Source organism: Ornithinimicrobium carbonis (genome assembly GCF_977012275.1).
In genome coordinates this window covers 458,540-909,527 of record NZ_OZ348993.1, presented here as the reverse complement: position 1 = coordinate 909,527, position 450,988 = coordinate 458,540, and the positions used below count along the sequence as shown (strand labels likewise).

The 450,988-nt window shown below is 73.8% G+C and carries 422 protein-coding genes, 5 tRNA genes and 3 pseudogenes (2 of these 430 cut by a window edge); 261 read left to right on the top strand and 169 right to left on the bottom strand.

From position 1 onward, the window contains the following. Together ACWHYA_RS04205 and ACWHYA_RS04200 are read left to right on the top strand one after the other, a co-directional pair. Positions 1–1,322, top strand: partial view of a sensor histidine kinase gene (locus ACWHYA_RS04205; protein ID WP_425942949.1) — the 3' portion only. It extends 610 nt beyond the left edge of the window; only the last 1,322 of its 1,932 coding nucleotides appear in the window; the start codon falls outside the window, past its left edge; it ends in the stop codon at positions 1,320–1,322. Next, entirely contained in the window at positions 1,319–1,801 is a 483-nt protein-coding gene (locus tag ACWHYA_RS04200; RefSeq protein WP_425942950.1) for a response regulator, read from the top strand. The genes ACWHYA_RS04205 and ACWHYA_RS04200 overlap by 4 nt, the downstream gene beginning before the upstream one ends. Before the next feature lie 25 nt (positions 1,802–1,826). Here the strand turns inward: ACWHYA_RS04200 and ACWHYA_RS04195 are convergent, their stop codons facing one another. From ACWHYA_RS04195 to ACWHYA_RS04185, 3 genes are all read right to left on the bottom strand, one after another. Further along, the gene (locus tag ACWHYA_RS04195; protein WP_425942951.1) at positions 1,827–2,993 is read right to left on the bottom strand and encodes an exo-alpha-sialidase; all 1,167 of its coding nucleotides are present in this window, start codon (positions 2,991–2,993) and stop codon (positions 1,827–1,829) included. 128 nt (positions 2,994–3,121) lie between these two features. Continuing rightward, positions 3,122–3,421 carry a hypothetical protein gene (locus ACWHYA_RS04190; RefSeq protein WP_425942952.1) on the bottom strand — a complete coding sequence of 100 codons (300 nt, stop codon included), beginning with the start codon at positions 3,419–3,421 and terminating at the stop codon, positions 3,122–3,124. 636 nt (positions 3,422–4,057) lie between these two features. Beyond that, positions 4,058–5,419: an O-antigen ligase family protein gene (locus ACWHYA_RS04185; RefSeq protein ID WP_425942953.1), complete on the bottom strand. Its 1,362-nt coding sequence runs from the start codon at positions 5,417–5,419 to the stop codon at positions 4,058–4,060. Between the two features lie 123 nt (positions 5,420–5,542). On the opposite strand from ACWHYA_RS04185, the gene ACWHYA_RS04180 reads away from it, so the two are divergent. The 8 genes from ACWHYA_RS04180 (at position 5,543) to ACWHYA_RS04145 (ending at position 13,882) form a co-directional block, all read left to right on the top strand. Continuing rightward, a complete protein-coding gene (locus tag ACWHYA_RS04180; protein ID WP_448095533.1) occupies positions 5,543–7,345 on the top strand; it encodes a WecB/TagA/CpsF family glycosyltransferase in 1,803 nt (600 codons plus the stop codon). After that, positions 7,338–8,627 carry a lipopolysaccharide biosynthesis protein gene (locus tag ACWHYA_RS04175; protein WP_425942955.1) on the top strand — a complete coding sequence of 430 codons (1,290 nt, stop codon included), beginning with the start codon at positions 7,338–7,340 and terminating at the stop codon, positions 8,625–8,627. Before ACWHYA_RS04180 ends, ACWHYA_RS04175 begins: the two co-directional genes overlap by 8 nt. Beyond that, positions 8,624–9,604, top strand: a complete 981-nt coding sequence (locus tag ACWHYA_RS04170) for a glycosyltransferase family 2 protein (protein WP_425942956.1) — start codon at positions 8,624–8,626, stop codon at positions 9,602–9,604. The genes ACWHYA_RS04175 and ACWHYA_RS04170 overlap by 4 nt, the downstream gene beginning before the upstream one ends. 1 nt (position 9,605) lies before the next feature. Then, positions 9,606–9,959, top strand: coding sequence for a hypothetical protein (locus ACWHYA_RS04165; RefSeq protein ID WP_425942957.1), 354 nt, complete (start codon positions 9,606–9,608; stop codon positions 9,957–9,959). Continuing rightward, positions 9,956–10,339 carry a hypothetical protein gene (locus tag ACWHYA_RS04160; protein WP_425942958.1) on the top strand — a complete coding sequence of 128 codons (384 nt, stop codon included), beginning with the start codon at positions 9,956–9,958 and terminating at the stop codon, positions 10,337–10,339. The genes ACWHYA_RS04165 and ACWHYA_RS04160 overlap by 4 nt, the downstream gene beginning before the upstream one ends. A 473-nt stretch (positions 10,340–10,812) precedes the next feature. Then, positions 10,813–11,334 (top strand): DUF2867 domain-containing protein, encoded by a 522-nt coding sequence (locus ACWHYA_RS04155; protein WP_425942959.1) that lies wholly within the window; start codon positions 10,813–10,815, stop codon positions 11,332–11,334. After that, entirely contained in the window at positions 11,331–12,467 is a 1,137-nt protein-coding gene (locus ACWHYA_RS04150) for an acyl-CoA dehydrogenase (RefSeq protein ID WP_425942960.1), read from the top strand. The genes ACWHYA_RS04155 and ACWHYA_RS04150 overlap by 4 nt, the downstream gene beginning before the upstream one ends. Next, a complete protein-coding gene (locus ACWHYA_RS04145; protein ID WP_448095532.1) occupies positions 12,464–13,882 on the top strand; it encodes a PIG-L family deacetylase in 1,419 nt (472 codons plus the stop codon). The genes ACWHYA_RS04150 and ACWHYA_RS04145 overlap by 4 nt, the downstream gene beginning before the upstream one ends. A gap of 34 nt (positions 13,883–13,916) precedes the next feature. On the opposite strand, the gene ACWHYA_RS04140 is transcribed toward ACWHYA_RS04145, so the two are convergent. Further along, positions 13,917–15,683: a S8 family serine peptidase gene (locus tag ACWHYA_RS04140; protein WP_425942962.1), complete on the bottom strand. Its 1,767-nt coding sequence runs from the start codon at positions 15,681–15,683 to the stop codon at positions 13,917–13,919. Between the two features lie 122 nt (positions 15,684–15,805). On the opposite strand from ACWHYA_RS04140, the gene ACWHYA_RS04135 reads away from it, so the two are divergent. After that, entirely contained in the window at positions 15,806–16,852 is a 1,047-nt protein-coding gene (locus ACWHYA_RS04135; RefSeq protein WP_425942963.1) for a DUF3253 domain-containing protein, read from the top strand. An 18-nt stretch (positions 16,853–16,870) separates the two neighbouring features. Here the strand turns inward: ACWHYA_RS04135 and ACWHYA_RS04130 are convergent, their stop codons facing one another. Next, positions 16,871–18,688, bottom strand: a complete 1,818-nt coding sequence (locus tag ACWHYA_RS04130) for a hypothetical protein (protein ID WP_425942964.1) — start codon at positions 18,686–18,688, stop codon at positions 16,871–16,873. A 143-nt stretch (positions 18,689–18,831) separates the two neighbouring features. Between ACWHYA_RS04130 and ACWHYA_RS04125 the strand changes: the two genes are divergently transcribed. The 3 genes from ACWHYA_RS04125 to ACWHYA_RS04115 are packed head-to-tail and all read left to right on the top strand — an operon-like array spanning position 18,832 to position 21,310. Then, on the top strand, positions 18,832–20,013 hold the full coding sequence (locus ACWHYA_RS04125; RefSeq protein WP_425942965.1) for a zinc-dependent alcohol dehydrogenase: 1,182 nt from the start codon (positions 18,832–18,834) through the stop codon (positions 20,011–20,013). Continuing rightward, a complete protein-coding gene (locus tag ACWHYA_RS04120; RefSeq protein ID WP_425942966.1) occupies positions 20,010–20,780 on the top strand; it encodes a hypothetical protein in 771 nt (256 codons plus the stop codon). Before ACWHYA_RS04125 ends, ACWHYA_RS04120 begins: the two co-directional genes overlap by 4 nt. Next, the gene (locus tag ACWHYA_RS04115) at positions 20,777–21,310 is read left to right on the top strand and encodes a pyridoxamine 5'-phosphate oxidase family protein (RefSeq protein ID WP_425942967.1); all 534 of its coding nucleotides are present in this window, start codon (positions 20,777–20,779) and stop codon (positions 21,308–21,310) included. Before ACWHYA_RS04120 ends, ACWHYA_RS04115 begins: the two co-directional genes overlap by 4 nt. A gap of 170 nt (positions 21,311–21,480) precedes the next feature. Here the strand turns inward: ACWHYA_RS04115 and ACWHYA_RS04110 are convergent, their stop codons facing one another. The 4 genes from ACWHYA_RS04110 to ACWHYA_RS04095 all read right to left on the bottom strand — a co-directional run bounded on the left by ACWHYA_RS04110 (position 21,481) and on the right by ACWHYA_RS04095 (position 24,501). Further along, positions 21,481–22,065, bottom strand: a complete 585-nt coding sequence (locus ACWHYA_RS04110) for a sugar O-acetyltransferase (RefSeq protein ID WP_425942968.1) — start codon at positions 22,063–22,065, stop codon at positions 21,481–21,483. Positions 22,066–22,141: 76 nt separating this feature from the next. Beyond that, positions 22,142–22,453: a hypothetical protein gene (locus ACWHYA_RS04105; protein WP_425942969.1), complete on the bottom strand. Its 312-nt coding sequence runs from the start codon at positions 22,451–22,453 to the stop codon at positions 22,142–22,144. A 117-nt stretch (positions 22,454–22,570) separates the two neighbouring features. Further along, on the bottom strand, positions 22,571–23,074 hold the full coding sequence (locus ACWHYA_RS04100; protein ID WP_431473406.1) for a gluconokinase: 504 nt from the start codon (positions 23,072–23,074) through the stop codon (positions 22,571–22,573). After that, positions 23,074–24,501: a GntP family permease gene (locus ACWHYA_RS04095; RefSeq protein WP_425942971.1), complete on the bottom strand. Its 1,428-nt coding sequence runs from the start codon at positions 24,499–24,501 to the stop codon at positions 23,074–23,076. Before ACWHYA_RS04095 ends, ACWHYA_RS04100 begins: the two co-directional genes overlap by 1 nt. A 95-nt stretch (positions 24,502–24,596) precedes the next feature. Between ACWHYA_RS04095 and ACWHYA_RS04090 the strand changes: the two genes are divergently transcribed. From ACWHYA_RS04090 to ACWHYA_RS04080, 3 genes are all read left to right on the top strand, one after another. Further along, the gene (locus ACWHYA_RS04090; protein ID WP_425942972.1) at positions 24,597–25,517 is read left to right on the top strand and encodes an aminoglycoside phosphotransferase family protein; all 921 of its coding nucleotides are present in this window, start codon (positions 24,597–24,599) and stop codon (positions 25,515–25,517) included. Between the two features lie 98 nt (positions 25,518–25,615). Then, a complete protein-coding gene (locus tag ACWHYA_RS04085; protein WP_425942973.1) occupies positions 25,616–26,167 on the top strand; it encodes a sigma-70 family RNA polymerase sigma factor in 552 nt (183 codons plus the stop codon). Next, the gene (locus ACWHYA_RS04080; protein ID WP_425942974.1) at positions 26,157–27,125 is read left to right on the top strand and encodes a hypothetical protein; all 969 of its coding nucleotides are present in this window, start codon (positions 26,157–26,159) and stop codon (positions 27,123–27,125) included. The genes ACWHYA_RS04085 and ACWHYA_RS04080 overlap by 11 nt, the downstream gene beginning before the upstream one ends. Positions 27,126–27,142: 17 nt before the next feature. Here the strand turns inward: ACWHYA_RS04080 and ACWHYA_RS04075 are convergent, their stop codons facing one another. Beyond that, a complete protein-coding gene (locus ACWHYA_RS04075; RefSeq protein WP_425942975.1) occupies positions 27,143–27,445 on the bottom strand; it encodes a putative quinol monooxygenase in 303 nt (100 codons plus the stop codon). 84 nt (positions 27,446–27,529) lie between these two features. After that, on the bottom strand, positions 27,530–28,891 hold the full coding sequence (locus ACWHYA_RS04070) for a cryptochrome/photolyase family protein (RefSeq protein WP_425942976.1): 1,362 nt from the start codon (positions 28,889–28,891) through the stop codon (positions 27,530–27,532). A gap of 183 nt (positions 28,892–29,074) precedes the next feature. Between ACWHYA_RS04070 and heR the strand changes: the two genes are divergently transcribed. From heR to ACWHYA_RS04055, 3 genes are all read left to right on the top strand, one after another. Beyond that, the gene (heR, locus tag ACWHYA_RS04065; protein ID WP_425942977.1) at positions 29,075–29,878 is read left to right on the top strand and encodes a heliorhodopsin HeR; all 804 of its coding nucleotides are present in this window, start codon (positions 29,075–29,077) and stop codon (positions 29,876–29,878) included. A 149-nt stretch (positions 29,879–30,027) separates the two neighbouring features. After that, the gene (locus ACWHYA_RS04060) at positions 30,028–30,876 is read left to right on the top strand and encodes a tryptophan-rich sensory protein (protein ID WP_425942978.1); all 849 of its coding nucleotides are present in this window, start codon (positions 30,028–30,030) and stop codon (positions 30,874–30,876) included. A gap of 3 nt (positions 30,877–30,879) precedes the next feature. Further along, the gene (locus ACWHYA_RS04055) at positions 30,880–31,212 is read left to right on the top strand and encodes a hypothetical protein (RefSeq protein ID WP_425942979.1); all 333 of its coding nucleotides are present in this window, start codon (positions 30,880–30,882) and stop codon (positions 31,210–31,212) included. Positions 31,213–31,317: 105 nt separating this feature from the next. On the opposite strand, the gene ACWHYA_RS04050 is transcribed toward ACWHYA_RS04055, so the two are convergent. Further along, entirely contained in the window at positions 31,318–32,313 is a 996-nt protein-coding gene (locus ACWHYA_RS04050; RefSeq protein WP_425942980.1) for an SDR family NAD(P)-dependent oxidoreductase, read from the bottom strand. Between the two features lie 185 nt (positions 32,314–32,498). On the opposite strand from ACWHYA_RS04050, the gene ACWHYA_RS04045 reads away from it, so the two are divergent. The 7 genes from ACWHYA_RS04045 to ACWHYA_RS04015 all read left to right on the top strand — a co-directional run bounded on the left by ACWHYA_RS04045 (position 32,499) and on the right by ACWHYA_RS04015 (position 40,828). Continuing rightward, the gene (locus tag ACWHYA_RS04045) at positions 32,499–33,590 is read left to right on the top strand and encodes a glycosyltransferase (protein WP_425942981.1); all 1,092 of its coding nucleotides are present in this window, start codon (positions 32,499–32,501) and stop codon (positions 33,588–33,590) included. Beyond that, positions 33,587–34,666, top strand: coding sequence for a glycosyltransferase (locus ACWHYA_RS04040; RefSeq protein ID WP_425942982.1), 1,080 nt, complete (start codon positions 33,587–33,589; stop codon positions 34,664–34,666). Before ACWHYA_RS04045 ends, ACWHYA_RS04040 begins: the two co-directional genes overlap by 4 nt. Next, on the top strand, positions 34,663–35,526 hold the full coding sequence (locus ACWHYA_RS04035; RefSeq protein WP_425942983.1) for a glycosyltransferase family 2 protein: 864 nt from the start codon (positions 34,663–34,665) through the stop codon (positions 35,524–35,526). Before ACWHYA_RS04040 ends, ACWHYA_RS04035 begins: the two co-directional genes overlap by 4 nt. Beyond that, entirely contained in the window at positions 35,523–36,770 is a 1,248-nt protein-coding gene (locus ACWHYA_RS04030; RefSeq protein WP_425942984.1) for a glycosyltransferase, read from the top strand. Before ACWHYA_RS04035 ends, ACWHYA_RS04030 begins: the two co-directional genes overlap by 4 nt. Then, positions 36,770–37,702 carry a WcbI family polysaccharide biosynthesis putative acetyltransferase gene (locus tag ACWHYA_RS04025; RefSeq protein WP_425942985.1) on the top strand — a complete coding sequence of 311 codons (933 nt, stop codon included), beginning with the start codon at positions 36,770–36,772 and terminating at the stop codon, positions 37,700–37,702. Before ACWHYA_RS04030 ends, ACWHYA_RS04025 begins: the two co-directional genes overlap by 1 nt. Positions 37,703–37,818: 116 nt before the next feature. Beyond that, positions 37,819–40,248: a glycosyltransferase gene (locus tag ACWHYA_RS04020; protein WP_425942986.1), complete on the top strand. Its 2,430-nt coding sequence runs from the start codon at positions 37,819–37,821 to the stop codon at positions 40,246–40,248. Next, positions 40,205–40,828, top strand: coding sequence for a mycothiol transferase (locus ACWHYA_RS04015; protein WP_425942987.1), 624 nt, complete (start codon positions 40,205–40,207; stop codon positions 40,826–40,828). Before ACWHYA_RS04020 ends, ACWHYA_RS04015 begins: the two co-directional genes overlap by 44 nt. Positions 40,829–40,886: 58 nt before the next feature. Here the strand turns inward: ACWHYA_RS04015 and ACWHYA_RS04010 are convergent, their stop codons facing one another. Continuing rightward, positions 40,887–41,495, bottom strand: a complete 609-nt coding sequence (locus ACWHYA_RS04010; protein WP_425942988.1) for a CDP-alcohol phosphatidyltransferase family protein — start codon at positions 41,493–41,495, stop codon at positions 40,887–40,889. Between the two features lie 79 nt (positions 41,496–41,574). Here ACWHYA_RS04010 and ACWHYA_RS04005 point away from each other — a divergent pair, with 79 nt between their 5' ends. The 3 genes from ACWHYA_RS04005 to ACWHYA_RS03995 all read left to right on the top strand — a co-directional run bounded on the left by ACWHYA_RS04005 (position 41,575) and on the right by ACWHYA_RS03995 (position 44,202). Continuing rightward, positions 41,575–42,552: a zinc-dependent alcohol dehydrogenase gene (locus tag ACWHYA_RS04005; protein ID WP_425942989.1), complete on the top strand. Its 978-nt coding sequence runs from the start codon at positions 41,575–41,577 to the stop codon at positions 42,550–42,552. Between the two features lie 82 nt (positions 42,553–42,634). Continuing rightward, a complete protein-coding gene (locus tag ACWHYA_RS04000) occupies positions 42,635–43,018 on the top strand; it encodes a 6-pyruvoyl trahydropterin synthase family protein (RefSeq protein WP_425942990.1) in 384 nt (127 codons plus the stop codon). Continuing rightward, a complete protein-coding gene (locus tag ACWHYA_RS03995) occupies positions 43,015–44,202 on the top strand; it encodes a glycosyltransferase family 4 protein (protein WP_425942991.1) in 1,188 nt (395 codons plus the stop codon). Before ACWHYA_RS04000 ends, ACWHYA_RS03995 begins: the two co-directional genes overlap by 4 nt. A 932-nt stretch (positions 44,203–45,134) precedes the next feature. Here the strand turns inward: ACWHYA_RS03995 and ribA are convergent. Both ribA and ACWHYA_RS03985 read right to left on the bottom strand, forming a co-directional pair. Then, positions 45,135–46,751 (bottom strand): GTP cyclohydrolase II, encoded by a 1,617-nt coding sequence (gene ribA / locus ACWHYA_RS03990; protein WP_425942992.1) that lies wholly within the window; start codon positions 46,749–46,751, stop codon positions 45,135–45,137. A gap of 44 nt (positions 46,752–46,795) precedes the next feature. Then, positions 46,796–47,545: an HAD family hydrolase gene (locus tag ACWHYA_RS03985; RefSeq protein WP_425942993.1), complete on the bottom strand. Its 750-nt coding sequence runs from the start codon at positions 47,543–47,545 to the stop codon at positions 46,796–46,798. Positions 47,546–47,739: 194 nt separating this feature from the next. Between ACWHYA_RS03985 and ACWHYA_RS03980 the strand changes: the two genes are divergently transcribed. From ACWHYA_RS03980 to ACWHYA_RS03945, 8 genes are all read left to right on the top strand, one after another. Beyond that, positions 47,740–48,906: a M14 family zinc carboxypeptidase gene (locus ACWHYA_RS03980; protein WP_425942994.1), complete on the top strand. Its 1,167-nt coding sequence runs from the start codon at positions 47,740–47,742 to the stop codon at positions 48,904–48,906. A 369-nt stretch (positions 48,907–49,275) separates the two neighbouring features. Then, positions 49,276–50,391 (top strand): ABC transporter ATP-binding protein, encoded by a 1,116-nt coding sequence (locus ACWHYA_RS03975; RefSeq protein ID WP_425942995.1) that lies wholly within the window; start codon positions 49,276–49,278, stop codon positions 50,389–50,391. Beyond that, positions 50,388–51,029 carry an ABC transporter permease gene (locus tag ACWHYA_RS03970; protein ID WP_425942996.1) on the top strand — a complete coding sequence of 214 codons (642 nt, stop codon included), beginning with the start codon at positions 50,388–50,390 and terminating at the stop codon, positions 51,027–51,029. Before ACWHYA_RS03975 ends, ACWHYA_RS03970 begins: the two co-directional genes overlap by 4 nt. Next, positions 51,026–51,715, top strand: coding sequence for an ABC transporter permease (locus ACWHYA_RS03965; protein WP_425942997.1), 690 nt, complete (start codon positions 51,026–51,028; stop codon positions 51,713–51,715). Before ACWHYA_RS03970 ends, ACWHYA_RS03965 begins: the two co-directional genes overlap by 4 nt. A 67-nt stretch (positions 51,716–51,782) precedes the next feature. Further along, complete coding sequence (locus ACWHYA_RS03960; RefSeq protein WP_425942998.1) at positions 51,783–52,412, top strand: HAD-IA family hydrolase; 630 nt, start codon at positions 51,783–51,785, stop codon at positions 52,410–52,412. Between the two features lie 64 nt (positions 52,413–52,476). Further along, the gene (locus ACWHYA_RS03955) at positions 52,477–53,472 is read left to right on the top strand and encodes an ABC transporter substrate-binding protein (RefSeq protein ID WP_425942999.1); all 996 of its coding nucleotides are present in this window, start codon (positions 52,477–52,479) and stop codon (positions 53,470–53,472) included. A 7-nt stretch (positions 53,473–53,479) separates the two neighbouring features. Beyond that, entirely contained in the window at positions 53,480–54,214 is a 735-nt protein-coding gene (locus ACWHYA_RS03950; protein ID WP_425943000.1) for a CPBP family intramembrane glutamic endopeptidase, read from the top strand. A gap of 111 nt (positions 54,215–54,325) precedes the next feature. Continuing rightward, positions 54,326–55,408 (top strand): NAD(P)H-binding protein, encoded by a 1,083-nt coding sequence (locus tag ACWHYA_RS03945; RefSeq protein WP_425943001.1) that lies wholly within the window; start codon positions 54,326–54,328, stop codon positions 55,406–55,408. 162 nt (positions 55,409–55,570) lie between these two features. Here ACWHYA_RS03945 and ACWHYA_RS03940 read toward each other — a convergent pair whose 3' ends face one another. Both ACWHYA_RS03940 and ACWHYA_RS03935 read right to left on the bottom strand, forming a co-directional pair. Further along, positions 55,571–56,596 (bottom strand): MerR family transcriptional regulator, encoded by a 1,026-nt coding sequence (locus tag ACWHYA_RS03940; protein WP_425943002.1) that lies wholly within the window; start codon positions 56,594–56,596, stop codon positions 55,571–55,573. Positions 56,597–56,722: 126 nt separating this feature from the next. Next, positions 56,723–57,037, bottom strand: coding sequence for a hypothetical protein (locus ACWHYA_RS03935; protein WP_425943003.1), 315 nt, complete (start codon positions 57,035–57,037; stop codon positions 56,723–56,725). Between the two features lie 256 nt (positions 57,038–57,293). Here ACWHYA_RS03935 and ACWHYA_RS03930 point away from each other — a divergent pair, with 256 nt between their 5' ends. From ACWHYA_RS03930 to ACWHYA_RS03910, 5 genes are all read left to right on the top strand, one after another. After that, positions 57,294–59,120, top strand: coding sequence for a bifunctional metallophosphatase/5'-nucleotidase (locus ACWHYA_RS03930; protein WP_425943004.1), 1,827 nt, complete (start codon positions 57,294–57,296; stop codon positions 59,118–59,120). Positions 59,121–59,466: 346 nt separating this feature from the next. Further along, positions 59,467–61,299: a peptidoglycan-binding domain-containing protein gene (locus ACWHYA_RS03925; RefSeq protein WP_425943005.1), complete on the top strand. Its 1,833-nt coding sequence runs from the start codon at positions 59,467–59,469 to the stop codon at positions 61,297–61,299. A gap of 96 nt (positions 61,300–61,395) precedes the next feature. Then, the gene (locus ACWHYA_RS03920) at positions 61,396–62,526 is read left to right on the top strand and encodes an App1 family protein (RefSeq protein ID WP_425943006.1); all 1,131 of its coding nucleotides are present in this window, start codon (positions 61,396–61,398) and stop codon (positions 62,524–62,526) included. Continuing rightward, entirely contained in the window at positions 62,519–63,379 is an 861-nt protein-coding gene (locus tag ACWHYA_RS03915) for an Fpg/Nei family DNA glycosylase (RefSeq protein WP_425943007.1), read from the top strand. The genes ACWHYA_RS03920 and ACWHYA_RS03915 overlap by 8 nt, the downstream gene beginning before the upstream one ends. 33 nt (positions 63,380–63,412) lie before the next feature. Beyond that, positions 63,413–63,742, top strand: a complete 330-nt coding sequence (locus ACWHYA_RS03910; protein WP_425943008.1) for a rhodanese-like domain-containing protein — start codon at positions 63,413–63,415, stop codon at positions 63,740–63,742. 10 nt (positions 63,743–63,752) lie between these two features. On the opposite strand, the gene ACWHYA_RS03905 is transcribed toward ACWHYA_RS03910, so the two are convergent. After that, entirely contained in the window at positions 63,753–64,574 is an 822-nt protein-coding gene (locus tag ACWHYA_RS03905; RefSeq protein ID WP_425943009.1) for an HAD family hydrolase, read from the bottom strand. A gap of 144 nt (positions 64,575–64,718) precedes the next feature. Between ACWHYA_RS03905 and ACWHYA_RS03900 the strand changes: the two genes are divergently transcribed. From ACWHYA_RS03900 to ACWHYA_RS03870, 7 genes are all read left to right on the top strand, one after another. Further along, the gene (locus tag ACWHYA_RS03900; RefSeq protein ID WP_425943010.1) at positions 64,719–65,927 is read left to right on the top strand and encodes an AAA family ATPase; all 1,209 of its coding nucleotides are present in this window, start codon (positions 64,719–64,721) and stop codon (positions 65,925–65,927) included. A 78-nt stretch (positions 65,928–66,005) separates the two neighbouring features. Continuing rightward, a complete protein-coding gene (locus ACWHYA_RS03895) occupies positions 66,006–67,163 on the top strand; it encodes a sensor histidine kinase (RefSeq protein WP_425943011.1) in 1,158 nt (385 codons plus the stop codon). Continuing rightward, entirely contained in the window at positions 67,160–67,813 is a 654-nt protein-coding gene (locus ACWHYA_RS03890) for a response regulator (protein ID WP_425943012.1), read from the top strand. The genes ACWHYA_RS03895 and ACWHYA_RS03890 overlap by 4 nt, the downstream gene beginning before the upstream one ends. A 158-nt stretch (positions 67,814–67,971) precedes the next feature. Next, a complete protein-coding gene (locus ACWHYA_RS03885) occupies positions 67,972–68,469 on the top strand; it encodes a DUF6326 family protein (RefSeq protein ID WP_425943013.1) in 498 nt (165 codons plus the stop codon). Between the two features lie 129 nt (positions 68,470–68,598). After that, positions 68,599–69,543 (top strand): ABC transporter ATP-binding protein, encoded by a 945-nt coding sequence (locus tag ACWHYA_RS03880; RefSeq protein WP_425943014.1) that lies wholly within the window; start codon positions 68,599–68,601, stop codon positions 69,541–69,543. Next, positions 69,540–70,409, top strand: coding sequence for an ABC transporter permease subunit (locus tag ACWHYA_RS03875; RefSeq protein WP_425943015.1), 870 nt, complete (start codon positions 69,540–69,542; stop codon positions 70,407–70,409). The genes ACWHYA_RS03880 and ACWHYA_RS03875 overlap by 4 nt, the downstream gene beginning before the upstream one ends. Before the next feature lie 9 nt (positions 70,410–70,418). After that, complete coding sequence (locus ACWHYA_RS03870) at positions 70,419–71,438, top strand: NAD(P)-dependent alcohol dehydrogenase (protein ID WP_425943016.1); 1,020 nt, start codon at positions 70,419–70,421, stop codon at positions 71,436–71,438. 61 nt (positions 71,439–71,499) lie between these two features. Here the strand turns inward: ACWHYA_RS03870 and ACWHYA_RS03865 are convergent, their stop codons facing one another. From ACWHYA_RS03865 to ACWHYA_RS03840, 6 genes are all read right to left on the bottom strand, one after another. Beyond that, the gene (locus ACWHYA_RS03865) at positions 71,500–72,075 is read right to left on the bottom strand and encodes a 1-acyl-sn-glycerol-3-phosphate acyltransferase (protein ID WP_425943017.1); all 576 of its coding nucleotides are present in this window, start codon (positions 72,073–72,075) and stop codon (positions 71,500–71,502) included. Between the two features lie 125 nt (positions 72,076–72,200). Beyond that, positions 72,201–73,115: an alpha/beta fold hydrolase gene (locus tag ACWHYA_RS03860; RefSeq protein WP_425943018.1), complete on the bottom strand. Its 915-nt coding sequence runs from the start codon at positions 73,113–73,115 to the stop codon at positions 72,201–72,203. A gap of 354 nt (positions 73,116–73,469) precedes the next feature. Further along, positions 73,470–73,961: a hypothetical protein gene (locus tag ACWHYA_RS03855; RefSeq protein WP_425943019.1), complete on the bottom strand. Its 492-nt coding sequence runs from the start codon at positions 73,959–73,961 to the stop codon at positions 73,470–73,472. A 233-nt stretch (positions 73,962–74,194) separates the two neighbouring features. After that, the gene (locus tag ACWHYA_RS03850) at positions 74,195–76,303 is read right to left on the bottom strand and encodes a heavy metal translocating P-type ATPase (protein ID WP_425943020.1); all 2,109 of its coding nucleotides are present in this window, start codon (positions 76,301–76,303) and stop codon (positions 74,195–74,197) included. 210 nt (positions 76,304–76,513) lie between these two features. After that, the gene (locus ACWHYA_RS03845) at positions 76,514–76,777 is read right to left on the bottom strand and encodes a heavy-metal-associated domain-containing protein (RefSeq protein WP_425943021.1); all 264 of its coding nucleotides are present in this window, start codon (positions 76,775–76,777) and stop codon (positions 76,514–76,516) included. Positions 76,778–77,008: 231 nt separating this feature from the next. After that, positions 77,009–78,724, bottom strand: coding sequence for an NAD-dependent malic enzyme (locus ACWHYA_RS03840; RefSeq protein ID WP_425943022.1), 1,716 nt, complete (start codon positions 78,722–78,724; stop codon positions 77,009–77,011). 64 nt (positions 78,725–78,788) lie between these two features. Between ACWHYA_RS03840 and ACWHYA_RS03835 the strand changes: the two genes are divergently transcribed. The 3 genes from ACWHYA_RS03835 (at position 78,789) to ACWHYA_RS03825 (ending at position 82,860) form a co-directional block, all read left to right on the top strand. Further along, the gene (locus ACWHYA_RS03835) at positions 78,789–81,104 is read left to right on the top strand and encodes a PEP/pyruvate-binding domain-containing protein (RefSeq protein ID WP_425943023.1); all 2,316 of its coding nucleotides are present in this window, start codon (positions 78,789–78,791) and stop codon (positions 81,102–81,104) included. Positions 81,105–81,331: 227 nt separating this feature from the next. Beyond that, complete coding sequence (locus tag ACWHYA_RS03830; protein WP_425943024.1) at positions 81,332–82,243, top strand: transglycosylase family protein; 912 nt, start codon at positions 81,332–81,334, stop codon at positions 82,241–82,243. Positions 82,244–82,347: 104 nt separating this feature from the next. Continuing rightward, positions 82,348–82,860, top strand: coding sequence for a DUF3806 domain-containing protein (locus tag ACWHYA_RS03825; RefSeq protein ID WP_425943025.1), 513 nt, complete (start codon positions 82,348–82,350; stop codon positions 82,858–82,860). A gap of 16 nt (positions 82,861–82,876) precedes the next feature. Here ACWHYA_RS03825 and ACWHYA_RS03820 read toward each other — a convergent pair whose 3' ends face one another. The 3 genes from ACWHYA_RS03820 to ACWHYA_RS03810 all read right to left on the bottom strand — a co-directional run bounded on the left by ACWHYA_RS03820 (position 82,877) and on the right by ACWHYA_RS03810 (position 86,205). Then, a complete protein-coding gene (locus tag ACWHYA_RS03820) occupies positions 82,877–83,896 on the bottom strand; it encodes a polysaccharide deacetylase family protein (RefSeq protein WP_425943026.1) in 1,020 nt (339 codons plus the stop codon). Positions 83,897–84,009: 113 nt separating this feature from the next. Continuing rightward, a complete protein-coding gene (locus ACWHYA_RS03815; protein ID WP_425943027.1) occupies positions 84,010–85,785 on the bottom strand; it encodes an NAD-binding protein in 1,776 nt (591 codons plus the stop codon). A gap of 33 nt (positions 85,786–85,818) precedes the next feature. Then, a complete protein-coding gene (locus tag ACWHYA_RS03810) occupies positions 85,819–86,205 on the bottom strand; it encodes a DUF6394 family protein (protein WP_075958215.1) in 387 nt (128 codons plus the stop codon). Positions 86,206–86,337: 132 nt separating this feature from the next. Between ACWHYA_RS03810 and ACWHYA_RS03805 the strand changes: the two genes are divergently transcribed. The 5 genes from ACWHYA_RS03805 (at position 86,338) to ACWHYA_RS03785 (ending at position 92,850) form a co-directional block, all read left to right on the top strand. Beyond that, a complete protein-coding gene (locus tag ACWHYA_RS03805) occupies positions 86,338–87,165 on the top strand; it encodes a SprT-like domain-containing protein (protein WP_425943028.1) in 828 nt (275 codons plus the stop codon). A 119-nt stretch (positions 87,166–87,284) separates the two neighbouring features. Beyond that, positions 87,285–88,658, top strand: coding sequence for an ABC transporter substrate-binding protein (locus ACWHYA_RS03800; RefSeq protein WP_425943029.1), 1,374 nt, complete (start codon positions 87,285–87,287; stop codon positions 88,656–88,658). A gap of 4 nt (positions 88,659–88,662) precedes the next feature. Further along, positions 88,663–89,862 carry a carbohydrate ABC transporter permease gene (locus tag ACWHYA_RS03795; RefSeq protein WP_425943030.1) on the top strand — a complete coding sequence of 400 codons (1,200 nt, stop codon included), beginning with the start codon at positions 88,663–88,665 and terminating at the stop codon, positions 89,860–89,862. Next, on the top strand, positions 89,859–90,725 hold the full coding sequence (locus tag ACWHYA_RS03790) for a carbohydrate ABC transporter permease (RefSeq protein WP_425943031.1): 867 nt from the start codon (positions 89,859–89,861) through the stop codon (positions 90,723–90,725). The genes ACWHYA_RS03795 and ACWHYA_RS03790 overlap by 4 nt, the downstream gene beginning before the upstream one ends. A 133-nt stretch (positions 90,726–90,858) precedes the next feature. Continuing rightward, positions 90,859–92,850: an alpha-amylase family protein gene (locus tag ACWHYA_RS03785; protein ID WP_425943032.1), complete on the top strand. Its 1,992-nt coding sequence runs from the start codon at positions 90,859–90,861 to the stop codon at positions 92,848–92,850. 137 nt (positions 92,851–92,987) lie between these two features. On the opposite strand, the gene ACWHYA_RS03780 is transcribed toward ACWHYA_RS03785, so the two are convergent. The 3 genes from ACWHYA_RS03780 to ACWHYA_RS03770 all read right to left on the bottom strand — a co-directional run bounded on the left by ACWHYA_RS03780 (position 92,988) and on the right by ACWHYA_RS03770 (position 94,957). Beyond that, a complete protein-coding gene (locus ACWHYA_RS03780; RefSeq protein WP_425943033.1) occupies positions 92,988–93,164 on the bottom strand; it encodes a hypothetical protein in 177 nt (58 codons plus the stop codon). A 225-nt stretch (positions 93,165–93,389) separates the two neighbouring features. Beyond that, positions 93,390–94,262: a class F sortase gene (locus tag ACWHYA_RS03775; RefSeq protein WP_425943034.1), complete on the bottom strand. Its 873-nt coding sequence runs from the start codon at positions 94,260–94,262 to the stop codon at positions 93,390–93,392. A gap of 8 nt (positions 94,263–94,270) precedes the next feature. Then, positions 94,271–94,957, bottom strand: coding sequence for a hypothetical protein (locus ACWHYA_RS03770; RefSeq protein ID WP_425943035.1), 687 nt, complete (start codon positions 94,955–94,957; stop codon positions 94,271–94,273). Positions 94,958–95,146: 189 nt separating this feature from the next. Between ACWHYA_RS03770 and ACWHYA_RS03765 the strand changes: the two genes are divergently transcribed. After that, entirely contained in the window at positions 95,147–96,652 is a 1,506-nt protein-coding gene (locus tag ACWHYA_RS03765) for a UDP-N-acetylmuramoyl-L-alanyl-D-glutamate--2,6-diaminopimelate ligase (RefSeq protein WP_425943036.1), read from the top strand. Positions 96,653–96,797: 145 nt separating this feature from the next. On the opposite strand, the gene ACWHYA_RS03760 is transcribed toward ACWHYA_RS03765, so the two are convergent. Further along, positions 96,798–97,859 (bottom strand): enoyl-CoA hydratase/isomerase family protein, encoded by a 1,062-nt coding sequence (locus ACWHYA_RS03760; protein ID WP_425943037.1) that lies wholly within the window; start codon positions 97,857–97,859, stop codon positions 96,798–96,800. Positions 97,860–97,896: 37 nt separating this feature from the next. Here ACWHYA_RS03760 and ACWHYA_RS03755 point away from each other — a divergent pair, with 37 nt between their 5' ends. Continuing rightward, positions 97,897–98,796: a DUF5926 family protein gene (locus ACWHYA_RS03755; protein ID WP_425943038.1), complete on the top strand. Its 900-nt coding sequence runs from the start codon at positions 97,897–97,899 to the stop codon at positions 98,794–98,796. Here ACWHYA_RS03755 and ACWHYA_RS03750 read toward each other — a convergent pair. After that, positions 98,783–98,983, bottom strand: a complete 201-nt coding sequence (locus ACWHYA_RS03750) for a hypothetical protein (protein WP_425943039.1) — start codon at positions 98,981–98,983, stop codon at positions 98,783–98,785. The two genes, ACWHYA_RS03755 and ACWHYA_RS03750, sit on opposite strands and share 14 nt — an antisense overlap. Before the next feature lie 30 nt (positions 98,984–99,013). Between ACWHYA_RS03750 and ACWHYA_RS03745 the strand changes: the two genes are divergently transcribed. Then, positions 99,014–99,928 carry a glycosyltransferase gene (locus ACWHYA_RS03745; RefSeq protein WP_425943040.1) on the top strand — a complete coding sequence of 305 codons (915 nt, stop codon included), beginning with the start codon at positions 99,014–99,016 and terminating at the stop codon, positions 99,926–99,928. On the opposite strand, the gene ACWHYA_RS03740 is transcribed toward ACWHYA_RS03745, so the two are convergent. Then, positions 99,845–102,319, bottom strand: coding sequence for a hypothetical protein (locus ACWHYA_RS03740; RefSeq protein WP_425943041.1), 2,475 nt, complete (start codon positions 102,317–102,319; stop codon positions 99,845–99,847). The two genes, ACWHYA_RS03745 and ACWHYA_RS03740, sit on opposite strands and share 84 nt — an antisense overlap. A gap of 222 nt (positions 102,320–102,541) precedes the next feature. On the opposite strand from ACWHYA_RS03740, the gene ACWHYA_RS03735 reads away from it, so the two are divergent. After that, positions 102,542–102,991, top strand: a complete 450-nt coding sequence (locus ACWHYA_RS03735; protein ID WP_425943042.1) for a DUF4446 family protein — start codon at positions 102,542–102,544, stop codon at positions 102,989–102,991. 25 nt (positions 102,992–103,016) lie between these two features. Here the strand turns inward: ACWHYA_RS03735 and ACWHYA_RS03730 are convergent, their stop codons facing one another. Next, positions 103,017–104,096 (bottom strand): diacylglycerol/lipid kinase family protein, encoded by a 1,080-nt coding sequence (locus tag ACWHYA_RS03730; protein ID WP_425943043.1) that lies wholly within the window; start codon positions 104,094–104,096, stop codon positions 103,017–103,019. Beyond that, positions 104,093–104,287, bottom strand: a complete 195-nt coding sequence (locus tag ACWHYA_RS03725; RefSeq protein WP_425943044.1) for a hypothetical protein — start codon at positions 104,285–104,287, stop codon at positions 104,093–104,095. Before ACWHYA_RS03725 ends, ACWHYA_RS03730 begins: the two co-directional genes overlap by 4 nt. 53 nt (positions 104,288–104,340) lie before the next feature. On the opposite strand from ACWHYA_RS03725, the gene serS reads away from it, so the two are divergent. Further along, complete coding sequence (gene serS / locus ACWHYA_RS03720) at positions 104,341–105,624, top strand: serine--tRNA ligase (RefSeq protein WP_425943045.1); 1,284 nt, start codon at positions 104,341–104,343, stop codon at positions 105,622–105,624. Here serS and ACWHYA_RS03715 read toward each other — a convergent pair. Beyond that, positions 105,605–106,114 (bottom strand): hypothetical protein, encoded by a 510-nt coding sequence (locus ACWHYA_RS03715; RefSeq protein ID WP_425943046.1) that lies wholly within the window; start codon positions 106,112–106,114, stop codon positions 105,605–105,607. The genes serS and ACWHYA_RS03715 overlap by 20 nt on opposite strands. A 150-nt stretch (positions 106,115–106,264) precedes the next feature. Here ACWHYA_RS03715 and ACWHYA_RS03710 point away from each other — a divergent pair, with 150 nt between their 5' ends. The 7 genes from ACWHYA_RS03710 (at position 106,265) to ACWHYA_RS03680 (ending at position 113,411) form a co-directional block, all read left to right on the top strand. Continuing rightward, a complete protein-coding gene (locus ACWHYA_RS03710; protein ID WP_425943047.1) occupies positions 106,265–107,893 on the top strand; it encodes a sensor histidine kinase in 1,629 nt (542 codons plus the stop codon). Positions 107,894–107,946: 53 nt separating this feature from the next. Next, on the top strand, positions 107,947–108,603 hold the full coding sequence (locus ACWHYA_RS03705) for a response regulator (RefSeq protein WP_425943114.1): 657 nt from the start codon (positions 107,947–107,949) through the stop codon (positions 108,601–108,603). A gap of 223 nt (positions 108,604–108,826) precedes the next feature. Then, positions 108,827–109,711, top strand: a complete 885-nt coding sequence (locus tag ACWHYA_RS03700) for an ABC transporter ATP-binding protein (protein WP_425943048.1) — start codon at positions 108,827–108,829, stop codon at positions 109,709–109,711. Next, the gene (locus ACWHYA_RS03695; protein ID WP_425943049.1) at positions 109,708–111,009 is read left to right on the top strand and encodes an ABC transporter permease; all 1,302 of its coding nucleotides are present in this window, start codon (positions 109,708–109,710) and stop codon (positions 111,007–111,009) included. Before ACWHYA_RS03700 ends, ACWHYA_RS03695 begins: the two co-directional genes overlap by 4 nt. 43 nt (positions 111,010–111,052) lie before the next feature. Next, entirely contained in the window at positions 111,053–111,919 is an 867-nt protein-coding gene (locus ACWHYA_RS03690) for an HAD family hydrolase (protein ID WP_425943050.1), read from the top strand. Continuing rightward, positions 111,912–112,733, top strand: a complete 822-nt coding sequence (locus ACWHYA_RS03685) for a TrmH family RNA methyltransferase (RefSeq protein ID WP_425943051.1) — start codon at positions 111,912–111,914, stop codon at positions 112,731–112,733. The genes ACWHYA_RS03690 and ACWHYA_RS03685 overlap by 8 nt, the downstream gene beginning before the upstream one ends. A gap of 30 nt (positions 112,734–112,763) precedes the next feature. Further along, positions 112,764–113,411 carry a VOC family protein gene (locus ACWHYA_RS03680; protein ID WP_425943052.1) on the top strand — a complete coding sequence of 216 codons (648 nt, stop codon included), beginning with the start codon at positions 112,764–112,766 and terminating at the stop codon, positions 113,409–113,411. A gap of 366 nt (positions 113,412–113,777) precedes the next feature. On the opposite strand, the gene ACWHYA_RS03675 is transcribed toward ACWHYA_RS03680, so the two are convergent. The 20 genes from ACWHYA_RS03675 to paaK all read right to left on the bottom strand — a co-directional run bounded on the left by ACWHYA_RS03675 (position 113,778) and on the right by paaK (position 139,137). Further along, positions 113,778–115,991, bottom strand: a complete 2,214-nt coding sequence (locus tag ACWHYA_RS03675; protein WP_425943053.1) for a heavy metal translocating P-type ATPase — start codon at positions 115,989–115,991, stop codon at positions 113,778–113,780. A gap of 121 nt (positions 115,992–116,112) precedes the next feature. Further along, positions 116,113–116,358: a heavy-metal-associated domain-containing protein gene (locus ACWHYA_RS03670; protein WP_425943054.1), complete on the bottom strand. Its 246-nt coding sequence runs from the start codon at positions 116,356–116,358 to the stop codon at positions 116,113–116,115. 30 nt (positions 116,359–116,388) lie between these two features. Continuing rightward, a complete protein-coding gene (locus ACWHYA_RS03665; RefSeq protein WP_425943115.1) occupies positions 116,389–116,670 on the bottom strand; it encodes a metal-sensitive transcriptional regulator in 282 nt (93 codons plus the stop codon). A gap of 36 nt (positions 116,671–116,706) precedes the next feature. Further along, positions 116,707–117,105 (bottom strand): PPOX class F420-dependent oxidoreductase, encoded by a 399-nt coding sequence (locus ACWHYA_RS03660; RefSeq protein ID WP_425943055.1) that lies wholly within the window; start codon positions 117,103–117,105, stop codon positions 116,707–116,709. Beyond that, positions 117,102–117,728 (bottom strand): ribonuclease domain-containing protein, encoded by a 627-nt coding sequence (locus tag ACWHYA_RS03655; protein ID WP_425943056.1) that lies wholly within the window; start codon positions 117,726–117,728, stop codon positions 117,102–117,104. Before ACWHYA_RS03655 ends, ACWHYA_RS03660 begins: the two co-directional genes overlap by 4 nt. Further along, positions 117,725–118,141 carry a barstar family protein gene (locus ACWHYA_RS03650; protein ID WP_425943057.1) on the bottom strand — a complete coding sequence of 139 codons (417 nt, stop codon included), beginning with the start codon at positions 118,139–118,141 and terminating at the stop codon, positions 117,725–117,727. The genes ACWHYA_RS03655 and ACWHYA_RS03650 overlap by 4 nt, the downstream gene beginning before the upstream one ends. After that, positions 118,138–119,589, bottom strand: coding sequence for an adenylosuccinate lyase (purB, locus tag ACWHYA_RS03645; protein ID WP_425943058.1), 1,452 nt, complete (start codon positions 119,587–119,589; stop codon positions 118,138–118,140). The genes ACWHYA_RS03650 and purB overlap by 4 nt, the downstream gene beginning before the upstream one ends. A 148-nt stretch (positions 119,590–119,737) precedes the next feature. Beyond that, positions 119,738–120,073 carry an LPXTG cell wall anchor domain-containing protein gene (locus ACWHYA_RS03640; RefSeq protein WP_425943059.1) on the bottom strand — a complete coding sequence of 112 codons (336 nt, stop codon included), beginning with the start codon at positions 120,071–120,073 and terminating at the stop codon, positions 119,738–119,740. 10 nt (positions 120,074–120,083) lie between these two features. After that, positions 120,084–123,758 carry a thiol reductant ABC exporter subunit CydC gene (gene cydC / locus ACWHYA_RS03635; RefSeq protein WP_425943060.1) on the bottom strand — a complete coding sequence of 1,225 codons (3,675 nt, stop codon included), beginning with the start codon at positions 123,756–123,758 and terminating at the stop codon, positions 120,084–120,086. Next, positions 123,755–124,849: a cytochrome d ubiquinol oxidase subunit II gene (gene cydB, locus ACWHYA_RS03630; protein WP_425943061.1), complete on the bottom strand. Its 1,095-nt coding sequence runs from the start codon at positions 124,847–124,849 to the stop codon at positions 123,755–123,757. The genes cydC and cydB overlap by 4 nt, the downstream gene beginning before the upstream one ends. A 28-nt stretch (positions 124,850–124,877) precedes the next feature. Continuing rightward, positions 124,878–126,338: a cytochrome ubiquinol oxidase subunit I gene (locus ACWHYA_RS03625; RefSeq protein ID WP_425943062.1), complete on the bottom strand. Its 1,461-nt coding sequence runs from the start codon at positions 126,336–126,338 to the stop codon at positions 124,878–124,880. 313 nt (positions 126,339–126,651) lie between these two features. Then, the gene (locus ACWHYA_RS03620) at positions 126,652–127,638 is read right to left on the bottom strand and encodes a M56 family metallopeptidase (RefSeq protein WP_425943063.1); all 987 of its coding nucleotides are present in this window, start codon (positions 127,636–127,638) and stop codon (positions 126,652–126,654) included. Positions 127,639–127,642: 4 nt separating this feature from the next. Beyond that, on the bottom strand, positions 127,643–128,023 hold the full coding sequence (locus ACWHYA_RS03615) for a BlaI/MecI/CopY family transcriptional regulator (protein WP_425943064.1): 381 nt from the start codon (positions 128,021–128,023) through the stop codon (positions 127,643–127,645). 34 nt (positions 128,024–128,057) lie between these two features. Next, a complete protein-coding gene (gene galE, locus ACWHYA_RS03610; RefSeq protein ID WP_425943065.1) occupies positions 128,058–129,077 on the bottom strand; it encodes a UDP-glucose 4-epimerase GalE in 1,020 nt (339 codons plus the stop codon). Positions 129,078–129,086: 9 nt separating this feature from the next. Beyond that, positions 129,087–129,593 carry a hypothetical protein gene (locus ACWHYA_RS03605; protein ID WP_425943066.1) on the bottom strand — a complete coding sequence of 169 codons (507 nt, stop codon included), beginning with the start codon at positions 129,591–129,593 and terminating at the stop codon, positions 129,087–129,089. A 97-nt stretch (positions 129,594–129,690) separates the two neighbouring features. Further along, entirely contained in the window at positions 129,691–130,410 is a 720-nt protein-coding gene (locus tag ACWHYA_RS03600) for an ABC transporter ATP-binding protein (protein ID WP_425943067.1), read from the bottom strand. Next, complete coding sequence (locus ACWHYA_RS03595; RefSeq protein ID WP_425943068.1) at positions 130,407–131,312, bottom strand: ABC transporter ATP-binding protein; 906 nt, start codon at positions 131,310–131,312, stop codon at positions 130,407–130,409. Before ACWHYA_RS03595 ends, ACWHYA_RS03600 begins: the two co-directional genes overlap by 4 nt. After that, positions 131,309–134,101, bottom strand: coding sequence for an ABC transporter permease (locus ACWHYA_RS03590; protein WP_425943069.1), 2,793 nt, complete (start codon positions 134,099–134,101; stop codon positions 131,309–131,311). Before ACWHYA_RS03590 ends, ACWHYA_RS03595 begins: the two co-directional genes overlap by 4 nt. Then, complete coding sequence (locus ACWHYA_RS03585; protein WP_425943070.1) at positions 134,098–137,718, bottom strand: FtsX-like permease family protein; 3,621 nt, start codon at positions 137,716–137,718, stop codon at positions 134,098–134,100. The genes ACWHYA_RS03590 and ACWHYA_RS03585 overlap by 4 nt, the downstream gene beginning before the upstream one ends. A 102-nt stretch (positions 137,719–137,820) precedes the next feature. Further along, complete coding sequence (paaK, locus tag ACWHYA_RS03580; RefSeq protein WP_425943071.1) at positions 137,821–139,137, bottom strand: phenylacetate--CoA ligase PaaK; 1,317 nt, start codon at positions 139,135–139,137, stop codon at positions 137,821–137,823. A gap of 177 nt (positions 139,138–139,314) precedes the next feature. Between paaK and ACWHYA_RS03575 the strand changes: the two genes are divergently transcribed. From ACWHYA_RS03575 to ACWHYA_RS03530, 10 genes and pseudogenes are all read left to right on the top strand, one after another. Beyond that, positions 139,315–139,656 carry a DUF2200 domain-containing protein gene (locus ACWHYA_RS03575; RefSeq protein WP_425943072.1) on the top strand — a complete coding sequence of 114 codons (342 nt, stop codon included), beginning with the start codon at positions 139,315–139,317 and terminating at the stop codon, positions 139,654–139,656. A gap of 28 nt (positions 139,657–139,684) precedes the next feature. Continuing rightward, the gene (locus ACWHYA_RS03570) at positions 139,685–141,013 is read left to right on the top strand and encodes a 3-hydroxyacyl-CoA dehydrogenase NAD-binding domain-containing protein (protein WP_425943073.1); all 1,329 of its coding nucleotides are present in this window, start codon (positions 139,685–139,687) and stop codon (positions 141,011–141,013) included. After that, positions 141,010–141,483, top strand: coding sequence for a hydroxyphenylacetyl-CoA thioesterase PaaI (paaI, locus tag ACWHYA_RS03565; protein ID WP_425943074.1), 474 nt, complete (start codon positions 141,010–141,012; stop codon positions 141,481–141,483). The genes ACWHYA_RS03570 and paaI overlap by 4 nt, the downstream gene beginning before the upstream one ends. A gap of 79 nt (positions 141,484–141,562) precedes the next feature. Next, complete coding sequence (locus ACWHYA_RS03560) at positions 141,563–142,495, top strand: MSMEG_6728 family protein (protein ID WP_425943075.1); 933 nt, start codon at positions 141,563–141,565, stop codon at positions 142,493–142,495. Beyond that, positions 142,492–143,169, top strand: coding sequence for a hypothetical protein (locus tag ACWHYA_RS03555; RefSeq protein ID WP_425943076.1), 678 nt, complete (start codon positions 142,492–142,494; stop codon positions 143,167–143,169). The genes ACWHYA_RS03560 and ACWHYA_RS03555 overlap by 4 nt, the downstream gene beginning before the upstream one ends. 4 nt (positions 143,170–143,173) lie before the next feature. Then, on the top strand, positions 143,174–144,877 hold the full coding sequence (gene paaN / locus ACWHYA_RS03550) for a phenylacetic acid degradation protein PaaN (protein WP_425943077.1): 1,704 nt from the start codon (positions 143,174–143,176) through the stop codon (positions 144,875–144,877). A 20-nt stretch (positions 144,878–144,897) separates the two neighbouring features. Then, positions 144,898–145,764: an NUDIX hydrolase gene (locus tag ACWHYA_RS03545; protein ID WP_425943078.1), complete on the top strand. Its 867-nt coding sequence runs from the start codon at positions 144,898–144,900 to the stop codon at positions 145,762–145,764. A 192-nt stretch (positions 145,765–145,956) separates the two neighbouring features. Then, positions 145,957–147,699, top strand: a complete 1,743-nt coding sequence (locus ACWHYA_RS03540; RefSeq protein WP_425943079.1) for a substrate-binding domain-containing protein — start codon at positions 145,957–145,959, stop codon at positions 147,697–147,699. Between the two features lie 19 nt (positions 147,700–147,718). Further along, complete coding sequence (locus ACWHYA_RS03535) at positions 147,719–148,240, top strand: ASCH domain-containing protein (RefSeq protein WP_425943080.1); 522 nt, start codon at positions 147,719–147,721, stop codon at positions 148,238–148,240. An 86-nt stretch (positions 148,241–148,326) separates the two neighbouring features. Then, positions 148,327–149,325 (top strand): annotated as a pseudogene (locus tag ACWHYA_RS03530) (alpha/beta hydrolase); the annotation flags it as partial. 77 nt (positions 149,326–149,402) lie between these two features. Here the strand turns inward: ACWHYA_RS03530 and deoD are convergent. Continuing rightward, positions 149,403–150,125: a purine-nucleoside phosphorylase gene (gene deoD, locus ACWHYA_RS03525; protein WP_425943081.1), complete on the bottom strand. Its 723-nt coding sequence runs from the start codon at positions 150,123–150,125 to the stop codon at positions 149,403–149,405. 63 nt (positions 150,126–150,188) lie between these two features. Between deoD and ACWHYA_RS03520 the strand changes: the two genes are divergently transcribed. Continuing rightward, a complete protein-coding gene (locus tag ACWHYA_RS03520; protein WP_425943082.1) occupies positions 150,189–153,320 on the top strand; it encodes a glycosyltransferase in 3,132 nt (1,043 codons plus the stop codon). Between the two features lie 71 nt (positions 153,321–153,391). On the opposite strand, the gene ACWHYA_RS03515 is transcribed toward ACWHYA_RS03520, so the two are convergent. From ACWHYA_RS03515 to ACWHYA_RS03490, 6 genes are all read right to left on the bottom strand, one after another. Continuing rightward, a complete protein-coding gene (locus ACWHYA_RS03515) occupies positions 153,392–154,672 on the bottom strand; it encodes a PQQ-dependent sugar dehydrogenase (RefSeq protein WP_425943083.1) in 1,281 nt (426 codons plus the stop codon). 10 nt (positions 154,673–154,682) lie between these two features. Beyond that, positions 154,683–155,795, bottom strand: coding sequence for a glycosyltransferase (locus tag ACWHYA_RS03510; protein WP_425943084.1), 1,113 nt, complete (start codon positions 155,793–155,795; stop codon positions 154,683–154,685). 86 nt (positions 155,796–155,881) lie between these two features. After that, the gene (locus ACWHYA_RS03505) at positions 155,882–156,412 is read right to left on the bottom strand and encodes a VOC family protein (RefSeq protein ID WP_425943085.1); all 531 of its coding nucleotides are present in this window, start codon (positions 156,410–156,412) and stop codon (positions 155,882–155,884) included. After that, positions 156,409–157,308 carry a mechanosensitive ion channel family protein gene (locus ACWHYA_RS03500; RefSeq protein ID WP_425943086.1) on the bottom strand — a complete coding sequence of 300 codons (900 nt, stop codon included), beginning with the start codon at positions 157,306–157,308 and terminating at the stop codon, positions 156,409–156,411. Before ACWHYA_RS03500 ends, ACWHYA_RS03505 begins: the two co-directional genes overlap by 4 nt. Further along, positions 157,305–158,645: a DUF2254 domain-containing protein gene (locus tag ACWHYA_RS03495; RefSeq protein ID WP_425943087.1), complete on the bottom strand. Its 1,341-nt coding sequence runs from the start codon at positions 158,643–158,645 to the stop codon at positions 157,305–157,307. Before ACWHYA_RS03495 ends, ACWHYA_RS03500 begins: the two co-directional genes overlap by 4 nt. Before the next feature lie 37 nt (positions 158,646–158,682). After that, positions 158,683–160,017 (bottom strand): glucose-1-phosphate adenylyltransferase family protein, encoded by a 1,335-nt coding sequence (locus ACWHYA_RS03490; RefSeq protein ID WP_425943088.1) that lies wholly within the window; start codon positions 160,015–160,017, stop codon positions 158,683–158,685. Positions 160,018–160,055: 38 nt separating this feature from the next. Between ACWHYA_RS03490 and ACWHYA_RS03485 the strand changes: the two genes are divergently transcribed. Continuing rightward, a complete protein-coding gene (locus tag ACWHYA_RS03485) occupies positions 160,056–160,772 on the top strand; it encodes an alpha/beta fold hydrolase (protein WP_425943089.1) in 717 nt (238 codons plus the stop codon). On the opposite strand, the gene ACWHYA_RS03480 is transcribed toward ACWHYA_RS03485, so the two are convergent. From ACWHYA_RS03480 to ACWHYA_RS03470, 3 genes are all read right to left on the bottom strand, one after another. Next, complete coding sequence (locus ACWHYA_RS03480) at positions 160,711–161,547, bottom strand: crotonase/enoyl-CoA hydratase family protein (RefSeq protein ID WP_425943090.1); 837 nt, start codon at positions 161,545–161,547, stop codon at positions 160,711–160,713. The two genes, ACWHYA_RS03485 and ACWHYA_RS03480, sit on opposite strands and share 62 nt — an antisense overlap. A 107-nt stretch (positions 161,548–161,654) precedes the next feature. Beyond that, on the bottom strand, positions 161,655–162,551 hold the full coding sequence (locus ACWHYA_RS03475; RefSeq protein WP_425943091.1) for a patatin-like phospholipase family protein: 897 nt from the start codon (positions 162,549–162,551) through the stop codon (positions 161,655–161,657). Continuing rightward, complete coding sequence (locus tag ACWHYA_RS03470) at positions 162,527–163,534, bottom strand: NAD-dependent epimerase/dehydratase family protein (protein ID WP_425943092.1); 1,008 nt, start codon at positions 163,532–163,534, stop codon at positions 162,527–162,529. The genes ACWHYA_RS03475 and ACWHYA_RS03470 overlap by 25 nt, the downstream gene beginning before the upstream one ends. 72 nt (positions 163,535–163,606) lie before the next feature. Here ACWHYA_RS03470 and ACWHYA_RS03465 point away from each other — a divergent pair, with 72 nt between their 5' ends. Next, positions 163,607–164,377: a hypothetical protein gene (locus tag ACWHYA_RS03465; protein WP_425943093.1), complete on the top strand. Its 771-nt coding sequence runs from the start codon at positions 163,607–163,609 to the stop codon at positions 164,375–164,377. On the opposite strand, the gene ACWHYA_RS03460 is transcribed toward ACWHYA_RS03465, so the two are convergent. The 3 genes from ACWHYA_RS03460 to ACWHYA_RS03450 all read right to left on the bottom strand — a co-directional run bounded on the left by ACWHYA_RS03460 (position 164,300) and on the right by ACWHYA_RS03450 (position 166,504). Further along, complete coding sequence (locus ACWHYA_RS03460) at positions 164,300–164,803, bottom strand: AMIN-like domain-containing (lipo)protein (protein ID WP_425943116.1); 504 nt, start codon at positions 164,801–164,803, stop codon at positions 164,300–164,302. The genes ACWHYA_RS03465 and ACWHYA_RS03460 overlap by 78 nt on opposite strands. 366 nt (positions 164,804–165,169) lie before the next feature. Beyond that, a complete protein-coding gene (locus ACWHYA_RS03455; protein ID WP_425943094.1) occupies positions 165,170–165,412 on the bottom strand; it encodes a thioredoxin family protein in 243 nt (80 codons plus the stop codon). Between the two features lie 33 nt (positions 165,413–165,445). Next, entirely contained in the window at positions 165,446–166,504 is a 1,059-nt protein-coding gene (locus ACWHYA_RS03450; protein WP_425943095.1) for a permease, read from the bottom strand. A gap of 185 nt (positions 166,505–166,689) precedes the next feature. On the opposite strand from ACWHYA_RS03450, the gene ACWHYA_RS03445 reads away from it, so the two are divergent. Continuing rightward, positions 166,690–166,908, top strand: a complete 219-nt coding sequence (locus tag ACWHYA_RS03445; protein ID WP_425943096.1) for a hypothetical protein — start codon at positions 166,690–166,692, stop codon at positions 166,906–166,908. Between the two features lie 61 nt (positions 166,909–166,969). Here the strand turns inward: ACWHYA_RS03445 and ACWHYA_RS03440 are convergent, their stop codons facing one another. The 4 genes from ACWHYA_RS03440 to ACWHYA_RS03425 form a co-directional block, all read right to left on the bottom strand. Beyond that, on the bottom strand, positions 166,970–168,535 hold the full coding sequence (locus ACWHYA_RS03440; RefSeq protein ID WP_425943097.1) for an aspartate:alanine exchanger family transporter: 1,566 nt from the start codon (positions 168,533–168,535) through the stop codon (positions 166,970–166,972). A 52-nt stretch (positions 168,536–168,587) separates the two neighbouring features. Further along, positions 168,588–169,157 (bottom strand): hypothetical protein, encoded by a 570-nt coding sequence (locus ACWHYA_RS03435; RefSeq protein ID WP_425943098.1) that lies wholly within the window; start codon positions 169,155–169,157, stop codon positions 168,588–168,590. 86 nt (positions 169,158–169,243) lie between these two features. Then, positions 169,244–170,944 carry an ABC-F family ATP-binding cassette domain-containing protein gene (locus ACWHYA_RS03430; protein ID WP_425943099.1) on the bottom strand — a complete coding sequence of 567 codons (1,701 nt, stop codon included), beginning with the start codon at positions 170,942–170,944 and terminating at the stop codon, positions 169,244–169,246. 99 nt (positions 170,945–171,043) lie between these two features. Then, complete coding sequence (locus ACWHYA_RS03425; RefSeq protein WP_425943100.1) at positions 171,044–171,511, bottom strand: VOC family protein; 468 nt, start codon at positions 171,509–171,511, stop codon at positions 171,044–171,046. A gap of 189 nt (positions 171,512–171,700) precedes the next feature. Here ACWHYA_RS03425 and dnaK point away from each other — a divergent pair, with 189 nt between their 5' ends. The 4 genes from dnaK (at position 171,701) to ACWHYA_RS03405 (ending at position 175,945) form a co-directional block, all read left to right on the top strand. Continuing rightward, positions 171,701–173,611, top strand: a complete 1,911-nt coding sequence (gene dnaK, locus ACWHYA_RS03420; protein WP_425943101.1) for a molecular chaperone DnaK — start codon at positions 171,701–171,703, stop codon at positions 173,609–173,611. Further along, positions 173,608–174,303, top strand: a complete 696-nt coding sequence (locus tag ACWHYA_RS03415) for a nucleotide exchange factor GrpE (RefSeq protein WP_425943102.1) — start codon at positions 173,608–173,610, stop codon at positions 174,301–174,303. The genes dnaK and ACWHYA_RS03415 overlap by 4 nt, the downstream gene beginning before the upstream one ends. A gap of 110 nt (positions 174,304–174,413) precedes the next feature. Beyond that, complete coding sequence (locus ACWHYA_RS03410; RefSeq protein WP_425943103.1) at positions 174,414–175,502, top strand: DnaJ C-terminal domain-containing protein; 1,089 nt, start codon at positions 174,414–174,416, stop codon at positions 175,500–175,502. After that, positions 175,502–175,945, top strand: coding sequence for a heat shock protein transcriptional repressor HspR (locus tag ACWHYA_RS03405; protein ID WP_425943104.1), 444 nt, complete (start codon positions 175,502–175,504; stop codon positions 175,943–175,945). Before ACWHYA_RS03410 ends, ACWHYA_RS03405 begins: the two co-directional genes overlap by 1 nt. A gap of 105 nt (positions 175,946–176,050) precedes the next feature. On the opposite strand, the gene ACWHYA_RS03400 is transcribed toward ACWHYA_RS03405, so the two are convergent. Then, positions 176,051–178,663: an excinuclease ABC subunit A gene (locus tag ACWHYA_RS03400; RefSeq protein WP_425943105.1), complete on the bottom strand. Its 2,613-nt coding sequence runs from the start codon at positions 178,661–178,663 to the stop codon at positions 176,051–176,053. A gap of 124 nt (positions 178,664–178,787) precedes the next feature. On the opposite strand from ACWHYA_RS03400, the gene ACWHYA_RS03395 reads away from it, so the two are divergent. The 4 genes from ACWHYA_RS03395 (at position 178,788) to ACWHYA_RS03380 (ending at position 182,874) form a co-directional block, all read left to right on the top strand. After that, a complete protein-coding gene (locus tag ACWHYA_RS03395) occupies positions 178,788–179,372 on the top strand; it encodes a protein-L-isoaspartate O-methyltransferase family protein (protein ID WP_425943106.1) in 585 nt (194 codons plus the stop codon). Continuing rightward, positions 179,369–180,193: an SIR2 family NAD-dependent protein deacylase gene (locus ACWHYA_RS03390; RefSeq protein WP_425943107.1), complete on the top strand. Its 825-nt coding sequence runs from the start codon at positions 179,369–179,371 to the stop codon at positions 180,191–180,193. The genes ACWHYA_RS03395 and ACWHYA_RS03390 overlap by 4 nt, the downstream gene beginning before the upstream one ends. Positions 180,194–180,449: 256 nt before the next feature. Continuing rightward, on the top strand, positions 180,450–181,562 hold the full coding sequence (locus ACWHYA_RS03385; RefSeq protein ID WP_425943108.1) for an AAA family ATPase: 1,113 nt from the start codon (positions 180,450–180,452) through the stop codon (positions 181,560–181,562). A gap of 91 nt (positions 181,563–181,653) precedes the next feature. After that, the gene (locus tag ACWHYA_RS03380) at positions 181,654–182,874 is read left to right on the top strand and encodes an MFS transporter (RefSeq protein ID WP_425943117.1); all 1,221 of its coding nucleotides are present in this window, start codon (positions 181,654–181,656) and stop codon (positions 182,872–182,874) included. 318 nt (positions 182,875–183,192) lie between these two features. On the opposite strand, the gene ACWHYA_RS03375 is transcribed toward ACWHYA_RS03380, so the two are convergent. Beyond that, positions 183,193–184,530, bottom strand: coding sequence for a DUF222 domain-containing protein (locus ACWHYA_RS03375; RefSeq protein ID WP_448095523.1), 1,338 nt, complete (start codon positions 184,528–184,530; stop codon positions 183,193–183,195). A 148-nt stretch (positions 184,531–184,678) separates the two neighbouring features. On the opposite strand from ACWHYA_RS03375, the gene ACWHYA_RS03370 reads away from it, so the two are divergent. The 6 genes from ACWHYA_RS03370 to pstB (ACWHYA_RS03345) all read left to right on the top strand — a co-directional run bounded on the left by ACWHYA_RS03370 (position 184,679) and on the right by pstB (ACWHYA_RS03345) (position 190,782). Beyond that, positions 184,679–184,999: a ribonuclease E inhibitor RraB gene (locus ACWHYA_RS03370; protein ID WP_425938915.1), complete on the top strand. Its 321-nt coding sequence runs from the start codon at positions 184,679–184,681 to the stop codon at positions 184,997–184,999. Next, entirely contained in the window at positions 184,996–186,627 is a 1,632-nt protein-coding gene (locus ACWHYA_RS03365) for a CYTH and CHAD domain-containing protein (protein WP_425938917.1), read from the top strand. Before ACWHYA_RS03370 ends, ACWHYA_RS03365 begins: the two co-directional genes overlap by 4 nt. 236 nt (positions 186,628–186,863) lie before the next feature. After that, positions 186,864–187,880: a PstS family phosphate ABC transporter substrate-binding protein gene (locus ACWHYA_RS03360; protein ID WP_425938918.1), complete on the top strand. Its 1,017-nt coding sequence runs from the start codon at positions 186,864–186,866 to the stop codon at positions 187,878–187,880. A gap of 48 nt (positions 187,881–187,928) precedes the next feature. Then, positions 187,929–188,909 (top strand): phosphate ABC transporter permease subunit PstC, encoded by a 981-nt coding sequence (pstC, locus tag ACWHYA_RS03355; RefSeq protein ID WP_425938920.1) that lies wholly within the window; start codon positions 187,929–187,931, stop codon positions 188,907–188,909. Continuing rightward, positions 188,906–189,859 (top strand): phosphate ABC transporter permease PstA, encoded by a 954-nt coding sequence (gene pstA, locus ACWHYA_RS03350; protein WP_425938922.1) that lies wholly within the window; start codon positions 188,906–188,908, stop codon positions 189,857–189,859. Before pstC (ACWHYA_RS03355) ends, pstA (ACWHYA_RS03350) begins: the two co-directional genes overlap by 4 nt. A 152-nt stretch (positions 189,860–190,011) precedes the next feature. Then, positions 190,012–190,782 carry a phosphate ABC transporter ATP-binding protein PstB gene (pstB, locus tag ACWHYA_RS03345; protein WP_425939998.1) on the top strand — a complete coding sequence of 257 codons (771 nt, stop codon included), beginning with the start codon at positions 190,012–190,014 and terminating at the stop codon, positions 190,780–190,782. On the opposite strand, the gene ACWHYA_RS03340 is transcribed toward pstB (ACWHYA_RS03345), so the two are convergent. Then, a complete protein-coding gene (locus tag ACWHYA_RS03340; protein ID WP_425938924.1) occupies positions 190,758–191,303 on the bottom strand; it encodes an O-acetyl-ADP-ribose deacetylase in 546 nt (181 codons plus the stop codon). The two genes, pstB (ACWHYA_RS03345) and ACWHYA_RS03340, sit on opposite strands and share 25 nt — an antisense overlap. A gap of 118 nt (positions 191,304–191,421) precedes the next feature. On the opposite strand from ACWHYA_RS03340, the gene zupT reads away from it, so the two are divergent. The 11 genes from zupT to ACWHYA_RS03285 all read left to right on the top strand — a co-directional run bounded on the left by zupT (position 191,422) and on the right by ACWHYA_RS03285 (position 204,408). Continuing rightward, the gene (gene zupT / locus ACWHYA_RS03335; RefSeq protein ID WP_425938926.1) at positions 191,422–192,234 is read left to right on the top strand and encodes a zinc transporter ZupT; all 813 of its coding nucleotides are present in this window, start codon (positions 191,422–191,424) and stop codon (positions 192,232–192,234) included. A 207-nt stretch (positions 192,235–192,441) separates the two neighbouring features. Next, positions 192,442–193,026 (top strand): hypothetical protein, encoded by a 585-nt coding sequence (locus ACWHYA_RS03330; protein ID WP_425938928.1) that lies wholly within the window; start codon positions 192,442–192,444, stop codon positions 193,024–193,026. Positions 193,027–193,139: 113 nt separating this feature from the next. Further along, positions 193,140–195,719: an ATP-dependent chaperone ClpB gene (clpB, locus tag ACWHYA_RS03325; RefSeq protein WP_425938930.1), complete on the top strand. Its 2,580-nt coding sequence runs from the start codon at positions 193,140–193,142 to the stop codon at positions 195,717–195,719. Between the two features lie 168 nt (positions 195,720–195,887). Then, positions 195,888–196,973 carry a phosphate ABC transporter substrate-binding protein PstS gene (gene pstS, locus ACWHYA_RS03320; protein ID WP_425938932.1) on the top strand — a complete coding sequence of 362 codons (1,086 nt, stop codon included), beginning with the start codon at positions 195,888–195,890 and terminating at the stop codon, positions 196,971–196,973. A gap of 29 nt (positions 196,974–197,002) precedes the next feature. After that, entirely contained in the window at positions 197,003–197,953 is a 951-nt protein-coding gene (pstC, locus tag ACWHYA_RS03315; RefSeq protein ID WP_425938934.1) for a phosphate ABC transporter permease subunit PstC, read from the top strand. A gap of 1 nt (position 197,954) precedes the next feature. Next, positions 197,955–199,169: a phosphate ABC transporter permease PstA gene (gene pstA, locus ACWHYA_RS03310; RefSeq protein ID WP_425938936.1), complete on the top strand. Its 1,215-nt coding sequence runs from the start codon at positions 197,955–197,957 to the stop codon at positions 199,167–199,169. Between the two features lie 41 nt (positions 199,170–199,210). Continuing rightward, positions 199,211–199,990: a phosphate ABC transporter ATP-binding protein PstB gene (gene pstB, locus ACWHYA_RS03305; protein WP_425938937.1), complete on the top strand. Its 780-nt coding sequence runs from the start codon at positions 199,211–199,213 to the stop codon at positions 199,988–199,990. Positions 199,991–200,062: 72 nt separating this feature from the next. Further along, complete coding sequence (locus tag ACWHYA_RS03300; protein ID WP_425938939.1) at positions 200,063–200,791, top strand: LppX_LprAFG lipoprotein; 729 nt, start codon at positions 200,063–200,065, stop codon at positions 200,789–200,791. 1 nt (position 200,792) lies between these two features. Then, positions 200,793–202,607 (top strand): MFS transporter, encoded by a 1,815-nt coding sequence (locus ACWHYA_RS03295; RefSeq protein WP_425938941.1) that lies wholly within the window; start codon positions 200,793–200,795, stop codon positions 202,605–202,607. Beyond that, entirely contained in the window at positions 202,604–203,185 is a 582-nt protein-coding gene (locus ACWHYA_RS03290) for an HhH-GPD-type base excision DNA repair protein (RefSeq protein WP_425938942.1), read from the top strand. The genes ACWHYA_RS03295 and ACWHYA_RS03290 overlap by 4 nt, the downstream gene beginning before the upstream one ends. Then, entirely contained in the window at positions 203,182–204,408 is a 1,227-nt protein-coding gene (locus ACWHYA_RS03285; protein ID WP_425938944.1) for an MFS transporter, read from the top strand. Before ACWHYA_RS03290 ends, ACWHYA_RS03285 begins: the two co-directional genes overlap by 4 nt. Positions 204,409–204,577: 169 nt before the next feature. Here ACWHYA_RS03285 and ACWHYA_RS03280 read toward each other — a convergent pair whose 3' ends face one another. Further along, on the bottom strand, positions 204,578–205,378 hold the full coding sequence (locus ACWHYA_RS03280; protein WP_425938946.1) for an exodeoxyribonuclease III: 801 nt from the start codon (positions 205,376–205,378) through the stop codon (positions 204,578–204,580). Positions 205,379–205,439: 61 nt separating this feature from the next. Next, positions 205,440–205,862 (bottom strand): SRPBCC family protein, encoded by a 423-nt coding sequence (locus tag ACWHYA_RS03275; protein WP_425938948.1) that lies wholly within the window; start codon positions 205,860–205,862, stop codon positions 205,440–205,442. 157 nt (positions 205,863–206,019) lie between these two features. Between ACWHYA_RS03275 and ACWHYA_RS03270 the strand changes: the two genes are divergently transcribed. The 3 genes from ACWHYA_RS03270 to pyrE are packed head-to-tail and all read left to right on the top strand — an operon-like array spanning position 206,020 to position 208,718. Further along, positions 206,020–206,832: an SDR family NAD(P)-dependent oxidoreductase gene (locus ACWHYA_RS03270; protein ID WP_425938950.1), complete on the top strand. Its 813-nt coding sequence runs from the start codon at positions 206,020–206,022 to the stop codon at positions 206,830–206,832. Next, positions 206,829–208,160: a glycoside hydrolase family 15 gene (locus tag ACWHYA_RS03265; RefSeq protein WP_425938952.1), complete on the top strand. Its 1,332-nt coding sequence runs from the start codon at positions 206,829–206,831 to the stop codon at positions 208,158–208,160. Before ACWHYA_RS03270 ends, ACWHYA_RS03265 begins: the two co-directional genes overlap by 4 nt. Before the next feature lie 9 nt (positions 208,161–208,169). Further along, positions 208,170–208,718: an orotate phosphoribosyltransferase gene (gene pyrE / locus ACWHYA_RS03260; RefSeq protein WP_425938953.1), complete on the top strand. Its 549-nt coding sequence runs from the start codon at positions 208,170–208,172 to the stop codon at positions 208,716–208,718. Between the two features lie 128 nt (positions 208,719–208,846). Here pyrE and ACWHYA_RS03255 read toward each other — a convergent pair whose 3' ends face one another. Together ACWHYA_RS03255 and ACWHYA_RS03250 are read right to left on the bottom strand one after the other, a co-directional pair. Further along, positions 208,847–210,241, bottom strand: coding sequence for a C40 family peptidase (locus tag ACWHYA_RS03255; protein ID WP_425938955.1), 1,395 nt, complete (start codon positions 210,239–210,241; stop codon positions 208,847–208,849). 440 nt (positions 210,242–210,681) lie between these two features. Further along, the gene (locus ACWHYA_RS03250) at positions 210,682–212,532 is read right to left on the bottom strand and encodes a sunset domain-containing protein (protein ID WP_425938957.1); all 1,851 of its coding nucleotides are present in this window, start codon (positions 212,530–212,532) and stop codon (positions 210,682–210,684) included. Positions 212,533–212,695: 163 nt separating this feature from the next. On the opposite strand from ACWHYA_RS03250, the gene ACWHYA_RS03245 reads away from it, so the two are divergent. From ACWHYA_RS03245 to ACWHYA_RS03235, 3 genes are read left to right on the top strand one after another with little or no spacing between them, the layout of a single operon-like run. Continuing rightward, positions 212,696–213,373 carry a DedA family protein gene (locus ACWHYA_RS03245; protein WP_425938958.1) on the top strand — a complete coding sequence of 226 codons (678 nt, stop codon included), beginning with the start codon at positions 212,696–212,698 and terminating at the stop codon, positions 213,371–213,373. Further along, complete coding sequence (locus tag ACWHYA_RS03240) at positions 213,370–214,047, top strand: TrmH family RNA methyltransferase (RefSeq protein ID WP_425938960.1); 678 nt, start codon at positions 213,370–213,372, stop codon at positions 214,045–214,047. The genes ACWHYA_RS03245 and ACWHYA_RS03240 overlap by 4 nt, the downstream gene beginning before the upstream one ends. Before the next feature lie 13 nt (positions 214,048–214,060). Further along, complete coding sequence (locus tag ACWHYA_RS03235; protein WP_425938962.1) at positions 214,061–214,867, top strand: transglutaminase-like domain-containing protein; 807 nt, start codon at positions 214,061–214,063, stop codon at positions 214,865–214,867. A gap of 52 nt (positions 214,868–214,919) precedes the next feature. Here the strand turns inward: ACWHYA_RS03235 and ACWHYA_RS03230 are convergent, their stop codons facing one another. From ACWHYA_RS03230 to ACWHYA_RS03220, 3 genes are read right to left on the bottom strand one after another with little or no spacing between them, the layout of a single operon-like run. Next, positions 214,920–215,759, bottom strand: a complete 840-nt coding sequence (locus ACWHYA_RS03230; protein WP_425938964.1) for a transglutaminase family protein — start codon at positions 215,757–215,759, stop codon at positions 214,920–214,922. After that, positions 215,759–216,736 (bottom strand): alpha-E domain-containing protein, encoded by a 978-nt coding sequence (locus ACWHYA_RS03225; RefSeq protein ID WP_425938966.1) that lies wholly within the window; start codon positions 216,734–216,736, stop codon positions 215,759–215,761. The genes ACWHYA_RS03230 and ACWHYA_RS03225 overlap by 1 nt, the downstream gene beginning before the upstream one ends. After that, the gene (locus ACWHYA_RS03220) at positions 216,730–218,355 is read right to left on the bottom strand and encodes a circularly permuted type 2 ATP-grasp protein (RefSeq protein ID WP_425938968.1); all 1,626 of its coding nucleotides are present in this window, start codon (positions 218,353–218,355) and stop codon (positions 216,730–216,732) included. The genes ACWHYA_RS03225 and ACWHYA_RS03220 overlap by 7 nt, the downstream gene beginning before the upstream one ends. Before the next feature lie 109 nt (positions 218,356–218,464). On the opposite strand from ACWHYA_RS03220, the gene fbaA reads away from it, so the two are divergent. The 5 genes from fbaA (at position 218,465) to ACWHYA_RS03195 (ending at position 223,881) form a co-directional block, all read left to right on the top strand. Then, on the top strand, positions 218,465–219,493 hold the full coding sequence (gene fbaA / locus ACWHYA_RS03215) for a class II fructose-bisphosphate aldolase (protein ID WP_425938970.1): 1,029 nt from the start codon (positions 218,465–218,467) through the stop codon (positions 219,491–219,493). Next, a complete protein-coding gene (locus tag ACWHYA_RS03210) occupies positions 219,490–219,903 on the top strand; it encodes a DUF3151 domain-containing protein (protein WP_425938972.1) in 414 nt (137 codons plus the stop codon). The genes fbaA and ACWHYA_RS03210 overlap by 4 nt, the downstream gene beginning before the upstream one ends. A 236-nt stretch (positions 219,904–220,139) precedes the next feature. Next, positions 220,140–221,432 (top strand): adenylosuccinate synthase, encoded by a 1,293-nt coding sequence (locus ACWHYA_RS03205; RefSeq protein WP_425938974.1) that lies wholly within the window; start codon positions 220,140–220,142, stop codon positions 221,430–221,432. A 3-nt stretch (positions 221,433–221,435) separates the two neighbouring features. Beyond that, on the top strand, positions 221,436–221,891 hold the full coding sequence (locus ACWHYA_RS03200; protein WP_425938976.1) for an SRPBCC family protein: 456 nt from the start codon (positions 221,436–221,438) through the stop codon (positions 221,889–221,891). Between the two features lie 52 nt (positions 221,892–221,943). Continuing rightward, on the top strand, positions 221,944–223,881 hold the full coding sequence (locus ACWHYA_RS03195; RefSeq protein WP_425938978.1) for a heavy metal translocating P-type ATPase: 1,938 nt from the start codon (positions 221,944–221,946) through the stop codon (positions 223,879–223,881). 126 nt (positions 223,882–224,007) lie between these two features. On the opposite strand, the gene purL is transcribed toward ACWHYA_RS03195, so the two are convergent. The 3 genes from purL to purD all read right to left on the bottom strand — a co-directional run bounded on the left by purL (position 224,008) and on the right by purD (position 230,346). Then, the gene (purL, locus tag ACWHYA_RS03190) at positions 224,008–228,009 is read right to left on the bottom strand and encodes a phosphoribosylformylglycinamidine synthase (protein ID WP_425938979.1); all 4,002 of its coding nucleotides are present in this window, start codon (positions 228,007–228,009) and stop codon (positions 224,008–224,010) included. Positions 228,010–228,074: 65 nt separating this feature from the next. After that, positions 228,075–229,049: a phosphoribosylaminoimidazolesuccinocarboxamide synthase gene (locus ACWHYA_RS03185; RefSeq protein WP_425938981.1), complete on the bottom strand. Its 975-nt coding sequence runs from the start codon at positions 229,047–229,049 to the stop codon at positions 228,075–228,077. Position 229,050: 1 nt separating this feature from the next. Beyond that, positions 229,051–230,346, bottom strand: a complete 1,296-nt coding sequence (purD, locus tag ACWHYA_RS03180) for a phosphoribosylamine--glycine ligase (RefSeq protein WP_425938983.1) — start codon at positions 230,344–230,346, stop codon at positions 229,051–229,053. 411 nt (positions 230,347–230,757) lie between these two features. On the opposite strand from purD, the gene ACWHYA_RS03175 reads away from it, so the two are divergent. The 7 genes from ACWHYA_RS03175 (at position 230,758) to ACWHYA_RS03145 (ending at position 239,343) form a co-directional block, all read left to right on the top strand. Continuing rightward, positions 230,758–231,813: a LuxR C-terminal-related transcriptional regulator gene (locus tag ACWHYA_RS03175; protein WP_425938985.1), complete on the top strand. Its 1,056-nt coding sequence runs from the start codon at positions 230,758–230,760 to the stop codon at positions 231,811–231,813. After that, a complete protein-coding gene (locus ACWHYA_RS03170; RefSeq protein WP_425938987.1) occupies positions 231,804–234,176 on the top strand; it encodes a HelD family protein in 2,373 nt (790 codons plus the stop codon). The genes ACWHYA_RS03175 and ACWHYA_RS03170 overlap by 10 nt, the downstream gene beginning before the upstream one ends. 10 nt (positions 234,177–234,186) lie before the next feature. Further along, positions 234,187–236,679 (top strand): DNA polymerase III subunit gamma and tau, encoded by a 2,493-nt coding sequence (locus tag ACWHYA_RS03165; protein WP_425938989.1) that lies wholly within the window; start codon positions 234,187–234,189, stop codon positions 236,677–236,679. Between the two features lie 9 nt (positions 236,680–236,688). Then, a complete protein-coding gene (locus ACWHYA_RS03160; protein ID WP_425938991.1) occupies positions 236,689–237,363 on the top strand; it encodes a lysophospholipid acyltransferase family protein in 675 nt (224 codons plus the stop codon). After that, positions 237,360–238,019: an HAD family hydrolase gene (locus ACWHYA_RS03155; protein ID WP_425938993.1), complete on the top strand. Its 660-nt coding sequence runs from the start codon at positions 237,360–237,362 to the stop codon at positions 238,017–238,019. Before ACWHYA_RS03160 ends, ACWHYA_RS03155 begins: the two co-directional genes overlap by 4 nt. A gap of 82 nt (positions 238,020–238,101) precedes the next feature. Then, positions 238,102–238,704 (top strand): recombination mediator RecR, encoded by a 603-nt coding sequence (recR, locus tag ACWHYA_RS03150; RefSeq protein ID WP_425938995.1) that lies wholly within the window; start codon positions 238,102–238,104, stop codon positions 238,702–238,704. A gap of 69 nt (positions 238,705–238,773) precedes the next feature. After that, positions 238,774–239,343, top strand: coding sequence for a DUF5063 domain-containing protein (locus ACWHYA_RS03145; protein ID WP_425938997.1), 570 nt, complete (start codon positions 238,774–238,776; stop codon positions 239,341–239,343). An 18-nt stretch (positions 239,344–239,361) separates the two neighbouring features. On the opposite strand, the gene ACWHYA_RS03140 is transcribed toward ACWHYA_RS03145, so the two are convergent. The 7 genes from ACWHYA_RS03140 to ACWHYA_RS03110 all read right to left on the bottom strand — a co-directional run bounded on the left by ACWHYA_RS03140 (position 239,362) and on the right by ACWHYA_RS03110 (position 246,062). Further along, positions 239,362–239,715 (bottom strand): cation:proton antiporter, encoded by a 354-nt coding sequence (locus ACWHYA_RS03140; protein WP_425938999.1) that lies wholly within the window; start codon positions 239,713–239,715, stop codon positions 239,362–239,364. After that, positions 239,715–239,975: a monovalent cation/H+ antiporter complex subunit F gene (locus ACWHYA_RS03135; protein WP_425939001.1), complete on the bottom strand. Its 261-nt coding sequence runs from the start codon at positions 239,973–239,975 to the stop codon at positions 239,715–239,717. Before ACWHYA_RS03135 ends, ACWHYA_RS03140 begins: the two co-directional genes overlap by 1 nt. Continuing rightward, positions 239,972–240,331, bottom strand: a complete 360-nt coding sequence (locus ACWHYA_RS03130) for a Na+/H+ antiporter subunit E (RefSeq protein ID WP_425940000.1) — start codon at positions 240,329–240,331, stop codon at positions 239,972–239,974. The genes ACWHYA_RS03135 and ACWHYA_RS03130 overlap by 4 nt, the downstream gene beginning before the upstream one ends. Continuing rightward, positions 240,331–241,848, bottom strand: coding sequence for a proton-conducting transporter transmembrane domain-containing protein (locus ACWHYA_RS03125; protein ID WP_425939003.1), 1,518 nt, complete (start codon positions 241,846–241,848; stop codon positions 240,331–240,333). Before ACWHYA_RS03125 ends, ACWHYA_RS03130 begins: the two co-directional genes overlap by 1 nt. Beyond that, positions 241,845–242,177, bottom strand: coding sequence for a cation:proton antiporter subunit C (locus tag ACWHYA_RS03120; protein ID WP_425939004.1), 333 nt, complete (start codon positions 242,175–242,177; stop codon positions 241,845–241,847). The genes ACWHYA_RS03125 and ACWHYA_RS03120 overlap by 4 nt, the downstream gene beginning before the upstream one ends. Continuing rightward, positions 242,174–245,236 carry a DUF4040 family protein gene (locus tag ACWHYA_RS03115; protein ID WP_425939005.1) on the bottom strand — a complete coding sequence of 1,021 codons (3,063 nt, stop codon included), beginning with the start codon at positions 245,234–245,236 and terminating at the stop codon, positions 242,174–242,176. Before ACWHYA_RS03115 ends, ACWHYA_RS03120 begins: the two co-directional genes overlap by 4 nt. A gap of 199 nt (positions 245,237–245,435) precedes the next feature. Further along, positions 245,436–246,062 carry a superoxide dismutase gene (locus tag ACWHYA_RS03110; RefSeq protein ID WP_425939007.1) on the bottom strand — a complete coding sequence of 209 codons (627 nt, stop codon included), beginning with the start codon at positions 246,060–246,062 and terminating at the stop codon, positions 245,436–245,438. A 147-nt stretch (positions 246,063–246,209) separates the two neighbouring features. On the opposite strand from ACWHYA_RS03110, the gene ACWHYA_RS03105 reads away from it, so the two are divergent. After that, entirely contained in the window at positions 246,210–246,911 is a 702-nt protein-coding gene (locus tag ACWHYA_RS03105; RefSeq protein ID WP_425939009.1) for an LmeA family phospholipid-binding protein, read from the top strand. 193 nt (positions 246,912–247,104) lie between these two features. On the opposite strand, the gene ACWHYA_RS03100 is transcribed toward ACWHYA_RS03105, so the two are convergent. The 4 genes from ACWHYA_RS03100 to ACWHYA_RS03085 form a co-directional block, all read right to left on the bottom strand. Next, on the bottom strand, positions 247,105–247,497 hold the full coding sequence (locus ACWHYA_RS03100) for a DoxX family protein (protein ID WP_425939010.1): 393 nt from the start codon (positions 247,495–247,497) through the stop codon (positions 247,105–247,107). A 99-nt stretch (positions 247,498–247,596) separates the two neighbouring features. Continuing rightward, on the bottom strand, positions 247,597–248,379 hold the full coding sequence (locus tag ACWHYA_RS03095) for an alpha/beta fold hydrolase (RefSeq protein ID WP_425939012.1): 783 nt from the start codon (positions 248,377–248,379) through the stop codon (positions 247,597–247,599). A 290-nt stretch (positions 248,380–248,669) separates the two neighbouring features. Further along, positions 248,670–248,746 (bottom strand) — tRNA-Pro (locus ACWHYA_RS03090). 104 nt (positions 248,747–248,850) lie between these two features. Continuing rightward, complete coding sequence (locus tag ACWHYA_RS03085; RefSeq protein WP_425939014.1) at positions 248,851–249,837, bottom strand: metallophosphoesterase; 987 nt, start codon at positions 249,835–249,837, stop codon at positions 248,851–248,853. Positions 249,838–249,987: 150 nt separating this feature from the next. Between ACWHYA_RS03085 and ACWHYA_RS03080 the strand changes: the two genes are divergently transcribed. Further along, a complete protein-coding gene (locus tag ACWHYA_RS03080; protein ID WP_425939016.1) occupies positions 249,988–250,452 on the top strand; it encodes a GatB/YqeY domain-containing protein in 465 nt (154 codons plus the stop codon). Positions 250,453–250,539: 87 nt separating this feature from the next. Here the strand turns inward: ACWHYA_RS03080 and ACWHYA_RS03075 are convergent, their stop codons facing one another. Together ACWHYA_RS03075 and ACWHYA_RS03070 are read right to left on the bottom strand one after the other, a co-directional pair. Next, positions 250,540–253,218 (bottom strand): transglycosylase domain-containing protein, encoded by a 2,679-nt coding sequence (locus ACWHYA_RS03075; RefSeq protein ID WP_425939017.1) that lies wholly within the window; start codon positions 253,216–253,218, stop codon positions 250,540–250,542. 46 nt (positions 253,219–253,264) lie between these two features. After that, complete coding sequence (locus ACWHYA_RS03070) at positions 253,265–254,038, bottom strand: alpha/beta hydrolase family protein (RefSeq protein WP_425939019.1); 774 nt, start codon at positions 254,036–254,038, stop codon at positions 253,265–253,267. Positions 254,039–254,124: 86 nt separating this feature from the next. On the opposite strand from ACWHYA_RS03070, the gene ACWHYA_RS03065 reads away from it, so the two are divergent. From ACWHYA_RS03065 to ACWHYA_RS03050, 4 genes are read left to right on the top strand one after another with little or no spacing between them, the layout of a single operon-like run. After that, positions 254,125–254,286: a DUF4177 domain-containing protein gene (locus ACWHYA_RS03065; RefSeq protein ID WP_425939021.1), complete on the top strand. Its 162-nt coding sequence runs from the start codon at positions 254,125–254,127 to the stop codon at positions 254,284–254,286. Positions 254,287–254,297: 11 nt separating this feature from the next. Then, positions 254,298–254,771 carry a RidA family protein gene (locus ACWHYA_RS03060; RefSeq protein ID WP_425939023.1) on the top strand — a complete coding sequence of 158 codons (474 nt, stop codon included), beginning with the start codon at positions 254,298–254,300 and terminating at the stop codon, positions 254,769–254,771. Positions 254,772–254,778: 7 nt separating this feature from the next. Then, positions 254,779–255,675 (top strand): NUDIX hydrolase, encoded by an 897-nt coding sequence (locus ACWHYA_RS03055; protein ID WP_425939025.1) that lies wholly within the window; start codon positions 254,779–254,781, stop codon positions 255,673–255,675. Beyond that, positions 255,672–256,535: an MBL fold metallo-hydrolase gene (locus ACWHYA_RS03050; protein ID WP_425939027.1), complete on the top strand. Its 864-nt coding sequence runs from the start codon at positions 255,672–255,674 to the stop codon at positions 256,533–256,535. Before ACWHYA_RS03055 ends, ACWHYA_RS03050 begins: the two co-directional genes overlap by 4 nt. A 16-nt stretch (positions 256,536–256,551) precedes the next feature. On the opposite strand, the gene ACWHYA_RS03045 is transcribed toward ACWHYA_RS03050, so the two are convergent. After that, a complete protein-coding gene (locus tag ACWHYA_RS03045) occupies positions 256,552–257,229 on the bottom strand; it encodes a Crp/Fnr family transcriptional regulator (protein WP_425939029.1) in 678 nt (225 codons plus the stop codon). A 151-nt stretch (positions 257,230–257,380) separates the two neighbouring features. Here ACWHYA_RS03045 and nth point away from each other — a divergent pair, with 151 nt between their 5' ends. Together nth and ACWHYA_RS03035 are read left to right on the top strand one after the other, a co-directional pair. Next, entirely contained in the window at positions 257,381–258,064 is a 684-nt protein-coding gene (nth, locus tag ACWHYA_RS03040; protein ID WP_425940002.1) for an endonuclease III, read from the top strand. Then, positions 258,061–258,717: an NUDIX hydrolase gene (locus tag ACWHYA_RS03035; protein ID WP_425939031.1), complete on the top strand. Its 657-nt coding sequence runs from the start codon at positions 258,061–258,063 to the stop codon at positions 258,715–258,717. Before nth ends, ACWHYA_RS03035 begins: the two co-directional genes overlap by 4 nt. A 79-nt stretch (positions 258,718–258,796) precedes the next feature. Here ACWHYA_RS03035 and ACWHYA_RS03030 read toward each other — a convergent pair whose 3' ends face one another. Continuing rightward, on the bottom strand, positions 258,797–259,291 hold the full coding sequence (locus ACWHYA_RS03030) for a phage holin family protein (protein WP_425939033.1): 495 nt from the start codon (positions 259,289–259,291) through the stop codon (positions 258,797–258,799). A gap of 300 nt (positions 259,292–259,591) precedes the next feature. Here ACWHYA_RS03030 and ACWHYA_RS03025 point away from each other — a divergent pair, with 300 nt between their 5' ends. The 7 genes from ACWHYA_RS03025 to ACWHYA_RS02995 all read left to right on the top strand — a co-directional run bounded on the left by ACWHYA_RS03025 (position 259,592) and on the right by ACWHYA_RS02995 (position 264,360). Beyond that, positions 259,592–260,458, top strand: a complete 867-nt coding sequence (locus ACWHYA_RS03025; RefSeq protein ID WP_425939035.1) for a Fic family protein — start codon at positions 259,592–259,594, stop codon at positions 260,456–260,458. Positions 260,459–260,832: 374 nt separating this feature from the next. Next, positions 260,833–261,897: a TadA family conjugal transfer-associated ATPase gene (locus ACWHYA_RS03020; RefSeq protein WP_425939037.1), complete on the top strand. Its 1,065-nt coding sequence runs from the start codon at positions 260,833–260,835 to the stop codon at positions 261,895–261,897. Next, the gene (locus tag ACWHYA_RS03015; RefSeq protein ID WP_425939039.1) at positions 261,894–262,673 is read left to right on the top strand and encodes a type II secretion system F family protein; all 780 of its coding nucleotides are present in this window, start codon (positions 261,894–261,896) and stop codon (positions 262,671–262,673) included. Before ACWHYA_RS03020 ends, ACWHYA_RS03015 begins: the two co-directional genes overlap by 4 nt. Positions 262,674–262,816: 143 nt before the next feature. Next, positions 262,817–263,263: a type II secretion system F family protein gene (locus ACWHYA_RS03010; protein ID WP_425939041.1), complete on the top strand. Its 447-nt coding sequence runs from the start codon at positions 262,817–262,819 to the stop codon at positions 263,261–263,263. A 70-nt stretch (positions 263,264–263,333) separates the two neighbouring features. Beyond that, positions 263,334–263,537, top strand: coding sequence for a DUF4244 domain-containing protein (locus tag ACWHYA_RS03005; protein WP_425939043.1), 204 nt, complete (start codon positions 263,334–263,336; stop codon positions 263,535–263,537). A 32-nt stretch (positions 263,538–263,569) separates the two neighbouring features. After that, positions 263,570–263,899, top strand: coding sequence for a TadE family type IV pilus minor pilin (locus tag ACWHYA_RS03000; protein ID WP_425939045.1), 330 nt, complete (start codon positions 263,570–263,572; stop codon positions 263,897–263,899). Between the two features lie 20 nt (positions 263,900–263,919). Then, positions 263,920–264,360 carry an Rv3654c family TadE-like protein gene (locus ACWHYA_RS02995; RefSeq protein ID WP_425939047.1) on the top strand — a complete coding sequence of 147 codons (441 nt, stop codon included), beginning with the start codon at positions 263,920–263,922 and terminating at the stop codon, positions 264,358–264,360. On the opposite strand, the gene ACWHYA_RS02990 is transcribed toward ACWHYA_RS02995, so the two are convergent. After that, the gene (locus tag ACWHYA_RS02990; RefSeq protein WP_425939049.1) at positions 264,310–264,732 is read right to left on the bottom strand and encodes a hypothetical protein; all 423 of its coding nucleotides are present in this window, start codon (positions 264,730–264,732) and stop codon (positions 264,310–264,312) included. The genes ACWHYA_RS02995 and ACWHYA_RS02990 overlap by 51 nt on opposite strands. A 240-nt stretch (positions 264,733–264,972) precedes the next feature. Continuing rightward, positions 264,973–267,327: a DEAD/DEAH box helicase gene (locus ACWHYA_RS02985; protein WP_425939051.1), complete on the bottom strand. Its 2,355-nt coding sequence runs from the start codon at positions 267,325–267,327 to the stop codon at positions 264,973–264,975. 155 nt (positions 267,328–267,482) lie between these two features. On the opposite strand from ACWHYA_RS02985, the gene ACWHYA_RS02980 reads away from it, so the two are divergent. Beyond that, a complete protein-coding gene (locus ACWHYA_RS02980; protein ID WP_425939053.1) occupies positions 267,483–269,810 on the top strand; it encodes a sodium-translocating pyrophosphatase in 2,328 nt (775 codons plus the stop codon). 79 nt (positions 269,811–269,889) lie between these two features. Further along, on the top strand, positions 269,890–271,410 hold the full coding sequence (locus ACWHYA_RS02975) for a DUF7059 domain-containing protein (protein WP_425939055.1): 1,521 nt from the start codon (positions 269,890–269,892) through the stop codon (positions 271,408–271,410). A gap of 28 nt (positions 271,411–271,438) precedes the next feature. Here the strand turns inward: ACWHYA_RS02975 and ACWHYA_RS02970 are convergent, their stop codons facing one another. Next, positions 271,439–272,191, bottom strand: coding sequence for a hypothetical protein (locus tag ACWHYA_RS02970; protein WP_425939057.1), 753 nt, complete (start codon positions 272,189–272,191; stop codon positions 271,439–271,441). Positions 272,192–272,299: 108 nt separating this feature from the next. Here ACWHYA_RS02970 and topA point away from each other — a divergent pair, with 108 nt between their 5' ends. Next, entirely contained in the window at positions 272,300–275,095 is a 2,796-nt protein-coding gene (gene topA, locus ACWHYA_RS02965; RefSeq protein ID WP_425939058.1) for a type I DNA topoisomerase, read from the top strand. Position 275,096: 1 nt separating this feature from the next. Here the strand turns inward: topA and crtI are convergent, their stop codons facing one another. The 3 genes from crtI to ACWHYA_RS02950 form a co-directional block, all read right to left on the bottom strand. Beyond that, the gene (gene crtI, locus ACWHYA_RS02960; RefSeq protein ID WP_425939059.1) at positions 275,097–276,782 is read right to left on the bottom strand and encodes a phytoene desaturase family protein; all 1,686 of its coding nucleotides are present in this window, start codon (positions 276,780–276,782) and stop codon (positions 275,097–275,099) included. Then, on the bottom strand, positions 276,779–277,627 hold the full coding sequence (locus ACWHYA_RS02955) for a phytoene/squalene synthase family protein (protein WP_425939061.1): 849 nt from the start codon (positions 277,625–277,627) through the stop codon (positions 276,779–276,781). Before ACWHYA_RS02955 ends, crtI begins: the two co-directional genes overlap by 4 nt. 61 nt (positions 277,628–277,688) lie before the next feature. Continuing rightward, positions 277,689–278,033 (bottom strand): hypothetical protein, encoded by a 345-nt coding sequence (locus ACWHYA_RS02950; protein WP_425939063.1) that lies wholly within the window; start codon positions 278,031–278,033, stop codon positions 277,689–277,691. Positions 278,034–278,237: 204 nt separating this feature from the next. Here ACWHYA_RS02950 and ACWHYA_RS02945 point away from each other — a divergent pair, with 204 nt between their 5' ends. Beyond that, a complete protein-coding gene (locus tag ACWHYA_RS02945) occupies positions 278,238–282,062 on the top strand; it encodes an nSTAND1 domain-containing NTPase (protein ID WP_425939064.1) in 3,825 nt (1,274 codons plus the stop codon). A 58-nt stretch (positions 282,063–282,120) separates the two neighbouring features. On the opposite strand, the gene ACWHYA_RS02940 is transcribed toward ACWHYA_RS02945, so the two are convergent. After that, positions 282,121–283,290: a trans-sulfuration enzyme family protein gene (locus ACWHYA_RS02940; RefSeq protein ID WP_425939066.1), complete on the bottom strand. Its 1,170-nt coding sequence runs from the start codon at positions 283,288–283,290 to the stop codon at positions 282,121–282,123. A gap of 104 nt (positions 283,291–283,394) precedes the next feature. On the opposite strand from ACWHYA_RS02940, the gene ACWHYA_RS02935 reads away from it, so the two are divergent. From ACWHYA_RS02935 to ACWHYA_RS02910, 6 genes are all read left to right on the top strand, one after another. Continuing rightward, positions 283,395–283,988 carry an Lrp/AsnC family transcriptional regulator gene (locus ACWHYA_RS02935; RefSeq protein WP_425939068.1) on the top strand — a complete coding sequence of 198 codons (594 nt, stop codon included), beginning with the start codon at positions 283,395–283,397 and terminating at the stop codon, positions 283,986–283,988. 33 nt (positions 283,989–284,021) lie between these two features. After that, complete coding sequence (locus tag ACWHYA_RS02930; protein WP_425939070.1) at positions 284,022–284,810, top strand: MerR family transcriptional regulator; 789 nt, start codon at positions 284,022–284,024, stop codon at positions 284,808–284,810. Positions 284,811–284,975: 165 nt separating this feature from the next. Beyond that, positions 284,976–285,638 (top strand): dTMP kinase, encoded by a 663-nt coding sequence (tmk, locus tag ACWHYA_RS02925; RefSeq protein ID WP_425940004.1) that lies wholly within the window; start codon positions 284,976–284,978, stop codon positions 285,636–285,638. After that, positions 285,635–286,801: a DNA polymerase III subunit delta' gene (locus ACWHYA_RS02920; protein ID WP_425939072.1), complete on the top strand. Its 1,167-nt coding sequence runs from the start codon at positions 285,635–285,637 to the stop codon at positions 286,799–286,801. The genes tmk and ACWHYA_RS02920 overlap by 4 nt, the downstream gene beginning before the upstream one ends. Then, complete coding sequence (locus ACWHYA_RS02915) at positions 286,798–288,564, top strand: alpha/beta hydrolase (RefSeq protein WP_425939074.1); 1,767 nt, start codon at positions 286,798–286,800, stop codon at positions 288,562–288,564. Before ACWHYA_RS02920 ends, ACWHYA_RS02915 begins: the two co-directional genes overlap by 4 nt. Positions 288,565–288,626: 62 nt before the next feature. Next, positions 288,627–288,700: transfer RNA gene (locus ACWHYA_RS02910), tRNA-Thr, on the top strand. Positions 288,701–288,762: 62 nt separating this feature from the next. On the opposite strand, the gene ACWHYA_RS02905 is transcribed toward ACWHYA_RS02910, so the two are convergent. Beyond that, a complete protein-coding gene (locus ACWHYA_RS02905; protein ID WP_425939075.1) occupies positions 288,763–290,583 on the bottom strand; it encodes a choice-of-anchor B family protein in 1,821 nt (606 codons plus the stop codon). A gap of 281 nt (positions 290,584–290,864) precedes the next feature. Between ACWHYA_RS02905 and ACWHYA_RS02900 the strand changes: the two genes are divergently transcribed. Both ACWHYA_RS02900 and ACWHYA_RS02895 read left to right on the top strand, forming a co-directional pair. Beyond that, positions 290,865–291,278 (top strand): cupin domain-containing protein, encoded by a 414-nt coding sequence (locus ACWHYA_RS02900; protein ID WP_425939076.1) that lies wholly within the window; start codon positions 290,865–290,867, stop codon positions 291,276–291,278. Between the two features lie 40 nt (positions 291,279–291,318). Beyond that, positions 291,319–292,401, top strand: a complete 1,083-nt coding sequence (locus tag ACWHYA_RS02895) for an ArsO family NAD(P)H-dependent flavin-containing monooxygenase (protein ID WP_425939078.1) — start codon at positions 291,319–291,321, stop codon at positions 292,399–292,401. Positions 292,402–292,421: 20 nt separating this feature from the next. Here ACWHYA_RS02895 and ACWHYA_RS02890 read toward each other — a convergent pair whose 3' ends face one another. Beyond that, on the bottom strand, positions 292,422–292,943 hold the full coding sequence (locus ACWHYA_RS02890) for an inorganic diphosphatase (RefSeq protein WP_425939080.1): 522 nt from the start codon (positions 292,941–292,943) through the stop codon (positions 292,422–292,424). Positions 292,944–293,034: 91 nt separating this feature from the next. On the opposite strand from ACWHYA_RS02890, the gene ACWHYA_RS02885 reads away from it, so the two are divergent. The 11 genes from ACWHYA_RS02885 to ACWHYA_RS02835 all read left to right on the top strand — a co-directional run bounded on the left by ACWHYA_RS02885 (position 293,035) and on the right by ACWHYA_RS02835 (position 304,421). After that, complete coding sequence (locus ACWHYA_RS02885) at positions 293,035–294,738, top strand: D-alanyl-D-alanine carboxypeptidase/D-alanyl-D-alanine-endopeptidase (RefSeq protein WP_425939082.1); 1,704 nt, start codon at positions 293,035–293,037, stop codon at positions 294,736–294,738. A gap of 49 nt (positions 294,739–294,787) precedes the next feature. Continuing rightward, the gene (locus ACWHYA_RS02880; RefSeq protein ID WP_425939084.1) at positions 294,788–295,984 is read left to right on the top strand and encodes a zinc-dependent metalloprotease; all 1,197 of its coding nucleotides are present in this window, start codon (positions 294,788–294,790) and stop codon (positions 295,982–295,984) included. A 21-nt stretch (positions 295,985–296,005) separates the two neighbouring features. After that, a complete protein-coding gene (tilS, locus tag ACWHYA_RS02875; protein ID WP_425939086.1) occupies positions 296,006–297,004 on the top strand; it encodes a tRNA lysidine(34) synthetase TilS in 999 nt (332 codons plus the stop codon). A 75-nt stretch (positions 297,005–297,079) separates the two neighbouring features. Next, the gene (hpt, locus tag ACWHYA_RS02870) at positions 297,080–297,631 is read left to right on the top strand and encodes a hypoxanthine phosphoribosyltransferase (RefSeq protein ID WP_425939087.1); all 552 of its coding nucleotides are present in this window, start codon (positions 297,080–297,082) and stop codon (positions 297,629–297,631) included. Positions 297,632–297,893: 262 nt separating this feature from the next. Then, on the top strand, positions 297,894–299,930 hold the full coding sequence (ftsH, locus tag ACWHYA_RS02865) for an ATP-dependent zinc metalloprotease FtsH (protein WP_425939089.1): 2,037 nt from the start codon (positions 297,894–297,896) through the stop codon (positions 299,928–299,930). Continuing rightward, entirely contained in the window at positions 299,908–300,579 is a 672-nt protein-coding gene (folE, locus tag ACWHYA_RS02860; protein WP_425939091.1) for a GTP cyclohydrolase I FolE, read from the top strand. Before ftsH ends, folE begins: the two co-directional genes overlap by 23 nt. A 50-nt stretch (positions 300,580–300,629) precedes the next feature. After that, on the top strand, positions 300,630–301,448 hold the full coding sequence (folP, locus tag ACWHYA_RS02855; protein ID WP_425940006.1) for a dihydropteroate synthase: 819 nt from the start codon (positions 300,630–300,632) through the stop codon (positions 301,446–301,448). Next, complete coding sequence (gene folB / locus ACWHYA_RS02850) at positions 301,441–302,352, top strand: dihydroneopterin aldolase (protein WP_425939092.1); 912 nt, start codon at positions 301,441–301,443, stop codon at positions 302,350–302,352. The genes folP and folB overlap by 8 nt, the downstream gene beginning before the upstream one ends. Continuing rightward, positions 302,349–302,852 carry a DUF3180 family protein gene (locus tag ACWHYA_RS02845; RefSeq protein ID WP_425939094.1) on the top strand — a complete coding sequence of 168 codons (504 nt, stop codon included), beginning with the start codon at positions 302,349–302,351 and terminating at the stop codon, positions 302,850–302,852. The genes folB and ACWHYA_RS02845 overlap by 4 nt, the downstream gene beginning before the upstream one ends. Before the next feature lie 18 nt (positions 302,853–302,870). After that, positions 302,871–303,521 (top strand): class I SAM-dependent methyltransferase, encoded by a 651-nt coding sequence (locus ACWHYA_RS02840; protein ID WP_425939096.1) that lies wholly within the window; start codon positions 302,871–302,873, stop codon positions 303,519–303,521. A 123-nt stretch (positions 303,522–303,644) separates the two neighbouring features. Continuing rightward, positions 303,645–304,421 (top strand): VOC family protein, encoded by a 777-nt coding sequence (locus ACWHYA_RS02835; protein ID WP_425939098.1) that lies wholly within the window; start codon positions 303,645–303,647, stop codon positions 304,419–304,421. Positions 304,422–304,442: 21 nt separating this feature from the next. Here ACWHYA_RS02835 and ACWHYA_RS02830 read toward each other — a convergent pair whose 3' ends face one another. Further along, entirely contained in the window at positions 304,443–305,612 is a 1,170-nt protein-coding gene (locus tag ACWHYA_RS02830) for an NADH-quinone oxidoreductase subunit D (RefSeq protein ID WP_425939100.1), read from the bottom strand. A gap of 10 nt (positions 305,613–305,622) precedes the next feature. Continuing rightward, positions 305,623–306,717, bottom strand: coding sequence for an SAM-dependent methyltransferase (locus tag ACWHYA_RS02825; protein WP_425939101.1), 1,095 nt, complete (start codon positions 306,715–306,717; stop codon positions 305,623–305,625). A 19-nt stretch (positions 306,718–306,736) separates the two neighbouring features. On the opposite strand from ACWHYA_RS02825, the gene ACWHYA_RS02820 reads away from it, so the two are divergent. The 6 genes from ACWHYA_RS02820 to ACWHYA_RS02795 all read left to right on the top strand — a co-directional run bounded on the left by ACWHYA_RS02820 (position 306,737) and on the right by ACWHYA_RS02795 (position 312,457). After that, positions 306,737–307,930, top strand: coding sequence for a calcium/sodium antiporter (locus ACWHYA_RS02820; RefSeq protein WP_425939103.1), 1,194 nt, complete (start codon positions 306,737–306,739; stop codon positions 307,928–307,930). A 152-nt stretch (positions 307,931–308,082) separates the two neighbouring features. Further along, positions 308,083–309,645 carry an AlkA N-terminal domain-containing protein gene (locus tag ACWHYA_RS02815; RefSeq protein ID WP_425939105.1) on the top strand — a complete coding sequence of 521 codons (1,563 nt, stop codon included), beginning with the start codon at positions 308,083–308,085 and terminating at the stop codon, positions 309,643–309,645. Continuing rightward, entirely contained in the window at positions 309,642–310,241 is a 600-nt protein-coding gene (locus ACWHYA_RS02810) for a methylated-DNA--[protein]-cysteine S-methyltransferase (RefSeq protein ID WP_425939107.1), read from the top strand. Before ACWHYA_RS02815 ends, ACWHYA_RS02810 begins: the two co-directional genes overlap by 4 nt. Positions 310,242–310,343: 102 nt before the next feature. Further along, a complete protein-coding gene (lysS, locus tag ACWHYA_RS02805) occupies positions 310,344–311,795 on the top strand; it encodes a lysine--tRNA ligase (RefSeq protein WP_425940007.1) in 1,452 nt (483 codons plus the stop codon). Beyond that, the gene (locus ACWHYA_RS02800; protein ID WP_425939108.1) at positions 311,795–311,986 is read left to right on the top strand and encodes a hypothetical protein; all 192 of its coding nucleotides are present in this window, start codon (positions 311,795–311,797) and stop codon (positions 311,984–311,986) included. Before lysS ends, ACWHYA_RS02800 begins: the two co-directional genes overlap by 1 nt. Before the next feature lie 123 nt (positions 311,987–312,109). Further along, positions 312,110–312,457, top strand: a complete 348-nt coding sequence (locus tag ACWHYA_RS02795) for a histone-like nucleoid-structuring protein Lsr2 (RefSeq protein ID WP_425939110.1) — start codon at positions 312,110–312,112, stop codon at positions 312,455–312,457. Positions 312,458–312,564: 107 nt separating this feature from the next. Here the strand turns inward: ACWHYA_RS02795 and ligD are convergent, their stop codons facing one another. Both ligD and ACWHYA_RS02785 read right to left on the bottom strand, forming a co-directional pair. After that, complete coding sequence (gene ligD / locus ACWHYA_RS02790; RefSeq protein WP_425939111.1) at positions 312,565–313,413, bottom strand: non-homologous end-joining DNA ligase; 849 nt, start codon at positions 313,411–313,413, stop codon at positions 312,565–312,567. Next, positions 313,410–314,396 carry an ATP-dependent DNA ligase gene (locus tag ACWHYA_RS02785; protein ID WP_425939113.1) on the bottom strand — a complete coding sequence of 329 codons (987 nt, stop codon included), beginning with the start codon at positions 314,394–314,396 and terminating at the stop codon, positions 313,410–313,412. The genes ligD and ACWHYA_RS02785 overlap by 4 nt, the downstream gene beginning before the upstream one ends. A 17-nt stretch (positions 314,397–314,413) precedes the next feature. On the opposite strand from ACWHYA_RS02785, the gene ku reads away from it, so the two are divergent. From ku to ACWHYA_RS02770, 3 genes are all read left to right on the top strand, one after another. Then, a complete protein-coding gene (ku, locus tag ACWHYA_RS02780; RefSeq protein WP_425939115.1) occupies positions 314,414–315,442 on the top strand; it encodes a non-homologous end joining protein Ku in 1,029 nt (342 codons plus the stop codon). A 254-nt stretch (positions 315,443–315,696) separates the two neighbouring features. Next, positions 315,697–318,258 (top strand): ATP-dependent Clp protease ATP-binding subunit, encoded by a 2,562-nt coding sequence (locus ACWHYA_RS02775; protein ID WP_425939117.1) that lies wholly within the window; start codon positions 315,697–315,699, stop codon positions 318,256–318,258. A 134-nt stretch (positions 318,259–318,392) separates the two neighbouring features. Next, positions 318,393–319,442, top strand: a complete 1,050-nt coding sequence (locus tag ACWHYA_RS02770; RefSeq protein ID WP_425939119.1) for a lipid II:glycine glycyltransferase FemX — start codon at positions 318,393–318,395, stop codon at positions 319,440–319,442. A gap of 60 nt (positions 319,443–319,502) precedes the next feature. Here the strand turns inward: ACWHYA_RS02770 and ACWHYA_RS02765 are convergent, their stop codons facing one another. Continuing rightward, the gene (locus tag ACWHYA_RS02765; RefSeq protein WP_425939120.1) at positions 319,503–320,549 is read right to left on the bottom strand and encodes a lipid II:glycine glycyltransferase FemX; all 1,047 of its coding nucleotides are present in this window, start codon (positions 320,547–320,549) and stop codon (positions 319,503–319,505) included. A 54-nt stretch (positions 320,550–320,603) separates the two neighbouring features. Next, positions 320,604–321,647 (bottom strand): lipid II:glycine glycyltransferase FemX, encoded by a 1,044-nt coding sequence (locus tag ACWHYA_RS02760; RefSeq protein WP_425939122.1) that lies wholly within the window; start codon positions 321,645–321,647, stop codon positions 320,604–320,606. 66 nt (positions 321,648–321,713) lie between these two features. On the opposite strand from ACWHYA_RS02760, the gene ACWHYA_RS02755 reads away from it, so the two are divergent. Continuing rightward, complete coding sequence (locus ACWHYA_RS02755) at positions 321,714–322,946, top strand: DegT/DnrJ/EryC1/StrS family aminotransferase (protein WP_425940009.1); 1,233 nt, start codon at positions 321,714–321,716, stop codon at positions 322,944–322,946. A 5-nt stretch (positions 322,947–322,951) separates the two neighbouring features. Further along, on the top strand, positions 322,952–324,136 hold the full coding sequence (locus ACWHYA_RS02750; protein ID WP_425939124.1) for a lipid II:glycine glycyltransferase FemX: 1,185 nt from the start codon (positions 322,952–322,954) through the stop codon (positions 324,134–324,136). Here the strand turns inward: ACWHYA_RS02750 and ACWHYA_RS02745 are convergent. From ACWHYA_RS02745 to ACWHYA_RS02730, 4 genes are all read right to left on the bottom strand, one after another. Beyond that, entirely contained in the window at positions 324,118–324,879 is a 762-nt protein-coding gene (locus ACWHYA_RS02745; RefSeq protein WP_425939126.1) for an A/G-specific adenine glycosylase, read from the bottom strand. The two genes, ACWHYA_RS02750 and ACWHYA_RS02745, sit on opposite strands and share 19 nt — an antisense overlap. A gap of 230 nt (positions 324,880–325,109) precedes the next feature. After that, positions 325,110–326,168 carry a DNA integrity scanning diadenylate cyclase DisA gene (gene disA / locus ACWHYA_RS02740; protein WP_425940010.1) on the bottom strand — a complete coding sequence of 353 codons (1,059 nt, stop codon included), beginning with the start codon at positions 326,166–326,168 and terminating at the stop codon, positions 325,110–325,112. A 133-nt stretch (positions 326,169–326,301) separates the two neighbouring features. Beyond that, positions 326,302–327,732, bottom strand: coding sequence for a DNA repair protein RadA (gene radA / locus ACWHYA_RS02735; RefSeq protein ID WP_425939127.1), 1,431 nt, complete (start codon positions 327,730–327,732; stop codon positions 326,302–326,304). A gap of 64 nt (positions 327,733–327,796) precedes the next feature. Further along, positions 327,797–328,573 carry a hypothetical protein gene (locus ACWHYA_RS02730; RefSeq protein ID WP_425939129.1) on the bottom strand — a complete coding sequence of 259 codons (777 nt, stop codon included), beginning with the start codon at positions 328,571–328,573 and terminating at the stop codon, positions 327,797–327,799. 31 nt (positions 328,574–328,604) lie between these two features. On the opposite strand from ACWHYA_RS02730, the gene ACWHYA_RS02725 reads away from it, so the two are divergent. The 22 genes from ACWHYA_RS02725 to ACWHYA_RS02620 all read left to right on the top strand — a co-directional run bounded on the left by ACWHYA_RS02725 (position 328,605) and on the right by ACWHYA_RS02620 (position 348,039). Continuing rightward, positions 328,605–329,534, top strand: coding sequence for a Ppx/GppA phosphatase family protein (locus ACWHYA_RS02725; RefSeq protein WP_425940012.1), 930 nt, complete (start codon positions 328,605–328,607; stop codon positions 329,532–329,534). Then, positions 329,527–330,345 carry a sugar phosphate isomerase/epimerase family protein gene (locus ACWHYA_RS02720; RefSeq protein WP_425939130.1) on the top strand — a complete coding sequence of 273 codons (819 nt, stop codon included), beginning with the start codon at positions 329,527–329,529 and terminating at the stop codon, positions 330,343–330,345. The genes ACWHYA_RS02725 and ACWHYA_RS02720 overlap by 8 nt, the downstream gene beginning before the upstream one ends. 9 nt (positions 330,346–330,354) lie before the next feature. Further along, positions 330,355–331,320: a proline dehydrogenase family protein gene (locus ACWHYA_RS02715; protein WP_425939132.1), complete on the top strand. Its 966-nt coding sequence runs from the start codon at positions 330,355–330,357 to the stop codon at positions 331,318–331,320. A 5-nt stretch (positions 331,321–331,325) separates the two neighbouring features. Further along, complete coding sequence (gene proC / locus ACWHYA_RS02710) at positions 331,326–332,141, top strand: pyrroline-5-carboxylate reductase (RefSeq protein ID WP_425939133.1); 816 nt, start codon at positions 331,326–331,328, stop codon at positions 332,139–332,141. 93 nt (positions 332,142–332,234) lie between these two features. After that, positions 332,235–332,774 carry a GNAT family N-acetyltransferase gene (locus tag ACWHYA_RS02705; RefSeq protein WP_425939135.1) on the top strand — a complete coding sequence of 180 codons (540 nt, stop codon included), beginning with the start codon at positions 332,235–332,237 and terminating at the stop codon, positions 332,772–332,774. A 46-nt stretch (positions 332,775–332,820) separates the two neighbouring features. Then, entirely contained in the window at positions 332,821–334,008 is a 1,188-nt protein-coding gene (locus tag ACWHYA_RS02700) for an acetoin utilization protein AcuC (RefSeq protein ID WP_425939137.1), read from the top strand. A 184-nt stretch (positions 334,009–334,192) separates the two neighbouring features. Further along, positions 334,193–334,393 (top strand): helix-turn-helix domain-containing protein, encoded by a 201-nt coding sequence (locus ACWHYA_RS02695; protein ID WP_425939139.1) that lies wholly within the window; start codon positions 334,193–334,195, stop codon positions 334,391–334,393. A 213-nt stretch (positions 334,394–334,606) separates the two neighbouring features. Next, positions 334,607–334,705 (top strand): 30S ribosomal protein bS22, encoded by a 99-nt coding sequence (locus ACWHYA_RS02690; RefSeq protein ID WP_003792170.1) that lies wholly within the window; start codon positions 334,607–334,609, stop codon positions 334,703–334,705. Between the two features lie 92 nt (positions 334,706–334,797). Beyond that, positions 334,798–335,112, top strand: a complete 315-nt coding sequence (locus ACWHYA_RS02685; RefSeq protein WP_425939142.1) for a glutaredoxin family protein — start codon at positions 334,798–334,800, stop codon at positions 335,110–335,112. A gap of 91 nt (positions 335,113–335,203) precedes the next feature. Beyond that, on the top strand, positions 335,204–335,866 hold the full coding sequence (locus tag ACWHYA_RS02680) for a redox-sensing transcriptional repressor Rex (protein ID WP_425940014.1): 663 nt from the start codon (positions 335,204–335,206) through the stop codon (positions 335,864–335,866). Next, positions 335,863–337,413 (top strand): glutamyl-tRNA reductase, encoded by a 1,551-nt coding sequence (gene hemA, locus ACWHYA_RS02675; protein ID WP_425939144.1) that lies wholly within the window; start codon positions 335,863–335,865, stop codon positions 337,411–337,413. The genes ACWHYA_RS02680 and hemA overlap by 4 nt, the downstream gene beginning before the upstream one ends. Further along, the gene (gene hemC / locus ACWHYA_RS02670) at positions 337,410–338,384 is read left to right on the top strand and encodes a hydroxymethylbilane synthase (protein WP_425939146.1); all 975 of its coding nucleotides are present in this window, start codon (positions 337,410–337,412) and stop codon (positions 338,382–338,384) included. The genes hemA and hemC overlap by 4 nt, the downstream gene beginning before the upstream one ends. Continuing rightward, positions 338,381–340,039, top strand: coding sequence for a bifunctional uroporphyrinogen-III C-methyltransferase/uroporphyrinogen-III synthase (locus tag ACWHYA_RS02665; RefSeq protein WP_425939148.1), 1,659 nt, complete (start codon positions 338,381–338,383; stop codon positions 340,037–340,039). Before hemC ends, ACWHYA_RS02665 begins: the two co-directional genes overlap by 4 nt. Continuing rightward, positions 340,036–341,067: a porphobilinogen synthase gene (hemB, locus tag ACWHYA_RS02660; protein WP_425939150.1), complete on the top strand. Its 1,032-nt coding sequence runs from the start codon at positions 340,036–340,038 to the stop codon at positions 341,065–341,067. The genes ACWHYA_RS02665 and hemB overlap by 4 nt, the downstream gene beginning before the upstream one ends. Continuing rightward, positions 341,051–341,551, top strand: coding sequence for a MarR family winged helix-turn-helix transcriptional regulator (locus tag ACWHYA_RS02655; protein WP_425939152.1), 501 nt, complete (start codon positions 341,051–341,053; stop codon positions 341,549–341,551). Before hemB ends, ACWHYA_RS02655 begins: the two co-directional genes overlap by 17 nt. Positions 341,552–341,570: 19 nt before the next feature. Then, a complete protein-coding gene (hemL, locus tag ACWHYA_RS02650; protein WP_425939154.1) occupies positions 341,571–342,887 on the top strand; it encodes a glutamate-1-semialdehyde 2,1-aminomutase in 1,317 nt (438 codons plus the stop codon). Between the two features lie 42 nt (positions 342,888–342,929). Then, complete coding sequence (locus ACWHYA_RS02645; RefSeq protein WP_425939156.1) at positions 342,930–343,631, top strand: histidine phosphatase family protein; 702 nt, start codon at positions 342,930–342,932, stop codon at positions 343,629–343,631. Continuing rightward, complete coding sequence (locus tag ACWHYA_RS02640; RefSeq protein WP_425939158.1) at positions 343,628–344,227, top strand: TlpA family protein disulfide reductase; 600 nt, start codon at positions 343,628–343,630, stop codon at positions 344,225–344,227. Before ACWHYA_RS02645 ends, ACWHYA_RS02640 begins: the two co-directional genes overlap by 4 nt. Then, positions 344,224–345,009, top strand: a complete 786-nt coding sequence (locus tag ACWHYA_RS02635) for a cytochrome c biogenesis CcdA family protein (protein ID WP_425939160.1) — start codon at positions 344,224–344,226, stop codon at positions 345,007–345,009. Before ACWHYA_RS02640 ends, ACWHYA_RS02635 begins: the two co-directional genes overlap by 4 nt. A gap of 2 nt (positions 345,010–345,011) precedes the next feature. Then, a complete protein-coding gene (gene resB / locus ACWHYA_RS02630; protein WP_425939162.1) occupies positions 345,012–346,670 on the top strand; it encodes a cytochrome c biogenesis protein ResB in 1,659 nt (552 codons plus the stop codon). Continuing rightward, positions 346,667–347,752: a c-type cytochrome biogenesis protein CcsB gene (gene ccsB, locus ACWHYA_RS02625; protein ID WP_425939164.1), complete on the top strand. Its 1,086-nt coding sequence runs from the start codon at positions 346,667–346,669 to the stop codon at positions 347,750–347,752. Before resB ends, ccsB begins: the two co-directional genes overlap by 4 nt. After that, positions 347,749–348,039, top strand: a complete 291-nt coding sequence (locus ACWHYA_RS02620; RefSeq protein ID WP_425939165.1) for a DUF4229 domain-containing protein — start codon at positions 347,749–347,751, stop codon at positions 348,037–348,039. The genes ccsB and ACWHYA_RS02620 overlap by 4 nt, the downstream gene beginning before the upstream one ends. Positions 348,040–348,060: 21 nt before the next feature. Here the strand turns inward: ACWHYA_RS02620 and ACWHYA_RS02615 are convergent, their stop codons facing one another. From ACWHYA_RS02615 to arsB, 7 genes are all read right to left on the bottom strand, one after another. After that, positions 348,061–348,933: a 1,4-dihydroxy-2-naphthoate polyprenyltransferase gene (locus tag ACWHYA_RS02615; RefSeq protein WP_425939166.1), complete on the bottom strand. Its 873-nt coding sequence runs from the start codon at positions 348,931–348,933 to the stop codon at positions 348,061–348,063. A gap of 10 nt (positions 348,934–348,943) precedes the next feature. Then, positions 348,944–349,219, bottom strand: coding sequence for a PLDc N-terminal domain-containing protein (locus ACWHYA_RS02610; RefSeq protein WP_425939168.1), 276 nt, complete (start codon positions 349,217–349,219; stop codon positions 348,944–348,946). An 82-nt stretch (positions 349,220–349,301) separates the two neighbouring features. After that, positions 349,302–350,474 carry an AMP-binding protein gene (locus ACWHYA_RS02605; RefSeq protein WP_425939170.1) on the bottom strand — a complete coding sequence of 391 codons (1,173 nt, stop codon included), beginning with the start codon at positions 350,472–350,474 and terminating at the stop codon, positions 349,302–349,304. A gap of 1 nt (position 350,475) precedes the next feature. Then, positions 350,476–351,156: a hypothetical protein gene (locus tag ACWHYA_RS02600; RefSeq protein ID WP_425939172.1), complete on the bottom strand. Its 681-nt coding sequence runs from the start codon at positions 351,154–351,156 to the stop codon at positions 350,476–350,478. A gap of 80 nt (positions 351,157–351,236) precedes the next feature. Continuing rightward, positions 351,237–352,265, bottom strand: a complete 1,029-nt coding sequence (locus tag ACWHYA_RS02595; protein ID WP_425939174.1) for a 1,4-dihydroxy-2-naphthoyl-CoA synthase — start codon at positions 352,263–352,265, stop codon at positions 351,237–351,239. 55 nt (positions 352,266–352,320) lie between these two features. Then, on the bottom strand, positions 352,321–352,734 hold the full coding sequence (locus ACWHYA_RS02590) for an arsenate reductase ArsC (RefSeq protein ID WP_425939176.1): 414 nt from the start codon (positions 352,732–352,734) through the stop codon (positions 352,321–352,323). Further along, positions 352,731–353,819 carry an ACR3 family arsenite efflux transporter gene (gene arsB, locus ACWHYA_RS02585; RefSeq protein WP_425939178.1) on the bottom strand — a complete coding sequence of 363 codons (1,089 nt, stop codon included), beginning with the start codon at positions 353,817–353,819 and terminating at the stop codon, positions 352,731–352,733. The genes ACWHYA_RS02590 and arsB overlap by 4 nt, the downstream gene beginning before the upstream one ends. A gap of 104 nt (positions 353,820–353,923) precedes the next feature. Here arsB and ACWHYA_RS02580 point away from each other — a divergent pair, with 104 nt between their 5' ends. Next, positions 353,924–354,349, top strand: a complete 426-nt coding sequence (locus ACWHYA_RS02580; protein WP_425939179.1) for an ArsR/SmtB family transcription factor — start codon at positions 353,924–353,926, stop codon at positions 354,347–354,349. A gap of 73 nt (positions 354,350–354,422) precedes the next feature. Here the strand turns inward: ACWHYA_RS02580 and arsM are convergent, their stop codons facing one another. Beyond that, positions 354,423–355,337 carry an arsenite methyltransferase gene (gene arsM / locus ACWHYA_RS02575; protein WP_425939181.1) on the bottom strand — a complete coding sequence of 305 codons (915 nt, stop codon included), beginning with the start codon at positions 355,335–355,337 and terminating at the stop codon, positions 354,423–354,425. Positions 355,338–355,467: 130 nt separating this feature from the next. Here arsM and ACWHYA_RS02570 point away from each other — a divergent pair, with 130 nt between their 5' ends. Both ACWHYA_RS02570 and ACWHYA_RS02565 read left to right on the top strand, forming a co-directional pair. Further along, the gene (locus ACWHYA_RS02570) at positions 355,468–356,544 is read left to right on the top strand and encodes an o-succinylbenzoate synthase (protein WP_425939183.1); all 1,077 of its coding nucleotides are present in this window, start codon (positions 355,468–355,470) and stop codon (positions 356,542–356,544) included. Positions 356,545–356,714: 170 nt separating this feature from the next. After that, positions 356,715–357,980: an ammonium transporter gene (locus ACWHYA_RS02565; RefSeq protein WP_425939185.1), complete on the top strand. Its 1,266-nt coding sequence runs from the start codon at positions 356,715–356,717 to the stop codon at positions 357,978–357,980. A gap of 16 nt (positions 357,981–357,996) precedes the next feature. On the opposite strand, the gene ACWHYA_RS02560 is transcribed toward ACWHYA_RS02565, so the two are convergent. Beyond that, a complete protein-coding gene (locus ACWHYA_RS02560; protein ID WP_425939187.1) occupies positions 357,997–358,569 on the bottom strand; it encodes a MarR family winged helix-turn-helix transcriptional regulator in 573 nt (190 codons plus the stop codon). Positions 358,570–358,682: 113 nt separating this feature from the next. Between ACWHYA_RS02560 and ACWHYA_RS02555 the strand changes: the two genes are divergently transcribed. From ACWHYA_RS02555 to ACWHYA_RS02545, 3 genes are all read left to right on the top strand, one after another. Then, positions 358,683–360,608, top strand: coding sequence for an ABC transporter ATP-binding protein (locus tag ACWHYA_RS02555; RefSeq protein ID WP_425939188.1), 1,926 nt, complete (start codon positions 358,683–358,685; stop codon positions 360,606–360,608). 97 nt (positions 360,609–360,705) lie between these two features. Further along, positions 360,706–361,107, top strand: coding sequence for a cold-shock protein (locus tag ACWHYA_RS02550; RefSeq protein WP_425939190.1), 402 nt, complete (start codon positions 360,706–360,708; stop codon positions 361,105–361,107). A gap of 5 nt (positions 361,108–361,112) precedes the next feature. Next, positions 361,113–361,859, top strand: a complete 747-nt coding sequence (locus ACWHYA_RS02545; protein WP_425939192.1) for a DUF3027 domain-containing protein — start codon at positions 361,113–361,115, stop codon at positions 361,857–361,859. 9 nt (positions 361,860–361,868) lie between these two features. On the opposite strand, the gene ACWHYA_RS02540 is transcribed toward ACWHYA_RS02545, so the two are convergent. Next, positions 361,869–362,117: a DUF2530 domain-containing protein gene (locus tag ACWHYA_RS02540; protein ID WP_425939194.1), complete on the bottom strand. Its 249-nt coding sequence runs from the start codon at positions 362,115–362,117 to the stop codon at positions 361,869–361,871. Positions 362,118–362,135: 18 nt separating this feature from the next. Between ACWHYA_RS02540 and ACWHYA_RS02535 the strand changes: the two genes are divergently transcribed. The 8 genes from ACWHYA_RS02535 to ACWHYA_RS02500 all read left to right on the top strand — a co-directional run bounded on the left by ACWHYA_RS02535 (position 362,136) and on the right by ACWHYA_RS02500 (position 370,557). Further along, complete coding sequence (locus ACWHYA_RS02535) at positions 362,136–363,617, top strand: NCS2 family permease (RefSeq protein WP_425939196.1); 1,482 nt, start codon at positions 362,136–362,138, stop codon at positions 363,615–363,617. 114 nt (positions 363,618–363,731) lie between these two features. Then, the gene (locus ACWHYA_RS02530; RefSeq protein ID WP_425939198.1) at positions 363,732–364,160 is read left to right on the top strand and encodes a MarR family winged helix-turn-helix transcriptional regulator; all 429 of its coding nucleotides are present in this window, start codon (positions 363,732–363,734) and stop codon (positions 364,158–364,160) included. 5 nt (positions 364,161–364,165) lie between these two features. After that, positions 364,166–365,452, top strand: coding sequence for an MFS transporter (locus ACWHYA_RS02525; protein ID WP_425940015.1), 1,287 nt, complete (start codon positions 364,166–364,168; stop codon positions 365,450–365,452). 82 nt (positions 365,453–365,534) lie between these two features. Continuing rightward, positions 365,535–367,358, top strand: a complete 1,824-nt coding sequence (locus ACWHYA_RS02520; RefSeq protein ID WP_425939200.1) for a gamma-glutamyltransferase family protein — start codon at positions 365,535–365,537, stop codon at positions 367,356–367,358. Positions 367,359–367,408: 50 nt separating this feature from the next. Beyond that, positions 367,409–367,819, top strand: a complete 411-nt coding sequence (locus tag ACWHYA_RS02515) for a hypothetical protein (RefSeq protein ID WP_425939202.1) — start codon at positions 367,409–367,411, stop codon at positions 367,817–367,819. After that, entirely contained in the window at positions 367,816–368,508 is a 693-nt protein-coding gene (gene pdxH / locus ACWHYA_RS02510) for a pyridoxamine 5'-phosphate oxidase (RefSeq protein ID WP_425939204.1), read from the top strand. The genes ACWHYA_RS02515 and pdxH overlap by 4 nt, the downstream gene beginning before the upstream one ends. 31 nt (positions 368,509–368,539) lie before the next feature. After that, positions 368,540–369,226, top strand: a complete 687-nt coding sequence (locus ACWHYA_RS02505) for a metal-dependent transcriptional regulator (protein WP_425939206.1) — start codon at positions 368,540–368,542, stop codon at positions 369,224–369,226. A gap of 440 nt (positions 369,227–369,666) precedes the next feature. Continuing rightward, positions 369,667–370,557, top strand: coding sequence for a C40 family peptidase (locus ACWHYA_RS02500; RefSeq protein WP_448095508.1), 891 nt, complete (start codon positions 369,667–369,669; stop codon positions 370,555–370,557). Positions 370,558–370,640: 83 nt separating this feature from the next. Here the strand turns inward: ACWHYA_RS02500 and ACWHYA_RS02495 are convergent, their stop codons facing one another. Next, complete coding sequence (locus ACWHYA_RS02495; RefSeq protein WP_425939210.1) at positions 370,641–371,717, bottom strand: hemolysin family protein; 1,077 nt, start codon at positions 371,715–371,717, stop codon at positions 370,641–370,643. Next, on the bottom strand, positions 371,714–373,168 hold the full coding sequence (locus ACWHYA_RS02490) for a hemolysin family protein (RefSeq protein WP_425939212.1): 1,455 nt from the start codon (positions 373,166–373,168) through the stop codon (positions 371,714–371,716). Before ACWHYA_RS02490 ends, ACWHYA_RS02495 begins: the two co-directional genes overlap by 4 nt. Positions 373,169–373,286: 118 nt before the next feature. Here ACWHYA_RS02490 and ACWHYA_RS02485 point away from each other — a divergent pair, with 118 nt between their 5' ends. From ACWHYA_RS02485 to ACWHYA_RS02435, 11 genes are all read left to right on the top strand, one after another. After that, on the top strand, positions 373,287–373,697 hold the full coding sequence (locus ACWHYA_RS02485) for a fluoride efflux transporter FluC (protein WP_425939214.1): 411 nt from the start codon (positions 373,287–373,289) through the stop codon (positions 373,695–373,697). Then, positions 373,694–374,047: a CrcB family protein gene (locus ACWHYA_RS02480; protein WP_425939216.1), complete on the top strand. Its 354-nt coding sequence runs from the start codon at positions 373,694–373,696 to the stop codon at positions 374,045–374,047. Before ACWHYA_RS02485 ends, ACWHYA_RS02480 begins: the two co-directional genes overlap by 4 nt. Positions 374,048–374,226: 179 nt before the next feature. Further along, positions 374,227–375,459, top strand: a complete 1,233-nt coding sequence (locus ACWHYA_RS02475) for a metallophosphoesterase family protein (RefSeq protein ID WP_425939218.1) — start codon at positions 374,227–374,229, stop codon at positions 375,457–375,459. Beyond that, complete coding sequence (locus ACWHYA_RS02470; RefSeq protein ID WP_425939220.1) at positions 375,456–378,263, top strand: AAA family ATPase; 2,808 nt, start codon at positions 375,456–375,458, stop codon at positions 378,261–378,263. Before ACWHYA_RS02475 ends, ACWHYA_RS02470 begins: the two co-directional genes overlap by 4 nt. Positions 378,264–378,353: 90 nt before the next feature. Continuing rightward, positions 378,354–378,818, top strand: coding sequence for an SRPBCC family protein (locus tag ACWHYA_RS02465; protein ID WP_425939222.1), 465 nt, complete (start codon positions 378,354–378,356; stop codon positions 378,816–378,818). Positions 378,819–378,867: 49 nt separating this feature from the next. Next, positions 378,868–378,940 (top strand) — tRNA-Arg (locus ACWHYA_RS02460). A gap of 169 nt (positions 378,941–379,109) precedes the next feature. Then, positions 379,110–379,325, top strand: a complete 216-nt coding sequence (locus ACWHYA_RS02455) for a hypothetical protein (RefSeq protein WP_425939223.1) — start codon at positions 379,110–379,112, stop codon at positions 379,323–379,325. Continuing rightward, positions 379,322–379,780: a hypothetical protein gene (locus ACWHYA_RS02450; RefSeq protein ID WP_425939225.1), complete on the top strand. Its 459-nt coding sequence runs from the start codon at positions 379,322–379,324 to the stop codon at positions 379,778–379,780. Before ACWHYA_RS02455 ends, ACWHYA_RS02450 begins: the two co-directional genes overlap by 4 nt. A 25-nt stretch (positions 379,781–379,805) precedes the next feature. Beyond that, positions 379,806–379,955, top strand: coding sequence for a hypothetical protein (locus tag ACWHYA_RS02445; RefSeq protein WP_425939227.1), 150 nt, complete (start codon positions 379,806–379,808; stop codon positions 379,953–379,955). A gap of 663 nt (positions 379,956–380,618) precedes the next feature. Beyond that, positions 380,619–380,849 (top strand): FitA-like ribbon-helix-helix domain-containing protein, encoded by a 231-nt coding sequence (locus tag ACWHYA_RS02440; RefSeq protein ID WP_425939229.1) that lies wholly within the window; start codon positions 380,619–380,621, stop codon positions 380,847–380,849. Continuing rightward, entirely contained in the window at positions 380,836–381,246 is a 411-nt protein-coding gene (locus ACWHYA_RS02435; RefSeq protein WP_425939231.1) for a type II toxin-antitoxin system VapC family toxin, read from the top strand. Before ACWHYA_RS02440 ends, ACWHYA_RS02435 begins: the two co-directional genes overlap by 14 nt. 33 nt (positions 381,247–381,279) lie before the next feature. On the opposite strand, the gene ACWHYA_RS02430 is transcribed toward ACWHYA_RS02435, so the two are convergent. The 11 genes and pseudogenes from ACWHYA_RS02430 to ACWHYA_RS02380 all read right to left on the bottom strand — a co-directional run. Continuing rightward, the gene (locus tag ACWHYA_RS02430) at positions 381,280–381,522 is read right to left on the bottom strand and encodes a YlcI/YnfO family protein (RefSeq protein ID WP_425939232.1); all 243 of its coding nucleotides are present in this window, start codon (positions 381,520–381,522) and stop codon (positions 381,280–381,282) included. Further along, positions 381,522–381,827 (bottom strand): hypothetical protein, encoded by a 306-nt coding sequence (locus tag ACWHYA_RS02425; RefSeq protein WP_425939234.1) that lies wholly within the window; start codon positions 381,825–381,827, stop codon positions 381,522–381,524. The genes ACWHYA_RS02430 and ACWHYA_RS02425 overlap by 1 nt, the downstream gene beginning before the upstream one ends. A gap of 57 nt (positions 381,828–381,884) precedes the next feature. Then, complete coding sequence (locus ACWHYA_RS02420) at positions 381,885–382,244, bottom strand: type II toxin-antitoxin system death-on-curing family toxin (RefSeq protein ID WP_425939236.1); 360 nt, start codon at positions 382,242–382,244, stop codon at positions 381,885–381,887. A gap of 3 nt (positions 382,245–382,247) precedes the next feature. Then, positions 382,248–382,451: a toxin-antitoxin system HicB family antitoxin gene (locus ACWHYA_RS02415; protein ID WP_075958334.1), complete on the bottom strand. Its 204-nt coding sequence runs from the start codon at positions 382,449–382,451 to the stop codon at positions 382,248–382,250. A gap of 76 nt (positions 382,452–382,527) precedes the next feature. Next, a complete protein-coding gene (locus tag ACWHYA_RS02410; protein WP_425939238.1) occupies positions 382,528–382,755 on the bottom strand; it encodes a helix-turn-helix domain-containing protein in 228 nt (75 codons plus the stop codon). Then, positions 382,742–383,233, bottom strand: a complete 492-nt coding sequence (locus ACWHYA_RS02405) for a hypothetical protein (RefSeq protein ID WP_425939240.1) — start codon at positions 383,231–383,233, stop codon at positions 382,742–382,744. The genes ACWHYA_RS02410 and ACWHYA_RS02405 overlap by 14 nt, the downstream gene beginning before the upstream one ends. Before the next feature lie 438 nt (positions 383,234–383,671). Further along, complete coding sequence (locus ACWHYA_RS02400) at positions 383,672–384,301, bottom strand: alpha/beta hydrolase (protein WP_425939242.1); 630 nt, start codon at positions 384,299–384,301, stop codon at positions 383,672–383,674. Positions 384,302–384,528: 227 nt separating this feature from the next. Beyond that, entirely contained in the window at positions 384,529–385,182 is a 654-nt protein-coding gene (locus ACWHYA_RS02395) for a transcriptional regulator (RefSeq protein WP_425939244.1), read from the bottom strand. A gap of 176 nt (positions 385,183–385,358) precedes the next feature. Then, positions 385,359–385,877: a hypothetical protein gene (locus tag ACWHYA_RS02390; protein WP_448095504.1), complete on the bottom strand. Its 519-nt coding sequence runs from the start codon at positions 385,875–385,877 to the stop codon at positions 385,359–385,361. 147 nt (positions 385,878–386,024) lie between these two features. Further along, positions 386,025–386,633: a hypothetical protein gene (locus ACWHYA_RS02385; protein ID WP_425939247.1), complete on the bottom strand. Its 609-nt coding sequence runs from the start codon at positions 386,631–386,633 to the stop codon at positions 386,025–386,027. A gap of 319 nt (positions 386,634–386,952) precedes the next feature. Continuing rightward, positions 386,953–387,246, bottom strand: a pseudogene (locus ACWHYA_RS02380) (DUF3817 domain-containing protein); the annotation flags it as partial. Here ACWHYA_RS02380 and ACWHYA_RS02375 point away from each other — a divergent pair. Continuing rightward, on the top strand, positions 387,213–388,463 hold the full coding sequence (locus tag ACWHYA_RS02375) for a multidrug effflux MFS transporter (protein WP_425939249.1): 1,251 nt from the start codon (positions 387,213–387,215) through the stop codon (positions 388,461–388,463). The pseudogene ACWHYA_RS02380 and the gene ACWHYA_RS02375 overlap by 34 nt on opposite strands. Positions 388,464–388,835: 372 nt before the next feature. Beyond that, positions 388,836–389,807 (top strand): alpha/beta fold hydrolase, encoded by a 972-nt coding sequence (locus ACWHYA_RS02370; protein WP_425939251.1) that lies wholly within the window; start codon positions 388,836–388,838, stop codon positions 389,805–389,807. A gap of 251 nt (positions 389,808–390,058) precedes the next feature. Here the strand turns inward: ACWHYA_RS02370 and ACWHYA_RS02365 are convergent, their stop codons facing one another. From ACWHYA_RS02365 to vapB, 4 genes are all read right to left on the bottom strand, one after another. Further along, the gene (locus ACWHYA_RS02365) at positions 390,059–390,568 is read right to left on the bottom strand and encodes a class I SAM-dependent methyltransferase (RefSeq protein WP_425939253.1); all 510 of its coding nucleotides are present in this window, start codon (positions 390,566–390,568) and stop codon (positions 390,059–390,061) included. Further along, the gene (locus ACWHYA_RS02360) at positions 390,565–390,750 is read right to left on the bottom strand and encodes a hypothetical protein (protein WP_431473516.1); all 186 of its coding nucleotides are present in this window, start codon (positions 390,748–390,750) and stop codon (positions 390,565–390,567) included. The genes ACWHYA_RS02365 and ACWHYA_RS02360 overlap by 4 nt, the downstream gene beginning before the upstream one ends. Positions 390,751–390,914: 164 nt before the next feature. After that, positions 390,915–391,130 (bottom strand): hypothetical protein, encoded by a 216-nt coding sequence (locus ACWHYA_RS02355; RefSeq protein WP_425939255.1) that lies wholly within the window; start codon positions 391,128–391,130, stop codon positions 390,915–390,917. Positions 391,131–391,315: 185 nt separating this feature from the next. Then, positions 391,316–391,537 (bottom strand): type II toxin-antitoxin system VapB family antitoxin, encoded by a 222-nt coding sequence (vapB, locus tag ACWHYA_RS02350; protein WP_425939257.1) that lies wholly within the window; start codon positions 391,535–391,537, stop codon positions 391,316–391,318. Positions 391,538–392,175: 638 nt separating this feature from the next. On the opposite strand from vapB, the gene ACWHYA_RS02345 reads away from it, so the two are divergent. Then, positions 392,176–393,279, top strand: a complete 1,104-nt coding sequence (locus ACWHYA_RS02345; RefSeq protein ID WP_425939258.1) for a YihY/virulence factor BrkB family protein — start codon at positions 392,176–392,178, stop codon at positions 393,277–393,279. 303 nt (positions 393,280–393,582) lie between these two features. Here the strand turns inward: ACWHYA_RS02345 and ACWHYA_RS02340 are convergent, their stop codons facing one another. The 7 genes from ACWHYA_RS02340 to ACWHYA_RS02310 form a co-directional block, all read right to left on the bottom strand. Continuing rightward, positions 393,583–393,789, bottom strand: coding sequence for a helix-turn-helix transcriptional regulator (locus ACWHYA_RS02340; protein ID WP_425939260.1), 207 nt, complete (start codon positions 393,787–393,789; stop codon positions 393,583–393,585). Then, entirely contained in the window at positions 393,782–394,186 is a 405-nt protein-coding gene (locus tag ACWHYA_RS02335; protein ID WP_425939261.1) for a hypothetical protein, read from the bottom strand. The genes ACWHYA_RS02340 and ACWHYA_RS02335 overlap by 8 nt, the downstream gene beginning before the upstream one ends. Positions 394,187–394,389: 203 nt before the next feature. Further along, positions 394,390–394,800, bottom strand: coding sequence for a VOC family protein (locus ACWHYA_RS02330; protein WP_425939263.1), 411 nt, complete (start codon positions 394,798–394,800; stop codon positions 394,390–394,392). 121 nt (positions 394,801–394,921) lie between these two features. Beyond that, positions 394,922–396,712 (bottom strand): DUF7800 domain-containing protein, encoded by a 1,791-nt coding sequence (locus tag ACWHYA_RS02325; protein WP_425939265.1) that lies wholly within the window; start codon positions 396,710–396,712, stop codon positions 394,922–394,924. Positions 396,713–396,788: 76 nt separating this feature from the next. Beyond that, a complete protein-coding gene (locus ACWHYA_RS02320; protein ID WP_425939267.1) occupies positions 396,789–397,202 on the bottom strand; it encodes a MerR family transcriptional regulator in 414 nt (137 codons plus the stop codon). Continuing rightward, positions 397,199–398,791: a peptide chain release factor 3 gene (locus ACWHYA_RS02315; RefSeq protein ID WP_425939269.1), complete on the bottom strand. Its 1,593-nt coding sequence runs from the start codon at positions 398,789–398,791 to the stop codon at positions 397,199–397,201. Before ACWHYA_RS02315 ends, ACWHYA_RS02320 begins: the two co-directional genes overlap by 4 nt. Next, positions 398,788–398,970: a hypothetical protein gene (locus ACWHYA_RS02310; protein WP_425939271.1), complete on the bottom strand. Its 183-nt coding sequence runs from the start codon at positions 398,968–398,970 to the stop codon at positions 398,788–398,790. The genes ACWHYA_RS02315 and ACWHYA_RS02310 overlap by 4 nt, the downstream gene beginning before the upstream one ends. A gap of 165 nt (positions 398,971–399,135) precedes the next feature. On the opposite strand from ACWHYA_RS02310, the gene ACWHYA_RS02305 reads away from it, so the two are divergent. From ACWHYA_RS02305 to ACWHYA_RS02295, 3 genes are read left to right on the top strand one after another with little or no spacing between them, the layout of a single operon-like run. Next, positions 399,136–400,701, top strand: coding sequence for a SulP family inorganic anion transporter (locus ACWHYA_RS02305; protein WP_425939273.1), 1,566 nt, complete (start codon positions 399,136–399,138; stop codon positions 400,699–400,701). A 37-nt stretch (positions 400,702–400,738) separates the two neighbouring features. After that, positions 400,739–402,022, top strand: coding sequence for an MFS transporter (locus ACWHYA_RS02300; protein WP_425939275.1), 1,284 nt, complete (start codon positions 400,739–400,741; stop codon positions 402,020–402,022). Further along, a complete protein-coding gene (locus tag ACWHYA_RS02295) occupies positions 402,019–405,681 on the top strand; it encodes a hypothetical protein (RefSeq protein ID WP_425939277.1) in 3,663 nt (1,220 codons plus the stop codon). Before ACWHYA_RS02300 ends, ACWHYA_RS02295 begins: the two co-directional genes overlap by 4 nt. Before the next feature lie 573 nt (positions 405,682–406,254). On the opposite strand, the gene mscL is transcribed toward ACWHYA_RS02295, so the two are convergent. The 3 genes from mscL to ACWHYA_RS02280 form a co-directional block, all read right to left on the bottom strand. Further along, positions 406,255–406,659, bottom strand: a complete 405-nt coding sequence (mscL, locus tag ACWHYA_RS02290) for a large conductance mechanosensitive channel protein MscL (RefSeq protein ID WP_425939281.1) — start codon at positions 406,657–406,659, stop codon at positions 406,255–406,257. A gap of 141 nt (positions 406,660–406,800) precedes the next feature. Then, entirely contained in the window at positions 406,801–407,358 is a 558-nt protein-coding gene (locus ACWHYA_RS02285; protein WP_425939283.1) for an SAF domain-containing protein, read from the bottom strand. 278 nt (positions 407,359–407,636) lie between these two features. Beyond that, on the bottom strand, positions 407,637–408,047 hold the full coding sequence (locus ACWHYA_RS02280) for an FmdB family zinc ribbon protein (RefSeq protein ID WP_425939285.1): 411 nt from the start codon (positions 408,045–408,047) through the stop codon (positions 407,637–407,639). Positions 408,048–408,107: 60 nt separating this feature from the next. Between ACWHYA_RS02280 and ACWHYA_RS02275 the strand changes: the two genes are divergently transcribed. Next, a complete protein-coding gene (locus ACWHYA_RS02275; RefSeq protein ID WP_425939287.1) occupies positions 408,108–410,801 on the top strand; it encodes a penicillin acylase family protein in 2,694 nt (897 codons plus the stop codon). Here the strand turns inward: ACWHYA_RS02275 and ACWHYA_RS02270 are convergent. After that, positions 410,779–411,405, bottom strand: coding sequence for a 5-formyltetrahydrofolate cyclo-ligase (locus ACWHYA_RS02270; RefSeq protein ID WP_425939289.1), 627 nt, complete (start codon positions 411,403–411,405; stop codon positions 410,779–410,781). The two genes, ACWHYA_RS02275 and ACWHYA_RS02270, sit on opposite strands and share 23 nt — an antisense overlap. A gap of 60 nt (positions 411,406–411,465) precedes the next feature. Here ACWHYA_RS02270 and ACWHYA_RS02265 point away from each other — a divergent pair, with 60 nt between their 5' ends. The 9 genes from ACWHYA_RS02265 (at position 411,466) to ACWHYA_RS02225 (ending at position 419,099) form a co-directional block, all read left to right on the top strand. Then, on the top strand, positions 411,466–412,806 hold the full coding sequence (locus ACWHYA_RS02265) for a molybdopterin molybdotransferase MoeA (RefSeq protein WP_425939290.1): 1,341 nt from the start codon (positions 411,466–411,468) through the stop codon (positions 412,804–412,806). After that, positions 412,803–413,282, top strand: coding sequence for a cyclic pyranopterin monophosphate synthase MoaC (moaC, locus tag ACWHYA_RS02260; RefSeq protein WP_425939292.1), 480 nt, complete (start codon positions 412,803–412,805; stop codon positions 413,280–413,282). The genes ACWHYA_RS02265 and moaC overlap by 4 nt, the downstream gene beginning before the upstream one ends. Continuing rightward, positions 413,279–413,998 (top strand): GNAT family N-acetyltransferase, encoded by a 720-nt coding sequence (locus ACWHYA_RS02255; RefSeq protein ID WP_425939294.1) that lies wholly within the window; start codon positions 413,279–413,281, stop codon positions 413,996–413,998. The genes moaC and ACWHYA_RS02255 overlap by 4 nt, the downstream gene beginning before the upstream one ends. A 45-nt stretch (positions 413,999–414,043) precedes the next feature. Further along, entirely contained in the window at positions 414,044–415,072 is a 1,029-nt protein-coding gene (locus tag ACWHYA_RS02250) for a hypothetical protein (RefSeq protein ID WP_425939296.1), read from the top strand. A gap of 61 nt (positions 415,073–415,133) precedes the next feature. Continuing rightward, positions 415,134–415,206 (top strand) — tRNA-Ala (locus tag ACWHYA_RS02245). Between the two features lie 131 nt (positions 415,207–415,337). Then, positions 415,338–416,342 (top strand): ornithine carbamoyltransferase, encoded by a 1,005-nt coding sequence (argF, locus tag ACWHYA_RS02240; RefSeq protein ID WP_425939297.1) that lies wholly within the window; start codon positions 415,338–415,340, stop codon positions 416,340–416,342. Between the two features lie 26 nt (positions 416,343–416,368). Then, a complete protein-coding gene (locus tag ACWHYA_RS02235; RefSeq protein ID WP_425939298.1) occupies positions 416,369–416,851 on the top strand; it encodes a PH domain-containing protein in 483 nt (160 codons plus the stop codon). Beyond that, positions 416,848–418,542, top strand: a complete 1,695-nt coding sequence (locus ACWHYA_RS02230) for a PH domain-containing protein (RefSeq protein WP_425939300.1) — start codon at positions 416,848–416,850, stop codon at positions 418,540–418,542. The genes ACWHYA_RS02235 and ACWHYA_RS02230 overlap by 4 nt, the downstream gene beginning before the upstream one ends. A gap of 8 nt (positions 418,543–418,550) precedes the next feature. Further along, a complete protein-coding gene (locus ACWHYA_RS02225) occupies positions 418,551–419,099 on the top strand; it encodes a tetratricopeptide repeat protein (protein WP_425939301.1) in 549 nt (182 codons plus the stop codon). 48 nt (positions 419,100–419,147) lie between these two features. On the opposite strand, the gene ACWHYA_RS02220 is transcribed toward ACWHYA_RS02225, so the two are convergent. Then, positions 419,148–420,749: a dolichyl-phosphate-mannose--protein mannosyltransferase gene (locus ACWHYA_RS02220; RefSeq protein WP_425939303.1), complete on the bottom strand. Its 1,602-nt coding sequence runs from the start codon at positions 420,747–420,749 to the stop codon at positions 419,148–419,150. Positions 420,750–420,815: 66 nt separating this feature from the next. Here ACWHYA_RS02220 and ACWHYA_RS02215 point away from each other — a divergent pair, with 66 nt between their 5' ends. From ACWHYA_RS02215 to ACWHYA_RS02190, 6 genes are all read left to right on the top strand, one after another. Next, positions 420,816–421,514: a succinate dehydrogenase cytochrome b subunit gene (locus ACWHYA_RS02215; protein ID WP_425939305.1), complete on the top strand. Its 699-nt coding sequence runs from the start codon at positions 420,816–420,818 to the stop codon at positions 421,512–421,514. Between the two features lie 13 nt (positions 421,515–421,527). Continuing rightward, positions 421,528–423,510, top strand: a complete 1,983-nt coding sequence (locus tag ACWHYA_RS02210; protein WP_425939307.1) for a fumarate reductase/succinate dehydrogenase flavoprotein subunit — start codon at positions 421,528–421,530, stop codon at positions 423,508–423,510. After that, positions 423,507–424,247, top strand: a complete 741-nt coding sequence (locus tag ACWHYA_RS02205) for a succinate dehydrogenase/fumarate reductase iron-sulfur subunit (RefSeq protein WP_425939309.1) — start codon at positions 423,507–423,509, stop codon at positions 424,245–424,247. Before ACWHYA_RS02210 ends, ACWHYA_RS02205 begins: the two co-directional genes overlap by 4 nt. Positions 424,248–424,287: 40 nt before the next feature. Next, positions 424,288–425,127, top strand: coding sequence for a 16S rRNA (cytidine(1402)-2'-O)-methyltransferase (gene rsmI / locus ACWHYA_RS02200; protein WP_425939311.1), 840 nt, complete (start codon positions 424,288–424,290; stop codon positions 425,125–425,127). Between the two features lie 44 nt (positions 425,128–425,171). Then, positions 425,172–425,567 carry a VOC family protein gene (locus tag ACWHYA_RS02195; protein WP_425939312.1) on the top strand — a complete coding sequence of 132 codons (396 nt, stop codon included), beginning with the start codon at positions 425,172–425,174 and terminating at the stop codon, positions 425,565–425,567. A gap of 218 nt (positions 425,568–425,785) precedes the next feature. After that, positions 425,786–427,501 carry a cell wall-binding repeat-containing protein gene (locus ACWHYA_RS02190; RefSeq protein WP_425939314.1) on the top strand — a complete coding sequence of 572 codons (1,716 nt, stop codon included), beginning with the start codon at positions 425,786–425,788 and terminating at the stop codon, positions 427,499–427,501. A gap of 130 nt (positions 427,502–427,631) precedes the next feature. Here the strand turns inward: ACWHYA_RS02190 and ACWHYA_RS02185 are convergent, their stop codons facing one another. Next, the gene (locus ACWHYA_RS02185) at positions 427,632–428,135 is read right to left on the bottom strand and encodes a DUF427 domain-containing protein (RefSeq protein ID WP_425939316.1); all 504 of its coding nucleotides are present in this window, start codon (positions 428,133–428,135) and stop codon (positions 427,632–427,634) included. Between the two features lie 114 nt (positions 428,136–428,249). Between ACWHYA_RS02185 and ACWHYA_RS02180 the strand changes: the two genes are divergently transcribed. Beyond that, a complete protein-coding gene (locus ACWHYA_RS02180; RefSeq protein WP_425939318.1) occupies positions 428,250–428,738 on the top strand; it encodes a GyrI-like domain-containing protein in 489 nt (162 codons plus the stop codon). Here the strand turns inward: ACWHYA_RS02180 and ACWHYA_RS02175 are convergent. Next, complete coding sequence (locus ACWHYA_RS02175) at positions 428,732–429,340, bottom strand: DUF4126 domain-containing protein (protein ID WP_425939320.1); 609 nt, start codon at positions 429,338–429,340, stop codon at positions 428,732–428,734. The genes ACWHYA_RS02180 and ACWHYA_RS02175 overlap by 7 nt on opposite strands. Before the next feature lie 203 nt (positions 429,341–429,543). Between ACWHYA_RS02175 and ACWHYA_RS02170 the strand changes: the two genes are divergently transcribed. Next, entirely contained in the window at positions 429,544–430,038 is a 495-nt protein-coding gene (locus ACWHYA_RS02170) for a SigE family RNA polymerase sigma factor (RefSeq protein ID WP_425939322.1), read from the top strand. Next, on the top strand, positions 430,025–431,521 hold the full coding sequence (locus ACWHYA_RS02165; RefSeq protein ID WP_425939324.1) for a hypothetical protein: 1,497 nt from the start codon (positions 430,025–430,027) through the stop codon (positions 431,519–431,521). The genes ACWHYA_RS02170 and ACWHYA_RS02165 overlap by 14 nt, the downstream gene beginning before the upstream one ends. Positions 431,522–431,552: 31 nt before the next feature. Here the strand turns inward: ACWHYA_RS02165 and ACWHYA_RS02160 are convergent, their stop codons facing one another. Then, positions 431,553–431,996: a VOC family protein gene (locus ACWHYA_RS02160; protein WP_425939325.1), complete on the bottom strand. Its 444-nt coding sequence runs from the start codon at positions 431,994–431,996 to the stop codon at positions 431,553–431,555. A 10-nt stretch (positions 431,997–432,006) separates the two neighbouring features. Continuing rightward, positions 432,007–432,516 (bottom strand): helix-turn-helix domain-containing protein, encoded by a 510-nt coding sequence (locus tag ACWHYA_RS02155; protein WP_425939327.1) that lies wholly within the window; start codon positions 432,514–432,516, stop codon positions 432,007–432,009. Positions 432,517–432,591: 75 nt separating this feature from the next. Between ACWHYA_RS02155 and ACWHYA_RS02150 the strand changes: the two genes are divergently transcribed. The 9 genes and pseudogenes from ACWHYA_RS02150 to ACWHYA_RS02110 all read left to right on the top strand — a co-directional run bounded on the left by ACWHYA_RS02150 (position 432,592) and on the right by ACWHYA_RS02110 (position 442,381). Beyond that, entirely contained in the window at positions 432,592–433,077 is a 486-nt protein-coding gene (locus ACWHYA_RS02150; protein WP_425939329.1) for a SigE family RNA polymerase sigma factor, read from the top strand. Next, complete coding sequence (locus ACWHYA_RS02145) at positions 433,070–434,467, top strand: hypothetical protein (RefSeq protein WP_425939331.1); 1,398 nt, start codon at positions 433,070–433,072, stop codon at positions 434,465–434,467. Before ACWHYA_RS02150 ends, ACWHYA_RS02145 begins: the two co-directional genes overlap by 8 nt. 79 nt (positions 434,468–434,546) lie before the next feature. Further along, positions 434,547–436,370: a methionine--tRNA ligase gene (gene metG, locus ACWHYA_RS02140; RefSeq protein WP_425939333.1), complete on the top strand. Its 1,824-nt coding sequence runs from the start codon at positions 434,547–434,549 to the stop codon at positions 436,368–436,370. After that, on the top strand, positions 436,367–437,212 hold the full coding sequence (locus ACWHYA_RS02135; protein WP_425939334.1) for a TatD family hydrolase: 846 nt from the start codon (positions 436,367–436,369) through the stop codon (positions 437,210–437,212). Before metG ends, ACWHYA_RS02135 begins: the two co-directional genes overlap by 4 nt. Further along, a pseudogene (locus tag ACWHYA_RS02130) lies at positions 437,164–437,589 on the top strand (GNAT family N-acetyltransferase); the annotation flags it as partial. The gene ACWHYA_RS02135 and the pseudogene ACWHYA_RS02130, both read left to right, overlap by 49 nt. 367 nt (positions 437,590–437,956) lie before the next feature. Further along, a complete protein-coding gene (locus tag ACWHYA_RS02125) occupies positions 437,957–438,463 on the top strand; it encodes a hypothetical protein (protein ID WP_425940046.1) in 507 nt (168 codons plus the stop codon). Between the two features lie 52 nt (positions 438,464–438,515). Beyond that, complete coding sequence (gene rsmA / locus ACWHYA_RS02120) at positions 438,516–439,508, top strand: 16S rRNA (adenine(1518)-N(6)/adenine(1519)-N(6))-dimethyltransferase RsmA (RefSeq protein WP_425939336.1); 993 nt, start codon at positions 438,516–438,518, stop codon at positions 439,506–439,508. Positions 439,509–439,517: 9 nt separating this feature from the next. Further along, entirely contained in the window at positions 439,518–440,525 is a 1,008-nt protein-coding gene (locus ACWHYA_RS02115; protein WP_425939338.1) for a 4-(cytidine 5'-diphospho)-2-C-methyl-D-erythritol kinase, read from the top strand. Next, on the top strand, positions 440,525–442,381 hold the full coding sequence (locus ACWHYA_RS02110; protein WP_425939339.1) for an ABC-F family ATP-binding cassette domain-containing protein: 1,857 nt from the start codon (positions 440,525–440,527) through the stop codon (positions 442,379–442,381). The genes ACWHYA_RS02115 and ACWHYA_RS02110 overlap by 1 nt, the downstream gene beginning before the upstream one ends. A gap of 3 nt (positions 442,382–442,384) precedes the next feature. Here ACWHYA_RS02110 and ACWHYA_RS02105 read toward each other — a convergent pair whose 3' ends face one another. The 6 genes from ACWHYA_RS02105 to ACWHYA_RS02080 all read right to left on the bottom strand — a co-directional run bounded on the left by ACWHYA_RS02105 (position 442,385) and on the right by ACWHYA_RS02080 (position 447,153). After that, positions 442,385–444,052 carry an ABC transporter permease gene (locus tag ACWHYA_RS02105; protein WP_425939341.1) on the bottom strand — a complete coding sequence of 556 codons (1,668 nt, stop codon included), beginning with the start codon at positions 444,050–444,052 and terminating at the stop codon, positions 442,385–442,387. A gap of 1 nt (position 444,053) precedes the next feature. Then, positions 444,054–444,974 carry an ABC transporter ATP-binding protein gene (locus ACWHYA_RS02100; RefSeq protein WP_425939342.1) on the bottom strand — a complete coding sequence of 307 codons (921 nt, stop codon included), beginning with the start codon at positions 444,972–444,974 and terminating at the stop codon, positions 444,054–444,056. Next, the gene (locus ACWHYA_RS02095; RefSeq protein ID WP_425939344.1) at positions 444,971–445,699 is read right to left on the bottom strand and encodes a TetR/AcrR family transcriptional regulator; all 729 of its coding nucleotides are present in this window, start codon (positions 445,697–445,699) and stop codon (positions 444,971–444,973) included. The genes ACWHYA_RS02100 and ACWHYA_RS02095 overlap by 4 nt, the downstream gene beginning before the upstream one ends. A gap of 166 nt (positions 445,700–445,865) precedes the next feature. After that, on the bottom strand, positions 445,866–446,384 hold the full coding sequence (locus tag ACWHYA_RS02090) for a MarR family winged helix-turn-helix transcriptional regulator (RefSeq protein ID WP_425939346.1): 519 nt from the start codon (positions 446,382–446,384) through the stop codon (positions 445,866–445,868). Between the two features lie 29 nt (positions 446,385–446,413). Further along, positions 446,414–446,492: transfer RNA gene (locus ACWHYA_RS02085), tRNA-Gln, on the bottom strand. Positions 446,493–446,538: 46 nt separating this feature from the next. Further along, positions 446,539–447,153 carry a TetR family transcriptional regulator gene (locus tag ACWHYA_RS02080; RefSeq protein ID WP_425940017.1) on the bottom strand — a complete coding sequence of 205 codons (615 nt, stop codon included), beginning with the start codon at positions 447,151–447,153 and terminating at the stop codon, positions 446,539–446,541. Positions 447,154–447,342: 189 nt separating this feature from the next. Here ACWHYA_RS02080 and glmU point away from each other — a divergent pair, with 189 nt between their 5' ends. From glmU to pth, 4 genes are all read left to right on the top strand, one after another. Next, positions 447,343–448,887 carry a bifunctional UDP-N-acetylglucosamine diphosphorylase/glucosamine-1-phosphate N-acetyltransferase GlmU gene (gene glmU / locus ACWHYA_RS02075; RefSeq protein WP_425939347.1) on the top strand — a complete coding sequence of 515 codons (1,545 nt, stop codon included), beginning with the start codon at positions 447,343–447,345 and terminating at the stop codon, positions 448,885–448,887. Then, positions 448,887–449,870, top strand: a complete 984-nt coding sequence (locus ACWHYA_RS02070) for a ribose-phosphate diphosphokinase (protein WP_425939349.1) — start codon at positions 448,887–448,889, stop codon at positions 449,868–449,870. The genes glmU and ACWHYA_RS02070 overlap by 1 nt, the downstream gene beginning before the upstream one ends. Positions 449,871–450,090: 220 nt before the next feature. Further along, the gene (locus ACWHYA_RS02065; protein WP_425939351.1) at positions 450,091–450,777 is read left to right on the top strand and encodes a 50S ribosomal protein L25/general stress protein Ctc; all 687 of its coding nucleotides are present in this window, start codon (positions 450,091–450,093) and stop codon (positions 450,775–450,777) included. A 175-nt stretch (positions 450,778–450,952) separates the two neighbouring features. Next, positions 450,953–450,988, top strand: the 5' end (the start) of a protein-coding gene (gene pth / locus ACWHYA_RS02060) for an aminoacyl-tRNA hydrolase (RefSeq protein ID WP_425939353.1). The gene runs 561 nt beyond the window's last position; the window shows 36 of its 597 coding nt (coding positions 1–36); it begins with the start codon at positions 450,953–450,955; its stop codon lies beyond the right edge, outside the window.

The window sequence follows — 450,988 nt, the reverse complement described above, 5'->3', positions numbered from 1 at the left end:
TGTCGGTCAACACCGGGGCCGGGGCGCTGACCCTGCACCACGCCTCGACGGGGCCGCTCATCGGGCTGGTGGCCCTCACCGGGCCGCAGGCGGCGACGGTGACGGCCCGGACCACGACCGACTGCGAGGTGGTGCCGCTGACCGTTGAGCAGCTGGACCGGGCGCTCGCGGGGGATCCGCGGGTCGGTGCGGCGCTGACCGCTCTGACCGTGCGGGCCCTGTCGGCCCGGCTCCGGCGGGCGGAGCGGCTGCACGTGGAGAAGGCCGAGCTGGCCACCGAGCTGCAGCGCACGCTGCGCGAGCTGGAGGCCGCCCGCGCGGGTCTGGTCGAGCAGGCGCGGATGGCCACCCTGGGCGAGACGACCGCCGGCGTGGCCCACGAGCTGAGCAACCCGATCGCCGCGGTGACCCGAGGGGTGGAGCACCTCTCGGCGGACCTGCGCGTGCTGCTCGGGGGAGGCGACCAGCAGTCCGTCCGGGCGGCCTTCGAGGCCGCCGAGACCCGGGAGGCCGTCCCGGCCAGCGCGGAGCGGTCGCTCCGCCGGGAGCTGGCCGCAGCCACCGGGGCGACCCCGTCGCAGGTACGCCGGCTCGTGGCCGCCGGGGTCACCGACGCCGCCCGGGCCAGGGCCCTGCTCGCCGGACCGCCCGAGGAGCTGGCCCGGGTCGAGGCCGCCGCCGGGATCGGCGCGACCCTGCGCTCGCTGCGGACCGCGGCCGCCCACGTCGGCAGGCTGGTCGAGGACCTGCGGGTGCACGCCCGGCCCGACGACCCCGACGCCCCCCTCGGGCCGACCGACGTGGCGGCCACGATCCAGGACGCTCTCGGGCTGGTCGAGCACCGGCTGGCCGGGCTGACGGTCGACGTCCGGTGCGACGACGACCTGCCACCGGTCGGGGCCCGTCCGGGACGCCTGACCCAGGTCTGGGCCAACCTGCTGGCCAACGCCGCGGACGCGCTCGACGGATCCGGCCGGATCACCGTCCGGGCGCAGCGCACCGACGACCGGGTGCGCGTCGAGGTCGAGGACGACGGCCCCGGCGTTCCCCCCTCCCTGCAGGGGCGGATCTTCGAGCCGCGGTTCACCACCAAGCACGGGGTCGTCCGCTCGGGGCTGGGCCTGGGCCTGGGCATCTCGCGGAGCATCGTCGTCCAGCACGGCGGCACCATCGGCCTGGAGTCCGGGCCCGGGCGGACCCTCTTCACCGTCGACCTGCCGGCCCTCACGACGTCAGCCGGCGCCCCCACGTCCGGAGCCGACCCGCCCGCGGGGCGCGACGGCATACCCCCTGGCCCCACCGAGGAGAAGGAGCGGCGATGAAGCTCGTGGTGCTCGTCCTGGAGGACGAACCGGACGTGCGCGAGGCGCTGGAGCGCGACCTGGAGCCGCTGACCGCGCACGTGCGGGTCGAGCCCGCGCAGGACGTGGCCGACGCCCGGGCCGTGATCGCCGAGGTGGCCGCCGACGGGGACCTGCTGGCCGTGGTGCTCGCCGACCACCGGCTGCCGGGGACGAGCGGGGTGGACTTCCTCGTCGAGCTGGCCCGTGCGGAGGAGACGGCGCACGTGGCGACCGTGCTGGTCACCGGGCAGGCCGACCAGGCGGACACGATCCGGGCGGTCAACGAGGCGGGGCTGGACCACTACGTGGCCAAGCCGTGGGACGCCGAGGAGCTGCGGCGGGTGGTCCGGGAGCAGCTGACGGACGTCGTCGAGCGGACCCGGGTGGATCCGCTGCCGCACCTGGCCGTGCTGGACCAGGTGCGGGCGATGGAGCTGGTGAGGAGACGGTCGGGCTAGGAGGGTCTGCCGGCAGCGACCGGCCCTACCGGGGGTCCGGCTCGAGCACCTCGACCGCCAGGACGGTCGGCAGGTGCCGGGCGATCTCCGTCCAGGTGTCCCCCTCGTCCCGGCTGGCGAACACCGACCCCGTGTTCGTCCCGAAGTAGACCCCGGCCGGATCCCGGCGGTCGCCGCCCATGCCCTGGCGGAGCACGGTGAAGAAGCACGCCTCCTGGGGCAGACCCTCCTGCAGGGCCTCCCAGGTCCCGCCGGCGTCCCGCGAGCGCCAGACCGCGGCAGCGGCGTCGGGCGGGTAGCGGCCCTCGGTGTCGCCGTTGAGCGGCACGGTCCACAGGGTCCGAGCCTCGCGGGGGTGGACCTGGAGCGGGAAGCCGAACGTCGACGGCAGACCTGCGGTGATGTCGTGCCAGCTGAGACCCCCGTCGTCCGAACGCCAGACGCCGTGGTGGTTCTGCTGGTAGAGCAGGCCGGTCCCGCCGGCGGCGTGCTCGAGGTGGTGCACGCAGAAGCCCGTGTGCCCGTCCGAGGCCGCCGCGGGGTGGGTGTTCCCCTCGCCGTCGGCGGGATCGGCCAGGTCGTTGCGCCGCTCCCAGGTCACCCCGCCGTCCTCGGTGGCGAAGACCCCGGCGGCGGAGATCCCCACCCACATCCGCTCCGGGTCCTGGGGGTCCGCGACGATGGTGTGCAGGACGAGACCGGCCGCGCCCGGACCCCACTCGGGGGCGGACGGGTGGTCGGTCAGGCCCTTGACCCTGGACCACGTCGCGCCGTCGTCGTCGCTCGTGAGGAGCTCCGCCGGCTTCGTGCCCGCGTAGAGCCGGTCGCCCGCGCGGCCCAGGGACCAGACCTGGGAGAAGTCCTCGCCGAACGGGGCCACCTGGTCGGCCCAGCCGATGGACTCGGCGAACGCGGGGTCCTCGGCCGCCCACGCGTCCAGCTCACCGGTGGTCAGCTTGGTCAGCTCCCAGGTCCGGCCGACATCACGCGAGCGCCAGACGCCGGCGCCGAACCAGTCGTCACCACCCCCGGCCCAGACCGACCCGGTGGCCGGGTCGCCGACGACGTGATTGATGGCCCAGCCGCCGCAGTAGGGCCCCCGGACCGCCCAGCTGGTGCGTGCGGCGTCCCCGTCGAGGACGAACGCGCCCTTGGTCGTCCCGACCAGGAGGTGGACGGCTCCGTCGGACATGGCAGGTCCCTTCGTCGCGCGCCGTCGGCTCGTCGGTGCCGGACGGTCGATCCAGTGTTCCGTCGCAACCGTCCGACGGCAAGGGTTGTGCGGGGCTCTCAGCTGGCCGGTCTTGAGGGGTCAGACCCTCAGAGCTGGGACCGTCGTGACGGAAGGAGTCCCTGCCTGCTGGCCATGCGCTCCTTCTTGCGGCGGGAGCTGCGAGGAGCGTCGGGGTCCGCCACGGGATCCGGCCAATAGCTGTCCCTGTAGTAGCTGCGCAGGGCGGGAGAACCGAGCAGCTCGCTGGGGTTGGGCGGGATGGGCCCGGAGCCCAGGACCGTGAGCTTCGCGTCGGCGAAGGACTGGAGGACGTCCTCGTACTCGGCGTCACCGATCAGCAGGTTGGTCAGCCCGGCGTGGCTCGCGAGCCCCAGGTACTGGGCCATCCCTGGGTCGACAAAGGTCCGTCTCGACGACGCAGACTCTCGAACCCCCCTCGGCGATAGCCAGCGCGAGGTTGACGGTGGTGGTGGGCTGGCCCTCCTCCGGGACGGATGAGGTCAGCACGATCGAGGACCGGTGGCGGGCTGCGTCGATGAACTGCAGGGTTGATCCGCAGGGTCCGGAACGCCTGGGCCCGGGGAGAGTGCGGGTCTCCGTGCACTATCAGCGGACTGGCCCTCGTCTCCTTGAAGAACTGCAGTCCGCCGATCACGACCTTGTCGGTGACGTCCTTGACGTCCGCGTCCTTGCGGACCACGGTGTCGGTCAGGTGCCGCAGGAGGGCGAGCCCCAGTCCCAACACCAGCCCCGCGATCCGCCCCACGGCGGTGTTCAGGAACTCGTTGGGGCTGTCGGGTCGGTCGGGTGGGGTGAGGGCGCGCAGGATCGTCACCTGGACGGGGGAGCTGGACTCCGAGCTGTTCTACAGCCTGGGCACCACCTTTTGAAACTGCTCGCTGACCGCGTTGGCGACGTCGGCCGCGCGGCCGCGACCGAACCGGCCAGCGTGCACAGAACGGTCAACCACACGTGTCTGCGCAGGACGCGGAGGTAGTCGGTCAGTTCCACTAGTGCTGCAACTAGGGGCCTCGAGGCAGGGGCAGTGTGACACGAGCTCGTGCAGCCGACGCTGTGCTGGACGGACGTGGTGACGCTGGGCGAAGAGCAGGGGCTCCTCCGAGGCTGTGCTCCCCCCTCGCGTCCCGGTGCAGGCTGCGGGAGACGAGGACGACGGTCAGAAAGAGTGAGACGAAGTAGGGAGACCGGAGGCTGATCTCCCAGATCGGTTCGGTGAGAAACCCCAGTGCGGGGGCGAGGGCGAAGATGGCCGGCAGCGGACCCCTGCTGGCCCAGCAGGCCCGCAGGATGCCCCCGAGGGCGAGGAGGAAGAGCACCGCACCGACGAGACCGACCTGGCCCAGGACATAGGCTCCCTGGCCGTGCTCGTGAGCCAGGTACCAGTTGGCCATGCTGGAGTAGTACGCGTCGTAAAGGGTCTCGCGGCCCGGGCCGAGGAGCTTCTGGTCCGACCACGCCTCGCGAATGAGGCGGTAGATGAGACCCCGACCGGTGAGCGACATGTCCGGCAGCGTGAAGACAAGCGCTCCCGAGACGAGGAAGGTGATCAGCGGCACCGCGCCGACGACCTTGCCGGCGTCCCCGTGGTGCGCGCGGGTGGCGCGTCTCCGGACGATCGCATAGCTCCACAGCGCGGCCAGGGTCACCACGGCCCCGGTGCGGCTGCCCGTGAGGAGGATGGTCGTCGTGACCAGGACCAGGGTGGCCCGCCGCAGCACGGGTCGGTCGATGAAGGCGACCGTCGGCAGGAGGGTTGCCAGGTACATCCCCAGGACGTTCTCCTGGGGGAAGTAGCCCCGCAGCAGCCCGCCCGCGGCGGTGCATTTGTCGGGCCTGCACGTGGCCCAGCCCCGGGTCGGGTCGACGAGGGTGAAGACAGCGACGGACAGTGCGGTCAGGCCGGCGACGGCCCCGACCCGTCCCATGGCCGGCGCCTCCAACCTGGCGACGCCGGCGGCGAGGACCACGAGGAGGGTCAGGACGGCGTACAGGAGGGTGCTGGGCTCGCTGCGACCCCGCAACACCTCGGCGAGGAGGACGAAGAAGGCGAGCAGGGCCCAGTTCGTCACCGTGAACGTGTCCCCACGCAGGCTGCGCACCACGAGGTGGACCGCCGCCGTGGCCGCGAGCCCGGCGGCCCCGAACTCCAGCAGCGGGGCCGTCCTGCCCTCGGAGACGAAGTGGACGGCGCCGCTGAGGTCGCGCACGGTCGTGGCCCGGTCCACGACGGTCTTGACCAGCTGGACGACCGGGAAGGTCGCTGCCAGGACGACGACGAGGACCGACGACGTGAACCCGAGGTCGACCGTGGAAGCACGGGTCGAGGGGGTGTCCGCCTGGGCGGCTGGCCGATCTTCGGTCATCCGGGCCTCCTCTCTCAGCCGGTCGCAGCGCGGACCGGGGCGCCGCTCGAAGCCTATCCGGAGGAGTTGGCGCCGACCCCGTTTGCCCGCTCCTGGGCCCCCAACTAGGCTGCTGGACAGTTCGTGCCGGGCAGTTTCGGGGAGAATACGAGGTATGCGGTGGCCGCTCCGGTCCCGAGGGTCGCGGCCGTTATCCCGGCACGCGACGCCGAGAGCACGATCGGACGGGCGATCTCATCCGTCCAGGCACAGACGCGAAAGGTGGACGAGATCGTCGTCGTGGACGACCACTCGACCGACCGAACGCACGCGGTCGTGGCGGAGGTCGCCTCGCGGGACGCGCGCATCCGCCTGGTCGAGGCGCAGGCCCGTGGTTCGGGCCATGCCCGCAACCGCGGGGTCCGGCACGCCACCTGCGAGCTCGTCGCGTTCCTGGACGCGGACGACGTCTGGTACCCCGACAAGATCGAGACGCAGCTGCCCTACCTCACCGACGACGTCGTGGTCGTCGGCGGCCTCCTGCACTACCTCGGTCAGGACGGCACGGTCCTGGGCACCTACGTGCCGTTCGACGACTGGGACGAGGCCACCGAGTCCCTGCGGCGCGCCGAGACCATGCCGGTGTCCCTGGCCAGCGGGCTGCTCCGGCGGCAGGACCTTCTGGACGCGGGCGGCTTCGACGAGACGTTCATGCGGACCCAGGACCTCGAGCTGGCCCAGCGTCTGGTCGCCACCGGACGGCGGGTGGTCTGGCCTCCCGGCCGCGTCCTGGGCGGATACGTCCTGCACGGCGGGGGGGTGAGCGCGACGACATACCGTGAGCAGTTCCTGGCGGCGGAGCTGGTCCGTGCCCGGCTGCGGGGGACGACGACCGCCGGGTATGAGGAGTGGATGCGGGATCCGGTGCTGTCTCGTGCAGCGGCACGCGCCCTGCGCAGCGGGCAGCACTACCGGATGGCCGCCGTGGCCAAGGGTGCGGGAGCGCGCGCACAGCTCCTCCGCCACGGGTTCTACGCCGTCGCCACCGACCCCGTCGGCGTGCTGCGCAAGCTCCGGCTCCGGTCGCGGCGCACCGCCGAGCTCGTCCCGGCCGCACCCCCGCGGCAGGTGCGGGCCGAGTTTCGTCGGCCGACGGGTCCGGTGCCGAGTCGGCTCTCCCAGTTCCGCACGGTCGACGTCTCCGGCCTGCGACTGGTTGAGGACCCGTGGACCGTGGGGGCGGCCGCAATCACCGACCTGCTGGACGACCCTCGCCCCCTCGTCCTCGCCGCGGCCCACGTGACGTCGCTCAACCTGGTCGACCGGCCCGACTTCGTCGCGGCCTTCAACACCGCCGACGCGGGATACGCCGACGGGATATCCTGGCCCATCGTCGCCGCCGCCGCGGGGGAGCGGGTCGTCAAGGTGGCGACCTCGGACCTGGCGCCAGCAGTCCTGTCTTGGATGGCCGGTTCGCTCGGTCGGCCGGTGCGGGTGGCGGTGCTGGGCGGGGCCCCGGGAGGGGGCGACCGGTCATCCCTGGCAGAGCGGGCGGGCCGCACGCTCGAGGTGGACCTGCCCGTGCAGCTCGTTCACGCGACGCACGGCTACCACGAGGACTGGTCGCCGGTGCTCGCCGACCTGCGAGACGTCCACCCCGACGTGGTGCTGGTCGGCCTGGGAATGCCGATGGAGGCGTTCTGGACGCGGGCCCACCGCCTCCTGCTTCCCCCCGCGATCGTCATGACCTGTGGCGGGTGGCTGCGCATCCTGGCCGGGGAGGAGAAGCGTGCCTCGGTCGTGCTGCAGCGACTCCACCTGGAGTGGCTGCACCGGTTGACCAACGACCCTCGTCGGACCGTCCGTCGTTACGCCCTGGGATCGGTGAACCTCCTCCGTGAGTCGGCGAGGGCCGCTCCTCGCCGCGGCGGACCTCGCGGTGCCTGAGGGGCGGGCCCGGGGTCTGGCCACGCCCTGGACGCTGACCCTTCTGTCCTACGGGTTGTCCCAGGCGGTGGTGCTGGCAGGATCGCTGGTGCGCATCCCGCTGATCACCCAGGCGCTCGGCGAGGTGGGTTACGGCCGGTTCATTGTCATCACCTCGGTGTGGCCCGCCATCCAGATCCTGTCCCACGGTCTGGCCAGCACCGCACGGGTGGTGGTCGCCGAGGACCCGGCGAGGGCGGGTCCCACCGTGCGCGCCCTGCGCTCGACCGGGACGAAGGAGGCTGCGGTCGTGCTGGGTGCGGCCGTGGTGCTGCTGCCGGTGCTCGGTCCCGGGGTGGGATGGGGCTTCGCCTGGTCGGTCCTGTGGGTGGCCGTGGCGGCGGTGGTCGTCCTGCCGATCTCCGGTCACCATGGGGTGCTCGAGGGTGTCGGTCGGACGGCCGTCAGCCACCTCGCCCTGGCCACGACCACGCTCGTCGGCCTGCCCGTCCTGATCCTGGCCCTGGGGCTGAGGCAGGACCTGTCCACGATCGTGGCTGCGAGCATGGTCGGTTTCGTCGCGCCCTATCTCACCTACCGCTTCCTCACCCGGCGGCTCGTGGGTCTCCACGGACCGGGGGATGCTGCGGACAGCGGGCTGGACGGTGTGGTGCTGACCGGGCTTAGCGGCGCGATGACGGGGTGGGCTCTGTCCAACGTGCTTGTCTACCTCTTCGACCCGGTCATCATCATGGCGACCACGGGATCGGCGGCCGCGGGTCAGTACGGCCTGGCCAGCCGGATCACGGGGCTGGTCACCGCAGTGCCGGTCGCGCTGGGGGGTCTGCTGACTGTGTGGTTTTCCCGCGCCAGGGTCAAGGAAGAGGGAGTCGAGGTCATCCGTCGGTTGGTCTCCTCCTCCGTGGTGTTCACCCTCGTCGGGGTGGTGCTCGCCGCCGTGACCATCTGGGTCGGTCCCTGGATCGGTCAGGTGCTGGGCCGCGGTGCGGTGGGCACGCCACAGGACCTGTACACCTGGCTGGGGATCTACGGGGGGCTGACGTGTGCCTCCTCCCCGCTCGTCGCCGCGTGGGCAGCGCCTCTGGCCGCCGCCACCCGTGCCCGGCTCGGGGTGTCCCTGGGACTGCTCAACGTCGGGCTGTCCGTGGTGCTCGCGCTGTCGCTAGGAGCCGTCGGTCCGGTCATCGCCACGGTCGTCTGCAACGGGATGATCGTCCTGCTGCTTGCCCTGCTGACGTGGCGGCACCCGCGATTGGTGAGGCGGACGGGGGGTGTCCGGTGAACGGCAAAGTGGTCGTGGCCGTCCCGACGTTCCGTCGGGTGGTCTGGGCGGGTGACCTGGCCACCGCACTGGTCCAGGAGGTCGGGGAGCGTCAGGGCTGCGCCGTCGTTCTCCTCGACAACGACCCCGACGCCTCGGCGGACGTGCTAAGAGACCACCCGGCCGTGCGCTCGGGTGGTGTGCGACTGCACCACGTCGGCCAGGGGGACGTGGTGAGCGTCCGCAACGCCGCAGTGGACCAGGCGCTGTTGGACGGTGCCCGTTTCCTCGTCCTTCTCGACGACGACGAGTTTCCGCAGGGCGGGTGGCTGGACGCTCTCCTGGTGGCGCAGCAACGGTGGGACGCCCACGTGGTCACCGGCCCCGTGCGTCAGGATCCAGCAATCCTGCACCGCCCGGACGTGCGCGCGATGCTCTCCCGCGCCGAACGCCCGGCCGGTCCCTTCACCGGTGACGTCGGTGGCGGGAACGTTCTCGTCGACCTCGACCTGGTGGTTCGGGCGGGGGTGCGCTTCGACCCCCGCCTCGGCCGGAGCGGGGGCGAGGACACGCTGTTCTTCCGTCAGCTCGCCCTCGCCGGTGCGCGGTCGGTCTGGGCCCCCGACGCGCTGGTGGTGGAACGTCCGGTCCCGGAGCGGGTGACCACCGGGGCCCTGCTCCGTCGCAGCTATCGCAACGGCCGCTCGTCCGTCGCGGTGGACAGGGCCCTCGGGGAACCGCCAGGACGCGCCCGCCGAGCCGCCGTGCTCCTGGGTGCCGCCGCGGCATACCTGCCCACCGCCGCACGCGAGGCCGCCCGGGGCGAGCGTGAGGAGGCCTGGAGACGGGTTTTCAAGGTCGTTCGGCACGCGGGACGCCTCCGCGGCCCTGGCGGGCCGGGGACCTACGGCGGCTCCAACCGGCCCCGCCACGGTGGCCTAGTACACCTAGGATCGACTCGGTCGGGCGGCCAACCCGACGCCGGAGAGGTGGGGTGACATGGGTCGTCTGGGCGATATCGCACGCGCCGGGCTGGGCGGCATCGGGACGGGGCAGGCCGTGGAGGGGTTCACCCTCGACGACGCGGTGTGCCGGTACGACGACGGCCCCGACCCCGGCAGAACGGTGGCCGTCCTGGACCCTCGCGTACCGGGGGGCCAGCGCCACGTTCTCGTCATGGCCAACCGGGTGCGCCGTCACACCGAGGTGCTGCGGGACGTGCCCGCAGCCGGCCACGAGTTGGCGCTGCACGGCCCCGACCACCGCGACCAGTCGGCCGGCGGGCCCCTTCAGTCCGTCGGACCCTTCTCGACGCGGGGGCTATCGTCCAGGACGCGGCCGACCAGCCGGTGACCTGGTTCCGCCCGCCCTACGTCGCCCTCCGGCTCGACGGCTGGGCTGGCGCTTCGGAGGGACGGGCCTGCGGTTCGTCGCGTCCGGCTCCGCCATCCGACTGGCAGCCGGAGCTGGACGACGACCACCAGCGCATCGCCCTGCTCAGGCAGGAAGTGTCTCCCGGTGACGTCGACCTGGCCCACGACTGGGTCGGCGAGGAGGACAACGGACTGCCGGGTACCGAGCCGGTGGTCGACCGAGGCTGGCTGTGCGCGGGAGCACTAGACGCGTTCGCCGAGCGCGGGCAGCGGACGTCGACCCCCTCCCAGGCGGCCGCCGAAGGCGATGCGCGGACATCCGTAAGGGTGGTACTTCGTCGCGGCGACGGCAACCATTAGCTGACGTGCCACACATCGGGCCGGTCGGACGGCGGCAGTTCCTGCTGACCGCGTCCCCGGTGCAGGCACCTCCTGGCTTCCGCCATCATGCCCACGCCGGGTGGCCCCTCTACACCTGCCCGTCCCTGCCGGTGGGGGCCCCGACGGCCGCAGGTCGGGACGCCCGGTCCCACCGTCACGTGCGTCGGGCCCAGACTTCCGGCGAGGAGGGGCGGCAGCGTGCGGTCGGCGGTGGGCATGCCAGAGTGCAGTCAGGGAGGCCGACCGGAGGTTCTCCGAACGGGGTAAACCCGTGTGCCCTGGCGCGCCGGGCGATGTCCGTGACGGGGCGGTGGGATCGGCCATGGCTTCATGATGATTCAGCGGTCGTCCAGTCCGCCACCGCAGTAGCCTCGCAGCGTGGACTCCACCCCGCCCTCCGGCCCGCGGCCCCAGCCTTGCGGCGTCGGACGCCGGTCTCCCGGCGGTGCCCGGTGAGGGCCGGTCTGACCCCTGACGCGGACGGCGCCTTCCGCGAGCGCAGGGAGCGCCCCGTCGACGCGCCGGCCACGACCACGTGGACGTGCGTCGCCGACCTCGGCGGGGACCCCGGCTGGTATGCCGCGAGCCGCCTCTGGTGGGTCCGGGGCGTCCTCGACCGGGCGGTGGGCGGCCCGGGCAACCGCGGCCGCCCCGACCGCGAGCTGGGCGTCGGCGACCCGGTCGACGGCTGGCGGGTCGAGGCGGTGGACCCCGGTCGCCGCCTGACGCTCGTCTCCGAGCAGCGGATGCCCGGGACCGCCCGGATGACCTACGAGGTGGACACCCCCGAGGCGGCAGGCGCCGGTCGGTCGCGGCTCGTCCAGCGGCTTGAGTTCCACCCGGTGGGACGCGCGGGACAGGCCTTCTGGTGGGCCGAGCTGCCGGCCCACAAGATCGTGTTCCGGGCGATGCTCGCCCGGATGGCCGGAGAGGCCGAGCGCCGGGCCCGCGCGGACGGCACCATGGGTCCGTGATCGGTCTCGACCCCTGGTCCCCGCAGGCACCCGACGACCCCGGCCTGACCGCCCTGCTCGACGATGCGCGCGCCGCCGCCGGCGACCCGGTCGCCGCCCTGGCGCTCGCCGACCGCGCGGCCTCGCTGCTCCCGCTGCCCGGCACCGGCCGCACCGCCGAGCTGTGGCGCGGCCTCGCAGAGCTGGCCGCGGCCGACCTCACGGTCGCCCGCGCCCTCGAGCCGCACCTCGACGCCGTCGCCATCCTCGCCCAGGCCGCCGAGGCGGGGTATGCCGTCCCGCCCGCCTCGGGCACGTGGGCCGTCTACGCGGCCGAGGGGCCGGGGGCGCGGCTCGAGGTCCGGCCTGCTCAGCTCGGGGCCGGGCCGGGCCAGGCCTCACCCGACTCCCTCACCTCAGCCGCAGGTCCCAGGACCCCCGGGGCTGCCGGAACCACCCGAACCACCAGCCTCGTCCTGTCCGGCCGCAAGCCCTGGTGCTCCCTGGCCGAGCACGTCGACTCCGCCCTCGTGACCGCCTGGGTAGACGCCGAGCGCCGTGTCCTCGTCGCCGTCGACCTGTCCTCCCCGGGTGTCGAGCTCGTCGACGAGCCGTGGGTCGCCCGCGGTCTGCCTCGGGTCCGCTCCACCGGCCTGCGGCTTACCGACGTGCCGGGGGTGCCGGTGGGCGACCCGGGATGGTACCTCACCCGCCCCGGCTTCGCCTGGGGCGGCCTGGGCGTGGCCGCCTGCTGGCTCGGTGGCGCGATGGGCCTGGCCCGCCGGATGCGTCGGGCCGCCATCGAGCGCGAGCCCGACCAGATCGCCCTGTCCTTGCTCGGACAGGCCGACACGGCTCTGACGGCCGCCGCGGCCGTCATCACCGACGCGGCCGCCGCCGTCGACGCCGGGCTGGTCCAGGGCGAGCACGCCTGGCCCCGCTGCGTCCGCGTGCGCCACGTCGTCCACGACGCGTGCGAGACCGTTCTCACCGCCGCCGCCCACGCGCTCGGTCCCGGCCCGCTGGCCGGCGAGGAGGAGCACGCCGCGCGGGTGGCCGATCTGCAGCTCTACCTGCGCCAGCACAAGGCCGGGCGCGACGCCGCGCTCGTCGGCCGGGCGGTCGCCGACGGGATGGCGGTGACGTGGGCGTGAGCGCGGGCGCCAGCGGCCGGAGCGACGCGCCCACCGGTCGCGACAGGGTCAAGGAGGCTCCCGGCGCCTCCGGCCTGACCCCCTCCGGCGACCTACCGACCGACGAGGCCCGGTGGGCCGAGGATCCCCGGTGGCGCGACGTCATACCCCTCGACCTGACCGGGACCACCCACCTGCTCGTGGTCGCCGCCCACCCCGACGACGAGACCCTCGGGCTCGGCGGGCTCCTCGCCGGGCTGCCCGCGGACGTGGACCTCGACGTCGTCGTCGCCACCGACGGGCAGGCCTCCCACCCGCGCTCACCCACGCACACGCCCGCCGACCTGGCCCGGATCCGCCGTGCCGAGGCCTGCGAGGTCATCGCGCTGCTCGCCCCGCGGGCCCGCCTGCACCTGCTCGGGCTCGCCGACGGCGGGCTGACCGACGAGCAGGACGAGCTCACCGCCGCGCTCGTGCGGCTGGTGCGGCCGGGGGAGAGCGTGCTGCTCGCGCCGTACCGCTGCGACGGGCACCCCGACCACGAGGCCGCCGCCCGGTCGGCCGCCGCCGCGGCGTGGCGCAGCGACGGGCGGCTGCTGGAGTACCCGGTCTGGCTCTGGCACTGGGAAGGCCCCGACGCGCTGCCGTGGGACCAGGCCCGCCGGGTGGACCTGTCCGACGAGGTGCGCGAGCGCAAGGCGCGGGCGGTCGCGGGCCACCGGTCCCAGGTCGAGCCGTTGTCCGACCGGCCCGGTGACGAGGTGCTGCTGCGGCCGGACATGCTGGCCCACTTCGCCCGCCCGTGGGAGACGCTGCTGCTCGCCGAGCCGGGGGAGAGCAGCCCGTTCGAGGACCTGCACGCCCGCGAGGAGGACCCGTGGGAGGTGCGGACGAGCTGGTACGAACGCCGCAAGCGCGCCCTCACCCTGGCGGCGCTGCCGCACGAGAGGTACGCCGTGGGCGTGGAGGTCGGGTGCTCCGTTGGCGCTCTCGCGGACGACCTGCTCGGGCGGTGCGACGCGGTCGTGGCCGTGGACGAGTCGGCCGCCGCGCTGGGCCGGGTCGAGGGGACCGACCGGCTGCGGACGGTGCACGCGTCGCTGCCGGAGGAGTGGGGGCGGCTGGAGGAGGCGCTCGCCGGGGAGTCGGTGGAGCTCGTGGTGCTGTCGGAGGTGGGCTACTTCCTCTCGCCCGGGCGGCTGCGGGAGCTGGCCCGGCGGGTGGGGGAGCTGGTCACGGGGCCGGGGTCGGACCGGGCGACCGTGGTCGCCTGCCACTGGCGGCACGAGATCGTCGGCTGGCCGCTGACCGGTGAGGAGGTGCACGCGATCCTCGACGAGGCGCTGGCCGCCGCCGGTCTGGAGCGTCGCAGCCACCTCGTGGAGGAGCACTTCGTCCTGACCGTCTGGTCGGCGGACGGGGTTCGGGCAGGGTGAGGGACCACCCTGCCCGAACGGGTCCTGCGGTGCGTCAGCCCTTGCCGCCGCCACCACCCTGGGTGGAGTCCTCGACGTAGGTCTGCACCTGACCGGTGTACGGCGTGACGGTGTTCACCCGGCCGACGACCCCCACGGTCCACGTCCCCGCTGAGGGACTGGTGGTCATCACCTCACGCTCCGTGATGGGCGTGTCCAGGAGTCCGGCGGAGGAGGCCACCTCGTTGCCCTCGGGGTCGTAGAGGAACAGGTAGACGTTGTCGACCGGGTTGTCCCAGGCGATGGCCGCGGACAGCGCCGCCGTCCCGTCGCCCACCTCGACCTCGTGGTAGCTCCAGAACTGCTCGTCCACGTCCCCGAGGCCGGTGTCCACGAGGTAGCCGCCGGGAAGCACGGTCCCGGCGATCGGCGTCGGGTCGCCGCTGGGCACCAGCCCGCTGTCGTCGGCCGGCTTGCAGTTGGTGCGCCCCTGCTCGGCCCACTTCACCGCGGCCTGGGCGTCCAGCATGCCGGCGCCCACCTCGAAGGAGGCGTAGCCGGGCATCTCGACGGCGGAGCACTCCAGGATGTCGATGACGTCGCGGGCGGACAGAGCCGGGTTGGCCTCCAGCATCAGCGCCACGGTCCCGGAGACGTGCGGTGTGGCCATGCTCGTACCGCTGGCCCGCGTGTAGAAGGGGTTCTCGGTGATGACGCCGGTGGACATCAGGGTCGCGGTGCTGGACCTGGCGGCGCCGATGTCCACACCCGGGGCGGTGACGGTCGGTCGGTACAGACCGCCGCCGGCGTCGCGGTCCTGGTTGTCGTCGGGCCGTCCGGTCGAGGAGAAGCTGGCCAGGCTGAAGTCCTTGTTGGCGGCCGCGACCGCGACGACGTACGGCGACACCGCGTTGCGGCCCATGGTGTTCGGGCTGCCCGAGTTGCCGGCGGCGAAGACCGTGACGACGCCTTCGTCGTAGGCGGCCCTGGTGGCGATGTTGACCGGGTCCTCGGGGTCGTAGTCGTTGCCGCCGCCGCCGCCCCAGCTGTTGGAGACGACCCGGACGTTGAGGTCGTCGCCCTCGGTGAGGATCCAGTCGTAGGCCTGGATGGCCCACCAGCTGAGGACGTTGGCCGAGCCGAGCTTGAAGCTGAGGATGTCGGCACCGGGAGCGACGCCGGTGAAGTGGCCGTCGCTGGCAGCACCGGTGCCGGCGATCGTGCCGGACACGTGCGTGCCGTGGCCGTGGTCGTCGATGCTCACCGGGCTGTCCACGAAGGTGACGTTGGTGTCGCTGAGCGGGTCGCCGACGACGGCGAAGTTGTGGACGACCTTGTCCCCGTGGGGGAGGTCGGGGTGCGTGGGGTCGACACCCGTGTCCGTGACCGCGACGGTGACGCCGGAGCCGTCGTAGCCCCGCCGCAGCTTCTGACCGGACCAGACGTCGTCGGCGTTGATCATCTCGATGCTGTCGTCCAGGTAGTACTCGTCCCGGGCGTTCTCCCAGACGCTGCGGGTGCTCTCCCAGGAGGCGACCTCGCGGATCTGGGCCGGGGACAGCGTGGCCAGGGCCATCGGCAGCGTCCGGGTCGTCTGCAGGTCGGCGTCCAGGCCCGCGAGCCGCTCGAGCGCGGAGCGGTCCTCGACGGTGACCACGACCTCCAGGGACGATCCGGCGCCGGCGAGGAACTCCTCGACGGCGTCCGAGAGGGGTGCAAGGTCGCTGTCGTTCTGGGTCGTCGTCGCTCCGGCGGGAGCGACCAGCGCACCGGCGATGGCGAACGAGGTCAGGGCTGGGGTGATCCGTCTCACACGTGACATGCGGACGGAGATTACCCACGGGGGCATCGGCGTGCATCTCGAAACCGGTGACTCCCACGCGGACGCCGGCCGACCTGAGGCGTCTACCGGCCATCGCTCAAGGGCCGTGTGAAGATGCCCCCGTGCGAGCCAGGAACGAGACCGACGACCGACCCGCGCTGGCCGCGGTCCTCGTCGTCGTGCCCGCCCGCGACGAGCAGGACGAGATCGCGGGATGCCTGGCCGACATCGCCTCGGCGGCCGTCGAGGTCGACCTCCCGGTGGTCGTGTCCGTCGTCCTGCACCGCTGCACGGACGGCACGGCCGACCGGGTGGGCGAGGTGGCGGCCGCGCATCCCGACGTCCGCTGGGTCGTCGAGGACAGCGACGCCGGCACCCTGGGCGCGGCTCGCGCCGACGGCGTGGAGGCCGGGCGTGCCCACGACGCCCTGGCCGCCCTCGACCCGGCGACCGTCTGGGTGGCCAGCACGGACGCGGACTCGCGCGTGCCGCATACCTGGCTCCGCGCGCAGCGCGACCTGGCCGACCGCGGACTGGACCTGGTGCTCGGCACGGTGGAGCCGCGCGAGGACGGCTCTGAGTCCGCCCGCCTCTGGCACGCGCAGCACCACCTGGCCGAGGGTCACCTGGGGATCAACGGGGCCAACCTGGGGGTGCGGCTGTCGGCGTACGACCGGGCGGGCGGGTTCCCCGCGCTCGACGACGGCGAGGACGTGCAGCTCGTGCACGCGCTGCGCGACGGGGGTATGCCGTGGACGAGTACCGACGGCACGCGCGTGGTGACGTCCTCGCGGCGGCAGGGGCGGGCGGGCAGAGGGTTCGCCCGGTTCCTGCGGCGGCTGGACGACGCGGTGGCGACCTTCGGCGCGACGGCCGAGCTCGAGGAGCGGCTGCGGACGGAGATCCTGCGGCTGGCGGAGGCACGCGGACCGGACAGGACGCTGTGCCCCTCGGAGGCGGCGGGTACGGTCGACCCCGCGCGCCGGCAGGCCCTGACGCAGGTGGCCCGGGCGGTGGCGTGCACGCTCGCCGACGAGGGGGTCGTCGTCATCACGCAGAAGGGCATGCCGGTCGACGGGCGGACGACGCCGGGGCCGGTGCGGGTGCGGCTGGCGCCGACGGAGATGACTACGGGCGGTGGCGCCCGGACCGGGGGTCGTGCCCGCTGAGGTGCTGCGCCCGCGGACCTACCGCAGCCGCCAGACCACCGTGCCGGCGAACTCGTCGACCACGCGGAAGTCGTCCGGGAACGCGTAGCCGCACGCGACGAGAGCCTCGACCAGGTCCGTGCGTCCCCGGACGGTCAGAGGGGCGTCGTCACCGGGGTCGAGGACGAACAGGTCCTCGGGGCGGTCGGTGCGGCACGACTCCTCGATCGTGGCGCGCCAGATGCCGTCCCGCCACGGGCTGGCCCACCCGCTGCGGTTGAAGACGAACAGGTGCCCCGGCGCGTTGATGGCGACCGCGGGCACCCCGGCGACGTCCTCCTGCTCGGCCACGGAGCGGAGCCGGTCGGCCGTGGCCGCCTGCTCCGGGGTCAGCCGGATGCCGGCGAGCTCGGGCACCGACGTCGTGGTCGTCTGCTCCTGGAGGGGTTGCAACCGGTACGGGTGGACGAAGCTGTCCGTCGCGACGAGCGCCACCGTCACCCAGACCAGCAGCGCCCCGGTGAGGAGCGGCGCGCTGCGGTGCACCGATGCCGACGGCCACCGACCACCCGCCGACCCGGCACGAAGGCCCCCGCCGGTCGACGGACCACCGGCCGCCAGCACCGCCAGCGCCGTCCCGAGCAGGACCGCCCAGACGGTGGCGGCCCACATCGTCTGCCCCATGATCGGGTTGTTCGTGCCCACGCCGGCCACGACGGGGGTGACCAGCACCAGCCCGAGGGCGTAGACCCCGGCGAGCACGGTGCCGCGGCCGGTGCGTGCCGGCACCACGGCGACCAGGAGGACGGCCGCACCGCCGACCCCCATCACCGTGCCGACGGTGCCGAGCTTCGCCCACGAGCCCAGCGGCAGCACGAGCAGCCAGACGGCCAGGGCGACGGGCATCACGAGCACGACATGCCGCCCCAACCCCCTCCGCACCAGCACCGCCAGGACGACCAGCATCAGGACCGGTCCCAGCCCCGCCAGGGCCGTCTCGAGCGCCGAGTCCACGTACGTCTCCAGGATCTCCGAGACCGAGTGGTCGCTGACCGCCTGGACCGTCGGGTCGGTGAGCATCCCCCAGGACCGCGTGACGCTGCCGACGAACGGCCTGCCCGCCCCGACCAGACCCAGGGCGGACAGCCCCCCGGCGCCCAGGAAGACCACCGCCCTGCCCGCCGCCGACCGGACCGACGGCGAGAGCAGCGTCGCCAGCAGGACCAGGGGCAGCCAGACCAGGGCCGCCGTGAACTTCGCGAACAGCAGCGGCGGCACCAGCAGCCCGGCGACCGCCCACGGCAGCCATCCCGACGGGGTCCGCAGGCCCTGCCCCCGGGCGGCCAGCCCGAGCACGACAGCGGCGCAGATCAGCTGGCTCATCCAGGCCGAGACCTCGTTGTAGCTCAGGTAGCGCGGCGGGTAGCTCCACGCCAGCAGCGTGCCGGCCTGGGCCACGAGCAGGACGAACCACCAGGTATGGCGTGGAACCGCCACCCCGGCGGCCCCCGCCACGCACCGGGCCGTCAGGACGAGGAGGACCGAGGTGACGGCATACCCCAGCACCCGGAGGGCTCGGAAGGCCAGCACCCTGCCCCCGGTGGCCTCGTAGAGCGGGTGCAGGAGGTGCTGGAAGCCCCAGGCCTCGCCCACGGCGGCGCGGTCGCTGGCGATCATCGTGTAGACGAAACCCTCGTCGGTCCCGTCGAACCCGCGGTCCAGGCCCCACAGCACGAGGCCGTACCCCGTGAGCACGCCGACCGCCGCGAGGACGAGAGCGGCCACCTGGCCCGCCGCGAGCGGGGCGCCGCCGCTCCTGGCCCGCGCGTCGCGGCGTCGCACGGCGGACCTGGGCATGGGCGCATCCTCGCACCGCCGTCGACCGGGCCGGCCGGGTCGGCACCCGTCATCCCGGCCCGTCCCGTCATCCCGGCCCGTCCCGTCGAGGGCGGGCGATGCTCCGAGGTGCCGGAACGGCATACCCGCCCTAGCGTGGACGCATGCGAGCACTCACCTGGCAGGGACTTCAGGACGTCGAGATCAAGGAGGTGCCGGACCCCGTCGTCGAGCAACCGACGGACGCCGTCATCCGCGTCACCTCGACCGCGATCTGCGGGTCGGACCTGCACCTCTACAACGTGCTGGCCGCCTACCTCCAGCCCGGCGACATCCTCGGCCACGAGTTCATGGGGATCGTCGAGCAGGTCGGCAGCGCGGTCGAGAACCTGCAGGTCGGCGACCGGGTCGTCATCCCGTTCAACATCAGCTGCGGGCGCTGCTGGATGTGCGAGCGCGGGCTGTTCGCCCAGTGCGAGACCACCCAGAACTACGACCAGGGCAAGGGGGCGAGCCTGTTCGGCTACACCGCCCTCTACGGGGCCGTCCCCGGCGGGCAGGCCGAGATGGTGCGCGTGCCGTTCGCCGACTTCCTGCCGGTCAAGGTGGCCTCCGACCTGCCCGACGAGCGGGTCCTCTACCTCTCCGACATCCTGCCCACCGCCTGGCAGGCCCTGGAGTATGCCGACGTGCCCGAGGGCGGGACCCTCGCCGTGCTCGGGCTGGGCCCGGTCGGGCAGCTGGCCGTGCGGTCGGCCCGGCACAAGGGCATCCGGGTGGTCGGCGTCGACCGGATCCCCGAGCGCAACGAGCTGGCCCGCCAGTTCGGCGCGGAGATCGTCGACTTCAGCTCGGTCAAGGACGTCGGCGACGCGCTGCGCGACCTGACCGACGGCCGCGGGCCGGACAGCGTCATCGACGCCGTCGGCATGGAGGCGCACGGCAGCCCGTTCCTGGGTGCGGCGGTCGGCGCGGCCAAGCGGCTCCCCAAGCCCCTGGCCCGCAAGGCGATCGAGACCGCCGGCGTCGACCGGCTGGCGGCGCTGCACGCAGCGATCGACGCGGTGCGCCGGGGCGGCACGGTCTCGATCAGCGGCGTGTACGGCGGCATGGCCGACCCGATGCCGATGATGCAGCTCTTCGACAAGGGCGTGCAGGTGCGGATGGGCCAGTGCCACGTCAAGCGCTGGACCGACGAGCTCTACGACCTGGTCAGCGGCTCCGAGGACGTGCTCGACCTGGAGAACCTGGCCACGCACCGGGTGCCGCTGGAGCAGGCGCCGGAGATGTACAAGACCTTCAACGACAAGGAGGACGGCTGCATCAAGGTCGTCCTCACGCCGTGACGGGGGAGCACCGCGAGAGCGTCTCCACCTCCGCGAACCTGGCCGCCGAGACGCTCGGGCGGGCCGGCGGGGCGCTGTTCGCCGCCGCCTTCGGGCTGACCGCGCGGCTGCGGGGGACCCGGGCGCTGCACCCCGTGGGGGTATGCGGTGCGGGGACCCTCTCGGTCACGCCGGGTCCGCGGAGCGGCGTCGCGCTGCTCGACGACCCGGGGCCGCACCCCTGTCTCGTCCGCTGGTCGCGGGCGACGGGGAGGCGGCAGGGCCGGGACCTCGAGGGGCTCGCCGTGCGGATCGACGGGCCGGCCGCGGGCGACGTGCTCCTCGCCTCCACCGGGACGGGGACCGTCGGGCGGCACGTGCTGGCCGTCCGGGACCGGCACGACCACGGCCCGGTGACGACGCTGCTGCCGCTGAGCACCCGGCGGGGGCCGCTGCTCCTGCGGCTGGATCCCGCGCCGGCCCCGTCGTGGGCGGGCGGAGAGGGCCCTTCTGCGACGCCCCAGCCGACCCCGGGGAAGGGCGCCGACGTGGACGACCCGCCGACGGCATACCGGCTGTTCGTGGCCGCCCCCGGGCAGCCGTGGCACGAGCGCGGCAGGCTGGAGATCAGGTGGACCGACCGGGACTGCACCCGGCGGCACGACCCCGTCGGGCACCCGCCCGCCGGGACCTGGACGCACCCGCTGTGGGCGCGTCTGCGTGACCCTGCGTACGCCGCGAGCCAGCAGGTGGCGGCCGAGACCATCGAACCGAAGGAGCAGTCATGACCGAGCACCACGACAGCAGCCCCGCCGACCCGGTGAACGTCAGCAGCGACCCCGAGGAGGTGCGCAAGGTCCACGAGCTCATCGAGAGCATGGACATCGCGATGCTCACGACGGTCGACTCCAGCTCCTCGCACGGGCGGCTGACGAGCCGGCCGCTGTCGACGCAGGTGGCCGAGGAGGACGGCGACGTGCTCTTCCTCGTGCGCGACAGCAGCGCCGTCGTGCGGGACGTGGAGGCCAACCCGCAGGTCAACGTGGCGTACTCGTCGATGAAGGCGTGGGTCTCGCTGGCCGGGACCGCGACGGTCGTGCGCGACCGGGCCCTGGTCGAGAGGCTGTGGAGCAAGGGCGCCTCGGCGTTCATGGACGGCGGGCCGGAGAACCCGGACAACGTCGTGCTGCGGGTGGACGGCGACACGGCGGAGTACTGGGGCGGCGAGTCGCTCGTCGGCACCGTCGTCGGGACGGTCAAGGCCGTGACCGGCAAGAAGGACGACGACGAGGGCGCCACGGTGGTGGAGCTGCCCTGACGGCCGGGGCTCGGGTGGGCCGGCCTGCCGAGGTCTCGCAGGGTTGAACCTCTCGCGGTCTGGCGGGGTCTCGTCCGGTTTGCCCGCGGTCCGCGCGCGTTTCCGCAGGTCGGCGGTAGCTCTGTCCGGGCAAACCGGACGAGACCTTCCCGTGCCTCGGGTGACGTCCCTCAGTCGGTGAGCTCGCGCACCACCCGGGCCGGGCTGCCGACCGCGACCACGTTCGGCGGCAGGTCGCGGGTGACGACGGCGCCGGCGCCGACGACGGTGTTCTCGCCGATGGTCACGCCCGGGCAGACGACGGCCCCACCGCCGAGCCAGACGTTGTCGCCGATGGTGATGGGCTGGGCGGACTCCCACTTGTCCCGCCGCAGCCCCGGCTCGACCGGGTGGGTCGGGGTGAGCAGCTGCACGTGCGGGCCGATCTGCACGTCGTCGCCGATGGTGATGTCGGCGACATCCAGGGCCGTCAGCCCGAAGTTGGCGAAGCACCGCGCCCCGATCCGGATGTTCGTGCCGTAGTCGACGTAGAACGGCGGGCGGATCACCGTCTCCTCACCGATCGAGCCCAGCAGCCGTTCGAGCAGCTCCCGGCGCAGCGGTTCCTGCCGTGGCGTCGTCGCGTTGTAGGCGCCCATGAGGTCGTGGGAGACGTCGGCCGCCTCGGCGATCTCGGGATCGTCGGCGATGTAGAGGTCGCCGGCGAGCATGCGCTCGTGCATCGTGCGGGTGTCGTCGGGTGATGGCGTCGTCATGACCCGGAGCGTACGCAGACGCAGACGCAGCCGGTCCGCAACGGGTCGACAGCCGGGGTCCGGCCCCGGGTGGCCGTCAGCCCATGGCGAACTGCAGGGCGACGAAGGCCGCCAGGGCGACGGCCAGGATGGCCAGCCCGGCCAGCCCCCGCCGACGACCCGGTCCCTGCCGGGCCAGGGCGTAGGCGACCGGTGTGCCCAGGAACCCGACCGGCAGTCCGGCCAGCCCCAGGGCCCGTGCCCAGTTCGGCCAGTCCAGGAGGCCGGTCAGGCTGAGGACGAAGGTCAGGACCGTCGAGGCGAGGAACAGGGCCCCGAGGATCAGGGCCGCCGTGCCGGCCCGGTCGGAGATCTGCGGTGGTGTCGCGGGGTGCGCGTGGGTGGCCATGACCGTCTCCTCCCGGAGTCGGACCGTCCGGGGCGAGACCCCTGACCGGGCCTGACTCCTGCTTCTCAGGCTACTCGGGTCGAGCGCGCAGCACAGGGGTCGGGACCGTGGGGGACGTCACTCCCGGATCGCGCGCATCGACTCCTCGACGACCTCCTCGACCGTCCCGCCGACGTCGACGAGCGCTCCGCGCTCGTCCTCCTCGAGCATCTCCAGGGTGTCGAACTGCGACTGCAGCAGCGAGGGCGGCATGAAGTGCTCGCGCTTCTCCATCCGCTCCAGCAGGACGTCGAAGTCGCCGTGCAGGTGCAGGAAGAAGATGTCCGCGCCGCTCTCGCGCAGCCAGTCCCGGTAGGTCCGCTTCAGGGCCGAGCAGCCGGTGACCGAGGTCTGGCCCTGCTCGTCGAGCTCTCTGATCCGCTCGGCCAGCGCCTGCAGCCACGGGCGGCGGTCGTCGTCGTCGAGGGGGGTCCCCGCCGACATCTTCTCGACGTTGGCCCGGGGGTGGTAGCTGTCCCCCTCCACGAAGACACCGCCCAGCTGCTCGGCGACCGCCTGACCGATGGTTGTCTTGCCCGTGCTGGTGACGCCCATGACGACGACGTGCCGCGGGGGAGCCACTACAGCACCAGCCACAGCAGCGCGGCGATCACGAACACGGCCAGGCCGAGCGTGGTCTCCATGACCGTCCACGTCTTCAGGGTGGTCTTCTCGTCCATCCCGAAGAACCGGCTGACCAGCCAGAAGCCGGAGTCGTTGACGTGCGAGAGCACGGTGGCTCCGGCGGCCACGGCGAAGACCAGCAGCGCGATCTTGACGTCGCTGAGGTTCTCGGCGGCGACCTGCGCCGAGATGAGTCCGGCGGTGGTCGTCAGGGCCACGGTGGCCGAGCCCTGGGCCACCCGGAGGGCGGTCGAGATGAGGAAGGCCTGCAGGATGAGCGGGAGGCCGACGTCGGACAGCGACTCGGTGAGCGCCTGGCCGATGCCGCTGGCGCGCAGCACGCCACCGAACATGCCGCCGGCACCGGTGATGAGGATGATCGCCGCGATCGGGCCCAGCGCCTCGTCCATGAGCTTGGAGGCGGTGGGGATGCTGAACCGTCCGGGGGCCAGCACGAACACGGCCACGATGACCGTGATGAGCAGCGCGACGGGGGTCTGTCCGATGAGCTGCAGACCGCTGGCCCAGGCGGCGTCCTCCGCGATCCGACCGTCCGTGCGCAGGGTGCCGACGACGGTGTTGAGCGCGATGAGCAGGAAGGGCAGGAGCAGCAGCATCAGCACGAGGCCGAAGGCGGGGGCCTTGGTCCGCACCGCGGTGCTGCCCGAGGCGCCTGCGGCGTCGTCGTCGAGGGTGTCGTCGACGCCGGCGTTCTCCTTGCCGAAGAGCAGGTCGGGGATGTCGACGTCGAACCGGTTGCCCAGCCAGGTACCGACGAGGTAGGCGCCGACGTACCAGCCGATGATGGCCACCGGGATGCCGAGCAGCAGGGTGATGCCGATGTCGCCGCCCATGAGGTCGGCGGCGGCAACGGGCCCGGGGTGCGGCGGCACGATCGCGTGCATCGCGGCGAAGGCACCGGCGGTCGGCAGTCCGTACTTGAGGATGGAGCCGCCGAAGCGACGGGCCACGGTGAAGATGATCGGCAGGAAGACGACCAGTCCGGCGTCGAAGAAGATCGGGAAGCCGAAGATGAGGGCGGCGATGCCCAGCGCCAGCGGCGCCCGCTTCTCCCCGAACCGGTTGATCAGGGTGTCGGCCAGCACCTGGGCGCCGCCGGTGTGCTCCAGCAGCCGGCCCAGCATCACGCCGAACGCCACGAGCAGGGCGACCGACCCCAGGGTGCTGCTGAAACCGCTCATGAGAGCGGTCGGCACGTCCGCCAGCGGGATGCCCGCGGCCACCGCGGTCAGCAGGCTGACCGCGACCAGGGCCACGAAGGCGTGGATCTTGACCTTCATGATGAGGAACAGCAGCAGCGCGACGGCCACGGCCGCGATGAGCAGCAGGACACCGGCTCCGTAGGCCGGTTCGATGGCTTCCATGACAGCCTCCTCGTCGTTGGGGAGAGTCCACAGCAGACCCTCCCGTCACTGTAGGACTGCCCGGCGACCCCCGCGCGCCGTAGCGTGACGACCCCATGGCAGCACCGATCCCCGACAGCCTCCGCCGCACGGTGGGCGGCCGTGCCCCCGACGCCCCCGGCGACCCGGACGGCGACGCCTGGCTGGACCGGCTGCCGCGCCTCGTCGACGACCACCTCGACCGGTGGGACCTCACCGTCGACGGCGACCCGTGGCACGGTCACAACGCGCTGGTCGTCCCGGTCCGCCGCGGCCGGGAGCGCGCCGCCCTCAAGCTCACCTGGCCCCACCCCGAGGCCCGGCACGAGCACCTGGCCCTGCGCCTGTGGGACGGGGACGGTGCGGTGCGGCTCCTGGCCGCCGACCCCGTGGCATACGCCCTGCTCCTGGAACGGCTCGACGGGGACCGGGACCTGACCACCGTGCCGTTCCTCGACGCCTGCGAGGTGATCGGCGGCCTGTTCGGCCGGTTCGACCGGCCGGCCACGCCCCAGCTCGACACGCTGGAAGGGCGGGCGGTCCGGTGGCGCGAGCAGCTGGCGGAATCGACCCCGCTCGTCCCGCGCCGGTTCACCGAGCAGGCGCTCGCGGCCCTGCCCGACCTGCTCGACGACGCCCCCGCGCCGCGCCTGGTCCACGAGGACCTGCACGACCTCAACGTCCTCGCCCCGCTCGACCCCGCCCGCGGCGACTGGCTCGCGATCGACCCCAAGCCCGTCGCGGGGGAGTGGGCGTATGCCGTCGCGCCAGTCGTGTGGAACCGTCCCGACGAGCTGGCGGGGGCGCACAACCTGCGGGCCCACGTGCAGCTGCGGGCTGCCGTGGTCGGCGAGGCCGCCGGGCTGGACCCCGACCGGGTGCGCGCGTGGACGTTCGTGCGGCTGGTGCTCAACGCCGTGCAGACGACCGACGGCTCGCAGCGGGCGGAGGAGTTCCGGTCACGGATGATCGCCCTGGCGAAGGCGTTCGCGGACTGAGGGCGGGGTCTTCTCCGTGACCGCTCAGCGGTGCCTGCCGCAGCAGCCGCTAAAGATTCTCGCCTTTTGAGGACTGTTACCGGGTGGAGGTGATTCCCATGTCCCCCTCGACCCGGTCCACCATGATGGATGTCGTGCCGATGTCCTCCCGGCGTCGCCGGCACGACGACTACCGGGACTTCTTCGTCGGGCGGTATCCGCAGGTGGTGCGGACCGTCTGGTTCGTCGTGCACGACTGGGCCGTGGCCGAGGAGGTGGCCCAGGACGCGTTCCTGGAGCTCTACCGGGACTGGTCGCGGCTGCGCGAGTTCGACCGCCCCGACCTGTGGGTGCGCAGGGTGGCGATCCGGCGGGCGCAGCGCGAGGCCGCGCGCCGGATGAAGCGGGAGGCCGTCGAGCAGGCGGCCGCCGATCCCGCACCCGTCGATGACGGAATCCGGCTGCTCGACCCCGACCTGGTCGCGGCGATCCGTGACCTGCCCGCCCGGCAGCGGGCGGTCGTGGTCCTGTACTACCTCGAGGACCTCCCGATGGCCGAGGTCGCCGACCTCGTCGGCTGCTCGACGTCGACCGGCTTCGTCCACCTTCACCACGCCCGCAAGCGGTTGGCCGCTGCACTCACCCTGGAGGTGGACGACGATGTCCGTTGACGAGCAGATCCGCGAGCACCTGATGCGGGCCAACGCCGACCTGCCCGAGCCGGGCACGGAGACAGCCCTGGGAGCGGTGCTCGAGCGCGCAGGCTCGGCCCGCCGTCGATGGGCCGTGCTCACCGGCGCCGCGGCCTCGGCCACCCTGATCGCCTCGGTCCTGGTCGGAAGCGTCCTGCTGGACCCGGACGGCGGCCCGGACGAGCAGCTGCCGGATGCGCCGGCGGTGCCGGCCGCCCCCGACGAGCAGCTGTCGGAGACTCCCGCGGCGCCGGCCACCTCCGACGAGCAGCTGACAGAGGTCGACGACCGGCTCACCCGACCCCGGGACACCACCCGGCTCGGGGTCGAGCAGCTCCTCGGCCCCTTCGGGACACCCGACACCGCGAGGACCTACCGCTGGGAGGACGAGGCCGACTCTCCGGTCGACGGGTCAGACATCCGGCGTGTGCGCGCCATCTACGCCGGGACGGGGGTCCTGGACGGGCGTCGCTATCCGGGACATGAGGTGGTGCTCGACCTCGCCGGCCTCCCGACCGACGTCGGGTCGGTGCCGGAGCGGGAGGTGGAGTACGGGGTCGTCGTCGACCGTGACGGGGACCTCGTCGCCGACTGCGAGTTCGGGATCAGCACGGTCACCGAGGGCCAGGGCCAGTTCCGGGTCTGGGCGGTCCGCCTGGCGGACGGCCGGATCGACGAGCACGTGGCTCCCCCGTCCATGGGTCCGTTCGAGTTCTTCCACCCGCTCGAGGGGTTGGAACCGCAGATGTACTTCCAGTTCGGCAACCCCGTACCGGAGTGCTACAGCGCGTCGCAGGGCATGTACTTCTACACCTGGGCCGCGACGCTCGAGGACGGTGAGGTCGTCGCCGTCGACTACGCACCGGACGCGGCCTGGCTGGAGACGCCGGCAGAGCTGCGGGCGGAGCCGGACGCGGACGCCGGCCCGGAGTCCTGAGGCCCCGAGTCCTGAGGTCAGTCCCGCAGTGGAGACCCCGCCACGTCGAACCGGTAGCCACCCATCGCACCGGTGAGCAGCGGCCGCGCCTCGCCGATCGCGGCCTGCACCGACGGCAGCTGCAGCGAGGCCTGGTGCGCGTCGGCCGACTCCCACAGCTCCACGACGCAGACGGTGTCCGGCTGGTCCTGGCTCACACCCACCTCGTAGGCCAGACAGCCCGCCTGCTCCATCTCCGGGTTGCGCCGGGTCAGGATCGCCACGAGCTCCTCGGCCTTCCCCGACTGCGCGCCGAGCGTCCCCACGTTCGCGAAGGTCATGGTGGCCAACCTACGAACAGGGCGGGCGCCTGCATACCCCCTCGGCCGCCCCGGCGGCGGCACCCGCCCGCGCCGCCGCCCGGCTCAGCCTCTCACCGCCTTGTACCTCGCCAGGGCCTCCTTGCGCTCCTCGGCGTGGTCGACGATCCGGCGGACGTACCCGTGCGCGTAGCCCTCCTCGTGGTCCCACGGCTGGTGCACCGCCTTGCCCGGCAGGTGCGCCAGCTCGGGCACCCAGCGGCGGACGTACTCCCCGCGCGGGTCGAACCTCTCGCCCTGCAGCACCGGGTTGAACACGCGGAAGTAGGGCGCGGCGTCCGTCCCGGTCCCGGCGACCCACTGCCAGTTGTGGTTGTTCGACGCCAGGTCGCCGTCGATGAGCCGGTCCAGGAACCACCGCGCCCCGACCGGCCACCACACGTGCAGGTCCTCGGTGAGGAAGCTGGCGGTGATCATCCGCACCCGGTTGTGCATCAGCCCGGTCGCCAGCAGCTGTCGCATCCCCGCGTCGACGATCGGATAACCGGTCTGCCCCTGCTGCCACGCCTCGATCGCGTCCTGCGGCTCGTCGTAGCGCAGCCCCGCCAGCTCCTGCCGCAGGTCCGACCAGCCGGTGCGGGGGTGGTGGTGCAGCACGTCGGCGTAGAACTCCCGCCACGCCAGCTCGCTGACGAACCGCTCGACGCTCGCCCCGCCCTTGCCGGCAAGGTCCGCCAGCAGCGTCCGCGGGTGGACCGCCCCCACCTTGAGGTGGGCCGACATGCCGCTCGTCGAGTCCTCCGCCGGCCGGTCGCGCCCCCGGTCGTAGTCCGCCAGGTCCTGCTCGAGGAACTCCCGCCACCGCGCCAGCGCCGCCCGCTCGCCGGCGGGCGGCAGCTCGGGAAGGTCGTCGGTCGCGAGCGCCTCCTCGACCAGCCGGTCCGCGTCCGCGTCCCGTCCGAGGTCGGTCGGCGCCAACCCCTCGGGGTATGCCGCGGGGCCGGGCCACCCGTGTGCGCGCCAGGCCTTTCCGAAAGGGGTGAACACCTTGTAGGGGTCGCCCGAGCCGTTGCGGACCAGGCCGGGGCCGACGGCGTAGGGGGTGCCCGTCTCGACCCAGTCCACCTCGCCGGGCAGGGCGTCCTGGACCTGCTGGTCGCGGCGGACACCGTAGGGCGTCGTCTCCCGCGTGACGTGCACGCCGGTGGCACCTATCTCCCGGGCGACGGCGGGGACGACGTCGGCCGGGTCGCCGACGCGCAGGGTGAGCCGACCGTCGAGGTCCTCCTCGAGCGCCCGGAGGGTGGCGGCCAGCCAGGCGGTGCGGACCGGCCCGACCCTGGCCCACAGCGCCGGGTCGAGGACGAACAGGACGGTCAGGTCGCCGCCTGCGTCCTCGCGCGCCTTCAGCAGGGCGGGGTGGTCGCCCAGACGCAGGTCGCGCCGGAGCCAGAGCAGGCTGGACATGGCGCGAGTCTAGGTGGGTGGCGGCGAGCCTGCCCGTGGGTCGACCGTCGGCGGCATGGGCATGGGCATGGGCATCGGCATCGGCGGCGGTGTCGGCAGCGAGGGGGAAGGAGGTGGGCGAAGAGGCGGGTCGTGGCACGACTAGGCTGGGATCCCAGACCGGGTCGACGAGACGGAGAGCCCGTGAGCACCACCGAGACGAGCACCACCCAGACGAGCACCACCCAGACCGACCAGTCCCGCTACGCGCGGCTGCGCACCTTCAACTGGATCGCCGCAGTGGTGCACGCCGCCCAGGCGGTGGCCGTCGTGCTCCTGGCGACCGACTTCACCCTGCCGGTCACCGCGACCTACCTCTCCGGCCCGCCCGGCACCCCGCCCGGCGACCAGGTCACGCTGTGGGACGTGCCGACCGCGCTGGCGATCGCGGCGTTCCTGGCGCTGTCGGCGCTCTTCCACGTCCTCGTCGCCTCGCCGGGGCTGTTCCAGCGCTACCGCGCGGGGCTGGAGCAGGGGCACAACTACTTCCGGTGGGTGGAGTACTCCCTGTCCAGCTCGCTGATGATCGTCATCATCGCCCAGCTGGTCGGGATCTCCGACGTGGTCGCGCTGCTCGCGCTGTTCGGCGTGAACGCCTCGATGATCCTCTTCGGCTGGCTGCAGGAGAAGTACCACCAGCCCGGGGACGGCGGGTGGCTGCCGTTCGTCTTCGGCTGCTTCGCCGGGGCCGTCCCGTGGATCGGGGTCGTGCTCTACACGGTCGCGCCCGGGTCGACGACCGGCGCCGAGCCGCCCGGCTTCGTCTACGGGATCATCGTCTCGCTGTTCCTCTTCTTCAACGTGTTCGCCCTGGTCCAGTGGTTGCAGTACCGCCCGGTCGGCCGGTTCCGGAACTACCTGACCGGTGAGACGGCCTACACCGTGCTCAGCCTGACGGCGAAGTCGGCGCTGGCCTGGCAGATCTTCGCCGGCACCCTCGTCGGCTGACCCGGGGCGACGCGCGCGCCCGCGGCGGGCGCGCGCCGCATACCTTTCGGGTGGGTGAGGTCGTGCTCCGGTCGACGGACGGGCACCTCTTCCTTCGGCCTGGGCGTGCTCGCCTGGGAGGGTCCGCGCGCCCGCACTAGCGTGGTGCCATGGACACCGACCGAGCCCAGGACCCGCACCTCGTCGAGCCCCCGGCCACCCTCGCCCGCGACCGCTGGTGGGTGAGCGTCGCCGCGGTCGTCTGGCTGGGCGGCTCGCTGTTCGGGACCGGCCTGATCGGCGGCGGGGTCGAGCAGCAGGGGGACGGGCTGTTCTCCGACACCGCCACGCTCATCGCCCCGATGGGACCGGCCTTCTCGATCTGGTCGGTGATCTACCTGGGGCTGGCGGCCTACGTCGTCTGGCAGTGGCTGCCCTCGACCGCCCGCTCCCGGTGGGCCGCCCGCACCCGCATCCCCGCCGGCGTGGCGATCGCGCTCAACGGCGTGTGGCTGCTCGTCGTCCAGGCCGACCTCGTCTGGCTGTCGGTGGTCGTCATCGCCGGCATCGCCGTCAGCCTCGGCCTGGTCCTGCGGAACACGGCCGACCTGCCGCGCGAGGGGTGGGGCGCGGACCTGACGGTGTCGGCCACCCACGGGCTCTACCTGGGCTGGATCTGCGTGGCCACCTGCGCCAACGTCGCGCTCTTCCTCGTGGACCTGGGCGCTCCGGAGACCGGCACCACCGCCGAGCTCGTCACCGCGGCGGTCCTCGCGGTGGTGGTCGTCATCGCCGCCTGGCTGCTCCACCGGACGGGCCAGAGCATCTTCGCCGGCGGCATCGCGGCCGCGGTCGTCTGGGGCCTGGCCTGGGTCTCGGCGGGGCGGCTCACCGCGGAGCCGGACTCGACGACCGTCGGTCTCGCCGCGGCGGTGGCCGCCGTGGGCGTCGCCGCCCTGGCCGTCGTGCTGATCGTCAAGAAGGTCACCGGCCCCGACCCGTCCCGGCGAACGGTCTGACCCGTGGACCGCCCCGGGCGAGGAGGCGGCAGCCCGCGGGCGCGGGGCTGGTCGCCGCGGTGGGCCGTGGTGGTCTCGGTCGTGGGGGCGCTGGCGACCCTTCCCGTGCTGGTCTTCGCGCTGACGCTCATCGCCGACGACCTGGGGTCGACCGGCGAGAAGTTCGACGGCCTGGGGCTGGCGCTGGGCGGTCTTGCGCTCGTCCCCGTCGCCCTGGTCCTCCTGCCGTTCGCGTGGTTCTGGGCACGGGGAGGCAGGCCGGCGTTCTGGGTCGGGGCGGCGGCGGCCCTCGTGCTCGCCGTCCTCACCCTGCTCGAGGGGTTCCGGATCAGCTGAACCGGACCCGAAGCGGTGGGGCGCGGACCAGGCGGGGTGCGGCCTGAGCGGACCGGGGCGGTGCCCCGGCCGGGGCAGCCGGCACGGTCGAGACCCGGTGCGGAATCAGGTGGTCGAGGCGCCGGGGCCGCGCTGGTTGAGCCGTTCGGCGGCGCGCTGTCCGAGGACGGTGAGCTTGTCGACGACGCCGGTGCTCAGCTGGCGGGCGGCCACCCGCCCCTTGACCGGCCGCGACGCGTCCTTCCCGGGCGGGGCCGACGGCAGGAGCCGGTTGGCCAGTCCCATCACCCGGACGGTCGTCGAGGGCATGAGGCCGTGGACCCGGATGCCGACCTTGGCCATCGGGGTGAGCACGACGAGCGGCTTTCCGGCCAGGACGCCGTCGACCATCGTGCGGGCGGCCCGGCGGGCGTCCATCGACAGCAGCGGCAGCGACGCCGCTGGCCCGAACCACGCGAACTCCGCCGCCCGGTCGCCGGTGAAGAGCGCGTTCTCGTGCGACCCCGTCCGCATCAGCCCCGGCACGATCGTGGTGGCGGTGACCCCGGTGCCCATGAGCTCGGAGGACAACCCCTCGGTGAACCCCACCGCACCGAACTTGGCCGTGGCGTAGGGCAGCAGGTGCGGCGGCGAGACCTTCCCGCCGATGCTCGTCACGACGCCGATCCGGCCGTGCCCGCGCTCGCGCATCCCGGGCAGCACCGACCAGACCGTGTTGACCGGGCCCATGAGCATGACGCCGATGGCGTCGTCGAAGTGCTCGAGGGTCATCGTCTCGGCCGGCCCGACCTGGATGATCCCGGCGACGTGGACCAGCACCTCGACCGGTCCGAGGTCCTCCTCGACCTGCCGGACCAGCGCCTGGACCCCGTCACGGTCGGAGACGTCGCAGGCGTAGGGGACGACCCGCCCGGCCGCCTCTCCCTCGGCCGACCGGGCCTCGGACTCCGCCTGCCGGGCGCCCCGCTCCGTCTCCTGCAGGTTGCGCGCGCAGACGGCGACGTCGTGCCCCTGCTCGGCGAGGTTCTCGGCGATGAGCAGCCCCAGCCCGCGCGAGGCGCCGACGACCAGGGCGACAGGACGTGCTGACGTGGGTTCCATGTCTCGACGGTAGGAGGCCGCCCGCGGTCACGCGACCGGGAGCGGTGGCGCACGTCATACCCCCCTCACCCCTTCAGGGGTGGCGGACCCCCCCTCCCCCGCCTAGGGTGCGAGGACGACCACCTCATCGACGTGCCGGGGGCGGTCACGGGAGGAAACGCCCAGGGGCACGGACAGGAGGTGCCGTGCACGTCGTCGTCGTGGCGCACACGCGGTTCGCGCTCGCCCGGCCGTTCGCCGGCGGGCTGGAGTCGGTGACCTGGCACCTCGTGCGGGCGCTGACGGCGCGCGGGCACCGGGTCAGCGTCTTCGCGGCACCCGGCAGCGAGCCGATCGACGGCGTGGACTACCTCGAGCCGGCGACCCTCGAGCTGAGCGAGGCGGCCCGGGCCGACGTGTCCATGCCCGACGAGGGCAACCTGCAGCGGCACCACGCCTACCTCGCGCTCATGCTGGACCTGGCGGCGCGGACCGACGTCGACGTCGTGCACGTCCACGCGCTGCACTACCTGCCGACCGCGATGGCGCCGACCCTGCGCGTGCCGACCGTGCTCACGCTGCACACCCCGCCGACGCCCTGGCTGGAGTCGGCCCTGGACATCGCCGGGCGGTCCGCCGCGCGCGGGGTCGGCCGGATGCCGCACGTCACCGCGGTCAGCGCGCACACCGCCCGGGCGTGGCGGCACGCCGTCGACGCCGAGGTCGTGCGCAACGGCGTCGACACCGACGAGTGGACCCCGGGGCCGGGCGGCGACCGGCTCGTGTGGAGCGGCCGGATCACCCCCGAGAAGGCACCGCACACCGCCGTCGCGATCGCCCGCAGGGCGGGCATGCCGCTGGTCCTGGCGGGGCCGGTCTCCGACCGGCGCTACGCCAGGGAGCGCCTCTTCCCCCTGCTCGGCGACGGCGTCGAATACGCCGGCCACCTCGGCACCGCCGAGCTGACCGCCCTCGTCGGCGGCAGCGCGGCCGCGCTCGTGACCCCCGACTGGGACGAGCCCTACGGCCTGGTCGCCGCCGAGGCGCTCGCCTGCGGCACCCCGGTGCTGGCCCTGGCCCGCGGCGGGCTGCGGGAGATCGTCCGCGAGGAGGTCGGGGCGCTCGTCGTGCCCGACGACCGGCTCGTCGACCGGGCCGCCGCCGCCCTTCCGCGCGTCCTGGAGATCCCGCGCGAGCGCTGCCGCCGCTACGCCGAGGACCACCTGGGCATGGCGGCGATGGTCGACGGCTACCTGGGTGTCTACGAGCGGGCCCGCCGGGTGGCGGAGATCGCGTGATCGGCTACTACGTCCACCACCAGGGCTCCGGCCACGTCCGCCGGGCGGCCGCGGTGGCCCGCCGCATGCAGCACGACGTCGTGGGCCTGGGCTCCGCCCCGCGCCCCGACGGGTGGGCCGGGGCATGGGTCTCCCTGCCCCGCGACGACGACCCGCCGGTGGTCGACCCGGAGGCGGCCGACGTGACGGCTGGCGGCGTCCTGCACTGGGTCCCGCGGCACCATCCCGGGCTGCGGGCCCGGCACCGGGTGGTCGCGGACTGGATCGAGGAGGAGCGTCCGGCGCTGGTCGTCGTCGACGTCTCCGTCGAGATCAGCCTGCTGGTCCGCCTCTGCGGCGTCCCGGTCGTCGGCGGCGCGATGCCCGGTGACCGCACCGACCGGCCGCACCGGCTCGCCTACGACCTGGCCGAGGCGCTGCTCGCCCCGTGGCCGGCGCAGGCGCACCCGGACAACGGGTGGCCGCAGGCGTGGACGGACAAGACGTGGCACGTCGGGGGGATCAGCGCGCTCGACCCGGGGACCGAAGTGCCGGGGTCCGGCGACGACCCCGCGGGTATGCCGTCACGCACCGGGGTCCGCGACGTCCTCGTCCTCTGGGGCACCGGGGGGGACGACCCCGACCAGGGCGAGTACGCGCAGGCGCAGCGGGCCACGCCCGGCTGGCGCTGGACCTTCCGGGGCGGCCGGCTGCCCGCGGCCGACGGCGCGGTCCTTGCCGCCGAGCTGCGCGCCGCCGACGTCGTCGTCTGTCACGCCGGGCAGGGGTCGGTCGCCGACGTCGCCCTGCTGCGCCGGCCGGCGGTCGTGCTCGCCCAGCCGCGTCCGCACGGCGAGCAGGAGGCGACCGTCAGGGCCGTCGGCCGGATGGGCCTGGCCGCGACCGCCGTCGGCTGGCCGTCGGCCGAGGAGTGGCCCGCTCTCCTGGAGCAGGCGCTGACGACCGGCGGCGACGGCTGGGAGAGGTGGGGCGGCGAGGGGGCCGTCGCCGCGGCCGCCCACCTGGACGATCTCGCCGACCGCTTCTCGGTCGAGACCCCAGCAGCACCGCAGGGGTCGACGGAAGGACCTGCATGACGCCATCTCCCCCGGCACGCGCCGCCGTGCTCACCATCGCCGCCGGACGGCACGACCACCTGCGCGGGCAGGTCGCCGGCCTGGCCCGTTCGCACCGTATGCCCGACCTGCACGTCGTCGCCTCGATGGGTGACGACGACCTCACCGCCGGCCGGGTCGAGGGCCTGGCCGGCCCCTGGACCACCGAGGTCGTCCCGGTGCCCGTCGGCGACCTCGGCCTGCCCCTCGCGCAGGCCCGCAACGCCGCGGCCGCCCGGGCCGAGGAGCTGGGCGCCGACCTGCTGGTCTTCCTCGACGTGGACTGCGTGCCCGGGCCGGACCTGGTCGGCACCTACGCCACCTCCGCGCTCGGGCAGCAGCGGCCCCCGGCCCCGGCGATCTGGTGCGGGGACGTGGCCTACCTGCCGCCGCTGGCCCCCGGCGAGCAGCTCGACCTGGACCGGTTGGAGGAGCGCGGCCGGCACCGGGACGACCGGGTGCGCCTCGAGCCGGGCGACACGGTCCGCGAGTGCGACCTGCGGAAGTTCTGGTCGCTGTCCTTCGCGATGACCCCCCAGGACTTCCGGCTCGCGGGCGGGTTCTGCGCGGACTACGTCGGCTACGGCGGGGAGGACACCGACTTCGCCCAGGCCGTCGCCCACGCCGGGGGGAGCCTGACCTGGGTGGGGGGCGCGACGGCATACCACCAGCACCACGAGAGCACCTCCCCGCCCGTGCAGCACCTGGAGGCGATCGTGCGCAACGCCGGGGTCTTCCACGAGCGGTGGGGCTGGTGGCCGATGGAGGGGTGGCTGGCGGCGTTCGAGGAGCGCGGGATGGCGCGCGTGGGCGCCGGCGGTCGCTGGGAGGTCGCCCGATGACCCCCCGCCGGACCCGGGCGACGCTGGGGCCGGTGGCTGCGGTGGGCCGCGCCGGTGGCCCCGCGAACGGCGGCTCCGCGAACGGCGGCCACGACGGCGGACGCCCCGTGCGCGTGCTGTCGGTGCCGTCGGACCACAGCTACGTCCAGCACCTGCTGGACCCCGACCCGGAGGCCGAGCAGGGCTTCGTCCTGCTGCCCGACCCGCCCGTGCCCGGGGCCGCGCCCGGCGTCTGGTGGCCGCACCCCGGCCTGGACGCCGACTGGGTGCTCGAGCACGCCGGCGACCTCGACGTCGTCCACGTGCACTTCGGCACCGAGTCCAAGACCGTCGAGGAGCTGGTGGAGTGGCTGGCCGCGCTGCGGCGGGCCCGCGTGCCGCTGGTGCTGACCGTGCACGACATCGCCCACCCGCACCTGCGCGACCAGTCGAGCTACCACGAGCAGCTCGCCGTCCTCGTGCCCGCCGCGGACGCGCTGCTGACGCTCACCGAGGGGGCCGCGGACGTCGTCGAGGAGCGGTGGGGCGTGCGGCCCGAGGTGGTCCGCCACCCGCACGTCGTGCCGCTGCCGCTGGTCGGTGCGCCGCGCCCCCGGCACGAGGGCTTCCGGGTCGGGCTGCACCTGAAGAGCCTGCGCACCAACCTGGACCCGGTGCCGGTGATCGACCCGCTGCGGGAGGCGGTGCGCCGGGTCGAGGGCGGGAAGCTGCACGTGCACGCCCACCCCGAGCTGCTGGACGAGGACTTCGGCCGCTACGACCCGCGCGTGGCCCGGGCGCTGCGGACCCTCGAGGACGACCCGGTCGCCGAGGTCCACGTGCAGCCGCGGATGAGCGACCCCCAGCTGTGGGACTACCTGCGCTGCGTGGACGTCTCGGTGCTGGCCTACGCCTGGGCCACCCACTCCGGCTGGGTCGAGGCCTGCCGCGACGTCGGCACCTGGGTGCTGGTCCCGGAGGTCGGCCACCTGCTCGAGCAGGGCGGGGTGCTGGCGTGGGGCCGGCCCGACGAGCCGCCCTCCGTGGACCGGTTGCACGACCTGCTCGAGGTGGCCAAGGACCGTCGGCCGCAGGCGATCTCATCCCAGGACCGGTACGACCAGCGGCGGCTGCTGGCGGCCCGGCACGCCGAGGTCTACCGTCGGGTTCTCCAGGAGCGCACCGGCAGCCTGCGCGGGGCGGACGTGGACGTGGCGCCGCAGGAGGCCGGGACCGCCCGGGAGGACGAACCGAGGAGACGCTGATGGACGACGGACGCCGGCAGCACTACGGCGGGTTCTACGGGCTGGAGGACCTGCCCCGTTCGGACCGCCCGCGCGTGCTCGTCCACGGGAACTGCCAGGCCGAGGCGCTGCGGGTGGCGCTCGCCACGGCCGACGCGCTCGACACGGTCCGCGTGCCCCCCGTCCACGAGCTGGAGCAGGACGACCTGCCCTCCCTCCAGCGGGTGCTGGACTGGGCCGACGTCGTGCTCGCCCAGGCGGTCCAGGACGACTACCGGGGTATGCCGCTGGGCACCGCCCAGGTCGTGTCCCGCTCGGGCGGGGCCCGGCTGGTGGCGCTGCCGAACTACTTCTCGCGCCGGCTCTTTCCCCAGCAGGTGCTCGTCCGCGGCGAGGGGATCGGGGACCCCCCGCTCGTGCCCTACCAGGACGTGCGGCGGATCGGGCGGGCCGCGGGCTGGGACGGCCCCTGGGAGCCGCCGCACGAGCTGGTCGTGGAGCGTGCCGCGGCGGGGCAGGAGGAGCTGCGGCGGCGCGAGCGGGAGCAGGGCTCCCTGGTGATCAGCGACGTCGTGGAGTCGGCCGGGGCCGACGCGGGCTGGACGGTCGACCACCCGGGCAACCCGGTCCTGGTGGCCCTGGCCCAGCGGGTGCTGGACCACCTGGTCGACGCTGATGTCCTGGACCGGCGGGACGGCGAGGTGCCGCAGGTGTCCGACCCGGGCAGGACCCTGCTCGCGTCGGTGCAGACGCCGGTCTCCCCGGTGGTCCTCGACGCGCTGGGCCTGGACGCCTCCGGCGCGCGGTCCGCGTGGGTCGTGGACGGGCGGACCGTGCCCGACGAGGAGGTGGACGAGGCGCACACGGCGTTCTACGCGGAGAACCCGAAGGTCGTGGAGGTCGGGATGCGCAAGTACGCCGAGCTGCTCACCGCGTGGGGCTGGAGGGAGTGAGCGCGGGGTCCTCCTCGCCCACGTCGGCACGGGGAGCGAGGTCCGCGCCCGGGCCGGGGAGACCCGCTGACGTCCCGCCCGTCGTCCACGTCGTTCCGGGGCCGGACGCCCACGGCGTGGTGCTGCACGGGGTGCGGATCCACGGGGCGACCTCGGGCGGACCGCGCGACGGCAGTCTCGCCGGCCGGTCGGGCCCGGTCCTGGGGTCGGGGGCGCCCGTGCTCGTCCGCGCCGACCTGCTGTCCGAGGTCGACCCCGGGCTGCTGCGGGACCGGCGGGTCGTCGTCCAGGTCACCGACCGGGTGCTGGCACCGACCCGCGACGAGGCCCTGGCGGCCTGGCGCCGGGCGACCGCCGGTGTCGTCCGGACCACCGTCGTCCTGCACGACCTGCCGCAGGCCTCCGACGGGCGGCACCAGGGGCCCCGGAGCGAGCTGTACGCCGCGCTCTGCACCGACGCCGACGACGTCGTCGTGGCCAGCCGGCACGAGAAGCTGCTGCTCGCGGCCGTCCTGCGCCACGCCTTCCCCGGGCCGAGGGCGCGGGCCCTGCTCGACCGGACCCACGTCATACCCCTGCCGGTGGTGCGGTCGCCCGCCGCGCCGGGTGGTGCCGCGCACGGCGGGCCCGGCGTCGGGGGACCCGTGCCCGGGGAGGGGTCCTCCGGGGCGGGGCGTCCCCGTCCGACCGTGGCCACGCTGGGGTTCCTCTACCCCGGCAAGGGGGTCGAGGAGGTCGTCGACGCGGCGGCCGAGGCCGGGCTGGACGCGGTCAACGTCGGCGGCGTGTCCGCCGGCCACGACGACCTCGTCGAGCAGCTGACCGGCCGGGCGGCCGCGGCCGGCACGCGGTGGTCGGCCACCGGGTGGGTCGAGGACGCCGACCTGCCCGTCGCGCTCGCCGGCGCCGGGATCCCGGTCGCCGCCCACCGGCACCTGTCCGCGTCCGGGTCGATCAACAGCTGGCTGGCCGCGGGGCGGCGGCCGATCGTCGTGACGTCGCGGTACACCCGTGAGCTGGCCGACCGGCTGCCCGGCGCCGTGCGGCTGGTGGAGCCGACGCACGAGGCGCTCGTCGCGGCCCTGCGCGAGGCGGCCGACGACCCGGCGTCGACGTGGTTGGCCGACGACGTCGAGCTCGGACCGGACGAGGACGAGGCGGCCGCGATGCTGCACGCGGTCGCCGACCGGCCGGCGGTGTCGGTCGTGGTCCCCTACTACCGCGGTCAGGCCTTGCTGGACGTCATCCTGGCCCAGGTGGACACCCAGGAGGGGGTCGTGGGCGGGCTCGAGGTGGTCGTCGCCGACGACGGGTCGCCCGAGCCCCCGACGGTGCACGGGGCGAGGTCCGGGGCCGAGGTCGGCGGGGAGGGCACGCTCGTGACCGCTGGTCGCTGGCCGGTGCGGGTGGTCCGGCAGGGGCGCGACGGGTTCCGCGCGGGGGCGGCGCGCAACCTGGGGGCCCGGCACGGGGCGGGGAGGGTGGTCGTCTTCGTCGACGGCGACACCGTGCCGGGCGCCGGAACCGTGGCGGCGCTCCAGGAGGCCTGTCGCACACCGGGGTCGACGCTCGCGGTGGGGCACCGGCGGCACGCCACCCTGACCCGCCCGGACGGCACGGTGACCTGGCCGCCGCAGGACGAGCTGCCCGAGCCGGAGTGGCTCGCGCAGGGGTTCGCCGCCACCGCCGACCTGGCCGAGGCCGACGACGGCGCCTTCCGGTGGATCATCTCGGCGGTGATGGCGGTCGACCGGGCGCTGTGGGACGTCCTGGGGGGCTTCGACGAGCGGCTGAAGGGCTACGGCGGCGAGGACTGGGAGCTGGCCTGGCGCGCCTGGCTCGCCGGGGCCGACCTCGCCCACGTGCCGGACGCGGTGGCCTGGCACGACGGACCCGACCTCAAGGGGCGGGAGGGCGAGGAGGCCGAGCAGCTGGCCCGCACCAAGAACGCCGAGACCACCCGGCTCGCGCCCCTCCTGCCGCACCCCCTGGTCCGCGGCCGCGGCTGGACGCACCCGTGTCCCGACGTGGTCGCCCTCGTCGACGCCGCCGGCTGGACCCCCGGCCAGGTGGAGGTCGTGGTCGAGACGCTGCTCGACCACGGGGACGTGGGGGTGTGGGTGCGTGGTGGAGACCACCGGCCGGCCGACCCGCGGGTGCACGCGGGTCTGCCGGGGCACGACGTGCTGTCGCGGGCGCGCGCGACCGTCGTCGTGCACGAGCCGGTCGAGGTGCTGCGGCTGCCGTGGGACCCCTGGCCGGACGAGCTGACGTCGGTGGTGGCCGGGACGGCGGGGGGCGGGGCGGGCCCCGCAGGAGCTCCCGGGGTCCGGACGGTGCCGGCCGACGGCGCGGTGCCGGGCGACGGCGCGGGCCCCGTCACCGTCTCGGCCACCCGGCTCGCCGCGAGGGGTTCCCAACCGCTCGTCCTCGGAGCAGACTGGACCAGGCCCGTGCCACGGGAGGTCGTGGTCGAGCACTGGCGCCAACGGAGGCTGGACGATGAGCGACGACGCACCGATGAGCGACGACCGACGAGCTCCTGACGACGGGCGCACGAGCGACGACCCGCCGTGGGAGCCGCCCCTGACCGGTGACGAACCGGCCCATCTCCTCGGCAGCCTCGACCGCCTGCGGATGACCTTCCGCTGGAAGGCCGACGGGCTCGACGCCGCGTCGCTCGCGTCCCGGGCGGGCGCCTCCCAGCTGACGATGGGCGGTCTGCTCAAGCACCTGGCCAGCGTCGAGGCGACGGGGTCGACCTTCCGGCTGGACGGGAGCAACCCGGGCAGCCCGTGGGCCGAGGCCGACTGGGAGGGGGACCCGGGCTGGACGTTCACCACCGCGGCCGACGACTCCCCCGAGGAGCTCTACCGCCTCTACGACGAGGAGGTCGCCCGTGCCCGGAAGCGGTTCCGCGCGGCCGTCGCCGACGGCGGGCTCGACCGTCCGGTGGCGCTCGGAGGAGAGGACTTCACCGTCAGCCTGCGGCGGCTGCTCTTCGACCTGGTCGAGGAGTACGGCCGGCACACCGGCCACGCCGACCTGATCCGCGAGGCCCTCGACGGTCGGGTCGGCGAGGATCCGCCGCCGGACTGGTCCCCGCCCCCGTCCTGGCTCGCCTGATCCTCATCCCCGGCGGAGTCCTCTTCGACGTCGGACTCCTCATTCCCGGCGGCCCTCCTCATCCCCGTCGGCCGTCCCCCGCCCGCCGCTCCAGCCACCGGACGTCCACGGCGAACGACCAGGTCACGACGACGACAGCGACGGCGACGGCGACCTGGACCAGCGGCGCCGGCCAGAACGGTGCCATCCCGATGACCAGCGTCCCCGTCATCGTCCCGCCGGCGATCCGGCGCGAGGGCCGCCGCGGCAGCGTCCGCCGCCAGGCCGGCCGCACGAGCTGGGCCGCCAGGAAGACCGGGAACAGCAGCCCGCCCACGAGGGCCCAGGGCGCGAGCGGGGCCATCGCCAGCGACATCACGAGCACGAGCGCCCCGTCGACACCCGAGTCCAGTCGTGCTCCCCGCTCGGAGGCCGACCCGGTCCGGCGCGCGACATACCCGTCCAGGGAGTCCAGGGCCCACGCGGGCACCGCGACGGCGACCACCCACCAGGCCCGCATCGGCTCCCCGGCCGTCAGCGCGCCGACGACGATCACCCCCAGGACCACGACCAGCACGCCCCGTCCCAGCGTGATGAGGTCGGCGGCCCGCCCGCGCCACGAGGCCCGGAGCCGCTGCGCAGTGGCGGCGCGCCCGGACCCGTGCGCCGGGAGGACGGTTCGGTCCACGTTCCGACGCTACCCGTTACCCGTCGGTTGCGCGCTCCCCCGGACGGCGGGCGGCGCGAGGACCGACGACAATGGCGGGATGGAGGCACGGGCGTACTGGACGGTGGCCCCGGGCCGCGGCGAGATCCGCACCGAGACGCTCCCGCTGCCCGGGCCCGGCGAGGCGCTCGTCCGGGCGACCCTCTCCGCCGTCAGCCGAGGCACGGAGCTGCTCGTGCACCGCGGAGGCGTGCCCGACGCCGTGGCCGAGCGGATGCGCGCCCCGTTCCAGGTCGGCGAGCTGCCCGGCCCGGTCAAGTACGGCTACCTCTCCGTCGGCGTCGTCGAGGACGGGGAGGCGGAGTGGGTGGGGCGGCGCGTCTTCTGCCTCCACCCCCACCAGGACCGGTATGTCGTTCCCGTCACCGCGCTGACGCCGCTGCCCGACGACCTGCCGGACCGGCGGGCGGTGCTCCTGGGCACCCTGGAGACGGCCGTCAACGCGCTGTGGGACGGCCGGCCGCTCTACGGCGACCGGGTGGCGGTCGTCGGCGGCGGGATGGTCGGCGCCTGCGTCGCCGCGCTGCTGGGGCGGATGCCGCTGACCAGGCTCGAGCTCGTCGAGCCCGACGCGCAGCGCCGGTCGCTCGCCGCCGCGCTGGGTGCGGTGGGCGTGACCCCCGAGGAGGCGTCCGGCGACTGTGACCTCGTCTTCCATGCCTCGGCGACTTCCGCGGGGCTGCAGCGCTCCCTGGAGCTGCTCGGTGACGAGGGGGAGGTCGTCGAGCTGTCCTGGTACGGCGACCACCCGGTCACCCTCGGCCTCGGCGCCGACTTCCACGCCCGCCGCCTCTCGGTCCGCGCCAGCCAGGTCGGCCGGGTCAGCCCGCACCGCGCCGCCCGCCACGACCACGCCGACCGCCGGCAGGTCGCGGTCCGGGCCGCGGCCGACGAGCGGCTCGACGCGCTGCTGGCCGGGCCCACGCCGCTGGCCGACCTGCCTCCCCTCATGGACCGCCTGGCCGACGGGGCGCCCGGACTGTGCCACCTGGTGTCCTACGACGGGTCGGCCCCGTGAGGCGCGACCGGCCACGGCGGAACCCGCGCCCTGGCCGGCGCGCACGGCATACCCCCTGATCCTCGACCGCAAGGAGCCCGCGTTGTTCACCCTCACCGTCCGCGACCACGTGATGCTCGCGCACTCGCTGGCCGACCCGTTCTTCGGGCCGGCGCAGGGGCTGCACGGGGTGACCTACGTCGTGGAGGCGACCTTCGAGCGGCCCGACCTCGACGAGCACGGGGTGGTGATGGACATCGGGGCCGCGACCGAGGCGCTCGAGGGGGTGCTGGGGCGGATCGCCTACGCCAACCTCGACGAGATGGCGGAGTTCGCCGGGATGCTCACCACCACCGAGGTGATGGCGCGGTGGGTGGCCGACCAGCTGGCCGCAGCGGTCGAGGTCACCGGGCTGGCGGCGCTGACCGTGACGCTGCGGGAGCACCCGGACGCGTGGGCGAGCTACCGGCGCAACCTGGGCGGGTGAGCTCCTCCGGCGGTGCGGGCGGGGTCCTGACCCTGGTCGTGCCCGCGCGGCCGGCGGGGGAGCCCAGCGGCGGGGACCGGTATGACGCCGCCGTCGCCGCCGCGTGGCGGGCGCGGGGGCGTCGGGTGCGCGTGGAGGCGGTCGCGGGGTCCTGGCCGCGGCCGACCGGGGAGGACCTGGGCAGGCTGGCGGAGGTGCTGCTCGGCGGCTCCTCAGCGGCATCCGTGTCACATCGGTCGTCCCGGCGACCGGTGTGTTCCGAGAGCGGAGAGCCGGAGGGACCGGAGGGGGGCGGTGGCCCGGTGCTGATCGACGGGCTGGTCGGCTGCGCGGCGCCGGAGGTGGTGGAGCGCTGCGCCGCCCGGAGGCCGACGGCGCTGCTCGTGCACGCAGTCCTGTCGGAGGGGGCCGGCGCGGCGGGGGAGGACGCGGCGGCGCTCGACCGCGCGGAGGCGCGGGCGCTGCGGGCGGCCGGCGTGGTGGTGGCGACGAGCCGGTTCGCGGCGCAGGAGCTGGAGCGGCGGTACGGGCTGACCGACGTCGTCGTGGCCCGGCCGGGCGCCGACCCGGCGCCGGTGGCCGCAGGCACGCCGCCGCCGCGCGGCCCGCAGCTGCTGACGCTCGCGGCGGTCACGCCGGTCAAGAACCACGGCGTGCTGCTCCGGGCCCTGGCCGGGGTGCGCGACCTGCCGTGGTCCGCCCGGATGGTCGGCCCCGCCCCGGACCCCGGGCACCTCGACCGACTGCTGCGGCTGGCCGACGACCTGGGGGTCGCCGACCGGGTCGACTGGCCGGGCGCGCTGGTCGGTGAGGCGCTGGACCGGACCTGGGCGACGAGCGACCTGCTGGTGCATCCGTCGCGGAGCGAGACCTACGGCCTGGTCGTCGTCGAGGCACACGCGCACGGCATACCGACGGTGGTGGGGGCGGGGACGGGTGCGGTGGAGGCGCTGGCGGGAGGGTCAGGCCCGGAGGCCGGTGCGACCCCTCCGGTGGAGCTGCCCGGGACGGCGGTCGCGGTGGACGGCCCCGACCCCCTCGCCGGCGTGCTGCGGGCCTGGCTGACCCAGGACGACCTGCGGCGGCGGTGGCGGGACGCGGCCCTGGCTCGACGGGAGCGGCTCGAGGGGTGGGACCGTACGACCGAGCAGCTCGACGCCGCCCTCGCCAGAATGGGGCGATGACGACCGAGGAGCCGGCGCAGCGGGCCTGTCCGGACTGGCTGGACCTGCGCGCGGAGGTGGACACCCGGGCGCGGGACGCGGGGGCCGGGGAGCTGCTCGCGGCCCTGGTCGACGCGGTGGGTGGGGGTGGCCCTCGCGACGCAGGTGCGGGGGGAGCGGGGGGAGCAGGGGCGGGTCAGCGGGCGCAGGACCTGACGGACGGGTCGCTGCCGGGCCGACGGCCCACGGTGCGGATCGTCGACGTGGGAGCCGGGACGGGAGCCAACCGGAGGTACCTCTCGGCACGCCTGCCGTTCGACCAGGAGTGGGTGGCGGTGGACCACGACGCCGAGCTGCTGGCGCACCCCGGGCACGACGGCTCGCGGCGGGTCCGCGGGTCGGTCCAGGACCTGCCGGAGGTGCTGGCGGCCCTGCCGGGCGGGACGGGGGCGTCCTGGGGTCGCGACGTCCGGACGCGTGGAGAGGGCGCCGACGGGCAGCACGGCGCTGGGCCACAGCGGGGCACCGTGGTCCCGACCGTCGTCGTGGCCACCGCCGTGCTCGACGTGCTGACGACCCAGGACCTCACCGCCCTGGCGGACGCCGTGGCGATCGCGGGGGCGGGACTCCTGTCCCTGTCGGTGACCGGGGAGGTGCGCTGGGAGCCGGCCGACCCGGCGGACGTGCTGCTGTCGGCGGCGTTCGACGACCACCAGCGGCGCGACGGCCGCCCGGGACCCGACGCCCCGGCGGTCCTGACGCGGCTGCTCCGGGAACGGGGCCTGCAGGTGCTGACCGCGTCGACACCCTGGGACCTGCCCGGTCGGGACGGCCGGTACCGGGCTCTGCTCGAGCGGTGGCTGGACGAACGGGTCGAGGACGCCGTCGAGCGGGACCCGTCCTCGGCCGTCGACCTGCGGACGTGGCAGCAGCGACGCCGGGAGCAGCTGGCCTCAGGTGGGCTGCGGGTCCTCGTCGACCACGTCGACCTGCTCGCCCTCGACGCCGGAGGCCTCGGCGGTCCCGGTGGGCGCGGCGTCGTCCCGGACGGACCCCACGGCGCGCAACCGGGGGCGTGAGGACGCGACGGGCCCGCCGGTCTCGGCGGACCCGCCGGTCTCGGCGGACCCGGCGGTCTCGTCCGGGAAGCCGGACGCCGCCGTCTCCTCCGCCGAGCCGGACGCCTCGGTCAGCTCCGCAGAGCCGGACGCCTCGGTCAGCACGAACTCGGTGACGACGTCCTCGCCCAGCATCCACCGCCGCGCGGACGGACGGAGGGCGTCGGCGAGCCGGTCGGTGCCCCCGACCCGCAGGCCGGGCACGCCGTCACCGATGAGCACCGGGGCGGTGGTGAGGAAGAACCGGTCCACCGCACCCGCCGCGACGAACGCGGACACCAGCCGTCCCCCGCCCTCCACGAGCACCCGGGACAGGCCGCGCGCCGCCAGCAGCTGCAGGACCTGGTACGGCTCCATCACCCCGTCCGTCGTCCAGCGCACGAGCTCCACGTGGTCGGCCAGGCCCTCGGCGGCCACGTCGGCGTCCCGACCGACGACCCACAGGGTCGGTGCCGCGCCGTCGGTCAGGGTGGCCGCGCCGGGCGGCAGGACGCCGCGCGGGTCCAGGACCACCCGGACCGGGTTGTCCCCCGGCACGGCCCGCACCGTGAGGCGGGCGTCGTCGGCCGCCACCGTGGCACCACCGACGACGACCGCGTCGACGAGCGCGCGCAGGCGGTGCAGGTGCTCGCGGTCGGCGTCCCCGGTGACGTACTCCGCGTCACCGGTCCGGCTGGCGATGAAGCCGTCCATGCTCTGGCCGAGCTGGGCCAGGACGAGCGGGGCACGCCGTCCGGCCGCGACGAGAGGCCCGTAGCGGTCGGCCAGCACGCCGCTGGACGGCACCCTGCCCCGGAGGAGCAGGTCCCACTCGTCGGGGGCGTGGCGGTCGTGCCCCATGCGGTCCCGCTTGGTCGCGAGGTAGTGCTCGTTCTCCGGCCGGGTGGGCACGATGAGCGGCCGGCGCTCCTCGATGGTGATGCCCAGCTCGGTCAGCGCCCGCTCCTTGGCCGGGTTGGAGGAGAGCAGCCGCACCGACCGCACGCCCAGGTCGGCCAGCATCGCGGCCGACTGGTCGTAGGTGCGCGCGTCCGCCGGGTGGCCCAGCTGGAGGTTCGCGTCGACGGTGTCGACCCCGGTGTCCTGGAGCGCGTACGCCCGCATCTTCTCGACCAGGCCGATCCCGCGTCCCTCGTGCCCGCGGACGTAGACGACCGCGCCACGGCCCTCCTGGGCGACGAGGTGGAGGGCGTGCTGGAGCTGGTCGCCGCAGTCGCAGCGCCGCGACCCCAGCGCGTCCCCGGTGAGGCACTCCGAGTGCACCCGCACGAGCGGGGCCGGGGCGTCCGCGGCGTCGTCGTCCTCGATGCCGACGCTGAGGACCACGTGCTCCTCGCCGGAGTCGTCGCGGTAGGCCGTCATCCGGAAGGTGCCGTGCCGGGTGGGCAGCACGGTGTCGGCCATCCGCTCGACCATGGTGAAGCGGTCACCGGGCACGGCATCCATCGACATCCCTCCAGTATCCCGTGACGGCACCCGGGACGGGGGCCGGAGGGTCATCCCCGGTCCCCCGGGGTGTGCAGCAGCGCACCCAGGTCGCCGACGACGGCCCGGGCGCCGGCCGCGAGGAGGTCCTCTCGCCGCTGCGCGTCCTGGGCCACGCCGACGACCGGCACCCCGGCCGCCTTCCCGGCCAGGACGTCGGTGACCGAGTCGCCCAGGAGGACGGCGCTGATCTCGTCGAGGCCGGCCTTGCCCCCCGTGACGCCGCGTTTCGCCATCTGCGCCAGCGCCCGCAGCAGTAGGTCCGGCGCGGGCTTGAGGTCGTCGGTCCGACCCGCGGTGCGGCCGTGGACGCCGGTCAGCCGGGCGGTCAGTCCAGGCACGTGCCGGTCGAGCACGGCAGGGACGACGTCGGGGTCGTTGTTGGTGACGACGAACACCCGCGCCGACCGGGCCAGCGCCTCGTCGAGGAACTCCAGGGCCCCGGGCTGGAGCGGAGCCGTCCGCGCCGCGTCGAGCTCCAGCCGGGTCACCAGCTCGGCCGCGTCGGCGGCGATCCCCGGCGCGTGTCGCCCGATCAGCCGCAGCACCTGCACGTGGTCCGGCTCTTCCCCGAGCACCGCGGCGAGGTCGAGGTCGAGGTCGTTGCGCGCCCGCTCCACGGCATACCCGCGCAGGTCCGCCGACACCTCCAGCCAGCGGGTGCCGGGAAAGATCCGCGCGAGCGGGCCGTCGAAGTCGACCAGGAGCACGTCCGCGGCGTCGACGAGAGCCTGCGCGAGGTCGGTCCGGGGGCTGGTCACCGGACCGACCCTAGGCGAGGGCTTCCATGAGGCCGGCCCCCGAGCTCGGCCGGCAGGCCCGCGGTCTGGGGTGCCCCGGCACGCACGACGTCAAGGGCGCGTTCGGATCCGGTCAAGGTTCGGCCAAGACCTCTTGAGCTACGGGCGGGTAGCCGGTGGGTTGGTCGGACCCCACCGTCGTCGAAGGAGACCCGATGAGACACCGCAAGACGTTCACTGCCACCCTGTCCGCCGCCGCCATGGTCGGCGTTGCCGCGGCCGCGGCCCCGCTGACGGCCACCGCCGTGCCCGTGAACTCGCACTGCGGGACCGAGCCGGGCGGCAACCGGGCGAGCTTCGTGGACCACGAGCAGCTGACCGGAGAGCTGGAGCGCATCGAACGGACCAGCAAGGGCACCGTCGACGTCGAGGTCGTCGGCCAGAGCCACGAGGGGCGGGACATCTACCAGGCCCGCGTCGGCACCGGGGACACCGTGATCCTGGTGCAGAGCCAGATTCACGGCAACGAGAACCACGGCACGGAGGCACTGCTCAGCCTGCTGAAGGAGTTCGGCGGCAACACTGCCGAGGCGAGGATGGTCCGGGAGAACGTCACGATCGTGGCCATCCCGCGGCTGAACGTGGACGGGGCCGAGCACGACACCCGGCAGAACGCGATGAGCTGGGCCGACGTGGTCGAGGCGTTCCCGCAGCTTGCGGGAGTCGAGCCGGCCTGGAACTACCGTGCCTCGGTGCCGGGCTTCGACCTCAACCGCGACTTCAACCCCGACCTCGACTACGTGCCCCAGCCGGAGGACTTCCCGGGCAACAGCGCCGACACCGGGTGGTACATCACCCCCGAGGCGCAGACGGTGCGTGACGTCTACGCCGGCCTGGAGGACGAGTTCGGGATCGTCGACTACTTCGTCGACCTGCACAACCAGTGGCCCTGCTACTCGCAGGAGGGGACGAACAACATGTCGCCGCTGTCGATCTCGGGCCGCTTCATCGCCGACCCGACCGAGTTCGGCGACTGGCCCAACTTTGACTACGACGCCTCACGGCAGGCCAACGTGGCGGTCTACGACGCGCTCCAGGGGCAGGGCAACTCGGGCTTCGGCCACCTGACGCTCTACCCGCAGAACATCAACCTGCCGGGCACCGCGCTGGGGTCGTTCGCGCTGCGGGGGAGCGCGACGGTGCTCTTCGAGACGTCGAGCAACACGCAGTCCGACGGCCAGAAGCGCAACGGCTTCCTCACCAAGCAGGTGGAGATCGGGCTCAAGGGTCTGATCACCGCCGTCGCCGACGGGTCTGTCGAATCCCTGGACCCGGAAGACTACGAGGACATCCCGACCCGGGTGTTTCACCCCGCTGACTGACCATCGCCACCACGGCTGACCAGCCCGCCTGAGCGACGAAGGGTCCGCGCCCGTCCTTGACCGGCGCGGACCCTTGCGTCGTCCGTGCCGTCCTGGACCGGCACGGACCCTGCGCCGTCCGTGCTCCGGCCGTTCGTAGCCACGGTGGCGACACCCCGCCCTGTGCGCGACACACAGGGAGGGCCTGTGCAGGAACCGTGTCCCAGCACGGGACACGCCGCACCGGTGCCAGCACGGTGCACGACACGCCGGGGAGGGGGCGCACAAAACGCCGGGAGCGAGAGCACGGGAGGGCCACCGGCGGTCGAGGCGCCGGCCGGGTGCGCTACGAGACGCCGAACGCCGCGCCACCCGATAGCGTCTGGCCCCATGATCCGCTTCGAGGACGTCACCAAGAGGTACGCCGACGGCACCGTCGCCGTCGACGGCCTGGACCTGGAGGTGCCCCGCGGCGGGATCACCGTCCTCGTCGGGCCGTCGGGGTGCGGCAAGACGACGAGCCTGCGGATGATCAACCGGATGGTCGAGCCGACGTCGGGGCGGATCCTGCTCGAGGGCGAGGACATCGCCGAGCGGCCCGCGGCCCAGCTGCGCCGCCACATCGGCTACGTCATCCAGCACGCCGGCCTCTTCCCGCACCGCACCGTCCTCGCCAACATCATGACCGTCCCGCGGCTCCTCGGCTGGGACCGCGCGAAGTCCCGCCGGGCCGCGATGGAGGCGATCGAGAAGGTCGGGCTCACCGAGGACCAGGCCCGACGCTACCCCGCCCAGCTCTCCGGCGGCCAGCAGCAGCGCGTGGGCGTGGCCCGGGCGCTGGCCGGTGACCCGCAGCTGGTCCTCATGGACGAGCCGTTCAGCGCGGTCGACCCGATCGTGCGGGGCGACCTGCAGGCCGAGGTCCGCCGCCTGCAGAAGGACCTGGGCATCACCATCGTCATGGTCACCCACGACATCGACGAGGCCCTCACGCTCGGCGACCAGATCGCGGTGATGCGCTACGGCGGCCACCTGGCCCAGTTCGCCCCGCCGTCGGAGCTGCTGGCCACCCCGGCCGACGACTTCGTGGCCGACTTCGTGGGCAAGGACCGCGGCTACCGCGCGCTGAGCTTCGCCGCGCCGCACGTCCCGCTCCGCGAGGAACGGACCGTGCGGGTGGGGGAGAGCGTGCCGGCCGGTGCCGGGTGGGTGCTGGTCGTCGACGAGGAGGGTATGCCGCAGGGCTGGGTCGACGTCGACGGCTGGGGCGGCCCGGTGCCGGCGGACAAGGTGCGTCGGTTCGGGACCCTCGCCGAGGTGGGCTCGAGCGCCCGGACCATGCTGGACGCGGCGCTGTCCTCGCCCAGCGGCCGGGGCGTCGTCGTCGAGGAGGGACGGGTCGTCGGGACGGTGACCGCCGACGAGGTGCTCGCGGCCATGCGCCGTGACGGGCACGCGGCCACGCCCCCGGAGCGGCCGGGGGGCACGCTGGAGGAGGCCCGGTGATCGGCGGCGTCGCCTGGGAGACGCTGGGCGAGCTGACCCTGCGCCACCTCTACCTCGCCGGGGTGCCGCTGCTGCTGGGCCTGCTCATCAGCCTGCCGCTGGGCTGGCTGGCCGTGCGCACCCGCTGGCTGCAGGCTCCCGTCGTGGCCAGCACGTCGCTGCTCTACACGATCCCCTCGCTGGCGCTGTTCATCATGCTGCCGCTGCTGCTGGGCACCCGGATCCTCGACGACGCCAACGTCCTGGTCGCGATGACCCTCTACACCGTCGCGCTGCTCACCCGCACGGTCGCCGACGGGTTCGGCTCGGTGCCCGGGCACGTGCGCCAGGCGGCCACGGCGATGGGCTACGGCGAGCTGCGCCGGGTCGTCTCGGTGGACCTGCCGCTGGCGGTCCCAGTCATCACCGCCGGGCTGCGCGTCGCGGCCGTGAGCAACGTCTCGATCGTCTCGATCGCGGCCCTGATCGGCGTGAGCCAGCTGGGGATGCTCTTCACCGACGGCTTCAACCGCAACGCGATGGGGCCGATCGTCGTCGGGGTCGTGGCCTGCGTCGTGCTGGCGGTCGCCCTGGACGCGGCCATCGCCGTCCTGTCCAAGGTGCTGACCCCCTGGCTGCGGAGCGGGGCGAGCGCATGATCGGCCAGACCTTCCAGTGGTTGTTCGACCCGGCGAGCTGGTCGGGGCAGGGCGGCATCCTCGCGCAGTCGCTGGCCCACCTGCGCTACTCCTTCATCGCCCTGCTCGTCGCGTCGGCGATCGCCGTGCCGATCGGGCTCTGGGTCGGGCACACCGGCCGGCTGCGCTGGCTGGCGATCAACCTGACCGGGGCCTTCCGGGCCATCCCCTCCCTGGGCGTGCTCTTCATCGCGGTGCTGCTCCTGCTGCCCCGGCTGCGTGGCGAGTGGGCCTTCGAGGCGCCGGCGCTGATCGTGCTCGTGCTGCTGGCCGTCCCGCCGATCCTGTCGGGCACCTACGCCGGGGTGCAGGCCACCGACCCGGCGGCCCGTGACGCGGCCCGCGGGATGGGGATGACGGGTAGCCAGGTGCTGCGCCAGGTCGAGGTGCCCGGCGCGCTGCCGCTCATCATGTCCGGCATGCGGGCGGCGATGCTGCAGATCATCGGCACTGCGACCATCGCCGCGATCGTCGGCCTGGGCGGCCTGGGGCGCTTCCTCATCGACGGGCAGGCCAGCCGCGACTACGCGATGATGGCCGGTGGCTCGATCGCGGTGGCTGCCCTGGCCCTCCTCGTCGACCAGGTCCTGGCGACGGTCCAGCGCCTCGTGGTCTCCCCGGGGCTGCGGCACGCCTCGGCGGGCTAGCCGCAGCCGGCCACACTGTTGCACGGCCGGCGAGGAGCCGTCCGTCCCCTGTGCGCAGAATGGACCCATGACCTCCGTCATCTGGGACCTCGGCGGCACCCTCGTCGACACCTATCCCGACGTGGACCGTGCCCTGGCGGGCGCCGTGCACGGGGACGATCCGGGGGAGGAGGAGCTGAACGAGGTGGCCGAGCTGACCCGGGTCTCCAGCGGGCACGCGATCGAGACCCTGGCGCAGCGTCACGGGGTGTCCCCGGAGGACCTGCGTGCGGCCTACGAGCGGACGAAGGAGACCTGGCGCTCCAGCCCTCCGCCGGTGGTCGACGGCGCGCGCGCCGTGATCGCCAGGGTCCGGGAGGAGGGCGGTCTCAACCTGGTGGCCACCCACCGGGACCGGGAGAGCGCGACCCAGCTCCTGCACATCCTCGGGGTGGACGTGGACGACATGGTCTGCGCCCCCGACGGCTTCGCCCGCAAGCCCGACCCGGCGATGGTGCTCGAGCTGCTGGAGCGGCACGGCCTGGACCCGGAGGAGGTGCTGGCCGTCGGCGACCGCCCCGGCGACGTCGCGGCGGCCCGGGCCGCAGGTGTGCGCGGTGTCCTGCTGCAGACGCCGGGCATCCCCCTGGAGGCGCCCGGAGCCGAGCGGATCACGGCGGTGGAGGAGCTGCTCGACCTGCTCCCACCGTCCGCCTGAGCAGCCGTCGCGGTCCTGCTGTGGCAGGCTGGCTCCAGACATCCACCACCGGGGAGGAACCCTCATGAAGCGCACCTCGATCCTGGCCCTGACCCTCGCCGTCCTCGTCCCGCTCAGCGCGTGCGGTGGCGGTGACGACCCCCTCGAGGCGGAGACCCCCGAGAGCGAGGGTTCCGCCGACGGAGGCGACGGGTCCACGGACGGCACCGACGCGACCGACGACACCGGGTCCACCGGTGGTGCGGCCGCCGGGGGCGAGGACGTCGGTGAGATCGTCGTCGGCTCGGCCAACTTCCCCGAGAACGTGCTGCTCGCCGAGATCTACGCGGCAGCGCTCTCCGACGCCGGCGTGGACGTGTCGACCACCCTCAACATCGGCAGCCGGGAGACCTACATGGCCGGGCTGGAGGACGGGTCGATCGACCTCATCCCGGAGTACACCGGCGGGCTGGCGACCTTCCTCAACCCCGAGATCACGGTCACGTCCTCCGAGGAGGTGCTGGCCGAGGCGGAGGAGAACCTGCCCGAGGGCCTGCAGCTGCTCGAGATCAGCGACGCCGAGGACAAGGACTCGTTGGTGGTGACGAGCGAGACGGCCGACACCCTGGGCCTGAGCACCATCGCCGACCTGGAGCCGCACGCGGCGGAGATGGTCCTCGGCGGGCCGCCGGAGTTCGAGTCCCGGCCCAACGGCGTGGACGGGCTGAGCGAGGTCTACGGGCTGGAGTTCGCCCAGTTCCGCTCGCTGTCCGCCGGCTCCACGCTGACGGTCCAGTCCCTGGTCAACGGACAGGTCGACGTGGCCAACATCTTCACCACCGACCCGGCCGTGGGCGAGAACGACCTGGTCGTCCTGGAGGACCCCGAGTCGCTGTTCGCCGCCCAGAACATCGTGCCGCTCATCAGCTCCGACGTGGTCAACGGCACGGTCGAGGAGGCCCTGAACGAGGTCTCGGCCGCCCTGACCACCGACAACCTCACCGACATGATGGTCCAGGTCGTCACCGAGGGTCAGGACCCGGCGGCGGTGGCGCGGGAGTTCATCGACGAGAACCTCTGACCGGGCGGTGAACCCCGTCAAGGAGGTCGTCGACGAGGTGCGCGACTTCGTCGAGGCCGCCCTCGTCAAGCCGGTCCCCGGCCGTCCGGAGGACCCGCCCGAGCTCCGGCGGCGCCGGCGGACCGTCGTCGCCCTCACGCTGGCGCTCGGGGCCGTGCTGCTCTGGTGGTCGCTCGCGCTCCCGCCCGGCGACCCCTCCTTCTACTACGGCACGGCCGTCCTGGCGGTCGTCTGGGCCGGCGGGGCGTTCGCGTCGGGCCCGCTGCGGCGGGGCCGGGCCAACACCCGCGAGGGCACGCGCTACGTCGTCCCGGTCGTCCAGCCGGTCGCCCTGGGCCTGCTGCTGCTGGCGCTCTTCCTCGCCGGGGCGCTGCTCGTCTCCCGGGTCCCGCTCCTGGCCGAGCCGGTCGAGGGGCTGCTGGACCACGCCCGCGCCGGCGTCCTGTGGGTGGTCCTGCTCATCACCGTGGTCAACGGGGTGGCGGAGGAGCTCTTCTTCCGCGGTGCTCTCTACGCCGCCCTGCCCAGGCACTGGGCGGTCGTCGGCAACGTCGTCGTCTACGCGGTCGTCACGGTCGCGGTCGGCGTGCCCCTGCTCGTCTTCGCCGCGGTCCTCATCGGGGTCGTCTGCTCCCTCCAGCGCCGGGTCACCGGCGGTGTGCTGGCCCCGATCATCACGCACATCACCTGGTCGGCCGGCATGCTGCTGCTCCTTCCTCCGCTCATGGAGCTGCTCCGATGACTCGCCCGACCATCCGCACGACCCGCCTGACCCTCCGCACGACCCGACCGACCCCTCCGCGCCACGCCCACCCGTGACACCGCATACCCCCTCCACCCCCAGGAGCACCGCATGACCGGAACGACCGTCCCCACCGGGACCGACACCAGCCCCGCCGCCGACCTCGACCCGACCGGCACGCCTCCGGGGCCGGGCGACCTCGCCCTGGTCACCGGCGCGACCGGCTACATCGGCGGGCTGCTCGTGCCGCAGCTGCTCGAGGCCGGCTGGCGGGTGCGGAGTCTCACCCGCTCGGCGGGCAGGCTGACCGAGGACTGGGCGGACCGGGTCGAGGTCGTCGAGGGCGACGCGCAGGACGCCGACGACGTGCGCCGGGCGATGGAGGGGGTGGCGGTCGCCTACTACCTGCTGCACTCGATGGACGGTGAGGGCGACTTCCGCGAGCGCGACCGGCGGATGGCCAGCACCTTCTCCACGGCGGCTCTGGAGGCCGGGGTCTCACGGCTGGTCTACCTCTCCGGCCTGCACCCCGACGGGGAGCTCTCCTCCCACCTGGCCTCGCGCGTGGAGGTCGGCGACATCCTCCTGGACTCGGGGGTGCCCGCCGCCGTGCTCCAGGCGGCGGTCGTCATCGGCGACGGGTCGGTGAGCTTCGAGATGCTGCGCTACCTCACCGGGCGGCTGCCGGCGATGGTCGCGCCGAAGTGGTTGCACAACCGCATCCAGCCGATCGCGGTGGACGACGTCCTGCACTACCTCGTCGGCGCCGCCTCGCTGCCGGCGGAGGTCAACCGGACGTTCGACATCGGCGGGCCGGACGTGCTGACCTACGAGGAGATGATGCAGGGGTTCGCCCAGGTCAACGGCATGCGCCGCCGGTTCATCGTCACGCTGCCGGTCCTGACGCCGTGGCTGGCCGGGCACTGGGTCGGGCTGGTGACGCCGGTGGCCTCGGGCGTGGCCAAGCCGCTCGTGGGCTCGCTCGTGCACGAGGTGGTCTGCAAGGAGGACGACATCGTCGAGCTGGTCGGAGAGCCCGAGGGTGGGCGCACGCCCTACCGGACGGCGGTGCGGCTGGCGATGGCCGACGCGGACCCGGACCCGGTGCGCGAGGTCGGGCCGAAGATCGCGGCCGGGGTCGGGGCGGGTATGGGGCTGCTCGCCCTGGGGAAGGTGCTCGCCCGGCGGAGGTGACGGGGTCGGGCGGGGGTCGGCGGGCGGCGGCCGGTCCGCCGGTCGCCGACACCATGAACGGCCGCGGCGGTTCGCCGACCACGGGCCCCCGTGGCCCGCGAAGGCCAGCCCTCACATGGTCCGCGAAGGTCGGCCCCGCAGGGCCCGCGACGGTCTCCTGGCTCAGCGCAGCGAGTCGACCATGGCCCGGGCGGCCTCGACGACCCCGACGTCGAGGCGGGTGGCGCCGAGCTCCTCGGGCCAGTCCTGCCCGCAGCCGAAGCCGCCCAGGTAGACCTGGGGAGGGTCGGCCGTCCCACCCAGGGCCTCCACGAGCTCGCGGGCGGCGGGGTCGTCCTTGGTGAGGGGCACCGAGATCGTCACAGCCGCGGGGTGCAGCTGCTCGACGGCGCGGAGCCAGCTGGCGACCGGGAGGTCGCGGCCGAGGTAGCGCACGTCGGCCCCCAGCCGTCGCAGGCAGGTGGCCAGCGCCAGCGAACCGAGCTCGTGCATGGCCCCGGGCGGAAGACCGACGACGACCACGGGTCCGCCCTCCTGCGGGCCGGCGGCCTCGAAGGCCCGGCTCAGCCGCCGGTGGACGGCGGCGCTGACGAAGTGCTCGCCACCGACGTCGACGAGGCCGTCGACCCACGCCTGGCCCAGCCGGGCGAGCGCGGGGGTCAGCCAGCGCTCGAACACGACCTCGAACGAACCGACGGAGAACGCCTGGTCCAGCGTGCGGTCCAGACTGATGCGGTCGAGCGAGCGCGCGGGGGCGATGAGCGCCTCGAGCGGAGGCAGGCCCGTGGAGGACAGGTCGAGGGGGACCCAGCCGTCCCGCCGGGGTGACCGGTCGCCGTCGGCCGAGGTGCGTGCGGACCCCCGGGGGGCCTCGCCGCCGGCCGTCTCCTGGCCCGTGCCGTTGCGTCCCTGCGCGTCGTCGGCACGGACCAGGGAGACCTTGCCGTCCCGTGAGCTGACCGCCCTCAGCCCACGGACCTGCTCGGCGGCGAGGGAGGCCGGCGTGCCCGCCTCGACGAGCTCGGCCATCCGGCGGAGCCGGGCCACGTCCTCGTCGTCGTAGAGGCGGTAGCGCGACTCGCTCCGGCCGGGTTCGACGACGCCGTACCGGCGCTCCCAGGCCCGCAGGCGGTCGGTGGCGACGCCGGTGAGCCCGCTGACCTGCTTGACCGTGTAACGGACCGTCATTGTCGCCTCCTTTGTGCCTCGATCATGGACGGACGATGGATCAAGGGTAGCGGAGGCTTGGACGGAGCCTGGACAACCCGAGGGCGGTGGTGCGTCGGTGCGGTGCTGGGCGTCGTCGCGGTCTGGTCACTCGCACCAGGGGTAGAGGAAGAGGCTGTCGTCGCCGGCGCGGTGGTCGGCCAGCACGACGGACAGTGGCAGCACCTGGCCGAGGCCGGAGATGTCGGCGCCCTCACGGACGGTGATTCCCACGGCGGTGGCGGTGGAGATCGGCAGGCCCGCCTTGGCCACGCCGGAGAACGCGCCGATGTCTTTGAGCTTGGCGATCCCGGCCTGCATGCACGCGGTGTCGGGCTTGGCCGCAGGGGCCGCGGCGGCGGGGGCTGCCAGCGCCCCGAGAGCGAGGGTGGCGGCGGTGGCGAGGCTGGCGAACTTCTTCATGGGTTCCTCCTGGAGGCTGGGGGTCGTCGTCGACCCGGTGAGAGGATCATGGCGCGTAGGCACAAGGTATGTCAAGTGTTTGTCTAATGCTTGTCAGATGTGCGGTCGCCCACTGAGGAGTCCGCCGGGGTGACGGGTGGGCGAACGTCGGATGAGGGGTGTGCGACACGGGGTGCTTACGGGTAGCAGCGAAGAGGGGGAGGGGGTACCTTGCCAAGGTCCCCCCACGGCACATCCTTCAGGGAGAAGACCAGCAATGAAGCGCACTCTCGCCCTCGCGCTCGCCGCGGTGACCGCGACCTCCATGGTCGGCGCCACCGCCGTCGCAGCGCCCAACGACAAGGCCAACGAGAAGGCCCACACCGCCCCGCACGGGAAGGCCAAGGGTCACGACAAGGACAAGGCCGACAACCCGAACAAGGGCAAGGGCAACAACAACGGCAAGAAGGGCAAAACTCCGCCTGGCCAGCTCGTCGACGTCCAGCTGCTGCAGTTCAGCGACTTCCACGGTCGGCTCCAGCCGGAGGACCTGGTCATCAACAACGAGTTGGTCGGCACCTACGGTGGCGCCGCCTACCTTGCCGGGCTGGTCAACGAACTGACGCGGGACTTCCGTGGTGCGACGTTGACCGTTTCGTCGGGAGACAGCATCGGCGGGTCGGCCTTCTACTCCGGCCTGTTCCAGGACGAGCCCACCATCGAGGTGCTCAACGCCATGGGGCTGGACGCCTCGGCGGTCGGCAACCACGAGTTCGACGAGGGGGTCGACGAGCTCTTCCGCATGGTCGAGGGTGGCAACCACCCCGAGCTGGGACAGATGGGTGACTCGCCGTATGCGGGGGCCGACTTTCCCTACCTCGCGGCGAACGTGCAGTGGAAGGGAACCGACGACCCCATCCTGCCCCCCTACGTCGTCAAGAAGGTCAAGGGTGTCGAGGTCGGGTTCATCGGAGTCGTGACGTCGGACACCCCCATCCTGGTGTCGCCAGGAGGGATCGCAGACGTCGAGTTCACCGACGAGGCAGATGCGCTCAACCGGTACACCGCCGAGCTGCAGGCTCAGGGCGTGGAGGCGATCGTTGGACTGGTGCATGAAGGCGGCTTCGACGGAGGGGCCTATTCAAGAACGATCAGCACCGAGGACGTCAACGCCGGGTGCGACACTCTCGCGGGTCCCATCGTCGACATCCACGACAGGACGTCGCAGGAGGTCGACGTGCTTCTCACGGGGCACACGCACAACGGCTTCGCCTGCCTCCTCGACACCGGCGGCGAGGGTGCTCCGCGCGCCGTGGCGGGGCCGGGCGACTGGGGGCGCGTGCTGAGCCAGACGACGTTCCAGGTCGACCGGCGCACCAACGACATCGTCCGGGAGTCCCTGAGCGTCGAGAACCACCTCGTCGACAACGCCACGATCTCGCCCGATCCCCAGATCCAGGCCATCGTGGACGAGTGGGTGGCTCGTGGCGACGTCGTGGGTGAGACCGTCGTCGGATCGACCGCCGAAGCGATCGAGGGTGACGAAGGCACCGCCGGGCCGAACGGCGAGCGGTCAAGGTCCTTCGAGACCCCCATGGCCAACCTGGTCGCCGACTCGATCCTCTGGGGCACCCAGGAGAACGGGGCCCAGATCGCCTTCATGAACGTCGGGGGCGTGCGCGCGAGCCTCGACCAGGGCGACGTCACCTACCGCGAGGCCTACGAGGTCATGCCGTTCAACAACATCCTGGTGACGGTCACCATGACCGGGGCGCAGATCGAGGCGGTCCTGAACCAGCAGTACATCGCGACCCGGGGTCGTCCCCAGCTTGCACTGGGGGTCTCCGAGGGCTTCACCTACACGTGGGACAACACGGCCAAGGCGGTCGTCCCCGGCACGATGGAGCTGAACGGTGTGCCGATCGAGCCGGACGCGACCTACCGCGTGTCGACGTTGAACTTCCTGCAGGAGGGTGGGGACGGGTTCACCGCCTTCGGCAGCACCGGGCTCACCGGTGGGCCGGAGGACCTGGCGAACTTTGTCAACTACATCCGTGAGTTCTCTCCCCTGACGGCTCCCGGGGACCGCGTCGCCGGACTCTGATCCGCGGACGGCCACCGGCCGACCCAGCAGCACACGGACGGGCCACCCCCTCGGGGGTGGCCCGTCCCGCGCGTCCGGCCACGCGTCGGCCCCCGCAGAGGAGGTGCGGCGCGCACTTCCCGCCGGCACGGCATACTCGAATGGGGCTCGTGTGACGCAAGTGACGATCTTCCTTGGCTGTTTCCTCACAGGTGGGCAAAGCCGGCAAATTCACTCTGGTCAGGGGGCCTGTGGCGGGCATACAGTTGCATCGACGCGAGCCCCCGTGACGGGCCTTGCGCAGGACTTCGGCACAGGAAGCAGAGCAGCGATGTCAGCACCAGGGGGATCCCACCGGGCAGGATCGGTGGGAGCGGCACGATGGAGCGCGACGGCGCTGCTGGCGGGGGTGCTGGCCCTGGGTTGGGTGCCGGCGATGGCCACTCCGGAACCGCCCCCGGTCGACCCTCTCGGAGGAGCGGCCCCGGCCGACCCCGGAGCGTCCGAGCAGCCCGCCACCGGGGGCACGACCCCCGCACCCGTCCCCGCCCCGCCCCCGGCCGCGACCGGTTTCGTGCCCAACGGCAACGCGGGCGGCCCGGCCGTCTTCTCCCCGGTGCCGGCCGACCCGTCGATCGTGCCGGAGGCGCCCGAGAACGAGGGCCTCCCGGTGGAGGTCGACGATCGCGGCCCGTTCGCCCAGCAGGTCTCCTGCGACCCGATGGACCGCCCCGGCGTCGTCGCCTTCGCCCTGCTGGTCAGCACGCACTACGAGCGGCCCACCTGGTTCGGCTCGCGCCCCTGCATCGACTACGCCAGCTTCCACCACGACGGCCGCGGGCTCGACTGGCCGCTCAACGCCTTCGACCCCGCCGACCGGCAGATCGCGGACGCGGTCATCGTGTGGCTCACGGACAAGGACGGCGAGATGGCCGACCGGTTCGGCCTGGAGTACCTCATCTGGAACGGCCTCATCTGGCACGGCGACGGGCGCGGCTGGCAGTTCTACACCGGCACCCCGCACACCGACCACATCCACTTCTCCTTCACCTGGGACGGCGCCCAGATGCGCACCTCCTGGTGGACCGGCGTGGCCGTCAGCAAGCCCGACCTGGGACCCTGCGACGTCATCCCCGGGCAGTACGCCGCACTCCACCAGCTCCCGCGCGTCACCGCGTGCGAGTCGGGGGCGCTGGCGACCGCACCCGCGACGGGTATGGCGCGCGTGCGCCCCGGCGAGTCCGGCGGCGGTGTCGCGATGCTCCAGGAGCAGCTCACGCTGCCGGTCAGCGGCGTGCTCGACGACCGGACCCGCCAGGCGCTCATCGACTGGCAGACCGAGCACGACCTGCCGGTCACCGGGATCGCGGACGACTTCACCTACGCGGCGCTGCTGGGCTGGGAGCTGGGCGAGCTGCCGGAGGCCGTCCGGCCGGTGAAGCGGGCGGACTGGCAGTCCACGGCCTTCACCCCCCACCTGCGCACCACCGTCGCCCAGGGCGACTCGGGCAAGGCCGTCAAGGTCATCCAGGAGTTCCTCGGCGTCGAGGTCGACGGCGAGTTCGGACCCATCACGGCCAAGGCGCTGGGCGAGTGGGAGGAGAGCGTGCCGGTGCTCGCGGCCCAGGCGGAGCGTCAGGCCGAGGACGCGGCCGTCGTGACCCCCCTCACCTGGCTGATCGCCGAACGCACCGCCCACCCCACGTTCGCCGTGCGCGACGTCGAGCTGGAGCACGGCAGCCTGGACGAGGCCGCCGACCCCGCGGGTGAGCTGCTCGAGGCCAGGACCGTCGAGGAGGGGGAGCCCGAGCCGGAGTACGCCGGCGGGGCCGTCGCCCTCCTCCAGCGGCTGCTCGACCTCGAGGACGACGGCAGCTTCGGTCCGCTGACCGAGGAGGCCGTCCGCGAGGTGCAGAAGAAGGCCGAGCTCGAGGTCACCGGCGTGGTCGACGGACCGACCTGGGCAGCTGTCGAGAAGGCGGCCCTGAAAGCCGGCACCGTCGACGGAGCCCCCGGTGCGGAGGAGGCCCGCGAGCGCCGCGAGGCGAAGAAGGCGGCCGAGAAGAAGGCCAAGGAGGAGGCCGAGGCCAAGGAGGCCGCGGCCGAGGAGAAGGCCAAGGCCGAGAAGAAGGCCGAGGAGGCCGCGAGGAAGGCCGCCGAGCAGGCGCAGCACGACGCAGCGGTCGTCGCCGCCGGCTGACCCACCGACCGGCCCGGGCCGGCGCGCCTCGGTCGACGATCGGGCGGGGGTTCCCGGCCCGTGCCGGGACCGGGTCCCGCCGCTAGGGTTGACCCCATGGCGCGCACCCACATCGCTGCCCGGCTGGAGGACACCGTCCGCGCCCGGGTCATGTCGTCCCTGGTGAAGCGCGGGTGGCAGCAGCGGCTGTTCGGCTACACCGGGTACGCCAGCGTGGAACGGGCCCGGGTGTTCGCCCGCGTGGTCCTCTCCCGCCACGACCCGGAGGAGCGGACCGCCCTCACCCACGCCCAGGACTCCCTGCTGGACATCGCCCAGCGCGGCTGGCGCGTCTTCCTCACGGCACCGTACGTCGGCGCGCGGGTGGTCGTGCGGATGGGCGACGCGACCGTCGAGACCCTGAGCGACCGCGGCGGCTACATCGACGTCGAGGTCCCCGGCCACGGGCTTCCCCCCGGCTGGCAGGAGGCCGCGGTCTCGCTGGCCAACGGCGACACGGTCACGGTGTCGGTGCGCGTGGTCGACCCCTCGGCCGAGGTCGGCCTGGTCAGCGACATCGACGACACCGTGATGATCACCCACCTGCCGCGCATCTTCATCGCCGGCTGGAACACGTTCGTGCGTTCGGAGATGGTGCGCGAGCGGGTGCCCGGGATGGGCTCCATGTACCGCGCACTCGTGGCCGAGGACCCGCAGATGCCGCTGTTCTACCTCTCCACCGGGGCGTGGAACACCGCCCCGGCGCTGACCCGCTTCCTGCGGCGGCACGACTACCCCGTCGGGCCGATGCTGCTCACCGACTGGGGACCGACCAACACGGGGTGGTTCCGCTCCGGCCAGGAGCACAAGGAGCGTGAGCTGCGCCGGCTGGTCGCGGAGTTCCCGCACATCCGGTGGATCCTCGTCGGCGACGACGGGCAGCACGACCCGGTCATCTACGGCACCCTGGCCGCCGAGCACCCGGACGCGGTCGAGGCGATCTGCATCCGCGAGCTGACCCCCGCCGAGCAGGTGCTCTCCAGCGGTCTTCCGGTGGCCACGGACGAGCTGCTCGGCAAGCGGGCCAAGGCACCGATGCTCAAGGCGCCCAACGGCTACGGCCTGCACCAGCTGCTCGTGGGGGCGCGGCAGCGCCGGCGGGAGGAGGCCGGCCCGGCGACCCCCGACCCCGGCAGCGGGCTGGCCGTCGTGCCCGACGCGCAGGTGCAGGAGGGCGAGGGTGCCTGAGCTGCCGGAGGTGCAGGCGCTCGTCGACTTCCTCGCCGGGCGCACCCTGGACCGGGTCGTCACCGACGTCGAGCTCGGGTCCATCGCGGTGCTCAAGACCTTCGACCCGCCGCCGGACTCGCTCGTGGGCCGTCCGGTCGACGGTGTGCACCGCCACGGCAAGTTCGTCGACCTCGACGTCGACGGCACCCACCTCGTCTTCCACCTGGCGCGCGCCGGCTGGCTGCGCTGGTACGAGGAGGTGCCCGCGACCCGGGTCCGCCCGGGCAGGTCGCCCATCGCCCTGCGGGTGCGCCTCGACGACGACTCCGGCTTCGACCTCACCGAGGCGGGGACCCGCAAGGGCCTGGCGGCGTATGTCGTTCCCGACCCCGCCGCGGTCCCCGGCATCGCCTCCCTCGGGCCGGACCCCCTCGCCGAGGACTTCGACCTGGCGCAGTTCACCGCCCTGCTCGAGGGCCGGCGCACGCAGGTCAAGGGCCTGCTGCGGGACCAGTCGGTGCTCGCCGGCGTCGGGAACGCCTACTCCGACGAGGTGCTGCACGCGGCCCGGCTGTCACCGTTCGCGATCGCGGCCAAGCTCACCGAGGAGGAGGTGGCCCGCCTCTACGAGGCGCTCCGCACGACGCTGACCGCCGCCGTCCTGGCCGCCGAGGGACGGCCCGCGGCCGAGCTGAAGGACGCCAAGCGGCAGGGGATGAACGTCCACGGCCGCACCGGCGAGGCCTGCCCCGTGTGCGGGGACACCGTCCACGAGGTCTCCTTCGCGGACAGCTCGCTCCAGTACTGCCCGACCTGCCAGACCGGCGGCAAGGAGCTGGCCGACCGGCGCATGTCCCGCCTGCTGCGGTAGAGACCGCCCGGCGGCGGTGGGAGGATGTCTGGCATGAGCGAGATCCCCACCGTCTCCGTCGACCAGGTCCCCGACGACGCCCTCGTCGTGGACGTCCGCGAGCACGACGAGTTCGCCGCCGGACACACCCCCGGCGCCATCCACCTGCCCATGGGTGACGTCCCGGCGCGGCTGGACGAGCTGCCGATCACCGACGAGTCGCTCCCGGTGATCTGCCGTACCGGCGGTCGCTCCGGCCGGACCGTCCAGTGGCTCGTGCAGCAGGGCTTCGACGTGGTCAACGTCGACGGGGGCATGCAGGCCTGGAAGCGCCAGGGCAAGCCGATGGCGGCCGAGGGTGAAGGGGAGCCGACCGTCCTCTGACCCCAGCAGGTCAGGCCGGGGGCGTGAAGATGCGCGCCTGCCAGCCGAAGGTGCGGGCCGCCTCGACGTTCTGCGGCCGGTCGTCGGTGAACCGCACCTGCTCCCGACCGAGCTCCCGCCCGAGGCGACGTTCGATCTCCGCGTGCGCGACGGCATACGCCTCGGGGTCCGGCTTGGCCACCCCCAGGTCGCACGCGTTGAGCAGGGCGGGCACCAGGTGGCCCAGGCCGATGTGCTCCAGCTCCTCGGGCACCCGGTCGGTGCCGTTGGTGAAGACGAAGACGGGCGTCCCGGAGGCGGACAACCGGTCGACCAGCTCGGTGGTCGGGGCGATCGGGGTGCCCCGGTCCTCGACCCAGGCGGTCATCAGCCGGGCCACGGCCTGCGGAGCGTGACCGTCGTCCAGCAGGCGTGCCTCCAGGGCCGTGATCCACTCGGCGTGGGTGCAGCGACCGGTGAGCATCGCCATCCCCTCGTCGATGCCGAACGCGGTCTCCAGCACGCCCTCCAGGTCGGTGCCCAGACCGGCCGCCGCGCGGCCCACGTGGCCCTCGGTGTCGAAGGTGCGCAGCACCCCGTCGAGGTCGAGGACCGCCACGTCGGCCCGCTCGAGGAAGGCGGCGACCCGCCAGGGGACCGGACGGACGACCCGCGCCACGACGACGTCGACGATCCTGACGACCGCCCGGCCGTGCCGGGTGTCCAGGACGATCGTCTCCGCGTCGAGCTCGACGACACGCCCCACGACGTCGCTCGCGCGCCCGTCGGCCAGCCGTCGGCGGACGGTGACCCGCTCGCCGAGGGGGACCCGGGAGAGGTCTTCTGGGCGCATCTGCCCCACTCTAGCCGGGTGGTTAGAGGCCTGGAGAGGGCGCGATCGGGCGCCGGGGCAGCTGCGCTCCGCGGCCGGTGCCGGCCTCTGCTCTTCTCTGCGTGTCTCTGCCGCCCACGCTAGAGAACGACATACGGTCCGATGGTGGATCCGATCCGAAACCCCTACGCCCCCGGCGCGGGCCAGCGCCCGCCCGAGCTCGCCGGCCGCGACGAGCAGCTCGAGCGCTTCACCGTCGTCCTGGAGCGGATCCAGCGGGGACGCCCGGAACGCTCCATGATCCTCACCGGGCTGCGGGGCGTCGGCAAGACGGTGCTGCTCAACGCGCTGCGCAGCGCCGCGGTGCGGGCACGGTGGGGGACCGGCAAGTACGAGGCGCGCCCCGAGCAGGGGATGCGCCGGCCGATGGCCGCCGCCCTGCACGTCGCGGTTCGTGAGCTGGGGCACCCGCGGGGCGAGGAGCTCGACCACGTCCTGGGCGTCATCAAGGCGTTCGCCCAGAAGGACCAGCCGGGCGCCAAGCTGCGCGACCGCTGGAACCCGGGCATCGACGTGCCCGCGATGAGCGGCCGGGCCGACTCCGGCGACATCGAGATCGACCTCGTCGAGCTGTTCACCGACGTCGGCGGGCTGGCGGCGGACGTCGGCAAGGGCGTGGCGGTGTTCATCGACGAGATGCAGGACCTCTCGCCCGAGGACGTCTCGGCGATCTGTGCCGCCTGCCACGAGCTGAGCCAGTCGGCGCTGCCGGTCATCGTCGTCGGCGCGGGCCTGCCGCACCTGCCGGCGGTGCTGTCGGCGAGCAAGTCCTACTCCGAGCGGCTGTTCCGCTACAACCGGATCGACCGGCTCTCGCGCGAGGAGGCGGTCCGCGCGCTGCAGAACCCCGCCGCCGACGAGGACGCGGAGTGGGCGCCGGAGGCCCTCGAGGCGATGTATGCCGCGACCGGCGGCTACCCCTACTTCATCCAGGCCTACGGCAAGGAGGTCTGGGACCTGGCGCCGTCCTCGCCGATCACCGCCGAGGACGTGCGGGTCGCCTCCCCGGACGCCGAGGAGGAGCTGGCGGTGGGCTTCTTCGGCTCGCGCTACGAGCGGGCGACGCCGGGGGAGCGGGAGTACCTGCGGGCGATGGCCGACCTGGCCGCCGAGCACGCCGAGGCCGGGCAGGAGGTGGACGAGGTCGGGTCGGTGGCGACGGCGGACATCGCCACCCACCTGGGTCGCAAGCCGCAGTCGTTGTCCCCGGCCCGGGACGCCCTGCTGAAGAAGGGACTGATCTACAGCGGTGAGCGCGGGCGGATCGCGTTCACCGTGCCGCACTTCGGACGGTACCTGCGGGCGCAGACCTAGTCGTCGGTCGGCGGGGACGGTTCACGCCTGGTACTTTCGGCCGATCCGCACGGGCGCGGTTCCCTCTACGCTGAGGTCATGGCGGTCGACGCCCTCCAGGCACTGTGGGCCGAACCCCGTCCTCCACATCCGCCCGTCCGCGTGTGGCGGGACTGGGTGCTCGCGGCTGCGCTCGTGTCGTGGTCCGTCCTGGAGGTGATGCTCCGCGAGGAGACCGCGTGGCGGCCGCTCGTGCTCGGCGTCGGCGTCGTGGTGGCGCTCACCCTGTTGTGGCGACGCACCCATCCGCTGGGCGCCCTCGTGGTCGCCTTCGGCACGGTGACCGCGTTCGACGTCGCCAGACTGCTGACCCTCGACGTGACCGGGCTGGTGAGCGTCGCGGCCGTGCTCGTGCTGCCCTATTCGCTGTTCCGATGGGGAGCGGGCCGCGAGGCCGCGGTCGGTCTGGGGATCATCGTCGTCTGGCTCGCCGTCACCCTTGCCGTCGCGCACGTCACCGAGCCGGTCGGCGTGGCCGAGATCGTGGCCGGGTACGGGTTCTTCCTGTTCTCCGCCGCGCTCGGCATGGCGCTCCGCTACCACGCGAAGGCCCGCGTCCGCGACATCGAGCAGGCGAAGCTTCGCCAGCGCAACCAGCTCGCGCGAGAGCTGCACGACACGGTCGGCCACCACGTCTCGGCCATCGCCGTCGCGGCCCAGGCCGGGCGCGTCGCCGCTGCCACGCACCCAGACCGTGCACTGGCGGCCCTGGAGGCCATCGAGGACGCGGCGTCGCGGACCCTCGCGGAGATGCGCACCATGGTGCGCGTCCTGCGTGACGGGGCGGAGCCCGACCTCACCCCGCAACCGGGCGTGGCCGACATCGGATCCCTCGCCCGCAGCGACGGAGGGTATCCACGGGTCGACGTGCACCTGTCCGGCGACCTCGACCACCTCAGCCCCTCCGTCGGGGTCGCCCTCCACCGGATCGCCCGGGAGGCGGTCACCAACGCGGTGCGCCACGCCCGCAACGCGACCCGGGTCGTCATCCGGGTCACCGGCGAGGGGGACCAGGTCCGCCTGACCGTCCGCGACGACGGCGAGGTGAGCGCCGCTGGTCACCCCGTCCAGGGATACGGTCTCCTCGGCATGACCGAACGGGCCACCATCCTCGGCGGCAACCTCCGGGCCGGGCCTGCCCCCGAGGGCGGCTGGGCCGTCGAGACGGTGCTGCCGAAGCAGGGCGCGGCCGCATGACGATCCGCGTCCTCGTCGCCGACGACCAGGACATCGTCCGTGCCGGACTCACCATCATCCTCGACGCGCAACCCGGCATCGAGGTCGTCGGTCAGGCCGCCGACGGGCGCGAAGCGGTCAGGCTCGCCCGCAGGCTCCGGCCCGACGTCTGCCTCCTCGACATCCGCATGCCCGACGTCGACGGGATCGAGGCCACCCGCCAGCTCGCCGGCCCCGACGTGGAGGACCCGCTGGCCGTCGTCGTGATCACCACCTTCGACCTCGACGAGTACGTGCACGGCGCGTTGAAGGCAGGCGCCCGAGGCTTTCTGCTCAAGGACGCCGGCCCCGCCCTGCTCACCCAGGCTGTGCAGGCGGCCGCGCACGGCGACGCGCTCATCGCCCCGAGCATCACGGCGCGGCTGCTCGCCACCTTCGCCCAGACCGCCGGGTCGTCGCCGGCGCAGCCGATCGAACCGCTCACCAGCCGGGAGGAGGAGGTCCTGATCCCGGTCGCCCAGGGCCGGACGAACAGCGAGATCGCCGACGAACTGCACATCAGCCTCAGCACCGTCAAGACACACCTCGCGGCCCTCATGCGCAAGCTCGACGCCCGGAACCGGGTCGAGATCGCCATGTGGGCCCACGAGACAGGCCGTATCAAGACCTGACGGTCAGCACCGACCCGCTCCCGACGCGGATCAGCCGAAAGCACGAGACGCAGACGGTTCCATCGGCCGGCCCAGCTCCGGCCTCCGGGCCGATGTGCCCGCCGTCGAGCTCGACGATCGTGGAACCACCGATCCTCACCACGACAACGGAGCCCCTGATGAGAGCACCTCGACCCACCACCGCACTGCAGGACCCGCGCATTCCGGTGCAGGCCAAGCTCGCCGCAGCGTGGACGAGCGTCATGTTCCTCTACGCCTACGTCGACATTCTCGCCTTCTACAAGCCCGGTGTCGTCGACGACATCCTGGCCGGCATCGTCCACGAGTTCGCCACCGGCCCAACCTTTCTCGCCCTCGCGCTCACGCTCATGGCCATCCCGAGCCTGATGATCCTGCTCTCCACGACAATGCCCGCCCGCATCAACCGCACCATCAACCTCGTCGTAGCGACGCTCCTCATCCCCATCACGATCTACAACGCGGACGGGGAGTCCTGGACCTACTCCTACTTCTACGGCCTCTCCATCGGACTCGAGGTGCTGATCCTGGCCTTCATCCTGCGCTCCGCCTGGACCTGGCCACGCCGCACCGCATCGCCGGCGACCCTGGCAGCCAGCCTCGACAGCGAGCCGCTGCGCACGCCGCAGCAGGCGTGACCGCCCGCCCCGCGCCATACCCGACGTCGCCCGCCCCACCCGCAGGCCCGGCCACCTGCCTCAGCCTCTGCTGCTGAGCCCGGTCCGGTCCCACCCCCTCCCCTCCCATTCCCCAGAGAGGCCCCGCTCATGATCGAGGCGCACGAGCTCACCAAGCGCTACGGCGACCAGACCGCCGTCGACAGCATCAGCTTCACCATCGCGCCCGGCACCGTCACGGGGTTCCTCGGGCCGAACGGCGCCGGCAAGTCAACCACCATGCGCATGATCATGGGACTGGACCGCCCGACTTCGGGCAGCGTCACCGTCAACGGCAAGCCGTACCGGCAGCACCGTGCCCCGCTGCGGGAGGTCGGCGCCCTGCTGGAGGCCAGCGCCGTGCACCCCGGCCGTAGCGCCCGCTCGCACCTGCGGGCCATGGCCGCCACCCACAACATCCAGGCATCCCGGGTCGGGGAGGTCATCGAGATGACCGGCCTGGCCGGGGTCGCGACCAAGCGGGTCGGAGGGTTCTCCCTCGGCATGGGCCAGCGCCTGGGCATCGCCGCCGCCCTCCTGGGCGACCCCAGGACGCTCATCCTGGACGAGCCGGTCAACGGGCTCGACCCCGAGGGGGTGCAGTGGGTCCGCCAGTTCGTGCGCGCCCTGGCCGCCGAGGGACGAACCGTGTTCATCTCCTCGCACCTGATGAGCGAGATGTCCCGGACCGCCGACCAGCTCCTGGTGATCGGCCGCGGTCGCATCATCGCCGCCGGGACGGTCCAGCAGGTCATCGACTCCGTCGCCGGCGACGGTGTGCGGGTGCGCTCCCCGCGCGCCGGCGAGCTCGCCGCCGCGCTGACCGCCGACGGTGCCACCGTCACCTCCCCCGAGACCGGGATGCTCGAGGTCGGCGGGACCACCGCGGAGCACGTCGGCGAGGTCGCCGCCAGGCACGGGCTGCCGCTGCACGAGCTGTCCCCGCGCCGCGCCAGCCTCGAGGAGGCGTACATGCGCCTGACGCAGGACGCGGTCGAGTACCGCGCCCACACCACCCCCACCACGTCCAGGACCGAGAAGGCCGAGACCCGATGAGCACCCTGACCGCCGACCCCCCGACGACCTCACCCGCCGCCGCGCCCGCCGCCACCTCACCCGCCGTCGCGCAGGTGCAGCCCACCTTCGCCGGGGTCGTGCGCGGGGAGTGGATCAAGCTGCTGTCCCTGCGTTCGACGTGGTGGGCGGTGACGGCCACGGCCGCACTCATGACGCTGGCCTCCGTCGGCTTCGCCATGTCGCTGGACGCCATGGCCGACGACCCCGCCCTGGCCCCGGGCATCGAGCAGATGCACGGCGCCGAGATCGTCGCGAGCGGCTTCCCCTTCGGGATGCTCACCATCGCCGTCCTGGGCGCCCTGTCCTTCACCGGGGAGTACGCCACCGGCATGATCCGCTCCACGTTCGCCGCGGTCCCGACCCGGCTCCCCGTCCTGGGCGCCAAGGTCCTCACCCTCGTCGTCCTGGCCGCCGCGGTGGCACTCGTCAGCCTGACGCTGTCCTACCTGGTCACCATGCCCCAGCTCTCCCGGTACGACCTCGTCCCGGCCATCGACGACCCGGGTACCTGGCGCGTGCTCGGCGGCTCGGTCTACTGCCTCACCGCCGCCGCCCTGTTCTCGCTCGGCGTCGGCACGCTCCTCCGCTCCACCGCTGCCAGCCTGACCGCCGCCCTGACCGTGCTGCTGCTGCTGCCCGGCATCCTCAGCTTCATCCGTCTGGACCGGGTGGAGACCATCGTCAGCTACCTGCCGCTGCCGGCCTCCTCAGCGCTCCTCACCACCGGAGGCGCCGGGACGCACGGTGACTACCTCTCCACACAGGCGAGCCTGATCGTGATGGCCGCCTACGCCCTCGTCCCTCTCGCAGCGGCCGCGCTCATGCTGCACCGACGCGACGCCTGACACCCCGTGATGCGCGCGATCGTCCAGCAGGCGTACGGGGCCGGCGACGTCCTGCGACTGCAGGACGTCGACAAGCCCGCTCCCGGGCCGGACGAGGTGCTCGTCCGCGTGCGCGCAGCCTCGGTCAACCACGCAGACTGGTTCCTCACCACCGGCCGGCCGTACGTCATGCGCGCGGCACTCGGCCTGCGCAGGCCACGGGTCGCCATCCGCGGACGTGACCTGGCCGGCCGGGTCGAGGCGGTCGGCGCCGCTGTGACCCGGTTCCGTCCCGGCGACGACGTCTACGGCGAGACCACCACCGGCAGCTTCGCAGAGTTCGCCTGCGTCCCCGAACGGCTGCTGGCGCTCAAGCCGGCCAACCTCACCTTCGAGCAGGCCGCTGCGGTGCCGCTCGCCGCCGTCACCGCCCTGCAGGGCCTGCGCGACGTCGGCGGTGTGCAGCCCGGCCAGGCGGTGCTGATCGACGGCGCGTCAGGGGGTGTCGGCACGTTCGCGGTGCAGATCGCCAAGACGCTGGGCGCCGATGTCACCGGAGTGTGCAGCACCCGGAACGTGGAGCTGGTCCGCTCGCTCGGTGCGGACCGTGTGATCGACTACACCCGGGAGGACTTCGCCCGCGGCGGGCAGCGCTTCGACGTGATCCTCGACCTCGCGGGCCGGCACCCTCTGGCCGACTGCAGACGAGCGTTGACCCGTACGGGGACGCTCGTCTCGGCGAGCGGTTTCGGCGGTCCGGTGCTCGGGCCGCTGGGGCGCTACGTCGGAGCGCTTGCCTTGTCTCCGTTCGTGTCCCAACGACTGCGCGTGCTCGCGGCACAGCCGTCCCACCAGGACCTCGAGACGCTCACGGCGCTGATCGACGCCGAAGCGGTCCGGCCCGTGATCGAGACGACCTACGCGCTGGCCCAGACCGCCGAGGCCATCCGCCACCTCGCCGAGCGACACACCCGGGCCAAGATCGTCATCGCCGTGCCCGGCAGCCAGGCCGGGCCGCAACCATCGACGAAGGAGGCCGGGGATGATTGACCTGGGCATCTGGTGGTCGAGGGTGGTGCCGTGGAGGCCGAGGGCGAGCGCAGCAGATCCGTCAGACCCGTGGGCTCTCCTCTCGAAGCCGCGGCTCCACGCGCAGGTCTGGACGGAAACCTGCCTTGTCGGCATAGAACGCCCGGATGCGGTCCATGTCGGCGGCCATGTCTCCAGTGATCTCCAGGGTCGGGCCCAGACCCGTGGTCATCGTGGTGCGGTCGACATAACCGAGCGTCACCGGCATACCGCTCTCCCGGGCGATGCGGTAGAAACCGGACTTCCAATGGCTGTGCCCTCCACGGGTTCCGTCGGGAGTGACCACGAGCCCGAAGACCTCGCCCGAGCGGACGAGCTCCACCACCTCGTCGACGACACGGCCCGCGTCCGACCGGTCGACGGGAATGCCACCCAGGGCACGCATGAGCGGGCCACGCCAGCCCGTGAACAGGGTGTGCTTGCCCAGCCAGCGGATGTCCATGTCCAGGCGCCAGGTGATCCCCAGCATCAGGACGAAGTCCCAGTTGGAGGTGTGGGGTGCACCGACGAGCACCGTCGGCCGGTCCGGTGCGGGCGCGGTGGACAGTCTCCAGCGGCTGAGCGACCAGAAGGCGCGAGCCGCAAGGCGTCGAAGCATGGGCCCACGGTAGTCGTGGGCCCGATGTTGCTGGAAGCCTTTCCCGGTGCGGTGCTCGCTGTCGCCGCTGGGTGCTCGACCCCTACCCGGCGGCACTCAGGGCCCGAGCGTCCTCGGCCGAGGTGTCACCGACTGTCGCGAAACCAGTGCGCGACATACGCCGGTGCGGTGTCGGCAGCCTCGAGGAAGAACGCGAGGTGCGACCCGTCCATCCAGTAGAGCTCGGAACCAGCGATGTGCTCGTGGGCATGATCGGCATGGGTCGGCGGGACGACCTTGTCCGAGCGGCCGTGGACGATCAGTGTCGGGCACGTGATGCGTTCCAGTGGCGCAGGGGTAGAGACGGTGAAGTCGTTCCTCATCCCCTGGCGTCGCCGGGCCACGCCGAGGGATGCTGCAAGGGTGGCTTCCAGCCACGCGGTCCGGCCGGGGAGTGCGGCGAGCACCGCCGCCCGTTCGGACGCGGCGCGCCGGGTGTAGGTGCCGAAGGACCGCAACAGCGTGGTGAGTGTCGGCTTCGTGGCGTGCCGCAGGAGCCAGATCACCGCCTTGAGCAGGAAGTCCTGCGCCGCCGCTTGCGCCCCCGCCTGCGCGATCGCGCTCGGACCGTGGTCGGTCAGGCACACGGCGTCGACCTGCACGAGCTTGCTGATGCGGCGACCGTGGCGGGCAGCGAGCTCGTACGCCGCCGGGCCGCCGCCCGAGACGGCGATCACGTGGATGCGTTCGATCTCGAGGGCGTCCAGGAGCGCCGCCAGGGCATCCCCCTGCTGCGCGAACGTCCGCCCGGTCGACAGCGGTGTGCCCAGGTACCCCGGCCTGCTCGGGGCGATGATCCGGTAGCCGTTCAGCCGCAGGTGCTCCGCGGCCACGAGACCTTGGTCCCACCCGCCCTGCGAGCCGTGGATGGACAGGATCGCCTCGCCGTGCCCCCGCTCTGCATACTCGAACGGTCCCGACGCCGTGTGGACGATCTGTGGGACTTCCGCCATGGCTGCGCGGAAGTCTTCCGCGGTGGGTGATGTCGGCGCGGTCACCATGGTCAACGGTCCCAGGCGTTCACGGTCTCGACAAGAGCCACGCTGACAACGTGCCGACGCGGTCAGCCAGCCGCCAGGTGAGCGCGGTGAGCGTCGGACCGGCGACCACAGCGCAGCACCACCAGGGAGGAACCGGCGCTGTAGGAGCGGAAGGAGATGCCGTCGTACGGCCTGCCGGAAACGGTGAAGAGGGCGGCCACGGTGAGGGCGGCCACGATCTTCTACCACCACGACTGGCCAGCCGGAGTCGTGGAGGGACAGCCCGAGGCAGCGCCCGGTTGTCGCTCGTCCGGAGTCCGGTGAGAGGGCCTGTCCAGGTGGTCCGGATCGACCGCGACCCGTCAGGCTGGGCGCTCAGGACACCCTGAGGTCCATCACCTCGTAGGGCCCGGCCATGGCGCCCGTTCCCTCGGGGACCTGCGCCAGCGCCTCCTGCGGGACGACGTTCCGCATGACGATCCTCAGCCCTTCCGCGGTGAAGGTGAGGTCGATCTGCCATCCCCAGGTGTCGGCATACCGCCCCTCGAGCTCGACAGTCCCATCCTCGAGGCGTCCGGTGAGGGTCATCGGAGCCGGCTGCTGGTGCCAGGCGTCGAGCCAGGTGCCTCGGACCAGGGCGTCCTCGTCGTCGGGCGAGCCGGCGAGGAGCACCCCCTCCTGGAGGCCGTCCGTCGGGTGGGTCCAGGTGTAGGTCACGAGCAGCGCGTGGCCGCCCGCGCGGGTCTCGACCCTGGCCGTGGCGGGGCCTGGCTCGACGTCGTCGGTGGGCATCAGCCGGAAGCCGGCCTGGCCCGAGAGGTCACGGGAGGATGTCGTGGCGGTCAGGTCGGGCCAGGGAGCGGTCATGGCCCATTCTGACCCACCCCGCGCTGTCGGAAGCGGGGCCGGGAGCAGCACGAGGTGCCCACGGTGTGAGGTCGGCAGGGCGCGGGGTTCCTCGGGAACGAGGTGCCCACGGGGCAAGGTCGCGAAGGAAGGACCTCCATCGCCGTGGTGGGCGATGGAGGTCCGACGATCCCGACCTCACCTGTGCGGCCGGGGGGGCGGGGGGGCGGCCGGGGGGTGCCCAGGTGGGAGCGTCAGGCGTCGACAGGGCTGACGGTCTGTCCCTGCCTGACGGTCCGCCCGTCCCTCAGGGCCGGTCCCTGCCTCACGTCGTCGTCCGACGGTGCGCCGTCGGCGGAGCGGCCCGGGCCCTGGTGGTCGTGGCCCGACCGGGCGTCAGCTCCGCGGTGGCGGCGCAGCAGCCGCATCGCGTTGACGATGACGACCAGGACCGACACCTCGTGGACCAGCATCCCGATCGCCATGGTGACGCCGCCGAAGAGCACGCCGGCCAGGAGCGCGGCGACCGTGAGCAGTGCGACCGCGATGTTCTGCCGCATGTTGTTGACGGTGCGCCGGGCGAGCGAGACGGCCTCGGGCAGCTTGAGCAGGTCGTCCTTCATGAGCGCGATGTCGGCCGTCTCGATGGCCACGCCCGTGCCGGCGGCGCCCATGGCCACGCCGATGTCGGCCGTGGCCAGCGCGGGGGCGTCGTTGACGCCGTCGCCGACCATGGCCACGACGTAGCCCTGGCGCCGCAGGTCCTCGACGGCCTCAAGCTTGTCCTCGGGCAGCAGGCCGGCGCGGACCTCGTCCACCCCGACGGCGGCGCCGACGGCGCGGGCGACCGGCTCGATGTCGCCGGTGAGCATGACGACCTTCTTGACGCCCGCGGCGTGCAGGCGGCGCACCATCTCCGGGGCGTCGTCCCGGACCCGGTCGGCGACCGCGACGACGCCGAGGATGCGCCCGTCGCGGGAGACGACCATCGGGGTGCGGCCGGCGGCGGCCAGCTCCTCGACGACCTGGGCGGCACGGGCCAGGTCGGCGGCGGGGTGATGGGCCCCGCGTGCCTCGCCGGCGGCGACGTCGCCGGCGGTGACGTCACCGGCGCCGAGGCTGCCGGCCGGTGCGTCGTGCGCGACGGCACCCTGCTCGGCCCCGACCAGCGCGAGGTTGCCCACGGCCACCCGGTGCCCGTCGAGCGTGGCGACGATGCCCTTTCCGGGCACCGGTTCGGTGTGCTCGGGCAGGCCGGAGACGTGCAGGCCCTCGGCGGCGGCGGCCTCCAGGATCGGGCGGGCCAGGGGGTGCTCGGACCCCGCCTCGGCGCGGGCGGCCAGCCGCAGCACCTCGTCGCGGTCGACGTCGCCCAGGGCGACCACGTCGGTGAGCCGCGGACGACCTTCGGTGAGCGTGCCGGTCTTGTCCAGCGCGACCGCGTCGATCCGGGCCGAGGTCTCGAGGAACTCGCCACCCTTGATGAGGATGCCGTCCTTGGCGCCGCGGCCGATGCCGGCCACGATCGAGACGGGGATGGAGATGACCAGCGCCCCGGGGCAGCCGATGACGAGCAGGGTCAGGGCGAGGACGACGTCCTGGGTCAGCAGGCCGACGGAGAGCGCGAGGACGATGATCGCGGGGGTGTACCAGGCGGAGAAGCGGTCCATGAACGCCTGCGTGCGGGCCTTGGCGTCCTGGGCCTCCTCGACCCGGTGGATGATGCGGGCCAGCGTCGTGTCGGCACCCACACCGGTCGCGGTGACCTGCAGGAACCCACCGGTGGCGATCGTGCCGGCGAACACCGGGTCGCCGGCCGACTTCTCGACCGGGATCGACTCGCCGGTGATGGACGCCTCGTCCAGGGCTCCGGTGCCGCCGGACACGGTGCCGTCGACCGGCACCTTCGTGCCGTTCTTGACGAGGGCGGTCTCGCCCGGGCGCACCTCGGCGGCCGACACCTCGACCTGCTGCCCGTCGCGCAGCACGACGGCGACGTCGGGCGCGACCGCGACCAGCTCGGCCAGCGCCGACCGCGTCTTGTTGAGGGTGGCCGCCTCCAGGGCGTGCCCCACCGCGAAGAGGAAGGTGACCGCTGCCGCCTCCCAGTAGTTGCCGATGATCACGGCACCGATCGCGGCGATCGAGACGAGCAGGTCGATGCCGACGACCCTGGCGGTCAGGGCCTGCCAGGCCTTGAGCACGACGGGGGTCCCGGCCACGACGGCGGCGAGGATCATCAGGACGTCGCCCCAGCCCGGCAGGTCCAGCACCCGGCTCAGCACGAGCGAGGCGAGGATCGCCGACCCGGAGAGCGTGGGCACGGCCCACCGGCCGTGCAGCCAGGTCTGGATCTGGTTCATGGTGGAGAAACTTCTTTCGCAGGATGAGCTGGAGGCGCGCGGTGCGCACCGGGGGAGAAGGTCTGCGAGCCGGGGGTATGCCGTGCCGCAGAGCCGGGGTATGCCGTGCGGGGGAGCCGGGGTATGCCGCGCCGCCGCTCAGGGGTATGCCGTGCCCGCGTACGCCGTGCACCCGCGGCCCCAGGACGGGAGCCGCGGGTGCCGGTGGGCTCAGAAGGCGGCCGGGCGGGCGGTGTAGCCGGCCTTGGCGACCGCGGCGACGAGGTCGTCGACGCTCACGAGCGCCTCGTCGTGGGTGACCTCGATGCGGGCCGAGGCGAAGTGCACCTTCACGGACTCCACACCGGCGAGGCGGCCGACCTGCTTCTCGATCTTGGCCACGCAGGACGGGCAGGAGAAGCCCTCGGCGCGCAGGGTGGTCCGGGTGGTGGCGGTCGTGGTGTCGGCGGTCCGGTCGGTGCTCGTGGTGGTCATCACGGCGTCCTTTCGCTGGTGGTGTCACGCCCCCGTTCGGGGCTGATGACCTCAAGCTACGGACGATGCGCCGTCGGTTCCTTGACGCAGGTCAAGTCGGACCGGACCACGGTGGCAGCCCCCCCGACGCAGGAGCCCCCCGACGCGCGAGGCCCCCCGGCGCGCGAGCCTCCCGACGCGCGAGGCCCCCCGACGCGCGAGGCCCCCCGACGTCCCAGGGAAGCCCTTCCCTCAGATCGCCTCGACCTCGGGGTAGCGCGGCTGCCACATCCGCTCGTACACCTGCTGCACGGGGTCGGTGAGCGGCCGGTCGGCGACGCCCTCGACCGCGGCCTGCTTGGCCACCTCGATCGCGACCGTGGCCGACACCAGGCGCAGCTCCCCGATGCCGGGCAGCAGGGGGGCGCCGGGGCGCCAGGCGTTGACGAGGCTGGCCAGGGCCTGGGAGGCGGCGGCGATCATCCCTGGCGTGATCCGGGTGGCCCCGCAGGCGGCGACGCCGAGCCCGAGACCCGGGAAGATGAGCGCGTTGTTGGACTGGGCGATCGTGTGCCGGATCCCGTCGTGGGTGACCGGCTCGAACGGGCTGCCGGTCGCCACCAGCGCCCGTCCGTCGGACCACCGCAGGACGTCGGCGGGGGTGGCCTCGGCCCGGCTCGTGGGGTTGGACAGCGGAAAGATGATCGGCCGCGGGTTGTTCCGGGACATCTCCTCCACGACCTCCTGGGTGAAGGCCCCGCCCTTGGTCGAGGTGCCGATGAGGATCGTGGGCCGCACGTTGCGGATCACGTCCATCAGCCCGATGTTCCCCGGGTCCTTCACGTCCCAGGCCGCGACCTCGGCCCGCGGCCGGGCGTAGGGCCGCTGGAAGTCGTGCAGGGTGTCGTCGTCGTCGACGTAGAGCCCCTGCAGGCCGATCGACCAGAATCGGCCGTGAGCCTCCTCCTCGCTCCGCGCGGTCCGTGAGCGCAGCATCTGGTCCTTGACGAGGTCGGCGATGCCGATGCCGGCGCTCCCGGCCCCGAAGATGACGATCCGCTGCTCGTCCAGGCTGGTGCCGGTCACGTCGACGCCGGCCAGCAGGGCGGCCAGCACGACGGCCGCCGTGCCCTGGATGTCGTCGTTGAAGGTGCAGACCTCGTCGCGGTAGCGCTCCAGGATCCGGTGCGCGTTGGCGGTGCCGATGTCCTCCCAGTGGATCATCGCGTGCGGGAAGAGCTTGGTCACCGTCTGCACGAACTGGTCGATGAACTCGTCGTAGCGCTCGCCGCGCACCCGGGCGTGCCGCTCGCCGAGGTAGAGGTCGCTGGAGAGCAGGCCGAGGTTGTCGGTGCCGGTGTCCAGGACGACCGGGATGGTCCGTCGGGGATGGATCCCCGCCGCGGCGGTGTAGACGGACAGCTTGCCGATGGCGATCTGGATGCCGCCGATGCCCTGGTCGCCGATGCCCAGGATGCCCTCGGAGTCGGTGACGCACACCAGGTCCACGTCCTCGGAGTCCAGCCCGTAGTTGCGCAGCCCCTGCTCGACCTTCTCCGGGTGGTCGATCGAGAGGAAGACCCCGCGCGGCCGGTTGTAGGTGTGGCTGAACCGCTCGATCGCCTCCCCGATGGTGGGCGTGTAGACGACCGGCAGCATCTCCTCCAGGTGGCTCGAGAGCAGGTGGTAGAAGAGCACCTCGTTGCGGTCGCGCAGCGCGTTCAGCGCGAGGAACTTGCCGAGCATCGTCTTGGTCGAACGGAACTGGTCGTAGACCCGCCGGGTCTGGTTCTCCATGGTGGTGAACGCGGTCGGCATCAGCCCGTCGAGCTCGAGCGCCTCCCGCTGCGCCTCGGTGAACGCCGTCCCCCGGTTGGTCATCGGGTTGGACAGCACCGCCCGGCCTCGGGTCCGGATCCGCAGCTTCGCGTTGCCGACGGCGGTGGCCTGCTCGTACTCACGCTTCATGGGTCCACCCTGCCACCTTCGGCGCCCCGGGCCAACGGTCCCCTCCACCCCCTACCCTCGGAGGGTGAGCCGCGACGTCGTCCTCGACCTGGCCTCCGTCGGTGCGACCGACCTCCCCCGGGTGGGCGGGAAGGCGGTCGGCCTGGCGGCCCTGCTGGGGGCCGGCGCCACCGTGCCCCCGGGGTTCGTGGTCACCACCGACGCCTACCGGTATGCCGTGGGAGCCGCGTCGTCGGCGCCCCAGGTGCTGGCGGCCCCGGTGCCGGAGGATCTCGCCGAGGCCGTGCGCACGGCATACCGGGACCTGGGCGGCGGGCCGGTCGCGGTCCGCTCCAGCGCGACCGCGGAGGACCTGCCGGGCGCGACCTTCGCCGGTCAGCAGGACACCCTGCTGGACGTCGAGGGCGACGAGGCCGTGCTGGGGGCGGTGCGTCGCTGCTGGGCCTCGCTGTGGTCGGAGCGGGCGGTGGACTACCGGGAGCGGCTGGCGATCGACCCGGCGTCGGTCGCGATGGCCGTGGTCGTCCAGCGCATGGTGCCGGCCGAGGCGGCGGGCGTGCTGTTCACCGCAGACCCGGTGAGCGGGCGCCGGGACCGCGTGGTCGTCGACGCCGCGCGGGGGCTCGGCGAGGCGGTCGTGTCCGGGAGCGTGACGCCCGAGCACCTCGTCGTGGGGGAGGACGGCGAGGTGCTCGAGCGCAGGCCCGGCGGCGACGGCGGCCCCGTGCTGACCGACGCGCAGGTGGCCGAGCTGGCCACGACCGGACGCGCCGTCGCCGCGCACCTGGGGCGCCCGCAGGACGTGGAGTGGGCGCTCGACGACGGCAGGTTCGTCCTCCTGCAGACGCGGCCGATGACGGCGCTGCCGCCAGCTCCGGTGTCGCTGAGCAGGATCCAGCGGACCACCGGACCGGTGCTGCTCGAGCTGCTGCCCCGACGACCCCTGCCGCTGGAGCTGACCGCCTGGATCCGGCCGGTCATGGGCCGGCACGTCGAGGGGATAGTGGCGGAGGGGGCCGGGCTGCACGTGCGCTTCGCCGACGTCCTGCTGGCCGACGACGCGGTGGTGCGCGAGTTCGTCCCGCCCGCGCCGCGACCCACCGTCCGGACCCCTGCCCGGGTGGTGCGCTCCCTCGTCCGCGGGCTGCGCGGACGGCCGGAAGCGTGGGCCCGGGACCCGCGGCTGGCCGGCTACCGGACGGCGGTGGAGGCGCTGGACGCGCTCGACCCGACGGAGCTGACGTGGGAGGAGCTCGTCGCGGTGCCCCGGCGGGCCGCCGGGCTCGTCGACGTGATGACCGCCCTGCGGGCCGGGCACCTCCCGGCCGCCTTCGTCGCGATCGGGCGGCTCCGGCTGGCCTGCGTGCTGACCGGCCGCGGCGGGCTGTTCGCCGACCTGCTCCTGGGAGCCCCCACCCGGACACGCGCAGCAAACGACGAGCTCGCGGCGCTGGCCCGCGGTGCGCAGGAGGTTCCCGGCCTGCCGGAGCTGCTGGAGCGCGCGGACCCCGTGACCATGGCGGAGGTCCGCGCCCTGCCCGGTGCCGACGGGTGGGGCGAGCGGCTGCGGCACTTCCTGGCGACCTACGGGCACCGGGAGACCACGAGCCTGCTCCTGCTCCGCGACCCCACGTGGGGAGCCGCGCCGTCGACCGTGCTGGGGCTCGTCCGTGCCCTGCTCGCCGACCGGGACCGGCCGCAGGACGCTGCGCGGAGCGGTCCCCCGGCCCTGACGGCGGCCGGCGCCCTGGGCCGGGCGGCCGAGCGGGCCGCCGCCGGCGTGGCGCTGCGGGAGGACACCCACTTCGAGCTCACCCGCACGATGCCGGCGGTGCGCCGTGCGCTGCTCGAGGCCGGGCGGCGGCTGGCCGCCACCGGCGAGGTGGACGGTCCCGACGACGTCTGGTTCCTCACCCTGGACGAGTTGACGGCCAGGGGGGACCTGCGCGGGGCTGTGACCCGGCGGCGCGCGGCATACCAGGAGCTGGCGGGCAGCCCCCTGATCGCGACCACCACCCTCTACCCCCGGCCCCCGACCTCCGCCGAGGTCCTGGCGGTCGGGACCCCGGCGGGTGGCGGCCGGGCGACCGGACCGGTCCGCGTGCTCGCGGGGCCGGCGGAGTTCGGGCGGCTGCGGCCGGGGGAGGTGCTGGTGTGCGCGTCGACCAACCCGGGGTGGACGCCCCTGTTCCAGCGCGCCGCGGCCGTCGTCGTCGACCACGGCGGAATGGCCTCGCACGCGGCGATCGTGGCCCGGGAGTACGGCATCCCCGCCGTCATGGGCACGGGCAGCGGCACGCTCTCCCTGGTCGAGGGCGCCCGGGTGGTCGTCGACGGCGACCGCGGAGAGGTCCGCGCGGCTCCGCCGGAGCACCTGTGACGGGTCTCACGTCGGAACGCCATCTCTGCAGATCACGGAAAGATCACGGATAGATCACGAGCAATTCTGAACGGACCCTGACAGGGTGCTGTTTGCTATTCCCAGGGTGAGACCGCACGGTGGATGACCGAGCCACCTACGGGTGGCCGTCCCATGTCACCGGTCCCGTCGGTGGGCGTGGGTCCAGAGCATTCGACCCTGATCCCCGTACTTCGTGAGGTACCCCCATGAGCTCCATGCACCGCACCCCCCGCACCCGTTCGCTCCGCGTGTCCTCCGTGGCCGCCGCCGCCGGTCTGGCCACCATCGCCGGCATCGGCACCGCGGGCTCGGCCTCGGCCGCCGACGGCGCCACCTGGGACCGCGTCGCCCAGTGCGAGTCCGGTGGCGACTGGTCCATCAACACCGGCAACGGCTTCTACGGCGGCCTGCAGTTCGTCCAGGGCACCTGGGCGGGCTTCGGCGGCCTGGACTACGCGCCGCGCGCCGACCTGGCCAGCCGCGCGCAGCAGATCGCGATCGCCGAGAACGTGCTGGCCGTCCAGGGCCCCGGCGCGTGGCCGGTCTGCTCCGTCCGCGCGGGTCTGACCGCCGGCGGCTCCAGCGCCCCCGCCCCGGCGCCGGTGGAGCAGCAGGCTCCGCAGCCCGCCGCCGAGCCGGTCGAGCAGGCCGCCCCGGCCCAGCCCGCCGCGCCGCAGGAGCAGGCCCCGGTCGAGCCCGCCGCGCCCGCCGCCCCGGTCGAGCAGCCCGCCCCGGCCCAGCCCGCCCCGGTCCAGCCGGCCCCGCAGGCCGCTCCCGCCCAGCCGGCCCCGCAGGCCGCCGAGGTCGCGCAGGCCGTCGCCGAGCACGTCATCGAGCGTGGTGAGACCACCTCGCTCATCGCCCAGAGCTACGACAGCACCGTCTCCGAGCTGGTCGCCCTCAACGACCTCGCCGACGGCGGTCGCCTCATCTACGCCGGCGACGTCATGCTCGTGCCGGCCGACGCCGTCGGTGGCGGCACCGTCACCGTCGAGCGCGGCGACACCCTCGCCGCCCTGGCGCAGGAGCATGGCACCACCGTCGAGGCCCTGGTCGCCGCCAACGGCATCGCCGACGCCGACCTGATCGTCGTGGGCCAGCACCTCGCCGTCGGCTGACCGAGCCTCTCCACGGCGCCGTCGACCCCGTCCCGACGCCGCTGCACACCCCGATCCGCCCCCGCACCCAGCGTGCGGGGGCGGATCGGTCGTAGTGTGGGCAGATGGGCCTGTTCGACCGCGTCCGCCGCGCCGCCTCCGACCGCCAGGAGCGTGCCCAGCACGCCACCGAGACCCGGGTCCGGACGCTGCCCGACCCGGGGGAGGTCCCGACCGAGGAGCTGCCCCTGACCCCCGAGTCGCGCAAGATCGGCGAGGAGGAGCGGGAGGGCATCGACGCCGGGCTCGCGGCCCTGGCCGAGGAGGGGGTCGACGTCGACGACCTCGTCTCGGTCGGTGCCGGCCTGGACCGGGCGCTGACCGGGTGGCTGGCGGACAAGGGGGAGGACCACGACGCGATCGTGGACCGCTACGCGATCGGCATCGGGGAGCACCTCCACCGGCACACCGACCTGGCCTGGGAGGTCGTCACCGACGTGTTCGGCACCGACCTGGCCGTGGCCGCCGGCGACTTCGTCGTCGTGCCCAGCAACCTCGTGGCGGTGCGTTGGATGCGCCGCGAGAGCGGCTGGGTGCCCGGGGTCGTGGGCCACATCGTGGAGGTCCGCAGCCGCTGAGGGGTGCCGCCAGGGACTACCGGCCCTCGGCCAGCAGCTGCGGCACGGTCGTGAACCCGTAGCCCATCGCCCGCAGGTCCTCGATCATCCCGGGCAGCGCGTCGGCGTCCAGCGTCGAGCCGTCCTCCGGATGGGCGCCCACGTGCATCAGCACGACCTGGCCCCGGCGGGCGGTGTCGCGCACCCGCTCCCGGACCACCGCCGTCGTGATCCCCCCGCTCGTGCCCTGCCACCCGAGCGTGTCCACGGTCCAGCGGATCGGCACGTACCCCTCGGCGTTGACCACCTCGACGTCCAGCGGCGTGCGGTCGCCGAACGGGAACCGGAACAGCGGAGCCGTGGCCCGGCCGGTGAGGGCGGAGATGGCCGCGTCGGCCCGCACGAGCTGGTCGTGGATCTGGGCGTTCGTGGAGTCCGGGAAGGAGACGTGGGTGTCGCTGTGGTTGCCCACCGGGTGACCCGCGCGGGCGATCGCCGTCACACCCCCGGGGTAGGCCCGGGCGAAGTCGCCCGTGACGAAGAAGGTGGCCGGCACCCCCTCCTGCGCCAACGTCCCCAGGATCGAGGAGAGTGCCGCGTCCGAGGCGCCGCCGTCGAAGGTCAGCGCGACGACCGCCCGGTCGGTGTCGAACGCCTCGACGTCCAGCCCCGCCCAGGCGCCCACCGTCACCGCCGGATCGGGGGCCGGGGTGGTCGGCGGAGGTGCGGGCGGCGTCGTCGGTGCGGGCGGTGCGGTGGTCGGCGAGGGGGAGGGGTATGGCGTCGGCGTCGAGGTGGGCGTGGGGCCCGGTGGAGCGGGAGAGCTCGGAGGCTCCGGGGCCGTGGTGGCCGTGGGGCGCCCGGGGGACGGTGAGGGGGTGGGGCTCGCTCCGTCGGGCGTGGCCGACGGCGCCGCGGTGGGCGGTGCGGTCGGGGAGGTCGTGGGGGCCACGTCCGCCGGTGTCCCGCCGTCGCCCCCGCAGGCGACGAGCGTCGCGGCCAGCAGCACGGGCAGGAGCGCGGGGAGGACCCGGCGTCGGCGCGAAGGACCGGTCATGGTGCACCTCCCGAGGGCGGGCACGCCCTCCCCTCCAGTGTGCTCCTCGGCCGGTCGGGGGCACCAGCCTCGGACGGCGGGGGCGGACGTGTCGTCCGCCACAGCGCCGCCCGTCAGGCGGCGGCTGCGCCCCGGCCGCCGCCTGACCGCTTCTCCACCCGCCGCGCGACCCGCTTCTGCCAGACCCGGAAGACCCAGGCGGTGGGCACCTCGCGGCCGGTGGCCACGTACTCCACGGCGGCGTCGTGGAAGACGGTCGTGCGCACGAGCGCCAGATCGTGCTCCTTGCCCAGCAGCAGCAGGGTGTCCCCCTCCTGCAACGGCTTGTCGAGGGAGGGGGTGAAGGTGCGGCGGCCCTCGCGGACCAGCACGGCCGGGTAGACCGCCAGCCGGACCGTCCGGTCGTCGGGGTCGCGCAGCAGGTCGCCGATGGTCAGCTCCTGGGTGCGCATCCACCGGATGGCGGCTGGGGTGCTGCGCTGGTCGATCTCCACGCGGGTGCTCACGGGGGTGGCGTCGCCGACCACCGAGACGATCTCGTCCATCACCTGCGCGTCCCAGTCGTCGTCCTCGTGCAGCACGTGGTCGATGAAGCTCCAGTAGTTCGGCGAGGTGATCCGTGCCACCGCCTCGCGGGCGAGCAGCTCGGTCGGGACGAAGACCGAGTCGGCGTCGAAGGCACGCAGCGGAGCGTGGTTGACGGCCGAGCTCTGCCGGACGGCGATGAAGAGGTTGTCGTTCTCGATCCGCGCGTGTGCGGCCATCGCCATGTTGACGATGTCCGACTCCGCACCGGCGATGAAGCCGACCGCCTCGCTGACGTCGGGCCGCCCGTCGGCCGGGTCGACGAGCACGACGTCCAGGCCGGCGCTCTCCAGGTCGCGGGTGACCTCGAAGCCGAAGGTCCCGTCCGCGCAGACGACCCAGTGCCCGTCGGTGAGGTGCTCGAGCTTGTGCGGCAGCTCCGAGCCGCGGGGGCTCATCAGCCAGGAGGCGAGCCGGAAGCCGGACGGTCGGCGCAGCGCCATGACGAGGTAGGCGCCGTAGCGGTCGAAGGGGTTGATGACCACGTCCGCGGCGAAGTCGTGCATCTGCTGGGCGTGCTCGCGGTCGCTGCACCGCGCGATGACCATGAGCTCGGGTCGCAGCAGGTTGACCGTCATGACGACCGAGAGGTTGGTCTCGTCGTTGTCCGTGAGGGCCAGCACGGCCTCGCAGTTCGGGTGGCCCAGGCCGGCCATGCCGAGGATCCGCGGGTCCCGACCGCTGGCGGCCATCGCGGGCACGTCGGTCGTGTACTCGTCCAGCGCCAGGTGCTCGATCCGCTCCGACTCGCTGTCCAGGACGACGAAGTTGCGCCCCTGGTCCTCCAGCGCCCGGCACACCGCCTCCCCGGCCTGCCCGTAGCCGACCACCAGCACGAACGGCTCCTGGATCGCCCGGACCTTGCGGGTGAACTTGTTGAGCGCCAGCGCCCGGCGGAAGGTCTGCTCCTGGGCCAGGGACAGCAGGGCCGCGATCGAGTAGGACCAGGCCACGACGCTGGCGTAGATGGTCAACGTGACCCAGATCCGCTGCGGGTAGGAGAAGGCGTGCGGCACCTCGCCGTAGCCGATCGTCAGGCCGGTGTAGCTGATGACGTAGAAGGAGTCGAACACCGACAGTCGATCGGGGTTCTCCTCGGTGCCCGGCATGAACGAGAGACCGAAGGTCATCACCGCGAAGACGGACACCAGGACGACCAGCGGTGTGCGCACCCGGCGCAGGATGAGGAAGACCGCGTCCGTGCCCGCTGGCTCCGAGGGCACGTCGACCCGCACCCGGCGCAGGCTGTCGGGGCGGGAGCGGGCGGGGGTCCCGCCTCGGAGGAGCTGGAGCAGGTTGGCCATGGGGTATGCCGTGCAGCCGGTCCGGCGGGCGCGTCAGCGGCGCCGGTAGGAGACGGTCTCCATGATGAGCAGGATGACCGAGACGAAGTTGGCCAGGAGCGCCCCGGCGGCGATCGAGACGACGCTGGCCATGTGCTCCCCGGTCAGCCCGCCGGCGTCGACGTGCGAGCCCCAGATCCACACGAGCGCCGCGATGATCAGCTGGATGCTCGCCACGAGGCTGGTCGCCAGCTGGACCGCGCCGATCTGGGTGCGGTCGCCGAACTTGAGGATGGTGGCGATGATGTTGACGGCGACGGCCGCGTAGAGCTCGTAGACGTTGTGCAGCCTCGGGTTGTCGATGTCGCCCACCACGTACCCGAAGTTCAGCGTCGCGGCCAGCAGCACGAAGAAGCCGAAGACGACCTTTTCCCGATTCACGACCCCGACCATACTCGCCGCTGCCCGGCCGGGGCGGGTCCACAGGCCGGGGAGGGTCCACGGGCCGGAGCGGGTCCACGGACCCGCGGGCGGGGAGCGGGTCCGTCGGTGCTCGTGGCTAGCATCTCGGCCATGGATCTGGGGAGGGCGGCGCGGATGGCGCGCGAGGTGATGGACGAGCACGGGTTGGACGGGTGGGCCTTCGACTTCGACCGGGCCCGGGTGCGGGCCGGTGCGTGCCACTTCCGCGACCGGCGGATCACGCTGAGCCGGGCCATCACGGCCGTCCAGGACGAGGCCGAGGTGCGCGAGACGGTGCTCCACGAGGTGGCGCACGCCCTCGTCGGGCCGCTCCACGGCCACGACGAGGTCTGGCGCCGCACCGCCCGGTCCCTCGGCGCGAGCGGTGACCGGTGCTACACCGCGGACGGACCGGTCGTGCCCGGGCGGTGGCAGGGTCGGTGCGCCGCGGGGCACGTCGTGCACCGGCACCGTCGTCCGGACCGGCTGCTGCTCTGCGCGCGCTGCCGCGGCGTGGCCGACCGCGACCGGGCGCTGCGCTGGAGCCTGGACGGACGGCCCGTCCCGCCCGAACAGCTCGGCCCCCAGGTCGTGCAGGGCTGGCGCCGGCTCACCGACCCCCCGGGTGGCGCTCCCGCCGACGGGCGACCCCCGGGCTCGCTGCGGCCCGGCGAGCTGGTCCGGATCACTGCTCCCGGCCGCTACCACGGGACGACGGCCCGGGTTCTCTCGCGCGGACGCACCTGCTACACGGTGCAGGCGCCGGGCGTGCGCCTGCGCGTGCGGTTCGAGGCGGTTGACGGGGTGGAACCACCACGTCGTCGTCGGCGAGGTCCTGACGAGGGACGGTGGGCAGGACCACCGTCCTGGGTGGCCCACCCTGAGCAGGACCGCCGTCCTGGGTGGCCCGACCCGAGCAGGACCGTGACCAAAGCGTGACCATGTTCCCCCGACGGGAACCGGCCCGGCTGAGTAGGGTCGGAGTCATCTCGTGCCGGTCGATGCGCGCCCTCCGTCCTGCGGTCGTGACGTCCGGCACCGTGAGGAAGGAGCCAACGGTGGCGAGTTCACGTGCACGACGCGGCGTGGTGACGGCCCTGGCCGTGACCGGGGCCCTGACCCTGACCGGATGCCTGCAGAACCCCGACCCGGACGCCGGGGGCGGTGGGTTCGGAGCGCAGAGCTCCCCCGATCCCGGCGACGGGTCGGTGACCGTCCTGGGCGCCTTCGGAGGCGCCGAGGAGGAGCTCTTCGTCGAGTCCCTCGCCGTCTTCGAGGAGGAGTCGGGCATCGACGTGGTCTACACCTCCGACCAGGACTTCACCACGACGATCCTGCTGCGGGTCAACTCCGGCGACGCGCCGGACGTGGGCCTCTTCCCCCAGCCCGGCGGCGTCATGCAGATGGCGGCCGACGGGCAGGTCATCCCGATCGACCAGATGATCGACTACGACGCCCTCGACGCGACGCTGGTCTCCGGCTTCCTCGACTCCGCCCGCTACCAGGGGCGCGTCTACGCCGCCCCCATGCGGATGGCGGTCAAGTCGATCGTCTGGTACCCCAAGGAGGCCTACGAGGAGGGCGGCTGGAGCACCGAACCGGCCTCCCTCGATGAGCTCGACGAGATCGCCGAGCAGATCAAGGCCGACACCGACGCGGCGCCGTGGTGCATCGGCTGGGAGTCCGCCCAGGCCACCGGCTGGGTCGGCACGGACTGGATCGAGGAGTACATGCTCCGTCTGCACGGCCCGGACGTCTACGACGACTGGATGTACGGCCGGATCCCGTTCGACGACCCCCGGGTCGTGGAGGCGTTCGAGGCCTATGGCGAGCTGGCCAACGAGGAGGGCAACGTCCTGGGCGGGACCACCGCGATCCTGTCCACGCCCTTCGCCGACGCCATGGCTCCGGCCTTCCAGCCCGAGCCGGACTGCTACCTCATGCGGCAGGGCAACTTCGCCACCACCTTCTTCCCCGCGGACGTCCAGGAGAACCTGGACGAGGAGGTCGGCATCATGACCTTCCCGCCGGCCGAGGACGGGTACGACGGGCAGCCGATCCTGGGCGGAGGCGACCTCGCGGCCGCGTTCAGCTTCGACGAGGACACCGTGGCGCTCATGGAGTTCCTCACCTCCGACGAGTTCGGTGGCCCCTGGGCCGAGGCCGGCGGGTGGCTCTCGCCGCACACCTCCTTCGACACCAGCCTCTACCCCGACGAGACCACCCGGCAGATCGCCGAGATGGCCTACACCGCCGACGTCTTCCGCTACGACGCCTCCGACGTCATGCCCAAGGAGGTCGGCTCGGACTCCTTCTGGAAGGGCATGGTCGACTTCCAGAACGGCGCGTCGGCCGAAAAGGTGACGGCGCAGATCTGGGAGACCTGGCCGGAGGCCCAGCGGCAGGTCGACGGCGAGTCCGAGGACGAGTGAGACCATGACCTCCTCCCACTCGACCCCACCCGTGGGTCACGACGTCCCCGAGGACGACCCCCGGGTCGACGACGCCTCGCCCGAGTCGACGGTGCCCGACGACTACGGTCTGCAGCCCGTCAGGCTGCTCATCGGGGTCGTCGGCATCGGCCTGACCCTGTGGGCGCTGTTCAACCTCTTCTTCGCCTTCGCGTGGTACCCCCAGTGGTTCTTCGACAGCAAGATCCTCATGGGTGTCCTCGGCCTGGCGGCCGGCGTCGGCGGGGCGGCGGTGCTGTTCTGGTTCATCAACGTCGCGGTCGAGGCGCTGCCCCGACGGCTCGAGCACGGGCTGATCCCCTACGCCTTCCTCATCCCGGGCTTCTCGCTCATCGCGCTGACGCTGTTCTACCCGACGATCCAGACGATCAACTACTCCTTCGCCAACCGGGACAGCACGGAGTACCGCGACCCGATCTTCGCCAACTACCTCGACCTGTTCGACGACCCGGGCTTCTGGTCGGCGATCATCAACAACATCCTGTGGATCGCGATCGTCCCGGCGATCACGGTGGCGCTGGGCGTGGTCGTGGCCGTGCTGGCCGACAAGCTCTCGGCCAGCAGCGAGAAGTGGGCCAAGAGCTTCATCTTCCTGCCGATGGCGATCAGCTTCGTGGCCGCCTCGGCCATCTGGCTGACGACGGTCTACGCCTACCAGGCGCCGGGTCGTCCGCAGACCGGGGCGCTCAACGCGATCGTCACCCAGCTCGGCGGACAGCCGCAGAACTGGCTCTCGATCGACACCGCCCGGCTCAACAGCATCCTCCTCATGGTCATCCTCATCTGGCTGCAGACCGGGTTTGCCATGGTGCTGCTGTCGTCCTCGATCAAGGGTGTCCCCGAGGACACCATCGAGGCGGCCCGCATCGACGGTGCCAGCGAGTGGCAGATCTTCTGGAAGGTGATCATCCCGCAGATCAAGGGCACGATCATCACCGTGTTCATCACCATCCTCATCCTGGTGATGAAGGTCTTCGACATCGTCTACGTGCTGACGAACGGCCGGGACAACACCAACGTGATCGCCAACCTCTTCTTCAACGAGATGTTCGCGCGCGGTCAGGCGGGCCGGGCCACGGCCATCGTGGTCATCCTGCTGCTGGCCGTTATCCCGATCCTCATCTACCAGGTCAAGCAGTTCCGCGAGCAGGAGGCCATGCGATGAGCACGCAACGACTCAAGGGACGGCTCAAGGACGGGCGTCGCCGCAGCCCGGTCGCGATGGTCGTGATGCTGCTGCTGGTGATCCTGTGGTCGCTGCCGACGGTGGGTCTGCTCGTCACCAGCTTCCGCACCCGGGACGCCGCGGCCACCTCCGGGTGGTGGGAGGCCTTCTGGAAGGGCGGCTGGACCGCGGACAACTACGCCCGGGTGTTCGAGCAGGCCGACCTGGGCAACGCGTTCATCAACGGGGTCATGGTGGCCGTGCCGGCGACGATCATCCCGATCATGTTCGCCGCCTTCGCCGCCTACGCGTTCACGTTCATGGACTTCAAGGGCAAGGACATCATCTTCATCAGCATCGTCGCGGTGATGGTCGTGCCGATCCAGGTGGCCTTCCAGCCGCTGCTGGACATGCTCGGCCCGCGCGGGTGGGGCATCTCCGGTCAGTACCTCGCGGTCTGGCTGCTGCACACCGGGTTCGGGATGCCGCTGGCCATCTACATGCTGCGCAACTACATGGCCTCGCTGCCGTTCAGCGTGGTCGAGTCGGCGCGCATCGACGGGTGCTCCAACTTCCAGATCTTCTGGAAGCTCATCGCCCCGATGGCCATGCCGGCGATGGCAGCGTTCGCCACCCTGCAGTTCCTGTGGGTGTGGAACGACCTGCTCATCGCCAAGCTGTTCCTGTCCAACGACAACACGACGGTGATCGTGAAGCTCCAGCAGCTGCTGGGCACGCAGGGTCAGGGCGCCGAGCTGCTGACCGCCGGGGCGTTCATCTCCATCGTGCTGCCGATGATCGTGTTCTTCACGCTCCAGAACTTCCTGGTCCGTGGCATGACCTCGGGAGCGGTCAAGGGCTAGCCCCCCTCCGCACCGGCCCGACGGCCGTCCGCAGCTCCGGCTGCGGGCGGCCGTCCCGCGTGACCGGCGGGTCCCCCGGCGGTCTGCGGCACGTCGGGCCACCCGGCCGGTCCGGCTGTGGTGTCATGGCGGGGTGAGCCGTGACCTTCCGTGGCCCTCCGCCCTGCCGGCGTCCGCGCGCGCTCGTCTCGAACGGACGCTGGCGCCCCTCCCCGAGCACCGACGGACCACCTTCGCCCTCCGCGTGGCCCGCTGGTGGGACGACCTCGTCGAGGGGCTCTCGCCCTACTCCGACCCGGCCGGGGTGGCCGCGCGCGTCCTCGAGCTGGCCGCGGCGGCATACCTCGACCGCGAGGAGGAGCTGCACCTGCTGGACGAGCGGCGCTCGCTGGAGCCGGACTGGTTCCAGCGGCCCGGCGTGGTCGGCTACGCCGCCTACGCCGAGCGGTTCGCCCCCGAGGGGACGCTGGCCGGGGTCGCGCGGCACGCGGACCACCTGCGGCAGCTGGGCGTGTCCTACCTGCACCTGATGCCGCTGCTGCAGCCGCGTCCGGCGCCCAACGACGGAGGCTACGCGGTCGCCGACTACCGACGCGTGCGCGAGGACCTGGGCACGATGGAGGACCTGCGCTCGCTGACCCGCTCGCTGCGCGGGCAGGGCATCAGCCTGTGCCTGGACCTGGTGCTCAACCACGTCGCCCGCGAGCACGCGTGGGCGCAGTCCGCGCGGGCCGGCGACGAGCGCTATCGCCGCTACTTCCACGTCTATCCCGACCGGACCACCCCGGACGCCTACGAGGCGACGCTGCCGGAGGTCTTCCCCGACTTCGCCCCGGGCAGCTTCACCTTCGACGAGGAGGTCGACGGCTGGGTGTGGACGACCTTCAACAGCTACCAGTGGGACCTGGCCTGGGAGAACCCGGACGTCTTCTGCGAGGTCGCCGACGTCATCCTCTTCCTGGCCAACCAGGGGGTGGAGGTGCTGCGCCTGGACGCGATCGCCTTCATCTGGAAGCGGATGGGCACGGCCTGCCAGAACGAGCCGGAGGTGCACCAGCTCACCCAGGCGCTGCGGGCCGTCAGCCGGATCAGCGCACCCTCGCTGGTCTTCCTCGCCGAGGCCATCGTGGGCCCGAACGAGCTGGTGCACTACCTCGGCCAGGGGCGGCACCACGGCAAGGTCTCCGACCTCGCCTACCACAACAGCCTCATGGTCCAGGTCTGGTCGATGCTCGCCAGCCGGGACTCCCGGCTGGCGGAGCGGGCCCTCAGCCGCTTCCCGCAGGTGCCGTCGACGTCGGCCTGGATCACCTACCTGCGCTGCCACGACGACATCGGGTGGGCGATCGACGACGACGACGCCCGCTCGGTGATGGTCGACGGCTGGGCGCACCGCAAGTTCCTCTCCGACTACTACTCCGGCGAGTTCGAGGGGTCGACCGCCGAGGGCCTGGTCTTCCAGCACAACCCGGCCACCGGTGACCGCCGCATCTCCGGCAGCGCCGCCAGCCTGGTCGGGCTCGGCAGCGCCCTGCGGCGCCTCGACGTCGCCGTCGACGAGGAGGGCTTCGAGGAGGCGGCCCAGGCCGTGGACGTGGCCGTCGCCCGGTTCTTGCTGGGGTACGCCGTCGTCTACGGCTGGGGCGGTGTCCCGGTGATCTGGTCCGGGGACGAGATCGCCCAGCTCAACGACGAGCACTGGGACGAGGTGCCCGAGCACGACGGGGACAACCGTTGGGCCCACCGGCCCCGGCTGGACTGGGGGTGCGTGGAGGAGGCACGGAGTGACCCCGGCTCCGCGGTCGGCCGGGTGTGGGCGGGTCTGCAGCACCTCGCCCGGGTGCGGGCCTCGCTGCCGCACCTGCACGCCTCGTGGCCGGCCGAGACGGTGGCCGCGCCGGACCCGGGCGTCTTCGTCGTCCTGCGCCGTCACCCCGTGGGGCCGATGCTCCAGCTGTACAACGTCACCGAGCAGCCGCGCACCGTGCCCGCCTGGTGGGTGCGCGAGCAGGCCATCAACCTCGACGGGGCCGTGGACGCGCTCAACGGCTTCCCGCCCAACCTCACCGACGACGGGTCGGTCTACCTGTCGACCTATCAGCCGGTCTGGCTCGTGCGCCGCTGAGCACGACGCGGCCGCACAGGTGCCGTGCCGCCGGTTCTGGGGCACCCGTGCGGCTGAGGGTCCTCCGCGGGGGGACGGCAGAACCCCGCGGTGGAGACAAGGGTGTCCACCGCGGGGTTCTGGTCAGGGGCGGGGTGTCAGCGACCGCCGAACAGCTTGCCGAAGAAGCCGGCGCCGGCGCCGGCGCCGACCTCCTGCTGGTGGCCGGAGCAGCGCTGGGAGCTGGGCACGCCCTTCATCACCTGGTCGACGTGCTGGCCGCAGCCAGCCCAGGTCGTCTTGCCACAGGTCTTGCAGTTCACGGCACGGCACATGGATAGGGTCCTCTCGACGGGGTGATCGGGTGCGATCTGTCGTCCAGAATACCCCAGGGGGTATACGTGGTGCAAGATCGCGTCCCGCGCGGCGGAGCATCGACCGGGCGGGGTCGGGGCACTCTCGGCCGGTTCCTGACACGGGGACGGCCGCCTCCCTGCGGGAACGCCGGGACGCTGGTCAGGAACCGGCTGCAAGTGCCGGGTCTCGTCGTCGGGCCGGGGTCAGCCCTCCGCGATGACGACGAAGTTGGCCTCGGTGTGCCCGTCGGCCTGGTAGCCCAGGACGGGGTCGCAGGTGATGATGGCCAGCCGGGGGACGTCCGGGTGACCGCCCCAGACCGTCAGCGAGCGGGCAAGGGCGTCCTTGTCGACCGCCGACGTGCTGGTCACGGTGAAGGAGCGGGTGGAGCCGTCGGCGTAGCCGACCTCCACGACGTCACCCGCGCCCACGGAGGGCAGCTGGGCGAAGGCGTCCGGCGTGCCCTCCCAGGTCACGTGGGCAGCGACGACGGAGGTGCCCACGTCACCGGGACGGACGCGGCCGTTGCCGGTGAACCAGATGATCTCGTTGCGCCCCGGGTTGATCGTGCCGTCGGGAGCCAGGCCCTGCGGGACGATGGCCCCGTCGACCCCGCCGCTGGCGATGCGGATCCAGGCCGGCTCGTCCACCGGCCGGTCGACGGCCCCCGCGTCCGCCCCGCCGCCGGGGGCGGCGGGGGCGGCGGGCGAGCCGCCGCCGGACGTCGGGGCGCCCGCCGCGGTCGATCCCGGTCCCGCGGCGGAGGCGGTCCAACCGTGGACGCCGACCGACCCGGCTGCTGCTTCGTCGGCAGGGGTCGCGGCCTGGTCGGTCGACCCGGTCGGCCGCTCTCCCGTCGACGTGGCCGACGGCGCTCCCTGCTCCTCGGACGTGAGCGGACCCGTCGACGTCACCGGTGGTGTCGAGGTCGAGGCGAGGGTCGGCTGCCCGTCGCGCAGCAGCGTGGAGAGGAGGAGGGCGGCCGCCACCAGGGCGACGACCAGTCCGCCGACCACGAGGACCAGCGGGGGGACCGCGCCGTGCGCGCGGTCCCCCCGCCGACGACCTGACGGCATGTCGCCGCTCAGTGCTCCTGGCCGCGGCGACGCAGGCCGAGACCGGCGAGCGCCAGTCCAGCGGCAGCGACGGCTGCCAGCGGCAGCACCGCGTTGACGCCCTTCGTCGGGACGTCGGTCTGCACGACGGGGCCGACCGGCGTGCCGGCGTCGTCACCGGGGCCACCGGGGGTGCCGGGCTTGGCCGGGTGGGTCGGCTCGGCGGGCTTCGTCGGCTCGGCGGGCTTCGTGGGCTCGGGCTCGGTGGGCTCGACCGGCTTGGTCGGCTCCGCGGGCTTCGTGGGCTCGGGCTCGGTGGGCTCAGGCTCGGTGGGCTCCTCGGGAACGTCACCCGTGCAGGCGATGACGTGCGAGATCTCCTTGCCGGACTTGTGCTCGAGCGTCTTGCCCGCCGCGACGTTCAGCTTGACGTCGTCCGGGTCCTCGGTCGACTGCTCGGACCCGGCGTTCAGGATCACGGCCACGTAGTCCACCTCGGCGGTCCACGTGCCGTCGTTGTAGTCGTCGGCCACCTTCTCGCACTCCACGTTGGTGAACCCGTACTCGGCGTACTCACCGTCCGGGTCCATCAGCACCGGCTCCCACCAGCCCGCCTGGTTGGGGGTGTGCGTGTCGGCGTGGGCGATCGTGCCACCACCGGCGACGAGGAGGCCGACGGCGATGGCGCCGACCCCGCGACGGAATGTCGTGCTCATGTACTTCCCCTTGCATCGTGCGCCTGTCGGCGCGTGTGTCGTTGTGGCACACCCCAGGATGTGCATGGCACACCGGAGGTGTACGGACGTCGGTGGACCCCCACACCTGGTTCGGATCGTACCCAACATCGGTGGCCCCGTCGCACCGGAAGGCCGGGCCTGGGGATGCCGCTGGCTAGGGTGTCGCCCATGAAGCTCGCCGACCTCGTCGTCGCCCTCGATGCCCAGCTGGCCGACACTGTCGACCACCCGCGGGGGCTGGAGGTGACCGGGGTCAGCCACCAGGCCGCCTGGATCCGGCCCGGCGACCTGTTCGTGGCCGTCCGGGGGGCGCGCTTCGACGGGCACGGCTTCATGGACGAGGCCATCGAGCGCGGTGCGGTCGCGGTCGCGGGCGAGGGGCTGCCGCCGGGGTCGGCCTGCAACGTCCCCTACCTGACCGTGGGCGACGCCCGCGCCGCGCTGGCCGACGCCGCCACCGAGGTGATGGGCCGTCCCAGCGACGCCCTCACGGTCGTCGGGGTCACCGGCACCGACGGCAAGACGACAACGTCCTGCCTGGCGCTGCACCTGCTGCGTGCCACCGGGGCGCAGACCGGCCTCCTGTCCACGATCGGCTACGAGCTGCCCGACGGGGTGCTGCGGCAGCCGCCGTCCCACTTCACCACCCCCGAGGCGCCCCAGGTCCAGCACATCCTGCGCGACATGGTCCGGCACGGCGCGACCGCCGCCGTCGTCGAGTCCTCCAGCCACGCGCTGGCGCTGGACCGGGTGCGGGGCGTCTCCTACGACGTGGCCGTCTGGACCAACCTCACCGGGGAGCACCTGGACTTCCACGGCTCGATGGAGCAGTACTTCGCCGACAAGGCCAAGCTGGTCCGTCGTGCCGCCCACAGCGTCCTCAACGTCGACGACGGGCCCTGGTTCGACCAGCTGGTGCCCCTGGCGACCGGGGGCGGGCGCACGTGCACGACATACTCCGCGGAGGGGACGGAGGCCGACTGGCGCGCGACCGACGTGCAGGAGGGGGCGTCGGAGATCACCTTCACCGTCCACGGGCCCGAGGGGGAGATGCCGGCGCGGCTGCCGATGATCGGCCGCTTCAACGTCGCCAACGCCCTCGCGGCCATGGCCGGGGTGGCGGCCACCGGCGTCCCCCAGCGGGCCGTGGTGGAGGCGCTGGCCTCGTTCGGCGGGGTCGCGGGTCGGATGGAGATGCTCGAGCGCCAGGATGGTGATCCGCGGGTGATCGTGGACTTCGCGCACACGCCGCCGAGCCTGGACAAGGCCCTGGAGACCGTCCGCGTGACGACGGAGGGGGACCTGTGGGTGGTCATCGGTTCCGCCGGGGGACCGCGGGACCCCTCCAAGCGTGCGCCTCTGGGGGCGGTCGCCACGCTGCGCGCCGACCGGGTCGTCTTCACCGAGGAGGACCACCGGGACACCCCGCTGCGGGACATCCTGGCGGAGATGGAGCGCGGCGCCCGCGAGGCCACCCCTCCGCGGGAGAACTTCGTCTCCGTCGGGGACCGGCGGGAGGCGATCCGGTATGCCGTGCGCGAGGCTTCCGCGCAGGACACCGTGCTCCTCGCGGGCAAGGGTCCGGAGGAGACCTTGGAGCGGGACACCACGACGATCCCCTGGGCCGAGATCGAGGAGGCCCGCGAGGCGCTGCGGCTGCGCAGAGGCGTCTGAGGCAGCCGTCCTGGGCGGCGTGACCGACAGCAGGACATGGCTCCTGCAGCGGGTTGCAACCCGCTGCAGGAGCCGTTTCCCGCTGTAGGTCGTCGGGGCGGGTCGCTCCCGTCGCCCCTGTCGCCCCTGTCGCCCTCGGCCGACCTCAGCCGTCGAAGGCCGCCAGGACCTCCTCGCGGGGGACCTCGGCGACCGAGCCGTGCGTCCAGCGCGGGGTGCGGTCCTTGTCGACCAGCTGGGCGCGCACGCCCTCGGCGAAGTCGGGGTGCCCGGCGAAGGTCGCCCCGAGCCGCAGGTCCTGGGCGAGCACCTCCTCCAGCGTCATCGACGCCGCCCGGCGCAGCGCCTCCAGGGTGACCGCGACCGAGAACGGTGACCGGGCGCTGACCGTCCGGGCGGCCTCCTGGGCGGCCGGGTCGGGGTCCTCGCGCAGGCGCTGGACGATCGCGGCCGCGTCGTTACCGGCGTAGCACCGGTCGATCCAGGCGCGGTTCTCCGCGAGCCAGGAGGTCTCCTCGGGCTGCCCGACCGCCTCCGCCACCTGCGCGGCGGTCGCACCGGGCCGCTCCCGTAGGACCTCCAGCACGCTGTCCTGGGCGTGCGAGGGCACGAGCGCGTCCGCCATCCCGAGGACGAGGGCGTCGGCCCCGCCGACCGGCTCACCCGTGAGGGCCACGTGGGTGCCGGTCTCCCCGGGGGCCTGGGCCAGCGGGTGGAGCCCGCCCACGTCGGGGAAGAAGCCGATGACCACCTCCGGCATCGCCAGCCGGGTCCGTTCGGTGGCCAGGCGCAGCGACCCGTGCGCGGAGACCCCGACACCCCCGCCCATGACGATCCCGTCCATCCAGGCGACGTAGGGCTTGGGATAGGAGGCGACGAGGGCGTTCACCGCGTACTCCGCCCGCCAGTAGTCGACCGCCTCCTCCTGCTGTCCGGCCAGCACCGCCTCGCGCAGGGCCCGGACGTCGCCCCCGGCGCACAACCCGCGCTCGCCGGCCCCGTCCAGCACGACGGCGGCGATCCGGTCGTCGTGGGCCCAGGCGGTCAGCTGCTGGTGCAGGGAGTCGATCGAGGCCCGGTCCAGGGCGTTGATCGCCCGCGGCCGGTTGAGGCGGGCGCGCCCGAGGGGGCCGTCCACGGCATACAGCACCTCCGCCCCCTGGCCGGGTGCGGGCTCCCAGGACAGCTGCTCCTCGCCGTGGCTCATGCCGGCCCACTGTAGCCACGCACGTAGACTCCCCGGCATGGGCAAGGCATCACGCAGGAAGCGGCAGACCGACGGCGCACCGAAGACGAAGCGGGCACCGTTCGTCGCGCGCCCGTTCGAGGGGCTGGCCGACGAGGCCGACTGGGTCGCGATGCGGGAGATCCTGCCCGCCGCCACGGCGACGATCACCGTCGTCGCGCCCGAGGGACTCGAGGTCGACGGGACGGCGGTGCCCTCCGGGAAGCGCGAGGTGACGCTGGTGACGGTGCTCCCGGGGGCGATGCCCGCCGTGCACCGCGACAACGGCGACGTCCTCGTGGCGATGCAGTCGCGCACCTCCAGCGGCGACGCCTCCCGCGACGTCGCGCAGTCCCTGCTCACCGCCCTGGTCTCCGCGCCGGGCAGCTCGGTCACCTCGGTGCGACCGGCCACCGCCGACACCCCCCGGATGCAGGACCTGGTGGCCGAGGGGCAGCGCCTGGAGGTGCAGGTGCAGGAGGACTTCGGCTTCTGGCTCGGCGAGGACGCCACCGAGGAGCAGCGGGCCGCCCTGGAGCAGATGAACGAGAACGCCGTGCCGATGGAGCGGGTCGAGGGGGCGCCGTCGGCGTACTGGTGCCTGATGACCGGCCGCGCCTACGTCCGGTGGATCCTCGGCGAGGACGAGGACACCGCCACCCGCGCCGTCGCACGGCTGCAGGCGGCCGGTGAGCACACGCTGGGGGAGGACACCAAGCTGCTGGGGGCGTTCCGCGCCAACGGGCTGCTCGTGCCCGTCATCGAGGTCGACCCGCAGGCCGAGCCGTCCTCCCACGCCGAGGCGCTGGCCGCGCTGCAGGGCCGTTACGAGAAGGCGGCCGCCTCCGACGAGCCGCTGACGCTGCCGGAGCGCAAGGCCCGCGACGGCCTCGTCTCCCGGCAGGTCACCCTCCGCTGAGACGGGGTATGACGTGGGGCCGGGAACGGCGTCGACGGGGCCCGGGCAGGAGCCTGCCCCGCGCGTGACGGCTCCCGTCCCGCAGGCGCAGGACCTGTCCGATGCCCCGGGCCTCCTCGATGACCCGGGCCTCGTCGACGCGCTGGGCCTCGATGCCCCGGGCATCGTCGACGCGCAGGACCCACATCTCCTCCCGGAACCGCAGGGTCCGTCCGACGTGACCGGCCTCCCTGTCGGGGTGGTCGCCGTCGTGCCCGCCAAGGACGAGGAGGAGCGGGTCGCGGCCACCGTCGAGGCCCTTCGCCGGGTGCCGGGGGTCCTGCACGTGGTCGTCGTCGACGACGGGTCCATCGACCAGACCGCGGCCGTGGCCGAGTGGACCGGTGGGGTCGAGGTGGTCCGGCACGACCGCAACCGGGGCAAGGCGGCCGCCATGACGACGGGGGCGCAGGCAGCCGGCAGGCTCGTCCCCGGAGCCCCGGTGCTCTTCGTGGACGCCGACCTGACCACGTCCGCCGGCAACCTCGGCCCGCTCGTCGCGGTCGTGCTGGACGGGACCGCGGACATGACGATCGCCGTCCTGCCGCCGCAGGACCGGCCCGGGGGCGGCTTCGGGGTCGTGGTGCGCACCGCCCGGGAGGGGATCCGCCGGCTGACCGGCTGGGCACCGACCCAACCGCTCTCCGGTCAGCGGTGCCTGACCCGAGAGGCGCTCGACGACGCTCTGCCGCTGGCCCACGGCTGGGGGGTCGAGGTCGGGCTGACCGTGGACGTCCTGCGCGCGGGGGGACGGGTCATGGAGGTGCCGTGCGAGCTGCACCACCGGGTCACCGGCACGGACTGGAGCTCGCAGGTGCACCGCGCCCGCCAGCTGGCCGACGTCACCCGGGCCCTCGCCGAGCGCACCGGACCCGCCGAGCGGGCGAAGGAGCAGGTCGAGGAGCTGCGGGACGCCGGGGCCCGGCGCATCGCCGGGACCCGGTCCGCCGGTGCGGCGCGCGCCCGGGCGGCCCGGACGTCCGCTCGGTCGGCGGTGTCCTCCGCAGCCTCAACCGTGGCGTCGAGGGTCGACCGCGGCCGACGCGCCCTTCCCCGCCCGCCCCGGCGCGACGGCACCTGGCACGAGCTGTAGGTCCTCGCCGGTCCCACCGGCCGGATCGGGAGGTCCGGCACGACCGGCCAGGTCGTCGGGGTCGACACCGACGCCGAGGAGGCTGAGCGCGCCCGCCAGCAGCACCGTCAGCGCGAGCGCCACGACGGCGATGCCGGAGTCGTTGAGCACCCACCCCAGCACCATGGTGACGACCCCGGCCACGAGCGCCCGGTACATCCCCTCGTGCCGCCACAGCGCCGCCGCCCACCCGGGCCGCCGCCGCACCGCGACGGCGAGCAGCACGAGGGCGAGCACCGCCAGCCAGGACAGGGGGTAGGCCAGCAGGATGCCCAGGGACTGCTCCAGCTTGCGGGTGACCACCTCCAGCGCGGTGCCGTCGAGCACCCGCTGCACGAAGTCCCCCAGGTGCGTCCGCCGCCCCGGGCCGCGGGTCCAGTCCAGCAGCATGACCGTGGCGGCGACGCCGAGGCCGGCCAGCCCGAGCAGAGCCAGCACCCCGACGGACCACCGGACCCGCAGCGCCGCCAGCGCCATCAGACCGGTCGCGACGACGAGCGCCGGGACACCCCCGAAGTCTGCACCGGCCTGGGGGGCGGCGTTCAGGACCACGGCCGCCGCACCGAGGGCCAGGACGACGGCCGCGGCGCGTCGGCTCCCGTCGGACCGGGCGGTGCCCGGTCGGCCACCGTCCGGCCTGGCCGCCGCGGCTCGGACACCGTCCCTCCTGGCCGCCGCGGATCCGACATCGTCTTTCCTGGTCGCCGCGAATCGTCCACCACCGGTCGCGGCTGCGGCGGGTCCCGTTCCGTCCGTCCCGCTCGGGCGGGGTCCCGGCCCGATCACCGCGGCGGCCAGCACGAGGTAGGAGCCCAGGACGATGCCGAACCCCACGTTCCCCTGCCCGTAGAACCGGCCGGCCGACACCGGTTGCAGCCCGAGCACCGACACCAGCCCCAGCCGGGCCGACCAGAGCAGGTCCGTGCCGACCACGGCGAGGGTCACCGCGGCCACGACGGACGCCGGGCCCAGGGGGTACCACCGCCACGGGCCGGCCCAGGACAGCGCCGTCAGCAGGCCGACCATGACGAGCACGCCGACGGCGAGGGCGGTGACCGGGAGGGGGAGCTCCCACCACGGCACCGGACCGGTCAGGAACGTGGCGACCGGGATCGCCATCACCGCCGTCGCCACGACCGCCGTACCGGGAATCCGCGTGCGGGATCCGGTCCGCTGCCGACGCCCCCGGACGACGCTCACGACCAGCAGGACGAGCAGCACGGCGGCAACAGCCCCCAGCACCCACGGCGCCCCTGCCTTCGCCAGCGTGATCCCCGCCGCCAGGGCCCTCGCGTCCTCGACGTGGCCGGGGTCGGGGACGTCCGCGGCGTCCCGCGACCCCTCCTCGACCGCCACGGCCGGCTGACCGGCGACGGCGTCGGGGAAGGGCTCCTCCACGCCCGCCAGGTGCAGCACGGTCGCGGTGAGGTCGGTGAGCTGGACCAGGCTGCGTTGCTGGGTGGAGCCCGACGTGAGCGCCGATCCGCCCTCCGACGACCCGGCCGCGTGGACGACCAGGGCCATCGCCTCGGCCCGCTCCTCGACGTGACCGAGGCCGGCGACGACGACCGTGGCGTCGTCCGGCAACCCCTCCACGATCTCGGCCACGGCCTCGGTGTCCGCCGGTGCGGTCGACAGGAGGTGGACGGAGCAGTCCGCGACCAGGTCGGGGGACGGGCTCGCGTCGTCGCCCTGCCCTCCTGCCCCCGTCCGGTATGCCGACACGCGGCCGTCCGCGTCGGCCGCCGCGAGCGCGGCGAGCGGGTCGTAGGCGGCCACGCAGGAACCGTCGCCGAGCATCTGGTCGGCGAGGGTTCCGAGCTCGGTCCCCAGCGAGCGGCGTGCGGCCTGGTTGGTCCACCGCGCCCAGGAGGCGGCGTCGACGACGGCCCCGTCGCCCTGCGGTTCCACGAGGTCCTCGGGCAGCACCGGGACCGAACCGTCGGTCCCGGCTCCGTCGCGCAGCTCGGCGTCGACGCAACCGTCCACGTCCGTGGCGGCCCGCTGGCCGGCGCCCAGCGTCAGCCAGGCGTCCGCGGCGCAGGTCGTCTCGTGGATGCCACGCAGCACGAGGGCGGCGGCACCGCCCTCGGCGGCGAGCGTCGGGAGCGCGGAGGCCGCCGACGGGGCAGGGCCGTCCCCGTTCCCGTCCTGGAGGGCAGGAACCAGGTCCCAGGTCAGGCCGGGGACCCCGACGACGACCACCGGCCCCGGTGCCGGCGGCGGTGCTGCCGGCGGAGCCTGGGCTCTGGGTGCCACCCCGACGGCCGCCAGCACGGCGGCGAGCAGCCACACGAGAAGGACGCCCAGCGCCAGGCCGGTCGCCCCCCGGCCCTGCCCGCTGCGTGCCACGCCACCACCTCCTCGGTCGTCGACCGCATCGTCCCACGGCCCGCCCGGGCAGGACCTGACGACGGTCGCTCCGGCTCGGTGGTGGCCGACGGGCGCTGAGTCCCCGTTGTTGCGTGTCGCGTGCTGCACGGGCCGGCCCAGCACGCGGGACACGCCGCAGCGGCAGCGCACGGTGCGCGACACGCCGGTGGGTGGGTGAGGAGGACGGCATACCCTCAGTCCGTGGACCGACCCGACCCCGAGACGCTGGCCTGGATCGCCGCTGCCGTCGCAGTGCTGGCGCTGCTGCTCGCCGCGGTCGCCTGGCGGCGCCTGCGGGTGCTCGACCGTCAGGTGCGCAGGCTGGTGGCGGCCGGGGTCCCCTCGACGCCGGAGGGGGATCGGCTGACGGCGGTCGAGGAGGAGACGGCCCGGCTGGGCGCGGAGGCCTCCCAGGCGCTGCGGCACGTGGCGGTCGTGCGCTACGACGCCTTCGGGGACATGGGCGGGCGGCTGTCCTTCAGCGCGGCCGTCCTCGACGACACCGGCGACGGCCTGGTGATCAGTTCGATCCACGCGCGGGGGGAGAGCCGGACCTACGCGAAGGGCATCGTCGACGGGGGGTCCGAGGTGGTGCTGACACCTGAGGAGCGGCAGGCGATCGACGCTGCCCGGACCGGGTCGCCGGACTGATCCGCGCCGGCACCGACCCCTGGCCTCAGCTCAGCGCCGCGGCCTTCCGGTGGCCGTGGGAGCGCCGGTGGGACCGCTCCTGCGCGGGCAGGCGGACCACGAGGCTGCCCGGCTGGGTGAGCACCCGCATGGCGATCGCCTCACCGAGGGTGTCGCCGTCGATCTCGATCTCGACGGGCTTGTCGGAGACGACGCGCACCTCCTTGGCCTGCAGGTGGTCGACCCGGCTGTGCCCGACCCGCTGACGGGTCACCAGCTGGGCGAAGGTGGCGCCCCAGCCGACGATCCCCTCGGGGGAGAGCAGCACGGCGTCCACGCTGCCGTCGTCGGCGACGGCGTCGGGCAGCAGCTCCATCCCGCCCTGCAACCGGCCGACGTTGCCCACCACGACGCTGCGCACCTTGCGCCGCAGGGGCGGGCCGCCGTCGAGCTTGACGGCCACCGTGAACTGCGGGCCCTTGAGGTGCTGCAGACCGGCGACCAGGTAGGCCAGCCAGCCCACCCTCGCCTTGAGCTTCTCCGGCGCCGCGGCCATCACCTCGGCGTCGAAGCCGAGGCCGGCCATGACGAGGAAGACGTGCTCCTCGCGGACGTCCTCGCTCGAGCGGTCGTCGACGGCGTCGGAGAAGTCCAGCGTCTTCGCCGGGTCGGTCTCGTCCGCGACCCGGGCGGCGATCTGCGCCGACGTCGGGCGCACGAGGTCCAGGTGGCAGGTGTCGATCCGGGCGTCGTGCCCGGTGAGGGCGATCCGCAGGCACTTCTCCAGGGAGTCGACCGGCAGGTCCAGGTTGCGGGCCAGCAGGTTGCCCGTCCCTCCCGGCAGCAGGCCCATCGCGACGTCGGTGCCGGCCAGCTCGGCACCGACGGTGCGGACCGTCCCGTCACCGCCCAGCGGGCAGACGAGGTCGACGCCCTCCTCGACGGCCTGCCGGGTCTGGCCGGTCCCGGTGTCCTCGGGGGTGGTCTCCAGCCACAGCGGGTCGGCCCACCCCTCCTCGTGGCAGATCTTCGTCACCAGGGCCCGGACCTTGTCCACGTCCTCGAACTTGGTCGGGTTGACGACGATGGCCGCGCGGCGGCCACCCCCCTGCTCGTGCTCGCTCACTTCGTGCCCTTCTCGGAGTCGGTCGTCGGGGACGTGCTCGGCGGGTCCGGAACGGACCGGCGCCCCCGCCCGGCCGGAACCGGCCGGACCGCCCTCGCCTCGGTCACCGCGAGCCAGGCCGCCAGGGCCGTGAGCCCGGCGACGAGGAGGACGGCGACGGCGAGCATGACCCAGCTCGGTTCGCTCTGCATACCTCCACGGTATCGGCCCCCGGGGGTGGTCCGACCGTGGCTAGGCTGGGCCCATGATCGACATCCGCGACCTGCGCGCCGACCCGGACCGTGCGCGTGCCTCCCAGACCGCGCGGGGCGAGGACCCCGGCGCGGTCGACGCCGCGCTCGCCGCCGACGAGCGGCACCGCTCCGCGCTGGCGGCCTTCGAGTCCGCTCGCGCGGAGCAGAAGAGCTTCGGCAAGCAGGTGGCCCAGGCCAAGGGGGAGGAGAAGCAGGCGCTGGTCGCCCGGGCCCAGGAGCTGTCCGCCCGGGTCAAGCAGCTGCAGGCCGAGGCCGACGAGGCCGCCACCGAGCGCGCGACCCAGATGCGGCGGATCGGCAACCTCATCATCGACGGTGTCCCCGCCGGCGGGGAGGACGACTTCGTCGTGCTGGAGGAGGTCGGCGCTCCGCGGGACTTCTCCGCCGAGGGCTTCGAGCCGCGCGACCACCTCGAGCTCGGGGAGGCGCTGCGCGCCATCGACACCGCCCGGGGGGCCAAGGTCTCCGGCGCCCGGTTCTACTTCCTCCTCGGGATCGGCGCCCGGCTCGAGCACGCCCTCATGGGCCTGGCCCAGCAGATCACCCAGGAGGAGGGCTTCGTCCCCGTCGTGCCGCCGACCCTCGTGCGCCCGGCGACGATGGACGGGGCCGGCTTCCTGGACGCGCACGCCGACGAGGTCTACCGGCTCGAGGCCGACGACCTCTACCTCACCGGCACCTCCGAGGTGGCGCTCGCGGGCCTGCACGCCGACGAGATCGTCGACCTGTCCGACGGGCCGCTGCGGTATGCCGCCACCTCCACCTGCTACCGGCGTGAGGCAGGGTCCTACGGCAAGGACACCCGCGGCATCTTCCGGGTGCACCAGTTCACCAAGACCGAGATGTTCGTCCACTGCCGCCCCGAGGACGCCGTGGCCGAGCATGCCAACCTGCTGCGGATCGAGCGGCGCATCCTCGACGCCCTCGAGCTGCCCTACCGGGTCATCGACGTCGCCGCCGGCGACCTCGGCGGGGCGGCCGCGCGCAAGTACGACTGCGAGGCGTGGATCCCCACCCAGGGCCGCTACCGCGAGCTGACGTCGACGTCCAACTGCACGACCTTCCAGGCCCGGCGGCTGGCGATCCGTGAGCGCGACCCCCAGGGCGGCGGCACCCGGACCGTGGCCACGCTCAACGGCACCGCACTGACGAGCACCCGCCCGATCATCGCCCTCCTGGAGAACCACCAGCAGGCCGACGGGTCCGTGCACGTCCCGGAGGCGCTGCGCCCCTTCCTTTCAGGTATGGAATCGCTCACCCCCGCGGGGGACTGACCTCGGGCAGGGCCTCCCACTCGGCCCAGGACAGCTCGCGGCCGGGGTAGCGCACCCGGTCGAAGGGCCACCGCGCGGCCAGCCAGACCGGGACCGCCTCGTCCAGCGCGGCCTCGGCGGGCGTGCCGACCAGGTCGTCGACGACCCACCAGGAGACGTCGGCGTCGGCGCCGACCTTCTCCGGCGGGTCCACGTAGACGCAGCCCAGCAGCGCCGACTCCGCCTCGTCGGGGAAGAGGGCGTAGTTGAACGACCGGTGCTCGGCGATCTCGCGCTCGTGCCGCGCCAGGTCCTCGCGGTCCTGCTCGAGCGTCATGGTCGCCGGGGGCCAGCCCCAGACCTGCCCGTACATCTCCCACAGGCGCTCGCGCGACCCCATGACGGCGGGATGGTCGATCTCGACGTCGGCGGCGCGGATCGGCCGGAGGTGGTGGCCGGTCCGCAGGTCCAGCCGGTCAGGGTGCCGCCAGTCGTCCGGGAGCCAGTCCATGGGTCCAGCGTGCCCCCGGACCGGCAGGAGGGCCAGGGCTCGACCCGCTTCTGGTCCGTGCGTCTCCGACCCGCGGCGGAGGCCCGGCCCGGTGGGGTCTCCGCCGTGCGGCCGAGGCGGAGGCGGGCGGCTGCGGCATACCCTGGCCGGATGATGCGGGTGGCCCGGTGGTTCGGCGTGGACGTGGAGTGGGAGCGGCCCTCTCCGGATCGACGCGCGGTCGTGCGGGACGTGTGGCTGGCGGTCCTGGCCCTCGTCGTGAGCGTCCTGGGTGCCGAGCTGCTGCGCAGCCTGGGCGCGTTCGAGGACGAGCGGCTGGGGGTGGGCTGGCAGTACGTAGGGATGGTCACCGCGGCCGCGCTCGTGGCGATCCGCCGCAGCCATCCCGTGCTGGTCACCGCCCTCGCCGGGGTGCACATGCTGGTCCTGGGACTGCTCGTGCCGATGACGATGAGCACCCTGCCGATGCAGGCGCTCTACTTCTTCCTCATCTTCTCCGGGGTGGCCTGGGCCAAGGACCGCCGGGCGCTGCTCGCGGCCGTCGGTCTCATGCTGACGCTCATGGCCGCCTGGCTGGCATGGACCTTCGCCCTGGGCCGGGGCCTGGAGCAGATGCTCAGCTCGTTCGGGTCCGAGACGGAACCGGGGGCGGGGTTGTTCACGCCGGTGACCGGCATGGTCGGCTACACCCTCCTCGTGAACGCGATCTTCTTCGGCGGGGCCATCGTCCTGGGGCAGGTCGCCTGGGAGGGTGCGCGACGCACCGCCCAGGTGGTGGAGCAGGCCAGCACGATCGCGGCCCAGGCCCGTCGGCTGCGCGACCAGGCGGTCGTCGCGGAGCGGCTGCGGATCGCCCGGGAGCTGCACGACGTCGTGGCCCACCACGTCTCGGTCATGGGGGTTCAGGCGGCGGCCGCCCGACGGGTGATGGGCAAGGACCCGGACGCCGCGGCGGCCTCGTTGTCCTCCGTCGAGCAGTCCTCCCGCGACGCCGTGTCCCAGATGCGGGGCCTGCTCGGCACGCTGCGCAGCGACGGGGAGGGTGACGGAACGGTCGGCGTCGGGGACGCCGGGGGGAGTGCCGGTGGCGGGAGCGCCGGAGAGGGGGGTGTCGGAGGCGGGAGCGCCGGTGAGCCGGCGGCGGGCGGCCCCGGGACGGCGGCCGAGGACCGCACCCCCCAGCCCACGCTGGCCGACCTTCCCGAGCTGGCCCGGCGCGCGAGCACCCCCACCTGCGAGGTCGTCGTCGACGTGGTCGAGGCTGCGGACGGCGCGGCGGCGCGGGTCGCGCCCCCGCTGCAGCTCACCGCCTACCGGGTGGTGCAGGAGGCGCTGGCCAACGTGCACCGGCATTCCACGGCGCGCTCGGCCCGGGCCGTGGTGCGGGTCGACGAGGCCGCGGGATGCCTGGAGGTCGAGGTCGTCGACGACGGGACGGCCCGCGGAGGCACCGCCGGCACCGGCCTGGGCCTGATGGGGATGCGGGAGCGGGCCTCCCACCTCGGTGGCCGGGTCGAGGCAGGCCCGCGCCGCGGACGGCCCGGCTGGCGGGTGTTCGTGCGGGTCCCGCTCTCCGGGACCCCCGGGCCGGACGGGCCGGGGTGCGCCGTTCCGGCAGGCGGGCGGACCGGGGACGAGAGGACCGGGGCCGTGCGGGCCGAGGCTGGGCAGAGCCTCGTCGCGAGGGCCGAGGGTGCGGGAGACGACGCTGCTCCGGCCGGGGCGGTGCGGACCGTGGCCGTCCGGACCGGGTCCGGTCGGGCCGGGGCCGTCCGGTGAGCGTCCGCGTGCTGCTGGTCGACGACCAGCCCCTGCTGCTGCAGGGCTTCTCGATGATCCTGTCCGTCGAGGACGACCTGGAGGTCGTCGGGCAGGCGACCGACGGCGAGCGGGCGGTGGCCGCCGTCGCCGAGCTGGAGCCGGACGTGGTCCTCATGGACGTGCAGATGCCGCGGCTCGACGGCATCGAGGCCACCCGCCGGATCGTGGCCGACCATCCGGGGGTGCGGGTGGTCATCCTCACCACCTTCGACCGGGACGACTACCTCTTCGACGCGCTCACGGCCGGGGCGAGCGGCTTCCTGCTCAAGAACGCCGACCCCGACGACCTCGTCGACGCCGTCCGGGCGGCCGCGCACGGGCACGCGCTGCTGGCCCCGGAGGTGACCCGGCGGGTCATCGAGCGCAGCACCGGGAACGGCGCGGGGGAGGCCGCCGGGGGTGCCCCGGGCGGGCCGTCCGCGGCGGGGGACGGCGCCCCGGCGGCGCGCGACGCCATACCCCTTCCGTCGTTGACCCAGCGCGAGCGGGAGGTGCTCGTCCTCGTCGCGCGGGGGCTCTCGAACGCCGAGATCGCCCGCGAGGCCTACGTCAGCGAGGCGACCGTGAAGACGCACGTGTCCAACGTGCTCGCCAAGCTCGGGGTGCGCGACCGGGTGCAGGCGGTCGTGGCCGCCTACGAGGCGGGGCTGGTCGCACCGGGGGCCTGACCAGCTCCCCAGGAGGGAACCGTGCGGCGGGGCTGGTCGCGCCGGGGCCCCGACCCCCTCCCAGGAGGGAGCCGCGACCAGGGGGTGCGACCCCGGACGGACGCGGATCTCGCCCGCACGGGCGATGTGCAGGGGCCGGAGCCGGACTAGCGTCGAGCAGGACACGACGACACGGGACGACCGGGCCACGCCGCCCGGACCCCGACCACAGGAGGGCGGACGAGTGCTCGAGCTCAGGGGACTGACCCGGCGGTACGGCGACGTGCTGGCCGTCGACGAGGTGGGCTTCACCGTGCCGCGCGGCGCGATGGTCGGCTTCGTCGGCGGCAACGGTGCCGGCAAGACCACGACGATGCGGATGGTCATGGGGGTGCTGGCCCCGACCGCGGGGGAGGTGAGCTGGCAGGGCCGTCCGGTCACCGCCGCCGACCGGGCCCGGTTCGGTTACATGCCGGAGGAGCGGGGCCTGTACCCCAAGCAGCCGGTGCTGCCCCAGCTGACCTACCTGGGCCAGCTGCACGGGATGAGCGCCCCGGCCGCCCGGGAGCGCTCCCGCGAGCTGCTGGAGCGGTTCGGCCTCGGGGAGCGGGTCAAGGACAAGCTGGAGACCCTCTCGCTGGGCAACCAGCAGCGGGCCCAGATCATCGCCTCGGTGCTGGGCGACCCGACCCTGCTCGTCCTCGACGAGCCGTTCTCCGGCCTGGACCCCTCCGCGGTGGACCAGATGAGCGAGCTGCTGCGCGAGCACACCGCGCGGGGGGTGCCGGTGCTCTTCAGCTCCCACCAGCTCGAGCTGGTCGACCGGCTCTGCGACTCCATCGTCGTGCTGCACCAGGGACGGGTGGTCGCGCACGGCTCCGCGGAGCAGCTGCGGGCCGGCGCCCCGCTGCGCTACCGGCTCACCATGTCCGGCGACACGGGCTGGGTGCGGGGCGTGCCCGGGGTCGAGGTCCTCGACGTCGACGGGCCGTCGGCCGTGCTCGCCCCGGCCGACGAGCAGGTCGCCGAACGGCTCCTCGTCGACGCCGTCGCCCGCGGCGGCGTGCGCGAGTTCGCCCGCATCGTCCCGACCCTGTCCGAGATCTACCGGGAGGTGGCCTCCGTATGAGCACCACGCAGACGACCAGCAGCACGCTCGGCACGGACCCGGCCGGCACCCCCGCCGGTGCCGGTGCCGCCGGGAGGTCCCCGGCGGCCGACGCCGGGCGGGCGACGCGCCGCGCACCCTGGACCCTCGTGGCCGCCCGCGAGGTGCAGGTGCGGCTCACCGACCGGACCTTCCTGCTGTCGACGGTCTTCACCGTCGTGCTCATCCTCGGCGCGATGGTCGTGCCGGCCCTCTTCGCCGGCGGCGGGACCGACTACCGGGTCGCCACCTCCGGTCCCGGGGCCACCTCCGTCGTGGAGCGGGTGGACCCCGCGGCCATGGGCGCGCTGTCCTTCGACGGCGAGGAGCCGACGGTCGCGGCCGAGGAGGTCGCGGACCGGGCGGCGGCCGAGGAGGCCGTCCTGGCGGGCGACGTGGACATGGCGCTGGTCGGCGCCCCGGGGGAGTGGGAGGTGCTCGTCGACGGCGGGCCCCCGTCCTCGCTCATGAGCGCGGTGTCCGACGTCGTGCGCACCGACGCCCTGGCCGCCAACGCGGAGGCGGCCGGGACCAGCGTGACCGAGCTGACCGCCGGCACCGAGGTCCGGCTGACCGACCTGGCCGAGGCCACCGACGACGAGGGCATGTCGGAGCAGGTGAGCTTCCTGCTCGGCTTCGGCTTCGCCTTCCTCTTCTACATGGCGGCGATCATGTTCGGCATGCAGATCGCCAGCTCGGTGGTCGAGGAGAAGCAGTCGCGGATCGTGGAGATCCTGGCCGCGGCGATCCCGGTCCGCCAGCTGCTCATGGGCAAGGTCGCCGGCAACACCCTGCTGGCGTTCGGGCAGATGGCCCTGCTGGTCGCCACCGCCCTCGTGGGGCTGACCTTCACCGACCTCGACGTGGCGCTGCCCGGGCTGGCGGAGGCGATCGGCTGGTACCTGCCCTTCTTCCTCCTCGGCTTCGTGGCCCTGGCCTGCATCTGGGCCGCGGCGGGGGCGCTGGCCTCCCGGACCGAGGACCTGCAGTCCACGACGATGCCGCTGACGATGGTCCTCGTGGTCGCCTTCATCGCCGCCCTGAACCTGCAGGGGGTATGGCGTGAGGTCGCCTCCTTCGTGCCGCTCCTGTCGACCCTCCTGATGCCGCTGCGGATCCTGGAGGGGGACGCCGCCTGGTGGGAGCCGGTCCTCGCGCTCGTGCTCGTGGCCCTGTTCTGCCTGGTGACCATCCTCGTGGGGACCCGGCTCTACCAGCGGGCCCTGCTGCACACCTCGGGCAGCCTCAGCTGGCGCAAGGCGCTGCGGCTCTCGGAGTGAGCGCCGGCGGCCCGCTGCCGTCGGGCCGCGTTAGGGTGCCAGGGTGAGCAGCCCCGAGCCCGCCGGCACCACGGCCGAGCCCCGTCACCCCGTCCGTGACCAGCGGCTGCTCGTCGGCCTGGACGTCGACGGGACCGTCCTGCACCACGACGGGACGCTCTCGCCCCGCGTGGTGGAGGTGGTCCGCCGCCTGGACGCGCTGGAGCACGTCGAGGTGGTCATCGCCACCGGCCGGTCGGTCGTGGCCACCCTGCCGGTGATGGAGCAGCTGGGCCTGCTCACCGAGGGGCGGCTGACGGTCTGCTCCAACGGAGCCGTCACGGTCGAGGTCGACCTGGGGTCGGAGCGCGGCTTCCGCCTCGTCGACGTCGTCACCTTCGACCCGGCCCCCGCGGTCTCCCTCGTCCGGCGCGAGCTGCCCGGGGCCCTCATCGCGGTGGAGGACATCGGCGTCGGCTTCAAGGTCAGCACCCCCTTCCCCGACGGGGAGCTGTGGGGCGACGAGACGGTCGTGCCGCTGGAGGAGCTGCTGGCCGAGCCGGTCACCCGCGTCACCTTCCGCGACCCCAGCTCCACCTCCGAGGAGTTCAGCGAGCTCGTCGAGCGGATGGGCCTGCACGGGGTCAGCTACGCCGTCGGCTGGAGCGCCTGGCTGGACCTGGCGCCCGAGGGCGTGTCCAAGGCCTCGGCCCTGGAGCAGGTCCGCCGTCACCTGCACGTCGAGCCCTACCGCACGGTCGCCGTCGGCGACCAGCGCAACGACTGCGAGATGCTCGTCTGGGCCGCGTGCAGCTATGCCATGGGCCAGGGCCCGCCGGAGGTCCTGGCGGCCGCCGACCGCGTCACCGGTCCCGTCGAGGAGGACGGCCTGGTGGACGCGCTCGAGGAGGTCCTGGCCGAGCTTGCCTGATCCTCTGGTCATCACCTCGCCCGCCAACCCCCGGGTCAAGGCGCTCGCCGGCCTGCGCCGCCGCCGCACCCGGGACGCGGAGCGGCGCACGCTCGTCGAGGGCTACGAGGAGCTCGACCTCGCGCTGTCGGCCGGGGTCGTGCCCGAGGCGCTCTACGTCTGCCCCGAGCTCATGGGGGACCGGGCGCGGGCCTCCGACGTGCTGGAGCGTGCGGGTCGCCTGGGGACCGAGCTGGTGGAGCTGTCCCGCGCGGCCTTCGAGAAGGCTGCCTACCGCGAGGGGCCGGACGGCTTCCTGGCCGTCGTGCCCACCGTGGACCGCCGCTGCGCCGACCTGGACCTGCCGGCGGACCCGCTGGTCCTGGTGTGCCAGTCGGTGGAGAAGCCGGGCAACCTGGGGGCGATGCTGCGCACGGCCGACGCCGCCGGGGTGGACGCGGTGGTCGCGGCCGACCCGGTGACGGACTGGGGCAACCCGAACACCGTGCGGGCCTCCAAGGGGACGGTCTTCGCGGTGCCCGTCGCCTCGGACAACACGGCGACCACGCTCGCCTGGCTGCGCGCGCACGGCATACCCCTCGTCGCCGCCACCCCGGACACCGAGACGGAGCACACCGCGGTCGACTGGACCGGGGCGGTGGCCGTGGCGGTGGGCACCGAGAAGGAGGGGCTGACCCGGGAGGTCCTGGACGCCGCCGACCACCGGGTCCGGATCCCGATGGTCGGGCGGGCCGACTCGCTCAACGTCTCGACGTCGGCCGCGATCCTGCTGTACGAGGCCGTCCGCCAACGGCGGGACCGGGGCGGCTCCTGACCGTCCTGTGGCGTGTGCCACGATGACGACATGCGCATCGACCACGTGAGCTACGCCGCCGGTCCTGAGGGTCTGCAGGAGACGGCGGAACGGTTGGGGGAGCAGCTCGGGGTCTCGCCGGTCGACGGTGGGGTCCACCCGCGGTTCGGCACCCGCAACGTCATCCTGCCGCTGGCGGAGCAGCGCTACCTCGAGGTCGTCGCCTGCCTGGACCACCCGGCCTCGGACAAGGCGCCGTTCGGCCAGGCCGTCAAGGCACGGTCCGCCCGCGGCGGCGGCTGGATGGCGTGGGTCGTCGCGGTCGACGACCTCGGTCCGGTCGAGGAGCGGCTGGGCCGTGGTTCGGTCGAGGGCAACCGGCACACCCCCCAGGGCATTGACCTGCGCTGGCGCCAGATCGGCGTCAAGAACGTCATCGACAACGGCAACCTGCCGTTCTTCGTCCGGTGGGAGTCGCCGGCGCAGGACCACCCGAGCCAGCTCGCCGAGTCTCGCGCCCGGCTGGCCGGTCTGACGATCGGCGGCGAGCCGCCGATCGTCCGCGCCTGGCTCGGGCTGGGCGACGCCCCGGAGGGGGCCTTCGAGTCGCAGGTGGAGTTCGGCTTCGTCGAGGACGACGCCTGCCCGTGCCTCTACGAGGTCACCTTCGAGACGCCCGAGGGACGCGTCGTCGTCTGAGGCCGCCGCCCGGCCGCGCCGGTGAAGGTTTCGGCGCTGGATGGCCGCGACGGCAGGATGTGGGGTTGTGCGTCGTAGGGCCGGCTGGTGGGCTGGCAGGGCTGGCCAGTACCGGCGCCCACTACTCCTGTGCAGTCGCCTGCGGCCCCTGGCGGGGCCTCGATCGACTGCACGGACGACAGAGTGGCTGCGTCGGTGGTTCCAGGCCGCTGATCGGCGGGCCCCCGGGCACGTGAGTCTCGGCCCGCCATCCGTCGGCGGCCCGGGCACGTGCCGTTCGGCCGCGCAGTCGCCCGTGGCCCCTGGCGGGGCATCGATCGACTGCACGAATCGCGAAGGGTCCGTCGCGCCCGGGCGGCGGGCAGGTCAGCCCTTGCCGTAGCCCCGCAGCCGCAGGCTGTTGAGGACCACGAGCACCGACGACATCGCCATCGCACCGCCGGCGATCATCGGGGTGAGCATCCCGAACGCGGCCAGCGGGATCGCCAGGGTGTTGTAGCCGAACGCCCAGACAAGGTTCTCCTTGATGATGCGCAGCGTCTTGCGGGACAGGCCGATCGCGTCGGCGACCGCCTCGACGTCGGAGCGCATGAGCACGATGTCGGCCGACTCGGCGGCCACGTCGGTGCCCGATCCCATGGCCATGCCCAGGTCCGCCTGGGCGAGGGCCGCGGCGTCGTTGACCCCGTCGCCGACCATCGCCACGACCCGGCCCCGTTCCTGGAGGGCCTTGACGTGCGCGAACTTGTCCTGCGGCAGCACCCCGGCGTCGACGTTGCCCTCGTCGATGCCGACCTCGCGGGCGATCGCGCGCGCGGTGTGCTCGTTGTCCCCGGTCAGCAGGTATGGCGTGAGGCCCAGCTCGCGCAGGCGCTCCACCGCGGCGGCGCTCGTCGGGCGAGGGGTGTCGGTGACGGTGAGGGCCGCGCGGGCCACGCCGCCCCAGCCGACGAGGACGGTGGTCCCGGTACCGGCGTCGAGCGCGGCCCGCAGCTCGGCGGGCACCTCCTCGAAGAGGTCCGCCTTGCCGACGGTGACCTGCGTGTCCTTGATGGTCGCGCGGGCACCCTGGCCGGGCAGACTGGTGAAGGCGGTCGTGGGCACGACGTCGACGCCCCGCTCCCGGGCGCCCTCGACGATCGCCCGGGCGACCGGGTGCTCGCTGCCGGACTCGACGGCGGCCGCGGCCTTGAGCGCCGCCTCCTCGGAGAGCGCGCCGGTGGTGACGATGTCGCCCAGGACGGGCTCGCCGGTGGTCAGCGTGCCGGTCTTGTCGAGCACGACGGTGTCCACCCGGCGGGTGGACTCCAGGATCTGCGGGCCCTTGATGAGGATGCCCATCTCGGCGCCGCGGCCGGTCCCGGTGAGCAGGGCGGTGGGCGTGGCCAGACCCAGGGCGCAGGGGCAGGCGATGATCAGCACGGCCACGGCGGGCGCCAGCGCCCCGGCGACGGAGCCGCCGACGACCAGCCAGACCAGGAAGGTCAGCGCGGCCAGGACCAGAACGACGGGGACGAACACGGCCGAGATCCGGTCGGCGAGGCGCTGCACCGGGGCCTTGCCGGTCTGGGCCTGCTCGACGAGCTCGGTGATCCTGGCCAGGGTGGTCTCCCGACCGACGCGGGTGGCCTCGACGACCAGCCGCCCGTGCCCGTTGACGGTGGCTCCGGTGACCTCGTCACCGGTCGCCACCTCCACCGGCATCGACTCGCCGGTGACCATGCTGGCGTCCACGGTGCTCGCCCCGTCGACGACCCGGCCGTCGGTGGCGATCTTCTCGCCGGGACGGACGACGAAGCGCATCCCCTCGGTGAGGTCCTCGACCGGGATGCGGGACTCGGTCCAGGCACCGCTGCCGGCCTCATGACGCAGGACGGCCACGTCCTTGGCGCCCAGCTCCATGAGCGAGGCCAGGGCCGAGCGCCCCTGGGCCTTGGCCCGCGCCTCGATGTACCGGCCGACGAGCAGGAACGCCGTGACGACCGCGACGACCTCGAAGTAGAGGTCGTGGGTGAAGCCCGTGAACAGCGCGACGACGGACCATCCCATCGCCGCGGTGGTCCCCACCGAGACGAGGGTGTCCATGGTCGAGGAGAGGTGGCGCGCGTTGATCGCGGCGGCGCGGTGGAAGGGGTAGGCCGCCCAGAGGTAGACCGGCAGGGTCAGCACGAACTGCAACCAGTGCCCCGTCGTGCCCAGCGACTCCCGGACGGGCGGCACCATGTGCAGGACGGCCACGACGGCGGCGAGGACGCTGGCGGTGATCATCCGCGCCCGCAGGGAGTCCTTGCTGACGACGTCGTGGGTCATCGCCGGGGCCCGCACACCGCGCTCGTCCTCCAGCGGGGTGGCGCCGTAGCCGGTCTTCTCGACCGTGGCGACGATGTCGGCGACCGACAGCGCCGAGGGGAAGCTGATGCTCGCCTTCTCCGTGGCCAGGTTGACGCTGGCCTCGACGCCGTCGAGCTTGTTCAGCTTGCGCTCGATGCGCGACGAGCACGAGGCGCAGGTCATCCCGGTGATCGCCAGGTCGACGTGCTGGGCGGCGGTGTCGGTGGTGGGCTTCGTGCTGGTGCTCATGGCTCCTGCTCGGGAGGGGTGCGGGGTGGTGCCGGTGGGCCGGTCTGATGCGGCCGGCCCGGGTGCGGCCCGGGTCGACCGGACGCCCGGTGGCGGGCGCCCGGTCGGGTCGACGGGCGACTCAGACGGAGGCGGTGTAGCCGGCCTCCTCGACGGCCGCGCGGGCCGCCGGGAGGTCGAGCGGGCCGTCGGACTCGACGAAGACGTCCGTGTCGCCGCCCTTGACGAGGTCCTCGATCCGGACGTCGAGGACGCCGTCGACCTCCTTGAGCTCCTCGGTGACCGAGGAGACGCAGTGGCCGCAGGTCATGCCGCTGACGACGATCTTGGTGGTCTGGTTCTGGACGGGGGTGTCGGGGCTGGTCATGGGCTGCTCCTTCGTCGGTGGGTGATGGGGTCAGCTGCGCACGAGGCGGGCGATCGCGTCGGACGCCTCGCGGACCTTGGCCTGCCCGGCCTCGTCGGACTCCTTGGCCGCGTCGACGACGCAATGGCCGATGTGGTCCTCCAGCAGGCCGAGACTGACCGCCTGGAGGGCCTTGGTCACCGCGCTCACCTGGGTGAGCACGTCGATGCAGTAGGTGTCCTCCTCGACCATACGGGCGATGCCGCGGACCTGTCCCTCGATGCGGCGCAGCCGCTTGAGGTAGTCGTCCTTCGATCCGGTGTATCCGTGCACAGCCATGCCAACAGCATACCCCTCTGGGGTATTCCGTCAGGACGTCAGCAGCGACCGCGAGCCCAGCAGGCGCTCCGGCGTCAGCCGGATCACCACCCGCCGCGGGTTGACCCGGGGCGGCCGGTAGCGGCTGGCGTACAGCTCCTCCGCCAGGGCCACCGCCTCGGGGTCGCGCTCGACGACCGCCCGGCCGGCGATGCTCAGCCAGCGCCTCCCGTCGACCTGGGCGACGGTGGCGCGCGCGTCGCGCTCGACGTTGCGCACCTTCTGGCTCCCGTCGCTGGTGATGACGCGCACGACGCCGTCCCAGCAGGTGAACCCGACGGCGACGACGTGGATGAGGCCGCCCGGGCCGAACGTCGAGAGCGTCGCCAGGTGCCGCTCGGCGAGGAAGGTGGCGCCCGGCTCCCCGAGCCCGTCCAGGGTCGTGGTCACGGTGCGAACTCGCAGAAGCTCTCGTAGTGGTCGTCGGTGTAGTACCAGACCTCCGGGTCGGCCGCACCGCCGCCGGTGACGATCCGTCGGGCGCCGCGGTGGTCCAGTCCGGGCGTCTCCACCGTGTACTCGCGGTAGTAGCCGCGCGACTCGTCGGGCAGGAAGCCCTCGAAGTTGCCGAACGTCGACCCGTCCTTGCCTGGATAGGAGAAGGGGCCGCCGTCCTCGACGTCGTCGGCCACCTCGTCGAGCTCGTCGGGCAGCACGTCGTCCCAGCACGCGTCGATGCCGTCCCAGTCGCGGGTGTCCACCCCCCGCGGCTCGTCCGCACCCGCGGCGTCGCCGCCGTCGCCCGCCGTGCCGTCGCCCGACGCGCCGACGGGGGACTCGTCCTCGGCGTCCGCGTCGAACGGCGCGAACCCGTCGTCCGCCGTTCCCTCGTCCGGCTCCCCGGGCGTGCCGTCCTCGACAGGAGTCTGGCCCTGGTCCTGCGTCGTGGGGCCGGGCCGGGGGGCGTCGGCGCCGGGGCCCTCCCCGGCCCCGCCCTGGCCGAGCATCAGCCAGACGAGCAGCAGGACGACCAGCACCAGCAGCACGGCCGCCACCGGCCGGCTCAGCCTCACCGGTCCCCTCCTGCGTCCCTGTCCCGGCCGCGCTCGGGCCCGACGTCCGACCCGGCCGGCGGCCTGCCGATCCTCGCCTCGCCGAAGGCCACCACCGTCAGGGCGTCGACGTCGTCGAGGATCTCCCCGAGGATCCACCAGCCCCGACCGTCCGCACAGGCCAGCCGCTCGGCGTCCTTCCACAGCAGCGCGACCATCCGGCCGTCCCAGATCTGGTGCAGGTCGCGCAGGGTGTCGGCCATCGCGTCCAGGTTGCGCTCCGCGGGGGACGGCAGCCGCAGGGCGGCGGCCAGCTCCGCCTGGGTCCTGCGCAGGTCGGCGTCCACGGGCGTGGTCGCCTCGACCACGGCATACCCCGCGTCGGCCAGGTGCGTGCGCACCCCGTCGAGACGCTCGGCGGGCACGAGGATCATGCGTCCGCCAGGTGCTCGACGAGCTCGGCCGCCAGGCCGGTGTAGGTGGCCGGGGTCAGCGCGACGAGCCGCTCCTCCTCCTCGGCGGGCAGGCCCAGCCCCCGGACGAACTCCACCAGCTCGGCCTGACCGATGCGACGGCCGCGGGTCAGCTCCTTGAGCCGCTCGTAGGGGTTGGTCATCCCCTCGACCCCGCGCGCGGCGAGCGCCCGCATGACGGACTGGACCGGTTCGGCGAGCACCTCCCAGTTGGCGTCGAGGTCGCGGGCCATCGCCTCCGGCACCGCGTCCAGACCCGCGAGCCCGCGCGAGACGTTGTCCAGCGCGAGCAGGCCGTGCCCCAGCGCGGTGCCGATGTTGCGCTGCATCGAGGAGTCGGTGAGGTCGCGCTGAAGGCGGCTGGTCACCAGCGTGGTCGCGAGCACGTCGAGCAGGGCGTTGGACACCTCGAGGTTGGCCTCGGCGTTCTCGAACCGGATCGGGTTGACCTTGTGCGGCATCGTGCTGGACCCGACGGTGCCCTGGCCGCGGACCTGGGCGAAGTAACCCATCGAGATGTAGGTCCATGCGTCGGTCGCCAGGTTGTGCAGGATCCGGTTGAACCGGGCCACGTCGGCGTAGAGCTCGGCCTGCCAGTCATGGCTCTCGATCTGCGTGGTCAGCGGGTTCCAGGTCAGCCCCAGGTGCTGGACGAAGGTGCGGCTGACCTGCTGCCAGTCGGCGTCGGGCACCGCCACGACGTGCGCGCCGTAGGTGCCGGTGGCCCCGTTGAGCTTGCCCAGGTATGCCGCTCCCTCCACCCGGCGCAGCTGGCGCCTGAGGCGCCAGGCAAGGACCGCCAGCTCCTTGCCCATCGTCGTGGGGGTGGCCGGCTGGCCGTGGGTGTGGGCCAGCAGGGGGACGTCCGCGAGCTCCCGCGCCATCGTGGACAGCTGGTCGACGAGCGCCGTCGCGCGGGGCAGCCAGACCTGGGTGACCGCCCCCTGCACCATGAGGGCGTAGGAGGTGTTGTTGACGTCCTCGCTGGTGCAGGCGAAGTGGACCAGCTCGCCGAACGCGTCGGCCCGTGAGGTGTCGTCGCCGTCGCTGCGGGCCAGGATCTGCGTCAGGCGACGGCGCAGGAAGTACTCGACGGCCTTGACGTCGTGGACGGTCTCGGCCTCGATCGCCCGCAGCTCCTCGATCGCGGCGGCGTCGAAACCGGTGACGACGGCCCGCAGGGCCGCCTGCTCCTCGTCGCTCAGCGACGGGGCCCCCGGGACGACCTGCTGCCCGACGAGGTGGAGGAGCCACTCGACCTCGACGTGCAGCCGGGCCCGGTTGAGCGCGGCCTCGGAGAGGTGGTCGACGAGGGGGGCGACCGCGCCGCGGTAGCGGCCGTCGAGGGCCCCCAGCGCGATCGGCGGGGTCAGCTCGGACAGGGGCGTGCGGGCGGCAGGCAGCGGCATGGGCCCATCTTCTCAGCCCGACGGACTGGGGTGGTGCAGCCTGGTCGTGACGGGCTCTACCGTCCGGTCGTCCGGTCGTCAGGTCGTCAGGCCGTGAGGCCGTGAGGCCGTCAGGCCGGGCAGCCGTCCGGTCGTCAGGCCGGTTCGGTCACTGCTTGGCGTCCGGGTCGATGTCGTCGGCGCGCAGGTAGTCGTCGGTCACCCGGTCCCGGTGCTCGCGGGCCACCCTGGTCGCCTCGTCCGCCTCGTCCTGCATCCGCCGGGCGCGCTGCTCGGCGTCCTGGGCCTTCTCCCGGAGCTCACGGGCGCGGTCCTCGGCGCCGGCCACGTAGGTCTCCCCGCCCTGGGCGCGCTCGCGCAGGTGGGAGGCCTCGGTGCGGGCCTGCTCCTGCTTCTTGCGGCGGGAGATGAAGAACCACGCCAGGAGCGCGGCCAGCACCACCAGCCCCAGGACGATCCACCAGATCGGGTCGATGTCGGACATGGCGCTCACGCTAGTGGACCGGACGCCCCCCGTCCTGCGCAGCAGCGAGGAGCCGGTCACCACCCGGGCGGACCTGCGGCCAGTCGCGCGCCGGACCGACCGGGCGGTGGCTGACGGCGACGACGGTGGCCGCGGCGCCCACCTGCCTGTCCAGGCCGGTGAGCGCCCGCTCGGCGGTGGCGTCGTCCAGGTGCGCCGTCGGCTCGTCCAGCAGCACGAGCGGACGGTCGGCCAGCAGGGCCCGCGCCATCGACAGCCGGGCGCGCTCGCCGCCCGACAGCCCGGTCAGCGGGGTGTCCAGGCCCTGGGGGAGGGTGGAGAACCAGTGGCCCAGGTCGACGGTGCGCAGCGCCGTCCTCATCGCCGCATCGTCGACGTGAGGGGCGGCGAGCGCGAGGTTGGCCCGGACGCTGCCGGCGAAGGCGTGCGGCTCGTCGTCCACGAGCGCGATCCGGGAGCGGGTCTGCTCGAGGTCGAGGTCCAGCAGGTCGGTCCCGGCCACCGTCGCCCGACCGACCTCCGGGTCGAGGTGGCGGGCCAGCACGGCCAGAGCGGTCGACTTCCCGGTGCCGTTGGGGCCGGTCAGGCTCATCCGCTCCCCGGCGGGCAGATCGAGGTCGGTCGGCGGCAGGTCCAGCCGGACGTGCACGCCGGGGGCCGTGGCCTCGGCGGCCACGCCGGGCGCCGGAACGCCGCACTCGTGCCCGGCACGGGCGACATGCGCCGGCCAGCGCGCCCCCACGCCGTCCCACCGCACCTCCGTCGGTGCACCGGCCGGCAGCCGCTCCCGTCCCCGCCCGGCGACGGCGGGCTCCTGGTCCAGCACCCGGTCCAACCGGGCGGCGGCCGCCCGGGCCCGGGCCCGGGCTCCGGCCACGTCGGCGAGCCCTACCCAGGCGTCGGCCAGGGCCATCGGGACCAGGGCGACGAGCGCGGCGTACGGGCCGCTCAGGTCACCGCCGGAGTGCGCGGCGGTGACGAGCACCGCGACCGCCGCGGTGGTCCCGGCCACGACGAGCCACAGGGCCGCCATCGTCCCGCCCCGGGCGGCCGCCAACCTGCTCTCGGCCCGCAGCTGGTCGCGCTCGCCGTCCACCACCGGGAGGAGCAGACGGGTCCGGTCGGCGTGCAGCCCCGTCGTGGCCTGCACCTGCAGCAGCCGCGAGACCAGTGCGGTCACGGTGTGCCGCACCCGACCACGTGCCGCGACGACGGACCCCTGCGCGGCCCGCTCAGCGGCATACCCGGTCGCACCCACGCCGAGGACGAGCAGCCCGCCGAGGGTGACCACCAGCCCAGCCACGGGCAGGTGCCACCCGGCGACGAGGGCGCCCACGACGGTGGCGATCACGGTCGACCAGGCCGGCACCGTCACCCGGACCTGCTCGTCGACGACGTCGTCCAGGTCGCGCACGACCGCGGTGAGCAGCTCACCCCGGCTCCTCCGCCCCAGCCGGGCGGGGGTCAGCGGCACGAGCCGCGCGAACACCTCCGCCCGCCGGTCGGCCAGGTCGGCCAGCGCCACGTCGTGGGACAGGACCCGCTCGGCGTAGCGCAGCACCGGCCGCGCCAGCCCGAACGCCCGCACCCCCACGATGGCGACCATGAGGGTGAGCACGACCGGCTGCGTCGAGGCCTGCACGATGAGCCACCCGGACGTGGCCGTCAGTGCCACGCCGGCCCCGACCGACAGGCCGCCGAGGAGGCAGGCGGCGGCCAGGCCGGCGCGGCCCCGGGGTGCCCTCAGCAGGGGTATGCGGTCGTGGTCGTCGGCGGGCCCGTCCGCCGAGGCGCTCCCTGCGTCGGGGACGGGCAGGGTGCGGTCCGTCGAGGTGCTGCCGGACCGGTCACGGGCGGTCCGGGCTCCCCGGGCGGTCGCGGCGACCGGTGCGGCCCGGGTGGTGTGCAGCCTGGGTGCCGTCCCCCGGTCCTCGAGGGGTGCGGGCTCCAGGTGCCAGTGGTCGTCCGCCAGGGCCACGAGGTCGGGGTCGTGGGTGACCGCGACCACCCGCCGGTGCGCGGCGAGGTCGAGCACGACCCCGTGCAGCAGGGGCACGGAGCCGGCGGCGACGTTGGCGGTCGGCTCATCGAGCAGGACGAGGGGCCCGTCGGACAGCAGCGCCCGGGCCAGCGCCAGCCGGGCGCGCTGGCCGGCGGAGAGGCCGAAGCCGTCCTCGCCCAGGTCGGTGTTGAGCCCGTCGCGGTCCGCGAGGTCGTCCCAGAGACCGACCCGGCGAAGGGCGTCGACGAGGGCGTCGTCGGTGACCCCGTCCCGGTCGTCGACGCGGGGACCGGCCTGGAGCCCGGACGGCCCGGACGTCGGCAGGCCGGGCGCCACGAGCAGCAGGTTGTCACGCACGGTGCCCGGCAGCAGGACCGGCCGCTGGCTCGCCAGGTGGGCGCGGGGGGCGGTGACCGAGCCCGCGGTGGGGACCCGCAGGCCGGCCAGCAGCTCCAGCACGGTCGTCTTGCCGGCCCCCGACGGTCCGGTGAGCGCGGTCAGGCCGGGTGCGACCGTGGTGGACAGGTCCACATCCACCAGCGTGCGGCTGCGGCCCCGGTGGGCGTAGGACAGCGCGTGCAGCCCCACGCGCTCGGCCGGGCCCTGCTCCTGCGTGCCCCCGGTGCCCTCCTGCTGCGCGTCGGTCTCCCGCCCGTTCTCGGCCGGTGCAGCGTCGACCTCCCGCCCGTCCTCGGCCGGTGCGGGGTCGACGTCCAGCACCCCGTCGGCAGCCAGCTCGGCGAGCGCGGTCGACCCGTCGGCGGCGTTGTGGAACTCGGCACCGACCCGGCGCACGGGCCAGTAGGCCTCGGGGGCCAGCAGGATGGCCACGAGGCCGACGCTGAGGTCCATCGCGCCGTAGGCCAGCCGCAGCCCCACCGCCACGGCGACGAGCGCGACCGAGATCGTGGCCAGCAGCTCCAGGGCCGCGGTGGACAGGAACGCGGTCCGCAGCGTCGCCGTCGTGGCGGCACGGTGCCGTTCACCGACCTCGCGCACCACCGCGACCTGGTGGCGGGCCCGGCTGTAGGCCACCAGCGTGGGCAGTCCCCGGACCACGTCGAGGAAGTGCCCGGCCAGCTGGGCCATCGCCCCCCACCGTCGCTCGGTCTGCTCCTGGGTGTGCTGACCCACGAGCGCGGCGAAGACCGGCAGGAGCGGCAGGGTGAGCACGACGATGAGCGCGCTCCACACGTCCACGACGGCCAGCACGACGACGGCCAGCACCGGCACGACCGCTGCGGTGACCAGCGCGGGCAGGTAGCGGGCGACGTAGGGCTCCAGGGCCGACACCCCGTCGGTGGCCCGCGTCAGCGCCACGTCCGTCGGCGGACGCTCCTCCTCGGGGCGGGCCGACCAGCGGCGCAGCACGGCGAGGCGCACCTGGCCGGACACCCGCTGCCCGGCCCGGCGCGCGACATACTCCCCGGCCCCGGCCAGCGCCCCGCGGAGGATGAGCAGCGCGACCAGGCCCGCGAGGACCGGTCCGAGGGGCCCGCCCCCGACCACCTGCGCGACGAGCAGGGCCAGGACGACCGCCTGCGCGACCGCGGTGACCCCACCCAGCACGCCGAGCACCGACAGCAGCGCCACCGGTCCGCGCGTGGCGGGGAGGGCCCGCAGCAGGCGGGGGTCGAAGGGGCGCGCGGACCGGCCCCTCGGGTCGTCGCTGCGGCGGCTCACCGCCGCCCGGCCACCGTGGGCCGGGTCTCCCCGGTGACGGCGGCGTGGTGGACGTCGGTCGGGATGTGGTGCCCCGAGATCCGTCTGCGGAAGGTCCAGTAGGTCCACGACTGGTAGAGCAGCACGATCGGGGTGAAGATCACCGCGACGACGGTCATGATGCCCAGCGTCTTCTGGCTGGAGGAGGCGTTCTCCACCGTCAGCGACCACGCGGGGTCGAGGCTGGAGGGCATGACGTCGGGGAACAGCGCCAGGAACAGCGAGACCGTCGCCAGCGCGATCGCGCCGAAGGTCCCGGCGAAGGCCCAGCCCTCGCGGCCGCGCCAGGCCATGAGCAGCGCGGCGACGAGGGCCGCCGCGGCCAGCGCCGCGGCCACCCAGGACAGCAGGCCGCCGGTGCGGGCGTGCACCAGGCCCAGCCAGACCACCGCGAGGACGGCGGAGACGACGCCGACCCTCAGACCCAGGGCCCGGGCGTCGTGGCGCAGCCGGCCGTCGGTCTTCAGCGCCACGAACAGCGCGCCGTGGGTGACGAAGAGGGTCAGCGTGACCAGGCCGCCGAGCAGGGCGAGCGGGTTGAGCAGGTTGAAGAAGCCCCCGACGTACTCCATGTCCTGGTCGATCGGAACGCCGACGACGATGTTGGTGAACGCCACGCCCCACAGCAGCGCCGGCAGGAACGAGCCGACGACGATCATCGCGTCCATCCGGGCGCGCCAGCTGGTCGAGTCGACCTTGCCGCGGTACTCCAGGCCGATCCCGCGCACGATGAGCGCGACGAGGATGAGCAGCAGAGGCAGGTAGAAGCCGGAGAACAGGGTGGCGTACCAGTGCGGGAACGCGGCGAACGTCGCGCCGCCGGCGGTGAGCAGCCACACCTCGTTGCCGTCCCAGAACGGGCCGATCGAGGACAGCATCTGCCGGCGCCGGGTCTCGCCGGTGTGCCGGACCGCGTCGGTGCCCGTGCCGGACGTCTCGTCCCGACCGAGGACCGGCAGCAGGGTGCCCACGCCGTAGTCGAACCCCTCCAGGACGAAGTAGCCGACCCACAGCACGGCGATGAGGATGAACCAGACGGTGGTGAGTTCCATGATCCGTTTCCTTGGGTATGCCGTGTTCTCAGTAGGTGAAGACGTAGGCGTCGTCGTCGGACCGGTCCCGCGGGTCGTAGGACGCGTCCTCGGGGACCTGCTCGGCGCCGGCCCGGCCGTAGCGCAGGATCAGGGCGACCTCGACGACCGCCAGCGCGCCGTAGAGCAGGGTGAAGACGAGCATCGAGGTGAGCACCTCGCCGGTCGTGGTCCCGGGGGAGACCCCGGTCTGGGTGGTCATCAGGCCCATGACCAGCCACGGCTGGCGGCCCATCTCGGTGAAGATCCAGCCGAAGCTGTTCGCCAGCAGCGGCATGAACAGCACCAGTGCCCCGGCCCAGCCCCACCAGGGGGAGGTGAGGCGGTGTCCGTGCTCGCCGTCGCGGGCGCGCAGCCGCCACAGCACCGCGGCGCCGACCGCCATCCCGGCGAAGCCCAGGCCCATCATCAGCCGGAAGGACCAGTAGGTCACCGGGATGAGCGGGCGGTAGTCCTCGACCTCGGTCAGCTCGCTGCCGGCGTAGGTCTGCTCGTAGCGCTCCTGGATGTGGTCGATCCCCTCGACCGCGCCCTCCAGGTCGCCGGTGGCCAGGTAGGACAGCAGCTTGGGCACGGTGAGCGCCCAGACCTCCTCGGTCCCGTCGAGCGTGCCCACGGTGATGATCGAGAAGGGGGCGCCCTCACCCTCGGGGACGTCCTCGTAGAGTCCCTCGGCGGCCGCCATCTTCATCGGCTGCACCTCGGTCATGATCTTGCCCTGCACGTCGCCGGTGCCGACGACGGCCACGCCGGCGACCAGGAGGGCCCAGGCGCCCAGGCGCGCGGCCCTGCGGTACATCGGCAGGTCGCCGCCGGGGGTCTGGCTGCGCCACAGGTGCCACAGCGCGAAGGCCAGCACGAACGCACCTCCGGTCATGTAGGCCGCGGCGACCACGTGCGGGAAGGTCACCAGCTGCACCGGGTTGGTCAGCACGGCCAGGAAGTCGGTCAGCTCGGCGCGGCCGGTGTCGGGGTTGATCCAGTAGCCGACCGGGTTCTGCATGAACGAGTTGGCCGCGAGGATGAAGTAGGCCGACAGCACGGTGCCGACGTGCACCAGCCACATGAACGAGGCGTGCAGCTTCTCCGGGATCCGTCCCCACCCGAAGATCCACAGGCCCAGGAAGGTCGACTCGAGGAAGAACGCCAGCAGCGCCTCGATCGCCAGCGGTGCTCCGAAGATGTCGCCGACGAAGCGGGAGTAGTCCGACCAGTTCATCCCGAACTGGAACTCCTGGACGATGCCGGTGACCAGGCCGAGCGCGAAGTTGATCGTGAACAGCTTGCCGAAGAACTTGGTCAGCCGCAGCCACTGCGGGTTGCGGGTGCGCATCCACTGCGTCTGCATGATCGCCACGAGCAGGCTCAGCCCGATCGTGATCGGCACGAAGAAGAAGTGGTAGACGGTGGTGATCCCGAACTGCCACCGTGCAAGGTCCAGTGCGTCCATGGCCTCTCCCTGACGGAACCGGCGCCCCCGGGGCGCGGCGTGCGGACGGCCCGCTGGGTGCGGGCACGTACTACCTACGGTCGTAACCTACTCCGCCGTCAGGGCCGGGAGAGGGAATTTAGAGGAACTGTGACGCACCAGACACCGTGGGGTCGCTCACAGGGGGGGGCCCTGCCGTCACCGTCGCCCTCACCGTCGGCCGGGCGTCGATGCAGCGAGACGCTGCGCGATCGGCGGACATATCACCCGATCTGTGACAGGTCTGCTGCCTGGACGTGCGGGCCGGGCGTCGCCGCCGGCTGCGGCGGGTGGCTCAGCCGGCGACGGCCAGGAGGGCCAGCGCCGGCGGCAGCAGCAGCACCACGAGCGAGGCGGTGATCAGGCCGGTGCGCATCCCGCGCGGCCGGGGAGGCGCCGCCAGGGCCCGGACCCGGACCGCGACCTGACCGGACCCGACGGCCGGGCCCGGGTCGACCAGGTATGCGGTGCCCGCACCCGCGCCGAGGGGTTCGCCCGTGCGCCCGGGGGCGTCCCCGGCCGGCACGGCCATCGCCACGAGCGCCCTGGCGAGGGCCGTCGGGCCGGTGGACCGGGCCGCGGTGCGGTCGGCCAGCATCTCGGCCAGCAGGTGGACCTCCCCGAGCGCGCGGTCGGCCCGGACCCGGGCGGGCACGGCCTCGTGCAGCACGGTGAACAGCTCCAGGAGCAGGTCGTGGCGCTGGGTCAGGTGGGCGAGCTCGTGGGAGAGGACGGCTCCCAGCTGGTCGTCGTCCAGCCGGTCGACGGCGGCGCTGCTCAGCACGATGCGGTCGTCGCGACCGGGTAGGCAGTAGGCGGTCGGGCTGGCATGGGCCACGACGGCGACCGGGTGGCGTCGCGGCACGTGCGGGCCCGACGGCCGGTGCGCGGCGCCCGCCCGGTCCACCCCCGTCGGGGTGCCGTCGACGCCCGGGCCCAGCCGGTCCCCGACGAGGTCGACCAGCTCACGGTGGCGGGCACGCCGCCGGCGCAGGTCGGTGCCGACCCGGTGGCCCGACCAGAGCAGCCGGGCGAGCATCAGGCCGGACAGGACGACCGCCGCGGCCAGCAGCCACGGGCGGTCGGTCGGCAGGACGAGCGCGGCGACCGGGGCCGCGAGCAGCGCGCTGGCCACGCCGGCCAGGCTGACCGCCTGCCACAGGAGCAGGGCCGGTCCCGGCGCCGCCCGCAGGCCGGTGCGGCCGGCGAGCAGGTGGGGGGCGACGAGGGTCAGCAGGAGGGCGCCGAGGATCAGCGCTGCGGTGACGACGACCCCCGTCACGGCGTCAGGTGTGGCGGCGCTCGACCTCGGCGAGGGCGGCCCGCAGGTCGTCCAGCTCGGCCGGGGAGGCGTCGTCCAGGAAGTGCATCATCGCCAGCGTGCGGTCGGCCTGGACGTTCTCCAGCGTCGAGCGCAGCGCCGTCGCGGCGAGCGCCTCGCGCGAGGAGGCGGCGGTGTAGCGCCACGCCCGCCCGTCCCGGGTGCGCTGCGCCAGGCCCTTCTTGGCCAGCCGGTCCAGGACGGTCATGATCGTGGTGTAGGCCAGCTCCTTGGTGCCCTCCATCCGCTCCATGACGTCGCGGACGGTGAGGTCGGGGCCGTGGGTCCACAGGGCGTCCATGACGACGCGCTCCAGGTCTCCCAGGGCAGCTTGACGACGAGGCATGGGTCCAGTCTACGACGGCGCGTCGGCTTTGACCCTACCCGGCGGGGTATCCCTGCGGGTTGGCCTGCTGCCACCGCCAGGTGTCGGCGCACATGTCCGCGACCGTCCGGGTCGCCCGCCAGCCCAGCTCGCGCTCGGCGAGGGAGGGGTCGGCGTAGGAGGAGGCGACGTCGCCCGGTCGGCGGTCGACCACCTCGTAGGGCACGGACCGCCCGCTGGCCTGCTCGAACGCGTGCACCAGCTCCAGCACGGAGGTGCCGCGGCCGGTGCCCAGGTTCCACACGGACAGGGGCTGGTCGTGGGCGGCGATCCGCCCGAGCGCCGCGACGTGCCCGGCGGCCAGGTCCTCGACGTGGATGTAGTCGCGCACCCCGGTCCCGTCGACCGTGTCGTAGTCGTTCCCGAAGACGGCCAGGCTCTCCCGCCGGCCCACCGCCACCTGCGCGACGTAGGGCATCAGGTTGTTCGGCACGTCCGCCGGATCCTCGCCGATCCGCCCCGACGGGTGGGCGCCGACCGGGTTGAAGTAGCGCAGCAGCGCCACCCGCAGCCCGGGGTGGGCGGCGACGGCGTCCCGGAGGATCTGCTCGTTCATCACCTTGGTCCACCCGTAGGGGTTGGTCGCCGACGTCGGCAGGTCCTCGGTCATCGGCACGGGCGCGTCCGCGCCGTAGACGGTGGCCGAGGAGGAGAACACCAGGTGGGGTATGCCGTGACGCACCATCGCCTCGGCGACCGCGATCGTGGCGCCCAGGTTGTTCCGGTAGTAGTCCAGCGGTCGGGCCACGGACTCCCCGACGGCCTTGTAGGCCGCGAAGTGCACGACCGCCCCGAAGCCCGCGCCGTCGACGACCCGGTCGAGACCCTCGCGGTCGGTGACGTCGAGCCGGTGCACCTCGACGGGACGGCCGGCGAGCTCGGCGAGCCGGTCGACGACCGCCGGGCGGGCGTTCGAGAAGTCGTCGACCACGACGACCTCGTGCTCGGCCGCGAGCAGGTGCAGCACCGTGTGGGAGCCGATGTACCCGGCTCCGCCGGTGACCAGGACGCGCATGACCCCACCCTACGGGCGGGGGTGGTCCCCAGGCTGGCCGTCGTCAGCGCGGTAGGTCGCCTCGTCGAGCGGTGAGCCTGCGGGCTCGCCCGTCGGGTCGGCACCGCGCGTCTCGGGGCGTCCGAGTCGTCCGGCGTCATCGGGGTTCTGCTCCGCACCGGGGTGGCGGGGCGCCCCGGCCGAGGGCTCCGGCGTGGCCTGCTGCCCCACGGCCTCGGCCAGCGCGTCGAGGTAGTCGTCGACCGCCCTCTCCTCGTAGCCGCTGCGCAGTCCGGTGGTCCCCCGGAAGCGGGTCTCGGCGATCACCGGGGCGCGCCCGCCGGAGCGGACGGCGTCGAAGACGTCCTCGACCAGGGCGTCGACCTGCTCGGTGTCGTAGCCGCGCCGCATCCTCGTCATGGGAAGGTCCTCGGCCACGGGCAGCATGTCCTCGTGCACGCCCGGGGGGACCGCGGCCGTGGGGCGCTCGTCGGAGGGCAGCGGCTGCAGGTCTCCGGTGGTGTCCTCGGTGCTCATCCTCCGATGGTGCCACCCTGGCGTCTCGCCCGCTCGTCGGTGCCCGGCCCGGGTCGGAGGATCAGGCGTCCCCACCCGCCCGGCCCGGGTCGGTGGATCAGGCGTTCCCGCCCGCCCGGCGACCGTCGTGCAGCTCCACGACCTGGTCGGCCCGGCCCATGAGGACGGGGTCGTGGGTGGAGACGACGCTGGCGATGCCCCGGGCGTGGGTGAGGTCGACGAGCAGGTCCATGATCGTGGCGGCGGTGTCGGAGTCCAGCTGGCCCGTGGGCTCGTCGGCGATCAGGATGTCCGGTCGCCCGACAAGAGCCCGGGCGATGCCGACCCGCTGCTGCTGGCCCCCGGAGAGCTCGTAGGGGCGCTGCCGCGCGTGCCGGTCCAGCCCCACCATCGCCAGTGCCTCGGCGACCCGGGCGGAGCGCTCGCCCGCGGGGACCTGCCGCAACCGCAGCGGCACCTCGACGTTCTCCTCGGCGGAGAGCACCGGGACGAGGCCGAAGCTCTGGAACACGTAGCCGATCCGCTCGCGCCGGACGGCGAGGACCTCCCTCTCGGGCAGCTCCGACAGCACCCTGCCGTCGTCGAGGAGAACCTGCCCGGAGGTGGGCCGGTCCAGCCCGCCGAGCAGGTTGAGCAGGGTCGTCTTGCCCGACCCCGACGGTCCGCGCACCACGGTCAGCCGCCCGCCCGGCACGTCCAGGTCGACGCCCGACAGTGCGTACACCTGCGTCGGACCGGTGCCGAACGTCCGGTGCAGGCCCCGCGCCGCCAGGACGACGACCGGGTGCCCTCCGGTCGGCCGCTCCTGCCCGCTCACCGCTTCTCCGTCCCCTCGGTGCCGTGCGTCTCGTCGTCCGGCCAGACCTGCACGTGGCTGCTCTCCTTCTCGATCCGGACCCGGTCGTGCAGCCCGAGCTCCTCGACGTGGGCACGGGGCAGCTGGATGCGGCCGGCCCGGTCGATGACGGTGTACTCCCGGGCGACCGTCCGCTCCACGCCGTCGGCGTCCACGACCCTCTGGCGCAGCACCTCGGTGGAGGTGCGCCCGTCCCGGATCTGGACCGTGCGCCGCACGTGGTCGGAGACGGTGGGGTCGTGGGTGACGACGAGGACGGTGGTGCCCAGCTCCTCGGCCGCCGAGCGCATCGCCCCGAGCACCTGCTCGGAGGCGGCGTCGTCCAGCTCGCCGGTCGGCTCGTCGGCGAGCAGCACGGAGGGGGAGTTGGCCAGGGCGGTGGCGATCGCCACCCGCTGCTGCTGGCCGCCGGAGAGCTGGGCCGGACGCCGGCCGGCGCAGTCGGCCACGCCCAGCAGGCCAAGCAGCTCCTCGACCCGGGCGGCCCGTTCCTTCCGCCCGCTGATGACCATCGGCAGCGCCACGTTGTCGGCCGCGGTGAGGAAGGGCAGCAGGTTGCGCGAGGTCTGCTGCCAGACGAAGCCGACGACGGAGCGCTGGTAGTCCACCCGCTGCGCCCGGCTCATGGCCATCAGGTCGACCCCGGCGACCCGGGCGCGGCCACCGGTGGGACGGTCCAGCCCGGAGAGGATGGTGAGCAGGGTCGACTTGCCCGAGCCGGAGGCGCCGACGAGGGCGACGACGTCACCGGGGTCGACGACGAGGTTGAGCCCCTGCAGGGCCTGCACCTCCACGCCCTCGGTGGAGTAGATGCGCACGAGGTCCTCGCACCAGATGTCGGGTCGTGCGGGTGTGGCGTTCATCGGTCCTCCCCGACGCGCAGGGCCTGCGCGAGGTTGGTGCGCCCGGCGAGCCGGGCGCTGACGGTGACGGCGGTCAGGACGGTCAGGACGACGGCGGCCAGGACGGCGCCGACGACGAGCGGGTCGACGGCCAGGGGCGGCTGGGACCGCCCGCCGGTCAGACCGGTGAGGTCGAGGGCCCGGACGAGCACCCAGGGCACCGCCAGCCCGAGGACCGCGCCGACCAGGAGCGAGGTGGCCAGCACCGGACCCAGCTCCCAGGCGGTCAGCGCACGGGTCTGGCCGGGGCGAAGCCCCAGGGTGCGCAGGACGGCGAGCAGCTGGGAGCGAGCCGCGGTCCCCATGAGCTGGACGACGAGGACGGCGAGCACGGTGAGCAGCCCCGTCAGCACGGTGGCCCCGACGAAGGCCCGGGTGAGCCCGGTCGTGACAGGGGCCGAGGTGAAGGAGTCCAGCTCCTCCTGGACGGTGGTGACCACCCCTGGGCCGACGAGCTTCTGCACCGCGTCCGCGACCGCACCGGTGTCCGCTTCCTGGGTGGTCGAGACCAGCGCCGCCCGGGCCGTGGGCATCCGGCGTCCGAGGTCGGTCCACCGGTCGGCGTCGATGAGCGCCCAGCTGCCGGGCGTCTGCACGCCGGGCAGCTCGGGAAGGTGCCCGACGACCTCGACCGGCCCGTCCACGCCCCGCAGGGTCGCCGCGCCCACCCGGTCGGGGGCGTCGCCCCCGGTGACCAGGGGGATGGGGCCGCCGTCGGCGTACAGCCGCGACGACGGACCGGGGGCGGGCGACCCGGGGCCGACCACCTGCTCCAGCGCGGGGTCCACGACGAGGATCCGCAGCGGCGTGCGGTCACCGTCGACGAAGAGCTCCTGGGTGGTGCCGACGTCCGCGACCCGGGCGACCGCCGCCACCCCCTCGACGCCGGCGAGCTGCTCGACCAGCGCGTCCGTCATCACCGGGCCGTTGACGCGGACGGCGGCACCGTTGGCCTGCCACGCTGCGGCCTCGGCCCCGCGGGTCACCGTCGTCAGCAGCACCGCGCTGACCAGCGCGACGGTGGTCCCCAGGACGACGGCCAGGGTGGGGACGAGTCCTCCGGCGGGGTCGCGCAGGGCACGGGCCGCGCCGAGGAAGGGCGTCAGCCCCCGGCGGTCGCGGAGCACCCGGGTGAGGGCGGCGAGCGGGACCGGGTAGAGCCGCAGGGCCACGACGCACGCGGCCAGCGCCAGCAGTACCGGGGTGGCGGCCGCGAGCAGGTCGACGCCGGAGGTCCCCGGGTCGTCGCCCCGCGAGCTGCGGTCCAGCAGCCGCCAGGTGGCCAGCCCGGCCAGGGCGACGACGGCCGCCTCCACGACCCACCGCCACCGCGAGCTGCTGCGGCGGGAGAGGTCGCGCCGGGTCTGCAGGAGGGAGGCGTCGTCGACGGACGCGGCCAGCGCGACCGCCGGGGCGGCGGCCACCGCCGCCGTGACCAACCACTCCTGCCAGCGCCCGCCCCCGGGCAGCAGCGCCCGGGCCAGGACGTGGCCGAGGAGGGCCGCCGGGACCCCGACGGCAAGCCCCTCGACCATCGCGATCCACCGCAGCTGCCGAGGGCCGGCCCCCCGGGCCAGCACGAGCGCCACGGACGGACGGCGCCGCTGGACCACCAGCCGGGCGGCAAGGCCGACGACCGCCAGCGCGACCCCGAGGGGCCCGGCGGCGACCACCGCGAGCAGCGAGGACGTCGCCCGCTGCTGGCGGACCACCTGGTCGAGGGTGCCGGTCAGCCCGGTCGCGAACGCGGGCGTCTGGTCGGCCTCGATCGGACCCAGCGCGGGGTCGCCGGCCTCCACGAGCGTGTGCTGCTGGGCGAGCATGCCGGTGAGCTGCCGGCGGACCAGACCCACGTCCACGCCCGTCCCGGACACGGCCGCCGGGTCGACGGGGAACCACAGCTCGTGCCGGACCGCGGTCGGCTGACCGAGGTAGCCGCGGCTGCCGGGGTCCACGAACGCGGTGACCAGGGCGGCCTGCCCGCGGTTGGGGTCGAAGAGCACCCCCATCCGGACGCCGTTGTCGACGTGCTGCCATCGCGGGTCCTGCGGGTCGAGCGGCCGGTACGTGCCGGCGACCACCAGCGGACCGACCCGGTCGCCGACCTCCCACAGCAGCTCCTCCGCGGCCTCCTCGAGGACGACCACCGGCACCCCGTCACCGGGTCCCCCGTCCGCTCCGACGTCGCGTCGTCCTCCGTCCGCTCCGACGTCGCCTCCTCCACCCCCGGCGTCGTCGGACGCGTCGACCCCGGGCCCGCCCCACGGGCCCGGGAGCGTGCCGTCGACGACCTCCACGTGCTCGGCCAGGTCCGGGTCCGCGTGGACGGCCACGTCCGCGCCGTAGTAGCCGCTCTCCACGTCCGGGACGTGCTCGACCGCGGTGGTGGCGCGGGCGTACATCTGCGCCTCCTGCAGCATCGACCGCAACGGCTCGGGCTGGGCGGCCCGGATGCGCGTCGCGCCCTCCTCGAACGGCGCCCACGGGTCGACCCCCGGCGGGGCCGGCACCTCCACCGTGCTGCTCCACCGGCCGGTGACGTCCCGCTGCAGGGCGGACAGGCCGCCGACGTCCTGGGCGAGCTGACGGTCGTTGACGTCCTGCAGGGCGCGCGGCACCGCGGTGAGCAGCAGGGAGACCACAGCCACCAGCAGGGCCAGCCCCACGGAGACCCACGGGTCGGCGGCGAACTGGCGCCACGCCATACCTGCTCCGGTATGCCGTCGCGTCCCGCGGTGGCGCCCGCTCACCGGATCTCCTCCCGGTAGCCGGTGTCCAGCGCCTGCCGGCGCACCCGGGTCGCCTGGGCGAGCACGACCGCGGCGACGGCGACCGCGCCGACGCTCATCAGGGAGGCCCACGGCAGGACCTCCAGGTGCAACGGAGCGGCCAGGGCGACCTGGTCGGCGGCCGTGGTGGAGCGCGCCAGCTCGGGCACGACGGCCCGGGCGACGAGCAGGCCCGCGCCCAGCCCGAGGGCGACCGAGGCGGCCACCACGCCGCCGAGCTCGAGGGCCCGGGATCGCGCCTGGGCGGCCGGCGGCATGCCCAGCGCCCGCAGCACCGCCACCTCGGGCCGACGCCCACCCAGCAGGGTCGCCGCGACCGCGCCGATGCCGGTGGCCGCCAGCAGGACGGCCCCGGCCGAGGCCACCCAGAAGACCCGACGGGCGGCGCCGGTCGCGTCGGTGACGAGCGCGGCGCGAGAGGCGGGCCCGGCGGCGGAGACCACGTCGTCACGACCGGCGAGCGCCTCGATCACGGCCGTCTCCTCACCGGGGGCGGTCGCGGCCCACAGCTCGGTCGGGAAGGGGAGCCCGCGGTCGTCGACGGCCAGCGCCCGGACCAGGCCGTCGCGGTCGAGCAGGGCGGCGCGGGGGGAGAGGGTGCCGGGAACCGCCGGCACCAGGGCGGCGACGGTGACCGGCACGTCGGTCCCGAACGCCTCGACCAGGGCGGCGTCGCCGACGCCGAGCTCGGCGGCGCGGGCCGCCTCGGGGGTGAGGGCCACCGGCACCGGCTCGACGGCGGCGTCGGTGCTGCCGGCCGTGCCCGGCGGGGCGAGCGGTCCTTCGGCCGGGGGAGGGCGGTAGCTGCGACCGGGACCCACGACGACAGTCTCCTCGGGCCAGTTGCGGCGGCCCGCCCCGCGCAGGGTCCAGGTGCTCTGCGACGTGTCGAGGGACGCGGGCACGAAGGCCGCGTCGTCGAAGACCCAGATGTCGCCGGTGACCGCGTCCACCCTCGTCTCCACGAGGTCGCGGCCCTCGGCCTGCGCCTCGGCCGCCAGGCGCTCGGCGTCGTCCTGCGCGGCCCGTGCCACGTCCGGCGGGGCCAGCTGCTCAGCCCCCCAGTCGTCGGTGGCCGGGCCGAGCACGTGGTCGCCGTCGCCGGTGGTCACCGAGAGTCGCGCGTCCACCTGCGCGGGCACGGGGTCCCACCGGTCCTGCGGCGTGAGCGGGGCCTCGAGGCGGACGTCCAGGAGCACCTGGGTGCTGCCCTCGGGAAGGGTGAAGGTGAGCGTGCCGGCACCGCCACCGGGCTCGACCTCGGCCTCGGTGTAGGGACGGCCCTCCTGCGGCGTGACCACCGGCCGCTGGACGGTGAGCGGTGGGCCGTCCACGACGTCGAGCGTCCCGCTGGTCGGGTCGAGGAGGGTCAGCGACACGGTCCAGGTGACCCTCCGGTCGTCCGCGGCGGCGCGGAGCTGGTCGTCGACGACCTGACGGGCCAGCGACCTGGCATCCTCCTCGGGGAGCGGTCCGCCGCCGTACGCCCCGTCGACGTAGTTCTGGACGTCCTGCTCATACCCCTCCTGGAGGGTGCGCAGGGACTCCTCCTCGACGGTGAGCTCGACGTCCAGGGTCGCCTCGAGGGTGGTCGTGCCGTCGGGGAGAGGAATGCCGTCCGCGGTCGGGCCCTCCGTCGTGAGGGCCACGACGGGCACGAGCGGGTGGATGGCCCCGCCCCCGCCCCCGCCCCCGCCCCCGTCCGGCTCCGCCTCCCTCGTCGAGGTGCCGGCCAGCTGCGGCCGGGTCGCCACGGCCGCCAGGTCGGCGACGGGGGAGACGGTGAGCCGGACCTGCGCGTCGCCGAGCCGGGCACCGTCGTCGACCCACACGGGTGCGGACCGCAGGACACCCGGTGTGCCCTGAAGGGTCGGCGGGGGCGGAGCCACCACCCCCGGATCGACGGTGGCCGGGGGCTCCGCCAGCACGGCCCGGACGGGGGCGCCCTGGGCCACCGAGCGCAGGTCGTCCCGCAGCTGGGCCGAGGTGCCGGCGTAGAGCCCCGACAGGGTCGTGGCCCCGACGGCGAGGACCGTGAGGACGGCGGGCACGGCGTAGACCGGCAGCCGGCGGGAGACCTGGGCGGCGGCCAGGTGACCGGTGGCGCCCCGGCCCGGGCGGGTGAGGACCTCGACCAGCCGGCCGACCGGGCCCAGCAGGGCCATCGCCACGACCGCGGCGGCGGCCAGCAGCAGCGCCGGTGCGGCGCCGGCGACCAGGTCGGTGCCGAGGGAACCGTCCTCCCGGGTCACGACGGGGGACCCGTGCCGACGCAGCTGCCACCAGGCCACGGCCGCCGCGCCGAGGACCAGCACCACGGTGGCCAGCGCGGTCGCGGCCCGGGTGCGCCCGGACACGTCGGCCCGACCTCCCGCGGTGAGCCGGCGCACCTGCAGCCCTGCGACGGCGACGAGCACGGCGAGGACCGCGGTGCCGGTCAGCAGAGCGACCCGCACCACCGTGGACCCCTGGCCGTCCCCGGCGGGCACGGCCTGCAGGACTCCCCACGCGGCAGCGCCGCCGAGGGCGGTGCCGACCAGCGCGACGACGGCGGACTCGACGACGGTGCTGCCCATCACCTGGGCGCCGGTCGCCCCGCGGGCCAGCAGCAGCTGGTGCTGCGGCTCCCGGGTGGTCGCCAGGAGCCTGGCCAGCTGGACCACGGACAGCATCGTCACCAGGACGAGCACCGAGAGCGGGACGACGCCCAGGGCCCGGGCCGTGGCCAGGTTGGTCGCGGCCGTGCCGGCGGTGGGGGCCAGGTCGCCGTCGACGGTCACGCCGCGGACGTCCACCTCGGGCGTCTTCATCGACGACCGCAGGCTGGCGGCAGCGGAGGCCAGGTGGGCCAGGTCGTCCGGCTGGATCCTGCTCGCGTCGGGCTGGACGGTCCACCGGACGAAGGGGGCCTCCACGACGCGGACCACGCCGTCCGGCGGCACGACCAGCGGCCCGCGGTCGTCCCCGTCCCGACCGGCGGCCACGAGCGGGTCGCCGAACCAGAAGGCGTCGTCGGCGTCCACGGGGCGCCACATCCCGACCACCTCGACGACGCCGCCGCCGACGTCGAGGGTGTCCCCGACCTGCACGCCCCAGCTCTCGGCCGCCGCGGCGTGCAGCATGCCCTGGACCGGCTCGGCGTCCGGGGCGGGCCAGTTCCCTACGACGATCTCGACCCGCTCCTGCGCGGAGGCGTCCTGCGGCGTGAGGGAGGCGCTGCCCAGGACGACGAGCCTGCCCTCCAGGCCGGTCCCCCCGAGGCCGACCGGGCGCGGCTCGCTGACGACCGTGCGCTGGACGCTGACGGGGGCGGGGGAGAACGCCTCGTCGACGAGACGGCGGGCGGCCGCGTCCTGGGCCTGCGGGTCCTCGGCCTGGCGGGTCTGCACCCGGATCCCGGCCTCCTGCGGCACGGCCCCGGTCAGCGAGGCCCGGGCGGCGGTCGTCGCCGCCGCGCCCGAGTACCCGACCGTCCCGGCGAGGATCGCGGTGGTGGCGGTGACGAGGACGAGGAGGGTCAGCAGCAGACCGGTGGACGCGCGGGCGCGACGGATCGCCCACCCCCACCACGTCGTCATGGGCCGAACACTAGACGCGGCCACCGACGTCTCCTCCGGCAGGTCTCGCCCCCCTCGGTCTCCGCTCCGGGACCGTCCACGGCCATCCGTGCAGGACCGTGGTCAGCCCTTCTCCCGCAGGTCCACGATCCGGCGCGCCTTGCCGACCGACCGCTCGATGCCGCCCTCGGTCAGCACGACGACCTGGGCGCTGGTGCCGATCCGCGACTTGATCTGGTGGCCCAGCTCGCGCGCGATCGAGGCCCGACGTGCCTCGTCCAGCCCCGGGGCGCCCTCGACGTTGACCGTCAGCTGGTCCATCCGGCCCGGCCGGGAGAGCACGCACTGGAAGTGCGGCGTCAGCCCCTCGGTGGCCAGCACCAGCTCCTCGATCTGGGTAGGGAAGACGTTGACGCCGCGCACGATCATCAGGTCGTCGCTGCGTCCGGTGATCTTCGCCATCCGCCGCATCGACGGGCGGGCCGTACCGGGCAGCAGCCGGGTCAGGTCGCGGGTGCGGTAGCGCAGCACCGGCATCGCCTCGCGGGTCAGCGCGGTGAGGACCAGCTCGCCCTCCTCCCCGTCCGGCACCGGCTCGTCGGTCAGCGGGTCCACGACCTCGGGCAGGAAGTGGTCCTCCCACAGCGTCAACCCGTCCTTGGTCTCCACGCACTCCTGCGCCACCCCCGGGCCCATCATCTCCGAGAGCCCGAAGATGTCGGTGGCGTGCATGCCGCAGGTGCCCTCGATCTCGGCGCGCATCGCCTCGGTCCACGGCTCGGCGCCGAAGACGCCGATCTGCAGCGACGTCTCGACCGGGTCGAGCCCGAGCTCCCTGACGTGGTCGACCAGGGCCAGGAAGTAGGACGGCGTCACCATGATGACGTCCGGCCGGAAGTCCTGGATCAGCTGGATCTGCTTCTCGGTCTGCCCGCCGCTCATCGGCACCACGGTGCACCCGAGCCGCTCGGCGCCGTAGTGGGCGCCCAGCCCGCCGGTGAACAGCCCGTACCCGTACGCCACGTGGACCAGGTGCCCGGGGCGGACCCCCGCGGCGCGCAACGACCGGGCGACGAGGCCGGCCCAGGTGTCGATGTCGCCCCGCGTGTAGCCCACGACGGTGGGGCGCCCGGTCGTCCCCGAGCTCGCGTGCAGGCGTACGCACTCCTCGCGGGGGACGGCGAGCATCCCGAACGGGTAGTTGTCGCGCAGGTCCGCCTTGGTCGTGAAGGGCAGCAGCCGGACGTCCTCCAGGCTCCGGACGTCGTCGGGATGGACGCCCCGCTCCTCCAGCTGCCGCCGGTAGTGCGGCACCCCCTCGTACGCCCGCCGCACGCAGCCCTGCAGCCGCTCCAGCTGCACGGCCCGCAGCTGGTCGACCGACCAGGTCTCGGCCTCGTCGTGCAGGTCCGGTCGGGGGTCGATCGTCGGCAGTGTCATACCTCACCTCTTCGTCGGGGCGGCTCAGGGCAGGGTATGCCGTTCCGACCGGCAGCGGGAAGCGTCACCCGCAGCGCGTTCCTCCCCGCTGCAGGTGACCTTTCCCGCCGTGGTGAGCAGGCCCGCGGAGAGCCCTGCAACCGCGTGCGCAGGAGCCGGCCGCACTACGCTCCAGAGATGCACCGCATCTTCACCACGAGCGTCGCCTCGGTCTACCCGCACTACGTCACCAAGGTGGAGCGCAAGGGACGCACGAAGGCCGAGCTGGACGAGGTCGTCGAGTGGCTCACCGGGTTCGACGAGCAGGCCCTGCAGCGCCACCTGGACGCCGGGACGACGTTCGAGGACTTCTTCGCCGCCGCCGAGCTCAATCCGCGGGTCGACCAGATCACAGGGGTGGTCTGCGGGGTGCGCGTCGAGGACGTCGAGGACCCCCTCATGCAGAAGATCCGCTACCTGGACAAGCTCGTCGACGAGCTGGCCAGGGGCAAGGCGATGCAGAAGGTGCTGCGCGGGTGAGGCCCGGGCGTCGTGCCACAGTGGGCGCATGACGACGCCGCACGACGACGAGACCCGGGCGGAGACGGACCTGCCCCCGCCCGGGACCGACCCGGCCGCACCCGGGACCGAGCAGGCACCGCTGCCCGCCTCGCCCCTGCTCGCTGATCCTGCGGACACCCCCGTAGCGGTCATCGGGGCCGGCGCGATGGGAGCCGGTATTGCCCAGGTCGCCGCCGGGGCCGGGCACCCCGTGCACCTGGTCGACGCCCAGGAGGGGGCCGCGGCGAAGGCCGTGGACCGCATCGGGGCCGGCCTGGCCCGCCAGGTGGCCAGGGGCAGGACGGAGCAGGCGGACGTCGACGCGCTGCTCGCGCGCATCACCACGGTGGCCACGTCCGACATGACCACCGTGCCGCCGGTCGCGCTCGTCGTGGAGGCGGTCGTCGAGCATCTCGACGTCAAGCGGGTGATCTTCCGCCAGCTCGAGGAGGCCCAGCCGTCGGACACGGTGCTGGCGACCAACACGTCCAGCCTGTCGATCGACGCCATCGTCGGGGAGGCCACGACCGGTCACGACGCGGCGCTGCACGGCGGTCGGTCGCCCGCGCTCCGTCACCCCGGCCGGGTCCTGGGCCTTCACTTCTTCAACCCCCCGCCGGTGATGCGCCTCGTCGAGGTCGTCCGGGGCGAACGGTCCGACCCCGCGGTGCTCGAAGCAGCGGCCGAGCTGGTGCGCCGCTGGGGCAAGACCCCTGTGCAATGCACCTCGACCCCCGGGTTCATCGTCAACCGGGTCGCGCGACCGTTCTACGGGGAGGCCCAGCGGATGGTGCAGGAGGGGCTGGTCGACGCGGCCACCGTCGACCTGGCCCTGCGGCGGGCCGGCTTCCGGATGGGGCCGATGGAGCTGACCGACCTCATCGGCCAGGACGTCAACCTCGCCGTCGGGGAGTCGGTGTGGCACCAGACGGACGAGGATCCGCGCTACGCACCGACCGACTACCAGCGCCTCCTCGTGCGGGAGGGCCGCCTGGGTCGCAAGACCGGCAGGGGCGTGTTCACCTACGACGAGGAGGGCCGGGCCGTCGACGCCGACCCCGACGAGGAGCTGGCCACCCGGCTCGTCGGCGGGACCGTGGTCACCGACCCGGTCGCCCGCACCCTGGCGATGCTCGTCAACGAGGGGGTCGACCTGGTCCACCGCGGGGAGGCCTCGGCCGAGGACGTCGACACCGCGATGCGGCTGGGGACCAACTACCCCCAGGGGCCCTTCGGCTGGCTGGCCGAGCTGGGCGCCGACCGGGTCCGGGAGACCCTCGCCGAGCTCGACCTGGTCTACCCGGGCGGCCGCTACCGGCCGAGCGAGGCCCTGTGAGCGCCGGCGCCACCGGCGAGACCGCCGGCGACGCTCCTGCCACGCCGCCCGGCCTTGAGCACGTGCGGCGGATGTGGGCGCAGGACCGTGCCTCCGCCCACCTGGGCATCGAGCTGCTCGACGTCGGGGTCGAGGCGCGCGACGGCATACCCCTGGGTCGGGCCCGGACCCGGATGCGGGTGACCGGGACCATGGTCAACGGGCACGACATCGCCCACGGCGGCTTCGTGTTCGCCCTCGCCGACTCGACCTTCGCCCTGGCCTGCAACGCCACCGGCAGGACCACGGTCGCGGCCGGCTGCGACATCACCTACGTGGCGGCCGGCCGCCTCGACGACGTCCTCGTCGCCGAGGCCCGGGAACGGATCACCTACGGCCGCAGCGGGATCACCGACGTCACGGTGACCCGGGAGGACGGTGCGGTGGTGGCCGAGTTCCGCGGCCGCAGCCGCGCGCTCTCCCACGGCTGACCGAGGGCGCCGCCCCGGCCCCGGCCCTCTCCCCGGCCGCCCGGGTGCGCCTGCACGCGCGGTCCAGCAGGATGGTCCGGTGCAGACCTTCCTACCCGTGCCGGGCTTCGACGACAGCGCCCGGCTCCTCGACGACGCCCGGCTGGGCAAGCAGCGCGTCGAGACGCTGCAGGTGCTGCGTGCCCTCGAGCTGACCGACTACGGCTGGGTCAACCACCCGGTCGTGCGGATGTGGCAGGGCCGGATCCCCGCACTGGTGGCCTACGGGTTGGCGACCGTGCAGGAGTGGCGCGGGCGGGGGCACGCCGACAGCACGGCGCCGCTCATCGCCGAGTTCGCCCCTGAGGTCGTCGGCACCAGCCAGGACCAGCTCGCTGCGGGTGGGCTCCTGCCCTCCTGGCTGGGGGACGAGGCGCTGCACCGGTCCCACCGCTCCAACCTGCTCGCCAAGGACCCCGACCACTACCGCCCGCTGCTCACCGCGCGCTTCGGCCCCGAGCCGGACGACCTGCCCTACGTGTGGCCCGGGGCGGACGACCTCCCCTCCCCGCCGGAGCCGCAGGGCACCCGGGTCTGGGTGGTCCGCCCCTCCTCGGAGACCGAGCTCGGGGTCTGCCTGGCCGCCGGCGTCATGGGGCTGGGCACGCGGTCCGGCATCGACGTGGACGCCGACGGTCTAGGTCCTGGGGAGCTGCTCTCGTTGGCCCGGGAGCGCTCGGGACGCCGCCCCGCCAAGGACCTCCGGCAGCTGTCCGCGCTCCTGGACGAGGTCCGCCCGGGAGACCCCGTGGGCCTGCCCGTGCAGGACGGCACCGGGCTGCTGCTCGGCGAGGTCGTCGGGGACTACGTCTTCGTCCCCCGTGAGGTGCTCCCGCACCGCCGACCGGTCCGCTGGCGCGCCGTCGTGCCGCGGGCCTCCGCCCGCCGCCCGGCGACGCTGCAGGACCCCCGGGCGCTGTTCTCCGTGGTGCTCGACCCGGCGCTCGTTCCCGTCGACGCGGGGCCGCGGTGACGGGAAGCCCCTCCCGCCGGGCGGGAGGGGGCCGGGCCGGCACGGTTCCGGCAGGGGCACGCGGCCGGACGGCTGACCTGGCCCTCCCCTTCGTCGTCGGTCTCTTCGGCACCGCCGCGCTGCTCGCGCTCGGGATCGCGACCGGCCAGGCCAACTGGGCGGTCTACCTCACCGTCCTGGTGCTGGGGGCCGCCGGCGTGGCCCGCCTCCACCGGCGCGTGGGCCTGTCCGCACCGACGGTGTGGGGGCTGGTCGTCTTCGGCCTCGGCCACCTCGCCGGAGGGATGGTCCCGGTCGGCTCCGGCACGCTCTACCAGTGGTGGCTGGTGCCGGACGTCGTGCGCTACGACAACCTGCAGCACGCGGTCGGCTTCGGCGTGGTCGGCCGGGCCACCTGGGAGGCGATGGGCCGCCTCCTCGCCCCGGTCCCCGAGCACCGGGCGACAGTGGCCTGGTGGGTCGTGGTCCTCGGTGCGGGTGCGTTCGGAGCGGTGAACGAGGTCGTCGAGTGGGTGCTGACGCTGACCCTGGAGTCCACGAACGTCGGGGGGTACGACAACACCGTCCGCGACCTGCTGGCGAACCTCGTCGGCGGAACGCTCGTGGGCTGGGCCACCGCGCACGAGGTGCGACGGGCTGGGAGGGCCCACCCCCGCCCCGTGTCGTTAGGCTGACGGCATGCCTGACACCGCGACGACGCACCCGCTCCTGGAGAAGCACCGGACCACCCTCGAGGAGGCCGCCCAGGCCCTCCGGGAGCGCAGCTACTACAGCCGCTACCCCGAGTCGCCCAGCCCCCGGGTCTACGGGGAGACCGCCCCCCAGGACGGCCAGGACGCCCACGAGCGCAGCCTGAACACCAGCTACGCCGCGCTCGCGGACCAGCCCTCGACCGGCCGCGAGGTGGGCAGCGAGGTCAGCCCCTACGGCCCCACGCTCGGGGTGCGCTACCCCGAGCTGGACGTGGACGCCGCGATGGACGCGGCGCTCGCCGCGATGCCGGCCTGGCGGGACGCCGGCGCCGAGGTCCGCGCCGCCGTCTGCACCGAGATCGTGGACCGGATCAACGCCAGCTCCCACCAGATGGCCCACGCCGTCATGCACACCAGCGGCCAGCCGTTCGTCATGAGCTTCCAGGCCGGTGGTCCGCACGCGCAGGACCGGGCCCTGGAGGCGGTCGTGGCCGCCCTCGAGGAGCAGACCCGCATCCCCGCCTCCGTGGTCTGGGAGAAGCCGGCCAAGGGCGAGCCGGTCCGGATGCAGAAGGACTACCGCGTCGTGCCGCGGGGGGTGGCGCTGGTCATCGGCTGCAACACCTTCCCCACCTGGAACGCCTACCCGGGCATCTTCGCCAGCCTGGCCACCGGCAACCCCGTCGTCGTCAAGCCCCACCCGCGGGCGGTCCTGCCGCTGGCGCTCACCGTGGCCACCGCCCGCGAGGTTCTCCTGGAGGCGGGCTTCGAGCCCGCGCTGGTCCAGCTGGCGCCCGAGGGCGACGGCGGCACCCTCGCCAAGGACCTGGCCCTGCACCCGGCCGTGAAGATCATCGACTACACCGGAGGCCCGGGGTTCGGCGCCTGGCTGGAGACCGAGGGGGCCAAGGCGGGCAAGCTCGTCTACACCGAGAAGGCCGGCCTCAACTCGGTGGTCGTCGACTCCACCGACGACCTCAAGGGGCTGCTGGGCAACCTGGCGTTCTCCTTCTCCCTCTACTCCGGGCAGATGTGCACCGCCCCGCAGAACGTCTACGTCCCCGCCACCGGCGTCGACACCGACCAGGGCCACCTGGACGCCGACGAGTTCGGTCGGAGGCTGGCCGGGGCCATCGAGCGGTTCACCGCCGACGACGCCCGTGCCGTGGAGGTGCTCGGCGCCACCGTCAACGACGACGTCCGCGGCCGGGCGACCGACGTCCCCGCCCTGGCGGAGCGTCTGGGCGGCGACGTCCTCCTCGACTCCCGCCCCGTCACCCACCCCCTCTACCCCGACGCCGTCGTGCGCACCCCGGCGCTGGTGACCACGGACGCGGGCAACGAGGTGGCCTACACCCAGGAGTGCTTCGGCCCGGTCGCCTTCGTCGTCCGCACAGCCGACACCCCGGAGTCGCTGCGGCGGTTCGCCGAGACGGTGCGCACCCACGGCGGCATGACGGCCTCCGTCTACTCCACTGACGAGCAGGTGCTCCAGGACGCCCGGGAGGCCGCGGTCGAGGCCGGGGTCGCCCTGTCGGAGAACCTGACGGGGCAGATCTTCGTCAACCAGACGGCGGCCTTCAGCGACCTGCACGGGACGGGGGCCAACCCGGCGGCCAACGCCGCCTACGCGGACGCGGCGTTCGTGGCCAACCGGTTCCGGGTCATCACGAGCCGGCGGCACGTCTGAGCACGGACCACGGGACGGGTATGCCGCCGCTCCCCGGCGAGGGTCCGGGCGCCGTGGGCGGTGAGCCGGTCGAGCCCGGGCTGCCCGGCCGGGTCCGGCGCCGGACCGTCGCTCCCGGGGTCGTCGAGCTGGTCGGCCTGACCCACCTTCCGGCCGACCCGACGGACGCCACCGACCTCGTGGTCCAGCTGGTCGAGCGGTCGTTCGCCGACGGCCACCACCGGGTGGAGGCCGAGGTCGGGGCGGACGACCACGGGAGGCGACGCGTGCTGCAGCGCGCCGGGCTCCGGCCGGAGGGGGTCGCCCGCGGGCGGCTCGCCGCCGACGACGGTCCGCCCGGCGACGCCCTCCGGCTCGGTCGGGTGCGGGAGGACCCCTCGCCCGGGACCCCGGCCGGGTTCCTGGGCATGCTCAACGCGACGCTGCCCACCAAGCGGCTCATCGTCCAGGGGCTGGTCCGGGACGACCAGGGCCGCGTGCTGCTGTGCGAGCTCACGTACAAGCGCGACTGGGACCTGGTCGGCGGGGTGGCCGAGCCCGACGAGACCCCGGTGGCCAGCCTCGAGCGCGAGGTCTGCGAGGAGCTGGGGGTCGAGCTGCCCGTCGGGGACCTGCTCGCCGTGGACTGGCTCCCGCCCTACAAGCAGTGGACCGACGCCCTCCTGCTCGTCTTCGACCTGGGCGTGCACGCCGACCTGCTCGACCGGGCCGTCCTGCAGCGGACCGAGCTGCGGTCCGTCCACTGGTGCACGCTCGAGGAGGCCGCCGAGCACGTCGCCCCGTACGTCGCCCGCCTGCTGAGGTCGCTCGACGATGCCCTCATGCGGAGCAGCCCGGGCACCCTGTTCCTGGAGGACGGCGTCCCCCGCGGGACGCTCCCGGACTGACCGGCGGGCCGGTCCGGGGGTGCCTTCCGGGGCGGCCCACGGTGTCTTCCCGGGGCGGCGTGTGGTGCCGTCGACGGGCGGCCCGCGGTGCCCTCCGTGGGCGGCCCGCGGCGCCTTCCGTGGGCAGCCGGCCACCGCCTCCCGGGGGACCGTCGTGGTGTCCGCCAGGCGGTCGTGCGCTACCTTTCGCTGGTGGCCAAGCACAGCCGTCCGCCGGAGGACAACGACCGCAGGGGACTTCTGTGGATCCTGCTCGCCCTGCTCGTCGCCGCCGTGGGAGCGGGTGCCTTCTGGCTGCTCGGCGGCGACGACGACGGTGCCGACGACCCGGCGGCCGACGCGCCGTCCCGGACCGAGGACGCCCCGGGCACCGCTGCTCCCGACGACGGGGAGGCCACCAGCGCGCCCCCCGCAGCCGCCCCGGCCAGCTGCGACCCGGTGACCGTCTGGTCGGCCCCCGAGCTGCTGCCGGCCGTGACCGCGGCGGCCGAGCGGGCCGGCGACGACTGCTTCAGCTACGACGTCCAGGAGCGCGAGACCGCCACCTCCCAGGCCGAGATCCGTTCCGGCGAGGCGCCCGACGTCTGGCTGCCCAGCTCCGTGGCGTGGGCCCAGCTGGCCGCGCAGGAGGGCGTGGAGCTGCAGGTCGGCCCGACGGTGGCCAGCAGCCCGGTGCTGCTCACCGGCACCCCGGAGACGATCGGCGGCATGGGCAGCCTGGGGCTGACCCCCGACAGCAGCTTCGCCGAGCTGGCGCAGGTCTACCAGGAGCAGGCGTCCACCGGGGACGCCCAGCTGAGCATGCGCCTGGGCGACCCCCGCAACGACCCGGCGACGATGGCGCTGCTGTCGGCCACCGCCGACGAGCTGGGTGCCCTCGACGAGCCGGGAGGACCGGGTCGCAGCCTGCTCGTCGTGCTCGCCCAGACCGCCGTCCAGGGCGACCCGCTCTCGGCCCTGCGCTCGGACGCCGACACGCTCGTCCCGGCCACCGAGCAGCAGATCGGGGCTGCGGTCGCCGACGGCGAGCAGCTCCAGGGCGTGCAGCTCGGCGGGGACCTGGGCACCGTGCAGATGCCGGTCGTGCGGGTCGGGCAGGAGGGGTCCGCCGAGGCGGTCGAGGCCCTGCAGGAGGAGCTGACCTCCGAGACCGCCGCCGACGACCTCGCCGCCCTGCACCTGCGACCGGGCACGGAGGGTGAGGCTCCCGGCGTCGACGGCGTTCCGGACCGGGTGCGCACGACCGCCGAGGTCCCGGACGAGGAGCTTACCGCCACGGTGGCCGGGACGTGGGCGGTCATCGCCCCGCAGTCGCGGATCCTGGCGCTCATCGACATCTCCGGGTCGATGGCGGCGCCCGTCGACGATGACCTCACCCGCATCGACCTCACCCGGCAGGCGGCCCAGACGGCGCTGGCCGTCATCCCCGAGCAGACCGCCGTGGGCGTCTGGTACTTCGCGACCTCGCTCGACGGGGACCAGGACCACGTCGAGGCAGCCCCGTTGCGCCCGCTGTCCGACGAGGTCGGCGACGGAGCCACCCAGCAGGAGGTGCTGCTCGGGGTCACCGAGGAGCTCGGGGTGGACACGCTGCAGGGCGACACCGGCCTGCACGACTCGCTCTGGGCGGCGTACAGCGCCATGCAGGACGAGGACGTCGACGACGCGATCAGCTCGGTGCTCATGCTGACCGACGGCATCAACGACGACTCGACCGGCGGACTGTCGGAGGACGAGGTCGTGGCCCTGCTCCAGCAGGCCCGTGAGGAGGGGGACCGGCAGGTGACCGTCGTCCTCATCGGCGTCGGTCCGGACGTCGACGCCGACGCGCTGGAGCGGCTGGCGACGGCCGCCGGCGGTGAGTCCCTGGTCCTCACCGACCCCCGCGAGCTGCCCCAGGTCTTCGTCGACGTCGTCGCCCGCCGCGCCGCCTGACGCGGGGAGAGGCACCGCCGTGACGGGGCAGCACCGCACACCTCCCGGCCCGCCGGACCTCGTCGCCGCGGCGGAGCTCTGGGAGGGGTATGCCGCCACCCACCCGGACGTCGTCGCCGCCTGCCCCGACCACACGGTCGAGCACTTCGGTGACTCCGAGGAGCTGGCCGACGAGCTGCTCGGCCTGGTGCTGGCCGGCGGCAAACGGGCGACCTCGGCGCTCGTCGCCGACTTCCTCGCCGAGGGCGAGCCGTTGCCACGGGTCGGCTCCCACTGGATCGCCTGCGACGGTCGGGGCAGGCCGCGCATCGTCATCCGCAGCACCGAGCTGCGGATCGGCACCTTCGACGGTGTCGACCCGGCCTACGCCGCGGACGAGGGGGAGGGTGACCTGTCGCTGGAGAGCTGGCGGCGCGAGCACCGGCGCTACTGGACGCGCAGCTGCGCGGCGCGCGGCGAGTCCTGGTCGCAGGACCAGGAGATCGTGCTCGAGCGGTTCGTCGTGGTGTGGCCGCCCGAGCACGCCGACCCCGGGACCTGACCCCCCCTGCCCCTGCGTCCCGCAGGTCGGCGCCGACCCGCGCTGCTGCTGCACACCCCTGACAGGCGTGGTCGGGCGCTGGCAGGATGCGCGGCATGACCATCGAGACGAGCACCGTCCGGACCGACCGCCTGTCCACCTTCGTCCGGCGGGCGGGAGACCCCGGCGATCCGGTCCTGCTCCTCGTCCACGGCAACGTCAGCTCGTCGGTGTTCTTCGACGAGCTGATGGAGGACCTCTCCGCCGACCACCACGTGGTGGCGCCCGACCTGCGTGGGTACGGCGACTCCGAGCGGCTCCCCATCGACGCCACCCGGGGGGTGCGCGACCTCGCCGACGACCTGGCCGCCCTGCTCCACGCCCTCGGCGTCGACGGGCCCGTCGACGCCCTGGGGTGGTCGGCGGGCGGGAACGCCGTCCTCCAGCTGGCGATCGACCACCCGCACCGCGTGCGCCGGCTGGTCCTCGAGGCGACCGGGAGCCCCTACGGCTTCGGCGGCTCCACCGGCCTGGACGGACGTCCGGTGGCCGACGACTTCGCGGGGTCCGGGGGTGGCACAGCCAACCCGGCGTTCTGCCAGGCGCTCGGGGCCGGCGACCGCGGCGAGGATCCGACCAGCCCGCTGACCACCCTGCGCCAGTTCTACGTCGCACCGGGGTTCACGTTCGACCCCGACGTCGAGCAGCGCTACCTGGACGGGATGCTGAAGACCTCCGTGGGGGAGGACGTCTACCCCGGCGACCTCACCACGTCCTCGAACTGGCCCGGCGTGGCCCCGGGCACCACCGGGATGAACAACGCCCTGTCGCCGAAGTACCTCGACCAGAGCGCCTTCACCGGCCTGGACCCCGCCCCGCCGGTGCTGTGGGTCCGGGGCGACCTGGACCAGATCGTCTCGGACACCTCGATGTTCGACCTCGCGCAGCTGGGCCGGCTCGGCGCCGTCCCCGGGTACCCCGGCGAGGAGGTCTGCCCCACCCAGCCGATGGTGTCCCAGGTGCGGGCGGTGCTCGAGGCGGCCGGCCCGTTCACCGAGGTCGTCTACGAGGGGTGCGGGCACGCGCCGCACCTGGAGCGCCCGGCACGGTTCGCCGCGGACGTGCGCGGGTTCCTGGCCTGGGGAGGGGGAACGCCCCCCGCCTCGCGGGGGAGGGGTGCGGCTCAGGCCTGGGGCAGCGGGGTGGCCAGCATCGCCTCGAGGGCGATGGTGACCATGTCGCCGAAGGTCTGCTCGCGCTCCGACGCGCTCGTCTCCTCACCCGTGACGATGTGGTCGGAGACCGTGCACACCGTCAGCGCCTGCCGCCGGGCCCTGGCTGCGAGCGTGTAGATCTCGGCCGCCTCCATCTCCACCGCCGCGACGCCGTACTCCACGACCTTCGCGGTCAGCTCCGGGCGGGAGTGGTAGAAGCTGTCCGAGCTGAACACCGTGCCCACGAGGTGTCGCGCCCCGTGGGTCTCGGCCGCCTCGACCGCGGCCCGCAGCAGCGCGAAGTCCGCCGTCGCGGGGTAGTGGTAGCCCTGGAAGCGCAGCGTGTTCATCGAGCTGTCGGTCGCCGCGGCCATCGCCAGCACCACGTCGCGCACCTGCAGCCGCTCGGTCAGGGCCCCGCAGGACCCCACCCGCACCAGCTGCTGCACGTCGTACTCGTCGATGAGCTCGTTGACGTAGATCGAGGCGGACGGCTGCCCCATACCCGTCCCCTGCACCGAGACCCGCTCCCCGCGGAAGGTGCCGGTGAAACCGAGCATCCCCCGCACCTCGGAGTAGCACTCGGCGTCGTCGAGGAAGGTCTCGGCGATCCACCGGGCGCGCAGGGGGTCCCCCGGCAGCAGGATGCGGGGGGCGATCTGACCGGGCTGGGCGGCGATGTGCGTGCTCACGGGACCCAGGGTATGCGGCACTAGGCTGACCGGCGACGTCGGCACGCGAGGAGGTGGGCACGGGTGGAGGTGGGGACCGGTCTGTCCGCGCACCTGCTGCTGGGCGGCGACGACGACGGCCCGCCCCGCGACCGGGCCGCACGCCTGCTCGCGGTGGCGCTGCGGGGAAGGCACCCCGCCGGCGTCGAGGCCCTGGCGCTCGCGGCCGGGGTCGGGCGTCCGGCCGGAGCGCTGGTGCCGGCGCTGCTCGCCGGCGAGCCGCTGCCCACGTCGGCAACGGTGCCGGGACGGACCCTGCCGTTCACCGTCGCACTGGCCACCGCGTGGGCCGCGACGGGGGAGGCAGACCTTCTCGCCGCGGCCGTGGAGGCGTTCCGGCAGGTGGTGGACCGGCACGGCCCGACGGGGCTGAGGGGGGTGGAGCAGCGGTACTACCTGCAGGCCGCCTACCTCGCCGGCCGCACCGGGCTCGTGCGCGAGGGGCTCGAACTCCTGGAGGGACTGACCGCGGACGTGGCCGAGGGGCTGCGGGCCGACCTGCTCAACCCCTACGCGCCGGCTCGCGGTCAGGTCGACCCTGCGGTGCCCGGTGAGGTCGACCCCGTGGTACCCGGCCAGGTCGACGCCGTGGTGCCCGGCCAGGTCGACGCCGAGGCCCACCGGGCCTGGGTGGAGGCGTTCGGTTCGCGGTTCCGGGCACGCGACCTCCAGGGGCCCGAGGTCGACCCGACCGGTGCCTGCCTCTTCGACGGGCTGCACCTGGAGCCCGGGCGCTCGGTGGACGGTCCGCTCGTCACGGTCGTCGTGCCCGCGTTCCGGCCGGACGCCGGGCTGGTCGCCTCCGTGCGGTCGGTGCTCGCGCAATCCCACGGCAACCTCGAGGTGCTCCTCATCGACGACGCCTCCGGGCCGGACCACGCCGAGGTGTTCGCGGCCTGCGCCGCGCTCGACGACCGGGTCCGCGTCCTGCGGCAGGAGGTCAACGGGGGTGCCTACGTGGCACGCAACCGGGCGGTGTCGCAGGCACGTGGGGCACTGGTCACCACCCAGGACGCCGACGACTGGTCGCACCCGGAACGGCTCGCCCTGCAGGTGGCGGCGTTGGCGGACCACCCGGAGGCGGTGGCCAGCCGCTCGGCCGCCGTCCGCGCCCGGCCCGACCTGACCCGGCAGTGGTTCGGCTACCGGCCCGAACGGATGAACGCCAGCTCCCTCCTCGTCCGCCGCGAGGTGTTCGACCGCGTGGGCCCCTTCGACACCCTCCGCAAGGGGGCCGACTCCGAGTTCGCCGAGCGGCTGCGCCTGGTGGGACCCGTCCAGGACGTCGTGGCCCCGCTGGCGGTCACCCGCCTGGCGGCGGGGTCGCTCTCGCGGGCCGACTTCGCGTGGGGGTGGCACCACCCGGACCGCGTGCTCTTCCGCAACGCCTTCCGCGACTGGCAACGGCGCGTCCGGGAGGGGGAGGCGTCGCTGCCCCTCCGGCGCGAGGGTTCCCGGCCCTACGCCGTGCCCCGCCGGTTCCGGGTCGACCGGGACCCGGAACCCTGCGCGCTCCCGCTCGTCCTCCTCGCCGACGCAGCCCGCCCCGTCCCCGCCCCGCTCGGGCTGCGGCTGGAGCCGCCGGCCGTCGGTGCCGCGATCCCGGCCGTCCTCGTGCGCGAGGACCTCACCCGGGCCGGGACCGAGCCCGCGCCCTACGACGCGGAGCTCCTCGGTGGCGCGGCCCGGGGGGAGGTCGAGCTGCTCACCGACGCCGACGAGGTCGCCGCCGGCATCCTGCTCGTCCTGGACCCCGCGCTGCTCGGACCGCCCGCGCTGCCGCTGCCCCGGCTGCGGGCGGAGGAGGTCGTCGTGGCCGCAGTGCCGCCGTCGCTGGCCGAACGCGTGCGCGACCTCGAGCAGGCCGGGGCGGCAGCGCGCGCGCTCTCGGGGCACGGTCCGGTCTGGGTCGCGCGCACCGTGGCCGAGCAGGCGGCGTGGGCCGTCGACGGATGGGGGCTGCCCCTGCTCGCGGACGTGCTGGCGGCCCGGGGGGTGTCTGCGCCGGTCGTGGACACGACGGGCACGACGGGCACGACGGGGACGACGGGGCCGGTGGGTGCGGCGGGTGACCCGGACGTCGGGGGTGCGGCGGCGCCCTCCCCGCGGCTCGTCGCCGCGCTCGACCTGGTCGCCGAGATCGAGCGCCGCGACCCGGCGCTGCCCCACCGCGGGACGCCGCGCCGGCTGCTGCTGCGCGACCGGGTCGCGCGCACCTGCGACCTGGACCCCCGGGTCGCCGCGATGGTGCCCGCGCCCCTGCGGGGGGCCTGGACCGTCGACGACCCGGCCGTGGGCGCGGTGGACGTGGCCGTCGCGGCCGACGTCGTGGTGCTCGCCAAGCTGGACCTGGCGGACGGGACCAAGCTGCGGGCGGCATACCCGCAGGCGGGTCTGGTCCTGGCGGCCCAGCCGGCAGGTCCTCGGGGGCAGTGCGGGATCACCCGGTCGGTCGGGGCCCACGAGGTGGTCGACCGGCACGTGCCCGGCCTGGCTCCACGGCTGGTCGCGCACGGGGAGACGGACTCGGGTGTGCGCTACCTCGTGGAGGAGCTCGTGGAGGGACGGCCGCTGGGTGGGGCGCGGGCCCTGGACGCCCGGGCGGCCGAGCTGCTGACGGCGCTGGCCCGCCTGCACGCCGGGTACGGGACGACCTGCACCACCGTGCGCCAGCGGTGGGGTGCGGGGCTGGCCGACCGGTGGACCGCCACGGTGGACACCGGGGTCGTCCCGGACCGGGTCGTCGGCGCTGTCGCCGACCTGCTCGCCCGGGAGGACACCCTGCGGGTCTCGTGGGCGCACGGGGACCTGGTCGCCTCCAACGTCCTCGCGCGCCCGGACGGTCTGACGCTGCTGGACTGGGAGCACTCCCAGGAGGCGCCGGTCATGCACGACGCCGCCAAGCTGCACCTGTTCTGCGGCGACCCTGCCACCGTGCTCGACCGGGTGGCGGACGTCCTGGGCGCCCCACGGCGCGACGGGTGCTTCAGCGGTGCTGAGGAGCTGGCGCTGGTCCACGCCCAGCTCGTCGGGCGCTACCCGGAGCGTCGGGCCCGGCTGCGCGGCCATCCCCGGGCCGAGGTGTACGAGCGTCAGGTCCGTCGGCAGGTGGAGCGGCTCGAGCAGGTGCTCGACCGGTGCGACGGGAGCTGGTGACCAGGTGCGTCCGGTCGGCCGGGCACGGGCTCAGCCGCGGGGAGTGACCCGCATGACGGCCGGGCACGGGCTCAGCCGCGGGGCGTGACCCGCAGGACCGCGTCGTCGCCGCCGTTGGACGTGGTCACCCACAGGGCGCCCTCCTCGTCCAGGACCGCCGTCCGCAGCCGGCCGTAGGTGCCCTCGAGCCCGGGCACCCGGGCCTCGTCCACGACGTCCTGCCCGTCCAGGGTCAGCACCGTCATCCCCGAGCCCTTGAGCTCGGCGACGGCCAGCGCGCCCTCCCAGGCACCCCAGGCGTCGCCCTCGAGGAAGGCCGCGCCGCTGGTGGCGTGCGTGGGGTCCCCGCTGGACCAGACCGCCTCCACCGCGTCCGGGAAGCGCTCCAGGTCGGTCATCGGCACCCCCTCGTCGTACCCCGGTCCCGGCGCCCACCCGTAGTTGGCCCCCGCCTGCAGCAGGTTGACCTCGTCGTCGACGTCCGGCCCGTGCTCGACCGAGAAGACCTCCCCGGTGCCCGGCTGCTGCGCCAGGCCCTGGACGTTGCGGTGGCCGTAGGTGAGGATCCGCGGGTCGGCGCCGGGCGGCGCGGACCCGGGGTCGGCCGCACCGCCGTCGGACCGCACGTGCAGCACCTTGCCGCCCAGGGAGTCCAGGTCCTGCGGGTTGGCCTCGTCCGCGGCGTCACCGGTCCCGACGAGGAGGGTGCCGTCGTCCTGCAGGAGCAGCCGGCACCCGCTGTGGCGCCCGGAGGTCAGGGGTATGCCGTCCACGACCACCTCCTCCAGGGTCGCCGTCGTCAGGTCGTCGGCGAGCGTGTGCGCGGTGACCCGCACGTCCGGCGGGGCGTCGGGTGGTGCCCAGGCGTGGCACAGGTAGAGCGTGTCCCCGTCGAGGGCCATCCCCATGAGCCCGGCCTCCCCCGACACGAACAGGTGCTCCAGGTCGGTGCCGATCTCCTGGGTGCGCCCGTCCCGGTGGGCCAGGAGCCGGCCGCCGCGCTCGGTGACCAGCACCGTGCCGTCCGGGCGCAGGGCCACGTCCCACGGGATGTCGAGCCCGTCGAGGACCACCTCGACGTCGAGCTCGGGAGGTGCGGACGGGGCACCCGCGGCGCTGTCGTCGTCCGAGGTGGCCCCGTCGTCGGTCGAGCTGCCGGCGGCCTCGGTCGTCGCGCCGGAGCCGGTCGTGCCTGCCGCGGTGTCGTCCGGCTGGTCCCCAGCCTCCCCGCTCGCGGGGGCGTCGGTGGCAGCGTCCCCGGAGCCCGGCCCGGGCGTCTCCGTCGGTGAGCAGCCGGCAGCGCCCAGGGCGGCGAGCAGGACCAGGGCGGCGGTGACGGACGGGCGGGTCACGACCACCACGCTACCGGGAGCGGCCCGCTCCCAGGGCGGCCTCGATCCGGGCGACCGCCCCGCTCACCCCGTCCTCCACGGCCACGGCCGCGGCCTCGGCGGCGGCACGCTCGAGGACCGGGCGCCGGCCCGCCCCCGCCAGGGCCTCGCGGAACGCCGTGCGCGTGGCCGACGACGCGGGCACGGGTGGCGGTCCGACGCCGATCTCGTGGACCCGGCGGGCGAAGAAGGGCTGGTCCATGGTGAAGGGCACCACGACCTGCGGCCGCCCCGAGCGCAGCGCCTGGGCCGTCGTGCCGGCACCTCCGTGGTGGACCACCGTGGCGGTGCGGGGGAAGAGCAGCTCGTGCGGCACGTCCTCGACGACACGGACGTCCGGACCGAGTCCCTCCTCCAGGCCCGACCCGCCCTGGAGCACCACGCGCAGACCCAGGTCGGACGCTGCCGCGACCGCGTCGGAGAGCACGGCACGCACGGAGGGGAGCGTGTGCGACCCCAGGCCGACGTAGACCGGTGCCGGACCCGCGTCGAGCCAGGCGGCGAGGCCGGGGTCCAGGGAGGCGCCGTCGGGCAGCTCGCGGAACGGGTAGCCGACGGCCCGCACCTGCCGTCCCGCCACCCGGCGCGGCGTGACGAGCCGGGGGCTGTGCGCCACGAACGCCGGGGCGGTCCCCATGCTCAGCGCGGCGCGGGGGTCGGGGGCGACCAGCCGCACGGCGGTGGGCAGGATCCGGACGGCGGCCGCCAGGTTGCGCCACGACCGCCCCGGCACGACGGAGAACATGCTGCTGTCCCCCCACGTGGTCGGCAGGGCCGGCACGAACATCATGAGCACCCGCGGGGCCCGCGGCCACCCGGCCAGCGCCGGCCAACCCGCGGTCATGGCGGTCAGGACCAGGCCGTCGTAGCGGGGCCGCATGTCCTCCAGCCGGCGCCGGACGGAGGGGGCCAGCAGCTCGGCCAGGCCACGCAGCATCCGCAGCTGCCCGCCGAGGTCGGTCGGCATCGCGTGGACGGCCAGCTGGTCGCGGTAGTAGGCCATGGCGTCCACGTCCACCGGCTCCGGGGCGAGCCCGGCGGCCTCCACCAGACCGACGAACTCCCGGGTGGCGGTGACGCCCACCTGGTGGCCCCGGGCCCACCGCCAGGACGGGTTGGTAGTCGCCGCGGCTGCCCGCCGCCAGGAGGGCGATGCGCACGGAAGGCGGCTCAGTCCTCGGCGTCGGCGACGCAGAACTCGTTGCCGGCCGGGTCCCGCAGCACCGTCCAGCTGAACCCGTCCACGTCGTGGTTGCGCACGACCTCGGCCCCCAGCTCCACGAGCCGGGCCACCTCGGTGGTGCGGTCCGTGCCGGTCAGGTCCAGGTGGAGCCGGTTCTTGCCCGCGCTGGGCTGCTCCACCCGCTGGAAGGCCAGGCGCGGTGATCCGGCCAGCATCACGAAGTCGTCGCTCTCGTGGGCCGCCTCCGTGCCGAGCGCGCGCTGCCAGAAGGCCGCCAGCTCGCCGGGGTCCTCGCAGTCCACGGTGACCATGGTGATCGCCAGGGCGGTCCGCCGGTGGCCCTCGGTCCGGGGTCCCTCCTCGGTCTCCTCGTCAGCACCCTCGTCAACACCCTCGGCAGCGCCCTCGGCAGCACCCTCGTCGGGGGAGGGTTGCTCCGCGGCACGCTCGTCGGTCGCGGCACGCCCGTCGTCGCGGGCCTCCTCGATCTCGGTCCTCGTGTCGTGCGGGGTGCTCATGGGTCCCCAGTCTGCCGCAGGGACGGGGCGGCCGCACCCGCCGTGCCCGCACCCGCGTCCCCACCGCCCAGCAACCGGGCCAACCGGGGCCCGGCGTCGACGGTGTAGACGTCCGAGCCGGCCTCCACCTCGTGCTCGGTGAACGCCGCCAGCACGGCCGTGACCACCGCGTGGGTGGCCTCCTTGGTCTCCAGCTGACGGGCACCGGACCAGAACCGCAGCTCGAGCTGGACGGTCGCGGTGCCGATCGAGGTGAGGAAGGCCTCGGGGCCGGGCTCGTCGAGCACCTGGGGCAGCGACCGCATCGCCTCCACGGCGACGCGGGCGGCCCGGTCGAGGTCGGTGGTGTCGGCGACGTCGACCAGCACCGAGCTGCGCACGTGCTCGAAGCCGGTCTGCACGGTGACCACCTCGGAGTGCAGGGTGCCGTTGGGCACGAGCAGCAGGCGCCCGTCGAAGGTGCGCACCGAGGTGCTGGTCAGCCCCATCTGCACCACGGTCCCGCGGTGCTCGCCCACGGAGATCTGGTCGCCGACCCGGAACCGGTCGCGGGTGAGGATGACGATCCCGGCGAACATGTTGCCCAGCACCGTCTGGAAGGCGATGCCGGCGGCGATCGAGACCACGCCGATGCCGCCGAGCAGGTTGACCGGTCGGATGCTGGGGAAGGTGACGGTCACGGCCGCACCGACGGCGAGGGCGGTGAGCAGCCAGGAGACGAGCCGGCCGAAGACGCGTGCGGAGCTGTCGCTGCGCCCCCGCCAGGAGAGCGTGCGGGTGACGAGCACACGGACCACCTGGCCCAGCAGGAGCCCGACGAGGAGCACGGCCAGACCCAGGACGACCCCCGCGAGGGTGACGGGCGGCAGCTCCAGCCCCTCCAGCGCCCCGCTCACTGCCCGCCCCCCTCACCGACGGCGCCGACGTGCTCGCGGGCGGTCACCAGCCACTCCTGCAGGCAGGCCCGGTGCTCGGGGAGGGCGACCGTGAGCAGGTCCTCCAGCATCGACACGATCCGGCGGGGCACCTGCAGCGAGTCCTTGCCGTAGTGCAACGGCTCCGCGACGGCCAGGTCGACCAGCTGGGCGACCCGTTGCGGACGGTGCACGAGACGGACGCGGCCCTCACGGGTGACCAGCGCCGGCAGCTCGGCGCGGACCACCACGAGGCGCAGGATGCGGTGCAGCTCGTCGAGCACCTGGACGGCCGTCGTGGGGTCGTTGGTGCCCGGGGAGAGCGCCCGCTCGCCGATGTCGACGAGCTTGCGGATCCCGAACGCGGGATCCTGGTTGGACAGGCGGTCCTTCTCCACGACCACGAACGGACGGAGCTTCTTGAGGTGCTCGTCGTCCACCTGCCCGGTCGAGACGGGGTGCCAGATCTGCACCGCCGGGGTCCCCTCGGGGATGAAGTCGCCCACCTGCGGCAGCACCTCCACCACCACGTCGTGCTCGTCGGCCCACGACACCAGCCCGCGGTGGTCCACCTCCACGACCGACCCGTGCTCCACCGCGAGCAGGGTCTGGGCGATCGTCCCCGCCCCCGGCTCCCAGCTGTTGGTCCCCAGGCGGGACCCCGGGGCGTCCGGCTCGGGCAGGTAGCGGCCGACGACGTCGACCGTGTCGTCACCCAGGTGGGACACGATCGAGGAGACCTGGATGGAGTTGGTGATGTGGTGGATGAAGGCCAGGAACATCCCCACGCTCGCGAGCACGAGGAGGAACCCGAGCGTCACCGACACCTGGGGGACGAACTGGCCGGTCTCGCCGGACTCGCCCTGCACGGACCGCAGCACGGTGAGGGCGTAGGTGAAGCTGGCGGCGAAGATGCCCAGGGTGAGCTGGGTGATGCGGCTGGAGAGAAAGTCACCCATCACGCGGGGGCTGTACTGGCTGCTGGCCAGCTGGATGACGACCATCGTGATCGAGAACACCAGGCCGGTCACCGAGATCATCGCGCCGGCGATGCTGCCGAGCATGCTGCGGGCACCGCTGGGGCCCCCTGGGAAGAAGTAGGGCAGCTGCTCGTCCAGGGTCTGGTCCAGCTCGGGCATGAAGATCCCCCCCAGGGTGGCGAGGACGATGATGACGGTGGGCAGGACCCAGAACGGGCTCCAGATCCGGTCCCACCGGCTGATCGACCGGGTGTGCGGCAGCGAGCCGAGATCCTCGTCGTCGCTGTTCTTCGTGCTGGGTGCCCCGGTACGTCCGGCCGCCTCGTGTTCGTCGCTCACGGACCCATCCTCGCGCAGAAGGTCGCTCGACCCGCCGTCACGCCGTCGTCCCCGGCTCCAGCCGGGCCCCCGCGGGCACGTCGCCGCCCGCTCCCACCACGCTGTGCCGCCCGACGAGGGTGATCGCCCCGTCGGTGGTCCGGGTCCCCGGCAGGGGCCGGCCGACGACCGCGTCCCGCCCGATCCGCACCCCCTCGTCCACGAGGCAGGCGTGCAGGCTCGCACCGGCCTCCACCACGACGCCCCGCATCAGCACGCTGTCCTCCACGACCGCCCCACCCTCGACCACCACGTCCGGACCCAGGACCGAGCGCGCCACCCGGCCACGGACGCGCACGCCCGGGGAGACCATCGCCCCGTCCAGCTCACCTCCGTCCCCGACCCAGGCCGGGGCACCGGCGGGTGTGGGGGACAGGACCGGTCGGTCGGGGTGGTCGAAGACGTCGACCCGTCCCGCCAGCAGGTCCCGGTGGGCCTGCAGGTAGGCGGCCGGTCGGCCGACGTCGCGCCAGTACCCCTCCAGCGGCAGGGCGTGCACCCGGCCGCGGGAGACGAGGGCCGGCAGCAGCAGCTCGCCGAAGTCCCCCAGGCCGGTGTCGTCGGGACCGGCCGCCGGCCCGTCCTGCTCACCGACCCCGGCACCTCCCCCGCCGACGATCGACGCGCCACCCCCGTCCGCACCCCCGCCGGCCAGCTCCCGGTGGAGCCGCTCCAGCTCGGCGAGGAGCACGCGCGGGTCGTAGAGGAAGATCTCCGTCGCCACGGTGGTCTGGTCGGTGGTGTCCGGCTTGTACTCCACGGCCGTGACCCGGCCCTCCCCGGTGGCGTGCACGACCATCTTCTCGGCCGCCTCCTGCACCCCGACCTGCGCGGTGAGCACCGTGCACTCGGCCCCCACCCGCAGATGGTGGGCGATCGCGGGTCGCAGGTCCGCGGAGAAGACGTGGTCGGCCGACAGGACGACGAGCACGTCGGGGTCGTGCACCCGGACGTCGTCGCGCATCCGGAAGAGGCCGTCGGCGTTGCCGTGGCTGAAGCCGTCGTCGTGGGCCGCCCCGCTGCCCTGCTCCGGGGTCAACCTTCGGAAGCCGCCGTGGGTGCGGTCCAGGTCCCAGGGCCGCCCGCCCGCCAGGTGCGTGTCGAGGGACCCGGAGAGGTACTGCACGCTCACCCACACGTCGACGATCCCGCTCGCGCGCAGGGCCGAAAGGGGGAAGTCGACCAGCGCGTGGGTGCCGGCGAACGGCAGGGCCGGCTTGGCCCGTTCGCGGGTCAGCACCTCCATCCGGCTGCCCGCGCCCCCGGCCTGCACGATCGCCAGCACGCGCAGCCCGACCGGGACGCTGGGCGGGGCGGAGGTGGTGCGCGACATGGTGCTCAGACTAGGCAGGCACGGCATACCCTGGCGCGGTGACCGAGTCCCAGCCCGAGCCCCGGCCCGAGTTCCAGCCCGAGTCCGGGCCCGACATCCAGCCCGAGCCGGACGCACCCGCCACCCCCCTCGTCCTCCTGCACGGGGTGGGGCAGGCGCCGATGGCCTGGGAGGACCTGGTCGTGCGGCTCTACGGCTCGCGCCGGCTGCTGACCCCCTGGGTGCCGGGCCTGCGCCCCACCGAGACCCGCCCGGTGCCGGTCGAGGAGGCGGCCGACCGGCTGGCGCAGGAGATCGAGCTGGAGGGGCTGGGCCGGGTCGACCTGTGCGCGCAGAGCTGGGGGTCCATGGTCGCCACCCGGCTCGCCGCCGAGCACCCGGACCGGGTGCGCCGCCTGGTGCTCATCGGCGGTCAGGTCCGTACCCCCAAGCTCGTGAGCGGGGTCCAGGCCGGGCTGCTGCGGCTGATGCCCGCCTCCCGCCTCGCCGACGCGGGGGTGTCCAAGGACCGGCTCACCGCCATGCTGGACGTCGCGCGCCGGACCGACCTCACCGACGCACTCCCCAGGATCACGGCGGCCACCCTCGTGCTCGTCGGCGACCGCGACCGCGCTGGTCAGCTCGGTGCCCGGTCGCTGGCGGACGGCATCGCCGGCGCCCGGCTGCGGGTCGTGCAGGGGGCCGGGCCCTCGCTCAACGAGGAGCGGCCCGAGGAGCTGGAGCACCTGCTGCGCGACTTCCTCGACCGCGACTAGACCCCGCCGTCCCGGGCACGCCGGACCGGTCCATCCGGGCGAGGAGCCCGAGCTGGGCGCGGCGCTCGCGGGCGAAGACCGAGCGGGCGCTGCGGCCCACCGCCGCGTCGAGCAGGTGCTTGGCGCGGGCGAGGGCCCGCCGGTCGTGCACGACCATCTGCGCGACCAGCTCGGCGCCGGCAGCGTGCGGGTCCTCGGCCAGCCGGGTGACCAGGCCCAGCGCGGCCGCCTCGGTTCCCGTGACGGTCCGCCCGGTCAGCGCCAGGTCCTTGGCCACGTCGAGCCCGACGAGCTCCACCAGGGAGCGCACGCCGCTCATGTCGGGCACCAGCCCCCACCGGATCTCGCGCACCGACCACCGGGCGTCCGGGGTGCTCACGCGCAGGTCGGCACCCAGCGCCAGCTGCAGGCCCGCACCCAGGCAGTGCCCGTGGACGACGGCGACCACCGGCACGGGCAGGCGCCGCCAGGCCCAGCAGGCCTCCTGGAAGGTGTTGGTGCCCCGCCACGGACGGGGGAGGAACCGGCCCGCGATCCCGACCGGGTCGCGCAGGGCCCCGCCCAGGTCGAGCCCCGCGCAGAAGGCCTCCCCCTCGCCGGAGAGGAGCACCGCCCGGACGCTCCGGTCCGAGCGCAGGCGGGAGGCCGTGGCCACGAGGTCGTCGAGCATCGGCAGCGTCAGCGCGTTGAGCTTGTCCGGGCGGGTCAGGCGGACCGAGGCCACCCCGTCCTGGACGGTGCAGGTGACGTGCTCGGTGGTGGGGCGCGGCGGCATACCCCGAGCATGCCAGGGCACCGCGCGCGCCCGTCCGCGGGCGGGACTGCCCGTGCGGGCCCGTCCGCGGGCGCGGGACCCGCCCGGCCGCTGACCGCGCGCGGGTCTCACCCGACCCCGAGGAACTCCCGGAGGGCAGGCAGCTCGCGCCGCGCCTGGACCAGCCCGGCCTCGTGGCTGGCGCGCAGGCGGGCCACGTCCCGGGTGCCGTTGCCCACCGGCATCGACTCCGGCACGAAGAGGTGGGCCGCGCCGGCCCGCTCCAGCTCCCAGAGCCGTTCCCGGGTCGCGGCGTAGGCCTTGTGACGCCGTCCCAGCGCCTCGACGACGGCGGGGAAGCGACGGAAGTGCTGGCGAAGGTAGCGCAGGCCGGACCGCGCCGGCGGGGGCTTGACGTAGCTCCGCGGCTGGGTGAGCACGACGAGGAAGCGCTCGTACCCGTCGGCCACCGCCGCGTCCAGCGGGATGCCCCCCGAGGGACCCAGCGCGCCGTCGACGAAGACCTCGCCGTCGATCGTGACGGGCGGCATGACGACCGGCATCGTCGAGGACGCCCGCACGCGGACCATGAGGTCCTCGAGTCTCGCCAGGTCCTCCCGTCCCCAGTAGACCGGCTCGCCCCGGGTGGCGTTGAACGCGCCGATCCGGACCTGCGCGGGGTCGGCCGTGAAGGTGTCCCAGTCGAAGGGCAGCGCCTGCCCGGGCAGCCCGGTCTCCTCGTAGATGTACCGCGCGTTGAACAGCCCCTGCCCCCGCACGAAGGTCCGCCAGTCCCCGAACCGCGGGTCCGTGACGAAGTCGGTGAAGCTGTGCCGGGCGCGCCAGGGGTCCCGCGAGACGTAGTTGGCCGTGTTGCTCGACCCCGCCGAGATGCCGCCGACCCAGTCCAGGTGCAGACCCTCCTCGAGCAGGGCCACGAGCAGCCCGGAGGTGTAGGAGGCCCGCATGCCACCGCCCTCGAAGACGAGGGCGGTGCCGGTCACGGTGGAGGTCGGTCGCTCCATCCCCCGAGGGTATGGCGTGCCGCCGCCAGGACCCGACGCTCCTCCTCGTCGGTCAGCCCCGCGGCCCGGGGGACGGTGCGGGTCTCCTCGTAGGAGAGGGCGGCGCGCAGGGTGTCCGCCAGCGGCCGGGTGCGCAGTCCTGCCGCCCGGGCCCGCCCGGTGTCCAGGGTGCCGAACCCGCGCTGGTCGGGATCGTCGAGCCACAGCGGCATCGAGGTCGGTCCCATCCAGGGGCGGACCCCGAGCCGGGCGAGGACGGGCGGGGGTATGGCGTGCACGAGGGCCCGGGTGGCGGCGACCTCGGCGGCCGTCGTCAGGGCCCGCGCGAGGGTGGTGGTCGGGCCGGTGACGTTGAAGGGGCCACGGAGCTGCTGCTCGGAGGCCGTGACCACGAAGGCCGCCAGGTCGCGGACGTCGACCAGCGCCACGGGCAGCTCCGGGTCGTCGGGCACCGCGACCTCCGCACCGACCGGGTGGGCGAACCGCCACGGCCAGTAGCCGCTGCGCCCGGACGCGTCGCCCGACCCGCCGATCAGCCCAGGGCGGACCACGGCCGCCGGGGTTCCGCTGGTGAGGACGGCCTGCTCGCAGGCGACCTTGGCCCCGCCGTAGGTCTCCGTCCCGGCCATCCGGTCGGCGTCCAGGGCCGGCACGAGCGGCGCGTCCTCGTCCGGCTCGGGTCCGACGTCGTCGCGGTAGACGTTGGCGGTGGAGACGAGGAGCAGGTGGGCGGCGGTGAGGTCGCGCAGGACCCGCCGCACGTGCACGGGGTGCACCGTGAGGTCGACGACGCCGTCCCAGCGACGGCCCGTGACGGGAGCCAGCCCGTCGTCCTCGTCGCGGTCGGCCCGGACGAAGGGAACGCCGTCGGGCGGGGGTGCCGAGCCCCTCGCCAGGCAGGTCACGGCGTGGCCACGACGCGCGGCCTCCTCGGCGACGGCACGACCGAGGAAGCGGGTCCCGCCCAGGACGAGGAGCTCCATACCCCCAGGGTGGCAGGCGCGTCCCCGGAGCGCCTGACGGAGCACGAGGGCGCCGCGTCCTATCGTGGGCCGATGGTGGTCGACGGGGTGGTGCTGCGCCGGTGGAGCCTGACCCTGCTCGGCGTGACCGCCGCGATCGTGGTCTCCTCGCTCCTCGGCCACCTGCTGCTGCGCGACACCTCCTGGCACGACGTCTTCTCCTACCTGCACGTGGCCGGGGAGCAGGGCATCGCGGCCTACTGGAACAGCGCCCTCCTCGTGCTCGTGGCCGTGGCGGCCTGGGTCAGCGGCGTCGGGGCGGCCCGTCGTCGGACGCGGTGGGGCTGGTGGGTGGTCGCCGCCGTCGTGCTCTTCCTCAGCATCGACGAGGCCACCCAGCTGCACGAGCGGACCGCCCAGCTGGTGACGACCAACCCCTTCCCGACCTTTCCCTGGGTGGTCGTGGGGATCCCGCTGGCGGTCCTGCTCGCCGTCGTGCTGGGGCTGGCGACCAGCACCCTGCCGGCGGTGATGCGTCGACGGCTGGGGCTGGCGCTGGGCCTCTACCTGCTCGGAGCCCTGGGCTTCGAGGCGATGAGCGGGTACTTCTGGCGGCAGCAGCGCCCCGACGTGTCCGAGGGCTTCGGCACGCTCGAGGAGGCCCTGGAGATGGTGGCCTGCATCTACGCCGCCCACGTCGTCGTCGCGGCGCTGCTGCCCGTGCGGGTCGAGCTGCGGGCGGGGCGCCCGCGGCGGGCCGCAGGCGCCTCCGCCGAGCAGGTCGGCTCACCAGCGGTGGGCGACGTCGACCACGAGCCGGGCACCGTCGCCCGGGCCGTCGAGGACGAACACGCGGAACGGTAGCCGGGCGCGCACGCCCAGGCCGAGCGTGCTGCGTCCCTCGAAGCTGCCCGCCCACGCGACCTGCCGGAAGGTGGACCAGCCGTCCACGTCGACGAGCTCGGTGCGGTCGGCGAACGTGTAGGTCGCCCGGCCCCGGTCGTCGTACGCGGGCGAGTGCAGGACGACCTGCAGGCGGGCGCCGCCGGCGAGGGGGACGACCGAGCCGCTGCCGTCGGCCCTGACGGCGTCGACGTAGCGCACGTCGTAACCCAAGCTGCCGGGGACGGCGTCGACGTCCAGGACGAGCCGGTCGAAGCAGGTGTGCCGCCCCGCCCGGACGTCGGACAGGGTGCCGGTCCGGGTGGTCACGCCGGCCGACCTCGCCAGCGACCCCCACACGATGCCGCAGTAGCTGGTGGCGGTGGGCACGGTGACGTGGGCGGGCATCGTCCCGGTCGTCGTCCCGGTCGTCGTCCCGGCCGTCATCGTCCCGGCGGTGGCCGCCCGGGGCGGGGCACCGGTGGCGGCGGTGGCCGACAGGCCCGCGACGAGGGTCGCGGCGACGGCGGCGACGGTGACCCGTCGGGGTGCTCGGAGGGTGCTCATGATGTCGGTCCTTCCGTCGGGGGCCGGAGCCCCGGAGCATGGCGCGGACGCGTCATACCCCCTCGTCGCAGGCGGGAGGAGAAAGGTTGCACCGGGAGCGGGTGCGGTGCGCCCGGGTGGTGGGATGCGCCCGGGTGGTCACGGCGGTGGCGGCGGTGGCGGCGGTGGCGGTGGCGGCGGACGGGTACCGGCGGAGGGGTCCCTCGCTCAGGCGGGGCGCGCTGCCAGCAGCGTGACGAGGTGGCCGGTCGTCGGCACGCTGCCGCTGTGCACCAGCTCCTCGTCGACCACCAGGCCCGGGGTGCGCAGCACCCCGTAGGCCGCGATCTCCCCGTAGTCCGTCACCTTCTCCACGTCGGCGTCCAGGCCCAGCCTGCCCAGGGCCTCCCTCGTCCGCTCCTCCAGCCGCTGGCAGTTGCGGCAGCCGGGACCCAGCACCTTGACGATCATCTGCGCCTCCTCGCGCGTCGGTCGTCGACCTCGTCAGCCGACGATGTTGAACACCAGGCCCAGGGCGACGATGCCCAGGGTCACGGAACCGAAGTAGAGCGCCAGGAGCGGGGGACGCATCACCCGGCGCAGCATGATGGCCATCGGGCCCGACAGGGCGATCGAGCTCATCATGAAGGCCATGACCGTGCCCAGGCCCATCCCCTTGGCCCACAGGGCCTCACCCACGGGCACGACGCCGGCGCCGTTGACGTAGAGCGGAACGCCCGCCAGCGTCGCCACCACGACGGCCAGGGGGTTGTCCGGTCCGGCCCAGCGGGCGAAGAAGTCGGTGGGGACCCAGCCGTGGATGGCCGCGCCCACGCCCACGCCGACGAGGACCCAGATCCACACGTCGCGGAGGATGTCGCGGCTCTCCCCGAGGGCGGCCTCGACCCGCTCGGGAAGGCTCGGCCGGTGCCCGCCGGCCCTCAGCGCCGCGACCCGGCTGGTGCGGACCACGTCCTCGACCCACCGGTCCAGCCGGAAGCGGGAGAAGACCCAGCCGATCGTCATCGCCAGCGTGCCGCCGGCCAGGACGTAGGCGACGGCGACGTCCCAGCCGAACTGGTCGCCGATCATGATCGCCGCGATCTCGCTGACCAGCGGCGAGGCGACGAGGAAGGTGAGGGTGATCGACAGCGGGATCCCCGCGGCGACGAACCCGATGAACAGGGGGATGGAGCTGCAGGAGCAGAACGGGGTGACCACGCCCAGGACGACGGCCAGGAACAGTCCGAGGCCCAGTCCGCGACCCTCCAGGTAGGCCCGGGCACGGTCCAGGTCGAGGGAGGCGCGGGCCATCCCGACGACGAACATCAGGCCCAGCAGCAGGAGGAAGATCTTCACGGTGTCGTAGAGGAAGAAGTGGACCGAGGAGACCAGGCGGTCGCCCAGGTCCAGGCCGAGCCAGCCCACCGCGGCGTCCCAGAACCATCCGTTGAGCGCGTAGGAACCGGTCCAGGCGAGGGCGCCGAGACCCAGGCCGAGCAGCAGCCTGCGCTCGGCCGTCGTCGTGGCGGTGGTGGCCCTCGTGGTTCTCGTCGTCGCCATCGGCCCTCCGCGGGGAGGGGAGGTCGGCGGGGGTCCGTCGGGGGGCGCCGGCCTCCGTGGGCGTCCGACCAGCAGGAACGGTCGGACGGTCCCATTCTACTACTCGACGTCGTGGACCGGGTGCGGTCCTCGTCCGGCCGGCCGCGCCGGACCCGTGCCCAGGTACGGGGTGCATACTGGCAGGGATGCCAACCTTGCCCGCACGTCGTCGCCACCTCGCCAGCAGCCCTTTCCGGCCCGAGCCGGAGCCGGTGATCACCCAGTTCGTCCGCGACGACCGCGTCTCCCACGACTCCTACGGGATGGGGCGGGTGGTCGGGGTCGAGGCGGACGCGGTCACGGTCGACTTCGGCACCCGCACGATGCGCATCCTCAGCCCCTTCTCCAAGCTGGCCAAGCTCTGAGCGGTCGCCCCGTAGGTCCTCGAGCGGTGGACAGGAGCGGTGGACAGGAGCATCCCCCTGCTCAGGCGACGATGACCTGCACGAGCAGGATCTTGAGGATCAGGCCCAGCGCGAACAGCGCCGCGTAGCCGGCCTCCACCCGCTCGTCGGTCACCCGGCCCTTGGCGTAGGCCAGGATGGCCGGCTGCCCCACGAAGCCGGCCAGCCCTCCGGCCGCCCGCTCGGTGCTGACGCCGGCCAGCCGGGCGACGAGGATGAAGAGCAGACCCGCGGCCAGGGTGATGACCACCGCTCCCGTGACCACCCTCAGACCGGTCCACGTGAACGCCTGCGCCGCGAAGGCCTGCCCCGAGATGAGGCCGGTGGCCCCGAGGAAGAGCAGCAGCCCCAGCTGCCGGATGGTGAGGTTGGCGGCCAGCGGGAGGCCCCAGACCAGCGGTCCGGTGCGCTCCACCCGCCCGAGCACGATGCCGACCACGAGCGGACCGGCCGCCGACCCCAGGGCGAAGCTGAGCCCGCCCGGAAGGGGCAGGGCGAACAGGCCGAGGACCAGCCCCGCGGCGAGGCCGACCCCCAGGGTCAGGGCGTCGATCTCGCTGACCTTGCGCTCGGAGTCGCCGAAGAGCTCCTTCACGTCGCCGAGCCGTCCCCGGGGGACGATGACGCGCACCCGGTCACCGAGCTCGAGGACGAAGTCCTCGGAGGCCAGCAGGTCCAGGTCGCCCCGACGCACCCGGGTGACCACGCCGTCCAGCCGGCCGGGGACGTCCAGCTCGCCGACGGTCCGGCCCGCGACCCTGGGGTCGGAGACGACGAACCGGCGGTAGTCCACCTCGCGGCGGTCGTGGGCCAGGTGTTCGTCGACCCGACGCCCGAGGTGGTCCCGGCCCCGGACGACCGCCTGCTCGGGGCCCACCATGACCACGCGGTCGCCGACCTCGAGGCGTTCCCCGGGGTGCACGACCCGGGTCCGGCCGTCCCGGGCCAGGTAGGAGAGCCGGAGCTCTCCCTCGGCCAGGCCGGGGACGTCCGAGAGGGCCGAGGGCCGCTCGACCTCCACCGAGATGTCGACCAGGCCCTCCCCGGCGGCCGATCCGGGGTCGCGGCGGCCCGGCCAGGACCGGTTCAGCAGGACGGCCACGAGCAGGATCGTGACGACCACGCCCACGGGGTAGGACAGCGAGTAGCCGACCGCCGGGTCCTGGCTGCCCGTGCGCTCGGCCGCGGTGGCCAGCGCCGGCGTCGAGGTGAGGGCTCCGGCGTAGGTCCCGGCGGTGAGCGCCGGGGACAGGCCCAGGACCGCGCCCACGACCATGGAGACGCCCGTCATGACGACGAGGACCAGGGCCGCCCCGCCCATGAGGGGCAGCTGGCGACGCAGGTCGCGGAAGAAGGTGCTGCCCGCCGTCAGGCCGACGGTGTAGACGAACAGGGCCAGCCCCAGCGTCTGGACGAGCGCGAGGCCCTCGCCGAGCCGGGGGTCGAGGGCCCCGACGCCCAGCCCCACGAACAGCGCGCCGGCCGGGCCGAAGCGCAGCGGGCCGAACGGGACGGCCCCGACGAGCGTGCCCAGGGCGACGACGACCATCATCGTCAGCAGCGGCGTCGAGGCCAGCGCGTCCACCATGGGCGGGAGTCTGTCACCCCCGGTCTCCGGGGCGGCCGCCCGCGGGCGGGTCTCAGGGGCGTCGGCCCGCGAGCTTCTCCAGCATCGTGCCCAGCCCGCGACGGGCGGACTCCTCGGCCGAGCGGACCCGCTCGTCCGTGAGCCGGGCCGCGGCGACCGCCTCGGCGGCCCGCGCCTCGGCCGCCCGGCACGCCTCCAGACCCTCCCGAGCCTCCCTCAGCACCGCCCGGCGGTCCTCGTGGAAGCGGGCCACCTCGGCCGCGGCCAGCTCCACCGACCGGTCGAGCAGGAACCGGTAGGAGGCCCTGACCTTCTTCCCGGTCGTCTTGCGCTCCAGGGCGTCGACCTCCTCGTCGACCGACTGCCGCATGAAGGGCAGGGGGTCGGAGGTGTACTCCGCCCCGGCGGCGGCGTGCTCGGCGCGCTCGCGTCTCTCCCGGGCCTGCGCCAGCTCGCGCTCGGCCTCCCGCAGCGCCGCGGCGGCCGCGTCCCGGGAGGCGGCGAAACGGGTCTCCAGCACGTAGACCAGCTGCTCCTGCTCACCGGGCGCGAGCCCGTCCGCGGCGGGGGAGCCCACGGGTGGGCCGCCCTCGGCGCCTCCCTGTCGTCCCTGCTCACTCATTCCGGCACTCCCCGTCCATCACGTGGTCGGACCCCACCCTCTCATCCACCCGAGGGTGCTCCTCCGTCGTCACGGACCGCGCGGCGTCACGGTCGGCGCACCCGTCCCTCCTCCCACACGGGTTCGTCGGCCTCGCGGACGGTGCCGTCCGCCCCGAAGACCACGAAGCGGTCGAACCGGCGGGCGAACCACCGGTCGTGGGTGACGGCCAGCACGGTGCCCTCGAACCCGGCCAACCCCTCCTCGAGCGCCTCGGCCGAGTCGATGTCGAGGTTGTCCGTGGGCTCGTCCAGCAGCAGGAGGGTCGCGCCCGACAGCTCCAGCACGAGGATCTGGAACCGTGCCTGCTGCCCGCCGGAGAGGGTGTCGAAGGTCTGCTCGGCCTGGCGCGCCAGCTCGTAGCGGTCCAGCACGCGCGCCGCCTCCTCCCTCGTCCGCCCACGACGGTGGTCGTCCCCGCGGTGCAGGATCTCCAGCAGGGTCCGGCCGGCGAACCCCTGGCCCTCGTGGGTCTGCGCGAACCAGCCGGGTCGCACCCGTGAGCCCAGGCGTGCCACCCCGGTGTGCCGCACCTGCGGCGGCCGGACCTCGCCCACGGGCTGCTGCTCCGGCTCGGGGTCCGAGCCCCCACCGGCCAGCAGGCGCAGGAAGTGCGACTTGCCCGACCCGTTCGAGCCGAGCACCGCGACCCGCTCGCCGTACCAGAGCTCCAGGTCGAAGGGGCGCATGAGGGCCTCCCCGACCCCGTCCGGGCCGAGCAGCTCCAGCCGCTCGCAGACGACGGCGCGCTTGGCGGTGCGGCCACCGGTGAGGCGCATCGTCACGTGCTGCTCGCGGGCGACCTTCTCCGGCGGGCCGGCCTCCTCGAACCTGCGCAACCGGGTCCGGGCGGCCTGGTAGCGCCCGGCCATGAGGTCGTTGTAGCCGGCCTTCTGCTTGTACATCAGCATCAACCTGCGCAGCTTGGCGTGCTCCTCCTCCCAGCGCCGCAGCATCTCCTCCAGCCGGGCGTTGCGGTCGGCCCGCGCCTGGTGCCAGGTCGCGAACGATCCCGGGTGGGTCCACGCGGACGCCCCGGCCGCGCCGGGCTCGAGGGTCACCACGCGGGTGGCCGTCCTGCTGAGCAGCTCACGGTCGTGGCTGACGAGCAGCACGGTCTTGGGCGTGGCCAGCAGCTGCTCCTCCAGCCACCGCTTGCCGGGGACGTCGAGGTAGTTGTCCGGCTCGTCGAGCAGCAGCACCTCGTCGGGTCCGCGCAGCAGGGCCTCCAGCACGAGCCGCTTCTGCTCCCCGCCGGAGAGGGTGGCGACGCGGCGCCACTGGGCCTGCTCGAACGCCGGTCCCAGGGCCGCGGTGGTGACCTCGTCCCACCGGGTCTCCTGCTCGTACCCTCCCGCGTCGCCCCAGTCCGCCAGCGCCTGGGCGTAGGCCATCTGCGCCGGCTCGTCGTCGACCTCCATGATCGCCAGCTCGGCCGCGTCGAGGGCCCGGGCGGCCTCGGCGACGCGGGCCGGCGCGACGGAGACGAGCAGGTCGCGCACGGTCGAGCCGTCCCGCACCGACCCCACGAACTGCCGCATCACCCCGAGCCCGCCGGACCGGCCGACCGACCCCTCGTGCGGGGCGAGGTCCCCGGCGACGATGCGCAGCAGGGTGGTCTTGCCGGCGCCGTTGGGGCCGACGAGCGCGACCGTGGCCCCCTCGCCGACCCGGAAGCCGACGTCGGTCAGCAACGGCCTGCCGTCGGGCAGGACGTAGCCGATCCCGGCCAGGTCGACGTGCCCCATGACGCGAGCCTGACACACCGCACCGTGCGCACCAACGCATTTCTTCCCTGCCGGACCGGGCTTGTCCCTGCTTGGAAGACCGGGCGTCGCGGGGCCGGGTCAGGAGTCCTGCGGCCCCTCCTCGGCGGCGTCCCACGCGTCCAGCGCGTCCTGGATCTGCGCCTCGCTCATCGTCAGCGGCGTGCCCACGATCCACTGGTGGCCGAAGGGGTCCCGGAAGCGACCCTGGCGGGAACCGTAGGGCTGATCCTGGACCGGGAAGACCAGCTCGCCTCCACCGTCGAGGGCACGGGAGACGAGGGCGTCGGGGTCGGCGCAGACCAGGCTGAGGATCACGCCCCTCCCCTGCTCGGGGGAGCCGGGGTCGTGCTCGTCGGCGTCCTTGACCTGGAGGCTGGAGCCCCCCGGCAGGGCGAGCTCGGCCAACACGACCGCCCTGCCCATGGTGTGGCGGGAGACCACCTCGGCGCCGAGCACCTGTCGGTAGTACGCGATAGCCCGGTCGGCGCCCCCGGGCTCATCCGGTCGGCCGATGACCAGCTTCGGAGTCAGCTGCAGCGTCGTCATGCCTCCATGCTGGCGCACGCCCGGGGAATGAACCACGAGCGGCCCGGGTTGAGCCAGGTGAACTCAACTTCGATGAGTCCCGGTTTGACAACAGGTCGCCCGGTTCTCCAGGGTTGAGTGCAGACGTGTCAATCCACGTCGCGGCGCCCGCCCGGGCGCGGCGGCACGACATACCAAGGAGAGCAACGCATGGGACGTGCAGTCGGCATCGACCTCGGCACCACCAACTCGGCGGTCGCCGTCCTCACCGGTGGCGAGCCGGAGATCATCGCCAACGCGGAGGGTGGTCGCACGACCCCGTCCGTGGTCAGCTTCGCCAAGAACGGCGAGGTCCTCGTCGGTGAGGTCGCCAAGCGGCAGGCCGTGACCAACGTGGACCGCACCATCCGCTCCGTCAAGCGCCACATGGGCACCGACTGGAACACGACGGTGGACGACAAGAAGTACACCCCCCAGGAGATCAGCGCCCGCATCCTCATGAAGCTCAAGCGGGACGCCGAGTCCTACCTGGGTGAGCCGGTCACCGACGCGGTCATCACCGTGCCGGCCTACTTCGACGACGCGGAGCGCCAGGCCACCAAGGACGCCGGGGAGGTCGCCGGCCTCAACGTCCTGCGGATCGTCAACGAGCCGACCGCCGCCGCGCTGGCCTACGGGCTGGACAAGGGCAAGGAGGACGAGCTCATCCTCGTCTTCGACCTCGGTGGCGGCACCTTCGACGTGTCCCTGCTCGAGGTGGGCAAGGACGCCGAGGACGGTTTCGCGACCATCCAGGTCAAGGCCACCCACGGCGACAACAAGCTCGGTGGTGACGACTGGGACCAGCGGATCATCGACCACCTGGTCACCACGGTGAAGAACCAGTCCGGCGTGGACCTGTCCAAGGACAAGATCGCCCTCCAGCGGCTCAAGGACGCCGCCGAGCAGGCCAAGAAGGAGCTCTCCTCCTCGACGAGCACCACCCTGAACCTGCAGTACCTCTCGATGGGGGAGAACGGTCCGATCCACCTGGACGAGACCCTCACCCGCGCCCAGTTCGAGCAGATGACCTCCGACCTGCTGGAGCGCACCAAGGCTCCCTTCGAGCAGGTGATCAAGGACGCCGGAATCTCGCTCAACCAGATCGACCACGTCGTCCTCGTCGGCGGTTCCACCCGCATGCCGTCCGTCGCCGAGCTGGTCACCAAGATGACCGGGGGCCAGGAGCCGAACAAGGGCGTCAACCCGGACGAGGTCGTCGCCGTCGGCGCCGCTCTGCAGGCCGGCGTCCTCAAGGGTGAGCGCAAGGACGTGCTGCTCATCGACGTCACCCCGCTGAGCCTGGGCATCGAGACCCAGGGCGGCATCATGACCCGCCTGATCGAGCGCAACACCGCGATCCCGACCAAGCGCAGCGAGGTCTTCACCACGGCCAGCGACAACCAGCCGTCGGTGGGGATCCAGGTCTACCAGGGCGAGCGCGAGATCGCCCAGCACAACAAGCTGCTGGGCAACTTCGAGCTGACCGGCATCGCCCCGGCGCCCCGCGGCGTGCCGCAGATCGAGGTCACCTTCGACATCGACGCCAACGGCATCGTGCACGTCTCCGCCAAGGACCGCGGCACGGGCAAGGAGCAGTCGATGACCATCTCCGGCGGCAGTGCGCTGCCCAAGGAGGAGATCGAGCGCATGGTCAAGGACGCCGAGGCGCACGCCGAGGAGGACAAGCAGCGGCGCGAGGAGACCGAGACCCGCAACACCGCCGAGCAGCTGGTCTACTCGACCGAGAAGTTCCTGACGGACTCCGGCGAGCAGGTCCCGGCGGACGCGCGCGGCCCGGTCGACAGCGCCCTGGCGGACCTCAAGGAGGCCCTCAAGCCCGAGTCCGGCGCCTCGATCGAGGACATCAAGGCCAAGATGGAGACGCTGTCCACCGAGTCCCAGAAGATGGGTTCGGCCATGTACGCCCAGCAGCCCGGTGCCGAGGGTGCCGGCGCGGGGGCCGGGTTCGCCGACGCTACCGGCGCGGCGGACGTGGACAGCAGCCGCACCGGCTCCGGTGACGACGGCGACGTCGACGTCGTGGACGCCGAGGTCGTGGACGACGAGGAGACCAAGTGACCGACCACCACGACACCCCGGACACCTCCCGCGAGGAGGAGCTCCAGGACGGTCGCGGTCCGGTGATCCGGGACAAGCGTCGCATCGACCCCGAGACGGGTATGCCGCGCGCCACGGTCGGGGAGGGCGTCAAGTCCTCCCCGGCCGGGGCGGGGGACGCCGACGCCGGCGCGGCCGGCGCCGGCCCCGGCGCCCCCGGTGGGGCGTCGACGGAGGCCTCCGCCGACACCGCCGGGACGGCCGACCTGCACCCGGACACCGCCCTGGCCGCCGAGCGGCTCGAGGAGATGCGCCGGATGCAGGCCGAGTTCGTCAACTTCCGCAACCGCACCCAGCGGGAGCGCGAGGGTGACCGTACCCGCGCGGTCGCGGCGGTCGTGGAGGCCATGCTCCCGGTCCTGGACGACATCCACTCGGCGCGCGAGCACGGCGACCTCGTCGAGGGCCCGTTCGCCGCGATCGCCGAGAAGCTGGAGGGGACGCTGGGACGCTTCGGCGTGGAGCGGGTCGGCGAGGTCGGCGAGGAGTTCGACCCGACCGTCCACGAGGCCCTCATGCACCTGCCCGCCGAGCAGGCGGACCTGCCCGACGGGGCCACCGGCATGACGATCGTCCAGGTCGTCCAGCCCGGGTTCAAGGTCAACGAGCTCGTCGTCCGCGCGGCTCGGGTGGCCGTGGCGGACGCCGGGTGAGCCGACCCACGTCATACCCCTCCCGGCCGGTCCCCCCGGACCGGCCGGGGCGGGGGCCAGCAGGACCGACAGCGCAACGACCGGGACGACGAAGGAGGAGGTGAGGACCGGTGGTCAGCCAGGACTGGATGGACAAGGACTTCTACGCGATCCTCGGCGTGCCCAAGGACGTCGACGAGAAGACGCTGAAGAAGACCTACCGCAAGCTCGCCCGCGAGTGGCACCCGGACGCCAAGCCCGGTGACGCCGCGGCGGAGCAGCGGTTCAAGGACATCGGTGAAGCCTACGCGGTTCTCTCCGACGCCGAGCAGCGCAAGCAGTACGACGCGGTCCGCGCCATGGGCGGCGGGGCCCGCTTCACCGCGGGCGGCCCCGGGGCCGCCGGTGGGACCGGTGGCTTCGAGGACGTCTTCGCCCAGATGTTCGGCGGCGGTGGGGGTGCCCAGAACGTGCGCTTCAGCACCTCGGGCGGCCCCGGTGCCGGAGGCATCGACCTCGAGGACCTGCTCGGTGCCTTCGGCGGCGCCGGCGGGTTCGGCGGGCAGGGCTTCCCGGGCGGCGGCCAGGGCTTCCCCGGTGGCGGGCAGGGTCGCCCGGGCGGGGGAGGGTTCCCCGGCGGGAGCTACCCCGGCGGTGGTCGCACGGTCCGTGGCCAGGACGTCGAGGCGCGCACCACGATCGACTTCCGGGCCGCGACGACCGGTGACACGGTCTCCCTCAGCAAGCCCGACGGCGGGCGCATCACCACCCGCATCCCCGCGGGCGTCAAGGACGGCCAGCGGATCCGGCTGCGAGGCAAGGGGATGCCGGCACCGGTCCCGGGCGGCGAGCCGGGCGACCTCATCCTGCACGTCACCGTGGAGCCGCACCCCGTGTTCGGCCGGGAGGGCGACGACCTCACCGTCGACCTGCCGGTGACCTTCGCCGAGGCGGCCCTCGGGGCCACCGTCGAGGTGCCCACGCTGGAGGGCGCGCCGGTGAAGGTGCGGATCGCGCCCGGCACGCCCTCGGGGCGGGTGCTGCGGGTCAAGGGACGCGGCATCAAGGCCAAGGGGGGCGCCGGTGACCTCCGGGCCAGGGTGCAGGTCGTCGTGCCCCAGCGGCTCTCCGACGACGCCCGGGCGGCCGTGGAGACCCTGCAGGCCGAGGAGGTCGGCACGGACCCGCGCGCCGAGCTGATGAGGCGCGCCCAGGGGTGATGAGCATGGATCGGGACACTCCCGTCTACGTGATCTCGGTCGCGGCCGAGCTCGCCGGGATGCACGCCCAGACCCTGCGCCAGTACGACCGGCTGGGCCTGGTCGTGCCGTCCCGCACCCGCGGCGGCGGCCGCCGCTACTCGGCGCGGGACGTGGACCGGCTGCGCGAGGTCCAGCGGCTCTCGGCCGAGGGGGTCGGCCTCGGGGGCATCCGTCGGGTCCTCGACCTGGAGAACGAGGTCGAGGACCTGCGCTCCCGGGTGGCTCGGCTGACCGCCGAGAACCACGCGCTGCGCGAGGCCGTGGGCCAGCTGCCCCGGGTCTTCGCCGCCGGCCGTCACGGCGAGGTGGTGGCCCTGCGCGCCGGCACCCGCCCGCGGCCGACCTCCCCGGGCACCTCGCTGACGCTCTGGCGTCCGCAGGGCTGGCCGTTCGAGGACTGACGGGTTCCTCCCGGTCGCTCGGAGCCACCCCGGCCGGACACCGCGGTCGGCGTCCCTGCCGGGAGGACACCAGCCGGTCCTGAGCGGCACCCGGTGGGCGCCACGTCAGCCTGTCGGGCCGACCGCCGACCAGGGTGGCCCCGCGCGGACCACGCGACCCCCGTCGCCCCCGGCCCCCGGCCCGAGCTCGACCACGTGGTCCGCGGTCTGCTCCGCGGCGGGGTCGTGCTCGGCCAGCAGCACGGTGTGGCCGCTGTCGGCCAGGGTGTGCAGCTGGGCCAGCAGGCGGTGGGCGTCGGCCGGGTGCAGCCCGGTGGTGGGTTCGTCCATCACGTACAGCGTCGGCGCCCGCCGCTCCTTCTGCAGCTCCGTCGCCAGCTTGATCCGCTGGGCCTCCCCGCCGGACAGCTCGGTGGCCGGCTGCCCCAGGGCGAGGTAGCCCAGCCCCAGGGCCTGCAGCGCGGCCAGCGCCCGGCGCGCCGGCGCCACCTCGCCGAGCGCGTCCAGGGCCTGGGACACGGTGAGCCGCAGCAGGTCCGCCACGGTCCGCCCCTGCCACCGGACCTCCAGCGTCTCCGCCCCGAACCGGTCGCCCCGGCAGTCGGGGCACGCCGAGTACGTCCCGGGCAGGAAGAGCAGCTCGACCGACACCGCCCCCTCGCCCTGGCAGGTCGGGCAGCGTCCGGCCGCGGTGTTGAAGCTGAACCGGCTCGCGGTGAACCCCCGTTCCCGCGCCTCCTGCGTCGCCGCGAAGAGCCGGCGCACGGGGTCCCACAGGCCGGTGTAGGTCGCCAGCGTCGAGCGGGGGGAGCGGCCGATCGGCTTCTGCGTGATCCGCACGACCCGGGTCGGTATGCCGTGCCCGCTCGCCCGGGCGACGGCCCGGGCCGGACCCTCCGGTCCCGCCTGCCCCGCGAGGTCGTTCGCGGACGGCCCGTCCTGCAGGTCGTCCTCCGCGTCGGTCGCCGAGTCCTCCGGCGCGCGCTCGTCCTCGACCCGGGCCAGCTGCTCGCCGACCACGTCGTGGACGGCGTCGAGCAGGCTGGTCTTGCCCGAGCCGGAGATGCCGGTGACCACCGTGAGCGCGCCCAGCGGCAGGTCGAGGTCGACCCCGCGCACGGTGTGCCTGGTCAGGCCGCGCAGCTCCAGCACCCCACCCGCTCCGCGGCGTGCTGCGCGACCCGTCGGGACGCCCCGGGTGTCCTGTCGGGCGGGCCCGCCCGTCGTCCCCGGCGCTGAGGTCGGGTGGATCTCCTCCGGGTGCACCGGACGGTCGAGGTAGCGGGCCGTCACCGACGTCGTGACCGCGGCGAGACCGGAGACCGGTCCGGACCACAGCACCTCCCCGCCCTCCGTCCCCGCCCCCGGGCCCACGTCGACGACCCAGTCGCAGCGCCGCACCACCGCCATGTCGTGCTCGACGACCACGACGGTGTTGCCCGCGCACACCAGCTCGCGCAGCAGCCGCACCAACCGGTCGGTGTCCCTGGGGTGCAGGCCGGCCGACGGTTCGTCGAGCACGTAGACCACCCCGAACAGCCCCGACCGCAGCGCCGTGGCGAGGCGCAGCCGCTGCAGCTCCCCGGAGCTCACCGTGGCCACCGACCGCCCGAGGGCCAGGTGGCCCAGGCCGAGCTCCACCATGAGCTCCAGCCGACCGGACACGTCCTCCAGCAGCACCCGCTCGGCCTCGGTCCGCGCCGAGCCCGGGTGCGTCCCGGCCCCGGCCCCGTCCTCGGACGCGGCCAGCCGCCGCTGCAGGAGCGGCAGCAGCGTCGAGACCGCAAGTGCGGACGCCTCGTCGATCGCCATCTTCTGCCAGCGCACGCGCAGGGCCTCGGGCCGCAGCCGCCGGCCGGAGCAGACCTCGCACGGCCGCGACTCGACGTGCCGCAGCGCCCGCTGCCTCTGGGTGGTGCTCCGCGTCTCGGCCAGCGTCCGCAGCACGTAGCGACGGGCCGAGGAGAAGGTGCCCCGGTAGGGCCGCTGGATGCGCTCCGGGTCCCGCGTGGGCACGACGGTGACGACCGGCTGCTCGTCGGTGAACAGGATCCACTCCCGGGTCGCTCGCGGCAGGTCGTGCCACGGCACGTCCACGTCGTGCCCCAGGGTGGCGACGATGTCGCGGTAGTTCTTGCCCAGCCACGCCCCCGGCCAGGCCGCGACCGCGCCCTCGGCGACGGACAGCGAGGGGTTGGGCACCATCGAGGCCTCGGTCGGCACGTGCTCGACCCCCAGCCCGCCGCACCCCGGGCAGGCACCCGCGGCGGTGTTCGCCGAGAAGTGGTCGGAGTCCATCGGCCCCACGTCCGCCGGGTAGTCGCCGCACCGCGACCACAGCATCCGCAGCGTGCTGCCCGCCGTGGTCACCGTCCCCACGGTCGAGCGGGACGACGTGCCGGAGCCTCGCCCCTGCTCGAGCGCGACGGTGGGCGGCAGGCCGTGCACGTCCCGGACCTGCGGGTCGACCGCCGCGTGGATCAGCCGCCGGGCGAAGGGGGCGACCGAGTCCAGGTAGCGCCGCTGCGCCTCGCCGTGGATCGTGCCGAAGGCCAGGCTGGACTTGCCCGAGCCGCTCACCCCGGTCACCGCGACCAACGCGTCCCGCGGCAGGTCGACGTCCACGTCGCGCAGGTTGTGCAGCCGGGCGCCCCGGACCTCGATGCGCCCGGCCGGCACGGTCGTCGGCGGCGCGGGGTCGGGAGCACTGGTCGTCACCGGGACAGACTAGGCGCGGGCCCGGCCCGTCCGGACGGGTCAGGGAGGCGGCCCTGACCGGCCAGGGAGGTGGCGCGGACGGGTCAGGGAGGCGGGCGGGGGCGCGACGGCATACCGTGGAGGGGTGTTCGGGCGACGACGCGACAGCCCCGTCCGCCGGGCCATGGACGCCACGCCCCGGGCCGGCTACCTGCCCGAGGGCGTCCGCGAGCGGGCGGGGATCGACGCACCGGTGGCGATCGGCCACGAGGCGACCTGCTCCCAACCGACCACGGTGCGCACCATGCTCGACCTGCTCGACGTACGGCCCGGCCAGCAGGTCCTCGACGTCGGGTGCGGCTCGGGCTGGACCACCGCGATCCTGGCCCGCCTCGTCGGAGCCGAGGGCCGCGTCGTCGGGGTCGACATCGTGCCCGAGCTCGTCGAGGACGCGGCCGCCCGGCTGCGTCGCGACGGCCTGGGACGGGCCGAGGTCCGTGTGGCCGCGGAGGGGGAGCTGGGGGCGCCCGACGCCGCCCCGTTCGACCGCATCCTGGTCTCGGCGATGGCCCGCGAGCTGCCCGAGGAGCTGGTCGACCAGCTCGTCGACGACGGACGGATGGTGCTGCCCCTGGAGGGTCGGCTCGTGACCGTCACCAGGGCGGCCGGGGAGGCGAAGATCGAGCCTGCCCCGGGCTGGTACAGGTTCGTCCCGCTGAGGCGTCCGTGACGTCCCTGGTCGGACCCGGGGGGACGGCCGAGGGCACCCCGTCGGGCGCGGTCGAGGTCCCGCCGCGGATCCTGGAGCTGGCGCGGGATGCCGCACGGGTGTGCGTGCTCACCGGGGCCGGGATCTCGGCGGAGTCGGGGATCCCCACCTTCCGCGACGCCCAGGTCGGGCTGTGGGAGCGCTTCGACCCCCTGGAGCTGGCCACCCCGGGCGCCTGGGCGGCCGACCCGGCGCAGGTGTGGGCCTGGTACGCCTGGCGGGCCACCCTCGTGCGCCGGGCCCAGCCGAACCCGGGCCACCTGGCGCTCGCCGGGTGGCAGGCCCGTCCGGGCGTGCGCCTTGGCATCGTCACCCAGAACGTCGACGACCTGCACGAGCGGGCCGGCTCGGAGGTCCTGGCCCACGTGCACGGCAGCCTGTTCGCGCTGCGCTGCAGCGTGTGCGGCAGGCCCGGTGGCGCGGTGTACCCGGAGCTGGACGAGCCGGTCGCCCGGGTGGACCCGCCGCCCTGCGACACCTGCGGAGGCCCGGTACGACCGGGGGTCGTCTGGTTCGGCGAGGCGCTCCCCGAGGACGGCTTCCTGGCGGCGGTGGACGTCGCCCGGGAGGCCGACCTGCTCCTCGTCGTCGGCACCTCCGGGCTGGTGCACCCCGCCGCGACGATCCCCCACCTGGCGGGGGTGGGCGGGGTACCGGTGGTCGAGGTCAACCCGGCACCGACCGCGGTGACCGAGGCTGCGGACGAGGTATGGCGTGCCACCGCGGCCGCGGCCCTCCCGGCGCTGGTGGCCCGGCTGGGAGATGTCGGACCCCGCGGTTAGTCTGGTCGCTCCGGGCGAGGATGCAACAGATGTAACAGGCGCCAGGAGATGTAACAGATGACACAGCGCTGCGGCCAGGCTGGACGGTGAGCGCGGCTCCGACGGAGGCCGACGGTGATCGCCGACCCGGCGGAGGCCGACGGTGAGCGTAGGACCCGGCGGAGGCCGACGGTGAGCTTAGGACCCGGCGGAGACCGGCGGTGAGCGTAGGACCCGGCGGAGACCGACGGCGGTAGCGGAGGTGGAGGTGAGAGGCGTGCCGGGGACGACCAACCCGTTCCGACCCAGCTTCGGCGTGTCCCCCCGGGTGCTCGCCGGCCGCACCGACCTCCTGCAGGACGTCGACGTGGCCCTCGACGAGGGTCCCGGCTCGCCCCTGCGGTCGCTGCTAGTCAGCGGCGCACGGGGGATGGGCAAGACCGTGGTCCTCAACGAGCTGGAGGAGATCGCCCGGACCCGGGGGTGGCTGGTGCTGCGGCTGCCCGAGGGGCCGGACATGCTCACCGAGCTCGAGACCTCGACCGTGCCCGCGCTCCTCGCCGAGCACGATGCGACGGCCGTGAGGCGCCGGTTCACCGGGGCGGGCGTGAGCGGCGTCGGCTCCGTCTCCACCGAGGTCGAGGACCGCTATCCGGTGCACCGCTCGCTGACCCGGCTGCTGGAGCGTCTCAGCGACGTCCTGGCCGTCCACGAGACCGGGATGATGTTCACCCTCGACGAGGTCCAGGACGCCGACCCGCAGGTCGTGGGGCGGTTTGCGACGGTCTACCAGCACCTGGTCCGCGACGAGCGCGAGGTCGCCTTCGCCGCCGCCGGTCTGCCCGTGGGGGTGGACCAGCTGCTGCGTCAGGGCGGCACCACCTTCCTGCGTCGGGCCGAGCGCGTCCACCTCGACCTGCTCACCGCCGAGGAGGTCGCCGAGGCCGCCCGGGCCACCGTGAGCGACGCCGGTCGCACGCTCGCCGACGACGCGGTCGCCGCCCTCGTGGAGATCGTCCACGGCTACCCCTACCTGCTCCAGCTCGTCGGCTACCACGCCTGGCGGGTGGACCCCGCCCGGGAGGAGGTCACCGTTCGGCACGTGCGCTCGACCCGACCCCTGGTCGTCGAGCGGATGGGCCGGCTCGTGCACGCACCCGCGGTGGCACCCCTGCCCGAGGGGCAGCGCTCCTACCTGCGCGCCATGGCCGTGGACGACGGGCCCTCCTCGACCCGGGAGATCGCCGAGCGGATGGGGGTGCCGATGCAGCAGCAGAACGTCTACCGCGCCAGGCTCATCGACCGCGAGCTCATCCGGCCCACCAGCCACGGATTCGTCGACGTCACCCTGCCCTACCTGAGGGAGCACCTGCGTGCCCAGCCCCGCTGACCGCCCGACCCGCACCGGAGCCGCCGGTGCCGGGAGCCCGGGGGGCCCGGACCGCCGCCCGACCGCGGCCCGCGCCGCCGTCGACACCCGCATCCCGCCCCCGATCTGGATCCTCGTCGGCGCCGCGTTCGTCATCGCCCTCGGCTTCGGGATCGTCTCCCCGGTCCTGCCGGCCTACGCCCGCTCCTTCGACGTCGGCGTGGCCGCGGCCTCGGTCGTGGTGTCCGCGTTCGCCTTCTTCCGGCTCGTCTTCGCACCCGCCGGTGGCGCCCTGGTCTCCCGGCTGGGCGAACGGCCCGTCTACCTCGCCGGCCTCCTGGTGGTGGCGGTCTCCTCGCTGGCGACCGCGTTCGCCCAGTCCTACGGCCAGCTCCTGCTCTTCCGGGGGCTCGGCGGCATCGGCTCGACGATGTTCACCATCTCGGCGATGGCCCTCCTCGTCCGCCTCGCACCCCCGCACCTGCGCGGCCGGGTCTCCTCCGCCTACGCCTCGGCCTTCCTCATCGGCGGCATGGCCGGGCCCCTCCTGGGCGGCCTGCTCGCCGGGTTCGGCCTGCGGGCACCCTTCGTCGTGTATGCCGTGGTGCTGGTCGTCGCCGCCGTCGTGGTGGCCGTGGGTCTCGGAGGGGAGCGGCTGCCCGCTCCGCCGGCGGGGTCCGCCGAGCGCCCCACGATGTCACTCGCCGAGGCCTGGGCCTCCCCGGTCTACCGGGCAGCCCTGGTCTCCGGGGTGGCCAACGGGTGGACCAACTTCGGCGTCCGCATGGCGGTGCTTCCCCTGCTGGCGATCGCCGTGCTCGACCAGCCGTGGGCGGCCGGCGTCGTGCTCGCGGTCAGCGCGGTCGGCACGGCCGTCACCCTGCAGTTCTCCGGTCGCGCCGCCGACCGGGTCGGCCGGCGGCCGCTGGTCCTCGTGGGGCTGCTCGTCATGGGGGCAGGCATGGGGCTCATGGGGCTGGCCACCGTCCCCGGGTCCAGCTCGGTCGGGCTGTCGGTGCTCCTCGCCCTGGCCGTCGTCTCCGGGGTGGGGGCGGGCATGGTCAACCCGGGTCAGCAGGCCGCCGTGGCCGACGTCGTCGGTCAGGAGCGCAACGCGGGCAAGGTCCTCTCCGTCTTCCAGATGGCCCAGGACGGTGGCGCCATCGTCGGGCCGATCCTCATCGGGCTGGTCGCCGACACCTGGGGCTTCCCGGTGGCCTTCGCGGTCACCGGGGTGGTCTGCCTGCTCGGGGCACTGCCCTGGCTGCGCGCCCCCGAGCCGCTCACCCTCCACGAGCACGCGGCCCGCTCCGACGTCGGGGCGGTGGAGTGACCGGGTGCGGCAGTCCGCTGTGAGCTCCCGCCGAGTCTGTGGCGCGGTTCCCCGGTCAGGGTCGTACGCGCCCGTGCCCCGGCCGTCCGGGTGAGGGCCGGAGGCGCCTGTGCCCGGCTGACCGGGTGAGGGCCGGAGGCGCCTGTGCCCGGCTGACCGGGTGAGGGCCGGAGGCGCCTGTGCCCCGGACGTTCAGGGTGAGGGCCGGAGGCGTCTGTGCCCCGGCTGTGCGGGTCCCGGTCACACGGGCCTGGCAGTCGGGGATGAGATGGGGCATGGGTGTGGCCCGGCCGGTGGTGGGCCGGGTGCGGGGCGGGGTCATCTCAGGTGCCAGGTGGTGCCGTGGGTGGTGATGGTGGCGGTGAGCCCTTTGTCGTGGACCCAGGTGTGGTGCCGCGGGCAGAGCAGGGCGTAGTTGGACAGGTCCGAGCGGCCACCTCGGGCCCAGGGCAGGATGTGGTGGGCCTCGCACCAGGTCGCCGGGACGGTGCACCCGGGGATGGTGCAGCCGCGGTCGCGCACGGCCAGGCGCAGGCGCTGCCCGGGGGTGACCAGGCGCTGGCGGCGGCCCTGGTCCAGCACCTCACCCTCGCTGCCCAGGACCATCGGGACCAGGTCGGCCTCGCACGCCAGCCGGCGCACCGACTCCGCGGCGACCAGGTCGCCCTCCAGGGTGGCGCCGCACCCGGGCACGAGCCCACCGGTGTCGGCCAGGTCGGCGCGCAGGGTGTCCAGGTCCATGGTCACCACCACGGTGGCCTTGGGCGTGGTGGGCTCACCTCTGGTGCCGGCCACACCGCGGCGCAGCACCGTCATCAGCGCGTCGTACCGGCGCTGCCCGGGGGTGCGGGTGTCCTGCTGGCCGGTGGCCTCGACCTCCACTGCGGTGGCCGGTGCGGCCAGGGGTGACCTCAGGATCGCGCGGACGGCTTGGTAGTCGCCGTCCTCGCCGAAGGTCATGATGATCCGCTGCACGGATCCGTCGGCCAGGGACGACTCGTGCACGTCGCGCAGCTGGTGCTGGGCGCGGCGCCGCTCCTCGTGCTCCTTCTCCGGCAGGCACGCGGCCAGCAACCGGCCGCTCACCCGGGCGACGTCCGCCTCCTCGAACACGGGGTTGCACCCGGCGTCGGCCAGCAGCCCCACCGCCTGCTCGTAGTCCTGCGGGGACAGCGCCCCCCGGATCCGGGCCAGCGCCCGGTGCAGGCTGGCCGCCCGGGCCAGCGGCATGCCGCCGGACAGCACCCCCTCCAGCAGGGGTGCGTGCACCCCCTCCTGCCCGGCCCGGGCCAGGCGCACCAGGTCGTGCAGCACACCCCGGGGCACCTCCGGGCAGCGGGCGCGCAACCAGTCGGTCAGGGTCATCCCGGCCGCGGTGGGCAGCCCCCGGCCGGCGGCCTCCACCGCCAGCCGCACCCGAGCCCGCTCCACCGCCCCCGCCACCACCGACACCGCACCCAGGGCCGCGTCCAGCTCGACGTCCTGCACCAGCGCCACGTCCTGAGCCGCCAGGTCGGCGAGGGTGGCCTCCCGACCCGCCTCCCGCAGACACCCCACCACCCGCTCCCCCGGCAACCGCGCCGCCGGCCACGAACCCTCCCCGACCAGCGCCCCCGCCGAGGTCCGCAACACCTCCCCACCCCAGGACTCCCTCATAGGACAAACGTACGAGAGGTGTCCGACACACCCTGGCCGTCGGCCTGCCAGGCGCAGGAGACCCCGGCCTGCGGGGACGCTCCCGGTGCGGACCTCGACGGATCCATCGGTCCGCCCCGGGTGCCGATCACGCCATACCCTGGGAGCCGTGAGCACACCGCACCCAGGCAGCGAGCACCTCATCATCCTTCCCGACCGTGAGGGCGCCGAAGAGCTGGCCGAGGAGCTCCGCGAGGAGGGCTTCGCCCAGGTCCGGGTCATCAGGGAGGCCGCCCGGACGGAGGAGGACGACGAGGACCACGAGTGGGCCGTCTACGTGCTCGACACCCGTCTGCCGGACGCCTCCGGGGGCGGGGCGTACGAGGGGCTGCGCGAGCGCTTCACCCAGATCGCCCGGGAGAACGACGGGTGGTACGACCAGCCGGGGGACCACCGGCCGCCGGTGCCGCCGGAACCGGACGAGCAGTGACCCACGAGCAGGTCGAACGGGAGCGGACGTTCGCCCTGGCGGAGGAGGAGGCCCTTCCTCGGCTCGAGGGCCTGCTGGAGGTCGGCGAGACGGTCGAGCACCGGATGCGGGCGGTGTACCTGGACACCACCGACCTGCTGCTGATCCGGCACCGGATCACCCTGCGCCGACGCGAGGGGGGACCCGACGAGGGGTGGCACGTGAAGCTTCCGCGGCCCGACGGCTCGCGCCTGGAGCTGCACTCGCCGCTGACCCGGGGCCCGGGCCGGACGCGGGTGCCCGACGGTCATCTGCGCGCGGTCGTGGCCGCCCTCGGCACCGACTGGCCGACCGGCCTGGACGCCACCCTCCTGCCGGTGGCCACCCTGATCACCCACCGGACCCAGACGGAGCTCATGGACGACCGGGGCAGCGTCGTGGCCACCCTGTGCGACGACCGGGTGACCGCCCTGCCGGAGGAGCGTCGCTGGCGCGAGCTGGAGGTCGAGCTGGTCCCCACCGCCACCGACGACGCCCTGCTGGACGCCGTCACCGACCGGTTCGCGGCACAGGGGGTGGTCCCGGCGGACTCCCCGTCCAAGCTGGCCCGCGCCCTGGGCAAGCGCCCCGACCGCGCAGCCCGCGGGCAGGGTCTGCGTCCTCGCGACCCCGCCGCCGCGGTCCTGCACGCCTACCTCGCAGCACAGGTCGCCGCGGTCGTCGGCCGGGAGGAGGACCTGCAGGCCGACGCCCCGGACGCCGTGCACAAGGCCCGGGTCGGCACCCGGCGCCTGCGGAGCGCCCTGCGCACCTTCGACCGACTGCTCGACCGCGAGGTCACCGACCCGCTGCGGGACGAGGTGGCCTGGCTGGCCGGGCTCCTGGGGGCACCGCGCGACGCGGAGGTGGTGCGCGACCGCGTCCTCGGCCGGCTGGAGTCCCTGCCGGCAGACCTGCTCGTCGGCGACGTGGTCGACTCCGCCCGGGCCAGTCTGGACAAGGAGCACGCCCGTGCCCACGACGCGCTCCGTGCCGGAATGGACTCCGACCGATACCTGGAGCTGACCGACGCCCTCCTGGACCTGCTCGCCGACCCGCCGTGGCGGGCTCGTGCCCGGCAGCGGGCCGACGAGGTCCTGCCGTCCCTCGTCGAGCAGGCCGTCGAGCGGGTGGCCCGCTCGGTGCGGGCGACGCGTCCGTTCGACGGCCCGGGTGACGCGGGCGGTCGCGACGACCCGGCCAGTCGCGACGACCCGGGTGACGGGAGCGGTGGGGACGACCCGGCCGGTCGCGACGACCCGGAGGATCCGGGCGGCCTGGGCGACCCCGGAGCCCTCGGTGCGCTCCACGACCGGCACGAGACGCGCAAGCGGGCCAAGGCTGCCCGCTACGGGTGGGAGGCCCTGGTCCCGGCTCTCGGGCCGGTGGCCGAGGAGTCCGCCCGCCGGTGGGAGGAGGTGACCGAGGCCCTCGGCGAGCTCCAGGACGTCGTGGTCACCCGGGAGAGGCTCCTGGAGCTGGCGGCCGTGGCCGGGTCGGACGGCGTGCCGAGCTTCAGCCTGGGGGTGGTCGCCGGTGACGACGGCGCGCGGGTGCCGGACCTGGTGGCCCGGGGAGACGATGCCGTAGACCGCGCCCTGCGGCGCTGACCGGCCCCACGTCGCGGTGCTGACCGCACTGCGTTGCTGGTCGGGCCGCCCCGCAGCGGGCCCCGGCCGGCACCGGGTGAACACCAGGTGACACGCAGGGGACAGACCGACGGCCAACGGTCACCCCCCGGCCAACCGGGAGCCACGGACGGTTCATGTCCGGCCTCTTCCATGGAGGAGCTGGCACCGCCAGCGGCGGAGGCGAGCCTCCGCGTCCCGGTACGAAAGGAAATCCTGTGTCCCTTCGGCACAAGACCATGGCCCGCACCTCCGTCGTGGCCGCCGCCGTCCTGGTCCTGGCCGCGTGCGGCAACGGTGAGGACAGCACCGACGACACCACCCCGGCCGCCGCCGGCTCCGAGGAGAGCACCGAGGGCGGGTCCGAGGACGGCGCCCTCTCCGGCGACATCGCCATCGACGGTTCCTCCACGGTCACCCCGCTCACCGAGCCGGCCGCCGAGCTCTTCATGCAGGAGAACCCCGACGTCCGCGTCGCCGTCGGCACGTCCGGCACCGGTGGCGGTTTCGAGAAGTTCTGCAACGGCGAGACGGACATCTCGATGGCCTCCCGGCAGATCAAGGACGAGGAGATCGCCGCCTGCGAGGAGGCCGGCATCACCTACGAGGAGCTCGGCGTGGCGAACGACGGGCTCGCCGTCGTGGTCAACCCCGAGAACGACTGGGCGACCTGCCTGACCGTCGAGGAGCTCAACACCGCCTGGATGGACGGCTCCACCGCCGCGTCCTGGAGCGACATCAACCCCGAGTTCCCGGACGAGGAGCTGACGCTCTACGGCCCCGGCACCGACTCCGGCACGTTCGACTACTTCACCGAGGCGATCAACGGCGAGGAGGGGAACATCCGGCAGGACTACAACGACATCGGCGAGGACGACAACGCCGCGGTCACCGGTGTCTCCGGCGGCGTGGGCGCCATGGCCTTCATCCCGCTGTCCTTCGTGCTGGAGGCCGGCGACCAGGTCAAGGCCATCGAGGTGGAGAACGAGGCCGGCGAGTGCGTCGCGCCCTCCGAGGAGACCGTGCAGGCGGGCGACTACAACCCGCTGGGCCGTCAGCTGTTCATCTACCCCAAGGGCGAGTCGATCGCCGACAAGCCCGAGGTCAAGGCGTTCGCGGAGTTCTACGTGAACAACTCCGACGAGATCGCCGACGCGGCCGGCTTCATCGCGCTGACCGAGGAGCAGAAGCAGACCGCCCTCGACCAGATCGCCTCCCTCGGCGGGGATCGCTGACCCCGGTCGGCACCACCCACCCGTGACCAGGACCGCAGAAGGAGGAGCATGAGCACCATCACGCGTCCGGGGACCACCTCCGGGGCCCGGGCGGACGCACCGCTCTCGCTCCGGGCGAGCTCCCCCCGCTGGGGGGAGAAGGTCGTCGTCGGATGGCTGTTCCTCTGCGCGGCCTTCTCGGTCCTGGTCACGGCGGGGATCGTCTTCTCCCTGATCCCCCCGACCGTCGAGTTCTTCCAGCGGGTAGCCCCCGCGGACTTCTTCTCCACCGACTTCTGGGCCCCCACCAACTCCAGCAACCCCAGCTTCGGCGTGCTCCGGCTGGTGGTCGGCACGCTCAACGTCACCTTCTGGGCGCTGCTCATCGCGATCCCGGCCGGTCTGGGGGCGGCGATCTACCTCAGCGAGTACGCCGGCACCCGCGCCCGCAAGGTCCTCAAGCCCATCCTGGAGGTCCTCGAGGGAGTCCCCACGGTCGCCTACGGCTTCTTCGCGATGACCTTCGTCACGCCCCTCCTGCGGGAGTTCTGGCCCACCTTCCTGCCCGGGAAGCTCGGCGAGCCGCCGGGCATCTTCTCGGCCGCGTCGGCCGGGCTCGTCATGGGTGTCATGATCATCCCCACGGTGGCCTCCATCTCGCAGGACGCCATGAGCGCCGTCCCCTCGGGCCTGAGCCAGGCGGCCTACGGCCTGGGGTCGACACGGATGCAGGTGGCCACCCGGGTGGTCGTCCCCGCCGCGCTCTCCGGCATCGTCGCGAGCTTCGTCCTGGGGATCTCCCGGGCCATCGGCGAGACGATGATCGTGCTGCTGGCCGCCGGAGCCTCGGCCAACCTGACCTTCTGGCCCAACGACTCGGTGCTGACGATGACCACGTTCATCGCCCGGACCTCGACCGGAGACATCGGGCACGGCACCACGACCTACTACACGATCTTCGCCGTCGGCGCGCTGCTCTTCCTCATGACCTTCGTCATGAACATGATCAGCATCGCCCTGGTCCGCAAGTTCCGGGAGACCTACGAATGAGCCGGCCCACCCTCGACCCCGCCCGTCTGAACGGCCCCAACCGCACCGGCGTGGCAGCGGCCCGCCGAGTCACCGAGCTGGGGCTCGACGGGCGTCAGCGCGGAGGCAAGTGGAAGGGGGGCGTGTTCAAGGCGCTCCTGATCCTCTGCCTCGTGCTCGCGTTCGTGACCCTCCTGGCGGTCATCGTCCAGGCCTTCGCCCGCGGCCTGCCTCGGCTGGACCTGAACCTCATCACGCAGATGCCCTCGACGCTGGACCGGGAGACCTCCGGCATGCAGTCGGCGATCTTCGGCACGATCTACGTCATGGTCGGCGTGGTCGTCACCGTGGTCCCGATCGGGGTGTCCGCCGCGATCTACCTGGAGGAGTTCGCCGACCACACCAAGGCGTGGGTGCGCTTCATCGAGCTGAACATCCAGAACCTGGCGGCCGTGCCCTCGATCGTCTTCGGCATCCTGGGCCTGGCGTTCATCGTCCGCGGCCCGCTGAGCCTGGGACCCGTGGCCTACGCCGGGTCGCTCACCCTGGCGCTCCTGGTCCTGCCCACCGTGATCCTGGCGGCGCGCGAGGCGATCAGGGCCGTCCCCAACAGCCTGCGGCTGGGATCGATGGGCCTGGGTGCCACCCAGTGGCAGACCATCTGGCACCACGTGCTCCCGGCCGCCGTGCCGGGGATCGTCACCGGCACGATCCTGGCGCTCTCCCGGGCCATCGGTGAGACCGCCCCCCTGCTCCTGGTCGGGGCCACCGTCTTCGTCACCTACAACCCGGACGGCTTCTTCGACGGCGCCTACACGGTCCTGCCCGTGCAGATCTTCCAGTGGGCCGTCCGCCCGCAGGAGGAGTTCCGCATCCTTGCCGCCGCCGGGATCATCCTCCTGCTCGGGGTCCTGCTGGCGATGAACTCGGTGGCCATCTGGATCCGCAACCGCTTCACCCGCGAGCTGTGATGCTCCGCCTGCCCGCCCGCCACCCGCGCCCCCGACCGCACACCCCTCCGGCACCCCCGCCCCAAGGAGACCCGACCGTGACCGACACCGTCGCCCACACCCCCGCCCGCACGATGCCGGGACACGACATCCCCGAACGCCCCGTCCCGGTGATGGAGGCCCGCGGCCTGAACGTCTTCTACGGCGGATTCCACGCGGTCCACGACGTCGACCTGGCGTTCGGACGCAACGAGATCACCGCCCTCATCGGCCCGTCGGGGTGCGGCAAGTCGACCGTGCTGCGCTGTCTGAACCGGATGAACGACCTGGTGCCCTCGGCCCGGGTCGAGGGCCAGGTGCTCTACCACGACCAGGACGTCTACGCCCCGGAGGTGGACCCGATCGAGGTCCGCAGGCACATCGGGATGGTCTTCCAGAAGGCCAACCCCTTCCCCAAGTCGATCTACGACAACGTCGCCTACGGCCCGCGCGTCACCGGCATGAAGGTCGACAGCATGGACGACCACGTGGAGAAGTGCCTGCGCGGTGCTGCCCTGTGGGACGAGGTCAAGGACAAGCTCAAGGAGTCCGGCTACTCCCTCTCGGGCGGTCAGCAGCAGCGCCTGTGCATCGCCCGGGCCATCGCCACCGAGCCCGACGTGATCCTCATGGACGAGCCGTGCTCTGCGCTGGACCCCATCGCCACGGGCGCCGTCGAGGACCTCATGCTCGACCTGCGGCAGGACTACACGCTCATCATCGTCACGCACAACATGCAGCAGGCGGCCCGCATCTCGGACCGGACCGCCTTCTTCACCGCCCGTCCCGACGAGACGACCGGCAACCGGACCGGTCTGCTCGTGGAGTACGACCGCACCTCGAAGATTTTCGAGAACCCCTCCGACCAGCGGACCGAGGACTACATCTCCGGCCGCTTCGGCTGACCCGCGCTCGCCACCGCCCGCCGGAACTCGCCGAGCACCGGCTCCCCGAGCAGGACGAAGCGGACCTCCTCCAGCCCAGGCACCGAGGGGCCGCGGTCCCTGACCGCGGCCACCGCGACGTCCGCGACCTGGGCCGGGTCCCAGCCGTAGATCCCCGCGCTGACCGCCGGGAAGGCCACCGTCCTGGCGCCCACCTCGCCCGCGACCTCCAGGCTGCGGACGAAGCAGGAGGTCAGCAGGGCGGGGTCGGTCTGACCCGCGTGCCGGTCCGGCCCCACGGTGTGGATGACCCAGCGCGCCGCGAGGTCCCCGGCCCCGGTGGCCACGGCCTCGCCCACGGGCAGGCCGTCGGGCCACACGCTGGCCCGGACCTGTCGGCACTCCGCCAGCAGCGAGGGCCCGGCCGCACGGTGGATCGCCCCGTCCACCCCGCCGCCCCCGAGCAGGCCGGAGTTGGCGGCGTTGACGACCGCGTCGACACGCTGGGTGGTGAGGTCTCCCTGGACGCACGTGATCCGCATACCCCCATCCTGCCCCCGCTCGGGACGGGTGGCGCCCTGCGGCACAATCGGCACACGGGTCCGGCGCCGCGGCGTCCCTCACCCGGCACCGGCACCCACCGACGCGGGGAGGTATGACGTGACGCTCGCCTTCGTCGTCACCGTGCTCGCCGGCCTGTCCACCGTCGTGGGCGGATGGCTCGGCACGCACGACCAGGTGCTCCGCCGGCAGTGGCTGGCCGCCGCGCTCGCCTTCGCCGCCGGACTGATGATCACGATCTCGGTGGTGGAGATCGCCCCTGCCGCGGCGGTGGCGCTGCGGGAGGTGGTGGGGTTCGGCTGGAACCTCGCCTGGGTCGGGGGAGCGATGCTGGTGGGAACCATCGCGGTCCTGCTCATCGACAAGGCCATCCCGCACGAGGTGAACCCCGCCGAGCTGGCCGGCGGGGACGAGGCCCTGCGGGTCGCGAGCGGCGAGCTGGACGGGCGGCTCCTGCGCAGCGGGATGCTGCTGGCCGCGGTCGTGGCTCTGCACAACCTGCCGGAGGGGCTGGCCACCTTCATCTCCACCCTCGAGCGGCCCAGCGGTGGCATCGCGCTCGCCACGGCGATCGCGATCCACAACGTCCCGGAGGGGCTGGCGGTGGCCGCACCCATCTACGCGGCGACCCGCAGCCGGGCGACGGCGCTCTTCTGGGCCACCCTCTCCGGGCTCGCCGAACCGGTCGGGGCGGTCGTGGGCTACGTCCTGCTGCGGGCGGTGCTCCCCGAGGAGTGGCTCGTCCTGTCCCTGGCGCTCGTGGCCGGGATGATGCTCGCGGTCAGCTTCCTGGAGCTGCTGCCGGCGGCCCGGCGCTACGAGACGCACTACAGCCAGTCGCTGGTCGGCTTCTTCCTGGGAGCCGTCGTGATGGCCCTGAGCATCCAGCTGCTGGCCCCGCCCGTGGGCTGACCGGGCGGAGGGGCCCAGTGGCTGGTGGCCGGTGGCCGGTGGCTGGTGGCCGGTGGCCGGTGGCTGGTGGCTGGTGGCTGGTGGCTGGGGGAGGGAGCCTGCCGTGGTGGCAGGTGCGAGGGGCCCGACCGAGAAACCGCGCACGAGGGACCCAACCTGACGGGCCCGTGCGGCGTCCCAGGAGCAACGACGTTCCGAGGAGGAGCCATGAGAACCACCGCACCGACCGTGCTCGTGCTGGGCAGCCTGCTGCTGGCGGGCTGCGTGTCATCATCACCCGGACCCGCAGGGTCCCCGGACGTGTCGGGCGAGGCTCCGACCGCGGTCGACGTCGCCACCCCGACGACGACCGCGCCGGAACCGGCCGACGTCGCCGGACCGACCACGCAGGCGCCGGTGCCGACGGAGGAGCCGGACGCCGCCGCTGACCTGCCGCGCCTGGTCGGGGCGGAGGACGCCGACCTGGTCCTGCACGTCAGCAACCAGGTGCCCACGGAGGAGGTCGTCGGGATCACGGTCGCGGTCGACGGCGAGCAGCTGATCGACCAGGACTTCGCCTTCGAGGAGGGGCACAACTGGATCGAGTTCGGCCTCGAGCTCCCGCCCGGTGAGCACACCCTGACGGCGACGACCGGGACGGGAGCGGGGACGGAACGGACCTTCGAGCTCCCGGAGGAGGACCGACGCTGGGCCGTGCTCAACTACTGGTCGGAGCCGACCGACGAGTCCGAGTCGACGATGAGGCGCTTCTTCACGTTCGAGGTCACCGAGGAGTTCCAGCCCTGGGCGTAGGGCCGGCCGGGACGGGTGGCGAACCGGCCCGAAGTTGAGCGGAATAGGCTCAACTTCGGGCCGGTTGTCATCTCCAGAGTCCTTTTCCCGATCCACCGTGAGGTAGGAGTCCCATGGATCTGTCCCTGACCACCAAGGCCCAGGAGGCCCTGTCCACCGCCGTCCGCGACGCCGCCGCCGCCGGTCACGCCCAGGTCGAGCCGGCCCACCTGCTGCGCGCCCTGGCCCAGCAGGGCGAGACCACGACCGCCCCGCTGCTGGAGGCCACCGGCTCCTCGGCGGCCATGGCCGCCCAGGCGGCCGAGGGGGTGCTGCGCGGGCTGCCCACCGCGTCGGGGTCGACGATGGGCAACCCCGGGCTGTCCCGGGCGATGCACGGCGTCGTCAAGGAGGCCCAGGAGGTCATGGGCCGGATGGGGGACGACTTCGTCTCCACCGACCACCTGCTGCTGGCCCTGGCGCGCTCCGGGCAGTTCGCCGTGCTGGACGAGGCCGCCATCGAGGAGCGCATCCCGACGCTGCGGGGCGGCAAGAAGGTCGACTCGGCCGACCCCGAGGCGACCTTCGACGCCCTGGGCAAGTACGGCACCGACCTGACCGCGATGGCCCGCGAGGGCAAGCTCGACCCGGTCATCGGGCGCGACGCGGAGATCCGCCGGGTGGTCCAGGTGCTCTCGCGACGGACCAAGAACAACCCCGTCCTCATCGGCGACCCGGGCGTCGGCAAGACCGCGGTCGTCGAGGGCCTGGCCCAGCGCATCGTGGCCGGCGACGTGCCCGAGTCGCTGCGCGGCAAGACGCTCATCTCGCTGGACCTGAGCGCGATGGTCGCCGGTGCGAAGTACCGCGGCGAGTTCGAGGAGCGGCTCAAGGCCGTCCTGGGAGAGATCAAGGCCAGCGAGGGGCGGGTCGTCACCTTCATCGACGAGCTGCACACCGTCGTCGGCGCCGGCGCCTCCGGAGACTCCTCGATGGACGCCGGCAACATGCTCAAGCCGCTCCTGGCCCGGGGTGAGCTGCGCATGGTCGGCGCGACCACGCTCGACGAGTACCGGGAGAACATCGAGAAGGACCCCGCCCTCGAGCGCCGCTTCCAGCAGGTCTTCGTGGGAGAGCCGAGCGTGGAGGACACCATCGCGATCCTGCGCGGGCTCAAGGAGCGCTACGAGGCGCACCACAAGGTGGCCATCTCCGACACCGCCCTCGTCGCGGCCGCGTCGCTGAGCGACCGCTACATCTCCGGTCGTCAGCTGCCCGACAAGGCGATCGACCTCGTCGACGAGGCGGCCAGCCGTCTGCGGATGGAGATCGACTCCTCCCCGGTGGAGATCGACGAGCTCCAGCGCCAGGTGGACCGCCTGACGATGGAGGAGATGCACGTCAAGAAGGCGGCCGAGGAGACCGACGACGCGGGCTCGGTCGAGCGGCTGCAGCGGCTCCGCGCCGACCTGGCCGACAAGAAGGAGCAGCTGGCGGCCCTCACCGCGCGGTGGGAGGCGGAGAAGTCCGGTCTCAACCGGGTCGGCGAGCTCAAGGCGCGGCTCGACGAGCTGCGCACCCAGGCCGACCGGCTCCAGCGCGAGGGTGACTACGCCGCCGCGTCCCGGCTGCTGTACGGCGACATCCCGGCCGCCGAGGCCGAGCTCGTCGCGGCGCAGGAGGAGGAGGCCCGTGGTTCGACCCCGACCGAGGCACCGATGGTCAAGGACGAGGTGGGCGCCGACGACATCGCCGACGTCATCTCGATGTGGACCGGCATCCCCGCCGGCCGCCTCCTGGAGGGTGAGACCGAGAAGCTGCTCCGGATGGAGGACGTCATCGGCCGCCGGCTGATCGGCCAGCGGGCCGCGGTGCGCGCCGTCTCCGACGCCGTGCGGCGGGCCCGGGCCGGGATCTCCGACCCCGACCGCCCGACCGGGTCCTTCCTCTTCCTCGGTCCCACCGGCGTCGGCAAGACCGAGCTGGCCAAGGCCCTGGCCGACTTCCTCTTCGACGACGAGCGGGCGATGGTCCGCATCGACATGTCGGAGTACTCCGAGCGGCACGCCGTGGCCCGGCTCGTGGGCTCGCCTCCCGGGTACGTCGGCTACGAGGAGGGCGGGCAGCTCACCGAGGCTGTGCGCCGCCGGCCCTACTCGGTCGTGCTGCTGGACGAGGTGGAAAAGGCCCACCCGGAGACCTTCGACATCCTGCTCCAGGTCCTCGACGACGGACGCCTGACCGACGGGCAGGGACGCACCGTGGACTTTCGCAACGTCATCCTCGTGATGACCTCCAACCTCGGCAGCCAGTTCCTCGTGGACCAGACCACGGACGAGCAGACCAGGCGGGAGCAGGTCATGGCGATGGTCCGGGCCGCGTTCAAGCCGGAGTTCCTCAACCGGCTCGACGAGGTGGTGCTCTTCGACGCGCTCAGCCGCGAGGAGCTGGCCACGATCGTGGGGCTTCAGGTCGAGCAGCTGGCCCGACGGCTGTCGGACCGTCGGATCACCCTCGACGTCACCGACGAGGCGGCGCGGTGGCTGGCGGAGCGGGGTTGGGACCCCGCCTACGGGGCGCGTCCGCTGCGGCGCCTGGTGCAGACCGAGATCGGCGACCGGCTGGCCCGCGGCCTGCTCTCCGGCGAGGTCCGGGACGGCCAGGAGGTCGTCGTGGAGGTCGCGGCCGACGGGGACGCCCTCGCGCTGCGGTGACCCCGCCCGGCGGCTGATGACGCCCGGGTGAACGGCGGGGGCGGTTCTTCACCTGTTGTTCACCTGGGTGTCCTACGGTGGCGTCGGCTCGTGGTGCCCGATCGCGTGACCGGGCACCCGGCGCGCGACGGTCACGCCCGTCGTTCCCCCACCCCAGAGAGGTTCTGCGTGCTGGTCCCGCGCCGTGTCCTGGCCGTCGTCCTGGCCACCACCCTCCCCCTGCTCGCCGCCTGCGGCAACGACGACCCCACCGGGATGATCGCCGCCGCCGACGGCGGCACCCTGACCGGTGACCTGAAGGCGTCCGGCTCCTCGGCCCAGGAGGCGGCCATGACCGCCTGGATCGCCGGTTACCAGGGGGAGCAGCCCGGCGTGCTCGTCCAGTACGACGCGATCGGCTCGGGCGGCGGCCGCGAGAACCTCGTCGCCGGGGCCACCGACTTCGGCGGCACCGACGCCTTTCTCGACGAGGAGGAGCGCGAGGCGGTGAAGGAGGTCTGCGGGCCCCGCGGGGCCCTGCACGTGCCGGTCTACATCTCGCCGATCGCCCTGCCCTACAACCTCCCCGGCGTCGAGGACCTGCAGCTGCGCCCCGAGACCCTCGCGCGGATCCTCGACCAGGAGATCACCGGCTGGGACGACCCGGCGATCGCCGAGGACAACCCCGGGGTCGACCTGCCCTCCACCGACATCACCGTCGTGCACCGGTCGGACGACTCGGGCACCACCGAGAACTTCCTCGAGTACCTCGCCGCCGCCGCCCCCGACGCCTGGCCGCACGAGGTCGACAAGGCCTGGCCCGTGCCGGCCGAGGCGGCGCCCCAGAACACGGGGGTCATCCAGGTCGTCGAGGCGACCGAGGGCGCCATCGGGTATGCCGACGCGTCCGTGGTCACCGGCAGCTCGGTCGCGATCGGGGTGGGGGAGGAGTTCGTGGAGTTCTCGCCCGAGGCTGCGGCCCGCGTCGTCGACGCCTCCGAGCCGGTCGACACCGGGCTGGAGGGCGACCTCGCGCTCGACCTCGCCCGGGACACCTCCGCCTCGGGCGCCTACCCGATCGTGCTGGTCTCCTACCACGTGGCCTGCACGCACTACGAGCGGGAGAGACGGGCCGAGCTGGTCCGGGACTTCCTGCACTACGTCGTGTCCGAGGAGGGCCAGCAGGCGGCGGCGCGCGCCGCGGGGTCCTCGCCGATCTCGGACTCCCTCCGCGAGCGCGCGGACGCGCTGATCGAGACCATCGAGGGCGGCTGACCGGCCGTGCGAGCACCGCAAGGACACCCATGACCCCATCCGCTCCGGGACGCACCACGTCCCCGCCGAGCACGCCCCGGGCTCCCCGCCGTCCCGGTGACGTGATCTTCTCCGGCGCCTCGCTCGGCTCCGCGGTCCTCATCCTGCTCACCCTGGCCGGGGTCGCCTTCTTCCTCGCCAAGGAGGCCGTGCCCGCCCTCACGGCCGACCCGGAGGAGGTCACGGGAGGCGCGGGGTTCGGGGCCTACGTGCTCCCGCTCGTCTTCGGCACGGTCGTCAGCTCGGTCGTGGCGATGCTGGTGGCCACGCCGGTCGCGGTCGGGATCGCGCTGTTCATCTCCCACTACGCCCCGCGCCGGATCGGTGCGGCGGTGGGCTTCGTGGTCGACCTGCTGGCCGCGGTGCCCTCGGTGGTCTTCGGGATGTGGGGCCTGGCGGTCTTCGCGCCACGCCTGGGGCCGCTCTTCGGCTGGCTGGAGCGCAACCTGGGGTTCCTGCCGATCTTCGGCGAGGCCTCGGCGACCGGACGGACCCTGCTCACGGCCTCGCTCGTCCTGGCGGTGATGATCCTGCCGATCATCACCTCGGTGTCGCGGGAGGTCTTCCTGCAGACGCCCAGGCTGCACGAGGAGGCCGCGCTGGCCCTGGGCGCGACCAAGTGGGAGATGATCCGCACCGCGGTCCTGCCCTTCGGCATGCCGGGCATCGTCGGAGGCACGATGCTGGGCCTGGGTCGCGCGCTGGGGGAGACCATGGCGGTGGCCATCATCCTGGCGCCGGGGGCCTTCTCCCTGAACATGCTGGGCAGCGGCAACAAGACGATCCCCTCCGAGATCGCCCTCAACTTCCCGGAGGCGGCCGGGCTGCGCCTGTCCGAGCTCATCGCCGCCGGCCTCGTCCTCTTCGTGATCACCCTCGCGGTCAACCTGGTCGCCCGCTGGATCGTGGCCCGCCGGGCGGCCTTCTCGGGAGCCAGCTGACATGCCGACGCCGACCCGCCCCACCCCCCGTCCGGAGCAGCACGGACCGGACGTGCCCGGCCTGCGGGTGGTCCGCGACGACCTCCTGCAGCCCGCCGACCCCCCACCGGGCCGACGCCTCGACGAGGTCGAGGGCCTGGTGATGTCGCCCCTGCGCCCCACGACCCGGGTCCCGGCGCTCGTCGTCGGGGTCGTCGCGGTCCTGGTCGGCGCGCTCACCTGGCTGACCGGGCTCCACCCGGGCGCGGCCGTCGCCCTGGGGGCGGCGACCCACCTCCTGGGGGTGTATGCGGCATACCGCGTCCTGGGAGGGCACCGGGTCGCCGTCGACCACGTGATGGGTGCCCTCGTCCACCTGGCCTTCGCCCTGGCGCTGCTGCCGCTGCTGTCCATCCTGTGGACGGTGCTCACCCTGGGCGCCGGCCGCGGGTTCGACCTGCAGTTCCTGTGGCAGACGATGAACGGCGTCACCGGGGTGCACGACCAGGCCTACGCCGAGGGTCGGGCCGACTTCGTCGGAGGAGCCTTCCACGCGGTCGTCGGCACGCTCGTCGTCACCGGCCTGGCGACCCTCATCTCCGTGCCCATCGGCCTGTTCACCGCGATCTACCTCGTCGAGTACGGCGGCGGCAACCGGCTGTCGAGCGCGATCCGCTTCTTCGTGGACGTGATGACCGGGATCCCCTCGATCGTGGCCGGCCTGTTCGCCTTCGCGTTGTTCGCCCAGATCTTCGGGCTGCGGGACGCGAAGATGGGCCTGGCGGGCGCCGTGGCGCTCTCGGTGCTGATGATCCCCACCGTCGTGCGCAACAGCGAGGAGATGCTGCGCATCGTGCCCCGCGAGCTGCGCGAGGCCAGCCTGGCGCTGGGGGTGCCCCAGTGGCGCACGATCACCAAGGTCGTGCTGCCCACCGCCGCCTCCGGCCTGGCGTCGGGCATCACCCTGGCCATCGCCCGCGTCATCGGGGAGACCGCACCGCTCCTCGTCGCGATCGGCTACGCGCGAGCGCTCAACTGGAACCCGCTCGAGGGCCCGATGAACACCCTGGCGGTCTACGCCTTCTTCATGTTCACCAAGCCGCTGAGCCCGGCCGTGCGCGAGCCCAGCCTGGAGCGGGCGTGGGCCGCCGCGCTGCTGCTGGTGCTCGTGGTGGTGGCCCTCAACCTGCTCGCCCGGCTCATCGCCACCCTGTTCGCGCCCCGGAACGGCCGCTGACCCGTCAGCACCGCTGACCTACGTCGGAAGAGAGAACCTTCGTGTCCAAGCGCATCGACGTCAACGACCTCGACATCTACTACGGGGACTTCCACGCCGTCAAGGACGTGACGATGACCATCGAGCCACGCTCGGTGACCGCCTTCATCGGCCCGTCCGGCTGCGGGAAGTCGACCTTCCTGCGCACCCTCAACCGGATGCACGAGGTCATCCCCGGTGCCCGGGTGGACGGGGAGGTCCTCATCGACGGGCAGAACCTGTACGCCAAGGGGGTCGACCCGGTGGACGTGCGCCGGCAGGTCGGCATGGTGTTCCAGCGGCCGAACCCCTTCCCCACGATGTCCATCAAGGAGAACGTCCTGGCCGGGCTGCGGTTGAACTCCCGGCGGATGTCGGGCCGGGCGGCGGACGAGCTCGCCGAGGGGGCCCTGCGCGGCGCCAACCTGTGGAACGAGGTCAAGGACCGCCTCGACAAGCCCGGCGCCGGTCTGTCCGGCGGCCAGCAGCAGCGGCTGTGCATCGCCCGGGCCATCGCCATCCAGCCCGAGGTCATCCTCATGGACGAGCCCTGCTCGGCCCTGGACCCGATCTCGACCCTGGCCATCGAGGACCTCATCAGCGACCTGAAGACCGACTACACGGTCGTCATCGTGACCCACAACATGCAGCAGGCGGCGCGGGTCTCGGACAAGACCGGTTTCTTCAACCTCAAGGCCACCGGGCAGCCCGGCGAGCTCGTCGAGTACGACAGCACGCAGACGATCTTCAACAACCCCAGCAAGAAGGCGACCGAGGACTACATCTCGGGCCGCTTCGGCTGACGGGTCCTCCCGCAGGGTGGATACTGGCGCGAACGGCCGGAACGGTCGGACGGCGCGAGCGGGAGGCGACGGATGAGGCACGGCGGCACACGGCATACCCCGGTGGTGCTCCCCCTGGTCCTGGGTGCCCTCGTGCTGCTCACGGGGTGCGACGGGTCCTCGGACGGGGCGGGAGCGACCTCGGCGGCGCCCCCCACGGCGCAGGACCGGCTCGCCCAGGCGCGGGACGCCCTCGCCGGGGCGGGGAGCGTGCAGCTGGGGCTGACCGGCACCGACCTGCCCGAGGACGAGCCCAGCTACGTCGTCTCGGCCCAGGGCGCCGGGACGACCGAGCCGCCCGCCTTCGACGGCACCATCACCGTGCGGATGTCCGGCGTGCAGGCCGAGGTGCCCACGATCGCCACCGACGGTGAGCTGTGGGTCCAGCTGCCGTTCGCCCCGAGCTACGTGCTCAGCGACCCCGAGGAGCTCGGAGTGCCGGACCCGGCGACGCTCCTGGACCCGGGGACGGGCCTGGCCGGGCTGCTCGAGCAGACCGAGGACCCGGCGCTGGGGGAGCGGACCCGGGCCGGGGAGGAGCTCCTGCAGCTCGTGGAGGGGACGCTGCCGGGCGAGGAGGTGGTCGGCCTGCTGGGCGCCGGTGACGAGGAGGGCGTCTTCGACGTCGTCTACGGGCTGGTCGAGGAGTCGTGGGAGCTGCGCACGGTCGAGATCAGCGGACCGTTCTACCCCCCGGCCACCTCGACCTACGCCCTCACGCTCGACGGCTACGGCGAGCCGGTCACCGTCACCAGGCCCTGAGGTGGAGCTCGGTCGACGGGCGGCCGGCGACCACCCCTCCCGGGGGCCCGACCGGCAGGCCCGCCTGCTGCTGGGCGTCGCGGCCGCCGCGGTGGCGCTCGCGGCGGCCGACACCTACGTCGTCGTCCTGGCGCTGACCGACATGATGGCCGGTGTCGGGGTGGGGATCGAGTCGTTGCAGCGGGGGACGCCGATCATCTCGGGTTTCCTCCTCGGCTACGTCGCCGTGCTGCCCCTCATCGGCCGGCTCTCCGACCTGGTCGACCGCCGGCGGATCCTGCTGTGGTGCCTCGTCGTGCTCGTCGTGGGCTCGGCCGTGACCGCCGTCTCCGTCGAGCTGCCCGTGATGGTGGGTGGACGGTTCCTGCAGGGGCTGGGCGGAGGTGGTCTGGTGCCGGCTACCCTGGCCCTCGTGGCCGACCTGTGGCCGCCCGGCCGCCGGGGGGTGCCGCTCGGCGTCGTCGGCGGCGTCCAGGAGCTGGGGGCGGTGCTCGGTCCGCTGCTGGGTGCGCTCGTGCTCGTGGTCGCCGACTGGCGGGCGATCTTCTGGCTCAACGTCGTCCTGGGCACGGTGTGCCTCGTCGGGGTGTGGCGGCTCGGTCCGCCCGGCCGGAGCCGTCCTGCCGACGGACGCCGTCTCCGGCGCGCCGTCGTCGGCCTGCTGACCCTGGTCGCCGCCGTGCTGTCCGCGCTGGCGCTGTGGGCTCCGGAGGCCCTGACGAGCTCGGTCGCCCTGGGCGGCCCGTTCGTGCCCTTCGACCCCGCCTCGGGCTCGCGGGTGCTCACGCCCGTCGGGGCGTCGGCGGCCACCGCCTGGGTGGTGCTGGGCGCCCTCACCGCCCGCCGGTGGCTCCCGCTGCTGCTGCGGGCCGACCTGCCTGGGGCAGCGCTCGTGGCGGTCGCCCTCGGGTCGCTCGTGCTGACCTTCTCCACCGCCGACCCCGGCAGCGAGGTCCTCGGCCCGTGGGGCCGGTGGCTGCTCCCGGTCGGGGCGCTGGCCGTCGCCGGGTCCGTGCTGCGGCAGCGCACCGCCGCGTCCCCGCTGGTCCCCCGCGGCGTGGTGCGGCGCCGGGTCTGGCCCGCGCTGCTGTCCAGCCTGCTCGTCGGGGCCGCGATCGTCGCGGTCGTCGTCGACGTGCCGCTCCTGTCCCGCCTGACCCAGGGCACCGACGAGACGGACGCCGCGCTGGTGCTCGTGCGCTTCCTTGTCGCGGTACCGGTGGGGGCGGTCCTGGGCGGCTGGCTGCTGCGGCGCGTCGGCCCCGCGGTCGTGGCCGCCCCGGCGCTGGCCCTGGCTGCCGTCTCGGTGCTGGCGATGGCCCGGTGGGACCGGGGGAGCCTGGAGGACGTGGTGGCCACGACGCTGCCGCTCGTGGGGGCCGGCCTGGGCGTGGGCCTGGCGATCGCCCCCGTCAACGACGCCGCGCTGGCGGACGCCCGGGCCGACGGACACGGGACCGTCAGCTCCCTCGTTGTCGTCGCCCGGATGGTGGGGATGGTGCTCGGCCTGGCGCTCCTCACCACCTGGGGGCTGCGCCGCTTCCACCAGGAGGTGGCCGGGCTGAGCGACCCGAGCGACGCCGACGCGCTGCTCGACGCCGCCGTCGTGCAGGTCCAGACCGTCCTCACCGGTGCCGGGCTGGCCGCGGCGCTGGGTGCCGTGGTCGCCCTCACCCTGGGGATGCGGCCCGTCGGGGACGCCGGAGAGGACGGTCCGGCCGCTCCGGAGTCCGCGCCCCCCGCGTCGCACGGATCCCCAGGGTCCGCGCCGCCGCTCCGCGGGGGCCGGGAGCACGGCATACCATCGAGACCATGAGTCAGCCCCTCCACCTCGTCGGCGACCCCGAGGCCGACCGGATCCTCACCGAGCACCCGTTCGCCCTGCTCACCGGGATGCTGCTGGACCAGCAGATCCCCATGGAGGTGGCCTTCGACGGACCACGCAAGATCGCCGAGCGGCTGGGCTCGGTCGACCCGGCCACGATCGCGTCCACCGACCCGGAGGAGTTCGTCGCCCTGTGCTCGACCCCGCCGGCCGTCCACCGCTTCCCCCGGTCGATGGGGCAGCGGGTGCACGACCTGGCCGCCGCGGTGGTGCGGGACCACGACGGGGACGCGGAGGCGATCTGGACGCGTGGCGACCCTCACGGCCGGGAGGTCCTGCGGCGGCTGAAGGCGCTGCCCGGCTTCGGCGACCAGAAGGCGCGGATCTTCCTGGCCCTGCTCGGCAAGCAGCGCGGCCTGACCGCCGAGGGCTGGCGCGAGGCGGCGGGGGACTACGGGCGCGAGGGCGTGCACATGTCGATCGCCGACGTCACCGACGAGGGGTCCCTGCAGAAGGTGCGCTCCTGGAAGAAGGAGAAGAAGGCGGCCGCCCGGGCCGGGCGCGGGTGACGGGCCCCCGCCCGGGCCCCGCCGAGCCCCTGCCCGACCGCTCCGGCACCCGCGGCGGCATCTGGGCGGTGCCGGGCATGCTCGCCCTGGCCGTCGTCGCCTTCACCGGGTTCTCCGGGTATGCGGTGCTCCTCCCCGTGGCGCCGCTGTGGGTGGTCGAGGCCGGCTCGGACAGCGCCGGTGCGGGGCTGGTCAACTTCGTGCTCCTGGGGTCCACCGTGGCCACCCAGTTCGCCGTGCCCGGGGCGATCGGCCGGTGGGGGTGGGGCAAGGTCCTCGGTGGCGGGCTGCTGCTGATGGGGCTGCCCTCGGTGCTGCACCTGCTCAGCGGCGACCTGCTCGTCACGCTGCTGCTCTCCGCCGTGCGCGGCGCCGGCTTCGGCGTGCTGACGGTGGCGGGCAGCGCGGCGGCCGTGCTCCTCGTGGACGGCGCCCGCCGGGGCGCGGCGGTCGGGGCCTACTCGCTCTCGTTGTCGGTGCCCAACGTGCTGCTCATGCCCCTGGGCGGCTGGGTGTCCCAGGCGGTGGGCTTCGCGCCGGCCTTCTGGATCGGGGCGCTGCCGCTGGCCGGGGTGCCGGCCGCCGTCGTCCTGGCCCGGCACCTGCCGGACCGCTCGACGCACGACCCGCGCCACCCCGAGGTGACCGGTGCTCCCGCCGGGGCGAGGACCTACCTGGCCCTGCTGCCGCCGACGTTCGTGCTGCTTGCGGTGACGCTGGCCGGCGGGGCCATCATCACCTTCGCCCCGCAGCTGGTCGCCGTGCCGTGGCTGGGCGCGCTGGGGCTGTTCGCCATGGGGCTGGCGACCTCGGTCACCCGGTGGCGGATCGGCGGCCTCAGCGACCGGGTGCCGATCGACCGGCTGGTGTGGCCCTTCGTGCTCCTGGCGGCTGCCTCGCTGGCCGGCGTCGCCCTGCTGGTGCGCGAGCCGGTCCAGGCCGCCCAGGTGCTGCCCTGGGTGGTGGCCACCGGCCTGGTGGGGGTCAGCTACGGGGCGCTGCAGAACCTCACCATGCTGCAGGCCTTCGCCGCCGCCGGCCCGCGCCGGGTGGGTGCGGCCAGCGCCGTGTGGAACGCCGGCTTCGACACCGGGACGGCCAGCGGCGCACTCCTGGTGGGGTGGGTCGCCGTCGGGGCCGGCTTCGGCACCGGGATGGGGCTCACCGCGGCCATCTGTCTGCTGACGCTGCCGCTGGCGCTGCTGGGCACCCGCCGACGCTGACCCTCACGCGTCGGTCAGGTCGTGCTCACTGTCGACCTTCCGCGACGCGGTCCGGGCCGGTGCTCGCTGCGCTGCGCTCCGTGTCCTCACGCGTCTGTCAGGTCGTGCTCTCCGTCGACCTTCCGCGACGCGGTCCGGGCCGGTGCTCGCTGCGCTGCGCTCCGTGTCCTCACGCGTCTGTCAGGTCGACGACCACCGGGGCGTGGTCGCTGGCGCCCTTGCCCTTGCGCTCCTCGCGGTCGATGAACGCCCCGTCCACCCGGGCGGACAGGGCCGGGGACGCGAGGCAGAAGTCGATCCGCATCCCGCGGCGCTTGGGGAAGGCCAGCTGGGTGTAGTCCCAGTAGGTGTAGGTGCCCGGTCCGGGGGCGTGGGGCCGGACGACGTCCGTGTAGCCGGCGTCCACGACGGCGGAGAAGGCGGCCCGCTCCGCCGCCGAGGTGTGGGTGCGGCCCAGGTAGTGCTCGACGGACCACACGTCCTCGTCCGTCGGGGCGATGTTCCAGTCCCCCGTGAGGGCGATCTGGGCCCCCGGCTCCTCGGCGAGCCAGGCCTCGCCCGCCTCGCGCAGGGCGGCCAGCCAGTCCAGCTTGTAGAGCAGGTGGGGGTCGTCCAGGCTGCGACCGTTGGGCACGTAGAGGGACCACACCCGGACCCCGCCGGCCACCGCGGAGATCGCCCGGGCCTCGGTGGTCGCCTCCTGGCCCTCGCCCCAGGTCGGCATGCCCTCGAACCCGACCTGGACGTCCTCCAGGCCCACCCGGGAGACGACGGCCACGCCGTTCCACTGGTGGTACCCGACGTGCGCGACCTCGTAGCCGGCGGCCTCGAACGGCAGGTGGGGGAACTGCTCGTCCTTGCACTTGGTCTCCTGCAGGGCGAGCACGTCGACGTCGTGACGCTCCAGGAAAGCCACCGCCCGGTCGACGCGGGAGCGGATCGAGTTGCAGTTCCAGGTTGCGATACGCACGGGGCCACCCTAGTCGGCGGGGCGGCGCCCACCGGCGGCCCACCGGCGGCCCACCGACGGCCTACGGAACCTCGAGGATCCGCCGCAGCGACCGCCGGTAGCCGGCGGCCACGGCCGGGACGGCCAGCCGGGCCAGGGGCCGTGGCACCCCGGCGGCGCCCACCTCCTGGCGCCACCGCACGCGCGTGCGGCCGGCCCCGTCCGGGGTGAGCCGGGCCTCGATCCGCCCGCGCACGACACGGCCCACCTTGACGACGACGGCCCGGTGCGGCGGGTCCCACTCCCGGACCTCCATGACGTCGTCGAAGCCCACGGGACCCACGGCCGTCCGGGCGACGAAGGTCGAGCCCGGTCGCGGTGGCGGCCCCTGCACCGCGGTGAGCGGGACGGCCCGGGTGTGGCGGTCCAGGTCCCACAACCGCGTCCAGACCTCCTCCGGGGAGCCGGGGACGAGCAGGTCGAGCTCGAAGAAGGGGCGGGCCACGGGTGGAGCCTAGCGGGGAGGGACGGGCCGGGGGGTGCCTGACGTGCGGGGAGGGACGGGCCGGGGGGTGCCTGACGTGCGGGGAGGGACGGGCCGGGGGGTGCCTGACGTGCGGAGAGGGACGGGACGCGGCGTGCCCTCGCCTACGCTGTCGCCCATGGGAACCGCACTGGTGACGGGAGCCTCGTCCGGGCTGGGGCTGGAGTTCGCACGGCAGCTGGCAGGGCGGGGCCACGACCTGGTGCTCGTGGCCCGGGACAGGGGCCGCCTGGAGACGGCCGCCGAGGAGCTGGCCTCCGCCCACGGAGTCGGGATCGAGGTGCTCGTCGCCGACCTGGCGGACCGGGAGCAGCTGCACGGGGTGGCCGCCCGGGTGGCCGATCCGGACCGGCCGGTCGACCTGCTGGTCAACAACGCCGGCTTCGGCTCGCGCCGAGGTTTCGTCCGTGGGGACCTGGCCGAGGAGGAGCGGGCCCTGGACGTCATGGTCCGCGCGGTCATGGTCCTGTCGCACGCCGCGGGCGGGGCGATGCGCAGCCGCGGCCACGGAGCCGTGCTCAACGTCTCCTCGGTGGCCTCGTTCGCGGTGATGGGTCACTACTCGGCCATCAAGTCCTACGTGACCGTCCTCTCCGAGGCGCTCGCCACCGAGCTGGCGCCCCACGGGGTCACGGTGACCGCACTGTGCCCGGGGTTCGTGCACACCGAGTTCCACCAGCGCGCGGAGATGAACATGTCCCGGTTGCCCGACGCCCTGTGGCTCCAGGCCCCGGACGTGGTGCGCACCGCGCTGGAGGACGTGGCGAGGGGTCGGGTCGTCTCGGTGCCGTCCCTGACCTACCAGGCGATCGTGGGGGTGCTCCGGGTGGCTCCGCGCGGTCTGACCCGGAGGGCGGCCGGTGCGCTCGCGGCCCGGCGCCGCACCAGCGGTGGCGCGACGGGTGGCACGACGGAGGGCCCGGCGGGGTGACCCGCGGGGGCCGGGCGCTGGCCGGCCTGCTGGCGCTCGTCCTGCCCGCCGGCGGCGCCCTCGTCTGGCAGGAGGCCCACCGTCAGGTGCCGCTGCACCAGGAGGGCGTGGTCCGCGACGTCCGTGGCGCCCTCGTCGCCGTCCCCACCGGGGCGACCGGCCCGGGCGGACCGACCCACCTCGCGCTGACCGGTCCCCCCGAGGACCGCTGGCTCGAGGTGTCGCTCCTGGCGGCGCGGGCGGCCCGGGACCAGGTCCGGAGCGCGGGTGGCTGGCAGCCGTCCCCCGACCATCCGCACGGGGCGATGGCGCGCGCGGCGCTGCGGGATCTGCATACCCTCACCGGCCCGGAGGGCACCACCCCCGGGGCCGTCCTCGCCGGAGCCTCCCCGGCCTGGCGGTTCGTCTGGCCGCGCGACGCCTCCTTCGTCGCCGCAGCCCTGGCCCGCACCGGCCACGAGGAGGACGCGCTGGAGGTGCTCCTGCACCTGCAGGACCTCCAGGCGCCGGACGGGTCGTTCCAGGCGCGCTACCGGCCGGACGGCTCGGGCGAGGTCCCCGACGGCAGGCTCCCCCAGGAGGACGGGCCCGGCTGGGCGCTGTGGGCCGTCCGCGTGCTCGCGGAGGAGGCCGGGGAGGACCCGGGCGGCGACCCCTCGGTCCTGCTCGCCGACCTGGTCACCCGGTCCGCGGCCCGGCTGCTGGACCGGGTCGACCCGCGGACCGGGCTGCCCCGTCCCTCGCCCGACTACTGGGAGCGTCCCGAGGAGCGGCTCACCCTCGGGGTGGCCGCGACCGCGCTCATGGGACTGGAGGCGGCCGCGGCCCTCGCGGAGGACGGGCGGGTGCCGCCGGAGGCCTGGGCGGCGGCGCGGGTCGACCCGCAGGCGCTCGGGCCGGCGGCTGCGGAGCTGCGGGCCCGGATCGTCGAGGCGTTCGGCCCGCACTACCCGCGGCACGTCGGTGGTCGTCCGGACGCGGCCGTGACCTTCCTCCTCCCACCGTTCGTCGAGGAGCCGGTGGCCGGCGCCGAGACGGCTCGGCAGCGGGCGCAGCGGCAGCAGGCCCGTCCGGCGGGAGGTATGGCGCCGGGGGCGGGGTGGCGCCGGGACGGGATCTCCTGGACCCCTCAGACCGCCTTGCAGGCGCTCGCCGCCCGGGGCGCGGGTCGGCACGAGGAGGCCGACCGGTGGCTGGACTGGCTGGACCGGCACCGGACGGCGACGGGCGCCCTGCCGGAGAAGGTGCTGCACGACGGCTCACCGGCCGCCGTCGCCCCCCTGGCGTGGACCGCGGCGCTGGTCCTGCTGGCCGTCGAGCGTCGGTAGGGTGCGGGCATGACGCCCCGTGACCGCCTGCTGCAGCTCGTGTCCGACCTGGCCGTGGTGCACGGCCGGGTGACCCTGTCCTCGGGCCGGGAGGCCGACTACTACGTGGACCTGCGCCGCGTCACCCTGCACGGGGAGGCCGCACCCCTGGTCGGCGAGGTCATGCTCGACCTGGTCGAGGACCTGGAGCTGGACGCCGTCGGCGGGCTGACCATGGGTGCGGACCCGGTGGCCACCGCGATGCTGCACGCCGGCGCGGCCCGCGGGCGGCGGCTGGACGCCTTCGTCGTGCGCAAGAGCGAGAAGGCCCACGGCCTGCAGCAGCGCATCGAGGGTCCCTCGGTGCGCGGCCGGCGGGTGCTGGTCGTGGAGGACACGTCCACCACCGGCGGGTCCCCCCTCGCGGCGGTCGAGGCCTGCCGCCAGGCCGGGGCCGAGGTCGTGGCCGTCGCCGTCATCGTCGACCGGGCGAGCGGGGCGCGGGAGCGGCTGGAGCAGGAGGGGCTGGACTACCGCGCCGCGTTCGGCCTCGAGGACCTGGGACTGTCCACTCCCTGACGGGGGCCCCGCCGTTCCGGACGGGGACGGAGGGCCCCGCCCCGGACAGGGCGGCACCCCAGGACGCGAGCGGGCCCCTGCACCTTCCCCGGGTGCAGGGGCCCGCTCGCGTGCGCGTCCGGGACGGGTCAGACGCCGGGGACCCGGCCGTACCAGACGTCGTGGTCCCACATCTTGTGGTAGATCACACCGGTGGAGGGGTTCATCGCCTCGTAGATCATGCCGTTCCCGGCGTAGATGCCCACGTGGTAGAAGTTGTTGTAGAAGACCAGGTCACCGGGCTGGGGGTCGGTGACCGGGGTGACGACGGTGCGCTGGTCGCGGACCGTCCGCGGGATGCTGATGCCGTTCTGCTTGTAGACCCACCAGGTGTAGGACGAGCAGTCGAAGGCGTTCGGGGGCGTGCCGTAGAGCACGTAGGGGTAGCCCACGTAGTCCGCCGCGGTGTCCATCAGCGCCGACCGGATCGGGGTCGACGGCGCGGGGGCGGGGGCGGGGGCCGGGGTCGAGGCCGACGGCGCGGTGGACGTCAGGATGGTCCCGCTGATGAAGCGACCGTTGCCCAGGTCGAGCCAGCCGTTGGTCCAGCTGCCGCGGACCTCGGTGCCCTGGCGCATGGTGGTCACCACCGAGTAGTTCAGGCCGGGGCCGGAGCGGACGTTGCCGATCGCCGCGGTGACGTACTGGGTGACGGTCTCGGCGGGGGCCGGGGCCGGGGCCGGTGCGCCACCGGGGTCCCGGTCGGTGAGGACCGACGGGGCCATGTACTGGGTGCTGCTCATCCGGAGCCAGCCGTTGGAGGCCAGCGTCCCCGTGACCTCGGCACCCTGGGTGCGGGCACCCACGATGGAGTAGGACGTGGACGGGCCCGAGCGGACGTTGGCCGCGGGCACGCTCACCCAGCGGGTCACCTGGGTGGAGCTCACCGGCTCCGCCGGGGCCGAGGGGCCCTGCGCCGTGAGGATCGTGCCGCTGACGAACCGGCCGTTGCCCAGGTTGAGCCAGCCGTTGGTCCAGCTGCCGCGGACCTCGGCGCCCTGGCGCATGGTGGCGACGACCGGGTAGCCCAGGCCGGGGCCGGAGCGGACGTTGCCGATCGCGGCGGCCATGTACATCGTCACCGAGGAGGAGGACGAGGTCGTGGGGGTGGGGTCGGTGCTGGTGAGGACCGAGGGGTGCATGTACTGCGTGCTGCTGATGCGCAACCACCCGTTGGACGTCAGGGTGCCGCTCACGGCGTTCCCCAGGGTCTTGGTGGTGACGACCCCGTTGCTGAGGCTCGGACCGGAGCGGACGTTGGCCACCGGCACGCTGACCCAGCGGGCGACGGTGGCGGGGTCGTCGGTCGAGGGGGTCAGCGGGACCGTGGGGAGCGGGGTGGTCGGCAGCGCCGGGGGCAGCGGGGTCCGCGGCACCTGGGGCGCAGGCGCGGCCTGTGCGGTGGGGGCCAGGGCCACGACCGGGGCGGTCGCAGCGGTGACAGCGATCAGCGTGCGGGACAGGCTGCGCGTGCGCGTCGTCATAGAGCTATCCATCTAGGTCGGGGGACAAGGACCAGTCGGGGGGCAACAACCGCTCGAGGGGGCGAGCACGAGCAGTGAACAACCGTTCCCCAGCGTGGGTCAACCTGTGCTGACCTGCGCGAGTATGGTTTTCCTGGGAACCACAAGCATGTAACTTTGTGATGTTGGTCACAACCGAAGGGGTGAAGCCGCAGGTCAGCCCGAATATCACACCGGTGTGACTCCGGCGGACTGCGAATTCCCGCCCGTCACAGGCGTTTCGAGGGTCGCAGCGGACACGGTGCGCGTGTGACCAGGGCGAACGCTGGGGGTGCTGGGGGCGCAGCCGTGCATCGGCTCCCCGCGGTCGCCCCGCTCCTCGCTGTCCTCGCTCTCGAGGTCGCGCCGCGACGCGCAGAGGCCCCGCCGACCGGGTCGACGGGGCCTCGAGCGTCGGAGGGTCAGCGGCGTCGGCGGTCCCAGTGCGCGAAGCCGGCGTTCCGGGCGGCCTCCTCGCTCTCGAACCAGACCTCGGCCCGGACGGCGTCGTAGCTGGGCGAGTCGGTGGTGTGGAAGAGCATCGAGCCCACGTTGCCCTTGACCTCCCAGCCCGCGGGGCCGGTCCCGTCGTCCAGGGGGTCCGCCGACCCGGGGCCGTACACCGACTCCGCGAACACCGGTGACGCCTCGGGCGTGGCACCGGCGTCGACCGTGGTCGCGTCCTCGTCGCCCGCCACGGCCGTGCGCCCCTCGTCGGCGTGGACCACGTCGGTGCCGTCGGCACTGGTCAGGGTGCTGTCGTCCTCCGTACGGCGGTCCTCGACGGTGTCCCTGACGACCCCGGCGTCCGTGTCCTCGCCCGTCTCGTACCCGGCTCCCCGGGCTCCGGCCGCGGTCGCCCCGGTCGTCGTCTCGGGGGTCTGGTCCTGGGAGAAGGCCCGGTCCTGGGAGGTCTGGTCCTGCGAGACGTCACGGTCCTCGTCGGAGGCCCGCAGCACCTCGTCCGCCGTCAGCGGCTCGTCGTGGCCCGCGGAGGTGGTGACGCCGTCCGGCTGCTCCTGGTCGGTCGTCGCCAGCGGCTCCTGGCGGGCTCCGTCGGACACCTCCTCGTCGCTCAACGGCCGGGCCGCGGTGGCGCCGTACCCGGCCGCGGCGGACGTCCCCGTGTCCCCGGCGTGCTCGACGTCCCCGGCGTGCTCAAGGTCCCTGGCGTGCTCAAGGTCCCTGGCGTGCTCAGCGTCCCGGGCGTGCTCGGCATCCCCGCTGTCCGCAGCGGCGTCCTCATCGGTGTTCCGGGCGGCCGCCCCGGCCGCTGCTCCACCGGCGGCCCCCAGGGCCCCGATCCTGGCGGCCTGGCTCAGCCGGTCGTCGTCCCCGCCCGCGCCGTCACCGGTGTCCGTGGCTGGGGCGTCGGCCGTCACGTCCGTCACGGCCGGCTCGTCGGCCGGGGTGGTGTCGGCGACCGCCGCGGGCCCGCCGTACCCCTCGGTCTCACCGGCCGTGAGCTCCTCGGTGGGGTGCTGGTCGACGAGGCTTCCCGTCGCGTCGGGCCCCTCGTCGTCGGGACGGTAGCTCTCTCCGGCGTAGGTCCCGGGCTCGCCGCCCTCGTAGGCCCCGGCAGCCGGCTGGTAGGGCTCGGCCGCGACGGCCTCGTCCACCGTGGCGTCCCGGTCCGCCGCGGCGTCCGGGCCGGTCGTCGCCCCGATGTCCTCGGCGTAGGTGAGGCTGTCGTCGGTGGCGACGTCGTCGACGGTGGAGCCGCCTCGGTCCTCGACCGCGGAGCCGTCCCGGTCGTCTGTCGTGGAGCCGTCCCGGTCGTCGGCCATCGTGTCGGCACCGGTCGCGGCGCTGGCCGGCGGCTCCTGGGAGGGCGCCTCGTGGACCACGGGCTCCTCGTCGACGGTCGTCGCGTCGGCACCGGCTGCACGGTCGTAGGTCGACGGCTCCGCCGGGGCCGCCGTCACGTCGTGGTCCCCGACGACGTCGCCCCCGACCACGGGGGCCGCACCGGCCTGCTCGTGACCGACGCCCCGGTCGTGGGCGACGGGGCGGTCCGCACCCTCGCGCAGGTCCGCACCCTCGCGCAGGTCTGCCTCCTGGTCGTACACGCCCCGCTCCGGTGCACCGGCCAGGCGCCCCTCCTCACGGCCCGACACGCGGTCGTGGTCGTGGTCGCTCCCCGCGACCGCGTCGTCCCCACCGTCGCGGTCGCGGTCGCGGTCCTTGCCGGGCGAGCGCAGCAGCACGATCACGGCGGCCGCGATGAGCAGCAGCAGCAGAGCGATCATGATCCACTTGGTGGTGTCGTTCATGTGGCGTTCCTCCCTGTGGCGACCGGGGACGGCCGCGTCCGAGGCACCCGCAGGAGTTGCGGCGCTGCGTCCACCGTAGTGCGAAGCCGCCGGTCGGGCGAGGGATGGAGGGTGCGGGGCGCGTCGTGCCCGCCGCGCCGACGACCGACCCCCCGTGGTGCGGATGGGACAATCGAGGCTCCCCGCCGACAGGAGACAGACGCACGTGAGCACGCAGACGGAGCTGACCGGGGTGGCCGGGTGGGCGGTCGACCTCATGGAACGGCTGGGCGGGCCGGGTGCGGGCCTGGTCATCGCCCTGGAGAACCTCTTCCCCCCGCTGCCGAGCGAGGTGATCCTGCCGCTCGCCGGCTTCACCGCGAGCCAGGGCACGTTCACCGTCGGCGGGGCGATCTTCTGGACGACCGCGGGGTCGGTGGTGGGGGCCCTGGCCATCTACACCCTCGGGGCGGTCTTCGGGCGCGACCGCTTCCGGGCGGTGTGGGCGCGGCTGCCGCTCGTCAACCTCGAGGACCTCGACCGCACCGAGGCCTGGTTCGGCCGGCACGGCACCAAGGCCGTCTTCTTCGGCAGGATGGTGCCGATCTTCCGCAGCCTCATCTCGGTGCCGGCCGGCATCGAACGGATGCCTCTGCCGGTCTTCCTGGCGCTGACGACCGCGGGCAGCCTGCTGTGGAACACCCTGTTCGTCGTGGCGGGCTTCCAGCTGGGGGAGAACTGGCACGTGGTCGAGGACTACGCCGGGGTCTTCCAGAAGGTGGTCCTCGCCGTCGTGGCCGTGGCGGTCGCCTGGTTCGTCGTCTCCCGGGTCCGCAGCCAGCAGGCCCGCCGGCCCTCGTGACCTCCGTGGACCGGCCCGGGGACCCGCCGCCCGCCCCCCGGGTCGGGGTCGGACCGTGGGAGGGCCCGTGGCCGACCGACGGGGCCGGCGGACTGCCCGCGCACCTGGATCCCGAGCTGCTGCGCGAGGGGGACCGGCGCAACGTCGTCGACACCTACCGCTACTGGCGGCACGAGGCGATCGTGGCGGCCCTGGACACCCGGCGGCACGGCTTCCACGTCGCGGTCGAGAACTGGGAGCACGACTTCAACATCGGCTCGGTGGTGAGGACCGCCAACGCCTTCAACGCGGCCGCGGTCCACATCGTGGGGCGTCGCCGCTGGAACCGCCGTGGCGCCATGGTCACCGACCGCTACCAGCACGAGCACCACCACCCCGACGTGGACCACCTGGCGGCGTGGGCGGCCGAGCGGGAGCTGCCGCTGCTCGGCGTCGACAACGTCCCGGGCTCGCTCCCCCTGGAGGGGTATACCGTGCCGCGCGACTGCATACTCCTCCTCGGTCAGGAGGGACCGGGGCTCTCGCCACCGGCCCTCGCGGCGTGCTCGCAGGTGCTGGCCATCACCCAGTACGGCTCGACCCGGTCGATGAACGCCGGGGCGGCCGCGGCGGTCGTCATGTACCACTGGGCCCTGCAGCACGCGGGCACGTCGTCGGCGGGGCCTCCGGCCTGAGACACTGGCGGGCATGCGCCGACGTCTCACCTCGACCCTCACCGCCACCGTCAGCTCGCCCGTCGAGGCCACCCTGGGGGTGGCGGTCGCCGACGGCGTGGACCGCGAGGAGGAACGCCTCGTCGTCACCCTCGACGGCAGCCAGGTCGACGTCGAGGAGGTCCTCGACCCCGCCACCGGGTCGCGGTGGCACGTGCTGCGCGACGTGGGTCCGGGGGACCTGCGGGTGGAGTATGCGGCGACCGTCGCCGACGGGGGGGTCGCCGGTCCGGTCACCCCGCTGGAGCGCATCCGCGGCGTGCGACCGAGCCGCTACGTCGACCTGGACCGCCTCGAGTCGGTCGCCCGGGCCGAGGTCGGCGCGGTGGTCGACGAGGAGGACGTGCTCCGCGTGGCGACCTGGGTCAACGAGCACCTCAGCTACGTCCTGGGCTCCTCGCGGGTGACCGACGGGGCCAGCGACACCTACCTGGCCCGGCGCGGCGTGTGCCGGGACTACGCGCACCTGACGATGGCCCTCCTGCGCGCCCGCGGGATCCCCGCCCGGCTGGTGGCCTGCTACGCCCCCGGCCTGTCGCCGATGGACTTCCACGCCGTCGTCGAGGCGGCCGTCGACGGCCGCTGGGTCGTGCTGGACCCCACCCGCCTGGCACCGCGCTCCTCGCTCGTGCGGATCAGCACCGGGACGGACGCGGCGGAGACGTCCTTCCTCACCGTGCACACCGGCGGGCTGTCCTTCGGCGGGCTCACCGTGACCGCGGTGGTCGAGGGCGAGGACCTGCCGACCGACGACCACGTCTCGACGGTCTCGGTCGGCTGATCCGGGCGCCGGTGCGGCCGACCTCCCGGTGCCGGCCGGTCCCTGCGGGCGGTCAGCGCAGGGCCGTCAGCTCCACCTCGACGAACATCGAGGAGCTGCGGGTGCCCGTGTAGATGCCCCGCAGCGGAGGGACGTCGCCGTACTCCCGGCCCCGGCCGATCTCCACGTGCCGCTCGCCGGGCTGGATGGCGTTCGTCGGGTCCATCCCGACCCACTCGCCGTCCCACCAGCGCACCCACGCGTGCGACTCGCCCGTGTAGGGCCGCCCCACCTCCGGCTCGCGGACCGGCAGCAGGTAGCCGCTGACGTAGCAGGCGGGGATCCCCACCGAGCGCAGGCAGCCGATCGTCAGGTTGGACATGTCCTGGCACACGCCGGAGCGGGTGGCCCACGCCTCCGCCGCCCGGGTGTGCACCCCGGTCGAGCCGGACACGTAGCTCATCTCCTCGTGGACCATGTCCACCACCTCGCGGGCGCAGGCCCCGGGGGTGGCGCTGCGGCCGGCGATCTCGGCCACCCGCTCGCGCAGGTCCTCCGGTGGCTGCACCGAGGGGGACTGGTGCAGGTACTCGCTGAGGTCGTCGAAGATCTGGGGGGAGCGGATGTCCTCCCAGCCCAGGCCGTGGCCGTCGACCCTGGGCCGCTGCACGTCCACGGTGGAGGAGGCCGCCACCATGAGCCGGGGGTGCGGTTCGTGCACCTCGAACTGGGTCACGGTCGTGCCCCAGTAGTCGGAGTACGTGTTCGTCCAGGCCACGGGGGTGATGTCGACCTTGGTGTGCAGCACCTGCTGGTGCAGGGTCTGCCGGGGGGTCATCCTCGCCTCGTTGAAGGAGTGGGAGGCTGTGCCGGCGTACTCGTAGCCGGTGCGGTGCACCACGCGCAGCAGCATCAGCGCACCCCCGCCCGCCAGACGGCCTGGCCGGCACCGTCGAAGTAGTGGGTGGACACGGCGTCGTTGATCTGGCTGCAGGTGCGCTGCAGCTGGCTCATCCGTTCGGGCAGGGTCAGCATCATCTCCTCCAGGGAGCCGTACTCGAGCTCGGCGCGGGCGCGTCCCAGCATCCGGTGGGCCTCCCCGGCCCGGCCGTGGACGGCGCCCAGGCCGGTCGCGGCCGGCAGCCCGGGGTCGGGCCGTCGTCCGCGTCGCGGCAGCGTCTCCAGGGACACGAGGGCCTCCTGGGCCTGCTCCAGGGCGGACAGCAGCGAGCGGGGAAAGAGCCGGTCCAGCAGGAGGAACTCGGCCGCCTGCTGGTCGGTGGCCGCCCCGCGGTAGGTGCGGATGAAGGCGTGGTGGGCCCCGCACGCGCGCAGGGTCTGGGTCCAGGCCGAGGGCGAGTCGGCGTTGTAAGCGGCCGACTCGATGATCCGGGAGGTCATGTCGACCCGCTCCATCGAGCGGCCCAGCATCATGTAGTGCCAGCCCTCGTCGTGGCTCATCGTGGAGTCCGCCAGGCCCACGACCACCGCGCACCGCTCACGCAGCAGCTGGCAGGCCCGGTGGGCGGGCAGGTGCTGCAGCCGGTTGCCGCGCATCATGTTCCAGGTGGTGTTGATGGCCTCCCACATCTCCAGCGAGACGGTCTCGCGGGAGCGGCGGGCGCTCTCCCGGGCTCCTTGGAAGGCGGCCACCATCGAGGTCGGCGAGGTCTCGTCCCAGCCGAGCATCCGCAGCACCGTCTGGTGGTCCGGGCTGGCCTCGTCGTCGATGCCCATGACGCGCAGGAGCACCAGGCTGGTCGTCTCCTCGTCGAGGACGGGGTCCTCCAGGAGGAGGGTGAGGTGCACGTCGAGCAGCCGCGAGGTGTCCTCGGCGCGCTCGAGGTAACGCCCGATCCAGTAGAGCGACTCCGCGATCCGGCTCAGCACGGCATACCTCCCTGGTGGTCCCGGGGCTGCTCGTGGCCCCGTCCGTCCTCGTCCTGCCCGACCTGCTGCTGCTGCTGCTGCTCCTGCTCGGCCGGCTCGGCCTCGGAGCGGGCCAGGGCGACCTGCGGGGCGGAGGAGACCTGCAGCTGGCGCTGCTGACGGGGTTCGACCCGGGTGCGCCGCCCGTCGCCGGAGAGCACCCAGGTGTCCTTGGACCCGCCGCCGCGGCTGGAGTTGACGATGAGCTCGCCCTCCCCGAGGGCCACCCGGGTCAGCCCGCCGGGCAGCACCCACACCTTCTCGCCGTCGTTGATCGCGAACGGTCGCAGGTCCACGTGCCGAGGACGCATCCCGTCGGGGACCATCGTGGCCACGGTGGACAGCTGCACCACCGGCTGGGCGATCCATCCGCGCGGGTCGGCGCTCACCCTGGCGCGCAGCGCGTCCAGCTCGGCCCGGTCGGCCTGCGGCCCGATGACGATGCCCTTGCCGCCGGAGCCGTCCACCGGCTTGAGCACGAGCTCGTCCAGGCGGTCCATGACCTCCTCGCGGTGGGCGGGCTCCTCCAGGCGCCAGGTGTCGACGTTGGGCAGCAGCGGCTCCTCGCCCAGGTAGTAGCGGATCAGCTCGGGGACGTAGCTGTACATCAGCTTGTCGTCGGCCACGCCGTTGCCCACCGCGTTGGCGATCGTCACGTTGCCCGCCCGGGCGGCGTTGAGCAGGCCGGGACAGCCCAGGACCGAGTCGTTGCGGAAGGCGACCGGGTCGAGGAAGTCGTCGTCGACCCTCCGGTAGATCACGTGCACCGGCTGCAGCCCCTGGGTGTCGCGCATCATCACCCGCCCACCCTGGACGACGAGGTCGCGACCCTCGACCAGGCGGCAGCCCATGAGCCGGGCCAGCAGGGTGTGCTCGAAGTAGGCGGAGTTGTAGGGCCCCGGGGTGAGGACGACGACCTCGGGGTCCTGGACGCCGCTGGGGGCGGCGGCCCGCAGGGCCCGCAGCAGCCGGGAGGGGTATGACGTGACCGGGCGGATCCGGTGGGTCCCCACCATCTCGGGGAGGGTGGAGGTCATCGCGGCCCGGTTGGTCAGCACGTAGGAGACGCCGCTGGGGATGCGGACGTTGTCCTCCAGCACGCGGAAGGTGCCCTCCGCGTCGCGGATGAGGTCGATGCCGGAGACGTGGACGCGCACGCCGTTGCCGGGCTGGATGCCGAAGGCGACCCGGTGGTAGTGCGAGCTGGTGGTCACCACGTGGCGGGGCAGGACGCGGTCGGTGACGATCTGCATGGCGCCGTAGATGTCCGCGAGGAAGTGCTCGAGGGCACGCACCCGCTGGGCGACGCCGGCCTCGACGTGGCCCCACGTGGCCGCGTCGATGATGCGGGGGACGATGTCGAGCGGGAAGGGCCGTTCCTCGCCCTCGTAGTCGAAGGTGACGCCCTGGTCGTGGTAGCTCGTGCTGACGTAGTCGGCCCGGGCGCGCACGTCGTCGTCGCCCAGGGCCGCGAACTGCTCGGCGACCTGCTCGTAGGTCTGACGGACGGCCCCGTCTGAGGCCACCGTCTCGTCGAACACCTCGGTCCGGGTCGGGTAGTCGGTGAAGGGGCCTGGCATGGGCACACCCTAGTGGTCGGCTCCGTCCTCACCCCGCAGGCGAAGCCCGCCGACCCTGTGGAAGAGTGGGAGGGAAAGCGCGCCGACGCCGTTCCACCAAGGAGGACCCATGCCGATCGCCACTCCCGAGGTCTATGCCGAGATGATCGACCGGGCCAAGGCGGGAAGCTTCGCCTACCCGGCCATCAACGTCAGCTCCAGCCAGACCCTCAACGCCGCCATCAAGGGCTTCGCCGACGCCGGCAGCGACGGCATCATCCAGGTCTCCACCGGCGGGGCGGAGTACTTCTCCGGCCAGGGCGTCAAGGAGATGGTGACCGGCGCGATGGCGTTCAGCGCCTTCGCCCACGAGGTCGCCAAGAAGTACGACGTCAACATCGCGCTGCACACCGACCACTGCCCCAAGGACAAGCTGGACGGCTTCGTGCGGCCGCTGCTGGCCGCCTCGATCGAGCGGGTCCAGCAGGGCGGGCTGCCCTACTTCCAGTCCCACATGTGGGACGGCTCGGCCGTGCCGCTGGAGGAGAACCTGCAGATCGCCGAGGAGCTCCTCGAGCTGTCCAAGCGGGCCCGGACCATCCTCGAGGTGGAGATCGGGGTCGTCGGCGGCGAGGAGGACGGGGTCGCCAACGAGATCAACGAGCAGCTCTACACCACCCCCGAGGACGCCGTCGCCACGATCCGGGCGCTCGGCGGCGCTGACAAGGCGCGCTACCTGACGGCCCTCACCTTCGGCAACGTGCACGGCGTCTACAAGCCCGGCAACGTCCGGCTGCGGCCCGAGATCCTCAAGGCCGCCCAGGAGGCCGCGGCCGCCGAGCTGGGGCAGGGGGCCGACGACCGGCCCTTCGACCTGGTCTTCCACGGCGGGTCCGGCTCCAGCGCGCAGGAGATCTCCGACGCGGTCGACTACGGCGTGGTCAAGATGAACATCGACACCGACACGCAGTACGCCTTCACCCGCTCGATCGCCGGCTACATGCTGCGCAACTACGAGGGTGTGCTCAAGGTCGACGGCGAGGTCGGCAACAAGAAGCAGTACGACCCGCGGGCCTGGGGCAAGGAGGCCGAGGCGGCCCTGTCCGCCCGGGTCGTGGAAGCCTGCGAGAACCTGCGCTCGGCCGGGACCCACCGGTGACGGCCGGGCCGGGCGAGGACCTGCTCGGCATCCCGCCGACCCGGCTGCCCGAGGACCCGGCGGCGACCGCCCTCGAGGAGCAGGACCCCCGCGCGGTCGCGACGGCATACCCCTCCTCCAGCCTGGCCTGGGCCGTGCTCGCCGAGCACGCCATGGCCACCGAGGACCCGGTGACCTCCTACGCCTTCGCCCGGACCGGGTACCACCGGGGCCTGGACTCCCTGCGTCGCGCCGGCTGGCGCGGGCAGGGGCCGGTCCCGTGGGAGCACGGACCGAACCAGGGGTTCCTGCGGGCGCTGGCCGCGCTCGCCAGGGCCGCCGGCGCGATCGGCGAGGAGGAGGAGCGGGTGCGCTGCACCGAGTTCCTCCGGGCGTCCTCGACCACGGGCGCGCGCGAGCTCGGGCTTTAGCCGGCGACCGGGCGCCGGCCTGCCGGTCGGTCCCCTCGGTCTGCCGGTCGGTCCCCGCGGTCGGCGCCGGGGCCCCTTGACCGCTCCGGCGCCGACCGCGCCCCCTGAGGGTCGGATGGTGCGCGTCCCCTGACGTCCTCACCCGACCACCGCCCATCCAACCAGACCCGGGCGGGTGGCGTCACGCCCCCCGATAGAGTGGGGCGTCCGGGAACGCAGCTGAGGAAAGGTCCGGTATGCCAGCGATCGTCCTGATCGGTGCCCAGTGGGGCGACGAGGGCAAGGGCAAGGCCACCGACCTGCTCGGCAGCAGCGTCGACTACGTGGTGAAGTTCAACGGGGGGAACAACGCCGGCCACACCGTCGTCATCGGCGACCAGAAGTACGCCCTGCACCTGCTGCCCAGCGGGATCCTCTCCCCGGGGTGCACCCCGGTCATCGCCAACGGCGTCGTCGTGGACCTGGGGGTCCTCGTCGAGGAGATCGACGCGCTCGAGGAGCGGGGGGTGGACACCGGCAAGCTGCTCCTGTCGGCGAACGCCCACGTCATCCCGCCGTACAACCGCGTCCTGGACCGGGTCACCGAGCGCTTCCTGGGCAGCCGGAAGATCGGCACCACCGGCCGGGGCATCGGACCCACCTACGCCGACAAGATGAACCGCGTCGGCATCCGGGTGCAGGACCTCTACGACGAGTCGATCCTGCGGCAGAAGATCGAGGCGGCGCTGGCCACGAAGAACCAGCTGCTCGTCAAGATCTACAACCGGCGCGCGGTCGAGGTCGAGGAGACGATGACCGAGCTGCTGCGCCACGCCGAGCGGCTGCGCCCGATGGTGGCCGACACCGCCCTGGTGCTCAACGAGGCGCTCGACCGCGGGGAGACGGTGCTCTTCGAGGCCGGCCAGGCGACCCTGCTCGACGTCGACCACGGCACCTACCCCTTCGTGACCTCCTCCAACGCCACCGCCGGCGGTGCCTGCACCGGCTCCGGCGTCGCCCCCACGCGGGTCGACCGCGTCGTGGGCATCTTCAAGGCCTACACGACCAGGGTCGGGGAGGGGCCCTTCCCCACCGAGCTGGAGGACGAGCACGGCCAGTTCCTGCGGGACGCGGGGCACGAGTACGGCACCACGACCGGTCGCCCGCGCCGCTGCGGCTGGGCCGACGTCGTCATCGGGCGCTACGCCCAGCGGATCAACGGCATCACCGACATGGTGGTCACCAAGCTCGACGTGCTCACCGGGCTGGACACCGTCCCGGTCTGCGTGGCCTACGACGTGCAGGGCGAGCGGTTCGACGAGATGCCGGTGAACCAGTCCGACTTCCACCACGCCCGTCCGGTGTACGAGGAGCTGCCGGGCTGGCAGGAGGACATCACCGGCTGCCGCACCTTCGAGGAGCTGCCCGCCAACGCCCGGGCCTACGTGCGTCGCCTCGAGGAGCTCATGGGCACCCGGATCTCGGTGGTCGGCGTCGGCCCGGGCCGTGACCAGTCCATCGTCCTGCACGACATGCTGGGGCGGGACTGAGCGGTGCCCGCGGTCGACGTCACCGTCGCCACGCACCTTGCCGTGCCTCGGGAACGGGTCGCCGCCTTCGCCGGCGACCCCGCCAACGCCCCGGCCTGGTACGCCAACATCCGGTCGGTCCGGCCGCACGGCGCCCCGGTCGTTGCGGTGGGGGCCCGCACCGACTTCGTCGCGCACTTCCTGGGGCGCGAGCTGGCCTACACCTACGAGATCCGTGAGCTGCTCCCCGGGCGGCGGCTGGTCATGAATACCGACGACGGGCCGTTCCCGATGGAGACCACCTACACCTGGTGGGACGAGGACGGCGGCACCGGCATGTCGCTGCGCAACCGGGGCCGGCCCCGGGGCGTGGCCTCGCTCGGCTCGGCCCTCCTGGCGGCCGCGGTGCGCCGTGCCACCGGCAAGGACCTGGCCCGTCTACGGGCACTGCTGGAGGAGCAGGACCGGGACCGTCCCTGAGGACAGCCTGCCCATGCTGGCGGGGAGGGCCGGCAGGCGGTAGGCATGGGGCATGCAGGTGCGTCGTGGCATCCGTGACTACCCGGCCGTGGGAGTGGTGCTGCTGACGGCCCTCGTCGGGATCGTCCTGGAGGTCACCGGCCCACCGGGGGCGGCGCGCTGGGTCGTGAGCGCGGTCGCGCTGGGGATCGCGGCGCTGCAGCTGCGGGGGATGGTCGCGGACCTGCGGGCGGGGACCTACGGGGTCGACGTGCTGGCGGTGACGGCCGTCGTGTCCACGGTGGCGGTGGGGGAGTACTGGGCCGCGCTCGTCGTCTGCCTCATGCTCACCGGCGGTGAGGCCCTGGAGGACTACGCCTCGGCCAGGGCGGGCCGGGAGCTGACGAGCCTGCTGGAACGGGCCCCCAGCGTCGCCCTGCGCGAGCTGGACGGCGGGGGGACCGAGCGGGTGGACGTGGCCGTGGTGCGCCCGGGGGACCGGTTGGTGGTCCGGCCGCACGAGGTGGTCCCGGTCGACACCGTCCTCGACTCCGACGACGGTGTCTTCGACGAGAGCTCCCTGACCGGGGAGTCCCTCCCGGTGGAGCGGGTCCGGGGCGACCGGGTCCTCTCCGGTGCCCTCAACGGGGCCGCCGCCGTGCGGCTGGTGGCGACCGCGACCGCGGCCGACTCGCAGTACCAGCGCATCGTGACGCTGGTGAAGGAGGCCCAGGAGTCCCGCGCGCCCTTCGTCCGGCTCGCCGACCGGGTGGCGGTGCCCTTCACCCTGACCGCCTTCCTCATCGCGGGGCTCGCCTGGGGGCTCTCCGGCGACCCCCTGCGGTTCGCCCAGGTGCTGGTCGTGGCCACCCCGTGCCCGCTCATCATCGCCGCCCCCGTCGCCTTCATGGCCGGCATGTCCCGCGGTGCCCGCGGCGGGATGATCGTCAAGGACGCCGGGACCCTCGAGCAGCTGTCCAAGGTCCGCACGGTCGCCTTCGACAAGACCGGAACGCTCACCCACGGCCGCCCCGAGGTGGTCGCCGTCCACGTCGTCCCGGCTGCCCGGGTGGAGGAGGTCCTCGCCGCCGCGGCCGCCGTGGAGGCGTGGTCGGCCCACCCTCTCGCCCGGGCCGTCGTGGCCGCCGCCCGGGAGCGCGGGGAGGTCCCGGTCGCGACCGACGCCCGCGAGGTGCCGGCCCACGGGGTGGAGGCGGTCGTCGAGGGGACGCTCGTCCGCGTGGGCAAGCTGGCCTTTGCGGCCCCCGGGGCGGCCGGGGGCGTGGCGGCATCCTCTCCGCCGGAGGAGTCCGCGGCCACGTCGTCGGCCCCGGCGGGGCACACGCAGGTGCACGTCTCCCGGGACGGCCTCCTCGTCGGGACGATCGTGCTGGCCGACGTGGTGCGCGCCGAGACGACCGGGACGCTGGCGCAGCTGCACCGGATGGGCATCGCGCGCACGGTGATGCTCACCGGTGACGCCGAGGGCACCGCCCGGCGGGTCGCCGCGCAGGTCGGGCTGGACGACGTCCGGGCCGGCCTGCTGCCCGAGGACAAGGTGACGGCGGTGACGGGTCTGCCCGACCGACCGGTCCTCATGGTGGGGGACGGGGTCAACGACGCACCGGTCCTGGCGGCCGCCGACGTGGGGGTGGCCATGGGCGCCCGGGGGTCGGCGGCGGCCGTGGAGTCGGCCGACGTCGTGGTCATGCTCGACGACCTGGCCCGCGTCCCACGCCTGGTCCTGCTGGGGCGGCACACCATGCGGGTCGCCTGGCAGGCCATCGCGATCGGCGTCGGTCTCTCGGTGGTCCTCATGCTGGTCGGGGCCACCGGGAGGATGCCGGCCTTCGTCGGGGCGTGGATGCAGGAGGTCGTCGACCTGGCCTGCATCCTCTGGGCCCTGCTGGCGGCCCGCCCGTCCGCAGCCGAGCGGGCGCTCACCGAGGAGCAGACCCGCGGAGCCGCCGACCAGCACCCGGCTCCCAGCCCGGCGACGCCGTCCACCTGAGGTCGGGTCAGGCCGACCTCCGTCGCCGTGCACGCCGATGCCGGTCGTCGCCTCCCGACCTCACCCCGGACGGACGGGCACGGGACGGGGCGCAGCCAGCGGACCACCCAGACCCCGACAGGCCGCTCAGCCCACCCACACCCGCGCGTTGCGGAACATCCGCAGCCAGGGGCTCTCGTGGGTCGGGCCGCCCGGGGTCCACGACATCTGCACGTTGCGCTGCACGCGCTCGGGGTGGGGCATCATCGCGGTGAACCGCCCGTCGGGCGTGGTCACGGCGGTGAGTCCCCCGGCGGACCCGTTGGGGTTCAGCGGGTATGCCGTGGTCGCCCGCCCGTGGTGGTCCACGTAGCGCAGGGCGCCCAGCACCGTCGCCGCGTCGCCCCGGGCCGAGAAGTCGGCCCGTCCCTCGCCGTGCGCGACGGCGATCGGGATCCGTGAACCGGCCATGCCGGCGAAGAAGACGGACGGTGAGTCCACCACCTCGACCAGGCTGAACCGGGCCTCGTACTGCTCGCTGCGGTTGCGGGTGAACCGGGGCCAGGCCTCGGCACCGGGGACCAGCCCGGCCAGTGCGGCAAACATCTGCGCGCCGTTGCAGATCCCCAGGGCGAAGGTGTCCGGCCGTCGGAAGAAGGCCGAGAAGGTGTCCGTCAGGCGCGGGTTGTGCAGCACCGACCGGGCCCAGCCCTCGCCGGCACCCAGGGTGTCGCCGTAGGAGAACCCGCCCGCCGCGACCAGCCCGACCGCGTCCGCGAGGTCGAAGCGCCCCGACTGCAGGTCGGTCATGTGCACGTCGTAGGTGTCGAAGCCGGCCCGGTCGAAGGCGAAGGCCGTCTCGACGTGGGAGTTGACGCCCTGCTCGCGCAGCACCGCGACGACCGGCCGGGCGCCGCGGGCCAGGTAGGGGGCCGCGACGTCGTCCCGGGGGTCGAAGGTCGTCGACAGGTGCAGCCCGGGGTCGTCGTCGGAGCCGACGAGCGCGTGCTCCTCGTCCGCGCACCCGGGGTTGTCCCTCAGACCGGCGATCCGCCAGGAGACCTCGTCCCAGGCCTGGGCGAGGTCGCGCAACGGCTCGTCGAGGCTCACCGTGCCGGCCCGCACCCGCACCTGCCGTTCCGTCGTCGACCTGCCGAGCCTGGAGATGCTGGGGCGTCCGTGCCGTTCGAGCACCTCGACGGCCTCGGGCAGACGACCGGCGGGCACCTCGAGGACGACGCCCAGCTCCTCGGCGAAGAGGGCCGCGACCCCCGAGCGTGCGTCGACCGGGCCGTCCGGGGCCCCGTGGACGGGTACGTCGACGTCGAGGCCTACGCCTCCCGCGAACGCCATCTCGCACAGGGTCGCCCACAGGCCGCCGTCGGACCGGTCGTGGTAGGCGGTCACCAGGCCCCGCTCCCGCAGCTCGACGAGGGCGGCGGCCAGGTCGGTCAGGAAGGCCGGGTCGTCGAGGTCGGGGACCGGTCCTCCGAACTGCCCGAGGACCTGGGCCACGATCGAGCCGCCGAGGCGCCCGGCACCGGGGCCGAGGTCCACGAGCAGCAGCTCGGACCCGGCGTGCAGCTGGGGGGTCCAGGTGCCGCGCACGTCGGGCAGCGACGCGAACGCGGAGACGACCAGCGAGACGGGCGAGACGACCTGTCGGGGGGCGCCGTCGGCACTGGTCCAGCGGGTGCGCATCGACAGCGAGTCCTTGCCCACGGGCACCGAGATCCCCAGCGCCGGGCACAGCTCCATCGCCACGGCGTGCACCGTGTCGTAGAGGGCCGCGTCCTCGCCCTCCTCACCGGCGGCGGCCATCCAGTTGCACGACAGCTTGACCCCCGGCAGCGTCACCGGCGCGGCGAGCAGGTTGGTGAGGGCCTCGCCGACGGCCATCCGTCCCGAGGCCGGGGCGTCCAGCGCCGCCAGCGGCATCCGCTCCCCGGTGGCCATCGCCTGACCGGCGAGACCGACGTGGTCGGACAGGGTCACCGCGACGTCGGCGACCGGAACCTGCCACGGGCCCACCATCTGGTCGCGGTGGGTCAGCCCGCCGACGGTCCGGTCGCCGATGGTGACGAGGAACCGCTTGGAGGCGACGGTCGGGTGCCGCAGGACGGCGTATGCGGTGTCCCGCACCGCCTCCGCGTCCAGGTGGTCCAACTGCAGCTCGGGCGCCGACCGCACGACCCGCCGGACGTCACGGGTCATCCGCGGGGGCTTGCCGAGCAGCACGTCCATCGGCATGTCGACCGGACGGCCGGCGTCGCCCTCGCTGCCCCCGAGCCCACCGTCGTCGCCCTCGCCCTCGACGACCACCAGCCGGCCGTCGTCCGCGGCGACCCCGACGACGGCGTACGGGCAGCGCTCCCTCTCGCAGAGCGCGGCGAAGTCCGCGAGCGACTCCGGGGCGACGGCCAGGACGTAGCGCTCCTGGCTCTCGTTGGACCAGATCTCCCGGGGCGACATCCCCGACTCCTCCAGCGGCACCGCCGAGAGGTCGAACCGCGCGCCGAGCCCGGCGTCGTCGACGAGCTCGGGGAAGGCGTTGCTCAGCCCGCCCGCCCCGACGTCGTGGATGGCCAGCACGGGGTTGTCCTCGCCGCGGGCCCAGCAGTGGTTGATGACCTCCTGGGCACGGCGCTGCATCTCCGGGTTGCCCCGCTGCACCGAGTCGAAGTCGAGCTCGGCGGCGTTGGCGCCGGAGGCCATCGAGCTGGCGGCACCGCCCCCGAGGCCGATCCGCATGCCCGGTCCGCCGATCTGGACCAGCAGCGTCCCGGGCCCGAAGCGGACCTTCTCGGTCTGGGAGGCGCTGATCGACCCCAGGCCGCCGGCGCTCATGATCGGCTTGTGGTACCCACGGTGCACCCCGTCGACGACCTGCTCGTAGACCCGGAAGAACCCGCCGAGGCCCGGACGTCCGAACTCGTTGTTGAACGCCGCCGCCCCGACCGGACCCTCCACCATGATCTCCAGGGGGCTGGCCAGGTGGGCGGGCGCGTCATACCCCTGCTCCTCCCACGGCTCGTCAATGCCGGGCAGGTGCAGGTGCGAGACCGCGAACCCGGTGAGCCCGGCCTTGGGTGCGCTGCCGCGGCCGGTGGCGCCCTCGTCGCGGATCTCGCCGCCGGCGCCGGTCGCGGCCCCGGGGAAGGGCGAGATGGCCGTCGGGTGGTTGTGGGTCTCGACCTTCATGAGGACGTGGACCTCCTCCTCCCGGGCGACGTAGCGGCTGGGTCCGCCGTCCTCGGGCAGCCAGCGCACGACGGGTCCGCCGCGCATCACCGACGCGTTGTCCTTGTAGGCCACGACGGTGCCCTGGCCGGCCACGGCCTCGGTGTGCCGGACCATCCCGAAGAGACTGCGCTCCTGTACCTGGCCGTCGACGACGAAGTCGGAGTTGAAGATCTTGTGCCGGCAGTGCTCGGAGTTGGCCTGCGCGAACATCGTCAGCTCGACGTCGGTCGGGTTGCGCCGCAGCGCGGTGAAGGACTCGACGAGGTAGTCGATCTCGTCCGGCGCCAGCGCCAGCCCGAACCTCCGGTCGGCCTCGACCAGCGCCTCGCGGCGCCGGCCCAGGACGTCGACGTGCTCCATCGGCGGGGCCTGGCGCTCGGCGAACAGCGCGGCCGCCTCCTGGCGGGTGCGCAGGACGGTCTCGGTCATCCGGTCGTGCAGCACCGCGGCGCAGGCGTCCCACTCCTCGCCGGTCAGCCTTCCACCGGGTGCGAGCTCGAGGTGGTGCTCGACCACGCGCTCCACCCGGTGCACCGGCACCCCGCAGCTGTGCACGATGTCGGTCGCCTTGCTCGCCCACGGGGAGACGGTGCCCAGGCGGGGGGCGACGACCACGACCTCCTCGACCGCACCGCCCTCCTCCGCCTCGTGCACGTCCCCGCCCTCCTCCGCCTCGTGCGCGTCCCCGCCCTCCCAGGGCTCGCCGTAGGTGAGGATCCTGCGCACCTCCTCAACCGTGCCTGCGTCGAGCGCGTCGTCGGACGCGACCCAGTGCACGTGGCGCGCGGACACGCCCGTGACGCGCGAGCAGGCGACCTGGAGCCGGCGCAGCAGCGCGGCCGCCCGGAAGTCGGAGAGGGCGGACCCGCCGGGGACGGTGGTCAGCACGTGCTGGGACGAAGCCATGGGCGGGGTCTCCTGGGGCGGCGGCGGGAGGTGGGTCTCACGATATCGAGCCGGGGTATGCCGTCTCAGGGCGCCGGGAGAGGGTGTCCGCCGGGACGGAACGGCTCCCCGGTGAGGGACTCGTAGGCCTCGACGTAGCGGGCGCGGGTCAGGGTGACGACCTCGTCCGGCAGGTCCGGTGGCGGGGTGTCCGAGGCCCGGTCCCAGCCGCTGGCGGGCGAGGTGAGCCAGTCACGGAGCACCTGCTTGTCGTAGGAGACCTGCGTCCGCCCCGGCTCCCACGCGTCCGCCCGCCAGAAGCGGGAGGAGTCCGGGGTCAGGACCTCGTCCGCGAGCACCACGTCGACCGCGTCCGGATCGACTGCCGCCCAGTCGATCTCGCCGTCCGGGCCGGTTCCCAGCTGGGCCGGATCGAGGCCGAACTCGACCTTGGTGTCGGCGATGAGGATGCCGCGGTCAGCGGCGATCTCGTTGCCGCGCAGCAGGATCCGGACCGTCAGGTCGCGCAGGCGGTCGGCGAGACCGGCACCGACGAGGTCCACCACGCCGTCGTAGGAGATCGGCTGGTCGTGCTCCCCGACGGGAGCCTTCGTGCTGGGGGTGAAGACGGGTGCGGGGAGCCGCGAGCCGTCCACCAGGCCCGGCGGCAGGGTCAGGCCCGAGACGGCGCCGTCGGCGCGGTACTCCGCCAGGCCGCCCCCGGTCAGGTACGCCCGGGCCACGCACTCCACCGGGAGCATCCGCAGCCGGCGGACGTAGACCGCCCGGCCGGCCACCTCGGCGGGCACGTCGGTGGAGACGACGTGGTGGGGTGCCAGGTCGGCCAGCTGGTCGAACCACCACAGCGACAGCTGGGTCAGCACCGCGCCCTTGTCGGGGATCGGTGTGGACAGGACGTGGTCGTAGGCGCTGACCCGGTCCGAGGCCACGAGGAGCAGCCTGCTGCCGTCCTGCTCCCCGGTGACGGGGTCCAGCGGCGCGTAGAGCCCGCGCACCTTGCCCGAGTAGAGCAGCTCGTGGCCGGGGATCTGCTGCGTCATGTCAGCCCTTCGTGGTCGGGACGAGGACCTCGCCCTGCTCGGCGGCCCGGGCGACGTCCTCGCGGGCCTGGGACCCCGCGAGGTGGACGCGGTGCACGGCCGCGTAGGCGCGGGCCCGCGCCGCGGCCAGGTCCGGGCCCACGCTCACCACGCTCAGCACGCGGCCGCCGGCGGAGACGAGGCGTCCCTCCCGCAGCGCGGTCCCGGCCTGCAGGACGTGCACACCGTCGACCTGGGCGGCGTCCGCGAGGCCGGTGACCTCGTCGCCCGTGCGGGGGGACGCGGGGTAACCGTCCGCCGCCACGACGACGGTGACGCTGCTCTCCGGGGACCACTCCAGCGGTGGCAGGTCGGCCAGGCGGCCCTGGGCGGCGGCGAGGAGGATCCCCGCGAGGGGGGTGCGCAGACGGGCGAGGACGGACTGGGTCTCCGGGTCGCCGAACCGGGCGTTGAACTCGATCACCCGCGGCCCCGCCGAGGTCAGCGCCAGCCCGACGTAGAGCACGCCGGTGAAGGGCGAACCCCTGCGGGCCATCTCCTGGACGGTCGGCAGGGCGACCGTCTCGACGACCTCGGCCACGAGACCGGGTCGTTGCTCGTCCAGCCACCGGAGGGGAGAGTAGGCGCCCATCCCCCCGGTGTTCGGCCCGGTGTCGCCGTCGCCGAGGCGCTTGAAGTCCTGCGCCGGTGCGAGCGGGACGACGCTGCTGCCGTCCGCGAGGCAGAAGAGGGAGACCTCGGGACCGTCCAGGAAGTCCTCGACGACGACCCTGCCACCCGGACGGGCGAGGCAGGCGGCGGCGTGCCGCCGCGCGGCGTCGAGGTCGTCGGTCACCACGACCCCCTTGCCCGCGGCGAGCCCGTCCTCCTTGACGACGTACGGGGCTCCTGTCGCGCCGAGAGCCGTCTCGACCTCGGCCTGCGTGGCGCAGACGTGCGCGGCCGCCGTGGGGACGCCGGCTGCGGCCATCACCTCCTTGGCGAAGGCCTTGCTGGCCTCCAGCCGGGCGGCTGCGGCGGTCGGACCGAAGCAGGGGACCCCGGCCGTCGCCAGGGCGTCGGCGACCCCGGCGACCAGGGGCGCCTCGGGACCGACGACGACGAGGTCGACGTGCTGCTCGGTGGCGGTCCGCACCACGGTCGCGGGGTCGGCGGGGTCACCGGCCAGGCAGACGGCCAGCTCGGCGATCCCCGGGTTGCCCGGCAGGGCCAGCAGGTCGTCGACCTGCGGGTCGGAGGTCAGGGAGCGGGCCAGGGCGTGCTCGCGCGCGCCCGCGCCGAGGAGGAGGACTCTCACGGACAGCCAGGGTATCTGCAGCACCGGATCCCCAGCACCGGATCCCCGGCACCGTCACGGTCCCGCCCCACGCTCCCGCGCACCTGCGACGCCGGGCCCCCGCACGGTGGACGTACGGGTACGGGTGCGGGTACGGGTGCGGGTGGCCGGCCGCCGCAGCGGGCCGGGGCTGCAGGGCAGGGGCTGCTGGGGTGGAAAAGGTGTGGCCCTCCTGGAAGGCAGGGGGGGTATCTCCCAAGAGGGCCACGAGCAGGGCAGGGTCGACCGGACTGATGGGGGCTGCCCGGTGACTCGCACGATCCCTGCTACCGGCCGAAACCGGTAGACCTAGAGTAGGCAGATCGACGACCCGATGTCACGTCAAGACATGTCGGGTTGGCGACACTGGCGGTGATCCGCCAGGATGGGCTGGTGACCGCACCCTCGCAGCGTCCCCCGGACCCGTCGTCACCGACCCGGCACTCCCGCGGCGAGGTCTACGAGGAGTTCCTCTCCCGGGTCTACCTCACGGCGGTCCGGCTCGGGGTTCCGTCCCGCGCCCAGCTGCTGGACGCCGGCCTGGCGGACGAGGACGTCGACGACGCGGTCGCCGAGCTCATGGAGCGGGGGATGCTGTCACCGGCGGAGGAGGGGGACCGCTGGCTGGTCGTCCCGCCGCGCGAGGCGCTCACCCGCCGGATGGACCAGATCGAGCGACGGGTGGCCATGACCAGGGCCACGGCCTCGGAGGTCGAGAGCATGTGGCGCCGGGCCATGGGGGACGTCGAGCAGGGGGCGGGGCAGGCCGACCTCGACGTGATCTCGGGGACGGTGGAGATCGCCCACCGCATCGCCGGGCTGCACCGCTCGGCGACGAGCCGCCTGTGGTGGGCCGTGGACGACTCGGCCGCTGCCGGCACGCTCTTCGCCGAGGGGGCCGGTGGGAGGTGGACGACCGTCCGGGACGGTGTGGCGGTCCGTCTGGTCCTGAACTCCAGCCTCCTGGGCGACCCCGACGCGCTCGCCTACGCAGACCGGGCCCGGGAGCTGGGGCACGAGGTGCGCGTGGCCAACGGCGTGCCGTTCTCGGTCCTCATGACCGACGACACGGACGTCCTGGTGGACCTCAGCCGGCACGCACCCGACGGGGACGGTTCGTTCGAGGCGCACCGCACCAGCTGGGTGCAGGCGCTGACGCGGCTGTTCGTCGAGATCTGGGACCTGTCCACCCCCTACGGCACGGTGCTCAACGCCGGTCTCGTCGGGGAGGGTGCCCGGTCGGCCGGGCGCGGCCGCCTTCCGCTGGAGGAGAAGGACGCGCGGGTCCTCGCGCTGCTGGCCACCGGGGCCAGCGACAAGGTCATCGCGCGGCAGCTCGGCGTCTCGGTGCGCACCGTCGAGCGGCGGGTGCGCTACCTGATGGAGCACCTGGGGACGGGGACCCGGTTCCAGGCCGGCGTCCAGGCCGTGCGACGGGGATGGGTCTGAGGGTCCGGGGTCGCGCGGCCGGTAGAGTAGGGCCTTTGCCAGGGGAGTCCACGTCCGTCGGAGGGCGTCAGGAGAGCGAGGGTGGAGGAGTGAGCGCCACGACGAACGACGTCGTCGCCGAGGAGATCGCGACCGAGCAGGCCCACGTCGACCGGGTCTACGGCGAGCTCGCCAAGGCCGCCGACCGGGTCGACCTGGTGCACGCCGAGGGGATGGCGCGCGGTCGCACCGAGCGGGCCGGCACCGGTGATCCCCGCGAGGAGGAGCTGGCCGGGCTGTTCGAGCGGGACGCGCTGGTCTTCACCGCGAACCGGCGTCGGGCAAGCCTGGAGCACCAGCACGAGGGCCTGGTCTTCGGCCGGCTGGACCTGGACCACGGTGCCGGCGCCACGGGCGACGGGGAGCGCGAGGTCCGCTACGTCGGGCGCCTCGGGGTGCGCGACGACGAGTACGAGCCGCTCGTGGTCGACTGGCGCGCGCCTGCCGCCGCGCCCTTCTACCGGGCGACCCCGGTCGACCCCCAGGGGGTGCTGCGCCGCCGGGTGCTGCGCTGCCGCGGCGAGCAGGTGGTCGGGGTGGAGGACGACCTCATGGTGGCTGAGGCCCCCGACGACCTGGTGGTCGTCGGTGACGGTGCGCTCATGGCCGCCCTGACCCGCAGCCGCGGGGAGCGCATGCGCGACATCGTCGCGACCATCCAGCAGCACCAGGACGAGGCCATCAGGGCGCCCGCCCGCGGGGTCACCGAGATCACCGGGGGTCCGGGGACGGGCAAGACCGTGGTCGCGCTGCACCGGGCGGCCTACCTCCTCTACTCCGACCGGCGTCGCTACGAGGCGGGCGGGGTGCTCGTCGTCGGGCCCTCCGCCGCGTACACGGCATACATCGAGCGTGTCCTGCCCTCGCTCGGGGAGGACACGGTCGCGCTGCGCTCCGTCGGGGACGTGCTGGCGGGCATGACCGCCACGGTGCTGGACGACCCCACCACCGCGGCCCTGAAGGGTTCGCTGCGGATCCGTCCCCTGCTGGCCCGGCTCACCCGCGAGCCGCACCCGGGCGGTCCTACGGAGCTGCGGGTCTTCGTCGCCGGGCACGCCGTCCGGCTGCGGGCGGACGACCTGGAACGGGTGCGCCGGCAGGTGCTGCGCCACCACCACCGCAACAGCTCCTACGACGCCGCCGTGGAGGCCCTGGCAGGGGTGGCGTGGGGGCAGGTGCAGCACGGCGACCGGGCCGAGTTCGTCGACCGCTTCGTCGACTCGGGGGACGTCGAGGCGTTCGTGCGGGCCTGGTGGCGCCCGGTGGACCCCCGCGAGATGCTGCTGTGGCTGGCGGACGAGGAGCTGGGCCGACGGCTGGGCGCCTCCGCCGAGGAGGCCCGGCTGCTGGCCGTCTCCTACCGGCGGGCCCTGCAGGACGGGCGCTGGTCGGTCGCCGACGTGGCGCTCGTGGACGACCTGCACGGCCGGCTGGGGCAGATGGTGGACCCACCCAGCGAGGAACGGGGCTTCTACGAGATCGAGGAGCTCGACGACGCCAGCCAGTACGGCGTGGCCGCCCTGCGGGTGGGGCGGGACGGCGACGGCCGACCGACGGAGGCGGGGGGCGCGGCCTCCGGCGGCGCCGACCGCGCGGGTTCCTCCGACGGCTCGGCGAGGTTGTCCCGGGACCCGCTCGTACGCCTGACCGCCGGTCGGCTGGGTGGCGTGGAGGAGTACGCCCACGTCCTCGTCGACGAGGCCCAGGACCTCTCACCCATGCAGTGGCGGATGCTGGGCCGCCGCGGCCGGTGGGCCTCCTGGACGGTGGTGGGCGACCTGGCCCAGGCCTCCTGGGACGACCTGGAGGAGGCCGCCCGGGCGCGGGAGGAGGCGTTCGGCTCGTCCGTGCGCCGCGCCTTCCACATGGACACCAACTACCGCAACGCGCGGGAGATCTTCGACCACGCCGCCCGGATGGTGCGCGAGCACGTGCCCGACGCCGACATCCCGATCGCGGTCCGGGAGACCGGCCACCACCCCGTGGAGCTCGGCGTTCCGGAGGGTGAGGTCGTGGCGGCGGCGGGCGCCGCGGTGGGCGCCCTGCTGGCGGAGGTGGAGGGGCAGGTGGCCGTGGTCGCCCCGCTCCGTTGGCGTCCGCTCCTGGCCCCCGTCGCGGAGCTGGCCGACCGGGTGGTGGTCGTCGACCCCCTGTCGACCAAGGGCCTGGAGTACGACGCGACGCTCGTGGTCGACCCCGACCAGATCGTCGCCGAGTCGCCCGGCGGGGTGCGTGCGCTCTACGTGGTCCTCACCCGGGCGGCGCACCGGATGAGCATCCTGCGGCCTGTGGACGGTGGCAGGCCCGACGGAGGCGCCGACTAGGGTCGGGGACGTGACTACCGCCCTCTACCGCCGCTACCGGCCCGAGACCTTCGCCGACGTCATCGGCCAGGAGCACGTGACCGAGCCGCTGATGCAGGCGCTGCGATCGGAGCGGGTCAACCACGCGTACCTGTTCTCCGGACCCCGGGGGTGCGGGAAGACCACCAGCGCGCGCATCCTGGCACGCTGCCTCAACTGCGAGCAGGGCCCGACGCCCGAGCCCTGCGGCACGTGCGAGTCCTGCGTCGCGCTTGCCCGGGGCGGCCCGGGCTCGGTCGACGTCATCGAGATCGACGCCGCCAGCCACGGCGGGGTGGACGACGCCCGCGACCTGCGCGAGCGGGCGGCCTTCGGCCCCGCGCAGGCGCGCTTCAAGGTCTACATCATCGACGAGGCGCACATGGTGACGCCGAACGGCTTCAACGCCCTGCTCAAGGTCGTCGAGGAGCCGCCGCCGCACGTGAAGTTCATCTTCGCCACGACCGAGCCGGAGAAGGTGCTGGCCACCATCCGCTCGCGGACGCACCACTACCCCTTCCACCTCGTGCCCCCGCAGCGGCTCACCACCTACCTGGAGCAGCTCTGCGAGCAGGAGGGCGTGTCGCTGGAGCCCGGCGTCCTGTCCTTCGTCACCCGCGCGGGGGGAGGGTCGGTGCGCGACTCCCTCTCGGTGCTCGACCAGCTCATCTCCGGTGCCGGGGAGGAGGGGCTGACCTATGAGCGGACCGCCGCGCTCCTGGGCTTCACCGACGTCGAGCTGCTGGACGCCATCGTGGACGCGGTCGCCGCCCGGGACTCTGCGACGGCCTTCGCCCAGGTCGGGCGCGTCATGGAGTCCGGGCACGACCCTCGCCGCTTCGTCGAGGACCTGCTCGAGCGCTACCGCGACCTCATCGTGCTCACCGCCGTCGGCGACGACGCCCCCGCGGCAGGGCTCCTGCCCGGACTGCCGGCCGACCAGATCGACCGGATGCGCCACCAGGCCGCCGTGCAGGGCCCCGAGGCGCTCTCCCGGGCTGCCGACGTCGTCAGTCGCGGCCTGTCCGAGATGAGCGGCGCGGTCTCCTCCCGGCTGCTCCTGGAGCTGCTCGTCGCGCGGCTGCTGCTGCCGGCCGCCTCCGGCGAGGAGGGGTATGGCGCGCGCCTGGACAGGGTGGAGCGCCGGCTGGGAGCCGCCGACCAGAGCCGGCCGACGGGTGCTGCCGGACGCCCGGGCCAGCAGGCGGCGCCGTACGGCGCTCCGCCTGCGGCCGCGCAGGCGTCGGGGTCGTCGGGGTCGACGCGGCCGACGGTACCGGCCACGGACGGGGCGCCACCCGTGGAGGCAGGGGCTGGGCAGGCTGCTCCTGGGCAGGCCGGTCCCGTGCAGGCGGGTCCTGTCGGGTCCGGCGGCGACCCCGTCGCCCCCGAGGATGCGGTTGTCGCCACTGCCGACCTCTCTGCGGGCGGGGGTGCGTCACCGGGAGAGCCGGCCGGCCAGCGTCCGGACGCGTCTGACGCCGGACGGGGGCCGGGCGCGCTCGACACCGCGGCGCTGCGCCGTCAGTGGCCCGACGTGCTCGAGCGGGTGCACTCCATCAGCCGGCGCACGTGGAGCGGACTGCAGAAGGCCGTGCTGCTCGACTACGACGGCCGTCGCGTCCTGCTCGGGATGCCTGACGAGAACTGGATCCGGCACTTCATGGGGACGCCCCACGAGGAGACCCTGCGCCAGGCGCTCATCGAGTCCGTCGCGCTGGACACCCGGATCGAAGCCACCGTCGCGGGGGACCCGCCGCGGGAGGACCAGAAGGCGGAACTGCGACAGCCCGCGGGACCCGGTCAACCGGTGGGATCCGGCCAGCCGGCGGGTGGCGAGCCTCCCGCGGGTCCCGGTCAGCCGTTGGGTGACGGAGGACCCTCGGGTCCGGAACAACCCGGGGACCCCGGGCCGACGGACCCCGTCCCGGCCGAGGACCCCCTGGCGGGACTGCCCGACGGCCCTCCCCGGGGTCGGATCCGTACGCGGGGCGCGCCTCCCGGTCCAGGGCCGGTGAGCAGCAGCCCCGCCGGACCCGGCCGGCCCGTCGGTCCGCCCACGTCCGGCGCGACGACCCCAGCCGGTGCTCAGGACGGACCCGGTGCCCCCGGCGGGGCCGGTGCGCCGCGGGGTCGGCCCCAGGCCCCGGCGTCCGGGCCCGCGCCCGTCCCCGTCGGACCGGGCGGGCACGAGGCAGGGCCCTCGGTGGCCGAGCAGCTCGGCGCCGTCGGGCGAGGACCGACGACCGGACCAGGACCGGACTGGGGACACCGCGCCGGCCAGGTGTCGGCACCGGCGTGGGCGACGGCCGCCCCACGGGCGGGTGGCGCCCCGGCCGACCGGGACCGGCGGACCGACGGCACCGGGGACGCGCCCAGCGTTGACGACGAGGACCTGGCCGGCTCCGGCGCGGTGGGACAGCCCGTGATCGAGTCCGTCCTCGGCGGTACGGTCATCGCCATCAACGACGACCCCGTGGGCTGAGAGGCCGACATGATCTACGAGCTCCTGCACCCGGTGGTCACCCCGCTGGCGACCGCCATCTGGCGGCCGGAGGTGGTCGGGACCGACCAGGTGCCCCCCACCGGTCCGGTCGTGCTCGCCAGCAACCACCTCTCCTTCGTCGACTCCGTCGTGATCCCCCTCACGGCTCCCCGACAGGTGGCCTTCCTGGCCAAGTCCGACTACTTCACCGGGACGGGACTCAAGGGCTGGATCAGCAGGGAGTGGTTCACCGGGGTCCGGGCGATCCCGGTCGACCGTGACGACGCCCGTGCTGCGCAGCGTTCCCTCGACCTGGCCCTGGCGCACCTCCGCTCCGGCGGGGCCTTCGGCATCTACCCGGAGGGGACCCGCAGCCGGGACGGTCGGCTCTACCGCGGACGCACCGGTGTGGCCTGGCTCGCCCTGGAGGCCGGGTGCCCCGTCGTCCCGGTGGCACTGACCGGCACCGACCAGATCCAGCCCGTCGGAGCCCGTTTCCCCAGGCGCGCCAAGGTACGGGTCGAGTTCGGCAGGCCCATCGAGGTCGCCGGCCGGTTCGAGGGGGTCCCGATGGGCCGGGCACGGCGCGAGCTCACGGACGAGGTGATGGCGGCCATCCGGGCGATGTCCGGCCAGGATTGGGCAGGGGAGTACAACCAGCGTCAGCCGGAGATGCCCGCGTGAGCGCCGGCCCGCCCGGGTGGCCGGTGGTCCTCTTCGACTTCGACGGCACCCTCGCCGACACCATTCCGCTGATCCTGGCCTCCTACCGGCACACGCTGGACGCCGTCGGCGACCCGGCCGGGGAGAGCGAGACCCGTGGCTGGATCGGCCGGGTCCTCCTCGACGTGCTGGAGGAGCGGCACCCCGGCCAGGGAGAGGCGCTCGTCCGTCGCTACCGGGAGCACAACCTCGCCCACCACGACGACCTCATCCGGCCGGTCCCGGGTGCCGCCGAGCTGCTCGCCGAGCTCCAGCGAGCCCGGATCCCGACAGCCGTGGTCTCCTCCAAGCGTGAGGAGACCGTCCGGCAGGGCATGCGGGTCACCGGTCTGCCCGACCTGACCCACGTGGTCGGGATGGAGGCCACACCGGTCCACAAGCCGCACCCCGGCCCCCTGCTGGAGGGGGCCCGGAGGCTCGGTGCCAGACCGCAGGAGTGCGTCTACGTCGGCGACGCGTGGGTGGACGTGCACGCGGCCCGGGCCGCGGGGATGGCGAGCATCGCGGTGACCTGGGGTGCGGGGGAGGCATCCGCGCTCGCCGAGGCCGACCACGTCGTCGACGACGTGGCGGCGCTGCGAAGACTGCTGCTCCCCGGGGACGTCGCCGGATCCTGACCCGTGCCTCCCGGCGGCGTCGCCGGACCCTGCCACCCGGGTGGTCGGTCCCTGTCGGTCGGCGCACCTAGAGTGGACCCTTGTGTACGAGGGAGTGGTCCAGGACCTGATCGACGAGCTCGGCCGGCTGCCCGGTGTCGGGCCCAAGGGGGCCCAGCGGATCGCGTTCCACCTGCTGTCCGCCGACCCGGACGAGGTGACCCGGCTGGCCGACGCCCTCGTGCAGGTCCGTGAGAAGGTCAGCTTCTGCCAGGAGTGCGGCAACGTCGCCGAGGGTGAGCGGTGCCGCATCTGCCTGGACCCGCGGCGGGACCCCTCGCTGATCTGCGTCGTCGAGCAGAGCCAGGACGTGGCGGCCATCGAGCGCACCCGCGAGTTCCGCGGGCGCTACCACGTGCTCGGCGGCGCCATCAACCCCATCGGTGGTGTCGGGCCCGACGACCTGCGGGTGCGGGAGCTGCTCGCGCGCCTGGCCGACGGCCAGGTCCAGGAGGTCATCCTGGCCACGGACCCCAACCTCGAGGGGGAGGCCACGGCCACCTACCTCGCCCGCCTGCTCGTGCCGTACGAGGGGGTGCGGGTCAGCCGGCTCGCCTCGGGGCTCCCCGTCGGAGGGGATCTGGAGTATGCCGACGAGGTCACCCTCGGACGCGCCTTCGAGGGCCGACGGGTGCTGTCGGGCTAGACCTACAGGTCTGCGGCCCGGCCGGCGACGGACCTGCGGACCGCACCCCGCCGGGCCTAGTCTGTGGCCATGAGCACCGACGTGCAGAACGACTGGGCACCTCTGGCGGCGGAGACCGCCTCGGAGGTCCGGGCCTACTTCGCCGCCCTGGAGGGCGTGGCGGCGGGGGAGGCCCCCGAGTCGGCGATCCCGGTCCTCCTGCTGGCCCTGGGGCAGCTCAGCGCCACCGGAGCCCGGCTGGGGGCCCTCGTGGACGTGGTCCCGGTGGAGCGCTTCGAGCCGGACACCGGTCCCGACGAGGACCTCGAGCGCGTCCGGGTCGCTCTGCACCAGCTGCTGGGCGGGCTCGACCCCTACTGCGACCTCGAGGACCCCGTCCTCTCCGGGGAGGTGGTGGGGGGCTCGCTCGCCGCGGACCTGGTGAGCGTGGCCGCCGACCTCTCCCACGGTCTCCAGCACCACGACGCTGGCCGACCCACCGAAGCCATGTGGTGGTGGCAGTTCAGCTACCTCTCCTCCTGGGGGGAGCGGGCCGCCGCGGCCCTGCGGGTGCTCCTCACCCTGCTGGCCCACGTGCGCCTGGACGCCGACGACGAAGAGGTCATGGAGGCGGAGATGGCCGCTCTGCACCAGGCCTGAGCGGAGCGGACGGACGCCTCAGACCTCGGTCTGCGGCTCCTCGGCCAGCTCGTTCGGCCGGGTGGCCGGGTCGACGGGGGCGCCGGACCGGTAGGCGGCGCGGCCCAGGTTGTTGGAGGCCACCGAGCTCATGATGATGAAGCCGAGCACCGCGATGACCACCTTCACCAGGTCGAGCCAGCTGAAACCGTTCGTCCGCACGTCCTCGGCGAAGGCACCCAGGACGATGAGGGGCAGGCCCAGCCCGGTGGCCGCCGACAGGACGTTGATCCGCGACAGCCCGTCGCGGGCCTTCAGCATGGCCACTGCGCTGACGAGGACGAAACCGGCTCCGCTGAGGCACAGCAGGCCGACCAGCAGGGTGATGAGCATCAGCGTCTCCCCCGGGTGAGGATGCGGGACAGCGCCACGGTCGCGAGGATCCCGACCAGCGAGGCGATGGCCGCCACGTCGAACACGATCGAGGAGCCCACCGCGAGCGCCCCCATGACGATGATGCCCACGGCGCAGAAGTAGAGCAGGTCGCTGACCGCGGCCACCGAGGCGTCGTCGGTGGCGGTGTACAGCCGTACCAGGCCCAGGACGGCTGCGACGACCAGGACCGAGACCGTCGCGACGACGACGACCATCATGGTGTCCTCCCCTCCCAGCCGGGTCCGCGGGTCATCCTCAGCACCCGGTCCTCCATGCCCCGCAGCCCGGTCCGGATCTCCTCCGGCTCGTGCGCGTAGATGGCGTGCACGAACAGCGTGGGAGGGGTCGTCCCCGCAGCACTGGCGATGCCGACGGTGATCGTCCCGGGAGTGATCGTGATCGAGGACGCCATGACGCTGATCTCCAGGTCGGTCGAGCAGCGCAGCGGCAGCTCCAGGATCGCCGGTTCCATGTCGACGCCGGGCAGGACCGCGTCCTTGGCCACCGCGAGGGCACCCTTGACGATCTCCACGGTCAGCCAGGCTCCGTAGGTGAGCACGCGCACCGGATTCATCACGGTCCCAGCACCGCCTCGACGTAGGGGGCGGTGTTCGTCAGACCCTCGGCCGCCCGGGTGACGAGGGGCAGGAGGACACCAGCCCCGACGAACATGGCGAGCTGGACGCCGATGAGCGTGGCGCCGGGGGCCCACAGCCTGACCGGGATCACCACGTCGTCGGTCAGCCGCGTCAGGGCGGCCCGCCCGGTGTCCGGGCTGTCGGGGCGGTAGTCCTCCATCGGCTGGCCCCAGAAGACCCCGGCCCACAGCCGCTGCATGGCCACCAGGCTGACCAGCGCCGCCACGAGGATGGTGGCCAGCAGCAGCCAGCCCTCCCACGTGGCCGACCCGGCGGTGGCACCGATGAGGGCCACCTTGCCGAAGAAGCCGGAGGAGGCCGGGATGCCCACGAGCGAGAGCAGGCCGAACGCGGTGAGGATGGCCACCGCCCGGTCGCGGTGGATCAGCCCGGAGAGCCGTTCGTACCGCCCGCTGCCGTACACCTGCTCGATCGCTCCGGCGAGCAGCAGCAGACCTCCCATCGTCACGATGTGGTGCAGCATGTAGAACAGGCCGGCGGCGAGGGACGCGGTGGTGGTCACGGCCACCCCCACGAGGATGTGTCCCACCCCGGCGACCATCTGCCAGGCCAGGGCCCGTCGGACGATGTGCTCGCCGAAGGTGCTCCACGCGCCGACCGCGATCGTGACCACGACCAGGGCCACGAGCACCAGCGCCCACGGGGCCGGGCCCTCGTAGAGGGTGGTGTAGACGCGGTAGATGGCGTACAGGGCGACCTTGGTGTGCAGGGCCGAGAACAGGGCCATGACCCCTGCCGAGGTCGCCGGGTAGGTCTGCGGCAGCCACCCGTGGACCGGGACGACGGCACCCTTGACGGCCAGGGCCAGCAGCACGACCCCGCCGGCCAGCGCGAGGGCCGGATCCGCGGAGGCGGCGTCCGCCAGGACGGCGAGGTTGACCGAGCCCGCCACGGCATACACCAGACCCACGCCGGTGAGCAGGGTGGCGCTGGTGAGCAGGTTGACCACGACGAAGGTGCGTCCGATGCCCAGCCGGCGCCAGGTGCCCGTCACCGCGATGAGCGCGTAGGAGGGCAGCAGCATGACCTCGACCATGACGAAGAGGTTGAAGAGGTCGCCGGTGAGGAAGGCGCCGTTGACACCGCCGTGCAGCATCAGCGCCAGGGGCGGCACGAACCGGTAGCGGTCCTCGCCGGTCACCGTGAGGAACCACAGCGTGACGAGGGTGGCCAGCGAGGTGACCGCCAGCATGAGTGCCGCCAGCGTGTCCGAGACGAACGGGATGGCCACCCCGGGGGCGAACGCGCCGACCTGGTGCGCCAGGACGGGGACGGTGCGGTGCTCCAGGAGCAGCAGGACCGCGAAGACCAGGGTCCCCGCGGGGATCGTGAGCATGACGACCCGCTGGAGGACCCGGTGCCGCACGATGAGCAGCAGCCCGGCCGCCAGGAGCGGCACGGCCAGGAGCAGGGGCAGCAGGGCCGCGTTCACGTCGCCCGCTCCTCGCCCGTGGGGGGCATCCGCTTGGTGTCGTCGTTGTGCCCGATCACGGCCATGGCCAGCATGAGCACGGTCACCGCGAACGCGATGACGATGGCGGTCAGGACGAACGCGTGCGGAAGGGGGTCGGCCGCCACCGAGGGATCGACCCGGTCCGGGAGCGGCTCGCCCCGCCACGCGCTCACGCCGGCGAGCATCAGGGTCAGGTTGGCGGCATGGCTCAGCAGCGCCAGCCCGAAGATGATCCGCACCATGCCGCGCTGCAGCAGGAGGTAGACCCCGCCGGTGACGAGGACGGCGATGGACAGGGGGATGATCACGGGTCCCTCCGGTCGCCGAGGTTGCGAGGGGGCACGCCGTGGGTCAGGTATGTCGTGCCTCGGCCGACCCGGCCACGCCCCTTGGGGTCGGGGCCGTCGGGTGCGCCCGCCGCGCGGGAGGCGGCGAGGGCCTTCTCCTGGTCTGCGGCCTCCCGAGCGGCGAGCTCCTCGGGAGTCTCCCCCCGGATGGTGTCCATGGGCCCGGTGAGCTCGCCCTCGACCGACTCGTCGGCCCGTTCGCGCGTGCCCTCCCGGCCCCCGGCGGCGCCCAGCAGGTTGAAGGCTTCCATGACCAGACCCAGCACGGCCGCGTAGACCCCGAGGTCGAACAGCAGGGCGGAGGTGAGGTAGAGGCTGCCGACGTCGCCGCTGATGGGCGCCAGGAACGAGCCCTCGACCAGCAGTCCCCACAGGCCGGTGAGGATGGCGAGGGCGACACCTCCGCCGATGAGCACCATCGGGAGGCGGGCCGGCCCGACCGCCTGGTCGCGGGCCGAGGCCAGGTAGACGAGCGCCACGACGGCGGAGCCGAGGAGGGCGGCGATGAAACCGCCACCGGGGGAGTTGTGGCCCCGCCAGAAGAGGATGAGGGAGATCAGCACGATCAGGGGGGCGGTGAGCCGCACGAGCAGCTGCATGGGGACGGCGTTGCCCCAGGCCCGGTGGATCGCCCGCTCGGCGGCGCTGCCCAGGGGCCGCAGGGGGATGTCCGGGTCGGCCACCCAGCTGCGGTCGGCGTCCCGGGGGGGATCGAGGTAGCGGTCGCGCACGGTGGACAGGATGGCCACCATGGCGGCGCCGGCCATCCCCAGCACGGTGAGCTCGCCCAGGGTGTCCAGGGCCCGGAACTCGACCAGGATCGTGTTGACGACGTTGTACCCGTGGGTGATCTCCGGCCCCTCGGTGAGGTAGTAGTCCGCGATCTCCGAACGCTCCCGCCGGCCGGTGAGGGCGAAGGCCCCCAGACCGAACGCGAGGCCCGTGGCCAGGGCCAGCCCCATCGCCGCCTTCTGGCCCCACCGCGGGGACCTGCCGAACCGGAGGGGCAGCTTCTGCAGGACGAGCATGATCATGAGGATGGTCAGCGCCTCGACGAGCAGCTGGGTCAGGCCGACGTCGGGTCCGCCGAGGGAGAAGATCTGCACGGTGATGCCGATGCCCACCGCGGACAGGCTGACCGTCGCGGCCAGCCGGGACTGGGAGATCGTCGTGCCCACCACCCCGAGGGCGATGACGACGAAGGCGACCGCGTCGGTCCACCGGGTCAGCCCGGGGTAGGGATCTGCGAGGTCTCCGGTCAGGAGCAGCGCGAGGGAGCCCCCGCCCAGGACGAGGGTGAGGACGACGAGGACCGGGGCGACGTGGCGGGTGGGGTTGTCGGCGCGCACGAGGAGGGCGAGCTGCATACCCGTCCTGGCCACGGGGGCCACGACCGCCGCGATGACCCCGGCCCCGTCGCGCCGGAAGGTCTCCTTCTCCAGCGCGGGCAGGAGCCGGCGCCGCTGCACGATGACGACCACCCCGACCGCGATGATGAGCAGGGTGGCGACGAGCTCGGCGTTGACGCCGTGCCACAGCGCCAGGTGGGTCTCGGGCTCCAGGTGCGGCAGGGCCGCGGCCACGGCGCGGTCGACGGGGGTGTCGAGGACGCCGACGACGAGGGCCAGCGGCAGACCGGCGAGGATCGGCAGGGCCGCGAAGACGCCCAGCGCCGGCGGGGTCGCGCGCAGCGGGGCGTCCTCCGACCAGCGGTCGTGGCCGCGTCCGTCCACGAACCCGTGGAAGACGATCTTGGCGCAGTAGGCGAACGTGAGCACCGAGGCCAGCGCACCGCCCACGAGGGCGGCCCACCCTGTCCACGCCGGGCCGGGCGCCTCGAGCAGGGCGGTGAAGACCTTCTCCTTGGACACGAACCCGAGCATCGGGGGGATGCCGGCCATCGACGCGCAGCCCAGCACGGTGGTCCAGAACGCCAGGGGCATCGCCCGACGCAGCTCGGGCAGGCGGCGCACGTCACGGGTGCCGGTGGCGTGGTCGACGACGCCGACCATCATGAACAGACCGGACTTGAACAGGGCGTGCGCGATCGTGTGCATCACGGCGGCCGCGAGGGCGTACTCGGTGCCCACGCCGATGGCGGCCACGATGAGCCCCAGCTGGCTGACCGTGGAGTAGGCCATGAGCTTCTTCAGGTCGGTCTTCTGCAGGGCGAAGAACCCGCCGAGGGCGCAGGTGAACAGGCCGACGGTGATGAGCGTGGCGTTCCACACCGGCACGTCGTGGAACAGGGGGGAGAAGCGCATGAGCAGGAAGATGCCGGCCTTGACCACGGCGGCGGCGTGCAGGTAGGCGCTGACCGGGGTGGCCGCGGCCATCGCGTCCGGCAGCCACACGTGGAAGGGGAACTGCGCCGACTTGGTGAACGCCGACAGCAGCACCAGGACGGCGACCCCCGTGGTGAGACCCGGCCGCTCGCCCCACACCGGGTGCGCCAGGGCCTCCTGCAGACCGGTGGTCCCCGTCGCCGCCACCATGACCCCGACCGCCGCGAGCAGCGTGAGCCCGCCGATGAACGTGATGAGCAGGGTGCGCATCGAGGCCGCCTCGCCGGAGTAGCCGGAGCGGGCGATGAGCAGGAAGCTGGCCAGGGAGGTCAGCTCCCAGCACATGAACAGCAGGATCAGGTCGTCCGCGAGGACCAGCCCCACCATGGCGAAGGTGAAGCCGACGAGGTAGAGGTAGAAGGTGAGGTTGCGGCCCGGGGACAGGTAGGCGGTGGAGTAGCCGAGCACGACGGCGCCGATGATCAGGGCGATCGTGGTGAAGACGACACCGATCCCGTCGGCCCGCAGGGAGAGCGCCAGGCCCAGGTCGGGCACCCACGGGACGCTCCAGACCACGACCTCGCCGGCCATCACGCTGCTGGCCACCGGCCAGAACACGGCGGCGGCGACGAGGTAGAGCGCCGCCAGCGGCCACCCGGCGTGTCGGCCCAGGACGCGGGTGAGCGGGAAGCTGGCCAGGACCGCCAGCGCGCAGACCGCAAGAGTCCAGACCATGCTCATGACCGTGGCCCGTGAGCGCTGCCGACGACCGTCGGGCAGTTTCGACGGCGACGGCGCATGGCGGGGAGTCTAACAATGGCCCTCCCGTCCGGAGGGAGCCGCTCCGGCCATGCGGGCGAGGGCCCGCGCCGGGACGCCGACGGGGCGCCGGACCGGTGGTCCGGCGCCCCGTGGGTCGCTGCGGCGGAGTGGCTCAGGAGGCCACGATGAGCCCGGAGGTCGCGCTGCGCGCGCGCTCCAGGCGCTGGCTCACGTCGGTCCAGTTGACGACGTTCCACCAGGCCGAGACGTAGTCGGCCTTGACGTTCTTGTACTGCAGGTAGAAGGCGTGCTCCCACATGTCCAGCATGAGCAACGGGGTCAGGCCCAGGGGGACGTTGCCCTGCTGGTCCCACAGCTGCATGACCAGCGGCTTCTGGCCGATGGAGTCCCACGCGAGGACGGCCCAGCCGGATCCCTGGATCGTGGTGCCGGCGGCCTCGAACTGGCCCTTGAAGCCGTCGAAGGAGCCGAAGTGCTCGTCGATCACGGCGGCGACGTCGCCGTCGGGACGGTCACCACCCTCGGGGGACATGTTCTGCCAGAACACCGAGTGGTTGGTGTGCCCACCCAGGTTGAACGCCAGGTTCTTCTCCAGCATCGGCACCGTGGCGAAGTCTCCGGAGTCGCGGGCCGCGGCCAGCTTCTCCAGGGCGGTGTTGGCCCCGTCGACGTAGGCCTTGTGGTGCTTGGAGTGGTGCAGCTCCATGATCTCGGCGCTGATGTGCGGCTCGAGGGCTGCGTAGTCGTAGGGAAGGTCGGGAAGGCTGTACGTGCTCACGGCAATCTCTCCTGATCTGGCCGGATAGCGGACCTGCCCGACTATAGCCGCGGGGCCGGCGGCACGCCCGGCGAGGGCCGGGGCCACAGGGGGCCCTGCAGAGGGCCGTCGAGCCGGTCCCCTGTGATCCTGCCGCACACTGGGGGCATGACGCGATCACGTGCGACCGACATCGCCACGGGCGCCCTGGGGATGCTGCTGCTGATCGTGCTGGCGCTCGGCGTGCTGTGGTGGGTGGTGACGACGCCGGCCGGCGAGCAGGCCGGCACCCCCACCACGCCCGCGGTCCGGGAGGACCCCGGGACACCAGGGCAGGAGCCGCCCACCGACCTCGCGGACGAGGAGGTGTGGCTCGCGGACGTGGACATCGCCGCCGGGACGGTGGTCCTTCCCGACTCGACCCTCCGGGACGTCCAGGCCGTCGGCCGGGGGGTGCGCTCCGGTGGCGAGGGGTTGGTCGTCGACGACCTGGAGGTCCAGGCGACGGTGCCGTTCGCCGACGTGGCCTCCGAGCTCGGCGGGGACTCCGTGGTCCGACCTGCGGACGACGGCCAGGCCTCGGTGGTGCGGACCGTCGAGGTGCTCGGCAGGGAGCTGACCGCCGTCGCGACGGGCACCGTGGAGGTCGTGGACGGGTTGCTGGTCGTGGAACCGCGGGCCATCGACATCGGCGGACCGGACGTGCTCTCACGCGCCGTCGCCGCCGTCGTGCGCCGGTTCGTCACCATCGAGCATCCCATCGAGGGGCTCCCGGAGAACCTGGTGCTGCGGGACGTCGAGGTCCAGGACGACGGCTTCCGGGCCGACCTGCGGGGGCAGGACGTGGTGCTCGCGGACGGTGGCCCGTAAGGCTGCACCTACGCCACACTGGTCGATGAGGTCCTCATGGCCAACCAGAGCAGCGGTGAGCTCAGGGGTCTGGGCACGGCGAAGAGCGATGGGCGCGCGCTGGAACACGCGACTGACGGCCATCGTCGGAAACCTGAGCGTCCGGTGCAACCAGGAGGTCGCACCAGGCGCGTGAACAGGGGTGAACGAGGCGTCAGTCGACGTGGGCGTGCTCCCGCGATCCCGCCGTGGCGGTGGTGCCCTCGTTGGCGGGCCCGGCGATCAGGGCGTCGATGCTCCACCGGCCGGCGCCGAACGCGGCGACCGGGACGAGCGCAGCGGCGATGGTCAGGACGAGTCCATAGCCACCGGTCTCGACGAAGGGGCCGTTGGGCAGGGGCACCAGGATGATCGCACCGGTCATGCTGATCAGGTTGATCAGGGCGAAGACCGGGGTGAGCATCCCGAGAACGAGGGCCGCTCCCCCGATGATCTCGGCCAGCATGGTGAACCACGCGACCAGACCTGCGGCGGGAACGCCCATCTCGGCGAACGCGCTGGAGGTGCCGGTCGGCGTGAACTCGAAGGCCTTCCGAAGGCCGTGCATCGGCAGATCCACCATCTCTTGCAGGGGGAGCACCCGCTCGTTGGACGCGGAGACTCCAGCTCCCGGCGTTCTGACAGCCAGCCGGCTGGGTCGGTGATGTCAGGCCGTGTTGTCGAGGATGAGTCGGATGGCGTCGTCTGGTGCGTCCCACTGGGGGAAGTGGCCGCACCGCTTGAACCAGTGCAACGCCGCATCCGGGAAGGCCGCCACGGCACGCGACGCCTGTCGGGGCAGGGTCACAAGGTCGCGGCGGCCCCAGCCGATGGTGGCCCGACCAGGCAGGGTGCCGGCTGGGGCTCCTGCCTGCTTGGGCCCCTTCGTCAGAGCGTCCATGGCCGGACCTGTGGCCGGCGCCTCTGCCAGCCCGCGCACGTCCGGCAGCACCGTCTGGGCCGACAGGGCCCAGGGCCGGGCGGAGAACTGCGCCAGCAGTGCCGTTCGCGTGACCGGATTGCCCAGCATGGTGGGCAGCACCTTGTGCAGCGCGCCGACGGCCTTGATCGATGGCCGCAGCGTGGCGCTGAAGACGGCGACTTCGCGGTCGGTCCAGAAACCGCCCGGATCCAGGGCGACGGTGTCGCCGCCGACCCCACGGCGGGCGAGCTCGAGCACGATCCGGCCACCCATGGACTGGCCCGCGGTGGAAACCCTGCCGAGGCCCTGCTCGCGGATGAACTCCTCGACCGCGTCGGTGAGGGTCGCGATCGAGACCTCACCGGTCAGCGGTGGGGTCTGGCCGAAGCCGGGCAGGTCGACCGCGATGACCTCGCGTTGCGCGGCCAACCCGTCCAGGATCGGGGTCCAGGACCGCCAGCCCGCGCCGAGGCCATGTACCAGCAGCAACGGGCTGCCGCTGCCACGCCGAATGTGATTCAAACCCATGGATGGAATGTTACGGGGGTTAATCTGACGGCGGTTCGGTTCACTCGCCGGATCCACCACCGTCCCTGCGCGGTAACCCCCACATCGACGCGCACCCTCGGCCAGGTCGAGCACGGCCGGGACCTGCCCGCGGTTGCGCTCGGGCTGGACGCTGGCGGCCTGGCGGTCACATGGGTCCCGGTGCGCCGAGCCGCCTGAGGGCGGCGGAGCTCCAGGCACGCTCACGGCACGACGGGGAAGCAGAAGGGCCGTGAAACCGCGTATCCGCAGGTCAACGGCCCTTCGTGTCATGGTCGGGGTGACAGGATTTGAACCTGCGACCTCTTCGTCCCGAACGAAGCGCGCTACCAAGCTGCGCCACACCCCGTGGCTGTGCAGCCGTCGACCTTCGTCGCCGGACAGCGTCGACAATGCTAACCCACGGCGGGGTGTCCTCCCAATCCGCTCGCGCCGCCGGCCGGCGGACAGGACTCAGGAGGTCGGAAGCAGGGTCAGCAGGGTCGCGCCGGGACGGCAGGCGAAGCGGAACGGGGTGTACGGGTTACCACCCAGTCCGGCGGAGACGTGCAGCCAGGCCGCGTCCGCGGGCGCGTCGGACGACGGGGTCGCACCCGCTCCCGGCCACCACCGGGACAGGCCTGCGGCCCTGGAGGTGTCGAGGTCGCAGTTCGTCACCAGGGCACCGTGGCCGGGCACCTGCAGCTGCCCTCCGTGCGTGTGGCCCGCGACGAGCAGCCGCGCCCCGTCCCTGCTCATCGCGTCCAGCACACGCTGGTATGGCGCGTGCGTCACCCCGATCGTCAGGTCTGCCTCGCCGTCGGCAGGCCCGGCAACCGCTGGATAGTCGTCGTACTCCAGGTGGGGGTCGTCGACCCCCACCAGCTCGAGCCGGACGCCGGCGACGTCGAGCCGGGTCCGCGCGTTCGTCAGGTCGATCCACCCGCGGCCCGTGAGAGCCTCCAGCAGGTCCTCCGTGGGCAGCCTCGACCCGTCACCCGGATCGGCCGACCCCGGGCCGTGCTGCCCGGGAACCGGTCTGTCGGACCGAACCGGGCGTTCGTGACTGTCGTCGAGGTAGCGCAGCGGGTTCTTCAGACCCGGCGCGAAGTAGTCGTTGCTGCCGAGCACGAAGGCGCCCGGCACGTCGAGCAGCCCACCGAGGGTGTCCACCAGGGCGGGCACGGCGTCGTGGGCCGCCAGGTTGTCACCGGTGTCCAGGACGAGGTCGGGGCGGAGGTCGGCCAGCCGGCTGACCCAGGCCCGCTTCACCGACTGGCGCGGGACCAGGTGCAGGTCGGACACGTGCAGCACCCGCAGGGGAGCGGTTCCTGCCGGCAGGCAGGGCACCTCCTCCCTGCGCAGGGCGAACCACCGGGGCTCCACCCAGGTGGCGTAGGCCGCCCCCGCCGCCGCCAGCCCCGTACCCGCGGCGGCCCCGCGCCATACCCGTCCGTCCATGCCCCGATCCTCCCAGGTGGCTCGCGCGTACCGGAGCAGGACCGCCCCACGGTCGGACCGCGTCTGGGGCTCGGGCGGACCGGAGCAGAACCCTCCCACGGTCGGACCGACGTCGGGGGATCCGGCCGGCGACGGTGAGACACTGGCGCCATGACCGAGCAGAGCGGACTCAAGGCGACCCTCCAGCACCACCTCACCGAGGCGATGCGCTCCCAGGACAAGGTGCGCGCGGGGACGCTGCGGATGGTGCTGACCGCCGTGACCACCGAGGAGGTCGCCGGCAAGACGCACCGCGAGCTTTCCGAGGAGGAGCTGCTGCGCGTGGTCGGCAAGGAGGCGAAGAAGCGCCGGGAGGCCGCGGAGGCCTACGCCGACGCCGGTCGGCCCGAGCTCGCCGAGCGGGAGGAGGCCGAGCTGGCGGTGCTGCAGGAGTACCTCCCCGCCCAGCTCGACGACGCCGAGCTGGCCGAGATCGCCACCCGTGCGGTGGCCGAGCTGGGCGTCGCCGGACCGGCGGCGATGGGGCAGGTGATGAAGGTCGTCCAGCCGCGCGTCGCTGGACGGGCCGAGGGTGGCCGGGTGGCGGCCGCCGTCAGGGCGGCGCTCGCCGGCTGACCCGACCGCTCCCCTCCGGGCCGGTGCCCGCGGCACCGGAGAGACGACGAAGGCCCCCGGATGTCGGGGGCCTTCGTCGTGCTCAGATCAGCCGTCGTCCTGCCCGGGCGGTCCGTCACCACCGGGCCCCTCACCGGGCGGCTCCTCCTCGGGCGGGGGTTCCGGCGCAGGCGCCGGTGCGGGGGCCGGGGCCGGCTCGGCCTCCTCCTCGGGCGGCGGCTCGGCGGCCTCGGGGGGCTCGGGCTCGGCGGGCGGGTCGGGCTGGCTCGGCGGCGGCGGGGGCGCCGCCGGCTGCTGGGGCGGTGCCGGCTGGGCAGGCTGGGGTGCCGGCTGCTGGGGCGGCGCTGGCTGCTGGGGCGCGGGCTGAGCAGCAGCGGGCGTGAAGCCGTTGGAGACGTGCAGCACCACCGAGGTGGTCGTCCGGATCGAGGAACCCACCCCCGGGGTGGTGTACAGGACGGTGCCCTCGGGACTGCTGGACCCCACCTGCTGGACGGAGGCGGTGAGCCCCTCCTCGCGCAGCGCCTCGCGCGCCTCCTCCTCGTCCATGCCGATCACGTCGGGGATCGTGACCCGCTTGCCGTTGAGGATCTCGTCGGACGGCTCCTCCCAGTCCTCGACCGGCAGGTCGGCGTGCGCCATCTCCATGATGGCCTTCCACGTCGGGGCGGCCAAGGAGGACCCGAAGAGCGGTCCCTCGATGAAGCGGTCCCCGATCTGCATGTCCGACCGTTCCTCACCGAGGACGGCCCCGGTGGGCACGCCCACGAAGACGGCGGTCGACAGCTGGGGGGTGAACCCGGCGAAGTAGGTGTGGCTGGAGTTGTTGTTCGTCCCCGTCTTGCCGGCGGCCGGCCGGTCACCGTCCAGGATCGCGGTCCAGCCCGAGCCGGTCATCTGGACGACCTCCTTGAGCAGCTCGACCGTCCCCAGGGCCACCTCCTCGTCGATCACCCGCTCGCACCCGGGAGTCTCGAGGGGGATCTCCTCACCGCTGCTGTCGACGATCTTGGTCACGGGCAGCGGGGGGCAGTAGACCCCGCCGGCGGCCAGCGCGGCGTAGGAGGTCGCCACGGTCATCGGGGAGGCGTAGTCGGACCCGAGCACGATCGACGGCGGGAAGGGGCTGAACTCCTCGCCCGTGGCGGCCCGCAGGCCCATCTCGGTCATCGTGTCGACGATGTCGCACGTGCCGACCTGGGAGGCGAGGGTGGCGAAGGCGGTGTTGACCGACAGGCCGGTCGCCGTGCGCAGCTCGATCTCCGGGTCGTGGTTCTGGTCCAGGGCGTTGCGGACGGTCCAGTAGTCCTCCCCGATCGTGCAGTCCTCCTGGAAGTCCTCCTTCTGGAAGACCCCGACCGGGTGGGTCTCACCCTCCGGCTGAGGCGGGTCGTCGTCCTCGGGGTTGTCCAGCCACACGCCGTTCTCGTCGGCCAGGCCGGGTTCGGCGATCTCCAGGGTCGTCTCGACCGGAACGCCCTTCTCGAGCGCCTCCACGACCGTGTAGGTCTTGGCCACCGAGCCGATCTCCATCCCGCCGGGGCCGCCGTACTCGGTGTCGACGTTCCAGTTCACCGACGTGCTGCTGACCTTGTCCCCCGACTCGTCGAAGGAGTACTCGCTGGACTGGTTGAAGGCGAGCACGTGGCCGGTGCCCGGCTGGATGATGGTCGCGGCCGAGGCGACGTTGTAGTCGTTCTGGGGGGTCGCCTCCCGCAGGATCTCGCCGAGCTCGTCCGACAGCTCGCGGTCCAGCGTGGTGGTGATCGTCAGTCCCTCGGTGGTCAGCCGCTCGAACCGCTCGTCCTGGGTCGCGCCCAGGGCGGGCTGCTGCAGCAGCCAGGCGGTGACGTAGTCGCAGAAGTAGGGGTTGCGCGAGTTGATGCACGATCGCTGGCTGTCGGTCAGCGTCAGCTCGATCTCGCTCTCGCGGGCGGCCTCCCACTCCTCCTCGGTGATCATCTCCAGGGCCACCATCTTGTCCAGCACGGTGTTGCGGCGGGCGGTGGCCACCTCGACGTCGGCCACCGGGTTGGTGGTCGTGGGCGCGCGCACGATGCCGGCCAGGGTCGCCGACTGCGCGATGCTGAGGTCCTTGGCGCGCACGTCGAAGTAGTGCCGGGCGGCCGCCTCGACGCCGTAGACGTTGTCGCCGTAGAAGGCCAGGTTGAGGTACCCCACGAGGATCTCGTCCTTGGTGAGCCGCTCCTCGAGCGTGACGGCGTACTTGAGCTCGCGCAGCTTGCGGATGTAGCCGTCCATCCCGGACCGGGAGTTGAGCTGCTGGAGGGCGTCGGCGTCCTGCTCCTTGATGGCCTCCGCCTGCAGCGCCATCTTGATGTACTGCTGGGTCAGGGTCGACCCGCCCTGGGTGTTGTCCGTGGTCGCGTTGGAGACGACCGCCCGCGCCAGGGCCTCCACGTCCATGCCGCCGTGGTCGAAGAAGCGCTCGTCCTCGATGGCGACCTGGGCGTCCTTCATGTGCTGGGAGATCTCGTCGCTCTCGACGATGATGCGGTTCTGCTTCGCCGGCGTCGCCAGGATCGATCCGTCGGCGGCCAGGATGCGCGACTGCTGGGCGAGCGGGTTCTGCTCCAGGTCCCCGGGCAGGCGGTCGAACATGCCGACGCCCTCCCGCGCGGCCAGGCCGGCGGCGCCGACGACGGGTGCCGCCAGGCCTGCGGCGATGACCCCCATCAGCACGGACACGGCGAGGAAGATCCCCAGCAGCGAGGTCACCTTCGCGGCAGACAGAGCAGAGCGCATCCGACCACGGTACGGGAGGATCCTGGAAATCCCCGAGGAACCGCGGTCACGGACGGGAGTCGGCGAGGCGGTCGAGGGCGGAGGTCAGCACGGGGAAGGTCGACGCCTCCGGGTCGACGAGGGCGAAGTGGTCCACGCCGGGCAGCTCGACGAGCTCGTCCCTCCCCTCCGTCCCGGCCGCGGCCCACCAGCTCAGGGACACCGCCACCGGCACCTGTGCGTCGTCCTCCCCGTGCACCACCACCACGGGGTATGGCGTGCGCCCCAGGCTCGCGGGGTCCGCCACCGCGTAGCGCCCGGGGACCTGCTCCGGCCCGCCGCCGAGGAGGTCCTGCACCGCCCCGTCGTCCAGGTCGAGCCCGGCCGCCAGGCGCAGGTCGAGGACCCCCGCGAGGCTGACCGCCCCGGACACGCCCCGGGCCGCCGGCTGGTGGAGGAGCCAGACGGCCAGGTGGCCCCCGGCGGAGTGGCCGACGAGGACGACGGGGACGCCGGGGTCGTGCTGCGCCCGGACCGCGGCCAGGGCGGTGAGCAGGTCGGCAGACGTGCCGGGCCAGCCTCCCCCGGGCATCCCGGAACGGACGTACTCGGGGAGCGCGACGGCATACCCCTGCTCGGCCAGGGCGTGCGCGAGGGGGCGCAGGTGCGCCCGGTCCCACTCGGCCCGCCAGAACCCTCCGTGGACGAGGACGACGAGCCCGCGGGCCGACGGCGCGGTGGAGGGCGGGTCGAAGAACTCGCAGACCTGGTGCTCCTCGCGGCCGTACCGCAGCTCCCTCCCCGGCGGTGCCCACCGGTCCAGGACGTCGCGTCCGGTCACCACGTCCACCTCCCTCCGCCTCCCGGCCGGTCCTCCCGCCCGCCGGCGGGGTGCTGGTCCGGCGTCCCTGCTTGTAGTGTCCAGGCATGAGCATCCAGCAGTGGGAGTACGCCACCGTCCCCCTCATCATCCACGCGACCAAGCAGATCCTCGACCAGTGGGGCGAGGACGGCTGGGAGCTGGTCCAGGTCGTGCCCGGACCGGACGGCACCAACCTCGTCGCCTACCTGAAGCGCCCCAAGGGCTGAGAGGACACGTCATGAGCACCGTCGAGCAGCGCCTGGCCGAGCTGGGCCACTCCGTCCCCGAGGTGGCCGCCCCGGTCGCCGCCTACGTCCCCGCCGTCCAGCACGGCGACCTCGTCTACACCTCGGGCCAGCTGCCGTTCGTGGACGGTGCGCTGCCCACGACCGGCAAGGTCGGCGAGGGCGAGGGGCTGGTGGGCCCGCAGGAGGCCGCGCGGCTCGCCGGCCTGTGCGCCCTCAACGCGATCGCCGCGGTGAAGTCCGTCGTGGGTGACCTGGACCGCGTCGTCCGCGTCGTCAAGGTCGTCGGCTTCGTGGCCAGCGACCCGGCGTTCACGGGTCAGCCGAAGGTCGTCAACGGCGCCTCCGAGCTGATCGGCGCGGCGTTCGGCGACGCCGGCGTGCACGCCCGGTCAGCGGTCGGCGTGGCCACGCTGCCGATGGACACCCCCGTCGAGGTCGAGATCACGGTCGCCGTCCGCGACTGACGTCGTCGTGACGGACGTGGAGGACCCCCGGCCCTACCGGGACCTGCCGATGCCCGAGGTCGTCGAGGGGCACTCCCGGGCCTGGCTCGCGACCGAGCCGGCCCGGCGGCAGGTGGCCCGGCCCCGTCCTTCGGCCACGGTCATGCTCCTGCGCGAGGCGTCCGCCGGACCCGGGGTGGAGGTGTTCGTCCTGCGCCGTGCGGCCACGATGGCCTTCGCGCCGGGCATGGTCGCCTTCCCCGGAGGGGGCGTCGACCCCCGGGACGCCGACCAGGACGTCCCGTGGGCCGGCCCGTCCCCGCTCCGGTGGGCCGAGCTGCTCGGCACGGGGGAGGACGTCGCCCGCGAGCTGGTCACCGCCGCGGCGCGCGAGGTCTTCGAGGAGTGCGGGGTCCTGCTCGCGGGCCCGGGCCCGCACGAGGTGGTGGCGGACGTGGCTGGTCCCTCCTGGCGCCAGGAGCGTCAGGCGCTGCTGGACCGCACGCAGAGCTTCGGCGAGCTGCTGGCCCGTCGCGGGCTGGTGCTGCGCACCGACCTGATGGCTCTGCGGGCCCACTGGACCACCCCCGTGTGCGAGCCACGCCGCTACGACACCCGTTTCTTCGCCGCCAGGATGCCCCGGGGGCAGCGGGCGGACGGGGAGACCACCGAGGCCGAGCGGAGCTCCTGGTCCGCGCCGGCCGAGGTCCTCCAGCACCAGCAGGTGGGACGGGAGATCCTGCTTCCGCCCACGCAGGTCATGCTCGAGCAGCTCCGCGAGGTGCAGGACCTCGACGCCTGGCTGGCCGGACCCGTCGCGGTCCACCCGGTCCGTCCGTGGCCGGTCGAGCACGACGGACGGCTGTGGATGCGCTGCCCGGTGGACGCCGCGGGGCACGGGGTCCCGGCCGCGGTGGTCCCGTGAGACCGGGCGCGGCCGCCGACCCCGGCTGGACGGGGGGCGCGTGGGGTGAGCGCGCCGTCTGCGTGCTGTGCCCCAACCCCTCCCCGATGACCCTGGAGGGCACCAACACCTGGGTGCTGGGTGAGCCCGGCGGCGGGGACGTGGTCGTCGTCGACCCCGGCCCCGCGGACGAGACCCACCTGCGGGCGGTCCTGTCGCACGTCTCCGGGCAGGGCCGACGGGTGGCCCTGACCCTGCTGACCCACGGGCACGCCGACCACGCCGAGTCGGCCCCTCGGTGGGCGGAGCTGACGGGGGCGCCGGTGCGCGCGGTCGGGCGCGGGCACGACGACCTGGCTCCCGGCGAGCACCTGCAGGTCGACGGTCTCGAGCTCCTGGTGGTGCCCACCCCGGGGCACACCGCCGACTCGCTCTCCTTCCTGCTGCCCGCCGAGCAGGTGCTGCTCACCGGTGACACCGTCCTGGGCCGGGGCACGACGGTCGTCGCCTATCCCGACGGGGACCTCGCCTCCTACCTGGACTCCCTGGAGCGGCTGGCCCGCCTGACCGGGTCCGGGGCGGCGACCAGCATCGCGCCAGGGCACGGGCCGGTGGTGCCGGACGCCGCCGGCACGGTGGAGTTCTACCTGGACCACCGGCGCGAGCGGCTGGACCAGGTGCGGGCGGCGGTGGCCCGGCTCTCGGACGGGGCCGCCCGCTCGTCCCCGTCGACGACGCCCGCCCGATCGTCCCTGTCGACGGACGGCCGCGACCTGGCGGACCTGGTCGTGGCGGAGGTCTACGCGGACGTGCCGCGCGCGGTGTGGCCGGCGGCCCGCCTGTCGGTCCTGGCCCAGCTGGACCACCTCGGCGAGCTCTGAGGGCAGGGGCGGCGCCTCAGCGCGCGCGGCGGCGCAGCCGGTCCACGTCGAGGAGGGTCACGGACTTGGCGCCCAGGCTGATCCACCCCCGGTGGGCGAAGTCCGCCAGGGCCTTGTTGACCGTCTCCCGGCTCGCTCCGACGAGCTGGGCCAGCTCCTCCTGGGTCAGCTCGTGGGCGACGAGCAGGCCGTGCTCGCCGCGACGGCCGAAGCGCTCGGCCAGGTCGAGCAGCGCCTTGGCCACCCGCCCGGGCACGTCGGTGAAGACCAGGTCCGAGATGCCCTCGTTGGTCCGGCGCAGGCGGTGGGCCAGCCCGGCGAGCATCTGCATCGCGACCTCGGGGTGGTCCGCCAGGAACAGCCGAAGCGCGTCGTTGCCCAGGGAGATGAAGTCGGCCGTGGAGACCACGTAGGCGGTCGACAGGCGCGGGCCGGGGTCGAACAGGCTCAGCTCGCCGAACATCTCGCCCGGGCCGAGCACCTGGAGCAGGCTCTCCCGTCCGTCGCCCGAGGTGCGCGACAGCTTCACCTTGCCGCTGATGACCACGTAGAGGGAGTCCCCGGGGTCGCCCTCATGGAAGACGACCTCGCCCCGGGCCAGCTGGTGGGGGGTCATCGAGTCGGCGAGCCGTCGCGCGGCCTCGTCGTCGAGGGCCGAGAACAGGGGCGCCTTCATCACGATCTGCCGGTCCACGTGCACATACTGCCACCACCGGTGCTCGTCACGGGTGAGCGGGTGTGTCGCGCGTCACGTCTACGCTGGGAGCGTGAGCAGCGCGAAGACCCCCACCGCCGGTGACCGGACCACCTCCGCCGAGCGGGGCACCTCCACCGGCGAGTCCTCCCTGGCGCTGACCCGCCGGGCCCGGCGCACCTACCGCGTCCTGGCCGCGCACTACCCCGACGCCCGGTGCGAGCTGGACTTCGCCGACCCCTTCCAGCTGCTGGTGGCGACGGTGCTGTCGGCTCAGACGACCGACCGTCGTGTCAACGGGGTCACCCCGACGCTGTTCGGCCGCTACCCCGACGCGTTCGCGCTCGCCGTGGCGGAGCGCGCCGACGTGGAGGCGATCATCCAGCCGACGGGCTTCTTCCGGGCCAAGACGGAGAGCCTGCTGAAGCTGGGGGCCGCGCTCGTGGAGCGCTTCGACGGCAGGGTGCCCGGACGGCTCGGGGACCTGGTCACCCTGCCCGGGGTGGGACGCAAGACGGCCAACGTCGTGCTCGGGGACGCCTTCGGCGTGCCCGGCCTCACCGTGGACACGCACGTGGGTCGGCTGGTCCGTCGGCTCGGGTGGACGGAGGAGACCGACCCGGTGGCGGTCGAGCACGCCGTCGGCGGCCTCTTCCCGCGCCGGGACCTGACGCACCTGTCGCACGTGCTCATCTTCCACGGGCGGCGCACCTGCCACGCCCGGCGACCGGCCTGCGGGGCCTGCCCGGTGGCGTCGCTGTGCCCGTCCTCCGGGGTGGGGGAGACCGACCCCGCGGCCGCCGCTCGACTGGTGCGGACCGAGGCGCGGGCGTGACGGCATACCCCGTGCCGGAGTGGTTGCGGGCCTTCGCCGGCTCGGTCCCGGGCCTGGACGGGGACCGTTTCAGCCGCTTCCTGCCCCCGCCCGAGGGTGGGCGTCGGCACTCCGCCGTCCTGGTGCTCTTCGGACCGGACACGGCCGGTGGTGACCCCGAGGAGTCCCGCGTGGTCATCACCGAACGGGCGCACAGCATGCGCAGCCACGCGGGCCAGCCGGCCTTCCCCGGCGGGGCCACCGAGCCCGGGGACCGTCACCCCACCGACACCGCGCTGCGGGAGGCATGGGAGGAGATCGACCTGGACCGGGACGGCGTCGAGGTCCTCGCCGAGCTGCCGACGCTGCACATCCCGGTCAGCGGCTTCGACGTGACACCGGTGCTGGGGTGGTGGCGGTCGCCGGACCCCGGATCGTTGTGGGCCAAGGACCCGCGGGAGGTGGCGCGGGTGGTGCAGCCCACGGTCGGGGAGCTGGTGGACCCGGCCCGACGCTTCCTGGTCCGTCATCCCAGCGGCTTCGTCGGTCCGGCCTGGGACGTGGAGGGCCTGCTGGTGTGGGGGTTCACCGCCGGGATCCTCGACCGCGTCCTCGACCTGGCCGGCGTATCCGGACCCTGGGACACCGGCCTGGTGCGGGACCTGCCTGCCTGAACCGTCGGGACGGGACGGGAGGGGCGTGACGGCCGGGCAGGAGTGCCGGCCGAGGACGCGGCCGAGGAGGCTCGGAGGGTCAGACGGAGGTCGTCGTGCTCGTGCTCGCCGGGACGGGGGCGCCGCCCGTCGTCGGCGGACCCTTGAGCTGAGCCGGGGCCGTCTTGAGGGTCTCCACGGTGCGCTGGGCCTGGGTGATCGCCTTCTCCGGCTTGCCCTTGACCTGGGTGATCTGCTTCTTGCCGATGAGGGCGAGGATGCCGGCGACCAGGAAGAGCACCGCCGCGACGATGAGCAGGCCGGCCCACCACGAGAGCCAGATGGCGATGACGCCGGCGAGTCCGAGCAGGAGCAGCCCCAGCCCGTAGAGGGCGAGCACACCGGCCCCCGCGAACATCCCCGCACCCTTGCCCGCGTGGGAGACGTCCTGCTTGATCTCAGCCTTCGCGAGCTCGATCTCGCCCCGCATGATCTGCGACAGGTCGGTGGAGACGTCGCTGACGAGCTGTCCGATGGTGCGCTCACCGGTCGTGCCGGTGTAGGGCTGCTTGCCGGGGTCAACAGGAGTGGCCATGGCTTGGATGCTAACGCCTGACCGGGGCACGTGCAGGTCCGGGCCGCCCGCGCGGCCCCGCGGGCGGCCCCCGGACGCGGGACGGTGCCCGCCCAGCACCCCCTGTACGTGCCGGGCAGGCACCGTGTCGACCCCGGTCCCGTGACAGCCGGTGGGCCGGCCCGTGGGCGGCTCCGCGTCGATACCGAGCACGATGCCACAGGGGGTGGGCCCTCACCAGAGGTCCCAGGTCACGATTTGGCAAGGAGGTCGGCCCGTGCGGCCGAGGGCCCCCTGGGGCGGGCCTCCTAGAGTGGACCCGTGCCCGCCCCGCTCTCCGCCCTCCGTCAGCTCTCCGACCTGCCGGGGGTGGGCGAGGGTGTCGAGGAGGCCCGGGAGGCCTGCACCAGGCTGCGCTGGCACCAGGCGCTGCGGCGCCGCATCCCCGAGGCGGCCGCGGAGTCCCGGGTCCGGGGCGCCACGGCCAGCGCGATGCTCGAGGGGGCCGAGCCCGCGGGCTCCACCCTCAGCTCCCAGGTGGTGCGGGACATGGTCCGCGGCGGCGTCGACCTTCAGGAGCGGGCGGACGACCCGGTATGGCGCGTGCTGGCGGGGGTCGTGCGCGCGACCGCCGCGACCGAGCACGTGGGCGCCGGTCAGCTGCGGTCCCCTGCCCAGGTGCTGGCGGCGCTGCACGCCGCGGCGACCGGCGACCTGCTGCCGATGGACCAGGTGGGGCGACCCCGGACGTCGGGGGAGGAGTGCCGCGAGTGGACCGAGCTCGGGCCGCCGCCCGGACCGGTCGAGGTGCAGGAGCGGCTCTCGGCCGTCCACCAGGTCGTCGCCTCGGTGGTCGGTGGTGGGGCCCCCACGCTCGTCGCCGCCGCGGTCGTGCACGCCGAGATCGTGACGGTGCGGCCGTTCGTGGCCGGAAACGGCGTGGTGGCCCGCGCGCTGGAGCGGTGCATGCTGCGGGTCGGTGGCCTGGACCCCACCGGGGTCGCGGTCCCCGAGGTGGGCCACGCCGACCGGGCGGGGACGGACTACCGCGGAGCGCTCGGGGCCTACGCCGGCGGCGGTCCGGACGGTGTCCGCCTGTGGCTCCTGCACAGCGCCGAGGCCGTCCGACGGGCCTCGGCGGAGGGGACGCGGATCGCCGACGCGGTGCTGGCCGGACGGCTGGTCTGATCCACCGGTCCCGTAGTTGCATCCCGACCGATCAGCGGTGCATACTGAAGGAACAGCGCTCCTCGCAAGAGTCGTAGCGCGGGCGTTCAAGGTCATCCCCCCCTGACCTTGGACGTCGACGGCCCCGGCCCCCCCGCCGGGGCCGTCCCCTTTCCCCCGCCGGGCCGTCCTCTCGTGCGTCGGGAGCCCGCGTGGCCCCGGGTGACCCGACCGTTGCCGTCGGTGGGCAGATCCCGTTCCTGTCGCGGTGCCCCGACCGTCTGCGCGTCGCCGGCATGCCGTCCGGTCCACATCCGGTGGGTGCTCGCTGGCGCTCTCCACACCCCATCCCCGCGCCCTTGGCCGGTCCTGGTGGACCGCCCAGGGTGGGGCGCATGGACGCACCTCCTCCCGACGGCTCCGTCGACGTCGCCCGCACACCGCCTGCCGTGGTGGCAGCGCTGGGACCGTTGGCCGCCCTGGTGGAGGACCGCGGGGTGACGGACGTCCTCGTGAACGGGGACAGCGGGGTGTGGGTCGACCGTGGTGCAGGGGTGGAACGGTCCACGGTGGTGCTCCACGACGACCGCAGCGTGCGCCGCCTGGCGGTCCGCCTGGCGGGCCTCGCCGGGCAGCGGCTCGACGAGTCCAGCCCGTGGGTCGACGGTCTGCTCCCGGGTGGCATCCGGCTGCACGCGTTGCTGCCACCCCTGGTGGACGGCGCGGCCCACGTCAGCCTGCGGGTCGCGCGTCGGCTGGCTCCGGACCTCGGGCAGCTGCGGGCCTGGGGGGCGCTGGACGACCACGGGCTGGGCGTGGTGCGGGCGGTGGTCGCCGCCCGTCGCTCGTTCGTCGTCACGGGCGGGACCGGGTCGGGCAAGACCACCCTCCTGGCGGCGATGCTGGCAGAGGTGCCGGCCACCGAACGGATCGTCGTCGTGGAGGACGTGCGCGAGCTCCAGGTGGACCACCCGCACGTCGTCCACCTGCAGGGCCGGACGAACAACGTGGAGGGTCGCGGGGGCGTCACCCTCACCACGCTCGTGCGCCAGAGCCTGCGGATGAGACCTGACCGGCTGGTCGTCGGCGAGGTGCGGGGGGCCGAGGTGCGGGAGCTGCTGGGGGCGCTGAACACCGGTCACGAGGGGGGTGGTGGAACCCTGCACGCCAACACGGCGGGTGACGCCGTCGTCCGGATGGAGGCGCTCGGTGCACTGGCCGGGATGAGCCGGGAGGCCGTCCACGCCCAGCTGACCAGCGCCATCGACGTGGTCCTGCACGTCGCCCGACGCGCGGACGGCGCCCGACACCTGCAGCAGGTCGCGGTGCTCTCCCGGCCGCGGCCGGGCCAGCCGGTCGCCAGCGTCCCTGCGCTCACCCGTGGAGGCGACGGGTGGAGCCGGGGAGCGGGACGCGTCGCGCTGGAGGAGCTCCTGGGAGGGACGGGGTGGTCCTCATGACCGGCGGTGCGACGTTGCTCGGAACGGCACCCGGCCTGCCCGTCGTCCTCGCCATGCTGGTGGCCGCCTCCGCCGTCCTCGTGCGACCGGACCCGCAGGAACCGGGCGGGGCCGCCGACGACAGGGGTCCCCGGAACGTCCGGGGCCCCCGGGACGAGCGGTCGCGGTCCCGGGTGCGCTCCGTGGTCCGGCGGGGGCTGGAGCGGGTGCCGGCGGTGGCGCGGGGACGGGCCGGGGCCGAGGAGGTGCTGCTGCTGGACGGGCTGGCGGCCGCCCTGGAGGCGGGGCTGCCGACCGGTCGCGCCGTGCACCTGGCGCTGGGGCCCGCCCAACCACGAGGTGGGAGCGCCCGGGCCTGGGACGAGCTGCGGCGAACCGCTGACGAGGGCCAGCCGCTGGCACCGGTCTGGGCGCGCGTGGCGCGCCGGACCGGCAGCCCCACCGTCGCGGCGGTGGCCAGGGCCTGGACGGTCGCCGGCGCGACCGGCGCGCCGCTGGCCGCGGCCGTGCGCACCAGCGCCGAGGCGGCCCGGGAACGTCGGCGCCTGCACCGGGCGGTGGAGGTGGCCACCGCCGGGGCGAGGGCCACGGCCCGGGTCCTGGCCCTGCTGCCGGTGGCCGGTCTGGGGATGGCCGCGCTGCTGGGGATCGGCCCGCGCGAGCTGTACGCCCACCCCCTCGGGGCCGGCGCGGCGGTGACCGGGGTCGTCCTGCTCGTGGGCGGGCACCTGCTGGTGGGGCGCATGGTCGCCCGCGTGGTGGGGCGGGTCGCGTGACGCCGGGGTCGGGCTGGGCCGCTGCGGTCCTCGTCCTCGCCGCCGTGCTCTGCTGGCCGTCCGGGCGGACGTGGACACCGGCCCGGACGGAGCCCGGACGTTCCGGGGGGCGGCGCACCTGGCACCCGGGCGGTGCGCGAAGGATGGCGACCCCCACGCGTGGTCCGGTCCTCGTCGCCGAGGCGCTCGAGCTCATCGCCCTGGCCCTGCAGGGTGGTGGCTCCGTGGCCCAGGCGCTCCGGACGGTCGGAGCCGTGATCCCCGGGCCGCCCGGTCGGGAGCTGCAGGACGTCGCCACCGCCCTGCACCGGGGGGAGGACCCCGACGAGGCGTGGGGGTTCGTGGACGCCTGCTGGACACCCGGCGCCCGCAGCCTGCGGCTGGCCCAGGCCGCAGGGGTGGCGCCCGGGGAGGCGCTGGTGGGGGCGGCGCGGGACCTGCGCAGGGAGGCCGTGGCCGACGTCGAGGTCGGGGCTGCCCGCCTGGGCGTCCGGCTCGTGGTCCCGCTCGGTCTGGCCTACCTGCCCGCGTTCGTGCTCATCACCGTCGTCCCGGTCGTGCTCGCACTGACCCGGGACCTGACCTGGTAGGCGCTGCTCTGCGCGCCACCGCCACAGACGTGCGTCCCACCCGGGGACGCACCCACGAAGGAGGGGAACCATGAGAAAGAGCACGATCACCCTGGCGACCGCGGTGCGGGAGCTCAGGAGGGGGAGGGAGTCGGGGATGTCCACGGCCGAGTACGCGGTGGGCACCATCGCCGCGTGCGCGTTCGCGGCCCTGCTGCTGGCCGTGGTCAAGTCGGGCGCCGTCGAGGGCCTGGTCACCACGGTCATCACCACCGCGCTGTCGGTGTCGCTGTGACCCGGCGCGGGCGCCGGGTCCACGACCGGGGGATGAGCACGGCCGAGCTGGCCGTGGCTCTTCCTGCTGTCGTGCTGGTGCTCGCGCTGTGCCTCACCGCGATGACGCTGGCCGTGGACCAGGTCAGGGTCGAGGACGCAGCGCGCGCCGCGGCGCGCGCTGCGTCCAGCGGTGAGTCCGCGGCCGCCGTCGGGCGCATCGTGGAGGAGCTCACCCCCGAGGGGTCCCTGCTGGGCGTCTCCTCCGGCGGGGAGGAGGTCGTGGTGACCGTCGAGGCGCCGGCCCGGGCCTCGTGGCTGGGACTGCTGCCGCCCGCGCGCGCCAGGGCCGTGGCCCGGTGGGAGCCGGGGGCCCGCCCGTGACCGTCGACGGGGTACTGGCGGTGTCCCGTCCCATCCGCGTCCGGCTGCCGCGCGCCGCGGACCGCGGCGCGGGGACCGTCCTGGGGGTCGGGCTGGTGGGCGTGCTCGCGACCCTGCTGCTCGCGGGAGCCCTGGTCGCCTCGGTGGCCGTGACGGGTCAGCGGGCGAGGACGGCAGCCGACCTGGCGGCCCTGGCGGCGGTCGGGGAGGTGCTCGCGGGCACGTCCGAGGGGGAGGCCTGCGGGCTCGCGGGGCGGGTGGCCCGGCGCAACGGGGCCGAGCTCGACCGCTGCCGGGCCGGGACCGACGCCGCCGGTCTCCCACGGGTGCAGGTGGTCGTCAGCCGGACGACGGCGGGAGGCCGGTGGACCGTGGAGCGCAGGGCTTCGGCCGGAGTGGTGCCCGATCGCTCAGCGGTCCAGGTCGAGCCGGCTGCGGTCCTGGGAGGACGCCGGCCCTGACGTGGTGCCGGGGCCCCGGGCCGTGCCCGTCCCCGTCGTCCCCGTCGTCCCCGGGCGCGGTGCCCTGCGGTCCAGGGAAGACGCGTCGTCGGTGCGGACGGCCCGACGGTCGGCCTCCTTGGCCTGCTTGCGCAGCTCCCGCACCTCGCGGGACCGCCGGGCCTTGGCACGCGCGCCGGTGCCGACCATCCAGAACCCCAGGGCGGCGACCGCCAGGGTCGCAAGCCCGGCCAGGTAGATCCAGAGCGGGGGAATCTCCAGGTTGAGCACGCCGTAGTCGATGCTGACGGCGGCCGCCCCCGCCGTGGCCAGGAGCATGTAGGCGACGACCGCGGCGGCGACGAGGATGAGGAGCAAGCCGATGATGAGCATCGCGAAGCCTTTCCTGGACGGGTCGGCGCCGGCCCGAGGCCGGTCGTCGGGTGTCTGTCGAGGCTATCGGACGGGGCGACGACCGGCGAGGCGGGGCGACCCGCTCCGCCCGTCCTGACGTGGCCGGATCCGCCTCCGGAGGCCTCTGCCGCAGATGCCGTCGACCCCCGGGGCTGTCGCCCGGCGGGTCGTCAGCCGGCGGGCCCGTGAGCCAGGCGGGACCCTCAGCCGGCGGGACCCTCAGCCGGCGGGGACGGCGACGGCCCGTTCGGAGAGCAGGTGCGAGATCACCGCGGCCGCCGCGGTCCGGTCCAGCGGGTCGTTGCCGCTTCCGCAGCTCGGTGACTGGACGCAGGCGGGGCACCCGGTGGCGCAGCCGCACCCCTCGACCAGGTCGTGGGTGGCGGTCAGCCACGTGGACATCTCGCGGTAGCCGCGCCGGGCGAAGCCAGCACCCCCGGGTCGCCCGTCGTAGACCATGACGGTGGGACGCCCGGTGTCCGGATGGTGCGCGGTGGACAGGCCGCCGACGTCCCGGCGGTCGCACGTCGCCACCAGCGGCAGCATGCCGATGCTGGCGTGCTCGGCGGCGTGCAGCGCGCCGGGGACGTCCTCCTGAGCCACGCCGGCCAGGGCCAGCTCCTCCTCGGGCAGCGCCCACCAGACGGCCTGGGTGGTCATGGAGCGCTCCGGCAGGTCGAGCGGGTGGGTGCCCAGCACGGTCCCGTCGGGCAGCACGCGCTGGAACGACACGACCCGGTGGGTGACCTCCACGGTGCCGGTGCTCACCGTGGCGGCGCCCCACACCTGCTCCTCCTGCACGACGCGCACCCTGAAGTCGCCCTCCGTGCGCGGACGGGTCGTCCAGCCGGGGTCCCCGGTCACGACGAGCGCGACGCCGGACTCCAGGTCCAGGTCGGTGACGACGTGGACGCCGCCCTGGTGGACGTAGACCGCGCCCGCGTGCACGGTGGTGAGGGCGCGGTCCTCGTCCACCGTGCCCAGGACGCGACCGGTCGCGGTGTCGACGATCTGCACGGGCTGGCCGGCGTCGCGCAGCTGCAGGTGGTCGCCCGGCCGGTCGGACCGGGCCCAGTACCACCCGGTCGGGCGCCGACGCAGCAGACCGGCGGCGACGAGCTGCTCGGCCAGGTCGGGGACGGTGGGACCGAACCACCGCACGTCCTCGCGCGTCAGCGGAAGCTCGGCAGCAGCGGCGGCCAGGTGGGGAGCCAGCACGTAGGGGTTCTCCGGATCCAGGACGCAGGCCTCGACGGGAGCATCGACGACGAGCTCGGGATGGGCCAGCAGGTAGCTGTCGAGCGGGTCGTCCGCGGCGACCAGGACCGCCAACGACGGCGATCCCCGGCGGCCCGCCCGGCCGGCCTGCTGCCAGAAGGAGGCCCGGGTCCCGGGCCACCCGGCCATGACGACGGCGTCCAGGCCGGCCACGTCGATCCCCAGCTCGAGGGCGCTCGTGGCCGCCAGCCCCAGCACCCTGCGCTCGCGCAGGGCCGACTCCAGCGCCCGGCGCTCCTCAGGGAGGTAGCCGCCCCGGTAGGCCGCGACGAGCCCGGGACGGCGCTCCCCGCCGTCGGCCAGCTCGTCCCGGGCGCGGCCCGCGACCACCTCCACACCCTGCCGGGACCGGGCGAAGGCGACCGTCTGCACCCCCACGTCGACCAGGTCCGCGAGCAGCCCCGCGGTCTCGGCCAGGGTGCTGCGCCGACGACCGTCCTCCAGCTCGGGGGGCTGCCACAGGGCCAGCACGGCCTCCTGCCGGGGGGAGCCGTCCTCGGTCACGGCCCGCACCTCCTGGCCGGTGAGCGCCCGGGCCAGGGCCTGCGGCTCGGCGACGGTGGCCGAGGCCAGCACCAGCGTCGGACGGGCGCCGTACCGCGCGGCCACCCGCAGGAGCCGACGCAGCACCGCCGAGACGTGGGCACCGAAGACCCCGCGGTAGACGTGGCACTCGTCGACGACCACGTAGCGCAGGGCCCGCAGGAACGCCCGCCACCGCTCGTGGCCCGGCAGCAGCGTGTGGTGCAGCAGGTCGGGGTTGGTCAGGACGTAGTGCGCGTGCTCGCGGACCCAGCGCCGCTCCTCCGGAGGGGTGTCCCCGTCCAGGGTGGCGACCCGCACCCCGGGCACCGCGAGGGCGTGCAGCCGAGCGGCCTGGTCGGCGCCGAGGGCCTTGGTGGGGGAGAGGTACAGGGCCGTGGCTCCCCGGCCGCTCGCGGCGTCCGCCCCCTCGACCACGGCCGTGAGGACGGGGAGCAGGTAGCCCAGCGACTTGCCCGAGGCGGTGCCGGTGGCCACGACAACGTGCTCGCCCGCCCTGGCCAGCTCGGCCACCCGGGCCTGGTGCTCCCACAGCTCGCCGATGCCCGCACCCTGCACGGCCGCGGTGACGGGCGGCGCCACCCAGGTGGGCCACGGTACGGTGCGGGCCTCCCGCGCGGGGACCGTGCGGACGTGGACGAGCCGCCCGGCACGCGTCCCCCGGGCCAGGTGCGCCAGGACGGCGCGCGGATCGAGGTGCTGCGGGTCGGGGTGCTGCGGGTCGGGGTGCTGCGGGTCGGCGTGCTGGTCCATGACGCCGCCCACGGTACGACGACGGGCTGACACACCCCGGCCCCGGACGAACGGGGCTGGACCCGGTCACTACAGTGACCACCAACACCCGTGGGGGGAGACTCCCCCGCGCCGTCGACCCGCAGCGCTGCGGGCCAGCTCCAGGAGGCTGTTCCATGACCCCAGTCCGTGCCGTGACCGAGGTGACGCTCTCGGGCACCGACACCTCGATCGTGATCGTCGTGCTCAGCATCGCCGTCGTCGCGCTCGTGTTCGGATTCATGTTCCGGCGCGAGGTGCTGGCCGCCTCCCCCGGGACCGCCTCGATGCAGGAGATCGGCGGAGCCGTCCAGGAGGGGGCCTCGGCCTACCTGCAGCGGCAGTTCAAGACCCTCGGCATCTTCGCCGTCGTGGCGTTCTTCCTGCTGATGGCACTGCCCGCCGAGGACACCTCCGTCCTCGTCGGACGGTCGGTGGCCTTCATCTTCGGCGCCGGGTTCTCCGCGGCCATCGGCTACCTGGGCATGAACCTGGCCACGGCCGCCAACATGCGCGTCGCCGAGGCGGCGCGGCACGGCAGCCGCGACGAGGGCATGCGGATCGCGTTCCGCACCGGTGGCACGGTGGGCATGGCCACCGTCGGCCTCGGCCTGTTCGGTGCGGCCCTGGTGGTGCTCCTCTACGGGGGCGACGCCCCCGTGGTCCTCGAGGGCTTCGGCTTCGGCGCGGCGCTGCTCGCGATGTTCATGCGGGTGGGCGGCGGCATCTTCACCAAGGCCGCCGACGTCGGCGCCGACCTGGTGGGCAAGGTCGAGGCCGGCATCCCCGAGGACGACCCCCGCAACGCCGCGACCATCGCCGACAACGTGGGGGACAACGTCGGCGACTGCGCCGGCATGGCCGCGGACCTGTTCGAGTCCTACGCCGTCACGCTCGTCGCCGCGCTCATCCTCGGCACGGCCGCGCTCGGCAACGAGGGCGGCCTGACCTTCCCCCTGATCATCCCCGCCATCGGGGTCCTCACGGCCATCCTGGGGGTCTACATCACCAAGGCCACCCCGGGCGTCAACGCCCTGCGCTCCATCAACCGCAGCTTCTACATCTCCGCCGGCATCGCCGCCGTCGCCTCGGTCGTGGCCGCGTTCGTCTTCCTGCCCACCGACTCCGCGGAGCTGGGCGTCGCCGCCCAGGGCCAGCCGTTCGGCGGCATGGACGGCGTGGTCGACGTCAACCCCGCGCTCGGCGCGGCCGTGGCGGTCGTCATCGGGATAGTCCTGGCCGCGTTCATCCTGTGGCTGACCGGCCACTTCACCGGAACCGAGTCCAAGCCGACCAACGACGTCGCCCGCACCTCGCTCACCGGGCCGGCGACCGTGGTCCTCTCGGGCATCGGCGTGGGGCTGGAGTCGGCCGTCTACACCGCCGTCACCATCGCCATCGCCATCTTCGCGATCTTCACCCTGGGCGGCGGCTCGCTCATGCTGTCGCTGTTCTTCGTCGCGCTCGCCGGCTGCGGACTGCTGACCACCGTCGGCGTGATCGTCGCGATGGACACCTTCGGCCCGGTCTCCGACAACGCCCAGGGCATCGCCGAGATGTCCGGCGACGTCGACGGCGAGGGTGCGCAGATCCTCACCGAGCTCGACGCCGTCGGCAACACCACCAAGGCGATCACCAAGGGCATCGCCATCACCACCGCCGTGCTCGCGGCGACTGCGCTGTTCGGCTCCTACCTCAACGCCATCATCAGCGCTGTCGCCGACGCCGGGGACACCGAGGGCGCGGGGATGTGGGACCAGTTCCTCGTCTTCGACCCGCGGGCGCTCGTCGGCATGATCCTCGGCGGCGCGGTCGTGTTCCTCTTCTCCGGCCTGGCCATCAACGCGGTCACCCGCGCGGCGGGCGCGATCGTCTTCGAGGTGCGCCGCCAGTTCCGCGAGCAGCCCGGCATCATGGACTACTCCGAGAAGCCGGACTACGCCCGGGTCGTGGACATCTGCACCCGGGACTCGCTCCGCGAGCTGGCCACGCCGGGGCTGCTGGCGGTCTTCGCCCCGATCGCCGTGGGCTTCGGACTGGGCGTCGGCGCCCTCGCCGGCTATCTCGCCGGGGCCATCGTCACGGGCGTGCTCATGGCCGTCTTCCTGGCCAACTCCGGCGGCGCCTGGGACAACGCCAAGAAGATCGTCGAGGACGGCCACTACGGCGGCAAGGGCAGCGCGGCCCACGAGGCCACCGTCATCGGCGACACGGTCGGGGACCCCTTCAAGGACACCGCCGGCCCGGCCATCAACCCCCTGCTGAAGGTGATGAACCTCGTCGCCCTGCTCATCGCCCCGGCGATCGTCGGCCTGACCTACGGCGACGGGGCCAACGACCTCGTGCGCTGGGCCATCGCGCTGGTCGCGACCGCGGTGATCGTGGGCGCGGTCGTGGTCTCCAAGCGTCGGGACATCGCCATCGGTGAGGCGCCCGTGGAGGCCGGGGTCGCGTCCCGCGACTGACCCCCGCTCCCGGACGGACGAGGGCGGCACCCCCACGGTGGGGGTGCCGCCCTCTCGTCGGCGTGGCACAGTGTCCGACGTGCTCACCGCCGATCCGACCCGGATCCACGACCTGCGGGCGGACCTCGAGGACGCCGGGTATGCCGTGGACGCGCTCGCCGACCTCCTGGGTCCGGCCGCCGGCGCGGCCCTGCACCGGGACCAGCTGCTCCCCGCCCGCCGGTCGCTCGCCGGCCGCGACGAGCCGGCCGCCCTGCTGGTCCGGTTCTTCGTCCTGGGCGAGGCGCTGCCGGCCGCCCTGCTCGACCTCGCCGTGCCCCGGACCGGGGCCGCGGGCCTGCGGGCCCTGGGCCTCGTGACCAGCGGGGTCCGGGCCCCGGGCACCGCGCCGACCCGCGGTGGCCCGCCGCTCACCGCCGCCGTCGACCTGCGTCCCTACGGCGACGGCCGGCGCACCTGGTGGGTGGTCTCGGACCTGTCCGAGCTGCTGGTGGGGGGACCGCTGCCCACCTCCCACGTCCTCGGGGTCGGCGGGGCCTCGACCACGCTGGCCTCCTGGACGCCCCGTCCGCCCGTCGACCGGGCGCTCGACCTGGGCACCGGGTGCGGCGTGCAGGCGCTGCACCTGTCCGGCCACGCCCGGTCGGTGGTCGCGACCGACGTCTCGGCCCGGGCGCTGCAGATGGCCAGGTTCACGGCTGCCCTCAACGACGTCTCCCTCGAGCTCCGGGAGGGGTCGATGCTCGAGCCCCTCGGGGAGGAGGCCTTCGACCTCGTCGTGTCCAACCCGCCCTTCGTCATCACGCCGCGGCAGGAGGGCGTGCCCCGCTACGGGTACCGCGACGGCGGGCTGTCCGGCGACCGCCTGGTCGCCGACATGGTCGGTGGCATCGGCCGGCACCTGCGTCCCGGCGGCACCGCCCAGCTGCTGGCCAACTGGGAGCTCGGGCCCGGGGAGGACTGGACCGACCACGTGTCCGGCTGGCTCGAGGGGACGGGCCTGGACGCGTGGGTGGTGCAGCGGGAGGTGCAGGACGCCGAGGGGTATGCCGAGACCTGGGTCCGCGACGGCGGTTCCCGTCCCGGCACGGACGGGTTCGACCGCCTCTACGGGGCCTGGCTGGACGACTTCGCGGCCCGGGGCGTGGAGCGGGTGGGCTTCGGCGTGGTCACCCTGCAGCGGCCGGCCACCGGGCGCGGGCCCTGGCGCGACCTGGTCGACGTGCGTCACCCCGTGGCGGGCCCGATGGGGCCGGCCGTCCTCGCCGGCCTGCGCGCCCGCACCTGGCTGGCCGAGCACGACGACGACGCGCTGCTGGACGTGGCCTGGCAGGTCGCCGACGACGTCACCGAGGAGCGGGTCGGCCGCCCCGGTGCCCCCGACCCCCAGGTGATCCAGCTGCGGCAGGGCGGTGGCCTGCGCCGCACCGTGCGGCTGACGACCCTGGGGGCGGGGTTCGTGGGGGCCTGCGACGGCGACCTGACCGCCCGGCAGCTGTGCGCCGGGCTGGCGGTGCTCACGGAGGTCGCCACCCCGGTCGTCGTGGACGAGGTGCTGCCGCTGCTGCGCGACCTGGTCAAGGACGGCCTGCTGCGCTGAGCCCGTCCGGGAGCGGGGCCGGACCCCCTCAGTCGTACTGGTAGGTCGTGTTCGAGAGCAGGAAGCTCTTGCCGATCTCGTCGCTGTCGCAGCGCACGCCGTCCTCGGCGCTGGAGCAGGTGACCGGGCCCAGCGTGAGCGAGGACCCGTAGGGCAGCACCGCCACGGTGGCCCCGTCGACGTCCGTGGTGTCCCCGCCGGCCTCCTCCGCCCACCAGCCCCCGGCGTCGACCGTGGCCTGGCCCACCAGCGGCTCGGGCAGGCAGGTCCACGCGCCCCGCTCCGCCGACAGCATGATGGCGTCGGCCTCCTCCACGGCGCATTCGCCCACGAGCGTGGAGGCCAGGTGGTCGCCGCTGGGGGTGTAGTCCTTGTCGACGACCTGGCACACGGCCGAGGACGCGGTGACCGAGCAGGCGATGTTGCCCGACGGCAGCACGAACCCGGCGTGGTCCCCCTCCACCGTCACCGCACCGTCGCCACCGGCCGCCGACCGGCCGGCCACCACCGGGGCGATGTCGGCGGGCTCGGTGGGCGGTCCGGCGGTCCCGCCCGACCCCTCGTCCGACCCCTCGCCCGATCCCTCCCCGGCCGTGCCGGCGGCCTCGTCCCCCCCGCCACCACCGTCCTGGACGCCCGCGGTCCCCTCCGACGCGTCGCCGTTCCCGTCCCCGTCCTCCACGCTGCAGCCGGCCAGCAGTACCAGCCCGGCCAGCCCCAGGGCCGTCCAGCGGCGGGACCGGGCGGGGGACCGCATACCTGCGTCGTGGTGCACCGTCATGAGGCAGCAGCGTAGCGGCCGCCCGACGATCGGCTACGGTGACGCCCGAGGTCCCGTGTCGGAGCCGCGACGAATCCGCGGCACACGGGCCGTGGGTGAGGAGCAACCGTGGCAGCAGGACACAAGCTGGTGATCGTCGAGTCGCCGGCCAAGGCGAAGAAGATCGGCGAGTTCCTGGGCAAGGAGTTCACCGTCGACGCGAGCGTCGGGCACATCCGCGACCTGCCCAACCCCTCCGAGCTGCCCCCGGAGATGAAGAAGGGACCCTTCGGCCGGTTCGCCATCGACGTCGACGGCGGCTTCGAGCCCTACTACGTCGTCGACGCCGACAAGAAGAAGAAGGTCACCGAGCTGCGCCGTGCGCTCAAGGACGCCGACGAGCTCTACCTGGCCACGGACGAGGACCGCGAGGGCGAGGCCATCGCCTGGCACCTGCTCGAGGTGCTCAAGCCCAAGGTCCCGGTCCGCCGCATGGTGTTCCACGAGATCACCCGGGAGGCCATCCAGCGCGCGGTGCACGACACCCGCGAGCTGGACACCGACCTCGTCGACGCCCAGGAGACGCGCCGCGTGCTCGACCGGCTCTACGGCTACGAGGTCTCACCGGTCCTGTGGCGCAAGGTCAAGCAGGGCCTCTCGGCCGGCCGGGTCCAGTCGGTCGCCACCCGGATCGTCGTCGAGCGCGAGCGTGAGCGGATGGCCTTCCGCACCGCCTCCTACTGGGACGTGGAGGGCGAGTTCGCCCCCGGCGGCAACGACGGCCAGGCGTTCACCGCCCGGCTCGTGGAGGTCGACGGCTCCCGGGTCGCCACCGGCCGCGACTTCGCCGACGACGGCACCCTGCGCACCAAGGGGGCGGTGCAGCTGAACGCCGGCGCCGCCCAGGCGGTCGCCGACGGCACCCGCGAGGCGCGGGTCGCGGTCACCGAGGTCTCGGAGAAGCCCTACACCCGCCGGCCCTCGGCGCCGTTCACCACCTCCACGCTGCAGCAGGAGGCCTCGCGCAAGCTCCGGCTCAACAGCCAGTCCACGATGCGCACCGCGCAGCGGCTGTACGAGAACGGCTACATCACCTACATGCGCACCGACTCGACCACGTTGTCGGGCTCGGCGATCAGCGCCGCCCGTCAGCAGGCCCGGGACATGTACGGCGCCGACTACGTGCCCGAGGCTCCCCGGACCTACGGCAAGAAGGCCAAGAACGCCCAGGAGGCGCACGAGGCGATCCGCCCCGCGGGCGACACCTTCCGCACCCCGGCCCAGGTCGCCGGCGAGCTGCGCGGCCAGGAGTACGCCCTCTACGAGCTGATCTGGAAGCGCACCGTCGCCTCGCAGATGGCCGACGCCAAGGGCTCGACCGCCAGCGTGCGGCTGGCCGCGACCCTGCCGGAGGGCACGGCGAGCACCGCCGAGGGCGGCGCGCGCACGGCATACAGGAGGGCGGGGTATGCCGCGTCCGGCACCGTCATCACCTTCCGCGGATTCCTCGCGGCATACGAGGAGGGGCGCGACGAGAGCCGGTACGGCGAGGACGGGGCGATGGGCCACCGGCTGCCCAAGCTCTCCGAGGGCGTGCCGCTGGAGACGCTGCGGGCCGAGGCGCAGGGGCACCAGACCAGCCCGCCCGCGCGCTACACCGAGGCCACGCTCGTCAAGGCGCTGGAGGAGCGGGGGATCGGCCGCCCCTCGACCTACGCCGCGACCGTCGGCACCATCCAGGACCGGGGCTACGTGCGCACCCGCGGGTCGGCGCTCATCCCCACCTGGCTCGCGTTCGCCGTGACCCAGCTGCTCGAGCGGCACTTCCCGCGGCTGGTCGACTACGACTTCACCGCCTCGATGGAGGAGGGGCTGGACGCGATCGCCCGCGGGGACGAGCAGCGGGTGGCCTGGCTGCAGCGGTTCTACTTCGGGGACGAGGCGACCTCCACCGAGGGGCTGCGCGACCTGGTCCAGGACCTGGGCGACATCGACGCCCGGGCGGTCTCGGCGGTGGAGATCGGCGACGGCACCGTCGTGCGGGTGGGCCGCTACGGGCCCTACGTGGAGGTCGCCGACGAGGACGGGCAGCCCCGCCGGGCGACGGTCCCGGACGACATCGCCCCCGACGAGATGACGGGGGAGAAGGCCCAGGAGCTGCTGGCCGCCGCGGCCGACGACGGCCGGGTGCTGGGCACCGACCCCGCCACCGGCCACGAGGTCGTGGCCCGGGCGGGACGCTACGGGCCCTACGTCACCGAGGTGCTGCCGGAGACCGAGGAGGCGCCCAAGCGCGGTGCCAAGAAGGTCAGGCCGCGCACCGGGTCCCTCTTCGCGGACATGGACCTGGCCACGATCGACCTGGAGACGGCACTGCGCCTGATGTCGCTGCCGCGCGTCGTGGGCGCCGACCCGGAGAGCGGGGAGGAGATCACCGCCCAGAACGGCCGCTACGGCCCCTACCTGAAGAAGGGGACCGACAGCCGGTCGTTGACGAGCGAGCAGCAGATCTTCGACATCACCCTCGAGGAGGCACTGGCGATCTACGCCCAGCCCAAGCAGCGGGGTCGGGCGGCCGCGAAGCCGCCGCTGAAGGAGCTCGGCGACGACCCGGTGTCCGGGCGTGCGGTCGTGGTCAAGGAGGGCCGCTTCGGCCCCTACGTGACCGACGGCGAGACGAACGCGACCCTGCGCAAGGGGGACGAGCCCGAGGAGATCACCCCCGAGCGCGGGTTCGAGCTGCTCGAGGAGAAGCGGGCCAAGGGGCCCACCACCCGCAAGCGGGCGGCGAAGAAGGCCCCCGCCAGGAAGACGGCTGCCAAGAAGTCCACGACGAAGAAGACGGCCGCCCAGAAGACGACGGCGAAGAAGACCGCGGCGACGACCACCGCACCCCGGACGACCGCGAAGAAGACGACCGGGTAGGTCAGCCGGCTCCCGGCTCGGGCAGGGGCGCGGTCGAGTGGTCGCCGCGCAGCCGCTTGGCGACGAGCTCGGCGCTGATCAGGCACATCGGCAGGCCGATGCCGGGGATGGTGCTCGACCCGGCGTAGAGCAGTCCGTCCACGTGCCGGGAGACGTTCCCGGAGCGGAACATCGCGCTCTGGGCGAGCGTGTGGGCCGGGCCCAGCATCCCGCCGCGCCAGGCGGACAGGTCGGCCTCGAAGTCGGCCGGTCCGATGGTGCGCCGCAGCTCCACCCGCTCCGGCAGGTCGGGGATCCCGGCCCTCTCGGCGATTTGGGCGATGGCGGCGTCCGCCACCCGCTCCACGGCCGGGGCACCCTGCCCGTCGACGCCACCGTGGCCCAGGCCCGGGTCGGCGGGCATGGGCACGAGCACGAAGAGGTTCTCCCGGCCGGGCGGGGCCACGTCGGGGTCCGTCGCCGACGGCCGGCACACGTAGGAGGAGGCCGGGTCGGGCACCTGACCCGCCCGGATCCGGCCGAAGTTCTCCTGCCAGTCCTCGGTGAAGAACAGGCTGTGGTGGGGCAGCTGGGGCAGCTCGCCCCGCACGCCGAGCAGGACGAGCACAGCGCCGGGTCCGCTGGTGCGCCGGTCCCAGTAGGACTGGGGGTAGGTGCGCAGGTGCTCGGGCAGCAGCTGCGTCTCCACGTGGTGCAGGTCGGCGGCAGCGACGACGACGTCGGCGGGGGAGGTGTGCTCCACCCCCTCCGCGTCGACCCAGCGCACACCGGTGACCCGGGCCCGCCGCCCGCGCAGCCCGGCGGGCAACCGGTCGACCAGGGTCCGGCGCAGGCGGGCGCCGCGGCCCGTGAGCCCCTCCCCGCTCCCGGCCGCAGCAGGTCCGTCCGGGCCGCCCTCGTCGATGCCTGGCCCTCCCGTGGGCGCCGTCCCGACGGCCACGGCGCGGGCACCGGTGCGCACCCGCACGCCCCGGGCGACCGCCTGGTCGTGCACCGCCTCGACGAGCCGGGTGAAACCACCCTGGGGGTACATCACCCCGCCGGTCAGGTCGAGGGCGCTCATGAGGTGGTAGAGGCTGGGGGTGCGGTCGGGCGAGGAGCCCAGGAAGACCGCCGGGTAGCCCAGCACCTGGCGCAGCCGCCGGTCCTGGAAGCGCGCGCCGACGAAGGACTCCAGGGACCTGGTCAGCAGCGGCCCGAGCCGCGGGAGGCGGCGGAGCACGTCGGGGGAGGCCAGGGCGAGGGGCCGGGTGAAGCTGGTGTAGAGGAAGCGGCGCAGGGCGATGTCGTAGGCGTCGGCGGCCGAGACCAGGTAGTCGCGCAGCGCCTGGCCCGCGCCGGGCTCGATGCGCTCGAAGGTGGCCACGTTGGCCTCCGTGGAGGCGGCCACCTCGAGCGGCTCGTCGTGGCCCTCGAAGAAGACCCGGTAGGCCGGATCGAGCCGGTGCAGGTCCAGCTGCTCGGAGGTGCTGGTGCCCATCATCGCGAAGAAGTGGTCGAAGACCTCGGGCATCAGGTACCAGGACGGCCCGGTGTCGAACCGGTAGCCGTCGCGGGCCCACGACCCGGCGCGGCCCCCCACGGCGGGGCGCTGCTCCAGCAGCTCCACGTCGTGCCCGTCGGCCGCGAGCAGCGCGGCGCACGCCAGGCCCGCGATGCCCCCGCCGACCACGACCACCCGGCTCATCGGCGTCCCACCAGGCAGCGGGCCAGGACCACGGCCTTGACCGGGTCGGGGACCCGGACCCGACGGGTGGCGATCTCGGCCCCGGGGGTGCGGCGCAGCCGGACGGACAGGGCCGCGAACAGGTCGTGGGCCGCCTGCACCGCGCGGCGGCTGCTCGGGGGCAGCTCGGGGATGACCGCGGCCGCGGTCGCCAGGTCGGCGTCGATGTCGTCGAGCAGCTCGTCCCTGCGCTCGTCGGTGAGCCGGGCGGGGTCCACCCCGGGGAAGTAGTCCCGGCCGCGCGCCCCGTGGTCGTCGGCCAGGTCGCGCAGGAAGTTCAGCTTCTGGAAGGCAGCGCCGAGGGCCCGCGCCCCCGGGGTGAGCCGGTCGTAGCGGGCCTGGTCGCCCCCGACGAAGACCCGCAGGCACATCAGCCCCACGACCTCGGCGGACCCGTAGACGTAGGTCTCGAACGAGGCGGGGTCGTGCACGGCGACGTCGAGGTCGGCGCGCATCGAGTCGAAGAACGGACCGACCAGCTCCCAGCCGATCCCGTGCTGGGCGGCGGTCCGGGCGAAGGCGTGCACGACGAGGTTGGGGCTGCCACCGATCTCCAGGGCGCGCCGGGTGTCCTCCTCCATGGCGTCCAGCAGCGCCGCCCGCTGCTCGGTCCCCCAGGCCAGGTCGACGTCGTCCACGAGCTCGTCGGCGACCCGCACCAGCGCGTAGATGCACCGGACGTGGGTGCGGACGGGCTCGGCGAGCAGGCGGGTGGCCCAGCCGAAGGAGGTGGAATAGCGCTCGATGACGACGGCCGCGCTGGCCCGGGCGACGTCGTCGTAGCGGCCGGCGGCGCGAGCTCTCACGGCCACGAACCTACCTGCCCCACGCCGGTGGGGCCGCACCGGGTCCGGCCCGGAGCCGGGTTCACCCTGAGCGCGCCCGCTCGCCGAGGAGTGCGTCCCACAGGGCCTCGGCCAGCTCGTCCTCGATCTCGAAGGCGTCGACGAAGAGCTGGAGGGTGGTGCAGCTGAACGTCCGCCCGGTGAGGGCCCGGCCGACGAGGTCCTTGTAGGTGCGCGCCGAGCGCGCGGAACCCTCCGCCAGCTCGCCGGTCGCCACCAGGTGGCGCACGATCACCTCGGCCACCGCCGCGTGGTGGACCGAGGCGGTGGGCGCCATGCGTCGGACGTGGCGCAGCCAGCGTCGGCGGTAGCGCGGCCGGGCCAGCACCGAGCACAGCAGCTCGGCCGCGTCGTGCGGTCGGGTCATCCGTCCTCCCCGGGTCGTCGGTGGGGCGTCTCGGCCCCGGGGCGTGCTGCCCCTGTGGACGATCGTCGTCGGTCGGCGGCGTGCGCGCAGGCCACTTTGCCGTGTCCGGACGACGTCGGACGGCACCCCGTGGCGCACCGGACGCCCGGCGGTGCGCCATGATGGTCCCCGGTCCGACCGACGAGCCGTCCGGGGAGGTGAGGGATGGGGCCTGCGCCGTCCACCGCGGAGGAGTTCGGCGCTGCGCTCACTACGCTGCGGCACCGGGCACGCCTCTCCGTCCGTCAGGTCGCCGCCCGCAGCGGGATCCCGGCCAGCACCCTGGGCGACTACTTCGCGGGGCGCCGGCTTCCTCCGTGGAACCGCCCCGAGGTGCTCCGGGGGATCCTCGAGGCCTGCCGGGTGCCGGCCGAGGACGTCGCCGGCTGGGAGCAGCGGCTGTGGGACCTGCGCACCAAGCCCGAGCCGGCGCCGGTCCGGCGCGCACCGTGGCTGGGGCTGGAGAGCTACGCCCCCCAGGACGCGGACCTCTTCTTCGGCCGCGGTGCCGAGGTCGCCGAGCTGCGGGGTGCTGTCGCCTCGGCGCTGGCCGACCACGCCGTGGTGGCGGTCGTGGGGCCCTCGGGGGCGGGCAAGTCCTCGCTGCTGGGTGCCGGGCTGGCCGAGCCCGGCGAGGACGTGGACCTGCGCCGCCTCACCCCTGGCGCCCTGCCCGTGGAGCTGCTGGAGGAGACCCTGGCCGTCCTCGCCTCCTCCGGGCACGTCCGCCTCCTGGTCGTCGACCAGCTGGAGGAGCTGTTCACCCTCGGCCACGACCGGTCGGTCCAGGACCGCTTCGTCGAGGTCCTGGCCACCTGGCTGAGCGGTGGTGACGTCCCGCCGTCCCCCGAGGGCCCGGCCACCGGACGGCGGGCGGTCGTGGTGGGTCTGCGGGCGGACCACTACGGCAGCGCCGCGGAGCACCCCCTCCTGCTGCGCGCGCTGCGGGAGCGGCAGGTCCTGGTCGCTCCACCGGGACCCGAGGAGCTGCGGGGCGTGATCACCGGTCCGGCGGAGCTCGTCGGTCTGCGCCTGCAGGACGGTCTGGCCGACCTCGTCCTGGCCGGGGCCGTCGGCCACGGTCGCCCCCAGCAGGTGCTGCCCCACCTCTCCCACCTGCTCCGGTCCATGTGGTCGGTCAGCGACCGCCGCGAGCTCACCCGCGAGCACTACGAGCAGGTCGGGGGCTTCCGCGGCTCCCTGGTGCGGTGGGCCGACGACGTCGTCGAGGCGCTGCCGGAGGAGGACCGGCGCACGGCCCGACGGCTGCTGCTGCGCCTGGTGGGCGTCCAGCCCGGCCAGGCCCCGTCCCGGCGGTGGGCCTCGCGCGAGGAGCTGCTGTCCCTGGGACCGCACGCCCAGGACGTCCTCGAGCACCTCTCGGACCGTCGGCTGGTGGTCCTGGAGGACGACCGGGTCTCGTTGAGCCACGAGGTGCTGCTCGTCGACTGGCCGCTGCTCGACGGGTGGGTGCGCCGACGGGGCGACGCGTTGCGCGTCCGCGACCGCGTGGCCCTGCGCCGCGCGGAGTGGCTGGAGGCCGGTCGGGACCCGGCCCTGCTGCTCACCGGCAGCCAGCTGGCGGTCGCCAGGGACTGGCTGGCCGAGCACCGCGAGGACGTGACGGCCGAGGAGGAGGAGTTCATCGAGGCGGGCGCCCGTCGGGAGGAGCAGCTGGCCGCCGGGCGGGAGCTCACCCACCGGCGCACCCGACGGCTGCTCGCCGCGACCACGGTGCTGGCGCTGGCCACGGCCTCGCTCTCGGTGGCGGCCTTCTCCTCCCGCCAGCAGGTGCAGGTCCAGCGCGACGAGGCCCGCTCCCGCCAGGTGGCCAACCAGGCGGTGTCCCTGCGGGGGGAGTACCCCGCCACCGCCGCCCAGTTCGCGGCGTCCGCGCATGCCCTGCGCCCCACCCGGGAGGCGGTGGTGGCCGTGCTCGACGCGGCCGCCGGTCCGCACCTGACCCGGCACCTGGACCCCACCGGGGTCAACCGCGGGGACGTCTCCCCGGACGGCACGTGGGTGGCCCTGGGGTCGGCCGACGGGAGCGTGCGCACCGCCGCCGCGCTCACCGACGACGGCCTCGGGGCCCCGTCGACGGCGGTCAACGTCCTGACCGAGCAGACCAGCCCGACCACCGGCGTGGCCGACCTGGTGGTGACGCCCGACGGCGGGGAGGTGGTCGCCACCGCCGGCCCCGACGGGCTGCGCCTGGTGGAGGTGACCGACCCCGCCCGGCCCCGGGACGCCGGGGTGCTGTCCCTGCCGACCGAGGGGTATGCCGTCTCCCTGGACGTGCGCACGGTCGAGGACGGGCAGCTCCTGGTCGCCGGGGCCGGCGAGGAGGTGCTGGCCTGGACCCGCCCGGTCGAGGGCGGGGGTCTCCCGGTCGGGGGGTGGGAGGCCGTCGGGTCCGTGGCCGACCAGGGCCGGCCCGTGGTGGACCTGGCGCTCGGCCCCGAGGGGCGTCGAGCGGTGACCCTCGGCGACGACGGCACCGCGACGCTGTGGCAGGTGCGGCCCGGGGGCTGGCGGCGCGTCGCCGACACCCTGGTCGACCCCGACGGACGCCTGCAGCACCGCGTGGAGCTGTCCCCCGACGGGACCACCGCCGCCGTCGTCGGCCGCGACAAGACCCTGCGCCTGTTCGCCGTGGACGACGAGGGGCTGACGCCGGAGGGGGAGGCGCGGGCGTTCGCCAGCTACGTCAACGACGTCGAGTTCGCCCCCGACGGCGAGCAGGTCGTGGCCGTCGGGTCGGCCGGGGAGGTGCTCCTGTGGCGGCGGGGTCCGCAGGGATGGGCCTCCACGGACTGGGACGTGCCGGCGGCGTCGGTGGCCACCGCGGCACCCAACGTCGCGGTCGTGGCCCTGGCCGAGGGCAGGTGGGTGGTCGCGCCGGAGAACGACGAGTGGTTCTTCTGGGACACGACCGGGCCGGTGCCCGTGCGGCACGCCGACGGCGTCTTCACCACCCGCACCGACGCGGAGGGGGAGCTGCTTCTCGTCGCGGCGGGTGCCGGCGACGGGCGTCTGGTCCTCTACGACACCGCCGAGGACCCCCGTCGGCCGGTGCAGCTCTCGGCGACCCGGGCTCCTGACGGCGAGGTCTTCAGCGGGGCGGCCGACCTCGGACCCGCGGGAACCGTGATGGTCGGGGGCACCACCACCGACCGTCTTCTCGCCTACGACGTGTGCGACCCCGACGGTCCCCGGCTCGTGCTGGACGACGACATCACCGGGGGTCGGCTGGAGCCGGCGGACCGCAAGATCGTGGAGATGGTGGCCTTCGACTCCGCGGGCACGACGATGGTCGCGGGCGGGGACAACGGCTGGGTGTCGTGGTACGCCGTGGACGAGGACCGGGCCAGGCTCGCCCTGGCAGGACGGGCCGACACCGAGGGGCTGGTGTATGCCGTCGCGCACTCGGTCCACGACGTCGCCGTGGTCGGACAGGTGGGGCGGACGCGGCTGTGGAGCACCCGCATCGGGGAGCTGCTCGGCGACCTCGAGACGCCGGGCGCGGTCCTGGGCCTGGACCTGGACCCGACCGACGAGCACCTCGTCGCGGTCGGGGCCGGTCGCGAGGTGGCCCTGTGGGACGTGCGCGACCCGGCGGCGCCGGTCCTGGTGGACACCCTCACCGGTCCTGGCTCGGAGGTCTACAACGTGCAGTACAGCGCCGACGGCGGCCGGCTCGCGGCGGCCTCCCAGGACGGGCGGCTCTGGCTCTGGGACCGGGAGGGCGACGGCTGGAGCGACCCCCTGGCCCTCGGCGCCGCGCAGACCCGGCTGTTCGCGGTCGGGTGGGGCGGGGGCGACGAGGTGATCTACGCCGGTGGCAACCTCGGTGAGGTCCGGATCTGGGACACCGACGTCGAGCGCGCCCTCGACTGGATCTGCGGCACCACCGGGGTGCGGCTCACCGAGCAGGAGTGGGCCGACCGGCTGCCCGGCGTCCCGTGGACGCCTCCCTGCGAGGAGCCGTAGCCCCGGGGACGCCTCCGGCTCGCCCGCAGCACGGAAGCACGAGCCCGAGAGCCGCGCGTCAGGCGCACAGGGCCTGCGCCAGGTCGGCGACGACGTCCTCGGGCGTCTCGAGCCCGACCGACAGGCGCAGGATGCCCGCTCCGGGACGCGCCTCCTCGGCGACGGGACGGTGGGTCAGCGCGGCGGGGTGCTGGATCAGGCTGTCGACCCCGCCGAGCGACACGGCGTGGGTGATCATCCGCACGCCCTCGGCCACCCGGCGGGCCCGCTCGTAGCTGCCCAGGTCGAACGCCAGCACCGCTCCCGGTCCGCTCATCTGGGTGCCGACGAGCCCGGCCGGGTCGGACCCCTCCGACCCGGGGTAGAAGACCCGGTCCACGTCCGTGTGCGCCCGCAGCCAGGCGGCCACCACCTGGGCGCCCTCCTGCTGGGCCCGCACCCGCACCGGCAGCGTCTGCAACCCGCGGTGGGCCAGGTAACCGGACAACGGGTGCATGATCGCGCCGGTGATGGCCCGGACCGGCCGGATGCGCCCGGCCCACTCCTGGGAGGTGGCGACCACGCCGCCGAGGACGTCCCCGTGCCCGGCGAGGAACTTGGTCACCGAGTGCAGGACGAGGCTCGCCCCGTGCTCGAGCGGCCGCTGGAGCACGGGGGTGGCGAAGGTGTTGTCGACCAGGACCGGGACGTCCCCCGCGCGCTCGCACAGGGCGCTCAGGTCGACCAGGTCCAGGGTCGGGTTGGCCGGGGTCTCGACCAGCACCAGGCCGGTGTCCGGCTCGACCGCCTCCCCGACGTCGTCCGCGTCGACCCAGGTCACCCTCGTGCCGAGAAGGCCGGTGGCGAGCAGGTGGTCGCTGCCGCCGTAGAGCGGACGCACCGCCACGACGTGGGGGGTGCCCGCGGAGACGCAGGCCAGCAGGGTCGCGGTCAGCCCGGCCATCCCGGAGGCGAAGGCCACCCCGGCCTCGGCACCCTCCAGGGCGGCCAGCGCCTCCTCGAACCGGGCCACCGTGGGGCTCCACAGCCGCTGGTACACCGCCGTCTGCCCCGGGGCGCGCTCGTGCCCCGAGGCCATGTGCTCGTAGGCCTCGCCACCGGCCTCCACGTCGGGCAGCGGGTAGGTGCTGGAGAGGTCGATCGGGGGGACGTGCACCCCCAGGGCGGCCAGGTCCTCCCGCCCGGCGTGGACGGCGCGGCTGTCAAGACCCAGGGCTTCGGCGTTCATGAGACAGAAGTGTAGATCCTGTGTCATCAAGACGAAATCCACGAAGCATGACCCGCAAAGGGCGACGTATGCCGCTGCCTCGCCCCACGGCATACCCTGGCGGGGTGCCGAAGAATCCGCAGGACCGCGCCAAGCCGTTGGACGAGACCGACCTGGCGCTGGTGCGCCTGCTGGAGCGGGACGGGCGGATGTCCAACGCCATGCTCGCCCGCGAGGTCGGCATCGCCGAGTCGACCTGCCTGGTGCGGGTGCGCTCGCTGCGCGAGCGGGGGGTCGTGCGGGGCATCCACGCCGACATCGACCCGGTGGCCGTGGGCCGGCCGGTCGAGGCGATGATCGCGGTGCGCTTCGGCGGTCACCGCCGCAGCCACTTCGAGCAGTTCACCGAGGAGGTGCCCCGGCTGCCCGGCGTCCTGGGCGCCTTCCACGTCTCCGGAGCCATCGACTACTACGTGCACGTGGCCACCGAGTCGGCCGACGCGCTGCGCGACTTCGTCCTGGACCACCTGACCAACCGTCCCGGGGTGCTGCACGCCGAGACCTCCCTCATCTTCGAGTCGTTGCGGGGGCGGGGCACGATGACCCGCGGGCAGGAGGCGCCGCGCGCCGGGGAGGACGGGCGCCGGGGGGCGGACGGGGCGGACGGGACGGAGGGTGTGGAGGAGGCTGAGGACGATGCGTCCGACCTGCGGGCTTGACCCTCACGGAACGGGAGGCACGAGCATCGTGCCGTGACCAAGAACCAGCTGATGACCGAGGAGCTGCTGACCGTGGGCCAGGTGGCCGAGGGTCTCGGCGTGACGGTGCGGACCCTGCACCACTACGACGAGATCGGCCTCGTGGTGCCCTCCGAGCGCAGCCGCGCCGGCTACCGCCTCTACACCGAGGAGGACCTGCGGCGGCTGCAGCACGTCGTCGTCTACCGCCGGCTCGGCCTCTCCCTGGAGCAGATCGGGCAGATGCTGAGGGACGGTGCCGGCGCGGACACGGTGGCCGCGCACCTGCGTCGTCAGCGGGACACGGTCACGGAACGGGTCGCCGAGCTCACCGAGCTCGTGACGGCCATCGACCGAGCCCTGGAGGCAGAGATGAACGAGGACCGGATCACCCGCGAGGAGCAGCGTGAGCTCTTCGGCGACACCTTCGACGAGAGCTACGCCCAGGAGGCGGAGGAGCGCTGGGGCGGGTCGGCGGCCTGGGCGCAGTCGCAGCAGCGGGCCAAGGGCTACGGCAAGGCGCAGTGGCAGCAGATCAAGGACGAGGGCGACGCGGTGAACGCGCGCTACGTGGAGCTGATGCAGGCCGGGGTGCCGGCCACCTCGGAGGAGGCGATGGACGTCGCCGAGGAGGCCCGTCAGCAGATCTGCCGGTGGTTCTACGACTGCCCGCGGGAGCTGCACGCCAACATCGCGGCCATGTACGTCACCGACCCCCGCTTCACGAAGACCTACGAGGACGTGGCCCCGGGCCTGGCGCGGTACGTGCACGACGCCGTCGTCGCCAACTCCGCCCGCGGCTGACCCCGGCGGCCCGCCACGCGCGGCCGGCCCCCGTCGGCAGGGGAGTGAACCTGGTCCGGTCGTGTGGACGAGGAGGTCTGGCGCGTCGGTCGCCTCACGTAGGCTGCCGCCGTGACCGGACCGAGCCCGACGCCGCCCCTGCCGGGAGGCGGGGACGGCGTGCCGGTGGTCGCCCACGGCGGGCGGCCGGCCCCTGATGGCGGGCTGTTCCTGGCCCTCGAGGGCGGTGACGGGGCGGGCAAGTCGACCCAGGCGGACCGGCTGGGCGCCTGGTTGGCCGGGCACGGCCACGAGGTCGTGCGCACCCGGGAGCCGGGCGGCACGGCCCTGGGCCGGTCGCTGCGCGAGCTCGTCCTGCACGGCGAGGACGGCTCGGTCGTGCCCCGGGCCGAGGCGCTGATCTTCGCCGCCGACCGGGCCCAGCACGTGGCAACGGTCGTCCGGCCGGCCCTGGAACGGGGCGCGGTGGTCGTCAGCGACCGCTACCTGGACTCCTCGGTCGCCTACCAGGGGGCCGCCCGCGCGCTGGGGCACGAGGAGGTCCGTGCGCTCTCGCTGTGGGCGGTCGAGGGCCTGCTGCCGGACCTGACGATCCTGCTGGACGTCGACCCCGGGGAGGGGCGCGCGCGGCGCGGGGCGCAGCACGACCGGCTCGAGCGCGAGGCCGACTCCTTCCACGACCGGGTGCGGCAGGGCTTCCTCGCGCTCGCGGCGCAGGAGCCCGAGCGCTACCTCCTGCTCGACGCCTCGCGCCCGGCCGACGAGCTGGCCGAGGAGGTGCGCGCGCGGGTGGACGTCCTGCTGCGCAGCCCGGAGGGGGCACCGTGAGCGTCTTCGACCAGCTGGTCGGCCAGGCGCGGGCGGTCGCGGTCCTGCGCCGCGCCGTCACGGTCCCCGCCGCCATGACGCACGCCTGGCTGGTGACCGGTCCGCCCGGCAGCGGGCGCAGCGTGGCGGCCCGCGCGTTCGCCGCCGCGCTGCAGTGCGAACGGACCGACGACCCCGGCTGCGGCGAGTGCCACGCCTGCCGCACCGTCCTGGCCGGCAGCCATCCCGACGTGTCCCTGGTGTCCACCACCGAGACGTTCATCCGCGTCGACCGCGCCCGCGAGCTGGCGCTCACGGCGGCCACCCGTCCGAGCACCGGCCGGTGGCGGGTCCTGGTGGTCGAGGACGCCGACCGGCTCAACGAGCAGGCCGCCGACGCCCTGCTGAAGTCCCTGGAGGAGCCGCCGCCGCGCACCGTCTGGGTGCTGTGCGCCCCGACCGCCGACGACCTGATCGTCACCGTGCGCTCCCGGTGCCGGCGCCTGCAGCTGGGGACCCCTCCGGTGGACGCGGTCGCCGACCTGCTCGTGGGCCGGGACGGGATCGACCCGGCGATGGCCCACTACGCGGCCCGGGCGGCCCAGAGCCACGTGGGCATCGCCCGCCGGCTGGCGACCGACGAGCACGCCCGCGCACGGCGGCGGGAGATCGTGGCCATCCCCGCCTCGCTCACCGGCGTGGGGGCCGCTCTGCGGGCGGCTCAGGACCTCGTCGCGGAGGCCGGCGAGGGGGCCGAGACCATCTCCACGCAGCGGGCCGAGGCCGAGCGCCGTGCGCTGCTGACCCAGCTGGGGGCCGACCCCTCGGCCCGCAGCCAGCCGCCGGCCGTGCGCAGCCACCTGCGCGACCTGGAGGTCCGGCAGAAGCGAGAGACCCGTCGTCAGCAGCACGACAGCATCGACTCGGCGCTCACCGACCTGGCCTCGGTCTACCGCGACGCCCTCATGCTGGCCACCGGCGCGCCGGTGGAGCCGGTCAACGCGACCGAGCCGGAGCAGATCCAGCGGCTGGCGCGTTCTCTGTCACCGGAGGGCCTGCTCGCGGCGCTGGAGGCGATCACGCTGGCGCGCGGCCGGCTCGTGGCCAACGGGGCGCCCCTGCTGGTCCTGGAGGCGATGATGGTGGCCCTCGTCCTGCCCGACCGGGCAGGGACGCGGGCATGAGCGCCGCCTCCTCCGCCGGACCTCGACCCATCGGCACCACCCGCCCGGAGCCCCGGGCGGACGGACGGAAGGACACCCTCCCCGTGGCCCCACGGCTCACCACCCCTGGACGATCCGCGCGCCCGGGCGGCGTCATCCCCCGACGCGGGCCCGCCGGCGCCGCCCGTCCGCGGGCCGGTGCGGCGGCCGTCGCCGCCCTGGCGCTCCTGCTGGCGGGCTGCACGCCCGGTGCGGACGAGGAGGAGCCGGACCCTGGTACCTCCGCGCCCGCCGCCACCCAGGAGTCGCAGGACGCGGGCGGCACGCAGGATCCCGCCGGGGGCACCGGCTCCGCCGAGGCGCCGGACGAGGTCGTGGCCGGCGCCCCCGAGGGCTTGGAGGAGTTCTACGGCCAGGACCTGGCGTGGAGCGAGTGCGAGACGAGCTTCGAGTGCGCCTTCCTCACGGTGCCGGTGGACTACGCCGAGCCGGAGGGCGCCACGATCGAGCTCGCGCTGCTGCGGTCGGCCGCCACCGGCGACCCGCAGGGCTCCCTCGTGGTCAACCCGGGCGGGCCGGGCGGGTCCGGCGTGGACTACGCGATGATGGCCGGCGCCGTCGTCTCGCCCGAGGTCGCCCGCGCCTACGACGTCGTCGGGTTCGACCCCCGGGGGGTGGGCCGTTCGGCACCGGTGACCTGCGTGGACGACGACCAGCTCGACGAGTTCCTGGGGTCCGACCCCTCGCCCGACGACCCGGCCGAGGAGGCCGAGGTGGAGGCGCTCCTGGAGGAGTTCGCGACCGCCTGCGCGGAGAACGCCGGCGAGCTGCTGGAGCACGTCTCCACCGTGGAGGCCGCACGCGACATGGACGTGCTGCGGGCCGCGCTCGGCGAGGAGCGGTTGACCTACCTGGGTGCCTCCTACGGCACCTTCCTCGGCACGACCTACGCGACCCTCTTCCCCGACCGGGTGGGACGGTTCGTCCTCGACGGTGCGATCGACCCCACGCTCTCCGCCGTCGAGATGGGCCTCGGGCAGGCGGCCGGGTTCGAGCGGGCCACCCGGGCCTACGTCGAGGACTGCGTCGCGGGCGGCGACTGTCCGCTGGGCGAGGACGTCGAGACGGCCATGGCCGCCATCCCGCAGTTCCTCGCCGGGCTGGACCAGGCCCCGCTCCCGGTGAGCGGCGACGAGGTCAGCGAGCTGACCGAGGGCTGGGGGATGCTGGGGATCGTCGTGGCCATGTACGCCGAGGACTTCTGGCCGATCCTCACCCAGGCCCTGGAACGGGCCCAGCAGGGTGACGGGACCCTGCTGATGTTCCTGGCCAACACCTATGCCAGCCGGGGCGCGGACGGCGTCTACCAGGGCAACGGGATGCAGTCGATCTACGCGGTGAACTGCCTGGACCGACCCAGCGAGGAGACCGACGACCTCGACACCGAGGCGGTCCGGGCACGGTTCGAGGAGGTGTCCCCGACGTGGGGCCGCTACCTCGCCGGGGACGGCGCCTGCGGCGTGTGGCCCGCCGAGGCCGCCGAGACGGTCGACGACTACTCGGCGACGGGGGCCGGGCCCATCCTGGTCCTGGGCACCACCCGCGACCCGGCCACCCCCTACGAGTGGGCCGTCGACCTGGCCGACGTCCTGGACTCCGGCGTCCTGGTCACCTACGAGGGCGACGGGCACACCGCCTACGGCCGCTCCAACGACTGCATCACCGACGCCGTGGACGACTACCTGCTCGAGGGGACGGTGCCCCAGGACGGGCTCACCTGCTGACCGGTGGTTTGGGCCCGCCGACCGGAGTCGGGTATTCTCGCTCGGGCTGCGCACGCAGCCGTGCCGCCTTAGCTCAGTCGGCCAGAGCGATTCACTCGTAATGAATAGGTCAAGGGTTCGATTCCCTTAGGCGGCTCCGCAGACAGCAGCACCCCGGGTCCTTCCGACCCGGGGTGCTGCTGCGTCTCAGCCGTGGCGTCAGTTGCCCTGACGGCTCAGCCTCGGCTGCAGGATGAACAGCCCGCGGTCGATGCTGCTGGCCGCGACGACGCCCTTCTGCCCGAAGTAGGCGTAGTTGCTCCACGTCCCGCCCTCGAACGTCGCGTTGTCGTTCTCGGGGTACATGTCGAAGAACGCCACCTCGCTCAGGCCACCGCCCGCCAGGTCACGGGTGTCGTAGACCCGCAGGCCTGAGGTGTAGTTCGAGGCGTAGGCGTACCGACCCTGGGTGTAGATGTTGTGGTCGATCGAGGTGGTGTCGTTCGCGAACGCCTGCACCTCCACGATGTCGTCGAGGTCGCTCACGTCCCACACCCGGGTGGTGGTGTTGATCCCGCGACGCTGTTCGTCGAGCTCGTCACCGTGCAGGAAGAACCGGCGGTCCGGCGTCAGCCACCCCTGGTGGCTGTAGCCGTCGTTCTCGTATCCCTCGCGCGCGATCGAGACCGGGTCGTTCTTGTCGGTGACGTCGACGATCGCGACCCGGTGCAGACCGCCGGCGCCGCTCGTGGTCGCGTTGGAGTTGAAGCAGATCTCCCGGCCGGTGTAGTCGGCGTCGGGCCCGTCGTAGACGATGCACTGGGTGTCATGGATGTAGCCGTGGTCGTCGAAGCACCCGGCGTAGGTCGGGTTCTTCGGCTCGTTGATGTCGACCATGTGCAGGCCGGTGCCGCACACGGGCGGCGGGTCGTTGGCCACGATGCTTCCCGTCGCCGGCAGACCGGCCTTGATGGTGTCACCGTCGGCCTGGCTCACCATCACTGCGGGGATGGTGATGGTGGGATCGCTGCCTCCCATGACGATGGTCCCGGGAGCGGTGTTGGCGACGACCACGGCCGACGCGCCGGCAGCCTGGGCGTTCGCCACCTTCTGGGTGAAGGCGCAGGTGCCGCGGTCGGCGATGGCGATCGCGCCGGCGGGGAAGCCAACCAGCGGACCACAGCCCTCCGCGGTGCCCGTGCCGTCGTCGACGACGGCGAAGGAGCCGGACAGGCCCTCCACCGTCGGGGCCGGTCCGAACCCGGCCCTGTTGGCCAGGTAGTCGCCGGCCGCCGACGACGGCGCGTCGACGGTCACCGTGTTGGGCAGGGGGCTGGAGGAGAACGGTCCGGCACCCACCGAGTAGAGGAAGCCGGTGTCCTCGTTGATGTTGAGGTTGTGCGCGGACCCGTGCCCGGTGTAACGGGCGTCGACGTCGTAGGTGGTGTAGGTGCCGTCCCAGTCGCGAAGCCGCGTGAGGTCGAAGACCTGGATCCCGTGGTTCGTGTGCTCGGACACGACGTAGGCGTGGTCCTGGTAGACCTTGATGTCCCGCCAGGACGAGCCGCCCGCCGTGGAGGCGGTGGGCAGGATGCCGAGCACCTCGGGCCGCTTGGCGTCGCTGATGTCGACGAAGACCGTGCCGTTGGAGGCACCGACGAGGGCGTAGTCCTTCTTGGACTTCGCGTCGGTCCACCCCCAGATGTCGTTGACGAAGGTGGTGCCGAGCTCGTTGTGCGAGACGTGGCTGAGCAGGTCGATGCCGTCGCAGGGGAAGAAGTCCGCCGCCATGCCGTCGACGCAGGGGGCTGAGGTGCCGGGCGCGTTGCCGCGCTCGGAGCCCTTGCCCTTCCCCTTGCCCACGGTGCTCGGCGTGACCCAGTCGCGGTCGTACTTGACCTCCAGACCTTCGTACTTGTAGGGCGAGGTGCTGTTGCCACCCTCGTCCGTGACCTCCGGGTGGTGGGCCAGCGCCGGAGTCATCGAGACCGCGGCCACCAGGACCGCGGACGCAGCAGTCGCTGCGAACCTTCTTCTCATCAGGGGTTCTTCTTTCTCTCGGGCCCCGGGACGCAGACACCTCTCCGTCGAGGGTCGGCAACCGCGCGTCGTTGCGTGGTGGGGGCGATCGGGAGGCTAGCAGCGGGTGTGATCTGTGTCTCCTCCAAATCTGGCCGGAGGCCGCCCCCTCCGCGGTGGTTGTCGGTGGGGACCACCCCCGCGGCGGCGGTTGCCGGCCACGCTCCATACTGGAGCTCCCGGCCCGTCCTCCGGGCCGGGTGGCGGTGGAACCGCCGCCGCCCACGGAGAAAGGACCGCTCATGACGTTCCAGGACGCCGGACCCCACCCCTTCGTCACCGACATCGAGAAGGCCACGCTCGGCAACGACAACTTCCGGGCCACGCTCTGGACCGGGACGAAGCTGCAGCTCACGGTCATGAGCATCCCGGCCGGCGGCGACGTGGGCCTGGAGGTCCACCACGACCACGACCAGTTCCTGCGCGTGGAGTCCGGGCGCGGCCGCGTGCAGATGGGACCGGCGGAGGACGACCTGGGGTTCGACGAGGAGGTCGGTGACGACTGGGTCGTCCTCGTCCCGGCGGGCAGCTGGCACAACATCACCAACATCGGCGAGGAGCCGCTGAAGCTGTACTCCCTCTACGCCCCGCCGGAGCACGAGCACGGGACGGTGCACCCGACGCAGGAGGTCGCCGAGGAGGACGAGGGGCACTGAGCCCGCGCACACCCCCGCCCCCGCCGACGGCAGCGGTGGCGTGACGACCACCACGAGCACGACGACCACGAGGAGCACGACGACCAGGTCGGTACCCGTCGTGGTCGTCGGCGGCGGTCAGGCCGGCCTGGCCACCAGCTACTACCTGCGACGCTCCGGACTCGAGCACGTCGTGCTGGACGACCAGGACCGCCCGGGCGGGGCCTGGCTGCACACCTGGCCCTCCCTGCGCCTCTTCTCCCCGGCCGCCTTCTCCTCCCTGCCCGGCTGGCAGATGCCGGGGTCGGGGGACCAGTACCCCCCGGCCGAGCACGTGGTGGACTACCTCACCCGCTACGAGGAGCGCTACGAGGTCCCCGTGCGCCGAGGGGTCCGGGTGCGGTCGGTCCTCCCGGTCGACGGCGGTCACCGGGTGCTGACCGACCGGGGCGGCTGGGAGGCCGCCACGGTCGTCAGCACGACGGGCACCTGGTCGCGCCCGTTCCTCCCGACACTGCCCGGCCTGGAGGTGTTCGGCGGGGAGCAGCTGCACTCGGCCCAGTACCGGGGACCCGACCGGTTTGCCGGCCGGCGCGTCCTGGTGGTCGGCGGAGGCAACTCCGGGGCCCAGGTCGCCGCCGACCTGCTGGACCACGCGGACGTCACGTGGTGCACCCGGACCCCTCCCCGCTACCTGCCCGACGACGTCGACGGGCGCGAGCTCTTCCGGGTGGCCAGCCTGCGGGTGCGCGGCCTGGGGGAGGGGGTCGGGGGACTGGGTGACGTCGTCGCAGTGCCGCCCGTGCGCCGGGCCAGGGACGCCGGCCTGCTGACGGCGGTCCCCCTGATGGAGCGCCTGACCCCCGACGGCGCCCGCTGGCCGGACGGGTCGACCTGTCCGTTCGACGCGGTGGTCTGGTGCACCGGCTTCCGGCCGGCCCTGGGCCACCTGCGCGGTGCCGGCCTGGGGTGGCGGGGCGGACGTCCGGTGACCGACGGCCCCACCGCCGCAAGCGTGCCAGGGCTGCAGCTGGTCGGCTACGGCGACTGGTGCGGAGCCGCGTCGGCCACCCTCGTCGGCGTGGGGCAGTGGGCCAGGCTGGCCGTGTCCCGGATCACTGCGCCCAGCCCCGCCGGGCGGTGATCACGGGGCCGAAGGGCGAGTCAGTGGGGCGAGGGCATCGGCCAGCGCGCGGTGGACAGCCCCGCGTCCTTGGCCCGCTGCACCGCCTCGTGGTAGCAGCGCTCGGCCTCCTCGCGGCCCGCCCAGTGCGCTCCCTCGACCGACTTGCCGGGCTCGAGGTCCTTGTAGACCTCGAAGAAGTGCTGGATCTCCAGCCGGGTGTGCTCGCTGATGTGCTCCAGCTCGCGGATGTTGCTCTTGCGCGGGTCGTCGGCCGGGACGCAGATGATCTTGTCGTCGCCACCGGCCTCGTCCCGCATGTGGAACATGCCGATCGGGCGCGCCGCGACCAGGCAGCCGGGCCAGGTCGGCTCGTCGAGGAGCACGAGGGCGTCCAGCGGGTCGCCGTCCTCACCGAGGGTCTCCTCGATGTAGCCGTAGTCGGCCGGGTAGCGGGTCGCGGTGAACAGCATGCGGTCCAGCCGGATCCGGCCGGTCGCGTGGTCGACCTCGTACTTGTTGCGGCTGCCCTGCGGGATCTCGATCGTCACGTCGAAGTGCATGTGCGCTGCTCTCTTCTGGTGGGTTCGGCTTAGGCTCTAGGCCCCAGTGTTCCCTATCCCGGGGACCCACGACCACGGAGGGCAGGCAACGGTGCATCGCAGGCAGGTCCGCCCCCGCACCCCGGGGGTCGTCGGGGGCGGGCGCGGGAGGTATGGCGCACGCGCGGCGGGGACCGCGTTCATGCTCGCCGCCGTCCTCGCCGGTGCGCCGGCCCTCGCCGCGCCGGACGCCGCGACCTCGACCGCGGGCCCGACCTCTGAGGCGGAGGCGCCCTCCGATGCGGGCGCCTCGACCGTGGGCCCGACCTCCCCGGAGGCCGACCCGGCCGCGACGACCTCGGCCCCCGAGCCGACGAGCCCGGCCCAGGTGCGGCCGGTGGTGGCCCCGACGGTCCGTCCGCTGGGGCAGGTGGCCGACGGGTCGGTCCCCGGTCCGGCCGGCGTCGAGGAGGCCCTCGAGGACGAGCTGGACAGCCGGTGGCTCGGACCGGCCAACCGCCGCGCCGTCACCGTGCGGGACGCGCTGACCGGGGAGCACCTGCTCGACCGCAACGCCGACCGCCTGCTCACCCCCGCCTCCACCACCAAGATCCTCGCGGCGGCGGCCGTGGTCACCGGCCTCGACGTCGAGCACACCTTCCCGACGCGCGTCGTCCGCGGGACCGGGCCGCAGGAGCTCGTCCTCGTGGCCGGTGGAGACATGCTCCTGGCCCGGGGCGCCGGCGACCCGGACTCGGTCGCCGGTCACGCCGGTCTGGGCGACCTCGCGGACCAGGTGGCCGAAGCCCTCCAGGCCGAGGGGTCGACCGCGCCGGTGCGCCTCCGGGTGGACCTGACCCACGCCGCCGGCCCGTCCGTCCTGGACAGCTGGACCGACTTCTGGGTCGCCGAGGGCTACACCGGCCGCATCGTCCAGCTGGGGCTCGAGGAGGACCGCGCCCTGCCGTTCTTCCCCTCCCCCCGCGACCCGGCCCAGGAGGCCGTGCGGGCGTTCGCGGCCGCCCTCCTCGACCGGGGCGTCCCCCTCGCCGGCGAGGGCGACGCCGTGCTCACCGAGGCCGAGGACCTGGCCGACCTGCCGGACGTCCCCGAGGTGGAGGTGGCGACCGGGGCGGGTGCGGACGCCGCGCCGGAGGACGGCGGGTCGACGCAGGAGGCGGGCCCGGCCGACGACGCCCCCGCCTCCGGGGACACCGCGGCGGGGTCCCCCGAGGAGCTGGCCGTCGTGCGCTCGGCCCCGCTGCGGGACGTGCTGGCCCTGGCCCTGGCGACCAGTGACAACGCGATGGTCGAGCAGCTGTCCCGGCAGGCGGCGGTCGCCGCCGGTCGCGCGCCCGACCGGCAGGACGTCGCCGCGTGGGTGGAGGAGACGCTGGCCCGGACCTACGGGGTCGACCTCACCGGCGTGGAGATCGCCGACACGAGCGGACTGTCGGACGGGACCATCCTCCCGGTCCGCGTGGTGGCCGACCTCCTCGTCGCCGGGGCGGACGGCAGCCATCCCGACCTGCAGGCGGTGCTGGCCGCGGGCGGGCTGCCGATCGCCGGGTACACCGGCACCCTGGCCACCCGCTTCCACCTGCCGGTGCACGGCCCGGCCATCGGCACCGCCCGGGCCAAGACCGGGTCCCTGCCCGGGGTGACGTCGCTGGCCGGGACCGTGGTGACGGCCGACGGCCGGCTGCTCGTCTACGCGCTGGGCGCCGACCGGATCGGCGAGGACGGCGCGGTGCTCGAGGCCCGCTCGGTCCTGGACGAGATCGTGGCCGAGCTGGCCCGCTGCGGCTGCTCCTGAGGGTCGGCCGCGTTCGCGCCGGCCCGCCCCACCGCATACCGTCGGGTCCATGACGACCAGCCCCGACCCGCACGGCGCCTCCCCGACCGACGACGGCTCCTCCCTGCCGGTCGTCGACGCAGACCCGGACGTCGACGCGGACCCGGGCGGCGACCGGCTCTCCGGCAGCGACCTGGTCGACTGGGAGCTCGCCGCCTCGGCGGCCCGCCGGCTGGTCCCGCCCGGCCCCAGGGCGGGGCGGGCCGAGATCGCGCAGCTCGTCGCCGAGCTGCGCTCCGCCGGCGAGCGGGCCGTCGACCCGGTCGCCACCACCGCCCGGCTGCACACGCCCCCGGGCACCCCGCCGGCCCTCGTCGTGGACCGGCCCGGCTGGATCAGCGCCAACGCTGCCTCGATGGGGGCCATGCTGGCGCCGGTGCTCGACGACGTCGTGGCCCGCAAGCGGACGGCCGACCGGGCCCGTGCCCGGGCCCGCGGTAAGGAGCTGGCCGAGGTCGGCCCCACCGCCCAGCGCATCGGGTCCACGATCACCGGCACCGAGGTCGCCGGGATGCTGTCCTGGATCTCGACCAAGGTGCTGGGGCAGTACGACCTCGCCCCCCAGGGCACCCCGCGCCTGATGTTCGTCGCCCCGAACATCCTGGCCGCCGAGCGCGAGCTGGAGGTCGACGCCGGCGACTTCCGGCTGTGGGTGGCGATGCACGAGGAGACGCACCGCGTGCAGTTCACCGCCGTCCCGTGGCTGCGCGGGCACCTCATCGAGCAGGCCCGGTCCGTCGGCGCCCGGATGATGCCCGAGCCGGACCAGCTCTCCCAGCGCCTGGGCGAGATCGTCACCCAGATCCCCGGCGTGCTGCGCGGCGACACCGACATCACCCAGGTCCTGGCCACGCCCGAGCAGCGCGAACGCCTGGCCGAGGTCACCGCCGTGATGTCCCTGCTCGAGGGGCACGCCGACGTGGTCATGGACGAGGTCGGCCCCAGCGTCATCCCCACCGTCGCCACGATCCGGGCCCGCTTCACCGAGCGGCGCAAGGGGGCCGGCGGGGTGGACAAGATCCTGCGCCGGCTGCTGGGGATGGAGGCCAAGATGCGGCAGTACCGCGACGGTGCCGTGTTCGTGCGCGCGGTCATGGACCAGGTCGGCGTGGACGGGTTCAACGCCGTGTGGACCTCGCCGCAGACCCTGCCCCGACCCACCGAGATCGCCGAGCCGCAGGCCTGGGTCGCCCGGGTCCACGGCTGAGAGGACCAGGAGCGCGGAACCGTGCCCGGACCCCACCCCGCGGTCGCCGCCACCCGGGTGGCGGTGCGCCGCACGCTGGGCGGGCTGCCGCCGTCCGGGCCGGTCCTCGTCGCCTGCTCCGGGGGAGCGGACTCCCTGGCGCTGGCCGCGGCCACGGCCTTCGAGGCCCCGCGGGCGGGGGTGTCCGCCGGGGCGGTGGTCGTCGACCACGGACTGCAGGAGGGCTCGGACCGGGTGGCGGCGACGGCGGCCTCCGCCTGCCGCGGCCTGGGTCTGGACCCCGTGGAGGTGGTGCGGGTCGAGGTCGAGGCCCCCGGCGGTCCGGGCACCGGTCCCGAGGGCGCTGCGCGCCGGTCCAGGTATGCCGCGCTGCTGGCGGCGGCGCGCCGGTCGGAGGCGGTCGCGGTGCTCGTCGGGCACACCCGGGACGACCAGGCCGAGCAGGTGCTGCTCGGGCTCGCGCGCGGCTCGGGGGCCCGGTCCCTGGCGGGGATGCCCGCCGGCCGTCCGCTCGGGGACGGTTCCCCCGTGCTCCTGCTGCGGCCGTTCCTGGGCGTCGGCCGTGCGCAGACGGCCCAGGCCTGCGCCGCGGCCGGCCTGGAGCCGTGGACCGACCCGCACAACGAGGACCCGCGGTTCGCCCGGGTGCGGGCCCGGAGGGCGCTCGGTCTGCTGGAGGACGAGCTGGGTCCCGGGCTGGTGGCCGGGCTGGCCAGGTCGGCGGACCTGCTGCGCGACGACGCGGACGCGCTCGAGCGGGTGAGCGCGTCGGCATACCAGGACCTGGGCCCGCCCCCGTGGAAGGTGGGCGCGCTGCAGGCCCTGGCCCCCGCGGTGCGGCGCCGGCTCTGGCGCCGGGTGGCCCTGGCCGAGGGCAGCCCCGGCACCGACCTCACCGGCGAGCACCTGCGCGCCGTCGACGCCCTGCTCACCGACTGGCACGGGCAGGGTCCGGTCCATCTCCCGGGCGGGGTGCGGGCCCGGCGGGAGGGCGGCCTGGTGCACCTGGGTCGCCCGTAGGTGAATGACGCCGTCCGTAGTTGAATGACCACGAGCGCCGGAACGCGATCGACCCCGACACGAAGGAGCAGGCCCGTGGACGCCGAGCACATGGGTGCCGACCTGGAGGACGTGATGTTCACCGAGGAGCAGATCCAGCAGCGGCTGGCCGAGCTCGCGGCGCAGGTGTGGCAGGACTACCGCGACAAGGACGTGCTCCTCGTCGGCGTGCTCAAGGGCGCGGTCATGGTCATGGCCGACTTCGCCCGCGCGCTGCCGGGCTCGGCCGAGATGGACTGGATGGCGGTCAGCAGCTACGGCTCGGGGACCAAGTCCAGCGGCGTGGTGCGCATCCTCAAGGACCTGGACACCGACATCAGCGGCCGGCACGTGCTCATCGTCGAGGACATCATCGACTCGGGCCTGACGCTGAGCTGGATCCGGACCAACCTGGAGTCCCGGCGCCCCGCCTCGGTCGAGATCTGCACGCTGCTGCGCAAGCCGGAGGCGGCCAAGGTCGAGATCGACGTGCGCTACGTCGGCTTCGAGATCCCCAACGCCTTCGTCGTGGGCTACGGGCTGGACTACGCCGAGAAGTACCGCAACCTGCGCGTCATCGGCACCCTCGCGCCGCACGTCTACAGCTGAGCGCCGGACCCGACGACGGGGCCCGGACGGCGGTTCGCGAAGGTCCACCCGGTGGGGCGGGGCCCCCGTCCTCGGGGGTGCGCAGGAGCGCAGCCCCGGCGGCGGGTCGGTCCGCCGGGGGGTGCCCGGGGCGCCGAGCCCCCCGGGTGATGGAACACTGGCCCCCTGCCGCACGTTGTCGGCAGGAGACCCGTGCCGACACCGAACGATCAGGAGGACCGGGGCGAGCGCGTCCTACCCGCGCCGTCCCCGCCGCGACCACATGAGCACCGCCAAGCCGCGCCCCCGTCCCAAGCCCAGTCCCTGGATCTGGATCTTCCTCTTCCTGGGCCTGGGCATCCTGTGGTTCTCGCTGCTCTCCCCGAGCGCGTACACCCGCATCGACACCGTGGACGCCCTCGAGCTGATCCAGGACGACAAGGTCGCCGAGGCCGTCGTCACGCCGGACCGGGTCGACCTCACCCTCAAGGAGGGGGAGACCTTCTCCAGCCCGGACGTGCGCGAGACCGGCCAGGTGCAGGCCTACTACGTTGAGGCGCGCGGCGAGCAGATCATCACGGCCCTGGACGAGAACCCGCCCAGCGAGACCTGGACCGACGACCCGGCGCGGCCGAACGTCTTCGTCTCGATGCTGGTGAACTTCCTGCCCCTGCTGCTCATCCTGGGTCTGTTCCTGTGGCTGATGACCCGCATGCAGGGCGGGGGTCGCGGGGTGATGCAGTTCGGCAAGTCCAAGGCCAAGCTGGCCACCAAGGACATGCCGAAGGTCACCTTCGCCGACGTGGCCGGCGCGGACGAGGCCGTCGAGGAGCTGGAGGAGATCAAGGAGTTCCTCTCCGAGCCCCGCAAGTTCCTCGAGGTCGGCGCGAAGATCCCCAAGGGCGTCCTGCTCTACGGTCCTCCCGGCACCGGAAAGACCCTGCTGGCGCGGGCGGTCGCCGGTGAGGCGGGCGTGCCGTTCTACTCGATCAGCGGCTCGGACTTCGTCGAGATGTTCGTCGGGGTCGGTGCCTCCCGCGTCCGGGACCTCTTCGAGCAGGCCAAGGAGAACGCGCCCGCGATCATCTTCGTCGACGAGATCGACGCCGTCGGCCGCCACCGCGGCGCCGGCATGGGCGGCGGCCACGACGAGCGCGAGCAGACGCTGAACCAGCTCCTCGTGGAGATGGACGGCTTCGACGTCAAGACCAACGTCATCCTCATCGCGGCCACCAACCGTCCCGACATCCTCGACCCGGCGCTGCTGCGCCCGGGCCGCTTCGACCGCCAGATCGCCGTCGAGGCCCCCGACATGCTGGGCCGGCTGCACATCCTGCAGGTGCACGGCAAGGGCAAGCCGCTCGCGGACGTGGACCTCATGGCCATCGCCCGGCGGACCCCGGGCTTCTCCGGCGCCGACCTGGCCAACGTGCTCAACGAGGCCGCGCTGCTCGCGGCGCGCAAGAACGAGAAGGTCATCCACGACCCCGACCTCGACGAGGCGATCGACCGGGTGATGGCCGGCCCGCAGAAGCGCACGCGGGTGATGAGCGCCAAGGAGAAGAAGATCACCGCCTACCACGAGGGCGGGCACGCCCTGGTGGCGGCGGCGATGAACCACACCGACCCGGTCAGCAAGGTGACGATCCTGCCGCGCGGGCGGGCCCTGGGCTACACGATGGTGCTGCCGGCCGACGACAAGTACTCCACGACCCGCAACGAGCTGCTCGACCAGCTCGCCTACGCCCTCGGCGGCCGGGTCGCCGAGGAGCTGGTCTTCCACGACCCCACGACCGGGGCCGCCAACGACATCGAGAAGGCCACCGGCCTGGCCCGCAAGATGGTCACCCAGTTCGGGATGAGCGAGCGCGTCGGGGCGGTCAAGCTCGGCTCCGCCGGGGGCGAGGTCTTCCTCGGCCGCGACATGGGCCACGAGCGGGACTACTCCGAGGACCTGGCCGGGGTCGTCGACCAGGAGGTCCGCCGGCTCATCGAGGCCGCCCACGACGAGGCGTGGCACGCGCTCAACGACAACCGGGACATCCTCGACGCGCTCGTGCTGGAGCTGCTGGAGAAGGAGACCCTGAACGCCGCCGCGATCGCCGAGATCTTCACGGACCTGCGCAAGCGCCCGGTGCGGCCCGTGTGGCTCTCCTCCGACAGCCGGCACGTGCACACCGAAGGACCGGTGCTCACGGACGCGGAGAAGCGCTCGATGGCCAACGGTCAGGGGCCGGCCGCTCCGGACGGTCAGGAGCGTCCCCCGCACAAGGTCGTCGAGGTCCCGGAGGGCGGGTATGTCGACCCCGGGCACCCGTGACCCGCAGCAGCCGACGCCGGCGGGGGACCCGCCCGTCCTGAGGGACGACGGCGACGCGCCCGGCGGCCCGGTCGTCCAGGAGGTCGACCACGAGCGGATCGCGGCGGCCGTGCGCGAGATCCTCCTCGCCGTCGGGGAGGACCCCGACCGCGACGGCCTGCGGGACACCCCGGCGCGGGTCGCCCGGTCCTACGCCGAGGTCTTCTCCGGGCTGCGGCAGGACGCCGCCGACGTCCTGGGGACCCGCTTCGACGTGGAGCACGAGGAGATGATCATCGTGCGCGACATCGCGCTCTACAGCGTCTGCGAGCACCACCTGGTCCCCTTCCACGGCGTCGCCCACATCGGCTACGTCCCGGGCCGGGACGGACGGGTCGTGGGGCTGTCCAAGCTGGCCCGCCTCGTCGACGTCTTCGCCCGTCGGCCCCAGGTGCAGGAGCGGCTGACCACCCAGATCGCCGAGGCGCTCGTCGACCACCTCGACCCGGGCGGGGTGATGGTCGTCGTGGAGGCCGAGCACCTGTGCATGTCCATGCGCGGCGTGCGGCGGCCCGGGGCCCGGACGACGACGTCGGCGGTCCGCGGCATGCTGCGCGACCCGGCCACGAGGGCCGAGGCGATGAGCCTGATGACCGGTCGGAGCACGTGACCGTGGTGCCCACCGTCGCCGACCTGGTCCGACCGGGGCCGACCCGGATCATGGGCATCGTCAACGTCACGCCCGACTCCTTCAGCGACGGCGGCCGGTGGTCCGACACCGCCGCCGCCGTGGCGCACGGCCGCCGGCTGGCCGCCGAGGGTGCCGACCTCCTGGACGTCGGCGGGGAGTCGACGCGGCCGGGGAGCACACGGCCGCAGGAGGCCGAGGAGCTGGACCGCGTGCTCCCCGTCGTGACCGGGCTGGTCGAGGAGGGTCTCACGGTCTCGGTCGACACCATGCGTGCCTCGGTGGCCCGGGCCTGCCTGGAGGCCGGGGCGACCCTGGTCAACGACGTCTCGGGCGGGCTGGCGGACGAGGAGATGCCCCCGCTGATCGCCGCGACCGGCGTCCCGTTCGTCGTCATGCACTGGCGGGGCCTGCTCACCGACCCGCACGCGCGACCGCACTACGACGACGTGGTGGAGGAGGTCTGCCGTGAGCTGGAAGAGCGGGTCGCGACCCTCGCCGCGCGGGGCGTCGCCCCCGCCCAGGTGGTCCTGGACCCCGGCCTGGGCTTCTCCAAGGACGCCGCCCACAACTGGACCCTGCTGGCCGCCCTGGAGCGCGTCCTCCAGCTCGGCCACCCGGTGCTGCTGGGCGCCTCCCGCAAGCGGTTCCTGGGGCGGCTGCCCGCCCGGCCGGGCGCGGCCGTCGACGGGGCCGCGCCCCCGAGCGACCCCGCCGACCGCGACATGGCCACCGCGGCGACGAGCCTGCTGGCCGCACGGGCGGGCTGCTGGGCGGTGCGGGTGCACGACGTGGCCTCCACCCGGGACGCGCTGGCCGTCCACGAGATGACCGAGCGGCACCGTGGCTGAGCGCGGCGACCAGGTCCGGCTGACCGGCGTGGTGGCCCGGGGTCACCACGGGGTCTTCGAGCACGAGCGGCGCGACGGCCAGGACTTCGTCGTCGACGTCGTGATCGGCCTCGACCTGCGGCCCGCCGGGACCAGCGACGACCTGGCCCGCACCGTGCACTACGGCGAGGTCGCCGCCGACGTCGTCGCGGTGGTCGAGGGGCAGCCGCGCGACCTCGTCGAGACCGTGGCCGAGGAGATCGCCGCCGTCGTCCTGGCACGACCGGCCGTCGAGACGGTCGAGGTGACCGTGCACAAGCCGCAGGCCCCGGTCGGCGTGCCCTTCGGCGACGTCGCGGTCGTCGTGCGCCGGCAGCGGGACGTGCCCGTCGTCGTCGCCGTCGGGGCCAACCTGCCCAGCGGTGAGGGCGTGGATCCCGCCCGCACCGTGCGGACGGCCGTCCGCCAGCTGCACCGGGTGCGCGGGCTGCGCGGCGTGCGCCTCTCGCCGCTCTACGTCGGTGCCCCGGTCGGAGGTGCCGCCGTGGCCGGGCAGCCGGACTACGTCAACGGGGTGGTCCTGGCCCGCACCAGCCTGGCGCCGACGACGCTCCTCGACCGGCTGCACCGGCTCGAGGAGGACCACGGCCGCACCCGGGAGGTGCGCTGGGGTGCACGCACCCTGGACCTGGACCTGGTCCAGTACGGCGACCCCGTCCTCGGCGACGACGTCCGCGCGCAGACCCCCGCCCTGACGCTGCCGCACCCGCGGGCCCACGAGCGGGCCTTCGTGCTGCGGCCCTGGCTGGACCTGGACCCCGACGCCCACCTGCGGAGGGGGGAGGACGTGCGCGCGGTGCGCGACCTCGTCCACGACGTGGCGGAGCAGGAGCTGCGCGTGCTGGACGCAGGAGGTGCCCGGTGAACACGGTCGAGGGGGTGCGTCCCACCACCGGCCTCCTGGTCGGGGTGCTCTCCGGCATGGCCGGCTGGCTGGTCCTGCAGCTGCTGCGGACGCTCGGGGCGGAGTATCCGGTGATCTCCTGGCTGGGGCTGGTCCCGCTCGTGGCGGTCACCCTTCTCGTGCTGGTCATGAGCTGGCAGATCCGTCGCTACCTGCGGGGGGCGCGCACCGCCCGCCCCAGCCCCCAGCGCGGGCGGGGCACCCTGGTGGGGGCCCAGGCGGCCGCGCTGGGCGGGGCCGCGCTGGTCGGGTGGTACCTGGCCAACGCCCTGGTGCACCTGCCCAACGCCGACGTCGCCGGCGAACGCGCCCAGCTGGTCTGGGGCGTGGTCCACGCGGCGGCAGCCCTGCTGCTCTCGGTCGTGGGCTACCTCGGGCAGGCGTGGTGCCGGATCCCGCCCGGCGACGGCGACGACGACGACGGGGACGGTGTGCCCGACGCCGACCTGGCCTACGGCTGACCGGCCTAGAGTGGCCGGGTGAGCGACCACGGCAACACCCCCGTCGAACCGGCCCCCGGACCGGCCCGCCCGACCTCGCTCTGGCCCGGGCTGGAGGATCCTGAGCACTCGCGGTGGTACGCCGAGCGCTTCCGGGTGATGGCCGCCCGGGGGGAGGACGTCGAGGGGGAGTCCCGCCTGGTCGACGTCCTGGCCCCCCGGGGTGCGCGCCTGCTCGACGCCGGGTGCGGTCCCGGGCGGCACGGCGGGCACCTCTCCCGGCTGGGCCACCGGGTCGTGGGGGTGGACATCGACCCCGTCCTGGTCGCGGCGGCCCGCGCGGACCACCCGGACGCCACCTGGCTGGTCGGGGACCTGGCCACCCTCGACCTCGGGGCGGTCGGTGAGGCGGAGCCCTTCGACGGGGCCCTCCTGGCGGGGAACGTCCTGGACTTCCTGCCCGTCGAGCACCGCGGTCCGGCGCTGCGAGGCGTGGCGTCCCACGTCGTTGCCGGAGGCTTCGTGCTGGTGGGCTGCCGGGTCACCCGGGGCTTCACCCCGACCGATTTGGACGACCTCCTCCTCCCGGCCGGGCTGCGGCTGGAGCACCGGTTCGCGACCTGGGACCTGAAGCCCTGGGGCCAGGACGCGACCTTCGCGGTCAGCGTCCTGCGCCGGAGGGAGACCTGACAGGACTCCGCCCGTGGTCACCTCGCCACCGTCCCGGCCACCGATGAGTCCTGCACCCGCGCACGGTCTGACCATGCAGCCGCCCGTCGGCCCGACGGGGCACCGTCCACGAGGAGAGCTCCCATGACCGCACGCAGCACCCGCCGCCCCGTCGGCGCACCCGGCTGGATCGACATCTCGGTGACCGACCCGGACCGCAGCAAGGCCTTCTACCGCGAGGTGCTCGGCTGGGACTACACGGGTGGGCAGGAGGAGTTCGGGGGCTACCTCAACGCCACCGTCGACGGCCTGGCCGTCGCGGGCATGGCCCCGCCGATGGAGGGGATGCCGGAGCCGCCGCACGAGTGGACCGTCTACCTCGTGGTCGCGGACGCCGAGGCTGCCTCCCGTGCCGTCACCGACGCCGGCGGCACGACCCTGATGTCCCCCGTGTCCGTGGGGCCGTTCGGCACGATGGCCCTGCACGCCGACCCGACCGGCGCGGGGTTCGGCCTGTGGCAGCCGGGGTCCCACCAGGGGTTCGAGGCCTACGACGTCCCGGGCGCGGTCGCCTGGACCGAGGCCATGGTCGGCGACTTCGACCGCGGTCGGCGGTTCTACGCGGACGTCTTCGGCTGGACCTACGAGGACCTCTCCGAGGGGGACATGAGGTATGCCGTCGCCCGCGCCCCGGGGGAGGACCGGTCGGGGACGGCCGGGCTGGGTCTGGTCGGTGCCGGGGAGGGCCCGTACTGGTCGGTCGTGCTCCAGGTGGCGGACACCGACGAGGCCGTGGCCCGGGTCCGCGACGCCGGCGGTCGGGTGACGACCGAGCCTTTCGACTCCGAGCACGGCCGGATCGCCGAGGCGACCGGCCCCGACGGGGAGCGGTTCGCGCTGATGCGGCCCCCGACCGCCTGAGGCCGCGGTGCCGGGGCCGACCTACTTGTCGACGTCCCCGACGACGAAGAACATCGACCCCAGGATCGCGACCATGTCGGCGACCACGGTCCCCGGGAGCATCTCCCGCAGCACCTGGACGTTGTTGAACGAGGCGGACCTCAGCTTGAGCCGGTGGGGAGCCTTGTCGCCGCGGCTGACCAGGTGGTAGCCGTTGAACCCCAGCGGGTTCTCGGTCGCCAGGTAGTGCGCGCCCTCGGGCACCTTGAGCACCTTGGGCAGCCTGGTGTCGTAGGGGCCCGGGCCCAGCTCGCGCAGCCGTCGCGTGCACGCCCGGGCCAGGTCCAGCGAGACGTGCACCTGCTCGGCCAGCACCTCCAGCCGGGCGTAGCAGTCCCCCTCCTCCCGGGTCACCACCCGGCCCGGCCCGCCCTCGCCGAAGAGCTCGGCGTAGGCCAGGTAGGGCTCGTCCCGCCGAAGGTCCACGTCCAGGCCGGAGGCGCGGGCGATCGGCCCGGACACGCCGTAGGCCAGGACGTCGGCCAGCTCGAGCACGCCCACCCCGCGCGTGCGCGCCAGGACGATCTCGTTGCCCAGCAGCATCGACTCCAGCTCGGGCATCCGCGCCCGGACCTGCTCGACCGCGGCGTCGACCCGGTCCAGCCAGCCCTCGGGCAGGTCGTGCAGCAGCCCGCCCACGCGGTTGGCCATGTAGTGCATCCGTCCGCCGGAGTACTCCTCCATGACGGCCTGCAGCTCCTCCCGCTCGCGGAAGGAGTAGAACATCGGGGTGATCGCACCCAGCTCCAGCGGGTAGGACCCCAGGAACATGAGGTGGTTGAGCGCCCGCCCCAGCTCGGAGAGCAGCGTGCGGGTCCAGGTGGCCCGCTCGGGCACCTCCATCCCCAGCAGGTGCTCGACGGTGAGGGCCACCCCGACCTCGTTGTTGAACGCCGACAGCCAGTCGTGCCGGTTGGCCAGGACGAGGATCTGCCGGTAGTCACGGACCTCGAACAGCTTCTCGGCCCCCCGGTGCATGTAGCCGATCACCGGCTCGGCGGCGATGATCCGCTCCCCGTCCACGGTCAGCCGCAGCCGCAGCACCCCGTGCGTGGCCGGGTGCTGCGGACCGATGTTGAGCACCATCTCGGTGGTGCTCACCCCGCCCACGCCGGCGGCGCCGAGGGAGACGTCCAGGTCGCGGGTGCTCACCCGGGCCACCCTAGTCGGGCACCGTGGCCCCGTCGGGGGCGACGCGGCCGCGGCCCGGCTCCTCGACGACGACGAGCACCCAGCCGAAGTCGCCGAGACCGCCGACGGCGGTGAGCGCGCCGAGGGCGGCGCGCCGCGCCAGCAGGGACAGGTATGCCGCGGGGTCGGCACGGGCGAGCCCGTGCGGCACCGGCGCCAGGAGGGCCTCGCCGGTCCCGTCCTCGCCGGTCCCGTCCTTGCCGTCGCCGGCACGACCGTCGGCCTGCAGCAGCCCGAGCAGGGCGGCACGCTGCGAGGTCAGCACGGCGGGCGCACCCAGGTGGTCCACGAGGCTGTCCCAGGCGACGTGGGCAGTCAGGTCGCACGAACCGTCCGGGACGGGGGCGACCTGCCGCCCCGCGCGGTAGCCCGTCAGGGTGCCCCCGGCCGGCCGGTCGGCGGAGGTGTGCCCGTAGTCGACGAGGAGCACCAGCCCCTGCCGGACGCGGCCCACGAGGTCGGTCGCCGCCTGGTCGCGGGGCCGGCCGACCTCGGCCCGGTGCACCTGCGGGCCGAGCCACCGCCGCGCCCAGGCCAGGTCCGGGGCCGACGGGACCGGGCCGAGGACCTCGGTGCCGTCCTCGTGGACGGCGACCTCGCGCCATACCTCGTGGTCGTCCCGGACCAGGACGGGGCAGGGCACCACGTCGAGCCACTCGTGGGCCACGACGAGCACCCCGTGCAGGTCCCGGAGGGCGTCGGGCAGGAGCGCCCCGCCGGGGGAACGGGTCCAGCGGTCGACGGGGAGGTCGGCCGGCGCGTCGACGACGTCGACGCCGTGCAGGTGCAGCTGCGGTGCGAGCCGGCGCACCTCGGCGAGCAGCTCGCCCCGGCCGGCCCCCACGTCGACCACGCCGGTCAGCCCGTGCCTGCGGCACAGCGCGACGAGCGCCTCGGCCAGGACTGCCCCGCCCCCGGGGATCCCCTGGGCGGAGGTGTGGAAGTGCTGCGCGGGCGCGTGCGAGCGGTAGAAGCCGCGGTCGCCGTAGAGCGCGTCCGCCCACGCCGCGTGCCAGGGTCGTGCCCGACCGGGGGCGTCGTGGTGGGGCTGCCGGTCGGGGTGCACCCCCACTACTGTGCCGCACGTGGATCTTCTCGACGTCGGTCGGATCGTGCTGGGCCTGGTGCTGCTCGTGGGCGGTGGCGAGCTGCTGGTGCGCGGTGCCTCGGCGCTCGCGGTGCGCTCCGGGCTGACCCCGCTGGTGGTCGGGCTCACCGTGGTGTCGGTGGCCACCTCCACCCCCGAGCTGGCGGTCAGCACGGGTGCCGCGCTGCGGGGGGAGACCGACCTGGCGCTGGGCAACGTCGTGGGCTCCAACATCGCCAACGTCCTGCTCATCCTCGGGGTCTCGGCGCTGATCCTGCCGCTGACCGCCCGGCGCCGGATCGTGCGGATCGACGTCCCGGTGATGCTCGGGCTGGGGGTGCTCGCCCTGGTGCTGTCCCTGGACGGTCGGATCGGCCTGGCCGACGGGGTGGTGCTCCTCGGGGTCTTCCTGGTCCATCTGCTGGCCAGCGTGTGGATCGCCCGCCGCGACCCCGACGAGGACCCGGCGCCCGACGAGGACCCGGCGCCCGACGAGGACCCGCCGACGGAGGACGCGGAGCACAGGCCGGGGGAGGCCCACCCGGGGACGGCCGGGCCGGACGACCCGCCGGCGGACGAGGAGGCCGGAGGCGTGCTGCCGGGCTGGGCGGCGGTGCTCCTCGTGCTGGGCGGGGTGGTCCTGCTGGTCGTGGGAGCCGGTCTGCTGGTCTCGGGCGCGACGTCGGTCGCGACCGCCCTGGGGGTGAGCGGGCTGGTGGTCGGGCTCACGGTGGTGGCGGTCGGCACCTCGCTGCCGGAGCTGGCGGCGTCCGCGATCGCGGCGCTGCGGGGGGAGCGTGACCTGGCGCTGGGCAACGTCGTGGGCAGCTGCATCGCCAACCTCGGCCTCGTCCTGGGCCTGCCCGCGCTGCTGGCCGGCGGCCTGGAGGTGCCTCCCGCCGTCCTCGCGCTCGACCTGCCCGTCATGCTGGCCACCTCGCTGGCCCTGCTGCCGGTGTCCTTCACCGGCTTCGTGGTGGCCCGGTGGGAGGGCGTCCTGTTCATGGTGCTCTACGCCGCCTACGTCGGCTACGTCGTGCTGCAGGCCACCTCCCACGACGCGCTCTCCGGCTTCACCACGGTCATGACGCTCTTCGTGCTGCCCTTCGTCCTCGTCATGCTGGCCACGACCGTGGCCTACGAGCTCGGGCGGATCGCCGAGCGCCGGGAGCGGGCGGCCTCTCCCGGCTGAACCTCGCCGGGGCCGAACCGTCCGCGGGCGGGCAGGATCCCCGGCGGTGGGGCAGGGGACCGCGGGCCTCGAGCGGTGCCGTCGCCCGACCCTCCCTGTCGATGTCGGTTTTCTGCTGGACCGCACCGGTGCCCGGACCGCAGCATGGAGGGGTGCAGCTCGACCACGACCGGTGCGTGACCGCCGTCCGCAGCAAGGACCCCCGCTTCGACGGGTGGTTCGTCACGGCCGTGACCAGCACCGGGATCTACTGCCGACCCAGCTGCCCGGCGATCACCCCCAAGGTGGTCCACCTCTCCTTCTACCCCTCGGCCGCTGCCGCCCAGCGGGCCGGGTTCCGCGCCTGCCGCCGGTGCCTGCCCGACAGCACGCCCGGTTCCCCCCGCTGGCGGCCGCGGGCCGACCTGGTCGCCCGGGCGGTGCGCCTGGTCGCCGACGGCGTCGTCGACCGCGAGGGCGTCACCGGCCTGGCGGACCGGCTCGGGTACTCGACCCGGCAGCTGGAGCGCCTCGTCACCGCGGAGCTGGGTGCCGGCCCGCTCGCCCTCGCCCGGGCGCAGCGGGCGCAGACCGCGCGGGTCCTGCTGGAGTCGACCGACCTGACCGTCACGGACGTGGCCCACGCGGCCGGGTTCGGCAGCGTACGGGCGTTCAACGACACCGTCCGCGCCGTCTACGCCACCACGCCCACCACGCTGCGGCGCACGGCGCGCTTCCGCGGCACGGGTGCGCCCGGTGGTGCCGTCGGGGCCGGCGAGGGGGAGACCGACGGGGTCACCGGGCAGGAGGCCGGCACGGCCGCCCAGGTGGAGGTCCGCCTGCCCTTCCGACCTCCTCTGCACGTGCCCAGCCTGGTCGAGCAGCTGAGGGGCCGGGTCGTCCCCGGCGTGGAGGCGTGGCGCGACGGCGGGTGGGAGCGGTCGCTGGCCCTCCCGCACGGCCCCGGTGTCGTCCGGCTCGAGGCTCCGGCACCCGGCGACCGGCACGTCCGCGCACTCCTGCGGCTCACCGACGTGCGGGACCTGGGCGCCGCGACGGGTCGGCTCCGCCGGCTCCTGGACCTGGACGCCGACCCGGAGGCGGTCGACGAGCACCTGGCGCAGGACCCCGCGCTCCGTCCGCTGGTGGCGGCGACCCCGGGGGTCCGGCCCCTCGGCACCGTCGACCCCGACGAGACGGCGGTGCGGGTGGTCCTCGGGCAGCAGGTCTCCACCTCGCGGGCGACGACGATGGCCGCCCAGCTCGTCCGCGGCCTGGGCCGGGAGCTGCCCCGCGCTCTCCTGAGCCCCGGCGGACCCACCCACCTGTTCCCCTCCGCCGCCGACGTCGCCGCGGCGCACCTCGAACAGCTGCCGGGCATGCCGGGCGCCCGTCGGCGCACGCTGGTGGCGCTGACGTCGGCCCTGGCCGAGGGCCGTGTCGACCTGGGCCCGGGGTCCTCCTGGGAGGAGGCCCGGGCCGCCCTGGCGGCCGTGCCCGGCGTGGGACCCTGGACCGTGGAGACGATCGCCCTGCGCGCCCTCGGCGACCCCGACGCCCTGCCCGCCAGCGACCTCGACGTCCTGCGCCGCGCGGCCCGGGCAGGACTGGGCGCCACCGCGTCCGAGCTCACCGCCCGCGCCGGGCGCTGGAGCCCCTGGCGGGGGTATGCCGTCCAGCTGCTCCGCGCCGGTGGCCCGACCCGACCCGCCCCGCACCCCACGGAGGACGCATGATCCCGACCACCACGACCACCACCACGACGGGCACGACCTCGGGCACGACCTCGAGCACGATGTCGAGCACGATGTCGAGCACGACGTCGAGCACGAAGACCACCCACGTCCTGCTCGACGGGCCCCTCGGGCCGCTGCGGCTGGTCGGTGACGGAGAGCACCTGACCGGGGTGTACTTCGAGACGCACCGGCACGCTCCCGCCGACCTGGGGACCACCACGGCCCTGCAGGACGCCGACCCCGTCCTGCAGTCCGCCGCCGAGCAGCTGACCGACTACCTGGCGGGCCGCCGGACCGGCTTCGACCTGCCCGTGCGGGTTCCCGGCACGGAGTTCCAGCGGCGGGTGTGGGACGCGCTCCTGCTGATCCCCTACGGCCAGACCTGGTCCTACGGGCAGCTGGCCGCCCGGATCGGGCAGGCCGGGGCCGCCCGGGCCGTCGGGCTGGCCAACGGCCGCAACCCCGTCTCGATCGTCGTGCCGTGCCACCGCGTGGTGGGCAGCGCCGGCGCGATCACCGGCTACGGGGGAGGGGTCGGGCGCAAGCAGGCTCTGCTGGACCTCGAGCGCCGGGTGGCCGGCGGCTCGTTGTTCTGACCGGACCCCCCCGGCACCGGCGGATACCCTGTCGGGGTGAGTCAGACGCCCCAGCCCAAGGCCCTGGAGTCCGAGGTCCCCGAGGTCGACGTGCCCGAGCAGATGCGGATCCGCCGCGAGAAGCGGGCGGCGATGTTGGAGGCGGGGATGGAGCCCTACCCCGTGTCGGTGCCGGTCACGCACGCCCTGGCCGAGGTGCGGGGACGGTGGGACCACCTCTCGGCCGGCGAGGAGACCCAGGACCGGGTCGGTGTCTCGGGACGGGTCGTCTTCGTGCGGAACACCGGCAAGCTGTGCTTCGCGACCCTGCAGTCCGGGGACGGCACCCGCCTGCAGGCGATGCTCTCCCTGGCCGAGGTCGGGCAGGAGGCCCTGGACCGCTGGAAGCAGTGGGTGGACCTGGGGGACCACGTCTTCGTCCACGGTCGGGTGATCGCCTCCCGCCGCGGCGAGCTGTCGGTGATGGCGGGCGAGTGGCTGATGGCCTCCAAGGCGCTGCGTCCGTTGCCGGTCCTGCACAAGGACCTCTCCGAGGAGCAGCGCGTGCGCCAGCGCTACGTCGACCTCGTCGTGCGGGAGGAGGCCCGGCAGATGGTGCTCGACCGGGCGGCGGTCACCCGGGCGGTCCGCGGGGTGCTCGAGGACGAGGGGTACGTGGAGGTCGAGACCCCGGTCCTGCAGGCGGTGCACGGCGGTGCGGCGGCCCGTCCCTTCCGTACGCACCTGAACGCCTTCGACATGCCGATGACCCTGCGGATCGCGCTGGAGCTCTATCTGAAGAAGGCCGTGGTCGGCGGCGTGGACAAGGTCTACGAGATGGGGCGGATCTTCCGCAACGAGGGAATCGACTCCACGCACAGCCCGGAATTCACCATGCTGGAGGCCTACGAGGCCCACGGCGACCAGTACTCGATGGCCGAGCTGATGAAGCGGATGATCCTGGCGGCCGCCGACGCCGTCGGCCGTCGTCGCATTTCCACCCCCATGGGGATGGTCGACCTGGACGGGGAATGGCGCTGGCTCTCCTTCTACGAAGGACTTTCGGAGGTGCTGGGTCTTTCCGTGGACGTGCGCACGCCCCGGGACGAGGTGGTCGAGATCGCCCGGCGGCACGACATTCCCGTGCGGCCCGACCACAATGCCGGCCGGATCGCGATGGAGATCTTCGGGGACCTGGTGGAGCCGACGCTGCTCCAGCCCACCTTCGTGCACGACTACCCCGAGATCGCCCAGCCCCTGGCGCGCCAGCACCGTACGCACGACGGGCTGGTCGAGGCCTGGGACCTCATCATCGCCGGGGTCGAACGGGGCACCGCCTTCACCGAGCTGATCGACCCGGAGATCCAGCGCCGCCGCCTCACCGAGCAGTCCCTGCTGGCGGCCGGTGGCGACCCGGAGGCGATGCAGCTGGACGAGGACTTCCTGCGTGCCCTGGAGTACGCCGCGCCGCCCATGGGGGGGCTGGGCATGGGGCTGGACAGGGTGCTCATGCTGCTCAGCGGCGCCGGGATCCGTGAGACCATCCTCTTTCCCTTCCTCAAGCCGGAGGCATGATGCCCTCTTTCCTCCACGACAGCTGGATGGTGCTGGCCGCCCTCATTCCCTCGGCCGGTCTGCTGTTCCTGTTCTGGGTCATTCTCAAGCACCTCGTCGAGGGCGACCGTCGGGAACGTGCGGCGCTTCGCCGGTGGGAGGCCGAGCAGGACGCGCTGACGGACAATACCAACGACCCGTTCCAGCGGTGACTGAAATCCGATAAATGGCCCTCTTCCACAGGGGCTTTCCGGATGCCTGAATTGTTCGGTAGAGTTGTCGGCGTGCCGCCGATCCCTGTTCGGCACGTCACGACAATCACCAGGAGAACGCCTATGGTTCAGCGTGTGCAGGTCATTCTCGAGGACGACATCTCCGGCGGCGAGGCCACCGAGACGGTGGAGTTCGCCCTCGACGGGGTGACCTACGAGATCGACCTCAACGACGAGAACGCAGCCAAGCTGCGGGACGACCTCGCCCGGTGGATCGGCGAGGCCCGTCGCGCCGGCGGCCGTCGGCAGACCCGTCGTCGCGGCGCGGGCTCCGGCTCGGGTTCCGGCTCCTCGGCCAAGGCCGACGAGCTCGCGAAGATGCGCGAGTGGGGTCGGGAGAACGGCTACAAGGTCAGCTCCCGCGGGCGGGTCTCTCAGGAGCTCCAGGACGCCTACGCGGCCGCGCACTGACGCGACCGGACGAGGAGGCCGACGCCTTCTTGACGGGCCGCTCCCGACCGGGAGCGGCCCGTCCGCACGCCCGGGGGACGTCCCCGCGGCCGCCCCGTTCGACGGGTTCAGACCTCGTCGATCGTGCGCTGGGTGAGCTCCGGCCCCCCCGCCTCGGCCGCCTCGACCTCGTCCCAGGAGCGGGGGAGCGCCACCTGCGGCCGATCCCGGCCCCTCAGCGACCACGGGCAGATCGTGGTCTTGGCGGCGTTGTTCTGGCTCCAGTCCAGGAAGACCTTGCCGGGCCGCTCCGCCTTGGTCATCCGTGCCGTCACGAGGTCGGGGTGGGTCTCGGCCAGGTGCTCGGCCAGCGTCCTGGCGACCCCGCTCACCTCCTCCGACCCCCGCGCGCCCTCCAGGGGGGCGTAGAGCTGCATCCCCTTGGACCCGCTCGTCACCGGGTGCGTGGACAGCCCGACCGCGTCCAGCCGGTCGCGGACGAGCAGCGCCACCCGGGAGCACTCGCGCAGCCCCGCCCCCGGGCCGGGGTCGAGGTCCACGACCATCCGGTCGGGGGGCAGCGGCGTCCCCTCCGCGTCGACCCGCCACTGGGGCACGTGCAGCTCCAGGCTGCCGAGGTTGACCAGGTACACCAGCGCGGCGACGTCGTGCACGAGGGGGAAGGTGATGGTCTCGCGCCCCCGCGAGGACCCGGGGGTGGGCACCGTGACGCGCGACAGCCAGTCGGGGGCGCCGGGCGGCAGGTTCTTCTCGAAGAAGTGGGCCGCACCCACCCCCTCGGGCCAGCGGATCCGCGTCACCGGCCGGTCGGCCAGCTCGGGCAGGATCCGGTCGGCGTGCGTCACGTAGTAGGTGAGCACCTCGCCCTTGGTGGTCCCGGTGGACGGGTAGAGCACCTTGTCCAGGTTGCTGACCCGCAGGGTCCGCCCGGCCACGCGCACGCTCTGGCTGCTCACGGCTGCACCTCCAGCAGGTCCGACGGGTCCAGGTCGGGGCGCACGCCCTGGAACGACGGCTGCCGCAACCGTCCCAGCCCGGGGGTGATGCCCAGCGAGGCGACGTCGATCACCACGCGCGGCTCCAGCCACGTGGAGCCAGCGGACTCGGGCCGGGGAATGTCGGTGGTGAACGGGTACGGCACCGGCGGAACCTGCTCCAGGAGCGTCTGGAGCTGGGCTCCCGCCCGCCCGGCCAGTCCGCTGCCCACCCGGCCGAGGTAGGTCAGCCGCAACCGGCCGGCGTCGTCCCGCAGGACCGTGCCGGTGCCGTCGTCCAGCGGGAGGCCCACGTGCACGGCGCCGAGCCGGGCGGCGGTGCCCGTCTGCACCCGCCATCCGCCGACGACGACGCTGAGGTGGTCGCGGTGGGGGAACTTCAGCCAGTCCGTCGACCGCGAGCCGGGCTGGTAGGTCGAGGACCGGCGCTTGCTCACCACGCCCTCCAGCCCCTGCTCCGCGGTCGCCGCGAGGAGCTGGCCCCCGTCGTCGTAGACCGGGGGGACCTGCACGCCGGCCACGTCGCGGAGGAGGTCCTCCAGGGCGGACCTGCGCGCGGACCACGGCAGGCCGGTGAGGTCCATCCCGTCCAGCCGCAGCAGGTCGAAGACGAGGTAGGTGACCGGGCGGGTGCGGGCCAGCTGGGCCGCCGCGGTGGGCGAGGAGGTGTGCACCCGGTCGACGACGTGGCTGAACGAGGGGCGCCCGGCGATCATCGTCACCGCCTCGCCGTCGAGCAGCAGGTCCTGGGCCACCCCGGCGAGGGCCCGCAGCTCGGGCAGGGCCACGGCGATGTCCCGCTCGCCGCGCGTCAGCAGCCGCAACCGGCCGTCCCGCACGTCGGCCAGGACCCGGATGCCGTCCCACTTGATCTCGTGGGCCCAGGACGGGCCGGACGGTGGACCGGTCCGCGCATCTCCAGGGGTGGCGAGCATGGGGCGCATGGGTCCATCCTTGTCCAATGCGAGCCATCTGGAAGGGCGCCGTGTCGTTCGGGCTGGTCAACGTGCCGGTCCGGCTCTACTCGGCGACCGAGAACCACGACCTGTCCTTCCACCAGGTGCGTGCCAGCGACGGCAGCCGCATCCGCTACAAGCGGGTGGCCCAGGCCGACGGCGAGGAGGTGGCCTACAAGGAGATCGCCAAGGCCTACGAGACCGAGGACGGGCGCACCGTCGTGCTCACCGACGAGGACCTGGCCTCGCTGCCCAACCGTTCGAGCAAGGAGATCACCGTCGAGCGGTTCGTGCCGATCGACCAGATCGACCCGATCCTCTACGACCGCGCCTACTACATCGAGCCGGACGCGATGGGGGCCAAGGCCTACGGGCTGCTGCGCGAGGCGCTGCGCGAGTCCGAGCGGGTGGCCGTCGTCACGGTGTCGGTGCGCAGCCGGATGACCATGGCCGTGCTGCGGGTGATGGAGGACGCCATCGTGCTGCAGACCCTGCTGTGGCCCGACGAGATCCGGGACGCCTCTCGGCTCGACCACCTGGACGAGGTCAGCGACCCCAAGAAGAACGAGATCGCCATGGCGCGGATGCTCGTGGAGTCCATGGCCGGGGACTTTGAGCCCGAGGGGCACGTCGACGACTACAAGCAGGCGGTCGAGGCGCTGGTCCAGAGCAAGATCGAGGGCGGGGAGGTCACCGAGCCGCCGGAGTCCGAGGAGGACGGCGAGTCCGGCGAGGTGGTCGACCTGCTCGCCGCTCTGCAGCGGTCGGTGGAGCGGGCCCGGGCCGGTCGGGGCGAGACCACCGAGGAGACTCCGGACGACGTCGGTGCCGATGCCGACGGGGACGGGTCCGGCGACCGGGCCTCGTCGGGGTCGTCGCGGAGCGCGGGGGCCAAGGGCACCGCGGCCAAGAGGACGGCGACCAAGAGGACGGCGGCGAAGACGGACGCCTCGACGGGCAGCAAGGCCGCGGCGAAGAAGACGCCTGCCAAGGCGGCGGACAAGCGCACCTCCACCCGCAAGAAGGCCGGCTGACCGGGGGCGGGCCGCTCCGAGGCCGGTCGACCGGGGACGCGCCCGCCGCGGGGCTGGCCGGGACGTCCGGTGGCGCGTGACGGTGGCCGTCGGGGGCCGTCCGGTTATGCCAGGGGCGAACAGGCGGCCCTCGTGGAACACCGACGGTGCACGAGGACGTTGAGGTTCTCAGACGCCACGTAGAGTGGACGTACGCCCGCGCGGGTGGGCTCCGGCCGCCGACCGCGTGACGAGACGCTAGTCGAGGAGTGACGATGTTCGAACGGTTCACCGACCGGGCCCGGCGGGTCGTGGTGCTCGCCCAGGAAGAGGCGCGGCTGCTCAACCACAACTACATCGGGACCGAGCACCTGCTGCTCGGCCTGATCCACGAGGGGGAGGGTGTCGCCGCCAAGGCGCTGGAGTCGCTGGGGATCTCCCTGGACGCCGTCCGCGAGCAGGTGCAGGAGATCATCGGGCAGGGCCAGCAGTCCCCGACCGGGCACATCCCCTTCACCCCGAGGGCCAAGAAGGTCCTCGAGCTCTCGCTGCGCGAGGGGCTGCAGCTGGGCCACAACTACATCGGGACCGAGCACCTGCTGCTCGGCCTGATCCGCGAGGGCGAGGGCGTGGCCGCCCAGGTGCTCGTCAAGCTCGGTGCCGACCTGAACAAGGTCCGCCAGCAGGTCATCCAGCTGCTCTCGGGCTACCAGGGCAAGGAGACCGCGAGCGCGGGCGTGGGCCCCAGCGGCGGCGCGGAGGGCCAGCAGGCCGGTTCGCTGGTGCTGGACCAGTTCGGCCGCAACCTGACCCAGGCCGCGCGGGAGGGCAAGCTCGACCCGGTCATCGGTCGCGAGAAGGAGATCGAGCGGGTCATGCAGGTGCTGTCCCGCCGCACCAAGAACAACCCGGTCCTCATCGGCGAGCCCGGCGTCGGCAAGACCGCCGTCGTCGAGGGTCTGGCCCAGGACGTCGTCCGCGGCGACGTGCCCGAGACGCTGAAGGACAAGCAGCTCTACACGCTCGACCTCGGTGCGCTCGTCGCCGGCAGCCGCTACCGCGGCGACTTCGAGGAGCGGCTCAAGAAGGTGCTCAAGGAGATCCGCACCCGCGGGGACATCATCCTGTTCATCGACGAGATCCACACCCTCGTCGGGGCGGGTGCCGCCGAGGGCGCCATCGACGCCGCGAGCATCCTCAAGCCCATGCTGGCCCGCGGCGAGCTGCAGACCATCGGGGCCACGACCCTGGACGAGTACCGCAAGCACATCGAGAAGGACGCCGCGCTGGAGCGCCGCTTCCAGCCGATCCAGGTCGCCGAGCCCACGCTGTCGCACGCGATCGAGATCCTCAAGGGCCTGCGCGACCGCTACGAGGCCCACCACCGGGTCTCCATCACCGACGCCGCGCTCGTGGCGGCCGCGGGGATGGCCGACCGCTACATCAACGACCGCTTCCTGCCCGACAAGGCGATCGACCTCATCGACGAGGCGGGCGCCCGGCTGCGCATCCGCCGGATGACCGCTCCGCCGGACCTGCGCGAGTTCGACGAGAAGATCTCCCACGCCAAGCGGGAGAAGGAGTCGGCGATCGACGCCCAGGACTTCGAGAAGGCCGCGCGGCTGCGGGACGAGGAGCACAAGCTCACCCAGTCCCGCGCCGAGCGCGAGAAGGAGTGGAAGAACGGCGACATGGACGTCGTGTCCGAGGTCGACGAGGAGCTGATCGCCGAGGTCCTCGCCGCCGCGACCGGCATCCCGGTGTTCAAGCTCACCGAGGAGGAGTCCCAGCGGCTGCTCCACATGGAGGACGAGCTGCACAAGCGGATCGTCGGCATGGACGACGCGATCACCGCGCTGTCCCAGGCCATCCGGCGCACCCGGGCCGGCCTGAAGGACCCCCGCCGCCCCGGTGGCTCGTTCATCTTCGCCGGCCCCACCGGCGTCGGCAAGACCGAGCTGGCCAAGGCGCTGGCGGAGTTCCTCTTCGGCGACGAGGACGCACTCATCACCCTCGACATGTCGGAGTACTCCGAGAAGCACACCGTCTCGCGGATGTTCGGCTCGCCCCCCGGCTACGTCGGTTACGAGGAGGGTGGTCAGCTCACCGAGAAGGTGCGGCGCAAGCCGTTCTCGGTCGTGCTCTTCGACGAGGTCGAGAAGGCGCACCCGGACATCTTCAACAGCCTGCTGCAGATCCTGGAGGACGGTCGTCTGACCGACTCCCAGGGTCGGGTCGTCGACTTCAAGAACACCGTCATCATCATGACGACCAACCTGGGCACCCGGGACATCGCCAAGGGCATCTCCCTGGGGTTCTCGGCCGGTCCGGACACCCAGAGCAGCTACGACCGGATGAAGAACAAGGTCATCGACGAGCTCAAGCAGCACTTCCGTCCCGAGTTCCTCAACCGCGTGGACGACACGATCGTCTTCCCGCAGCTCTCGCAGGCCGAGATCGTCCAGATCGTGGACCTGATGATCGCCAAGCTGGACGTGCGGCTCAAGGACAAGGACATGGCCCTCGAGCTCACGCAGTCGGCCAAGGAGCTGCTCGCCAAGAAGGGCTACGACCCCGTCCTGGGCGCCCGGCCGCTGCGCCGCGCGATCCAGCGCGAGATCGAGGACCAGCTCTCCGAGAAGATCCTCTTCGGGCAGATCGGCGCCGGCGAGATCGTGGTCGTCGACGTGGAGGACACCGTGGGCGAGGACCGCACCCGGGACAAGGTCTTCACCTTCCAGGGGCAGCCCAAGCCCTCGGCGGTGCCGGACACCCTGCCGGTGGAGCCGGCCACCTCCGGTGGTCCCGCCGAGGAGCAGGGCGAGCACGCCGGCTGAGCCCGCGCGCACGCCATACCCCGAGCACGACCGGACGGGGCGCACCGCCACCGCGGTGCGCCCCGTCCGCACGTCCGCAGCCGCCCGCCCGGCGACGTGGCAGGACGCCGGCGGTGGACGGTTAGGGTTGCGGCATGACGCTGCGCGACGCGACCCCCGAGGAGACGGCCGGCTGGGACGACCTGGTGCGGGCCAGCCCGGGCGGTGTCGACCTCATGCAGCTGGCGCCCTACGCCGAGATCAAGTCGGGCGCCTGGGCGTCCGCGCGCCAGGTCGTCCACGAGCACCCGGGCCGGCCGTCGGTCCCGGCCCTCTACCTGGTCAAGAAGGTGCCCCCCTTCGGCGAGCTCTGGTACGCCCCCATGGGTCCGAGGGTGACCGACCCCGAGCACGTCCGGGCCATCTGCGAGGACCTGCGCACGGTGGGTGCCTTCAGCGTCATTTTCGAGCCACCGGTGCCCGCCGAGGGGCCGGAGACGCGCTCGGACCTGGTCGCCGGCATACCGGGGCTGGAGGAGTTCACCGACCTGCAGCAGGGGCACCACACCGTCCTCATCGACCTGCGGCCCGACGAGGACGAGCTGCTGGCCTCCTTCCGGCAGCGGGCGCGCAGGGCCATCCGCAAGGCCTCGGACGCGGTCGTGGAGCACCGCACCGACGACGAGGCCATCGAGACGTTCTGGCAGCTGTACGCCCCCACCGTGGAGCGGGCCGGTTTCCCGTTGCGCCCCAAGGAGTACTACGTCAGGGCCTGGCGCCTCTACCGCGACCTGGGCCAGGGCCATGTCGTGCTGGCCAGGTCCTCCGCCGACGTGGCCGAGCCCGAGGCCGGCGCGTTCCTGTGGCAGCACGGCGACCTGGGCTACTACCGCGACGGCGGGTCGGTGCGCACCCCGGCAGCCAACGGCCTGCAGTACCGCGTCCAGTGGGAGTCGATGCGCTGGTGCAAGGAGCGGGGGGCCACCACCTACGACCTGTACGGCGTGCCGCCGAGCTGGGCGGCCGACGACCAGGACCACCCCCTGCACGGGCTCGTGCAGTTCAAGACGGCCTTCGGGCCGATCACCGACACCGTCGGCAGCGTCCGGCTGGTCGTGGACCGACGACGTACGGCCGTCTGGGACCGGGTGGGGTTGCGGGTCCACGCCCGGCTGACCAGGGCGCGCAACCCGCTGTTCTACTGACCCCCGGCCCCGGCCCCGGCCCCGGCCCCAGACGCGCTCGGCCAGTGGTGGGGAGGGCCCCTAGAAGAAGCTCGACCCGCTGCGGCCGCGCGAGAGGGCCTTGGCCAGGACGCGGTGGCCGAACCGGGTCCAGGCCTGGTAGCGCCGCGGCCGCAGCGGCAGGTCCAGGGCACCCACCCAGTCGGTGACCTGCTTGTTGAACCCGCGCTTGAAGACGCCGATGCCGAAGAACGGGTCGTCCTCGTCGGCCACCCTGGTCGAGTGGGGGGTGCCGCACAGGTCGTAGACGGTGGCGCCCTGCTCCTGCGCCCACCGCATGGCCTCGTACTGCAGGAGCTGGCTGGCGCCCCGCACCGGCCGGTCGCGCACGCTCGCCCCGTCCTTGTAGCAGGCGACGTCACCGACCACCGTGACGAAGGCCCCCGCGACGTCCTGCCCCTGGAAGCGGGTGAGGAAGAGCTGGGCCAGCCCGGCCTCGCAGAAGGTGCGCCACAGGCCCACCTGGTACTCGCGGTCGCGGGTGGCGATGCCCTGGTCCTCGACGACCTCGGCCCACATCCGCCACAGCCGCTCGTAGTTCTCCTCGGTCGCCGGGACCCGCTCGACCTCCAGGCCGTCGCGCTGGGCCCGGCGGACCTGGTTGCGCACCTTGCCCGGTAGACGCATGATCAGCTCCTCGGCGTCCCCGGAGACGTCCACGAGGACCGTGGAGGCGTTCGTCTGCACCCGGCCGGCCCGGACGAGCCCCAGGGAGTCCAGGGCCGCCAGCGTCTCGGGGTTCTCCAGCAGCTCCGGCTCGACCTTGAGCAGGAAGGCCCCGTCGGCCCGGGCCGCCTCCGCCAGCGTGGGCAGCAGCGAGGCCAGCTGGTCGACCGAGGCGACCGAGGGTCCCTTGGGGGCGTACCAGACCCGGCCGAGCCCCGGGGCGGTGCGGGTGTGCACCGTGACGGCGACGCCGTCCACGACGAGGAAGCGGGGACGCCAGCCGACCCGCTCCTTGACCTGGGCGAACTCGTGCGTCTGGAACATCGACGACGGTCCGGGTGCGGCCACCACCTGCGCGTCCCACTCGGCCGCGGTCGACGGACGGCTCTCGATCAGACCCATGGCGGTCATCCTACGGACACGGCCGGGCATCACCCTCCCGCCGGTCGGGACCGCTCACCAGAAGGCGTCACCGGGTTCACGCCGCTGCACGCGCGTGACCACGCGCTGCCCGAGGCGCTGCCACGCGGCATACCTCCGGGGCCGCAGGACGAGGTCCCACGCGCCCACCCAGTCGGTGACCTCCTTGCTGAACCCGCGCTTGAAGACCCCCAGTCCGTACCGCAGGTCCGAGCGGTCGTCCAGGCGGGAGGAGTGCGGCACGCCGACGAGGTCGTAGGTGCGGGCGCCACGCTCGATCGCCCACCGCATGCCCTCGTGCTGGAGCAGCTGGCTGGCGCCGGGCACCGGCCGCTCGCGCAGGCTGGCCCCCTCCTTGTAGGCGGCGACCGTCCCGAGCGCCGCGACCAGCGCCCAGGCCAGCGGCTCGCCGTCCCTGCGCGCGAGGAACGGCTGCGCCAGGCCGCCGGAGACCATGATGCGCCAGCTCTCGACGAAGTAGTCGTGGCCCCGGACCCCCAGCCCCTGGTCCTCGACCACCGCCGACCAAAGGCGCCACATCAGCTCGAAGGTCTCCTCCGTGCCCGGAGCCCGCTCGACCTGCACGCCCTCGCGGCCGGCGCGGCGGACCATGTTGCGGGTCTTGGACGGATAGGCGCCCAGCAGGTCCTCGGGGGACTCCGGCAGGGCGAACAGCACGGTGGAGGAGTGCGGCTGGACGGGGTCGGTCCGCACCAGGCCCATGGCCCGCAGGCCGGCCAGGGCCCCTTCCTCCTCGCGGATCTCCGGCTCCAGGCGCACGAACATCACCCCCCGGGCGCGGGCGGCCTCGCGCAGGTCGTCCACGACCGGCGCCAGGGACGCGGTCCCGTCCACGCACGGCCCCTTCGGCAGGTACCAGACGGTCCCGAAGCCGGGGGCCGCCTTCTCGTGGATCGTCATGGCCACGCCGTGCGACTCGGCGTAGAGGGGACGCCATCGGGCCATCCGCTTGACCTCGCCCAGCTCGTGGCTCTGGTAGATGTTGCCGCCGTTCGGGGTGGCCGCGATCCGGGCGTTCCAGCCCGCGGCCGGAGGAGAGGTCTCGAACGTGAGGGCCATGGCGCTCACCCTATGCGAGGCCCAAGGGGTGGGCCGGGCTCCCGACACCTAGACTCCGTAGGCGTGATGGGCTCCGCGACACCGGCACCGGCCACGGCACCGCCTCCGTCGTCCGCGGCCTCCGCGGTCCGGGAGCAGCTGGCGCGGCGGTCGGGCACGGACCCGGCCGACTGGTTCCTCGTGGACCGAGACCGGCACGCCGCCCTGGCCGTGCTCCGGGCCGTCTGCGGGCACGCCGGCCCGGGCGAGGTGGTCGTGCAGCCCTTCGCCCCGCTGACCACCGTCACGCCGGTGCTGGGCGCCGGGCACCGGCCCCGCTACGCCGACATCGACCGCGACACCCTCTCGCTGGACCCGGCCACGGTGCCGATGGTGTCCTCCTCCTCCACGCGGGCGGTGGTCGTCCGGCACACGTTCGGGCCGGTGGCCCCGGTCGCCCGGCTGCGCGCGTTCCTGCCGCCCGGGGCGCTCCTGGTGGAGGACAGCGCCCACTGCCCCGGACACCTGGCCCGCACGGCCGACGGTTTGGTGGCCGCCGACATCTCGCTGCACGGGTTCGAGGCCGGCGGGGCCCTTCCGCTCGCGTCGGGAGCCGCCGTGTGGATCTCACCGGCCCTGCGCGAAGGGCCCTGGCACGACGTCCTCGCCGGGGCGCTGGCGGACCTGCCGCAGGCCGGTCGGCGCGACGCGGTCGCCCGGCGGGCGGGCGGTCCCCTGCGCCGCGTGGCGGGCCGCCTGGGGCCCCCCGGCGCACGGGTGCTGTCCGCCGCGGCCGAACGGGGTCTGGTCGAGCTGGACGTCACCGACGCCGAGCGCTCGGGCCGCAGCGTGGGCGAGCCCCACCTCCCCTCCGAGGACGTCCTGCGCAGGATGCGCCGGACCCTGCCCGTGCTGGGCACCACCGGCGAGCACCGGCGGGCCGTCGCCGCGGTCTACCGCCTCGGGCTCAGCGGGGAGCCCGGTGTCGCCGTCCCCCGTCTCCTGGAGGATCCGGCGACCACCCTCGTGCGCTTCCCCCTCCTCGTCCCCTCCACCGAGGTGGCCGAGGCGGTGCTGGCGGCCCTGCGGGGCGAGGGTCTGGACGCCGGTGCCTGGTACCGGCCGACCCTGTGGCCCGGCCCGCGGCGCCGGTCCGACCTGCACTACGACCCGAGCGGGTCCCCGGTGGCCGAGGAGGTCTCCGCCCGCGTGCTCACCCTGCCCACCTCGCCGCTGGTGAGCATCAAGGCCGCGCACCGGACGGTGGAGGTGCTGCGTCCGGTCGTCCGGGAGGGGCGCCACCAGGGGCAGGTACGGTAGCCCCCGTGCCCGTCCTGGATCTCGCCGACCCCGCGGCCGTCGACCGCTACAGCGCCTTCGTGCGCTCCCACCCCCACCGGTCCGTGACCCAGGACCTGCGGTGGGGGATCGTCAAGGACGAGTGGGGCCAGGAGGCCGTCTACGTCGAGGAGGACGGCCGCATCGTCGCCGCGATGACGCTGCTCGTGCGGCGGCTGCCCGGAGGCTTCTCGGTCCTCTACGCCCCCCGCGGGCCGCTCGTCGACTGGAACGACAAGGACCTGGTCCTGCGGATCCTGGCCGAGGCGCAGCCGCTCGTCGAGCGCCACCGGGCGGTGATGACCCGTTTCGACCCCGAGGTCCGGTTCGACGAGGGGCTGGACGCCTGGATGCGGTCGCAGCCCGGCTGGCGGGTCAAGAACGTGGGGGCGGACAAGGACGACATCGTCCAGCCCCGGTTCACGATGGTCGTCCGCCTCCAGGACGAGGACGGACGTCAGCTCTCCGAGGACGAGCTGTTGGCCAAGTACGACGGGAAGACCCGGAACAAGGTGCGCAGCGGGAGGCGCAAGGGGGTGACCACGCGGGAGGCCACGGAGATGGCCGACCTGGTCACCTTCCACGAGATCTACCGCCACATGGCCCAGCGCAACGGGATCACCGCCCGGGAGCTGCCCTACTTCCACCGGATGCGCCGGGCCTTCGAGGACCGGATGCACGTGGTGCTGGCCGAGCACGAGGGCGACGTGCTGGCGGCCTCGGTGACCGTCGACTACTGGGGCAAGCTGTACTACCTCTACGCCGGGTCCAACGACATCCGGCGCAGCACCGGGCCCAACCAGGTGATGAACCACGACATCATGGTGCGGGGACTGGCCACCGGCGCGGAGTCCTACGACATGGGCGGGGTGTTCGAGCTCTCCGAGACCGACGGGCTGTACCTCTTCAAGCGGGGATTCTGCAAGGGTGACGGCGGGGCCACCGAGTACGTCGGCGAGGTGGACGTGGTCCACCGGCCCGCGCTCTACCGCCTGCTCGCCTCGGCGGTGCCGCGCGTGCAGCGTGGCCGCCGCGAGCTCGCCGGCCGGCTGTCGCGGGCCCGCACGGCCCTGGCCGCCCGCAGGGCGCGGCCGCCAGAGGTCGCCGGCGACGGGGGCCGGGCGAGGGTCCTGACGGAGGACCGGACGGCGGATCAGGCGGGGAGCCGGTAGCGGTCCTGCGGCAGCGGTTCCACGAGCCCGTCGGCGACCAGGCCGTCGAGGCAGCGCTCGCGCTGGAGCTCGTCCGGCCACGCCGTCCGCAGCCTGGGCCCCGCCACCGGCCCGTCGCTCTCGCGCAGCACCTGGAGCAGCCGGCCCCGGCACTGCCGGTCGGTGCCCTCCCACGCCTGGCCCCGCCGGGGCGGTCCGTCGTGGGGAGGAGATCCGGCGGCCACCCAGGCGCACCGGTCGAGAAGGGGGCAGCGCGGGCACCGGGGCGACCGGGCCGTGCACACCAGCGCCCCCAGCTCCATGGCCGCCACGCTCCAGGCCGCGGCCGTCGGTGCGTCGGCAGGGAGCAGGTCGACGGCCAGCGCCGTCTCGGCCGCGGTGAGGGCGGGGGCGGGCAGCGCCCTGCCCGTGACCGCACGGGCGTGCACGCGCCGGACGTTGGTGTCGACGACAGCGGTCCGCCGGCCGAAGGCGAAGGCGGCGACGGCCGCCGCCGTGTACGCCCCGACACCGGGCAGGGCGCGCAGCGCGTCCTCCTGCTCGGGCACCCGCCCCCCGTGCCGCTCGACCACCGCCGCGGCCGCGGCGTGCAGCCGCAGCGCCCGGCGTGGGTAGCCCAGCCGGTCCCACGCCCGCACCGCGTCCCCCGGGGCGGCGGTGGCCAGGTCCGCGGGGGTGGGCCAGCGCTCCATCCACCGGTGCCACACGGGCTCGACCCTGGCCACCGGGGTCTGCTGCAGCATGACCTCCGACACGAGGATCCCCCAGGGGGTGCAGCCCGGACGCCGCCACGGCAGGTCCCGGCGGTGCGCGGCGAACCAGTCCAGGGTGCGTTCGTGCAGCCGGTCGACGTCTGTGCCCGGTGGCAGGCCGCCCGCCTGCGGTCCGGCCCCTGCGACGGTGCGGGTGCCGGCCGCAGGGGCGGCACCGAGCTGCTCCGCCTGCCCGGCCCCGGGAGGTGAGCCGGCGGGGGTCAGGAGTAGCGCTCCAGGATCGAGGACTCGGCCAGCCGGGAGAGACCCTCGCGCACGGCGCGGGCCCGTGCCTCGCCGACGCCCTCGACCCGCTGCAGGTCCTCCAGGCCGGCGCTGAGCAGCGCCTGGAAGCTGCCGAAGTGGTCGACGAGGCGTTCGACGATGGCCCCGGGCAGGCGGGGTATGCGGTGCAGGAGGCGGTAGCCGAGGGGGCTGAGGCTGTGGTGGTCCATGCCGTCCCCGATGACGGTGATGCCCATGCAGCGGGCGACCGCGGTCAGGTCGAGCAGCTCTGCGGGGTCGAGCCGGGAGAGGGAGTCCAGCACGTCGGCGGGGTCGCGGATCGCCTCGGCCGCCGCGGCGTAGTCGCGGATCACCAGCTCCCGGTCCCGGCCGATGCCGCCGGTGAGCTCCTCCAGCTGCAGACCCACGAGGCGCCCGTCCACCCCGAGCTCGACGACGTACTGCTCGATCTCGGCGCTGATCCGGCGCACCATCTCCAGCCGCTGCAGGACCGAGGCGACCTCCCGGATGGTGACCAGGTCCTCGATCTCCAGGGCGGAGAGGTTGGCGGTCACCTCGTCGAGCCGGGAGCGGTAGCGCTCCAGGGTCTGCAGGGCCTGGTTGGCCTGCGCCAGGATCTGGGCGCGCGGCTCCAGCACGTGGCGGGTCGACCCGACGTAGAGGGCGATGATCGACATCGACTGGCTGACCGAGATCACCGGCAGCTGGGTCTGCTTGGCCACGCGCTCGGCGGTCCGGTGACGCGTGCCGCTCTCGCGCGTCTCGATCGAGGGGTCGGGCACCAGCTGGGTGGCCGCCCGCAGGACCCGGCTCGCGTCCCGGTTGAGCACGATGGCACCGTCCATCTTGGCCAGCTCGCGCAGGCGGGTGGCCGAGAACTCCACGTCCAGCTCGAACCCGCCGCTGCTGATCGACTCCACCGTCCGGTCGCTGCCGAGCACGATGAGCGCTCCCGTGCTGCCGCGCAGGATCCGCTCCAGACCGTCGTGCAGGTCGGTGCCCGGGGCGACGGCGGCGAGCGTGGCCCGCAGCATCTCCTCGTCGGTGCGTTCAGCCACCGTCCCTCACCTTCCGGCGGGTCTGGCCGGGGGCCCGCCTGTTGATCCCCGGCCCGATCCTATGCGCCGTGGGGCAGGGGCGTCGCGTCCACGCGGGCCCCGCGAGCCGTCAGCCCCCGCGCGCCGACACCGGGACCCGCCCCGGCGGAACCCCCGTGCCGTCGACCGCGCGGGCCGCCCGGTCCACGAGGGCGACGGCCTCGGCGAGCGTGGCGACCTCGTGGACCCGCATGCCGGGGGGCGGGCTGCCCTCGGTGAGCGACCCGGTGGGGACGACCGCCTCGGTGAACCCGATGCGGGCGGCCTCCGCGAGCCGGCGGGGGAGCCCGGTCACCGGCCGCAGGTCACCGGCCAGCCCGACCTCGCCGACGGCGATGGTGCCGACGGGCAGGGGCAGGTCCACGAGCGCGCCCGTCAGCGCGAGCGCCAGCGCCAGGTCCGCCGAGGGTTCGGTGAGCCGTACCCCGCCGACGGTGGCCGCGTAGCAGTCGTGCCGTCCCAGGGGCACCCCCGCCCGCTGACCGAGCACCGCGAGCACCATGGCCAGCCGGGAGGCGTCCAGCCCGCTGGTGGTCCGTCTCGGCGAACCGGCGGCGGCCTCGCTGACGAGGGCCTGGAGCTCGGCGACGAGGGGCCGGCGCCCCTCCAGGGTGACGGTCACGCACGTGCCCGGGACCGGCCGGTCGCGACTGGTGAGGAACAGCCCGCTGGGGTCGGGGAGCCCGACGATCCCCGAGTCGCCCAGGTCGAAGCAGCCGACCTCGTCGGTGGGACCGAACCGGTTCTTCACGGCCCGTACCAGCCGCAGGCGGGAGTGGCGCTCGCCCTCGAACTGGACCACGACGTCGACGAGGTGCTCCAGCACCCGCGGGCCGGCGATGGAACCGTCCTTGGTCACGTGGCCGATGAGGACGGCCGCGATGCTGCGGGCCTTGGCGACCTGGATCAGGGCAGAGGCCACCTCCCGGACCTGGCCCACGTTGCCGGGGGCGCCGTCGACCTCGGCCGAGGCCACCGTCTGCACCGAGTCGACGACGAGGAGCTCGGGGCCGGTCTGCTCGACCTGCCCCAGCACGGTCGCCAGGTCGGTCTCGGCGGCCAGGAAGAGCGTGTCGGCCAGCGCTCCGATCCGCTCGGCCCGCAGCTTGACCTGGGCCGCGGACTCCTCGCCGGAGACGTAGAGCACCCGCCGGCCGTCCCGGGCCGCCCGGGCGGCGACGTCGAGGGCCAGGGTGGACTTGCCGATCCCCGGCTCGCCGGCCATGAGCACCACCGCCCCGGGGACCAGGCCGCCGCCGAGGACCCGGTCGAACTCGCCCACCCCGGTAGGCCGTGCCCGGGCCGTGCGGGCGTCCACGTCGGCGATCGGGCGCGCCGGGCGCGGCGGGGGCTGGGCGGAGGTGCGCACCGCGGCGGGCGCGCCCTGCTCGACCACCGTCCCCCACGCCTGGCACTCCCCGCACCGGCCGACCCACTTCACCGCCGTCCAGCCGCACTCCGTGCACCGGTACGTCGGTCTGCTCCCGCTCCTGCTCGCCACCCGGCCAGGGTAGGGGGCGGCACCGACAGGCCCGGCCGTCCCCGGTCGGTCAGCCGGCCGGCGGTCAGCCGGGGAGGCGTCCGGCGGCCGCCGCGGCGGTGGCCCCGGCGGTGGCCGGGTGCACGAGCAGGGGCAGGCGACGCCGGTCGTGCTCCGTGCACAGCCGGGCCAGGACGTCGTAGGCCGCCGTCCCCAGGAGCTCCTCCAGCTCCGCCCGCAGCGTGAGCCAGACCGGCTCGGCCGCCGTGTGCGCCTCGGGGGAACCGGTGCAGTACCAGTCCAGGTCGTGGCCCCCCGGGCCCCAGGCGCGCCGGTCGAACTCGCCGATCGTGACCTCCAGGTAGGCCTCGCCGTCGGGCAGCTCGACGTCGCGGTAGGAGCGGCGCACGGGGAGCTGCCAGCACACGTCCGGCTTGGTCGTCAGCGGCTCCACCCCTTCCGCCAGGGCCAGCCCGTGCAGGGCGCAGCCCGGTCCGCCGGGAAAGTCCGGCCCGTTGAGGAAGACGCAGGCACCGTCGACCACCCGGGTGGTCGCGGACCCTCCGTCCCGCACGTGCCAGCCCTCCTCGGTGCCGGTCGCGTGCCGCTCCCAGCGCGACGGTCCGAGCCGGTCGACGGCCCTCCCCACCCGCGCGAGGTCGTCGTCGTCGGTGAGGTGGGCGCCCAGGGTGCAGCAGCCGGCGTCCGGCCGGTCGGCCTCGATCCCCGGGCAGCCGCGGCCGAAGATGCAGTTCCAGCGCGAGGTGAGCCAGGTCAGGTCGGCCCGCACCCGCTGGCCCGGCTCGGCCGGGTCCTGGAACTCGGCCCAGGCCCGGGGAGCGTCGAGCGGGGTCTGCGTCACCAGACCAGGGTAGGGGGCAATAATGGCGCTCATGCGCCTCGGAGTCATCGACGTCGGCTCCAACACCGTCCACCTGCTCGTGGTGGACGCGCACCCCGGGGCCCACCCGAGGCCGGACTGGTCCCACAGCGTGCCGCTGCGCCTGGCCGAGCACCTCACGGATGACGGTCTGATCTCCGAGGAGGGCTCCGCGACCCTGTCGCGACTCGTCGTCGACTGCGTGGAGGTCGCCGAGAGCCGCGGCGTCTCGCAGGTCATGGCCTTCGCCACGAGCGCGATCCGCGACGCCGCCAACACCGAGGCCGTGCTGGCCCGGGTGGCGTCCGAGTCCGGGGTGGACCTGCAGGTCCTCGACGGCGGCGACGAGGCCAGGGTGACCTTCCTCGCCGTGCGCCGGTGGTTCGGGTGGTCGGCCGGGCGGCTGCTGATGATCGACGTCGGCGGCGGGTCCCTGGAGCTGGCGGCGGGCCTGGACGAGGAGCCCGACGTCGCCGTCTCGCTCCCGCTGGGCGCCGGCCGGCTCACCCGTGAGCTCGCCGGGGACCCGCCCGGGCCCGAGGGGGTGCGGGCCCTGCGCAAGCGGGTCCGCAGCCGCATCGCGACCGTGCAGCCGCAGCTGGACCGCGTCGGCGCCCCCCAGCTGACGGTCGGCACCAGCAAGACGGTCCGCTCGCTCGCGCGAGTGTGCGGCGCGGCGCCCCGAGGCGACGGCCCCTACGTCCCACGGACCCTCACCCTGGCCGACCTCTCCGAGCTGGTCCCGCGGCTGGCCCGCACCACCGCCGTCGAGCGGGCCCAGCTGCCGGGGGTGTCGGCGGCCAGGGCGCCCCAGCTGCTGGCCGGCGCGCTGGTCGTGGAGTCGGCCATGGAGCTGCTCGGCACCGAGTCCCTCACGGTGTGCCCGTGGGCGCTGCGCGAGGGACTGATCCTTCGATTCCTGGACGGACTGCCCGATGACTGAGACCCCGATCCCCGTCCACCTGTCGACCTCCTCGGTCTACCCGGAGAACGCCGCCTACGCCTTCGACGTGGCCCAGCGGCTGGGGTACGACGGCGTCGAGATCATGGTCTGGACCGACCCCGTGACGCAGGAGGCCGGTGCCCTGCGCTCCCTGGCGGAGCTGCACGAGCTGACGGTCGGAGCGATCCACGCGCCCACCCTGCTGCTCTCGCAGCGGCTCTGGGGCTGGGATCCGTGGGGCAAGATCGAGCGGTCCCTGGACCTGGCGGCCGAGGTCGGGGCAGGGTGCGTGGTGGTCCACCCGCCGTTCCGCTGGCAGCGGGGGTACGCCGAGAGCTTCATCGAGGGGGTGGCCCAGCGGCAGGCCAGCTGGGGCGTGAAGCTGGCCGTGGAGAACATGTTCCCCTGGCGCTCCGGCGTCAACGCCATGCAGGCCTACCTGCCCGGACCGGACCCACGGGACTTTCCCTACGGCGACGTCACCCTGGACATCTCCCACGCCGCCACGTCCGGGATCGACCCGCTGGCGCTCGCCCAGGACCTGGGGGACCGGGTGAGCCACCTGCACCTGGGGGACTCCTTCGGCTCGTTCAAGGACGAGCACCTGGTCCCCGGACGGGGCAGCCAGCGCTGCGGCGACGTGCTCGACCACCTCGTGCGCACCGGTTTCGACGGGGTCGTCAGCCTCGAGGTCAGCACCCGCAAGATGCGCACCGACGTCCGCGAGGAGGCGCTGGCCGAGTCCCTCGCCTACGCCCGCCACCACCTGGGTCAGCACCACCTGCCCGGTGCCCGCCCCCTCCCGGCGTAGCCTGTGCCCATGGACCTCGCCGACCTCAACCCGTCCGCGCTGATGCGCCAGACCCTGCTCGGGATGAGCCGCAACGACCAGCTGCGCTCGGTCATCGAGTCGGCCCCCGTGAGCCGCGACGTCGTCCGTCGCTTCGTCGGCGGCGTGACCGACGAGGAGGTGCTGGGCGTGGCCACCGAGCTGGTGGACACCCGCCGCCTGGTCACCATCGACTACCTCGGCGAGGACACGGTCGACCCTGCCATGGCCGAGCACACCCGGGACTCCTACGTGGCGCTCCTGGAGGTCCTGTCCGAGGCCGGGCTCACGGCGGGCGGCACGGTCGAGGTCAGCCTCAAGCTCAGCGCGCTGGGGCAGGCGCTGGGGCGCGACGGCAACGCCATCGCCCTGGAGAACGCCCGGGTGATCTGCCAGGCCGCCGCCAACGCGGGCACGACGGTGACGCTCGACGCGGAGGACCACACCACCACCGACCTGACCCTGTCGGTGCTGTCCGACCTGCGGCAGGACTGGCCCTGGGTGGGGGCCGTCCTGCAGAGCTACCTGTACCGCACGGAGCAGGACTGCCGGGACCTGGCCACCGAGGGCTCGCGGGTCCGGCTCTGCAAGGGCACCTACAAGGAGCCCGAGACCGTGGCCTACCAGGACAAGGCCGAGGTCGACCGCTCGTTCGTCCGTTGCCTGAAGATCCTCATGGAGGGCGAGGGCTACCCGATGGTCGCCTCGCACGACCCCCGGCTGGTGGAGATCGCCACCGTCCTGGCCGACAAGGCCCAGCGCGAGGTGGACACCTACGAGTTCCAGATGCTGCTCGGCATCCGCCCGGAGGAGCAGCTGCGGCTGGCGGCCACCGGCGCGCGGATGCGGGTCTACGTGCCCTACGGGGAGCAGTGGTACGGGTACCTGATGCGGAGGATGGCCGAGCGCCCGGCCAACCTGGGCTTCTTCCTGCGCGGCCTGGCGACGCGGGGCTGAGGGTGGTGGCGACGGGCACCACGGTCGCGCTGCTCGGGGCGGGCGTCATGGGCAGCACGCTGATCGCGGCGCTCGTGCGCTCCGGGCACGACCCGCAGGACCTGGTCGTGGCCGACCGGTGGGCCGAGCGCGCCGCCCAGGTGGCCGCGGACCACGGGACCCGGACCGCAGCGGCCGACGAGGCGGTCGGTCAGGCCGAGGTCGTGGTCCTCGCGGTCAAGCCCCAGGACATGGCGGCCCTGGTCGAGCAGGTCCACGACGAGGTGCGCCCCGGCACGCTGGTGGTCTCCATCGCGGCCGGGATCACCACCGAGTTCCTCGAGCACCACCTGCCCGCGGGCACCTCGGTGGTCCGGGCCATGCCGAACACCCCGGCCCTCGTGGACCAGGGCATGACCGGGATGAGCCCGGGGAGGCACTGCACGACGGCCCAGCTCGACCAGGCCCGCGTCCTGCTGGAGAGCGTCGGCCGGGTCATCGTGCTCGACGAGTCCCACCAGGACGCCGTCACCGCCATCAGCGGCAGCGGACCCGCCTACATCTTCTACGTCGTCGAGGCCATGATCGAGGCGGGCGTCCTGCTGGGCCTGCCCCGGGACACCACGACCGAGCTCGTCGTCCAGACCCTCTACGGTGCGGCGACCATGATCCGCGAGACCGGGACCCACCCGACCGTGCTGCGCGAGCAGGTCTCCAGCCCCGGCGGGACCAGCGTCGCGGCGCTGCGCGCCCTGGAGGACCACAAGGTGCGGGCGGCCTTCCTCACAGCGATGGAGGCCGCCGCGCGGCGTTCCCACGAGCTGTCCCCACCCCCGTCCTGACCGGCTGGGGCGCGGCCTCCGGACACCGCGCGGCCGGCCGGAGTTCACCGGGCACCCCGGCGCCGCGTTCCGCGCGTGTGACAGAGTAGGGCCATGAACGACATCCACGTGCGCGTCCTCGACAAGGACGAATGGGCCGCCTACCGCGACGTCCGTCTGCGAGCGCTGCGTGAGTCACCCGAGGCCTTCGTGGCCTCCGCCGAGGAGGAGGAGGCGTTCGAGGACCAGTACTGGATGGATCGGATGGAGCGCTCCCGCCGCATCCTCGCCGTCGACGGCGACGAGGTCATCGGCGTGGTGAGCGTGGGCACCGGCCACCGCACCAACATCCCCGGTGCGGGCGAGCTGTTCGGCCTGTGGGTGGAGGCTCCCCGACGGGGCTCCGGCGTGGCCCGCAGGCTCATGGAGAAGGCGGCCACCGTCGGCCGGCAGGTCGGTCTGCGCCAGCTGGTCTACTGGGTGGGCACCGACAACGGCCGGGCCGTGGCCTTCGCCTCCAGCTTCGGCTTCCGTCCCACCGACGACCGCCGGCCCATGCGCATCCGCGGCGTCGACGACGAGGACGCGGAGTCCGAGGAGATGATGATGGTCTACCCCCTGAGCGACACCGGCGGGGTGCCCACCTCGCTGTGACCCGGGGGCCCGCGGCGCCCCTGCCGCGGTGGTCTACCGTGGCCCCATGACCGGGTCGTGGGTGATGTGGGACGAGCGCTACACCGCCTACGACTTCGGCCCGGGGCACCCGATGCACCCCTCCCGTCTCGACCTGACCCACCGGCTCTCCTCCGCCCTGGGCCTGCTGGACCACCCCGACGTGGAGGTCCGTCCGGTCCGTGAGGCGACGGCGGCCGAGCTCCTCAGCGTCCACACGCCCGAGCTCGTCGAGGCGGTGCGCGCCGCCTCGGCCGACCCGGGGTCGGCGACCGGCCGGCACGGCGTGGGCACCGAGGACACCCCTGCCTTTTGGGGCATGCACGAGGCCTCGAGCCTGGCCGTGGGGGGCACGGTCGAGGCCTGCGAGGCCGTCTGGGACGGCCGGGCCGGGCGCGCGGTGAACATCGCCGGGGGCCTGCACCACGCCATGCCGGAGGCCTCGAGCGGATTCTGCGTCTACAACGACATCGCCGTCGGCATCCACCGGCTGCTGGACCTGGGCGCGCGCCGGGTCCTCTACCTCGACCTCGACGTGCACCACGGCGACGGCGTCGAGCGCTGCTTCTGGAACGACGACCGGGTCATGACCCTGTCCGTCCACGAGACCGGCCGGGCCCTGTTCCCGGGCACCGGCTTCCCCGGGGACACCGGCGGGGCGAAGGCCCAGGACACCGCGGTCAACGTGGCCCTGCCGCCCGGCACGGGCGACGAGGGGTGGTTGCGCGCCTACCGGGCGGTGGTCCCGCCGGTGGTGGCCGCCTTCGGACCGGACGTCGTCGTGAGCCAGCACGGTTGCGACGCGCACTTCTCCGACCCTCTGGCCCACCTGACCGTGACCGTGGACGCGATGGCGGTGGCCGCGGGGTGGGTCCGCGAGCTGGCCGAGGAGGCCGCGGGGGGCCGGTGGGTGGCCCTGGGCGGGGGCGGGTACGAGCTCGTCGACGTGGTGCCGCGGGCGTGGACGCACCTGGTGGGGGTGGTGACCGGGCGACCGGTGGACCCCTCGACACCGGTCCCCGAGTCCTGGCGCCAGCACGTGCTCGAGGTCTACGGCCGCGAGGCACCGGCCCTCATGGGCGACCGAGGGGGGCGCCCCATCCGCTACGGTGAGTGGTCCGACGGCTACGACCCCGAGGATCCCGTCGACTCGGCGATCATGGCGACCCGCCGGGCCGTCTTCCCCGGCTGGGGCCTGGACCCCTACTTCGACTGAGCTCGCGCATCACACGCGTGTCATCCGTCCCGTCCCGCGTGTCGCGCTGGACACCGTGGGCCCCGGACTTCCCCTGCACCCACATCTGCCCCTAGGGTGTCTTCGACAGCACACGTGGAGGCGGGCCGGAGGGGAAGCCGCGACCGTTCCCCACGTCTATACCGAAGAGACAGGGATACGTCCTATGGCTGAAGAGCGTCAGCTCGCCGAGATGACGTTCATGACCGTGGCCGAGGTGGCCGCAGTGATGCGCGTGTCGAAGATGACGGTGTACCGACTGGTGCACTCCGGCGAACTCCCCGCCGTGCGGGTGGGACGGTCCTTCCGGGTCCCCGAGAAGGCGGTGCACGACTACCTGCGGGAGTCCTACCACGGCACCGCCTGAGTCCCCGTCGCCGCGAGGGCCGGGCGGAGCGTGCAGACCCTGGGGCCGGACCTCCGTTTTGGGGGTGGCGTCGACGCCGCGATAGGCTGGGGCGGTTCGTCGTGCGGGTGAGCGTGGCAGGAATGCCGCCGGCCGGTGCCGGTGCCGCGTCCCTGACCGGTCGCCCCGCGCGACGCCGAGGCACGACCTGACCATCGAGACGAAGGACGGCCCATGGGCTCTGTGATCAAGAAGCGCCGCAAGCGGATGGCGAAGAAGAAGCACCGCAAGCTGCTGCGCAAGACGCGTCACCAGCGTCGCAACAAGAAGTGATCCCTGGTCACGACCCCCGCGGTCGTGACCTCGGGACCGACGACGGCGCCGCCCCCGGGTGGCGCCGTCGTGCTGTGCCGAGAGGAGCAGGTATGCCGTGGGGGCGCACCCGGGTCCCGCGTGTGGAGGTGGTCTCCCGCGAGGGCTGCCACCTCTGCGAGGAGATGGTCGCGCTGGTGCGGCGGGTGGCCGGGGCGGACGTCCCCGTCCAGGTGCGCGACCTGGACGCCGACGACGTCCCGGCTGAGCTGCGGGAGCGGTGGTCCACCCTCGTGCCGGTCCTGCTGGTGGACGGCGCCGAGGTGGCCCGGTGGCGGGTCGACGAGCGCACCCTCCGGTCGGCCCTCCGGGTGCCGGGGCGGGTCCCGTCGGTCCGCGTTTTGGTCCAGCGGTGGCGACGACCCTAGAGTGAGGGGGTCCTCGTCGAGCGCCGGCGTGGGTCTGATATAAGGCCCCGGCTCGACGTCAGCTGATCCGAGAGGAGCCGGTCCGCCCATGATGGCCGAGTCCACCCGACGTGGGGTTCCGGAGGCCACCGTCGGGCGACTGCCCGGTTACCTGCGGGCGCTCACCGCCCTCGCCGAGGAGGGACGGGTCTCGGCCTCCAGCGAGGAGCTCGCCGGTCGCAGCGGGGTGCGGTCGGCGCAGGTGCGCAAGGACCTCTCCAGCCTCGGCTCCTACGGCGTGCGTGGCGTGGGCTACGACGTGACCCGCCTCTCCGACCAGATCGCGGCCGAGCTCGGCCTGAGCCGCACCCGGCCCGTCGTCATCGTGGGGATGGGCAACCTCGGCCGGGCGCTGGCGTCCTACGGTGGACTGACCACGCGGGGCTTCCACGTGGCGGCGCTCGTGGACACCGACCCCGCCGTGCTCGGGCTCCGGGTCGACGGACTCGTCGTCACCACCATGGCCGACCTGGACGAGGACTCGACCCGGGCCGGTGTCGGGGTGATCGCCACCCCCGCGGCCGCCGCCCAGGGCGTGGCCGACGAGCTGGTCGGGCGAGGGGTGCGCTCGATCCTCAACTTCGCCCCGGTGGTCCTGCGGGTGCCCGCCACGGTCCACGTGCGCGCGGTGGACCTGGCCACCGAGCTGGCGATCCTGGCCTTCCACGAGCACCAGCAGGCGCTGGCCCACGCGGACGGCGAGGCGGCAGGATGAGCGTCCTCGTCGTCGGCCTCTCGCACCGCACGGCGCCCATGGAGCTGCTCGAGCGGGCGGCGGTGGGGGTCGACGGGGCCCGTGACCTCGCCGCGCGGGTGAGCTCCGGCGAGCACGTGGAGGAGACCCTCGTGCTCGCCACCTGCAACCGGCTCGAGGTCGTCGTCGAGGCCGGGACCTTCCACGGGGCGCTCACCGAGGTCGGTGAGCGCCTGTGCGACCTGACCGGGATCCCCCGGGAGGAGCTCAACCCCCATCTCTACGTCCACTACGACGAACGCGCGGTCAGCCATCTCTTCGCGGTCGCCTGCGGCCTGGACTCGATGGCGGTCGGGGAGAGCCAGATCCTGGGCCAGCTGCGGGAGGCGCTGGCCCTGGCCCAGCAGGACGGACGGCTGGGCCCGGTCCTCAACCCGCTCGTGCAGCAGGCGCTGCGGGTCGGCAAGCGCGCCCACACCGAGACCGCCATCGACGAGGTGTCGCGCTCCCTGGTCGGCGTCGGGCTGGACCTGGCCGGGTCGGTCCTGCCCGACCTGACCGCGGCCCGCGCCGTCGTCGTCGGTGCCGGAGCCATGTCCGGTCTCGCCGTGGCCACCCTGGCCCGCGCGGGGGTGCGCGACCTGACCGTGGTCAACCGCACGGCCGAGCGGGCCGCGCGCCTGGCCGACGAGCACGGGGCGGGGACCGGTGACTGGGTCGACGTCGTCGGCCTGGCCGCCGGCGCCGACCTCGTGGTGACCTGCACGGGAGCGGTCGGCCACGTGCTCGAGGGCGCCACCCTCGGTCCGGCCCGGGAACGGGCCGGCCGGGGCTCGGCCCCCACGGTGGTGCTGGACCTGGCCCTGCCGCGGGACGTCGACCCGGCCGTCGCCGCGCTGCCGGGTCTGCACCTGTGGGGTCTGGCCGACCTCCAGGAGGCCATGGTCGCCGAGACCGCCGAGACCGCCGAGACCGTCGGGAGCGCCGGCAGCGCCACGACCGCCGGGAGCGTCGAGACCGCCGGCAGCGCCGCGACCGCCGCGTCGCCGTCCCGGGCGGGGAGCGTCGCTCGGAACGACGATCCGGCCGGTCCGCCGCCCGGAGGCCCCCGCCGCGGCGCCGACGGCCAGGACGTCGTGGAGGAGGTGCGCGACCTGGTCACCGCCGAGGTGGCGGCCTACCTGACCGAACGACGGGCCGCCCGGCTCGGCCCGACCCTGGCGGCCCTGCGCGCCCGGGCCGCCAGGGTCGTGGACCAGGAGATGGTGCGCCTGGACCAGCGGGTCCCCCACCTGGCCGACCACGAGCGGGTCGAGGTCCGGCGCACCGTGGAACGGGTCGTCGACAAGCTTCTGCACACGCCGTCGGTGCGGGTCAAGCAGCTGCAGCACGACGGCGAGCCGGCCGACTACGGCCAGGCGCTGCGCGAGCTGTTCGACCTCGACCCGGCCGAGCCGGCCGCGGTGCGCACCGCTCCTCCGGAGGTGGCCAGCGCTCCGCTGGGCATGCTCGCGACCGCCGTCCGTCCGGCCGCGGGGCCGGTCGCGGAGGGAGGCGCCGGCGCATGACCTCCCCCGGACCGGGCACCGACGCCCCGACCCGCCCGCTGCGCCTGGGCACCCGGGCCAGCGCCCTGGCCACGAGCCAGTCGGGCTGGGTGGCCGACCGGGTGCGGGCCGCGGGTGCGCCCGTCGAGCTGGTGCACGTGCGCACCGAGGGCGACGTCTCACGGGCCAGCCTGCGCCAGATCGGCGGGACCGGAGTCTTCGCGTCCGCCCTGCGGGAGGCTCTGCGCGAGAACAGGATCGACCTGGCCGTCCACTCGCTGAAGGACCTGCCCACCGCGCCCGAAGAGGGTCTGGTCGTGGCCGCCGTCCCCGAGCGGGAGGACCCGCGCGACGCCCTGGTGGCGCGCGACGGGCTCTCCCTGGAGGACCTGCCAGCCGGCGCCTCCGTGGGGACCGGGTCCCCGCGGCGGGCCGCCCAGCTGGCGCTGGTGCGCCCGGACCTGGACGTGCGCGACATCCGCGGCAACGTGGGGACCCGGATCGACCTCGTCCGCAGCGGCGAGCTCGACGCCGTCGTGCTGGCCTGCGCCGGCCTCTCCCGGCTGGGCCGCCTCGACGAGGCGACCGACCGGCTGGACCCCGAGGTCATGCTCCCCGCCGCGGGGCAGGGCGCCCTCGCGGTGGAGTGCCGCGAGGACGACGCGCACCTCGTGGCCTTCCTCCGCGACGTCCTCGAGGACGCGCCCACCCGGGCCGCCGTCACCGCCGAACGGGCGGTCCTGTCCCGCCTCGAGGCCGGCTGCACCGCGCCGGTCGGCGCCCTCGCCCGGGCCGACGCCGACGGCGTGCTGGCCCTCACCGCCTTCGTGGCACTGCGGGAGGACCCGCAGCGCCACGCAGAGACCGGGTCCGACCCGGTCGCCCTCGGCCACGCGGTGGCCGACCGCCTGTTGTCCCGTCCCGACCCCCTGGTCGTCGGCAGCGAGGACGCTGCCGCCACGGGGTCCCTCCTCCCGGAGCGTGAGAAGTGAGCACCGACGCCGCCCCGATCGACACCGCCGCCGAGACGCGACCAGCCGCCTGCGGCCGGGTCGCCTTCGTCGGTGCCGGACCGGGAGACCCCGGTCTGCTCACCGTGCGGGCCCGCGACTACCTGGCCGCCGCCGACGTCGTGGTCCTGGACACGGGTCGGCAGGCGGAGCAGCTGGCCGCCTGGACCCGGGACGACGTGGAGCTCGTCGTCGCCGACGGCGAGGACGGCCCGGCGGCCACCGAGGGGGCCCGGTGCGCGCTGCTCGTGCGCACGGCCAGCGCCTTCGACGGCCCCTCCCACCTGGTCGTCCGCCTCATGGACGGGGACCCCAGCGCCTTCAGCGGGCTGGCGGCCGAGGCGCTCGCCTGCCGGGACGCCGGCGTGCCGTTCGAGATCGTCCCCGGGGTGAGCACCGCCTGGTCGGTGCCCGCCTACGCCGGGGTGCCGCTGACCACCCACGAGGGCAGCGGCGAGCTGCACATGATCACCGCCGGCGAGCCCGGCGTCGACTGGTCGCTGTCCGCGCGGGACGACATCACCGTCGTCGTGCTCGGGTCCGGAGACCCGCTGCGCGAGGCCCTGCAGGGTCTGCTCGACGCCGGTCGTCCGCAGGACAGCCCGGTGGCCCTCACCGAGCACGGCACGACGACCACCCAGCACACCAAGGTCACCACCCTCGTCGAGGCCGTCGAGGCCCTGGAGAAGGGCTGCCCGGACTGTCCCGACGCCTCGGTCGCGGTCGTCGGGCACCAGGTCGAGCTGCGCGCCGAGCTGTCGTGGTACGAGACCAAGCCGCTGTTCGGCTGGTCGATCCTCGTGCCGCGCACCAAGGAGCAGTCGCTGTCGATGACCGAACGGATCGCCGCCTACGGAGCCACGTCCGCGGTGGTGCCGACGATCAGCGTGGAGCCGCCGCGCACCCCCCAGCAGATGGACCGCGCGGTCAAGGGTCTGGTGACCGGCCGCTACGAGTGGATCGGGTTCACCTCCGTCAACGCGGTCAGGGCGGTGCGGGAGAAGTTCGAGGCGCTGGGCCTGGACGCCCGCGCCTTCGCCGGGCTCAAGATCGCCGCCGTGGGCGGGGTCACCGCAGCCGCCCTGCGCGAGTGGGGGCTGGAGCCGGACCTGGTGCCCGAGGAGGAGCAGTCGGCGGTCGGCCTGCTCGAGGTGTGGCCGCCCTACGACGACGTGCTGGACCCGATCAACCGGGTGTTCCTGCCCCGTGCGGACATCGCCACCGAGACCCTCGTGGCGGGGTTGCAGGAGGCCGGCTGGGAGGTGGACGACGTCACCGCCTACCGGACCGTGCGGGCCGCGCCGCCGCCCGCCCCCGTGCGGGAGTCGATCAAGGGGGGAGCCTTCGACGCGGTCTGCTTCACCTCCTCCTCCACCGTGCGCAACCTCGTGGGCATCGCCGGCAAGCCGCACCCCAGCACCGTGGTGGCGTGCATCGGCCCGGCCACGGCGCGGACGGCGGAGGAGCACGGGCTGCGCGTCGACGTCGTGGCGCCGGAGCCCAGCGCGACCGTGCTCGTCGACGCCCTCGCCCAGCACGCCCGGGAGACGGCCGCCCGGGCCCGGGCGGAGGGTCAGCCGGTGCTGCGCCCCAGCCAGCGTCGCACCGCCGGGCGCCGTTCCCGGTCCCGCCGGTGACCTCGCCGGCCCGGCGGAGCGGTCCATCGCGGCCGTATGAACGCCCCCGTCGCCTGCGGACGACCCCGGCGGTGCGCCGCCTCGTGGCCGAGACCCGGGTCCACCCGGCCGACCTGGTCCTGCCGGTCTTCGTCCGCGACGACCTCGACGCGCCCCGTCCCGTGAGCTCCATGCCCGGGGTCGTCCAGCACACGCCGGACAGCCTCCTGCGGGCGGCGGAGGAGGCGGTGGGCGCGGGCGTGGGCGGGATCATGGTGTTCGGCGTCCCGGCCGAGGAGGTCAAGGACGCCACCGGGTCCTGCGGCACCGACCCCGACGGCGTCCTCAACCGTGCCCTGCGGTCCCTGCGCTCGGCGCTGGGGGACCGCACGGTGCTCATGAGCGACCTGTGCCTGGACGAGTTCACCGACCACGGCCACTGCGGTGTCCTGGACGCCCGGGGTCGGGTCGACAACGACGCCACCCTGGAGCGCTACGCCGACATGGCCGTCCAGCAGGCCCGCGCCGGGGCGCACGTGGTGGCGCCCAGCGGGATGATGGACGGCCAGGTCCGCGTCGTGCGGGAGGCCCTGGACGCCGCCGGCCACGAGGACGTCGCCGTGCTGGCCTACACCGCCAAGTACGCCTCGGCCGCCTACGGGCCGTTCCGCGAGGCCGTCGGCTCCAGCCTGCGCGGCGACCGGGCCACCTACCAGCAGGACCCGCCCAACCGCACCGAGAGCCTGCGCGAGCTGCGTCTGGACCTCGCCGAGGGGGCGGACATGGTCATGGTCAAGCCGGCCCTGCCCTACCTGGACGTGCTGAGCGACGTCGCGGCCACCGCGGACGTGCCCGTGGCCGCCTACCAGGTGAGCGGGGAGTATGCCATGATCGAGGCCGCGGCGGCCCGGGGCTGGATCGACCGCGACCGGATGGTGCTGGAGACGCTCACCTCGATCCGCAGGGCGGGGGCCTCCCTGGTCCTGACCTACCATGCGGTGGACGCGGCCCGACTGCTGCAGGGGGCAGACCATGGGAGAGACGACTGAGGGTGCCGTCGAGGTGCGCTGGCTCGACGAGGAGGAGCAGCACGCCTGGCGGGCGATCCTGAGAGCCACCCATCTGGTGTCGCTGGCGATGGAGGAGGCCCTGGCCCCGCACGGGGTGAGCCTGGGGGAGTACGAGCTGCTCTCGATGGTCGCCGAGTCACCCGGGCGCCGGATGCGGATGGCCGAGCTCGCCGACCTCGTCGTGCAGTCCCGCAGCAGGGTCAGCCACACCGCGTCGCGGCTCGAACGGCGCGGCTGGGTGCGGCGGCTGCCCTCCCCGGACGACCGCCGCGGCGTGGTCCTCACCCTCACCGACGAGGGGTATGCAGCGGTGCAGCAGCTGGCGCGCGTGCACGTGGACAGCGTGCGCCGGGCGTTCCTGGACCACCTCGACCGTGACCACCTGCTGGCGCACGGCGAGCAGATGCGACGCGTCGTGCGCGCCAACCGCGCGCACGAGCACCAGGCGGGGGACGCCGTCTGACCCGTGGCAGGCTGGGCCCATGAGTCGCACCGCACATCCCGACGAGGCCCCCGCCAGCCAGGCGCTGCTCGACCGTGCCCGCGCGGTCATCCCCGGGGGGGTGAACTCCCCGGTGCGCGCCTTCGGTTCCGTGGGCGGCACCCCGAGGTTCATGAGCTCCGGCAAGGGCCCCTGGCTGGTGGACGCCGACGGTCGCCGCTACGTCGACCTCGTCTGCTCGTGGGGCCCGATGATCCTGGGGCACGCCCACCCCGACGTGCTCCGGGCGGTGACGGAGGCGGCGGCGGACGGCTTCTCCTTCGGCACGCCGACGGCGCGCGAGGTGGCCCTGGCCGAGGAGATCGTCGCCCGGGTCGGACCCCTCGAGTCGGTCCGGCTCGTCAACTCCGGCACCGAGGCCACGATGAGCGCGATCCGGCTGGCCAGGGCCTTCACCGGCCGGTCCGTGGTGGTGAAGTTCGCCGGCTGCTACCACGGCGCCGTCGACGCCCTGCTCGCCTCGGCCGGGTCGGGGGTGGCCACGTTCGCGCTGCCGGACTCCCCGGGCGTGCCGCCCAGCAGCGCGGCCGAGACGGTCGTGCTGCCCTACAACGACCTCGCCGCGGTGGAGGCCGTCTTCGCCGAGCAGGGCGGGCAGATCGCGGCCGTGATCACCGAGGCAGCACCGGGCAACATGGGCGTCGTGCCGCCTGCACCCGGGTTCACCGCGGGCCTGCGGCGGATCACCCAGCAGCACGGGGCCCTGCTCGTCAGCGACGAGGTGATGACCGGCTTCCGCTGCTCGGCCTCCGGCTGGCTCGGCCTGGAGGGTGTCCCGGAGGAGGGCGCACCCGACCTGTTCACCTTCGGCAAGGTCATGGGGGGCGGCTTCCCCGCCGCGGCCTTCGGCGGCCGGGCGGACGTCATGGCGATGCTGGCCCCGGCCGGGCCGGTCTACCAGGCGGGCACGCTGTCGGGGAACCCGGTCGCCTCCGCCGCCGGGCTGGCCACCCTGCAGGCGTGCACGCCGCAGGTCTACGCCCGGCTCGACGAGGTCGCCGACACCCTCACCGCGGCGGTGAGCGACTCCTTCGGGCGGCACGGCATACCCCACCGGATCCAGCGGGCGGGCTCGATGTTCAGCGTCTTCCTGCGCGAGGGGGAGGTGCGCGACTACGACGACGCACGGGACCAGGACGCCGTCCGCTTCGCCCGGTTCTTCCACGCCATGCTGCGCCGCGGCGTGCACCTGCCGCCGAGCTGCTACGAGTCGTGGTTCGTCTCCGCCAGTCACGACGACGCGGCGGTCGAGCACGTCGTCGAGGCGATCGCGGGGGCGGCGGCCGAGACGGCCTGATCGTCCAGTGCCGTCCCAGGATGGCGTGAGACGATCCGCGCCATGCCCTCCGCCGCCCGCGAGCCCCGCGCCCTGCCCGACGGCACCCCGGTCACGACCGTCCACGTCGTCCGGCACGGGGAGGTGGAGAACCCCGCCGGGGTCCTCTACGGGCGGCTGCCGGGGTACCGCCTCTCCGAGCGCGGGCGGGAGATGGCCCTGGCCACGGCGCAGGCGCTCTCCGACCGGGACCTCACCCACGTCCTCGCCTCACCGCTGGAGCGGGCCCGCGAGACGGCCACGCCGATCGCCAGCGCCCACGGCCTGGAGGTCTCGACCGACGAGCGGCTCCTGGAGTCCACCAACCACTTCGAGGGGCTCACCGTCGGCCGGGGGGAGGGTGCCCTGTGGCGGATGCGTCACTGGGCGGCCTTCGTGGACCCGTTCACCCCCTCGTGGGGCGAGCCCTACCGCGAGGTGGCGGCCCGGATGCGCGAGGTGCTCGACGACGTGCGCCGGCGCGCCGAGGGTCACGAGGCGGTCATGGTCAGCCACCAGCTGCCGGTGTGGATCCTGCGGCGCTCGCTCGAGGGACGGCGCCTGTGGCACCACCCCCGTCACCGGGAGTGCTCCCTGGCCTCGGTCACGAGCGTGCTCTTCCACGGGATCCACCCCGTCCGCGTCTTCTACGACGAGCCGGCCGCCCACCTCCTGCCCGGGGCCCTGGACGTGACCGGCACCTCCACGGCGGTGATCGAGGCGTGAGGAGGATCTCCGGTGCCCTCCTGCCCCTGCTGGCCGTCGGAGCGCTCCTCGCCGGCTGCAGCGCGGAGGGCAGCACGATCAACGCCCAGATGCGCGAGGGGGACCAGAAGGGCTACGTCGCCGGCGACGGGTCCATCGAGAGCCTGACGCCGGAGCAGCGCAGCACCCGGGTCGCCCTGGAGGGGACCACCCTGGAGGACGAGCCGTGGGCGCTCGCGGACCAGTCCGGCACGGTCGTCGTCATCAACGTGTGGGGTTCCTGGTGCGGCCCCTGCATCGCCGAGACGCCCGACCTGGAGGAGGTCGCCACCGGGCTGCGCGAGACCGGTGAGCCGGTGCAGTTCATCGGGGTCAACTCCCGGGACTCGGTCCCCAGCGCCCAGGCCTTCCAGGAGAAGTACGACGTCTCCTACCCCTCGCTGCAGGACGACGGCGGCCGCACCCGGGCGCAGCTGGGCAGCATCGCGGTGGCCACCCCCACGACCCTGGTCGTGGACGGGCAGGGCCGTCTGGCGGCACGGGTCAGCGGGCAGGTCGACGCGGCGACCCTGCGCGGGCTCGTGGACGACGTGCTGGCGGGGGAGACCGCAGGGTGAGCGAGCTCGTCCTCTCCGGCCCCCTCCTGGGCGCCGTGCTGGTCGCCGCGCTCGCCGGCCTGGTCTCCTTCGCCTCCCCCTGCGTGCTGCCGCTCGTGCCCGGCTACCTGGGCTACCTCGGGGGGATGGCCCCCGGCGCGCCGGGCCCCGTCGCCGGGGCGGACCGGGCGGCCGGTTCCGTCGGCCGGGCGGGGACCTGGCGCCCGGTGGCGGGGGCGGCCCTCTTCGTCCTGGGGTTCTCGGTGGTGTTCATCGCGATGAGCGTGGTCATCTCCGGGCTCGGGCTGGCCCTCATCGAGCACCAGGGTCTGCTGCTGCGGATCGGCGGGGCGGTGGTGGTGGCCCTCGGGCTGGTCATGGCGATGCAGCCGTCGTTCTCCTGGCAGCCGCGGTGGCGTCCCGCCGCCGGGCTGGCGGGCGCGCCGCTGCTCGGCGTGGTCTTCGGCCTGGGCTTCTCCGCCTGCACCGGCCCGGCCCTCGCGGCGATCCAGACGCTGGGCACCTCGATCATGCCCGGGACGGGGCCGGAGATGGTCGGCAGAGCGGTCGTCCTGGCAGTGGCCTACTGCGCCGGTCTCGGTGTCCCCTTCCTCCTCGTCGCCGCCGGGATGGGCCGGGTCTCCCGAGGGTCCTCCTGGCTCCGCGACCACCACCTGGTCATCCAGCGCGTCGGCGGCGGTCTGCTCGTGCTGCTGGGCCTGCTGATGGTGACCGGGGTGTGGGCCGAGGTCACCGCCTGGATCCAGGCCCGGCTGACCAGCGACTTCACCACGGTGATCTGACGATGGGCACCGACCGGGGCACCCGGGCCGACGGGGTCGACGTGGAGGCGCCGCAGCGGATCGAGCCGTCCTACCCCAAGAACCGCGCGACGCTTGGCGGCCCGCGCCTGGGTCCGGCCGGCTGGGCACGGTGGGCCTGGCGGCAGCTGACGAGCATGCGCACGGCGCTCGCGCTGCTGCTGCTGCTCGCCGTCGCGGCGGTCCCGGGCTCGATCTTCCCCCAGCGCGGGGTGGACCCCGTCCGGGTGCGCCGCTACCTCGAGGACAACCCGGGCGCCGGTCCCTGGCTGGACCGCCTGGGGATGTTCGACGTCTACTCCTCGCCGTGGTTCGCCGCCATCTACCTGCTGCTCATGGTGAGCCTCGTGGGCTGCATCCTGCCCCGGTCGGCCCAGCACCTGAGGGCACTGCGGGCCCTGCCCCCACGCACGCCCCGACGGCTGCAGCGGCTGCCGGCCCACCGGGAGGCGCAGGTCGGCGCGGCCCCCGAGGAGGTGGTCGCCGCCGCCCGGCAGGTCCTGGCCGGCCGCCGGTTCCGCATCCGGCCGCAGGAGGACGGTGCCCTGGAGGTGTCCGCCGAGAAGGGCTACCTCAAGGAGACCGGCAACCTCGTCTTCCACCTGGCCATCCTCGGTGTGATCGTCTCGGTCGCCGTGGGCGACCTGTTCGGCTGGCGGGCGGAGGTCATCGTCAAGGAGCGCGAGACCGTGACGACCGGTCCTGCGGCCTTCGACACCCTCGACCTGGGGCCCCTCGTCGACCCCGACGACCTGCCGGTGTTCTCGCTGCGGCTGGACGAGCTCGACGTCGAGTTCGAGGCGGAGGCGGAGGGCGCCCAGTTCGGCCAGCCGCGGGTCTTCGCCGGGCAGGTCACGGTGCAGGAGGCGCAGCAGGCCCCCTCCACCCAGGAACTGGCCGTCAACGCCCCGGTCGGCGTCTCGGGCACCTCGGTCTTCCTGCTCGGCAACGGGTACGCCCCGGTGGTCACCGTCCGCGACGCCGACGGTGAGATCCTCTTCAGCGACGCGGTCACCTTCCTGCCCCAGGACAACACCTACTCCTCCACCGGGGCGATCAAGGTGCCCGCGGCCGACCCGGGGATGGGCTTCGTCGGGGGCTTCCTGCCGACGCTGACCTTCGATCCCGAGCTGGGTCCCACCTCGGCCTTCCCCGGGCTCGTGGACCCCGCCCTGGTGCTGACCGTCTTCGAGGGCGACCTGTTCCCCCAGGGGCGCGCCCAGTCGGTGTTCAGCATCGAGACCGACACGATGGAGCAGGTGATGCAGGAGGACGGGACGCCGACCCGCCTGCTCGTGCGCCCCGGCGAGGTGGTCGACCTCCCCGGCGCCCGGGGCACCCTGGAGCTGGAGACGGTCGTGCGGTGGGGGGGCCTGCTGGTGCGCCACGACCCCGGCCGGATCCCGGCGCTCGCCTCGGCCGTCGCCGCCATGCTGGGGATGATCCTCATGCTGGGGGTCCGCCGGCGCCGGGTGTTCGTGCGGGTGGACGCTCCCGACGGTGCGCGACGGCATACTGGGATCACCGTCGCGGCCCTCCCCAAGGGCACGGACCCCGGGCTGGAGGACCTCGTCGAGCAGGTCCTCGACCAGATCCTGGACGCGGCCGGTGGCCGCGCGACGCAGAAGGACGGAACCGTATGACGAACACCACGCAGGCGCTCGCCTCCGACTACCTCGTCTGGGGCGCGGTCGTCGTGCTCGCCCTGGCCCTGCTCGCCTTCTCGGTGCACCTGGCCGTGACCGGGTCCGCCCGGACCCGCCGCGCCGACCGTGCCGAACCGGCCGACGACCGGGCCCCCCGGGCGGCGGTCGTCGGAGCCGGCGTCGCCGGGAGCGGTGAGGGCGCCGGGAGGCTCGACGCCGACGGCCTCGACCCCGCCCGCACCGCCCGCACCGACGGCGCCGGGAGCGACGTCACGGAGTCCACCGGCGGCACGACCCCGCCCGGCCACCCGGCCGGGTCGCCCGCACCGACGCGCCGGTGGGGGGTGGTCGGCCTGCAGCTGACCTGGCTGGCCACCTTCGCCGTGGTGGCCGGCACCGTGCTGCGTGCGCTGTCGGTCTCCCGGGCGCCGCTGGGCAACATGTACGAGTTCGCGCTCGTGACGGTGTCCTTCGCCCTCCTCGTCTACTCGGGCTGGAGCCTGCGGCGCGACCGTCTGTGGCTCGGCGCGTTCATCGTGCTGCCGGCGCTCCTGATCCTCGGGGCGGCCCGCCTGTGGTGGTACACCGAGGCCTCCCAGCTCATGCCCGCCCTGGACAACATCTGGCTGGTCATCCACGTCACGATCGCCACGCTCTCGATCGCGCTCTTCACGATCGGCGCCGCGCTGGCCACCGCCTACCTGCTCAAGGACCGGGCCGAGCGGCGCGGGGGAGCCGACGGCTGGCTCGCGGCCCTGCCCGGGGCGCAGGCACTGGAGCGGATGACCTACGGCATCCACATCTTCGCCTTCCCGCTGTGGACCTTCGCGCTGGTCTCCGGAGCGGTCTGGGCCGAGCAGGCCTGGGGCCGCTACTGGGGCTGGGACCCCAAGGAGACGTGGACCTTCGTCATCTGGGTCGTCTACGCGGCCTACCTGCACGCCCGCGCCACCACCGGGTGGAGCACCCGCCGGGCCACGGTCGTGGCCCTGGCCGGCTTCGGCTGCGTCATCCTCAACTACACGGTCGTGAACCTCCTCATGACCGGTCTGCACAGCTACTCCGGAGTGAGCACGTGATCGCCGTCCGCTACACCGTCATGCGCCTGATGATCTTCTTCGGGTTCCTGGCCCTGTTCGTCCTCGTCGGGCTGGACCAGATCTGGGCGCTGGTCTTCGCCGCCCTGTTCTCGATGGTGACGTCCTACTTCCTGCTCGCCCCCGACCGGGAGCGCCTGGCCCGGGGCGTGGAGCGCACGGTCGAGGAGCGCATCTCCCGGCGGGAGCGCAAGGTCGACGAGGGACGCACGGCCGAGGACGAGGAGGACGCCGAGATCGACGGCCCCGGGCGCCCGCGGGACGTCTGAGTCCCGCGGGGGTCCGGCCGGTCAGGCCAGCGCGAGCCCCAGGGTGAGAGCGGCGGCATACCCCAGCTGGAGCAGGCCGGTCCGCCCGAGCGCGGGCAGCAGCTCACGCCCGTAGGTCTCGCCGAGCACCTGCCGCACCGGGGTGAGGGCCAGGGGCGCCGCGAGCAGCCCGAGCAGGGCGGTGGGGTGCTGGACGGCGGCGAGGAGGACGGCCACGAAGGCACCCACCACGAGCCACAGGTAGAGCCGGCGGGTGCGCGGGTAGCCCAGGCGCACCGCCAGCGTGCGCTTGCCCGCGGCCCGGTCGCCCTCCAGGTCGCGCAGGTTGTTGGTGACGAGGATCGCCGAGGGGAGCAGGCCGCAGCCGATCGCCCCGCCGACCGCGCCGAGGTCGAGGGTGTGGGCCTGCGTGTAGGTGGTGCCGAGCACGGCGAAGAGCCCGAAGAAGACGAAGACCATGACCTCGCCCAGCCCCCGGTAGCCGTAGGGGTTGCGGCCGCCCGTGTAGTGCCAGGCGGCCCACAGCGCCGCGGCGCCGGCCAGCGCCAGCCACAACGTGTTGGACAGCGCCACGAGGGCCAGACCGGCCAGGCTGGCCGCGAAGAAGCAGGCGAACGCGGCGGTCCTGACGTTGCGCGGGTCGGCCACCCCGCTGCCGACCAGACGCAGCGGGCCGACCCGGTCGGCGTCGGTGCCGCGGATCCCGTCGGAGTAGTCGTTGGCGTAGTTGACCCCGACCTGGAAGCCGAGGGCCACGACCAGGGCGAGCAGTCCCAGCCCGAGGTCGGCCCGGCCGGCGGCGTGCGCGGCCGCGGTGCCCACCATGACGGGGGCGACGGCGGCCGGGAGCGTGCGGGGGCGCGCCCCCTCGATCCACTGGGCGAGGGTAGCCATGGGGCCGGCTCTACAGTCCCTTCAGGAAGTCCGGGTCGTCGTCGGGTCCCAGCGGGCCGCGGGGCGGGCCTCCGCCCCCGCGGGGCCCGAGGATGGACTCCAGGATGCTCACGGGCCGGCCGGCGACGAGCCAGGCGGCCCCGCCGACGAGGGGGAAGAGCAGGATCATGACCAGCCAGAGGGGCTTGGGCAGGCCGCGGACCTTGTCGTCCTCGGTCTGCACCGCGTCGACGACGCAGTAGATGGTCAGCGCGATCAGCGCGACGGACAGGACAACTCTCAGCACGTACCGCTCACCTCCTGACCCTGACCCTGACGTCCGTGCGGACGTCGAACCTCCATTCTGCCATCCGTGAGCCAGGCTCCCGTCACGTCGGGGCCTCCTGCAGCAGCCTGGCCACCCGCAGGCGGTCCGGTTTCCCCGAGGGCAGCAGGGGTATGGCGTCGCCCACCAGCAGCCGGCGTGGCAGTGCGTGGCGGGGCAGGGTGGACGTCAGCGCCTCGCGCACCCGGCCCAGGTCCGTGCCCGCGCCCCCGGCCGCGGGGCCGGTGAGGACGAGCAGGGCGGCGACGACCTGCCCCCACTCGGGGTCGGGGACGCCGACGACGAGCGCGTCCTCGACCTGCGGCACCGTCCGCAGCGCGGCCTCCACGTCCCGCGGCTCGACCTTGTGCCCCCCGGTGACGATCAGGTCGTCGAGCCGGCCGAGGATCTGCAGACGCCCCTCCCGCAGGCGTCCGCGGTCACCGGTGACGAACCACCGCCGACCGTCCTCGACGACGAAGGAGGCGGCGGTCAGGTCGGGGTCGTCCAGGTACCCGTCGGCCAGCACCGGCCCCGCGATCCGGACGCGGTCGTCCGGAGGACCGGTGCGGACCAGGACGCCGGGCAGGGGACGGCCGTCGTAGACGCACCCGCCCGCGGTCTCGCTCATGCCGTAGGTGCGCACGACCCGGACGCCGGCGGCCTGCGCCCGGGCCAGGAGGTCGGGCTCCGCCGCCGCACCGCCCAGCAGGACGGCGTCCAGCCGGGCGGCCGCCGCCGCACCGGGTCCCTCGCCGAGCACGCGGTGCAGCTGCGTCGGGACCAGCGAGGCGTACAGGGGCACCCGCCCCTGCGCGCTGCTGCGGCGGCCCCGCCCGGCCGCCTCGTCCACCGCGCGGACGAAGGCGGCGCAGGTGAACGGCCTCCCCTGCGCCAGGGCCACCGGGACGGTCCCGGCGAGGACCGACCGGGCGAGGACCTGCAGCCCGGCGACGTGGTGGGTGGGCAGGGCCAGGACCCACCGGCCGTGTCCTCCCAGGACCGCGGCGGTGGCCTCCCCCGAGGCCCGCAGCGCCGGTGCTCCGAGCCGGACCCGCTTGGGGCGGCCCGAGGAGCCCGACGTGGCCACGACGACGGCGGGTCCGTCCGCGGGAGCGGCCGGGTCCAGGATCTGCTCCAGGCGTGCGGACACCTCGGACCAGCGGGCCCCGGCGGGCACCACGAGGTCGTCCGGGTGGGTGCGGAGCACCCCGGCGGACGAGGGCGGGCGGGTCACGTCAGCGGGGGTCCGGCGGCACGAACGAGCGGTCGAGGTCGACGTACCAGCGACCCTCGATGCGGGTCAGCGTGATCGTCTCCTCGCCCAGGGAGTCGGCGAACAGCGGCGAGACGTTGTCGCGGTCCACGACCGCGGTGTCCCCGTCCACCTCGGCGCCGGCGATCTCCATCCCGGCCAGCATCGTCGCCCCCTCCTCGTCCAGGCCCTGGGCGTCGACCTCCTCGGCCAGCACCACGGGCAGCAGCTCCGCGCAGAGCTCCTGATCCTCCTCGACCTCGCTCATCGGGCGCTGGACGTCGCTGAAGGAGACCATGTGGTCGCAGGCGGCGGGGTCGGCCCGCACCATGGCGGCGACGAAGGCCTGGGCCACGTCGGCGGCCGCCTGGCCGTCCTCCCCGCCCTCGACCTCCTCGGGGTCCACGGTGGCCCGGGAGGTGTCGGCACCGTCGGTGGTGGCGTCCCCGTCGGTGCCGGGGTCGATGCCGGGGTCGGTCCCGTCCGGGCCGGCGGTCGACCCGCCCGCGTCGTCCCCAGCGCCGGTCCCACCGTCGGTGGTGGCCGGGTCCTCCGGCGCGGCGTCCCCCGTCGGCGCCGGTGGTGCCTCCGGGGACCCGTCCCCGCTGCAGCCGGACAGAGTCAGCGCGGCCACGGTCAGGACGATGAGCGGTGCGCGTCGCACGGGTCGTTCCTCCCCGGTGGCCGGACTGCGGACGGATGCTCTCCAGTCTCCCACGGTCGCGGGGCGCGGCGCAGATGCTCTCAGTAGTACCAGGGGAAGCCGGACCAGTCGGGGTCGCGCTTCTGCAGGAACGAGTCCCGGCCCTCCACCGCCTCGTCGGTCATGTAGGCCAGCCGGGTGGCCTCGCCGGCGAAGACCTGCTGCCCCATGAGCCCGTCGTCGGTGAGGTTGAGGGCGAACTTGAGCATCCGCTGGGCGGTGGGGCTCTTGCCCATGATCTCGCGGGCCACCTGCAGCGCCTCGGCCTCCAGGTCGGCGTGGTCGGCCACGATGTTGACCGCGCCCATGCGCTGCATCGTCTCCGCGTCGTAGGTCCGCCCCAGGAAGAAGATCTCACGGGCGAACTTCTGGCCGACCATCCTGGCCAGGTAGGCCGAGCCGTAGCCGGCGTCGAAGCTGCCGACGTCGGCGTCGGTCTGCTTGAACCGCGCGTGCTCGCGGGAGGCGATCGTCAGGTCGCACACCACGTGCAGGCTGTGCCCGCCTCCGGCGGCCCAGCCGTTGACCACGGCGACCACGACCTTGGGCATGGTCCGGACGAGCCGCTGGACCTCCAGGATGTGCAGCCGGCCGCCCTCCGCCTTCACCCGGGCCTCGTCGACCCCCTGCGCCGTGGGGTCCGCGTCCGGGGCGCTGGCGTACTGGTAGCCGGACCGCCCCCGGATCCGCTGGTCGCCGCCGGAGCAGAAGGCCCACCCCCCGTCCTTGGGAGAGGGGCCGTTGCCGGTGAGCAGCACCACCCCGACGTCGGGGGATCGGCGCGCGTGGTCGAGCACCCGGTAGAGCTCGTCGACGGTGTGCGGACGGAAGGCGTTGCGCACCTCCGGGCGGTCGAAGGCGATCCGGACGCAGCCGACGTCGCGGGCCCGGTGGTAGGTGACGTCGGTCAGCTCGAACCCCGGCACCTCCTCCCACGCCTGCGGGTCGAAGGTCTCCGAGACGGACCGGGCGTCCGCACCGCCGTCCTGGGTGTCGAGGCTCTCGTGACCGACGTCGTGAGCGTCGTCGTCGGGCGTCGTCGAGGGGTCGGGGGTGCGCTGCTCGTCCACGCCGATCACCCTAGTCGGGGCGGGGAGGGCTCTTCCGGCGGGAGCCGGGCGCGGCCTACGGAGCCACCGGGTCGATCCCGAGGGACCGCAGGAGGTCGACGACCCGCCGGCGGATCTCGTCGCGGATGGGCCGCACGGCGTCCACCCCCTGGCCGGCCGGGTCGTCCAGCTCCCAGTCCTCGTAGCGCGTGCCCGGGTAGATCGGGCAGGTGTCCCCGCAGCCCATCGTGATCACCACGTCGGAGGCCTCGACCGCCTCGGTGGTCAGGACCTTGGGGATGCCGCCGGAGATGTCCACGCCCACCTCGGCCATGGCCCGGACCGCGGCGGGGTTCACCGCGTCCCCGGGGGCCGAGCCGGCGGAGCGGACCTGCACCCGGTCGCCGGCGAGGTGCTCCAGCCAGCCGGCCGCCATCTGGGAGCGGCCGGCGTTGTGGACGCAGACGAACAGGACGCTGGGGGTGCTCACGGAATCTCCTGACGGACGGGGGTGCGGACGGGGAAGCGGCGGCGCAGCGCCAGGGACACGTAGACCAGGCCGACGAGGACGGGCACCTCGATGAGCGGACCGACGACGCCGGCCAGGGCCTGGCCGGAGGTGACGCCGAAGGTCGCGATGGCCACGGCGATCGCCAGCTCGAAGTTGTTGCCCGCCGCGGTGAAGGCCAGCGTGGTCGTGCGCTCGTAGGTCATCCCGAGGACCCACCCGAGCGCGAACCCCATACCCCACATGATCCCGAAGTAGAGCAGGAGGGGCACGGCCATCCGGGCCACGTCCAGCGGCTGGGAGGTGATCCGCTCGCCCTGCAGCGCGAAGAGCAGCACGATCGTGAACAGCAGTCCGCGCAGCGCCCAGGGGCCTACGACCGGCAGGAACCGCTCCTCGTACCACTCCCGGCCGTGGGCGCGCTCGCCCCAGACCCGGGACAGCCACCCGGCCAGCAGCGGGATGCCCAGGAAGATGAGCACCGACTTCGCGATCTGCCACGGGCTGACGTCCAGGGCCGCCTGCTCGAGACCGAGCCAGCCCGGCAGCACCGTGAGGTAGAACCAGCCGAGGCCGGCGAAGGCGAACACCTGGAAGATCGAGTTCAGCGCCACGAGGACGGCCGCGGCCTCGCGGTCGCCGCAGGCCAGGTCGTTCCAGATGACGACCATGGCGATGCAGCGGGCCAGGCCGACGATGATGAGCCCGGTGCGGAACTCCGGCAGGTCGGGCAGGAACAGCCAGGCCAGCGCGAACATCAGCGCCGGCCCCACCAGCCAGTTGAGCGCCAGCGAGCTGAGCAGCATCCGGCGGTCCGCGACCACGGTGTCGAGGCGGTCGTAGCGGACCTTGGCCAGCACCGGGTACATCATCACCAGCAGGCCCAGGGCGATCGGCAAGGAGATGCCGTCGATCTCGACCGCGCCCAGCCAGGCGTCCAGGCCGGGCACGAGGCGGCCCAGCAGCAGGCCCAGGACCATGGCCACGCCGATCCACACCGGCAGGTAGCGGTCGGTCGTCGACAGCTGCGCGGTCGGCTGCGGCGGGGCGAGGGGAGGGGAGGTCATGGAGGTCCTTGCGGTCGCGACGGCGCTGCGGTTGTATCGACGACTGTCGAAGAACGCGCACCCGCAGTCTTGCCCAGGGCTTCGATCCTTGTCAAAGTATGCAGATGAGCCCGACGACCCTCGCCGCCCCCGACCCCGCCAGGCCGGCGCGGGCCGTCGACCCCGAGGTGGACGGGGGTCCGGGAGAGGGTCTGCGCCCCGCCGACGGCCCGGTCTGCTCGCCCACCTGCTGCCCGGCCGACGGGCTGGCCGTCGGGGAGGCCGAGGAGCTGGCCGGCCTGCTCAAGGCGCTCGCCGACCCGGTCCGGCTGCGGCTCTACTCCCGGATCGCCGACGGCGACGGGGAGACCTGCGTCTGCGACCTCGGGGACGTCGGGGTCTCCCAGCCCACCGTGTCCCACCACCTGCGCAAGCTGCGCGAGGCGGGGCTCATCGAGAGCGAGCGGCGCGGGACCTGGGTCTACTACCGCCCGGTGCGGGACGCCCTGGCGCCGCTGCAGCACGTGGCGCACTGGTCGGCCGACCGCTGAGGCCGGCCCGCGCCGAAGCCGCTCCTCGGGGGTGGCCACCGGGCCGTCCTCGCCGGGCGCCCCGGCCCTGCCCTCAGGGGCGGCGGGCGCGCACGAACGCGCTGGCGAAGGTGCCGTCGAGGGCGTCGACCAGCTCCTCCTGCGACAGTCCTGCCGGCAGCTCCGAGGGGTCGACCTGGTCGGCCAGCTCGACGAGCTCGGCCCGGGAGTAGCGCCGGGTGATCTCGACGCCCACGTCGGTGAAGCCGGCCGCCATGAGGATCTGGACGTACTCGTCGGCGTGCAGCGCGCCGGAGATGCAGCCGGTCCACAGGGCCACCACCGGTGCCAGCTCGTCGGCCACCGGTCGCAGCAGGACGATGTCGGAGACCGCCAGGCGGCCGCCGGGGCGCAGCACCCGGTGGGCCTCCCGGGCGACCGCGGGCTTGTCGGGGGAGAGGTTGACCACGCAGTTGGAGATGACGACGTCGACCGCGCCGTCCGGCAGCGGCACGTCCTCGATCGCGCCCTTCAGGAAGGTGGCGTTGTCCACCCCCGCCTCGGCCTGGTGGCGTCGGGCGAGCTCGAGCATCTCGGGTGTCATGTCGACGCCGTAGGCGGTGCCGCCGGGAGCGACGCGGCGGGCCGAGAGCAGCACGTCGAGGCCGCCCCCGGAGCCGAGGTCCAAGACGTCCTGCCCCGGCCGCAGGTCGGCCAGCGCCGTCGGGTTGCCGCAGCCCAGGGAGGCCGCCAGCGCTCCCGCCGACGGTGCCTGCGCGGGGTCGTAGAGGTCCGCGCTCATCGGGTCCTTGGTGGTCCCCTCGCAGCAGCCGCCCGAGGGTCCGCAGCAGCCGGGGTCCCCCTCGGCGGCCGGACGGCTCACGTCGGTGAGGGCGAGCGCGTGCCGGGCCGAGGCGGCATACCTGGCCCGGACCAGCGCACGGACGTCGTCGCGGTCACCCTCGACGGGGGTCGCCGGGGTGCCGGCAGGGGTGGCGGTGGTGCTCATGGGCGACCTCCTGGTCGTTGCATCGATGAATGTCGAATCAAGGTCCAGTGTGCTCCGGGCGGTGCGCGCTGTCAACGCCCCGTCCTCGTAGGCTGGCCCGGTCCGACCGCCCGTCGAAGGAGCGACCACGTTGACGCAGCCGCCCGCGCCGCAGCCGGGGCCCGAGCTCGACGGCCTGCCCTCCCTGGAGGACCTGCTCGCCGCCGCCCACGTGGTGGACCTGCCGATGCGCGTGCGCTTCCGTGGCGTCCTGCGCCGTGAGGTGGTCCTGCTGCGGGGCCCGCTCGGGTGGGCCGAGTGGGCCCCGTTCGTGGAGTACGACGACCGGGACGCCGCCCGCTGGCTGGCGGCCGCGGTCGAGCTGGGCTGGCGCGGGCTGCCGGACCCGGTGCGCACCGAGGTGGGGGTCAACGCCACTGTCCCGGCGGTCGGGCCCGCGGACGTGGCCGGGGTGCTGGCCCGCTTCCCCGGGTGCCGGACGGTGAAGGTCAAGGTCGCCGAGGGCGGCGAGGAGCTGACCGACGACCTGGCCCGGGTGGCCGAGGTGCGGCGGGTGGCGGGGCCGGGCGCCCGGGTGCGGGTCGACGCCAACGGTGCCTGGGACGTCGAGCAGGCGCGGGCGGCGCTGCGCCGGCTGGCCCGCCACGACCTGGAGTACGCCGAGCAGCCGTGCGCGACCGTCGAGGAGCTGGCGGCCCTGCGGGTGGCTCTGGCCCGGGACGGCACCGACGTGCCGGTCGCCGCCGACGAGTCGGTCCGCCGGGCCGAGGACCCGCTGCGGGTGGCCCGCGAGGAGGCCGCCGACCTGGTCGTCGTCAAGGTGGCCCCGCTGGGCGGGGTCGCCCGGGCGCTGGCCGTCGTGCAGGCGTGCGGCCTGCCGGCCGTGGTGTCCTCGGCGCTGGACACGTCGGTCGGGCTGGCGGCCGGCGTGGCCCTGGCGGCCGCTCTGCCGCGGCTGGACCACGACTGCGGGCTGGGGACCGCCGCGCTCCTGGCCGCGGACGTCGTGCCCGAGCCCCTGCTCCCGGTGGGTGGGCGGCTGACGACGGCCCGGGCCGACACGGCCCGCAGCGCCGTCGACCCCGCCCTGCTGGCGGCATACCGGGCCCCCGCGGAGCGGGAGCGGTGGTGGCGCGACCGGCTGGGGCGCGCGCACGCGGTCCTGGCCGGGACCCGTGGCCGGGACCGCCGGACCGGCGGGGTCTGACCCACCTCGGCCGCAAGGTTTTACCTTCCCGAAACGCGCGTAACGCAACCGTTACGCCGACGCGCCCGCTCCCGAAACATCGCTGCCCTTGACTGACGGGACCACGGTTCGTCCGCCCCCGAGGGCGTGGCCGGACGGGCCGTCCACCGCAACTCTTCAGGAGGCAACAGATGGAACTCACCGCAGGTGACGTCTGGGTCATGGTGTCCGCGGCCCTCGTGCTGCTCATGACGCCGGGTCTGGCGTTCTTCTACGGCGGCATGGCCCGCGCCAAGGCCGCCCTCAACATGGTGATGATGAGCTTCGTCTCGATCGGCATGGTCGGGGTGGTCTGGGTGCTCTGGGGCTACGGCATGACCTCGGCCCCCGGGGTGCTCGGCGGGCTCGTGGGCGACCCGTTCGCCGACCTGGGCCTGGCCCAGCACGTCGGCACCGCCGACCTCGTCGGGATCGGTTTCGGCGCGACCTTCGCGATCATCACCGTGGCGCTCATCTCCGGGGCGGTCGCCGACCGGACCCGCTTCGGCGCCTGGTCGGTCTTCGTGCCGGTGTGGGTGACGCTCGTGTACTGCCCGCTGGCCTTCATGGTCTGGGGCGGCGGGCTGCTGTCGGCCGACGGAGCCGTGGGGCGGGTCTTCGGCGAGGCGATCGACTTCGCCGGCGGCACCGTCGTGCACATCAACGCCGGACTGGCCGCGCTGGTGCTCGTCTACATCATCGGCTCCCGGGCCGACTTCGGCCGGACCAAGGGCTTCCACCGCCCGCACAACATCCCGCTGGTGATGATCGGCACCGCGCTGCTGTGGTTCGGCTGGTTCGGCTTCAACGGCGGTGCCGCGGGCACCGTCGAGGAGGCCGGCCTGATCTGGGTCAACACGATGGTCGCCCCGGCCGCCGCGATGCTGGCCTGGATGCTCACCGAGCGGGTCCGCGACGGCCGGCCCACCTCCATCGGTGCCGCCTCGGGCGTGGTCGCGGGGCTCGTCGCGATCACCCCGGCCTGCGCCAGCGTCTCCCCGCTGGGCGCCGTCCTCATCGGCCTGCTGGCCGGCGTCGGGTCCGCCCTGGCGGTCGGCCTGAAGTACCGCTTCGGCTACGACGACGCCCTCGACGTCGTCGGGGTCCACCTGGTCGCCGGCATCATCGGCACCGTGGCCATCGGCTTCCTGGCCCTGCCCGTCGACGGCGCGGGCGGCGGCCTCCTCTACGGCGGCGGCGCCGACCAGCTGGTCGCCCAGCTCGCGGCCACCGTCTTCACTGTGCTCTACACCGGCGTGCTCACCGCCCTGATCGGGCTGGCGATCGCCCGGACCATCGGGTTCCGGGTCAGCGCGGAGGACGAGGCCCGCGGGGTCGACCTCTCCGAGCACCGCGAGTCCGCCTACGCCTTCGGCGACGGGGATGCCTCCGACGTCGTCGAGGAGGCCCGCGTCTAGCAGGACCGCGCGCGGGTCAGGGCGGGGCACCTCCGGTCGGGGTGCCCCGCCCGTCCGTGCGCCCGGCCTCCAGGAGCGCCAGCAGGAGGCGCCGCAGCTCCGTGCGGTCGTCCGGGGAGAGGTCGCCCACGGCGGCGTCGCCCGCGGCCCGGCGCTCGTCCCGCACCCGCCCGACCAGGTCCGAGCCGCGGGTGGTGAGGGTCAGCAGCACCGCCCGCCGGTCGGAGGGGTCGGGGGCGCGGACGAGGAGGCCGGCGGCCTCGAGGGCGTCGGCGACCTCCGTGGCCGACCGGGGGGCGATGCCCAGGTGCTCGGCCAGGGCGGAGACGCGGGCGCCGGCGGTGCTGCCGCCCTCCCCACCCCGGCGGGTGAGCCGGGCCACCGCGAGCAGGCCCCGCTCCTGGTGCGGCGTCAGACCGTGGTGGGCGGCCTCCTGCGCGCCGACCCGCCGCCAGCGCCGGGCCAGCCGCAGAAGCAGGTCCACCTCGCTGAGGTCGGCGGGATCGGGCACCCCGCAGGTATGCCGCGGGGCGCCGGGCGCGTGGCCGTCGCCGGGGTCCGGGGAGGGTGGGGCGGACGAGGACGGCATACCCGGATCCTAGGGGCGGGGGGAAATAAAGAGGCAACCTCACTATGTTGACACCACTGCGCCGTGCGGCGCGGCCGGCACCGACGACCGGCCACCACGGAAAGGAGACGCGGATGACCGACGTCTCGAGCCTCGCCCCCGGCACCGGGGAGCGCGGCGACGGCGGACGCGGTGGACGCGGCCCCGGCGCCGGAGCCCGCCCCGACCCCCGCGACCGCGCCCAGCTGGCCGCCCACCCCGTCAGCGGCCGCCGCGTCCTGGCCCTCTTCGCCCCCCACCGGCGCGCCGTCGCCGCCGTGCTCGTCCTGATCGTCACCAGCTCGGCCCTCGGGCTGGTCGCCCCCTTCCTGGTCAAGGAGATCGTCGACGTGGCGATCCCCGAGCAGGACGTGCGGCTGCTGCTCGTGCTCGTCGGCCTCATGGTGGGGGCCGCGGTCGTGACCGCCGTGCTCGGGGTCCTGCAGACCTGGATCAGCACCACGGTCGGCCAGCGGATCATGCACCGCCTGCGGACCGACCTGTTCACCACCCTGCAGCGTCAGCCGCTGGCCTTCTTCACCCGGACCCGCTCGGGCGAGGTGCAGTCCAGGCTCACCCACGACGTGTCGGGGCTGCAGGGCGTGGTGACCTCGACCGCCACCTCGCTGGCCGGCAACGTGGCCACCGTCGTCGGCACGCTCGTCGCGATGGTCGTCCTGAGCCCGGCGCTGGCGCTGCTGTCCCTCGTCGTCATCCCGCCCGCGGTCCTGGTCACCCGGTCCGTCGCCCGGCTGCGGCGCGACGCCACCGACCGCCGGCAGAAGGCGCTCGCCGGGCTGCACGCCCAGGTCGAGGAGTCGCTGTCGGTCAGCGGGGCCCGCCTCAGCAAGACCCTGGGGGCGGGGGAGCGGCTCGCCCGCCGGTTCTCCGACCACAGCGCCGGCCTGCTGGACCTGGAGGTCGCCGCACAGATCGCCGGCCGGTGGCGGACCGCCACGATGGGCATCGTCTTCGCCGTGGTGCCGGCCGCGCTCTACCTCGTCGCCGGCCTTCCCGTGACCGGCGCCGGCATCTCCATCGGCACGCTCGTGGCGTTCACCGCCCTGCAGGCCGGGATCTTCCGTCCGGTGATGGGGCTGCTCTCGGTCGGCGTGCAGGTGACCGCCTCGATGGCGCTCTTCAGCCGGATCTTCGAGTACCTCGACCTGCCGGTCGAGGTCGCCGAGCCCGACCCGGCGTCGGCCCGGACCCTCGACCCGACGCACGCGCGCGGCGAGCTGCGGCTGGAGGGGGTCACCTACCGCCACCCCGGCGCCGTCCGCGACGCGCTCGCCGACGTGGACCTCGTCGTCCCGGCCGGTGCCACCGTGGCCCTGGTCGGTGCGACCGGCTCGGGCAAGAGCACGCTCGCCTCCCTGCTGACCCGTCTGGACGACCCCACCCGCGGGCGGGTGCTCCTCGACGGGATCGACCTGCGGGACCTGCCCTCGGCCGAGCGCGCCGCCGTGGTCGGGGTCGTGTCCCAGGAGACCTACCTGATCCACGCCTCCGTCAGGGAGAACCTGCGCCTGGCCCGGCCGGAGGCCACCGACGAGCAGCTCGTGCAGGCGGCCCGGGACGCCCAGATCCACGACCACGTGGCCGGCTTGCCCGACGGCTACGACACGGTCGTGGGGGCCCGCGGCCACCGCTTCTCCGGCGGGGAGCAGCAGCGGCTCGCGCTGGCCCGCACCCTGCTCCGCGACCCCCAGGTGCTGGTCCTCGACGAGGCCACCAGCGCCCTGGACACCCGCACCGAGGCGGCCGTTCAGGCGGCCCTGGACCGGGTGGGCCGGGGGCGCACGGTGGTGACCATCGCCCACCGGCTCTCCACCGTGCGCGAGGCCGACCTCGTCGTCGTCCTGGACGCCGGCCGGGTGGTCGAGCAGGGAACCCACGCCGAGCTGCTCGGGCGACAGGGTGCGTATGCCGCGCTCGTCGCCGCCGGGACGGTCGGCGCTCGCCCCGCCCCGGACGGAGCTCCGGTCGCGCAGGTCGGGCGCGTGGGCCTGGCGGCCTGAGGGGGCGTGGGCGGGGAAAGGTGTTCGCCAGGCCCGCCGCGGGGCGATATCCTCGGCGGACGCACCATTTCCCCCCAACCACTTCGTGAGGTGTCCCGTGCCCACCGGCAAGGTCAGGTTCTACGACGAGGACAAGGGCTTCGGCTTCCTCGCCAGCGACGAGGGCGACGACGTCTTCGTCCCCCGCACGGCGCTGCCCGCCGGCACGGAGACGCTCACCCGCGGCACCCGGGTGGAGTTCGACATCGTCGCCGGTAGGAAGGGCGACCAGGCGCTGCACGTGCGGCTGCTCGACCCGCCGCCCTCGGTCTCCCGCGGGCTGACGCTGCGCGACCGCAAGCCCGCCGAGGAGATGGTGGTCGTCGTCGAGGACCTCATCACCCTGCTGGACCAGACCTCGACGTCGCTGCGCAAGGGCCACTACCCCGACCGCGCCCACGGTGCCACGCTGGCCAAGGCCCTGCGGGCCGTCGCCGACCAGTTCGAGGCCGGGAGCTGACGCCGGTGGCCGCCCCCAAGGCCGACGCCGTCCTCACCTCCGCCGTGGAGGTCGCCCGGCTGGCCGCCGAGGAGATCGCCGAGCCCGGCACGGTGGGGGAGCACCTCGGCGTCGCCATGGAGAGCGACCGGGTCGCGACCCACTCCTTCGCCTGCACCGCCCGGGCCTACCCGGGCTGGCGCTGGGCAGTCACCCTCGCCCGCGCCTCGCGGGCCCGCCGGGCCACGGTCTCCGAGGTCCACCTGCTCCCCGGCGAGGGGGCGCTGCTCTCCCCGGAGTGGGTGCCCTACGCCGAGCGCCTGGCCCCCGGGGACATCGGGCCGCAGGACCGCACGCCCTACGTCGAGGAGGACCCGCGGTTGGAGCCCGGGTGGGAGGCCACCGGGGAGGAGGACGTGGACCAGGTCGCCACCTGGGAGCTGGGTCTGGGACGACCCCGGGTGCTCTCCGCCGAGGGCAGGGACGCCGCCGCCACCCGCTGGTGGGAGGGCGAGCACGGACCGACGAGCGACACCGCGCGCAAGGCTCCGGCCCCCTGCTCCACCTGCGGCTACTTCGTCCCGATGGCGGGCGCCCTGCGCTCGGTCTTCGGCGTGTGCGCCAACGAGTGGTCGCCCGCCGACGGGTCCGTGGTGGCGCTGACCTTCGGGTGCGGGGCGCACAGCGAGGTGGACGTCGAGCGGCGCCCTCCGGAGCGCGTGGACCCGCCGGTGCTGGACGACGAGTCCGAGATCGAGTTCCTCGAGCGCTGACCCGGCCCGTCAGGCCATCTCGGCGTTGCCGCGTCCGCGCGTCAGGTAGACGTGCCCCAGCGCTCCACCGACCAGGCCCGCGACCGGGATCCACACCCACCACTCCCGGCCGTCGGACCGCAGGGCGGGGACGAGGAGCAGGAGCAGCAGGGCGACGGCCCAGAGGAGCAGGCCCCAGCGGACCAGCACGACGGTGCGCACCCGGCTCTGCGGGACCGTGATGTCGTCCGGTGACGGAGTTCGGGGGGCCTGGTCCACGGCACTACGCTAGCGCGCATGCCCGACACCTCCGCCGGCACCCGCGTGCCCGGATCCGCCCAGTCCGGATCGACCCTCGACCGCTACTTCCATATCACGGAGCGGGGCTCGACGGTGGCCCGCGAGATCCGCGGCGGTCTGGCCACCTTCTTCACGATGGCCTACATCATCGTGCTCAACCCGCTCATCATCGGGACCGTTCCCGACGGGACCGGTGAGTTCCTCGCCGGCGGCGACCTGGCGGTCATCGCCGCGGTGACCGCGCTCGTGGCCGGCGTGATGACCATCCTCATGGGCGCCGTCGCCAACTATCCGCTCGCCCTCGCGACGGGTCTGGGCCTGAACGCGTTCGTCGCCTACGGGGTGGCCAGCCTGGAGGGGATGACCTGGGCGGACGCGATGGGTCTGGTGGTCCTGGAGGGCCTCATCATCCTGGTTTTGGTCCTCACCGGCTTCCGGGAGGCGGTCTTCCGGGCCATCCCGGCCCAGCTGAAGGTCGCGATCAGCGTGGGCATCGGCCTGTTCATCACGATCATCGGCCTGGTGGACGCCGGGGTGGTCCGCAAGCCCGTCGGAGGCCCCGTCCCCGTGGAGCTGGGCGTGGGCGGGTTCCTCGCCGGCTGGCCCACCCTCGTCTTCCTCGTCGGGCTCTTCCTCATCGCGGCCCTGCTCACCCTGCGGGTCCAGGGCGCCATCCTCTACGGCATCATCACCGCCACCGTGCTGGCGATCGTCGTGGAGGCGGTCGTCCAGGTCGGTGCGCAGGCCCCGGACGGGAGCAACCCGACGGGCTGGGGCCTGAACGTCCCGGCGCTGCCGGAGTCGCTGGTGCGCACGCCCGACTTCAGCCTGCTCGGCGAGTTCAGCCTGCTCGGGTCGTTCTCGGCCATCGGGGCGACGGCCGTCCTGCTGCTCGTCTTCACGCTCATGCTCGCGGACTTCTTCGACACGATGGGCACCATGGTCGCGGTCGGCGCCGAGGCCGACCTGCTCGACGAGGAGGGCAACCCGCCCAACACCCGCCGCATCCTCGTCGTCGACTCCCTGGCGGCCGCCGCCGGCGGTGCCGCCGGCGTCAGCAGCAACACCTCCTACATCGAGTCCACCGCCGGCGTCGGCGAGGGGGCGCGCACGGGTCTGGCCTCCATCGTCACGGGGGTCCTCTTCCTGCTGGCCACCTTCCTCTCCCCGCTCGTGGCGGTCGTGCCGCACGAGGCCGCCACCCCGGCCCTGGTCATCGTCGGCTTCCTCATGATGCAGCAGGTGACCGGCATCGACTGGGACGACCTGGAGATCGCCCTGCCGGCCTTCCTCACCATCGTGCTCATGCCGTTCACCTACTCGATCACCGCGGGCATCGGCGCGGGTTTCGTGGCCTACGTGCTGCTGAAGGTGGTCCGCGGCAAGGCGGGCAGCGTGCACGTGCTCATGTGGATCGTCGCGGTGCTCTTCCTGGTCTACTTCGGGATCGACCCCATCCAGGGCTGGCTCGGCGTCTGAGGTCCGCCGACCGACCCCCCCAGATCTGCCCGCGACCGCCCCGCGACCGGCCGTGCTCCCGGGGCGGGCTGCGCGCAGAGTCGTTAGGTCGGGTAATGACCTAGACTAAGGATCGTGCCTTCGCCCGACCCCGACACCTCCGCGCTGGCGCACGACCTGCGCATCGCGTGCATGCGGGTCGCGCGCCGGGTGCGCTACGACGCCGACAACACGATCCCGCCGCACCTGTTCAGCGTCCTGGTCCGCCTGGCCGAGCAGCCCCGCACCGTCGGTGAGCTGGCCGCGATCGAGCAGGTCAGCGCCCCCAGCATGAGCCGGGCGGTCGCGCAGGTCTGCGAGGCGGGGTGGGCCTCCCGGTCGGCCGACGAGCACGACGGCCGGCTGGTGCGCCTCACGCTGTCCAGCGAGGGCGAGGAGACCGTGCGCCGGGAACGTGCCCACCGCGACGCCTGGATGACCGAGCGGCTCGAGGGCCTCACCGGGGAGCAGCGCCGGGTGCTGCGCGAGGCCACCGACCTGCTCGGGGAGGTGGTGGACCGGTGAGCACCATGTTCGCCGCCCTGTCGGTGCGCAACTACCGCGTCTACGCCGCCGGCGCCCTCGTCTCCAACACCGGCACCTGGATGGGCCGCGTCGCCCAGGACTGGGTCGTGCTCACCGAGCTCACCGAGAACTCCGCCTCGGCCCTGGGCATCGTCACCGGGCTGCAGTTCCTGCCGATCGTGCTGCTCAGCCCGATCGCGGGGTCCGTCAGCGACGCCTTCCCCAAACGCCGCGTGATGATGATCAGCCAGTCCCTCATGGGGTTGTTCGCCGTGATCATGGGGCTGTGGGTGCTGTCGGGCCAGATGGAGCTGTGGCACATGTACGTCATGGCCTTCCTCAGCGGCGCGGCCGCGGCCTTCGACGCCCCCGCCCGGCAGGCCTTCGTCTCGGAGATGGTGCCCCCGGAGCGGCTGACCAACGCGGTAGGTCTGAACAGCGCCTCCTTCCACTCCGGCCGGCTGCTGGGCCCGGCCACGGCCGGCGTCCTCATCGCCTGGCTCGGCACCGGCCCCACGCTGCTCGTCAACGCGGCCACCTTCGCCGCGGTCATCCTGGCGCTGCTCCTCCTCGACCCCGCGCTGCTGACCCCGCCCCCGGACAGGACCGGCAAGGGGCGGGCCAAGGTGCGCGAGGGGGTGGCCTACGTCCGGGGGCGCCCGGACATCATCCTCATCATGGTGATCGCGTTCATGCACGGCACCTTCGGGATGAACTTCCAGATCACCAACGCCCTCATGGCCACCGAGATCTACGGCAAGGGGGTGCAGGAGTACGGCGTCACCGGCTCGGTCATGGCGATCGGGTCGTTGGCGGGGGCGCTGCTGGCCGCCCGGCGCGACCGTCCGCGCTGGCGGCTCCTGCTGGGGTCGCTCGCAGCCTTCGCCGTGTTCACCTTCCTCGCCGCGCTCGCCCCCACCTTCCTCGTCTACACGGTCCTGCTGATCCCCACCGGGCTGACCGCGCTGACGGTCATGGTGAGCGCCAACGCCATGGTGCAGCTGTCGGTGGACCCCGCCGTCCGGGGCCGGGTCATGGCCCTCTACATGACCGTCTTCTTCGGCGGCACCCCGCTGGGGTCCCCGCTCATCGGGTGGATCGGCGAGCACTGGGGTGCGCGCTGGACCATCCTCATCGCCACCATCGCGTGCGGAGCCACCGCGGTCCTTGCGACCATCTACGTGATGCACCATGACAACCTGCGCCTCCGGCTGCGTCCCAGCTGGCTCCGTCCGCTCGTCCTCGAGCGCGGCGCGGCGCTGACCGAACCCCTCCCCGAGAAGGTGACCTGATGAACGCCCGAGCCCGACGCCTCGTCGTCCTGCTGGCCCTGGCCGCGCTGCTGCTGGTGCCCGTGCTGGCGACCCTCGCCTGATGGCGACCTTCACCACCCGACCGACCCTGACCGGCACCCACGGGATGGTCTCCAGCACCCACTGGCTGGCGTCCCAGGCCGCCATGCGGATGCTCGAGCTCGACGGCAACGCCGCCGACGGCGCCGTCGCCGCCGGACTGGTGCTCCAGGTCGTCGAGCCGCACCTCAACGGGCCCGGTGGCGACCTGCCGCTCCTCGTCGCCTCCGCCGCCGACCCGGTCCCGCGGGTGCTCTGCGGGCAGGGGCCGGCCCCTGCCGCCGCCACCGCCGAGCACTTCGCCGCCGTGGGGCTGGACCGCGTGCCGGGAGCCGGTCCGCTGGCCACCGCGGTGCCCGGCGCCACCGAGGCCTGGCTCGTCCTGCTGCGCGACCTGGGCACCATGAGCCTGGCCGAGGTGGCGGCCCCGGCCCTGCACTACGCCCGGCACGGCCACCCGGTCCTGGAGCGGGTCAGCGCCACCGTCGCCTCGGTGCAGGGCCTCTTCGAGGAGGACTGGACGACCTCGGCCGACACCTGGCTCGTCGGTGGCGCGCCACCCGGGCCGGGGACGCTGTTCGCCAACCCCGCCTGGGCAGACACCCTCGAGCGGCTGCTCGCGGAGGAGCGCTCGTCCACCGGGACCCGCGAGCAGGGGATCGACGCCGTGCGCCGCGCCTGGTCGCAGGGCTTCGTAGCGCAGGCCGTGGACGCCTTCGCCCGCCGCGCCTTCCGTCACCCCGGCGGTCCCGTGCTGCCCGGCGTGCTCACCGGCGCGGACATGGCCGACTTCGAGGCCACCTGGGAGGACGCCGTCACCGCGGAGTGGCACGGCCACACGATCGCCAAGACCGGCCCCTGGGGGCAGGGTCCGGCCCTCCTGCAGGTGCTGGGGATGCTGGACCACCTCGGCGCCGGGGACCCCGCCGCCACCGACCTGGACACCGTCGAGGGGCTGCACGCGCTCGTGGAGACCTGGAAGCTGGCCATGGCCGACCGCGAGGCCTGGCTCGGCGACAGCACCGAGGTGCCGCTGGAGGACCTGCTCTCGCAGGCCTACCTCGCCGACCGCGCCGCGCTCGTCGGGACGACGGCCGACCGGACGGTGCGGCCCGGCTCGCCGGGCGGCCGCACCCCGCGCCTGGCCGCCCAGGCGCTCACGGTCGAGGGCGCCGGCGCCACGGACGCCACGGTCGGTGAGCCCACCGTCCCTGGCGCCCGCAGCAGCGACCCGGACGTGGACGCCGACGGCACCACCCGTGGCGACACCTGCCACGTCGACGTCGTCGACCGGTGGGGGATGCTCGTCTCGGCGACCCCCAGCGGCGGCTGGCTGCAGTCCTCCCCGACGATCCCCGAGCTCGGGTTCGCGCTCGGCAGCCGCCTGCAGATGACCTGGCTGGAGCAGGGACTGCCCAGCTCGCTCGTGCCCGGCCGCCGACCCCGGACGACGCTCACGCCCACGCTCGTGCTGCGCGACGGCATACCCGTCCTGGCCTGCGGCAGTCCCGGCGGCGACCAGCAGGACCAGTGGCAGAGCGTCTTCCTGCTGCGCCACCTGGTCGGCGGGCTGTCCCTGCAGGAGGCGATCGACGCGCCGCAGCTGCACACGACCAGCTTCCCGGGCAGCTTCGTCCCGCGCGCCACCGAGCCCGGGGTCGTGGTCGCCGAGTCCCGCCTCGGCCCGCAGCTGCTCGCCGGCCTGCGGACCCGCGGCCACGAGGTGGTCGACGCGGGTCCCTGGTCGCTGGGCCGGCTGTGCGCCGTGGCCCGCGACCCGGGGACCGGGATCCTGTCCGCCGCCGCCAACCCCCGGGGGATGCAGGGGTATGCCGTGGGGCGTTGACCCCGCAGATCACCTACCGTGGGGCTCGCCCCACCCGAGCAGGAGGACCAGTGCCCACCCCCGTGAACCTCGCCAAGCTGGCCATGAAGTACGGCCCCGTCGTCTACACGCTCGCCCAGCGCTACGGCCCCCAGGTGGCCGAGCAGATCCTGCGCAGGGACGCTCCCGCGCGGCAGTTCGTCGACGAGCAGCGTCAGCGGCTGGGCACGGGAGCGCGGAGGCACGCGCTGGCCCACGCCGACAGCGTCGTGGACGGCACGGTGCAGCAGGTCTTCCACGCGGGCGAGGCCTACTGGGTCGTCTTCTCGCGCAACGAACCGGTCGGCGTGCACCCGCACACGAACCTGCCCTACGAGACCCTCCTGCTCAACACCGACCCGGCCAAGCGCCGCCGTCCCGGGGAGCTGCGGCGGACCGTGTCCCTGCCCCGGTCGCCGCGCCGGACCCGGCGGCAGCCGTGAGCACCGGGCCGTTCTCGGCGGTGCGCGTGGACTACGAGGGGGAGGGGCTCTCCGAGGAGGTCTGCCCCCGGGCCCCGTGGTCCATCGTCCAGGACTGGATCGCCGAGGCGGTCGCCCGCCAGAGCGAGCGGGGAGACGTACCCGAACCGCTGGCCATGTCGGTGGCCACCAGCGACCCGGACGGCCTCCCGGACGTGCGCACCGTGCTCCTGCGCGACCTCGACCGGCGGGGCCCGGCGTTCTACACCTGCACCTCATCGGCCAAGGGCGAGCAGCTCGCGGCCAACCCGGGGATGGCGGTCGCCCTGACCTGGCCTGCGATGTTCCGGGCCGTGCGGATGCGCGGGTATGCCGAGGCGCTGCCCCGCGAGCAGGTCCAGAACTACTTCCGCAGCCGGCCGTGGGGCGCCCGGGTGGGTGCGCACGCCTCGGCCCAGTCGAGTCCGGTGCCCGACCGCGCGGCGCTGGAGGCGGCATACCAGCAGAGCGCGGAGCGCTTCCCGGACACCGGCTCCGCCGACGACGTCCCGCTGCCCGAGGGGTGGGGCGGCTACCGGCTCGTGGCCGACCGGGTGGAGCTGTGGGCGGGCCGGCGCAGCCGCCTGCACGACCGGATCGTGTGGGAGCGGGTCGGGGCCGGTGGCCTGGACGAGCCCGCTGCGTGGCACCGCCTGCGGCTGCAGCCCTGAGCGGCGTCGCGACGGCTCGTAGGATGGCGACGTGAGCGAGCTGATCGACACCACCGAGATGTACCTCAAGACCGTCCTCGAGCTGGAGGAGGACGGCGTGGTGCCGATGCGGGCCCGGATCGCCGAGCGGCTGGCGCAGTCCGGCCCGACCGTCTCCCAGACGGTCGCCCGGATGGAGCGGGACGGCCTGCTCCACCTCGCGCCCGACCGGCGGCTGGAGCTGACCGAGGAGGGCCGTCTCGCCGCGGTCCGGGTCATGCGCAAGCACCGGCTGGCCGAGCGGCTGCTCGTGGACGTCATCGGGCTCGACCCGGCGTTCGTGCACGAGGAGGCGTGCCGCTGGGAGCACGTGATGAGCGAGCAGGTCGAGCAGCGGATCCTCGCGCTGCTGGAGGACGGCACCACCTCGCCCTACGGCAACCCGGTGCCCGGGCTGGCCGAGCTGGGCCGGGCCGAGGCGCCCGCCGCACAGGGACGTCCGAGCGTGGAGATCGCCCGGGGACGGGACGCCGGCGAGCCGGTGGAGGCCGTGGTCACCCGGATCGGCGAGCCGGTCCAGGTCGACCCGGAGGTGCTCGGGCTGCTGCTGGACTCCGGCATCCGTCCGGGTGCCCCCGTGCGGGTGTGGGTCGAGGACGAGAGGACGATCGTGGAGGCGCTCGACGGCGAGGCGGTCTCGCTCCCGGCGGACGTGGCCGCGCACGTGTTCTGCCGGTAGCCGGTCCGGCGCACGTGTCCGGCCGGCAGGTCGGTCCCGCGGTCCCCGGCTCCGTCGCCGCGGTGTGACATCGGTCACCCCCAGGCTGGGAGTCCGGTCACGTCGGCCGGGGTCACCGCAGGTCAGCGGATCCCCCTCACCCGGAGGGGTGGCCCCTCGTCCACAGGGTCGTGACCGAAACGTGACATAGGCTCCGGGGGCTGTGTAGCCTCGGCTGCGCTCCTCTCCCCTGGAGGAGAACCCGACGCGCACCGCCGAGTCCTGTCAGCGTGTCCGGGGTCAGCACGAGCACCGCGCGACAGGAGCGGGGGACCCACCCATCCGGGGCAGCGATGCCCCTCGGGGCGAACGGTCCGGCGCCCACCGGACCAGGGGACTTCCACCCCCAGCCCGACAGCTCACCCCGCAGGCACTGGAGGACACCCGTGATGCACCGATCCATGCCCGGCCGCCACCGTCGGCCCACCCGGCTGACCGTCGCCGGAGCCACCCTCACCCGCTCGGCCGCCGTCGCCGCCACCTCCACCGGTCTGCTCGCCGGTGCCGCCGTCACCGCCGGGGCCACTCCGCAGGACCGCTCGACCGGGGTCGCCGCCGCGGACGCGGTGCTGCGCGTCGTCGACCACGTCGCCGCCACCGAGCGCCCGGCGGTCGCCGCCAAGGCGCCGCAGGTCGTGGAGGCCGCGACGTCCTTCGGGACGGCGGGCTTCTCCGCCGCCCGGGTCGTGGCCGCCACCCCCACCGCGGACCAGGCCGCGCCGCCCGTCGCCGAGCGCGAGCGCGGCGCCGCCAGCCGGAGCGGTCAGCGTCCGGCCGCGCCGGTCGCCCAGGACACCGCGACGCCGGTCTCCGGGTCCTCGGCCGAGGCCGCGCCGGTCCAGGAGCAGGTCGCCACCCAGCAGGCCGCGCCGGCGCAGACGACCGCGGCTCCACAGCCGGCCGCGGCCCCCGAGCCGGCACCCGCCCCCGAGCCGGCGCCCGCTCCGGCCGCGACAGGAGGGGTCCTCTCCGTCGCCGCCGCCTACACCGGCATCCCCTACGTCTGGGGCGGCACCACCCCGGCCGGGTTCGACTGCTCGGGCTACACCCAGTACGTCTTCGCCCAGGTCGGCATCTCCCTGCCGCGCACGGCGGCCCAGCAGCAGGCCTACGCCACCCCGGTGAGCGACCCGCGGGCCGGCGACCTGGTGTTCTACGGCTACCCCGCCTACCACATGGGGATCTACGCGGGGAACGGGATGATGTACGACTCGCCGCGGCCGGGGAAGTTCTCCTCGCTCCGCCCGATGTTCGACGGAGTCTCCGGCTTCGGTCGCGTCACCACCGGCTGACCCGACCGGCACCCTGCCCGCACGAGGGCCCCCGTCCGATCCGGACGGGGGCCCTCGTGCGGGCGCTCAGCGAGAGATCGAGGTCACCGGGTGGCCGCCTCCGCGCCCGCCTCGTCCGACTCGTCGTCGAACTCGCCGAGGATCTGCTCGAGGATGTCCTCCATCGAGGTCATCCCCACGACCCGCCCCTGCTCGTCCCGGACCAGCGCCAGCTGGGCGCGCTGCTGGCGCAGGGCGGCGACCGCGTCGATCAGCGGCATCGTGGCCTGGATGGAGGCCACCGGCTGCAGGAAGTCGCCCAGGGGGCGGTCCGCCCGGTCCCGGGCCGTGGCCAGGATCGCGTCGCGGACGTGGACGAGGCCGCGGATGCGCCGCGTGCCGGCCCGACCGGTCGGCTCGACCACGAAGAGGCGGGAGCGGCCGCTCTGCCTGCTGATCCGCTCCACGTCCGCGGCCGTCGCGGTGCGCGGGACGGTCACGGCCGCCGCCGCCGGGAACATCACCGCGGCCACCGTCTCCTGCTCCAGCCGCAGCGCCCCGGTGAGGATCTGGTGGTCGGCGTCCTCCAGCACCCCGTGCTCGTAGGACTGCGCGAGCAGCAGCTGCAGGTCGGCAGGCGTCTGCGCGTTGCCCAGCGCGTCGACCGGGTCGACCCCCACGACCCGCAGGACGAGGTTGGCCAGCTCGTTCATGACCCACAGCACGGGTCGCATGACCCAGGTGAAGGTCCGGAAGGGCAGGGCCAGCAGCACGGCCGAGCTCTCCGGGTGGGAGATCGCCCAGGACTTGGGGGCCATCTCGCCCACGACCATGTGCAGGAAGACCACGACCGAGACGGCGATCACGACCGCGATCACGTGCACCATGACCTCGGGGACGCCGAGCCAGGCGATGAGCGGGTCCAGGGCGTAGGCCAGCGCGGGCTTGGCGATGGCACCGAGGGCGAGGGTGCACAGGGTGATCCCCAGCTGCGCCCCGGCCAGCATGAGGGAGAGCTCGCGGGAGGCGTCGACGGCGGCCCTGGCCGCGCGGCTGCCGGCCTCGGCGCGCTCCTCCAGGCGGTGCCGCTTGGCCGCCACGATGGCGAACTCGGCGGCGACGAAGAAGGCGTTGGCCACCAGCAGCAGGACGCTGACGAGCATGGCGGTGGTGGTGCTCACCGGGCCACCTCCAGGCTCTCGTCGACGGTCTCGTCGGTGGCGATCAGGATCGAGGTGTCCGAGGACAGCGCCGCCCTCTCATCCTCGCTCAGCCGGGACCAGTCGGCGACGCTGCGCGTGACGACGGGGTGCAGGGCGACGGTGTCGGGGACGTAGCGGTGGACGGTGACCACGTCGATGCGGGTCTGGTGCACGTCGTCGTCCCCGTCGCCGTTGCGACCGGTCCACCGGACGAGGACGCTGTCCCCCTCCTCGGCGGTGCGGCCGAGCCGGTCCAGGACCAGGCCGGAGATCGTGTCGTAGTTCTCGTCCTCCGGGAGCTCCACGCCCGTGACCTGGGCCACCTCGTCGATCCGCAGGCGGGCGGACAGGTCCCAGATGCCGTCGGCGCGGGCCTGGCTGGTGGACTCCTCCACGTCGTCCTCGTCCCAGATCTCGCCCACGACCTCCTCGGCGACGTCCTCGAAGGTCACCACGCCGGCGAAGCCGCCGTACTCGTCGACCACGACCGCCAGCTGCTGGTGGGCCGAGCGCAGCTCCTCCAGGACCCGGGGCAGCGGGAGGGACTCGGGCACGATGAGGGCCTCGTCCGCCAGGTCGCGCACCGACGTGCCGGCGCGCGCCCGGGGGTCCACCTCCAGCAGGTCGTGCAGCCCGATCACCCCCACGACGTCGTCGATGTCCCGCCCCACGACGGGGAAGCGGGCGTGGCCCGACTCCAGCGCCTCGAGGACCACGGAGACGGTCTCGTCGGCCTGGATGGTCAGCACCGAGGGTCGGGGGGTCATGACCTCGCCGGCCACGCGGTCGCGGAAGGCCAGTCCGCGCTCGAGCAGGGTGGACAGCGCCTCGTCGAGGGTCCCGCCGCTCTGGGACTCCGCGATGATGCGTGTCAGGTCCTCAGGGGTGGCGCCCTGCGGGAGCTCCTCGACCGGTTCGATGCCCACGGACCGCAGCAGGGCGTTGGAGGCCGAGTCGAAGAGCCGGATCACCGGGCCCAGGACCGTGAGGTAGAGCAGGGTCGACCGGGACAGCGCGCGGGCCAGCGGAACCGGTCGCGCGATGGCCCAGTTCTTGGGGCCGAGCTCGCCGATGACCATCTGCAGGATGGTCGAGAACACGAGGACGCCGACCGAGAACGCCGAGATCATCGCCGCCCGGGTCAGCGGCCCCGCGTCGCCGAAGGTGTCCGACAGGCCGCGGACCAGCAGCTCCTCACCGAGGTAGCCGACGAGCAGGGCGGTGACGGTGATGCCGAACTGGGCGCCTGAGAGGGTGAAGGACAACCGGGAGGCGACCTTCAGCGCCCGCTGGGCGGGGGCGTCCCCCTCGTCCGCGAGCTGACGGAGCCGGCCGCGGTCGACGCTGACGTAGGCGAACTCCTGGGCCACGAAGTAGCCGGTCATGAAGGTGAGGACGACCACGACCGCCACTCCGGTCGCGATCAGCACGGGGTCCCCTGCCCCGGGGTGTGCAGCCGGGGCGAGCCCGGCCCGGTACTAGCGGGGTGGTCGGTGGATGACGCGTCGTTCATCCCGCCAGTGTACGGCGGGCACTAGGGTTCTCGGCGTGCCCGTCCGTGCGGTGGTGCTCCTCGTCGCCCTCGGTGGGGCGGCCGGGTCCCTGCTGCGCTGGGCCCTGGAGGGGTGGGTGGACGCCGGTGGGGGCAGCCCTTGGGGGACCCTCGCCGTCAACGTGCTGGGCTGTCTGCTCATGGGGGTGCTGCTCACCTGGCGGCGTCTGCCGTCGGTCCCCGCCTGGGCCCCGCCCCTGCTCGGCACCGGGGTCCTCGGGGGCTTCACCACCTTCTCGGGGTATGCGGTGTGGGCCCGCCTGCTCCCGTCCCCCGCCCGGGCGGACGCTGCCCTGCACCTGGGCCTGACCCCCGTGCTCTGCCTCCTCGCGCTGGCCTGCGGTGCGCTGCTCACGGGGCACGTGCTCGGCATACCCGTGCGTCCACCCCACGGCGGGGCCCGATGACGCCGTGGGTGGGGGTCCTGGCGGTCGCCGCCGGCGGCGCGGCCGGCGCGGTCGCCCGCTGGGTCCTGGCGCGGTGGCTGGGGGAGGGAGGGGGTCTCGTTCTGGCGAACGTGCTCGGGTCCGCCGCGCTGACCGCGCTGGTGCTGCGCGCCGGGTCGTGGCCGCCCGCCCTCCTGCTCCTCCTGGCGACCGGGGTGTGCGGGGCGCTCACCTCCTGGAGCACCCTGGTCGCACAGGTGTGGTGGGCCGCGGTGCAGGGCCGGTGGCGCGCCGTGCTCGCGGTGCTGGGGGGATCGCTGGGCGGTGGTCTGGCCGCCGTCCTGCTGACCTGGTGGTCCCTGAGGCGGTGACCCGTGCGCGCCGGCCGCGCCGGACGGGGCGGCCGGGCGGGCAGGGCGGGTGAGGGCCGGGGCCGACACGGCACCCGTCCTGCGGGGGTCTGTCGGTGGCACCTCCTACGGTGGTCGTGACGGTGGGCGTCGGTGGCGACCGCCGGACGGGCACCGAGGATCGAGCGAAGGAGGTGAGGGTGGTGGTCCGGTTGCTGCACACCGCCGACTGGCAGATCGGGATGACCCGGCGCTTCCTGGAGCCCGAGGCGCAGGCGCGGTTCACCGCGGCGCGCGCCGACGCCGTGCGACGTCTGGGTGGGGTCGCCCGCGACCAGGGGTGCGACCTCGTCGTCGTCTGCGGAGACGTCTTCGAGAGCAACCACCTGACCCCCCAGACCGTCCGCCGCGCGCTCGACGCGCTCCGGGCCGTGCCCGTGCCCGTCTACCTGCTTCCCGGCAACCACGACCCCCTGGACGCCGCCTCGATCTACCGCAGCGAGCTGTTCCGCACCGAGGTTCCCGGCCACGTCCACGTGCTGGACCGTCCGGGGATCCACGAGGTGGCGCCCGGTCTGGAGCTGGTCGCCGCCCCGTGGGAGAGCAAGCACCCGGGCCGCGACCTCCTCGCCGACGCCCTGGCCCACGTCCCCGAGGGGCCTGCGCCCGACGGTCTGGTCCGCGTGGTCGTCGGCCACGGTGCGGTCGACGAGCTGGACCCCGACCGGCGCAGCGACAGCTCGATCCGTACCGCTCCCCTCGTGACCGCGCTGCAGGAGGGACGGGTGCACTACGTGGCGCTGGGGGACCGGCACTCGCGCACGGCCGTCGCCGGACGTCCCGACATCTGGTACTCCGGAGCCCCGGAACCGACCCGGGAGACCGAGGTCGCGCCCGGCGACGTCCTCGTGGTGGACCTGGACCCCGCGCACGGGTCGCCGCCGCGCGTGACGCCCCACCGCGTGGCCACGTGGACCTTCCGGGTGCTCGAGCGCCGGGTCGACGGGGACGCCGACCTGGAGGTGCTGGAGCAGGAGCTGCACGACCTGCCGGACAAGGACCGCACCGTCGTGCACCTGGCGTTGGCGGGCACCCTGACGGTGCCCCAGCTGGCCCGCCTCGACGGTCTGCGGGAACGGCACCGTGACCAGCTGGGAGCCCTGGTCGAGCGGGACCACCACCAGGACGTGGTCGTCGTGGGCGAGGGGGACGAGACGTGGGCCGGTCTGGCCGTCGGTGGGTTCGTCGCCGCGGCCGCCGCCGAGATCCAGGTCGTCGCCGGCTCCGGTGTCGCCACCGGAGCGGCGGCACCGGGCGCGACGGGTGCCGACGGCACCACGCCTTCCGCCTTCGTCGCCGGCCGTCCGGACGACGGGGAGAGCGCGCGGGACGCGTTGGCGCTGCTGTACCGGCTGACCGGGGGGGCTGCATGAGACTGCACCGGATCACCCTGCGGAACGTCAAGGGGGTGGGCGAGCGCACGGTGGAGGTGCCCTCCTGCGGCGTGGTGGTCGTCGAAGGCCCCAACGAGGTGGGCAAGAGCACGCTGCTGGAGGCCTTCGACCGGCTCCTGGACCTGCGGTGCACCTCGACGAGCGCCCGCGTCCGCGCGCTGCAGCCGGTGGGGCGCGACGTCGGCCCCTACGTCGAGGCCGAGTTCACGGTGGCCGGTCGCCGGGTCCGGCTGGCCAAGCGCTGGCTCCGCTCACCGATGACCGAGCTCGACGTCCTGGCCCCCGTCCCGGAGCACCTGACCGGCTCGGCCGCCCAGGCCCGGCTGGACCAGCTGCTGGACGGTGCCCTGGACCGGACGTTGTGGCAGGCCCTGCGGCTCTCGCAGTCGGGCGACGGGTCGGTCGAACCGCTCGTCGGCAGCGGCGCGCTGAGGCAGGCCCTCGACACCGCCGCCGAGGCCTACGCCCACGACGGGAACGGCGAGCAGCTCCTGGACAAGGTCGAGTCGGAGTACCAGCGCTACTTCACCGCCCGGGCGGGCCGCCCCACCGGGGACTACCGGGCGGCCATCGAGGCCTATCACACTGCCCAGCAGGAGGTGGCCGAGGCGCACCGGCTCCTCCAGGAGGCCACCCTTCTCCTGGACCGGCAGCAGGCGGCCAGGACCGAGGTGGACCGTGCGCAGGAGGGGCTCGCGGAGGCTCAGGAGCACGCGGCCGCCGCGCAGCAGCGCGTCGCCGAGCTCGAGGGCGTCCGAGCCGCCCGGCGCAGCGCGGCGGAGGCCCACCGGCTCGCGCAGGAACGGTCCCGGGCGGCACGCCGTGAGCTGGGTGCCAGAAGGCGGCTGGTCGGCGACCTGGAGGCCCTGACCGCGCGGGTGCAGGAGGACGAGAAGGACCTGGCGGGCCTGCAGGCCCGGGCGGGTCTCCTCGTCCCCGCCCTGTCGGAGGCCGAGCATCTCCGTGGTGCCGCGGAGCAGGCCGCCGGCGTGGCGGAGGAGGCCCTGCTGGCCTCGCGCGCCGACCTGGAGCACTGCCACGACCAGGCCCGGCTGGGTGAACGTCAGGCCCTCGCCGACCGTCTGCTGCGCCTGGGGTCCGCGCTCGCCCGGGCTCGCCGCGAGGTGCCGCGGACCCCCGTGTCCACCGATGAGCTGCGTGCGCTGGAAGGTCACGAGCAGCGCCTCGCCGTGCTCACCGCACGGCACGAGCAGGCCAGTGCCAGCGTCGTCGTCGAGTCGCTCGGCGCCGACATCGACGTCGAGGTGGGGCTCGTCGACGGCACGGGCGAGGGTGAGGGCGACCGGCAGCAGCTGGGCCCGGCCACGACGAGCACCTTCAGGGTCACCCGCGACCTCGAGGTGACGGTTCCCGGAGCGGTGCGTGTACGGGTGGGCACGGGTCCTGACGCCCAGCGGCGGCAGGCGGACATCGGGGCCGCGCGCCTTGCGCTGCTGTCGGCGCTGGACCGGCTCGGCTGCGCCGACGTCGACGAGGCGCGGGAGGTCGCGACGAGGACCCGGGAGAGCGGTACCGCGGCCCGCTCACTGGCTCGGGAGCTGCAGGACCTCCTTGCCGCGCAGGAGATGGTCGGCGGGGGCACCGTCGACCTGGTCGTCGGTGGGGGCCTGCCCGCCCCGCTCCAGCACGAGCTGGACACCCTGGGTGCCCGCCTCCAGGAGGATGCCTCCCGGCGCGCGACGCAGCAGCAGGACGGCCTGTCGGTGCCCGAGGACGTGGAGGCGGCGAGGGAGGCTGAGCGCGCCGCCGCCGAGGGCCTGCGTACCTGTCGGCGACGTCTGGACGCGGCGACGACGACCGTGGACCGGTGCCGACGGCAGGCCGACGACATCGGTGCAGCGGTCGACCGCCTGGCCTACCGGCTCGAGGGAGACCGGTCGCGCCTGGCCGAGCTGGAGGCGTCCGTGGGAGCGGCGCGGGCCGACATCCAGGACGACGCCCTCGTGGCAACTGCGGACCAGGCCCGGGTGGACGAGACGGCCACGGCGGGGGAGCTGGAACGGGCCACGGCGGCAGAGGCTGCGGCGGACGTCGGCGGGGTCGCTGCGCGCGCCACGGAGGCCGAACGGCAGGTGACCCTCCTCCACCGGGAGGCCGAACGGGCCCGGGAGGTGCTGCACACGCTGACCGGCCAGGTCGAGCTCGCCGCGAGCGAGGGGCGCCAGGAGCTCTACGAGCTGGCCGAGGCGGCCCTGGACGAGGCGGAGCGGCGGTTGGCGGGCCTGGACCGGCGCGCCCGAGCCGTCCGGCACCTGCGCGGGACGCTGCACGCCCACCGGGACGCGGCCCACCGGGCCTATGTGCGCCCCTTCACCGAGGCGCTGGAGCGGCTTGGACGGCGGGTCTACGGAACGACGTTCGCCGTCACGGTGGACGAGGAGCTCTCGCTGCGTGCCCGCAGCCTGCACGGTTCCACCGTGCCCTTCGAGGAGCTCTCCGGCGGCGCGAAGGAGCAGCTCGGGATCCTCGCACGTCTGGCCGTCTCCCGGTTGGTGGAGCCCTCCCAGGGGGTTCCGGTCGTCATCGACGACGCTCTCGGGTACAGCGATCCGGAACGGCTGCAGCGGATGGGGGAGGTCCTGGGGGCGGCCGCCGGACCCGACGACCAGCTGCAGGTGATCCTGCTCACCTGCACCCCGGGGAGGTACGACGCGGTGCCCGGGGCGCGCACGGTCCGTCTGGAGCCGGAGGAGGCAGCCTCGGGGGGAGGTCGCACGGCCCGGACCGAACGGCACGGTGCACCCGTGGAGCGGAGCGCGTAAGAGGCGTCGACCCGTCGGACCGGAGGCGGCCGGCCCCGGTTGCGTGGCGCCCCGGTCGCGCGTTCCTGGCCCCACCGTTAGCGTCGAGGGATGAGCGACCAGAAGAGCATCACCGTCACCCGGACCATCGACGCCTCCGCCAAGGACATCTTCGACGTCCTGTCCCTGCCCGCGCACCACGTCGAGCTCGACGGGGCGGGCTTCGTGCGCTCCGTCGACCACGGCGACCGGATCACCGGGACCGGCCAGACCTTCACGATGAACATGTCCGGCGAGCACATGGGCGGCGACTACCAGACCGACAACCACGTGACCGGTTACGACGAGGGCAAGCTGCTGGCGTGGCAGACCGCCCCGGCGGGAACCGAGCCCAAGGGATGGCAGTGGGTGTGGGAGCTCGTGCCGCACGGGCCCGAGAGCACCGAGGTGCGCCATACCTACGACTGGAGCAACGTCACCGACGAGGCCCTCCTGCAGAAGTTGAGCTTTCCGTTGGTCTCCGAGGACCAGCTGGAGGAGAGCCTCAACCGTCTGGCGGCGGCCGTCGCCTCCTGAGGGCACGTCATGAGAAGATCGACCCCGCGCCCGGCCGCACGGCCGGTCTGCCCTCGTAGCTCAGGGGATAGAGCACCGCTCTCCTAAAGCGGGTGTCGCAGGTTCGAATCCTGCCGGGGGCACGTCACATCTGTGCAGGTCAATGAGGAGCTGACGCCGAGAGACTGCCCACGCCGGCCGCGATCCACCCACTCGCACCGGTGCGCCGCAGTTCGTGCGGACGTCGACCGCCTGCCGTCGCGTTCCAGTGCACGTCGCGGCGCCAGTTTCGACCTCGGCCGGGTCCACGCCGTGGACACCGGGGACGTGGACGAGGCGGCGCACTCCGCCTGGTCCGCCGACCAGAAGGCCGGCTTGTCGAGCCTGCTGCTGGCGGCGACCCGGGACACCGTGCGTGAGCTGAACCAGCGCGCCCGGACCGACCGCCTCGACACCACCGGACACCAGCCTGGACCCGCGGTGACCCTGGCCGACGGCACCCGCGCGAGAGTGCCGGTGACACCGTGATCACCCGCCGCAACGACCGGCGGCTGCGGGCCGGGGACGGGTCCTGGGTCAAGAACGGCGACCGGTGGCACCTCCTGGCCGTCCACCCCGACGGGTCCGCCTCGGTAGAACGCCAGGCCCACAGACCCCGGAGCAAGCCGGTTCATGTCACCCTGCCGGCCACCTACGTGGCCGAGCACGTGCAGCTGGGGTACGCCAGCACCATCCACGGCGCCCAGGGCGCCACCGTGGACACCACGCACACCGTCCTGAACGGCACCGAGCCCCGCCAGGGCCTGTACGTCGCCCTCTCCCGCGGCCGGCAGACCAACCACCTCTACCTCGGTACGCCCACCGCCTCGCTGGACGGTGTCGGCCCCGAGGTGCAAGACACGGTGCTCGATCCGCGGCAGGTGCTGATCGACATCCTCGCCCGCGACGGCCGGGAACTGTCGGCCAACGGAGGAGCGCGGTGACGCTGCCGAGCTGCTGCGGCAGGCGGTGCTGGCCTACCAGGACGCCCTGCCGGTCCTGGCCCAGCAGCACGACGGCTGGGCCGAGCGACGCCGCTACATCGGCCTCGACGCACTGGTCCGCTGCCGGACCGCCCTCACCACCGCGACCGCGCCGGCCAAACCACCCAGGAGGTAAGCCGCACCCTCGTCCCCGCCCTGACCGCCTAACCCCTCAATGAGGGATACCCTCGTACACCACTCAACCGGGCTCGACCCCGCGGCCCTCGTCTGGCGCATCAGCGGCACCATCCCACCGTCGCACCGGGAAGCGACCCTGCCTTGGCTGCCCTACGTCCCACCGTCCGCGGCAGGACGCGGAGGCGAGCGACCACCTCGACCGCTCGCCCACCGGGTCGGGCAGCTGGCCGAGCGTGTCACCGACGAGGCCCAGCAGGCCCGCGTATCCGATCCTGGCCCCGGACGTGGACGACCATCTGCTCAGCGACCTCGCCGTCTGGCGTGCGGCCCATGACCTCCCCTCCACCGATCAGGGCCTGGCGGGTCCGCCGATCAAGGAACCCGAGGCAGCCAGGCACCAGAGCCGCCTTATCCACCGGCTGGCGGTGCCGTCACCGGTTTCCTCCACGCTCACGGCAGACGCCGCGCCCGACAGGCTTCGAGGCGGTCAACGACAGGCGGAGCGCCAACGACTCCATGACGGTGCTACCCGCCAGCCGTCTGGTCCTTGGCGATGACCGCACGTCGCTCACAGGGATGCGGAAGCCCGCGGTCGATACATCGCTGTCACGCCGATGAGCGCGAGGTTCCCTATTGGCTCGTCTGGAGCCATAATGGCGCCATGCCCAACATTCAGATCAAGGATGTCCCTGAGGAGACGCACGCCGTCTTGCGGGAGCGTGCGGCGGCAGCCCACCAGTCGCTCCAGGAGTACCTGCGCGCCCGGCTCATCCGGGACGCCCAGCAACCGACACTGGACGAGGTGCTCGAGCGGGCCGGTAGCCGAGCCGGCGGCACGCTCCCCCTGGCGGACGCGGTGAGCGCGCTGCGGTTCGAGCGTGCTCGTCGTTGATGCCAGCGTCCTGGCCGTCGCCCTGCTCGACGACGGGCCGGACGGAGACCACCTCCGCGCGCGGCTGCGCGGTGAGGACCTGGCGGCGCCCAGCCTTGTCGACCTGGAGGTCGTGTCGGTGTGGCGCGGTCTGGCGCGCGGCGGCCAGCTGGACCCTCGGCGCGTCGCCTTCGCTCTGGACGACCTGCGCGCCCTGCCGCTGCAACGGGTCGATCACGGGGCGCTGGTCATGCGCTGCTGGGAGCTGCGGGAGAACCTCACCGTCTACGACGCCTCCTACGTCGCACTGGCCGAGGCAATTCAGGCAACACTCCTCACCGGAGATCGGCGCATCGCTCGAGCCCCAGGCCCGACGTGCCCCATCGAAGTCGTCAAGCCCCTCTCACGTTCCCGCTGACATGCCGCTGGCCGCGTGCTGGACTCAGGGGGGTCAGGCGGGGCGGGACAGCTCGTGCTCGACGGCTCGGCGGATCCAGGCTGAGACTGAACGGTCGTCAGCTTCTGCGGCGCGCTTCACTTCCTCGAGCAGATCCGCTGGGAAGCGCACCGGCACGGGTGTGCTCAGTGGTCGCTTGCGACGACGCGCAGGTCCCTGGGGCTCCTGGTTGCGCGGGTCGGCGTAGAACTCGTACTCCTGCTCCGGCGTCATCGGCCGGCTGTCGTCAGTGCTCATCACGGTCCCTCCGGTACGTAGCGGCGAGGCCCGAAGATGCCTCGTAGCAGCCGATCGGTCGGCACTTGCTCGGATCGCCCGATCGAGATGGAGCCAGCGGCACGATGAGTACTCGCCCACTGACTTCCGCGAGCATCAGCCAGTGAGCTGGCGGCCTGGCCCGGGTAGAACAGCGGGTCGCTGCTCCACGCATCGAGCACGTCGCCCATCCCCAGGTGCGGATGCTTGAACAGGTGATCGGCTTGCTTGTCGACCTCGAAGGGCTCGATGTCATCGAGCCCTTCCAGGTCGAACGGTCCGCTCATATGCCAAGTGTATTACAGACGACTACGTACGCACATGCCGCGAGCCGTTGGCTTGAGCTAGTGCCACTGGGCCAGGTGGCGGGCTGCCACCTGGTGGTCGGCCGTGCCGCTGGCGACGGCGATGACCAGGTCGTAGGCGTCGTCGTCGGGTGCTTGGAGGTCGATGTCGTTGAGGCCGTAGAACACGACCACCGCGAGCCATCCCAGGCGCTTGTTGCCATCGACGAGCGGGTGGTTGACGACGATGGACTCCAGCAGTGCGCCGGCCTTGGCATCGATGTCGGGGTAGGCGTCACGTCCGAAGACGCTGGCGCTGGGGCGGTGGGCCGCGGAGTCCAGCAGGCCAAGGTCCTGGACCGGACTGACGCCCAGGTCCGCTGCCAGGGTGAGCGGGTCCTCGGTGGTCAGGTACTCCAAGGGTCAGCGTCCGAGACGCTCGAGCAGGTCGGCGTACCGCTCTCGTCCGCGTGCGGACAGTTCCCGGACCCGCTCCTCATGCCCGCGGCGCGCGGCCGCCTCCCGGATCGCCCGCACCGTCGCCTCCTGCTTGCTCACACCCTCGGCCTCGGCCAGGGCCGCCAGGGCTCGCTCGTCCTCCGGAGAAAGTCGCAGAGTCATCGCCATCCAGGCATGGTATCACTCTGGTATCTAACGCTCATGCCGCGTGCCGTTGGATGGCCTGAGGGCCGCGGAGGTGCGCTCACTGCTTGGGGGTGATGTCCAGCAGGTCCGCGGGTGTGCAGTGCAGTGCGTCACAGATGAGGGTGAGGCTGCTGAACCGCACCGCCTTGGCTCTGCCGTTCTTAAGGATGGAGAGGTTGGCCAGGGTGATGCCGGTCGCGTGCGAGAGCTGGGTCAGCGTCATGTCCCGATCGATGAGAACTTCGCCGAGTCGGGAGACGATGCGGTGGTCCTCAGACGAGCCCATCCGTCTCCTTCTCCAGTCGGGCGCCTCGTTCGAACGCTGAGGCCAGCGATCCGGCAACGATGGCCGCGATGACCAGGCTGAGCGAGATGGATGGGATGTTCGTGCCAACTGCGAGTGAGTGCCATCGCTCGTCCGGAGGTTCCCAGGTCATGACGCCAGAGATGGTCCCCACGTCGACGAGAACGCGCAGGAGGGCCAGGGAGAGGACGACAACAGCGATCGTGCGGAGGCGGCCGGCGATATCAGGGGCAAAGGGGGCACCCTGCATCGCGCGCTGCGCCACCAGGCGTGCCCCCCGCAGCACCATGACGAACATGACGGTGAACAGGACGATGGAGACCGAGCCGAGCGCCCGCAACCATAGCGGTAGCAGGCGGATGTCTCCCGGCGCAGAGTCATCCTCTGTGACCTTGTAGTCGAGTTGCAGCACCTGCGGCAGCGCTGTCGCAGGAACCCACGCGTCGTCCCACCACCACATGGGGACTATTCCGGTCAAGATGGAAAACAGGCGCACAAGACACACCGCGAGGGCGCCCCAGATGAGCAGGTCCAGAACCCTAGTCGTCAAGCCCGCCCGTGAGGGTCGCACTTTCGTCGTCGTTTGCTTCACTGCTCACGCTCCCCTTATCGAACTTCGATGCATTGAGGAACGATAAGGCCGGGGGGCCGGGGCGTCAAGAGATTACGGCTACCGGTACCCGAAGGAGGGCGTGCCGACCGCCGCAGCGTCCGCAATGGAGCCCCGCCCGCTGCCAGGGCGACCGTGCGAAGCGCACTGTTCTGCCGCTGTGGAGGACGGCTGCGCTCGTCCGACTCTGCCGCGAGTGGGGATCTCGTCGGCCAGGCAACGCTTGCCGTGAGGCCGGCATCTTGTACTGGTGGCCTCCCTTCAGACGACAGCGCGAGTGAAGGACATTCAGCGCGCTTCACGTGGGCGCCCAACTTTGGGTAGCCACCTCGTCACCGCGTCCTCATCTGCGGTCGTCAGTCCGTGGCCGCCGGGCAGCACGACCAGCGACGTGTCTGCGCCCGCGGACTCGAACTGACGCGCGAGCGCGGGTCCATCAGATGGGTGGCGCCGTGCATCGCCTTCTCCACTCACGAGGAGGACCGGATAGCCGCTCAGAGGCGGGAAGACCCTTTCGGGAAACGGGGACAACGGCCGCAGCAGAATCGCACCCGCGGACAGATTCGGGGCGCACACGATGGCGGCCGCCGCTGCGATGGCCCCGTTCGAGAACCCGAGCAAGATCGGCGACTCGGAGTACGCGTCTTGTAGACCTTCAAGGAGGTGTTGGATGGCCGCAGCTCCGTGCTCGAGGTCCGTCTTATCGAGAGTGCGGTCGGGGTTGCGGCGGAAGAAGGCGAACCCCTCCTCCCAGGCGATGCGCCCCCGCACAGAAATGATGGTGTGGCCAGGGCAGGCGGCCCGGGCGAAGCTCAGAAGCGTGTTCTCGTCCTGTCCGCTGCCGTGCAACACGACCACGGGCGCCAGGTTCTCAGGCGTCGGCCATGTCCACGAGCGCAGTTCGGTGGATTCGAGCACCACGCCATGGTGCCCCAGATGCTGAGGTTGGGGCTCCGGACGACCACGTCAGGATCGGATGCAGTACCGCTCATGCCGCGCTGAGGACGGCTACGCTCGTCCGATCATGCCGCGCTGAGGACGGCTACGCTCGTCCGATCATGCCGCGCTGAGGACGGCTACGCTCGTCCGATCATGCCGCGACCTGCGCAGTCTGATTGCTTCGTCTTGACGGCTCGCTCGTGCCCTTAGAACTCTGTCCCCCTCGTGATGCCGAGGGTGGCCAGGAAGTCCTCGTGCAGCTGTATCCAGACAAGATTCACCGCAGCCACCTCTGGTGAGTCGACCCATCGGTGGTCTCCATCCCAGGCTTGTGCCAGGGCTGCGTCCATGCGCGGTTGGTGAACCCCGAACCGGGGCACCTCGGCGGCAAGCACCGCCATAACGTTCCGCAGCTCGGCCACGAGACGGTCCAGCTCGCGAAGAATCGCCCGGTCGTATCCGGCATCCAAGTGGTCGTTGAACACGAGCGGATCATCCTCTGTAGGCCTGAGCTGCCAGCGCGTCATGAGGGGGCCAAGACGTTCATTCAGTGGCAGAAAGCGCCCGTGCCCATCCACCACGTTCTGCCGTGTGCCGTGAGCATCGAGGTCATCGCTCAACATCTGCTCGCCCTGCCGCCGCCCCAGATCCGTCATCGACCAGCCGCTGCCGTCGGTATAGGCGGGGCGACGGGCCAAACCGCGCGCCTCGGCATCCAGAAGGTTCTCCTGGACCTCCCCAGGGTCAAGCCCGTACAGTTCCCCGACCTGCCGGGCTGTGGCGTGACCGAGTACCCGAACACCGTGGAGCGACAGCAGAGAAATCGACGACACGGGTGCAAGCGTGTGCAGCGCCAGCAAGCAACACCGCCCGGCTGCGCGTCCGGGTAGTGGGGCGACGCGTCCCTGCGACTGGCAGGCCACCACACGGGTGTGTTCCCCCACGGGGTCGAGCGCAGATTGAGGCCACTGTGAAAGGCCGCCAGAGGCGCGCATCTGCCGCGCTGCGACTGGAACCTGGAGCCGCCTGACTGGAATCAGTCAGCGCCCCGGAGGGCGTTCCTTTCACGCGCCTCGGCCTCACGAGGGTCTGCGACTGCGCGTAGGTCGACATGCAGTTGCACGACCGATGGTCCGGCCGGGAAGCCTTCTGGCCGGACCGCACCGTTGTGGGCATAGATCTCGATGCTGTGGTCATCCAGACGCCACCACCAGCTCGGTCCGTGGCCCACCGTTTCCTCGGTGGTCTCCTCGGGCGCTCCGTGAACGTCGGCGATCTGCTGGGCCAACTCAGCCGCAGCGTCGCGGACGTCGTCCAAGCCGTGGTCGTCCCACAGGAACCAGAAGACGTCCGCGAACCGCTCACGGTACGTGCTCCACCCTGCCCGAGCCGTGCCCCAAATGGGCATCGAGGCCCTATGCCAGGATCGACCATTGCCCTCTGCGGGTGTCTCTTCTGCAGTCTCAGTCGCGATGCCCTTGGAGCGCAGCCATGGAAGTCCATCGTCGACGCCTTCTGGCCAAGGCGATCGGAGAATGGTCGTGAGCTGGGACACGACTTCTTGCGGAGACGGCCTCATGACGGAACCCTACCGAGACAGACGCGACGTCGCCCTGGTCCAGCGCACTACTTTGCCGCGTTCACGCCTCTCCGCAGTAGACCGCACCGAACGTCATCGGCTCTTTCCCGAACCGCGAGTCCATCATCCGCCTAGCCGCGTCCCGCCCAGGACGTCCACGTGCACGTGGTCGAGGTGGCGCAGGATTTCGTTGTCCGGGTCGGGTCCGTCGTAGGCCTGCCAATGGCCTCGTGAGTTGTGTGCGCTCCAGTACCGGTCATCGAAGATGACGTACTGGATATCCAGGCCCTCGGCGTGCGCGACCAGCCAGTGGGCCAGCAGCCATCCCTGCCGCCGGTTCTCTTCGGTCACGGGGCGGAAGAAGATGTCGATGGCACGGCCGTCGTAGTGGGTCGACTCCGCCCCGTGTCCCTGGTCGATGCCGCCTGGTGCGAATCCGCCCAGGCTCTGGTCTCCAAAGTCTTGAGTCATCGCCTCGCGCAGCCGCTCAGCGCGGGGTGTCAGGCCGGTGGCAGTCAGCTGCTGCTCGTCCAGGTCGCGTGCGGCTGAGCCTTGGCAGGTCATGCTCGGGCCAGCATCCCCGGGCGGCCCGTTGGCGAGCCGCTGCAGCACCGCCTCGTCGAGGCCCGAGGTATCCGGTGGCTCCATGCCGCGGGCCAGGCGCACCACCGCCGTCGTCGCCAGCTTCGCTTCGTCCCGGTCGAGCTCGATCTCGCCGTCCGCGGTCTGCACCGCGCACTCTGGACCCCACCCCAGCGAGAACGAGTTCTCTGCGGACAGGCTCCTGAGCAAACCCGGCCCGAGGAGCAGCACAAGCACCCCTAGCAGGGCGACGCCCAGAAGCGCCAAGGTGGGTCGGCGCGAGCCACTGTGCTTCATGTGATGAGGGAGCGAAGCATCGTGCGGGTGAGCCCACGACGAACGACGACCGAGTCTTCCGGTACGTCCTTGGTGACCGCGGAGGCCGCGAGAAGGTCCATTCGCCCAGTCTGACTGGTCGGCCAGCCGGCGCGCCGCTACTGCCGCGAGGCGTTCGAGGCCGCCGGCCCACCGCGACCAGCGCCGTGACCAAGGCGTAGGTCAGGAAGACGAACTCGTGCACGCCGCCGGAGACGCGGTTCACCAGCCGTGGGCCCTCCAGCAGGTAGACACCGGCCATCGCGGCCAGCAGCGCGGCCCAGGTGACCATCTCGGCCAGGGCCAGGTCACCGAAGACGCGGGCGGGGCCGGCGAGGAGGGACGGCCTGGCGGCCCACCCGACCCGCGCCCGCTGCCGGGAATATCCCGGATGGCATCCACCTTGGTCCCGTGGTGAGTTCAGCTCCCGTCGCAGCACCCCCCGCATCCCTCCGGCCCCGCACCGAACCCTCCCCGCTGGGTCGGCTGCTGCTGTTCGGGGCGCTCGTCGCGATCGGCCCGCTGACGATCGACATGTACCTCGCCGCCTTCCCGGCCGTCGTGGACGACCTGTCCACGACCGAGGCCACGGTGCAGCTGACCCTGACCGCGACCCTGGTCGGGCTCGCCACCGGCCAGCTCCTGATAGGGGCGTTGTCGGACTCCTTCGGCCGGCGCCGACCGTTGATCGCTTCGCTGATCCTCTACGTCTTGGTCTCGGCGGCGATCGCGGTCTCCTCCTCGATCGAGGTGCTGCTGCTGCTGCGCTTCGTGCAAGGCCTGGCCGGTGCGGCCGGGATGGTGCTGTCCCAGGCCATGGTCCGCGACCTCTACAGCGGTTCCCGGATGGCGACCTTCATCTCCCGGCTCTTCCTGGTGGTCGGCGTGGCCCCGATCCTGGCGCCGACGCTGGGCGCCCAGTTCCTGATCTTCGGCAGCTGGCGGACCATCTTCTGGGCGCTGGGAGCCTTCGGGCTGCTGCTGGCCGTGCTGGCGCTGGTCTTCGTCAAGGAGACCCTGCCCCCGGAGCGACGGCGCCACTTCGGTCCGCGGACCCTGTGGACCAGCTACCGGGTGCTGCTCTCGGACCGACGCTACGTCGGCCTGGTCCTGACCGCGTGCACCGCGATGGGCTGCCTGTTCGCCTACATATCCAGCGCGACCTTCGTCTTCCAGGGGCTGTACGGGATGACCACCCAGCAGTACGCCCTGGTCTTCGCCGCCGGCGCAGGAGCTCTGACCGTCACCAGCCAGGTCAACGGGTCTCTGGTGCGCACGGTGCACCCGGCCGCGGTGCTGCGGGTGGCGCTGCCCTCGATGCTGGCCATCGCCCTGGCCCTGCTCACCGCCGCGCTGGTGGACGTAGGCGTGTGGGCCATCGTCGGCGGCATCGTCCTGCTGATGGGCTCGGTGGGCTTCGTCATGCCGAACAGCCCGAGCATCGCGCTGGCCGACCACGGGGAGCGGGCCGGAGCGGCTGCCGCCCTGCTCGGGGCGGCGAACTTCGTCTTCGGCGCGCTCATCTCCCCGGTCAGCGGGCTGTTCGGGGTCGACTCGGCGGTGCCGATGGCGGCCATCATGGTCGTCTGCGCCGCGGCGTCGTGGTTCTTCTACACCGTGCTGGCCCGCCCGCAGGACATCCTGCGAAACATGCCCTGGGAGTGACTCCCCGGACGGGTGGGACCACGTCCCGGTTCATCCCCCGCACCGGCAGTGGGATCAGCCGTATCTGCCGCAAGTCGCGAGACTGCCGCTGATCCGCCGAGTTTCAGGGTGCCCTGGCTGCGCCACGTCGGCCGATTCCAGTCACTCACGGTCCAGCAACCACCCCCGTCGTCGAGTTCGCGGACTCGGTCGATGTGGTCAGTGGTGAGGGTGTCGACCCACTCAATTATTCGTGCGGCCGACTCTGCCGGCGGTACCTCGTCCGTGTCCAGAACGAGGTGCGGGTGCTGAGCGATGAGCTCACCCGCCACGTCGTAACCGTCGGACTGCGTCCAGTGGCGACGCCAGTCGCATGGTCCTTATGTTGGAAGGATGGACGCACCAACCTCTTCAGGCCTGCTGGACCTCGATGGCCAGTCTGTCTACTGGGAGGAGTGGGGCAACCCCGAGGGCGTCCCGGCGCTCTACCTCCACGGCGGCCCCGGGTCCGTGCTTCGGTCCGGCTATCGCCAGCGGTTCGACCTCGACCGCTTCAGGGTGGTGGGGATGCAGCAGCGCGGGGCCGGCCGGTCCGTGCCGCTGGCCGGTGAGCCGGGCCATGACCTCGGAGCGAACACGACGCAGCGTTTGATCGCCGACATCGAGGCGCTGCGCGGGCACCTGGGGATCGAGCGGTGGCTGCTCAACGGCGTCTCGTGGGGAGCCACGCTCACGCTCGCCTACGCGCAGGCGCACCGCGACCGGGTGGCCGGCATCGTGCTCATGGCGGTGACCACGACGAGCGCCGAGGAGGTCCACTGGATCACGGAGGGGTGCCAGATGCTCTACCCCGAGGCGTGGGACGAGCTCGCCACGTGGGCCGAGCAGCACCACCCGGGATACCTGCGGGGGAAGGCTCCGCTCGTCGCCGTGATGGCCGAGGTGATGCGCTCCAGCGACCGTGAGCAGCAGATCGAGGCGGCACGGGCCTGGGGGCGATGGGAGGACTGGCACACGTCGATCGGCTCGGGCTACGCAGCCGAACTCGAGACGACCGAGCCCGATGTGGCGGTGCCGTTCGCGACGCTGGTGACGCACTACTGGAGCCACCATGCCTTTCTCGAGCCGCCGATCCTCGACCGGATGAACCTGCTGCGGGACGTCCCGTCCGTCCTCATCCACGGACGCAAGGACGTGAGCGGCCCCGCCGTCACTCCCTGGCTGCTGCACCGACGATGGCCGGCCAGCGAGCTGGTCATCGTCGAGCAAGAAGGTCACGGCGGCCCGCAGATGGTCGATGCGTGGAGCCGGGCAAATGCTGCGATGGCCGAGCGCCTCCAACCCCAGACCGATCGTTCGGCCTGAGCGCCGGGCCGGCTCGGACCGTTCGCAGCGAGGGTGTCACGGCTCACCGTGAGAGCAGGGCGGGGCTGTGCCAGCGTTTTCCAGGAAGGCATTTCACGACGGCGGCCGGGCAGCTTCACCCGAGACACACCCTTTTCACCGAACGACGACAGCGCGGAGGTCGGGCGTCGTACTCTGCCGCGCTCCGTCTGTGCATGGCGGGTCGTTGTCCGCTGTCGCCGGGCAGGTCGGGGTTGGTGGTGCGGGCCTGGTCATGGCGCTTGGAGAGTGAAGAAGAGGAAGCACACGAAGGCGGTCCGCTCGCCCGCGTTGGCTGGCAGGAGCTCGTTTGGTGTATCCGGTGACCACGGTGGTTCGCTGACTGCCGCGATGCTGAACCCTGCCTCGGTGAAGGCGTCGGTCATGGCATGCAGTGGCCGGTGCCAGTAGGTCAGAACGGCGCTCTCATCCGCGAACTCGAACTCTTCGGAGTACTGTGTGAGGGAGAAGTAGTCTTGGTCCTGGTAGTTGAACAGGTACACGAACGGGTGAGGTACCGAGGCGACCAGCCGCCCGCCGGGCCGCAGGACGCGCCGCAGTTCGGTCAGCGCAGCGCTCCAGTCCTGCAGGTAGTGCAGCGCCAGCGAGCACACGACGACGTCGAAAGCGTTGTCGTCGTAGGGCAGGGGCTCACCCAGGTCGGCAACTCTGAGGTCTGTCTGCTCACCCAGCCGCTCGCGAGCCAGGTCGACCATGGCGGTACTCACGTCGAAACCGCTCACGAGGGCGCCCCGGTCCCGCAGCTCGGCGGCCAAGGGGCCCGAGCCGCAGCCAGCGTCAGAACGCGGCGCCCCTGCACCTCACCGGCCAACTGGACCATCGCCGGTCGCTCGTACCAGGCGTTCAGCAAATTCGCCTCGTTCGCGTGGGAGTAAGCACTGGCAAAGCCGTCGTAGTCAGTCATGGCCGCAACTTCCGTTCCGCGAGGGTGTCAAAGTGGTCAGGCGCGACCGTACCGGCGCGGGCCCCCTCGAGGGTTGTCGCCGAACTCCTGTTCCGGGCCCGATCCTGCCGTCAATGAAACGTAGCCGCGGAGCGGTTGTCAGCGCTGGTTCAGCAGCAGGCGCCTCAGTTGTCGAGTCGCTCGGTCGGTTGCTGGGTCAGTGCGGCGAGGAGGTCGAAGTCCTCGTCCAGATGCAGCACGGTGGGGCCGCTGAGCTCGGCGGTGGCGGCGTTGAGCAGGTCGGGGATCGACGGCGCGGTGGCGCCCACGTTGCGCGAGTAGGCGCTGCACCTGGAGTGCCCCCGGTCCTCCAGTGCTGGCGTCAGATGCTCCACACGCATGGAGGCGATCGGAGGCAGGTCCAGGACGGGCACGAAGTGGCCTGCTGACCGTGCCGGTAGCCGACCTCGAGCCGGGTCATCGGTCGAGATGGCCACCAAACCACGTTCGATCCGGGTGGCCCAGTCTTGCGCCCGGCGACTGGCGCCCAGGCGGACCAGGGCCGACTTGTCGATAGGCCAGGTGGTCATGACCAGGCGTCGCGCATGACCTCGGAGTCGCCCAGGTCGGGGAGAAGCTCGGCGAGCGCATCCAGGTCGACAGCAATCACCGGGGCCTGGTCACGGTGCGCCTGCTCATGCAGTCGCCTGCGCAGGTACTCGGCGCGGGACGGTCCAGCGCGCCTGGCCTGCTCATCGAGCAGAGCGAGGTCCTCGCCCGGGACGTTTCGAATCAGGATGTCCGGCATGGTCCACCTCCTCTGATATCGGCGGTCGAACGCGTCGCGCCTGTAAGCCGCCCAGTGGGACGTCGGTGGGACGCGACTGCCTCGATGGGCCCCCTACTTCTCATCGTTGGCGCGTGCTCTAAGCCTCTGAGCAGGCAGGACTCGACGTGGTGGTCGTCGCATCCGGGCTGAGGTCGCTCTCCTGGAGCGGGTGTCGCGGGCTCGAGTCCTGCCGGGGGCACCTCGTGTGTGTGCAGCAGATGGCTCGCTGAAGGCTGGCGGGTGCCTGCATGCCGATCTTGAGACGTCAATGGGACCTTTGGGACCTTCAAGGCCTGGTCGGCCCTCTCGACGGCTACCCGCTCGGCACCGGTGGCACATCAGATGCCTGTACCTGTCACGGGTGAGTTCGTTCGAGCGGCTGCCTGGGTCGGGACCCTCGTGGCGGTTGAGCGATGATGTGCGGGTCCTCTCCTCGGTGTGCGCACTGGCCAGAACGTCATCGCCCAGCTGCGACCGCTGCGCTCGTCGACCTCTGGCTGGACCTGCCGCGCGACCCCGCCAGGAGCGAGGGCGTCGACCTGCAGGAGATCGCCGCCTACGAGTCCCGCTGACGGGTGCCCTCAGCCGCCCCCAAGGCTCGCGGCAGGATGGGGCCCATGTCACCCCTCACCCAGGATCCGCGCGGGCACCGCGAGCGGGCCGCGGCGGCGCGCGACCGGGTCCGTGAGGCGCACCGGTCGGGCCGGCTGCAGGACTGGTGGTACGACCTGCTCGACATGGGGCGTCAGCCGCGCCTCGTCCGCGCCGGGCTGCGTTACGTCGTGGCCTGGGGCAACCTCGGGTCCGGCGGGGTGACCTTCACGGCGCTGCTCTCGCTGACGGCGGCGCTGACGATCATCGTCAACACCGCCCGCGCCTTCCTCGGCGGCCGGCCCGAGCTGGTCGCCGGAGCCATCGACATCGTGAACTCCGTGGTGCCGGGCATCATCGACGACGGGAGCAACGACGGGTTGATCGGGGCCGAGGATCTTCTCCGGGACGGCACCTGGGGGTGGACGACCGCCGTCTCGACGGTGGTCATCGTGTGGACCGCTCTCACGATGATGACGGGACTGCGTCGCACGGTGCGGCAGATGTTCGGTCTCGGTGGGGCGCCGCTGCGCTTCGTCCGGGGCAAGATCATCGACCTGTGGGGCTTCATCCTCCTCGCCCTCACCTTCTTCGCCTCCTCGGCCGCCGTCTCGGCGATGACTCTGCTCGGTGAGAACCTCATGGTCTGGATCGGGCTGCGCAGCTCTGTCGCCGGCTGGCTGCTCGCTGGTGCCGCCCTGCTGCTCATCGCGGTCCTGGACGGGCTGCTGGTGTGGCTGGTCCTGCGCGTCATCAGCAAGATCCGGATCCCGTGGGCGGACATGCGTCAGGGCATGGTGCTCGGTGCGGTCGGCTTCGGCCTGCTCCGGGTGGGCGGCGCCTCTGTCGTCGGCGCCATCTCGGCCGGCCCGTTGTTCTCCACCTTTGCCGCCGTGGCGACCCTCATGCTCACGCTTAACCTCGCCCTGCGCTGGCTGCTCTTCGTCGCCGCCTGGACCGCCAACCCGCCCGCCGCGCACGTGCCCGTCCATCCCGACACGGTGCACGCGAAGGAGCAACCGAACTACGTGACCCTCAGCGCACCGCATACCCTCGCCTGGCCCCACCACCAGGTCACCGGGTCGCTCATCCCCGAGGACCACCCCCGCTTCGACCGGCAGGGGCACTAGGGTCCGGTTCGCTCGGACGTCGCGCCCTTCCCTGGGAATGGCACGCGCGACAGGCACGTGATCAGCGTCAGGTACGCGACAGCCATGCCGGCGACCAAGCCAGATGCGGGTGGCCCAGTCTGGCGCCCACGGGCCTGCTCATCGAGCAGAACGAGGTCCTCTGCGGAGGTGAACCGTGCCCGACCTCCCGATTCGCAGCTTCCCCGGGCGCCACCAGGTCCTGTCCACCGCGGGTCGCTCCCCAGCGTCGATGGGCGTGGGCGGGGGAGTTCCAGGTGCGGCCGACCCCCACCCGGGCTGTGGTCAGTCCTGCTTGAGGATGAAGATGTCCTCGACCGGACGCCCGAAAGTCAGCGCCAACCGCATGGCCAGCGGGAGGCTGGGGTCGAAACGACCGGTCTCGATGGCGTTGATCGTCTGGCGGGAGACGCGCAGCTCCGTGGCCAGCCGTCCTTGGCTCCAGCCGCGGGACTCCCTCAGCTCTCGAAGCACGCTGACCGTCTCAGGCACCCATGGCTCGCAGGGCCAGGCGGTAGCGGATCCAGAAGGCTCCGACCGCGAGCGTCATGAAGGCCATGGCCGTGAGGGCCGCGACCGTGTCCGCAACGATCGTCAGGAGGAGGAAGAGAACCGCTCCGAGGATGACGGCATCACCGTAGGCCTTGCTGCGGGCCTGCTGCGCGGCGCGGAACTCCACGCTGTCCGGCGAGCTCTCGCCCGAGACGTCCCGGCGTCGGCGCATCGTGACGTTCAGCGCCAGGGTCAGCGGCAGGATCACCAGCAGCATCCCGAGGAGACCCAGCGGATCCTGGAACGGGTTGTCGGCCTCGGCGTTCCCGAAGCCCTGCAGGACGAGGCCCCCGAGCGCAAGGGGCCCCGCCACCCACCACATGTGCGATGTCCTCATGTGTCATGCGTACGTGACAGGATCTGGGCCTGTCAAGTGAACTTGTCAGGTTTGGCAGCCTGTGCGCGCTCCGACAGGGCACCAGACCCACCAAGCCCCGTGTCGGGCGGGGGCTCGCCGCGTCCCCAGCATCCCGACTCACCGCTGTGGGCGCCCGACGGTCGCCGGCTGTGCGCCAGGTCTTTGACGAGCGGTGTGGACGCTCAGGCGGAGTCGTCCTCCTCGTACCCGATGAGCCAGTGCAGCCCATGACGGTCGACGACCTGTCCGTCGGTGGCTCCCCACGGACGGCTCTGCAGGTCGTCGACGACCTGCCCGCCCCGGGCCAGCTTGCGGAACCACTCCGTCAGGGTGGCAGCAGGGGCTGCCCCGAGGAGCGACAGCATCATGCCCTCGCTCCGGAACGGTGCCTGGTCGGCGGACGCGTCGGCAGCGAACAGGGCGACCGGTCCGCCTGAGAGACGTCCGTGGGCGACCGCATCCGGCGGACCGTCCGTCCTGCCGAAGTCCTCCAGCGTGTGAACCTCGGCGGAGCAGCCGAAGACGTCGGCGTAGAAGGCGAGGGCCTCCCGGGCGGTGCCGGGAAGGAACACGTACGGCGCCGGTGCGGTCATGCGGCGCAGCCTAAGGCAGCCGCGACCACCGAGGCAGCGCCGACGCCCTGCCAGGGACGGACCGCACGCCGACGGGGGTGCCCCCCCCGGACGCGCGGGGGCACGGGGAGCCCGCCGCACCTCAACCCCTGTCGCGGCGACGCTCGAGCAGCCGGAGCAGCCGACCGCGGGCACCCCCGACGACACCGGGGTGCACGTGCGCGACCGCAGGTCGGTGCTCCGACCCCGCGGGAGGCACGTCGAGATCGAGGTCTGCCACGGTCGTCAGCCGGGGGTGGCCCTCCTCGCCACCGAGCACCCGGCCTGCGACCCACGCAGCCCTGAGGTGTCCGTCGGCGACCTCCAGCACGGCCAGGTTGTTGTCGAACCACGGACCGGCGACCCCGTGCCAGCGCCACCGCGGGTCCGGCACCTTGGCGGAGCTGGCCAGCAGCCGCCCCAGCGGTCGGGCGGCGTGCGACATCCCCGACACGAGGGCCCGCATCGCCCGCGGGAGCGGGTTGCGGATCGGGGAGCAGACCAGCTGCAGGATGCGTGAACCCGTCAGGCGCTCGACCTCGGTGACGTAGGAGTGGTGCACGTCGCCGGACAGGAAGATCACCGAGGAGGGGGCCGCTCCCCTCCGTCCGTCGGCCACCTCGTCCACCATGCGCGTGACCCGGTCGAAGGAGTCGCTGAAGGCGCCCCAGTGCTCCAGGTCGAGGCCCTGCCGCAGGCGCTCGCCGAGACCGGCGACCCGCCGGCCCCACCCTCCGTCGACGAGCGCCTCGTTCCAGGACTCGAGGTGGTGCAGTCCCCGCGGCAGGAGGAAGGGCAGGGACGTGGCGACGACGAGGTGCTCGTGGCCACCGGAGAGCTGCTCGTCGAGCCACGCCATCTCCGCGTCGTCCAGGACGGACCGCCGGCCCGGCGTCAGGTCGCGCGCGGCACGGGAGTCCACGACCACCAGGTGCGACCCGCCGAGCGGGTGGGTGTAGCTCCATCGGTACGCGGTCGGGTGGGCGTCGACGTGCGCCGCGAAGCTGTCGAGGGCGTCGGTGAGGTCGGCCTCGTGGCCGGGGCGCCCGTCCCTGCGCCGGCCGAGCTCCTGCCACAGCGGGTCGGCGGCCCGGGCTGCGGGGGAGAGGTTCCCCAGGTGCTGGTAGACCCAGTAGGACCCGAGGGCGGCCACGATGCGTCCCCGCCACCACGAGGTCGCCTCCATCTGCTCGCGCCACCGCACGGAGGTGTTCCAGTCGTCGCGCACGTCGTGGTCGTCGAAGATCATCAGGGACGGCAGCCACGACAGCAGCCAGCGCAGCGCCGGCTCGCCCCAGGCGAGGGCGTACAGGTGGGCGTACTCCTCGAAGTCCGCCAGCTCGGGACCGGGGTCGACGTCCAGATCCCGCCGCGAGGCGATGAAGTCGCGCATGGCGGCGCTGGTCGAGTCCGCGTACACCTGGTCGCCGAGCAGGAGCAGCAGGTCCGGTCCCTCCTCGAACGGTCCGCTACCCCCGCCGGCGACGTCGAGCGCGAAGGTGCGCAGCGCGTCGACACCGTGGCTGAGGTGGTGCAGCGCGTCGTGGGGGACGCTGGTGCGGCAGGAACCGAACGCCAGCCGCACCCGACCCTCGTCCGACGCCGCGGTCAGCACGCTGGGAGGAAAGGGGCTGTCCGGCTCCGGCCAGTGCACCTCGTCGTCCACGAGCACCTGGTATGCCGTGCGCCACCCGGGGGTGAGGCCGACCACCTCGACCAGGGCGTAGTGGTGGCCGTGCACGGCGAACGTGGGGACGTTCCACTCGAGCCGGCCGTCCGGATGGTCGGCCAGCCGCACCGTGACCGTGGCGGCCCGGTCCGTCTCGACCCATACGGCGGCGGACTCCTCGTCGACGTGCCGCAGCAGCGGTCCGAGGAGCAGGGGACCGGACATGCCGACCATTGTGCCCGGTCCGGTACCGGGCTGGCGGGGACCGGCGACGCCGGTCGGTCACCCACCGGCGGCGGCGTCAGGGGGTACCCACCGCCGTCGGTGACTCCTGCCGCAGCCGCTCGGCGAACGCCTCGGCCCGGGACAGGGCGGCCCCCAGCTCGCGGATGCGTTCCTGCACGCCGGCGTGCGCGTCGTCCAGGAGCTCCCGGGCCTGCTTCCGGCTCGCCAGGTCGGCCTCGGGGTCGGTCGCCGTGTCCAGCGCCGCCAGCAGCTCGCCGATCTCCTCGATCGAGAAGCCCAGCGGTTTCATCGGGGTGATGAGCAGGAGCCGGTCGATCCCGGCCCGGTCGTACAGCCGGAACCCTCCCTCGGTCCGCCCCGCCGGGGCGACCAGCCCCATCTCCTCGTAGTAGCGGACGGTGCGGTGGGACAGCCCGGTGCGTTCGACGACCTCTCCGATGTGCACCAGGCCCTCGTGCTCCGCGGTCACGACGGGTCTCCGTCGTCGACCCCGAAGAGGGGGAGCAGGCTGCCCTCCGGCAGGTCCGCCGCGATGGTGCCCATCCGCCACCGGTCGGAGAAGAGGGCGACCAGGGTGCCGTCGGTGCGCTCGAGGACCTCCGCCCCGTGCTTGGCGTCGATCGTGGCGACCGCCTCCCGCCTCGTGCGACGGGCCTCGGCGTACCCGAGCGGCTCGAGCACGCTCTGGGCGCCGAACTCGTGCTCGAGCCGGTGGGTGGCGACCTCGAACTGCATCGGGCCCACGGCGGCCAGCACGGGGGACTGGGCGCCGCGGCGGTCGGACACGAGCACCTGCACCACGCCCTCCTGGTCCAGCAGCTGGATGCCGCGGCGGAACTGCTTGGACCGGCCGGTGTCCCGGGGGCGGACCACGGCGAAGTGCTCGGGGGCGAACCGTGGCAGCGGGGGGAAGGTGACGGGTTCCTCGGCGTAGAGGGTGTCACCCACGTTCAGCGACTGGGCGTTGACCAGGCCCACGACGTCGCCGGGGAAGGCCTCGTCGATGGTCTCGCGCTCGCGGCCGAAGACGGACTGGGCGTACTTGGTCTGGAACGGCCTGCCGCTGCCGGCGTGGGTCAGGACGGAACCGCGCTCGAACGTCCCGGAGCAGACCCGCATGAACGCGAGCCGGTCGCGGTGGGCCCGGTCCATCCCGGTCTGCACCTTGAAGACGAATCCGGAGAACGGCCCGTCGACCGCCCGCGGTCGACCTGCGACGTCGGCCCACGGCCCGGGCGGCGGCGCCATCTCGGTGACCGCCTCCAGCAGCTCGGCGACCCCGAAGTTCAGGACGGCCGCCGCGAACAGCACCGGTGTGGTCCGGGCCGCCAGGAAGCTCGCCTGGTCGTGCGACTGGCCCGAGGAGGTGAGCAGCTCGAACTCCTCCACCGCCTGGGTCCAGGCGACGTCGTGGCGGCGCGCCGCCTCGTCCGCCTCCAGCGACTCCCGGCCGGCCAGCGTCGCGCCGCCGGGGGTCCGCGTGAACTGGGTCATCCCGCCGGTGGAGGGGTCGAGCACACCGCGGAAGTCGCCGGCGATCCCGACCGGCCAGTTGAGGGGGGTGGGGACGATGCCGAGCCGCTCCTCGATCTCGTCGAGCAGCGCCAGCGGCTCCTGCCCGGGGCGGTCCCACTTGTTGATCACCGTGATGACGGGGGTGCCGCGGACCCGGCAGGCCTCGAACAGCTTGAGGGTCTGCGGCTCCAGGCCCTTGGCCGCGTCCAGCAGCATGACCGCGCAGTCGACGGCGGCCAGCACCCGGTAGGTGTCCTCGGAGAAGTCGGCGTGCCCCGGGGTGTCCAGCAGGTTGAGCACGACGTCCCCGACGGTGAACTGCAGCGCCGCCGAGGTGATCGAGATGCCTCGGGCCTGCTCCATGTCCAGCCAGTCGGACACCACCCCGCGCCGGGACCCCTTCCCGTGCACCGCACCCGCCTCGGCGATCGCGTGCGCGTGCAGGGCCAGGGCCTCGGTCAGCGTCGACTTGCCGGCGTCGGGGTGGGAGATCACGGCGAACGTACGGCGCCGGGCCGTCTCGGTCGCGACGTCGCGGCTCACCGGTGGACCTGCGTCGAGATGGTGCTGCGTGGGGTCATGCGTCCTCCTGCGGCCGCACGGCGGCGGCCAGGGTCGGTGGTGGTCCAGCCCTGCTCCGACCAGTGGTCGGCCAGGCGGGTGAGGGTATGCCGCTCGTCGCTGCGGCACGACGGGCACGCGGCGCGGAAGGGGGTGGGCATGCGCACCACTCTAACGTTGCGGTAGGGTTGTCCGGTGCAGCGACGGCGGGCCGCCGTCGCTCTTCTGTGTCCGCGGCCTTCTGCCGGCACACGTCTCCCTGCCTGTCGGCGTCGCCGCCGATACCCCACACACCTTGCCCCGTCCCGCCGCGCCCGAGGAGCCCCATGGCCGAGTCGACAGCCACCACGACCACCCTTCCGAAGGAGCCGCGCACCCCCGTCGTCCCCGAGGCCGGGGAGCGCGAGACCTCCACCCGCGCCGCCCTGCGCAACCCCCGCCGGCTGCGCACGGAGGTGCTCGCCGGTCTCGTCGTGGCGCTGGCCCTCATCCCCGAGGCGATCTCCTTCTCCATCATCGCCGGGGTGGACCCCCGCGTCGGGCTGTTCTCCAGCTTCGTCATGGCCATCACGATCGCCTTCGTCGGCGGACGTCCGGCGATGATCACGGCGGCGACGGGGGCGATCGCGCTGGTCATCGCGCCCGTCGCCCGCGAGTACGGCCTCGACTACTTCCTGGCGACCGTCATCCTCGCCGGGGTGCTGCAGATCGTGCTCGCCCTCCTGGGGGTGGCCAAGCTCATGCGGTTCATCCCGCGGATGGTCATGGTGGGGTTCGTCAACGCCCTGGCCATCCTCATCTTCATGGCGCAGGTCCCCTACCTGGTGGGCGTGCCCTGGCTGGTCTACCCGATGGTGGCCCTGGGGCTGCTCATCATGGTCCTGCTGCCGCGCCTCACGACGGCCGTGCCTGCCCCCCTCGTCGCGATCGTGGTCGTCACCACGCTGGTCTGGGCGGCCGGCTGGCAGCTCCCGGACGTCTCCGACCAGGGCGAGCTGCCCCGGTCGCTGCCCGAGCTGCTCCTGCCGGACGTGCCGCTGACGCTGGAGACCCTGCAGATCATCGGCCCCTACGCCCTCGCGATGGCGCTGGTCGGGCTGCTGGAGTCGCTGATGACGGCCAAGCTCGTGGACGGCATCACCGACACCCACTCCGACAAGACCCGGGAGAGCTGGGGCCAGGGCGTGGCCAACCTGGCCTCCGGCTTCTTCGGCGGCATGGGCGGCTGCGCGATGATCGGCCAGACGATGATCAACGTCAAGGTCTCCGGCGCCCGCACGCGGATCTCGACCTTCCTCGCCGGCGTCTTCCTGCTCGCGCTCGTCGTGGGGGCCGGGCCGGCCGTGGGCATGATCCCGATGGCGGTCCTGGTCGCCGTGATGATTATGGTCTCCGTGGCGACGTTCGACTGGCACAGCATCCACCCCTCCACCCTGCGCCGGATGCCGTACAGCGAGAACCTGGTCATGATGCTGACCGTGGCCGTCACTGTCCTCACGCACAACCTGGCCTACGGCGTCATCGTCGGGGTCAACGCGGCGATCATCCTCTTCGCCCGTCGGGTGGCCCACTTCGCCTCCGTCGACCAGGTGATCGAGACCGACGTCGACGGGGACGGCCAGCCGGACGTGCGCACCTACAAGGTGTCGGGCGAGCTGTTCTTCGCCACCAGCAACGACCTCGTCTACCAGTTCGACTACGCCGGTGACCCGCACACGGTGGTCATCGACCTGTCCGCGAGCCACATCTGGGACGCCTCCACCGTCGCCGCCCTCGACGCGGTCCAGACCAAGTACGAACGCCTCGGCAAGGAGGTCGAGATCGTCGGCCTCAACTGGTCCTCGGCCGCCCGGCACGGGCAGCTGACCGGTCAGCTGGGCGACGGGCACTAGTGCGCGACCGGGCGCCCCGCTCTGCGAGACTGCCCCGGTGACGCCCACCTCCCTGGCCGACCCGCAGGCCGCGCACGTCCAGTCGCGCACCGTGCTGACCCTCATGGGCAGTCAGACCCTGGGCGGCATCGGGGTCGCCAGCGGCATCGCGGTGGCCGCGATCGTGGCGGCCGAGGTCAGCGGGAGCGACGCGCTGTCCGGCCTGGCGACCACGACCCAGGTCCTCGGCGGCGCGCTGTTCACCATCCCCGTGGCGGCGGTCATGGCCCGGCACGGCCGGCGCCCCGGCCTGGTCATGGCATACCTGCTCGGTGCCGTGGGAGCCTTCCTGGCCATCACCGCCACCGCGACCGGGACGTTCTGGCTGCTGCTGCTGGGGACCACCCTCTTCGGGGCCTCCACCACCGCGAACAACCAGGCCCGGTATGCCGCCACGGACCTGGCCACCCCCGAGCGCCGCGGGCGCCAGCTCAGCTGGGTCGTGTGGGCCACGACCATCGGGTCGGTCCTGGGGCCCAACCTCATCGGGCCGGGCCGCTGGATCGCCGGACAGCTCGGCCTGCCGCCGCTGGCCGGTGCCTGGGTGCTGTCGATGGCCGGGTTCGCGCTCGCGGCGCTGCTGTTGCAGCTCCTGCTGAGGCCGGACCCGCTCCGCCTCTCCCGCGAGCTCGCGGCCCGGGCGGCCCCGGCGGTCGAGGAGACGGTGCCGGCGTCCGCCCGGCGGGGGAGCGTGGCCACCGGCCTGCGGCTGATCGCGGCCACGCCGGTGGCGCTGTGGGGCACGGTCGCGCTCACCGTCGGGCACGTCGTCATGGTCGCGGTCATGGTCATGACGCCCCTGCACATGCGGCACGGGGACGCCCAGATCGAGATCATCGGGTTCGTGATCTCCCTGCACATCCTCGGCATGTACGGACTGGCGCCGGTCGCGGGCCAGCTGACCGACCGCCTCGGGGCCGCCCGGGTCGTCCTGCTGGGCGTGGCGATCCTGCTGACGGCCACCGTGCTGGCCGGGCTGTCGGCCGTCGGCTGGTCGGCCGGGCTCACGGCCGGGCTGTTCCTGCTCGGCCTGGGGTGGTCCTGCACCATGGTGGCCGGCTCCGGCACCATCGCCGGGGCCGTCCCGGTCGCGGAGCGCGCCGCCGTCCAGGGCGCCGCCGACCTCGTCATGGGCCTGTCCGCGGCCGTGGGCGGGGCGGTGGCGGGCGTCGTCATGGACGTGTGGGGCTACGGCGTGCTCAACGCGGCGGCCGCGGCGGCCGCACTCGCCCTGGGCGCCTTCACGGTGGCCCGCCGCCGAGTCGTTAGCCTGGGAGGGTGACCCCGGCCCATCCCTCCCACGCCCTCGACCCTGCCCGGGTGGAGGTCGTCCAGCGCGCCCGCGGCCGGTGGCGGCGCGAGGTCGCCGAGCTCGGCGGTCCCAACACCCTGCTGTGGCACCGGACCTCGCTGACGGGCACCTTCGACCTCAACCTGGCCCACCCGGGCGGCGTGGCCAAGCTGCTCTCGGGCCGGCCCACCCTGCTCTCGGAGCTGGTGCGCGAGCACGTGGCCTTCCTCGACGCCTCCCGCCGGATCGGCGCCATCCGCGACAAGACCAACGAGCTGCGGCGCGAGCACGGCATGGAGACCGGGTTCCTGGCGATCGGGCTGGCGACGTGGACCCTGCACCGGGTCCCCGTCCCTCCCCGCGCGCCGGTGCTGCTGCGCAGCTGCCGGATCCGGCCGGTGGACGCCGCCCACTCCGACCACGTGCTGCAGCTGCACGAGGACGTCGTCTTCAACCCCGTCCTCGAGCACTACCTCCGCAGCGAGATCCACCTGGACCTGGACCCGGTGGGGCTGGCGGGGCTGTCGGCCCAGCACCACGGCTTCGACCCGCGGCTGACCTACCAGGCGCTGGAGGACCTGTGCAGGGAGATGACCGGCTTCGCGATCGGTCCGCAGATGGTGCTGGGCACCTTCCCCTGGGCCAAGCTTCCGCTGGTCACCAGCTACACGGGGGACGCGCACGCGCTCGCCGGCCACGACGTGGCCGCGGCGCTGGCCGGTGTCGACGTCTCCTTCCCCGGGGACGGCCCGGACCCCGTGCGCGCGGACGACCCCGCCCAGGAGCTGTCCGCCCTCGACGCCGACCGGGCGCAGCGGCTCGTCGTGGACGAGGCCTCCCGCGGGGCCGACCTCGTCCTCGACACTCCGGCAGGCACCGGCGCCACGCAGACCGTGGCCAACGTGGTCGTCGCGGCGCTGTCGGAGGGACGCAGCGTGCTGGTGTGCTCCGAGGAGCGCTCCGCCCTGGAGTCCCTGCGGCGCCGGCTGGCGCACGTCGGCCTCGGCGACCTGTGCCTGCACCTGGCCGAGGACCCCGAGTCCATGCGGGTCGGCCTGGCCTCCGTGCGGCACGCCCTGGAGCACCTGCCCCGGGAGGTCGAACCGGAGCTGGGCCCCGACCCGCTGCCCGCCCGCGCGGACGCGCTGTCGGTGCTGCGCCGCGAGCACGAGGTCCTGCACCACCGGCACGCCCCGTGGGGCCTCTCGCTGGCCCGGGTGGAGGACGACCTGGCGGCCCTGGCCGCCCTGGAGGCTCCGCCGTGCTCACGCGTGCGGTTGGTGGACGAGGTGCTGGCCACCCTCGGCGAGGAGGAGCTGTCGGCCGTCGCGGACGCCCTCGTCGAGGCCGCCGACGCCGGTGCCTGGACCCGGGGGCGGGGGGACGACCCCTGGTACGGCGCCCGGCTCTCCGGCACCGACGAGGCGTCCCGGGCCCAGGAGATCGTCGCCCGGATGGTCACCGGAGCCTTCGGTGCCGCCCGGGAGCAGGCCGAGCGGGTGTGCCGGGCGGCGGGGATGCCCGTCCCGGTCACCCTCGAGCAGTGGTCCCACCGGTTGACCCTCGTCGCCCGGGCCAGCGAGACGCTCGACGTCTTCTCGCCCCAGGTCTACGACGCTCCGCTGGAGGAGATGGTGGCGGCCACGGCCGCGCGGGACGAGGTCTCCGGCCGGCCCGGAGCCGTGACGCGAGCCCGGCTGCGCCGGCAGGTGCGCTCGCTGCTGCGACCCGGCACGCCTCCCGCGGACCTGCCGCAGCGCGTGCGTCGTGCCCGGGACGAGCGGGCGGAGTGGGAGGAGGTGGCCGGCCGGGCCGCGCGCCCCGCCGCCCCGGAGGGCTGGGAGGAGGCGCTGGCCGCGCACGCGCCGGTGGGTGAGGACCTGGCCTGGCTGGCCCAGGTGTTCGTCGGCACCCCCGTCGGCCAGGACCTGAGAACGGTCCACCTCGACACGGTCCTGGAACGCCTCGTCGGCCTCGACGCCCGGGCCGACCGGGCACCGGTCGCCGCGGTAGCCCACCCGCTGCTCGCCCCGGTGCGGAAGCGCGGCCTGGGCGAGCTCGTCGACGACCTGGCCCGCCGCGGGGTCGCGCCGGAGCGGGTCGCCGCGGAGGTGCGGTTCGTGCACCGCTCCTCGGTGCTGCTGCACCTGCGCTCCGACGCCGTGCCCCAGCAGCTCCCGGCCGACACGGTCCGCGAGGCCGAGCGCGCCTTCCGCCGTGCGGACCGGGCGCACCTGCGGCGCAACGCCGCCCGGGCGCGCCTGGCCGTCCACCGTCGGCTGCTGCGGACGCGGGAGGCCCACGCCTCCCAGCTGGCCGCCTGGGAGCGGGCCGTCGACGAGGCCGCCGTCGGGGCGATCGACCTGCGCGACCTCATCAGCCGGGCCCCCGACGTGGTCCGTGCCGCCCAGCCCGTCGTGCTCGCCTCGCCCCTCGTGGTCCCCGCGGTGCTGCCGCCGGACACCACCTTCGACCTCGTCGTCCTGGAGCGGGCCGGGCGCACCACGAGCGCCCGGTCGGTCCCCGCCCTGGCACGGGGCCGGCAGGTGCTGGTCGTGGGTGACGGCGGCGGCCTGGGGCCGGCCCCGTTCTCCGTCGTGGCCGACCCTCGTGCCGAGGGGGAGGCGGACCGGGGGCAACCGTCCCGGTCCCTGCTCGAGGACGCAGCGGACGTGCTGCCGGTGCGTCACCTGCAGACCCAGTACCGCGCCCTGCACCAGGGGCTCGTCGCGCCGCTGGCTCCGTTCATGCCCCAGCCCGTGCACAGCTTCCCCGGGGTATGGCGTGGGGCCGCGGCCCGCAGCGTCGTCGCGGAGGGAGGGGTCTCGGCCCAGGTCTCATGCGCCGTCGAGCTCGCCCTGCAGCTGGCCCGGCAGGATCCCGACGGGAGCCTGCTCGTCGTCACCGACGACGAGGCGACCGCCGAGGACGTCGCGATCGCCCTGCGGGGTGCGCTGGCCGCGTCGGCCGCGGAGGCAGGGGGTCCACCCGACCCGGTCCTCGCCGGCGTGCTGGGCGACCTGGACGAGCGGTCCGAGCCGTGCCTGGTCCGGCCCGTGCACCGGGTGGGAGGGGAGGTCCGCGACCGCGTGCTGTGGGTGACCGGGCCGCAGTCGGCCCACGACGGTCGACGTGTCGGCGCGGTCCTGGCGGCCGCCCGCGCGGCGGTCGAGGTCGTCACGCCGGTGCCGGTCGACCGCTGGCCGGCCGGCCCGGGGACGGACGTGGTGCGGCAGGCCGTCGGGTCGGCCGACCTGACCGACCGGGGTCACCGGTCCGCCGTGCTCGCCGAGCTGACCCGACGGCTGCGGGACGAGGGGCTGGAGGTCGTGGAGGGGATGGGGCACGGTCCGCACGCCCTCGACCTGGCCGTCGTCGAGCAGGGGAGGGGCCAAAAACCGGTGCTGATGAGCGTGGCCGTCGACAGCGACGTCTCGCCGGACGCGGCGCGGACCGAGCCCGGCCGCGACGACGTGCGGCTTCGCCACGAGCAGCTCACCCGCATGGGGTGGGTCCCGCTGCGGGTGCGGGGCACGGACGTCTTCACCGACCCGGCCCGGGAGGTGGCCAGGGTGCTGGAGGCCGTCCGCGGGGCGCAGCGCCGCGCCGGGGAAGCGACCGTCTCCGCCCAGGGGCCGGCCATGCCGTGACCGGCACCGACGACGGGGAGGCCCCGGTCCGCCGGCGGCGGCACCGACGGGTGGACGCGGCCCCCACCCGTCCGGACGCAGACGTCTCCGAGGACCTGCCCGTGAGCAGCCCGGAGACAGGTGGCGGCGCGGGGGCACGTCCTGAGGCACCGGCCGGCCGGGTGGGTCGACCTGCTGTCGACCGGTCCGGGGACCGGGGCGGCGCCGACGCCGCACGCGACGCGTGGATCGCGGCGCAGCGCCCGCCCCACTGGGACTGAAACGCCGGTCGCGCATCTCCTTTCGTCCCCCGTCCGTCGTCGGTGTCCGTCGCCCCCGCGTGCATGCACCGCACGTCCTCGGTCGTCCTGCGCGTGCGTGCACCGCACGTCCTCGGTCGTCCTGCGCGTGCGTGCACCGCACGTCCTCGGTCGTCCTGCGCGTGCGTACACCGCACGTCCTCGGTCGTCCTGCGCGTGCACCCACGTCGTCCCGTCGTCCTGCGCGTGCACGCACGACGCCCCCGGCCGGGGGCCGGAGGCGTGGTGGTGGGGCCGGGGTCGTCCCCGCGGGGACCGGAGCGTCCCGGTGGTGTCAGAGGGTGCCGTCGGTGCGGCGAGCGGCCAGCAGGTCGCGGATCTCGCGCAGGGTGGCGATCTCCTCGGAGATCTCCTCCGGCTCCTCCTTGCCGCGCATGCGCAGCTCGTTGAACTTGTTCATCGGCACGACGAGCACGAAGTACACGACGAGCGCGGTGAGCAGGAAGACGATCAGGGCGTTGATGATCGCCGCGAAGTCCATGTAGGTCGAGGGGTTGCCGTCGATGATCTCGAAGCCGAGCCCCTCGGCCTCGGCGCCTCCCATGGCGTTGAGCAGCGGGGTGACCAGGCTGGACACGACCTGCTCGACGACGGCGGCGAACGCGGCGCCGATGACGACGGCGACGGCGAGGTCGATGACGTTGCCCCGCATGATGAATTCCTTGAAGCCCTTGAGCATTGCTGTCCTTTCGTCCCGGGCGCAGGGCAGCAGCCATGACGTCCGGATGATGGTGGGGTGGTGGCGGGCGCAGCCCTCGCGCCTCGGTCCACCGACGAGGGTACCAGAGTCGCGTCCGCCGCCACACCCGTACGGGTGGGGTCAGGGTCCGCGCAGGGCCACGTGCACCGCACCGCCCAGGGGGTCACCGCCCCGGGCCGCCAGGGCGGCAGCCTGACCGTCGTCGACGGCGACCCAGGCGCCGCCCTGCTCCGCCGACCCCACGGCGAGGACCAGGACCTCCCGGGCCAGGAACGACCCGTCGGACGGCGACCGCAGGTCGACCCGGTCACCAGCACCGAGGGACGCCGTCACGGCGGGCTCGAGCACCGGGACCCACACGGCGACGGTCCCCGGACCCAGCCCCGCGACCATCTCGGCGGTGCGCACGTCGGAACGGGTCAGCACCTCACCGGCCGCGAGCACCGAGGAGGCGGGTCTCCCGAGGGCCGCGCCGGGCTCGAGCAGCGCCCCGTCGGGCAGGGCGGTCCGTGGCAGCACCCGCAGGGCGAGCGCGTCCTCGGTCAGCTCGGTCCCCGCGGCCACCTCGCGGACGGCCACGACCGCGGGCACCCCGTCGGGCACGGGCCGGGTGACCGCCAGCTGGGCCACCAGGCCCACGGCCAGGGCGGCCAGCACGGCCGAGACCCACCGGCGCAACCGGGGGCCGCCCCACCTGCGCGGCCGGTCGGCCCGTCGGGCCGACCTCGCGCCAGGAGGACCCTGGGTGGCACGGGCGGCTCGGCCGGTCCGGGCGGTTCCGTCGGTCCGGGCGGTTCCGTCGGCGCGGGCGGTTCCGTCGGCGCGGCCCGGGCCTGCCCCGCGAACGGGGCGGAGGGGCGGCCCCCCGTGAGAGGGCCGCCCGGTCGCGGGGTCGTCAGCTGGGGAGCGCGGCACGCGCCGAGAGTAGGTGCGCGACCGCATACCCCCGGAAGGGGTCAGCCGCCGCCGGTGGAGGAGCCGCCGCCCGCCGAGGAGGATGTGGACGACGTGCTCCCCGTCGAGGACGCCGAGCTCCCCCCGGAGCCGGCCGACCCCTGGGAGTGCGTCTTCGACCCCCGGTCCGCCGACGACGTGCCCGCCCCGTCGGAGCCGGAGCCCGCCCCGTCGGAGCCGGAGCCGGAGCCGGAGCCGGACGAGCCCGAGGACGAACCCTTCGAGCCGCCCGCGCCGGAGCGGGAGTCCGTGCGGTAGAACCCCGACCCCTTGAAGACGACCCCGACAGCGCTGAAGATCTTGCGCAGGGAGCCGCCGCAGCTGGGGCACTCGGTCAGGGCGTCGTCGCTGAACGCCTGCTGGATGTCGAAGGCGTGTCCGCAGTCCTTGCACGCGTACGAATAGGTGGGCACGGAGGGAGATCCTACGTGGCCTCCCGCGGCCTCTCGTCCGCGTGACCTAGTCTGGAGCGCGTGTCCCGACCCGTGTGGCAGCGCGTGGCCGTGCCGGTGGTGGCGATCCTGGTGGTCGTCGTCGTGGCCACGGCCGTGCTGGGCGTCGGCCTGACCCGGCGGGCGTTCCCGCAGACCACGGGGGAGCTGGAGGTCCCCGGGCTGGCCGGGTCCGTCGAGGTCGTCCGGGACGAGCTGGGCGTGACCCACCTCTACGCGGACACCGCGGCCGACCTCTTCGCCGCCCAGGGTTTCACCGCCGCCCAGGACCGCTTCTTCCAGATGGACCTGCGCCGGCACGTGGTCAGCGGCCGGTTGTCCGAGCTCGTCGGCGAGGGCGGCCTGGAGACCGACAAGGTCATCCGCACCCTCGGCTGGCGCCGGGTGGCGGAGCAGGAGCTGGCCCTGCTGGACCCCACGGTCCGTGGCTACCTGCAGGCCTACACCAACGGGGTGAACGCCTACATCGACCAGCAGGCCTCACCCTCGCGCATGGGTCTGGAGTACGTCGTCCTGGCCCGCTCGGCCCCCGGCTACGAGGTGCGTCGCTGGGACCCGGTCGACTCGCTCGCCTGGCTGAAGGCGATGGCCTGGGACCTGCGCGGCAACTACGCCGACGAGCTGGCCCGCGGGCGCCTCGTCGGACAGGTGCCGCTGCCGCAGCTGGGCGAGCTGTACCCCGACTACCCGGTCTCGGAGCACCCGCCGATCCTCTCCCCCGGGGAGTGGTCGCCCGAGGAGCGACCGCGCGTGCCGGACGCCGACGCCCGCGGCGGGACCTCCGGCGCGGTGCGCGCACCGGCTCCGGGCGATGCCCTCGACCCGGCCGAGCAGGGCCGGCTGGGGGAGCCCGTCGCCCCGCCCGGACCCACCGAGGGGACGACCCGTCAATGGCTGGCTGACGGCGGGGTGGACGAGGCGCTCGCCGCGGCCGGGAGCGCCCTGGACGCCGTCCCCGCGCTCATGGGCACCGGGGAGGGCATCGGCTCCAACTCCTGGGTCGTCTCCGGTGAGCACACGGCCAGCGGTGCCCCTCTCCTGGCCAACGACCCGCACCTGGCGGTCGGGCAGCCCGGCATCTGGCTCCAGGCTGGCCTGCACTGCCGCGTGGTGTCCGAGGCCTGCCCCTTCGACGTCACCGGCTTCACCTTCGCCGGTCTGCCGGGGGTGGTGATCGGCCACAACCAGGACATCGCCTGGGGGATCACCAACCTGGACCCGGACGTCACCGACTTCTACCTCGAGGACGTCGAGGGCGACCGCGTGCTGCGCGGGGACAGCTACGTGCCGCTGACCGTGCGCACCGAGACGATCAAGGTGGCCGGCGGCGAGGACGTGGAGATCACGGTGCGCGAGTCCTCCCACGGTCCCGTGGTCTCCGACGTGCTGGACCCGGTGGCCGACCTCGGCACGGACGCCCCCCTCGGCGGGGTCGAGACCTCCGACGACTACGAGGTGGCGCTGGCGTGGACGGCGCTGGAGCCCGGTCGCACGGCCGAGGCGATCTTCGCGATGAACCGGGCGAGCGGGTGGGAGGACTTCAGGGACGCGGCCCGGTTGTTCGAGGTCCCTGCCCAGAACCTGCTCTACGCCGACACCGAGGGCAACATCGGCTACCAGGCCCCCGGGCTGGTCCCGGTGCGCCGCTCGGCCACGCACGGGACACCGCCCGGGTTCTATCCCGCACCCGGGTGGGACGAGGCCTACGCCTGGTCGGGCTGGGTGGACTTCGAGGAGATGCCGTACGCGCTCAACCCCGAGGACGGGGTGATCGTCGCGGCCAACCAGGCCGTGGTGCGCGGGAGCACCCCCTTCCTCACCAGCGAGTGGGACAAGGGCTACCGCTCCACCCGCATCCTCGAGCTGCTCTCGGCCCGCACCGAGGAGGGACCGCTCACCGTCGAAGACATGACGCAGGTCCAGCTCGACGACCGGAACGCCTTCGCGGAGGTGCTCGTGCCCCTTCTGGTGGACCTGGACCTGGGGCACGACTTCTACGCCGAGGCCCAGGACCTGCTGCGCGACTGGGACCTCACGGCCCCCGCAGAGGGGGAGCAGTCGGCCGCAGCCGCCTACTTCTACGCGGTCTACGCCAACCTGCTGGAGACCGTCTTCGACGACGAGCTGCCGCCGGACCTGGCTGCGACCGGCAACTCCCGCTCGATGCTCCTGCTGGACGAGCTGCTGGCCCGCCCCGACAGCCGCTGGTGGGACGACCGGCGCACGCCCGGGGTCGTGGAGTCGCGCGACGAGGTCGTGCGCACCGCCATGCTGCAGGCGCGGCTGGACCTGACCCGGGACATCTCCAAGGACGTCGAGGACTGGACGTGGGGACAGCTGCACCAGGTCCGCCTGGAGCACGAGGTGCTCTCCGGGGAGGACGTGCCGGCGCTGGTCAGGGGGATCTTCGGCCAGCCGCCACGGCCGGCCTCGGGCACCAGCGCCGTGGTCAACGCGATGAACTGGGACGCCTCGACGGGCAGCTTCGAGGTCACCTCGGCACCGTCCATGCGCATGGTCGTCGACCTCGCGGACCTGGACGCCTCCCGCTGGGTCAACCAGACCGGCAACTCGGCCCACCCGTTCCACCCCAACCACACCGACCAGACCAGAACCTGGATCGAGGGCGGGACCTATCCGATGGTCTCGGGGCGGGAGGCGGTGCTGGAGCGCGCCCACCAGACGATGACGCTCACGCCCGCTCCGCCGGGCTGAGCGGGAGCCGGGTCACCCCGCTGCCGGGGCGGAGCACGGCGTCCACCCGGGCGTCGTGAGGGTCGGCGGGCACGGCCGGCACCAGCTCGTGGTCGTGCAGCACGGCGACTACCGCAGCCCCGGGCGACCGCTCCCGCAGGAGGGGCAGGGTGGTGTCGTAGTAGCCGCCGCCCTGCCCCAGCCGGACCCCGTCGGCCCCCACGGCCAGCGCCGGGACCAGGGCCAGGTCGACCTGGGCGAGCGCCTCCTCGCCCAGGGGCGTGCGGTCCGGGTCGGCCACGTCGGCCCAGTCCAGCCGGGGCCGGGCCAGGGTGATCGGGACCAGCACCCGCACCCCCGCCCCGATCAGCTCCCGGACCAGCCGGTCCACGGGGGGTTCGGTGCGCATCGGCTCGAAGAGGGTCACCGTGGTGCCCGCGCCGACCAGCTCCAGGCCGGTGGCGGCCAGCGCCTCCGCGGCCTCCTCGCGACCCGTCGCGCCCCAGGCGTCCACCAGCTCGCGCCGCGCGGCCCGCACGAGGGCACGCCAGCGGGCCTTCTCGGCGACCACGTCGCCGTCGGCGACGACGGTGGGCAGCGAGGGGGAGCTGGGTGGGATGTTCACCGGGCCATTGTGTCCCGTCTGACTACGCTGGGCGCAGACCCCGATCAGAAAGGTGAGGACATGATCCCCGTCGAGGAGCACCTCGCGCGCATCCTGGAGCAGATCCGGCCGGTGGAGACCCAGTCCGTCCCGGTGCCGCGGGCGCACGGTCTGGTGACCACGGCCGAGGTCCGCAGCCGGGCGGACCTGCCCCGCTTCGACAACTCCTCGATGGACGGGTATGCCGTCCGGCGGCAGGACCTGGAGGGGGCCTCCGCGGAGAACCCGGTGCTGCTCCCGGTCTCGGGGGACGTGGCCGCGGGCGACCAGCTCCCCCGTGAGCACGTGCCCGGGCAGGCCTGGCGCATCATGACCGGCGCGCCGATCCCCGTGGGGGCCGACGCGGTCGTCCGGGTGGAGGACACCGACGGGCACGTGCGCGAGGCCCAGTTCCGGGTCCAGCCCGAGGAGGGGTCCAACATCCGGCGTGCGGGCGAGGACGTGCGCAGCGGGGAGGTGGTCCTGCCCGCCGGCACCCCGATCGGCGCACCCCAGCTGGCGGCCCTGGTCTCGGCAGGCGTGGAGCAGGTCGAGGTGGTCGGCCCGGTCCGCGTGGTCGTGCTCTCCACCGGGGACGAGCTCGTGCCGGTCGGCGACGCGGTCGGGCCGGGCCAGATCGTGGACTCCAACGGGCCGATGCTCGAGGCGCTCGTCCGCGAGGCCGGGTTCTTCCCCGTGCACGTGGGCCACCTGCCCGACGACGAGTCGGCGACGAAGAAGGAGATCAAGCACCACCTGGACCACGCCGACGCGATCATCACCACCGGCGGGGTGAGCAAGGGGGCCTACGACATCGTCAAGAAGGTGCTCAGCGGCGAGGGGACGACGGAGTTCGTCGAGGTGGCGATGCAGCCCGGCAAGCCGCAGGGGTTCGGGGTGCTCGGCCGCCGCAAGGTGCCCGTCTTCATGCTTCCGGGCAACCCGGTCAGCGCGCTCGTCAGCTTCGAGGTGTTCGTGCGACCGGCGCTGGAGCGCCGGGCGGGCCGCCGGGTCAGCGACAGCAGCACGACGGGCCTGGTGACCACGGGCTGGAGCACCGCCAAGGAGCGCACCACCTACACCCGGGTACGCCTCACGCGCGACGTCACCGGGGAGTATGCGGTGGAGCCGGTCGGCGGGTCCGGCTCGCACCTCGTGGCGGGGCTGGCGATGGCCGACGCGCTGGCGGTCGGCGGGGCGGACGAGGAGGAGGTCGCGGTGGGTTCGCAGGTGGAGCTGCTCCTGCTGCGTCCCCGCCGGGACATCGACGGCCGGCTCTCGGCGCAGGAGGACGACGGGTCCGACCGGGACGGGGACGGTCCCACCGACCCGGACGGCCCCCAGGACGGGGACGGCCGCACCGACGACAAGGACGGGGCGTGACCGCGGACGGGCTGACCCACCTGCGCGCCGACGGCACGGCGCACATGGTCGACGTCACCGACAAGGCGGTCACCGCGCGCAGCGCCAGCGCGGCGGGACGGGTCGAGCTGTCCGGCGACGCCGTCCGGGCGCTGCGCTCGGGGACGGTGCCCAAGGGCGACGCCCTCGGTGTGGCCCGCATCGCCGGCATCCAGGCGGCCAAACGGACGCCGGACCTGGTCCCCCTGTGCCACCCCGTCGCCGTCCACGGCGTCGAGGTCGATCTGGTCGTGGACGACGAGGGAGTGGCGATCACGGCCACGGTGCGCACGGCCGACCGCACCGGGGTGGAGATGGAGGCGCTCACCTGCGTCAGCGTCGCGGCCCTGGCCCTGGTCGACATGGTCAAGGCGGTCGACCGGCTGGCCGTGGTCACCGACGTGCGGGTCACGGCCAAGTCCGGCGGCCGCTCCGGTGACTGGGTCCGGCCGCGGTGAGCTGGGTCTGGCCGGTCGTCCTGCGCACCGGCCTGCCCGACGGCTCGACCCTGGTCCTGCGCCCGCTCGTCCGGTCAGACCGCGAGGCCTGGGAGGAGGTGCGCGGCCGCAACGCTCGCTGGCTGGCCCCGTGGGAGTCGACCGTGCCGGGGCGACCTCCCGGCCGGACCTCCTTCCACCGTCTCCGCCGCGGTCTGGACCGGGCCGCCCGCGACGGGTACCTGCTGCCCCTGGTCCTGGAGGTCGGCGGTCGCCTCGTCGGCCAGGTGCAGCTCTTCGACGTCCTCGGTGGCGCCCGGTCCAGCGGGCTGGTGGGGTACTGGCTCGACGAGGACGCCACCGGGCACGGCTACGCCACCTGGGCGGTGGCCCGGCTGGTCGACCACGCGCTGGGACCCGTCGGTCTGCACCGGGTCGAGGTCGCCATCCGCCCGGAGAACACCGCCAGCCTGGGGGTGGCGGAGCGGCTGCGGCTCCCGGAGGAGGGGATGCGCCGCGGCTTCATGCACGTCGACGGTGGCTGGGCCGACCACCGCTGCTTCGCGGTCCTGGCCGAGGACCTGCGGCCCGGGGGGTATGCCGACGGCGGGCTGGTCGCGCTGCTCCGGCGCGACCGGGGCGCGGACCCCGGGACACCCGGGACGCCGTCGTCGACACGGGACGACGAGGCTCCCGCACGTCACACCAGAAACTTGCGCGACACTCCGAGCGCCTGACGCACGCTCCGGCGACGGCCCCCTAGCGTGGCGCACGTGCCCAGCGTGAGCAGTCTGATCTTCGTCGTCATCCTGGCGGTGTGGGCTGTCTACCTGGTCCAGCACTGGGTCCGTCGGCGCGACCACCTGGCCACCGCACGGTCGGTCGACCGGTTCTCCGAGGCGATGCGCGTGCTGGAGCGCAGGCGCGCCCTGCCCCGTCCCGAGACGGCCGAGGTGGCACCGCGCCCCTACGACACCTCACCGCTGCGACCGGCCCGTCCGGAGGTCGTCGTCAAGCGCCACGACGCCCCGGCCGGCCTCGCCCGGGCCGCCCACGGTGCGCGCGCCGTGGCCCCGCCGCCCGCCGTGCGCCGGGCCCAGGTCGCCAACCGCCTCCGGGGGGCGGCCCTGCTCGTCTCCTCCGTCGTCCTCGTCGCGGCCAGCGGTCTGGCCATGGCCGGCACCCTGCCCCGCTGGTCGGCCCTTGCCGCCGTCGCCTTCCTCGGCCTCACCGTCGGCGTCGTGCGCTGGTCGGCGGCCCAGGAGAGGGCCGCACGTCGTCGCCCGGTCCGCGCTCCGCGCGTGGTGACGACGGCCGCCCGGCCGGCCGGGCGGCGCGCCCCGCACCGCGCCCCGACCCCCGAGCACGCGGACCGTCCGGGGCAGCGCCCCGCGGGACGGACCGCCGACCACGCGCTCGCCGCCCAGTCGCTCGCCGTGACGACCCGTCCCGGGTCTCGCCGGTCCGGCGCGCGGCGCACCGTGGTGGCCGCCGACCGGCCGGCACCCGCGCTCTACGACGTGGCCGCCGTCGAGGCAGGCCTGGACCGGCGGTCCGCCGTGTCCGGCGCCGGACCGACCGGCGGGGACCCGTCGGGCGCCACCTCCCCGGCCGTGGCGACGCCCTCTGCCCGGGACGGTGCCGCCGGGGGCACGTGGGACCCGGTCCCCGTTCCGCCGCCCACCTACGCCCTCAAGGCACGGGCCTCCCGCGGGGTGCCCGAAGGCACCGGACAGCTGCCCGAGGACGGCACCGTGATGGCCCTCGAGGAGGAGTTCGAGGACCTTCCCCACGTCGACCGGGTGGGGTAGGCCCGGCTCGTCGCTGATTGGGCGGCCGTCGACGGCGGTGCTAGAGTATGGAGCCGCACGAGGGGCTGTGGCGCAGTTGGTAGCGCGTCTCGTTCGCAATGAGAAGGCCAGGGGTTCGAATCCCCTCAGCTCCACCGGACAGGGTCCGGTCCCTCCGCCGAGGGGCCGGACCCTTCGCCGTGCCGGGGTAGGCTCGAGCGGGCCCTGCACCCGTCCCACGGGCCGGGTCGACCCCCCTGCCGAGCACGATCGAGGAGTTGTACACATGGCGGTCAACCTGCGCGGACGCAGCCTGCTGTCCTTGGTCGAGGACAGTCCGGCCGAGATCAAGCACCTCGTCGACCTGGCCCACGACCTCAAGCGGGCCAAGGCCTCGGGGCAGGAGCGCCAGCTGCTCCGCGGGCGCTCGGTGGCCCTCATCTTCGAGAAGACCTCCACCCGCACCCGGTGCGCGTTCGAGGTGGCCGCGGCCGACCAGGGAGCGTCCACGACCTACCTGGACCCGCGCAGCACCCAGATCGGCCACAAGGAGTCGATCAAGGACACCGCCCGGGTCCTGGGCCGGATGTTCGACGCGATCCAGTACCGCGGGTCGAGCCAGGCGAAGGTCCAGGAGCTGGCCGACCACGCCGGGGTGCCGGTCTACAACGGGCTCACCGACGAGTGGCACCCCACGCAGATGCTCGCCGACGCGCTGACGATGACCGAGCACACCCACAAGCACCGGCACGAGACCGCCTTCGCCTACCTGGGGGACGCCCGCAACAACATGGGCCACAGCCTGCTGCTGCTGGGCGTCAAGCTGGGGATGGACGTGCGCATCGGTGCCCCCGCCGGCCTGCAGCCCGATGGCGGGGTCGTCGACCTGTGCCGCGGGATCGCCGAGGAGACCGGGGCCCGGATCACGATCACCGACGACCCGGTCGCGGCCGTCCGTGGGGTCGACTTCGTGCACACGGACGTCTGGGTCTCCATGGGCGAGCCGGTGGAGGCGTGGGAGGATCGGATCGAGGGGCTGCTGCCCTACCAGGTCAACGCGGACCTCATGGCCGCGACCGGCAACCCGAGGGCGCGGTTCATGCACTGCCTGCCGGCCTTCCACGACACCGACACCGACGTGGGTCGCGAGCTCATGGGGCGCCACCCCGAGCTCGCCGGCGGGCTGGAGGTGACCGACGAGGTGTTCGAGTCCGCGGCGAGCATCGTCTTCGACCAGGCCGAGAACCGTCTGCACACGATCAAGGCGCTCATGGTCGCCACCCTCGCGTGAACGGGGCGCCCGAGGTGGCCGGAGCAATGCTCCGCGAGCCCGCCCACCGGGTCAGCCCGCGGGCGGTGACCTACTGGGTCGTCAACGGGCTGGTCGGCGGGATCATCACCTGGCTGGTCCTCTTCACGATCTACTGGTTCCTCCCGGACTCCTGGGGCCGGTGGCTGGGACCGCTGTTCGTCGTCGTCATGGTCCTCAACCTCGCCGACGTGACCCTCGAGCCGATCGTGCGGTACCGCCGCACCCGGTGGGAGGTCACCGGCGAGAAGGTCTTCGCCCAGACCGGCTGGCTCTCCCGCGACCAGCGGATCGCGCCGCTCTCGCGGGTGCAGACGGTCGACACCCACCGGGGCGCGATCATGCGGCTCTACGGCCTGGCCAACGTCACGGTGACGACCGCCTCGGCGGCCGGTCCCATCACCCTGCCCTGCCTGGACAGCGACGTGGCCGACCGGGTCACGGCGGACCTCGCCCGGATCACGGGGCAGACCCGGGGCGACGCCACGTGAGCCTGTCCGACCTGCCACCGCCGACCGGGGACCCGGTGGTGCCGGGTCCTGGCCCCGCGACCGGGCCGACGGGTCCTGGCCACGCGACCGGGCCGACGCGCGCGCCGGCCCCGGGTCCGGTGCCCGCCGGCGCCGGGGAGGAGTGGCAGCGGCTCAGCCCCCGGATGCTCCTCGTGCATCCGGTGCGCGGCCTGGGCTCGATGGCCGTCCCCCTGCTCCTCGCCTTCTTCATCGGCCGGGGTGACGGCGGGGCGTGGTGGATCTGGGTCGCCGTCGTGGGTGGTGCGATCGCCCTCCTGGCCGGCATGGTCTCCTGGTTCATCACCCGCTACCGGGTGACCGACGCCCAGCTCCAGCTGCGGACGGGGCTGCTGAACAGGCGGGTGCTGACCGCCCCGCTCGACCGGGTCCGCAGCGTGGACATCGAGTCCACCCCGGTGCACCGCGTCCTGGGGCTGACCACGGTCAAGGTCGGCACGGGGGTCGACAGCAGCCGGATCGAGCTCGACGGCCTGGGTCGGGACCAGGCGGCGCGGATGCGCACCTTCCTGCTGTCCCGGTCTGGTGCACACGGGTCGGGCGCGCCCGGGTCGGTCGCACCCGGACAGGTCCCGTCCGGCGCGGGCACGGCACACCCCCCGCCGGCGCCGGGGACGACCGCCGCCGGTGCCGCGCAGGCCCGCCTGCCCGCCGACGAGGTCGAGCTGGCGCGGATCGACTGGGGCTGGCTGCGCTACGCGCCGTTCAGCCTCTCCAGCCTGGTGGTCGTGGCCGGTGTGGCCGGTGTGCTGGCCCAGTTCGGCGACGACGTGCCGGTGGACGAGGTCGCGGTGGTCCAGGACGCCTGGGCCTGGGTGGTGGCACAGGCGGTGGCCGTCCTCGTCACGGCGGCCGTCGTGGGGGTCGTCGTGGGCTGGGTGGTGCTCTCGACGCTGAGCTACGTCCTGACCTGGTGGAACCTGCGCGTGGTCCGCGAGCCGGGGGGCAACCTGCGCGTGACCCGTGGGCTGCTGACCACCCACAGCCAGACGATCGAGCGGGAGAAGGTCCGCGGCGTGCGCATGGGCGAGCCGTTCCTGCTGCGGTTCGTCCGCGGGGCCGAGCTGACCGCGATCGCCACCGGCATCGGCACCGGGGGGACCACCAGGGTGCTGCCGCCGGCGCCCCGGACCGTGGTGACCCGGGTAGGGCACGAGCTGCTCGAGGAGGAGGGGCCGCTGACGATGTCGCTCGTCGGGCACGGACCCCTGGCCCGTCGCCGCATCCACGTCCGCGCCCAGTGGGGCTCCCTCTTCCTGGCCGCCCTCGCAGCCGTTCCGGTGTGGCTCGACCGGTGGTGGTTCGTGGGGTGGCCCGGGTGGATCCCGCTCGCGGTGCTCCTGGGTGTGGGCCTGTTCAACGGTGTGCTGGCCGAGGCGTCCTGGCGCAACCTGGGGCATGGCCTGACCGGGGACCACGTCGTCGTCCAGACGGGCGCGGTCGTGCGGACGCGGGAGGTGCTGGAGCGGGCGGGGGTCATCGGCTGGGTGGTCCACCAGAGCTTCTTCCAGCGTCGTCTGGGCCTGTGCCACCTGACCGCGACGACCGCGGCGGGCTCGGAGCAGGTCGTGGTCCCTGACGTGCCCCTGGCGGTGGCGGTGGACCTGGCGCTCCGGGCCACGCCGGGAATGCTGGAGGACGTCCTGGCGTAGTTCCTGCCATGGACGACATGGAGCGGATGCTGCGCGGGCTGGGGGCCGGAGGAGGGGACGGCGAGGACCGGGACGAGGACGTGCCGGGCGTCGTCGACCCGGCCGCACCCGCCGACCCGGGCACCGTCGTCGACCCGGCCGCACCCGCCGACCCGGCCGTACCCGCCGACCCGGCCGTACCCGCCGACCCGGGCGACCCGGGCCCCGCGCTGCCGCCGATCCAGCTTCCGGGCGACGACGAGCTGGACGACCACGCCCGCTACGACCGGGCGACGTTCCTGTTCCAGAGCCGGTCCTACTCCCGAGCGGTCGAGCTCCTCGTGCCGCTCGTGGACGCCGAGCCCGGCAACGCCGAGATCCGGCTGCTGCTGGCCCGTGCCCACTACCACTCGGCGTCGCTGGGCCGGGCGGAGGAGGTCCTGCGGGGTCTGCTCGAGCGCTGGCCCACGGACGCCTACGCGCACCTCCTGCTCGCCCGCACCCTGCAACGGGCCGGGCGCGCCGAGGAGGGCGCACCCCACCTGAAGATCGCCGAGGCGATGGGGCTGCAGGCCTGAGCCGGCCGCGCCGACCGCCGGCGGCCTAGTTCCAGAAGTCCCGGCGGCCTAGTTCCAGAAGTCGAAGAACATCCGCCAGCGCCACTGCTCGCGCGGCAGCACGACCGCGGTGTGGACCGGGTAGTACCAGACGAACCAGGCGGCGGCGAGAACGAGGTAGCCGACCACGAGCACCGCCCCCCACCGGCGCCGCCGGGGGGACGCGGTCGCCGGACCCAGGACGAGGCCCAGGCAGGCCACCACGACGAGCACGAGCCAGGGGAGGAAGGCCACCGCGTAGAAGCTGTAGATCGTCCGGGTCTGGTAGAGGAACCACGGCAGCCAGCCGGCGACCACCCCCGAGAGGGCCGCTCCTGCCCGCCAGTCCCGGCCGAGCAGCCACAGGAAGGCCACGACGACCAGCCCGGCCGTGGCGCCCCACCAGAGGAGGACGTTGCCCAGCGAGGCGACGTAGCTGACGCACTCGGCCGCCTCGCAGCCGGACTCCCCGCGGGTCGGCCACTCGGCGTAGAAGAGGGTGGGTCGCCACTGCACCGTCCAGCCCCAGGGGTTGGAGCTCCACCGGTGCTCGTTCTGCAGCCCGACGTGGAAGGACATCATCTCGGCGTGGTAGGCCCACAACGACCGCACGGCGTCGGGGACCAGTGCCGCGGGGCTGCCGTCGGCCAGGGGGTTCTGGGCCGCCCACTGCCGCTTCCACCCGCCCTCGGTGGCGAACCAGCCGGCCCAGGTCGCCACGTAGGTCGCCAGGGCGACGGGGACCATGGACACGAACGCGGGTATGCCGTCGCGCACCACGGTGCCGACGAACCATCCGGGAGCCCCGGCGGCGCGGCGCGCACCCAGGTCCCACCACACGGTCATCAGGCCGAAGACGGCGAGGAAGAACAGGCCCGACCACTTGGTGCCGACGCACAGGCCCAGGCTGACCCCCGCGGCGACGCGCCACCAGCGGACCCCCAGCGGCGGCCCCCACCACCGCGCCCAGCGCCGCCACGGTCGGCGGGGGACCGGATCGTCCCGGCCGCGCTCCCAGGCGGGCCAGCGGTCCGCCAGCCGACGCCGCGCCTGCTCGCGGTCGAGGAGGAGCAGGAGGAAGGCCAGCAGGGCCCACCACATGACGAAGACGTCGAGCAGCCCGATCCGGGACTGGGCGAAGTGGTGGCCGTCCACCGCGAGCAGCGTCGAGGCGGCCACGGCCAGCAGCGCGTGGTGCCACAGGTGCCACGCCACCCGGCCCAGCACCAGGATCGAGAGGGTCCCCACGACGGCCGACGCCAGGCGCCAGCCGGTGGGGTCCTCCGGACCCAGCAGCAGCTGCCCCAGGGCGATCATCCACTTGCCGACGGGAGGGTGGACCACGAGGTCGGGCAGGGAACCGAAGACGTCGGGGTCGCCGGCGTTCCACCGGGCGTCCGGATCCTCCAGCCCCTCGCGGATCTCCCGCTCGTGGCCGTAGCTCAGGAGGGACCATGCCTGCTTGACGTAGTAGGTCTCGTCGAAGACGAGCCGGCCGGGCTCGTCGAGGCGGACGAAGCGCAGGATCCCGCCGACGAGGGTCACCAGCAGGATCCCCGCCCACGCCAGCCGGTCCTGCCGGCCCCGTGGCGGAGGGGCGGGCCCGAGCAGCCTGGCCCGCAACGACTCCATACCGGGCATCGTAGGTGGTGGGTGGGTCTGCGCCGGAGCCGCAGGCCGGGGTAGTAACCTGCCCTCGTGGCCACGACAACCGCTCCTGCGCGCGAGGTCCGCAGCGGACCCCCCAGCATCCTGCTGAAGACCGTGATGGCCGTGACCGGCCTGGTCGGCATCGGTTACCTGCTCATCCACATGTACGGCAACCTCATGATCCTCGTGGGGCCCGAGGCGTTCGACGAGTACGCCCACCACATCCGGACCTTCGGGGAGCCGATGCTGCCGGAGAAGGGCCTGCTGTGGATCATCCGGGTCGCCCTCCTGGCGGCGCTGGTGCTGCACGTGTGGGCCGCCGCGTCGCTGTGGCGACGGGCCGCGGGCGCGCGCAGCCAGCGCTACGTCATGAAGCGTCAGGGCTACGGGAACTTCTACGCCAAGGCGATGCGCTGGGGCGGGCTGGCGATCCTGGCCTTCATCATCTTCCACCTGCTGCACTTCACGACGCAGACCGTGACGATCGGGGAGGCCCACGCGTCGCCGGCGGCGCGGGTGCTGGACACCTTCGGCCACTGGTGGGGCGTGCTCATCTACCTGGTCGCGATGGTGTTCCTGGGGCTGCACCTGCTGCACGGGTTCTGGGGCGCGGCGATGACGATGGGTCTGAACACCTCGCTGAAGCGGGCCGAGCAGATCCGGTTCATCTCCATCCTCGTGACCACGCTGATCGTCGTGGGCTTCATGGTCCCGCCGTTCGCCATCCTGTTCGGGCTCGTCGACTGAGGACTGCTGACCTATGACTGACATGCTGATCGACGGCCTCTACCGCGAGGGTGAGCCGATCGCCGACACCAAGGCCCCGGCCGGTGACATCTCCCAGAAGTGGACCACCCGCCAGTTCGAGGCGGCCCTGGTCAACCCGGCCAACCGGCGCAAGCTCTCGGTGATCATCGTCGGCACCGGGCTGGCGGGCGCGGCGGCCGGTGCGACCCTGGGCGAGGCGGGCTACAACGTCAAGTCCTTCTGCTACCAGGACAGCCCGCGGCGCGCGCACTCCATCGCCGCCCAGGGCGGCATCAACGCGGCCAAGAACTACAAGGGCGACGGCGACTCGGTGCACCGGCTCTTCTACGACACCGTCAAGGGGGGCGACTACCGGTCGCGGGAGACCAACGTCTACCGCCTGGCCGAGGTCAGCGCCGACATCATCGACCAGTGCGTGGCGCAGGGGGTGCCCTTCGCCCGGGAGTACGGCGGACTGCTGGACAACCGCTCCTTCGGCGGCGTGCAGGTCTCCCGCACGTTCTACGCCCGCGGTCAGACGGGGCAGCAGCTGCTCATCGGCGCCTACCAGGCGCTGGAACGGCAGATCGCCGCCGGCACCGTGGAGATGTTCGCCCGGCACGAGATGCTGGAGCTCATCGTCGTCGACGACGGCGCGGGGCCGCGGGCCCGCGGCATCATCGCCCGCGACCTGGTCACCGGGGAGATCGAGACCCACCTGGCGGACGCGGTGGTGCTGGCCTCCGGCGGCTACGGCAACGTGTTCTTCCTCTCGACCAACGCGATGGGCTCCAACGTCACCGCCAACTGGCGGGCGCACCGCAAGGGCGCCCACTTCGCCAACCCCTGCTACACGCAGATCCACCCGACCTGCATCCCGCAGAGCGGGGAGCACCAGTCCAAGCTGACCCTGATGAGCGAGTCGTTGCGCAACGACGGTCGGATCTGGGTGCCCAGGCGGGCCGAGGACTGCGAGAAGGACCCGCGGGAGATCTCCGAGGAGGACCGCGACTACTACCTGGAGCGGATCTACCCCGGCTTCGGCAACCTGGTCCCGCGCGACATCGCCTCACGGCAGGCCAAGAACATGTGCGACGAGGGTCGCGGCGTGGGCCCCAAGGTCGACGGGGTTCGGCGCGGCGTCTACCTGGACTTCGCCGACGCGGTCGGCCGCCTGGGCGAGGACGCGGTGCGCTCCAAGTACGGCAACCTCTTCGACATGTACGAGCGCATCACCGGGGAGAACCCCTACGAGGTGCCGATGCGCATCTACCCGGCCGTGCACTACACGATGGGCGGCCTGTGGGTGGACTACGACCTGCAGTCGACCATCCCCGGGCTGTTCGTCACGGGCGAGGCCAACTTCTCCGACCACGGCGCCAACCGGCTGGGCGCATCGGCTCTCATGCAGGGGCTGGCCGACGGCTACTTCGTGCTGCCGAACACCATCCGCGACTACCTCGCCAAGGGCCCCTTCGAGGCCATCGGCGAGGACCACCCCTCCGTGGCCGAGGCGCACCAGCAGGTGGCCGACCGGGTCGAGCGGCTCCTGTCGATCGACGGCAGTCGCACGGTCGACTCCTTCCACAAGGAGCTGGGCAAGATCATGTGGGAGAAGTGCGGCATGGAACGCACCGAGGAGGGCCTGCGCGAGGCGATCGCGGACATCCGTGCGCTGCGCGAGGAGTTCTGGCGCGACGTGCGCGTCCTCGGGTCGGCCGACACGCTCAACCAGTCCCTGGAGAAGGCCGGCCGGGTGGCCGACTTCATCGAGCTGGGCGAGCTGATGTGCATCGACGCCCTCCACCGGCGCGAGTCCTGCGGCGGTCACTTCCGGGCCGAGTCGCAGACCGAGGACGGCGAGGCGCTGCGCCACGACGACGAGTACGCCTACGTGGCGGCCTGGGAGTGGGGCGGTGACGACCAGCCTCCCGTGCTGCACAAGGAGGACCTCGTCTACGAATTCATCGAGCTCAAGCAGAGGAGCTACAAGTGAGGCTCGCGCTGAAGATCTGGCGGCAGGACCGCCCGCAGGTCAAGGGCCAGATGGTCCGCTACGACATCGACGGGGTCTCGGAGGACAGCTCCTTCCTGGAGATGCTGGACCTGCTCAACGAGCAGCTGATCGCCAAGGGCGAGGAACCGGTCGCCTTCGACTCCGACTGCCGTGAAGGCATCTGCGGACAGTGCGGCGTCGTCATCAACGGCGAGGCGCACGGCCCTGAGCGGACCACCACCTGCCAGCTGCACATGCGCTCCTTCAAGGACGGCGACGAGATCGTCGTCGAGCCGTGGCGGGCCGACCCCTTCCCGGTCCTGAAGGACCTCGTCGTCGACCGTGCGGCCTTCGACCGGATCATCCAGGCCGGGGGCTTCATCTCGGCCAACACCGGCTCGGCCCCGGACGCGCACGCGACGCCGGTGCCCAAGGAGCACGCCGACCGGGCGTTCATGGCCGCCGAGTGCATCGGCTGCGGCGCGTGCGTGGCGGCCTGCCCCAACGCCTCCGGCATGCTCTTCATGGGCGCCAAGATCACGCACCTGGGCGAACTCCCCCAGGGCCAGCCCGAGCGTGAGGCCCGGGTGGCCTCGATGACCGCGCAGCACGACGCCGAGGGCTTCGGCGGCTGCACCAACCTCGGCGAGTGCACCCGGGCCTGCCCCAAGGGGATCCCGCTCAACGTGATCTCCCAGATGAACGCCGACCTGAGGCACGCCGGCTACGGCCGCTGACGCGCACCCCCACGGTGGCGGCACCGCATACGCTCCGGGTATGACGTCCGCCGCCCTGGTCCTGGCCGCCACCCCGATCGGGGACGCCCGGGACGCCAGCCCCCGCTTGCTCGAGGAGCTCGCGGGGGCCGACGTCGTCGCCGCCGAGGACACCCGTCGGCTGAGGCGGCTGACCGACCGGCTGGGGGTCACGGTCGGCGGCCAGGTGCTCAGCTACCACGAGCACAACGAGGCCTCCAGGACCCCCGAGCTCGTGGACCGGATCGCGGGCGGGGCCAGGGTCGTGATGGTCACCGACGCCGGCATGCCCTCGGTCTCGGACCCGGGGTTCCGGCTGGTGGCGGCCTGCGTCGAGGCGGCCCTGCCGGTGACCTGCGTGCCGGGGCCGTCGGCGGTGCTGATGTCGCTGGCCGTGTCGGGGCTGCCGGTGGACCGGTTCTGCTTCGAGGGGTTCCTGCCGCGCAGACCGGGGGAGCGGACCCGCGCGCTGCAGGCCCTGGTGGCCGAGCCGCGGACCATGGTCTTCTTCGAGGCGCCCCACCGGCTCGCGTCCACCCTGACCGCCATGGCCGACGTCCTCGGGGCGGACCGCCCGGGTGCCGTCTGCCGGGAGCTGACCAAGACCTACGAGGAGGTCCGTCGGGGCGGGCTGGCGGAGCTGGCCGGCTGGGCCGCCGACGGCGTCCGCGGGGAGATCACCGTGGTCGTGGCCGGGGCGGACCCGGCGGCGTCGGCCGTCGGCGTCGAGGAGGCCGTGGGGCAGGTGCTGGCGAGAGTCGCCGACGGGGAACGGCTCAAGACCGTCTGCCGGGACGTGGCGAGCCGCACCGGTCTGTCCGCGAAGATGCTCTACGACACCGCCGTCGGTCATCGGGAGTAGGTTGACCGGGGTCAGCACCCGCCGCCGGACCCCAGGAGGTCGCCATGGCCCGCCCCGTCCACTTCGAGATCCAGGCCGACGACGTCGACCGCGCGCGGGCGTTCTACGCCGAGGTCTTCGGCTGGACGTTCGAGGACTACAGCTCCTTCGTCGACGCCCCCTACTGGGGGGTGGTGACCGGGCCCGACGACGAGCCCGGCATCAACGGTGGGCTGCTGGTCCGCCCGGCACCCGCGCCCGCGCCCCAGCAGGGGACGAACGCCTTCGTCTGCACGGTGGGGATCGAGGACTACGACGCCACCGAGGCGAAGATCCTGGCGGCCGGCGGCCAGGTCGCCCTGCCGAAGTACGCCCTCCCCGGCATGGCGTGGCAGGGCTACTACCTCGACACCGAGGGCAACACGTTCGGGCTGCACCAACCCGATCCCGACGCCGCCTGACCGGTCGCGGTCGCGCTCGCCCGCCAGGGTGTGTCCGATCTCACGCTCCGCAGGGCGTGATGTGCGGCAGATCACCCGGCCAGAGCCTGTTCCCCGGCCGCTCCCAGGGGCACGGTGAGAGGTGAACGGGGACCGCATCCCGGGCATGATCTCGACGACGAGACCGCCCAGTCCCCGCTCCTGGGAATGCGTCCACGGACGCGGGAACGGAGCATGCCATGAATGCTCGAACACGACGAGGAGCATTCGTCTCGGCCCTTCTCCTGGGGGCCCTGGTCGCCCCGCAGGGGGCCCTCGCCATGACGGACGCCCCGGGGGACGGAGGCGGCGGCGGGGGCGGAGGCGGAGGAGGTACGGGGGACCTGTACTCGGACCTGCTCGTCATCCTCCGGGCGGAGGACGGCACCCCGGTACTGACGGACTACACGGTCACCGTCGAGGATGTCACGACGGTCGAGTACTGCGTCCAGCCGATCTCCTACACCGAGATCCCGGGCCTGGCACCGACCGTGAACCCGGTCGACGGGCGCACGGTCTGGCTGGTCCCGCTGGTCGGCGAGGCCATCCCTGACCCGGTCGAGGGGGAGGAGGAGGTCGGAGCCTGCGACGTGCAGGCCGGGTTCACCGACTACGCGAGCGAGGTCGAGCTGGAGAGGCTCAACCTCATCCGGACCACCGACGACGTCCTCCAGTCGAAGATCGACGTCGTCGAGGAGCGGCTGCTCGCCGCCACCGACATCACGCTGGACGGCGCCGGGCGCATCACCACCGACGGCATCCCCATCGACGCCTCCCCGGAGCACGCGGCGATGTACACGACGATCCTGGAGACGGGGACCTTGCCCGGGCTCGAGGTCCACGACGAGGTGACGGCCGGCCCGCCGGCCTACATCGCGCCGCTGGACGCCTGGATGCTGGCCGGCGCCTCGACCGGGTCCGCCGCAGGCAAGTACGTGCCGCTGTCCATCGACGCGGTGCTGTACTACAACCGGATCATCCCCTTCCCGCCCGAGCCGGGCTGGGTGGCCCCCGAGGGCTGGAACGTCGAGTTCAACCGGTCCGCGGACCCGGACCCGACCGACGGCGTCGCGGTGCCCGACGAGCAGTTCATCGACTACTCCAGCTTCCGCTACACCCGGTCCGAGTACTTCACGGGCAGCGCCACCTGGCTGCACGTCCCGTCGTTGACGTGGCACGTGGACCGGATCCTCGACGTGGTCGACTACACCAACCTCACGGCGCTGCCGGACGAGGCGGTCGACGACACCGAGCTGACCGGTGTGCTGGGCTACGCGCAGTGGGTCGACGACGTGCGCAGCACGATCGTCTACTACCACGAGAACGAGGTCATCGAGGGCTTCTACTTCGACGTCATCGGTGCGGACACCACGGCCGACCAGGAGCTGGCGCTCCTCGAGCCGTCCGCGGTGACCCAGGTCGGCGGCGTGGACCGCGTCGACACCGCGGTCCTGCTCTCGCAGGAGCGGTTCGCGGACGACCAGGCCGGCGCCGTCGTGCTGGCACGGTCGGACGACTTCGGGGACGCCCTGGCGGCCGTCCCCCTCACCAAGAGGGTGAACGCCCCGATGCTGCTCACGAAGGTCCTGCTCGACCCTCGCGTCGGTGACGAGATCGACCGCGTGCTGCCGGTCGGCGGCACCGTCCTCATCATCGGTGGCGAGCTGTCGATCGCCCCGTCGGTGCAGGCCACCCTGGAGTCCAGAGGCTACGTCGTGGAGCGGATCGCGGGTGCGAACCGCTACGAGACTGCCGTCGCCGTGGCCGGGAAGATCGGAGCCCCGCACACCGTCCTGGTGGCCTCGGGCCTGAACTTCCCGGACGCGCTGGCCAGCGGCCCCGCCGCCGCGTGGGCCGGCCCGGGCGTCATCTCCGACGACGTCCTCGTCTCCCTCTGGGACGCGCTCGCACGCTGAGCCTGTCCTGACCGGTGCCCCCGCCCCTGGGCGGGGGCACCGGCACGTCCGGCCCGGCGCGTCCGGCCCGACACGCCGAGCGCCGGCCCGGAGCTCCGCCTCACCGGCCCGGCCCCCCCCAGCCCCCGCCTCACCAGCCCCAGGTGCCCGGGTCCCCCTTGAACGGTCCGACCACCGACGAGGTGATCCAGCCGCCGTAGAAGCCTCCCGGCTGGGGAAGCACCACCTCCCCGTCCACCAGACACCGGTCCACGAGGCCGGGGTAGAGCGCGACGTGGTCGCGCAGCGGCTCGAAACCGGGCGAGGGGTCCGGGTAGGTCCAGGCGGCACGCCCGGCGGTCCGGTCGCCCGCCACCAGGTCGAGGTATGCCGCGTCCCCCTTCCACTCGCAGAAGGAGCTGCCGGCCGCCGGCTGGAGGACGCCGGGGGCGAAGGCGGTGCGGGGCAGGTAGTAGGTCGGCGGGTGGCTGGTCTCCAGGACCCGCAGGGCCCGCGTCGTCCGGGCGATCGTCCGCCCGCCCAGCTCCACCTCGACGAGCGAGCTGCTGGGGTCGACCCGTGGAGGTCGGGGGTAGTCCCACACCGACTCCTGACCGGGCCCGGGTCGTTCTGGTCGGGGGGTCCTGCGCTGCATACCGTCTCCTTCGTCCGCGTCCACCCACCCAACGGTCGGCCGCGGCGGGCCGTTCCCCGTCCGCCCGACCAGGAGTAGCGTCGGGCCGGACCCGGAGCACGACGAGGAGGACCCATGAGCACCCACCCCAGCCTGCAGGACATCGTGATCACCACCCTCGAGCCCGTGCCGACGGCGGCCGTCCGCGCGACGGTGCCGATGGAGGCGCTGCGCAGCTTCTTCGACGACTCCTTCGGCCTGCTCTTCGCCACGCTGCGCGAGCAGCAGGTGGAGCCCACGGGCGCGCCCTACGCCCGCTACCGCGGCGAGCCCACCGACACGGTCGACGTCGAGGTCGGCGTCCCGACCTCGGGGCCGGTCACGGCGGCCGGGGAGGTGCGACCCTCGGAGCTGCCCGGGGGCGAGGTCGTGACCGCCACCCACGTCGGCGCCTACGACGGACTGGGCGGGTCCTACGCCGAGCTGGCCCGGTGGATCGGCGAGCGGGGCCGGACCCCCTCGTCCTCGATGTGGGAGGTCTACCTCACCGAGCCCGGGCCGGGCGTGGACCCCGCCACCCTGCGGACCCAGATCTGCTGGCCGCTGCAGGACGGGGGTCAGTAGCCGGCGTCGGCCATGAGCTGGTCGGTCCGCCGTCGTCGTCCTGAGGCCCGGCGCCACAGCGTCCACAGCCCCCACAGCAGCAGGAGCAGCAGGAAGACCACGAGCACGGGCAGGAAGACCGCCACGAGGGACAGGGTGATGGCCGCCCCGTCCTCGGCCGCGGACACCACCGGGGTGCCCAACCCTCCCGTCCCGACGTTGACGGCCGGGCGGGTGACGGCCTTGCCGGTGTGCACGATCCCGGCGGTGACGATGCCGAGCAGCACCCCCACCCAGGGGTTGTCGGCCATGAAATTCGAGCCCTGCTCGAAGTCCTCGGCAGCCGTGGTCGCGGCGAAGATCAACCCACCGGTGGCCGGACGCACGAACGTGCCCACCGCGTCGTTGATGTGGTCGACGACGGCGATCTTGTCCAGCACGACCTCGGAGAGCAGGAGCGCGCCGGCGATGCCGATCGCCCACCACGACTCGATCCAGACGTACTGGTGGGGCAGGTTGATGACCTCGGTGAACCGGGCCACGAGCGCGACGATCAGGAACGGGATGTAGGCGTTCAGCCCGGCCGCTGCGGACAGGCCGGCGCCGGTGAGGGCGGCGAGCACGTGGTGGCCTCCTTGCTGGGGCGGGCCCCGGGCGGGGCCACGCTCGCCCCATACAACCACGGGGTATGTCGTTCCTCTTCCCGCCGCGGCCGGGCCACCGGCCGCCGCCGTCCGGGACGCCGGCACAACCTTCCGACCCCGTGCGCCGTTGAGGACGGGTGCAGGGGACGATCGTCCCTACCGACACGGGAGCAGGTGAGCAGGTGCGCCGCACCGACGAGGAGGCGTTCGTCGAGTTCGCGACCGGGGCCAAGCCCTGGTTGCTGACCTCGGCATGGATGCTGACCGCCGACCCGCACGCGGCCGAGGACCTCGTCCAGGAGACGCTGGTGCGCCTCTACGTGCGCTGGCCCCGTCTGCGCTCCGGCCAGCCCGCGGCCTACGCGAGGAGGGTGCTGGCCAACCTGCACACGGACCGGTGGCGCAGCGCGCGCCGGGAGGTGCTCACCGGCGACCTGCCGGAGGGTGGCGGACGCGGTGCCGATCCGCAGACGGTCGACCTGCTGCGCGCCCTTCAGCAGCTGGCTCCACGGGAGCGGGAGTGCGTCGTGCTGCGGCACTACCTCGACCTGTCCGAGAGGCAGACCGCCGAGGCGCTCGGCGTCAGCGTCGGGGCCGTCAAGGGTTACACGAGCAGGGGGCTGGCCGCACTGCGGCCGCTGATGCAGGACCAGGAGGACCGCCATGTCCGACCGTGAGCTGACCACGCTGCTCGACCGGGCCGCCGCGCACACGCCGCCGATGGACGTGCCGATGAAGGCCGTCCTGGCCACCGGGAGCCGCCGCGTCCGGCGCCGCCGGGCGGCTGCAGGAACCCTGGGTGTCGGGAGTCTGGCCCTCGTCGGCGCGCTCTGGCTCGCCGGCCCCGGAGGAGGGGTGCTGACCGGGACGACCGAGATCGTCCCGGCGGGCCACGTCTGGGAGCAGGGTGAGCCGGTCGACGGGGTGCTGTTCACCGGTGTGACGGTCTACGACGAGGACCGGGTCGAGCACGACTACCGGGCCGAGCTCGCGCGGCCCGTTCCGGACGGACCGGTGGTCCTCGAGCTCTCCGACCTGGGACGGCAGGTCGAGTCGGTGCCGGCACAGACAGTGAGGCCGGGCCTGGAGGTGTTCGCCGGGGAGCGGATGACCGTGGCCGTGTGGCGCGAGCCCGAGGGCGTGCTCACCTCGGTCCCGCTGGTCGGACCGCACGACCCGGGCGGGCCGTCGGGGGTGCAGTACGCCGAGCTGGACGGTGAGACGTTCGCCTGGGCCTCCTGGCTCTCGGACCTGCAGCCCCTCCCGGAGGAGGTCCTGGACGTCTACCTCGTCGGGAAGGAGGAGGTCGTGGCGCTCTCCGGCGCACCGGTCGGCGCGGAGGTGCTTCGCGCCGGTGGCGAGCGGGCGGTCGCCTTCGTCGACGAGTCCCGGGGGGTGTGGGGCTACGCCCTGGACGACGACCGGCCCGGGAGCCAGGTGGTCGGGCTGGACCAGCTCGGCGGGGCGCCTGCGGTGACCGGTTCGTCCGGCCTGGCCGACGAGGAGGGGCAGCGCCTGCTCGCCGTGCTTCCCGAGGGCGCGCAGGAGGTCACGGTCACGAGGGCGGGCGCCACCGGTCCGCAGGACGCGACCGTGGACGCCGGGACGGTCGCCCTGGCCGGTCGCCCCGTCGTCCTGGCCGTCACCGGTCCGCCCGGGGAGGCTGAGGACGCGAGCGGGGTGCAGGTGACCTTCACCCTCGGCGGGGTCAGGACCGATCTCGACCTGCACGCGCAGGACCTCTTCGCGCTCGACGGCGCGGCCGGGACGATGTCGGTGGACCCGGACCCGGCCGACCCGGGGACGCTGGTGCTCACGTCGCAGGAGGACGGGGAGGAGGTCGGGCGCGTGGCGGCCGAGCAGCTGGGCCGGGGTCTGGCGACGACGTCGGTCGACGGCTCGGTCGTCGTGCTCGCCACCGGCTGGGAGCCCGGCGCGACCGTGCTGTCCGACGCGCGCGTCCAGGTCTCCGGCGAGGACGGGCCGGAGTGGGTCGAGCCCCGGGACGTGGCCCAGCTGGTGCTCGGCGACGGCACCCTGGTCACCGCGCTCGTCGTCGACGGCACCGACACCGAGGTGGTCGTGGCGGTCGGGCGTCAGGTGGGCGACCGGGTCGAGGCGTGGGAGCCTCCCGCCCTGGTGGAGTTCGGCTCGAGCTGAGGCGGACTCCACCCTGCCGGGGCGGTGACCCTCAGGCGAGGTCGGCCTCGGTCATCGTGGACGGGTCGAAGTCCCGGCGCTCCACCAAAACCATCCAGTTGCCGGAGTTGTCCCGCATGAGGGCCTCGACCCCGTAGGGGCGCTCGGTGGGCTCCTGGAGGAACTCCACGCCCTTGGCGACCAGCTCGGCGTGGGTCCGGCGGCAGTCGTCGACGGTCAGGCCCACTCCCGGCAGCCCACCCTCGGCCTGGGCCCGGCGCATCGCCTCGACCAGCTCGGGGGAGAGCGGCTCGCCGGGGGTGGTCAGGTGCAGGTGGAGCTCGGGCTGCTGCGGGTGCACGACGGTCAGCCAGCGGAAGTCGGGGCCCAGCTGCACGTCGTCGCCCTTCTCGAACCCGAGGACGTCGGTGTAGAAGGCGAGAGAGTCGTCCAGGTCGGTGACCCAGACGCTGACGAGGGAGACGTTGGTGATCATGGGCACGACGCTAGCCGGGGCCGGGTGCTCCCGGCTTCTCCCCGGTTGCGGTGTTCCCGCCGGTCCCGGACGGGCGGCGGCGCTCGGCCAGCCCCCGCATGAACACGTAGCAGCCGGGGATGCGCGGAGCCCCGAGCGCGGCATACCTGCGCTGGAACTGGCTCGGGCTCTCCCCCGTGATGTCCCGGAAGCGGGAGCTGAACGAGCCGAGGCTGCTGAAGCCGACCGCGTGGCACACCTCCGTGACCGTGAGGTTGGCGCCGCGCAGCAGGTCCTGGGCCCGCTCGACCCGACGCTCGGAGAGGTTGACCCCGGGGGTGCGGCCGTAGGTGCGGCTGAAGAGCCGCAGGAAGTGGAACTTGCTCAGCCCGGCGACCCCGGCCAGCGTCTCCAGGTCGAGCGGCTCGTGGAAGTGCCGGTCGACGTGGTCGCGGGCCCGGCGCAGGTGGACGAGCACGTCCTCGGGGACCCGCCCGGTGCGTCGGCGGGGCGGAGGGGACGGAGGCTCCTCGTACGTCACGATGCGGGCAGTGTCCCCCACCTTTCGTCGGCCCCGCACGTTGTCCAGGTGAGAGGGTCCACGCGAGGAGGCGGTATGCGGTCTACGCACGAGGAGGAGTTCGCGGCCTTCTTCGACGACGCCTCGCCCCGTCTGCTCGCCGCCGCCTGGCTCCTCACCGGTCAGCAGCACGCCGCCGAGGACCTGGCGCAGGAGGCGCTCTCTCGGACCTACGCCCGCTGGTCGAGGGTGCGGGGCGGCAACCCCCTCGCCTTCGCCCGTCGGGTGATGGCCAACCTGCACACCGACCGCTGGCGCAGGCAGCGGCGGGAGGTGCTCACCGACGACGCGCCGGACACGGGGCACGTCTCCGATCCCCGGACCGTCGACCTCGTCCGGGCGCTGCGGACCCTCAGTCCGCGCGAACGCGAGTGCGTCGTGCTGCGGCACTACCTCGACCTGTCCGAGCGCCAGACCGCCGAGACGCTCGGCATCGGAGTGGGCACCGTCAAGAGCTACACGATGCACGGGCTGCGCGGCCTGCGCGCCCAGCTGCTGGAGGGAGAGCAGACCCATGTCTGACAGCCACACCTCGGACCGTGACGTGCTGGCGCTGCTCGACCGGGCCGCCGTCCACTCCCCGCCGCTGCACCTGGCCCGCACGGACGTCGTGCGTCGCGGTGAGCAGATCGTGCGCCGCCGCCGCGCGGGCGGGGCGGGTCTGACGATCGGCACCCTCGCCCTGGCGGGGGCCCTCTGGCTCGGCACGGGTGGGGCCGGTGGCGGTCTGTCGGGAACCCGGGAGGTCACGCCGGCGGGCGTGGCGTGGGAGGTGGAGGAGGCGTCGCCGGTCGTCCTTCCGGAGGGTCTGCAGGGCGTCGGGAACGTGCAGCCGCTGACGTTGGGCCGGACCGCGGACTCGTCCTCCGCCACGTTCGTCGCGGACGGCGTCGAGGAGACGGTGGAGGGCCGGAGCCTGGCGGGCGGCGTCGAGGTGTATGCCGGCACCGGGGCGACCGTGGTGGTGTGGGCCCGGCCGCCTGGTGTCTCGGGCGAGCTCGTCCTCCCGGACCCCCAGGACGCAGGTGGGTCGGCGGTGGTGACGGTCGCAGGTGAGGAGCTCGTCTACTGGACGACCGACAGGCCCGGCTACGCGCCGGCACATCTCGTCCTCCACGACGACGACGACATGTGGACGGCCGGCGGAGCCGTCGCCGACACGGCCGAGCTGGCCGACGACGGCGTGGTTCTGACGGCGGTGTCCCTCGAGGAGGCCGGGCTCGCCGGCTACCTGGACCGTGGCTCGTTCTCCGAGGTGGACACGCTCACCGTCGCCGGCCTGGACAGGCCCTGGTGGCGGGGCGGGGGTGACGTCGTCGCCTCGGTGGCGCGCCTGCCCCGCGAGGCGGTCTTCGCCCGGGAGGTGCTGCGGCAGGAGGTCGGTGCCGACCCGGTCCGGGTGTCCCCACCGCGGGCGACCGCGCTCGTCGGTCCCTGGTCCATGGTCCTGTTCGCCGACGACCGGGCGGATGGAGACGCCTCTGAGGACGACCTGTCGTACGACATCGAGTGGTCGACGGACGGTGAGACGTGGCACCCCCGGCCGTCGGCACCGACCGTTCCCACCGCCCCGGCGGAGGCGTCGGCCGGGACCGACGGTGCGGTCCCGCCCGGAGGCGAGGTGACGCTCCTCGGCGAGACCTACCGGGTGGCCACCGACCAGCACGGCTGGCCACGCCTGGTCGACGTCGAGGGGCAGGACCTGCTCACGGTGTCCGACGAGTCCGGCCCGTCCGACGGGGGAGCAGTTCTGTGGAGGGAGCACTGGTGGCCCTGGTCGGCCCGCAACCAGGTGCACTTCGCCGTCGGTCCGCAGCCGCCGGCCGTCCCGGGCGACGGTGCCGGTCCGGTCGTGCGCATCTCCGGACCGGCGGGCATGGTGAGCGTGGTGGCCGTACCCGCGGGTTCCTGACCCCCCGCCAGGGCCCCCGCCTGATCGCGCTCCGGTCTCCGAGCATCTGGTCGGGTGCCCCCACCTAGACTGGGACACCATGACCCACGTCCTCACCGCGGTCGCCTGGCCGTATGCCAACGGCCCGCGTCACATCGGCCACGTCGCCGGCTTCGGCGTCCCCTCCGACGTCTTCAGCCGCTACCTGCGGATGGCGGGCCACGACGTGCTCATGGTGAGCGGCTCGGACGAGCACGGCACCCCCATCCTCGTGCAGGCGGACAAGGCGGGGATGAGCCCGCAGGAGTTCATCGACGTCAACCACCGGGCCATCGCCGAGGACCTCGTGGCGCTGGGGGTCTCCTACGACCTGTACACCCGCACGACCACCGCCAACCACCACCAGGTCGTGCAGGACATGTTCCTGGCCTGCCACGCCAACGGCTACATGGTCGAGCAGACCCAGCAGGTCGCCATCAGCCCCTCGACCGGCCGGACGCTCCCGGACCGCTACATCGAGGGCACCTGCCCGATCTGCGGGTACACCGAGGCGCGCGGCGACCAGTGCGACAGCTGCGGCAACCAGCTCGACCCGGCGGACCTGCTCGACCCCCGCAGCAAGATCAACGGGGAGACGCCGGAGTTCACCGAGACCCAGCACTTCTTCCTCGACCTGCCCGCCCTGGCCGAGGCGCTCGGGGAGTGGCTCGACGGACGCGAGGACAGCGGGCTGTGGCGCCCCAACGTCATCAAGTTCTCCCAGAACATCCTCGAGGAGATCCGCCCCCGGGCGATGACCCGGGACATCGACTGGGGCATCACCGTGCCGCTCGAGGGGTGGTCGGAGGACCCGACCAAGAAGCTCTACGTCTGGTTCGACGCCGTCATCGGCTACCTGTCGGCCTCGGTGGAGTGGGCGCGGCGGCTCGGTGACGGCCACGAGGCCCGCTGGCGCGAGTGGTGGAACGACACCGACTCCCTGTCCTACTACTTCATGGGCAAGGACAACATCACCTTCCACTCCCAGATCTGGCCGGCCGAGATGCTGGCGCACAACGGGCGGGGGAGCCGCGGTGGGCAGGTCGGGCCCTTCGGCGAGCTCAACCTGCCCACCGAGGTGGTCTCCAGCGAGTTCCTCACGATGGAGGGCAAGCAGTTCTCCACCTCGCGCAACGTCGTCATCTACGTGCGGGACGTGCTCGAGCGCTACCAGCCCGACGCGCTGCGCTACTTCCTCTCCGCCGCCGCGCCGGAGACGTCCGACTCCGACTTCTCCTGGCCGGAGTTCGTCAAGCGCACCAACAACGAGCTCGTCGCCGGCTGGGGGAACCTGGTGAACCGGACCGCCTCGATGATCGCCAAGAACTTCGGCGAGATCCCGGCCGCGGGTGCGCTGGAGGAGGTCGACCGGGCCCTGCTCGACCAGGTCGCCGCCGGGTTCGGCACCGTCGGACGGCTCATCGGCACGCACAAGCAGAAGGCCGGTCTGGCCGAGGCGATGCGCCTCGTCGGGGAGGCGAACGCCTACGTCTCCGCCACCGAGCCGTTCAAGCTCAAGGGTGAGGACCAGCGTGAACGTCTGGCGACCGTGCTGCACGTGCTCGCCCAGGCCGTCGTCGACCTCAACACGATGCTCTCCCCCTACCTGCCGCACAGCTCGACCGCGGTCCACCGGGCGCTCGGGGGGGAGGGCGTCTTCCAGCCCATGCCCGTGGTCCAGGACGTGCCGGACCTCGACGACCCCGACCGTCCGGCCTACCCGGTCATCACCGGGGAGTACTCCGCCGCTCCCCGTTGGGAGCACCGTCCCCTGCCCGTGGGTGCCCCCGTGGCCAGGCCGACGCCGATCTTCACCAAGCTGGACCCCTCGGTCGTCGACGAGGAGCGGGCGCGGCTCGGGCTCGTTGACGAGGCGGGGGTATGACGGACGGCCGGGCCGCTGAGCGTCCGCCGGCTCCGGACCGGCTCCCGATCGCGGTCGTCGACAACCACTGCCACCTCGACATCCAGCGGGACGACGCCCCCTTCGTCGCCCTGCAGGACGTCCTCGACGAGGCGGCGGCGGTCGGGGTCGACCGGCTCGTGCAGATCGGCTGCGACATCGGGTCGGCGCGGTGGACCCACGGCATCGTCGACGAGCACCGGGCCCTGCTCGGCGGCATCGCCATCCACCCCAACGAGGCTCCGAAGCACGAGCGGGCCGGCGACCTGGATGCCGTGATCGACGAGATCGCCACTCTCGCAGCACATCCGCGGATCCGGGTGATCGGAGAGACCGGTCTGGACTACTACCGCACCGGACCCGAAGGCGTGGCCGCGCAGCAGGAGTCCTTCCGTCGGCACATCGCGCTGGCCAAGGAGCTCGACCTCGTCCTGCAGATCCACGACCGCGACGCCCACGAGGACGTCCTGCGGATCCTGGCCGAGGAGGGCGCCCCCGAGCGCACGGTGATGCACTGCTACTCCGGCGACATGGAGATGGCCCGGGAGTGCGTCCGGCGCGGCTACTACCTCTCCTTCGCCGGGACGGTGACCTTCCGCAGCGCCAAGGACCTGCGCAACGCGGTCGCCGTCACCCCGGTGGAGCACCTGCTCGTGGAGACCGACGCGCCCTACCTCACCCCGACCCCCCACCGGGGCCGGGCGAACGCGCCATACCTGCTGCCGCTGACCGTGCGCGCCATGGCGGAGACGCTGAGCACGAGCGTCCCCCAGCTGTGCGACGCCCTGTCCGCCACGAGCGAGACGGTCTACGGGCCCTGGTGAGGCGCACCGACGCGACCCCCGCGCCCCTGCCCGACGGGCTGGTGCTGTGCACCGCCACGCCCGCCGACCTGTCCCAGGTCGGCGAGCTGCTGACCGACCGCGGCGAGCCGGCGGACGCCGTCGACCACCGGCTGGTGGTGCAGGATCCGGCGGCGGGCTGGGAGACCTGCGCCGTCGTCGTCGACGACGACCGGGTCGTCTCCACCGCGACCCTGCTCAACGAGGAGCTGCAGCTGGCGGTGCCGGGATCGGACGTGACCGTCCGGCTCCCGGCGGGGCAGGTCGAGCTGGTCGCCACCGTCCCCGACCACGAGGGGCGGGGGCTGGTGCGGGCCCTCATGGGGTGGGCGCACGAGCTCTCGGCGGCCCGCGGGCACGTGCTCCAGGTGATGATCGGGATCCCCTACTTCTACCGGACGTTCGGCTACTCCTACGCCGTCGACATCCCCGGCCACCGCCCGCTGGTCACGCCCCCGGCGATGCCCGACGGGCACGTCGTGCGCCCGGCGACGCGGGCCGACCTGCCCGTCGTCCGCCGCCTGCAGGACGCTGCGCAGGCGGCGTCGGACCTGCGCATGCCGCACTCGCCGCCCCGCTGGGGCTGGCTGCTCGACCGGGACGGTTCGACCACCTGGGTCGTGGAGCGGGGCGCCGAGGTCGTGGCGACCGGCCGCACCACGCCGCCCGAGGACGGGGTCGTGCTCGCCGAGCTCGCCGCGTCCGACCCCCCCCGCCGCCAGGGCCATGGTCGCCGCCGCCGACGCGCTCGCCCGGTCGGTGGACGAGCCCGAGCCCGTCACTGTGTGGGACCGCCCCGGCACGGTCGGCGGCGCGGTCGTGGACGAGGTCTGCGGCCCCGCGCCCGCCGAGGCGGAGCAGTACTACGTGCGCGTGCCCGACGCGGCCGCGCTGCTGGACCGGATGCGGCCCGTGCTGGACGCCCGCCTGGCCCGCTCGGGGATCGAGCCCCCGGACGAGGTGCTGCTCGGCACGTTCCGCCAGCAGCTGCGCCTGCCCGTGGTGGACGGGCGGTTCGGGGAGCCCGTCGTGGGCGGCACCCTGCAGTCACCGGGCGCGCACGGCGGGGCGGGCGCGGCTCCCGACCTGCTGGGCCCGCTGCTGCTCGGCCCGCTCGGGATGGCCGGGCTGTCGCGGCGCCACCCCGACGTCTACCCCGGTCCGCACGTCGACCTGATGGAGGCGTTGTTCCCCCCGGTGCGCGCCGATCTGCTGACCTACTACCTGCCCTGAGCGTCCCTGCCTCCTGACTCACCTCCCGGACGGAGCGGCCCACCGTGCGAGGATGACCGGCGTGGAGCACGAGGAGAGCCTGCTCGGACCGGCGCAGGTCCGTGAGCTGGCCCACCGCCTCGGGATCCGCCCGACCAAGTCGTGGGGGCAGAACTTCGTCATCGACAAGGGCACCGTCCGGCGGATCGTGCGGGCGGCCGGGGTCGGGCCGCAGGACGTGGTCCTCGAGGTCGGGCCCGGCCTGGGCTCCCTGACGCTCGCTCTTCTGCCGGAGGTCGCCCACGTGACCGCGGTGGAGATCGACCCGACCCTGGCGGAGCAGCTCCCGCGCACGGTCGCCGACCTCGCCCCGCACCTGGCGGACCGGCTGACGGTCGTGCCCGCCGACGCCCTGCGGCTGCAGGAGCTGCCCGACCCCCGACCGACAGCGCTGGTGGCCAACCTGCCCTACAACGTCGCGGTCCCGGTGGTGCTGCACCTGCTGGCCACCGTGCCGACCCTCGAACGGGTGCTCGTCATGGTCCAGCTCGAGGTGGCCGAGCGGCTCGCGGCCGGGCCGGGGAGCAAGGTCTACGGGGTGCCCAGCGTCAAGGCCGGCTGGTACGCCGAGGTGACGGGGGCCGGGCGGATCGGGCGCACCGTGTTCTGGCCGGCACCCAACGTGGACTCCGGACTGGTCCGGATGGTGCGCCGGGACCCTCCGGCCGCCCGTGCCGCCCGGCAGGAGGTGTTCGCCGTCGTCGACGCCGCGTTCGCGCAGCGGCGCAAGACCCTGCGGGCCGCACTGGCGGGCTGGGCCGGCGGCGCGGAGCGGGCCGAGCGGGTGCTGCGGGCGGCCGGGGTCGACCCGCGGGCGCGCGGCGAGGTGCTCACCGTGGAGGACTTCGCCCGGATCGCGGACGCCGCCAGGGACGACGCCGACGGCTTCGGGGGCGCAGCGTCCGGCGACGGGGCGGAGGGGGCTGCGGACCGCGCGGGCGACGCGGGGACGGGTGGCGACGGTGGCCTCGCGGGTGGCCAGGAGGATCGTCGGCCGACCCCATAGGGTGATGCCATGAGTCCAGGCGGGAGCACCGAGGCCGTCACCGTCCGGGTGCCCGGAAAGATCAACCTGGAGCTCGCCGTGGGACCCCTGCGCGAGGACGGCTACCACGAGCTGTCCACCGTCTTCCACGCCGTCAGCGTCTATGACCGGGTCACCGTGCAGCCCGCCTCCCGGTGGTCGGTGCACATCACCGGCCCGTTCGCCGACCGGGTCCCGACCGGACAGGAGAACCTCGCGCTCAAGGCCGCCCGCGCGCTGGTCCGCCGGCGGGGCCGCCGGGCGGGGTCGGGCCCGGTGCGGATCGACATCGACAAGCAGATCCCGGTCGCCGGGGGCATGGCCGGGGGCAGCGCCGACGCGGCCGCCACCCTCGTCGCCTGCCGCGAGCTGTGGGCCATGGACCACGTCGACCAGGAGATGCTCGAGCTCATCGCCTCGGGCCTGGGCTCCGACGTGCCCTTCCTCCTGCACGGGGGGACGGCCATCGGGTCCGGCCGCGGCGAGCAGATCACCCCCGTGCTGGCCCGCGGGGAGCTGCACTGGGTGCTGTGGGTCGGCGAGGGCCTGGGGCTGTCCACCCCCGAGGTGTATGCCGAGTGCGACCGCCTCCGCGCCGAGGCCGGGCAGGACGTCCCCGTCCCCCAGCCGTCCGGTGCCCTGATGACGGCGCTTCGCCGGATGGAGACCGACGAGGTGGCCGCCGCGCTGCGCAACGACCTGCAGGCCGCGGCGGTCTCACTCGAGCCCCTGCTGGGGGAGGTCCTCGAGTCCGGGCTGGAGCTGGGCGCACGGGCGGGGATCGTGTCCGGCTCCGGTCCCACCGTGGCCTTCCTCGTCGGGTCCCAGGCGGAGGCGATCGACCTGTCCGTGGGGCTGGCCGCCAACGGTCCGACGGGGGACATCACCCGGGTCGTCGGGCCGGTGCCCGGCGCGCAGGTGGTGCACCACCACCGCACGCCCTCACCACCTCCGCCCGGACCCGTGCGCGGCGGGCCGCTGGGCCCGGTGCAGGGCTGATGGCGCCACCACCCGCCAGCCTGGTGGCCCTCGACCGGGCCCGCCTCGTCCTGGGCACCAGCGTGCTCCTCGACGAGGTGTCCGTGGGCGTGGCGGACGGGGACCGCATCGGCGTCGTCGGTCGCAACGGCGGTGGCAAGACGAGCCTGCTCGGCGTGCTCACGGGAGGACGCGAGCTCGACGAGGGTCGGGTGCTGCGCACCGGGGACGTCACCTCCGGCATGCTCGCGCAGACCGACCTGCTGCCTCCCGACGCCACCGTGCGCGAGGTGGTCCTGGGTGACCTGGCCGAGCACGTGTGGGCCGGGGACGCCCGTGTCCGGGAGGTCCTGGAGGGTCTGCTCGGCGGCACCGGGGCGTCGGCCGTCGGTGGCTGGGACGCGGTCGTCGGTCCGATGTCCGGCGGCGAGCGCCGCCGGCTCGCCCTCGCGGCCCTGCTCGTGAGCGACCCCGACGTGCTCGTCCTCGACGAGCCCACCAACCACCTGGACGTGGAGGGCGTGGCCTGGCTGGCGGCATACCTCTCGCAGCGGCGTCCCCGCTCCGGCAACGCCCTCGTCGTCGTCACGCACGACCGGTGGTTCCTGGACGAGGTGAGCACCCGGACCTGGGAGGTCGAGGACGGGCGGGTGCACACCTACGAGGGCGGGTATGCGGCGTACGTGCTCGCCAAGGTCGAGCGCCAGCGGGTGGCCAGGGTCACCGAGGACCGCCGCGCCAACCTGGCGCGCAAGGAGCTGGCCTGGCTGCGGCGCGGGGCCCCCGCGCGGACGAGCAAGCCGCAGTTCCGGATCGACGCGGCGACCGCCCTCATCGAGGGGGAACCGCCGCCGCGCGACACCGTCGAGCTCGTCCGGTTCGCCACCACCCGGCTCGGCAAGGACGTGCTCGACCTGGTCGACGCCACCGTGTCCGTCGGCGACCGCACGCTGCTGGAGGACGTCACCTGGCGCATCGGACCCGGGGACCGCTACGGGCTCGTCGGGGTCAACGGGGCCGGCAAGTCGACCCTGCTGCGGGTGCTGCAGGGTCAGCACCCGCTGGCGGAGGGGAGGCTGAAGGTCGGCAAGACCGTGCGCATGGCCGCCCTGACCCAGGAGCTGCGCGAGCTGGACCGGGTGGCCGGCCGGAGCGTGATCGACTCGATCACCGAGGTGCGCTCCTTCACCGTTATCGGCGGCAAGGAGGTCTCGGCCAGCTCCCTGGCCAAGCGGCTGGGCTTCAGCGGCGGTCGTCAGCAGTCCCGGGTGGGGGACCTCTCCGGGGGGGAACGGCGGCGGCTGCAGTTCGTGCGGCTCCTCATGGACGAGCCCAACGTGCTCCTGCTCGACGAGCCGACGAACGACCTGGACATCGACACGCTGACGGCCATGGAGGACGTGCTCGACGGCTGGGCCGGCACCCTGATCGTGGTCTCGCACGACCGCTACCTGCTGGAGCGGATGACCGACCGGCAGACGGCCCTGCTCGGGGACGGCTCGCTGCGCGACCTGCCGGGAGGGGTGGAGGAGTACCTGCGGCTGCGTCGACGGATGCCCGACCGCGGCTCCGCCCGCCCGGGCGTGGTCCCGGCGACGGCGACCCCGGCGGACGGCGGTGCCGCAGCCGCGTCCCGGGTGGGCGCGCGTGCCGACGCGGCCGCGGTGCGGGAGGCCCGCAAGACCCTGGCGCGGGTGGAGCGGTCCCTCGACCGGCTGCACGCCCAGGAGGCCCGGCTGCACGAGCAGATGGCGCAGGCCGCCACCGATCCCGACCGGCTCACCGCGCTCACCGCCGAGCTGGCCGCCCTCACCGACCAGGAGGCCCGGCTCGAGGAGGAGTGGATGGAGGTCTCCGAGGTGGTGCAGGACGCCTGAGGGTCAGGACCGCCCGGCGACCTGACGGCGGCGCAGCCCCAGGAGACCGAGGGAGACCCCCACGACCGTCAGACCCGCCAGCAGCAGCAGCGGGGTGAGCGCCACGTCCTGGACCGGGACCTGGGCCGGGTGGCTCAGCGGGGACAGGTCCACGACCGCCTGCGGCACGTCGAGCAGCGTGGCGAAGGTGCCCGTGAAGACGATCAGGCCCACCACCGCCCAGCCGACCGGTGCCAGCAGACCCGGGAGCCAGCCGTGCAGGAGGGCGGCCAGACCGAGCACGGCGAGCACCGCCGGGACGAGGTTGAGGTGCGCCGCGGTGCTGTCGCCCGTGAGCGACGGGTCCCCGGTCACGGCAGTGGCCGCCGCCCCGGTGAGCACCCCGGTCACCACCATGATCAGCGTCGCCCCCAGGGCCACCACCGCCAGGTGGGACCCGGCCCAGGCGGCCCTGCTGGTGGGCGTGGCCAGCACCAGCTCCGCGCGACCGGCGGCCTCCTCCGCGCGCAGCGACTGCACGGCATACACCACGTAGGCGCAGGTCAGCATGGCGCTGAAGACCGAGAGGAAGGCGACGTAGCCCAGCGTCATCTGCTCGGCCCCGAACATGGCCTGCATCTCGGGCGGAAGGGCGTCGGCGGAGTCGAGCATCACCTGGGTGAAGGCGCCGTCGATCACCCCCAGGAAGAGGACGGCCGCGCCCCAGGCGAGCAGCGGCCCCCGCTGGAGGCGGAGCGCCAGGCCCCAGGGCGAGCCCAGGGAGGCACCACCCCGCTCGTGACCACGACGGGCCGGCAGCAGTCCCGCCCCGAGGTCGCGACGGCCCTGGAGCACGTAGGCGAGGGCGACCGTGCCTCCCGCGAGGACGAGCAGGAGCAGCAGGGGCCACCACCGGTCGAGCACGTACGGTGCCGCCTGCGCGCCCCAGCCCAGCGGCGAGACCCAGGACAGGGCGCTGCCGCCGGGCGCGACCATGTCGCCCAGCGCCCGGAGCGCGAAGGCGGCACCGAGCACCAGACCCGCCAGGCCGGCGGCGCCCCGCGAGTGGGCGCTCAGCTGGGCCGTGGCGGCGGTGATCCCGGCGAAGGCGAGGCCGACGAGGCCGACGGACGCGGCGACGACCGCCGAGCCGGGTGCCGGATAACCGTTGGCGAGGGCCAGCAGCCCGACCACCAGGGCGGCCAGGACGTTCGTGACCACGGCCACGACGAGGGCCGCGGTGAGCGGCGCCTGCCGTCCGACCACGTCGGCCCGCACCAGCTCCGAGCGACCGCTCTGCTCCTCCAGGCGCGTGTGCCGGGTGACGAGCATGATGTTCATCAGCGCGGCCAGCAGCAGCAGGTAGAGGAGGTAGCCGGCGGCGAAGAAGCTGGCGTGGGTGGGGTCCTCCATCCCGTAGGCGGGGCCGGTGAAGAGGCGGCCGACGGGTTGCTGCACCATCGGGGTCACGGCGGCCAGGTCGGCCTCCGTCGGGGCCAGCTGGGGCAGCGCCGCCCCCAGGTAGACCATGAACAGGCCCAGTCCGCCGACCCAGGCGGGCAGCTTGATCCGGTCACGCCTGAGCATCAGCCGGACGAGGGTTCCGGTGCCCGTGGTGGGCCCGGTCGGCCGGTCGTCGGGGTCCGGGGCGGTGGCCCGGGTCCGCCGGGGGCGGGTCGTCGTCGTCACCATCTCAGAGCACCTCCGCGTCCTCGCGCGGGCGCAGCTCGTCGCCGTAGTGCCGCATGAGCAGCTGTTCCAGGGTCGGCGGGTGCGCCACGATCGAGGTGACGCCCAGCCCGGCGAGCGTCTGCAGGACCGGTTCGACCCGGTCGCCGTCGACGTCCAGCCGGACCTGGTCCCCCGAGCGCTCGAGCGCGTGCACACCGGGCAGGTCGGCGAGCCCGTCGGCCGGCCGTCGCAGGGAGGCCACGACGGTGGTGCGGGACATGTGCCGCAGGTCCTGCAGGGTCCCGCTCTCGGCGACGCGACCGGCCCGGATGATGGAGACCCGGTCGGCCAGCACCTCCACCTGCGCCAGGACGTGGCTCGAGAGGAGGACGGTGGTGCCCTGGGCGCGCGCCTCCCGGATGCACTCCTGGAAGACGACCTCCATCAGCGGGTCGAGCCCGGCGGTGGGCTCGTCGAGGAGGAGCAGGTCCACCGGGGAGGCGAGGGCGGCGACGAGGGCCACCTTCTGCCGGTTGCCCTTGGAGTAGGTGCGCGCCTTCTTGCCCGGGTCGAGGTCGAAGCGCTCGACCAGCTCGTCGCGGCGGGCCCGGTCGAGGGTGCCGCGCAGCCGGGCGAAGAGGTCGATGGCCTCGCCGCCGGTGAGGTTGGGCCACAGCTCGACGTCGCCGGGCACGTAGGCCAGCCGGCGGTGCAGGCCGACGGCCTCCTCCCAGGGGTCCTCGCCGAAGAGCCGGGCCGTGCCCCCGTCGGCCCGGAGCAGACCGAGGAGCACCCGGATCGTCGTGGACTTCCCGGCCCCGTTGGGTCCGAGGAACCCGTGCACCTCGCCCGGTTCGACGCGCAGGTCGAGCCCGTCGAGGGCGCGGGTGGAGCCGAAGGTCTTGACCAGTCCCTCGGTGGAGATGACGGGTGCGGTGCTCATCGTGGGTCCTTCTCGTCGGGATCGTCGGGGTCTTGCGGGTCGTCGGGGTCTTGCGCGTCGTCGGGGTCGTCGGGAGGCGTGCCGGAGGGTCGTGGCTGCGGGTCGGGGCCGCCGCCGGTGCGGGCGGCGATCGCCTCCTCGGTCAGCACCCCCTGGGTGAGGATCTCCGAGGCCGGGAGGAGGTAGGGCAGCACGTCGCCGCCCTCCCCGAGGACGTCGGCACCGAGCATGCGGTGCAGCTGCTCGTGCAGGACGAGGACCCCCATCGACCAGAGGGTCAGCACGACCATCCGGGCGCGGGGGTCGGCGGTGGGGCGGACCATGCCGGCGCGCTCGGCCTCGGCGGTGTACTGCAGCGCGCTGTCGACCAGGTCGTCCATGAGCGCGTCCAGGTGCGGGCTGCCCTCGACGAGGACCCGGGCCAGGTAGCGCAGGACGGAGCGTCCCTCGTCCATCCGGGAGACCATCGCGACCAGGTCGGCGCCCGGCCCCTCGGCCATGGCGCGGCTCTTGGTCTCCCTGATGGTCCGCACGACCCGCTGGTCGCAGGCCTCCCGCAGGCCCTCTTTGGTGCCGTAGTGGTGCAGGACCAGCGCCGGGGACACCTCGGCCCGCGCGGCGATCGCCTTCAGGCTGGTGCCCCGTACGCCCTGGGTGCCGAAGAGCTCCACGGCCACGGTGAGGATGCGGTCGCGGGCGGTGGGTGAGTCGTCCTGACTGAACACACAGTCAGCATAGGCTGAACGAACGTTCAGCCGCAAGGGGTCCTAGGCGTCGTCGTGGTGTCACCCGTCCCGGCCGTAGGGACCCGGCCGTAGGGACCCGGCCGTAGGGACCCGGCCGTAGGGACCCGGGCGCACGGGGCCGGCCGCACGGGCTGGGCCGGGTGGCTCAGCGGTCGTCGAACGGCCGGAGCAGCCGCTTGAGCACGGCGGCCACGTCCGCCTGCTCCGCGGGGGTGAGGGCTGCCAGGATCGCCCGCTCCCCGGTCACCAGCTCCTCCAGGGCGCCGTCCACGACGTCGCGGCCGGCCGGGGTGAGCCGCACCAGGACCGACCGCAGGTCGGAGTCGGAGGTGGTGCGCTCGACAAGTCCGCGCTCCACCAGCCGGGTGATCCGGTTGGTCATCGTCCCGCTCGTCACGAGGGTCTGGCGCACCAGCTGGGTGGGGGTGAGGCGGTAGGGCTCCCCGGCCCGGCGCAGGGCCGAGAGGACGTCGAACTCCCAGGACTCCAGCCCGCGACCCGCGAACGCCTCCCGACGTGCGAGGTCCAGGTGGCGGGCCAGCCGGGAGACGCGGGAGAGCACCTCGAGAGGGTTGACGTCCAGGTCGGGCCGTTCACGGCGCCAGGCAGCGACGATGCGGTCGACCTCGTCCTGGTCGGGCCCGTGCGGCTCCGGCTCACCCATGCCGCCACTGTAGTGCGGGGCCTGCTCGGCTCCCCGGGTAGGAATCGAACCTACGTCGCTAGTCCTGATTCAAAGTCAGGCGGCCCCTGCCAGCAGAGCAACCGGGGAAGGTCGCGTGAGGACCGCACCAGCGTAGGACACCGGGGGGCCGGGCTCAGGCCGTGCGGTCCTTGACCGTCCGCAGGGTGGGCCTGGCCTCCATGCCGGACAGCCCGTTCCAGGCCAGGTTGACCAGGTGGGCGGCCACGTCCTCCTTCTTCATCCGCCGCGAGTCCAGCCACCACCCACCGGGGATGGCGACCATGCCCACCAGCATCTGCGCGTAGAGCGGTGCCGTCTTCGGGTCGAGCTGCCGACGCTTGAACTCGGCGGCCAGGATGTGCTCGACCTGGCTGGCGATGTCGCTGATGAGGCTGGCGAAGGAGCCGGTCGACTGTCCCGGCGGGCTGTCGCGCACGAGGATGCGGAAGCCGTCGGTGGAGTTCTCGATGTAGTCCAGCAGCGCCATCGCGGCCGCCTCCAGCAGGCTGCGCGCGTGGGCGCCCTCCTGGGTCAGGGCGGCCGTCATCTGGCCCAGCAGGGCCTGGATCTCCCGGTCGACGACGACCGCGTAGAGCCCCTCCTTGCCGCCGAAGTGCTCGTAGAGGACCGGCTTGGAGACCCCGGCGGTCGCGGCGATCTCCTCCACCGTGGTCCCCTCGAAGCCCCGCTCGGCGAACAGTCGCCGCCCCACCTCGATGAGCTGCTGACGGCGCTGCGGCCCCGTCATCCGGTTGCGGGCGGCGTTCTTGGGAGCGGGGGAGGTCACCCGGCCATCATGCCAACAGCTGCGTCGGCCACCCCCGGCGCGTCTGCCCGGCCGGGGGGATTCCGTCGCCCAGGGCCCGGACCGCGGCCCCGGCCGGGCCGGGTCCGGGGCCGGGCCGGGCCCTCCCGGGGCACGGGTACAGTCGTGCCCGTGACGTCATACGACCCCGCCGCCGTGATCATCCTGGCCGCCGGTGAAGGCACACGGATGAAGTCAGCCACCCCCAAGGTCCTCCACCGCATCGGTGGACGCACGCTCCTGGGCCACGCGCTGCACGCCGCCCGCCAGGCCGCACCGCGCCACCTCGCGGTCGTCGTGCGCCACGAGCGGGACCTGGTCGCCGCCCACGTGGAGGAGACCGACGCGGACGCCCTGGTCGCCGACCAGGACGAGGTCAAGGGCACGGGCCGGGCCTGCGAGTGCGGGCTGGACGTCCTCCCGGCGGACCTGGAGGGGACCGTACTGGTGACGATGGGCGACGTCCCCCTGCTCACCGGCGCCACGCTCCGCGACCTCACCGAGCGGCACGAGCGCAGCGGCGCAGCGGTGACGGTCATCAGCGCCGAGCTGCCGGACGCGAAGTCCTACGGTCGGGTGGTGCGCGACGAGGCTGGCGACGTCGTGGCCATCATGGAGTTCAAGGACGCGCTGCGGCACCGCGAGGCCGGTGACGAGTGGGCCCACGTCGTCGACGTGCGCGAGATCAACTCCGGCATCTACGCCTTCGACGCGGCCCTGCTGCGCTCGGCGCTGGGCCGGGTCGGCACCGACAACGCCCAGGGTGAGAAGTACCTCACCGACGTCGTCTCGATCGCCCGGGAGGAGGGACGGCGGGTCGTCGCCCACCTCGTGGACGACCCGTGGCAGACGGAGGGCGTCAACGACCGGGTCCAGCTGGCCGACCTGGGTCGCGAGCTCAACCGGCGGGTGGTCCAGCACTGGATGCGCGAGGGGGTCACCGTCGTGGACCCGGCGACGACGTGGATCGACGCCGACGTGACGATCGGGCGGGACACGGTGCTGCGGCCCAACGTCCAGCTGCTCGGAGCGACCACCGTCGGCAGCGACGCCGTGGTCGGCCCGGACACGACGCTGACCGACACCGTCGTGGGGGACCGGGCCAGCGTCGTCCGGACCCAGGCCGAGCTGGCCGTGGTCGGCGAGGACGCCGGCGTCGGGCCGTTCTCCTACCTGCGGCCAGGGACCGAGCTGGGCGCAGGGGGCAAGATCGGCGGGTTCGTGGAGACCAAGAACGCCCGGATCGGCCCGGGCGCCAAGGTGCCGCACCTGACCTACTGCGGCGACGCCACGATCGGCGAGGGGGCCAACATCGGGGCGGGCACGATCTTCGCGAACTACGACGGGGTGGCCAAGCACCGCACCACCGTGGGCCGGCACAGCTTCGTGGGCTCCGACTCGGTCCTCATCGCCCCCGTCGACATCGCCGACGGTGCCTACGTCGCGGCCGGCTCGGCCATCGAGGGGCGGGTCGGCCCGGGGCAGATCGCGGTCGCCCGCGGCCGGCAGCGCAACGTCGACGGGTGGGTCGCCCGTCGCCGCGCGGGCACCCCCACGGCCCGGGCGGCCGAGGACGCGCTGGCGAAGGAGCGGACGGCCGGGGACGAGCCCGCCCGGGACGCCGGCGCACCCCATACCCGTCCCGACGACGCCTCGACCCCCACCCAGGAGAGCTGATGACCGGCATCCACCGCACGCCCGAGAAGAACCTCATGGTCTTCACCGGGCGGGCCCACCGCGCGCTGGCGGAGGCGATCGCCGAGGAGCTGGACACCTCGCTGGTGCCGACCCAGGCCTACGCCTTCGCCAACAGCGAGATCTACGTGCGCTTCGACGAGTCGGTCCGCGGGTGCGACGCCTTCGTCATCCAGAGCCACACCGCCCCGGTCAACGAGTGGATCATGGAGCACCTGATCATGGTCGACGCGCTCAAGCGCGCGTCGGCCAAGCGGATCACCGTGGTGCTGCCCTTCTACGGCTACGCCCGCCAGGACAAGAAGCACAGGGGCCGCGAGCCCATCTCGGCCCGCCTCATGGCCGACCTGTTCAAGACCGCCGGCGCGGACCGGCTGATGGCCGTGGACCTGCACACCGCCCAGATCCAGGGGTTCTTCGACGGGCCCGTCGACCACCTCATGGCCCTGCCGATCCTGGCGGACCACGTCAAGAAGAAGTACGCCGGGCAGGACCTCGCCGTCGTCTCGCCGGACGCCGGCCGGATCAAGGTGGCGGAGTACTGGTCAAACCGCCTGGGCGGGGTGCCGCTGGCCTTCATCCACAAGACCCGCGACATCACCCGCCCCAACCAGTCGGTGGCCAAGCGGGTCGTCGGCGAGGTCGCCGGCCGGATGTGCATCCTGGTGGACGACATGATCGACAGCGGCGGCACCATCACCCAGGCCGCCGACGCGCTCATGGCCGACGGCGCCAAGGGGGTCGTGGTCGCGGCCACGCACGCGATCTTCTCCGACCCGGCCGTCCAGCGACTGCGGGACTCGGTGGTCACGGAGGTGATCGTCACCGACACGCTGCCGCTGTCGGACGAGGCGCGCGCCCTGGACAAGGTCACCGAGCTGTCGATCGCCCCGCTGGTCGGGCGGGCCATCCGCGAGGTCTTCGAGGACGGGTCGGTCACGTCCATGTTCGACGGTCAGGCCTGAGCCCCGGCGCCGTCCGGGGATTTCACCGCTCTGCGTGCAGGGGCTAGACTTCTACGAGTTGCCTCGGCGAGGGACACCGCACGGTCTGCGGTGGCCGTGATTCGACGAAGCGTGTCGCACCGGCCGTCCGTGCCCGGTGCCGGCGCCTCCGCGATGCCCGTGCCGTGTCCCGCGTCGAGGCCGACCCAGACCGTCCCCCTCATGGAAGAAGTTCCGACGCATGGCTGACCAGATCCGCATCACCGCCGAGAAGCGCTCCGAGTTCGGCAAGGGCGCGGCGCGCCGCATCCGTCGGGCCGACAAGGTGCCCGCCGTCCTCTACGGGCACGGCACCGACCCGGTCCACCTGACGCTGCCGGGCCACGACACGATGATGGCGCTCAAGTACAGCAACGCCGTGCTCAGCCTCGACATCGAGGGCCAGACCCAGCTGGCCCTGGCCAAGGACGTGCAGCGCGACCCGGTCAAGCGCTTCATCGAGCACGTCGACCTCGTCATCGTCCGCAAGGGCGAGAAGGTCACCGTCGACGTGACCGTGCACGTCGAGGGCCAGGCCGCCCCCGAGACGATCGTCACCACCGACCACGGCGAGCTCACCGTCGAGACCGAGGCGACCCACATCCCCGAGTGGTTCGTCGTCTCGGTGGAGGGCCTGGAGGCCGGCACCCAGATCCACGCCGGCGAGGTCGAGCTGCCCGAGGGCGTCACCCTGGTGTCCGACCCCGAGGCGCTGGTGGTCAACATCTCGCAGGCCATGTCCGAGGAGGCCCTGGAGGCCGAGCTGGCCGAGGCGGAGTCCGAGGCCGGCATCGAGCAGGACGAGCCCGAGGACGAGGCCGCCGCCGACGGTGCCGAGGCCCCGGCCGAGGGCTCGGCGGACGCCGAGGACTCGGCCACCCAGGACTGACCCGGGCGGTCCAGCACCGCGACCATGGCCACGCGCCCGCCGACCGCGGGGCGTGGCCATGGCGCTGTCGGGGCCGCGCCCCAGGGTCGCGGCCGGTCCGCCCGGCCCGTCCCCGCCCCGTCGTCCGGCCCCCGCGCCGCCCCGCACCGTCACGCACGAGAGGAACGATGCCCCGATGGACGCACCCTGGTTGGTCGTCGGCCTGGGCAAC

Excerpts from the sequence above, each read along its gene's own strand:
- ACWHYA_RS04200 (WP_425942950.1), top strand. The coding sequence starts at position 1,319 with ATGAAGCTCGTGGTGCTCGTCCTGGAGGACGAACCGGACGTGCGCGAG.
- ACWHYA_RS04195 (WP_425942951.1), bottom strand. The coding sequence starts at position 2,993 with ATGTCCGACGGAGCCGTCCACCTCCTGGTCGGGACGACCAAGGGCGCG.
- ACWHYA_RS04190 (WP_425942952.1), bottom strand. The coding sequence starts at position 3,421 with ATGGCCCAGTACCTGGGGCTCGCGAGCCACGCCGGGCTGACCAACCTG.
- ACWHYA_RS04185 (WP_425942953.1), bottom strand. The coding sequence starts at position 5,419 with ATGACCGAAGATCGGCCAGCCGCCCAGGCGGACACCCCCTCGACCCGT.
- ACWHYA_RS04165 (WP_425942957.1), top strand. The coding sequence starts at position 9,606 with ATGGGTCGTCTGGGCGATATCGCACGCGCCGGGCTGGGCGGCATCGGG.
- ACWHYA_RS04140 (WP_425942962.1), bottom strand. The coding sequence starts at position 15,683 with ATGTCACGTGTGAGACGGATCACCCCAGCCCTGACCTCGTTCGCCATC.
- ACWHYA_RS04130 (WP_425942964.1), bottom strand. The coding sequence starts at position 18,688 with ATGCCCAGGTCCGCCGTGCGACGCCGCGACGCGCGGGCCAGGAGCGGC.
- ACWHYA_RS04125 (WP_425942965.1), top strand. The coding sequence starts at position 18,832 with ATGCGAGCACTCACCTGGCAGGGACTTCAGGACGTCGAGATCAAGGAG.
- ACWHYA_RS04115 (WP_425942967.1), top strand. The coding sequence starts at position 20,777 with ATGACCGAGCACCACGACAGCAGCCCCGCCGACCCGGTGAACGTCAGC.
- ACWHYA_RS04110 (WP_425942968.1), bottom strand. The coding sequence starts at position 22,065 with ATGACGACGCCATCACCCGACGACACCCGCACGATGCACGAGCGCATG.
- ACWHYA_RS04105 (WP_425942969.1), bottom strand. The coding sequence starts at position 22,453 with ATGGCCACCCACGCGCACCCCGCGACACCACCGCAGATCTCCGACCGG.
- ACWHYA_RS04095 (WP_425942971.1), bottom strand. The coding sequence starts at position 24,501 with ATGGAAGCCATCGAACCGGCCTACGGAGCCGGTGTCCTGCTGCTCATC.
- ACWHYA_RS04090 (WP_425942972.1), top strand. The coding sequence starts at position 24,597 with ATGGCAGCACCGATCCCCGACAGCCTCCGCCGCACGGTGGGCGGCCGT.
- ACWHYA_RS04085 (WP_425942973.1), top strand. The coding sequence starts at position 25,616 with ATGTCCCCCTCGACCCGGTCCACCATGATGGATGTCGTGCCGATGTCC.
- ACWHYA_RS04080 (WP_425942974.1), top strand. The coding sequence starts at position 26,157 with ATGTCCGTTGACGAGCAGATCCGCGAGCACCTGATGCGGGCCAACGCC.
- ACWHYA_RS04075 (WP_425942975.1), bottom strand. The coding sequence starts at position 27,445 with ATGACCTTCGCGAACGTGGGGACGCTCGGCGCGCAGTCGGGGAAGGCC.
- ACWHYA_RS04070 (WP_425942976.1), bottom strand. The coding sequence starts at position 28,891 with ATGTCCAGCCTGCTCTGGCTCCGGCGCGACCTGCGTCTGGGCGACCAC.
- ACWHYA_RS04060 (WP_425942978.1), top strand. The coding sequence starts at position 30,028 with ATGGACACCGACCGAGCCCAGGACCCGCACCTCGTCGAGCCCCCGGCC.
- ACWHYA_RS04050 (WP_425942980.1), bottom strand. The coding sequence starts at position 32,313 with ATGGAACCCACGTCAGCACGTCCTGTCGCCCTGGTCGTCGGCGCCTCG.
- ACWHYA_RS04035 (WP_425942983.1), top strand. The coding sequence starts at position 34,663 with ATGACGCCATCTCCCCCGGCACGCGCCGCCGTGCTCACCATCGCCGCC.
- ACWHYA_RS04030 (WP_425942984.1), top strand. The coding sequence starts at position 35,523 with ATGACCCCCCGCCGGACCCGGGCGACGCTGGGGCCGGTGGCTGCGGTG.
- ACWHYA_RS04025 (WP_425942985.1), top strand. The coding sequence starts at position 36,770 with ATGGACGACGGACGCCGGCAGCACTACGGCGGGTTCTACGGGCTGGAG.
- ACWHYA_RS04015 (WP_425942987.1), top strand. The coding sequence starts at position 40,205 with ATGAGCGACGACGCACCGATGAGCGACGACCGACGAGCTCCTGACGAC.
- ACWHYA_RS04005 (WP_425942989.1), top strand. The coding sequence starts at position 41,575 with ATGGAGGCACGGGCGTACTGGACGGTGGCCCCGGGCCGCGGCGAGATC.
- ribA (WP_425942992.1), bottom strand. The coding sequence starts at position 46,751 with ATGTCGATGGATGCCGTGCCCGGTGACCGCTTCACCATGGTCGAGCGG.
- ACWHYA_RS03980 (WP_425942994.1), top strand. The coding sequence starts at position 47,740 with ATGAGACACCGCAAGACGTTCACTGCCACCCTGTCCGCCGCCGCCATG.
- ACWHYA_RS03975 (WP_425942995.1), top strand. The coding sequence starts at position 49,276 with ATGATCCGCTTCGAGGACGTCACCAAGAGGTACGCCGACGGCACCGTC.
- ACWHYA_RS03965 (WP_425942997.1), top strand. The coding sequence starts at position 51,026 with ATGATCGGCCAGACCTTCCAGTGGTTGTTCGACCCGGCGAGCTGGTCG.
- ACWHYA_RS03960 (WP_425942998.1), top strand. The coding sequence starts at position 51,783 with ATGACCTCCGTCATCTGGGACCTCGGCGGCACCCTCGTCGACACCTAT.
- ACWHYA_RS03955 (WP_425942999.1), top strand. The coding sequence starts at position 52,477 with ATGAAGCGCACCTCGATCCTGGCCCTGACCCTCGCCGTCCTCGTCCCG.
- ACWHYA_RS03945 (WP_425943001.1), top strand. The coding sequence starts at position 54,326 with ATGACCGGAACGACCGTCCCCACCGGGACCGACACCAGCCCCGCCGCC.
- ACWHYA_RS03940 (WP_425943002.1), bottom strand. The coding sequence starts at position 56,596 with ATGACGGTCCGTTACACGGTCAAGCAGGTCAGCGGGCTCACCGGCGTC.
- ACWHYA_RS03935 (WP_425943003.1), bottom strand. The coding sequence starts at position 57,037 with ATGAAGAAGTTCGCCAGCCTCGCCACCGCCGCCACCCTCGCTCTCGGG.
- ACWHYA_RS03930 (WP_425943004.1), top strand. The coding sequence starts at position 57,294 with ATGAAGCGCACTCTCGCCCTCGCGCTCGCCGCGGTGACCGCGACCTCC.
- ACWHYA_RS03920 (WP_425943006.1), top strand. The coding sequence starts at position 61,396 with ATGGCGCGCACCCACATCGCTGCCCGGCTGGAGGACACCGTCCGCGCC.
- ACWHYA_RS03910 (WP_425943008.1), top strand. The coding sequence starts at position 63,413 with ATGAGCGAGATCCCCACCGTCTCCGTCGACCAGGTCCCCGACGACGCC.
- ACWHYA_RS03905 (WP_425943009.1), bottom strand. The coding sequence starts at position 64,574 with ATGCGCCCAGAAGACCTCTCCCGGGTCCCCCTCGGCGAGCGGGTCACC.
- ACWHYA_RS03895 (WP_425943011.1), top strand. The coding sequence starts at position 66,006 with ATGGCGGTCGACGCCCTCCAGGCACTGTGGGCCGAACCCCGTCCTCCA.
- ACWHYA_RS03890 (WP_425943012.1), top strand. The coding sequence starts at position 67,160 with ATGACGATCCGCGTCCTCGTCGCCGACGACCAGGACATCGTCCGTGCC.
- ACWHYA_RS03885 (WP_425943013.1), top strand. The coding sequence starts at position 67,972 with ATGAGAGCACCTCGACCCACCACCGCACTGCAGGACCCGCGCATTCCG.
- ACWHYA_RS03880 (WP_425943014.1), top strand. The coding sequence starts at position 68,599 with ATGATCGAGGCGCACGAGCTCACCAAGCGCTACGGCGACCAGACCGCC.
- ACWHYA_RS03875 (WP_425943015.1), top strand. The coding sequence starts at position 69,540 with ATGAGCACCCTGACCGCCGACCCCCCGACGACCTCACCCGCCGCCGCG.
- ACWHYA_RS03870 (WP_425943016.1), top strand. The coding sequence starts at position 70,419 with ATGCGCGCGATCGTCCAGCAGGCGTACGGGGCCGGCGACGTCCTGCGA.
- ACWHYA_RS03865 (WP_425943017.1), bottom strand. The coding sequence starts at position 72,075 with ATGCTTCGACGCCTTGCGGCTCGCGCCTTCTGGTCGCTCAGCCGCTGG.
- ACWHYA_RS03860 (WP_425943018.1), bottom strand. The coding sequence starts at position 73,115 with ATGGTGACCGCGCCGACATCACCCACCGCGGAAGACTTCCGCGCAGCC.
- ACWHYA_RS03855 (WP_425943019.1), bottom strand. The coding sequence starts at position 73,961 with ATGACCGCTCCCTGGCCCGACCTGACCGCCACGACATCCTCCCGTGAC.
- ACWHYA_RS03850 (WP_425943020.1), bottom strand. The coding sequence starts at position 76,303 with ATGAACCAGATCCAGACCTGGCTGCACGGCCGGTGGGCCGTGCCCACG.
- ACWHYA_RS03845 (WP_425943021.1), bottom strand. The coding sequence starts at position 76,777 with ATGACCACCACGAGCACCGACCGGACCGCCGACACCACGACCGCCACC.
- ACWHYA_RS03840 (WP_425943022.1), bottom strand. The coding sequence starts at position 78,724 with ATGAAGCGTGAGTACGAGCAGGCCACCGCCGTCGGCAACGCGAAGCTG.
- ACWHYA_RS03830 (WP_425943024.1), top strand. The coding sequence starts at position 81,332 with ATGAGCTCCATGCACCGCACCCCCCGCACCCGTTCGCTCCGCGTGTCC.
- ACWHYA_RS03825 (WP_425943025.1), top strand. The coding sequence starts at position 82,348 with ATGGGCCTGTTCGACCGCGTCCGCCGCGCCGCCTCCGACCGCCAGGAG.
- ACWHYA_RS03820 (WP_425943026.1), bottom strand. The coding sequence starts at position 83,896 with ATGACCGGTCCTTCGCGCCGACGCCGGGTCCTCCCCGCGCTCCTGCCC.
- ACWHYA_RS03815 (WP_425943027.1), bottom strand. The coding sequence starts at position 85,785 with ATGGCCAACCTGCTCCAGCTCCTCCGAGGCGGGACCCCCGCCCGCTCC.
- ACWHYA_RS03805 (WP_425943028.1), top strand. The coding sequence starts at position 86,338 with ATGGATCTGGGGAGGGCGGCGCGGATGGCGCGCGAGGTGATGGACGAG.
- ACWHYA_RS03795 (WP_425943030.1), top strand. The coding sequence starts at position 88,663 with ATGACCTCCTCCCACTCGACCCCACCCGTGGGTCACGACGTCCCCGAG.
- ACWHYA_RS03790 (WP_425943031.1), top strand. The coding sequence starts at position 89,859 with ATGAGCACGCAACGACTCAAGGGACGGCTCAAGGACGGGCGTCGCCGC.
- ACWHYA_RS03780 (WP_425943033.1), bottom strand. The coding sequence starts at position 93,164 with ATGTGCCGTGCCGTGAACTGCAAGACCTGTGGCAAGACGACCTGGGCT.
- ACWHYA_RS03775 (WP_425943034.1), bottom strand. The coding sequence starts at position 94,262 with ATGCCGTCAGGTCGTCGGCGGGGGGACCGCGCGCACGGCGCGGTCCCC.
- ACWHYA_RS03770 (WP_425943035.1), bottom strand. The coding sequence starts at position 94,957 with ATGAGCACGACATTCCGTCGCGGGGTCGGCGCCATCGCCGTCGGCCTC.
- ACWHYA_RS03765 (WP_425943036.1), top strand. The coding sequence starts at position 95,147 with ATGAAGCTCGCCGACCTCGTCGTCGCCCTCGATGCCCAGCTGGCCGAC.
- ACWHYA_RS03760 (WP_425943037.1), bottom strand. The coding sequence starts at position 97,859 with ATGAGCCACGGCGAGGAGCAGCTGTCCTGGGAGCCCGCACCCGGCCAG.
- ACWHYA_RS03755 (WP_425943038.1), top strand. The coding sequence starts at position 97,897 with ATGGGCAAGGCATCACGCAGGAAGCGGCAGACCGACGGCGCACCGAAG.
- ACWHYA_RS03750 (WP_425943039.1), bottom strand. The coding sequence starts at position 98,983 with ATGTGGGTCCTGCGCGTCGACGATGCCCGGGGCATCGAGGCCCAGCGC.
- ACWHYA_RS03725 (WP_425943044.1), bottom strand. The coding sequence starts at position 104,287 with ATGCAGAGCGAACCGAGCTGGGTCATGCTCGCCGTCGCCGTCCTCCTC.
- serS (WP_425943045.1), top strand. The coding sequence starts at position 104,341 with ATGATCGACATCCGCGACCTGCGCGCCGACCCGGACCGTGCGCGTGCC.
- ACWHYA_RS03715 (WP_425943046.1), bottom strand. The coding sequence starts at position 106,114 with ATGGACTGGCTCCCGGACGACTGGCGGCACCCTGACCGGCTGGACCTG.
- ACWHYA_RS03710 (WP_425943047.1), top strand. The coding sequence starts at position 106,265 with ATGATGCGGGTGGCCCGGTGGTTCGGCGTGGACGTGGAGTGGGAGCGG.
- ACWHYA_RS03705 (WP_425943114.1), top strand. The coding sequence starts at position 107,947 with ATGATCCTGTCCGTCGAGGACGACCTGGAGGTCGTCGGGCAGGCGACC.
- ACWHYA_RS03695 (WP_425943049.1), top strand. The coding sequence starts at position 109,708 with ATGAGCACCACGCAGACGACCAGCAGCACGCTCGGCACGGACCCGGCC.
- ACWHYA_RS03680 (WP_425943052.1), top strand. The coding sequence starts at position 112,764 with ATGCGCATCGACCACGTGAGCTACGCCGCCGGTCCTGAGGGTCTGCAG.
- ACWHYA_RS03675 (WP_425943053.1), bottom strand. The coding sequence starts at position 115,991 with ATGAGCACCAGCACGAAGCCCACCACCGACACCGCCGCCCAGCACGTC.
- ACWHYA_RS03670 (WP_425943054.1), bottom strand. The coding sequence starts at position 116,358 with ATGACCAGCCCCGACACCCCCGTCCAGAACCAGACCACCAAGATCGTC.
- ACWHYA_RS03650 (WP_425943057.1), bottom strand. The coding sequence starts at position 118,141 with ATGATCCTCGTGCCCGCCGAGCGTCTCGACGGGGTGCGCACGCACCTG.
- purB (WP_425943058.1), bottom strand. The coding sequence starts at position 119,589 with ATGCCGCTGCCTGCCGCCCGCACGCCCCTGTCCGAGCTGACCCCGCCG.
- ACWHYA_RS03640 (WP_425943059.1), bottom strand. The coding sequence starts at position 120,073 with ATGTCCGACATCGACCCGATCTGGTGGATCGTCCTGGGGCTGGTGGTG.
- cydB (WP_425943061.1), bottom strand. The coding sequence starts at position 124,849 with ATGGAACTCACCACCGTCTGGTTCATCCTCATCGCCGTGCTGTGGGTC.
- ACWHYA_RS03625 (WP_425943062.1), bottom strand. The coding sequence starts at position 126,338 with ATGGACGCACTGGACCTTGCACGGTGGCAGTTCGGGATCACCACCGTC.
- ACWHYA_RS03615 (WP_425943064.1), bottom strand. The coding sequence starts at position 128,023 with ATGCCTCGTCGTCAAGCTGCCCTGGGAGACCTGGAGCGCGTCGTCATG.
- galE (WP_425943065.1), bottom strand. The coding sequence starts at position 129,077 with ATGCGCGTCCTGGTCACCGGCGGAGCCGGGTACATCGGCTCCCACACG.
- ACWHYA_RS03605 (WP_425943066.1), bottom strand. The coding sequence starts at position 129,593 with ATGAGCACCGAGGACACCACCGGAGACCTGCAGCCGCTGCCCTCCGAC.
- ACWHYA_RS03595 (WP_425943068.1), bottom strand. The coding sequence starts at position 131,312 with ATGAACGCCACACCCGCACGACCCGACATCTGGTGCGAGGACCTCGTG.
- ACWHYA_RS03585 (WP_425943070.1), bottom strand. The coding sequence starts at position 137,718 with ATGACGACGTGGTGGGGGTGGGCGATCCGTCGCGCCCGCGCGTCCACC.
- paaK (WP_425943071.1), bottom strand. The coding sequence starts at position 139,137 with ATGACACTGCCGACGATCGACCCCCGACCGGACCTGCACGACGAGGCC.
- ACWHYA_RS03575 (WP_425943072.1), top strand. The coding sequence starts at position 139,315 with ATGCACCGCATCTTCACCACGAGCGTCGCCTCGGTCTACCCGCACTAC.
- ACWHYA_RS03570 (WP_425943073.1), top strand. The coding sequence starts at position 139,685 with ATGACGACGCCGCACGACGACGAGACCCGGGCGGAGACGGACCTGCCC.
- paaN (WP_425943077.1), top strand. The coding sequence starts at position 143,174 with ATGCCTGACACCGCGACGACGCACCCGCTCCTGGAGAAGCACCGGACC.
- ACWHYA_RS03545 (WP_425943078.1), top strand. The coding sequence starts at position 144,898 with ATGCCGCCGCTCCCCGGCGAGGGTCCGGGCGCCGTGGGCGGTGAGCCG.
- ACWHYA_RS03505 (WP_425943085.1), bottom strand. The coding sequence starts at position 156,412 with ATGAGCACCCCGCACGACACGAGGACCGAGATCGAGGAGGCCCGCGAC.
- ACWHYA_RS03490 (WP_425943088.1), bottom strand. The coding sequence starts at position 160,017 with ATGTCGCGCACCACCTCCGCCCCGCCCAGCGTCCCGGTCGGGCTGCGC.
- ACWHYA_RS03480 (WP_425943090.1), bottom strand. The coding sequence starts at position 161,547 with ATGCCGCCGCGCCCCACCACCGAGCACGTCACCTGCACCGTCCAGGAC.
- ACWHYA_RS03475 (WP_425943091.1), bottom strand. The coding sequence starts at position 162,551 with ATGGAGCGACCGACCTCCACCGTGACCGGCACCGCCCTCGTCTTCGAG.
- ACWHYA_RS03470 (WP_425943092.1), bottom strand. The coding sequence starts at position 163,534 with ATGGAGCTCCTCGTCCTGGGCGGGACCCGCTTCCTCGGTCGTGCCGTC.
- ACWHYA_RS03465 (WP_425943093.1), top strand. The coding sequence starts at position 163,607 with ATGGTGGTCGACGGGGTGGTGCTGCGCCGGTGGAGCCTGACCCTGCTC.
- ACWHYA_RS03460 (WP_425943116.1), bottom strand. The coding sequence starts at position 164,803 with ATGCCCGCCCACGTCACCGTGCCCACCGCCACCAGCTACTGCGGCATC.
- ACWHYA_RS03455 (WP_425943094.1), bottom strand. The coding sequence starts at position 165,412 with ATGATCGTCAAGGTGCTGGGTCCCGGCTGCCGCAACTGCCAGCGGCTG.
- ACWHYA_RS03450 (WP_425943095.1), bottom strand. The coding sequence starts at position 166,504 with ATGGCGACGACGAGAACCACGAGGGCCACCACCGCCACGACGACGGCC.
- ACWHYA_RS03445 (WP_425943096.1), top strand. The coding sequence starts at position 166,690 with ATGCCAACCTTGCCCGCACGTCGTCGCCACCTCGCCAGCAGCCCTTTC.
- ACWHYA_RS03440 (WP_425943097.1), bottom strand. The coding sequence starts at position 168,535 with ATGGTGGACGCGCTGGCCTCGACGCCGCTGCTGACGATGATGGTCGTC.
- ACWHYA_RS03435 (WP_425943098.1), bottom strand. The coding sequence starts at position 169,157 with ATGAGTGAGCAGGGACGACAGGGAGGCGCCGAGGGCGGCCCACCCGTG.
- ACWHYA_RS03430 (WP_425943099.1), bottom strand. The coding sequence starts at position 170,944 with ATGGGGCACGTCGACCTGGCCGGGATCGGCTACGTCCTGCCCGACGGC.
- ACWHYA_RS03425 (WP_425943100.1), bottom strand. The coding sequence starts at position 171,511 with ATGACGACGCTGCAGCTGACTCCGAAGCTGGTCATCGGCCGACCGGAT.
- dnaK (WP_425943101.1), top strand. The coding sequence starts at position 171,701 with ATGGGACGTGCAGTCGGCATCGACCTCGGCACCACCAACTCGGCGGTC.
- ACWHYA_RS03405 (WP_425943104.1), top strand. The coding sequence starts at position 175,502 with ATGAGCATGGATCGGGACACTCCCGTCTACGTGATCTCGGTCGCGGCC.
- ACWHYA_RS03375 (WP_448095523.1), bottom strand. The coding sequence starts at position 184,530 with ATGAGGGAGTCCTGGGGTGGGGAGGTGTTGCGGACCTCGGCGGGGGCG.
- pstC (WP_425938920.1), top strand. The coding sequence starts at position 187,929 with ATGAGCACCATCACGCGTCCGGGGACCACCTCCGGGGCCCGGGCGGAC.
- pstA (WP_425938922.1), top strand. The coding sequence starts at position 188,906 with ATGAGCCGGCCCACCCTCGACCCCGCCCGTCTGAACGGCCCCAACCGC.
- pstB (WP_425939998.1), top strand. The coding sequence starts at position 190,012 with ATGGAGGCCCGCGGCCTGAACGTCTTCTACGGCGGATTCCACGCGGTC.
- ACWHYA_RS03340 (WP_425938924.1), bottom strand. The coding sequence starts at position 191,303 with ATGCGGATCACGTGCGTCCAGGGAGACCTCACCACCCAGCGTGTCGAC.
- ACWHYA_RS03330 (WP_425938928.1), top strand. The coding sequence starts at position 192,442 with ATGAGAACCACCGCACCGACCGTGCTCGTGCTGGGCAGCCTGCTGCTG.
- clpB (WP_425938930.1), top strand. The coding sequence starts at position 193,140 with ATGGATCTGTCCCTGACCACCAAGGCCCAGGAGGCCCTGTCCACCGCC.
- pstC (WP_425938934.1), top strand. The coding sequence starts at position 197,003 with ATGACCCCATCCGCTCCGGGACGCACCACGTCCCCGCCGAGCACGCCC.
- pstA (WP_425938936.1), top strand. The coding sequence starts at position 197,955 with ATGCCGACGCCGACCCGCCCCACCCCCCGTCCGGAGCAGCACGGACCG.
- ACWHYA_RS03300 (WP_425938939.1), top strand. The coding sequence starts at position 200,063 with ATGAGGCACGGCGGCACACGGCATACCCCGGTGGTGCTCCCCCTGGTC.
- ACWHYA_RS03290 (WP_425938942.1), top strand. The coding sequence starts at position 202,604 with ATGAGTCAGCCCCTCCACCTCGTCGGCGACCCCGAGGCCGACCGGATC.
- ACWHYA_RS03270 (WP_425938950.1), top strand. The coding sequence starts at position 206,020 with ATGGGAACCGCACTGGTGACGGGAGCCTCGTCCGGGCTGGGGCTGGAG.
- pyrE (WP_425938953.1), top strand. The coding sequence starts at position 208,170 with ATGACGCCCCGTGACCGCCTGCTGCAGCTCGTGTCCGACCTGGCCGTG.
- ACWHYA_RS03255 (WP_425938955.1), bottom strand. The coding sequence starts at position 210,241 with ATGACGACGCGCACGCGCAGCCTGTCCCGCACGCTGATCGCTGTCACC.
- ACWHYA_RS03250 (WP_425938957.1), bottom strand. The coding sequence starts at position 212,532 with ATGAACGACACCACCAAGTGGATCATGATCGCTCTGCTGCTGCTGCTC.
- ACWHYA_RS03245 (WP_425938958.1), top strand. The coding sequence starts at position 212,696 with ATGGGACAATCGAGGCTCCCCGCCGACAGGAGACAGACGCACGTGAGC.
- ACWHYA_RS03235 (WP_425938962.1), top strand. The coding sequence starts at position 214,061 with ATGCGCCGACGTCTCACCTCGACCCTCACCGCCACCGTCAGCTCGCCC.
- ACWHYA_RS03230 (WP_425938964.1), bottom strand. The coding sequence starts at position 215,759 with ATGCTGCTGCGCGTGGTGCACCGCACCGGCTACGAGTACGCCGGCACA.
- ACWHYA_RS03220 (WP_425938968.1), bottom strand. The coding sequence starts at position 218,355 with ATGCCAGGCCCCTTCACCGACTACCCGACCCGGACCGAGGTGTTCGAC.
- fbaA (WP_425938970.1), top strand. The coding sequence starts at position 218,465 with ATGCCGATCGCCACTCCCGAGGTCTATGCCGAGATGATCGACCGGGCC.
- ACWHYA_RS03205 (WP_425938974.1), top strand. The coding sequence starts at position 220,140 with ATGCCAGCGATCGTCCTGATCGGTGCCCAGTGGGGCGACGAGGGCAAG.
- ACWHYA_RS03195 (WP_425938978.1), top strand. The coding sequence starts at position 221,944 with ATGCAGGTGCGTCGTGGCATCCGTGACTACCCGGCCGTGGGAGTGGTG.
- purL (WP_425938979.1), bottom strand. The coding sequence starts at position 228,009 with ATGGCTTCGTCCCAGCACGTGCTGACCACCGTCCCCGGCGGGTCCGCC.
- ACWHYA_RS03185 (WP_425938981.1), bottom strand. The coding sequence starts at position 229,049 with ATGACGCAGCAGATCCCCGGCCACGAGCTGCTCTACTCGGGCAAGGTG.
- ACWHYA_RS03170 (WP_425938987.1), top strand. The coding sequence starts at position 231,804 with ATGGGTCTGAGGGTCCGGGGTCGCGCGGCCGGTAGAGTAGGGCCTTTG.
- ACWHYA_RS03160 (WP_425938991.1), top strand. The coding sequence starts at position 236,689 with ATGATCTACGAGCTCCTGCACCCGGTGGTCACCCCGCTGGCGACCGCC.
- ACWHYA_RS03145 (WP_425938997.1), top strand. The coding sequence starts at position 238,774 with ATGAGCACCGACGTGCAGAACGACTGGGCACCTCTGGCGGCGGAGACC.
- ACWHYA_RS03140 (WP_425938999.1), bottom strand. The coding sequence starts at position 239,715 with ATGCTCATCACCCTGCTGGTCGGCCTGCTGTGCCTCAGCGGAGCCGGT.
- ACWHYA_RS03135 (WP_425939001.1), bottom strand. The coding sequence starts at position 239,975 with ATGATGGTCGTCGTCGTCGCGACGGTCTCGGTCCTGGTCGTCGCAGCC.
- ACWHYA_RS03130 (WP_425940000.1), bottom strand. The coding sequence starts at position 240,331 with ATGAATCCGGTGCGCGTGCTCACCTACGGAGCCTGGCTGACCGTGGAG.
- ACWHYA_RS03115 (WP_425939005.1), bottom strand. The coding sequence starts at position 245,236 with ATGGTCTGGACTCTTGCGGTCTGCGCGCTGGCGGTCCTGGCCAGCTTC.
- ACWHYA_RS03105 (WP_425939009.1), top strand. The coding sequence starts at position 246,210 with ATGACGCGATCACGTGCGACCGACATCGCCACGGGCGCCCTGGGGATG.
- ACWHYA_RS03100 (WP_425939010.1), bottom strand. The coding sequence starts at position 247,497 with ATGCACGGCCTTCGGAAGGCCTTCGAGTTCACGCCGACCGGCACCTCC.
- ACWHYA_RS03095 (WP_425939012.1), bottom strand. The coding sequence starts at position 248,379 with ATGGGTTTGAATCACATTCGGCGTGGCAGCGGCAGCCCGTTGCTGCTG.
- ACWHYA_RS03085 (WP_425939014.1), bottom strand. The coding sequence starts at position 249,837 with ATGGACGGACGGGTATGGCGCGGGGCCGCCGCGGGTACGGGGCTGGCG.
- ACWHYA_RS03080 (WP_425939016.1), top strand. The coding sequence starts at position 249,988 with ATGACCGAGCAGAGCGGACTCAAGGCGACCCTCCAGCACCACCTCACC.
- ACWHYA_RS03075 (WP_425939017.1), bottom strand. The coding sequence starts at position 253,218 with ATGCGCTCTGCTCTGTCTGCCGCGAAGGTGACCTCGCTGCTGGGGATC.
- ACWHYA_RS03065 (WP_425939021.1), top strand. The coding sequence starts at position 254,125 with ATGAGCATCCAGCAGTGGGAGTACGCCACCGTCCCCCTCATCATCCAC.
- ACWHYA_RS03060 (WP_425939023.1), top strand. The coding sequence starts at position 254,298 with ATGAGCACCGTCGAGCAGCGCCTGGCCGAGCTGGGCCACTCCGTCCCC.
- ACWHYA_RS03030 (WP_425939033.1), bottom strand. The coding sequence starts at position 259,291 with ATGGCCACTCCTGTTGACCCCGGCAAGCAGCCCTACACCGGCACGACC.
- ACWHYA_RS03020 (WP_425939037.1), top strand. The coding sequence starts at position 260,833 with ATGGACGCACCTCCTCCCGACGGCTCCGTCGACGTCGCCCGCACACCG.
- ACWHYA_RS03015 (WP_425939039.1), top strand. The coding sequence starts at position 261,894 with ATGACCGGCGGTGCGACGTTGCTCGGAACGGCACCCGGCCTGCCCGTC.
- ACWHYA_RS03010 (WP_425939041.1), top strand. The coding sequence starts at position 262,817 with ATGGCGACCCCCACGCGTGGTCCGGTCCTCGTCGCCGAGGCGCTCGAG.
- ACWHYA_RS03005 (WP_425939043.1), top strand. The coding sequence starts at position 263,334 with ATGAGAAAGAGCACGATCACCCTGGCGACCGCGGTGCGGGAGCTCAGG.
- ACWHYA_RS03000 (WP_425939045.1), top strand. The coding sequence starts at position 263,570 with ATGAGCACGGCCGAGCTGGCCGTGGCTCTTCCTGCTGTCGTGCTGGTG.
- ACWHYA_RS02990 (WP_425939049.1), bottom strand. The coding sequence starts at position 264,732 with ATGCTCATCATCGGCTTGCTCCTCATCCTCGTCGCCGCCGCGGTCGTC.
- ACWHYA_RS02985 (WP_425939051.1), bottom strand. The coding sequence starts at position 267,327 with ATGGACCAGCACGCCGACCCGCAGCACCCCGACCCGCAGCACCCCGAC.
- ACWHYA_RS02980 (WP_425939053.1), top strand. The coding sequence starts at position 267,483 with ATGACCCCAGTCCGTGCCGTGACCGAGGTGACGCTCTCGGGCACCGAC.
- ACWHYA_RS02970 (WP_425939057.1), bottom strand. The coding sequence starts at position 272,191 with ATGACGGTGCACCACGACGCAGGTATGCGGTCCCCCGCCCGGTCCCGC.
- crtI (WP_425939059.1), bottom strand. The coding sequence starts at position 276,782 with ATGAGCCGGGTGGTCGTGGTCGGCGGGGGCATCGCGGGCCTGGCGTGC.
- ACWHYA_RS02950 (WP_425939063.1), bottom strand. The coding sequence starts at position 278,033 with ATGACCCGACCGCACGACGCGGCCGAGCTGCTGTGCTCGGTGCTGGCC.
- ACWHYA_RS02945 (WP_425939064.1), top strand. The coding sequence starts at position 278,238 with ATGGGGCCTGCGCCGTCCACCGCGGAGGAGTTCGGCGCTGCGCTCACT.
- ACWHYA_RS02940 (WP_425939066.1), bottom strand. The coding sequence starts at position 283,290 with ATGAACGCCGAAGCCCTGGGTCTTGACAGCCGCGCCGTCCACGCCGGG.
- ACWHYA_RS02915 (WP_425939074.1), top strand. The coding sequence starts at position 286,798 with ATGAGCGCCGCCTCCTCCGCCGGACCTCGACCCATCGGCACCACCCGC.
- ACWHYA_RS02905 (WP_425939075.1), bottom strand. The coding sequence starts at position 290,583 with ATGAGAAGAAGGTTCGCAGCGACTGCTGCGTCCGCGGTCCTGGTGGCC.
- ACWHYA_RS02900 (WP_425939076.1), top strand. The coding sequence starts at position 290,865 with ATGACGTTCCAGGACGCCGGACCCCACCCCTTCGTCACCGACATCGAG.
- ACWHYA_RS02890 (WP_425939080.1), bottom strand. The coding sequence starts at position 292,943 with ATGCACTTCGACGTGACGATCGAGATCCCGCAGGGCAGCCGCAACAAG.
- ACWHYA_RS02880 (WP_425939084.1), top strand. The coding sequence starts at position 294,788 with ATGACGACCAGCCCCGACCCGCACGGCGCCTCCCCGACCGACGACGGC.
- ftsH (WP_425939089.1), top strand. The coding sequence starts at position 297,894 with ATGAGCACCGCCAAGCCGCGCCCCCGTCCCAAGCCCAGTCCCTGGATC.
- folE (WP_425939091.1), top strand. The coding sequence starts at position 299,908 with ATGTCGACCCCGGGCACCCGTGACCCGCAGCAGCCGACGCCGGCGGGG.
- folP (WP_425940006.1), top strand. The coding sequence starts at position 300,630 with ATGGGCATCGTCAACGTCACGCCCGACTCCTTCAGCGACGGCGGCCGG.
- ACWHYA_RS02835 (WP_425939098.1), top strand. The coding sequence starts at position 303,645 with ATGACCGCACGCAGCACCCGCCGCCCCGTCGGCGCACCCGGCTGGATC.
- ACWHYA_RS02810 (WP_425939107.1), top strand. The coding sequence starts at position 309,642 with ATGATCCCGACCACCACGACCACCACCACGACGGGCACGACCTCGGGC.
- lysS (WP_425940007.1), top strand. The coding sequence starts at position 310,344 with ATGCGGATCCGCCGCGAGAAGCGGGCGGCGATGTTGGAGGCGGGGATG.
- ACWHYA_RS02800 (WP_425939108.1), top strand. The coding sequence starts at position 311,795 with ATGCCCTCTTTCCTCCACGACAGCTGGATGGTGCTGGCCGCCCTCATT.
- ACWHYA_RS02795 (WP_425939110.1), top strand. The coding sequence starts at position 312,110 with ATGGTTCAGCGTGTGCAGGTCATTCTCGAGGACGACATCTCCGGCGGC.
- ACWHYA_RS02785 (WP_425939113.1), bottom strand. The coding sequence starts at position 314,396 with ATGCGCCCCATGCTCGCCACCCCTGGAGATGCGCGGACCGGTCCACCG.
- ku (WP_425939115.1), top strand. The coding sequence starts at position 314,414 with ATGCGAGCCATCTGGAAGGGCGCCGTGTCGTTCGGGCTGGTCAACGTG.
- ACWHYA_RS02775 (WP_425939117.1), top strand. The coding sequence starts at position 315,697 with ATGTTCGAACGGTTCACCGACCGGGCCCGGCGGGTCGTGGTGCTCGCC.
- ACWHYA_RS02770 (WP_425939119.1), top strand. The coding sequence starts at position 318,393 with ATGACGCTGCGCGACGCGACCCCCGAGGAGACGGCCGGCTGGGACGAC.
- ACWHYA_RS02765 (WP_425939120.1), bottom strand. The coding sequence starts at position 320,549 with ATGGGTCTGATCGAGAGCCGTCCGTCGACCGCGGCCGAGTGGGACGCG.
- ACWHYA_RS02760 (WP_425939122.1), bottom strand. The coding sequence starts at position 321,647 with ATGGCCCTCACGTTCGAGACCTCTCCTCCGGCCGCGGGCTGGAACGCC.
- ACWHYA_RS02755 (WP_425940009.1), top strand. The coding sequence starts at position 321,714 with ATGGGCTCCGCGACACCGGCACCGGCCACGGCACCGCCTCCGTCGTCC.
- ACWHYA_RS02745 (WP_425939126.1), bottom strand. The coding sequence starts at position 324,879 with ATGCTGCAGCAGACCCCGGTGGCCAGGGTCGAGCCCGTGTGGCACCGG.
- disA (WP_425940010.1), bottom strand. The coding sequence starts at position 326,168 with ATGCTGCGGGCCACGCTCGCCGCCGTCGCCCCGGGCACCGACCTGCAC.
- ACWHYA_RS02725 (WP_425940012.1), top strand. The coding sequence starts at position 328,605 with ATGCGCCTCGGAGTCATCGACGTCGGCTCCAACACCGTCCACCTGCTC.
- ACWHYA_RS02720 (WP_425939130.1), top strand. The coding sequence starts at position 329,527 with ATGACTGAGACCCCGATCCCCGTCCACCTGTCGACCTCCTCGGTCTAC.
- ACWHYA_RS02715 (WP_425939132.1), top strand. The coding sequence starts at position 330,355 with ATGGACCTCGCCGACCTCAACCCGTCCGCGCTGATGCGCCAGACCCTG.
- ACWHYA_RS02705 (WP_425939135.1), top strand. The coding sequence starts at position 332,235 with ATGAACGACATCCACGTGCGCGTCCTCGACAAGGACGAATGGGCCGCC.
- ACWHYA_RS02700 (WP_425939137.1), top strand. The coding sequence starts at position 332,821 with ATGACCGGGTCGTGGGTGATGTGGGACGAGCGCTACACCGCCTACGAC.
- ACWHYA_RS02695 (WP_425939139.1), top strand. The coding sequence starts at position 334,193 with ATGGCTGAAGAGCGTCAGCTCGCCGAGATGACGTTCATGACCGTGGCC.
- ACWHYA_RS02690 (WP_003792170.1), top strand. The coding sequence starts at position 334,607 with ATGGGCTCTGTGATCAAGAAGCGCCGCAAGCGGATGGCGAAGAAGAAG.
- ACWHYA_RS02685 (WP_425939142.1), top strand. The coding sequence starts at position 334,798 with ATGCCGTGGGGGCGCACCCGGGTCCCGCGTGTGGAGGTGGTCTCCCGC.
- ACWHYA_RS02680 (WP_425940014.1), top strand. The coding sequence starts at position 335,204 with ATGGCCGAGTCCACCCGACGTGGGGTTCCGGAGGCCACCGTCGGGCGA.
- hemA (WP_425939144.1), top strand. The coding sequence starts at position 335,863 with ATGAGCGTCCTCGTCGTCGGCCTCTCGCACCGCACGGCGCCCATGGAG.
- hemC (WP_425939146.1), top strand. The coding sequence starts at position 337,410 with ATGACCTCCCCCGGACCGGGCACCGACGCCCCGACCCGCCCGCTGCGC.
- ACWHYA_RS02655 (WP_425939152.1), top strand. The coding sequence starts at position 341,051 with ATGGGAGAGACGACTGAGGGTGCCGTCGAGGTGCGCTGGCTCGACGAG.
- hemL (WP_425939154.1), top strand. The coding sequence starts at position 341,571 with ATGAGTCGCACCGCACATCCCGACGAGGCCCCCGCCAGCCAGGCGCTG.
- ACWHYA_RS02645 (WP_425939156.1), top strand. The coding sequence starts at position 342,930 with ATGCCCTCCGCCGCCCGCGAGCCCCGCGCCCTGCCCGACGGCACCCCG.
- resB (WP_425939162.1), top strand. The coding sequence starts at position 345,012 with ATGGGCACCGACCGGGGCACCCGGGCCGACGGGGTCGACGTGGAGGCG.
- ccsB (WP_425939164.1), top strand. The coding sequence starts at position 346,667 with ATGACGAACACCACGCAGGCGCTCGCCTCCGACTACCTCGTCTGGGGC.
- ACWHYA_RS02615 (WP_425939166.1), bottom strand. The coding sequence starts at position 348,933 with ATGGCTACCCTCGCCCAGTGGATCGAGGGGGCGCGCCCCCGCACGCTC.
- arsB (WP_425939178.1), bottom strand. The coding sequence starts at position 353,819 with ATGACCTCCCCTCCCCTCGCCCCGCCGCAGCCGACCGCGCAGCTGTCG.
- ACWHYA_RS02580 (WP_425939179.1), top strand. The coding sequence starts at position 353,924 with ATGAGCCCGACGACCCTCGCCGCCCCCGACCCCGCCAGGCCGGCGCGG.
- arsM (WP_425939181.1), bottom strand. The coding sequence starts at position 355,337 with ATGAGCACCACCGCCACCCCTGCCGGCACCCCGGCGACCCCCGTCGAG.
- ACWHYA_RS02565 (WP_425939185.1), top strand. The coding sequence starts at position 356,715 with ATGGAACTCACCGCAGGTGACGTCTGGGTCATGGTGTCCGCGGCCCTC.
- ACWHYA_RS02560 (WP_425939187.1), bottom strand. The coding sequence starts at position 358,569 with ATGCCGTCCTCGTCCGCCCCACCCTCCCCGGACCCCGGCGACGGCCAC.
- ACWHYA_RS02555 (WP_425939188.1), top strand. The coding sequence starts at position 358,683 with ATGACCGACGTCTCGAGCCTCGCCCCCGGCACCGGGGAGCGCGGCGAC.
- ACWHYA_RS02535 (WP_425939196.1), top strand. The coding sequence starts at position 362,136 with ATGCCCGACACCTCCGCCGGCACCCGCGTGCCCGGATCCGCCCAGTCC.
- ACWHYA_RS02525 (WP_425940015.1), top strand. The coding sequence starts at position 364,166 with ATGTTCGCCGCCCTGTCGGTGCGCAACTACCGCGTCTACGCCGCCGGC.
- ACWHYA_RS02520 (WP_425939200.1), top strand. The coding sequence starts at position 365,535 with ATGGCGACCTTCACCACCCGACCGACCCTGACCGGCACCCACGGGATG.
- ACWHYA_RS02500 (WP_448095508.1), top strand. The coding sequence starts at position 369,667 with ATGCCCGGCCGCCACCGTCGGCCCACCCGGCTGACCGTCGCCGGAGCC.
- ACWHYA_RS02480 (WP_425939216.1), top strand. The coding sequence starts at position 373,694 with ATGACGCCGTGGGTGGGGGTCCTGGCGGTCGCCGCCGGCGGCGCGGCC.
- ACWHYA_RS02470 (WP_425939220.1), top strand. The coding sequence starts at position 375,456 with ATGAGACTGCACCGGATCACCCTGCGGAACGTCAAGGGGGTGGGCGAG.
- ACWHYA_RS02465 (WP_425939222.1), top strand. The coding sequence starts at position 378,354 with ATGAGCGACCAGAAGAGCATCACCGTCACCCGGACCATCGACGCCTCC.
- ACWHYA_RS02440 (WP_425939229.1), top strand. The coding sequence starts at position 380,619 with ATGCCCAACATTCAGATCAAGGATGTCCCTGAGGAGACGCACGCCGTC.
- ACWHYA_RS02430 (WP_425939232.1), bottom strand. The coding sequence starts at position 381,522 with ATGAGCACTGACGACAGCCGGCCGATGACGCCGGAGCAGGAGTACGAG.
- ACWHYA_RS02425 (WP_425939234.1), bottom strand. The coding sequence starts at position 381,827 with ATGAGCGGACCGTTCGACCTGGAAGGGCTCGATGACATCGAGCCCTTC.
- ACWHYA_RS02415 (WP_075958334.1), bottom strand. The coding sequence starts at position 382,451 with ATGGCGATGACTCTGCGACTTTCTCCGGAGGACGAGCGAGCCCTGGCG.
- ACWHYA_RS02410 (WP_425939238.1), bottom strand. The coding sequence starts at position 382,755 with ATGGGCTCGTCTGAGGACCACCGCATCGTCTCCCGACTCGGCGAAGTT.
- ACWHYA_RS02405 (WP_425939240.1), bottom strand. The coding sequence starts at position 383,233 with ATGTGGTGGTGGGACGACGCGTGGGTTCCTGCGACAGCGCTGCCGCAG.
- ACWHYA_RS02370 (WP_425939251.1), top strand. The coding sequence starts at position 388,836 with ATGGACGCACCAACCTCTTCAGGCCTGCTGGACCTCGATGGCCAGTCT.
- ACWHYA_RS02360 (WP_431473516.1), bottom strand. The coding sequence starts at position 390,750 with ATGACTGACTACGACGGCTTTGCCAGTGCTTACTCCCACGCGAACGAG.
- ACWHYA_RS02355 (WP_425939255.1), bottom strand. The coding sequence starts at position 391,130 with ATGCGTGTGGAGCATCTGACGCCAGCACTGGAGGACCGGGGGCACTCC.
- vapB (WP_425939257.1), bottom strand. The coding sequence starts at position 391,537 with ATGCCGGACATCCTGATTCGAAACGTCCCGGGCGAGGACCTCGCTCTG.
- ACWHYA_RS02345 (WP_425939258.1), top strand. The coding sequence starts at position 392,176 with ATGTCACCCCTCACCCAGGATCCGCGCGGGCACCGCGAGCGGGCCGCG.
- ACWHYA_RS02335 (WP_425939261.1), bottom strand. The coding sequence starts at position 394,186 with ATGAGGACATCGCACATGTGGTGGGTGGCGGGGCCCCTTGCGCTCGGG.
- ACWHYA_RS02330 (WP_425939263.1), bottom strand. The coding sequence starts at position 394,800 with ATGACCGCACCGGCGCCGTACGTGTTCCTTCCCGGCACCGCCCGGGAG.
- ACWHYA_RS02325 (WP_425939265.1), bottom strand. The coding sequence starts at position 396,712 with ATGTCCGGTCCCCTGCTCCTCGGACCGCTGCTGCGGCACGTCGACGAG.
- ACWHYA_RS02310 (WP_425939271.1), bottom strand. The coding sequence starts at position 398,970 with ATGCCCACCCCCTTCCGCGCCGCGTGCCCGTCGTGCCGCAGCGACGAG.
- ACWHYA_RS02305 (WP_425939273.1), top strand. The coding sequence starts at position 399,136 with ATGGCCGAGTCGACAGCCACCACGACCACCCTTCCGAAGGAGCCGCGC.
- mscL (WP_425939281.1), bottom strand. The coding sequence starts at position 406,659 with ATGCTCAAGGGCTTCAAGGAATTCATCATGCGGGGCAACGTCATCGAC.
- ACWHYA_RS02265 (WP_425939290.1), top strand. The coding sequence starts at position 411,466 with ATGATCCCCGTCGAGGAGCACCTCGCGCGCATCCTGGAGCAGATCCGG.
- argF (WP_425939297.1), top strand. The coding sequence starts at position 415,338 with ATGGCGGTCAACCTGCGCGGACGCAGCCTGCTGTCCTTGGTCGAGGAC.
- ACWHYA_RS02235 (WP_425939298.1), top strand. The coding sequence starts at position 416,369 with ATGCTCCGCGAGCCCGCCCACCGGGTCAGCCCGCGGGCGGTGACCTAC.
- ACWHYA_RS02225 (WP_425939301.1), top strand. The coding sequence starts at position 418,551 with ATGGACGACATGGAGCGGATGCTGCGCGGGCTGGGGGCCGGAGGAGGG.
- ACWHYA_RS02220 (WP_425939303.1), bottom strand. The coding sequence starts at position 420,749 with ATGGAGTCGTTGCGGGCCAGGCTGCTCGGGCCCGCCCCTCCGCCACGG.
- ACWHYA_RS02210 (WP_425939307.1), top strand. The coding sequence starts at position 421,528 with ATGACTGACATGCTGATCGACGGCCTCTACCGCGAGGGTGAGCCGATC.
- rsmI (WP_425939311.1), top strand. The coding sequence starts at position 424,288 with ATGACGTCCGCCGCCCTGGTCCTGGCCGCCACCCCGATCGGGGACGCC.
- ACWHYA_RS02195 (WP_425939312.1), top strand. The coding sequence starts at position 425,172 with ATGGCCCGCCCCGTCCACTTCGAGATCCAGGCCGACGACGTCGACCGC.
- ACWHYA_RS02190 (WP_425939314.1), top strand. The coding sequence starts at position 425,786 with ATGAATGCTCGAACACGACGAGGAGCATTCGTCTCGGCCCTTCTCCTG.
- ACWHYA_RS02185 (WP_425939316.1), bottom strand. The coding sequence starts at position 428,135 with ATGCAGCGCAGGACCCCCCGACCAGAACGACCCGGGCCCGGTCAGGAG.
- ACWHYA_RS02180 (WP_425939318.1), top strand. The coding sequence starts at position 428,250 with ATGAGCACCCACCCCAGCCTGCAGGACATCGTGATCACCACCCTCGAG.
- ACWHYA_RS02165 (WP_425939324.1), top strand. The coding sequence starts at position 430,025 with ATGTCCGACCGTGAGCTGACCACGCTGCTCGACCGGGCCGCCGCGCAC.
- ACWHYA_RS02160 (WP_425939325.1), bottom strand. The coding sequence starts at position 431,996 with ATGATCACCAACGTCTCCCTCGTCAGCGTCTGGGTCACCGACCTGGAC.
- ACWHYA_RS02150 (WP_425939329.1), top strand. The coding sequence starts at position 432,592 with ATGCGGTCTACGCACGAGGAGGAGTTCGCGGCCTTCTTCGACGACGCC.
- ACWHYA_RS02145 (WP_425939331.1), top strand. The coding sequence starts at position 433,070 with ATGTCTGACAGCCACACCTCGGACCGTGACGTGCTGGCGCTGCTCGAC.
- metG (WP_425939333.1), top strand. The coding sequence starts at position 434,547 with ATGACCCACGTCCTCACCGCGGTCGCCTGGCCGTATGCCAACGGCCCG.
- ACWHYA_RS02135 (WP_425939334.1), top strand. The coding sequence starts at position 436,367 with ATGACGGACGGCCGGGCCGCTGAGCGTCCGCCGGCTCCGGACCGGCTC.
- ACWHYA_RS02125 (WP_425940046.1), top strand. The coding sequence starts at position 437,957 with ATGGTCGCCGCCGCCGACGCGCTCGCCCGGTCGGTGGACGAGCCCGAG.
- rsmA (WP_425939336.1), top strand. The coding sequence starts at position 438,516 with ATGACCGGCGTGGAGCACGAGGAGAGCCTGCTCGGACCGGCGCAGGTC.
- ACWHYA_RS02115 (WP_425939338.1), top strand. The coding sequence starts at position 439,518 with ATGAGTCCAGGCGGGAGCACCGAGGCCGTCACCGTCCGGGTGCCCGGA.
- ACWHYA_RS02110 (WP_425939339.1), top strand. The coding sequence starts at position 440,525 with ATGGCGCCACCACCCGCCAGCCTGGTGGCCCTCGACCGGGCCCGCCTC.
- ACWHYA_RS02105 (WP_425939341.1), bottom strand. The coding sequence starts at position 444,052 with ATGGTGACGACGACGACCCGCCCCCGGCGGACCCGGGCCACCGCCCCG.
- ACWHYA_RS02100 (WP_425939342.1), bottom strand. The coding sequence starts at position 444,974 with ATGAGCACCGCACCCGTCATCTCCACCGAGGGACTGGTCAAGACCTTC.
- ACWHYA_RS02090 (WP_425939346.1), bottom strand. The coding sequence starts at position 446,384 with ATGGGTGAGCCGGAGCCGCACGGGCCCGACCAGGACGAGGTCGACCGC.
- ACWHYA_RS02080 (WP_425940017.1), bottom strand. The coding sequence starts at position 447,153 with ATGACGGGGCCGCAGCGCCGTCAGCAGCTCATCGAGGTGGGGCGGCGA.
- ACWHYA_RS02070 (WP_425939349.1), top strand. The coding sequence starts at position 448,887 with ATGACCGGCATCCACCGCACGCCCGAGAAGAACCTCATGGTCTTCACC.
- ACWHYA_RS02065 (WP_425939351.1), top strand. The coding sequence starts at position 450,091 with ATGGCTGACCAGATCCGCATCACCGCCGAGAAGCGCTCCGAGTTCGGC.